This is a genomic window from Nocardioides currus (assembly GCF_003057875.1).
In the GTDB taxonomy this organism is placed as follows: Bacteria; Actinomycetota; Actinomycetes; order Propionibacteriales; family Nocardioidaceae; genus Nocardioides; species Nocardioides currus.
Map to the genome: position 1 here is coordinate 57,555 of NZ_PYXZ01000001.1, position 453,812 is coordinate 511,366.

Below are 453,812 nucleotides of genomic sequence, written 5' to 3' on the forward strand. Positions count from 1 at the left end.
GGCGGCCCTGGAGCTGGTCCCCGACCCCCGCGACGTCGTCGTCGGCGGGCTCGGTCTCGGGTTCACGACGCAGCGGGTGCTGGCCGACCCGCGGGTCGAGAAGGTGATGGTCGTCGAGATCGAGGACGCCCTGATCGGCTGGATGCGCGACGGCACCGTCCCCCACGGCCCCGCCCTCCTCGCCGACCAGCGCGTCAGGGTCGTCAACGCGGACATCCAGATGGCGATCGCGGAGGCTCGCTCGACGTACGACCTGGTGCTGCTCGACGTCGACAACGGCCCGGGCTACCTCGTGCACGCGGACAACGAGCGGGTCTACCAGGAGGCCTTCCTGGCGCGCTGCCGCGAGCTGCTCAACCCGGGCGGCGTGCTGGTCGTCTGGTCGGCCGCCGCCGCGCCGGAGCTGCTCGCCGCGATGCGCGCGGTCTTCGACGACGCCGAGGAGCAGGAGCACGCCGTGCTGCTGCAGGACCGGCCCGAGACCTATTTCCTGTACGTCGCTCGCTGAGCCCCAGACGGGGAGTCAGCTCGAGATCAGCGAGGGCATCAGGGTGAGCGCCCGCTCGCGCAACGACTCCAGCGCGGCGCCCGTGCCGGTCAGGTGCTCGAGCAGCGCCTTCTCGAAGACTCCGTCGAGCAGCGCGTAGGCGGTGCCGCGGTCGAGCGCGGGTCGCGCGCCGGCGAGCTCGGCGAAGCGCGAGACGACCCGCCAGATCATCAGCTCCAGCGAGTGGTCGATCTCGAGGACGGCCTCGCGCAGCGACTCCTCGAACATCGCCTGCGTGCGGAGGTCGTACCACAGCCGGTGCATCTGCGGCTCGTCGGTGAGCGTCTCGACGAGCTTGTCGGCGAAGCGCCCGAGCAGCTCGTCGGCGGTCGTCGAGGTGGCCACGAGCTCGTCATAGCGGGTCGCGCACTGCGCCTTGTAGTAGCGCACGCAGTAGGTGATCAGCTCGACCTTGTTGTCGAAGTAGTAGTGCACGACGCCGTGGGAGTACGGCGAGTTCTGGGCGATCTCCCGCAGCGAGGTGCGGGCGTAGCCACGCTCGCCCAGGGTGACCAGGGCGGACTCCGCGAGCTCGTCGCGGCGGGCGTCGACCTTCGCCTCCCGGGTCGTCCGCGGGGTGGTCGCCGAGGTGCTCATCTCGTCATCGTAGGTCAGCCCCGATCAACGTCTCGTCAATCGCCCGGAGAAGTCTTGACACTCGTCAAGCGCCCTCGACACAGTGACAGCCACCACTCCCCGAGCCCCCAGGAGCCCCGATGAGCGTCTTCGATCTGACCGGCCGCACCGCCCTGGTGACCGGCGCCGCCCAGGGTCTGGGCGAGGGCATGGCCAAGGCGCTGGCAGCCGCCGGGGCGACGGTGATGATCGGCGACGTGCAGGAGTCGGGCGCCGAGACCGCGGCCGCGCTCGGTGACGGGCACGGCTTCGTGAAGCTGGACGTCACCGACGACGACTCGTGGGCGGCGGCCTGCACCGCCACCGTGGAGCAGCTCGGCGGGCTCGACATCCTCGTCAACAACGCGGGCATCGAGATCACCAGCCTGCTGACCGAGGTCGAGTCGGAGCAGATCCGCAAGATGCTCGAGGTCAACGTCCTCGGCACCACCCTCGGGCTCAAGCACGGCCTGCGGACGATGCGTCCCGGCGGCGCGGCCGGGAAGGGCGGCTCGATCATCAACGTCGCCTCGGTCGCCGCGACCATCGCCTTCCCCGGGATCGCGGTCTACAGCGCCACCAAGTCGGCCGTCGACCGGCTGACCAAGGTCGCCGCCATGGAGGCCGGCAAGCTCGGCACCGGCGTCCGGGTCAACTGCATCTACCCCGGCCTCGTGCCCACGGCCATGGGCGCCGGGCTCGCCAACGACGTGGCCGAGATCGGCTTGTTCGCGAGTGCCGAGGAGGCCGTCGGCGCCGTCGTCGAGCTCACGCCCGCGGGCCGTCTCGGCACGGTCGAGGACATGGCCGACGCCGTCGTGTTCCTGGCCTCCGACGCCTCGCGCTTCGTCACCGGCGCCGGACTGCCGGTCGACGGCGGCATGGGGATGTGAGGGAGGAGCTTGCGACTCGTCGACTACCTCGACAAGGGGGCCAGCCTCGACCCGGGTGCCCCCTGCCTGACCACGGACGGCGTCTCGACGTCGTACGCCGAGGTGGTCGACGTGTCGCACGCCATCGCCGACGGCCTGCGCCGCCGGGGTGTCGGGCCCGGCGGCAAGGTCGCGATCATCTCGGCCAACGACCCGCGCGCCTTCACCTGCGTGCTCGGCATCAGCCGGGCCGAGGCGGTGTGGTGCCCGATCAACCCGCGCAACGAGGCCGGTGAGAACCGCGAGCTCCTCGACCTCTTCGACTGCGAGGCCGTGATCTTCCAGGCCACGTTCGCACCGCTGGTGGAGAAGATCCGGGGCGACCTGCCCGGCGTCCACTCGTGGATCCGGCTCGACGACGACGTCACGAGCCCCTCGGACCTCGGCTGGTCCGACTTCGTGGAGACGGACCAGCCGAGCACCAACCCGGACCCGGCACCGTCCTCCCCCGACACGCTGGCGATGTTGGTCGGCACCGGCGGCACGACCGGCCGCCCCAAGGGGGTGATGCTCAGCCAGGGCAACCTCGAGACGATGACCGCGCTGACGCTGATGGGCTATCCCGTCGGCGAGCGCCCGGTCTACCTCGCGCTCGCGCCGCTCACCCACGCCGCCGGCGTGCTCTGCTTCCCGATGCTCGCCAGCGGCGGCGAGATCGTGATCATGCGCGCCCCCGACGTGCACGAGTTCCTCGCCCTGATCGAGCGGCACCGGGTGACCCACACCTTCCTGCCGCCGACCCTGATCTACATGGTGCTCGCGGCCGAGGAGCTCGACGCGACGGACCTCGGCAGCCTCCGGTGCTTCTGGTACGGCGCGGCGCCGATGTCCGCCGTACGTCTCGAGGAGGCGATCACCCGGATCGGGCCGGTGATGGCCCAGATCTTCGGCCAGACGGAGGCGCCGATGATGATCGCGATGATGCCGCCCGCGGACCACGTCGACAAGCACGGCGGCGTACGCCGAGAACGGCTCTCCGCCGCCGGCCGACCCGCTCCCCTGGTGCACGTGGCGATCCTCGACGGCGACGACCGGCCGGTGCCCGCGGGCGAGCGCGGGGAGATCTGCGCGCGCTCGTCGCTGGTGATGCAGGGCTACTACAAGGACGCTGCCGCGACCGCGGAGGCGCTGCGGGGCGGCTGGCTGCACACCGGGGACATCGGCTTCCTCGACCCCGACGGCTTCCTGCACATCGTCGACCGGGCGAAGGACATGATCATCACCGGCGGCTTCAACGTCTACTCCACCGAGGTCGAGCAGGCGATCAGCGCGCACCCGTCCGTGCAGGACTGCGCCGTGGTCGGGCTCCCCGACGACACGTGGGGCGAGCGGGTCGTCGCGGTCATCCAGCCGGCCGGCGGCGCGAGCGTCGACGCCGCCGAGCTGACCGCGTTCGTCAAGGCGCGCATCGGCTCGGTCAAGGCCCCCAAGCAGATCGAGGTCTGGGACGACCTGCCGCGCTCCAAGGTCGGCAAGGTGCTCAAGAAGGACATCAAGGAGCGCCTGGCGCCGTAGTCGCCCCCCGCTCTCAACCCATCCGTCGTGCGTTGCGTAGGGAAGGGTGAGAAGCATCGGGAGCAGCACGGGAGGACGCCATGGACCGCCACCAGAGGGACCGCGAGTTCGAGGAGTTCGTGGCCGCGTCGTGGCCGCGGCTCCGGCGTGCCGCCTACCTCCTCGCCCACGACACCCACGACGCCGAGGACCTCGTCCAGTCCGCGCTCGCCCGCTGCTACGCGGGGTGGGGACGGATCCGCGCCGACTCCGCCTACGCCTACGTCCACCGGGCGCTGGTCAACGGCTACATCGACAGCACCCGGCGCCGTACCCCCGTGCCGGTCGACCACACCACGGCCGACGAGCCCGCGCCGGGCTCCCCGACCGACGACGCGGACCAGCGCAGCGAGCTCGTCGAGCTCCTCGCCCCGCTCTCGCCGCGCGAGCGCTCGATCGTCGTGTGGCGCTACTACCTCGACGCCTCCGAGCAGGACGTCGCCCACGAGCTCGGCGTCTCCGTCGGGACCGTGAAGAGCACCGCCTCGCGCGCGCTCGCCCGGCTCCGCTCGGCCCACACCACCACCTCACTCACCTCGTCCCAGGAGCACCGATGACCCAGCACGACGACCACGACCTCGCCCTCCTCGTCCGCGACGACCCGGTGCACACCGGGCCGGCCGACACCGCCCGGATGATCCGCGTCGGCACCCGCCTGCGCCGCCGCCGGCAGGTAGGGATCGCCGCCGCGGTCGGCCTCGCGGCCGCCGCCGTCGTCGCCCCGTTCGTGCTGCTCGGTGGCACGGACACCGCCGTCGACACCGACCTCGCGCCCGCCGGCCAGACCAGTGCGAGCACCAGCGAGGCGGCACAGGACCCCTCGACCGACCCGACCCAGGTCACGCCGAAGTCCCTGCGGGACCTGAGCGGCTCGGCGCAGGTCTGCGGCGTCGCTGTGTGCCGCGTCAGCCGGGGCACCGTCGGCTCCGTCGAGCGGGGCGAGGTCATCGGCACCCGGCTCGAGATGGGCACCTTCGACGGCGTCCCCGAGGTCCTCTACGCCGCGCGCAACAAGGGCTTCGACACGATCACCGGCAAGCCCAAGGACAGCGTCGACGTCCTCTCGGCCGGCATCGTCGTCGACGGCCAGCTCCGCCGCACCGTCTGGTCCTTCCAGCCCGTCGAGGAGGCAGGGGTCCTCGGCCCGGTCTTCCTGTACGGCGCCCAGCGCACGATCGCCGAGGACGGCACGCCGCAGTTCGCGATGTTCGGGCTGATCGAGGGTGAGCACCAGGAGGTCACCGCGACCGTCGACGGACAGTCGCGCCCGGTCGCCGGGCTGAGCACCACCGTCTATCCCGGCTACACCGCGTTCTACGACCGTGGTCCCTGGGACGAGAGCTGGGGCGACCGGGCCGAGATCACCTACGGCGTGCCGGGCGGTCCGTCGTGCACCCCGCTGGAGTGCGGGATGATCGGCTGAGCCCGGAGTAGTTTCGGTGCCATGAGCGATACGCGCACCGAACACGACTCCCTCGGCGACATCGAGGTCCCGGCCGACGCCCTGTGGCGGGCCCAGACGCAACGGGCGATCGAGAACTTCCCGATCAGCGGCACGACGCTCGAGCCCCGCCTCGTGCGGGCGCTCGCCCTCGTCAAGGGCGCCGCCGCGGGGGTCAACGCCGACCTCGAGGTGATCACGGCCGAGCAGGGCGCCGCCATCGCCGACGCCGCAGGCGGCGTCGCCGCCGGCGAGCACCTCGACGCGTTCCCGCTCGACGTCTTCCAGACGGGCTCCGGCACCAGCTCCAACATGAACATGAACGAGGTCCTGGCCAGCCTCGCCGGTGACGGCGTCCACCCCAACGACCACGTCAACGCCTCGCAGTCGTCCAACGACACGTTCCCCACCGCGATCCACGTGGCGGCGACGCTGGCCGTGGTCGAGGACCTGCTGCCCGCACTGGCGGTCCTGCAGGGCTCGCTCGAGGCCAAGGCGTCCGAGTTCGAGGGCCTCGTCAAGGCCGGGCGCACGCACCTGATGGACGCGACCCCGGTGATGCTCGGTCAGGAGTTCGGTGGCTGGGCGGCCACGGTCGCGTACGCCGCGGAGCGGCTCGACGCCGTGCTCCCGCGCGTGCGCGAGCTCCCGCTCGGCGGCACCGCCGTCGGCACCGGCATCAACACCCCACCCGGGTTCGCGGCCGCCGTCATCTCGGCCATGTCCACGACGACCGGCCAGGAGTTCACCGAGGCGCGCAACCACTTCGAGGCGCAGGGGACCCGCGACTCGCTGGTCGAGCTGTCGGGCGTGCTGCGCACGATCGCCGTCGGCCTGACGAAGATCTGCAACGACCTGCGCTGGCTCTCGTCCGGCCCGACGACCGGGCTGGCCGAGATCCACCTGCCCGACCTCCAGCCCGGGTCCAGCATCATGCCCGGCAAGGTCAACCCGGTGCTCCCCGAGGCGACGCTGATGGTCTGCGCCCAGGTCGTCGGCAACGACGCCGCGGTGGCGTGGGCCGGCGCGAGCGGCAGCTTCGAGCTCAACGTGCAGATGCCGGTCATCGCGCGCAACCTGCTGGAGTCGATCCGGCTCCTGTCGACCTCGACGACGCTGCTCGCCGAGCGCTGCGTCGACGGCATCACCGCCGACGCCGAGCGCATGCGCGCCTATGCCGAGTCCTCGCCCAGCGTGGCCACGCCGCTCAACAAGCACCTCGGCTACGAGGAGGCCGCCAAGATCGCCAAGCAGGCGCTGAAGGAGGGGGCGACCATCCGGGATACGGTCCTCGCGATGGGGTACGTCGAGCGCGGCGACCTCACCGAGCAGCAGCTCGACGACGCCCTCGACGTGGAACGGATGACCCATCCATGACCAGCACCCCATGAGCCAGCTCAACGACCCGGACTACGTGCGCGAGCAGTACGCCACCGAGGGCAACCTCGAGACCCGCCGCTCCGTCTGGCAGCCCACCGCCGACGGGCTCGAGCCCAACACCGAGGCCCTGCGTGCCATCGACCGGGCGCTGGTCGGCGACGCCGACGTGCTCGAGGTCGGCTGCGGCACCGGCGTGATGGCCGAGAGGATCGCCGCGCTGCCCGGCGTCACCCTGGTCGCCACCGACTTCTCGCCGCGGTTCGTCGAGCTCACGGCCGCCCGCGGGGTCGACGCCCGCCAGGCCGACATCTGCTACCTGCCGTTCGACGACGCGTCGTTCGACGTCGTCTACGCCGGCTGGATGCTCTACCACGTCCGCGACCTCGAGCGGGCCCTCAACGAGGTCCGCCGGGTGCTCCGGCCGGGCGGCACCTTCGTCGCCGTCACCAACGGCAACGACCACACCGCCGACCTGCGCATCGCCGCCGGCGGCAAGCCCGACATCACGCAGTTCAGCAGCGAGACCGGCGAGTCCGTCCTGGGGCGCAAGTTCGGCGACGTACGCCGCCACGACCTCGAGACCCGCGCGGTGTTCCCCGACCACGCCAGCGCCCAGGCCTACCTCGACTCCTCCGGCGAGGGCCTTGTCCTGCCCCACTTCGACGGCTCGCGGGAGTACGCCGGGCACGTCACGATCTTCGAGGCCCGCTGACCCACCCGGGTCAGTGAGCGAGCTTGAGCCCGACGATGCAGCCCACGAGTCCGAGCATCAGCAGGATCTTCACCGCGCTGACCGACTCGTCGCCGGTCCCCATGCCGTAGGCGACGGTCAGCGTCGCGCCCACGCCGACCCACACGGCGTACGACGTCCCGAGCGGCAGCGTGCGCATGGCGTACGCGAGCCCATCCATGCTCAGCACCATGCCGATCGCGAACACGATCGAGGGCGCGAGGCGGGTGAAGCCCTCGGACCTGCCGAGCGCGACGGCCCAGACGGCCTCGAGGACACCGGACACGAGAAGGACGAACCAGGCCATGACGGACTCCTGAGCGGCCGTCTTGTCGCAGTCCGGGTACGGCTCCCTCGTCCGGTGAGCCGTGGTGGCTCGCGGCCAGACTAGGGCGGTCTCACGGGCCGACCCAATCGAGCACGCGTCCTAGGCTGTCGCCATGACCGAGGTGACGCCTCCGGAGAGGTCGCGACCCGTCCAGCGGGGCTCCGAGCGCGAGCTGCTGGAGAGCATGCTGGACTTCTACCGCGCGACGGTGGTCACCAAGGTCGCCGGGCTGGGCGACGACCAGGCGTTCAGCGCGACGGTCTGGCCGTCCACCCTCACGCCGGCCACGGTGGTGAAGCACCTGTCGGGGACGGAGCGCTTCTGGTTCAGCATCGACTTCGCGGCCCTCGACGTGACGTGGCCGTGGACCGACGACGACCTGCACAGCAACTTCCGGGTCGAGAGCGGCGACACGCTGGCCGCGATCGTCTCGGAGTACGTCGAGGAGTGCGCCCGGTCCCGGGAGGCGGTCGCGGCAGCCGACCTCGACGACCTGGCCCGGGGCGAGGACATGGACTTCACGCTGCGCTACGCGATGCTCCACATGATCCAGGAGACGGCGCGGCACTGCGGTCACCTCGACCTGCTGCGCGAGGTGACCGACGGCGCCGTCGGCATGTGAGCCGGGCCCACACCCCGACGGGCCCTACCTGGCCGCGAAGGTGAGCGAGACCGCGCCCGGGGCGAGCTCGACGCCCGGCGCGGTGATCCGCTCGACGGTGCCGTCGACACCGAGCCGCAGGACGTACTGCCGGTCGCCGCTGACCATCGTGACGACTGCGTCGTCCTCGTCCTCCCACACGACCCGGTCGTTGATGCCGAGGATCGTGTTCGTGGGGCCGATCAGCTCGAAGTCGACGACCACCTCACCGGTCGCGGCGTCGAGGATCGCCAGCGTCGGTGACCCGTAGCCGTCGAGGTAGCTCGCCAGCCCGGCGACGTACCGCCCATCGGGGCTCAGTGAGGCGAGCGTGTGGTCGCACGTCGTCCAGGCCGGGGTGCCGGTGGTGCTCCGCGCGTCGACGACACCGGAGCACGAGGACAGGTCGTCGTGGACCTCGGTGACCCCGGCGACGACGCCCGTGGCGGCGGACGCGGTCCAGGGCCGGACGAAGCCTGGCACCGGCGTCGCGGTCGAGCCGTCGACCCTCAGGGTGGTGATGGCGCCGTCCGCGGGATCGGTCTGGGTGACGAGGACCTCGGTGTCGGAGACGAACCCCACGACCTCGACGTGCGACTCGACGGAGTCCTGCGGCAGCTGGGTGCGTCGCTCCTCGCGGCTGCCGTCGGCCGCGACGTCGACCACCCGCCAGTGGGTGCCGTCGTGCTCGGCCCACGCGATCCGGGTGCCGTCCGCGGAGAGGGCCATCCGGCTCGACGTCGGGATCTCGTCGAGGACGCGGAAGTCGGCATCGAGCTGCCGCAGGGAGTAGGCGCCCTCGGTGTTGACCGCGCCGATCCAGCCGTCGAGGTAGGGGGTCAGCTGGTCGTACGACGACGGCAGCTCGGTGACCGTGCCGTCGGCGACCAGGCTCGGCCCGTCCACGTCGAGCAGCGAGACGCCGAGCGTGTCGCTCCTCGGAGCGCTGCGCGGGTCGATGCGCACGGTGCCGGTGACCGGTGTGACCGAGGGCTGCGTGGCGGGCTGGACGCTGTCGCGCCCGGACGGTCCGGCGAGGTCGAGCCCGACGGGCACGGCGACCGCGAGGACCGCGGCTGCGACCACCCCGGCGGCAGCCGTGCGGCGGCGCTGGATCCGGCGAGCCCGGGTGCGGACGTCGCCGACGGTGAGGGGCGAGCGGTGCAGCGGGTCGGCGGTGCGGTGCAGGGCGTCGTGGACCTGGTCCTCGAGGGGCGTGTTGTTCATCGTTCGTCTCCGACGTCGTGGGGGTTGAGCGAGCGGGGCGCGCGAGCGCGCAGCCCTGCGAGGGCGCGGCTGGCCTGGGACTTGACGGTGCCGACCGAGATCCCGAGCACGTCGGCGACCTCGGCCTCACTGAGCTGTTCGTAGTAGCGCAGCACGACGACCGAGCGCTGCTTCGGCGGCAACGTCGAGACGTAGGACCACAGCGCGCTGCCGAGCCCGTCGTCGTACGTCGCGTGGCTGGCCGTCTCCGGCACCGCATCGGTGGAGTGCTCGCGGCGCTTCCACGCCCGGCGCCACAGGGAGTTGTTCTCGTTGACCATGATCCGGCGCACGTAGCCGTCGAGCGCCTCCCGGTCGCGGACCTTGTCCCACGAGAGGTACAGCTTGGCGAAGGCGTTCTGGAGCAGGTCCTCCGCGCTCGCGTGGTCGCCGGCCAGCAGGTAGGCCGTGCGGTAGAGCGCCGTCTGGCGCGCGGCCATGTAGGCCGAGAAGTCGGAGTCCTTGTCGACTCCCCTCCCGGTCCTCCTCGTGGCACCCGTGTCGGCGCGCTCGGGCTTCGAACCCATGCCGACCAGTGTCGCGGTCACTGCCCACCTCCCGTTCCACCCAGCACCTCGTGTGCTGGCGTGTCGGGGTGAGGACGCGGTCGTACGCCGCCGGGTTGCATCTGATCTCTCGGCGACCCGACGGGGTCAGGTCGTGGCGCTGACCCCGGTCAGTACCAGCCGTGGCCGGACTTGAACGACCAGGCGCCGCAGGGCGTGCCGTAGGTGTCCTGGATGTAGCCGAGGCCCCAGCGGATCTGCGACTCGGCGGAGGTCATGTAGTCGGCCGGCAGGTCGTGCAGCTGGGTGAGCGCCTGCGGGATGCCGTAGGCCGAGGAGGAGGGGTTGTCGGCGTCGATGCGCCAGCCCGACTCGCTCATGTAGAGGGAGTCGAGGCAGTCGAACTCGGAGTCGCCGAAGCCGTACTCCGGAAGCAGGGCCCGGGCGATGTCGCGCGGGTCGCCGGTCGAGAGGTCCTCGGTGCGGGTGATCGCCGGGCCGTTGCTGCCCGAGAGGGCGGCGACCTTGCGGGCGTCGGTCGCGCCGCGGCGGTCGGAGCGGGAGACGACGGCGGTCCCGGCACGGCGCTCGAGCTGGGCGTCGGTGGCCGTGGCCGAGTCCGTTGCAGCGTTCTTGTCGGCGGCGCTCGACGTCGCGTCCGTGCCGCGCACGGCGGCGGCCGCGAGGTCACCGGCGGCGGTGCCGGCCGGGGTCCCGAGCACGCCGTTGGAGACGACGAGACCGGTCGCGGCCGCGGCGACCCCGGTGAGGACCACGGAGGTGCGCAGGGCCTGCCGGGGTGCGGACCTGACGGCCTTGTGCTTGCCGGGCGCGCGGTGCTTCGGGACGTACTTGTCGGGCTTCGTCACAGGGGGTTGTCTCACGGGTAGGCGACAGGGGCTGCCGCTGCTCGGGCGGGGGTGGCACGGGGATGAGCAGGGGCAGTCGTGCGGGTGGTGCGGGCGACCGATTGGTCACGAAACGATCACGAGCAACCATGCAGGACGGGCGGGGGGCGTGCAAACCGAACGCGAGAATGCGACGAAGAATCTCGCCCCACGAGGACGCAAGCGTCACGCAGGTCACACCAGTCCCACGCCGACAGCTCGGCCCTCAGAGCGTGACGTTCTCCAGCATCTCGGTCACCAGGGCGGCGATCTGCGAGCGCTCGGAACGGGTCAGGGTGACATGCGCGAAGAGCGGGTGGCCCTTGAGCTTGTCGACCACGGCCACGATCCCGTCGTGACGACCGACGCGCAGGTTGTCGCGCTGCGCGACGTCGTGCGTGAGCACCACCTTGGAGTTGGCGCCGATGCGCGAGAGCACCGTCAGCAGCACGTTGCGCTCGAGCGACTGGGCCTCGTCGACGATGACGAACGCGTCGTGCAGCGAGCGGCCGCGGATGTGGGTCAGCGGCAGCACCTCGAGCATCCCGCGGTCCATCACCTCGTCGATCACGTCGGGCGAGGTGAGGGCGCCGAGGGTGTCGAAGACCGCCTGGCCCCACGGGCTCATCTTCTCCGACTCCGAGCCGGGGAGGTAGCCGAGCTCCTGGCCACCCACCGCGAACAGCGGTCGGAAGACGACGACCTTCTTGTGCTGGCGGCGCTCCATCACGGCCTCGAGGCCGGCGCACAGGGCCAGCGCCGACTTGCCGGTGCCGGCGCGGCCACCGAGGGAGACGATGCCGACCTCGGGGTCGAGGAGCATCTCGAGCGCGATGCGCTGCTCGGCCGAGCGGCCGTGGATGCCGAACGCCTCACGGTCGCCGCGCACGAGGTGGACCTGCTTGTCGGGACCCATGCGGCCCAGCGCCGTACCCCGGTCGGAGAGCAGCACCAGGCCGTTGTGGCACGGCAGGTCGCGCGCGGCCTCGAGGTCGAGCACGCCGTCGTCGTAGAGCTCGTCGAGCTCGGCGGAGGTGACCTCCACCTCGGACATGCCGGTGTAGCCGGTGTCGGAGTCGCTGATCGCCTCGGCGCGGTACTCCTCGGCGTCGAGCCCGACCGCGGAGGCCTTGATCCGCAACGGCAGGTCCTTGGAGACGAGTGTGACCAGGTGGCCCTCGTCGGCGAGGTTCTTCGCGACGGCCAGGATGCGGGTGTCGTTGTCGCCGAGGCGGAAGCCGGACGGCAGCGACATCGCGTCGGTGTGGTTGAGCTCGACGCGCAGCGTGCCGCCCTCCTCGCCCACGGGGACCGGCGAGTCGAGGCGCCCGTGCTCGACGCGCAGCTCGTCGAGCATGCGCAGGGCGGAGCGGGCGAAGAAGCCCAGCTCGGGATGGTGGCGTTTGCCCTCGAGCTCGGTGATCACGACCACCGGGAGGACGACCTCGTGCTCGGCGAACCGCTTGAGGGCGCCGGGGTCGGCCAGCAGGACGCTGGTGTCGAGGACATAGGTGCGGTTCTTCGTAGCGGTCGAGGCCACTGTGGACTACCCCTCACGGACCGGCGCGAACGCCTTCACCCGGTCCAGTTCAATGCTCGGACCGGGAGGCTCCCTGAAGCTGTGCGTGGGTCAATCTGCGCCTTCCGATACCGCGGGCTTCCCCACCCGCCGATATCGGAAAAGTACGCCTGCGACAAAGTCCTCGAGGAGCGACACGCCCGAACGCGGGATGAACACGATGTTTCGTCCGTACGGCGCTGTGCGTGGCCCGTCCGGGCCATGGTGAGCGTGGCCGGCAGGGGTGCCAGGGGGAGGCCGTCAGCCCCCGAAGCGACGCTCGCGGGCGGCGTACGCACGGATGGCGCGCAGGAAGTCGACCCGGCGGAAGTCGGGCCACAGCGCCTCGCAGAAGTAGAACTCCGAGTTGGCGCTCTGCCACAGCAGGAAGCCGCCGAGCCGCTGCTCGCCGGACGTGCGGATGACGAGGTCGGGGTCGGGCTGGCCCTTGGTGTAGAGGTGGTCGGCGATGTGCTCCACGTCGATCACGTCGGCGAGCTCGTCGAGGGAGGTGCCGCGGGCGGCGTGCTCCTGGAGCAGCGAGCGCACGGCGTCGGCGATCTCGCGGCGACCGCCGTACCCCACGGCGATGTTGACCAGGATCCCGTCGATGTCGCGCGTCTCGTCCTCGGCCGCCTTCAGCTTCTCGGCGGTGTGGGCGGGCAGCAGGTCGAGCGCGCCGACGGGGTGGATGCGCCACCGGCGCTCGGCGGCCAACGACTCGACCGCACCCTCGATGATCTCCAGCAGGCCGGTCATCTGCTCGACCGGTCGGTTGGTGAGGTTGTCGCTGGAGAGCAGCCACAGGGTGACGACCTTGACGCCCACCTCCTCGCACCAGCCGAGCAGCGGGAAGATGTTGTCGGCGCCGGCCTGGTAGCCGCCGGCGGTGTCGAGCCCCACGGCCTTGGCCCAGCGGCGGTTGCCGTCCAGCATCACCCCGACGTGCTGGGGGATGCGGTCGGCGGGGAGGAACTTGACCACCCGGTGCTCGTAGGCCGGGTAGAGCACCCGACGCACGGCGTCCCTCAGCTTGGCCACCTGCCGATGGTAGCCGCCGCCGACACCGTGCGCGGGCGGGTGACGTGGATCGCGATCGCCTGACTAATTGGTTACCGCCCCGTACCTTGGTCTCATGAACGACATCCTGCGCGACCGGCTGGAGGTGATCTCCGAGCGCGTCGAGGAGGTCATCGCCGACGTGAAGCCGCGCCTGCGTGGCTGGCTGCACCTCGCGGCCGCCCCTCTGGCGCTGGTCGCCGGCATCGTGCTCGTCGTGCTCTCCCCCGACGCCACCACCCGCGTCGGCTCCGCGGTGTTCGCCGCCACCGCGCTCGTGCTCTTCACCGTGTCGGCGATCTACCACCGCGGCACCTGGTCGCCGGCCGTCCACTCGCGCCTCAAGCGCTTCGACCACTCCAACATCTTCCTGCTGATCGCAGGCTCGTGCACGCCCTTCGGCCTGCTGCTGCTCCACGGCGCCGACCGCATCGTGATGCTCTCGGTCGTGTGGGGCGGGGCGCTGGCAGGGGTGGCGATGAAGGTGCTGTGGAAGGGCGCTCCGCGCTGGCTCTCGGTCCCGATCTACATGGCACTCGGCTGGGCCCCGGTGTTCTTCTTCGGTGACCTCGTCTCGGGGGCGGCCTCCCGCTACGACGGAGGTATCGGGACGGCGGTGATCGTGCTGATCGCCGTCGGCGGCGGGCTCTACACCCTCGGCGGCATCGTCTACGGCACGAAGTTCCCCAACCCGTGGCCGCGCTGGTTCGGCTTCCACGAGGTGTTCCACACCTTCACGATCCTGGCGTTCATCACGCACTACGTCGGCGTCTCGGTGGCGACGTACTCCCTGCGCTGAGCCTGCGCTGACGTCCGTGCGGACGTGAGTCCGCTCACGACCAGGAACATCTCGGCGCCGCGGCGCGTCGTAGGACGGTGATGCCTGACTCCACCACCGAACCCAGCAAGCGCTCCACCCTCGAGCTGTCCCTGCCCCAGCTGGTCGCCGGCGCGGTCGCCGCGGCCACCGCGACCATCCTGAGCTCGCGCCTCGACCTGATGGGCACCGTCCTCGGCGCCGTCGTCGCCAGCCTGGTCTCGGCCGTCGTCGCCGCCTCGGTCTCGAGCTGGTGGCACCGGATGCGCGAGGTCCGCGACTGGGTGCCGCAGCGGATCAAGGGCATCGTCGTCGGGACGGGCGCGCTGGCTCTGCTGGTGGTCGCGTTCCACACCGGCGTCGACCTGCTCACCGCCGACGTGCCGCACAGCTCCTTCGCAGGGCGCTGGCTCGCCGAGGTCGGTCTCGACCGGAGGTGACCCGCAGTGTCAGGCCTCCGGCAGCGACAGGAGGTCCTGCGCGAACACGCCACCAGGATCGAGGCGTCGGCGGAGCGTCTCGAAGACAGCCAGGTCGTAGGCCCTCTCCGGGGCGCGCAACCCCGGCGTGGCCGTGATCTTGCCCCAGTGGGCACGCGGCGAGAAGGGGGCCAGGGCCTCCTCGACCGCGCGCAGCGCCGGCATCACCACGTCGGGCTCGGGGCGCCAGGTGAAGTGCGCCATCACCGAGTCGCGACCCCGCAGTGGGCTCAGCCAGAGGTCGTCCGCCGCGGCCGACCGGATCTCGTGGACGAGCAGGGCCGGCGCGACGACGTCGCGGATCCCGGTCAGGGCCGCGAGGAGGTGCGGCGCCGCCGACCGCGGCAGGAAGAGCTCGCTCTGCAGCTCGTCACCGACGCTCGGCAGGTGCGAGGCACGGAAGTGGGGCAGGCGCTCGTGCCACGGCCCGGGGACGCCGAGCTGGGGCGACGCCGCGGCGGGGTCGACGCCCGGCACCGGGTGCAGCTCGCGGGTGGCGGGCGCGCGCGAGGCCAGGCACGGCGCGAGCACGCCCGAGGCGTCGGTCCGCTGCTTGACCCACACCGACGACACGCGGGTCGGGTCGGCGAGGTCGGTGAAGACGCTGACGCTGGTGCCGCTGGCGAGCACGGCCCCGAGCTGGTCGGCCACCTCGTCGGCCGGCAGGTCCTCCCACACCCGCTGAGCCACCTCGTAGGTCGGCTCGGTGCGCAGCCACAGGCGCGTCACGACCCCGAGCGCGCCCAGGGAGAGGACGGCGCCGCCGAAGTCGGGATCGCCGGCCGCGATGCGCACCAGGTCCCCCGACGACGCCACGATCTCCACCGCCGTGACCGCGGTGGCCAGGGAGCCGAGGCCGTCGCCGGATCCATGGGTGCCGGTGGCGCACGCTCCCGCAACGCTGATGTGCGGGAGCGAGCCGAGGTTGTGCAGGGCCCGACCGTGCTCGTGGAGCACCGGGGCCACCTCGGCGTAGGTCGCGCCGCCCGGGACGACCGCGAACGGTCCGTCGGCCTCGTCCTCGTCGCCGTCCTCGAGCTCGACCTCGAGGCCGAGACGTCGGGTGCCGACCTGCCGGCCGTCGGTGTCGGCGACCGTCGAGAAGGAGTGGCGCGAGCCGAGCGCGCGCACCCGGCCGCCGGCGGCAGCGGCCGTCGCCACCACCTCCTGGAGCTCGGCGACGCTCCCCGGCTCGACGAGGTCGCGGGCCCGGTAGGTCACGTTGCCGGCCCAGTTGGTGCGGTGCTGTCGCTGCGGCTGGGTCACTGCTGCTCCTGGTCGAGGTGGGCTGGTCGCCCCAGCGTGGCACGGCCACCCCGGGGCCGGGGGTGCGGCGGGCCGCCCCCGCGCGGCAGGGTGAACCTGAACCCGGCCGCGATCTTCTCCGGCAGGACCGTCGCGACGGCCTCGACGGTCGTACGGCGGTCGCCACCCCCGTCGTGGGCCAGCACGACCGCTCCCGGCGATATCGCGGCCCGCAGGTGGTCGGCGATCGTCGCGACGGTCCGGTCGGGGCAGGCGTCCCAGTCGTGGATCACGGCGCCCAGCCCGAGCGGCTGCATGCCGAGCGCGGCCGCCACCGGACCCGTGCGGCCGAAGTTCCCGTTGGGTGCGCGGAAGTAGGGCACCGCGGCCTCGGGGTCGTCGAGCGCCGTACGGATGATCCGGAGGTTGTCCCTCAGGACCGCCTCCACCTCCTCGAGCGAGGCGGAGCCCAGGTCCGCGTAGTCGACCGAGTGGTTGCCCAGGGCGTGCCCCTCGTCGCGGATGCGCCGCAGGAGGGCGGCCCCGCCCGGCGCCGTGACGTTGGCGCCGACCACGCAGAAGGTCGCGACGACGCCCAGGTCGGCGAGGACGTCGAGCAGGCGACCGGTGGTGCGCGGATCGGGTCCGTCGTCGAAGGTCAGCGCTGCGACCCTGCCCGTGCCCCGCGCCCGCTGGACCGGGACCTGGGTCGGGTCGACCGCACCTCCGGGCAGCAGGCCGGGGTCACGCCCCATCGGCAGCGGTCAGGGCCGCCGGGCGACGGCGCCTCACGCCGGGGTCCCGAGCTCCACCCGGGGCTCCAGCACGCGGTCGGGACCGGCGCACCGCTCGGAGCCGACGAGCCGCAGCCGCAGGACGGCCTCCGGGTCGGCGCTCGAGCGTCCGACCATCAGCTCGACATCACCGGGCTCGACGATGCGGGCGTGGTCGCGGCCGGTGAACGAGGTGAGGTCGGCGTGCAGACCGACCTCCACCCGCCGCCCCTCCCCGGGCGCCAGGTCGACGCGGACCGCCGCGACGAGGCGTTGCACGGGGCGGACGACGGAGGCGGCACAGTCGTGCAGGTAGACCTGCACGACCTCGCTGACGTCGCGGTCGGCGTCGTTGGCGAGGTCCACGCGCACCACGGCCTCACCGTCGGTGGACCAGTCCGGGCCCGAGACCAGCTCGACGCCGCGCCAGGTCGCCTGCGCGTAGCCCAGCCCGTGGCCGAAGGGGAAGAGCGGGGTCGGGTCGAGCGTGCTGACCTCCGTGCGGCGGGACAGCGGCGAGGCGAGGTAGGTCGAGGGCTGCGCCGACCCGGCGGACGGGAAGCCGACCGGGAGCCGGCCGGAGGGGTTGGTGGCGCCGGACAGCACCTCGCCGACGGCCGTCGCACCCTCCTCGCCGAGGAAGAAGCCGCACACGACGGCGGCGAGGCGGTCGGCGTAGGCGCTCAGGTCGTAGGGCCGCCCGACGAGCAGCACGGCGACGACCGGGGTGCCGGTCGCGAGCAGTCGTTCGAGGAGCGCCTCCTGCCGTCCCGGCAGGCGCAGGTCGGCCGCGTCGCAGCCCTCGCCGGACGTGCCGTTGCCGAACAGGCCGGCCCGGTCCCCGAGCACCGCGACGCAGACCTCCGCCTCCGCCGCGGCCCGCACGGCCGCCTCGAGCTCGGCCTCGGGATCGGCTGCTTCGTCGGTGGGACGACCCGGCACGCCCACGGCGCAGCCGCGCTCGTGCACGACGTCGTAGGAGGCCGCCAGCACCTCGCGCAGCGTGGGGACGGACAGGCCCGGTTCGGTGCCGGGATGGTGCGGCAGCACGTGCATCGGGAAGGAGTAGCACCCGAGCATCGCCTCACCGGTGTCGGCGTTGGGGCCCACGAGGGCGATCCTCGTGCCGGCCGACACCGGCAGGGTGCCGTCGTTGGCGAGCAGCACGACCGAGCGGCGAGCCAGGTCGAGCGCGAGCCCGCGCGCCTCGGGCGGGTCGAGGTCGACGGGCCCCACCTGCGCGGGCGCCCAGTCGTGGTCGAGCAGCCCGAGCTCGCACTTCTGGCGCAGCACGCGCCGCAGGGCGCGGTCGACGACCTTCTCGTCGACCCGACCCGACTCGAGGGCCTCGAGGAGCGGGGTGCCGTAGGCGTCGACGGTCGGCAGCTCGACGTCGATCCCGGCCTCGAGGGCGAGGCCGGCCGCCTCCCCGAGGTCGGCCGCCATCGCGTGCAGGGTGTGCAGGAAGGCGACCGAGAAGTAGTCGGCGGCCACCGTCCCCTCGAAGCCGAGCGTGTCACGCAGCAGCGTGGTGAGCAGGTCGGGGTCGGCCGCGGCGGGGACCCCGTCGATGTCGGTGTAGGCGTTCATCACCGAGCGGGCGCCCGCACGCAGCGCCATCTCGAACGGCGGCAGCATGACGTCCTGGAGCTCGCGGACCCCCATGGCGACGGGGGCGAGGTTGCGTCCGCCGCGGGAGGCGGAGTAGCCCAGGAAGTGCTTCAGCGTCGCGACGACCCCCGCGGACTGCAGTCCGCGGACGTAGGCGGAGGCCATCGTGCCGACGAGGAACGGGTCCTCCCCCAGCGTCTCCTCGACCCGGCCCCAGCGCAGGTCGCGGGCGACGTCGAGCACGGGCGCCAGCCCCTGGTGGATCCCGAGGCGGGCCATCAGCGTGCCGATCTGCCGGCCCATGCGCTCGACGAGGTCGGGGTCGAAGGACGCCGCCCAGCTCACCGGGGTGGGGTAGACGGTGGCCCCCCAGGCGTTGAGACCGGTCAGGCACTCCTCGTGCACCTGCGCCGGCAGGCCGAACCGGTTGGCGCCTCGCACCTGCTCCTGCCGCTCGGTGAGCAGCTGCAGGCCGTGCTCGACATCCACGGGCGAGGTGCCGAAGGGCCGCGTCAGCTGGCCGAGGCCGTCCGCGATGGTGTCCTCCCAGGACACGTCCGGGCCGGACTCGTGCAGCATCGGGGCCATCTCGCCGGCGTCGGCGGCGAGCAGCCACACGCCCGAGAGCTGCGCGACCTTCTCGGCGCGGGTCATGCGGACCAGAAGGTCGTCGACCCGGTCGTCGACGGCGAGGGACTCGTCGCGCCACGCCTCGAGGGCCTCGGTCGGGGGGAACTGGGCGGTCACGACGGCATACCTCCGAGGGCGTGGGTGGAACGACGCAGCACCAGGTCGGTGCCGAGCGTGCGGTGCAGGTCGGCGGGCTCGCGGCCCTCGATCAGGTCGATGAGCAGGGCCACGGCGTCGTGGCCCATGTCGCGGATGGGCTGTCGGACCGTGGTGAGGGGCGGATCGGCGAGCGCCGACTCGGGGATGTTGTCGAACCCGACGACGGACAGGTCGGTGGGCACGGCGAGGCCGAGCTCGTGGGCGACCTCGATGACCGCGAGGGCCATCTGGTCGCTGGCCGCGAAGACCGCGGTCGGGCGCCCCGGCCGGGCGAGCAGGGCCATCGCGGCCTCGCGCGCCACCTCGGCCTCGAACGCGCCCGGCACGACGAGGGACTCGTCGACGGCGACTCCCGCCTCGGCGAGCGCCTCGCGGAAGCCCTGCTCGCGCAGCTGCGCCGAGACCAGGTCCTCGCGACCGGTGACCATGGCGATGCGGGTGTGCCCCAGGTCGAGGAGGTGCCGGACGCCGAGACGTGCCCCTTGGAGGTTGTGGGCGGTGATCGTCGGGATGGTCGTGCTGCCTGTGTGCGGGTCGATCGCCACGACCGGCCCGTCGCTGTCGACCTCGGTCACCGTCGGGGTCACCAGCACGGCGCCGTCGACGAGCGTCCCCATCAGCCGGGAGAGGTAACGACGCTCCCAGCCGACGTGCTCGTCGACCCGGCCGCCGGCCGAGTAGGCGACCAGCTCGAACCCCGAGCCTCGGATCGCGTCCGCCGCTCCCTTGAGCACCTCGGTGCTGAACGGCTCGAAGTCGGCGACCAGGACACCGATCACGTTGGTGCGCTGGTTGCGCAGGCTGCGGGCGACGAGGCTGGTCTCGTAGCCCAGCCGCTCGATCACCCCGCTGACGTGCGAGGCCGTGGCCACCGAGATGCCGTAGCGGCCGTTGATCACCTTGGACACCGTCGAGACCGACACCCCGGCCTCGACCGCCACCTGCTGCATGGTCACCCGACGGCTGGCCTGCCGGCTCGCCGAGGCCGCGGACTCGTCGCGGTCGTCGCCACCGTCGGGAGGGACCGTCTGCACCATCCTCATCATCCCTTCACCGCGCCCTGCAGACCGTTCACGATCCGTCCCTGCAGTGACAGGAAGAGTATGAGCGCCGGCAGCGTCGCGACGGTCGTGAAGGCCAGCACGCCGGCCGTGTCGGCGGAGTACTGCGTCGAGTAGTCGGCCACGCCGAGCGGCAAGGTGCGCATCTCCCCCTGCAGCAGCAGCAGCGGGAGGAGGTAGGAGTTCCACGACGCGACGAAGGCCAGCACCCCGACCGTGACCAGCGCGGGACGGCTGAGCGGGATCGCGATCCGCCAGAAGACCCCGATCCTCGACGCGCCGTCGATCAGGGCGGCCTCCTCCAGCTCGCGCGGCAGGGCCATCAGAAACGGGCGCAGGATCACCACCGTGACCGGGAGAGCGAAGGCGGCCTGCGGGAGCGCGACCCCCCACCAGGTGTTCGACAGCTGGAGGTCTCGACTGATGAAGATGGACAGCGGGATGATCGCGGTGGCGAGGGGGAAGAGCAGCCCCAGCACGAAGACCATGAACAGCGGCTCACGGAGGCGGAAGTCGTACCTCGCCAGCGGGTAGGCGGCCAGCACCCCGGCCCCGACGGCGATCAGGGTCGTCAGGGCCGCGACGACCATGGAGTTGGTGGCGTAGCGCCAGAAGTCGGGGTTGGTGAAGACCGCGGAGTAGTTCTCCAGCCGCCACGGGTCGGGCAGCCCGGCCGGGTCGGTGGCGAGCTGCTCGTTGGAGCGGAAGCCGTTGAGCGCGCCGTAGACCACCGGCCCGACGCTCAGCGCCACGACGGCGAGCGCGATCACGTACGTCGCGGGGTTGCCGCGGTTCATCCGGGTGCCCTTCACGGGGTTCACCTCTCGACCTGGGTGTCGCGCCGCAGCACGAATCGCTGGTAGAGCGCGGCCATGGCCACGCCGATGACGAACAGGACGACGGAGGCGGCTCCGGCGATGCCGTAGTTGCTGCGCTGCGTGCCCTGGCTGATGAGGTAGGACGCCATGGTCGTGGTGGCGTTGGCCGGGCCGCCGCCGGTGAGCACCCACACCATGTCGAAGAGCTGGAGGGAGCCGATCATCGACAGGAAGCACCACGTGCGGATCGTCGGGCCCAGCAGGGGGACGACGATGCGCCACTGGATCTGCCACCAGGACGCGCCGTCGAGCTGGGCGGCCTCGTGGACCTCCTCGGGCACCGACTGGAGCCCGGCCAGGAAGAGCAGGATCGCCAGCCCGAGGTACTTCCAGGTGAGGACGCCGAAGACCGCCCACAGCGCCAGTCCCGGGGTGCCCAGGAAGCCCTGGTCGGGCGGCGTGACGCCCGCCCCGGAGAGCAGGCCGTCCACGACGCCGGTGTCGGGGATGAGCAGCTGGAACCAGATGACCCCGGCGATCACCTCGGCCAGGACGTACGGCACGAAGATCAGCGTCCGCACCAGCCCGCGCCCGCGCATGCTGCGGTTGAGCAGCAGCGCGATCCCGACGCCCAGCGGCAGCTGGATCGCGATGCTGAGCACGACGATGACGAGGTTGTGGACCACCGCCTGGGTGAACACCTCGTCGGTGAGCACCCGCTCGTAGTTGCGCAGCCCGACGAAGTCGTCCATGGGACCGAAGCCCCGCCACCGGTAGAGCGACATGCGCACCGCCGAGGCCACCGGCCACGCGATGAACAGGGCCATCAGCGCCAGTGCCGGGAGGACGAAGACGACGATCTCGAGACGCTCGCGCCACGAGGTCGCGCGACGCGGCCGGGGGCGGCGACCCGGCGCCGGTGCGGCGGGCCGCTCCCCCGGCGCGGGGTCGTCGACGTCCTCGGGGGGTACGACGATCGGGTGGACGGGCAGGCTCACGGTCCCTCTCGATGCCTCTCGGTGTGGGTGGCTGCGCCCCGGCGCCCAGGGCACCGGGTGGGGGCTCAGCCCTGCTCGTCGGCAGCCTGCTGCATGGCGTCCACGATGTCCTGCGGTGAGGCCTCGCCGGCGAACATCAGCGCGATCTCGTCGTTCATCGCGCCACCGATCGACTCACCGAAGGCCGTGTCGAAGTAGAGCTGGACGAACGGCGCCTCGTCGCGGACCTTGATCAGGTCGGCCAGCACCGGGTCGCTCACCGCGTCGGTGGCCGCGGGCAGGGTAGGCAGGCCCATGTCGTTCTCGGCGAAGCCCCGCTGCACGTCCTCGCTGAGCAGATAGGTGACCAGGTCGACGGCCGTGTCGGGGGCGTCCTGCGAGACCGCCCATGCGTCACCACCACCCAGGGCGGCGGTGGGGTCGCCCGCGCCGCCCTCGACCGCCGGGAACGGGAACCAGCCTGTCTTGTCGCCGAGTCCCTGTCCGTCGTCGGTCAGGCCCTGCATGACGCCCGGCTCCCAGTGGCCCTGCATCTCGCTGGCCACCTTCCCGGTGGCGAGCAGGCCGGACGCCGAGGTCGCGCCCTCCTGGGCCGGGGTGGCGAGGAAGCCCTTGTTGAAGGGCTCGGTCCTGATGAAGTCCTCGACGACCTCGCCGGCCTCGACGAAGCACGGGTCGGAGAAGTCGAGGTCGGCGACCGCCTGGGTCAGCACGTCCTGGCTGCAGGTGCGGACCGCCGCGTAGTACCAGTAGTGCGCGGCCGGCCACTTGTCGCCGGCCCCGAGCGACAGGGGCGTGATGCCGGCCGACTCCAGGTCGGAATTGACCTGCTCCCACTCCGCGACGGTGGTCGGCGGCTCCACGCCGGCCGACTTGAAGTCCTCGGTGTTGTACCAGACGCCGACCACGCCGAGGGAGAACGGCAGGGCGTAGGTGCGGTCGTCGACCTGCCAGCCGGCGACCGATCCGCCGATGGCCTCGATCTCAGCGGCCGCGTCGTCGGTCAGGTCACGGGTGAGACCGGCGTCGACGTGCGCGGCGAGCTCCCCGCCGCCCCGCTCCATGTAGACGTCCGGGAGGTCGCCGCTCTGGAAGGCGGCGGCGAGCTTGTCGACCATGTCCTCGTGGGCCATCGCCGTCACCTCGACCTGGACACCGGGGTTGGCCTTCTCGAAGTCCGCGGCGACCTTCTCGTAGTAGCCCTTGCCGGGCTCGTTGTTGGAGTTGTGCCACCAGGTGATGGTGTTGTCGTCGGCGCCGGCCGACTCGTCACCGCCACCGCAGGCCGCCGTCAACGACATCCCCATGCACAGCAGGGCCAGCGCCGCGCCTCGTGTCTGCATCCGCATCTCGATCGGTCCTCTCCGCCCACGTGCCGGTATGACGTGGATCACACAGCACCCGAGATTGCAGGACCGACCCCTGCCTTGTCAATCGATGTCGATAACGATTTCCATCAATCGGGGATCGAGCCCGACCACGACCTCGTTCCCGGAGCGGCGGTCCCGGTGGCTCAGACGGTCTCGGTCCGCCCGTCCGTCCACACGACGAGGCCACCCCGGCCGGGTCGCAAGCGCAGCCACGCCGCGGCGTCCGCCCCGCGAGCGAACGCCGCTGTCGCGTCGATGTCGGCGCCGACGAGGTCGGGGGCCAGCACCGTCACCGAGGCGACGTCGGCCGGTGCACGTCCGGTGCGCCCGTCGACGACGTGGTCGCCACGGTGCGCGGTCCCGGAGGTGGCGACTCCCCCGCGGCGTACCGGCACCCGGGCGACCAGCGAGGTCGGGTCGTGCGGGTCCTCGATGCCGATCTGCCAGGGCTCGCCGTCGGGATCGGCGGTCCAGCAGACGAGGTCCCCGCCGCCGCCCAGGCAGACGTCGGTGCCGGGCAGCGCCTGCAGGTGCGCGGCCGCGCGCTGCACCGCCCAGCCCTTCACGACCCCGTCGGTGTCGAGGGCCATGCGTCCCGCGGCATCGCGTCGTCGTACGTCGAAGGCACCGCCGGAGGCCAGGCGCGCGTCCTCCGCCAGGGCGAGCACCTCGCGCGCGAGAGCGGGGGCATCGGCGAGGTCGACGAGCCCGCGGTTGAGGAGGGTCACCCAGGAGTCGTCGCGGTGGCGGCTGAACATGGCGTCGGCCGCGTCGAGCTCGGCCCGCGCAAGCGCCCAGGCGGTCAGCGCACGCCCGTCCCCGGCGTGCCTTCCGCGCAGCGCCACGCTGACGGGCAGGCCCATGACGTGCACGACGTCACGCCAGGGCGCCGTGCGGACGGCGGTCACAGCCCCGCCCGGTCGAGGGCGCTCTGCAGTGACTGCTGGTAGCCGACGCTCGTGTAGGTCGCGCCGCTGACCATGTCGATGCTGCTGCTCTGCGCGCTCATCGTCTCCTGCACGAGGACCGGCAGGGCGTAGGCGTTGATCTCGGCGTCGCGGGGGTTGTCGTCGGGGTACTGCACGACGGACACCCCGGTGATCTCGGAACCGCTCACGCTCACCTCGACCTGCACCGGGCCCCACCGCGTCTGGGCGACGTCGCCCGTCACCGTCGTGCTGGAGGTGTCCGAGGGGGTGCTTCCCGATGCGGGAGTCGTGGACGGCGACGACGACGACCCGGAGGTCGCCGGAGCCGCCAGCACGCCCGCGGTGAAGCTCGAGAGCGGGCCGGTCGCGGCGAGGGGTCCGGCGAACGAGGTGTGGTAACCGAAGAGCAGCGCCAGCACCACCGCGGTGCTCGAGAGCCACAGGACGATGCGTCTCATCCGGTCACCATCCGAAGGTCTCGGCGTGGATGTGGCTCCCGGGCACCCCGGCCCGGCGCAGGTCGGCCACGACCAGGTCCGCCCACGTCTGCGGTCCGCAGACGTAGACGTCGCGCTGTGCGATGTCGCCGACCCAGTGCCGCAGGGCGGCCAGGTCGCTGAAGCCTCCTGCGTGGGCCTCACCCAGCCACGAACCGGCAGCCCTCCGCCGCCCGGGGAGGGTCAGCACCCGGATGCCGCGGGCCGCCAGCCGGCGCAGGTCGTCGACGAAGGCACCCGCGTCCCGGTCGCGGTGGAGCAGGACCACGTCGCCGCCCTCCCCCAGGAGGCCCGAGAGCTCCTCGGCCAGCGCGAGCAGCGGGGCCGAGCCGACACCCGCCCCGATCAGCGCGACCCGGTCGCCGTGCCTGCTGCGGGCGGTGAGGCGGCCGTAGGGGCCTTCAACCAGCACCCGGCTGCCGCGGACGAGGGTCGCGGTGGAGCCGCTCCCGTCACCGCTGTCCTGCACAGTGATCCGCAGGTGCCGGCCGTCGGGGGCAGCCGAGAGCGAGTAGGGGTTGGCGCGGGTCCAGCCCTCGCGGCCGAGGAAGCGCCAGCTCAGCCACTGACCGCCCCGGGCGGGCAGCCGGTCGAGACCACGCCCGGAGACGGTCACCGACACGATGCCGGGTGCCTCCTCGACGACGTCCTCGACGACGAGCCGGTGGCGCAGGTTGCGCGCCACCGGCCTCGCGACCCGCCAGGTCACGACGGCGGCCGCGGTGAGCCCCCACGCGCTCCACCAGAAGACCGTGCGGGAGGTCGACGACACGAGCTCCTGCCCGGTCCACAGCTGGTGCGGCAGCGCCAGTCCTGCTCCGAGGTAGCCGTAGAGGTGCAGCAGGTGCCACGACTCGTAGCGCAGTCGCCGCCGGGCCGCGCGGATGCTGGTCACCACGACCAGCACCAGCGCGACGAAGCCGGCGTCGGCGAGCAGCATCGCCGGGTAGGTGAGCGTGAGGTCCCACAGCTCCCCCGGCCACCGCAGGGCCGACCCGTCGCCGTACCCCCAGGTGACCAGGACGACGTGGGCGAGCATCAGGGTGAAGGACGAGAAGCCCACGAGCCGGTGGATCGCGGCCAACCTGTCCTGGCCGAACGCGCGCTCCAGCACCGGCACCCGCGCCATCAGCACGACCTGCGTGAGGAGCAGGACCGAGGCGAGCAGGCCGGTCCATCGCCCGATCGACATCAGGGCGCTCGCCCAGCCGCCGAGGTCGCCGAGGCCGCCGCCGTCGATCCACCACCAGGTCACCAGCGCGAGCGCTGCGCCCAGGAGGGCGGTCGCGGCGCGGCGTACGGCGAGGTCGAGGCTCGCCCGGCTCGGGGTCATGGACCCCAGACTGCGCGGCGTCGCTGGGCCCGACCTACGTGGAACCTGTGAGAGTGCTGTGGGCGCCGCGGAAATGCGAGGGCCGCGGCGTCGTCCCTCGTGGACAATGTCGCCGGTGTACCTGACCCTCACCTCGACCGCGCCCGGTGCCACCGACCTCGGGTTCCTGCTGCACAAGCACCCCGAGAAGGCGCAGCGCTTCGAGGTGTCGGCCGGGGTGGCGCACGTGTTCTACCCCGAGGCCACCGACGAGCGCTGCACGGTCGCGCTGCTGCTCGAGGTCGACCCGGTCTCGCTGGTGCGCGGCCGCCGCCACGGCGGCGACGCCTTCGCGCTCGGGCAGTACGTCAACGACCGGCCGTACGCCGCCACGTCGATGCTCGCCGTCGCGCTCGCCAAGGTCTTCCGTACGGCGATGGGCGGGCGCTGCGACGCCCGGCCCGAGCTGGTCGACCAGCCGCTGCCGCTGGACGTGCGCGTCCCGGTCGTCCCCACCAGCGGCGGGCCCGACCTGGTGCGCGAGCTCTTCGCGCCCCTCGGCTGGACCGTGACGGCGAGCCCGCTGCCGCTCGACGAGACGATCCCGACGTGGGGCGACTCGCGCTACGTCGACCTCCGCCTCACCGGCACGATGCGGCTCGCCGACGCCCTCACCCACCTCTACGTCCTGCTGCCCGTGCTCGACTCGGCGAAGCACTACTGGGTCTCGACCGACGAGGTCGACAAGCTGGTCCGCGCGGCCGGCGACTGGCTCCCGACGCACCCAGCACGCGAGCTCATCACCCAGCGCTACCTCGCCCACCAGCGCGACCTGGTCACGACCGCGGCCGCCCGGCTGTCCGAGGTGGACGAGGTCCCCGTCGAGGACGCGCCCGAGGAGCGGCCACGTCCCCTCGTCGCGCTGCGCAGGCAGGCGGTGCTGGACGCCCTGCGCGCGGCGGGCGCGGCGCGCGTCGTCGACCTCGGCTGCGGCGAGGGCGCGCTCCTGCGCGAGCTGGTCGCGCACCCCGAGTTCACCGAGGTCCTCGGCGTGGACGTGTCGGCCCGGGCCCTCGAGGTCGCCGAGCGCCGGCTCGGCCTCGACCGGATGCCCGACAGCCAGCGGGCCCGGCTGCGGCTGCTCCAGTCGTCGCTCACCTACCGCGACGAGCGACTGGAGGGGTACGACGCGGTGGTGCTGATGGAGGTCGTCGAGCACCTCGACCCCGAGCGGCTGCCCGCGCTCGAGAGCACCGTCTTCATGCACGCGCGACCGAGGACCGTCATCGTGACGACGCCCAACGTCGAGCACAACGTGCGGTTCGAGGGGCTCGCCGCCGGGGCCATGCGTCACCGCGACCACCGCTTCGAGTGGACGCGCGCCGAATTTGCCGCGTGGGCGGGCGGGGTCGGCGAGCGCACCGGCTACACGGCCGCGTTCCTGCCCGTCGGCGAGGACGACCCGGAGGTCGGACCGCCGACCCAGATGGCCGTGTTCACCCGACTGGAAGGGGCGACAGCATGACGGACCTCCACATCCCCGAGCTGAGCCTCGTCGTGCTCGTCGGCGCGTCCGGGTCCGGCAAGTCGACGTTCGCGCGCGAGCACTTCGCGCCGTACGAGACGATCTCCAGCGACGTCTGCCGCGGCCTGGTGGCCGGTGACGAGAACGACCAGTCCGCGACCAAGGACGCGTTCGAGGTGCTGCACTTCATCGCCGGCAAGCGGCTGGCGGCGGGGCGGCTGACGGTCGTCGACGCGACCAGCGTCCAGCACCAGGCCCGCAAGGCCCTGGTCGAGCTCGCTCGCGCGCACGACGTGCTGCCGGTCGCGATCGTCCTCGACCTGCCCGAGTCGGTGTCGCTGGCCCGCAACGCCGAGCGGGCCGACCGCGACTTCGGCGCGCACGTGGTGAAGCGCCAGAAGGACCAGCTGCGGCGCTCCCTGCGCGGGCTGACCAAGGAGGGCTTCCGCGCAGTGCACGTGCTCACCAGCGTCGAGGAGGTCGAGGCCGCCAGCATCGTGCGGGACAAGCTGCTCAATGACCGCCGCGACGAGCACGGCCCCTTCGACGTGATCGGCGACGTGCACGGGTGCCGGGCCGAGCTGGAGGCGCTGCTCGACCGCCTCGGCTACGTGGTCGTGCGTGACGACGACGGACGCCCGGTCGACGCGAGCCACCCGGACGGACGCCGGGCGGTGTTCGTCGGCGACCTCGTCGACCGCGGGCCCGACAGCCCGGGCGTGCTGCGGCTGGTGATGGGGATGGTCGGTCGCGGCCACGCCCTGTGCGTTCCGGGCAACCACGAGAACAAGCTGGTGCGCGCCCTCGACGGACGCCACGTCCAGGTCAGCCACGGGCTCGAGGAGACGCTCGCGCAGCTGGAGTCCGAGACCCCCGAGTTCCGGGCGGAGGTGCGCGCGTTCTGCGACGGACTCGTCGCCCACCTCGTCCTCGACGACGGCCGCCTCGTCGTCGCGCACGCCGGGCTCAAGGAGGCCTACCACGGTCGTGCGTCCGGCCGGGTCCGGTCGTTCGCGCTGTACGGCGACTCGACCGGCGAGACAGACGAGTTCGGCCTCCCCGTGCGCTATCCGTGGGCCAACGACTACCGCGGCCGGGCGATGGTGCTCTACGGCCACACCCCCACGCCCGACCTGGAGTGGGTCAACAACACGCTCTGCCTCGACACCGGCGTCGTCTTCGGCGGACGGCTGAGCGCGCTGCGCTATCCCGAGAAGGAGACCGTGCAGGTCGACGCCGAGCGGGTCTGGTACGAGCCGGTCAAGCCGCTGCACGCACCAGCTGGGGACGGCAGCAGGGCTCGGGCCGACGACCAGCTCGACGTGACCGACGTCCTCGGCCGCCGCGTCGTCGAGACCGCGCACCACGGTCGCGTCACGATCAACGAGGAGAACGCCGCGGGTGCGCTCGAGGTGATGAGCCGCTTCGCCCTGCACCCGCGCTGGCTGCCCTACCTGCCGCCCACGATGGCGCCGCCCGCGACATCCACCCGCGCCGACCTGCTCGAGCACCCCGACGAGGCGTTCGCCGCGTTCACGGCCGTCGGCGTCCACGACCTCGTGTGCGAGGAGAAGCACATGGGGTCGCGCGGCGTGGTGCTCGTGTGCCGGTCCGACGCGGTCGCCGCCGAGCGCTTCGGCGCCACCGACGGCGAGACCGGCGCGGCCTGGACCCGCACGGGACGCTCGTTCTTCGACCGCGCCACGACCGAGTCGTTCCTGGCCGGCCTGCGCGGGGCGGTCGGCGCGGCCGGGCTCTGGGACGAGCTCACGTCCGACTGGGTGCTGCTCGACACGGAGATCCTGCCGTGGTCGGCCAAGGCCGGCGACCTGCTGCGTGACCAGTACGCCGCTGTCGGCACCGCCGCCCGCCATGGACTTCCCGCCGCGGCGGCCGGCCTGGAGACCGCCGTGGCCAGGGGCATCGACGTCGGCGACCTGCTGGCGCGCACGAGGGCACGGTCCGCCAACGCGGACGGGTTCACCGCGGCGTACCGACGCTACTGCTGGCCGACGGACGGGCTGGACGGGATCGCCGTCGCGCCGTTCCAGGTGCTGGCCACGCAGGGTCGCACGCACCACGAGCGTGACCACCTGTGGCACCTGGCGATCGCCGACCGGTTGGTCGCCGCCGCTCCGGGCCTGGTGCGGGAGACACGTCGCCTCCGGGTCGACACCCACGACCCGGCCTCCGTCGCCGCGGGCGTCGAGTGGTGGGAGTCGCTCACCGCGGCCGGCGGTGAGGGCATGGTCGTGAAGCCGTTGGCCAACCTGACTCGCGCCGAGCGTGGGCTCGTGCAGCCGGGGATCAAGGTGCGAGGTCGGGAGTACCTCCGGATCATCTACGGCCCCGACTACACCGAGCCCGCCCACCTCGCGCGGCTGCGCGACCGCAACCTCGGACACAAGCGGTCGCTGGCCCTGCGGGAGTATGCCCTCGGTCTGGAGTCGCTGGAACGGCTCGCCCGCGGCGAACCGCTGTGGCGCGTGCACGAGCCGGTCTTCGCCGTGCTGGCGCTGGAGTCGGAGCGCGTCGACCCGCGCCTGTGAGTGCGGTTGGCAGGTGAATACTGAATGCCCGATCTGCAGGGGCTTCCGCGCGCGGTAGGTAACCAGTTACCAACGCCGCCGCGCTCGCCCCGGGAAACCCGCGATCTGGTATCCACCTGCGAACCGCGACAATGGGCCGGTGCTCCCCCGCCCCGTCCGCGCGTGCGTCGTCGCGGTGGTCGTGGCCGTGCAGGTCGCGCTCCTGGCGACGCTCCTCCTCGCCGACCGGGACGAGCTGCACGACGCCCAGCTCGGGATCGTCGCTCCCGGACTCGTCGGCGAGCTGGTGGCCCAGCACGAGACGGGGGCCGCCCCCGACCTCGTGCAGCTCGTCCTCGTGCCGCTCGACCGCGTCGACGCCGAGCGAGGCGTGCGCGAGGGCGACCTCGTCGGGGCCCTGGTCGTGGACCTCGCCGCCGGCCGCGACACGCTGCTCGTCCACGGCGGGCGGCGTGACGGCATCGCGTCAGCCGCGCAGCGGCAGGTCGAGGCCACCGAACGCACCCTCGGCCGGACGGTCGCGGTGCGCGACATCGCCGCACCGACCGAGGCGGGTCGCGACGTCGACGCCGATCGCACAGCCCTGGCCGCGCTGGTGCTGGGCTTCCTCCTTGGCGCCGGCGCGGTCCTCCATCAGGTGCGGCACCCCGCCGGGCACCGGGTCCGGGACGCAGCGGCCCTCCTGCTGGCCGGGTCCCCGCTGATCGGGCTCGCGCTCGCCGGGCTGGCCCCGGGAGGGCCCTTCCTCGCCCGCGCCGCCGTGCTGGCCACCGCTGCCCTGGCCGCGTCGTTGCTGCCGTCGGCGCTCGCCGCCGCGGCCAGCCGCACCGGCATGGTGGTCGCGTCCGCGGTGGGGCTGTGCCTGGCCGCGCCCCTCGCCGTACACCTCGACGACCTGCTCCTCCCCCAGCCCTGGTCGACCTTCTTCCCGTGGACCGCGGCGGACGCGGCGCGCACGGCCCTGTCCACGCTGGCCGCGGGCGACCTGGACCGGCGCGCGGTGGCGGTCCTGGCCGCGTGGGTCGCGGTGGGCGCAGCGGCTGCCGTCTCGGGCGTACGCCGCAGCGCGCGTCGACGATCCGAGCGGCTGCCCGTCCTGCACACCGCAGCCGCGGCCGCGCCGGCGGCGATCGTGCTGCTCGCCGCGGCTGCCCTGGTGCCGGCGGGCGCCGAGGTACGACCGGACGCGGACGGGCTCGCCACGACCAGTGAGTGCGTCGAGGTCGGGCAGGCGCGGTCGGTGCGCGACCTCAACGCCATCACCCGCAAGGTCCGCGGGGGCGGGGACGTCGGCGCCAGCGTCGAGCTGCAGGACGGCCGGGTGCTGATGATGTTCGGCGACACGCTCCGCGAGGACGAGAGTGCCGGGAAGCTGGTGCGGAACTCGATGCTGGTCTTCGACGACCGGTGCATCCGCGCGGTGCTGCCGCCTGACCGGGGAGCGGTGGTCCCCAACCGCTCGAGCCCCGCTCAGTCGAGCGAGGTCGGCTACTGGCCGATGTCGGTCGGCGCTGCGGCGTACGACGGCTACGACCTCGTGGCCGTGCTGGCGCAACGCGTGCGCTCGACCGGCACCGGCGGCTTCGACTTCGAGGCGCTGGGCAGCTCGGTGGCGGTGTTCGTGGTGCCGAGCGGCGGCGTGCCGCAGCTCGTCGCGGTGCACGACCTCGACGAGGACAGCACCGACCCGACGCGTCCGATGTGGGGAGCCGCCAGCGCCTCGGCCGACGGCTGGGTCTATCTCTACGGGACGGCGACCACCGGCGAGGAGCTCGTCTTCGGCCACTCGCTGCGGGTCGCGCGGATGCGACTGACGGACATCGTCGACCCGCGGACGTGGACCTACTGGGACGGGTCGGGGTGGAGCCGCGACACCGACGACGCGACCGAGCTGATCGCCGCCGACGGCGGGACCTCGCAGACCCTCTCGGTCTTCGAGCAGGACGGTCTCTGGTTCGCGCTGTCGAAGCGCGACGAGTTCCTGGGCGATGAGGTGGTCGTCTGGCCGGCGCCGTCACCGCAGGGTCCGTTCGGACCTCCGGTCTCGGTCGCCGACCTGCCCTCCGAGGTCGAGGCCGGCGTGCTTCGCTACATGCCGCTCGCCCACCCCGGCCTGCTGCCGAAGCCCGGCACGGTGGTCGTGTCCTACAGCAACAACCGCACCGACTTCGACGAGGTGCTGGCCGACCCGAGCCGCTACCGGCCGACGTTCCTGCGGGTCCGCTTGCCCTGAGCTCGACGGGTCAGTCGGAGACGGCCATCTCGCCGAGCTCGGACCAGTCGGACTGGTCGACGCTCTGGCTGACGATCCTGGGCGTCGCGGCGAGGTGGGGCGGCAGATCGCGCTGCGCGGCCTTGAAGTGCTCCGAGCCGACGTGCGCGCCGCCCGCGTCGCCGTCGCGGAACGCCTCGACCAGCACGTACTCGTTGGGGTTGTCGAGGCTGCGCGACCAGTCGAACCACAGGCAGCCCTCCTCGGCCCGGGTGGCCTCGGTGAAGGGCCTGGAGATCTCCGGCCAGTCGTCGGCGTGCTCGGGCTTGATCTGGAACTTCGCGGTGATGAAGATCAACGACTTCTCCTCGTCGGGGGACGGCTGGTCGCGACTATCTTCTCACCATGACGTCTCGGACCCCGACCGCCGTCCGACTGGGTCTGCGCGAGCTGCGGACGCACCTCGCCAGCCGCATGGGCCGCATCACCGTCGTCGCGCTCGCGCTCGTCCCGACGATCTACGCCGGGCTCTACCTCTACGCCAACCACGACCCCTACGGCGGCCTCGAACGGGTGCCCGCGGCGATCGTGGTCAACGACGCCGGGGCCACCACCTCCGACGGCCGGGAGATCGAGGCCGGGAGCGAGGTCGCCGACCAGCTCGGCGACGACGGCTCCTTCGACTGGCAGCGGGTCGACGCCGCGCAGGCGCGCGCCGGGGTCGCGGACGGGACCTACGACTTCGCGCTCCTCATCCCCCGCGACTTCTCCCGCTCGCTGGTCAGCAGCAGCGGCGCCGACCCGGAGCAGGCGCGGCTGCAGATGGTCACCAACGACGCCAACTCCTACCTCTCCACGACCATCGCCAACACGGTCACCACCAAGGTCCGCGCCGCGATCTCCGAGCGCGTCTCCGAGGAGGCCGTGACAACGTTCCTGCTCGGTCTCACCGACGTGCGGCGCGGGCTGCTCGACGGCGCCGACGGGGCCGACCAGCTGCACATCGGCCTCGGGACCGCCCACGACGGGGCCGACGACCTGCGCACCGGGGCAGGCCGGCTCGCGTCCGGGCTCGACCAGATCTCGACGAAGATCGCGCCGCTCCCCGGCCGGACGCAGCGGCTCGCCGACGGGGCCGAGCAGGTCGCCGACGGCAACGAGCAGGTCGCCGCGACGGGGCGCGAGGTGGCCTCGGCGGTGGCGGCCGTACGCCGCGACTACGCCGATCGCCGTCAGCGGCTCGTCTCCTTGCTGGCCGCGCAGGGGCTCACCGGGCCCCAGAGGTCGGCCGTCCTGGCGGCGTACGACCAGCTCCGTCCCGTTGTCCAGACCGCGAACAGCCGGGCACAGCGCGCCTCCGGGCAGCTCGACCGGCTCGCCGACGGGGCGAGGCAGGTGGCCGACGGCAACGCCGAGCTCGCCGACGCGGTGCCCCAGCTCGTCGCCGGCGTCGGCAAGGCCGCCGACGGCGCGGACCAGCTGAAGGCCGGTGCCGGGCGGCTCGGCCGCGGCCTCGGCAAGCTCGAGCGCGGTGCCGACCGGCTCGAGGGCGGGCTCCGCGACGGCGCGGAGCAGATCCCCACCTCGACCGACGACTCCCGCCGACGGGTCGCCGACACCATCGCCAACCCGGTGGACGTCGACAGTGCCTCGCAGGCCAGTGCCGACTCGTACGGCGCCGGGCTGGCCCCCTTCTTCCTCGCCCTCGCGACGTGGATCGGCGCCTACGTCGTCTTCATCGTGTTCCGGCCGGTCAGTCCCGGCCGCGACGAGGAGGACGTCCACGGCTGGCGGGCCGCGCTCGGCGGGTGGCTGCCCGCGGCCATCGTCGGAGCCGTGCAGGTCTCGCTGCTCGTGCTGGTCGTGGCGTTCGCGGTGGGCATCAGCGCCGTCGACCTGCCGGCGACCTGGCTCTTCCTCGTGCTGACCTCGGTCGTGTTCGTGGCGATCGTGCACGCGTTCAACGTCGCCCTCGGCCTGCCGGGCCAGTTCCTGGCCCTGGTGCTGATGGTGCTCCAGCTCGTCACTGCGGGCGGCACGTTCCCGTGGCAGACGATCCCCACTCCCCTGCACCCGCTCCACCACGCGCTGCCGATGAGTTATGCGGTCGACGGCCTGCGGCTCCTGATGTACGGCGCACCGTCGACGCGCCTCGCCGCGGACGTGGCCGTTCTCGTCGGGTGGGGACTGGCCGCGATGGCCCTGGTGGTGCTCATCGGGGCGCGCCGGGGCGCACCCGACCCGGACCCGGTCGCGGAGCCGCTGGCCAAGGGCGCCTGAATCAGACGTCCTCGACCTGGGCGCTGAGCACCGCGAGGGTGCGCGCGAGCAGCACCGAGTCGTCGTCGGCGCGGGTGGCGGCGACCAGCTCCATGCGGGCGCGCCCGGCCAGCGGCCGGTAGACCGTCCCGGCGACCACGAGCGAGGCGACCGGCTCGGGCACGATCGCCACGCCCAGCGCGGCCGCCACGAAGGTCACCAGCGTCGAGGTCTCGGCCACCTCGTGGCGGATCGTCGGCTCGAAGCCGGCGTCGCGGCACAGCGCCGTGACCGCGTCGTGCATCGCGGAGCGCCCGTGCCCGGAGTGGACGATGAGGTCCTCCTCGGCCAGGTCGGCGACACGCACCCGCGCCCGGGAGGCGAGCCGGTGGCCCTCCGGCAGCGCGACGACGTACTTGTCGTCGCGCAGCGGCGTGACGACCAGGTCGGAGTCCTCGGTCAGCTCGCGGAACGGTCGCAGCAGGGCCAGGTCGATGGAGCCCTCGCGCAGCGCGTCGAGCTGGTCGGGACTGAGCATCTCGCCGCGGAACGCGAAGTCGACGACCGGCATCCGCTCGCGCAGCGCGCGGGCCAGGGCGGGCAGCAGCGAGTAGGTGGCCGAGCCCACGCAGCCAACGACCAGGCGCCCCTCGAGGCCGCTGCCGATGCGCACGGCCTCGACGCGGGCCGTGTCGACGGCCCGGAGGATGGCGCGCACGCGGACGAGGTAGGCCTCGCCGGCGGGGGTCAGGTCGACGCGACGTGTCGTGCGGCGCAGGAGCCGGACGCCCAACTCGTCCTCGAGCTGCTTGATCTGCTGGGAGAGCGGCGGCTGCGCCATGTGCAGCTTGTGGGCGGCCCGTCCGAAGTGCTTCTCCTCGGCAACGGCCTGGAAGTAGCGCAGGTGGCGGAGCTCCATCGACCAAGACTCCCAGAATATCGATCGTCGGGAAATGGTCCGGGTGGAGTATCGCTCAGCGTGCGGCCAGCACGCGGTCGGCCGACCGTCCGAGCAGCTCGCGCGCGGACGCGGTGTCACCGTCGGCGAGCAGGCCGCGCACGGCGGTCGACGAGCACACCTGCCCGCCCTGCTCGACCAGCGATACTGCGTCGACGTCGAAGCCGTGCCACTCCCCTGCCTCGGCCAGGAAGTCGGGGTCGCCGGCGCCGCGTCGCCCGAAGCGGAAGTTGGCACCGACCACGACGTGGCGCACGCGCAGCCGCTCGACCAGGCCGAGCCGGACGAAGTCCGAGGCCGGCGTTGCCGCCGTACGCCGATCGAAGGGCAGGACGAGGACGTGGTCGACGCCGAGCTCGAGGGCCGTCTCGACCCGCTCCTCGACGGTGAGGAGCTGGCGGGGCGCCCGCTCGGGGCAGGTGACCAGCAGCGGGTGCGGGTCGAAGGTGAGGAGGACGGAGGGGACGCGGAGCTGTGCCGCGCGCACGCGCGCTCGCTCGACCAGCGTCTGGTGGCCGCGGTGGAAGCCGTCGAAGACGCCCATCGTCACGACGGTCCCGAGGTCGAAGAGGTCGCGCTCGGGCCAGTCAGTGAGGTGCCGGGGTGCGGCGAGCGTGGTCAGCATGGTCATCGGTGTCACGTCCCAGGATCGTGGGGGTCCCCGGTGGCCGGAGGGCTGCTCCGACCACCGGGGTGGTCCGGGTGGGTCAGGCCTCGGGCTCGAGCTCGAAGTCGTAGGTGCTGCGGCGCGTGCCGGTGCCGTCGTCCTGCGGGTCGAGGACCAGCTCGGGCTTGGTGGCCTCGGCGACGTCGGAGTCGAGGTAGTCCCCGCCGGCGAAGTAGAGCTGCGTGGTGATGGTGCGGTGCCCCTCGGCGCGCACCTGGATGTGCAGGTGCGCGGGGCGCCACGGGTGCCAGCCGGCCGCCTCGATCATCTGACCGGTCGGGCCGTCGTGCGGGATCTGGTACGGCGCGGGCTGGATCGTGTCGATCGCGAACCGCCCCTCCTCGTCGGTCACCACGACGCCGCGCAGGTTGCCGTCGGGCACGTGCGGGGCGAATCCGGAGTAGTAGCCGTCCGAGTCGGCGTGCCAGATGTCGACCTCGGAGCCGGCCAGCGGGGTGCCGTCGGTGTCGCGAACCTGGCCCTCGAGGACGAGCGGGGTGCCCTGCTCGTCGGCGCGGCGCGGCAGCGAGCAGGTGGACGACAGCCGGGTCTGGTCGGGGAGGAAGTAGGGGCCGAGGATCGAGCCCTTGGTGCCGGTCTGCGACTTCGCGACCTGCTCCTCCACGGCGTGCTCGACGAACACGTCCATGAACAGCGGCCACTCACCGCCCTCGCCGACGCTCATCAGCCACGCCTTGGCGGCCTGGAACTCCGGGTAGGTGACGTCGTGCTCGGCGATCGCTCCGTGGACGCCCTGGAGGATCGAGGTCACGATGGCGGCGACGCGCTCGGGCGGGGTGTCCGCGACGTCGCGGGTGGAGGCGGTGTCCTTGAAGACCTGGCTCGCGTTGGCGCCCGAGCCGGCCGCGGTGGGTGAGTCCTGGATGGTAGTCATCGGTGGTTGCTTCACTTCCGGTTGAGGATCTGGCTGACGTCGGTCGGGTTGATCAGGTCGGGCACGGTCCAGCCGTCGAGGTCGTACTCCGCCATCATCGATTCGGCGAAGCCCTTCATGGCGGCGGTCTCTCCCTGGGCCTCGGCGGCGAAGAGGATCTCGGCCTTGACGTTCTCGTGGTTGCCGGAGTAGTTGCGCTCGTAGAGCTCGTGGCGGCCGCCGAACTCGGAGCCCACGGCGTCCCACAGAGCCTTCATCACCTTGACCCGGTCGACGGCGTCGTACCCGTTGGAGCCGCGGACGTACTTGTCGAGGTAGGGCCGGATCTCGGGGGTCTTGAAGTCGACCGATCCGGAGTTGAGGTAGATCAGGCCGGACGCGACGTCCTGCATGATGATCTCCTTGACCCGCGGGTAGGCCTCGATCATCAGCTGGCGGTAGACCAGCCCGTAGTCCAGCTTCGGCAGCACGGTCCCGTTGGGGCCTTCGTCCGGGTTCAGGGCCATCGCGTCGGCGAGCGCACGGAAGGTGTTGCGGTAGCCGATGACCTCACCGACGCGGGTCTGCACGCCACGGAAGTCCTTGCTGCCGGTGGCCTCGAGGGCCTTGAGCAACAGGCCAGCGATGAAGTCGAGCTTCACCGACAGGCGGATGCAGCCGTGGAAGGTGAAGCGTGGGATGAACCCGGATTGCGGGAAAAAGCCGTTGATCTTCTCCGGGTCGCCGTACGCGAAGACGTTCTCCCACGGCACGAGCACCTTGTCGAAGACGAAGATCGTGTCGTTCTCGTCCATCCGGCTCGAGAGCGGGTAGTCGAACGGGCTACCCATGACATCGGCGGCCATCGTGTACGACGGACGGCAGATCAGCTTCACGCCGGGAGCATCCATCGGCACGGTGCAGACGATGGCGTACTCCTTCTTCTTGATCGGGAGGCCGTAGTGCGCGATGAAGTTGTAGTTGGTGATCGCCGAGCCGGTCGCGACGACCTTCGCGCCCGAGACGACCAGACCGGCATCGGTCTCCTTCTCCACGCGCATGAACACCTCGCCCGCCTCGTCCGGCGGCAGGTTGCGGTCGACCGGCGGGTTGATGATCGCGTGGTTCCAATAGAGCACGCGCTCCTGGCTGTCCTTGTACCACCGCTTCGCGTTCTCCTCGAACGGCTGGTAGAACTCGCTGTTGCCGCCGAGGGTGCCGAGGAAGCTGGCCTTGTAGTCGGGGCTGCGACCCATCCAGCCCCAACTCTGGCGGGCCCAGGCCTCGATCGCGTTCTTGTCCTGCACCAGGTCGTCCGAGCTGTGCGGTGCACGGAAGAACGGGTGCGTGTAGCCGCCGTTGCCGGTGTCGGTCGGGACGGCCAGGACGCCGGTCCCCTTGACGGCGTCCTCGTGCAGGGCGTCGTACAGCCGGGCGGTCATCCGCACCGGGTTGCGGAACGCCGGGTGCTCGGTGACGTCCTTGACGCGCTCGCCGTAGATCCAGATCTCGCGGTCGTCGCGGATCGACTCGATGTACTCGTCGCCCGTCATCGGTCGGACGTCGTTGGGTCCGTCCTCGACGACGCTGAGCTTTCGTTCCTGCAAGGCGGTCATCAGTTTTCCCTTCGGTGGTGGTGCGGGTTGAGGTGCGGTGATGGCGGTGATCAGGCGCTCGTCGACAGGGCTGCCGACTGCGCCAGTGGGGTGAAGGTGGCGGTCGCGTCGAACCAGCCGTGGTCCGGGTTGTCGATCGAGCCGTCCCAGTGGATGCCCGTCTCCAGCGGGCTGAGGTGGCGGAAGGCGCCACCGTGGAAGAGCAGCGGATCGCGGCCGGGGACCACGACCTGCTCGACCTCGCCTATGACGATGAGGTGGTCGCCGCCGTCGTAGGTCCGCCACGGACGGCACGAGATCGTCGTCGCCGTCCCCTCGAGCACGGGGGCGGTGGGCCCGTCGAGCCAGGCCGGGGCCTCGTCGGCCGGGCGACCGGCGAAGTGCCAGGCGACGTCGAGCTGGTCGGCCGCCAGCACGTTGATGGCGAACGGCTTGCCCTTGAGGAAGTCGCACGCCTTGGAGGTGCGACCGAGCGTGACCTGCGCGAGCGGCGGGTCGAGCGAGACGGCCGTGAAGGCGTTCACGGTGGCGCCATGAGGTTGGCCCTCGGCGTTGGTGCAGGTGACCACGGTGACGCCGGTGGCGAACTGACCGAATGCGTCTCGCAGCTCTCGCGGATTCATGTCGACCTCCTGTACGCTGTGCGTACTACTTGTACGGATTGCGTACATCGACTGTGGCCGTGGTCACAGGCAAAGTCAACGGGCCGGACCATACGCATTGGTACGCATCCGCTATCGACTGATCCAGGCAGCTCAGCGCGATCCGAGACACGGGGGATGACATGGCCGAGGGATCCGAGCGCGACGTGATCGCCAGCATCGAACGGGGCTTCGCGGTGCTCCTGGCCTTCGACGCCGACCTCCCCGCGCCGTCACTGGCCGAGGTCGCCACGAAGACGGGCCTCTCACGCCCAGCGGTGCGACGAATCCTGCTGACCCTTCAGAAGCTCGGCTACGTGAACGCGTCGGGTTCGCGCTGGTCACTGACCCCCCGCGTGCTCACGATCGGCCAGCACTACGCCGCGAGCCACGCCATCTCCGAGGTGGCACAACCCCATCTGCTCAGGCTGGCCGAGCTGACGCACGAGTCCGCCTCGCTGTCGCAGCTCGACGGGACCGGTGTCGTGTACGTCGCCCGCGTGCACGTGCGTCGGGTGATGAGCCTCAACGTCGACATCGGCAGCCGCGTGCCAGTGCACGCCACGTCGATGGGTCGCGTGCTCGTGGCGTGGGCGGACGCGTCCGTGATCGAGCAGGTGATCGAGGACGGCCTGCCGGCGCTGACCCCGACCACCGTGACCGACCCGGTGGCTTTCCGCGACGCCCTGCACGAGGTCCGGCAGCAGGGCTTCGCCCTGGTCGACGGCGAGCTCGAGCCGGGGTTCCTCTCCGCCGCGGCTCCGGTTCGCAACCCCGCCGGCGACGTCGTGGCGGCCCTGGCCTACTCGACCTCACGCGGGCGCACCGACGTCCAGCACGTGCTCGACGACGTGGTCCCGCACCTGCTCGACGTGGCCGCCTCGATCCAGCGCGACCTGGCGGTGGTCACCACGGGTCGTCGTACCCTCGCTCCCGGGGCGCGCGACGGCTTCTTCTAGGGCGCCTGTCGTTCCGTGGCCCTCACCCGATCCCCTCCCGCTCGGAGCCGGGCCACCAGACCGGGCCACCCGCCGTGCCGAGCAGCACGAGCTCGGTGCGACGCCCCGTCGAGCCGCTCGGCGTCGGCCTCGTGGCCGCCGGCCCCGCTGACCCGGCCACCAGGCCCGCGGCCGCCAGGGCCGAGCCGGCGCTGAACATCCCCCGCCTGCTGATCGCGGACTGTCGTACGGCCTCGCTCAGTGCTTCACACATGGTTCCTCCACTGCCTCCCGGCCCGCGCTGGTCGCAGGCTGATGACGAGGATGGTCACGCCCGGACGCTCGTGTCCAAGACCGAATCGGGTCCGACTGATCCGTCAGGCGTGTCCGTACCATTCAGATTCTGCACGTCTCGATCATGGCAAAATGGATACTTCTCAATATTGGTCACACCGCTTAGCGTCGTCCCATGCCCGACATCGTCATCTGTGAACCGATCCGTACCCCCGTGGGTCGCTACGGCGGCGCGTTCGCGTCCCTGTCCGCGGTGGACCTCGCGTCCCACACGCTGCGCGAGCTGGTCACCCGCACCGGCCTCGGCGAGGGCGACGTCGACGACGTGATCCTCGGCAACTGCTACCCGTCCGGCGAGAACCCCGCCATCGGTCGGATCGCCGCCCTCGACGCCGGCCTCGGCACCGGTGTCCCCGGCCTCCAGCTCGACCGGCGCTGCGGCTCCGGCCTCCAGGCCGTCCTGTACGCCGCCTCGCAGATCGCCAGCGGCGCGGGCTCGGTCATCGTGGCCGGCGGCGTCGAGTCGATGTCCAACGTCGAGCACTACGCCCTCGGCCTGCGCACCGGCGTCCGCAGTGGCGGCGTCGAGCTGATGGACCGCCTGGTCCGCGCCCGCGAGACGGCCGGCGGCAAGGACCACCCGGTCCCTGGCGGCATGCTCGAGACCGCGGAGAACCTGCGCCGGGAGTACGCCATCACCCGTGAGGAGCAGGACGAGTTCTCGGTCCGCTCCCAGCAGCGCGCCGGTGACGCCCACGAAGCCGGCAAGTTCGCCGACGAGCTGGTGCCGGTCACCGTGCCTGGCCGCCGGGGCAAGCCTGACGTGGTCGTCGACCGCGACGAGCACCCCCGCCCCGAGACCACCCTCGAGCAGCTGGCCGCACTGACGCCGGTGCGCCAGAAGATCGACGCCGAGTCGACCGTCACCGCCGGCAACGCCAGCGGGCAGAACGACGGGGCCGCGATGTGCGTCGTCACCACCCGCGAGGAGGCCGAGCGCCGGGGGCTCACCCCGCTGCTCGCGCTCAAGTCGTGGGCCGTCGCCGGCGTCGGCCCCGAGGTGATGGGCATCGGACCGGTCCCCTCCACCGCCGCCGCCCTCGAGCGGGCCGGCCTGACGCTCGACGAGATCGACCTGATCGAGCTCAACGAGGCGTTCGCCGCCCAGGTGCTCGCCTGCCTGCGCGAGTGGAAGGTCGATGCGACCGACGAGCGGCTCAACCCCAACGGGTCCGGCATCTCGCTCGGCCACCCCGTGGGCGCCACCGGCGGCCGCATCCTGGCCACGCTCGCCCACGAGCTGAAGCGCCGCGAGGCCCGCTACGGCCTCGAGACCATGTGCATCGGTGGCGGCCAGGGCCTCACCGCGATCTTCGAGCGGGTGTCCTGAGATGACTGCCGTCACCGTCCACCACGTCGTCACCGGCCGCGACGACGCTCCCGTCGTCGTCCTGTCCAACTCCATGGGCGCCGACCTCCGCATGTGGGACGGCGTGCTCGGCGCCCTCGAGGAGCACTTCCGCGTGGTCCGCTACGACACCCGCGGGCACGGCCAGTCGCCCGAGGCGCCCGGCCCCTACTCCATGGACGACCTGGCCGACGACTACGTCGCGCTGCTCGACACCCTCGGCGTCGACAAGGCGCACCTCGTCGGCCTGTCGCTCGGCGGGATGATGGGCATGCGCCTGGCCGCCCGCGACCCCGAGCGGGTCGACCGGCTCGTCCTGCTGTGCACCGGCGCCCACCTCGAGGTCGGCCCCGCCTACACCGAGCGCGCCGCCCAGGTCCGCGCCCAGGGCACCGGATCCGTGGCCGAGGGCGTGGTCAACCGCTGGTTCACCCCTGCGTACCTCGAGCAGCACCCCGGCATCCGTGAGCACCACGAGGCGATGTGCGCCGCGACCTCGCCCGAGGGGTACGCCGGTTCGTGCGAGGCCATCGCCGCGATGGACCTGCGCCCCGACCTCGCGCAGATCACCGCGCCCACCCTGGCGATCGCCGGCGAGGACGACCCGGCGACGCCGCCGGCGTACCTGCGCGAGATCGCCGACGGCGTGGCCGACGGCGCCCTGGTCGTGGTCCCCGACGCGGCCCATCTCGCCGCCGCCCAGCAGCCGCAGGCCGTGGCCGCTGCCATCCTCGAGCACCTGGGAGCAACCTCATGAGCACGCGCACCGGCCTCGACAAGGTCGTCCCGAGCGCCGCGGACGCCGTCGCCGACATCGCGCCCGGCTCCAGCCTCGCCGTCGGCGGCTTCGGCCTCGTCGGCATCCCGTGGTTCACCATCGCGGCGCTGCTCGACCAAGGCGCCGACGACCTGACCGTTGTCTCCAACAACTGCGGGGTCGACGGAGCCGGTCTCGGCCTGCTGCTCGAGGCCCGCCGGATCACCCGCGTGATCGCGTCCTACGTCGGGGAGAACAAGGAGTTCGCCCGGCAGTACCTCGCCGGCGAGCTGACCGTCGAGCTCACCCCGCAGGGCACCCTGGCCGAGCGCATGCGCGCCGGTGGCGCCGGGATCGGCGCCTTCTTCACCCCGACCGGCGTCGGCACGATGGTCGCCGAGGGCGGCCTGCCCTGGCGCTACCACCCCGACGGCTCCGTGGCGCTGGCCTCCGAGCCCAAGGAGGTGCGCACCTTCCACGGCACCGAGATGGTGCTCGAGGAGTCGATCGTCACCGACGTCGCGATCGTGCGCGCCGCGAAGGTCGACCGCGCCGGCAACTGCGTCTTCCACGCCTCGGCCCGCAACTTCAACATCCCCGCTGCGATGAGCGGACGGCTGACGATCGTCGAGGCCGAGGAGGTCGTCGAGGTCGGCGAGATCGCTCCCGACGATGTCCACCTGCCCGGTGTCTTCGTCCAGCGCATCGTGGAGCTCACGCCCGAGCAGGCCCGCGACAAGGACATCGAGAAGCGGACCACGCGCCCGCGAGAGGAGGTCTCGGCATGAGCTGGAACCGCGACGAGATGGCGGCCCGGGCCGCGCTCGAGCTGCACGACGGGGAGTACGTCAACCTCGGCATCGGGCTGCCCACCATGATCCCGGGCCACCTGCCCGCGGACTCGACGGTGACGCTGCACGCCGAGAACGGCATCCTCGGCGTCGGCCCGTTCCCCTACGACGACGAGGTCGACCCCGACCTGATCAACGCCGGCAAGCAGACCGTCACCGTGCTGCCCGGGGCGTCGTTCTTCGACTCCTCGCTGAGCTTCGCGATGATCCGCGGCGGCCACATCGACACCGCCGTGCTCGGCGGGATGCAGGTCGCCACCAACGGCGACCTCGCCAACTGGATGGTGCCCGGCTCGATGGTCAAGGGCATGGGCGGGGCGATGGACCTCGTCAGCGGCGCCCGGCGGGTGATCGTGCTCATGGAGCACGTCGCCCGCAGCGGAGCCCACAAGCTCGTCGCCGACTGCGACCTGCCCCTGACCGGGCGCGGCGTGGTCTCGCGGATCATCACCGACCTCGGCGTCCTCGACGTCGCCGGCGACCACTTCGAGCTCGTCGAGCTCGCCCCCGGCGTGAGCGCCGAGGAGATCTCGGAGAAGACCGGCGCCCCGGTCCGGGTGCCGGTCGGGGTCTGAGGTGTCGGACGTCGACCTGCTGGCCCGCGTGCAGAGGCTGGAGGACCTGCACGCGATCCAGCAGCTGCGCGCGCACTACTGCCAGGCCCTCGACGAGGGACGCTGGGACGATCTGGTGGACCTCTTCACCCCCGACGGCGCCTTCGTCGGGCTCTCCACCGCGCGCGGTCACGACGAGCTGCGCACGTTCTTCGCCGACCTCCTGGACGGCCCGCTGTCCGCGTGGTGGCACTTCTCCTCCAACGAGACCGTCGAGCTCGAGATCGACCAGCAGGGCACACCCGCCCACGCCGCGACCGGCACGACCTGGCTGGACCAGCCTTGCGTCGTCGACGGTCGCGCCCACATCGCCGCCGGCCGCTACGACGACCGGATGGTGCGCTGCGACGACGGTCGCTGGCGCTTCACCGAGCGCCGCGTCCGGTTCTTCTTCTGGGTCCCCGGCGACGACGACTGGGCCCCCGGCCGCTACGGCTGGGCCCCCGCCCGGGCCGCCGCCGACCCCCGCACCCTCGAGCGGCTGGCCGACCACACCGGCTGAGCCGCCCGCTCCCCCTCCGGTGCCACGATCCCGTGGCGCCGTACCTAACCCTGCCCACCCCCCCTCGGAGGCATCCCCATGTCCCAGCAGACCCTCGACCCCACGGCCGCCCCGCCGCCCGGGCAGCCCGTCGCCGACCGCGGCACCCTCGTCCGGGTCAGCAGCGCCGTGCTGCTGGGCTCTGCGCTCGAGTGGTACGACTACTTCCTGTACGGCGCCGCCGCGGCGCTCGTCTTCGGGCAGGTCTTCTTCCCGAGCGCCTCCGACTCGACCTCGCTCCTGCTGTCGCTGGCCACCTTCGGCGTCGGCTTCGTCGCCCGCCCGATCGGCGCGATGGTCTTCGGGCACATCGGCGACAAGCACGGACGCCGTCCGGCGCTGATCGCGACCCTGATGCTGATGGGCCTCTCGACCACCGCGATGGCGCTGATCCCGTCGCACGCCACCATCGGCATGGCCGCCCCCGTGCTGCTCGTGGTGTGCCGCCTGCTGCAGGGCATGGGCTCGGGCGCGGAGTACAGCGGCGCCTCGGTCTACGCGGTGGAGTACGCCCCCCGCGGCCGGCGTGGCCTCTTCGGCTCCTTCTCGGCGGCCGGCGTCTACCTCGGTCTCGTCCTGTCCTCCGGCGCGCTGCTGCTCACGACGTCGCTGACGACCGAGGCGCAGTTCGCGTCCTGGGGCTGGCGGCTGCCGTTCCTGGCCAGCCTGCTGCTGATCTTCCTGGGCCTGTGGATCCGGCTGAAGCTGGAGGAGACGCCGGCCTTCGAGGAGGTCACCGACGACGCCGCGCCCGAGAAGGCGCCGCTGCTCACCCTGGTCCGCACCCAGTGGCGCAGCATGCTCCTGGTGATGGGCCTGGTCGCCGCCCCGCTCTCGTTCAGCCACCTCTACCAGGTGTTCGCCCTGTCCTACATGGCCGACCACGGCTACGACCGCATCACCGGCACCACCGGACTGCTGGTCGCCGGGCTGGTCGTGATGGTCACCGCGCCGCTCGCCGGGATCGCGTCCGACCGGTTCGGCCGGCGCCCGGTGCTGATGGTGGGCGCGGTTTACGCCGTCGCGTTCGCCTTCCCCTTCTTCGCCCTCGTCGACACCGGCCGGCCCGCGCTGGCGATGCTCGCCCTCGCGCTGGCCCAGGGCGGCAGCGTCGGCATCATGTTCGGCGTGCAGGGAGTGATCCTCTCCGAGCTGTTCAGCACCGCGAGCCGCTACAGCGGCGCGGCCGTGAGCCGCGAGTTCGCCGCCATCCTGTTCGGCGGCTTCGCCCCGTTGATCGCGGTCAGCCTCGCGGCCTCGGCCGACGGCGCGTCCTGGCCCGTCGGGTTGTACGTCGTGGCGCTGGCCGCCATCACCTTCGTCTCGGCCCTCGTCGCCCCCGAGACCTACCGCACCAGCCTCTCGGGCGAGCCCGAGGAGTGAGCGGCTGGTGGGGAACGGTCGGGTCGCCGTACGGCCGTCTGGCGACCCAACCGTTCCCCAGCTCCTGACAAGGCGCCCGACCAGGGCTAGATTGATCGATTCAACCTCTCAATCGACCCAGAATAGGTCTTTGTGCTGGCCCAATATTGAGACGTAGCGTGAACCAATCGCGCCGCCCGTGAGCGGCGTCACCCCGAGATCGAGGAGGACCGGATGGAGCTGCGACACCTGCGCTACTTCGCCGCCGTGGCGGAGACCCGCCACTTCGGCCGCGCCGCCGACCGCCTCCACATGGCGCAGCCCGCGCTGTCCCAGTCGATCCGACAGCTCGAGGCCGAGCTCGGCACCCCGCTGTTCGTCCGCACCACCCGGCAGGTGCGGCTGACGCCGGCCGGTGAGTTCCTCCAGGTCGAGGTGGCGCGCATCCTCGAGGCGGTGGAGGCCAGCGTCCGTGGCGTACGCCGCATCGCGGACGGCCGCCAGGGCCTGGTGCGCATCGCCTTCACCGGCAGCGCCGCCCACACCCAGCTGCCCCGCTTCGCCCGCGCCGTCAAGCGCGAGCTGCCCGGGGTCGCCCTGGAGATCCACGCCGACCTGCTCACCCCCGCCCAGGTGGGCGGCCTGCGCGAGGGCAGCCTCGACGTCGGCGTGCTGCGACCGCCCATGTCCGGCACCGACCTGTCGTCTCGCACCATCGCCTCCGAGCCGCTCGTGCTCGCCGTCGCCGCCGACCACCGGCTGGCGAGCGAGCCGGCCGTCGCGATGGCCGACCTGCGGGCGGAGCGGTTCGTGCAGTTCGCCGGCGCCGACTCGGCCGTCAACGACGCCGTCCTCCGCAGCTGTCGCGAGGCCGGGTTCGTCCCCCACCACGAGCACGAGGCGGCTGGCATCTCGGTGCTACTCCCCCTCGTGGCCGCCGACCTCGGGGTCGCGCTCGTGCCCGCATCGGTGCGTGCGGCGCCCCTGACCGGCGTGGTCTTCCGCGACGTCGTCGACGCCGCGAGCGTCGACCTCGCCCTGGCCTGGCGCACCGACGAGACCAACCCCGCCGTGCTCGCGGTCCTCCAGGCACTCACCGCGGACACCAGCCCGGACGACTCCCCCACCCCACTCGCCGACGAGGTCAGCCGATGAAGATCACCCAGGTCGAAGCCATCCCCTTCGCCATCCCCTACGCCAAGCCGATGAAGTTCGCGAGCGGTGAGGTGCACGCCGCGCAGCACGTCCTGGTCCGCGTCACCACCGACGACGGCGTCGTCGGGGTCGCCGAGGCACCGCCACGCCCGTTCACCTACGGCGAGACGCAGGCCGGCATCGTCGCGGTGATCGACACGATCTTCGCCCCGCAGGTGGTCGGCCTCGAGCTGATGGAGCGCGAGCAGATCCACGCCCGGCTCTCCCGCACGGTCGGCAACCCCACGGCGAAGTCGGCGCTCGACATGGCGATCTGGGACGCGATGGGCCGGTCGCTCGGCTACAGCGTCACCGACCTCCTCGGCGGCTTCACCGACCGTATGCGGGTCTCGCACATGCTCGGCTTCGACGAGCCGGCCGCGATGGTCGCCGAGGCCGAGCGGATGCGTGACACCTACGGCATCAGCACCTTCAAGGTGAAGGTCGGGCGTCACCCCTTCTCCCTCGACACCGCCGTGGTCCGCGCCCTGCGCGAGCGCTTCGGTGACGAGATCGAGCTGTACGTCGACGGCAACCGCGGCTGGTCGGCGTCGGAGTCCGCCCGGGCGATGAAGGAGATGGCCGACCTCGGCCTCACCCTCGCCGAGGAGCTGTGCCCGGCCGACGACGTGCTCGGGCGCCGCTGGCTCGTCACGCAGCTCGACGTCCCGTTCGTGGCCGACGAGTCAGTGGTGACCCCGGCCGAGGTGACCCGCGAGGTCCTCGGCGGCTCGGCCACCGCCATCAGCATCAAGACCGCCCGCACCGGGTTCACCACCAGCCGCCGGGTGCACCACCTGACCGAGGGGCTGGGCATCGAGGTCGTGATGGGCAACCAGGTCGACGGCCAGCTCGGGTCGCTGTGCTCGGCCGCCTTCGGCGCGGCCTTCGAGCTCACCTCGCGCCGCGCCGGCGAGCTCTCCAACTTCCTCGACATGACCGACGACCTGCTCGCCGAGCCCCTGGAGATCCACGGCGGCGAGCTCGCCGTCCGCACCGGGCCCGGCCTCGGCGCCGTCATCGACCCCGACAAGCTCGCGCGCTACCGGCAGGACTGAGCGCGCACCCACCGACACCGACACACACCCACCACCCGAGGAGCACCACCATGAGCACCACCGTCAACGAGTCCGCCACCGCGGCCGCGTCCGGCGCCAGCGCCACCGAGCGCTTCCACGCCGACAAGTCGCCGTACGCCGCCGTCAAGGACGTCCCCGCCGAGCGGGTCGACGCCATGGCCCGCGAGGTCCTCGAGGCGATCTACGCCACGGTCCGCAAGCACAAGCTCACCTACGACGAGTTCAACGCGCTCAAGGCGTGGCTGATCAACGTCGGTGAGGACGGCGAGTGGCCGCTGTTCCTCGACGTGTGGCTCGAGCACGTCGTCGAGGACGTCGCGACCGAGCACCGTGAGGGCAACAAGGGCTCGATCGAGGGCCCCTACTACGTCCCCGACGCTCCCGAGAAGGGCGCGAAGGGCACCATCTCGATGCGCGAGGACGAGGGCGGCACGCCGCTGGTCTGGAGCGGCCAGGTCACCTCCTGCGACGGCTCCGCACTCGGCGGCGCCAAGGTCGAGCTGTGGCACGCCGACGCCGACGGCTTCTACTCGCAGTTCGCCCCCGGCATCCCCGAGTGGAACCTGCGCGGCTCCTTCACCACCGACGCCGACGGACGGTTCGAGATCACGACGGTGCAGCCCGCGCCGTACCAGATCCCGACCGACGGCTCCTGCGGCAAGCTGATCAACGCGGCCGGCTGGCACGCGTGGCGCCCCGCCCACCTGCACGTCAAGGTCTCCGCTCCCGGTCACGAGCTCCTGACCGCCCAGCTTTACTTCCCCGGCGACGAGCACAACGACGACGACATCGCCTCGGCGGTCAAGCCCGAGCTCATCCTCGACCCGCAGGCCCAGCCGGACGGCAGCGCGAGCGTCGACTACGGCTTCGTCCTCGACCCCGCGAGGGGCTGATCGCGATGCTGTTCCACGTGCGCATGGAGGTCCGCATCCCCCACGACATGGACGCCGAGGTGAAGGCCGACATCGTGGCCCGCGAGAAGGCGTTCGCCCAGGAGGTGCAGCGCTCCGGTCGCTGGCCGCACCTGTGGCGCGTCGTCGGGGAGTACGCCAACATCTCGATCTTCGACGTCGAGTCCAACGACGCCCTGCACGAGCTGTTGTCCGGGCTGCCGCTGTTCCCCTACATGGACATCGCGGTCACGCCGCTGGCCAAGCACCCCAGCGACGTCAACGCCTGACCCACCCGGCGGTCGTCGGTGGCTCAGCCGCCGACGGCCGTGCGGGCGCCGAGACCACCCCGACGGTGCTCCTGTGGGCTCCGCCCGAACTCCCGCTTGAAGGCGGCACTGAGCGCGAACGGGCTGCCGTAGCCGACCCGGCGCGCGATGGTCGGCAGCGTCGCGTCCGACTCGAGCAGCAGGTCGGCCGCGAGCTGGAGGCGGCGCTGGGTGAGGTAGGCGATCGGCGGCTGGCCGAGGAGCTCGGTGAAGCGACGGCCGAGGGCAGCGCGGCTCACCCCCACCCGGTCGGCCAGCTCGCTGACCGTCCAGGCCCGCTCGGGCGCCGCCTCGAGCAGCCCGAGCACCGTGCCGACCACCGGGTCGCCCTGGGCGCGGAACCAACCGGGCGCCTCCTCGGCCCGCCCGGCGAACCACGTCCGCAGGGCCGAGATGAGCACGACGTCCAGCAGCCGGTCCAGCACCGCACGCTGCCCGGGCGCGTCGATCGTCGCCTCCTGCGCGAGCAGGTCGGGCAGCGTCGAGGGCCACGCGTCGCGCCGGAGCACGACCACGTCCGGGAGCGCGGCGAGCAGCGGGCGACCGGTCTCGCCGGCGTCCTCGTAGGTGCCGGTCAGCAGGACGGTGTCGCCGCGCTCGCCCGGCCCCCACGTCCGCACCCCGCGGCCCCAGACCTCGGCCAGCGGGCTGCCGTCGGCGGAGCTCGAGCACTCGCCGCCCGGCCCGATCACGATGCTCGGCGGGGTGCTGGGCCGGTCGCAGGCGGTGTAGTGACCGGGCCCGCGGACGATCGCCAGGTCGCCCGCCCCCAGCTCGTGCCGCTCCCCCGCGTCGGTGAGCAGCCACGCCGTGCCCCGGGTGACGGAGACGACCGCGAGGGCGGCCTCGTCCTCGATCCGCAGGCTCCAGGGCGGCTCGAGCAGCGACCGCAGCAGGAAGGCGCCGCGCGCTCGCGGCCCCTCCAGCATCACCTCGAGCATGTCCACGTCGCAGACGCTAGTACGCCACGGCGACGGCACGACCGACCTCGGCCTCCTCGCCGAGCTCGCGCAGCAGCGCGTGCGCCACGTCAGCGCGGGAGATCTTGAGGGTGCTCGCGGCCTCGGGCCCGAAGCCGCGCTGGTAGCTGCCGGTCCGGGGGCCGTCGGTGAACGCGGCCGGCCGGACGATCGTCCAGTCGAGGCCGCTCGCGCGCACGACCTCCTCCTGCCGCTGGTGGTCGGCGTAGGCCTTGCGCAGCAGCAGGCCGAACATCAGGTGCTTCCAGACGAGGTCGAGGTTGGCCCGGCTGTCGCCGGCTCCCAGCGTGGACTGGACGACCAGGCGCCGTACGCCGCCGGCCTGCATCGCCTCGACGACGGCGCGCGTCCCGGCCTCGCGGACGGTGCCACGTCGGCCGTCGCCGAGCGCCACGACGACCGCGTCGCGACCCTCCACCGCGGACCGGACCGCGACCGGGTCGAGCACGTCGCCCCCGATGACCTCGAGCCCCTCCCGCGGCTCGACCTGCTCGGGTCGACGGGTGAGGGCCGTGACGCGATGACCCTCGGCGAGGGCCTGCTGGACGACGTGGCGACCGACCGAGCCGGTGGCGCCGATGACGGTGAGGTGGAGGGACATGACGGTTCCTTCTGTGTGTGGTGGGTGGTGGTGGTCGTGATGGCGGTGGGGTCAGCGGACGCGCAGCAGCGCGACGGAGAGGGCGACGAAGGACCCGGTCGAGGTGACGGTGCGCACGACGTTCCACGGGATCCAGCGCTCCGCGAAGCGGGCCCGGGCCTCGGCGAGGCCGGAAGAGCCGAGCGCGACGTCCTGGAGCTCGGAGTTGAGCGGCAGGTGCACGACGCCGGTGATGACGAAGGTGACGACCGCGAGGGCGAGCGCCACGCCGACCAGGAGGGCCGCGCCCCACTGCCGGTGGCTGAGCAGCATCAGCAGCGCCGCCGCGACGAGGACCGGGCCGAGCGTGAAGGGCACGAGGAACCACGGGTTGGTCACCGCCTTGTCGATCGCCTGGAAGGCGCCGACGTAGGTGGTGTCGTCGGTGGCGGCGAGGCCCGTCATGACGGTGTGGGCGAAGGCGGCGAGGAAGCCCGCCGTGAGCCCGGTCATGACGGTCGCGGTCAGCAGGGTCGGGGTGAGGAGCGTGAGGATCATGCTGTCGAGCATGGGCTCGCGGAGAGCGTCCCGGAATGGTCCTGACGCTCGCCGCCATGCGTCAGACGCTCACCCCACCCGTCGCTGGTTGAATCGACCCATGGACGCAGCAGCCTGGGACGCGAGGTACGCCGCCAGCGAGCTCGTCTGGTCGCGTGGACCCAACCAATTCGTGGAGGCGGAGTGCGCCGGGCTGCCACCGGGCCGCGCCGTCGACCTCGCGTGCGGCGAGGGCCGCAACGCGATCTGGCTGGCGTCGATCGGGTGGGACGTGACTGCGGTCGACTTCTCGCAGGTGGCCCTCGACAAGGGCCGGACCCTGGCCGGTGATCTGCCCGTCGACTGGGTGTGCGCCGACGCGACCACCTGGACCGGCACGGACCTCGACCTCGCGGTGGTGGCCTACTTCCAGGTGCCGGGCCCGATGCGACGTACGGCGATCAGGAACCTCGTCTCGTCGCTGCGGACCGGGGGCACGCTGGTCTGGGTCGCGCACGACTCCACCAACCTGACCGAAGGGACCGGCGGGCCGCAGGACCCCGCCGTGCTGATGACGGCCGAGGACCTGCTGGCCGACCTGTCCGGCCTGGACGTCGAGGTGGTGCGGGCGGGGCGGGTGGCCCGGGTCGTGACCGCCGACGACCCGCACGGCAGCGAGGTCACCACGACGGCGTGGGACTGCCTGCTGCGGCTCGTGAGGCGCTAGCCCTGCTCGTCGGGCGTCACCAGGCTGGCATGCTCGACGGATGTGCTTCCCACTGTCCGTCCGCGTGCGCGACCCACTGTGGTGGAACGACGTCGTCCAGCTCGCCAAGACCGCGTTGGCCGCCGTCGTCGCATGGGTGGTCGCCGAGCGGGTGCTCGACCTCCCGCAGCCGTTCCTCGCCCCGTGGGCCGCCCTCCTGGTGGTGCACGCCACGGTCTACCGGACGGTCTCGCGCGGCCTGCGGCAGGTGGTCGCCACCGTGATCGCCGTGCTGCTGGCCTCGGCCGTCGGCGAGCTGCTGGGGTTGAGCACTGTCTCGGTCGCGACCCTGCTCGTGGTCGGGCTCGTGGTCGGGGCGATGCCGTGGTTCGGGGCCGAGGCGACGACCGTGGCCACGACGGGGCTGATCGTGCTGACCACCGGCTTTCGTGACGACACCGTGCTGATCTCGAGGCTGTTCGACACCGGCATCGGGATCGTCGTGGGCCTGCTGGTCAACCTGCTGGTCTGGCCGCCCCTGCGACGACGGGCCTCCGACCGGGCCCTCGACCGCATCGACGACGGCATCGGCGCGCTGCTGGTCGACGTCGCGGAGGGCCTGCGCGACGATGTCACCGTCGAGGACGCGACCGCCTGGATCGACCGCAGCCGCGACCTCGACGAGGAGATCGACCAGGCCTGGGCGCTCGTGCGGCAGGCCGAGGAGAGCGCGCGCTGGAACCCCCGACGCTCCGCCCGCGAGGTGCGCGACCCCGGGCGCTCGCACGCCCTGCTCCGCCGGATGGAACAGGCCATCGCGGAGATCCGCAGCATGGCGCGGACCCTCGGCGGCCAGAACGCCCACCGGGAGCGCTGGGGGGACGTCTTCGCCGGGCCCTGGATCGAGATGCTCGGCGACACCGGTCGCGCGACCACCGAGGCCGACCCGGCGGCGATGAGTGCCGTCCGCACCCGCCTCGAGGCCCTCACCGACCAGCTCCGCTCGAGCGAACGAGCGGCGGACTGGCCGGTGTACGGCGCACTGATCATCAACCTGCGCAACATCCTCGACGCCATGGTGGACGTCGCCGCGGCCAACCCGATCGGGCAACCCCCGCTCCCCATGGGTCGCCGCCGCCCCTGAGCGTCCGCCCGCGGCGGTGAGCCAGCCACCTTCCGTCGACCGAGAACGTCGGTCACGCACCGCCGGAGCGGGCGAGTCGCGACGACACACCCCGCAGCGGTGAACCAGCCACCTTCCGTCGACCGAGAACGTGGGTCACGCACCGCTCCGCGGGTGAGTCTCAGACGACACACCCCGCGGCGGTGAGCCAGCCACCTTCCGTCGACCGAGAACGTGGGTCACGCACCGCTCCGCGGGTGAGTCTCAGACGACACACCCCGCGGCGGTGAGGCAGCCACCTTCCGTCGACCGAGAACGTGGGTCACGCACCGCCGGAGCGGGTGAGTCTCGGCAACACACCCCGCAGCGGTGAACCAGCCACCTTCCGTCGACCGAGAACGTGGGTCACGCACCGCCGGGGCGGGCGAAGCTCACACCGAGGTGGGCGAGTCCCCGTTGGCGGGCTCGCCGGCCTCGGCGACCGGCTCGTCGCCGTACGCTCCGGCGTCCTTGGCCGCCTGGGCCTTGCGCAGCTGCCGGACCAGGCTCCAGCCGAGGAAGGCCACGGCGAGCGCGAGCAGCAGGAAGATGATCAGTGCCACCCACCCGGCCTTGACGTCCTCGGGCGCGGGGCCCTCGTTGGCGGCGGTGATCAGGAGCGTGAGCATGGGTCCAGTCTCTCAGGCGGGGTCGGTGATGCCGGCGAACAGGTCGTCCTCCGGGGTGGTCGAGGCGACGTGGCTCACCACGAGCTCGAAGTCCTCGGTGGGCCACGTCTCGGCCTGGACCTCGCGCGGGATGGAGAAGAACCAGCCGTCGGGGTCGATCTGGGTGGCGTGCGCGAGCAGGGCCTGGTCGCGCACCCCGAAGTAGTCGGAGCACGGCACCTTGGTCGTGACCCGGGCGTCCCAGTCGGGCCGCTCCTCCCAGTCCTTGAGCCGCTCGGCCCACGGCGACTCGAGACCGTGGGCCAGCATGGCCTCGTGCAGCGCGACGGCCTTGGGCCGGCTGTGGCCGTGCTGGTAGTAGAGCTTGAGCGGCTGCCACGGCTCGCCCGCGTCGGGGTAGCGCTCGGGGTCGCCGGCGGCGTGGAACGCCTCGACCGAGATCTTGTGGCACATGATGTGGTCGGGGTGCGGGTAGCCGCCGTTCTCGTCGTACGTCGTCAGCACGTGCGGGCGGAACTCGCGGATCAGCCGCACCAGCGGCTCCGCGCCGACCTCGACGTCGACGAGGCCGAAGCAGCCCTCGGGCAGCGGCGGCTTGGGGTCGCCCTCGGGCCACCCGGAGTCGACGAAGCCGAGCCAGTCCTGGGAGATGCCGAGGATGTCGCGGGCCCGCTCCATCTCCTGGCGGCGGATCTCGTGGATGTTCTCCAGGATCCCGGGGCGGTCCATCTTCGGGTTGAGGATCGAGCCGCGCTCCCCGCCGGTGCAGGTGGCGACGTGGACGTCGACGCCCTGGGCGACGTACATCGCCGTCGACGCCGCGCCCTTGCTCGACTCGTCGTCGGGGTGGGCGTGCACGTGCATCAGGCGGAACCCGGCTCGCGGTGCGGCTGGGGTGACAGGCTGCGGCATGCACCCGAGTCTAGGTTCTCCACGCTGGGCGCCCTTCTCTAGGCTGGCGCGGTGACCGAGCCGCACCCCTCCCCGACCGACCTCGCCGAGAGGTACGGCGCTCCCGCGCCGTGGCGCCGTCCGGCGGCCGTCGTCGGGGTGGTCGCCCTGGCCGCCGTCTTCCTCGTCTGGGTCGGCTGGGTGGCGTGGGTCCACGGCACCCCGTCGGCCGAGTCGGAGCTGGTCAGCTTCGAGGTCACCAGCGACAGCTCCGCCGTGGCCCACATCGACGTCCAGCTGGAGGACGGGGCGGACGCCAGCTGCCGGGTGCGCGCGTTCGCCGAGGACCACACGACGGTCGGCGAGATCTCCTTCGTCCCCGAGCAGGGGCGCAACGACGTCGAGGTCCGCACCGAGCGCCGGGCGACCAGCATCGACCTCATCGGGTGCACGACGCCCGACCAGGAACGCCCCCGCTGACCCGGTCCATTCGGGATCGTCGACCTGCGTGGATCGGCCCGGCTTGCTAGCCTGTTGGTCTGCCCGCCACGCAGCGCCTGGTCACGGCACTGCCGAAGAGCGCGAGCCACACGGCTCGGATGCAGACACACCACCACCACCACGTGGGACGCGACAGCTGCGTTTCGCTAGTAGGAGCACACCGACATGACGCAGGACGCCGGCACCATCTGGCTCACGCAGGATGCCTTCGACAAGCTCAAGACCGAGCTCGAGGACCTCAAGGGTCCCCGTCGCGCCGAGATCATCGAGAAGATCTCGGCCGCCCGCGACGAGGGCGACCTGAAGGAGAACAGCGGCTACCACGCGGCCAAGGACGAGCAGGGCAAGCAGGAGGCCCGCATCCGCCAGCTCGAGGACATGCTGCGGCGCGCCGAGGTCGGCGAGACCCCGGCCAACGACGGCGTCGTCGAGCCCGGCATGGTCGTGACGATCCGCTTCACCGGCGACGACGACACCGAGAAGTTCCTGCTCGGCGCGCGCGAGAACCTCGCCGAGGGCGACACCCTCGACGTCTACTCCCCGCAGTCGGCCATGGGCTCGGCCATCAACGGCCACAAGAAGGGCGAGACGGTCACCTACACCGCCCCCAACGGCAAGGACATCCAGGTCGACATCGTCGACGCGGAGCCCTACCGCAGCTGACCCGCGACGTACCCGATGGCCCCTGCGACCTGCGGGGGCCATCGGTCATTTCGCGGGACGTCCGACGCAGCGGTCGCCCCGGCGGCCGGGTCGTCGGACGTCCCGGCGGACGTCCGACGCAGCGGCTACTCGTAGACGCGGTAGCCGGCCTCGCGCAGCTTGCCCAGCACGACCTCGGCGTGCACCTCGCCCCGGGTCTCCAGCTGGATCCGCACCTCGACCTCGTTGAGGTGCAGGCTCGGCGAGATGCGCTCGTGGGCGACCTCGAGCACGTTCGCCCCCGCCTCGCCCAGGCACACCAGCAGCCCGGCGAGGCCGCCGGGCAGGTCGGAGATGACCACGCGGAGGTAGAGGTAGCGACCGGCGGCGGCGAGGCCGTGGCGGATCACCTTGCTCAGCAGCAGCGGGTCGATGTTGCCACCGGAGAGCACCGCGACGGTCGGGCTGTCGAAGTGGGTCGGGGTGTCGAGGATCGCCGCGACGGCCGCGGCGCCCGCGGGCTCGACGACCATCTTGGCCCGCTCGACCAGCGCGAGCAGCGCACGCGAGAGCGACTCCTCCGAGACCGTGCGGATCTCGTCGCAGTGGTCGCGGACGGCGGCGAACGTGATGTCGCCGGGCCGACCGACCGCGATGCCGTCGGCCATCGTGGTCATCGTCTCCAGCGCCACCGGCGCGCCCTGGCGCAGCGAGCCCGGGAAGGCGGCGGCCCCCTCGGCCTGCACGCCGATGACGCGCACGTCGGGCCGGGCGGCCTTGATCGCGATGGCGATGCCGGCCAGCAGCCCGCCCCCGCCGGTCGGCACGATGACGGTCTTCACGTCGGGCTGCTGCTCGAGGATCTCGAGGCCGCACGTTCCCTGGCCGGCGACGATGTCCTCGTGGTCGAACGGGTGGATCAGCTCGGCCCCGGTCTCGGCGGCGAACCGCCGCGCCTCGACCATCGCGTCGTCGAGGTAGCGCCCGTGGAAGCGGACCTCCGCGCCGTACCCCCGCGTCGCCTTCTCCTTGGGGATCGGTGCGCCCTCGGGCATGAAGACGGTCGAGCGGATGCCGAGGGTCGAGGCGGCCAGCGCGACGCCCTGGGCGTGGTTGCCGGCGCTCGCGGCGACGACGCCGGCGGCGCGCTGCTCGGGCGAGAGCCGGGAGATGCGGACGTAGGCGCCGCGGATCTTGAAGGAGCCGGTGCGCTGGAGGTTCTCGCACTTCAGGCTCACCGGTCCGTCGACGAGGGCCGAGAGCCAGCGCGACTCCTCCATCGGGGTGCGCACGGCGACGCCCTCGATGACCTCGCGGGCCTTCTCGATGTCGGCCAGCGTCACGCTGTCCAGACGGGGGTCACTCACTCGACAACCTCTTCCTCCACTGCGTCCTCCTCCTCGTCGGTCACGACGGGAGACTCATAGTCCTCCGGCTCGGTGCGGCTCGCCAGATGGTTCACCACGGCGTTGCCCGCAGCGACGAGGGGTACGGCGATGAGCGCGCCGGCCACGCCCGCGACCAGCACGCCGCAGCCGATCGCCACGATCACGCCGAGCGGGTGGACGGACACGAAGCGGCCCATCAGGAACGGCTGGAGGACGTGGCCCTCGATCTGCTGGACCAGGATCACTCCGCCGAGCATCAGCAGCGCGGTGAGCGGACCCTGGTCGACGAGCGCGACGAGGATCGCGACCAGGCCGGCGACCGTCGCGCCGACCATCGGGACGAAGGCGCCGAGGAAGACCAGGACGCCGATCGCCAGCACGAACGGCACCCCGAGGATCGCGGCCACGATCATCACGCCGATCGCGTCGGCCAGCGCCACCAGCACGGTGGCCCGGACGAACTGGGTGAGCGAGATCCACGCGACCCGGCCCGAGCCGTCGACGTGCTCGCGCGCGGCGCGCGGGGCGAGGCGGACCATCCACGACCAGATCCGGCTGCCGTCGGCGAGGAAGAAGTAGGTGGAGAAGATGATGATGAAGAAGCCGGCGAAGACGTGACCGACCGCGGTGCCGACCTCGGTGACCTGGGTGAGCGCGCCGCCCTCGCGGGAGTTCTCGGTGATGGTCTTCTGCGTCGACTCGATCCAGCCGTTGAGCTGGCTGTCGCTGAGGTTGAGCGGGCCCTCGCGCAGCCACTCCTTGATCTGGCCGAGGCCGGTGACCACGGAGTCGGCGAGGTCCTGCGCACCGGAGGCGACCTGCTGTCCGACGTAGGTGAGCAGCAGCGCGACGGTGCCGATGCCCAGCAGCATGACCAGCCCGGTGGCCAGGCCGCGAGGCAGTCCGATGCGCTGGAGCCAGCCCACCGCCGGGCTGACGAGCGCGGCGATGAGGAGCGAGATGGCGATCGGCAGGGTGATGACGATGAAGTAGGCCAGCAGCCAGGCGACGCCGTAGGTCGCCGCGGCGATGATGATCAGCCGCCACGACCACGCGGCCGCGAGGTCGAGGCCCCACGGCACCTGCGCGCGGCTGAAGTTGCTGGATCCGGTGGTGATCGTGATCGGCTCGGGCCGGCGCTCGGCGCGCAACGTCGCCCACTGGTGTGCGAGCTGGGCCGTCAGGCGCTCCCCGAGGCGGGCGGCTTCGGTCCCCTCGTCCGTCGCGCTCGCGGGCTGTGCCTGCTCGGTCTCCCCGTGGTCCGTCGTCACTGCTGCAGGCTACTCACGCGCGCGGGGCGCCGGCACACCCGCACGGCGCTGCTCACACCAGCATCGTGGCGGCGCCGGCAGCGGCGGCCAGCAGGATGGCGGCGGTGAGGAGCACGAAGACCACGTGGTTGGTCGGGAGCCGCTCGCCGGCCCGGATGGCCAGGTCGGCCGCCCGGAAGTGCACGAACCCGACCAGGCCGGTCAGCGCCCCCGAGGCCAGCAGGACCACGGAGAGGATCGTGGTCGCGGCCGACTGGTCGAGGAGGTGGAAGACGGCCACGCCCGCACCGATCAGCCCGATCGCCGTCCGCACCCACGCCAGGAAGGTCCGCTCGTTGGCGAGGGTGAAGCGGATGTCGGGCTCGATCACGACTCGGTCACGCCTCGGCCAGGGCTTGCTCGAGGTCGGCCAGCAGGTCGTCGGCGGTCTCGATGCCCACGCTGAGCCGGATCAGGTCGGCGGGGACCTCGAGGTCGGTGCCGGCGACGCTCGCGTGGGTCATCCGGCCGGGGTGCTCGATCAGCGACTCGACACCGCCGAGCGACTCCCCGAGGGTGAAGACCTCGGCCCTGGCGCACACGTCGAGGGCGTGCTGCTCACCACCGGTGACGCGGAAGCTGACGATGCCGCCGAAGCGCTTCATCTGGCGCGCTGCGACGGCGTGGCCGGGGTGGGAGTCGAGGCCGGGATAGATCACCTCGGCGACCTTCGGGTGCCTGGTGAGGAACTCGACGACCTTCTCGGCGTTGTCGCAGTGGCGGTCCATCCGCACCCCGAGGGTCTTGAGCCCGCGGTGGGTGAGGAAGCAGTCGAAGGGGCCGGGCACGGCACCCATGGAGTTCTGGTGGAAGGCGATCTTCTCGGCAAGCCCGAGGTCGCGGACGACGACGGCGCCGCCGACGACGTCGCTGTGCCCACCGACGTACTTGGTCGTGGAGTGCACGACGACGTCGGCGCCGAGGGTGAGCGGCTGCTGGAGGTACGGCGAGGCGAAGGTGTTGTCGACGACGAGCAGGGCGCCGGCGTCGTGGGCCGCGGCGGCGAGCGCCTCGATGTCGCCGATGTTGAGCATCGGGTTGGTGGGCGTCTCGACCCACACGATCTTGGTCCGGCCCGGCACGATCGCGGCCCGCGTGGCGTCGACGTCGGACACGGCGGCGGGGCTGTGGTCGAGGCCCCAGACCTTCGCCACCTTGTCGAAGAGGCGGAACGTGCCGCCGTACGCGTCGTCCGGGATGACCGCGTGGTCGCCGGGCGAGGTCAGCGAGCGGATCAGCGTGTCCTCGGCCGCCAGGCCGCTGGCGAAGGCGAAGCCGCGCTCGCCCTCCTCGACCGCCGCGAGCGCCCCCTCGAGGGCGGTGCGGGTCGGGTTGGCGGAGCGGCTGTACTCGTAGCCGCCGCGCATCCCGCCGACGCCGTCCTGCTTGTAGGTGCTGGTCGCGTAGATGGGCGGGATGACCGCCCCGGTCATGGCGTCGGGCTCGTATCCGGCGTGGATCGCACGCGTCTCGAAACCGGTCTTGTCGGCACGTTCCTGGGTCACACGGCGAGGGTAGACCCCGGCGTGTCCGGGCCGGCAAACGGAACGGCCGCCACCTCGGCGAGGTGGCGGCCGATCCCCGAGATGTTGCTACTGCACGGCCGTCATGGGCCGGGCGGACTCGTCGCCCGACGCGTCCGGCTTGCCGGTCGCCAGGGTGGAGACCCCGACGGCCCACGTGCCGGAGACCTCGAGCAGCTGGGCCGCGGCACTGGTGGCGTTGATGTACGCCCCGAAGGTGGTGGCGCCGCCGAACACGTTGAACGTCGTCCCCCCGCTCGTGTAGCGCTGGAAGATGCACAGGTGACCCGGGCTGGCCGACGGTGCGCCGACGGTGCCCGAGCAGCCGGCCGGCGGGACCGCGCCGGGAGCGATCGTGTGGAGGATCGGCGCCGCGGTCAGCGTCACCCCGTAGGAGATCGAGCCTCCGACGTAGCCCCCGGCGGGGACGTTGTCGAGGAGGTTGAAGTAGCCCCGCAGGACCGTCGGCTTCGGCGCGTACCTCGCGTCGGACTCGGTCTTGGTGTAGCCCGAACCGGCGGCGGTGTAGCGCGCGTCGGACTCGGACTTGGTGTAGGACGATCCGGCCGGTGCGTAGCTGCCCTTGGGCTGGTAGGCCCCGTCGGACTGGGTCTTGGTCCAGTAGTTGGCGAGCGCCGAGCCGACCTCCGCCTTGGTGGAGTACTTCGCGTCGGTCTCCGTCTTCTTGTAGTAGCGCTGGTCTGCCTTCGGCGCGAGCTTCTTCTTCCAGATCTTGTTCCAGTTGGTGGCCGCCTGGTGCGACACCTCGGCACCGGCCGGGGTCATGGTCGTGACCGCTCCCCCGACGAGCAGGCCGGCGACGACGCCGGCGACGGTGCGCTTCAGATTTCCTCGAGACAACATTGGGTGGTTCCTCTCCCCCGATTGGTTACTCACCTCAGGAGCGGGGAGAGCGCAGGTCCGGACCGGAGGACGCGGATATACCCCGGATGGACTAGTCCCGGGCGGCGCCTTGCGCGCCGGGGGAGGATGGACCCATGTTCGGATTCGGCAAGCCCTCCACCCTCCCGTCCGCCGACGAGGCGCTGCCCGGCCGCGACGCGCAGCCGTGGACCCTCGGGGAGCACGTCGTGCTCAAGACCCCGGTCGTCAGCGAGGTCGTGCCCGCCGGCTTCGAGGTCGCGATCTTCGGCCTCGGCTGCTTCTGGGGCGCGGAGGAGATCTACTGGCAGGAGCCGGGCGTGTGGTCCACGTCGGTGGGCTACGCCGGCGGCCACACCAGCCACCCGACGTACGACGAGGTCTGCTCCGGCCGCACGGGCCACACCGAGGCCGTCCGCATCGTCTTCGACCCGAGCGTCACGTCCTTCGCCGACCTCGTGCGGAAGTTCTTCGAGATCCACGACCCGACGCAGGGCATGCGCCAGGGCAACGACGTCGGCACGCAGTACCGCTCGGCGATCTACTACACGTCGCCCGAGCAGGAGCAGACCGCGCGCGAGCTCACGAAGGTGTACGGCGACGAGCTGGCCCGCCGCCGGCTGGGCGACATCACCACGGAGATCCGCCCGGCGAGCGAGACGCCCTACTACTACGCCGAGGACGCGCACCAGCAGTACCTCGCGAAGAACCCGTTCGGCTACCGCTGCCACGCCAACACCGGCGTGAAGTTCCCCGCCTGACACTGTCGATCTCGGCAGCGGTCATCCGTCAGGGTGGTGACGGGTCGCACGGGCGACCCGCGAACGGAGGAGCACCATGACGCAGTACGCCATCTACTTCCACCAGCAGTGGGTCGGTGACCACGACGCCGAGTGGTTCCAGGGGCGGGTGGAGCCGTCGACCGCGGTGGTCCGCGACATGGAGGAGGCCGGGGTCCTGGTCTTCGCCGGCGGGCTCGTCGAGGACATGGAGCAGGCCTTCAGCGCGGACGGCACCAGCGGGACGATGGTGGTGACCGACGGACCCTACGCCGAGACGACGGAGCAGCTCGGCGGGATCACGATCATCGAGGTCCCCGACCTGGAGACCGCCAAGATGTGGGCCGCCCGCGTGGCCGAGGGCTGCGGCTGGCCGCAGGAGGTCCGGGTCGTCAAATGAGGCCCCGGCACGCGACGACGGGCACGAGATCCGAGGATCCCGCGCCCGTCGCGCATGAGTGTCGATCCGTCAGCGGCGGATCTTGATCTTCTTCGAGGTCCTGGAGACCGTCTCGAAGCCACTGCGCTTGCCGGTGACCTTGACCTGGATCTTCTTGCCCCGGTCCTTGCCCTTGACGCGGTAGGTCTTGCCCTTCGCGCCCTTGATCGCCTTGCCGTTGCGCAGCCAGGTGAACTTGTACTTCACCTTGCCGGGCTTCCACGCCTTGACCGACGCCTTCAGCTTGCTGCCCGGACGGGCGGCGCCCTTGATCTTCGGCTTGGTGGTGCGGGTGAAGAGGCTCTTGCCGATGGCCGGCGTCGCGGCCGACCCGACGGCGACCGGCTGGTAGTACGGCGCGTTGCCGGTGACGGCGACGGTGATGACCGTGCCGACCTGCGCGTCGCCCAGCTTCAGGGTGGCGCCGGTGGCGCCGGCGATCGGCGCTCCGTTGGCGAACCACTGGTAGGTGAAGGTGACGTTGCCGGGCGCCCAGCCGGGGGTGTTCGCCGTCAGCGTGCCGCCGCGGTTCGGCTGGCCGGAAATCGTCGGCACCGCGCCGTAGATCTGCGACTGGCGGTAGTTGGCCACCGTGGGCGCCTGCTCGGTGATCGCGCGGACGTTGTCGGCTGCGGCGTTGCCGGTCGGGTAGCCCTCGGGGGTCTTCACGTTGGGTCCGGAGAAGTACGGGATCCGGGTGCAGCTGACGTTCACCGCGGCGCACGCGTCGTAGTAGGCCATCACGGTGATGAACTTGTGCGCCGGGTCGGTGAAGCCGCGGGCGTAGGGCTTGCCGTTGCTCGGCGGCTGCGACGAGCCGACGTCGTGGTTGCCGCTGAAGTTGTGCCCGATCTCGTGCGCGAAGACCCGGAAGTCGTCGATGCAGTCGGTGTAGAAGAGCGTGGTGAACGCGGCGTACTCGGGGTCGTACTGCGGCTGGATGCCGCTGAGGTTGCCGATCCCGCAGCTCGAGCCGAGGGGCACGGAGCCGCTGACCCACAGGCTCACGAGGTCGGCGTGCGTCTCCTCACGCAGCGCCTGCGCCTCGTCGTACACCCCGTCGCCCGGCTTGCCGAGCTGGGTGAGCATGGTCTGCAGGTTGGTGGTGGTGGGCGCCGCGACCTGCCGGTCGCCGACGTAGCGCAGCTCCACCGGGATGCCGGAGTTCTTGAACGAGGTGTTGGCGTCGGCGATCTGGGCGCTGAACTTCGCCCGGAGCCCGCTCAGGCCACCGATGTCGGCCTGCGAGACCAGCGCCGCGGGATAGACGAAGGCCACGTCGACGACGTTGCCGGCGTCCGCCTTGCGCTTCGCGTCCGTCATGCGGGCGTCCGCCGGCGCGTGGTCGACGATCGTGCGACGCGCGAGCTCCTGGGCCGAGGGGTTGGGCACCACGGCGTCGGTCTCGAGCCGGGGCGGTGCCGCCTCGTCGGTCTTCGCGACCGCCGGGGCGAGGCTGGTGCCGCTGGCGACGAGGGTCGCCAGCAGGGCGAGGGCTGTGGTGCGGCGTACGGCGCCGCGGGTCGTTCGGCTGGTCATGGCAGCTCCTTCGGGTCTGGGCACGCCCTACCCCCGACCGCGAGCGGCAAAACACACCGGGCCGGACTGACGGGTCTAGCCTGAGCCGATGACCCCGGACGACGTCGCCGCTCACGCGGAGTCGCTGGCGGGCGTGAAGCGCAAGGGCACCGAGGCGAGGCCGGCGTGGTACGTCCGCGACCGCCTCGTCGTGCGGCTCGACGACCCGAACACGCTCGTGGTCCGGGTGCCGCTCGAGCGGCGCGAGGCGCTGGTCGCCCGCCACCCCGAGACGTTCGGGGTGCCGCCGCGGATGGAGGCGCACCACAAGGTCGAGGCCTACCTCGACGTGGCGGACGCGCGCGCCGTGCGCGAGGCCATCGACCTCGCGTGGCAGATGCAGCGCCACTGAGCGAGTCGCCGCGTCAGGGCTTGCCCGCCTCGGCGTAGGAGCTCACCACGCTGGCGTTCAGCGGGAAGTCGATCGGCAGGTCGCGGAAGAGCAGGGCGGAGGCGGTCGTCGCGGCCTCGTTGGCGGCCCGGACGACGTCGTCGGCCAGGGCGGCCGGGGTGTGCACGACCACCTCGTCGTGCAGGAAGAACACCAGGTGGGGCCGGTCCAGGATCGCGCCCGACCCCAGCGCCCAGAGCCGCCTGCGGAGGTCCGCGATCCAGCACAGCGCCCACTCCGCCCCCGTGCCCTGCACGACGAAGTTGCGGGTGAAGCGACCGTAGGCGCGGCGCCGGCGGGTCTGGGCGTCCGGGTCGACGACCTCGGCGTCGTCGTCGACCGACCACGCCTCGCCGAGGGTGGGCGAGCCGCGGCCCAGCAGCGTGCGCACGACCTGCCCGCGCTCGCCGGCTCGGGCGGCCTCCTCGACGAGTCCGAAGGCGGCGGGATAACGCCGGGTCAGGCCGGCGACCATCCGTCCGCTCTCGCCCGACGTCGCGCCGTACATCGCCCCCAGCAGCCCGAGCTTGGCGTCGTTGCGGGTGGCGACCGCACCGTCGTCGACCATGCCCTGGTAGAGGTCGGCACCCTGCGCCGAGCGGGCCAGCGCCCGGTCGCCGCTCATGCCGGCCAGCACCCGCGGCTCCAGCTGCGCGACGTCGGCCACCACCAGTCGCCAGCCCTCGTCGGCGACGGCCGCCGGCCGGACCTGCACCGGGAAGGACAGCGCTCCGCCGCCGTTGGAGGACCAGCGCCCGGTCGTGGAGCCGGCCGGTTGGTAGGAGGGGCGGAAGCGGCCGTCGCGCACCCACTGGTCGATCCAGGCCCAGCCGTTGGTCGAGAACAGGTGGGCCAGCTGCTTGTAGCGCAGCAGCGGCGCGACGACCGGGTGCTCCAGCCGGCGCAGCGACGACGCACGGGTGTCGTCCACCTCGAGCCCGGCGCGCCGCAGCGCGGCCAGCAGGTGCGGGCGCGAGTCGGGGTTGAGGCCGGGCGCGTCGAGGACCTCGCGGAGCTCGACCGCCAGGGCCTCGAGCTTGGCCGGTCGCGCGCCACGTGGCGGTCGCGGTCCGAGGCGGTCGAGCAGCAGCGCCTCGTGGACGTCGAGGCGCCACGGCACCCCGGCGAACGACATCTCCGCCGCGACCAGAGCGCCCGCCGACTCCGCCGCCAGCAGCAGCGAGAGCCGCGCCGTGTCGGGCGAGGCCGCCACGGCGGCGAGCTGGCGGGCGTCCTCGAGATGGGCCTGCAGGTGCTCGGCGGCCTCGTCGATCCCGAACAGCGTCGGGTCGGAGACCGTGGACGGCCCGAGCCGGTCCCAGTGCCCCGACTCCTCGCCGGCGACCATCGACGCCGCCGGCGCCCGCCGCAGCAGGTGGTGGCCGAGTCGCAGGTCGTGACAGCGGGCGACGCGTACGCCGGCCGCCAGCAGCGGCGGCAGCCACCGCGCCGTGTCGTCCCAGACCCAGCGAACGCCGTCGGGCTCGCGGGAAGCGACGTACGCCGCCAGGTCGGCCAGCGCCAGCTCGCGAACCGACTCCCCCTCCACCGCGAGGACGCGCTCCCCCGGCATGCGGGAGAGCGCGACGCGGGTCATGGGGTCATCGTGTCAGTCCACGACAGGAGTGCCGGAGGTCAGCGCTTGACGTTCGCGACGATCTTGGTGATCCCGTTGGCGTAGGTCTCCGACTCGACGACGTCGAGCATCGTCTTGTCCTGGTCGGCCTCGCTGAACAGCCGCTTGCCGGCGCCGAGCAGCACCGGGAAGACGAGCAGGTGGTAGCGGTCGACGAGCCCCGCGTCGGCCAGCGCCGCGCCCAGGGTCGCGCTGCCGTGGACGATGATCGGGCCGCCCTCGGTCTCCTTGAGGGTGGCCACCTCCTCGAGCGAGCCCAGGATCGTGGCCGGCCAGCGCGGGTCCTCCTGGACCAGGGTCGTGGAGACGACGTACCTCGGCATCGCGTTGTAGCCGGCGAACTCCTCGGTCATCGTCGGCCACACCGGCGCGAACGCCTCGTAGCTGACCCGGCCCATCAGCATGGCGCCGGCCTCCTCCTGCTCCCGGCCCTTGATCTCGTAGGCCGCGGGGTCGAACTCGATGTCCTGGTAGGTCCATCCCGAGCTGCGGTGGCTGGGTTCGCCGCCGGGTGCCTCCATGACTCCGTCGAGGGACATGAACGCCGTGACGATGAGGTCGCGCATCTTCTACTCCTGGCTGTGGTGTCGTTGGATCCTGTCACCCACCCCACGAACGGTGGTGCCGCGTCACGACAGGTGTGGGCGGTTTTCTCTGCGATGATCTGGGCGTGCCGAGCCGAGCAACGCTGTCGATCATCGCCTCGTGGCTCGTCCATGCCTACACCGCCTCGGGGGTGGTGCTGGCGTTCCTCACCGTGATCGCGGTCGCCGAGGGCGACACGGAGCGTGCCCTGTGGCTGTTCCTGGTCGCCATGGTCGTCGACGGGACGGACGGGATGCTGGCGCGCAGCGTGGACGTGAAGCGGCACGTCCCGTGGTTCGACGGCGCCCTGCTCGACAACATCGTCGACTACATCACCTACGCGTTCATGCCGATGGTGCTGCTGTGGAGCGCGGGCTACCTCGGCGAAGGCACGTCGGCGACGGTCCTGGCCAGCGTCCCGCTGCTGGCGTCGGCCTACCAGTTCTGCCGCGTCGACGCGAAGACCGAGGACCACCTGTTCCTGGGCTTCCCGAGCTACTGGAACATCGCCGCGTTCTACGTCGTCGTCCTGGACCTCTCCCCCACCGCCGTCACCTGGGTGCTGCTCGTCTGCGCGGTGCTCGTCTTCGTGCCGATCGGCTACGTCTACCCGTCGCGGACGGAGTCGCTGCAGGGGCTCACCCTGGTCCTGACCACCGTGTGGCTCGCCAGCTACGCCGTGCTGGTCGCCCAGCTCCCCGACCCGGGCACGATCTGGCTGGCGATCTCGATCGCATACGTCGTCTACTACGTCGCGCTGAGCCTCTACCTCACCACCCACCGCGCCCACCGCGCCCGCACCGCCTAGCCCAGATCTGGCCATGTCGCGGCGCCGCGACCGGTGCCATGATCGAGGGCAACGACCCGGCGTGGCCCCTCGCGCCGGGCTGCCATCGTCGGGAGGCAGGCATGGGGACGGACGACCCGGGCGCCGCGCGCTTGCGTGAGCGCGCGAGCTACCTGAGCACCGAGCGCGAGTGCGACGTGGTGATGAAGGGCGGCATCACCAGCGGCGTGCTCTACCCGCTGGCCGTGTGCGAGCTCGCGACGACCTACCGCCTGCGCAACGTGGGCGGCACCTCCGCGGGGGCCATCGCCGCTGCTGCCGCCGCGGCGGCCGAGATCGGTCGCACGTCCGGTGCCCCGGGCAGCGGGTTCGACGGCCTGGCGACGCTCCCCGACTGGCTGGGCAGCGAGGACCACCTGATCGGCCTCTTCCAGCCGTCGGCACGCACCGAGAATCTGCACGGGCTGCTGGTCCGGGCCGTGTCGCCGGGCCCTGGCGGCTTGCGGCGTACGGCGAGCCTGGTGCTCGGCCTCGTCGGCTACGGCCTGCGCACCGGGCGGGCGTGGCTCGGCCTGCTCGGCGCCGTACCAGGCGTGCTGCTGCTCGTGGCCCTGCTCGGCGCCGAGGCCTGGGAGTCGGTCTGGGGGTGGCTCGGCCTCGTCGTCGCGGTCGTGGTCACGCTGGCCGGGCTGGCGGTCGGGGCGGCGTACGCAGCGGTCAAGGACGCCGGCGAGGCCCTCGACGACAACCTCTACGGCATCGTCACCGGCTCGCAGGCCGTGGCCGGGCGCGAGTCACTGTGTGACTGGCTGGCCGACAAGCTCGACGAGCTCGCGGGGCGGCCCCGCGACGGGACTCCGCTGACGTTCGGGGACCTGTGGGACTCCGCCCCCGAGGTCGTGCTGGAGATGCAGACCACCAACGTCACCGAGGGTCGGCCCTACCGGCTCCCCGAAGGGCTCGGCGGCGGGTTCGCCTTCGACGAGGCGGAGTTCCGTCGGATCTTCCCGGCGCGGGTCGTCGACCACCTCGTCGACGTCGGTGGCGAGCGTGTCGAGGGCGGGCTGGTCCCGATGCCGTCCGCGCGCGACCTGCCCGTCGTGGTCGCCACTCGGATGAGCCTGTCGTTCCCGATCCTGATCTCGGCCGTGCCGCTCCGGGCGATCGACCAGTCGCTGGCGAAGCCGGACGGCACGGGCTACGAGCCGAGCTGGTTCTCCGACGGCGGCATCACCTCCAACTTCCCCGTCTCCTTCTTCGACGCGCTGCTGCCGTCGCGGCCGACCTTCGGGATCACGCTCGGCGAGTTCCACCCGCGCTACCCGCAGAGCGACGACGAGCGCTGCAACGTCTGGATGCCTCGCACCAACCAGGGCGGACAGCTCGAGTGGTGGACGCGGTGGCAGGGTGCCGGTCTGGGCGGTGTGGTCGGGTTCCTCACGGCGATCCTCGACGCCATGCAGAACTGGGTCGACAACACCCAGACACGGGTGCCCGGCTACCGCGACCGGATCGTGCACATCTCGCACAACGACGACGAGGGCGGGATGAACCTCGCGATGCCGCCCGAGACCCTGGCCCGGCTCGCCGAGCGCGGCCGGCAGGCCGGGCGCCTGCTGCTCGACACCTACACGCATGGCCCGGAGGAGGACCGGGTGCCCGACCCGTGCCGCCCCGGCCAGACGCTGCCCCGTCGGGTCGTCTCGTGGGAGAACCACCGCTGGGTCCGGCTGCGCACGTCGCTCGCGCTGCTGAGCGACGCGGTCACGGACTTCGCCGAGCAGCTCACCCCGGACTACGCCGACGACCTCGCGTCCCCGTTCGGCGACGCGCCCAGCTACCAGTTCACGAACCTCGACCAGCAGGCGCTGGCCCGGTCGCTGGTCGCCGACCTGCGCCGGATCGCCGCCGACATCGAGTCGGCCGAGGCGAGCGGGGCCAACGTCCCGCTCGAGGTCGGGGCGCCGAGACCGGCGCCCGTGCTGCGCATCGCGCCGGCTGTCCGCGCGAGCGAGCGGGACGACCCGGCCTGACCCTGGCTGAGTGCACGCGGGGATGCTCTCAGGAGGGTGACGGAGCGCCCTCGATGTCGAGACCGGAACCCTCGGCGGCCTTGCCGATGGACTTCTTGATCAGGGCCTCGAGGTCGAGCCCGGTCGAGGTCTTGAGCATGCTGAGCGTCTGGACGACGTTGTCGTTGACCTGGCGGGGCAGGGCGCCCGCACCGTCGGTGGAGACGACGGTCAGCTGGTCGATGTTGCTCATCGGGGCGGCGACCTCGCGGGCGATCTGCGGGAGCACCTCGATCAGCATCTGGAGCACGGCCGCGTCGTTGTAGTGGGCGAACGCCTCGGCGCGCTTGTCCATCGCCTCCGCCTCCGCCTGGCCGACCGCGAGGGTGGCGGCCGCGGTGGCCTCGCCCTCGGCCCGGGTCGCGTCGGCCTCCGCGGTGCGTCGGGCCTTCTCGGCCTCACCGCGACGGGCACCCTCGATCGCCTCGGCCTCGGCCAGCGCCGTACGCCGCGACTTCTCGGCCTCACCGTTGAGGCGTGCTTCTTCCGCCTTGGCCTGGGCCGCGGCGATGGTGGCGGCCTTGCGCGCCTCGGCGGCCGCGATCTCGGCGGATCGCTGGGCCTCGGCCTCCTGCTCGACCTTGTAGCGGGCGGCGTCGGCGGGCTTGCGCACCTCGGTCTCGAGGTTGCGCTCGGTCAGCGCGGCCTGGCGTACGGCGACCTTCTCCTGCTCGAGGAGGATCGCCTGGTCCCGGTCGGCCTGGGCGAGCGGCCCGGCGGACGCGGCGTTCGCGAGGGCGGCGTCGGTCTCGGCCTTGATCTCCGACTGCTTGAGCGCGAGCGCGCGCTGCGAGATCGCGATCTCCTGCTCGGCGGCGATGCGGGCCTGCTCCGCGGCCTGGCGGGACGCGGCCTCCGCGATCGACGCGGCCTGCTGAATCCGCGCAGCCTCGGGCCGACCGAGGTCGGCGAGGTAGGTGCCGTCGTCGGTGACGTCCTGGATCTGGAAGGTGTCGAGGATCAGGCCCTGGCCGGTGAGGGAGTTCTCCGACTCGTCGGCCACGCGCTGGGCGAAGGCGGCCCGGTCGCGGATGATCTGTTCGACGGTCAGCCCGCCGACGATCGAGCGCAGCGCGCCCGCGAGCACCTCCTGCGTGAAGGCCTCGACGTCCTGCTGCTGGCTGAGGAAGCGCTGCGCGGCCAGCCGGATCTGGTCGGCGTTGCCGCCGACCTTGACGATGGCCACGCCCTCGACGTTGAGCTTGATGCCCTGCCCGGAGACGGCGCCGCGGATCTGCACGGAGATGCGGCGCGAGGAGAGGTCGAGGGTGCCGAGCTTCTGAACGAACGGGATGACGAACGTGCCGCCGCCGAGGATGACCTTCTGTCCGGAGAGGTCGGTGGTCAGCGCACCCGTCTCGGGGTTGAGCACCGCCTTGCCCTTGCGGCCGGTGACGATGAAGGCCTGGTTGGGCCCAGCCACCTTGTAGCGGCTCGTCACGAGCAGCACGAGCAGGACGACGAGGGCGAGCAGGCCGCCGATCGCGACGATCGGGCTCGAGAGGTCCATCGGTTCTCCTTGTTCCAGGGGTGGTCTCAGGGCTGGTCGATCTCGTCCCAGACCGGGGCCACGGTGACCGCGCTGGGCGAGAGAACGCTGGTCACGTGGACCTGCGTCCCGGGCTGGATCGGGTGGTCGGCCTTGGCGTTGAGCCGCAGGGTGTGGCCGCCGATGAGGATGTTCACCACGCCGAACCCGTCGGCGGGGATCGCGGTGACGACGCGTCCGTCGCGACCGATGGCGTCGTCGGTGGTGAGGGTGGCGTCGCTGCCGCCGTCGCGGATCAGGCGCGTCAGCCAGACGGCGAAGGCCCCGAAGACCACCCCCGCGGCGAGGCCGACCGGGAGGGCGATCGCCGTCGGCGCACCGAAGCCTTGGACGGCCGCGGCGCCGAAGCCCGTCGCCGAGACGAAGGCACCGAGGACCGCACTGGAGAAGACGTCGCCCGCGAGAACGTCGAACGCGCCGTCGAACACGTCACCGAGGACGAGGGAGAGCGCGAGCAGGACGAGGCCGATCACGCCGATCACCAGAAACGTCGTCACGCTGCGTCTGCTCCCCCGAACACCTGCCCCGCGCTCGCGGGAGCGCCAGCATCCCACGGCGACCCGCACGAGGGCGACGCCGGGGCGGGCCCGTGCGCCGTACGCTGCGCCCGTGACTGCTGATCCCTCTTCCCGCGGCGGTGCGGTCGTCACCGGAGCCGGCCGTGGCCTCGGGCGCCAGATCGCCGCGCTGCTCGTCGAGCGCGGCCACCACGTGCTCGTGACCGACATCGACGGGGCGGCGGCCCGGGCGAGCGCCGAGGAGCTCGGCCCACGGGCGAGCGCCCTCGCCCTCGACGTCCGCGACCACGCCCAGGTCGTCGCCGCCCGTGACGCGGTCGTCGAGCGGGCCGGTCGCCTCGACGTGTGGGTCAACAACGCCGGCGTGCTCATCACCGGGCCCGCGTGGGAGCAGGACGAGGCCACCCGCCGGCTGATGCTCGAGGTCAACGCGCTCGGGACGATCAACGGCACCGTCGCGGCGATCGGGGCCATGCGCGCGACCGGTGGTCACGTCGTCAACATCGTGTCGCTCGCCGGGCTGTCGGCGGTGCCCGGCGAAGCGGTCTACGCCGCCTCCAAGCACGCCGCCATCGGGTTCAGCCTCAGCACGATCGCCGACCTCCGGGCCGCCGGCGTGAAGGACGTCGACATCTCCTGCATCTGCCCCGACGGGATCTGGACCCCGATGCTCCACGACAAGCTCCACGACCCGGGCTCGGCGCTGTCGTTCTCCGGCAGGTTGCTGATGCCCGAGGAGGTCGTCGAGGCCGTACGCCGCGTGCTGGACGCGCCCCGGCTCGTCACCGCCGTCCCGGCGTGGCGTGGAGTCGTCGCCCGCGTCGGTGACGCGCTGCCGCGGTTCAGCCTGGCCGCGATGCCGCTCGTGGTGGCCCAGGGCCGGCGGACACAGAGGAAGCTGCGCGACCGCGGCGGGCCGAGGGGCTGAACCGGCGACCGCTACCGTCGGGCGCATGTCGAAGTCACTGGCCGACCTGACGTCGCGCGGGCTGGCGATCGCCGCGCAGTACGACGAGCTCAACCTCGCCGAGCGGGGCCGCACGTGGACACGCGCCGAGACGCTGATGGGCTTCGTCGGCGACGTGGGCGACCTCGCGCAGCTGGCGATGGCCGCCGACGGGGTGCGCTCCGACCTCGGGACGGCGGAGGACACCCACGCGGCGCTGGCGCACGAGCTGGCCGACTGCCTCTGGGCCGTGCTGGTGCTGGCCGAGCGCTACGAGGTCGACCTCGAGGCGGCGTACGACGCGACGATGGACGAGATCGAGCAGCGGCTCACTCCCGACCGACCGTGAGGCGCACCTCGACGACGTCCCCGAGACCGACGCCCTCCGCCGTGCGCACCGCGTCCTTGAGGGGCAGGAAGTAGGTCTCCTCGCGGGGGAACATCGAGGTGGTGAACCTGGTCTCGCCGATCCACGCGGTCACCGGGATGACACCCCAGTAGGCCACGTCGGCCTTCACCTCGTCGACCATGTCGGCCTCGTCGGGCGGGAGCGGCACGAAGTGGTAGGGCGCCGGGCCGCGCCACTCAACCACCTCGCCGGCGAACTCGAGCTCCATCAGCCGGCGCTGTCAGCCTGCGCGCCGGCGAAGTCCCGGCCTCGGATCTCTTCGACCATGGCGCCACGATAGGGCGAGCGACCGACATCGGGGCGTGCCCGGCGGCGTGGTCAACCGCCCATCAGCGAGACTGGACCCATGAGCGACCTTCCCCGCAAGGGCCTGGCCCGCGGAGCCCGCCTGGCGGCACTGCCGCTGGGCTATGCCGGGCGTACGGCGATGGGGCTGGGCAAGCGACTCGGCGGCGCGCCCGCGGAGACGGTGCTCAGCGAGGTGCAGCAGCGCACGGCCGAACAGCTGTTCCGGACGCTCGGCGAGCTCAAGGGCGGCGCGATGAAGTTCGGCCAGGCCCTCAGCGTGCTCGAGGCGGCCCTGCCGGACGAGCTCGTGGCGCCGTACCGCGAGAACCTCACCAAGCTCCAGGACGACGCTCCCCCGATGCCGACCCAGACGGTGCGCGACCAGCTCGCGGTCGACCTCGGCCCGGCGTGGAAGGAGCAGCTGGTCTGGCTCGACGGCGGACCCACCGCGGCGGCCAGCATCGGGCAGGTGCACAAGGGACGCTGGGTCGACGGCCGCGAGGTGGCGGTCAAGGTGCAGTATCCCGGCGCCGGCGAGGCCCTGATGAGCGACCTGCGCCAGCTCGCGCGCGTCGCTCGCGGCATCGCCCCCGTCTTCCCGGGCATCGACATCAAGCCGCTCGTCGCCGAGCTGCAGGCGCGGGCCGCCGACGAGCTCGACTACTCCCTCGAGGCGGAGGCCCAGTCGTCCTTCGCCGAGGCCTTCCGCGACGACCCGGACTTCGTGGTGCCCGACGTGGTCGCCAGCGGGGAGAAGGTGCTGGTCACCGAGTGGCTCGAGTCGCCCCACTCCCTGGCCCACGTCATCCGTGAGGGCACGACCGAGGAGCGCAACCACTACGGCGAGCTGCTCGCCCGGTTCCTCTTCTCCGGCCCCGCGCGCACCGGGATGATGCACGCCGACCCGCACCCGGGGAACTTCCGCCCGATCCCCGCGACCGGACAGCTCGGGGTCCTCGACTTCGGCGCCGTGGCCCGGCTGCCCGAGCGGCAGATGCCGAGCGCGATGGGGAGCCTGATCCGGATCGCCCGCGACGCCGACAGCGACCAGCTGGTCGCCGGGCTCCGCGACGAGGGCTTCATCAAGGACAACGTCACCGTCGACCCTCAGCTGGTCCTCGACTACCTCGCCCCGTTCATCGAGCCCGCGCGCGAGGAGACCTTCCGCTTCAGCCGGGAGTGGATGCGCGCCCAGTTCGAGCGGGTCAACAACCCCCGCGACCCGGCGTTCACGATGGCGACCAAGTTCAACCTGCCGACCAACTACCTGCTGATCCACCGCACCTGGCTCGGCGGCCTCGGCCTGCTCAGCCAGCTCGAGGCGGAGGCGCCGTTCCGGGCGATCCTCGAGGAGAACCTCCCCGGCTTCGCCGCCTAGGTGGGTCGGTCGGCCCGCTGCTGTCGCCGTTCCACGCCGATCAGCACCAGCACGACCAGCGCGAGGTAGGCCACGACGGCGGTCCCGGTGAGGTCGTCGCCGGCCACACCGATCAGCAGGGGTACGGCGATGCCGCTGGTCCCCCACAGCGCCGGCCGCGCGAGGGTGAGCCCGGAGGACACGAGGTTCGCCAGCGTGCCGAGCCCGAACCACGTCGCCACCGCACCGCACAGCAGCCACCGCTGCGGCGACTCGAGGCTCTCGCCGCTGTGGGCCACGACCCCGCCGAGGGCCGCGGCGACGGCGGCGATGCTGGCCGTCGTGGCGCAGTGCAGGGCGAGCGCGAACCGCTGTGGCACGCGGTCGGGACGCAGGTGGGGCACGCCGGCGTAGCCGTGGACGACGGACAGCGCCCACATGCCGGCCAGCAGCACGAAGGCCACGAACCCGGTCACGAGCAGCGGCCCGCCCCACTCCGCCTCCGAGGCCGCGGTCACGCTCTGGATGACCCCCTCGCCGAGCACGATGATGACGAACAGCTGAGGCGTTCGGAGAGGTGGCCGGCGTCGAAGCGGACGATCTGGATGCCGGCGAAGGACGTCATCCGCTCCGGGCTGCGCTGCGTCATCTGGTCGACCCGCTTCTGCGTCTCCCCGAGCATGTCCTCGCCCGACATCACCACGAGCAGGACGAGGTCGAGGGCGATGCCGAGTGCCCACAGCGCGAACTTCCACGGCTCGTCGACCCAGATCGAGACCACCCACGGCACCACCCCGGTCAGGTGCTGGGCGATCGGCCAGTCCGCCACCACCGCGCCCCGCCGCCAGGCGCCCGCCCCGGCGAACCGGGTGGCGACGTAGGCGATCGCGAAGGCGTTGGCCATCGCGAAGTGCGCACCCTCGAAGCCCTCGTGGACCACGTCCTCCGCCACACCCGGCACCGAGGCGGCCATCACCGCGAGGCCGAACATCCCCATCAGCAGGCGTACGGTGCGGGTGTCCTCGCCGGCGGCGTTGCCGTAGAGCATGTAGCTCATCCACGAGAGCCAGAACGCGAGGAACAGCACGGCGTAGAGCGCGAGGCTGGCGCCGGTGACGTCGTCGTGGATGACGTGGGCCAGGGTGCCGACGCCCGCGACGACCACCAGGTCGAAGAACAGCTCGATCCAGCTGGCGTGCCGCTCCTCCTCCAACGAGGTCTCGGACCCGATCCCCGCCTTCACGTCGTCCATGCACGACAGGCTAGAGGCCGGTGGCGGATGCTCTGCCACCATGAGTCCATGGACTCCGCCGCCGCCCTCGCCCGCTGGCACGCCGTCGTGGACAGCCGCGACGCCGCCGGTCTGCCCGCCCTGATCGCCCCGGACGCGGTCTTCCGCAGCCCGGCCGTGCACGCTCCGCAGGAGGGCCGCGACACCGTCGTCGGCTACCTCACCGCCGCGTTCACGGTGCTCGGACCGCACCTGGCCTACGAGCGGGAGTGGCTCGCCGACGACTCGGCGGTGCTGCAGTTCCGCACCGTCGTCGGCGGGCTCGACATCAGCGGCGTCGACATCATCACCTGGGACGCCGAGGGTCAGATCGTCGACTTCACCGTGATGGTGCGTCCGGCCAAGGCGCTCGAGGCCGTCATCGAGCACATGGGCGCCGAGCTGATGCGGATGCTGGCGGGCTGACCCGCCGTTGCCGGTTCAGCGCCCGCGGTTGCGGGGGTGCAGCTTCGCCGTCCGCTCGTTGCCGCGCTTGAAGTTGCCGGTCAGGCGCGCCATGAGCTCCTGGGGGTCGTCGTCCTCGACGTCGCGCAGGAAGTCGGCCGCCCGGCCGCCGCGCAGCGTCGTCGCCGGCTTCCCGTGATGGGTGATCCGCACGGAGCCGTCGGGCAGCTCGGCCCAGTCGAACCCCTCCGCCCGTCCCCCCATCAGCCGACCCAGAAGCCGCGGTCGCCCATGCCCCAGCCACCGAAGTGGTCGCGGTACGTCGATGCCGACCGGTCGCCGAGGTAGGACCCGACGACGGCGGCACCGAGGTCGTCGAGCTCGGGCGAGACCATCCGCCCCTCGACCCGGCGGGCCATCGACTCGATGAATCGGGCCAGGCCCGGGTCCTCGCCGAGCCGGAAGAACGTCGTCTGCGCACCGAGGCGGCGCGAGTTGTCGAGCTCGCGCACGGTGTGGGCGATCGTCTGCGGGTGGGGCGGGTAGGAGAACCACACGTCGCCGTCGGGCTCGAGGTGGCTGGTGGGCTCGCCGTCCGTGACGATCAGCAGCACCGGCTGGGCGTTGGGGTGCTTGCGGAAGTGGCGGTTGGCCAGCAGCAGCCCGTGGTGCAGGTTGGTGCCCTTGTCCCACCGCGCGTCGAGCCCGGTCAGGTGCTCGATCTCCATCACCTGCGCGTGCCGGCCGAAGCCGATCAGCTGCAGGTGGTCGCCACGGAAGCGCGACTGGATCAGCTGGTGCAGCGCGAGGGCCGTGCGCTTCATCGGCACCCAGCGTCCGTCCATGGCCATCGAGAACGACGTGTCGACGAGGAGGGCGACCGCGGCCTGGGTGCGCTCCTCGGTCTCCTGCACCTCGACGTCCTCGACCCGCAGGCGCAGCGGGGTCGTGGCGGCGCCGTCGCCGGCCGTGCGCAGGACGGCGTTGGTGATGGTGCGGGTGACGTCCCAGGGCTCCGTGTCGCCGTACTCCCAGCCCCGGGTCGAGCCGGACAGGTCGCCGGCTGCGCCGGCGTTGCGAGACTCGCGGGCGCCCTGGCGTCCCGACATCCGGGTCGCGACGTCGCGCAGGAGCGCCTTGCCGAGCTGGCGCATCGCCTTGGGCGAGAGGCGCATCTCGCCGTTGGAGCCGCGCTGGAGGTAGCCCGAGTCGCGCAGCGCCTTCTCCAGCTCGGAGAGCGTGCGCGCGTCGATCGCCGCTTGGTCACCGAGCTGGCGGGCGAGGGCGTCGAGGTCGACGTCGTCCATCCGCGCGCCGCCGTAGGACTGCGCCAGCTGGTCGGCCAGCGCGTCCAGCTCGGCGAGGTCCTGGAAGGCGCCGGTGCCGTCGCCGAGCCCGAGGCCCTGCTCGCCGCCGAAGTCCTCCGAGCCGCCCCAGTCGAGGTCGGGCCGCAGGGACTGGAGGTTGGCGTCCATCCGCGCGAGCTGCTGCATCAGCTCGGGCGAGCCGAAGGCCTGCTGCGAGAGCTCCATCAGCTCGGCCCGCTGCTCGGGCGTCATCGAGTTGAGCATCCGCTGCGCCGCGGCCGAGCGCTGCGCGAGGGCGTCCATCAGCTCGTCGATGTTCTGCGGGTTCTCCGGGAAGAAGTCGCCGTGCTTGTCCATGAAGTCGCGGAAGTCCTGGTCGGTGTCCTCCCCGCGAGCGTGCTTCTCCATCAGGTCGTTGAGGTCACCGAGCATCTCGTTGATGGCGGCCCGGTCCTCCTCGGTCGCGCCCTCCATCGCCTGCTTCATCCCGGCGAAGCGCTGGTCGAGGAGCTCGCGCCCGAGCAGGTCCTTGATCTCCTCGTAGGCCTCGCAGGCCTCCTGGGACGTCCAGTCGTAGCCGCTGAGCTCGCTCACCGCAGCCGCGGTCGAGTCGGGCAGGTTGGCCAGCTGCATCTCGCGGAAGTCGCGGTCGGCGTCGTCCATCACAACGTCCCGGGCGAGCTGGCCGCGCTCGGCGAGCACGGCCTTGTCGAGCAGCTCGCGGACCTGCTGCATGGTGCCGTCGAGGTTGTGCCGCTGGAGCAGGTCGCGCCGCTTCTCCGCGATCCGCCGCGCGAGGTCGTCGAGACCCTGCTGGTCCTGCCCGCCGCGCCGCAGGAACTCCCGCATCGCGCGCTCGGGCGAGTAGCCCGCCATCACGTCCTGCCCGATCGCGTCCAGCGCCTCGGCCAGGTCGACCGGTGGGGCGAGCGGGTCGCCGCCGTCGTACCTGCGGTAGCGGCTCACGGCTTGCGCCTCATCCAGATGTCGTCGGGCCACGGCGGGTTGGCGACCGTCTCGGCCTCGACGAAGCCGTGCGCGGCGTAGAACCCCGCGACCCGGTCGTTGCCGTCGACGCGTTCGAGCCACAGCGTGCGGTCGCCGTTGAGCTCGATGATCGCGTCGAGCAGCCGCGTGCCGACGCCGGTCCCCTGGACCTCGGGGTGGACGTAGAGCTTCCACATCACCGAGCGGTCGTCCTTCGGGCCGAGGTTGGCCACGCCCACGATGCGCCCGTCGTCCTCGGCGACGACGTGCGGGATGCGCTGGAGCGAGGCACCCAGTCGCTCCAGCGACCACCACTCGTCGAGCATCCGTCGGGCGTAGGCCGCGTCGATGGGGTCGTACGTCGCGGGCACCACCGCCTCCCCCAGCGCGCGGATCGCGGGGACGTCGGCCACGGTGCCGGGCCGCAGGTCAGCCATAGATCGTCTCCCGGCCGTCGGACTCCTTGCCGACCCGGCGGGCGAGGTAGAGCCCCTCGAGCGCGAGCTCGACGGCGCAGGCCCGTTCGCCGTCGTTGGTCGCACCGATGCGCGCACCGATGTCGTCGTAGACCTCCGACTCGCCGAGCACCGGGAGCCCCGAGAGGAAGTCGCGCGCCGACGTGCGTCCGCTCGTCGCGATGGTCGCACCGTCCTCGACCGCCTCCACCAGCAGGCCGAGGTCGAGGCCCCGGAAGTGGCCGCGGACGGACTCGGCGATCGCCGTGCGCAGCAGGTGGGTGAGGACCTCGCCCTCGCGGCCCTCCTCGCCGGTCTCGAACTCGATCTTGCCGCCGAGCACCTCGACGGCGGTCTCGAGGTCGACGACCCGGGCGACGGCGACGTCCTCGCCGTTGACGGTGGCGCGGTGCAGGGCAGCCGCGGCGATCGTCTCCGCGCCGGCGATCGCGAAGCGCGCGCTCACGCCCGAGCGCTGGTCGACGGCGCTCGACTCGCGCAGGTTGCGGGTGAAGCGGGCCAGGATCTCGATGAGCACGTCGGGGACCTCGGCGACCAGCTCCGCCTCCTGGCGGATCACCGCGATCTCGTCGACGACCTCGAGCGGGTAGTGCGTGCGGATCTCGGCGCCGAAGCGGTCCTTGAGCGGGGTGATGATGCGCCCGCGGTTGGTGTAGTCCTCGGGGTTGGCGGAGGCCACGACCAGCACGTCGAGCGGCAGCCGCAGGACGTAGCCGCGGATCTGGATGTCGCGCTCCTCCATCACGTTGAGCATCGCGACCTGGATCCGCTCGGCGAGGTCGGGCAGCTCGTTGATCGCCACGATCCCCCGGTGGGAGCGCGGGATCAGGCCGAAGTGGATCGTCTCCGGGTCGCCCAGCGAGCGTCCCTCCGCGACCTTCATCGGGTCGACGTCGCCGATCAGGTCGGCCACGCTCGTGTCGGGGGTCGCCAGCTTCTCGGAGTAGCGCTCGTCGCGGTGGCGCCAGGAGATGCGCAGGTCGTCGCCGTACGTCGCGTGCGACTGCTTCGAGGAGACGGTGATCGGGTCGTAGGGGTGCTCGCCGAGCTCGGAGCCGGAGATGACCGGTGACCACTCGTCGAGCAGGCCGACCAACGAGCGGAGCAGCCGGGTCTTGCCCTGACCGCGCTCGCCGAGGAGGACGAGGTCGTGGCCGGCGATCAGCGCGCGCTCGAGCTGCGGGACGACCGTGTCGTCGAAGCCGTGCAGCCCCGGCCACGGGTCGACGCCCTCGCGCAGGCGCGCGAGGAGGTTGTCACGGAGCTCGACGCGGAGGGGCTTGAGCTCGTGGCCGGAGGCGCGGAGCTCGCCGAGGGTGGAGATGGCAGGTGAGGTGGTCACCTGTTCAACGCTAGACCCGCGGGCAAGCAAGGTCGGGCGCATCGGTCCCGCGACGTGGGACCAACGACCCTGACGTCCCCGCGCGGCCCGCGCCGACGATGGGGGCCAACCCACGAGTCGGAGGTGCGTCATGGCGGAGCTGCGGAACCTGAGCCGGAGCGAGTGCGAGGCGCTGCTGCGGCGCGGCGAGGTCGGGCGCGTGGCGCTGGCGACCCCGACCGGACCGCACATCGTGCCGGTCAACTACACCGTGAGCCGCGGCGACGTCGTCGTCGCGACGGCGCCCTACAGCGTGCTCGGGAGCTCCGGGCGCGACACCCTGCTGGCGTTCGAGGTCGACCACGTCGAGCACGCCCAGCAGCGCGGCTGGAGCGTGGTCGTGAGGGGACGGGCGGAGATGGTGGAGGACCCCGAGGAGGTGCGCACGCTGGGACGCCTGCTGCCGCGGCCGTGGGCGTCGGGGACCCGCACGCTCTACCTCCGCATCCCGCTGGACGAGGTGAGCGGACGCCGCCTCGGCGGCGGCTGGGACCTCGAGGCCACCATGCCCCAGCGCCCCACGACCTGAGTCCGGCGGGTGTTGGCACACGACGAGGGACCCGCCCGGTCACCCGGGCGGGTCCCTCGTCGTGCTCCCCCACGCTCATCGCAGGACGGGATACCTCCGCACCGTCCGGGTGCGCGCCCACGGTCGGCCCAGGCCCCACGTGCCGCCGGCCGCGGCGAGGGCCAGCACCACCATGACGATCACGCCGACGAGGTGGTCGTCGACCACGGGGTTGTTCTCGAGCGGCAGCGACGCGGCGTACATGAAGGCGTACATCAGGGCGCCGGCGGCGGTGCCGATCCGCATCCCGACGCCCAGGAGCAGCGTGACCCCGATCCCGAGCAGGCCCAGCATGAAGAGCCAGTCGACGACCGCGTGGCCGGCGAGGCCGTTGAAGAAGCCCTTGAACGGGTTGTCGGCCGGGATGGCGAAGCTCAGGAAGCCCTCGGTCGGGCTGCCGCCGTTGATCCAGGCGGCGTCGCCGAAGCGGTGCAGCACCCCCTCCTGGTCGTAGCCGGTGTGGAAGCCCAGGGCGAAGGTCTTGTCCAGGAAGGCCCACAGGAAGATGACGCCGTAGGCGATGCGCAGGACCGCGATCGCCCGGTCGAGCGGGGACTCGGTCGCCGCGACGTCCGGGGTGTCGAGCCCCTCGCTGGCGACGTGGTGGTGGCGGGGGATGACGGTCATGGCGAGCCCTCCTGCTGGTGGTGGTTTCCTGGCACCTCCACCCTCGCGAGGCCGGGGCGGCACCGGCAGGGGACGAGGTCCCCTGGTCGGGCGCCGAAGGTCCCTACCGACCGGGACCGAGGAGCTTCGAGGCCAGCACCGCCGCCTGCGTGCGGCGCTCCACGCCCAGCTTGGCCAGGATGCTCGAGACGTAGTTCTTGACCGTCTTCTCCGCCAGGAACATCTGCTCTCCGATCTGGCGGTTGGTGAGCCCCTGGGCGACGTGCTCCAGGATGCTCAGCTCCTGCTCGGTGAGGGCGGCCAGCTCGGGCGCGGTCGCCGGCCCGTTGCGCACCCGTTCGAGGACCCTCGCGGTCAGAGCCGGGTCGATCAGCGAGTTGCCGGCCGCCACCTGGCGCACGGCGTTCACGAGGTCGCTGCTGCGGATCTCCTTGAGGACGTATCCCGCGGCGCCGGCCATGATCGCCGCGAACAGCGCCTCGTCGTCGTCGTAGGACGTCAGCACCAGTGCCTGGACGTCCGGGTCGACCGAGCGGACGGCCCGGCACACCTCGATCCCCGAGCCGTCCGGGAGCCGGGCGTCGAGCACCGCGACGTCGGGCCTCAGCGCCGGGATCCTGGCCGTGGCCTCGACGGCGGAGGCGGACTCGCCGACGACCTCGATGTCGTCGTGCCGCTCGAGCAGGACGCGCAGGCCCTCCCGCACGACGTCGTGGTCGTCGAGGAGGAAGACCCGGATCGGCGTGCTCACGCGCCCATCGAAGCAGGCCTACAGCTCGAGGTACATCACGTGCAGACCGACCCGCCCGTGCGTGGGGTGGTCGAAGGCGCGCGGGACGGTACCGACGATCTCGAAGCCGAGGTCCTGCCAGAGGCGTACGGCGACGGTGTTGGTCTCCACCACGGCGTTGAACTGGATTCCGGCGAACCCGGCGGCGCGGTGCCACTGCACGACGTGCTCGCCGAGCCGCCGCCCGACACCGCGCCCGCGCGCAGCGGGGTCGACCATGAACGACGCGGTGCCGACGTGCGCGCCGCGGCCCGGGCGGTTGGGCCCCATCTTGGCGCTGCCGAGGACCGCTCCCTCTTCCTCGAGCACGACGACGTGGTCCGTCATCCACCACGGCCGCGCCGTGTCGATCGTCAGGTCGATCGGGAAGGCGTAGGTCTCCCCCGCCCGGACGATCTCGTCGAAGATCGGCCAGATCGCCGGCCAGTCGGCGTCGGTGGCGGTGCGGACGGCGGTGCTGCTGCTGGTGCCGCTGTTGGTGCGACTGGTCATGACTTCCCCTCAATCGTCGATGTGGTGCCGGCGCCTGCGGCGGATCATGGAGGTGACGAAGGAGGCGCACCATGTCGCTCGAACACCGCCCGGTCGCGATGATGCTCCCCGTCACCGATGTCGACCGCGCACAGCAGTTCTACGCCGAGACCCTCGGCCTCGACTTCACCGGCCGCAACGACGAGGGCAGCGCGATGTTCGTCCTCGGCGGCGGCACCACCCTCGTGCTGCTCCCCCGCCCCGACAGCCATCCGGCCGAGAGCACGGCGATGAGCTTCGAGGTCGAGGACGTCACCTCGGAGATCAGCGCTCTGGAGGGGCGCGGGGTGACCTTCGAGGACTACGACCTGCCCGACGTCAAGACGGTCGACCACGTCTGCGAGTTCGGCGACGAGCGGGCGGCGTGGTTCAAGGACCCCGACGGTCACGTGCTCTGCCTGCACCAGGGGGTCACCTAGCCGCGCGCCCGGCCGGCCTCAGGCGCCGGTCGCGCCGTCCACCGACTCGCGGATCAGGTCGGCGTGGCCGTTGTGGCGTGCGTACTCCTCGATCATGTGGATCAGGATCCAGCGCAGGTCGAAGGGCTGTCCGGTGTGGCGGCTGGCCACCTTGGCGACCGTGTCGAGGTCGTCGCCGATCTTGTCGAGGATCCGGTCGCTGGCCGCGATCGCGTCGTCGAGCAGGCCGAGGAGCACCTCGGGCGAGTCGTCGGCCGCCGTGCGGAACTCCCAGTCGGGGTCGCCCTCCCAGTCCACGCCCTGCCACGGCGCCGCGTCCTCGCGCCCGAGCAGCACCACCGAGAACCAGTTGTCCTCCACGAGCGCCATGTGCTTGAGCAGGCCGCCGAGGGTGAGCGTGCTCGGGGCGAGGGGCCGGGCGAGCTCCTCCTGGGTCAGGCCCGCGGCCTTCTGCTTGAGGGTCTGGCGGTGGAAGTCGAGCCACGCGCGCAGCTGGACGGCCTCGGGGCCGGAGGTGGGCGGGTCGGGGCGATCGGTCATGGCGGCGACGCTAGCGGCCGCGCCGGGGGCCGGGCGACACCTTTAGGCTCGCCGGGTGTTCACTCGCGACTGCCCGTGCGGGTCCGCAGCGCCGTACGACGCCTGCTGCGGTCCGCTGCACCGCGGCGCCGCCACGGCGACGACCCCCGAGCAGCTGATGCGCTCGCGGTTCGCGGCCTACGCCCTCGGCGAGACCGACTACGTCTTCCGCACCTGGCACCCACGCACCCGCCCCGACGACCTGTCTGCCGATCCGGGGCTCACGTGGACCCGGCTCGAGGTGCTCGACGCCCGTGGCGACGCGGTGGAGTTCGTCGCGCACTACGACTCCCCCGCCGGGCCCGGCGAGCTGCGCGAGCGCAGCGTCTTCGAGCAGCGCGGCGGGCGCTGGGTGTACGTCGCCGCATTGCCCTGACCCGCGCGGCCCTCAGGCCGGCGGGCGGTCGGTCAGGCAGTAGTGCATCCCGGCGGGGTCCTCGAGCACGGTCCAGAAGCTGTGCTCGGAGACGACGTGCGCGCCGAGCCCGACGTGGCGCAGGATCTCGCGGTCGCGCTGCGAGCAGGCGAGGTCGAGGTGCGCACGGACCGGCCCGTCGTCGCCGGTGCGTTGCATCAGGATGCGCAGCGCCTGGTCGTCGGGGCGGACCAGCCGGTCGAACTCGGGCAGCGATGCGCCCGACCGCGGCCAGCCGAGCAGGGACTGCCAGAACCCGGCCTCGTCCTCGAAGGTCTCCCGCGGGATGTCGAGGCAGACCTGGTCGATGGCGCTGCGTGAGCCACCCGGCCAGGAGGCTGCGGGAGCAGCAGTGCCGGCCGGGTGGTTGACCAGGCAGAAGGTCAGTCCACCGGGCGAGCGCAGCACGACGTAGCCCTGATCGGCACGCTGGTCGGCGACCTCGACGGCGCCGAGGCCGATCGCCCGGTCGGCCTCGGCCCGCGGGTCGGGGACGTGCACGTCGAGGTGCAGCCGCGGGGCGCCGTCGCCGACCCGCTGCATCTTGAGGTGGGGGTCGCCCTCCGCCGGGGTCAGGGTGAGGAACTCCTCGTCGTCGCCCCGGCGGGCCGACGGCGTCCAGCCGCTCACCGCCGACCAGAAGTCGACGGCGGGCTCGAAGTGCGGTGGGGGTACGTCGAGGAAGGCGGTCAGCCAGAACATGGACCGACCCTAGGGAACCTGGCAGTCCCGCGCGACCGCACCGTCGGACGGCAGCCGGGACGTCCGACGACGTGGTTGGCCCGACAGCCGCATCGTCGGACGTCCCGCGGGACCGCTGCGGGTCAGAGGGCCGGACCCTGGCCGCGCAGCTTGTCGACCTCGGCCATCGCGTCGCGCAGCTGGCCGAGCCACTCGTCGGCGTGCTCGCCGACCAGCCGGACCGACCACGCGAGCGCGTCGGAGCGGGAGCGGGCCACGCCCGCGTCCACGAGGGTGTCGAGCACCTGCCGCTCCGGCTGGCGCAGTCGCGTCATGACCGGGGCGGACACGTGCGTGAAGAGTGCGGTGGTGTCGCCGAGGCGGGCGCCCCACGAGACCTTGCGCTGGTAGCGCGACTCGGCCTCGAGGGCGATCTCGATGCGCTGCTCGCGGGTGTCGGACCGGAAGCGGCTGATCCGCCCCTCGGCCTCGGCATCGGTGGCGGACTCGTCGGCCAGGGTGCCGATCACGAGGATCTCCTCGCGGTCGGTGCTCACCTCGACCGAGTCGAACCACTCGGACGGGAGCCGGCCGGCGAACCAGTCGGCGGCGTCGGTGGCGCTGGGCAGGTCGGCGACCTGCCAGCCGCCGCGGCCACGACCGCCGGGACCGCCGCGGCCGTGCGGGCCACCTCGTCCGCCACGCCCTCGCCCGCGGCGCTCGCCGCGGGTCTCGTTGTTCTCGGAGCTGTCGTCTGGGGTGTTCATCATGTGTCTCCTTGCTTCGTTCGTTACATAATTACACCGTTACAAGAGTGCCAGCGCAAGCGTATTCCCGGACCGACCACCGGAGATCTCAGCGCGCGTCGACCCAGCGCTCGCCGACGGGTTCGGGCACCACCCCGCCGCCCGTCACCTCCGCGACGACCGGGCCCACGGTGTCGGGGTCGCGGGAGCCGACGACGAGGCGCACGTCGGCGCCGTACGCCGCATCGAGCACCACCAGGCCGCGTGCCCGCAGCTCCCCCTCCACCCGTCCGGCGTCGGCGTGACCCAGGCGGAGGGCGAACTCGGTCACGAGGTCGCGACGCAGCGTGCCGGCCTCCGCGAGGGCGAGCCGGACGGTGTCGCCATACGCCCGGACGAGACCGCCGGCACCGAGCAGCGTGCCCCCGAACCACCGCGTCACCACCGCCGCGACGTCGCTGACGCCCGCCCCGCGCAGCACCTCCAGCATCGGCGCGCCCGCCGTGCCGGCCGGCTCGCCGTCGTCGGACGACCGCTGGAGCGAGCCGTCGGGCCCGAGCACGAAGGCCGAGCAGTGGTGCCCGGCGTCGGGATGGGCGCGTCGGAGCCCAGCGACCAGCGCGCGGGCGTCAGCCTCCGAGCCGACCCGGCGCAGCGTGCACGCGAACCGCGAGCGGGACACCTCCAGCTCGGCCCGAGCGTCGCGGGCCAGCGTGAGGTAGGACCTCACTCGCCCTTGCCCTCCCTCTTGCCCTCGACGGTGCTCTCGACCGCGCTGTCCTGGGCGCTCTCCTCGTCGCCCTCGTCCTGCCGCTCCTCCCACGACACCGAGACCTTCTCGAAGCCCTTGTGCCGCTGCATCCGGGCGTACGACGCGTAGGCCCGCCGGTCCGCCGGCGTCAGCTCGACGGCGTCGGTGAAGGGGGTCAGCAGCGCGCGGGGGAAGAGCCGGCGCGCGATCACCACGTTGATCTCCATCGCGAGCACCGCCATCACGGCGCCGATGAACAAGAACCCGACCAGCCCGAGGACGAGTCCGAAGGTCTTGGTCATCGACGTGGTGTCGACGAGCACGTTGGCGACGTACAACGCACCGAGGAACTGCAGGAGCTGCCACATCAGCGCGAGCGCGAACCCGCCCGGCGCGGCCCGTCGGAAGCTGTGCTGCCCGGTCGCGGCGTAGCGGAACAGGACCGAGAGCATCGACCCGACCACGAGCACGGTGAGGACCGGCACCAGGCCCGGCACGCCGACGTCGAGGAAGGACGTGGTCGTGGTGGCGATCGTCGACACGACGGTCACCGACAGCAGCGCGGCGCCGGCGGTGATCAGCAGGACGAGGCTCTTGAAGCGTGCGTAGAACGGGTTGGGGCGGGAGTTGCGTGGCACCGACCAGGCGACGTGCATGGCGTTCTGGAGGCAGTTCGCGAGGCCCAGGGATCCGTAGAGCGCGGCCAGCGAACCGAAGGCGATGCCGGACGCCGACCCCGTCAGTCCCTCCGGGCGGCCGAGCTGGTCGCCGATGATGGGGAACTGGCTCAGGGCGGAGTTGAGGATGTCCTCCTGCCACTCCGGCTTGGCGCCGAGCACGAAGCCCAGGATCGAGGTGCCCAGCAGCATCAGCGGGAAGATCGAGACGAACGCGTAGTAGGTCATCATCGCGGCCAAGTAGTTGCCCTGGTCGTCGAAGAACTTGTAGATCACCGCGAGCGGGAACCCGATGACCGGATGCCGGCGCTGGAAGCCGTCGATCGTCCCCACCACGCCCACGGAGCGAACGCTACCGGCAGGCTCGCAGCGGGAGCCTCACCACGCGTGGAGCAGTCCCCCACCGAGTCGCACGACCAGGGCCGTGACGACGACGAGGAAGAAGATCCGCACGAAGCGCGAGCCGCGGGCGACCGCGACCCGCGCACCGGCGTAGCCGCCCACGATGTTGGCCACCGCCATCAGCGGCGCGAGCTGCCACAGCACGGCCCCCTGCGGGACGAAGACGACCAGGGCCGCGAGGTTGGTCGCCCAGTTGGCGAGCTTGGCCTTGGCGGAGGCCTCGAGGAAGTTGTAGCCGAGCAGCCCCACCAGCGCGAAGACGAAGAACGAGCCGGTCCCCGGGCCGATCGCGCCGTCGTAGAAGCCGACGGCGAGGCCCGTCACGAGCACGGCCGAGACGTGCTGCCCGCCGCTGAACCGCAGCTGGGTCAGCGACCCGACGCTCGGCCGGAACCAGACGTAGGCGCCCACGAGCACGAGGATCACCAGGATGATCGGGTCGAAGGCCGAGCGGGGCATGAGGGACGCCACCAGGGCGCCGCCGAACGAGCCGACGAAGGCCGCGAGCATCAAGGGCCCGAAGGTGCGCGGGTCGGGTCGGATCCTGCGGAAGTACGTCGCCGCGCTGATCGTGGTCCCGCAGAACGACGCCAGCTTGTTGGTGGCCGCGATCTGCACGACCGACGCGCCAGGCAGCCCGATCAGCAGGGCGGGGAGCTGGATCAGGCCGCCGCCACCGACGACGGCGTCGACGAACCCGGCCGCGAGGGCCGCGAGCACCAGGAGCGCGATCGTGGTGGTCGACAGCTCCATGCGTGCCACCCTAGGGGCCGTGCGCATCGTCTCCCTGCTGCCCTCGACCACCGAGATCCTGTTCGCGATCGGGGCCGGTCAGGACGTGGTGGGGGTGACGTTCGAGTGCGACTTCCCGCCCGAGGCGCGCACCCGGCGGATCGTCTCGACGAGCGCGATGCCGGAGGGACTGACGCCCAAGGAGATCGACGACTTCGTGGTCGCCGCGACGGCTGCCGGTCAGGACCTCTACCGCCTCGACGAGGGCGCGCTCGCCGACCTCGACGCAGACCTCGTCGTCACCCAGGACCTGTGTGCGGTGTGCGCGGTGGACGTGTCCGTGGTCGACGACGCACTCGCCCACCTCGGCTGCACGGCCGAGGTCCTCACCCTCGACCCGCACACCCTCGACGAGGTGTTCGCCACGATCCACACCCTGGGACGGGCGACCGGCCGCGAGGACGCAGCCGCCTCGCTCGTGGCCGGGCTCCACGCCCGCCTCGCCGAGGTCGTACGCCGCGTGGCACACCGACCGCGGCCACGGGTCGTGCTCCTGGAGTGGACCGACCCGCCGTTCGCCCCCGGGCACTGGATCCCCGAGATGATCGACCTCGCCGGCGGCGAACCGGTGCTCGGCGTCGCCGGGGCGAAGAGCGTCCGCACGACGTGGGCCGACGTCGACGCGGCCCGCCCGGACCTGGTCGTGGTGGCGCCGTGCGGCTACGACCGGGCGGGTGCCCGGGCGCTGGCCGACGAGATAGCCGGGGAGCTGCCCAGCGGCGTACGCGTGCATGCCGTGGACGCCGATGCCGCATGGGCTCGCCCGGGCCCGCGCCTGCTCGACGGGATCGAGGAGCTGGCGCGGGTCCTGGACGAGATGTGCGCGTCTAGCGCGTGAACTTCTCGACCTGGATCAGGTCGTAGCCCCGGGGCATGACCTGGCCGAGGCCGGGGCACTGCAGCGTGCCCGACGCCCCGGGCTCGAGCTCCTCGTCGGAGCGGCAGATCAGCGTCGCCTGGAGCTTGTCGTCGCCGACGAAGACGATCTCGAAGATCGCGAACCGGGACTCGTCGCCGTCGTTGGTCACCTCGGCGGTGATCTGCGGCTGCTCCGACTCCTCCATCTCGATCGTCGCCGTCGTGCTGTCGAGGGTCCAGCCCTTCGCGACCGTGAAGTCGTTCCAGGTGAACTCGTCGCCGAGCTCGACCTGGACCTTGGCGTCCTCGCCGGTGGCAGCGTCGCCGGAGCCGGAGTCGTCGGAGCAGCCGACGGCGAGCACGAGGAGCAGGGCAGCGAGCGCGGCCCGCAGGAGGATCGTCACGGGCTTCATCATCACCCGCGGGCCAAGAAGGCGAGCAGGTCCTGGCGCGTCAGCACCCCGACCGGCTTGCCGTCCTCGTGCACGAGCACCGCGTCGGACGACTCCAGGAGACCGACCGCCTCGCGGGCCGGCGACGTCGAGCCGATCGAGGGCAGCGAGGCCGACATGTGCTGCTCGACCGGGTCGGTGAGCTTGGCGTGGCCCGCGAACAGCGCGTCGAGCAGGGCACGCTCGGACACCGAGCCCGCGACCTCGGCGGCCACGATCGGCGGCTCGGCGCGGACGACGGGCATCTGCGAGACGCCGTACTCCTGGAGGATGTGCACGGCCTCGGCGACCGTCTCGCTCGGGTGGGTGTGCACGAGGTCGGGCAGCCGACCCGACTTGCCGCGCAGCACCTCGCCGACCGTGCGGTCCTGCGAGTCGCCGGCGGTGGCGAAGCCGTACTGCCCCAGCCACTCGTCGTTGAAGACCTTGGTGAGGTAGCCGCGACCGGAGTCGGGCAGCAGCACCACGATCACCGCGTCGGTGCGGCCCTCGGCGGCGAGCTCCTCGGCGAGCTGCTTGGCGGCGAAGGCGGCCATGCCCGACGAGCCGCCGACGAGCAGCGCCTCCTCGCGGGCCAGGCGGCGGGTGAAGGCGAAGGAGTCGGCGTCGGAGACCTCGATGATGCGGTCGGCGACCGTGCGGTCGTAGGTGTCGGGCCAGAAGTCCTCACCGACGCCCTCGACGAGGTAGGGGCGACCGGTGCCGCCGGAGTAGACCGAGCCGGCCGGGTCGGCGCCGATGACCTGGACCTCGGGGTTCTGCTCCTTGAGGTAGCGACCGATGCCGGAGATGGTGCCGCCGGTGCCGACGCCGCACACGAAGTGGGTGATCTTGCCGTCGGTCTGCTCCCAGACCTCCGGACCGGTGGTCTCGTAGTGCGAGCGCGGGTTGTGCGGGTTGGAGTACTGGTCGGGCTTCCAGGCGCCGGGCTGCTTGGAGAGCCGGTCGCTGACGTTGTAGTAGGAGTCGGGGTGCTCCGGGGCGACGGCGGTCGGGCAGACGACCACCTCGGCGCCGTACGCCTTGAGGACGTTGCGCTTGTCCTCGCTGACCTTGTCGGGGCACACGAAGACGCACTTGTAGCCCTTGGCCTGCGCCACCATCGCGAGCCCGACGCCGGTGTTGCCGGAGGTCGGCTCGACGATCGTGCCGCCGGGCTGCAGCTCGCCGGAGGCCTCGGCGGCCTCGATCATGCGGGTCGCGATGCGGTCCTTCACGGATCCGCCGGGGTTGAGGTACTCGACCTTCGCGAGCACCAGCGGTCCGTCGGCCTTCCCGAGATCGTCGAGAGAGGTGGAGAGCCTCAGCAGCGGGGTGTTGCCGATGAGGTCCAGGAGAGAGTTCACGAATTTCACCCGGTCAATCTAGCCACCTACCGGCCATTAACATGAAGTCGTGGGGACAGCAGGGGCAGCGCGCAAGCTCGCATCGGCGGCGGCATTCGGGGGCGGCGGCCTGTCCGTGCTGGGAGCCGGGTTGTACGGCGTCCTGCGGGCCGAGGCCAAGCTCGCGCGCCGGGCCATCGGCGAGCCGAGCGCCGGCCACCGACCGCCGGAGTCGAGCGGGTGGTACGGCCGTGGCCGGCCCGGGCCGGCGATCCGGCTCGTGCTCCTGGGCGACTCCAGCGCCGCCGGCTACGGCGTCGACCGGGTCGAGGACACACCCGGCGCACAGCTGGCGAGCGGGATCGCGACGCAGGCCAACCGCCGCGTCCACCTGCGCGAGTTCGCCAAGGTCGGCGCCCGCTCCAGCGACCTCGCGGTGCAGGTCGAGGCGGCCCTGCTGACCGAGCCCGACATCGCGGTCATCCTGATCGGCGCCAACGACGTGACCCACTCGGTGCTGCCGTCGCAGTCGGTGCAGCACCTCGCCGAGGGTGTGCGCCTCCTGCGCGAGGAGGGCTGCACCGTCGTCGTCGGCACCTGCCCCGACCTCGGCACCATCAAGCCCATCGCTCCCCCGCTCAAGCAGGTCGCCCGCTCGTGGTCGCGCCGGCTGGCCGCGGCGCAGACGATCGCCGTGGTCGAGGAGGGCGGCCGCACGGTCGCGCTCGCCTCGATCCTCGGGCCCGAGTTCGCCGCCGCGCCGGCCGTGCTGTTCGGCCCCGACCAGTTCCACCCCTCCGCCGACGGCTACAAGCAGCTCGCGTCGGTGCTGATCCCCTCGTGCCTGGCCGCGCTCGGCCTGATCCCCGAGGACGAGGCGCTCCCCGAGGCCTACCGCGGCGAGGGCGTCCTGCCCGTCGCGGCCGCCGCCGTACGCGCCGTCAAGACGCCCGGCACCGAGCTCGGCGGCACCGAGGTCTCGGGCGCCCAGCGCGGGCTGCGGGGGCGCTGGGTCGAGCTGCGGCACCGGCGTCGTCACCCGCACGCCGAGGTCGAGTCGCCCGAGGAGACCGAGGACACCGAGGCGTCACCCGACCAGGAACCGGCCGCGATCGACGGGTAACGGGTCGAACGTGACACTCCCGCCCCCACTGGTGGGGGCGGGAGTGCTTCTTTCGACCCGTTACTCGCGGACGGGCCCGGAAATGACGCCGACCCGACGTCTCGATGACGTCGGGCCGGCGGAGCGGGGCAGGCTCAGTCCTGCTGGAAGATCGCCAGGATCCGCAGCAGGTTGGTGTAGATCCAGACGAGGCTGACGGTCAGCGCAAACGCGGCCCGCCACGACTCTCGCTCCGGGAGCCCGGCGCGGACGCCCTGCTCGACGAAGTCGAAGTCGAGGATCAGCATGAAGACACCCAGCACGAGGCCGCCGATGGCGAACACGAGGCCGAGGCCGCCGAAGCCGAAGAAGCCGATCTGGTTGCCGAAGAAGCCCAGCACCATCTCGAGCAGGCCCAGCGCCACCATGCCGAACATGGCCGCGACGACGAACGTGCGGAACTTGTTGCCGACCTGGATGTCGAAGAACTTGTACGCCGCCAGCGTGCCCGCGAAGGCCGCGAAGGTGCCGATCACGGCCTGCAGGACGATGCCGGTGTCGACACCCGCGTAGGCCGGGATGATCTTCGAGAACGCGCCGAGCGCCACGCCCTCGAGCGCGGCGAAGGCGAGCACCAGCGCGGGGCTGATGATCTTCTTGAACGAGTTGACCATCGACAGCGCGAAGGCGCCGAACGAGCCGACCATCAGCGCGAGGTAGAGCTTGCCGATGTTGTCCTCGTTGGCGAGGCCGCTCTCGGTGATCGAGTCGCCGGTCCAGAACCACGTGAGCGCCGCGAAGGCGATCACGACGGCCAGGGTCATGGCGGTCTTCTGGACGACCGAGTCGACGGTCATCCGGCCCTGGTCGACCTGCTGGGTCGGGGTGCCGGTGCCCCACTGCGAGGGGTCGCCGTACTCGGGGGCGGAGGGAGCCTGGCCGTAGCCGGGGTAGGCCTGTCCACCACCGGCGTAGCTCTGGTTGCCGTAGGCGTTGGCCGTCCCGTTGAACTCCTCGGAACGGTTGAAAACCGGGTTGTTGCTCTTCATGGTCTCTCCTTGGAGGCCGTGTGGTGTGCCGCCACCTTACTCGGCGGCTACTCATCCAAACGTGCGAGCAGGGCCCGGTGTTCCCGTGGGGACGGCGATCCGGGCCCTGCTCAGGGGATTCTCAGGAGCGCACGAACAGCGCGAACTTCCGCGAGGTGCGCTGGTGGGCGTCGTCGCCGGCGATCGTCACCTTCAGGGTGCGCCGTCCGGCCCTGGCCAGCTCGGGCACCCGGACGACGAGCCGCCCGTCGGCCTTGAGGACCGCCTTCAGCGAGCCGTCGTACCCGCCGATGCGGACCACGACGTCACCACCGGGTCCGCCGGCGGTGGTCGCGACCCGGAGGACGACCGTGCCCCGACGGCCCGTCGACACGACGAGCTTGCCCTTACCTGCCTTGGCGATCGTCACGCTGCCCACGGCCGGAGCCGAGGTCGGGGCCGAGGTCGGGGCCGCCGTCGGGGCCGTCGTGGGGGTGGGCGTCGGCGTGGGCGTCGGCGTGGGGATCGGCGTGGGGGTCGGGGTGGGCGTCGGCGGGACCTCGCACGGGATCGTGCCCGAGCGCAGCGAGTGCCCGTCGGTGTCGCCGTCGTCGCTCCACACGACCTCCTTGCTGCCCGCGCCGCAGGTCGACTGCGGCGCGATCGCGAAGCCCTCGTTGTTCAGGTTGGGCATCCCCACCGGGCGGTCGAAGGCCTGTGCGACCCGGAACGCCCCGGCGTCGTCGAGCTCCATCGTCACGGTGACGCCGTCGCAGCTGTCGTCACACACGGCCCACAGGCGCTGCTGCTCCGGGTCCCAGCTGACGTCCATGGCGCCCTTCGGGCCGGCGTTCGTGGTCAGCTCCGGGTCGAGCGTGGCGACGAGGTGTGCCGTCTCCTGCACGGCGGCGGTCTGGTCGAGCGCCACGACGTGGAGCAGCCCGGTGCCCTCGACGGCGACGACGTAGAGGCCGGTGCCGTGGTGCGGATAGGTCGCCGGGTCGTACGCCGCGCCGGTGGCCTGGTCGACGAACCCGCCCGCGGTGAGGGCGTTGTCCGGGATCCAGGTGATGCCCTCGAGACCGAGGTTGGCGCCCACGGTGGGCAGCAGCGCGTTGAGCGACCACTCGTCGGTGGCACTGATCGGGCCGCCACCGGTCGAGGTGCCCGGCTCGTAGCGCAACACGGCGTTCCTGCTGACCCCGCTGACGGAGTTGTCGCGCTCGGTGGCGAGGTAGACCGCGCCGTCGGGGCCGATCGTGATGCCCTCGGAGTCGGGCGCCCCGGTGCCGTCCGCGTAGCGCGGGTCCCTGCCACCCGCCCAGCCGCTCGCGGGCACCCACGCGCTGCCGCTCTTCGTCATCTTCCACAGCGTGCCGGCCTTGTTCTGCGCGACCCACAGCGTGGTCGGGTCGGTCGGGTCGAAGACCACGCCGCTGGCGTCCTGGTTGAAGGTCGCCGCGTCGTCGGAGACCTGGACGGTCTGCGAGCCCGGCCACGGCGCCCGGTCGAGGCCGGGACACTGGTTGGCGGCGCCGCGGGTGAGGGCGGCGGTCGCGATGAACGCGCCGACCCCGTCCTTGCACCGGCCGTAGGACGGGACACCGTGGGTGGTCCAGGCGAACGAGTCGATCAGCTTCGCGGTCGGGTCGAAGAGGCGTACGGCGTCCGAGCCTCCGAGCCCGGCGGCCAGGGCGTCGACCACGAGGTGGCCGTGGGCGGGCACGACGCTGGGGCTGGGCAGGGTCGTCGGGTTGGTGTCCCCGCTGTCCTTGACCACCCAGCCGGCGACGTCGATGTCGGTGCCCGAGAGGTTGACGAGCTCGACCCAGTCGGGGTTGGGGTCGGAGACGACCTCGTTGAGACGGATCGGGCTGCAGGCGTTGGCGGCACCGCGGGTCGCGACGGTGGTCTCCTGCCAGGCGCCCGTGCCGTCGGGGCAGCGACCCAGCGTCGTACCGGCGTGGCCCCCCGACGACGCGTGCTCGTCGACCTTCGTCGTCCCGTCGGCGAGGTAGAGCGTCACGGTGTCGTCGACCCCGAGGCCGAAGCCGGGCGGCGGGAACTCGGTGTAGGTCGCGTAGAACCCGCCCGGGGCGATCACCGTGTTGGCGGGGATCGTGACGAACGGGTTGCTCGCGCCGGCGTCCTTGAGCCTCCATCCGGAGACGTCGGCCGGGGTGCTGCCCGTGTTGGTGAGCTCGACCCAGTCGGCGACCGCGTCACCGTTGGACTCGATCTCGTTGAGCCGGACGCTGCTCGGGTCGAACCCACTGGGGCAGGCGTTCGCGGCGGCCTTGGTGGCCGACACGGTGGCGACGAAGTCACCCGTGCCGTCGGCGCAGCGCCCGTACGTCGTCGTCGCGTGGGTCGTCCAGGAGTAGGAGTCGACGAGGGTGGTGCCGTCGGCGGCGAAGACGCGCGCGGAGTCGGCGCCGCCGAGGCCGAAGCCACCCACGACGCCCGGGCCCTCGGTGTGGATCGCGAGGTGTCCGCCGGGCGCGACGACGGAGCCGGCCGGGAAGGTGAGGGTCCGGCTGTCGTCGCTGTCCTTGACGACGAAGCCGGAGACGTCCGCCGCGGTCGATCCGGTGTTGGTGACCTCGATCCAGTCCGCGACCGGGTCACCGTTGGACTCGACCTCGTTGATCCTCACGTCGGTCACGGCGTCGGCAAGGGCCGACGTCGCCGTGAGCGTGGTGAGGGTGACGGCGGCGAGGGCTCCCGCCAGGGCACAACGAAGCGCAACGCGCATGGACTGACTCCAGGGCTCGGAAGGGGTGTGGCTGACCAGCCGAGCGAAACGTCGCGGAGGCCGACGAACGGAGGCAGAACCGCGGGCGAACCGACGACCAACGGGGCGTGTGGAGTGGAGGTCCTGCCCGCGAGGTGCCCCCGGTGGGGGTCGAACCCACACTGTGCGGTTTTTAAGACCGCTTCCTCTGCCGATTGGGATACGGGGGCGAGTGGCCCGCGAAGGCTACGCGGTCCGCAGGGACCAGGCGATGCCCTCGAGGATGTCGGACTCGCTGACCAGCAGCTCGTCGACGGTGGTGCGCCGCAGCACCCGCGAGGCGATCAGCGCACCGGCGTCGATGACGTCGGCGCGGCCCGGGTGCATGTAGCCCAGGGCGAGGCGCTCGGCGACGGTCATCGCGACCAGCCGGTCGACGTGGGAGTGCACGTCCGCGTGGGTGTGCACGGAGCGGTCGATCGCCTCGGGGTCGTACGCCGCCAGGTCGAGCACCCCGGCCGCGAGCGTGGTCATGGTGCCGGCGATCCCGACCACCGTGGCCGCGGCGGCGAGGTCGACCCCGCTCGCGTCGAGCTGGTCGTCGATGTCGCGGACGACGGCCTCGATCTCCTCCCGGGTCGCCGGGTCGTGGCGCACGTGGCGCTCGTGGAGGCGCACCGAGCCGACGTCCATCGAGCGGGCCGCCACGACGCCGGCGTCGTCGCCCAGCACCACCTCGGTCGAGCCACCGCCGATGTCGACGACCAGGATCGGGCGCGCCGCCTCGTCGGGGACGTTGCTCATCGCGCCAGCGAAGGCGACGGCGGCCTCCTCGTCGCCGCTGAGCACCTCGGGCTCGACCCCGAGCCGGGCCAGCACGCCGGCCCGGAACTGCGCCGCGTTGTCGGCGTCGCGCGTGGCCGAGGTGGCGCAGAACCTGATCGTCTCGACGTCGTGCTGCGAGATCAGCGCGGCGTACGTGTCGATCGCGGCGAAGGCGCGCTCCAAGGCCTCGTCGGCGAGCCGGCCGGTCGCGTCCACCCCCTGCCCGAGCCTGACCATGCTCGACTCACGCACGAGCACCTCGAGGCCGGCGTCGGTGTGCTCGCCGATGAGGAGCTTGATGGTGTTGGTGCCGCAGTCGACGGCGGCTACACGCACGGGCCCGGCTCCCACCACTCGCCCAGCAGGTCGAGGACCTCGTCGCCGAGCGGGTTGACGCCGCGGCCCATCGCCAGCGACTGCCCGGCCAGCACGTGCAGACACTTGACCCGGTCGGGCATGCCTCCGGCGGAGATGCCCTCGATCTCCGGGACGTCGTGGCCCGACTCGGTCGCCAGGGCGCCGCGGAAGGCGAGGTAGGACTCGTGCGCCGCGGCGTACGCCGCGGCGAGCTCGGGGTCCTCACCGAGCCGGTCCTGCATCTCCTTCATCAGGCCGGAGCCCTCCAGGGTCCCGATCCTCGAGGCCGCGCGCGGGCAGGTGAGGTAGAAGGTCGTCGGGAACGGCGTGCCGTTGGGCAGCCGAGGCTCCGTGGTGACGACGTCGGGGTTGCCGCACGGGCAACGGTGGCCGACGGCGTGGATGGCGCGGGGCTCGCGGCCGAGCTGCGCGGCGATGGCTGCTTCGTCGTTCGGGTCGATCACGAGCCGATCATTTCACTGGTCGGTCACGGGGTGGAGGCCGCACCCGCGCGGCCGTCGATCTCCGTGGCGGGGCCGTCGGTGGGCGCCGGCGGGTCGCCGGCCATCTCGACCGAGGCCCAGGCGTTGTCCCACCACGCCGTCGGGACGGTCTTGATCACGTCGTCCGGGTCGCTGAGCGAGGTCTGGCTCTCCAGCGGCTTGCCGTCCTTGTCGAGCACCAGGAAGCCGGTCTCGCCCGGCATGAGGTAGCCGAAGCGGGCCCGGGCCTGGGCCTTGACGAACGCGGGGTCCTCCCAGCGCTTCTTCTCCCGCTCGAGGGAGTTGATCGCGCTCTCCCGCTCGGCGATGGCGACCTTGAGGTCGCCGATGTGGGCACGCTGCTGGAGGTAGGCGCGCAGCGAGGATGCGTACGACACGGTGAGCACCGCCAGCACCAGCACCAGCACGGCGGCGCGGCCGGTGAAACGGGGGCGACGCGGCGTCGGCCTGCTCGTCGCGCCGACGGGGGCCGTCGCCGCGGACCTGGCGCGGGCGGCGCTGCGGTCGGAGCCGCTGCGCTCCGTCCGCCCGGTGCGGGTGCCCGGGCGCGTGCTGCCGCCGGGTCCGCCCCGGGGGGTGCGTCGCGGCGCGGCGCCGGGTCGGGACGGGGAAGCCATGCGAGCAGTCTGCCTCGCGCGGCAGCCAGATCCCGGGACCACGCGCCGGTCCGGTGTCGCCGCACCGCCGCGGGCGGTCGCGGTCGATCGCAGTCATCCGATGTCGGGGATCGACCGAGACCTCGCCGCGGACCCGCATCCGGACGGGTGTGCGGCGATCCCGTCCACGTCCTCTCCCCAGGTCCGTGACCGTGCTGGTCACTCTCAGGGACGGGGACCGGTTGGACCGGTCCGTTGGTTGTCCGGTGGCGAGCGCCGCCTTGCCGCACGCGGCTGCGGCGCTCGCGTCAGGCTCAGCCGGAGAAGCGCGGGAAGGCGCCCCGCCCGGCGTAGCGTGCGGCGTCGCCGAGCTCGTCCTCGATGCGCAGCAGCTGGTTGTACTTCGCGACGCGGTCGGAGCGGGCCGGCGCACCGGTCTTGATCTGGCCGCAGTTGGTGGCCACCGCCAGGTCGGCGATCGTGGTGTCCTCGGTCTCGCCCGAGCGGTGGCTCATCATGTTGCGGAAGCCGGCCCGGTGGGCGAGGTCGACCGCGTCGAGGGTCTCGGTCAGGGAGCCGATCTGGTTGACCTTGACCAGCATGGCGTTGGCGTTGCCGCCGTCGATGCCGCGCTGGAGCCGCTCGACGTTGGTGACGAACAGGTCGTCGCCGACGATCTGGATCTTGTCGCCGACCTGGTCGGTCATGGCCTTCCAGCCGGCCCAGTCCTCCTCGTCGAGCGGGTCCTCGATCGAGACGATCGGGTAGGACGCGACGAGGTCGGCGTAGTAGGCGACCATCTGGTCGGTGGTCTGCTTCTTGGCCTCGAAGACGTACTTGCCCTTGTCGTGGAACTCGCTGGCCGCGACGTCCATCGCCAGCGCGAAGTCCTTGCCCAGCTTGAAGCCGGCCACCTTGATCGCCTCGGCGATCAGGTCGAGCGCGGCGCGGTTGGACTCGAGGTCGGGGGCGAAGCCGCCCTCGTCGCCGAGGCCCGTCGAGAGGCCCTTCTTCTTCAGCACCGACTTGAGGGCGTGGTAGACCTCGGCGCCCTGGCGCAGCGCCTCGGAGAACGTGGGCGCGCCGATCGGCGCGATCATGAACTCCTGGATGTCGACGTTGGAGTCGGCGTGCGAGCCGCCGTTGAGGATGTTCATCATCGGCACCGGCAGCAGGTGGGCGTTGGGGCCGCCGACGTAGCGGAACAGCGGCAGGCCGGCCGACTCGGCGGCCGCGCGGGCCGTGGCGAGCGAGGCGCCGAGGATGGCGTTGGCGCCGAGCTTGGCCTTGTTGGGGGTGCCGTCGAGGTCGAGCATCGCCCGGTCGACCACGCGCTGGTCGTCGGCCTCGAGACCGACGATCGCGCCGGAGATGTTCTCGGCGACCGCCTTGACGGCCTTCTGCACGCCCTTGCCGAGGTAGCGCTTGCCCCCGTCACGCAGCTCCACGGCCTCGAAGGCACCGGTGGACGCGCCGCTGGGGACGGCCGCGCGGCCGAAGGCGCCGTCGTCGAGCAGCACCTCGACCTCGACCGTGGGGTTGCCTCGCGAGTCGAGGATTTCGCGGGCGCCGACAGCTGCGATGGATGCCATGGGGTGCTCCTGGAGATCGAGAAACGAGTCGCCTCACCCTAGACCCGCGGGCGCCCCCTGCCGCCAGCCCACGACGGGCATGAGAATCCGCGCGGACCGACTAGCGTCTCGGTCGTGTCCACCGCCGCCGACCGCTTCACCGCGTTCGTCGAGCTGATCGCTCCCGACGTCGACGCGATGCCGACGACGGCGGCCCAAATGGCCGGGCTGGCCGGCCTGTCGCCGTCGCAGTTCGAGCGCGTCGCCCGCGCCGTGGTGGGCGAGTCGCCCGCGAGGTTTCGCGGACGCATCCTGATGGAGCGGGCGTCGTACCTCATGCTGACGACCGATCGGAGGCTGCTGGACATCGCCGTCGACAGCGGCTTCTCCAGCCACGAAGCCTTCACGCGGGCGTTCCGGCGCGAGTTCGGGGTGCTGCCGTCGGTGTGGCGCACGGAGCCGACGTCGTTCCGCATCGAAGCACCCAACGACGTGCACTTCAGCCCGCCCGCTGGCCTCCGCCTGCCGGCCCGTCACAGGATGGACAGCGTGGACCTGGTCGTCGAGATGGTGGAGCACCACGTGTGGCTGGTCGGTCAGCTGGTCGACCGCGCCCAGCGGGTGTCCGACAGCGATCTCGACCACGTCTCCGAGCGCTCGGTCGACGGGATCGACGGCGGCACCCTGCGATGGGCGTTGTCGCGACTGGTCGGCCAGATGGAGATGTGGAACGCCGCCGTCCACGACGTGGGCTACGACTTCGGCGTCGAGGAGCACGAGTCGCCCACGTCGATGCGCAGGCGGCTCGACCGCGTCGGCCCCGAGTTCGTCGACAACGTCTCGTTGATCGCGGCCACCGGCCGCTTCGACGAGACCTTCGTCGAGGCGTTCTCGCCGACGCCACAGGTGTTGTCGTACGGCGCCATGGTGGCGCACGTCCTGACCTTCGCCGCGCACCACCGGCTGCTCGCGCTCTCCCGGCTGCGCGAGTGCGGCGTCACCGACCTCGGGTTCGGCGACCCGAAGCAGTGGTTCGCGATCGGTCGCGACGATGCGGCTCTCGATCAAGCGGACGACGGCTGAACGCGGCAGCGTGCGTGGTGTCGAGAGGAGACACCATGTCCATGAAGGCCCCCTACCGAGAGCCCCTGTTGCCGGCCGAGCCCGGACCGCGGGTCGTGCCCGAACCGCGACGACGGGGCGAGGAGGGCGGCGGCCGGTGCGGCGTGTGCGCCGGCTCCGCCGAGCCCGCCGTGTGGGGTGACGAGCACTTCACCCTGCACCCACCACGGACCTGCAGCCTGCCCGGCACTCTCTGGCTGGCCAGTCGCGACCACGTCGACTCCTTCCGCGACCTCTCCTCTGCGGCTGCGGCCGGGTTTGGACCGCTCGTCGCCCGGGTCGAGACCGCGATGCTCGAGGACCCCGGCGTCGGCCGCGTGCACGTCTACCGCTGGGGCGACGGCGCCGCCCACTTCCACGTCTGGATGATGCCGCGCCCGTTGGGCATGCTCGAGGCCAGCGGCATGATGCTGCCGCTGTGGGAGGACGCCCTGCCCGACGTGCCGGACGAGGAGTGCCGGACCGCGGCCCGGCGGGTCGTCGATCGGCTGGCGGGCTGAGGTGCCCGACACCGTGCCGACCCCGGGCCGGGCGCTCGCACGACGCATCGGCACGACCGACGCCGTCGTGGTCGGCCTGAGCGCGATGCTCGGCGCCGGCGTGTTCGTCGCCTTCGCGCCGGCGGCGTCGGCGGCCGGGTCCGCGCTGCTGGTCTCGCTCGGGCTGGCGGCGCTGATCGCCTTCTGCAACGCCACGTCGTCCGCGCAGCTCGCGGCGGTCCACCCGTCGTCGGGCGGCACCTACCTCTTCGGTCGGGTCGTGCTGGGTCCGTGGTGGGGCTTCGTGGCCGGCTGGGGCTTCGTGATCGGGAAGACGGCCTCGTGCTCGGTGATGGCGCTGGCCTTCGCGGCGTACGCCGTCCCGGGCGGCGGGTGGTGGCAGCGCGGCGCCGCGGCGGCGGCGGTGGCGCTGTTCACGGCCGCGACCTTGCGCGGCATCAACCGGACGGCCCAGGTGGCGCGGGTGCTGCTGGGGGTGACCGGCTCGGTGCTGGTCCTGGTGGTCCTGCTGTCCGCGAGCCGCGAGGTGGTCGAGGCACCCGACCCGCTCACGGGCGCGAGCACGCTCGGCGTGCTCCAGGCGGCCGGCCTGCTCTTCTTCGCCTTCGCGGGCTACGCCCGGATCGCCACGCTGGCCGAGGAGGTGCGTCGTCCCGAGCAGATCAGCCGCGCGATCCTGGTCGCGCTCGGCGTCACCCTCGCCGTCTACCTCGCCGTCGCGCTCGTGCTGGTCCGCACCCTGGGCGCCGACCTGGCGTCCTCCGCCACGCCGTTGTCCGACGCCGTGGGGGCCGTGGGGGCGGGGTGGGCGCGACCCGCAGTCCGGGTCGGCGCTGCCGCGGCCGCGCTCGGCGCCCTCCTGGCCCTGCTGGTCGGGGTCAGCCGCACCACGCTCGCGATGGCCCGCGAGCGCGACCTCCCCGCCTGGCTCGCGTCCGTCTCGGACCGGCACCGGGTGCCCGACCACGCCCAGCTCGCCGTGGGGGTGGCGGTCGTCGTGCTCGTGCTCAGCGTCGACCTGCGGGGCGCGATCGGCTTCTCGTCATTCGGCGTGCTCACCTACTACTTCGTCGCCAACGCCGCGGCGTGGCGCCAGCCCGCCGGCGAGCGACGCTGGCCCCAAGCGCTCCAGCTGCTCGGGATGTCCGGCTGCCTGGTCCTGGTCGGCACCCTGCCCGGGCCCTCCGTCCTGGCCGGCCTGGCCGTCCTCGCCGTCGGCTTGCTGGGCCGCCTCGCCCTGCGGCGACCCCGCTAGACACTCACCCCTCGGCGGCGTCGACCTCGCGGCGTACGGCGGCGCGCAGCGCCTGCTCCGGATCGACGCCCGCCGCCCGCGCCTCCCGGACGAGGTCGAGCAACCGCTCCCCCAGCACCTCGGACGTCGTGCCGTCGGAGGCACCGGTCGCCCCGTCCGCACTACGTCGCGGATCCGTGGGGGCGTCCGACGCATCGAGCCGGGCCAGGCGCTCGAGCACCTTGTCGGCGTACAGCAGAGCCGGCAGGCCGGGCGGGAGCCCGTCGGTGACCGACGACCGGTCCTTCTCGAGCGCCTTTGCCTGCTGCCACCGCTCGTTGACCTCCGCCGGCGTCAGCGAGGCGGACGCGTCGCCGAAGACGTGCCCGTTGCGGCGCACCATCTTCTCCGTGAGGCCGGCGGCGACGTCGTCGATCGTGAAGTCGCCGGCGTCGCGGGCGATCTCGGCGTGGAAGTAGACCTGGAGGAGCAGGTCGCCGAGCTCCTCGCGCAGGTGCTCGGGGTCCCCGGACTCGATCGCCTCGAGCGTCTCGTGGGTCTCCTCGAGGAGGTAGCGGGCCAGCGACAGGTGGGTCTGCCCGGCCTTCCACGGACACTCGGTCCGCAGCCGGCGCATCACCTCGACGAAGGCGACGAGGTGCTGTCCCTCGGGTGGGGTGTCCTCAGCCACCGCAGCGCTGGCTGACGGGCAGCGACGACGAGTAGGACGCGTCGGGGTCGGCGGCGAGGCCCGCCTTCGCCTCGTCGCTGAGCGCGAAGGAGAGGTTGGTGTCGGTCGGCACCAGCTGGCCGTCCTTCAGCTCGATGCCGTACTTCGGGTCGACCTCGATCCCGTGGACCTCGGGCCAGACCTTGAAGATGTCGGCGCCGGCCTGGGAGACCTCGTCGGTCGTCGGGTCGGTGAAGCCCTCGTCGGTCAGCTTGGCGCGGCCGACCTGGTCGACGATGTCGTTGGCGAGCGCCTGGGTCGTCATCACCGTGATGTAGTCGTCTCGCACCTCCTCGGGCATCACCGACGCGGCGCGGGTCCGCTCGGCGAGGTCGCGCTCGTAGACGCTGCCCGGCGTGACTCCGTAGTCCTCGGCGATCTGCTCGCTCTGTGAGGTGAGGGCGAGCAGCTGCACGACGCCCTGGCGCAGCACGCCCAGCGGCACGGTCTGGCCCTCGAACTGGTCGGACAGCGCGACGCACAGGTTCTGCGCGGCCCGGTCGACGGTCCGGGTGCTGATGGTCTCGTCTCCGACCTTCGCCGCGACGCCGGGCGAGGCACTGCCGGCGCAGCCGCTGAGCAGCAGGGCGGACAGGCCCACGGCCAGGGTGGGCAGCAGACGGGGGTGGCTCACGGTTCTCACTCCAGCTCGACGAGGTTCACGACGTGGTGGTCGGCGGATCGATGATGTCCTCGATCACGTGCCGCGCCCATTCAAGCAGGGCGATCCCGTCGATGGGACGCCCCCCGATCACGGCGGTCTGCGGCCGCGGCACGAGGATCGTGCTCGTGGGCGCCTTGACGATGCTCTTGGGGTAGACGCGGTTGAGGCGTACGACGCGTGAGTCGGGCAGGTCGACGGGCGCGAACCGCACGTGCTTGCCGGCGATCGTGATCTCCTTGACCCCCGCCTGGCGGGCCCGGGCTCGGAACCGACCGACGATCAGCAGCGACTCGACCTCGACCGGCGGCTGGCCGTAGCGGTCCACCATCTCCTCGCGCAGCTGGTCGACGTCGTCGTCGGAGCGCACCTCGGCGAGGCGCTTGTACATCTCGAGGCGCAGCCGCTCGGAGGGGATGTAGCCGTGGGGCAGGTGGGCGTCGACCGGCAGCTCGATGCGCACCTCACCGAGCTCGGCCTCGCCGTCGCCCTTGAAGTCCGAGACGGCCTCGCCGACGAGACGGACGTAGAGGTCGAAGCCGACGTCGGCGATGTGGCCCGACTGCTCGCCGCCGAGCAGGTTGCCGGCCCCGCGGATCTCGAGGTCCTTCATCGCGATCGCCATGCCGCCGCCCAGGTCGGAGTGCTGGGCCAGCGTCGCGAGCCGCTCGTGCGCGGTCTCGGTCAGCGGCTTCTCGGCCGGGTAGAGGAAGTAGGCGTAGGCCCGCTCGCGCGAGCGACCCACGCGCCCGCGCAGCTGGTGCAGCTGCGAGAGGCCGAGGGTGTCGGAGCGCTCGATGATCATGGTGTTGGCGTTGGAGACGTCGAGGCCCGACTCGACGATGGTGGTGCACACCAGCACGTCGAAGCGCTTCTCCCAGAAGTCGAGCATCACCTGCTCGAGCTGGTGCTCCCCCATCTGCCCGTGCGCCGTCGCCACCCGCGCCTCGGGCACCAGCTCGCGGAGGTGGGCCGCGGCCTTCTCGATCGAGTTGACGCGGTTGTGGATGAAGAAGACCTGTCCCTCGCGCAGCAGCTCGCGGCGTACGGCGGCGATCACCTGCCGGTCCTCGTAGGCGCCGACGTAGGTCAGCACCGGGTGCCGCTCCTCCGGCGGGGTGGTGATCGTGGACATCTCGCGGATGCCGGTGACCGCCATCTCGAGGGTGCGCGGGATCGGCGTCGCACTCATGGACAGCACGTCCACACTGGTGCGCAGGCGCTTCATCTGCTCCTTGTGCTCGACGCCGAAGCGCTGCTCCTCGTCGACGATGATCAGCCCGAGGTCCTTCATCGTGATGTCCGGGTTGAGCAGCCGATGGGTGCCGACGACGATGTCGACGGACCCGTCCTCGAGCCCGGCGATCACCTCGCGCGCCTCCTTGTCGGTCTGGAAGCGCGAGAGCCCCTTGAGCACGACCGGGAAGCCGCTCATCCGCTCGGTGAAGGTGGAGAGGTGCTGCGTGACGAGCAGCGTGGTCGGCACGAGCACGGCGACCTGCTTGCCGTCCTGGACGGCCTTGAACGCCGCGCGCACCGCGATCTCGGTCTTGCCGTAGCCGACGTCGCCGCACACGAGGCGGTCCATCGGGACGGTGCGCCGCATGTCGCCCTTCACCTCGTCGACCGTCGTCAGCTGGTCGGGCGTCTCGTTGAACGGGAACGCGTCCTCGAGCTCGCGCTGCCACGGGGTGTCGGGACCGAACGCGTGGCCCTTCGTGGCCTGCCGCGCGGCGTACAGCTTGATCAGCTCGGCCGCGATCTCGCGGACCGCCTTGCGGGCGCGGTTCTTGCGCTTGGTCCAGTCACCGCCGCCGAGCCGGTCGAGACTGGGCTGCTCGCCGCCGACGTAGCGGGTGATCTGGTCGAGGGTGTCGGCCGGGACGTAGAGCCGGTCCGGCGGCGCGCCCCGCTTGGCGGAGCCGTACTCGAGGACGAGGTACTCCCGCGTCGCGCCCTGCATCTCGCGCTGCTTCATCTCCACGAACCGACCGACGCCGTGCTGCTCGTGCACGACGTAGTCGCCGGCCTTGAGCTCGAGCGGGTCGATCTGCTTCTTGCGGCGCGCGGGCATCTTGCGCATGTCGCGCGTCGAGCCCTTCTGCCCCGAGAGGTCCTCGCCGGTGAGCAGCGCGACCCGGGTGTCGGGGTCGACGAACCCGGACACCAGGCAGCCGGTGGTCACGGTGACGACGCTCGCGTCGCCCGAGACGTCCACGTCGGAGAAGGCCGCGGGCACGTCGTGCTCGGCCAGCACCTCGACCATCCGCTCGGCCGGCCCGTGGCCCTGGTGGACGACGGTCACGCGGTAGCCGTCGGCGAGCCACCCACGGATGTCGCTGATCGCCTTCTCGATGTCGCCCCGGTAGGCCTCGGCGGGCTGCAGGGCCAGGGCCCGGGAGGGTACGGCGCCCGCGAGGACGTCGACGTCGGGCACCTCCTCGGACGTGGGGGTCTCGATGCCGAAGGGGCTGACGGTCCACCAGCCGAGGTTGCGCTCGATCGCGCTGCCCCGCACGTCGGCCACCTCGCGGTAGGACGCGGCCCCGAGGTCGATCGGCGACTGGCCGCCACCGGCCGCGGCGGCCCAGCTCGCGCCGAGGAACTCCTCGCTGGTCGCGACCAGGTCGTGGGCGCGCGTGCGGGCACGCTCGGGGTCGAGGACGAGCACCGTCGTGGTGTCGGGCAGCAGGTCGACCAGCAGCTCCATGTCGTCGACGAGCACGGGCGCGAGCGACTCCATGCCCTCGACCGCGATGCCGGCGGCGATCTTGTCGGTGAGCTCCAGCAGCTGCGGGTGCGCCTGCCCGAGGGCGGCCGCCCGGCGGCGTACCTCCTCGGTCAGGAGCAGCTCGCGGCACGGCGGCGCCCAGAGGCGGTCGAGGGTCTCGACCGTGCGCTGGTCGGCGACCGAGAACGAGCGGATCTCCTCGACCTCGTCGCCCCAGAACTCCACCCGCAGCGGGTGCTCCTCGGTCGGGGGAAAGACGTCGACGATGCCGCCGCGCACCGCGAACTCGCCGCGCTTCTCGACCATGTCGACGCGGGAGTAGGCCGCATCCGCGAGCCCGCGCACCACGTCGTCCAGCGCCGCGCTGCTGCCCTTGGTCAGCTCGACCGGCTCGAGGTCGGCCAGACCCTTCACCTGCGGCTGGAGGATCGAGCGGACCGGGGCGACGACGACGCGCACGGGTCCGTTGGTGGCGTCGGCGCCCGGGTGACGCAGGCGTCGCAGCACCGCGAGCCGGCGACCGACGGTGTCGCTGCGCGGGCTCAGCCGCTCGTGCGGCAGCGTCTCCCAGGACGGGTAGTAGGCGACGAGCGCCGGGTCGACCAGGTCCGCCAGCTCGGTGACGAGGTCCTCGGCCTCCCGGGCGGTCGCGGTCACGGCCAGCACGGTGCGCCCCGCGTCGACCAGCCCCTTGACCACCAGCGGCCGGACCGCGGCCGGACCGGTGAGGTCGAGAGCGCGCACCTGGCCGGCCCCGGCCATCGCCTCGGCCAGGACCGGACCGCCCAGGACGGCGTCGGCGACCGCCGTCACCGGGGACTGCGGGACGGTGGTTCGTGGCACTGCGGCGGACACTGCGACCTCCAGGGTGGAACGCGGACAGACCCCCAACCGGACACGGGTGGGGGTTCGGGGAAAGTCTACTGACGACGCATGGTTTGAGGCACGGGGAGGCGGGGTAGGGCCTCGGCAGCGGGTCGGCAACCGACCCGGCCAACGTCATCGAGGAGTGCCCCGAGCACTCCGCGAACAGGGAAGAGGGAGCAATGCGCTTCAACCGAATCATCGCCGGCACCGTCACCGCCGGCCTCGTCGGCCTCGTGCCCGTGGCTGTGTCCTCGCCGGCCAGCGCGACCGACAACCTCACGACCGTGACCACCGTCTCGAGCTACACCGAGGTCCCGATCACGTACGGCGACACGATCACGCTGTCGTCGGACGTGGCCGCCTCCGACGGCGGCAGCGCCTACAAGGGTGTCGTCGCGCTCCAGGCCTCGACGGACGGCGTCAACTTCGCCACCGTCGCCACCGGCGAGAACAGCTACTCCTCGTTCGAGGTGAAGCCGACCGCCAACACCCTCTACAAGGTCGTCTACAGCGGCTACACCGCGACGAGCACCTACGAGGACAACTACGCGCCGAGCGAGTCGGCGCCGTTCGCCGTCACGGTCAAGCGCAAGGCCGTCTTCAAGACGCCCGGCCTGTTCCTCGTCGGCAAGATCAAGCCCGACTTCGGTGGCAAGAAGGTCATCCTGAAGAAGAAGAAGGGCAAGAAGTACGTCGCGTGGAAGAAGGTCAAGACGAACAAGAAGGGCGCGTTCCGGGTCAAGGCCCCGAACAAGTCGGGCTTCAAGTTCACCGTGACCATCCCCGGCGACGCCAAGTTCGTGGGCTTCACCGAGGCCTACCAGGTCTACTGATCCGCCCCTGATCGCGGCACGACCCCGGACCGGCTGGTCCGGGGTCGTTCCATGTCCGGAACCTTCCTCTGGCCGCCACGCGCCTGTCCTGTCTAGGCTCGCCACCAAGGTCGACGGGGCGTCGGCCGACCAACCCGGGGGGAACGATCGATGAAGCTGGCCCGCGCGTCCGCGCTCTTCTGCACCGCACTCGTCGCGACCATGCTCGCGCTGGTGCCGACCGCACCGGCCCACGCCGCGGTCACCGTCTTCACCGTGCCGACCAGCAACGCCGACCTGGGCCGGATCACCACGGCCCCCAACGGCGACATGTGGTTCATCGAGCGCGACGCGAACAAGATCGGCCGGATCACCCCGGCCGGGGTGGTCACCGAGTTCAACCTGCCGACGCAGACGGTGGGCGACTCGAGCGTCTACGGCATCGACGTCGCCGCCGACGGCACCGTCTGGGTGGTGTGGGACTCCGGGTGGAACGCGCTCGGCTTTCATCCCTCCAACCCCGGAGCCGCCGTCAACTACGACCTCGGCGACTATCCGTACGGCGGCGAGGTCCGTGTTGCCCCTGACGGACGCGTCTTCGTCACCATGAACTACGACGAGTCGGGCGTCGCCACGCTGGCCCCCGGCTCCTCCGACTTCTTCTGGTCCGCCAACGCCCCCGAGTGCGAGGACGTGCTCGGCGAGGCGGCCGACGGTTCCATGTGGTGCCAGGGCGGCGGGCTCGACCAGCTCGTCCACCTGAATGCCGACGGCACCGGCGGCGTGACCTACCCGCTGCCCTCCGACGCGACGTACCCCAACGGCCTCGCCGCCGGTCCGGTCGGCTCGATCTGGTTCACCCGCAGCTCCTCGGGGACGATGTTCACCTCGCCCAACAACGGCTCGGTCGGCTACCTCGACCAGGCCAGCGGTGCGACGAGGATCTGGAGCACGGGCTCGCGCACCGCGCCCTCGGACCTGATCCAGGCGCCCGACGGGACGATGTGGTTCACCAACCGAGGCGCCGCGCCCGCCATCGGCCACATCAACGCCGCCGGCGTCGGCGCGATCACCGCGGTCGGCAACTACGAGCCGACCTCCCTGACCTGGGGAGCGGACGGCGCGATCTGGTTCACCGACGCGAAGAACAACGCGATCGTCCGCGTGACGCCCGACCAGCTCCAGACCACCAACGTCGACGTGGGGACGGGCGCCACGATGATCACGGGCTCCACCCCGCCGCCTCCGGGTCCCGTCCCCGGCACGCCCGGCGTCCCGCCGGCACCCGGCACGAAGGGCCTGCCGACCGGCACGATGACCAAGCCCAAGGGTGTGGTGAAGGTGAAGCAGGCGAAGGTGCCCGTCGCGGTCTCCTGCCCGACGTCCGCCACGCGGGGCTGCATCGGCTCGGTGAAGGTCAGCAAGGGGAAGAAGGCCGTCACCAGGGCGGCGTCCTACCGTCTCGCCAGCGGCACGTCCACGACCGTCAGGGCGAAGCTCACCGGCCCCGGGAAGCGGATCGTCAAGCCCGGCAAGCGGGTCAGGCTCTCGGCCTCGCTGACCAGGGTCGGGGCGAAGAAGCCGTCGGTGAAGCGGTCGTTCACGGCCCTCAGGAGGTAGTCGACACCTCCGCCTCCGAGCGCAGGATGCAGAACTCGTTGCCCTCCGGGTCGGCAAGGACGACCCAGCCGGTGCCGGGACCGTACTTCCCGCGCTGGTCGCCGACCTGGCGCGCGCCGAGACCGAGCACCCGCTCGACCTCGTCGTCACGGCTGCCCGCGCGCGGGCGGAGGTCGAAGTGGATGCGCTTGCGGACGGCGGAGAGGTCGTCGGCGACCTCGATGAACAGGATCGAGTGACCCGTCTCGGCGTCGCGGATCATGCACTCCTCGTGCCCCGGCAGGTTGGGATCGCCCTCGATGTCGACGTAGCCCAGCAGCTGCTTCCACCACTCGGAGAGCTCGTAGGCGTTGGCGCAGTCGATGGTCGTGTGCGAGACGAAGGAGGTCATGGCACGCAGGCTCCCACCGGCCGCCGACACCCGGCAACGGCGTTTACGCTGACGAGGTGATCCGCGCCCTCGCCGTCGTCCTGGTGCTGACCGCCGCACCGGCCTGTGCCGGCGACCGGACCGCATCGCCCAGCCAGGCGGCGCGTACGACGAGTGCCGCACCGACCACGGACCCGCTGACCGACGGACCGCTGGCCGACGGTCCGCGCCGGCCCACCGGGGCCGCCGACGCGGCCCGCCGGCTCGAGGCCGCGCTGGCCGTCCTCGCCGACACCAGCGCCACGCGGGACGAGGTCGCTGTCGCCGGCCACGTCGAGCAGCTCGCGGTCCGCGAGGTCAGCACGCACCCGCGCTGGCTGGGTCGGGTGCTCGAGCGGCTGCCCCGCTCGGACCGCCGCCGCACCCGCACCAACGTCGAGGCGCGGCTCGCGTTCCGGTCGATGCACCCGACCGACGCGGCGGACCTGGCCGACGAGCTCCCGGCCTGGCGCATCGTCGCGCCCGCTCCGGCGCGCGTCCTGGAGCGGTCCTACCGCGAGGCCGAACGCCGGTTCGGCGTCGACTGGGAGTACCTCGCCGCCATCAACCTGGTCGAGACCGCCTTCGGCCGGATCCTCGGCACGTCGGTGGCCGGCGCACAGGGGCCGATGCAGTTCCTGCCCACCACGTGGGACATCTACGGCAACGGTGGCGACATCGACGACCCCCACGACGCGATCCTCGCGGCCGGCCGCCTGCTGAGGGCCAACGGCTTCGCCCGCGACAAGGCGGCTGCGCTCTTCCGCTACAACAACTCAGCGGCGTACGTCCGCGGCGTGACCCTGCACGCGCGGGTGATGCAGCGCGAGCCCCGCGCGCTGCTCGGCTACCACGCGTGGCAGGTCTACTACCTGACGCAGCGCGGCAGCGTGTGGCTCGAGGAGGGCTACGCCGAGAAGCAGCCGGTGCCCGTGGACCGCTACCTCGAGGAGCACCCCGAGGCGCTGCCCTAGCAGCGTCCTCGGGACTCAGTCGGTGCCGTGACGGCGGACGAACTCGATGATCTGCTCGGCGAGCTCCGGGCGGCACACGATCAGGTCGGGCAGCGAGGTGTCGTCCTCGTTGTAGACCAGCGGCGAGCCGTCGACGCGCGAGCAGTGCAGGCCGGCGGCGCGGGCGACGGCGACGGGCGCGGCGTTGTCCCACTGGTACTGCCCGCCGGCGTGGACGTAGGCGTCGGCGAGGTCGCGCACGACGCTCATCACCTTCACCCCAGCAGACCCCATGGGGACGAGCTCGGCGTCGATCTCGGCGGCCAGTGCCTCGACGAAGGCGGGCGGGCGGGTGCGCGAGACGGCGATGCGCGGGCGCGTCGACGTGCGCGGCGGCACGACGCTCGGCGTGCCGGTGCTGAAGGTCTCCCCCAGGGCGGGCTGGGCCACGGCTCCGGCGGTGAGGCCGTCACCACCGGCAGACGCCTCCCACAGCGCGACGTGCACGGCCCAGTCGTCGCGCGGCGGCTCGGAGAACTCGCGGGTGCCGTCGAGCGGGTCGATGATCCAGACGCGCTCGGCACCGAGGCGGGCCTTGTCGTCGGTCGCCTCCTCGCTCAGGACGGCGTCGTCGGGGCGGTGCTCGGCGAGCACCCGCGCCAGCAGCTCCTGCGCGGCGGCGTCGCCGGCGTCCTTGAGCTCCCTGCCCTCCAGACCGCTCTCGGCGCGCACACGGAGCAGCACCTCGCCGGCCTGCTCGGCCGCCCAGACGGCGAAAGCGTGGTCGTCGAGGGAGCGGTGGTCGGTCGTCGTCTCGGTCACGGCGGCAGCCTATCGGCGCCGCCGCTCAGGCCTCGGGTCGGCGCGGGCTCGGCGGCAGCGGCGCACCACCGCGCCGGTCCCGCGGCTCCGGGGCCACCTCGGTGTCGGGCAGCCCGAGGCGGTGCACCACTGCGACCGCGGCGAGCTGCGAGCCCACGTCGAGCTTGCGGCGGATGGACCTGATGTGGCTGCGCACGGTGGTCTCCGCGACACCGAGGCCCTCGACGATGTCGCCCACGCGGGAGCCGGCAGCGAGCAGACCCAGCACCTCGCGCTCGCGCGGCGAGAGGTCGGCGATGCGCTCGCGCAGCGCGTCGTCCTCGGCCAGCCAGCGGAACCACTCGCGCACCAGGCGCGAGCGGCGGACCTCGGTGAACGGCGACGAACCGCTGCGCACCAGCATCAGGGCCGAGACCACCTCCGCCAGCGAGGACTCGTTGTTCATCACGGCGGCGGCTCCGCTGGCCAGCATCGCCCCCCACGCCGCCCCCTCCGGTCGGTGGGTGAGGACCAGGAAGCGGGCGGACGACTGCGTGACCAGCGACTGGGTGGCCATCACCGCGTCCCTGCCCTCGAGGTCGTCGAAGAGGATCACGATGTCGGACTCGGTGAGCTCGTGCACGGCCCGCTGGACCCCCGGCGCCCACGAGGCCGCCTCGGCGTCGATGCCCCGCCCGCGCAGGGCGGCACCGACCGCCTGCGAGATGAGCAGGAGCTTGGACAAGATCAGCACCGAGCCGACCGGCGTGCCCACCACCACGTGATTCGCCTCCAACTGGCTCGTGCTCATCCACTCTCCCCGTCGCAGCCGGGCGCCGTACGCGCCCTGGGTCGAACCCTGCACGCTCGATGACCCACGACAATCGTGGGGACCCGGACGTCCACCGATTTGGGGATGATCCGAGCGTGCGCGTCAACGTCCCATCCCGTCTAGCCCGGGGTTGCCCAGAATTGGGTATCAGCACATCATCTAGTGGGTCTTAGGGCATTGAGACCTACATTTCGTTGAGCGGCCCTCGGGGGAACGCACCATTGACGGTGGTCCGAATGACCATCTGAGAGGGAGTCTTGGCCAGGGCGGGGAGCCCGGGTCTTGGCACTAGGGGCATATGGGGCGAGCGTGCAAGAAAATTCAACACATCGATTTCTGAGCGGCTGGCACGAGGGGTTGCTGGCTGCAGGAGTCACCGGGGTGCCGGTCCTCGCGATCCTGATCGCGGTTCCGGACAGCCGGGTCTCCTCCAGGGCGGCCGCGATCGCGGGCGTCGTCGCCGGGGTGCTGCTGCTGATCGCAGCCCTCGAGTTCTACTTCTACTGGCTGACCTCGCCGAGCCGGCGCCGGGCCTGGACCGTGAGCGCGCTCGTCGTCGTCGCTGTGCAGGTGCTCGCGTCATCGGCGCACGACCTGGTCGACCCGCCGCCCGGTGGCGGCGTCGTCGGGTGGGGCACGGTCGTCGACCTGCTGGCCACGGGCGTGGTGCTCGGGCTGCTCTTCGTCGGCACCCGCGCGCTCCGCAACCCGCATCCCGCGCTGCTCGGCCTCGGGCTGGGCGTCGCGCTGGCCGGGCTGCTGGCCACCGGGCCGGCCGACCACGTCCTGGGCGCACCGCCCCGTGCCGTGATCGCGCTGCTGCTGACGACGATCGTCGCCGCCCACGTGGCCATCGCGTGGCAGATCCTCGCCGATCACAGCCTGGTCGACTGGGCGCGGCACCGCCTCGCCCTGACCATCGTCCTGGTCGGCGTCGCACAGCTGGCCCGCTCGGGCGCCTTCGACGGCTGGGCGACCGACCTGGCCGCGGCCGTGGGTCAGGTCGGCGCCGCTATCCTCTGGAGCAGCGCCACCTTCCGCCTCCTCGCCGACACGGTGGTCCACCAGCACCGCCGGGCCCGTGCCCTCGAGTGCGCCGTGCTGGAGAACGAGTCCAACCTGCGCGGCAGTCGCGAGCTGATGCACGAGATCCGCAGCACGGTCGCCGGCGCCGCCAGCGCGGCCCGGCTGCTCGACGACGAAGCCGTCAGTCCCGCGACCCACGCCCGCCTCGAGCGGGCGATCCGCACCGAGCTGGACCGGCTCGAGCGGATGGTCACGGACCAGGAGCCGGCGAGCCCCGGCCCCGTGGACCTCGACACCACCCTCGACGTCCTCCTCGAGGCGCACCGCGCCCAGGGCCGGACGGTGGAGTGGGAGCCGAGCGGCGGCGCCACCGTGCACGCCCGCCCCGACGACGTCGCCGAGGCGCTCAACATCCTGCTCGACAACGCGGCGACGCACGGTGGTGGGACCGCCAGCCGGGTCGCGGTGACGCGGGCCGACGGTCTCGTCGAGATCGCCGTCACCGACGCCGGACCTGGCGTGCCGCTCGAGGCACGGGAGGGCATCTTCGACTGGGGCGTCCATCGCAGCGACTCACCCGGCCAGGGCATCGGCCTGAGCGTGGCGCGTCGCCTGGTCACCGAGCACGGGGGCACCCTGACGCTGGCCGACCAGGCCGCCGAGCAGGGTTCGTCCTTCATCATCCGCCTGCCCGCCGCGCGTCGTTCGGAGGAGGACCATGTCCTCGACCCCCGACACTCGGCCTAGCACCCGCGTCCTCATCATCGAGGACCACACGCTGTTCGCCGAGTCGCTGGAGCTCGCGCTGTCCCTCGAGGGCTACGACGTCCGCCGACTGGCCCTGCCGGAGGTGGGCGGGTCGATGGCGACGCTGAAGTCGACGGCCCTGCGCAGCAACGCGCGGATCGTGCTGCTCGACCTCGACCTCGGCCGGTTCGGCGACGGGATGGGGCTCATCGCCCCGCTGGCCCGGGCCGGTGCCAACGTCGTGGTGGTGACGGCCTCGACCGACCTCGGTCGGTGGGGTGCGTGCGTGCGCCAGGGCGCCCGCAAGATCATCTCCAAGGGCCGTCCGCTGCAGGAGACCCTGAGCACCGTGCGCCGCCTCCACCAGGGCCTGCCGGTGATGAACTCCGAGGAGCTCGAGCGGCTGCTCGACGCCTGGCGCAGCGAGCGCATGGTCACCGACGACATGCGTCGCCGCCTCGAGCTGCTCACGCCGCGCGAGAAGCAGGTGCTGGGCGCGCTGATCGAGGGCCACAACGTGCGCGAGATCGCGCGCATCGGGGTCGTCTCCGAGGCGACCGTGCGCACGCAGGTGAAGTCGATCCTGGGCAAGCTCGAGGTCTCCTCGCAGCTCGCGGCCGTCGGGCTCGCCCACCACGTCGGCTGGCAGCACGCCGGCTGAGCCGACGATGTCGTACGCCGCAGCGTCGGTGTCGCACCCGCAGCGCGGGCGCGGCACCGACGTCGTCGTTCCAGCGACCCTCGGTCGGCCGATCGCCGTACGGGAAAACCGGATGGCACGGCAGGTATCAAGGCAGATCGCGCACGGCTATGCCGCATTTGCGGCATGCCCGGCCGCTCGGGTCTACCTAGGCTCGCCTCACTGCTCACGCGTGGTCGGGAAGGGGGTTCGGATGGCGCAAGTCACTGTGCCCCCAGTCGGCGATCTGGTCAGCGGCCTGCCGTTGCCCCCCACTCAGCGGGTCGCGCACCACGACCAGATCGTCGACGCCGAGATCCCACGCTCACGCAGCAACCGGTGGCTCCGTCCGGCGGCCGACATGACGGCCAGCGGCGTCGCTCTCGTGGTCGCGACGACGGGTGGAGCCACCGTCCAGCCCGCGGCCCTCGTGGCGCTCGTCGTCGCCTGGCCGATGTTCCTGGCCGGCAACGGCTGGTTCGTCCGCCGTCCGCTCGGTGAGCCCGTCGGCGTCCGGATCGGCCGGGTGCTGCGCGCCGGCGCCGGGCTCGGCATCGCGTGCTGGCTCGCTGCCGTCGTCGTCGGCGACGCCGCCGCGCCCGAGGTCCTCGTCCCGGTCGTCGCGGCGCTCACCCTCGCCGTCCTCGTCACCGGCCTCGCACCGGTCCCCGGACTGTCGCCGACCCGTGTCGTGCTCGCCGGCCACCCCGACGACGTCCGCTCCGCGATCGCCGAGCTGGCCACCTCGCGCCGCTACGTCGTCGCCGCCGCGTGCGTCTCCGCGGTCCCCGACGCCCCGCTCGGCACGCTCCCCGTGCAGGTGGGGGTGTCGTACGCCGCGGACGTCACCGATCGCACCAACAGCGACGCGCTGCTGGTGCTGCCCGGCCAGGGCGTCACCCACGCGACGATGCGGCGCCTCCAGTGGCGCGCCGACGGCGCCGGGGTGCCGCTCTACATCGGCACCGGCCTCCTCGACGTCGCCCCCACCCGTGTCTCCGTGGTGCAGGGCGCCGGCATGGACGTCATGCAGGTCCGGGCGGCTCCCCAGCGCGGCCCGCGCCGCGCCGTCAAGGACGTCGTCGAGCGCTTGCTCGCCGCCGGCGCACTGGTCCTGCTCTCCCCCGTGCTCCTCGCCGTGTGGCTGATGGTCCGCCGCGGCTCGGCCGGTCCCGGACTGTTCCGGCAGGAGCGGGTCGGTCGCAACGGCGAGACCTTCACCATGCTCAAGTTCCGCACGATGACCAGCACCGCGGCCGAGGAGCAGGCCGAGCTGGCCGAGCTCAACCAGGTCGACGGCGGGGTGATCTTCAAGATCCGCAACGACCCGCGCATCACGCCGATCGGCGGCTTCCTGCGGCGCTACTCCGTCGACGAGGTCCCGCAGCTGTGGAACGTCGTGACGGGCCAGATGTCGCTGGTGGGTCCGCGGCCTGCGCTGCCGCAGGAGGTCGAGCGCTACGACCTCGACCCGCGCCGCCGGCTGGCGGTCAAGCCCGGCATCACCGGTCTGTGGCAGGTCTCGGGCCGCTCGGACCTGAGCTGGGCCGAGTCGGTGCGGCTCGACGTGAAGTACGTCGACAACTGGTCGCTGATGCTCGACGTGTCCATCCTGTGCCGGACGGTGGGGGCCGTCCTGAACCACCGCGGCGCCTACTGAACCTGAACTGCTGAGCGCCCCGGGGGGTGGCGCCACGTCATGTACCTGAGCCTGACCGATCGACCTGAGCGGACCGCCGTGCCCGGCGCGCGGCGTCCGCGGGTCCCGCGCGTCGTCTGGCTGCTCGGCCTCGTCAGCCTCGTCACCGACGTGTCCAGCGAGGCGGTCACCGCGATCCTGCCGCTCTACCTCACGGCCGTGCTCGGCCTCTCCACGATCGCCTACGGCGTGGTCGACGGCCTCTACCAGGGCGTCAGCGCCTTGGTGCGCATCGCCGGTGGATGGGCCGCCGACCGCTCCGACCACCCCAAGTGGGTGGCGTTCGTGGGCTACGGCCTGTCCTGCGTGGCCCGCGTCGGGCTGCTGTTCGCGACCGGGGTCGGTGCGGTCACCGCGGTGGTCACCGCCGACCGCATCGGCAAGGGCGTGCGTACGGCGCCGCGCGACGCCATGATCGCCGCGAGCGTCCCGACGGACCACCTCGGCCGCGCCTTCGGCGTGCACCGGACCCTCGACACGATCGGCGCGGTCATCGGCCCGCTGCTCGCCTTCGCGATCCTCTGGGCGATCCCCGACGGCTACGTCACCGTGATGGTGGCCTCGCTCGCCTTCGCGGTCATCGGGGTCGCCATGATCGGGCTGCTCGTGCCCGACCAGCGGCCGCGTCGCGAGGCGGTGGCCGGCCCGGCGCCGGCTCCGTCGTTCTCGTGGTCGCAGGTGGCCGACCCGCGCCTGGTGCGGCTGCTCGTGGTGGTCGGGGTGCTGGGCATCCTCACCGTCGGCGACGGCTTCCTCTACCTCGCGCTGCTCGATCGCAGCGGCTTCGCCGCCCAGTGGTTCCCGATGCTCTACGTCGGCACCAACATCGCCTTCCTCGCCCTGGCTGTGCCGATGGGCCGGCTGGCGGACCGGTTCGGTCGGGCCCGGGTCCTCGTGCTCGGCCACGTCGCACTGGTCGGCGCCTACGCCTGCGGCGCCAGCCCGGGCAGCGGATGGATCGCGACGATCGGCGCGCTGCTCCTGCTCGGGGTCTTCTACGCATCCACCGACGGCGTGATCGCCGCCGTCGCCGGACGGCTGGTGCCGGCCGGGGTGCGGGCCAGCGGCATCGCCACCGCGCAGACCGTGGTCGCACTCGCCCGGCTCGCCTCGTCGCTCGCGTTCGGGGTGCTCTGGTTCGCGGTCGGCCCACAGCAGGCGCTCGTGCTGGTCGGGGTGCTGCTGGCGGTCGCGATCCCCGTCGCCCTGAGCCAGGTCGTGGCGCTCGACCGGTCGGCGGAGGTGGCCTGATGTCGAGACGCGTCCTGGTGTTCGTGGTCGTCTGCGTGGTCAGCCTCGGCGGTGCCACCGCCTACGCCGTCAGCGACCTCGACCGCTACCGCGACGAGATCGCCGACGCGCCGGCCCTCGACACCGCGCCCGCGTCGAGCTTCGCCGACGGGCCGCGCATCGTCTTCCGCAACACCGCGATCGGGCCCGACTACGGCAAGGTCGCCACCGTCGCGCTCGACGACCCGCACGGCCCGCGCGACGTGACCGACCTCGACTGCGACCGGATCGACGTCGTGCCGGAGGGCGGCTCGTGCCTCCAGTCCGACCCGGGCGTGGTCACCCGCTATCGCTGGCTCGACCTCGACGCCGACCTCGACGAGGTCGACGAGACCCCGCTCGTGGGCATGCCGTCGCGCACCCGCCTCTCCCCCGACGGCTCGATGGTCGCCAGCACCGTCTTCGTCGCCGGGCACTCCTACAGCCAGGTCGGCTTCTCCACCGCCACCGTCGTGCGCGAGGTCGGTGGCTCCACCTGGGGCAACCTGGAGAAGTTCCAGCTCGTGATGGACGGCAAGGCCGTGCGGCCGGCCGACCGCAACGTGTGGGGGGTGACCTTCGACCGCACCGGACCGGGGTTCTACGCCACCGTCGCGACCGGCGGCACGCCGTACCTCGTCCGCGGCGACCTCGAGGCGCGCACGCTCACCACCGTGCGCGCCGGGGCCGAGTGCCCGGCGCAGTCGCCCGACGGCACCCGGGTGGCCTACAAGAAGGACATCGGCAAGGACCTCGGCGAGGACACCGTGCACTGGGCGATCGCGGTGCTCGACCTCGCCTCCGGCAAGGAGACGGTCCTCGACGCGGAGGACCGCAGCGTCGACGACCAGGTGCAGTGGCTCGACGACGACACCCTGCTCTACGCGCTGCCCCGCGACGACGACCCCGGCACCACCGACGTGTGGGAGCTCGCGGCGGACGGCTCGTCGGCGCCCGACGTGCTCATCGAGCAGGCCTGGTCGCCCGCGGTGGTGAGGACGTCATGAAGCTGCACCGGCCCCGCCCCGCAACGGCCCGACCGCTCGTCTCCGTGGTCGTCCCCTGCTACAACTACGGCCACTTCCTGCCCGAGGCCGTCGAGAGCGCCCTCACCCAGACCGGGGTCGAGCTCGAGGTGATCATCGTCGACGACTGCTCGACCGACGACAGCGCCACCGTGGCCGAGGCCCTCGCGGCGCAGCACCCCGAGGTCACGCTGATCCGCAACCCCGTCAACCTGCGCCACATCGCGACCTACAACGTCGGTCTCGCGGCGACGACGGGCGACTTCGTGGTGCTGCTGTCCGCCGACGACCTCCTCGCCCCCGGCGCCCTCGCGCGGGCGGCCGCCGTGTTCATGGCCCACCCCGAGGTCACGCTGGTCTACGGCCAGGCGGTCACGTTCCACGAGCGCCCGCTGCCCGACCCCGAGCCGGCGCGCTCCTGGTCGACGTGGCAGGGGCACGAGTGGGTGACGCACTCGTGCCGCAACACCGGCAACCTGATCGTCAACCCGGAGGCCATCGTGCGCCGCAGCGTCCTCGACCGCGTCGGCGGCTACGACCCGACCTTCCCGCACGCCGCCGACATGCTGCTCTGGCTCCAGGCCGCGTGCCTCGGCGACGTCGCCCGGGTCAACGGGACGCAGGCCTACTACCGCGACCACGGCGGCAACATGCACCTCACCGACTACGCCGGGCTGCTCACCGACATGGGCGAGCGACGCAACCTGCTCGACGCGTTCCTCACCGACGGCCTCGGCGCGGCGATCCCCGACGCCGCCGGCCTGCGCGACGCCGCGCACCGGACCTTCGCCCGCGAGTCCCTGCGCTACGCCCTGCACGAGCTCGACGGTGCGGGCCACCCCGACCAGGTCGACGCCCTCGTCGACTTCGCCGTCGAGACGTGGCCGGGCGTGCGGCGTACGCGCCTGTGGGCAGCGGTCGCCCGGCGGCAGCGGGGCCGGGTCCCCGCGTGGCGGGCGCAGGCCGCGCGACGGGTCTTCGCCCTGCGCTGGGCCCTGCGCTGGCAGCGACGGCACAGGTGGGGCACGTGACGACCATCGAGCCGAGCAGCCCGCCCACCCTGGACCGGGCCGTCAAGACCGGGCTCACGTGGAGCGCCGTCAACACCCTCCTGCTGCGGCTGGGATCGCTCGCCGTGGGGATCGTGCTGGCGCGCATCCTCTCCCCCACGGAGTTCGGCACGTTCGCGGTCGCGATGACCGTCCAGACGCTGGTGCTGAGCCTCAGCGACCTCGGCCTGGCCACGCAGCTGGTGCGCAGCAAGGACTTCGAGGGCGAGGCCCCGACGATCGCGACGCTCGGCGTGCTGAGCGGGTTCGCGCTGGCCGGCGCGATGATCGCCACCTCGCCGTGGATCGCGCGCGGGATGGGCAGCGCCGAGGCGACCAGCGCGATCGCCGTCCTCGGGGTCACGGTGGGCATCGCCGGCTTCGGCGTCGTGCCGTTCGCGCTGCTGCTCCGCGACTTCCGGCAGGGCCACCTGCTGGCCGCGACCGCCGCCGACTTCGTCACCGGCACGGTCGTCTCGATCCTGCTGATCACGCAGTTCGACCTCGGCGCCCTCGGCCTCGCCTGCGGCCGCCTCGCAGGCCAGCCGATGGCCACGCTCCTGCTCTTCGTCGTAACGCGACGCCGCCCGCACTTCGGCTGGAACCGCGCGCTGATGTCCGACGCGGCTCGCTTCGGGCTGCCCATCGCGGGCGCCAACGTGCTCTCGTGGGCCACGCTCGGGCTGCCGACGCCGATCATCGCGCACGGCGTCGGCCTGACGCTGCTCGGCTTCTACGTCCTGGCCTTCAACGTCTCGAGCTGGCCGATGACCGTGCTCGGCCAGGCCGTGCGCGCCGTCGCGCTCCCGGCGTTCAGCCGCACCACCGACCTCGACCAGTCCGTCGTCTTCCGGCGCAGCCTCCGCCTCACCTGGACCATCGCCGCCCCGTGCGGCGTCGCGCTGGCCGTGCTCGCCGAGCCCGTCATCCTCACGTTGTACGGCGATCGCTGGGACCGCGCCTGGCCCGTGCTCGCCGTCCTGGGGATCTTCGGGTCGGTGCGGGTCGCCTTCGACCTGTTCGCGGCGTTCCTGCTGGCGCACGGCAGCTCGCGCACCGTCTTTCTGGTGCAGCTCGCCTGGCTGGTCACGCTGCTCCCGGCGTTGTTCGTCGGCGTCCGGGTCGGCGGGCTCGTCGGTGCGGCGCTGGCGCAGGTCCTCGTCGTGGTTGCCGTGTCGGTGCCGATGTACCTGCGCGCGCTGCACCAGGTCGGCATCGACACCCGCGGACTGGCAGCGGCCCTGGCCCGGCCGAGCGCCGCCGCCCTCGTCGCGGGTGCCGCGGGCTGGTTGGCCCGCGAGGCGTTCTCGGCCCCCGTGCTGGCCCTGGCCGCCGGCTCCCTCGCCGGGCTCGTGGTCTACGCCGCGCTGATGGGTCGCCAGTTCCTGGCCGAGGCCGAGATCCGGGGGGTGCGGTCGTGACGAGGCGCAGGGTGGTGCTGGTGACGCACGACGCGTCGCTGACGGGCGCCCCGATGGTCGCACTGCTGGTGGCGCGGTCGCTGGCCGAGCAGGGTGACGAGGTCACCGTGGTCTCGCGGCGCTCCGGTCCCCTGCTGGCCGACTTCGCCGCCGTCGCCCCGACCGTGCCCGAGCTGCTCTACCGCGTGCGTCGCCGGCTGTGGGAGTCGCGCGTGCTGCGGCCCGTCGCCTGGATCGTCGACGTGCTGGCCGCGACCGCGACGCTGGCGCGCCACCGCGCCGACCTCGTCTACGTCAACAGCACCGCCGCCTCGATCTACGTCCACGCCGCCCGCTGGCTGAAGGTGCCGGTCGTGCTGCACGTGCACGAGTCGGACGCCAACACCGACATGTTCCTGTCGCAGGCCCGGGTCGACGACCTGGAGGGCGTGGAGCTGGTGGCCTGCTCCCCGCAGGTGGAGCGGGACCTGATGGCGCGGACCGGGCGCCCGTCCGGCGGCGTGCACCTGCTGCTGTCGGTGCCGGACGCCGACCGCTTGCGCGCGATGGCGTGCGAGGACGGCGGTGCGCCGCCGGCCGGCGACCCGCTGATGGTCGGGGCGACCGGCAGCGTCGGGCACCGTAAGGGCACCGACCTGTGGCTGCAGGTGGCGCGGATCGTGCAGGCGTCCCACCCCGCGCACTTCGTCTGGGTCGGCGAGCTGGGCGACCCCGCGATGGCCGTGCCGACCCCCGGCGTCGACTTCACCGGCCCGACCTCCAACCCCTATCCCGCGATGGCGTGGTTCGACATCGCCACCCTGCCGTCGCGCGACGACCCGTTCCCGCTCGTCGTCGTGGAGTCGATGCTGCTCGGCAAGCCGGTCGTCGCCTTCGACGTCGGCAGCGTGCGCGACCAGGTCGGCGAGGGCGGCATCCTCGTCCCGCCGGAGGACGTCGAGGCGTTCGCCGCGGCCGTCCTGCACCTGCTGACCGACGAGTCCGCCCGAGCCGCGCTGGGCGTGGCTGCCCGGGAGCGGGCGGAACGTCTCTTCTCCTCGACCGCGTTCACCCACCGACTGCGCGAGATCCTCGGCGCCCCGACCGGTCCGACCGGTCAGGAGCCGAGGATCGCCGCCCGCCAGGCGAGATAGCGGCGGTCCCAGTCATGTGCAGACCTGAACTCAGCCGTCTCTGCGGCCGTGGCCCGTGGCCCGGCGGCCGCTGCGAGCACCTCGGGTGCGAGGCGTGCGCCGTGGGCGACGAGTCGGCAGTGCGGCGACAGTCCGCGCATCGGCTCGAGGTCGGTCGCGACGACCGGCGCACCGGCGCCGAGGTACTCGTACACCTTGAGGGGGCTCATCCCCTCGGTCTCGGGGACGTGCGGGACCAGGCACACGTCGGCGACGGCCATCATGGCCAGCACCTGCGGACGCGGCTCGGCGTCCCGGATGAGGACGTTGTGCCGCGTGGCCAGGTCGGTGAAGCACTCGGGCTCCTGCATCGGGCCGACGAGGACCAGCGTCCACTCGGCCGGCAGGTCGTCGGCGAGGTCCTGCAGGGCCTCGACGTCGATGCGGCGCTGCAGGCTGCCGGCGTAGAACGCGACCTTGCCGCCGAGCGCGGCGAACCACGCGGGCACGGCTGCTTGCTCCTCGAAGTCGGCGGACACGATGCCGTTGGGCACGACGGTGCTGCGCCGGGCGCCGATGATGTCGACGATCGCCTGCGTCACCGCGACCACGTTGACGTCGCGGGCCACGACCTCGGCGTACGCCCATCCCACCAGCGCAGCGGAGTCGGGGACGCCGCGGAAGTCGTCCCAGGCGTAGAACGCGACGTCACGCCACACGTCGCGGTCGGCGACGGCGGCCAGCACCGGGTGGCTGGTGACGAGCACCGTGCTCGACGGGTCGACGTGGCGCTGCAGCCGGCGGTCGAGCCGTCGCTGGACGGCGACTGCTTCGTCCCGCTCGGTCGGCTCGCCGCGTCGCCAGCGCCGGGGCTGCAGGTGCTCGCGCGACGGGTCGATGGCGAAGGGCGGCGGCGCCGGCCGGTCGGGCTTCAGCCGTCGGAGCTGGCTGCGGACCGGGTCGACGAGCACGGCCCGCTCGACGGACCGGTCGTCGCGCAGCCGGGTCGCGATGCGCTCGGGCGAGAAGGCGGAGCCGACGCGCAGGGCGTCGGCCCAGGTGCGGTAGCCCAGCGCGTAGACGACCGTGGTGACCGGGCTGGTGGTCGGTGTGGCCACCACGGCGCCTCAGACCAGCAGCCGCGCCGGGCGCGACTGCGGTTCGGTCCAGATCTCGTCGGCGTGCCGGGCGGCGTCGCCGACCAGCACCCAGTAGCCGATGTCGTCGTGGTAGCCCACGACGTGCGGCGCGCTCCCGACGTGCACACGCAGCTTGGCGAGCTGGTCGACGTCCACGTTGGTCCAGATGCAGGCGCTGCCCGCGACGTCGACCACGGGACCCGACTCCAGCGGCCCGCTGGTGAACACGACGTCGTACGACGCCCGACGCAGCCGCGTGCCCTCGGGCGACTCCGGGAACGGCCGGTCGCCGGCGACGACGTTGTGCACGCGGATCGGGGCGTCGCCGGCGTGCTCGGCGATGCGGTCGATGTCGCGACGCAGGTCGCCCAGGACGACGGTGCTGCCGCCGCCCGCCGCGCGGTGCGCCGTACGAGCGGCGAGCGAGGCCTTGGCCCAGCGCAGCCGCCACCGGTGGTCGGCCAGGAAGCCCGACGCACGCAGGGCCTGCGTCCGCCCGGTCGCCCCGATCACCCCGCAGGTCGTCTGCAGGGGCAGCAGGTCGGGGTGCATGCGCGCCACGGCGGCGTGCGCCTCGTCGAGCCGGGCGAGGTTGGTCGACAACGAGTTGTGGCTCATCGGGATGTCGATCGCGACGACCGCCCGACCCTCGCCGCGGCGACGCTGGCCCCACTCGACGGCGTAGGCGTGCCAGGCCAGGACGGGGTCCTCGGACAGCGGGTCCTCGAGCAGGTCGGACCGCCGCGCCAGGAACAGCACCTCGTCGAGGCTGTCGACGGGCATCGGCTCGTCGTCGGTCTCACCGATGAGCACGAGCCGGTCACGGATCCGCCCGCGGATCCGGCCGTCGGCCCCGATGCCCACCGCACCGACCAACCCGAGACCGGGATCATCCATCAACACGGCGGCCGCCTCCTCGAGGGCGACCAGGGAATGCAGGTAGATGTCTTGCTGGACGAACACGACGACGTCGCGGGTGGCGTCACGCACACCCTCGTTGAGCGCGGCACCGGCGGTGGTGTGACGCTGCCCCCGGTTGTCGACCGGGAGGTACTCCAGGTCGGGCGCCTGCGCCCGCTGGTCCTCGATGGAACGGTCGAGGCAGTCGAGACGCACTGCCTCGTTGTTCCAGACCGAGACGATCGAGACCGCAACGCGCCGACTGGCCATGCGGCAAGAGTAGGTGAATCGAACGACGACGGTGGCCGTTGCGGACGGATACCCTTGATGGGGGATCGGGCCCTTGTCGTCGCACGTGTCGCCGCAAGGATGGGGGAACCTCATGGACTTCGTTGACGTGCTGCGCGTGCTGGGCCGGCGCTGGCTGATCGTGCTGCTCGGTGTGCTGGTCACCGGCGCGGCCGGCTTCTACGCGATCACCGTCGTGCCCACGCAGTACCAGGCCAGGGCGCAGTACGTCCTGCTGCTGCCCTCGGGCGCGACGGGCCTCACCAACCCGACCAACCCCTACATCAACCTCAACAGCGGGCTGATCTTCGCCACCAGCCTGATCGCGAGCGACCTCGGCACCAAGGACGTCGCCCGCACCCTGGTCGAGGACGGGTTCGACTCCGACTACTCGATCGCGCAGAGCACGTCGGGTGGCCCGTCCCTCGACGTGGTCGTCAACGGCAGCGACCCCGACGACGTGCTCGCCACCCGCAACGAGCTGCTGGCCCGCTTCGACGAGGAGCTCGACACGCTCCAGGACATCCCGGGCATCCCCGACCGGCAGCTGATCTTCTCGCGCACCAACGCCGTCGACCCGGTCGCCGAGGTCGTGCCGGGTGCGAAGAAGAAGGCGCTGGTGCTGATCGCGGCGGTGGGCATGGTCGTCACGCTCGTGCTCGCGTTCTCGATGGACGGGCTGCTTCGTCGCCGTACGGCGCGCAAGCAGGCCCTCAAGCAGCCCGCCGCCTCCGGCGCCCCCGAGCCGCCGGCCGAGACGGTCGACACCTCGACCCCGCCGGCCGGGACCGCCGACACCTCGAGCCCGCCGGCCAAGACGCCGAAGCCCAAGAAGCCCAAGCAGAAGCGGCCTGCGACCGGGCAGGCGACCGGGCAGGCGAAGGCCGGGGACAAGGCGCGGCCTGCTGACGACGCGAAGGACTCCGAGTCGGCCGAGGCCGACCAGGGCGAGGACGAGTCCGGCTCGGCGATCTCGATCCGCCGGTTCGGCCGGAGCAAGTCGGTCAGCCGGGCGTCATGAGCACGACGCCCGTCGTCCCGGCCCCGACGGGGACGGGAAGCCCGCCGGTCCCCGACCGGGCCTCCCTCCCGGCGGCGCGCCTGCTCGTCCTCTGGGCGGGCCTGATGCTGCTCCTGCCGAGCGAGCTGGTGCTCCCCCAGATCGGCTCGGCCGGCTCCCCCGCCAACCTGCTCGGAGTGGGGTTCCTGCTCTGGTGGGTGTGCGCGAAGCTCGCCGGCCGGGTCGAGGCGCCGATCAACCCGATGCACGTCGCGCTGGCCATCCTGGTGGTCGTCGTGCTCATCTCGTTCGCCAACGGCATGGTCCACGGGTGGACGCGGCCCGTCGACATCCGACAGCCCGCCGACGCGGTCTACACCTTCACGCCCGTCTCCCAGGCGGAGCTGTTCGACAAGTCGATGCTGGGTGGGATGCGCGGCCTGATCACGATCGGCAGCTGGGTGGGCGTGGCGCTGATGGTGATGGACGGCCTCAGGTCGTGGCGCGAGATTGACCGCCTCGTCTCGTGGGTGGTCTGGATGAGCGCCGTGGTCGCCGCGATCGGGATCTACCAGTACTTCACGGGCGACAACCTCGCACGCTTCATCCGCGTGCCGGGGCTCTCGGCGACGTACGAGATCGGCACGTCCATCTCGCGCTCGGTGCTCAACCGGGTCTCGTCGACCACGACGCACCCGATCGAGTTCTGCGTCGTGCTCACGACCATCTTCCCGCTGGCGATGCACCGTGCCCTCCACCCGCACGCGGTCGGCACGCTCAACAAGATCGTGGCCTGCTACGTCCCGGCCGGGCTGATCGGGCTGGCGATCCCGATGGCCGTGTCGCGCTCGGGCATCGTCGCGCTGGCGGTGGTGATGATCGTGCTGTTCAGCGGCTGGCCCAACAACCGCCGCATCTGGGTGGTGGTGCTCGCCCCGCCGACGGCGATCCTCATGCGCTCGGCGCTGCCCGGCCTCCTCGGCACCATCAAGGCGCTGTTCAGCCAGGGCACGTCCGACCCCAGCGTCACGGCACGCACCGCCGACTACGGCGCCGTGCTGGAGATCTACTCCGCGCAGCCGTGGTTCGGCCGCGGTGCGTTCACCTTCATCCCGCAGTACTACCGGGCGCTCGACAACCAGATCCTCCTCAACCTGGTCGAGCTCGGTGCGATCGGGCTCGCGGCGTCCATCTGGATCTTCGCCGTCGGCTACTACCTCGCGCGCTACGCCAAGCGGCACGCCCTGAGCATCGAGCGCTCGCACTTCGGCCTCGCCCTGTCGGCCGGCATCCTGGCGATGCTGATCACCTACGTCACCTTCGACGCGTGGGGCTTCGCCAAGGCCGGGGCCGTGACGTTCTTCCTGCTCGGCCTCGCCGGCGCCGCCCGGAAGCTGGCCCATACGCCCGACGACACCCGGCCCGCCACATGACGCAGGCCGGCGTCGACGTCGCGGTCGTCGTGGTCACCTACAACTCCAGCGACGTGCTCCCCGGACTGGTCGAGACGCTGCCCGTCGGGCTCGACGGCGTCACCTGGCAGCTCGTGGTGGTCGACAACGCCTCGAGCGACGACAGCCCCGGCCTCGCCGCCCGCCTGGCCCCCGACTGCACGGTCGTCGAGACCGGCCGCAACGCCGGCTACGCCGCCGGCCTCAACGCCGGCGTGCTCGCCGCTCCCCCGCACCGCGCCGTGCTGGTCCTCAACCCCGACGTGCGCCTGGAGCAGGGCTGCGTCGCCACCCTGCTCGCCGCGCTCGATCGCCCGGGCGTCGGGATCGCGGTGCCCCGGCTCGGGGACGGCGACGGTGCGCTGCACCTGTCCCTGCGCCGCGAGCCCACGGTCCTGCGAGCCTGGGGCGACGCGCTGCTCGGCGCCCGGCGCGCCGGTCGCTGGAGCGCGCTCGGCGAGCTGGTGACCGACCCCGCGGCGTACGCCGACGGCCGCACCGTCGACTGGGGCGAGGGTTCGACGCAGCTGGTCTCGGCGGCGTGCTGGCAGGCGTGCGGGCCGTGGGACGAGAGCTTCTTCCTCTACTCCGAGGAGACGGAGTTCGGCCTGCGCGCGCGCGACCGCGGCTTCGCGACGTGGTTCGAGCCGACCGCTCGCGCCACACACCTGCAGGGCGAGTCGATGACCTCGCCGCGGCTGTGGGCCCTGCTCGCGACCAACCGCGTGCGCCTGCACTGGCGTCGCCACGGACCGTTCGCCGGCCTCGCGTTCTGGGCAGGCGTCACCCTCCGCGAGGCCAGCCGTGCCGCACTCGGGAAGGCGACCAGTCGGGCCGCACTGTCGGCGCTGCTGAGTCCGCGCCAGTGGCGGACGCGTCCCGCGCCGTGAGGGCGACGACGACCAGCCGCGAGGCTCGGTCGATCGCAGTGATCCGATGACTGCGATCGACCGCGACCAGCGCGTCCCGCCGATCGCGCACACGACGTAGGGTCGGTCGAGATGCAGCTGCTACCGCCCGTCGTCGGCCCCCACCCGGTCATCGTCTTCTGCGGGATGGCCGGAGCCGAGAGCACCAAGCACCGCGACCACTACTACGCCTCGCCCGGCAACAGCTTCTGGGAGTCGATGCACCGCTGCGGGCTGACACCCTCCCAGCTGCGACCCGAGGAGGACCACCGCGTCACCGAGCACCGCCTCGGCCTGACCGACCTCGTCGGTCACTGGGACCACGCGTCGAACCGCGGCTGGGTCGAGATCGACGTGCTGCTCGCCGACCTCGAGCGCTGGCAGCCGGCGTGGTTGGCCTTCACCGGCAAGGGCACGGCGGCCCACGCGGCCACGGCCCTCGGGCACCGAAAGCCCGGCCTCGGCGCCACCGACTGGGAGGTGGCCGGCGCACAGGTCTTCGTGCTGCCGGGCACCAGCGGCGCCAACCGGCGCAGGGACTACGACGGCCGCCCCGACCGGCTCTCGTGGTGGCGCGAGCTGGCCGAGATCACGCAGCCGGACTTCTGACCTGCCCCCGGGTCGCTCTCGCGGGTCCAGCGACGGAACCGACGAGCGGCCGTAGGCCGTCGACCACGTCAGCGCCACGGCCTTCACCCCGCGCTGACGGCTCAGTAGCCGCGGACCTTCTTGCCGTCCTCCCAGACGTTGCCGGAGAAGACGTTGCCCTCGCCGCCCTCGGCGACCGCGGTCACCGGGCCGAAGGACGCGCACTTCCGGTTGGCGCCGCGCTCGAAGACGTTGTTGGTGATCACCATGTACGTCGACTGGGTGCCGTAGGGCTTCTGGGGGTCGTAGCCGCCGTACAGGCAGTAGGCGGCAGGCCCGGCGGAGAAGAAGTTGCCGTCGACGGTGACGCGCGAGAGCGGGTCGAAGTCGGCGAAGAGCGCCATCGCCGACGAGCAGCCGCCGTTGTCGGACTGCGAGTCGCAGGCCAGCGTGTTGTGGCGCACGAGCATGTCGTGGCCGCCGTTGGAGGTGAAGCCATCGCCGTGCCAGTCGCTGCCGGCCGGCATGTACTGCGCGTGCAGCCACGAGTCCTGGATGTCGCAGTTCTCGTTGCACGACACCGACTGGCGCGCGCCGATGACCTCGACTCGGCGCATCGTGATGTTGTACTGGCCGACCGCCGAGCCGTCGTAGGTCCCGCCGTCGACCGTGGAGTCGGAGATCGTGAGCGAGCCTCCGCCGTCGCCGATGACGATGTTGCCCTCGACGTAGGAGTTCTTGATGACGACGCCGGGGGCCTCGATCATCAGATAGGTCGGGACGAGCTTGCCGTCGATGACGGTCCCGGGCTTCGTGATCTCGACCGGACCGTTGTACGCCGCCAGGCGGGCGGTGTCCGGCGCGCCGGTGTTGGCGGCGTTGGGGAAGGCGGTGGGTGGGGCGGTCGAGGTCGGCGTGGCGAGCACCGGGCGGACGTGGAACGCCGCCTTGATCTCGCGCGCGGGCCGCTGGCTGATCGGACCGATGGCGCCGCCGAGGATGCGGTAGCGACCCGAGCCCGTGCCCGGGGTGCGGTCCACGGCGAACGGGACGCCGGCGGGACTGCCGAAGGAGAGGAGGTGCGGCTTGGCGGACACGGACACCGGCTGCCCCAGGCTGACCTTCTGCCAGCCGATCTTCCGGACCGGCAGCAGGGAGACGCGAGCCAGCTCGCGACCGTCGGGGCCCCAGAGCCGCGCGACGTGCCGCACGGTGTCACCGGCGGCGCGGTAGTAGCGGACGGCGGTCACCTGGGAGGCACCGGAGGGCCGGAAGCGGAGGCCGCGCTCGCGGTCGCGGCCCGCCTCCTTGACGGTGACGGCGCCGGCACGTTCGTCAGCCCGCTCGACGGCGCGCGAGGTCGACACGGGCGAGGCGTCGGCCGTGGCCGCGACGAGGACGGGCGCGGCGAGCACCAAGCCCAGGGCAGCGCGGACCGCAGCGGCGAGGGGGCGCAGGTGGGATGGGCTCATGTGTGTGTGGGGGGGGCTGGCCGAAGACGACGACGGGGCGGTGAGGTCGGTCAGTGCACGCGACACTAACAACCCCACCGCCCCGGCGGCCTCCTCAAAATCAGGGAGCGGACACGGCCTTGCCGTCGTCCCAGACGTTGCCGGAGAACACGTTGCCGTTGCCACCCTCGGCCACGGCGGCCACGGGTCCGAAGGCCGCGCACTTGCCGTTGGTGCCGCGGGCGAACACGTTGTTGGTGACCACGATGTTGCTGGCCTCGTCCCCGTACGGCTTGGCCGGGTCGGCCCCTGCGTACATGCAGTAGCCGGCGGGGCTCTGCACGAACAGGTTGTTGTCGACCGTCATGTTCGTGATCGGCGAGAAGTCGCCGTACGCCGCGAGCGCGGCCGAGCAGGCACCGCCGGCGCCGGTCGGCTTGGAGTCGCAGGCCAGCGTGTTGTGGCGCAGGACCATGTTGCTGCCGCCGTTGGACAGGAACCCGTCACCGTGCCAGTCGCTGCCGGCCGGCATGTACTGCGCGTGCAGCCACGAGTCCTGGACGTCGCAGTTGAGGTCGCAGCCGACCGAGGCGCGGGCACCCTTGACCTCGACCCGGCGCAGCGTCATGTTGCGCTGGCTGATGGCCGAGTTCTCCGAGGTGCCGCCGTCGACGGTCGAGTCCGCCATCGTCAGGTGGCCGGAGCCCTCGATCACGATGACGCCGTTGACCTGGCTGCGGGTGATCGTCACGGGAGCCCGCACGACCAGCGAGCCGTTGATCTGCTGGGCGTCGATGACCGTGCCCGCGGCCGTGATGGTGGTGGGGCCGGCGTAGGTGCCGAGCGCCACGCCGTCCGGGACGCCGGTGTTGGAGGCGTCGGGGAACGCCGAGGGGACCGGCGTCGTCGGCGTGGGGTTGGGCGTGGGGTTCGGGTCCTGGGTCGGCGTGCCGCCGGACTTCGGGACGAAGGCGACATCGATGAAGTAGTGCGATCCGCGCCAGGTCTTCGTCGGGCGGCCCGGGCCGCGGGAGAAGGTGCCGCGGTGGGCGGTCAGCCCGTTGGCGACGACGTCCTTGTGGCGACCGAGCGACTTCTTGTCGATCGCGTAGCGGCCCTTCGGCGCCCGATAGGACGCGGTGTAGGTCTTGCCGGCCCGGATCTTCACCGGCGAGCTGAACCACGCGGTCTTCCAGCCGTCGGCCTTCGACCGGTCGAAGTGGACCGTGGCGAGGCGCTTGCCGCGGGCGTTCCAGACCTTGCCGGTCGTGGCGGCACGGTTCTTGCCGGCGGCGTAGTACTGGATGCCGTACAGGCGACCACCGGTCTCGCTGCTGAAGTCGAGGCCGAGCGTGGTGCTCTTCGTGGTCCTGCGCGACGGCGTGGCGGGCACGACGGAGTCGTCCCAGATGCCGACGGAGGCCTGCTTCGTCTTCTGGTCGACACCGGCGGCCGCGTCGGCGTCGACGCGGGGCAGGACGGCCAGCAGGGTGGCGGCCAGGGCGGCCAGCACGGCCACCACGACGGCCGGGCGCGCCGAGGGCGCGAGGGCGGGGGTGTGTTTCACGGGGTGTTCCTCCAGATTCCGGGGGGATGGACCGGGAGGGCAGGGTGGACGGCGCTCGCACGCCGGCCACCCTGCCGACTTCTTCTGCGAGCGCTCAGGGAGCGCTGATGGCCTTGCCGTCGTCCCAGACGTTGCCGGAGAAGACGTTGCCGTTGCCGGTGGCGACGGCGGCGGCCGGACCGAAGGCGGCGCACTTGCCGTTGCTGCCGCGCTCGAACACGTTGTTCGTGACCTTGATGTTCGCGGCCTTGGTGCCGTAGGGCTTGGCCGGGTCGTAGCCGCCGTACATGCAGTAGCCGGCCGGGCTCTCGACGAACAGGTTGTTGTCGACCGTCATGTTGGTGATGGCCGAGAAGTCGCCGTACGCCGCGAGGGCGGCCGAGCAGGCCCCGCCGGTGCCGTTCGGCTTCGAGTCGCACGCCAAGGTGTTGTGGCGCAGGACCATGTTGCTGCCGCCGTTGGACAGGAACCCGTCACCGTGCCAGGCGCTGCCCGGCTTCATGTACTGGCCGTGCAGCCACGAGTCCTGGACGTCGCAGTTGGAGTCGCAGCCGACCGAGGCGCGGGCGCCCTTGACCTCCACGCGCCGCAGCGTCATGTCGCCCTGGCTGATCGCGGAGTTCTCGGAGGTGCCGCCGTCGACGATCGAGTCGGACATGGTCAGGTGGCCGGCACCCTCGATGACGATGACGCCGTTGACCTGGCTGCGGGTGATCGTGACGGGAGCCCGGACCACGAGCGAGCCGTTGATCTGCTTCGCGTCGATGGTGGTGGCCGACGAGAGTGTCGTCGGGCCGGTGTAGCTGCTCAGCGAGACCCCGTCCGGGACGCCCGTGTTGGCAGCGTTCGGGAACGCGCCGTTCGACGTGGGCGTGGAGGTGGGCGTGGACGTCGGGGTCGACGTGGGCGTCGACGTCGGGGTCGACGTCGGCGTGGACGTCGGCGTGGACGTCGGGGTCGACGTCGGGGTCGACGTGGGCGTCGACGTGGGGGTGGACGTCGGGGTGGACGTCGGCTCGTCGCTCGGGTCGTCGCTGGGCACCGGTGTCGGCGTGCTGGCGGTCGACGGCTGGAAGGCCACGTCGATGAAGTAGTGGGCGCCGTGCCACGACTGCGTCGGACGGCCCCAGTCGTAGGAGAAGGTGCCGCGGTGGGCGGTCAGGTCCTTGACGCTCAGCGTGTCGCCGTCGTCGAAGACGTTCTCCTGCTGGGCGTAGCGACCGTTGGGCGCGCGGTAGGACACCGTGTACTTCTCGTCGGCGACGATCTTGGCCGGCGAGCTGAGCCACGCGGTCTTCCAGCCGTCGGTGGAGGTCTGGGGGAAGCTGAGCGTGGCGACGCGCTTGCCGCTGGCGTTCCAGACCGCGCCGCTGGTGGCGGCCCGGTTGGCGCCGGCGGCGTAGTACTGCACGCCGTTCAGCTGGCCGCCGGTCTCGCTGCTGAACACCAGGCCGAGGGTCACGCCGTTGGTGTCGTCGTCGGACTTGACCGCCGGGGTCACGGAGTCCGACCAGAGGCCGTAGCTCGCGGACTGGGCGGCCTTCTTGCTCATCTGGGCGACGGCCGCAGGGGACGCGTTCGCCATCGTGTTGGGCAGCACGGCGAGCAGGGCGGTCGCCAGGGCAGCCAGGAGGGCTACCGCGATGGCCGGGCGCGCCGGACGCACGGGGGTGGGGGTGGTCTTCAAGGGAGCTTCTCCATGTGCCGAGTCGTGTGGTCGGAGGGTGCGCGCAGCACTGAGCGGCAACCCCCGGCCAGCTCCGGCAGCACCGCATGACGGCGCGCCAAGTCCCCTGTGATCCTTGGTCCCCCAAGACCTCGGACCAGATGCCGTCGCCCCTCCCAGAACGACGCCGCAGGACTGCTGCAAGATCCGGGACCCGGGCAATGAGCCGGTCCTCCAGATCGGGAAGGACGCTAACCGCCGAACGCAGCGGTGCCGAATCGTCACAAACGAAGATCTGTCCGCTCAGCGGGCACCGGTCGATATCCGGTGAGGAACCACCGCGAGACCCGTCAGATCAGCCCCACGCGTCCCACTGATGTGGTCTAGACGAGACGCAGATCACACTACCGAGGAGTCACGAGGCGGCGAGTGCGGGGTCCGCCAGGAAGGTGCGACCCCACATCTCCAGCGACAGCAGCGTCCAGATGCGGATCTCCTCGTCGCGACGACCGCGGGTGTGGTCGTCGAGGATGTCTCCGACCGCGCGAGTGTCGAGCACGCCGCCCACGAAGCTCTCGGTTCCCTGCAGGAGGTCGCGGGCCATCGACTCGAGCTCGCCGCGGAACCACGCGTCGAGCGGCACCCGGAACCCGACCTTGGGCCGCGAGACGATCTGCTCGGGCAGGTGCCGGCGGGCCACCTGCTTCACGACCCACTTGGTCTGGCCGTCGCGCACCTTGACCGAGCTGGGCAGCCGGAAGGCGAGCTCGACGAGCCGGTGGTCGAGGAACGGCGGGCGGAGCTCGAGCGAGGCGGCCATCGACATCCGGTCCCCCCGCTCGAGGAGGTTGTCGGGCAGCCACGTGTCGAGGTCGGTGCGGGCCATCAGGTCGATGGCGTCGCGGTGCGGGAGCACGCGCGGCGGGCGGCTGGTGGTCGTCCCGAGCAGGGCGTCGACCTCATGAACGGTGAAGGGAGCGAACCAGTCCTCCATCCGGGCTCCACCGAGCGAGCGCAGGCCGATCCGCGCCTTGCCACGCGACGCGGGCAGCGCACGCTCGAGCCGACGCAGCGCGGCGGCGCGAGCGCTCGCGGGGAGCCGGCCGGCCAGTGCGGTGGCGTGGGCGAAACGGTACTTCGGGTAGCCGCCGAACAGCTCGTCGCTGCCCTCGCCGGACAGCACCACCTTCACGTGCTGACGCGCGGCAGTCGCGAGCTGCGCGACGGCGATGTCGGCCGGCTCGCTCACCGGCGCGTCGCGGTGCCAGGTGAGGTGCTGCCAGGTCTCGCGGAAGTCGTCGGGCCGGATGAGCACACGGTGGTGGTCGGTCCCGACGGTCCGGCTCACGAGCTCGGAGTGCGCGGTCTCGTCGACACGTGGGTCGCCGAACTCCGCGGCGAAGGTGGCCACCGGCGTGGTGCTGCCCGCCTCGCGGCGCGCCGCTGCGGCGAGCGCGACGATCAGGCTGCTGTCGACGCCGCCCGACAGGTAGGCCCCGACGGGGACGTCGGCGACGAGGGACGCGTCGATCGCGTCGCGCAGCGCGGCCTCGACCCGGTCGACGGCCTCCTCGGGGGTGCCGTGCTCGACCTCGTCGGGCGAGGGCAGCGTCCAGTACGGCGCGACGGTGGCCCGACCCGTGGCCGAGACCGTCACGACGTGGCCGGGCGGGACCTTGCGGATGCCCTCGAACAGGGTGGCCGGGGCGTGGACCGCACGGGCGCGGAGGTAGGTGCGCAGCTGCTCGCGGTCGAGGCGGGCGCGCTCCCCCAGCACGGCGAGGATCGCCTTGGGCTCGGAGGCGAAGACGAGCTGGTGCTCGTCGAGGTAGTAGTAGAGGGGCAGCACGCCGAGACGGTCGCGGACCAGCGAGGTGGCACCGCTCGCCCGGTCGTGGACCGCGAAGGCGAACTGACCGAGCAGGTCGGACGCGGCGTGGGCACCGTGGCGCACCATCGTGGCGAGGACGACCTCGGTGTCACCGCGGGTGACGAAGGGATAGTCGAGCTGCTCGCGGAGCTGCTGGTAGTTGAAGATCTCGCCGTTGAAGGTCAGCACGTGCCGGCCGTCGTCGCTCGTCATCGGCTGGCGCGACCCGCCCAGGTCGATGATCGACAGCCGGGTGTGGGCGATCCCGACCGGCCCCTCGACCCAGAGGTCCTCGTCGTCGGGGCCCCGGTGGTGCAGCACCCGCATCATGGCGCGGAGCGCGCCCTCGTCGACGGGTCGGTCGTCGAAGCGCCGGATCCCGGCGATGCCACACATCAGCGAACCCCCCGACCGCTGCCGGCGGCCGCGAAGATCTCGCGGAGCACGTCGGAGCGTGCGGCCCACGAGTCGCGCGCGACCGACTCGCGCCGAGCCTCGGGCGTCGAGACCGGGCTGCCGGCGAGGGCGTCTCGGACCAGCGCCACGAACTTGTCGGCGCTGTCCGCGACGGCGATGACGTGCTCGTGCATGGCCGCCTCGGGGTAGCGCATCGTCACCACCGGCAGCCCGAGCGCGAGGTACTCCTTGGTCTTGATCGGGTTGCAGAACCGGATCCACTCGTTCTGCAGCCACGGCATGATCGCGACGTCGAACGCGGCGCCGTACGCCGGGATGTCGGCGTAGGACCGCATCCCGAGCCAGTGCACGTTGGGCAGCGCGACCAGGTCGTCCATCGGGCAGGTGGCCGCGCCGATCAGCAGCACCGAAGCCTCGGGGACCTCGCGGGCGAGGCGGCCGATGAGGTCGAGGTCGACGACGTAGTCGTCGATGCCGCCGAAGAAGCCGATCCGCGGCCGGGGCACGCCGGCGAGGTCGCGCGGCTCGGGCCGGTCGGGGTCGGGGGCGAAGTGGTCGAGGTCGACGCCGTGGCCGATCAGGACCGGCTCGACGTGGCGCGGGAGCAGCGCCCGCTCCTCCTCGAGCAGCTCGCCGCTGGCCCACACGGCGCCGTCGCAGCCGGCGAGCATCTGCTGCTCCAGCCGTTCGATGGCCGTGTTGTCGGCCTCGGGCAGCGAGGAGTAGCGATCCGACCGGTTGATGACGATCGAGCGGTGGGGCAGCCGGCGCGCGACGTCCCACGCGGTCGGCAGGGTCACCAGCAGGTCAGGGGTGCCGATCCCGGCCAGCCGGGCGGCGGCCCGCACCTGGACCCGGACGGACCAGGCGTTCAGCCGCGCCAGCCGGGGGCGGCCGAAGACGGGCACGCTGACCGGCGTGAGGACGAACAGCCTCGGGTGCTCGGGCTCCGGTCGGCGTACGGCGCGCAGCGTGCTCCGGACCTTGCGCAGGATGCGACGCCAGGGCTGTGTCGTCACGCCGCGACGGGGCATCCGCATGCCCAGGCTGTTGACCAGTAGCACCGGCCGGTCGCTGGAGAGGGCCCGCGCGAGCTGCACGTCCGAGTGCGCGCGGTTGTGGTACCAGTAGTCCTGCGCGGAGAAGAGGATGACGCCCCCGGACATCCCCGCCTCCTAGCTGCCGACGCGCGGACGCGGGATCACGGGCGCGGTGATCGTGAGCTGGGGCGGGTCGACGACCTTGGTCACCGAGCGACTGGCGGCGAGCTCCAGGTCACGCAGCTTGAGGCTGTCGGCGTCGCGCGAGACCGCCAGGTCACGCAGGCTCAGCTCGAGCGCGATGGTCAGCTGGTGGTCGTCGACGTGCTCGCCGTGCAGCCCGCGGCGCGGGACCAGGACCGGCAGCTTGCCGTTCTCGAGCGCCATCAGCGCGATGCCGGTGCCGGCGTGGGCGACGACGACGTCGGCCTCCCGGATCGCCTCGGCCATCTCCCGCGACGGGACCCTCTCCCGCCCCTCGATGCACAGGCCGGACACGTCGGTGCTGCCGGTCTGCCACATCACCTCGGCATCGGCGGGCATGATCGGCACCAATCGCTCCAGGAGTCGACGGAACCCGTACCCCTCCTGGGTGCCGAGGCTAACGACGGCCGACCTGATCGCGTGGGGCACGGCGTTGGCCGACTCGTAGAGGTCCCACGGCGAGGCGAGGTACTCCCACGAACCCTTGGTCAGTCCCGTCGACTGGCTGAAGGTCCGCACGCCCGGCATGGCCGAGAGCACCCGCCCGGACAGCGACGGCGCATCCAGGCGGGTGGCGGACTCGATGTAGACCGTCTCGATCCCCCGGGCCCGCGCCTGCGGCAGCACGGCCAGGGCGAGCGCGGCGCCCGTGCTCACCGCCAGCGTGACGCGGTGCTCGCGGAAGAGGCGGCGGCAGTCACGGGCGTTGCGCAGGATGGCGCGGGAGTCCCGCGGCGGGCACGGCTCGGTCCAGTGCACCGTCTCGCCCGCGAGCAGTGACTCGGTCTGCGGTGTCCGCGGCGTCACCCACACGACGTCCCCGCCCACGCCCAGGCGCGGACGCAGCGTGTGGAGCTGCATGATGTGGCCGCCGTCGTTGGCGACCAGGAGCGTGGTCATCGGGTGGATCCCCCATCGGTCACGGCGTCGATCAGGACCTCGGCGACCCGGGCCTGCATGTCCTCCGTCAGGTGCGGGAACATCGGCAGCGACAGGATCCGGCCGGCCGCCTCCTCGGCGATCGGGGCGGTGCCCGCGCCCAGGCCGAGGTGCTCGTAGGCGCCGGTCAGGTGCACCGGCGTCGGGTAGTGGATACCCGCCCCGACGCCCGCGTCACCCAGCGCCTGCAGCACCCGGTCGCGGTCGTCGACGCGGACGACGTACAGGTGCCACACGTGCGCCTCGGGGTCGATCGCGCTCGGGCACTGGATCCCGGGGACGTCGCCGAGCAGCTCGGAGTAACGCTGGGCGGCCCGGCTGCGCAGGTCGTTCCACTTGTCGAGCCGACCGAGCTTGGCCCGCAGGTAGACGGCCTGCAGGGAGTCGAGGCGGGAGTTCATGCCGATCACGTCGTGCACGTAGCGCGTGGCGGAGCCGTGGTTGGCCAGCAGCCGCACGCGTGCGGCGAGCTCGGGGTCGGCGGTCGTGACCGCGCCGGCGTCGCCGGCCGCGCCGAGGTTCTTGCCGGGGTAGAAGCTGGTGGCGGCGATCCGGCTGAGGCGGGCGGAGCCGTCCTGGCCGCGGCCGCGCCAGTGCGCGCCCTGCGACTGGGCGGCGTCCTCGACGAGCGGGATGCCGGCCTCGTCGCAGATCTCGGCCAGCTCGTCCAGCGGGGCGAGCTGTCCGAACAGGTGGACGGCGATGACCGCGGAGGTCCGCTCGGTGATGGCCTCGGACACCGCGACCGGGTCGATGAGGAGGTGCTCCTCGTCGACGTCGACGGGCACCGGGACCGCTCCGATGCGCGAGACCGCCTCGGCGCTGGCGATGAAGGTGTTGGCGGGCAGGATCACCTCGGAGCCGGGCGAGACCCCCACCGCCCGGAGCGCGAGCTCCAGCGCGTCGGTGCCGTTGGCGACGCCGATGCAGTGGTCGACGCCGGCATAGGCGGCGTACTCCTGCTCGAAGGCCGTGACGTCGGGACCACCGACGAAGCCGGTGGAGGCGAACACCGCGTCGAGCCCCGAGCGCACCTCGTCGGCGATCTCGGCGTGCTGGGCGGCCAGGTCAACGAAGGGAACTCTCATGGTCGAACCTCGACTTCATAGGCGGCCAGCCGCCGCTCGAGGGTGGCGAGGCGAGCCTCGGCACCGGACACGAGCTGGTGGCGGACGGACGTGATCAGGTCAGCGGGACGGTGGGACTGGGCGGACGAGGCGACCTCGAGCAGGCGCAGGACGCCGTCGCCGGTGAGGACGTCGACGTGCCCGACGGCGCGGTCGACCCGGATGACGCGGCCCGGGATGCGGCCGGCGTAGGTGGGGGCGTCGGTCACGGGTACGGCGCGGAGCACGTCGATCCGGTCGGTGCCGAGGAACGTGAAGGCCGGCGGGAAGGGACCGTCGAGGGCCCGGACCAGGCGGTCGACCGTCGCCGTCGATCGGCTCCAGTCGATCTCGCCGTCCGCCGGGACGCGGCTGCACGAGTAGGTCGCGTCGGCCTCGTCCTGCGGCTCCCCGCGGTCGCCCGCGAGTCGGCGCTCGACGGCGTCGGCCAGGAAGCGGCGCTGGAGGTCGTTGAGCTGGTCGTAGACCGCGCCCGTCGTGGACTCCGGGCCGAGGGGCACCGCGTGCTGCAGGAGGATCCCACCGGCGTCGAGGTCGGGCTCGAGGCAGTGCACGGTGATCGCGGTCGACTCCTCGCCGTTGATGATGGCCCAGTTGACCGTGGCCCGCCCGCGGTAGCGCGGCAGCGGCGCGTAGTGGACGTTGATGCACGGCACGGCCGTGACGACGTGCCCCGGCAGGATGCGGTCGTAGGACGAGACGACCACGGCGTCGGGTCGCAGGTTCTCGATCAGGTCGACGACGGCCGAGAGCCGGGCGTCGGCCTGCACGGGCACGCCGGCGTCCAGCGCCATCGAGACGACGCCGTCGAAGCCGGGGCGGACCAGTCCGCACACCTCGAAGCGGTCCATCAGGGCGTCGAGGGCGGATCCGGTCGTGGAGCCGAGGCCGATCAGCAGGACGCGGGGCAGCTCAGGCATCGCGCACCTCGCAGTCGGGGTGCGGGTCGATGTGCTCGAGGTCGTCGAGGGTGCGCTCGGAGCCAGGCTTGAGCAGCACCTCGGCCACCTTGAGCCCGCCGCACTGGAGCCGCACGATCGCCTCGGGCCCGATGTCGGAGGGCAGCACGCCCATGTGGCCGCGCGGCGGCGCCTGCGGCGGCCAGACCCCGACGCCGGCCGCGGCCAGCGCGTCGCGGTCGAGGTCGCCCCAGAACTGCATGACGGGGGTGCCGGGCCAGGCGCCGGCGATCCGGTGGGCGATGGCCGCGTCGAGCACGTCGCCCTCGGTCGGCGTCTGGGCGATCACGATCGCGTCGAAGTCCTCGGTGTCGGGGAGGTCGAGCGCGTGGCTGCGGAGCACCACGTGGGCCCCGGCCCGGGTCAGCCCGAGCCCGACGTACGGCGCGAACTCGTTGTCGCAGACCAGCGCGATGCGCGAGCGGTAGACCGCCACACCCGCCTGCGCGAGCTGCCAGACGGCCATCATCCCGAGGTAGGAGAAGACGTCGACGTGGGGGTGGCGCTCGTTGGTGCCGGCGAAGACGACCCCCCGCGCGGCCAGGGCCGCGATGTCGACGTCGCCCGCACGGGCCTCGAGCTCCCACGACTCGTACATCAGCGGCACGACCGCGCCGGGACGCAGCTGCGCGGCCATCCGCTCGTCGATCGGACGCACGTGGCCGGAGTTGGTGACGACGTCGGCGTCGGCGAGGTGCTCGGGCGTCAGCTCCTCGACCACCTCGATCACGCCGGCGACGCCGAGGCGCTCGGCCAGCTGCAGCGTCGCGTCGCGCACCTCGCTGGTGGTGCCGTAGCGGGTGGGCCGGGTGATCGCGACGACGCGGCGCGCGCCGGCGAGTGCGGCGAGCACCGGCGTGACCACGTACGCACCGGTGGCGGCCTCGGTGACGACGCACCGGCCCGTGAGGTCGAGGTGGCTCGCGGTGGCGGCGTCGCGCACCAGCCGCTCGAGGCGCTGGGGCGCGAAGCCGGGGCGCGGCGGTGTGGCTGACGTCCGCGCCTGCGGGATCAGGATCGCGGTCATCGACGCTCCCCGGTCGCCGACGAGCGCAGGGCCTCGATCACGCGGTCCTGCTCGCCGTCGGTGAGCTCGTGGAAGACCGGCAGGATGAGCGTGCTGGCGGTGAGGTGCTCGGTCACGGGGAGCGGCACACCCGCGCGTCCGGCGTGGGCCGGGTGCTGGTGCGCGGCCATGATCCCGCGGCGGGCGGAGATGCCGGCGTCGGCGAGGTGGACGAGGAGTCCCTCGCGGTCGAGCGGGTGCTCGGGCGCGACCTCGACCCAGCAGGACTGGAAGTTCGTGGTGCCCCACTCGGGGTCGGCGACCATCCGCAGGCCGGGCAGCTCGTCGATCGCGGCGGCGTATCCCTTGGCCAGCTGCCGGCGACGCGTGACCAGCTCGGGCAGGCGTCCCAGCTGGACGATGCCGACGGCTGCCTGGAGGTCGGTCATCCGGTAGTTGAAGCCGACCTCGTCGTAGCTCTCCGGCGGGGCCAGCACGCTCGCGTGCCGGTCGGCGGCGGAGACGCTCATCGCGTGCTCGCGCAGGCGGCGGGCGCGGTCGGCCCACTCGGGGCGCGAGGTGGTGAGCATCCCTCCCTCGCCGGTGGTGAGCAGCTTGCGCGGGTGGAACGACCAGGCGGCGATCTCGGCACCGGCCCCGACCGGGCGGCCGTAGGCCGTGGATCCCGCTCCACAGGCGGCGTCCTCGATCACCACGATGCCGCGGGGGTCGCAGAACGCCCGCAGGGCGGCGAGGTCGAGCGGCACGCCACCCTGGTCCGCTGCGATCACCGCGCGGGTGCGCTCGGTGACCGCAGCGGCGATCGTGTCGGGCGTGAGGTTGCCCGTGGTGGCGTCGACGTCGGCGAAGACGGTGCGCGCCCCGACGTACACCGGAGCGTTGGCCGTGGCGACGAAGGAGAAGGACGGGACGACGACGTCGTCGCCGGGACCGATCCCGGCCACGACCAGCGCGAGGTGCAGCGCGGTCGTGCAGTTGCTGACGGCCACGGCGTACGCCGCCTGCTGGCTGCTCGCGAAGGCCGACTCGAACGCGGCGACCTTCGGCCCCTGGGCGACCCAGCCGGAGCGGATCACCTCCGCGACGGCGGCCACCTCCTCCTCGCCGAGCCAGGGCTGCATCACGTTGATGCGCGACTCGTCCACGGCGCTCACTGGACCAGCGCCCGTCCGGCGGCCACCTCGGAGCGCAGCGGGCGCCACCACTCGACCAGCTCGCGCAGGCCCTCCTCGAGCCCGACCTCGGCCACGAAGCCGAGGTCGCGACGAGCAGCCGTGGTGTCGGCCAGCCGGCGCGTGACGCCGTTGACCGCGCGCTCGGGGCCGTGCTCGACCGGGAGGTCGGAGTCCATCGCCCGCAGCAGCGTCTGTGCCAGCTCGAGCAGGCTCGTCTCCTCGCCACGGGCCACGTTGTAGATGCCCTCGCGCACGTCGCTGGCGGCGGCGAGCACGTTGGCACGGGCGATGTCGGTGGTGAAGACGAAGTCCATCGTCTGGCGCCCGTCACCGAAGATCAGCGGCGGCAGCCCGTCGGCGATCCGCTCCATCCAGCGCACCAGCACCTCGGTGTAGAGGCCGTGCACGTCCATCCGCGGGCCGTAGACGTTGAAGTAGCGCAGCAGCACGTGGTCGAGGCCGTGCATCGCCCGGAAACTGCGGACCAGCCCCTCGTTGAAGGTCTTCGCGGCGCCGTACAACGTGTCGTTGTCGTGGTGGTGGTGGCTCTCCCTGGTCGGGAACTCCTCCGCCAGCCCGTAGACGGAGGCGGACGAGGCGGCAACCAGCTTGTCGACCTTGGCCTCGGCGGCGGCCTCGACGACGTTGAACGTGCCGTCCACGAGCACCTCGAGCGCGAGCCGCGGCTCCTCCGCGCACTGGGTGATGCGGATGGCGGCCTGGTGGAAGACGAGGTCGCAGCCGCGGGTCACGTCGTGCACGAGGTCGCGGTCGCGGATGTCGCCCTCGACCAGCGTGACGGTGTCGCCGGCCAGCGCGGTCTCGAGGTTGGCGACCCGACCGCGCACGAGGTTGTCGAGCACGATCACCGCGCCGGCACCGGCGTCGACGAGCTGGTCGACGAGGGTCGAGCCGATGGTCCCGGCTCCTCCGGTGACGAGGATCCGGGCGCCCGCGAGCTGGGTCATCGGACGGACTCCAGCTCGCTGCGGACGGCCTGTCGCGGCGCCGGCACCGTGAGCCCCTGCGGACGGACCATCAGACCGTCGGCGGCGAGGCTCTCGGACGCGGCGGCCAGCGTGGACAGCACGCGCAGGCCGGCGGCCCCGTCGGTGCTCGGCGCGCGGCCCTCGCGGATGCTCGCCGCCAGCTCGGTGACGACGCCCATCAGCGGCTCGCGCTCGGGCAGGGCCGGCGACCAGGTGTCGCCGAGGCGGTAGGAGATCCCGGCGTCGCGGCGCTCGGCGCCGGCCTGGCCGAGCACGGAGGTCTGACCGAGGTCGACGCCGCGGTCGTAGACGCTGAGGCGCTGCTGCGGGTTGAGGTCGTCCCACACGAGCGTACGGCGCGAGCCACCGATCACCATCTGGCGGATCTTGGTCGGGCTCATCCAGTTGACGTGGACGTGCGCGAGCGCACCGCCGGCCAGCGGCATCGAGATGTGGCCGACGCAGGCACGGCCCGCGCCGAGCGGGTCGGCACCGAAGGCCGACACCCCGCCGGGGGCCAGCCCGCCGGGGAGGACGTAGTCGAGGATCGAGAGGTCGTGGGGCGCCAGGTCCCACAGCACGTCGACGTCGGGCTGGACCAGCCCGAGGTTGATGCGGACCGAGTCGACGTAGAGGACGTCGCCGAGCTCGCCGGCGGCGACCAGCTCGGCCATCTTCAGCACTGCCGGGGTGAAGCAGTAGGTGTGGTCGGCCATCAGGACCAGGCCCTGCTCCCGGGCCAGGGCCACCATCGCCGTACCTGCCTCGACGCTGTCGGCCAGCGGCTTCTCGACGAGCACGTGCTTGCCGGCCCGCAGCACCGCCTCGGCGACCCCGCGGTGGGTGCGGGCGGGCGTGGCGATCGCGACGGCGTCGATGTCGTCGCGCTCCAGCAGCTGCGCCACGTCGGCGACCACGTCGCACCCGCTGGCGTCGCCCACGACCTGCCGGGCGCGAGCCACGTCGAGGTCGCAGACCGCACGCAGCGCCCAGTCGGGCGAGGAGCGGAAGTTGCGGATCAGGTTGGGACCCCAGTAGCCGGCGCCGATGACGGCGACCCCCAGCGGCGGTGGAGTGCTGTGCGTCATCGGTTCTCCTCGACGAGGTCGACGGTGGCAGTGGTCACCCGGAGATCGGGACCCACGACGCATGACTCGTACATGGCTCCACCCCCTTGGCAGACGCCACACCGCGTCGGTGTGGCAGGTTCATCGTTGACTGACTGGATCGCCAGATCCCTTGCCCGTGCGGCTATTCGCCAATTTTGGTGAGTGGCCGGTCCAGGGCGCCGAGGACGATCTGGGCCGAGCGCATGTCACGCAGCGAGAAGACCAGCCGGTTCATGTCGAACGTCGACCAGCCGTCCTCCACCGCCATGCCCTCGGCGGTGGTGTGCAGGGCCTTGTAGAGCGTCCATGGCTCCTTGCGCATCTCGGCGTGGAGCGTGTCCTCCAGCACCTCGCGCAGGTAGGCCTGCTGCTCCCCGCGACCCGCTCCCGGTGGCAGGACGTCGGTGACCTCGTTGTCGCGACCGAGCTGGGCGAAGGTCGGCCAGTCGATGACGGCGAGGTGGTCGACGCGCGTGCCCGTCCACTCCTCGGCCGCGCCGACCGAGCTGCTCGGCGCGCTGTCGGAGATGCCCGCGAGGATCGGCCCGCGCAGCGGGAGCCAGTCGACGTTGACCTGGCGGCGATCACCCGAGACCGTGACGAACAGCGCCGAGATGACCGCGGGGTCGTCCGGCATCCAGGTCAGGTCGGGGCTGTCGGCGCGCGCCGTCCCGGTGGCCAGCATCAGCATGGTCACCGACCCGTCCGTGGCCGGCGCCGGCCGGGCGCCGAGGCCGGTGAAGGCGTCGTCGATCCGGTCGAGGGCGGTGGTGAGCCGCAGGTCCAGCACGACGAGGACGACCAGCGGCACCATCGCCAGCACCACCGCGAGCGCGACGAGCCGTCGGGCCAGCCGGGAGCCGCGCCTGCGCTCGGGCTCCAGCCCGAGCGTCACGGGCGGCGCGGCGGGCGGGTCCGAGGAGCGGCGCGGCGCAGGGACGAGCCCTCGCGGTCGTGTCTTCGTGTCGACGTCGCTCTTGTGTCGCGCGGTAGTGCCCATCCCTGCCCCCTTGGTGCCTCGACGGTAGGAGCGTCGGGGGGAGGGCGCATACCCGATCGTGAGTAGATCAGGAGTTGAAGCGCTGCTGCGTCCTCTCCAGCCCGTCGGTCATCAGCGACTCGACGGCGTCGGCGGCATCCATCACCTGGAAGGGAAGCTCCTTGCGCTCCACGGTGGAGTAGTTGGACAGCACGAAGTCGGCCACGTCCTGGCGCCCCGGCGGTCGCCCGATGCCGGCCCGGACGCGGTGGAAGTCACCGGTGCCGAGACTGCTGCGCATCGAGCGGAGTCCGTTGTGGCCGTTGTCGCCGCCGCCGAGCTTGACCCGGAGCGTGCCGAAGGCGATGTCGAGCTCGTCGTGGATCGCGACGATCCGCTCCGGGGCGACCTTGTAGAAGGTGGCGAGCGCCTTGACCGGGCCGCCCACCTCGTTCATGTAGCACCGCGGTCGGGCCAGCACGACCCGGGGCGCCGAGGCACCGGGCGGGCCCACGCGGCCCTCGACGACGTCGGCGCGACCGGACCTGTGGGAGCGGAACGGGCTGCCCATCCGGGACGCGAGCTCGTCGGTGACGAGGTAGCCGATGTTGTGGCGGTGCCCGGCGTACGCCGGCCCCGGATTGCCCAGGCCGACGACCAGCCACACGTCCTCGCTCATGCGCCCATCCTCCCAACAAGTCCGGACGTCAGGGGAATCCGCGGTGCGGACCGCAGGATCCCATGACGTCCCGCACTGCGGCGTACGGCGATCGCCACCGCCCGCCGAAATGACGACTGCGCCGCACCGGGACCCGGTGCGGCGCAGTCGGTGGGATCACTCCGCGGCGTCGTCGTCCTCGCGCGCCTCGTCCTCGGCCGCGGCCTCGGTCTGGGCCTCGGCGATCTCGGCGTCGGACGTGTCGTGCTCGATGCCGGCCTCGGCCTCGGCCTCGGCGAGCTCGGCCTCGAGGGCCTCGGCGGTCACCTGGGCGGTGACGTTGATGATGAGGAGCTCCTCGTCGGCGGCCAGGGTCGTGCCCTTCGGCAGCTCGAGGTCCTTGGCGAGGATCTGGGTGCCGACCTCGGCGCCCTCGACCGACACCTCGATGAACTCGGGGATGTGGGTGGCCTCGGCCTCGACCTGGATGGTGGCGTTGTCGGTGACGACCAGGGTGTCGGCGGCGGCGTCGCCCACGACGTGGATGGCGACGTCGACGGTGACCTTCTCGCCGCGCTTGACGGTGACGAAGTCGACGTGCTCGATGACGCGACGGATCGGGTCGACCTGGACCTGCTTGGTCAGCGCGAGGTGCTCGGCACCGTCGAGGTCGAGGGTGAGCAGGGCGTTGGAGCCGCCGTGCTTGAGGGCCATCATCGTCTGGTGGCCGGGCAGGGTCACGTGGAGCGGCTCGGCGCCGTGGCCGTAGATGACGGCGGGGATCTTGTGCTCGCGGCGGATGCGGCGGGCCGCCCCCTTGCCGAACTCGATGCGGGTCTCGGCGGCGATCTTCTCTGCGTCAGACATGTGGCTCTCCTCAGATCTTTCGTACGACGTGTGGTGGGCCCGGGCCGGAGACGACGAACGCCACGCTCCGGATCGTGAGCGCGGCGCAGTGCTGGGGCCGGCCCTGTCGATCACGGAGTCCCTGGGTCTGACGGGCTCCCTCGCCGAGGCAACCTGAGAAGACTAGACGCCCGGCCGGGTGCGGGTCGAATCCACGGGCTCAGATCTGGTCGAGCGTCGCCCCCGCGCGGCTCAGGTGCTCGAAGAGCCGGATGGTGGCGAGCCCGACGGCGACGTACGCCAGGCCGATCAGCGCCTCGGTGCCGACGAGACCCTGCACCGCTCCCCAGGTGGCGCCGTCGCCGAGCATCCGGGTCGCCTCGATGGCGTGCGAGAGCGGCAAGCAGCGCCCGATCGCGGCCATCCAGCCGGGCAGGTCGTCGAGCGCGACGTTGGTGCCGGTGAAGATCAGCAGCACCAGGAACAGCACGTTGCCCATGGTCGCGCCGTCGCGGTAGACGAGGTTGAGCGCGCCCATCACCAGCCCCAGCCCGGTGGAGGCGAGCGAGCCGACGGCGACGACGAGCGCGATCAGCGGCCACGCGCTGCCGGGGATGTGGGCGTCGAGCAGCAGCGAGCCGACCACGACGCCGAACATCGCCACGAACCAGCCGTTGAGGATGACGGGGAGCGAGCGGCCCAGGAACAGCGGGATGCGGCGCGCTGGCGTGGCGAGCACCAGCCCGAGCGTCTGCGCGAACCGCTCGCCGCCGATGGTGAAGGTCATCGCGAACATGCACGGGATGGCGGCGTAGTTGAGCGCGTTGCCGATCACGTAGAACTCGTCGTCACCCACGCCCGCGCTGCGCCCGATGTAGGCGAAGAGCAGGATCTGGCAGACCGGCGAGACCAGCAGCGACGGGATGAAGATCCACGGGTTCATCCAGCCGAAGAGCGCGCGATAGCTCATCAGGCCGCCGACGAAGAAGATGCGGGTGCTCGTCATGCGGGGTCCCCGTCCGGCGCGGAACGACGTGAGCACTCGAATGGGGTGCTCATGAGAGCGCCAGGGTCGCGTCGCGGCGGGCCGCGTTGATGAGGCGTACGCCGAGCCAGCCGGCCAGCGCCGCGTAGGCGAGCCCGACGGCGCCGCAGACCGCAAGGTCGGCCCATGCGCTCTCGCCGGCCGCCGCGGCGCGCATCCCCTCCACGGCCCACGTCGGCGCCAGGGCCCACGAGACCGGCCGCAGGGCGTCCGGCAGCAGGTCGAGCGGGATGACGAACCCGCACAGCAGCCAGCCGGGATACTCCAGCGCGGCGCCGAGCGCCCACGAGGTGCGGTAGCGCACCGCGCTGACCGAGAGCAGGAAGCCGAACAGCGCGATCGTGATCGTCGCCATCAGGATGCTGAGCACGAAGACCGGCCAGTCCTCCACGTGCAGGGCGATGTCGAAGACCCACCAGTCCCACAGGATGGTGGCGACCACGCTGTAGAGCCCGATCGTGGCCATCGCGCAGGTGATCGGCAGCAGGACCAGCGAGAAGGAGGTGGGGGCGGCGACCACCAGCTCGAGCGTCCCGGCGCGCCGCTCGCGCTGCACCAGCGTCGTCGCGCTCACGGTCTGGGACGTCCAGATCCCCATCGCCGCGGCCCCGATGCCGGCGTAGAGCATCGCGTCGGGATCGTTGTTGACGCGGTAGACCAGCAGCGCCGAGGTCGCGAACATCAGCGGGAAGAGGACGGCGAGGAAGCCCTCGAAGGGCGAGAACATCAGGATCTTCAGCTGGAGCCAGAAGCACACCAGCTGCTGGCGCAGGCGGGCGCCGAGGCCGGTCACCGGGTGACCAGCTCGACGTAGGCGTCCTCGAGGGTGGGGTCGCGGTGGCTGACCCGTCCCACCCGGGTCCCGTCGAGACGGGCGAGCGCCGGCTGGGTGACCTCGGCGCCGGACTCGCAGGACACGACGAGCACCTGCACCTGGCCGCGGTCCTCGACGACGACCGTGCGGACGCCGCCGATGCCGCGCACCGCCTCGACGGCGTCGTCGCTGATGCCGTACGTCTCGACCTCCAGCACGCGGCCGGCGCTGACCAGCCCCTTGAGCTGGGTGGGCGTCCCCTCGGCGACGATCTCGCCCGACCGGATGACGGCGATCCGGTCGCAGAGCTCGTCGGCCTCGAACATGTAGTGCGTGGTCAGCAGCACGGTCTTGCCCTGGTCGCGCAGGCCGGCGATGGTCGCCCGCAGCTCGCGCGCCCCGACCGGGTCGATGCCGATGGACGGTTCGTCGAGGAAGAACACGTCGGGGTCGTGCAGCAGCCCGCGCGCGATGTGCAGGCGCTGCCGCATGCCGCGGGAGTAGCCCTCGACCCGCTCCCCCTCGCGCCCGGTCAGCCCGACCAGTTCCAGCAGCTCGCCGATCCGCTTCTTCTGCTCGCGGGGCGCGACGCCGTACAGCTCGGAGAAGTAGCGCAGGTTGTCGAGCCCGCTGAGGCGCTCGTAGAGCCCGCGGTCACCGCCGAAGACGTAGCCGATGCGGCGACGGACCTCGCGCAGGTCGGTGACGACGTCGTGGCCCAGGACGTGGGCGCTGCCCGAGCTCGGGATGAGCAGGGTGATCAACATCTTGATGGTGGTCGTCTTGCCGGCGCCGTTGGGGCCGAGCAGGCCGAAGAGCTCGCCGGGGGCGATCTCGAAGCTGACTCCCTTGACCGCCTCGACCTCCTTGCGCGTGCGGCGCAGCGCGCCCGAGCGGGTGGTGAAGGTGCGTCGCAGGTCCCGGGCTTCCACGGCGGCAGTCACCCGGTCGACCCTAGAGGAACGGGTCGGTGATCTCCCTGAGCGAAACGAGCGCGTCCCTCAGCTGGCCCATCCGGCGTGGCCCGAGGTGTGCGGCCCACTCGGCCTCCACCGTCTGCTCCATCTCGCGGGCGCACTCCTGGGCCTCGCGACCGCGCGGCGCGATCCGCACGAGGCGCGCCCGCTTGTCGGTCGGGTCGGGGACGCGATCGACGTACCCCGCCCTCTCGAGCTGCTCGACGAGGAAGCCAGCCGTCTGCTTGGTGACCTGCGCCTGCTCGGCGAGGTCGGTGATGCGGCTGCCCTCCTCGGCGATGCGGGCAGCGATCCGCCCCTGCGCGAGCGTCAGGTCGGCGAAGCCGTGGGCACGCAGGTGCTCGACGATGCGCTCCTCCGCGTGGCGCTGCGCGATGAACATCAGCAGCGCGGTGGGCAGCTCCACGAACGACCTCCCTTGACAAGATGGACAGAGAGACTGACTATTTAGTCAGACACTCTGACTATACGTGGAGACCGGCATGGACAAGCAGCAGCTCTGGGCACACGTCCACGCCGAGCGTGCCGCCCTGGCCACCACCCTCGCCCGCCTCGACGACGAGCAGTGGCAGCGGCCGTCGCTGTGCGCGGGCTGGACCGTCAAGGACGTCGCCGCGCACGTGATCGCCCACCCACAGACGGGCTGGGGCCAGCTGTCGGGGATGGCGGTCCGCAACTACAACGCGATGATCCTGCGCGAGGTCAGACGGCTCGGCGAGCGGTCGACGCCCGAGTCGATCCTCGCGGACTTCGCCACCCACGCCGGCTCGACCCGCAAGGTGCCCGTGACGACGGTGCTCGAGCCACTCATCGACGCGCTCGTCCACCACCAGGACATCGTCCGGCCGCTCGGGCTGGAGCGCGCGATGGCGCCGGAGGCCGCCGCGGCCGCTGCCGACCGGGCCCGCTCGCTGGCCTTCCTCAGCGGGTCGCGCGAGATCGTCCGGAGCACGCGGATGGTCGCCACCGACATCGCCTGGGAGCGGGGCCGCGGGCCGACGATCGCCGGCCCCGTCCAGGAGCTGCTGATGGTCTGCATGGGCCGGGCCCGGGTCGCCACCGACCTCACCGGCGACGGCGTCGCGCTGCTCGTCGCCTGAGCGATCCGCCTGAAGGCCCCCCGGGCGATCCGCCCGGGGCGATCCGCTGGGCGATAACGGGGCGCGCCACCACCCCCCTCCTGCCTACAGTGAGCCGCGTGCCGTCGCTGACCCTCGCCGAGGCCCGCGAGCGGGCCGCACTGATCTCCGACGTGGCCTACGACATCCACCTCGACCTCACCTCGCGTGAGCACGCCGTCGTGACCACGCGCGTCACCTTCGCGTGCCGCGCTCCGGGGTCGAGCACGTTCCTCGAGCTCGCTGACGCGACGGAGGTCGTCGTGGAGGGCGCCCACGGTGCGGCGTACGACGACGGGCGCATCCTGCTCCGCGACCTCGCCGCCCGCAACGACGTCACCGTGACGGCGCGGATGCCCTACGTCACCACCGGCAACGGACTGCACACCTTCACCGACCCGGCCGACGGCGAGGTCTACGTCAGCGCCTACACCGGGATGGACATCGCGCAGCGGGTCTACGCGTGCTTCGACCAGATGGACCTCAAGGCGCCACTGACGGTGAGCGTCACCGCCCCGAGCGCGTGGACGGTGATATCCAACGGGATCGCCACACGCGACGGGGACCTGTGGACGTTCACCACCACTCCCCTGCTGCCGACCTCGATGCTCGTGGTCTGCGCCGGGCCCTGGGTCTCGCGCACCTGGGAGCACGCGGGCCTGCCGATGGGCTGGCACGCCCGCGCCTCGATGGAGCGGCTCCTCGACCGCGACCTCGCCGACCTGCGGGCCGTGACCGAGCGGTGCCTCGACCACTACACCGAGGCGTTCACCGAGCCGATGCCGTTCGACTCCTACGACCAGGTGATGGCTCCCGAGCTCAACTGGGGCGCCATGGAGACCGCCGGCGCCGTGACGTTCCGCGACGAGCTGCTGACCCCGGGCCCGCCGTCGGCCATGGACGTGCTGTGGCGCGACAACACGATCGCCCACGAGATGGCGCACATGTGGTTCGGCAACCTCGTGACGATGACGTGGTGGGAGGACAGCTGGCTGAGCGAGTCCTTCGCCGAGTTCATGGGCTCCGACGTGGTCCGGCGGATCACCGGCGCCCGCGACCCCGACATCGCCGACACCGTCGCACGCACGCCGCTGGGCTACCTCGCCGACGGGCGCCGCTCGGCGCACCCGGTGGCCGAGGACGCGGAGGCGATGGTCGACGTCGACACCGCGTTCGGCAACTTCGACATGATCACCTACGCCAAGGGCGGGGCGGTGCTGCGCCAGCTCGTGCACTGGCTGGGGCACGACGCCTTCCTCGCCGGCGTCAACCGCTACCTCACCGCGCACGCCTTCGGCAACGCGACGCTCGCCGACTTCCTGGCCGCGCTCGACGCCGTGTCCGACCGCGACGTGCGCGGCTGGGCCGAGCAGTGGCTGCGTGCGAGCGGGTTCGACACGATCGAGGTGACCCGCGACGGTGACGTCCCGGTCGTACGCCGCATCGGCACCCGGGCCCACCGCCTGAGCGTGGCCGCGTTCTCCGCCGACGGCGAGGCGATCGCCGCACGCCCCCTCGACCTGGCGGACGAGCCGGTCCGCCTCGACGACCTCGCCGGCTGCGCCGTGGTGCCCAACGCCGGCGCCGAGACCTTCGCGGCGTCGTCCCTCGACCCCCGGACGTGGGAGGTCGTGCGCACGCGCCTGGGCACGATCGCGGACCCCGTCACGCGGGCCGGGCTGTGGTGGACCGCCGTCGCCGCCGCTCGCCGCGGCGAGCTCGCGATGCCCGACCTCCTCACGCTCGTCGCCGACCACCTGCCCGGCGAGCGCCATCCCGCCGTCGCCGAGGGCGTGCTCGAGCTCGTCGTCGACCAGGTCGTCCCGTTGCTCGACCCGGCCGGCCTGGACAGGGCCCTCGACGTGATCGCCCGAGCATGCCGCGGCCTCCTGGCCGCCGACCCCGACCCCTCGATCGCGCTGGCCGCAGCGCGCCGGTTGGCGGAGGTGTCGACCGACGCCACGGAGCTGGCGGGCTGGCTGTCGTCCGGCGTCGCGCCCGCCGGGGTCGCGGTCGACCAGTCCCTGCGCTGGCGGGTGGTGACCCGGCTCGTCACCCTCGGCGGCTCGCCCTCGCTCGTCGACGAGGAGCTGGCCCGCGACGCCAGCGCCGCCGGTGCGGTCGCCGCCCGCACCGCGCGGGCGGCCGTGCCCGACGCGGCCCACAAGGGCGCGGCGTGGCTGACGCTCTTCGGCACCGAGCTGTCCAACCGCGAGTTCACCGCGACCTCGGACGGGTTCTGGAGCGCGGGCCAGCACGCGCTGGTCGCGCCCTACCTCAGGCGCTACGCCCAGCAGGTGCCGGCGCTGGTGGCTCGCCGCGGCCAGGCGTACGCCGAGGTGGCCGGTCGTCTGGCCTTCCCACGCCTGCCGCTGCCGACCGCCGATCTCCGCGTGCTGCGGGACGCGGTCGCGGCCCAGGTCGAGACCGGTCGCCTGCACCCCACCCTGGCCCGGGCGTGGGTCGACGAGGTCGACGACCTCGACGTGGCGCTGGCCCTGCGCTGAGGGCGTTCGCTGCCGCTTCGGCGGCGTCGAGTCAGGCGTGCCCGTCGAACATCGACGTGACGGACCCGTCCTCGAAGACCTCGCGGATCGCGCGGGCGATCAGGGGCGCGATCGAGAGGGTGGTGAGCTTGTCGAACTGCTTGTCGGAGGGCACCGGGAGCGTGTTGGTGACGACGACCTCGATGGCGCTGGAGTTCTTCAGCCGGTCGACGGCCGGGTCGCTGAGGATCGGGTGGGTCGCGGCGATGATGACGCCGGCCGCGCCGTCGGCGACGCACGCCTCGGCGGCCTTCACGATGGTGCCGCCGGTGTCGACCATGTCGTCGGTCAGCACGCAGATCTTGCCGCGGACGTCACCGACGACCCGGTTGGCGACGACCTCGTTGGCGACGTCGGTGCGCCGCGTCTTGTGGATGAAGGCCAGCGGCACGCCGCCGAGGCGGGCCGACCAGCGCTCGGCGACCTTGATCCGGCCGGCGTCCGGCGAGACGACGGCGAGCTCCTGGTCGCCGTACTTCTCCCGCACGTAGTCGGCGAGGATCGGCAGCGCCATCAGGTGGTCGACGGGGCCGTCGAAGAAGCCCTGGATCTGGTCGGCGTGCAGGTCGACGGTGATGAGGCGGTCGGCGCCGGCGGTCTTGAACAGGTCGGCGACCAGGCGGGCCGAGATCGGCTCGCGACCGCGGTGCTTCTTGTCCTGACGGGCGTAGCCGTAGAACGGCATGACGACCGTGATGCGCTTGGCCGAGGCGCGCTTGAGGGCGTCGACCATGAGCAGGTGCTCCATGATCCACTCGTTGATCGGCGAGGTGTGGCTCTGGATCACGAAGGCGTCGCACCCCCGCACCGACTCCTCGTAGCGCACGTAGATCTCGCCGTTGGCGAACTCGTAGGCCGACTGCGGCACGAGCCCGCAGTCGAGGAGCTCGGAGACCTCGTCGGCGAGCTCGGGGTGCGCCCGTCCGCTGAAGATCATGAGATTCTTCTCGGTGGTCTTCTTCAGTCCGGTCACCGGCTGCGACTCCTCGATCGGGGGTGGAGTGTCGACGTCAGGATTGTGTCTCACCGGGGCCGTCGGACCCAACCCCGGGGTCGGTGACGTGAGACACCTGCTGTTCACCGGCGCGTGCCGCGGCGTCTGCCTGCGCGGTGCCCGGCCGCTTCTTCTGCGCCCACTCCTCGAGGTTGCGCTGCGGGCCGCTGCTGACGGCCAGCGCTCCGGGGGGTACGTCGCGGCGCACCGTGGTCCCGCCGGCGGTCCCGGCCCCGTCGCCGATCGTGACGGGCGCGACGAAGGTGTTGTTGGAGCCGGTGCGGGCGTGCCGCCCGACCACGGTGCGGTGCTTGGCGACGCCGTCGTAGTTGGCGAAGATCGTGCCGGCCCCGATGTTGGTCCCCTCGCCGATCTCCGCGTCCCCGACGTAGGACAGGTGCGGCACCTTCGCGGCGTCGCCGATCTGCGCGTTCTTGGTCTCGACGAACGCGCCGATCTTGCCGGCGACACCGAGCCGGGAGCCGGGGCGCAGGTAGGAGAACGGGCCGACGGTGGCCCGGTCGCCGATCACCGCGAGCTCGCCGTGGGTGCGCACGACCCGGGCGCCGGTGCCGACCTCGCAGTCCTTGAGCGTCGTGTCGGGGCCGATCACCGCGTCCTCGGCCACGATGGTGGCGCCGAGCAGCTGGGTGCCGGGGAGGATGGTGACGTCCTGGGCGAGCTGGACGTCCGCGTCGATCCAGGTCGTGGCCGGGTCCATCACCGTCACGCCGTCGCGCATCCACTGGGTGACGATCCGCTCGTTGAGCAGCCGACCCAGCTCGGCGAGCTGGGCCCGGTCGTTGGCCCCCTCGGTCTGCATCACGTCGTCGATCGCATGGGCGCCGACGGTGAGGCCGGCGTCGCGGGCGAGCTGGACGGTGTCGGTCAGGTAGTACTCGCCCTTGTGGTTGTCGTTCTTGATCCGCGGCAGCGCGTCGAGCAGGAAGGCCGCGTCGAAGGCCAGGATCCCCGAGTTGATCTCCGGGATCTCGCGCTGCTGGGGTGTCGCGTCCTTCTCCTCCACGATCGCCTCGACGTCGCCCTCGTCGTTGCGGATGATCCGGCCGTAGCCGAACGGGTTGGCCACGATCCCGGACAGGATGCTGACCGCGCGCTGCGCCGCCTCGTGCTCGGCGGCGAACTCGCGCAACGACTCACCGCGCAGCAGGGGTGTGTCCCCCGCCGCGACGATCACCGTCCCGGACGTCGTGCCGGCCGCCTCGATCGCGACGCGCACGGCGTGCCCGGTGCCGTCCTGCGTCTCCTGGACCGCCAGCACCGCGTCGGGCACGAGCGACTGGATGTGGGGTCCGACCTGCTCGCGCTGGTGGCCGACGACGGCCACGATCCGTTGCGGCTCCATCGCCTGCACGGCGGTCAGCACGTGCCCGATCATCGAGCGCCCGCCGATCGGGTGCAGCACCTTCATCGTCTTGGACTTCATGCGGGTGCCGCCGCCGGCGGCGAGCACGATCACGGTGAGGTTGTCCATGGGGGCAGTCTGCCAGCGCCGTGTCCCGGCAACCCCGTGCGGTGGTCGGCCGCCCCGCGCCGCCACGGGTGGGCGACAGCGCAGCCCGCGGCGGCGGGCGCGGGTCGCGGTCGATCTCAGCCATCCGATGACTGCGATCGACCGCGACCTGTCGGATGCCCCTGGCCGCGAACCTTCACCGAACCTCCACACGGATCAGGGGCTTCCCCGATGGGCGGATGCCGCTGGCGTCGCTAGCGTGGCGGGCGTGACGGGGAACGAGGGCCGGGTGATCGAGACCGGCGGGCTGACGATGCGCTTCGGCAGCGTCGAGGCGCTGACCGCGCTGGACATCGGCGTCGGCGAGGGCGTGACCGGCCTCGTCGGGGCCAACGGCGCGGGCAAGTCGACGCTGATCAAGATCCTGCTGGGCCTGCTCGAGCCGACGAGCGGCACGGCGTCGGTGCTGGGCCACGACATCGCGACCGAGAGCGCGGAGATCCGCCGGCTCGTGGGCTACATGCCCGAGCACGACTGCCTGCCGCCCGACGTCAGCGCCAGCGACTTCGTGGTCCACATGGGGCGGATGTCGGGGCTCCCTGCCACGGTCGCCCGTGAGCGCGCGGCCGACATCCTGCGCCACGTCGGGCTCGACGAGGAGCGCTACCGCCAGATGGGCGGCTACTCCACCGGCATGAAGCAGCGGGCCAAGCTCGCCCAGGCGCTGGTCCACGACCCGCGGCTGGTCTTCCTCGACGAGCCGACCAACGGCCTCGACCCGGCCGCCCGCGTCGACATGCTCCACCTGGTCCAGCGGATCGGGCGCGACTTCGGCATCGCGGTGCTCGTCACCTCGCACCTGCTCGGCGAGCTCGAGAAGGTCAGCGACCACGTGATCGTCCTCGACGGGGGCCGGCTGCTGCGGTCGAGCGCCACCGCCGACTTCACCCAGCACACCGGCGGACTCCTCGTCGAGGTGCTCGGCGGCGACACGGAGAGGGACGTGCTCGGCGAGGCTCTCGCGAAGGCGGGGCTCACCTGCCGCCCGCGCGGGGCTCTGGTGGCGGTCGACCCGCCGCCCCCGGGACTGTCACGCGAGGGGGCCGTGCACGACCTCGTGCGCGACACCACCGCCGACCTCGGCCTCGCGCTGGTCCGCATCCAGCCCGACCAGGCGCACCTCGAGGACGTCTTCCTGACGGAGGAGGCCGCGCGTGTCTGACCGTTCCGGAGTCATCCACGACATCGGCTACCGCGGATACGACGGACCGCGCGAGGGCACCCGCTCGCTCGTCCTCAGCCTCTACGTCACCGGCCTGCGGCACGCGTTCGGCCTCGGCCGCTCCGGCCGCTCGAAGGTGCTCCCCTTCCTGCTGCTCGGCCTCGGCACGCTGCCAGCCGTGATCGTGGTCGGGGTCGTCACGTTCATCAACTTCGGCTCGCTGCCCGTGTCGTACGCCGCCTACCTGAGCCAGATCCAGATGCTGGTGACCCTCTTCGCGGCCGCGCAGGCGCCGGTGCTCGTCTCGCGCGACCTGCGGCATCGCTCGATCGTGCTCTACCTCGCGCGGCCGCTGTCGCCGGCGCTGTTCGCCGTCACGCGGTGGGCCTCCCTGGCCAGCGCGATCCTGCTCTTCACGGTGCTGCCCACGCTGGTCCTCTACGTCGGCGGACTGCTGGCCGGGCTCGACTTCGGCGACGAGACCCCGATCTTCCTGCGCTCGCTCGCCCTGCAGGTCGTGCTGGCCGCGGTGCTGGCCGGCATCACCGGCCTGATCTCGGCGTGGGCGTTGCGCCGCGGCTTCGCGGTCGTCGCGTCCATCGTGGTGCTGATCGTGGTCGCCGGGGTCGTGCGGATCATCCAGGAGATCTGCTCCTACGAGGACATCTCGACCGTGGGCGAGCTCGCCGGCCTGTTCTCGCCGTGGACGCTGCACAACGGGCTCGCCGTCGCGTGGGACGCGGGCGGCCGGGCGGTGGTCGAGCTGCACGACGCCTGGCCGGTCGTCTACCTCGCCACCGCGCTGGTGGTCTGGGCCGCCTGCGTGGCGTTGCTCGTACGCCGCTTCGTGAAGGTGGGTTCGCGATGAGCGACCTCGTCCTGGACAAGGTGTCGCGCTGGTTCGGCAACGTCGTCGCCGTCAACGACGTGACCATGACCATCGGTCCCGGCGTCACCGGCCTGCTCGGACCCAACGGGGCCGGCAAGACCACGCTGATGGCGATGATGGCGGGCTTCCTCGCCCCGTCGTCCGGCACCGTCACCCTCGACGGCGAACCCGTCTGGCGCCACACCGACGCCTACCGGCTGATCGGCCTGGTCCCTGAGCGCGAGCTCAGCTTCGGCTACCTCACCGGCCGGCAGTTCGTGCGCGCCAACGCCGACCTGCACCGCCTCCCGGACGCCGCCGGCGCCACGGAGCGGATCCTCGAGGTGGTCGACATGGTGGAGCCGTCGGCCCGCCGGATCGACACCTACTCCAAGGGCATGCGCCAGCGGGTCAAGATCGCCGCCGCGCTCGTGCACGACCCGACCGTGCTGCTGCTCGACGAGCCCTTCAACGGCGTCGACCCGCGCCAGCGCATGCACCTGATGGACCTGCTGCGCCGCCTCGGCGACGACGGCTGCACCGTGCTCTTCAGCTCGCACATCCTGGAGGAGGTCGAGCGGCTGGCCCGCCACATCGAGGTCGTCGTCTCGGGCAGGCACGCCGCCTCGGGCGACTTCGGGGCCATCCGGCGGCTGATGACCGACCGCCCGGTGCGCTACTCGATCACCTCCAGCGACGACCGGGCGCTCGCCGCCGTACTGATAGCGCGACCCGCCGTGCAGTCGGTCAACCTGCGACCGCAGGGCGGCCTCGAGGTGCAGGTGAGCGACCTCGGGACGTTCGCCGCCGACCTCGCGCCGCTGACGCGCAGCCACGGCCTGACCCTGTTCGAGCTCTCCCCCAGCGACGAGTCGCTGGAGAGCGTCTTCGCCTACCTGGTGGACCGATGAAGGTGTTGTCATGAACGGGACCATCCTCAAGCTCGCAGCGCAGGCGCTGCTCGGGCGCCGTCGTTTCTGGCTGCTGGTCGCGCTGCCGCTCGCCCTGATCGGGCTGACCGTCTTGATCCGCGCGCTGTCCTCCGACCCCGACGCCGCGTGGCCGATGGTGAGCTTCCTCGGCTTCCCGCTGGTGCTGCCGCTCGTCGCGATCCTCGCCGCCTCCTCGGTCCTCGGGCCCGAGGTCGACGACGGCTCGATCGTCTACCTCCTGGCCAAGCCGGTCAGCCGGCACGCGGTCGCGATCTCGAAGTGGGTGGTCGCGTGGGCGGCGACCCTGGTGGTCGGCTCGCTCGGCGTGCTCGTCGCCGCGCTGGTGGCCGGCGGCGGGTCCGAGGCCGCCGGCTGGCTGGTCGCGGCGCTGGTCGCCGGGACGACGTACTCCGCCCTCTTCCTCGCCCTCTCCGCGTTCACCCGCCACGCCGTGGTCGTGGGGCTGATCTTCGTGCTGATCTGGGAGGGCCTGGCCGGCGGCTTCCTGAGCGGCGTCGCGTGGCTCAGCATCGGCCAGTGGGGCATCCAGGTCGGGCACGCGGTCTCCTCGGAGCTCGACGCCCCCGTCAACCTGCCGTGGGCGCTGCTCGCCTCGCTGGTCGTCACCGTCGGCGGCGTGTGGTTCGCCGGCGACCGGCTGCGGTCGTTCGCGCTGACGGGCGACGAGTAGGGCTCAGCCCTCCGACCGGACCACCACGTCGGCCAGCTCCTCGGGCCGCACCAGGCGTTGGTACTCGATCCCCTCCGGCACCCACTTCGTGTCCCAGAGCGCGAGCTCGTCCTCCGAGTCGCCCTGGGCGAGGTTGCGCGCCTTCGCCCGCACGGCCGCCGCGACCGGGTCGAGGTCGATCCACACGGCGAGGTCGACGAGGTGCATCAGCTCCGGGCGGACGACCCGGATGCCCTCGACCACCACGACGGGCGGCATGGGCTCGTCGACGTCGCCCTCCGAGCCGTCGTACCACCGGTAGCGGTAGGCCAGCCGTTCCGGGGTCGGCTCCGCACGGACCCTCGTCAGCAGGTCGACGAGCGCCGGCCAGTCGTGCAGGTCCCACATCGCCGCCCGCTCCGTGTCCGTCCTCGCGTAGAGCCCATCCGTGCCCACCACCTGGTCCTCGGTGACACCGAGGTCCGCGGCGAGCCGCAGCGCGAGCGTCGACTTCCCCGCCCCGCCGTGCCCGGCGATGGCGACCACCGGCGGGCGGGCGAGGTCGGTGACGAGCGCGCGGACGCGGGCCAGCAGGTCGTCGTACGTCGATGTCGGCACGCGGCACCATGGCACGCGCCGTGCCCGGTGGCACACCTGTTTTCGGCTCCCCGAGTAGGAGTCGAACCTACGTCGCTAATCCTGATTCAAAGTCAGGCGGGCCCTGCCGGCAGACCAATCGGGGAATGTTCCCCGCAAGCCTAGGGCCCGCCCGGCGGGGAGGGTCGTCTGCCCGGCAGACCAATCGGGGAATGTGGCGATCAGCGTAGTTGTCGCCACGCCTTGGTTCCGACACGGGACTTCGTCCCTGCTCAACTAGCGGAGGCCGGACTAGTCTCGACGGCGTGGACCTGCCCGTGATGCCGCCCGTCCAGCCGATGCTCGCCAAGGCGGTCAAGGGGGTGCCGCAGAAGGGCGACTACTCCTTCGAGCCCAAGTGGGACGGGTTCCGCTGCCTGGTCTTCCGCGACGGCGACGAGGTCGAGCTGACGAGCCGCAACACCAAGCCGCTGACGCGCTACTTCCCCGAGGTCGTGGCCGCGATCAAGGAGCAGCTGCCCGAGCGGATCGTCCTCGACGGCGAGCTCTTCGTGGCACTGCGCAGCTCGAGTGGCCGCGACCGCCTCGAGTTCGAGGTCCTCCAAGAGCGCATCCACCCCGCCAAGAGCCGCGTGGACATGCTCGCCGAGAAGACGCCGGCCGGCTTCGTCGCCTTCGACCTCCTCGCCCTCGGCGACGAGTCCTACCTCGAGCGCCCCTTCACCGAGCGACGCGCGGCGATGACCGAGGCCCTGACCGGCCTGACGGGCCCCTGCTTCCTGACGCGCACCACGCGCGACCCGGCCGAGGCCGAGCAGTGGTTCGCCGACTTCGAGGGCGCGGGGCTCGACGGCGTGATGGCGAAGCCCCTCGCAGCGCCGTACGAGCAGAACGCCCGCACCATGCTCAAGATCAAGCACGAGCGCACCGCCGACGTCGTCGTCGCGGGCTATCGCGAGCACAAGACCTCGACGCCGGAGAGCCCGCTCCTCGGCAGCCTCCTCCTCGGGTTGTACGCCGATGGCGAGCTGCAGCACATCGGCGTGAGCGCGAGCTTCACTGCGGCCCGGAGGGCGGAGCTGATCGAGGAGCTCCAGCCGCTGGTCTGCCCGATCGAGGATCACCCGTGGGGCAAGTGGCAGGAGTTCCTGACGGCCAACCCCGAGCGCGTCCCGGGCACCCAGAGCCGGTGGAGCCAGGGCAAGGACCTGTCGTTCGTGCCGCTGCGACCCGAGCGCGTGCTGGAGGTGAAGTACGACCACATGGAGGGCCGCCGGTTCCGCCACACCGCGCAGTTCAAGCGTTGGCGCGACGACCGCGACCCCGAGTCGTGCGGATACGAACAGCTGGAGGAGCCGGTCAGCTACGACCTCGCTAGAGTTCTGAGTGGAGCCGACAACCCTGCAGGAGGCGATGGAGATGACTGACGACATCAGCGACGGTGTCGGCACCTACGACGTGGTGCTGCTCGTCGAGACCGCCATGTCGGGCGGCGACGCGACCCAGGTCCGGTCGTTGCACAGCGACATCGAGGACCAGGTGGTCTACCACGTGCTGCTGCCCCTCGAGGACGCCTCCGCGCGCATCGAGGCCTCGCTCGGGACCCTCGGCGCCGGCGACGTGATGGCCGCTCCGTCGATGGTGATGAGCGACATCGACCTCGACGCCGTCCGGCAGGAGTGCCGCGACCGCTCCGACTCCGACCTCGCCCTGACGGTGAAGGCGATCGAGGCAGCCGGCGGCAAGGCCACCGGCACCGTGACCTCCGAGCCGCCCGTCGACGCGCTTGCCGCCAAGGTCAGCGAGGTGGACGCGCGTGAGGTCATCGTGCTCACCCGCCCGCACCTCGTCGCCGAGTTCTTCCACGTCGACTGGACCTCGCGCGCCCGCCGCAAGCTCGGCGTGCCCGTCCTGCACCTGCTCGAGCACGAGAACTTCGACGAGCAGTCCGGCGGCGGCGAGGGCGTCAGCGGGTTCTGACGCCCCCTAGGGTGGCGGCGTGAAGTTCGCGCTGCGCCGGTCGAGTCGCCTCTCGGTGGCGTTCCTCGTCTTCAACATCGACGGCATGGGCGGTACGTCGCGCTCCGCGATCACGCAGGCCAACGCCCTCGCACGCCGCGGCAACGTCGACGTACGACTCGTCTCCGTCACCCGCAGCGCCGACCGGCCGCACTACGACATCGACCCGGCCGTCGGCGTCGAGCACCTGGTCGACGCACGCGCCCCCGATCCGCGGGCGAAGCGGCCCTCGCGACTGGTGCCGAAGCGGTGGGACGGGCAGTTCTCCGAGCTGACCGACGACGGCATGGCCGCCCTGTCCACGCTCGACGTCGACCTCGTCGTCACCGTCACGCCCGCCCTGATGGCCGCCGCGGTGCAGCTCCTCCCCGCGACGACGACGGTGGTCCACCAGGAGCACCGCTCCTCGGCCGACCGGGTCGGCGGCATGGAGCCGCTGCTCGCCTTCGCGCCGCGCGTCGCTGCGGTCGCGCTCCTGACCCGCTCGGCAGCGGACTGGCTTCGCTCCGAGCTCGGCGCCGCGGCACCGGAGATCGTCGTCATGCCCAACCCGCTGCCCGTCGCCGCGCAGCCGCGCTCCGACCTGACGTCCCGGACGATCGTCTCGGCCGGGCGGATCGTGCCGGAGAAGCAGTTCATCCACCTCCTGCGAGCCTTCGAGCAGGTCGCGGACGACCTCCCCGGCTGGCGGCTGCGCATCCTGGGCGACGGCCTGCTCAGGCCCGAGCTGATCGCCCACGCGGCCAAGGTCGGGCTCGCCGACCGGGTGGAGCTGCCCGGCGCGGTCGGCGACATGGCGCCCGAGTGGGCGCGCGCGTCGATCTGCGCACTGTCGTCGAGGACAGAGGGCTTCCCGCTCGTCGCGCAGGAGGCGATGTCGGCCGGTGTCCCCGTCGTCACCTACGACTGCCCGTCGGGACCCCGCGAGCTCGTCGAGCACGGCGTCAGCGGTTTGCTCGTCGGCGCTGGCGCCAAGGCCGGGCTGGCGTCCGCGCTGCACACCGTCGCGGCCGACGGCGACCTGCTCGCGCGCCTCGGTGCGGGAGCGCTGGACGCGTCCCGGCGCTACGACGCCGACTCGATCGCCGCGCAGTGGGAGGCCCTCTTCAGGGCGATATCCATGGGCGATCGCGGGGGGTCCGCCGGTGTGTCGACCCCGGTCTCTCCCATGGATGTCCCGCCGTTCACCCGCGAGGGCGTGCCGGTCCCGGTCCCCGCGATCACGCCGGCGCAGGCCCGGACGGAGGCGCTCCGGCTTGCGGTCGACGCCGCCGAGCGCGGCGGGCCCGGGTGGTTCGTCATCCCGACCCACGACCGGCCCGCACCGACCGTGGTCGTGCCGGCCGCCCATCGCTCCACGGTCCTGGCCGCGCTCGCCGAGGTGCCCGACCACTTCTCCCTGCTCGATCCCGGCGACCGCGGGTGGCCCGTACGCCGCCTGCCCGCCCGTGACCTCGTCGCCGTGCTGCACAACGCGGCGCCCAACCGGATCGCGATCGAGCCCTGGCCGCGCAGCGAGGGCCGGCGCTCCCACCTCGGCGAGGACGCCGGGGTGGACCTCGAGTTCTGGGACCGCCTCCCCGACGGGACGCTCGTGGCGCCTCGGCCCAACCGGTGGACCCAGGCGGTGCCCCCCGCCGCGGCGACCACCGAGGTCGAGGTGGCCGGCGTGCGCGTGCCGACCCTCGGGCTGATGGTGGGGCCCACCCCCTTCGACGTCGCGTTCCCGATCGACGTCGTCTACACCTGGGTCGACGGCGACGACCCCGACTGGAACGAGCAGCGCTCGGCCCGGCAGGGCGACGACGCCCGGCGCGAGGCCGCCGGTGCCGCCCGGTTCCGCAGCCGCGACGAGCTCCGCTACTCACTGCGCAGCCTGCACCTGTTCGCGCCGTGGGTGCGCCGGGTCTTCCTGGTTACCGCTGGGCAGCGGCCGTCGTGGCTGGCCGACGACGACCGGGTCACGCTCGTCGACCACCGCGACATCCTGCCCACCGAGGCCCTTCCCACGTTCAACTCGCAGGCCATCGAGACGGCGTTGCACCGGATCCCCGGGCTGGCCGAGCACTTCGTCTACTTCAACGACGACGTCTTCCTTGCCCGCCCGACCCGCCCGGAGCTGTTCTTCTCCCCCGGCGGCAACGCGGCCGCGTTCGTCGGCGAGGCGTCGATCGGGCTGCCCGGCACTGCCGACAAGCCGTTCCTGCACGCGGCGGCCAACAACCGCCTGCTCCTGGAGGACGCGTTCGGCGTCGAGATCACCCAGGTGATGGCGCACTCGCCGCACCCGCAGCGGGTCTCCGTGCTGACCGAGATCGCGGAGCGTTTCCCCGACGCGATCGCCCGGACCGCCCGCGCCCCGTTCCGCAGCCCCACCGACGTGTCGATGCTGTCCAACCTGGCCCAGCACTACGGCCTGCTCACCGGCCGGGCCTTCGAGGGCACCGCGCAGCACGCGTTCGTCGACCTCAGCAACGCCCGCGTCGAGCGCCAGCTCAAGCAGCTCCGGGCGCGCGACCACGACTTCTTCTGCGTCGGCGACCACCACGACTTCGCCCGCGACGCCGAGGCGGTCGACGCGATGCTGGCCGCGTTCCTCGAGGACTACTTCCCGGTGCCCGCGCCGTGGGAGCGATGACCCGCCGGACTTCGCGAGCGAGTTGCGAACTTCGAGGGGCTTGCATGCACCCCGAAGTCTGGGTTTCCCCGGCTAGCCGGGGAAACCGTGAGGGCCACGGGCCTCAGCGCCGGAACAGGCCCGACTTCCTCGACCTCAGCTGCTCCAGCTCCGCCTCGAGCTCGGCGATCCGGGCGTCCTTCTTGCGGCGCACCTCGCGCCGACCCTCGCTGACGCGCGCGGTCGTGGCGTCCATGGCGATCGCCTCGGAGAAGTCGAACAGCTCGACGTACTCCTCCTGCAGCCCACCCAGGGCCTCGATCGCCTCCGGGGACCCGGGGGCGTCGACGAGGGTGTTCATCGCCTGCCAGGTGCGCTCGGCGAGGTCGCGCAGCTGGGGTGGTACGGCGATGTCGTCCCACGTGATCGCGGAGCGGTTGAGCTTCGCGTCGATGAAGTCGTCGACCTCGTGCGGGGCGTCGGTCGTGAGGTCGGCGTCGTAGGTCAGGCCCGCCTGCTCCCCCGCGCGGTGCAGGGCCGTGCGCCAGTCGGCCAGCAGGTCGGCGTACCGCACGAAGGCCCGCTCGAGCGACCTCGTCGAGCGCTCGGTCTCGAACGCGGCGTTGACCCACGCGGCGACGTTGGCCGTCTCGCGCTGGCGCCGGAAGGTCGGCGTCTGCTCGGTGAGGTAGGCCGAGTCGCGCGAGCGCACCACCTCGGTGGGGTGGCGCAGCATCGTGAGCGTGCTGACCCGCGCACCGAGGTCGGCCGCGACGCGCGTCCACACGGGAAGGATCCAGAAGGCGCGCGGGTCCTTGACGAGGATCTGCGGCGCGTCGAGCTGCCCGCCGAGCCACTCCCGCAGCTCGGCCTCGACCTCGGGGGCGCTGCCCGCCTCGGCGGCGATCGCCCCGGCGGTCGGGCGCGTGTCGATGGTGCGCACCGGCACGGGGTTGAGCACGCGCTTGTGGAACTCCGTGACCCACGCCGGCTCGTAGTAGCCGCGCGGGTTCTTCTCGTCCGCGGGGACCTCCGGCTGCGGCACGTGCAGGCCGAGCCGCTTCAGCGCACCCGCGACGCTGGAGGTGCCGGACCGGCCCGATCCGGTGACGAGGAGGAGGTGGGAGCTCACGCAGGCGAGGCTAGTCCACGAGGACCGGGGGCTCGCGACGATGTCGTCGCCGGCGCTACCGGACCGTACGGCGGTCCCGCTCGCCGACGGACCACCGGACTGTTCGGTAGCTCAGCGCCCGTCCGCGACGCGATCCGGCGAGACCTCCAGGTCGACCAGCCAGCCGCGGTCCGTCCGCTCGACATCGCCCCCGAACCACTTGTCGACCTGATCGATGTCGTCGAGCTCGACCGTGCTGCCAGTCGCTGATCCAGATCAGCTCGCTCACGTGCCCTCGACGCGGTTGCCGTCCTCGTCCCAGTGGGAGGCGACCTTCTTCGAGGGCTGGACCCGCGGCGGCTCGCCGGGCATCTTCGGGTGGTCGGGCGGGTAGTTCAGCTCGACCGGGTTGGCGTCCCAGAGGTCGAGCAGCGGCTGGAGCGAGTGGGCCACGTCGTCGATCGCCGCCCACGGGTCGCCGTCGGAGGCCAGCCGCTCGGGCACGGTGAAGAGGTTGAAGTCGGCCGGCGACGTCAGCGTCGCCAGCTCGTCCCAGGTCACCGGGGTCGAGACCGGCGCCCCCGGGATGGGCCGCAGGGAGTAGGCCGAGGCGATGGTGCGGTCGCGGGTGTTCTGGTTGAAGTCGACGAAGATCCGCTCCCCGCGCTCCTCCTTCCACCACGCCGTCGTCACGCCGTCGTCGCGCTTCTCCAGCTCGCGGCCGAAGGCGATCGCCGCGTGGCGTACGTCGGTGAACTCCCACCCGGGCGAGAGCCGGACGTAGACGTGGATCCCCCGGTTGCCGGAGGTCTTCGCGAAGCCGACCATGCCCAGGTCGGCCAGCAGCTCGCGCGCGACGCCCGCCACCCGGACCGCGTCGGAGAAGGTCGTGCCCGGCTGCGGGTCGAGGTCGATGCGCAGCTCGTCGGGGTGGTCGACGTCGGTGCGTCGCACCGGCCACGGGTGGAAGGTCAGGGTGCCCATGTGGGCACACCAGACGGGCACCGCGATCTCGGTCGGGCAGATCTCGTCCGCCGTACGCCCCGACGGGAAGGTGATCCCGACCGACTCGAGGTAGTCGGGGGCGCCCTTCGGCACGCGCTTCTGGTAGAACGCGTCGGCGTTGCGGTCCTGCGGCCCGGTCGCGAGCTTCATGCCCGGGCGTACGCCGCTGGTCCACCGCTCCAGGGCCGTCGGCCGGTCACGCAGCGCGCGCATCAGCCCGTCCTCCACGGACGCGAAGTACTCCGCCACCATCAGCTTGGTGACCTCCGCCGTGGTGTCCGTCGCCTCGTAGATGACGCGATCGGGCGAGGAGACGCGGACCTCTCGGTCGCCGGCCTGCACCATCGCCGGCTTCGCAGCTGCCATGGCGGTCAGGCTAGCCCGACTATTCTGGTCCCATGGGCTACCAGGTGGAGAAGACCGACGAGCAGTGGCGCGCAGAGCTCAGCCCGGAGGAGTACGCCGTGCTCCGCCAGGCCGGCACGGAGCAGGCGTTCAAGGGTGAGTACACCGACACCGAGACCGAAGGCACCTACTCCTGCAAGGCGTGCGGCCACGAGCTGTTCACCAGCAACACCAAGTTCCACTCCGGCTGCGGCTGGCCGAGCTTCTACCAGCCGATCACCGACACCATCGAGTACATCAAGGACACCTCGCACGGCATGGACCGGGTGGAGGTGCGGTGCGCCAGCTGCGGCTCGCACCTCGGCCACGTCTTCCCCGACGGGTACGGCACGCCGACCGGCGACCGCTACTGCATCAACTCGATCTCGATCGACCTCAAGCCGGCCGACCGATCATGAACGCCTGCGCGCCCATCACCTTCCACGCCAGCGGCACCTTGAGGTAGAGCTTGACCAGCCCCGGACCGCTCGGCAGACGGCCCTTGGTCGTGTAGGGCAGGAACCGCGGGATGCTCCGCTCGACGTCGAAGCCGGTGGCGCGGAACGCCTCGGCCAGCGCCCGGTCGTCGACCGGGGTGATGTGGTCGAGGAACATCCAGTAGTCGCGGCCGCAGTAGCGCACGTTGGGCTGGAGCACCATCAGTCGACCGTCCGGTCGCAGCACCCGCCGGCACTCGTCGAGGGTCGAGACGATGACCTCGCGCGGCACGTGCTCGAAGAAGTTGCTGATGAACACCCGGTCGACGGAACCGGTCTCGAGCGGGGTCATCTCGTCGGATCGGCAGACGTGGGTCTCCACGCCCGGAGCCGCCCGGAGCACGACGTCGGGGTTGAGGTCGACGGCGATCCGGCGTCCCGCGCGGATGTTGTTGACGAACTCGCAGTGTCCCGCCGCGACGTCCAGCACGACCGCGTCCTTGGGGACGAACTGTTGGAAGAAGTGCCGGCACAGCACCTCCCACAGGTCCGATCGGATCTCCTGCTCGTCGGCGAAGCGGCGCGCGTACAGATCGCGCAGGTTCTCGCCGTGGGGCTGCATCAGGCTCCTCCTCAGGACGGCGAGGGGGACGCCCGTCCGAAACTCGGCACATCCTACGAGCCGATCGCACGGGCTTTGCAGGTCTTCTGCGGGAAAGGCTCCCTGGCGGATAGGTTGGGCCGAGTTTTTCCGACCGAGGAGGAAGTTCCTTGACCAGCACACGCTTCGACCACGACGTGGTCGTGGTGGGCGGATGCGGCCACGTCGGCCTCCCCCTTGCCATCGCCCTCGCCTCGCGCGGGCTCTCCGTCGCGATCCAGGACATCGACGCCCGCGCGGTCGAGCTGGTCCTCGGCGGCGACCTCCCCTTCATGGAGAACGGCGCCCAGGAGGTCCTCCGGAAGGCTCTGGCCGACGGCCGGCTGACCGCGACGACCGACCGGGACGTCATCGGCCGCTCGGAGGCTGTCGTGGTGGTCATCGGCACCCCCGTCGACGAGCACCTCAACCCCGACCCGCACGCCGTCACCAAGGCGCTGCGCACCTCGCTCGACTCGTTCCGCGACGGCCAGCTGGTCGTGCTGCGCAGCACCGTCTACCCCGGCGTCACCCGCAACATCGAGCGACTCTTCGCCGACGCCGGTCTCGACCTCGACGTCGCCTTCTGCCCCGAGCGGATCGCCGAGGGACGGGCGATGGAGGAGCTGTTCTCGCTACCGCAGATCGTCTCCGGGCGCACCCAGGACGCCCGCGACCGGGCCGCGAAGCTGTTCGGCGTGCTGACCGACAGCATCGTCGAGCTCGAGCCGGAGGAGGCCGAGCTCGCCAAGCTCTTCACGAACAACTGGCGCTACATCAAGTTCGCCGCGGCCAATCAGTTCTACGTGATGGCCAACGACCACGGCCTCGACTACGACAAGATCCGCCGCGCGCTGGCCCACGATTACCCACGGGCCGCCGACATGCCCGGCGCGGGTTTCGCCGCCGGTCCGTGCCTCTTCAAGGACACCATGCAGCTGGCGGCGTTCACCGACAACTCCTACGTCCTCGGCCACTCCGCGATGCTGGTCAACGAGGGCCTCCCGCTCTACCTCGTGACCCGGATGGAGAAGGCCCACGACCTCGCCGACCTCCGCGTCGGCATCCTCGGCATGGCCTTCAAGGGCGAGAGCGACGACATCCGCTCCAGCCTGTCCTACAAGCTCAAGCGCATCCTGGAGTTCCGCTCGCGCGAGGTGCTCTGCACCGACCCGTACGTCACCGTCGACGACGGGCTGCTGCCGCTCGAGGAGGTCCTCGAGCGGGCCGACATCCTCGTCATCGGCGCCCCGCACCAGGTGTACGCCGACGTGCTGACCGACAAGCCGGTCGTGGACGTGTGGAACCTGCTGGACAACGGGACGACCGTATGACGCTGGCCGTCTCGGTCGTCATCCCCTCCTACAACGAGGCCGACGCCATCGTGCCGGTCCTCGACCGGATCTTCCAGGCCGTCGACTCGGTGCTGGAGGTGCTCGTCGTCGTCGACTTCGAGGAGGACACGACCGTTCCCGTCGTGCGCGACCACCCCCGGTTCGGTGACGGCCTCGAGCTGCTCGTCAGCGACTACGGCCGCGGTCCCGCGCACGCCATCCGCTACGGCATCGACCACGCCAGCCACGACGTCGTCGTGGTCACCATGGCCGACGGGTCCGACGACCCCCGCCAGATCGACCCGCTGGCCCGGCTCGTGGAGCGCGGCGTCGTCGTCGCGGCCGCCTCGCGCTACTCCCCCGGCGGGCAGCAGGTCGGCGGCCCGATGCTCAAGGGCCTCATCTCGCAGACCGCCGGCCGGTCCCTCGGAGTCCTGGCCCGCGTCGGCACCCACGACGCCACCAACAGCTTCAAGGCCTTCAACACCGAGTTCATCCGCGAGGTCGGCATCCACAGCACCAGCGGCTTCGAGATCGGCCTCGAGCTGACCGCCAAGGCCCGACGCCTGCGCCGACCGGTGGCGGAGCTCCCCACGATCTGGCTCGACCGTACGATCGGAGACTCCAACTTCGACATGAAGGCGTGGATCCCCAAGTACCTCCGCTGGTACCGCTTCGCCTTCGGCCCGGCGCTGACCCTCGACCAGGTCACCGCCCAGGCCGCCCGCATCGCCGCGCTCAACCAGCGCGTCTCCACACGGAACGGAACGTCACAGTGAGCAACGACCAGAAGGTTCTCGTCTCGGGTTCGGCCGGCTTCATCGGCGGCTACGTCGTCGAGGAGCTCCTCAGCCGCGGCTACACCGTCGTCGGCATCGACAACTACTCGAAGTACGGCAAGGTCGAGAAGTCCTACGACAGCCACCCCGACTACCACTTCCACGAGGACGACTGCCGCAACGTCGACGTGATGAAGAAGCTGCTGGCCGACTGCGACCACTTCATAGCCGGCGCTGCGCTGATCGGCGGCATCTCCTACTTCCATGCCTACGCCTACGACCTGCTCGCCCAGAACGAGCGGATCATGGCCTCGCAGTGCGACGCCGCGATCGAGGCGTTCCAGCACGGCAAGCTGAAGAAGGTCACCTACCTCTCCAGCTCGATGGTCTTCGAGTCGACCGAGCACTGGCCCTCCAAGGAGGGCGACGAGCGCAAGATCCCGCCGCCGCTGTCGTCGTACGGCTTCCAGAAGCTGGCCGTGGAGTACTTCGCCAAGGCCGCCTTCGACCAGTACCAGCTGCCCTACACGATCGTGCGCCCCTTCAACTGCGTCGGCATCGGCGAGGGTCGCGCCCTCGGCGACGTCGAGGTCGCCTCCGGCAACGTCAAGCTCGCGATGAGCCACGTCGTGCCCGACATCGTGCAGAAGATCGTCAAGGGCCAGGACCCGCTCCACATCCTCGGCGAGGGCAACCAGGTCCGGCACTACACGTACGGCGGCGACCTGGCCAAGGGCATCGTCGAGTGCATGAGCCAGGACGCGGCCTTAAACAACGACTTCAACATCTCCACCCCCGAGTCGACCTCGGTCCGCGAGCTCGCGGAGGTGATCTGGCGCAAGATCAAGGGCGCCGCCCCGCTCACGCTGGTCAGCGACGAGGCCTACGAGTACGACGTGCAGAAGCGCGTCCCCGACGTCACCAAGGCCAAGGAGGTCCTCGGCTTCGAGTGCACCACCTCGCTCGACACCATGCTGGACGAAGTCATCCCGTGGGTCACGCAGGCCGTCGCCGACGGGCGGCTGTGAGCAGGTCCCGGCCTCGATGACGTTGCCTCGGGCGACCGTGGTGGCCGGCCTGCCCTGGCTGCTGCTGACACTTCTCCTGACGGTCCCACTGGGCGCGCCGCTGCCCTCGCCCGGGCTCGACCCGAGCTGGCGGCTCGCCCTCAACACGTTCGGCGACCTCCACTTCGGTGACGACATCGTGTTCACGTACGGCCCGTGGGGGTTCCTCGACGAACCGATGATCACCGGCCGGGCGACGTACGCCCTGGCGCTCGTCGTGCGCACGCTGGCCCTCGTGGCACTCTGGCTGGTGTCGGTGCGCGGACTGACCCGGCACTGGCCACTGAAGGCGGCGGCCCCGGTCGCGTCCGTCTTCGTGGTGCTCGTCGCGCCCAGCGCCATGTCGACCCTGGTGGTGGCCGCGGTGGCGCAGCTCGTGCTGCTCGGCGCCGTACGCTCCGCACCAGTTGGCCGGCCGTGCCTGCCTTGGGCAGCAGTGGCCGGGCTCGCGGCGCTCGCCGCGGTGCTGCTGCAGGTGAAGTTCCCCAACGGCCTGGTCGTCGGCGCCCTGACGGCAGTGGCCCTCGTGGCCAACCTCGGGGCGGGCGCTCGCCGCGCCCAGCTGCTGGGCTGGGCCTCGGCCGCGGGCTCCTTCGTGGCGGTCGGCGCCCTGGCTTGGCTGCTGCGCGGCCAGGCGCTGTCCGATGTCCCGGCCTGGGTGCGCGGCAGCATCGACGCGACCTCCGGCTACGCGGAGGCCATGGCCTTCGAGTACCCCGAGCCCGACGTGCTGGCCTACGCCGTGGCCGGGGTCGTCGCACTGGTCGCGCTCGCAGCGACCGTCCCACACCTGCGTGGGCTCCCCGTCGCGCAACGCGTCGCGGCCGTGCTGGTGCCGGTCGTGAGCGTCGAGTTCGCCTTCAAGTCCGCCTTCACCCGGCACGACGACTTCCACGAAGCGGTGTTCTTCGTGACGGTCGGCGCCTTGCTCCTCATGCTCGCCGGCAACAGCCGGCCGGGGTCGTGGCTGGCCCTCGCCGGGGCGGCCGCCGCCGTCGCGATGAGCCTCACCACACTGTCCCCGCTCGGTCCCGGTGAGGTCCGGCAGCGCTGGACCGACGACGTCGAGGTGCTCGTCTCGTCGCAGCACCATGCCGACGAGGTCGCCGCCAGCCGAGAGGCGCTGGCGGCCGCCCAGCAGGTCCCGGCCGGCATGCTCGACCAGCTCGACGGCCACCCGGTCACCATCGACCCCTACGAGTCCTCGACCGCCTGGACCTACGGGCTGGACTGGCAGCCGGTCCCCGTCTTCCAGCTGTATGCCGCCTACACGCCGGCGCTCGACCGGCTGAACGCCACCGCGCTCGCCGACGCCCCGGCCGACCAGCGCGTGCTCCGGCACGAGGGGGCGTTCGCGGACAACCGCAACCCGCTGTGGGACTCACCGCTCTACCACCGGGCGCTGGCCTGCCGCTACCGCACCGTGCTCGCGGAGGCGTCGTGGTCCCTGCTGGCCAAGGCCCGGTCCCGCTGCGGCACGCCGGAGTCGCTCGGCGTCGAGCACCTCGACGCCGACCAGCGGGTCGAGGTCCCGCCCGGCGACGGCTCCGACATGGTGCTGGCGAGGTTCACGCCCGATCCCGCCGGCCTGCTCACGCGAGCGGGACGCCTGTTGACCAAGCCCTGGACGCCGATGACGGTGACGGCCGGCGAGTCGACCTATCGGCTCTCGCGCGCCAGCAGCCCCTCGGGCCTGCTCGTGCGCTTCCCGACCCTCGAGGCGGGCGCCTACCCGCCGGTCGACATCCGGTCGCTGGTCTTCAGCGAGCCGGGGACGCTAGAGCTCGTGCGCGTCCCGATCAGCTGACGGGCGTCAGGGTCGAGGTGATCTCGACCCGCCCGGCGCCGTACGTCTCGTCGGCCCAGGCCTGGAGCGAGCCGTCGTCGAACAGCACCTCGACCTGCACGACGTCGCCCGAGGCCGACACGCTCTCGACGCCCGGCAGCTCCTGGACCTCGATGGAGAGCTCGTTGAGCTCGGCCTCGGTGTACGTCGACTGACTGACGCACAGGGCGCCGCCCCAGGTCTCGCGCAGCGTCTTCTCCGCCGCGGCCACGTCGCCGGTCACCGCGACGTTGAGGATCAGGGTCTCGAACTGCGTGGCGGGGTCGTTGGCTCCCGCCTCGACCGACGGGTCGACCGGCTGGTCGACCCACGCGGCGCCGTAGCCCGGGAGGGCCGCAGCGGCGTTGAGCGTGGCGTCCAGCGCCTCCTGGTCGGCCATCGCCTCGTCGACGATGCCCCACCCGCCGGTGGGCGGGTCGCAGGGCGTGGTGAGCGCCGGCTCGGGCGGCGCGCTCATCGGATCGTAGAGGGCGGCCGGGACGGCCTCGGTGACGGCGAGGGTGGTGCCGTCGAAGGTGCCGGTGAGGGAGAACGAGCCCCACTTCGTGCCCGACTGGTCCTCGTGCTCGGGGTGCGCGGCCCAGTCCCACCCGGACAGCGGCGTGCCCTCGCACTGCGGCGGCAGCGACTCGGCCACGAACGTGCACAGCTGCGGGCCGTCGCCGTCGTCGAGCACCGTGACCAGGCCGGCGGTGGTGACGGGCCCGTCGGCGGCGGGTACGGCGCTGGGGAGCTCGCCCGGCTCGGCGGCCGGGCTCTCGGTGCTGGAGCCGGGATCGATCGGGTCGACGGCCTCCATCTGGGCCTCGGTGCTGCACGCGGACAGCGCGAGCACGGCGGCCAGCACGGGGGCGAGCGCGGTCAGGGTCAGGACACGACGAGTCTGGGCACGTGGGCTCATGGCACTAGGACGATACGCGCTCAGGCGGGGTTCCCCCCGGCCACGGGGAGCCCGGCGGTGCGCCACGCGGCGAAGCCGCCCACCACGTCGGTGGCGCGCGTGATGCCGATGCTGCGCAGGGCGTCGGCGGCCAGCGACGAGGTGTAGCCCTCCTGGCACAGCACGATCACCCGGGCGTCGTACGCTGCCTGCTCGATCCGCGCGTCCGAGCGCGGGTCGAAGCGCCACTCGAGCACATTGCGCTCGATCACCAGCGGCGAGAGCGAGCAGTGCACCTGGCCCTCAGCGGCCCTCTGGGCCGCCGGCCGGATGTCGACGAGCAGCGCGCCGGCGCGGACCTCCTCGAACGCCTGCTGCACCTCGACCCGCTCGAGCCGGGACCGGGCGTCGGCGAGCAGGGCGTCGACGCCGTCGTACGTCGCTGCGTCGACGGCGCCCTCGACCGGCGCCGTCACCACAGGTCCCCGCGGTGCTCCACGCCGGTCGCGACGAGGCGGCCGCCCAGGAGCTCGTAGCGCGTCATCGCCGGCAGCCGCGGCGAGTAGGCATGCAGCGAGACGGCCGGCTCGTTGCCCTCGTTGACGACGTCGTGGATGTGGCTGGCGTCGAAGTGGCGCCCGTTGCCCTGCTGCAGGGTGCGTGCGTGGATCGAGCCGTTCCAGGTGTACTCGGTGAGGCTGCCCTGGAGGGTCGTGAAGGCGCCGCTGGCTGAGCCGTGGTCGTGCCAGCCGGTGCTGGTGCCGACCGGCCACGTGATGAGTCACAGCTCGACGTCGGCCCCGGCGTCGACCGGGAGCCGTTGCCAGGTGCGCTCGGAGCCCGTGAGGTCGAGGCCCCCGAGGAGGCCGGGAACGGCGACCTCGGAGCGGCCGAGGACGTCGGTGAGGGCCTGGGCCGAACGGGAGAGGGAGCGGGTGGTGGTGCGGGTGTCCGGGCGGGTCGCCCGGGCCGTGGGGAAGGGGGACATGGTGACTCCTGAGCCTGTTTTGATGTTTCTCGCCTAACTTACTACAGATTAGCGGGACGGCTCGACGCTGTCCGCGACACGCCCGGGCTACGACCTGAGTCCGCTGCGGACTCAGGTCACAGCGACGGGCCAGGAGGCTCAGGGCAGGCGGTTGACCAGCTCGGCCGGCGAGACCAGGGAGCCGGTGTAGAACGGCACCTCCTCGCGCACGTGGCGACGGGTCTCGGAGCCGCGGAGGTGACGCATCAGGTCGACGATCCGGTAGAGCTCGTCGGCCTCGAAGGCGAGCATCCACTCGTAGTCGCCGAGGGCGAACGAGGCGACGGTGTTGGCGCGGACGTCGGGGTAGTCACGGGCCATCTGGCCGTGCTCGGCGAGCAGCGCCCGGCGCTCGCCGTCCTCGAGGAGGTACCACTCGTAGGAGCGGACGAAGGGATAGACGCACACGTGCGCCCGGCTCACCTCGTCGGCCAGGAAGGCCGGGATGTGCGACTTGTTGAACTCGGCCGGCCGGTGCAGCGCCATCTGCGACCAGACCGGCTCGAGCCGCGCACCGAAGGTGGTCCGGCGGAACGTGTTGTAGGCCGACTGGAGCATCTCGCTGTCTTCGGCGTGCCACCACACCATGACGTCGGCGTCGGCGCGCAGGCCGCTGACGTCGTACATCCCCCGCACGACGATGTCCTCCTCCGCCTGGGAGGCGAAGAGCGCCTCGACCTCGGCGGCCTCGGTGTCGCGGTCGGCGGCGCCGATCACGTCGCGGAGCTTGAACACCGACCACATCGTGTAGCGGATGGTGGCGTTGAGCTCCTTGGTGCGGGCGGCGTTGGTGGCGGGCTGCTCAGACATGCCCTCATTCTGCCCGGACGACGTCGGCGGCCGCGCGATGGGCCGAGGCGATCACCGCCGGGATGCCGACTCCGTCACACCACGCACCACACACGGCCAGGCCGCGGGGCAGGCCGGCGCGGACGCGGGCGATCCGCTCGAGGTGGCCGACGGCGTACTGCGGCAGTCCGCCGCCCCACCGCTGCACGTGAGAGTCGAGGGGTACGGCGACCACGCCGGCCAGCTCCGCGAGCTCGGCCAGCGACCGGGCGACCAGCTCCTCGTCCGCTGCCTGCAGGGTCGACTCCTCCCCCGCGCGACCCAGCGAGGTGCGCAGGAACGCGACGTCGCCGCCCGCCCGTCCCACCCAGTCCCACTTGGCGAAGGAGAAGGTGCTGGCCTTGATCCCGCGCGCCTCGACCGGCGGCACCAGGAAGCCCGACCGGTCGGCCAGGTGCGCGACCGCCTCCCGCGGGAGGCCCAGGGTCACCACCGCGACGCTCGCCGACTCGATGGCGGCCACGTCGGACGCGACCCCGACCTCGGCCGAGGCCAGCAGCCGGGCCGTGGGCGCGGCCGGCGTCCCCAGCACCACCCGGCGGGCGAGCACGGTCTCGGGCGAGCGGGTGGAGCCGACCGTCAGCGCCCAGCCGTCACCGTCGCGGCGCAGACCGCGGACGGTGGCGTCCCGACGGACCTCCAGCCCCGCGCCGAGGACTCCCGGCAGCCGCCCCATGCCGCCCTCGAGGCCGGCGAACACGGGGACGTCGCTGGCCGGCACCGCCGCTGCCTGCTCGAGCAGGGAGCCGCGACCGGCCATGGTGACGAGCTGCGGGACGGTCGCGGCCGCGGAGAGCCGGCGGGCGCGTCCGGCGTAGACCCCGCCGAGCAGCGGCTCGACGAGCCGGTCCACGACCTCGTCGCCGAGGCGGGCCGCGACCAGGTCACCGACCGAGACGTCGCCGCCGACCGGCGTCATGACCTCGCTGCGGGCGCGCGCCAGTCCGTCGGCGGACAGGACCTCGGACGCCGCGAGCTCGTCGAGGTCGAACGGCACCCCCATCAGGGAGCGCGGCATCGGCCGCAGCGCGCCGCGCGAGAAGATCCGGGAGGTGGCGCTCGTCGGGTGCACCACGTCGAGGCCGAGATCGCGCGCGAGGGCGACCCCCTCCGGGCGCCGGTTGAGCATCGCCTCGGCACCGACGTCCACGGCGACCCCGGCCACGGTGGCGAGGCGCAGCTTGCCGCCGATCTCGGGCGAGCCCTCCAGGACCAGCACGTCGTGGTCGACCGCCAGGTCGTGCGCCGCGGCCAGACCGGCGATCCCTGCCCCGACCACCACGACGTCGTACCTCACGCGCCAACTCTGGCACGGCGCCCGGCACCACCCGGAGACGGTCGGGCCGACGGTCCGCGCGTCACGGTTCGGTCACGGCGGCCGGTCGGGCGGAACCGGTCGGTGACGCGGGCGCGTCGGAGGCCACATGACCACACTCACCCGGCCCCACCCGCGAGGTCGCCGCGCCGCCGGCCTGCTCGCCGCCGTCACCATGACCGGTGCGCTCGTCGCCGGTCTCGCCGCGTGCTCCTCGTCCTCCGACAGCAGCTCCGACACCGGCGGGAGCGACGGTGGCTCGGTCTCCTCCGAGGTCGCGCCCAGCCCCTCCGAGCGGCAGCTCGCGGACCAGTCCGAGTCCGCCGGTGACACGGCCGCCGACAGCGGCAAGGTCGCCGATACCGGCTCCCCCGCCGCCCGGCCGGCGGCGATCGACCGTGCCGTCATCTCCACCGGCACCGTGTCCCTGGTCAGCGACGACGTCGCCGATGCCCGCCGGGAGGTGCAGCGCATCGTCGACGGTCAGCGCGGCACGATCTCGCAGGAGGACACCGAGACCGACGACGAGGGCGTGGCGACGTACTCCCGTCTCGTCATTCGCGTGCCGTCGGGCTCCTTCACCGAGACCATGCAGGCGCTGGAGAAGGCGGCCGAGCTGCGGCAGTCGCAGGTGACCAGCGAGGACGTCACCACCCAGGTCATCGACACCGACGTCCGCGTGCGCGCCCAGGAGGGCAGCCTGCGCCGGGTCGAGCAGCTGCTCGCTCGCGCCGAGTCGCTCAAGGACATCATCTGGATCGAGTCGCAGCTCACGACGCGTCAGGCCGAGCTGGACTCGCTCAAGTCGCAGCAGGCCTGGCTCTCCGACCAGACCAGCGAGTCCACGATCACCATCGACATCGCGCGCACGCCCGAGGTCGAGGAGAAGGCGGAGGAGGACCGGGACGACGCCGGGTTCCTGGCCGGACTCACCAGCGGCATGGACGCCCTGGGCGGCTTCGCGGTGGCGCTGGCCACCATCGTCGGCGCGCTGCTGCCCTTCGCGATCGTGCTCGCGGTGTTCGGCCTGCCGACCTGGCTCCTCGTACGCCGCAGCGCCCGCCGCCGGACGCCGAAGCAGCCCGCGACCCCCTGACGCAGCGCGTCAGGCCGCGTCCGCGTCGCCCTTGTGCGGGGCGGGGCCCGACTCGACCTCGGCCCCGTTGATCCGGCCGTCGAGGCGGGTCGGGTCGAGGTCGTCGCGGTGCAGCTTGGCGAAGCCGGACTTGTGGAACACGAGCGGGTGCTCGCCGTCGCCGGCGCCGACCTGGTGGATGCGCAGCAGCACGATCATGTGGTCGCCCGCCTCGACCTCCTCGTGGACGGTGACGTCGAAGGTCGCGACCGCCTCGGTCAGCAGCACCGCGCCGCCCTCGGTGACGCTGAACGGCAACCCGTCGAAGCGCTGCTCGCGCGGACCGGCGAGCTGGCGGCAGATGTCGTCGTGGTGGTCGGCGAGCACGCTGATGCCGAGGTGGTGGGCCTCGCGCAGCAGCGGCCAGGTCGCGCTGGAGGTGGAGACGGAGAAGGACACCAGGGGCGGCTCGATGCTGATCGAGGTGAAGGACGACGCGGCGAGCCCGGTCAGCTGGCCCTTCACCGACGCCGCGACGGCGACGACGCCGCTCGGGAACGCGCCGAACGCCGAGCGCAGGGTGCGCTGGTCGAGGGTCGTGAGGTGCGGGGTGGTCATGTCAGGACACCGCCTGTCGGGCTGTCGGGAGGTGGGCGAGGTGGGTGAGGCGCGGCCGGGCGGCGTCGAGCCATCCGGTGTAGGCCGACGGGTCGTCGTACGCACTGTCGAGGAGGTAGAGCCCGCGCGTGGGCACGGCCGCGCCGAGCTCGACGAGCACCTGGCGCAGGCCGTGCTCGGGCGCGAGGGCGTGGGCCGGGGAGCCGCCCAGCATCAGCGGCACGGCAGTGGTGCCGAGCAGGGAGTCGGCCGGGAACCAGTCGAGGAACGACTTGAGCAGGCCGGTGTAGGTCGCCTTGTACGTCGGGGTGGCGACGACCAGCAGGTCGCAGGCCTGCACCTGCTCGACGAGTCGCGCGACCGCCGACGAGCCGAAGTCGAAGAGCTCGGCCCCGTGCTCGGCCAGGTCGATGACGAGGTCGGCGCCCCCGAGCTCGTCGGCGAGGTGGGTGGCCGCCGCCAGCGTGCGCGAGCCCGCCTTCGGGTTGCCGACGAGCACCGCGGTCGTCATGACGCGGCCCGCTGGCCGCCGAAGGGCACCGAGGACGTCGCCGTGACCGGGGCCGGGTTGGTCCAGACGCCACGCTTCTCGAGGATCGGGAGCACGCCCTCGCCGAAGTGGTAGGCGCCCTCGAGGTGGGGGTAGGCCGAGAGCACGAACTCCTCGATGCCGAGCGCAGCGTATTCCTCGACGCGGTCGGCGACCTCCTCGTGGCTGCCGACGAGCGCGGTGCCGGCCCCGCCGCGCACCAGGCCGACGCCGGCCCACAGGTTGGGGTAGATCTCCAGCCCGTCCTTGCTGCCGTTGTTGAGGGCGAGCATGTTCTGCTGGCCGACGGACTCCGACTTCTTGAGGCCCTCCTGCACGCGGCGGATCTCGGCGTCGTCGATGCCCTCGAGCAGCCGATCGGCCTCGCGCCACGCCTCCTCGGAGGTGTCGCGATTGATCGTGTGCATGCGGATGCCGAACCTGATCTCGCGGCCCTGCTGCTCGGCGAGCTCGCGGATCCACGCGATCTTCTTGGCCACCGCCGCGGGCGGCTCGCCCCAGGTCAGGTAGACGTCGGCGTGCTTGGCGGCCACGTCGCCGGCCGCGGGCGAGGACCCTCCGAAGTAGATCTCCGGGACGGGATCGGGCAGCTGCTGCAGCTGGGCCTCCTCGACGCGGAGGAACTCGCCCTCGAAGCTGACCTGCTCCCCCGTCCAGAGCCGGGTGACGATCTCGAGGAACTCGTCGCAGCGGCGGTAGCGCTCGTCCTTGTCGAGGAAGTCGCCGTACGCCCGCTGCTCGTGGCTCTCGCCGCCGGTGACGACGTTGAGGAGCAGCCGTCCGCCCGACAGGTTCTGGAACGTGGCGGCCATCTGCGCGGCCAGTGTCGGCGCGGTCAGCCCGGGGCGGAAGGCGACGAGGAACTTCAGGCGCTCCGAGAGCGGCGCCAGCATCGCGGTCGAGAGCCACGCGTCCTCGCACCAGGCCCCGGTCGGGGTCAGGGCGGCCTCGAAGCCGAGCTGCTCCGCGCTGCGCGCGATCTGGCCGAGGTAGGGGACGCTGGCCGGGCGACCGCCGCCGGCGTGCGTGACGCCGTGGCCGCCGCTGACGACCTGTCGGCCGTCGCCGCCGTTCGTGGGCAGGAACCAGTGGAACTTCATCGTTTCTCTCTCTCGGTGGTTGAGGTGCGAGCGCAGCGAGCCTCGAGAGCTCAGAGCTGTCCGTGGTTGGGCGGGAGGGTGCGGTCGACGACCCAACGGCCGAGGTGCTGCACCTTCCACGCCGCGGGGTCGTGCAGGGTGTGCGTGCGGGCGTTGCGCCAGTGCCGGTCGAGGTTGAGCGCGCCGAGGGCCGAGCGGGTGCCGGAGACCTCGAAGAGACGGCTCGCCACCTCCACCGACACGGCGGTCGACGACGCGCGGCTCGCGGCCACGGCCAGGCTGGCCGTCCCCGCCGACTGCGCGGTGAGGTCGGCGGTGGCCGCGTCGACGGCCCGGCCGGCCTCGCGCAGCAGGGCCTCGGCGCCGCGTACGGCGACCTCCATCTGCCCGAGGGCGTGCACGACCAGCGGGTCGTCGCCCGCGCGGTCGACCCCGGCGTCCGGGAAGGGCCGCGACCTGGTGCGCACGAACTCCGCCGCCTCCTCGATCGCGGCACGGGCGATGCCGACGTCGATCGCGGAGTGCAGGAGCTGGGCGAACGATCCGTAGGTCTGCGGCCGGTCGAAGGTCTGGTGGTAGGGCGTGATCCGGTCGTCGGCGACGTGGACGTCGACGAGCTCGACGGTGCCCGATGCGGTGGTGCGCTGGCCCATGCCGTCCCAGTCGTCGATGACCCTCACCCCGGGTGCGGTGCGCTCGATCCACGCCACGTGGAGCGGTCCGTCGACGTCGAGGTGCGCGAGCACCGGGATCCAGTCGGCGAAGAGGGCGCCGGTGGCGTAGCCCTTGGTGCCGTTGAGCAGCCACGACCGAGGCCTCGAGGCTCGCTCCGCTCGCACCTCGACCATCGAAGGCCGAAGCGTCGTACGGATGTCGCGGACGTGCTTGGTGCCGATCTCCGACTGGGCGTTGCCGAAGCGCTTCCCGGCGAGCACCTCGCCGAAGAAGAACTCCTGCTGCTCCGGCGTGCCCTGGTCACGCATGGCGTTGACATAGACGAAGTGGCTCTGCGGGACCTGGGCGATGCTCGGGTCGCCGGTGGCGAGCACCCGGAACACCTCGGCCAGCGTGACCGCGGGCAGGTCGGGTCCGCCGTGCTCCTGCGGGACGGTGATCGCGAGCAGGCCCGACTCGGCGAGCCGGTCGAGCTCCGGGCCGGGGAGGATGCGCTCCGCGTCACGCTGGGAGGCGGTCTCGGCGAAGTGCGCGGCCAGCGTGCGCGCGACCGAGACGGCCTGCTCGCTCGTCCAGGTCGGCGTGACGACGGGCGCGTGCGCCACGGCGGTCATGCGACGGACTTCGCGTCTTCTTCGGCCTCGAGCGCGCGGACGATCGGCAGCACCTTCTCGCCGAAGTGCTCGACCTCCTCCTGGAAGTGCAGGAAGCCGAGGAGGAACAGGTCGACGCCGCGGCGCTTGAACTCGATCATCCGCTCGGCGACCTGCTCGGGCGTGCCGACGAGACCGGTGCGGAAGCCGTCGTTGTACTGCACGAGGTCGCGGAAGTCGGAGTCCTGCCACATCCCCTTCTTGTCACCGGTCGACTGGCCGGCCTCCTTGACGGCGCTGCCGAAGCCCTCGACCGCCTCGGGGTTGGCCTTGGCGATGATCTCCTCGAGCGTCGCGTGGGCCTCCGCCTCGGAGTCGCGGGCGACCATGAAGCCGTTGACCCCGAACTTCACCGTGCGCCCGGCCTGGTCGGCCGACGCGGTGACGCCGGCGATCTGCTCGGCGATGCCGTCGGGGGTGTTGCCGTTGGCGAAGTACCAGTCGCTCACGCGTCCGGCCATCGACTGGGCGACGGTGGAGTTGCCGCCCTGGAAGATCTGCGGGGTCGGCCGGCCGTCGAGCACCAGCGGCTTGGGCTTCATGTCGAAGTCGGTCAGCTGGAAGAAGTCGCCGCGGAACTCGGCGTGGTCGCTGGTCCAGATCTCGCGGATGTAGGAGATGAACTCCTCGGCCATCCGATAGCGCTCGCCGTGCTCGAGCCAGCGCACACCCATGCTGGTCGCCTCGTCCTTGAACCAGCCCGACACGACGTTGATCGCGGCGCGCCCGTTGCTGAGGTGGTCGGCGGTGGCGATGAACTTCGCCAGCACGCCGGGGTGCCACATGTAGGGGTGCACGGCCGAGATGACCTGGAGGCGCTCGGTCGCGAGCAGCAGCGCGAGGCTCAGCGAGGTGGCCTCGTGCTGGTTGGCGGCGCCGTACGACGCGGTGTAGCGGACCTGCGTCAGGGCGTAGTCGAAGCCGTTGTTCTCGGCCGTCTGCGCGAGCCGCTTGTTGTAGTCGTAGTCCCAGCCGGTGCGCTGCTCGATGTCGGAGATCACGAGGCCTCCGGACACGTTGGGCACCCAGTAGGCGAACTGCAGTGGCGCTGATGCGGTCATGGCATGACTCCTCGAGGGGCGGGGCCCGATCAATGTCTATTAAGACTATGGACAAAGAGTGAAGCGAATGCAAGGCGGCGCCGCGCTCCTCCCGCCACGAGTTGCGGAGGGGGTGCAAGGCGCCGCCTTGCACTCAGCCCTGCCGGGGCCAGTCCTGCGTGCGGCGGGTGCCGCCGATCGACCAGGCGTACGGCGGGGGCGTGCCGTTGACCACGTGCGCGCCGACGACGCGCGACTTGAGGATGCGCGGGTTGTGCGAGGCGACCGTGCGGGCGTTGCGCCAGTGCCGGTCGAGGCCCTCGGTGCGCGCGGTGGCCGAGGCGCCGAGGGTGTCGAACAGGTCGCTGGTCGCGCGGAGCACGAGCTCCGAGACGACCACCTGCGCGGCGGCCGACTCGATCTCGGCCTCCTCGACCGCCGCGGCGACGTCGTGGTGGTGGCGCGAGGGCACGTCGGCGACCACCTGGAGGCTGGCCGCGACCCGCTGCGTGGTGGCCTCGGCGGCGTACACCGACGCGGCGATGTCACCGATGCGGGCGAGGACCTGCGCGTCGTCGCGGACCCGGGCCGCGTTGGCGTGGGAGTAGTTGCGGGTGCGGCTGCGCACGTGCGTCACGGCGTCGTCGAGCGCGGCGCGGCCGATGCCGGCCAGGGTCGCGAGGAGGTTCAGCTGGTAGAGCCCGGTCTGGTAGGGGAAGCGCTCGCCGAACGGCAGCACGTGGGCGGCCGGGACGCGCACGTTGTCGAAGGTCGTCGTGCCGCTCCCGGTGCCCTTCTGCCCGAAGCCGTTCCAGTCGTCGACGACGGTGACGCCCGCGTCGCGGGTGTCGACGATCGCGATCGCGTAGTCGTCGTCGGCCTCGTCGGGGCGGTCGGGGTTGACGACCCGCACGTAGACGTCGGCCCACTCGGCGAAGATGCTGCCGGTCGTGTAGTACTTCGTGCCGTCGAGGCGGTAGTCGCCGTCCGGCAGCGGGGTCAGCGTCGTGCGCTGTGTGTCGATGGCGGTCGACCCGGTCTCGGACCAGGCGTTGCCGGCGATCTCACCGGCGGTGAAGCGCTCGAACCACGCGCGCTGGTCCTCGCCGCGACCGTGCTGCCACACGCGGTCCTCCGCGAGGGCGAAGTGGCCGCGCAGGGCCTGCGGGACGTTGGCGTCCACGGCGGCCAGCTCGATCCACAGCTGGGTCAGCTCGGGGATGGTCGCGCCGCGGCCCCCGTGCTCGACGGGGACGCGCACGGCGCCGAGGCCGACCTTCTTGAGGCGGCGCAGCGCATCGACGGGCAGCTCGCCGTCCAGCTCGCGCTGGAGGGTGCCGGCGGCGATCTCGGTCAGCACCGGCGCCCACTCCACGCGGAGCTGCCGCAGGAGGGGGGTGTCGTGCGCGGGGCGGCCGACGACGTTGTGGGTCTCGGGCCGCGATTCGATGGCAGTCATGTGCAATAGCCTTTTCTGTATTGGTTTTATAGACTTTAACCGGACGGTGGCGCCGAACCACGAATCGCCTCCGGCAGGTTTTCCCGAGCAGGAGTGCAAGGCGCTCCCGAGACCAAGGAGTGCGGATGCGCATCGAACAGCTGGAGTACGTCGCGGCGGTGACGGCCCACGGATCGCTGCGCCGCGCCAGCGAGGCGCTGCACATCTCGCAGCCTGCCCTCAGCGAGGCCGTCACCAAGCTCGAGCGCGAGCTCGGCCTGACCCTCATCGACCGGCGTCGGTCGGGCTCGAAGATCAGCCGGCAGGGCCTCGACCTGCTGCAGAACATGACCGAGGTGCTCGAGTCGGTCGACCGGCTCCGGCAGGCGGCCGGCGACCAGGCCGTGCGGGTGCGCGAGCTGCGCATCGGCACCGTCAACACCGCCTCCTCCACCCTGCTGGTGCCGGCGCTGCGCGACCTGCACGCGCTCCACGACGCTGGGGGCGTCGAGGTCGTCAACGCCCAGCAGAGCGAGATCCACCAGGGGCTCGGCGAGGGGACGCTCGACCTCGGCCTGGTCAACGTGCTGCCGGGCGACGACGTCCCGGTCGGCCTTGTCTCCGGCGAGCTCATCCACGGCCAGCCCGTGGCGTGCCTGCGCAACGACCACCCGCTCGCCGCGAAGGACCACGTCACGATCACCGACCTGCGCGCGGAGCCGCTGATCGCGATGCGGCCGGGCTACGTCATGCACCGCTTCGCGCACCGGCTCTTCGGCGGCTCGATGCCCACCACGACGTACTCCACCGATGGCGCCGAGATGGGCAAGGCCATGGTGGCCGAGGGCCTCGGGGTCTCGATCCTCCCGGACTACTCGATCTCGGCCGACCCGCTCGTCACCGCCGGCATCATCACCACGCGCCCCATCCACGGCGACGACACCACCGTCTCGCTGCTGATGCTGCGTCGCAACGCCGACCACGTGCCCGCCCAGCTGCGCGACCTCCAGGCGGCACTCGTCCGCCACGCCGGCGCCTACCGGAGCGCGCGCTCCGCCTGAGACCACCGCCGCACTAGGGTCGGCCCATGGACAACGACCTCCACGGGAGCACCCGCATCGCCGTGCTCATCGACGCAGACAACACCTCCGCGAAGTACGCCGAGGCGTTGCTGGAGGAGGTTGCCAAGTACGGCACCCCCACCATCAAGCGGGCCTACGGCGACTTCGCGTCGCCACAGCTCTCCGGCTGGATCAAGCAGCTCAACGCCCGGGCGATCCGGTCGATGCACCAGACCGCCTTCACCACCGGCAAGAACTCCACCGACTCGGCGCTGATCATCGACGCGATGGACCTGCTCTACGCCGACAACGTCGAGGCCTTCGCGATCGTCAGCAGCGACAGCGACTTCACCAGCCTCGCCCTGCGGCTGCGCGAGTCGGGCAAGAAGGTCTACGGCATCGGCCGCAAGACCACCCCCTCGTCGCTGCAGAACGCGTGCGACAAGTTCATCGCCCTCGAGGTGCTGATGACCGAGGGGCACACCGACGAGGCCGCCGACGACGAGGCCGTGGACGAGAAGGCCGCCACGGAGTCGCCCTCCCTCAACCTCCAGAGCGCCCTCACCAAGGCCGTCAACGCCAACTCCGACGACGACGGGTGGGTGTCGGTGTCGCAGATCGGCAACCACCTCACCCGCACCCACGCGTCCTTCGACCCACGCAACTTCGGCTTCACCAAGCTCACCGCCCTGGTCCGCGCGCAGCCCTACCTCGAGTGCCGCGGCGACGCCAACCGCCTCGAGGCGAGGCTCAAGACCGCGAAGCGGCCGGCCTCCAAGAAGACGGCGACCAAGGCGCCGACCAAGGCGCCGTCCAAGTCGGAGACCAAGGCGGAGTCCAAGTCGGAGACCAAGTCGGAGACCAAGGCGGAGTCCAGGTCGGAGACCAAGGCGCCGAGCACGAGGAAGACCACCCGGAAGGCGCCAGCGAAGGCCGTGCCCGCGCCGGAGCCGGAGGTCGTCGAGGAGGCGCCCGTCCCCGCCGTACCCACCGTCACCGTCACCACGCGGACCCGCTCCACGCGCAAGGCCGTCGCGAAGGACTAGATCGGGTAGGCCTGCACGAACTCGGTGAGGGCCTTGAGCTGGCCGGGGTCGGTCGAGGGGATCACGCCGTGGCCGAGGTTGAAGATGTGGCCGCGGGCGGTGCGGCCGTCCTCGATGATCGCGGCCGCGCGGGCGGTCATCACCTCGGTCGGGGCGAAGACCAGCGTCGGGTCGAGGTTGCCCTGCACGGCCTTGTCGCCGACACGGGCGATGCCGTCGGCGAGCGGGGTGCGCCAGTCGATGCCGACCACGTCGGCGCCGGCGGAGGCCATCAGCCCGAGCAGGTTGGTGGTCCCGACGCCGAAGTGGATCCGTGGGACCCCCAGCGAGCCGGCGGACTCGAGCACGCGGGCGGAGTGGGGCATCACGTGCTCGGCGTAGTCGTCGGGGGTGAGGGCGCCGGCCCACGAGTCGAAGAGCTGGACGGCGCTGGCGCCCGCCTCGACCTGGACGCGGAGGTAGTCGGCCGCGATGCCGGCGATCTTGCGCATCAGCGCGTCCCACACCTCGGGGGCGCCGAACATCATCGCCTTGGTCTTCGCGTGCTCCTTCGACGGCCCGCCCTCGACGAGGTAGGACGCGACGGTGAACGGCGCTCCCGCGAAGCCGATGAGCGGGGTGCTGCCCAGCTCGGCCACGAGCTGCTGCACCGCACGCGTGATGAAGGGGACGTGCTCGGCGGTCAGGTCGGGGATCGCCTCGACGTCGGCCAGCGTGCGCACGGGCGAGGCGACGACCGGGCCGATGCCCGGCTTGATGTCGAGGTCGACGCCGACCGCCTTGAGCGGCAGCACGATGTCGGAGAAGAAGATCGCGGCGTCCACGCCGTAGCGGCGGACCGGCTGCAGGGTGATCTCGGTGACGAGGTCGGCGTCCATGCACGACTCGAGCATCCCGATCCCCTCGCGGATCTCGAGGTACTCCGGCAGCGAGCGCCCTGCCTGACGCATGAACCACACCGGCGTGTGGCTGGGGGTCTCACCCCGGGCGGCCGCCAGGAAGGGGCTGTCGGCGAGGGGGCCACCGGAGGACACGGGGTTGAGGGTCACGGGCGAATCTTCGCAGGTCAGGCGGCGTGGCGGCACATCGCCATCGGCGACCGCTGACCTAGTCTGAACGCATGGTGGCGCGTCACGAGACGCACTCGGACACGGGTGCCGGGCCTGCGGAGTTCCGTACGGCGGTCGCCAGCATGCGCTCCGCGTCCTTGCGTCCCGAGGTGTTCTGCGAGGAGATGCCGGCGCCGCAGCGCATCGCGCCGTACTCCTCCGCGCTCTCCGCCGACGTCACCGTCGACGACGTCGACCTCGGCACCGGGCGGATCATCCTGCTCCACGACCCGGCCGGCAACGAGGCCTGGAACGGCACCTTCCGGTGCGTGGTCTACGCCCGCGCCGACATCGACCCCGACCTGATCTCCGACCCGATGCTGGCCGCGGTGGGCTGGTCGTGGCTGAGCGAGGCGCTGGACGCGCACGGTGCGGCGTACGCCGAGATCTCCGGCACCGTCACCAGCGTGGCCACCGAGAGCTTCGGCGGGATGGCCGACGAGGAGGCCACGGCCCAGCTCGAGGTCCGCGCCTCCTGGACCCCGCTCGCCACCGACGACGACGCACCCCTGGACCTCGCGCCGCACGTCGAGGCGTGGACCGAGCTGCTGTGCACCGCCGCCGGACTGCCCCCGGTCCCCGAGGGCGTCACGGCGATCCCGAGCCGGCGCGGTCAGCGCGGCTCGTGACGATGGACGAACCGACCTCGACCGAGCCCGACGCGCCGGAGGCTCCCGCGACCCCGGAGCCGGAGCCGGCGCCGCTCCTCACGCTGCGCGACGGCCTGCCGGAGGTCGTGGAGACGCCGGAGGCGCTGGCCGAGGCGTGCGCCGCGCTGGGCGCCGCGAGCGGTCCGGTCGCGATCGACGCCGAGCGGGCCTCGGGCTACCGCTACTCCGCCCGCGCCTACCTCATCCAGCTGCGCCGCGAGGGCGCCGGCACCTGGCTGATCGACCCGATCGCGTTCGACGGACTCGCTCCACTGCAGGAGGCCCTGGCCGGCACCGAGTGGATCCTGCACGCCGCGACGCAGGACCTCCCGTGCCTGCGCGAGGTCGGCCTGGAACCGTCGTCGCTCTTCGACACCGAGCTGGCCGGTCGGCTCCTGGGCTACCCGCGCGTCGGGCTCGCCACCCTCGTCGAGACGCTGCTGGGCCAGCGGATGCGCAAGGAGCACTCGGCCGCCGACTGGTCGACGCGGCCGCTCCCGAAGGCTTGGCTCGACTACGCCGCCCTCGACGTCGAGGTGCTCCTCGAGCTGCGCGAGCTGATGGTCGACGAGCTGGCCAAGGCCGGCAAGACCGAGTGGGCGCAGCAGGAGTTCACCCACCTCCTCGACTTCACCCCGACCGTGCGACAGGACGCCTGGCGACGTACGTCCGGCGTCCACCGCCTGCGCGGGCGCCGTTCGCTGGCCGCCGCCAAGGCGCTGTGGGAGGCGCGTGACGAGATCGCCGAGCGTCGCGACGTCACGCCGGGGCGGATCATCCCCGACGCCGCGATCGTGGCCGCCGCGACCGCGCTGCCGGCCGATCGGGCCGCGCTGATGGGCACGCAGGGCTTCCACGGACGGGGCGCCGAGCGCTACTCCCGCACCTGGGTCGAGGCGCTCGCCGCGGTCCGCGCGATGACCGAGGACGAGCTCCCGACCCGCACCCCGCGCGTCGACGGCCCGCCGCACCCGCGCATGTGGGCCGACCGCGACGCCGTCGCCGACCGCCGGTTCAAGGCGGCCCGCGCCTCCATGCTCACCCTCGCCGAGGAGCACCACCTCCCGGTCGAGAACCTCCTCACCCCCGACTACGTCCGCCGCGCCATGTGGTCGCCGCCCGCGACCCGCGAGCCCGCCGAGCTCGCCGACGCGCTGCGCGCCCAGCTCGGGTCGTACGGCGCTCGCCCCTGGCAGCTCGAGCTGGTCACCGGCGCGCTGACCGGCGCGGTGCTGGCCGGCGACGTCGAGCCGCCGGTCGAGCCGGCCGAGCCGGCTGACCCGTCCGACGACTGAGCGCTATTCGCTGGGGGACTCGGTCGGCGCGGGCGGCTCCGTGGGCGACTCGGTGACCGACTCGGGGTCGAGGATCGCCTTCGACGCGGTGTCGATCTCCTCGGTGGCGGCCTCGAGGTCGAGCACGCCGGGACTGGTCACGAGGGCGCTCAGCAGCGGCCCGACGGTCTCCTCGAGCTCGGGACCGGTGGCGAGCAGCGGCGGGATCACCATCCCGCGGATGGCGGAGTTGAAGACGGTGGCGTGGGCCGGCTCCCGACCGGGCCACAGGAACGCCTCGGAGGCGGCGACCTCGGTGTTGGCCGGGACGATGTAGCCGGTGCGGGTGACGATCTCGAGGGCAGCGTCGGAGACGGCGTAGGCCAGGAAGTCGGCGGCGTCGTTGACGTGCTCGGAGTCGGCCGACAGGCACAGGCCGTCGATGTCGCCGACGGTCGCCGGGGAGTCGATCACCGGCATCGAGATGGTGTCGAAGGACAGGTCCTCGTCGGCGCGCAGCTCGGGGACGAGGTCGCGGAAGCCGGCGATCATGGCGAGCTTGCCGCGCTTGAACAGCTGGAGGGCGGTGGCGCTGCGCATCTCGTCGGCGCTCGGCGTCAGCAGCGGGTCACGCAGGATCGCCAGCGTCTGGTCGAGCGCCGAGCGGCTGTCGTCGCTGGAGAAGTCCAGCGAGGTCGGCTCGTCGTCGTCGTTGAGGACCTGGCCGCCACCGGAGTAGATGAACGGCGCCAGCCCGCGCAGGGTCGGGTCGATCCAGACGCCGTCGATGGTGCCGCGCCGGGTCGCGAACTGGAGGGCCGCGGCGAACTCCGCGATCGTCCAGCGGTCGCTGCGCACGCCGTCGGAGTCGAGCGGCACGTCGAGCCCGCGACGCTCCATCTTGGCGAAGTCGACGGCCTCGTCGTTGTAGTACATGACCATCGGCGAGACGGAGTAGGGCATGCACTGGAGATCGTCGTCGTAGGAGAAGGCCTCGAGCGCGTCTCGGGAGTAGCGGTCGCCGAAGTCGACGCCGCGCTCGTCGAGCAGCTGGCTCACCGGCCGGGTCGAGGTGCTGTCCGCGATCTGCAGCAGGTCGCGCCGCGCGGTCAGGAACACGTCGGGGCCGTCACCGGCGAGGACCGCGGCGAGCGCCTCCTCGTGGGTGGGCCAGGTGACGAGCTTGACCCGGCGCGACTGCGACGTGGCGTTGAACGAGTCGACGACCTGCTGGAAGGCGTCCAGCTCCTCGGGTTCGCCGAAGGCGCCGAAGGTCAGCATCCGCTGCTCCTCCCCCGGCTTGGTGGTCGCGCTCGAGCTCGGCGACGGGGTGGGATCGGTCGACGGCTCGTCGTCCTCGGAGCAGGCCGCGAGCCCGAGGCTCAGCACGAGTGCCGACGTCATCGCAATCAGCCGCCGCGTCATCTCTCCCGCTTCCTCGTCCAGCTCGTCCGACTCACCCAGGCCGCCGGTCCAGCGACCGGTCGGCCGGGGCAACCTTACGGTGGCGTCCCAGACCGGCCCGCGCCCGGCACGGGTCGAGCATAGGGCCGCCTCCTACAGTGGTCCGGTGCCCGAATCCGACGCCCCGCGACACCACCGCCCCCGCGTGCCCGGTGCGGCGTTCTTCGAGGAGCTGACCGGCGGCGCCGACCCGGCCGAGGTCCGCGAGGCGGGCGACCTGGCGGCCACCATCCTGGTGCGCGGGGCACGGGGCACGACCGACGAGGCGATGACCGAGCGAGTCCTGCACCTCGCCGACACCGAGGGCCTCGAGACGCTCGCCGAGGTGTGGTCGGGCGCCCCCGCCGACACGCTCGCGGGGTGCCTGTGGCGCCTCTACGTCCTGCGCGCGTGGGTGCACCGCTCACCGGCCCAGGCTGCGAGGGAGTACGACGCGGGGCTGGCCGGCGCGCCGGTCGCACGTGTCGTCGCCGGCGTCGCCGACCCGCCCGGGCCCGACGAGGTGAAGACGATGATCGACGCCGTGCTGCGTGGGATCGTCGGCGACTTTGCCGTCACCCTGCTGCGTGCCGCCGCCTTCGCGCGCGTCGTCGCCACCGGTCGCGCGAGCGCGTCGGGGGCCAACCACACGGAGACGATGCGGATGCTGGCGCTCTCCGAGCAGCTCGAGGCGGCGGGTCACCTCGAGCTCCGCGATTCGCTTTCGTGAGCGCGATCGCGACGTAGACTCTGCGGCGGAGCACGCCGGATCGCGGCAGCCCCGGGTCCCGAAATCAGCCGCTACGAGCGGCCACGCGCCGTGAGGCGCTCCCGGTCCGGCGTGCTCCGATCACTCTTCGGTTTCCCCGGCTAACCGGGGAAACTCGAACTTCCGGGGGTTTGCATGCCCCCCGAAGTTCACATTTCCCCGGCTAGCCGGGGAAACCCAAAGGGCGCGCTAGCCCGCCGCGAGCGCCTTGCGGATCCGCTGGTCGCTGACCGACCCCTTGGTGCCCAGCTGCTGGGCCCACAGCGAGACGCGGTACTCCTCCAGCAGCCAGCGCACCGCCCGCTGCCCCTGGCTCGGCGGCCGGCCGGGCGGGAGCGCGGCGACCTGGTGCAGCCAGGCGTCCTGCAGGTCGGCCATCTGGTCCATCAGCTGCCGGTCGCGGGCGACCTGCTCGTCGAGCCGGGCGCGCCGGTGTTGCACGGCGGCGAGGTAGCGCGGGAGCTCGCGCAGCTGGGCGGCCCCGGCGTCACCGATGAACCCGCGCGACATCAGCCGCTCGACCTGCGCCTTCATGTCCGTCAGCGCCGGCAGCGTCGTCAGCTCCGCGCGACCCGAGAGGGCCTTGTCGGTCGTGCGCCACGCACCGAGCACCCGGATCACGTCGTGCACCGTGGCGGTCACCGCGGCGAGGTGGTCCGTGCGCGCGATGGCCAGCAGCGCGTCGTACGCCGCCTCGTCACGCACGGGCGGTCGCGCGTCGACGAGGTCGCCGACCACGGCGGCGCGGACGTCGTCGACGAGCTCGCCGACGGTGGGGTACGGCGATCCGACGAGCGCCAGCTGCTCGAGCTGGTCGAGCCCGAGCTGGGGAGGCGTCGGTGAGCCGCCGAGGGCGAGCAGCAGCAGGCGGCGTACGCCAAGCCGGTGCCGGGCGGCGGCCTCCTCGGCCGACGGGCACACCTGCAGGCCGACCGTGCTGCCCTCGTCGACCAGGGCCGGGAAGCCGCGCACCTCGTGGCCGGCGCGGGTCTGGGTGAACGACTCCTCGATGGTGCCGAAGGTCCACGTCGTCTGACCGGTCGCGGAGACGCCGGAGTCGGCGGCGACGTCGGCGATCGCCTGCTCCAGGCTCGGGCGCAGTGGCTCCTTGAGCGACTCGAGGTCCTTGCCGCGGGCGGCCTCGCCGCCGTCCTCGTCGACGACGCGGAAGGTCGGCTGCAGGTGCGCGGGCACCTTGGCCCAGTCCCACGCCTCGCGCGGCACGACGATCCCGGTCTGGCCGAGGAGGTAGCGCTCCAGCGCGTCGAGGAGCGGCTCGGCCCCGGCTGGTACGGCGGCCAGGAACTCGCGCGCCTTGTTGGGGGCGGGCACGAAGTTGACCCGGAGGTTCTTGGGCAGGCTGCGGATCAGCTCGGTCACGAGCTCCTCCCGCAGGCCCGGCACCAGCCACGAGAAGTCGGCCGCCTCGACCCGGTTGAGGGTCGCGACCGGCACCTCGATGGTCAGGCCGTCCTCGGCGGCGCCGGGCTCGAAGTGGTAGCTGATCGGGAAGGTCAGGCCCGCCTCGTCCGAGTCGTGCCAGCTCGTCGGGAAGTCGGACGCCCGGACCTGCTCGGCGCCGGCGTGCGTGAGCATCTCGGGGTCGAAGGTCAGCAGGTCGGGGCGCTTCGTGCGCTGGCGCTTCCACCACTGGTCGAAGTGGGCCCCGCTGACGACCTCGGCGCCGACGCGGGCGTCGTAGAAGTCGAAGAGCGTCTCCTCGTCGACGACGATGTCGCGCCGCCGGGCGCGGTGCTCGAGCTCCTCGGCCTCGTCGAGCAGGGCACGGTTGGTGTGGAAGAAGGCGTGCCGGGTGCGCCACTCCCCCTGCACCAGCGCGTGGCGGATGAACAGCTCGCGCGAGATCGCCGGGTCGACGCGGCCGTAGGTGATGAGGCGGTCGGCGACGAGGGGGACGCCGTAGAGCGTGACCTTCTCGTGGGCCATCACCGCCGCACGCTTGGCCGACCAGTGCGGCTCGGAGTAGGTGCGCTTGACCAGGTGGCCGGCCAGCCGCTCGGCCCATTCGGGCTTGATGGCGGCGTTCTGGCGACCCCACAGCCGGCTGGTCTCGACCAGCTCGCCGGCCATCACGAAGTCGGGGTTGCGGCCCTTGAGCACACTGCCGGGGAAGATCGCGAACCGGGCGCCGCGCGCCCCGACGTACTCCCGCATCGGCTTGCGCTCACCGGGCCGCGGACGGTCCCGCTCCTCGAGGGCGCCGATGTGGCTGAGCAGGCCGGACAGCAGCGCCTGGTGGATCCCGTCGCCGTCGGGGACGTCGGCCGGCTGCCCGAGGTCGATCTTCATCTCCTTGCAGACCTGGCGCAGCTGCGACTCGAAGTCCTGCCACTCGCGCACCCGCAGGTAGTTGAGGAACTCGCGCTTGCACATCCGGCGGAAGGCGCTGCTCGACAGCTCGCGCTGCTGCTCCTTGACGTGGCGCCACAGGTTGAGCCAGGTGAGGAAGTCGGAGGTCTCGTCCTTGAAGCGGGCGTGCTGCTGGTCGGACTGCGCCTGCTGCTCGGCCGGGCGCTCGCGCGGGTCCTGGAGGCTGAGCGCGGCCGCGATCACGATGACCTCGCGCACGCAGCCGAGGCGCTCGGCCTCGAGGATCATCCGGCCCAGGCGCGGGTCGATCGGGAGTCGGGCCAGCCGGCGGCCGAGCTTCGTGAGCGAGGGCCCCTCCCGGGGGGCCGTCGGGACGGCCGGGGAACCGTCGGGTCGACCACGCGGCGTACGACGACCCGACCGTTCCCCACGGACGTCGGGCTCCCCCAGCGCGCCGAGCTCCTCGAGCAGCTCGACGCCGGCCTTGACGTTGCGCTTGTCGGGCGGCTCGACGAACGGGAAGCGCGCGATGTCGCCGAGCCCGAGGGAGGTCATCTGGAGGATGACGCTGGCGAGGTTGGTGCGCAGGATCTCGGGGTCGGTGAACTCGGGACGTCCCTCGAAGTCCTCCTCGGCGTAGAGCCGGATCGCGATCCCGGCCTCGACGCGACCGCAGCGGCCCGAGCGCTGGTTGGCGCTGGCCTGGCTGATCGGCTCGATCGGCAGCCGCTGGACCTTGGTGCGCAGGGAGTAGCGCGAGATCCGGGCGACGCCGGTGTCGATGACGTAGCGGATCCCCGGCACGGTCAGCGAGGTCTCGGCGACGTTGGTGGCGAGCACGACGCGGCGTACGGACTGGGGATGGCTGGAGAAGACGCGGTGCTGCTCGGCGGCGGAGAGCCGGGAGTAGAGCGGGACGACCTCGAGGCGGTCGGACTTCAGGGCGTCGAGGGCGTCGGCGGTGTCGCGGATCTCCCGCTCGCCGGGCAGGAAGACGAGCACGTCGCCCGGCCCCTCGGCGGAGAGCTCGCGCACGCCGGCGATGATCGCCTCGGTCTGGTCGCGCTGGATCGGCTCACCCTCGTCGTCGTCCTCGGGCAGCTCCAGCAGCGGGCGGTAGCGGACCTCGACCGGGAAGGTGCGCCCCGACACCTCGACCACCGGGGCGTCGAAGTGCTCGGCGAAGCGCTCCACGTCGATGGTCGCGCTGGTGATGATGACCTTGAGGTCGGGGCGGCGCGGGAGCAGCCGCTTGAGGTAGCCGAGCAGGAAGTCGATGTTGAGCGAGCGCTCGTGCGCCTCGTCGATGATGATCGTGTCGTACTTGCGCAGCTGCCGGTCGCGCTGCAGCTCGGCCAGCAGGATGCCGTCGGTCATCAGCTTGACCCGGCTGGCCTTCGACGTGCGGTCGGTGAACCGGACCTGGTAGCCGACGAGGTCGCCGAGCTCGGTGCCGAGCTCCTCGGCGATCCGCTCGGCGACCGACCGTGCGGCGATCCGGCGGGGCTGCGTGTGACCGATCAGCTTCCCGTCGCTGCCGCGGCCGAGGTCGAGGCAGATCTTCGGGAGCTGGGTCGTCTTCCCCGAGCCGGTCTCGCCGGCGACGATGACGACCTGGTGGTCGCGGATGGCGGCCGCGATGTCGTCACGGCGCGCGGAGACCGGGAGCGCGGGCGGGTAGGTGATCTGCACAACCGGACCATTCTCGCGCACCCCGCAAGCCGATTGCGCCGCCGGTGGGTCAGGAGCTGGACGACTCGCTCGGCGTATCGCTGGGCGCCTCGCTGGGCGTCTCGCTGGGGGTCGGGGCGGGTACGGCGCCGTCCGGCTGCCGGAAGTCGCGCGGGCCGGGTCGCTCGCCCCGGTCGAACCCGCCCGGTCCCATGCCGTCCCGTCCGAACCCTCCCGGGCCGAAGCCTTCGCGACCGAAGCCGCCCCGGTCGAAGCGGTCGTGGTCGCCGCCGTCGCTGGCGGCGTGCACGACGGCTCCCCCGACCCCGCCGACGACCAGCGCGGCGAGGGCCGCGGCCAGCAGTGCCCGGGTGGTGTGGAGGCGCTCGCCGGTCCCGGCGAGGCGTTGGCGCAGGGTGCGGCGGGCGGGCGCGGACTCCTCGACCGGGGCGGCAGGGGTTGCGGCAGGGGCAGCCGGGTCGGCCGGAGGGGCGGACGGGGTCTCGGGCTCGGCCGAGGACGGGCGGACAGGCTGCGTCTCGGGGTGCGGATCGTTCTGGTCGCTCATGGGCGCGAGCATGCGCGCCGTACCTGTCCGGAGCCTGTGAACCAGCCGTGACTGTGCGACGCAACTCCTGTACGGGACACACGATCCTCACAGCCAACGCACAGCGACCCTGTGCAGGATGAGGGCATGGAACTCACCAGGGCCGACGGATCGCCGGTGCGCGTGCTCGTCGTCGACGACGAGGTCAACATCGCCGAGCTGTTGTCGATGGCGCTGCGCTACGAGGGCTGGGACGTCTCGATGGCCCACACCGGCCGCCAGGCCGTGAGCAGCGCGGCCGAGGTCAGGCCGGACGCGGTCGTGCTGGACATGATGCTGCCCGACTTCGACGGCCTCGAGGTGCTGCGCCGCATGCGCGCCACCCAGCCCGACGTGCCCGTCCTGTTCCTCACCGCCCGCGACGCCGTCGAGGACCGGGTCGCCGGGCTGACGGCCGGCGGTGACGACTACGTCACGAAGCCGTTCTCGCTGGAGGAGGTCGTGGCCCGGTTGCGCGCGCTGATGCGCCGCTCGGGCGCCAGCGTCGCGACCGAGCGCAACGTGCTGGCCGTCGGCGACCTGACCCTCGACGAGGACAGCCGCGAGGTGTTCCGCGACGGCACCGAGGTCAGCCTGACCGCCACCGAGTTCGAGCTGCTGCGCTTCCTCATGCGCAACCCGCGCCGCGTGCTCAGCAAGGCGCAGATCCTCGACCGCGTCTGGCAGTACGACTTCGGGGGCCAGGCCAACGTCGTCGAGCTCTATATCTCCTACCTCCGCAAGAAGATCGACGCCGGCCGCGAGCCGATGATCCACACGATGCGCGGCGCGGGCTACGTCCTCAAGCCGGCCACCGCGGACGCCACGCCGTGAGCCGCTTCCGGTCCCTGACGGCGCGGCTGGTGCTCGTCGCCGTCGCGCTGGTCGCGCTGGTCTCGATCCTGATCGCCGGGGCGACCGTGCTGGCGATGCGCTCCTACCTCACGGGCCAGCTCGACGACCGGGTCGCGTCCGCCGCCGAGTCGCTCGAGCACGACAGCCAGCGCCCGGGACCGGGGTCGGGGCCGCAGTTCGGCAACCTGGGCCCGGGCGCCCTGATTATCGGCTTCCAGAACGGTGAGCGCGTGGGCTTCGTGCTCCGCGAGGGGTTCGCCGACCCCGAGAAGCTCCCTTCTGCACAGGTGCAGAAGATCCTCGCGACCGACGACGACGCGCGGTCGCTGACGGTGAGCGGGCACGGCGCGTTCCGCATCCGATCCATCGGCAGCGGCGACGACCGGGGCATCGTGGGGCTGCCCGCGGCCGATGTCGACGACTCGGTGGAGCAGCTGGCCGTCCTGGCCGCGATCCTCGCGCTGGCCGGGATCGCCGCTGCAGGGGTCGCGGGCACCGTCGTCGTACGCCGCCAGCTGGCCCCGCTCCGCGAGGTGGCCGCGACCGCGCACGCCGTCGCCGAGCTGCCGCTGTCGGAGGGTGCGATCGACCTCACCGACCGCGTGCCCGAGCGGCTCACCGACGAGCGCAACGAGGTCGGGCAGGTCGGCTCGGCCCTCAACACGCTGCTCGACCACGTCGAGTCCAGCCTCGCCGTACGCCACCGCAGCGAGCAGCAGGTGCGACAGTTCGTTGCCGACGCGAGCCACGAGCTGCGCACACCGCTGGCCACCATCACCGGCTACACCGAGCTCGCGCGGCGCCAGCCCGCGGCGACGCCCACCGCGCTGGACAAGGTCGAGTCGGAGTCGGCGCGGATGACCTCGCTGGTCGAGGACCTGCTGCTGCTCGCGCGGCTCGACTCCGGTCGGCCGCTGGCGAACGAGCCGGTGGACCTGACCAAGCTGCTCGTCGAGGCGGTCAGCGACGCGCGGGTCCTCGGCCCCGACCACACGTGGCGCCTGGTCCTGCCCGACGAGCCGGTCGAGGTCCGCGGCGACGAGCAGCGGCTGCACCAGGTCGTCACCAACCTGCTGACCAACGCCCGCAAGCACACGCCGGCCGGGACCACGGTGTCCGTGACGGCCCGGCCCGACGGGTTCACCGTCCGCGACGACGGGCCCGGCTTCCCGGCCGACCTCGTCGACCACGCCTTCGAGCGGTTCGTCCGGGCCGACGAGGCCCGCACCAGCAGCGGCGGGGCCGGGCTCGGGCTCGCGCTCGTCGACGCGATCGTCCACGCACACGGCGGCCGGGTCTCGCTCACCTCGTCCCCGGGCGACACTGCCTTCGACGTACGCCTCAGGTGAGGTCGACCAGTGCCGGCAGCGACAGCGCCAGCACGGACAGCAGCTCGTCGCGGGTCATCACCGACGGGTCGTCGGCCCACGTCAGGACCATCTCCTCGGCCATCGCCGACCAGCCGCGCACGACCAGCCGCGCCTGCGGGGTGTCGGTGAGGATCTCGCCCTGGGCGTCCTCGCGGAAAATCCGGTCGGTCAGCGCGAAGCGGCCCTCGTCGTGGAGCGCCCGCAGCTCGTCGGTGCCGCCGGCGGCCGCGCGCACCAGCGAGCGGTAGAGCGTCAGGTTGTCGAGCACGTAGTCGACGTAGACCCCCAGCGAGGTCAGCAGCCGCTCCAGCGGCTCGCCCTCGGCCGGCGGCGCGGTCTGCTCGACGAGGTGCTCGACCGCGTGCCGGATGACGGCGAGGCGGAAGTCCTGCTTCGAACCGAAGTAGTGGTAGAGCAGCCCGCGCGAGACGCCCGCCTCCTCGGCCAGCACGTCGATGGAGATCTCCTCGACCGAGCGTGTCGCGAACAGCCGCGCCCCGAGCTCGAGCAGCTGCGCCCGCCGGGCCTGCGGGGAGAGGCGGGTCCGCGAGGTGGGGGTGGTCACGCACACACTCTATTGACGGATATTCAACAACCGCAATAGCCTCGCCACATGAATGCAAGCCACGCGTCCCTGCCCGCGACCGTCGACCACCTGGTCGTCGGCGCCGGCTTCGCCGGGTTGGGTACGGCGATCAAGCTGGCCGAGGCCGGCGAGGACGACTTCCTGGTGATCGAGAAGGACGGCGGGATCGGCGGCACGTGGCGCGCCAACACCTACCCCGGCGCGGCGTGCGACGTCCCCAGCCAGCTCTACTCCTTCTCCTTCGCGCCCAACCCGGACTGGTCGATGTCGTTCTCGCCGCAGCGGGAGATCGAGGCCTACCTCACGGAGGTGGCCGGGAGCTCGGGCACGCTCGACAGGTTCGCCTTCGACACCGAGCTGACCGACGCGCGGTGGGACGAGTCCGACCAGCGCTGGCACGTCACCACCTCGCGCGGCGAGGTGGTGGCCAGGACGCTGATCTCCGGGTCGGGCGGCCTGTCGGTCCCGAAGATGCCCGACATCGAGGGCATCGACTCCTTCGCCGGCGAGGTCTTCCACTCCGCCCGCTGGGACCACTCCGTCGACCTGGCCGGCAAGCGGGTCGCGGTCATCGGGACGGGTGCCTCGAGCGTCCAGATCGTGCCGTCGATCCAGCCGGACGTGGCCCACCTCGACGTGTTCCAGCGCTCCGCGCCGTACGTCATCCCGCGCAGCGAGCACCACTACTCCCGCCTCGAGAAGCTGGTCTTCCAGCACGTCCCGGGTGCGCAGTGGGCCTACCGCAACGCGATCTACTGGGCCCGGGAGCTCTACGTCCCCGGCTTCGTGTGGAACCCCGCCCTCGCGGCCCCCGCCAAGAAGCTGGCGCTGGCCAACCTCGCGAAGGGCATCACGGACCCGGAGCTGCGTGCCAAGGCGACCCCGACCTACACCATCGGCTGCAAGCGGATCCTGATCTCCAACACCTACTACCCCGCGCTCGCGGCCGACAACGTCGACCTGGTCACCGAGCCGATCAGCCGGATCACCCCCGACGCCGTGGTGACGGCCGACGGGGTCGAGCACCCGATCGACGTGCTGGTCGTGGCCACCGGCTTCCAGAGCACCGAGCAGCCGATCGCGGCGCACATCCGCGGCCACGACGGCGTCTCGCTCGCCGAGGTGTGGGCCGAGCACGGGATGGCGTCCTACAAGGGCACCACGACCCGCGGCTTCCCCAACCTCTTCCAGCTCGTCGGCGCCAACACCGGCCTGGCCCACACCTCGATGATCGTGATGATCGAGGCCCAGCTGGCGTACGTCCTCGACGCCCTCGCGACCATGAGGGAGCAGGAGGTGGGGGCGCTCGAGCCGCAGCAGGCCGCGCAGGACGACTGGAACGCGGACCTCCAGCGACGGATGCGCCGCACCGTGTGGAACACCGGCGGCTGCTCGAGCTGGTATCTCGACGCCCACGGCAAGAACGTGACGCTGTGGCCACGCTCGACATTCGCGTTCCGCAGGCTGCTGGCCCGATTCGACGCCGAGAACTACGACCTCCAGCCCGTCCGCACCATCCCGATCGCCGAAGGAGCCAACGCATGAGCCACCGTCTGGGAACACTGCGCGACAAGGTCGTCGTCATCACCGGAGCCGGCTCCGGGATGGGACGCGAGATCGCCCGGCAGGCCGCCGAGGAGGGCGCCATGCTGGCCGTCTCCGACTGGGACGCCGACGGCCTCGGCGAGACGGTCGAGATCGTCAAGGAGCTCGGTGCTGAGGTGCGCAGCGACGTCGTGGACGTCTCCGACCGCGACGCGATGGCGCAGTGGGCGGTCGACGTGGTCGGCCAGTTCGGGCGCGTCAACCTGGTGGTCAACAACGCCGGCGTCTCGATCAGCGGCGACTTCGAGACCATGACCTACGACGAGCTCGACTGGATCGTCGGCGTCAACTTCCACGGCGTCGTCAACGGCACCAAGGAGTTCCTGCCGCACCTGATCGCCTCGGGCGACGGCGCGATCGTCAACATCTCCTCCCTCTTCGGCCTGGTCTCGATGCCGGGCCAGTCGGCCTACAACGCCACGAAGTACGCCGTGCGCGGCTTCACCGAGGCGCTGCGCGAGGAGATGCTGATCAACGGCCACCGCGTCTCGGTCACCTGCGTCCACCCCGGCGGCATCAGGACCGGCATCGCCCGCAACGGGCGCACCACCGCGGGCGAGGACCACGACCGGCTGGCCCACGTCTTCGACACCCGGCTCGCCCGGATGCCCGCCTCGAAGGCCGCCTCGATCATCCTCAAGGGAGCCCGGGCCGGGCGGGCGCGCGTGCTCGTCGGCGCCGACGCGCACGTCATCCACCACTTCGCGAAGCTCGCCGGCTCGCGCTACCAGGACGTGGTGGCGCGCCTCGCCCCGCGCGTCAAGGGCTAACGTCGCGCGCATGAGCTTCCAGCCCGGCGACCCGATCCGCGTCGAGGTGACGAAGTGGGGTGATCGCCCGCACTGGGAGTTCGACGGCACCTGGCTCGGCAGCGACGAGTACGGCGAGTGGCTGGGCTTCCCCGCCGGGACCCCGCACGCCCGCCCCGGCATGGCGTTCGACTCGGCGGTCGATACGGTCACCCTGGTCCCGCGCGACCAGCACTGGCTGGCGACCTTCCACGCGCCCGGCATCTGGTGCGACCTCTACATCGACGTCAGCACGCCGGCGCGTTGGGACGGCTCCGTGCTGCGGACCGTCGACCTCGACCTCGACGTGATCCGGATGTCGACCTCCGAGCCCGAGGAGGCGCGTCCGCCCGGGCTGACGGCCGGGCTCGGCGAGGTGTTCATCGACGACGAGGACGAGTTCCTCGAGCACCAGGTCGGCTTCGGCTATCCCGCCGAGGTGGTCGCCGCCGCGCGGACCAGCGCCGACGAGCTCGAGGCCGCGGTGCGGGCCGGCGCAGCGCCGTACGACGGGAAGGCGCACCTGCCCTGGCTCGCGCAGGTCAGGTGACCTGATCAGGTGACACGGTCGGCCCTGGTCTCGCGCCGCGAGGCGCGGAACGGGCCGACCAGGCGGGGACCGGACAGTCGCGACTCGAGGCGACGGGTCTCCCGCTTCAGCGGCTGGGCGAGGTACTCCCCCAGGATCACGCCCGACGCCAGGGCGACCGCGACCGAGGCCGCGGTCATCATCGCGACGATGCCCTGCGAGGTGTTGGAGCCCGCGGCCGCGAGCAGCGACAGGCCGCGGTAGATGGACAGACCGGGCAGCAGCGGCACGATCGACGACACCGCGACCACGAGCGGTGGCACCCGGAACCGGCCGGCGACGCCGTAGGCCACCACGCCGATCGTGAAGGCGCCCACCGCGGCCGCCCACGTGCGGCCGAAGCCGGTGTCGCTGACCAGCGCGTGCAGGAGGGTGGCGGAACCCGCCGTCAGGGCGATCGGCAGCAATGAGCGGCGGGGCGCGAAGCAGGCGAAGGCGAAGGCCGCGGCCGAGACCGCCGCGCCCACGACCGCGACCGCGAGGTGGTTGCCGTAGGACTGGCCGGGCACCAGCTGGCCGAGGTTGATGCCGAGGACCTCGCCCACCGAGAGCCCCGCGCTGACGCCGGCGATGATGCCGGCCGTGGCGAGCAGCGCCTCGATCACCCGAGCCCCGCTGGTGACGTAGAACCCCGTGAGGGCGTCCTGGATGGCGCCCATGAAGCCGATCCCCGCGAGCAGCATGACGATGTTGGCGGTGACGACCAGCGACAGGTCGGCCTCGATCGGGGTGGCCGCGAGCCCGACCGCCCACATCGTGGCCACCGCTCCCCCGGCGACCTGGAGGTAGAAGGTCGGGAGCCGGCGACGGGCCATCACCAGCTGGAAGCGGTCGATCGAGATGGCGGCGGCCGAGGCGATCAGCGCGACCAGCCAGTCGCCGCCGAGGAAGACAGCGACGCTGGCGCACATCACGCCCCACGCGAGCGTGACCGACCACCTCGGCCACGGGTGGCCGGTCGAGAGGATCGTGGCCATCCGGGTCCGGGCGAGGTAGAGGTCGAGCTCGTCCGCCAACAGCTCGCGCACGAGGTGGTCGACCTGCGTCAGGTCGGCGTAGTCGATGTCGCGGTGCTTGACGTTGCGCACCATCATCACCGCCGCGTCCTCGGGGGTCGCCTGGTAGCTCATCGACAGCGACGTGAACGTGACGTCGACCTCGGCGTGACGCAGCCCGAGGTGGGAGGCGACCGAGAGCATCGTGGCGGTGACGTCCGCCGCTCCCGCGCCCGAGCTGAGGAGCACCTCGCCGATGCGCAGGCACAGGTCGAGGGTCAGGTTGAGCTCGCGCGGGTCGTCCACCACGGGGACATGCTCGCACCCACCTCCGGGGGTGATGCGACCCCCCGCGTGGTCCCTACGATGACCGGGTGCGCATCGACTTCCCCATCGCCTTCCAGGCGTCGGCAGCGCCCACCATCGGCGTCGAGTGGGAGTTCGCGCTCGTCGACCGCGAGACCCGCGACCTGTCCAACACCGCGGCCGACCTGTTCGCCGCCGTGACTCCTGAGCTCGTCGACCCGTCGCGGCTGCACAAGGAGCTGCTGCGCAACACCGTCGAGGTCGTGACCGGCATCTGCACGTCGGTGGCGGAGGCGGTCGCCGACCTGCGCGAGACCCTCGGCGTGGTCATCCCGGCCGCCGACTCCCTCGGCGTCGACCTGCTCGGGTCGGGCACCCACCCCTTCGCCCGCTGGTCGGCCCAGCAGCTCACCGAGGGCGCGCGCTACGAGGAGCTGATCAACCGCACACAGTGGTGGGGCCGGCAGATGCTGATCTGGGGCGTGCACGTGCACGTCGGGCTGCCCTCGCAGGAGCGGGTGATGCCGATCATGTCCTCGCTCCTCGACACCTACCCCCACCTGCTCGCGCTCTCGGCCAGCTCGCCGGTGTGGGCCGGGCTCGACACCGGCTACGCCTCCAACCGCTCCCAGATGTTCCAGCAGCTGCCGACCGCCGGCCTGCCCTTCACGTTCGAGACGTGGGAGGAGTTCGAGGCGTGCATCGGCGACCAGGCCACGACCGGAGTCATCGACTCGATGTCGGACGTGCGCTGGGACATCCGCCCGGCGCCCCACCTCGGCACCATCGAGAACCGCGTGTGCGACGGCATGTCCGACATCACCGAGCTCGCCGCGCTCACGGCCCTGATCCACTGCCTCGTCGTCGATCTCGACACCCGCCTCGCCGCCGGCGAGACGCTGCCCACGATGCCGCCGTGGCACGTGCAGGAGAACAAGTGGCGCGCCGCCCGCTACGGCCTCGACGCCATCGTCATCCTCGACGACTCCTCGCGCGAGCGACTGGTCACCGACGACCTCGACGACCTGCTCGAACGGCTCACCCCGGTCGCGCGCCGGCTCGAGTGCGAGGCCGAGCTCCGCTCGGTCGCCGACATCCCCCGCAACGGCGCCTCCTACCAGCGCCAGCGGCAGGTCGCGGCGGCCAGCGGCGGGGACCTCGTGGCGGTCGTCGACTCCGTGGTCGCGGAGCTGCGCGCCTCGCTCTGACCCCGGTTGGCAGGTGGATACCAAACACCCGGTTTCCGAGCCCCGCCGCCGCTCGGTACGTAACCAGCTACCTACCAGCGCCGCCGTGCGCCCGAAAAACCTCGGTTCGGTAGGCACCTACCAACCAGCGTGAGACACCTCAGCCGCGCGGTGGCGGGATCGCGTCGGTCGACTCCAGCTGGTCCATCCCGGTGAGCATCAGCAGGTCGGAGACGACCGCCCGCAGCTGGGCCAGCATCACCTCGATCGACAGCGCGTCCTCGCGCGGCAGCTCGGAGGTCGCCATGCCCACCGCGATCAGCGCCGGCTGGGCCGCGACCGCCATCCGGTTGGCGTGCAGCTCGTCGGCCACCAGGTCCACCGCCGCCGCGAGCTCGCGCGCCACGATCGGGTAGCCGTGGGGCACCGGCCTGCGCTTGTACGCCGCCAGGGCGACGTACCTCGTCAGGACGCGGGTGCTCCGCAGCGACCGGTCCAGCGGCTCGACGAGCTCGGCCATGCGGCGCACGCCCGGCTTGTGCCGGACCCGGAACGGCGACGAGGCGACGACCGCCAGGCCCTCGTCGGCCGCGCTGCGGAGCTCGCGGATGAGGTAGTCGGTGGCGCGTGCGTCGGCGAGCAGGTCGAGCGCCCGGTCGAGCTCGCCGTCGATCATCACGTCGGCGGCCGCGCGCAGCATCTCGGCCTCCTTGCGCAGCACCCGCGCCGCCTGCTCGCGAGGCCGCCGCAGCGCCGCCGCCGGCACGACCGTGGCCGCGACCAGGGCGACCGCACCGCCGACCAGGGCGTCGGTCCACCGTGTCAGGGCGCCGCCGGGACTGGCGATCAGCGTGGAGACGATGATCGACTGCACGGCCGCCTGGGTGACCAGCAGCGGTCCGCCGTCGAGCAGGAAGGCGACCGACATCGCGATCGTCACCACCAGCGAGATCTGCCACCAGCCCGAGCCGAGCCACACCACCATCAGGTCGCCGACCAGCACGCCGAGGGCGACCCCGACGGCCACCTCCGCCACCCGGCGCAACCGCTGGCCGTAGGACGTGCCGAGGCTGACGATGGCCGCGACCGGGGCGAAGAACGGGGTGTCGTGACCGAGCACGTCCGTGGCGACCAGCCAGGCCACCCCGGCCGCGAGGGCGCACTGCACGATCGCGAACGACTTCGACCGGAGGCGCTCGACCCGGGTGCCCAGCGACGTGCGGCTGCGGGTGAGGGCCCGGTCGAGACGATCGAACGGGCTGACCTCCATGGCGGCGATCCTGCCAGAGCGTGTCCCCCTTGTGGCGCCCACCACATCGAGCAAGGATCGGGGTCCGTTGAGGAGGGGCACCCACCATGGTCACACCGATCGACCCGACCGCCGTCGGCTTCCTGCTGGCCGAGAACCGGTCGATGCCGATGCACGTCGGCGGCCTGGCGCTCTACAAGAAGCCCGAGGGAGCAGGCCGCAACTACGTCCGCGACCTGTTCCAGCAGATGCGGTCGGCCGAGGAGATCGCGCCGCTCTTCCTGCGCCACCCGCACCGCTCGGCGCGCACCGCCGGGCAGCTGGTGTGGGAGGACGACGAGCAGTTCGACATCGACCACCACCTGCGCCACAGCGCGCTGCCCAAGCCCGGCCGCGTCCGCGAGCTGCTCGAGCTGTGCAGCCGCCTGCACAGCACCCGACTCGCGTGGGACCGCCCGCTGTGGGAGACGCACGTCATCGAGGGCCTCAGCGACGGTCGCGTCGCGATGTACTCCAAGCTGCACCACGCCCTCGTCGACGGCGTCTCGGCGATGCGGCTGCTGGCCGCGATCCACTCCTCCGACCCCGACGAGCGCGACATGCCGGCCCCGTGGGCGGTGCGGCCGCGACCGCCGCGGCAGGCGCAGCCCGAGACGGAGACCAACCTCGCCGACGTCTCGATGCAAGCGTTGCGTACGGCGATGGGCATCACCGCCGAGGCCGCGGGCATGCCCGGCGCGCTGATCCGCACGCTCACCAAGAGCATCCGCAACGAGACCTCCGCGCTCTCGCTCTACGCGCCCCGCACGATCCTCAACCAGCAGATCACCGGCTCGCGGCGTTTCGCCGCCCAGGACTGGCCGATCGAGCGGATGCGCGCCATCGGCAAGGCGACCAGCACGACGATCAACGACGTGGTGATCGCGATGTGCTCCGGCGCGATGCGCGCCTACCTCCTCGAGCTCAACGCGCTGCCCGAGACCAGCCTGGTCTCGATGGTGCCGATCGGGCTGAACGCCAAGTCGTCGCAGATCGCCTCCGCCGAGGGCGGCAACGCCGTCGGCTCGATCATGGTCAAGATGGGCACCGACCTCCCCGATCCGGCCGCCCGCCTGCGCTCGGTGCACGCGTCGATGAAGGCCGGCAAGGAGGCCCTGTCGTCGATGACGCAGGTCCAGATCCTCGCGATGAGCGCGCTCGGCCAGGCCCCGGCGATCCTGCCGGTGATGCTCAAGATGGGCGGGATCACCAAGCCGCCGTACAACCTCATCATCAGCAACGTCCCCGGCCCGCGGACGACGCAGTACTTCAACGGCGCGCAGCTGATGGGCAACTACCCGCTCTCCATCCCGATCCACGGCATGGCGCTCAACATCACCTGCACCTCTTACGACGGGATGATGTGCTTCGGCCTCACCGGCTGCCGCCGCACCGTCCCGCACCTGCAGAAGCTGCTGACCTACCTCGACGACGAGCTGCTCGCCCTGGAGAAGGCCGCCGGCGTCTGAGCCGACTCAACCAGCGATCGACCGCTCCACCGCGGCCAGCCGGGCGCGGGTGATGTCGGCGACCGTCGCGAACCCGGCCAGCGCAGCGTTGGACCCCGGCCGGGTCGGCTCGGCCGAGTTGATGCTCGTGCAGCGGCGGGTGCCACCGTCGGTGGCGTTGGCCAGCGCGACCGCGTGACCCGTGGTGCCGCTGCCCGCGAAGGGGTCGAGCACCACGGCGTCGCTCGGCATCGTGGCGAGGATCCGGCGCACCAGCCCGGTCGGCTTCGGCGACTCGAAGACGTGGCCGATCAGCGCCTTCAGCTCGGCGACGGCGGTGTCGGTCGACCCGACCTCCTCCGAGAGCCAGATCGTCGTCAGCTTCTTGCGGCGCCCGCCGTCGCGGTGCAGCCAGTCGCGCTGGAACACGTCGACACGGGGACCGCCCCGCCCCTTGATCTCGCGACAGACCAGGTCGTCGGGCCTTTCGTCGATGCGCGGGCGCGACCAGCGCCACACCGCGGGCCGGCCGTCGCCGAACACCGGCCACACCTCCACGGCGCCGTCGAAGCCGGTGGTCGAGACCTCGCCGGTCAGCGGGTCGCCGTACACCGCGAAGTGGAGGGTGGGCGCGGTGACGGGGTTGAACTTCTTGTTGGTGTTGCGCAGCGGCAGGTGCCGGAACGAGCGGCCGTCGTCGCTGACGAGCGGGAAGTCGGAGGCGTCGACCGTGTCCGGACTGCTCGCGTCGAGGACGCAGCGGCGGGCGTCGCGGGCGTAGACGAAGAGGTACTCGTGGCTCGTCGCGAAGCCGCCGCCGAGCTGGCGGCCCTTCGGGTTGAGGTTGACGACGACCTGCGCGAGGAAGTTTGCCTCGCCGAAGACCTCGTCGAGCAGCAGGCGGAGGTACGCCGCCTCGTTGTCGTCGATGCTGAGGAAGATCGCCCCCGTGTCGGCCAGCACGTCGCGCATCGCCGAGAGCCGCGGCCGCATCATCTCCACCCACGCCCGGTGGCGACCGGCGCGGCCACCGTCGGGCGAGCGGAACGAGTCGGCGTAGGCGAAGTCGTTCCCGGTGTTGTAGGGCGGGTCGGTGTAGATCAGGTCGACGCTGCCCGGCTCGAGGGTGGGGAGGACGTCGAGGTTGTCGCCCTCGATGAAGAGGTTGTCCCGGCGTCGACCCACGCCGCGCAGCCTAGCCACGCGGGGAGGCGGCAGGCGCAACCTTCCACGCGATCGGCTCGTCTCCCACCCGTGATGAAGTCAGAGCAGACCGGTCCCGACACACGCAGCGCCTCGCCCGGACGGCTTCGCGGCGCGCTTACTCTGGAGCGCGTGCCTTCCTCCACACGACTGACGTCTGCCCTGCTCGCCGGTGTCCTCGGCCTGAGCCTCCTCGCCACCGCCGGGCCGGCGGCCTCCTCCCCCGCCGCCTCCTCGCCCGCGGCGGCCGCTGCCGGTGCCGGATCGTCCTCCGACGGTCGCAGTGACGGCCGCACCGACCGACTCGGTCCGCTCCAGCGCCGCGCCCTGCGCGAGCCGGGCACCGTGATGGGCAAGCCCGGCCAGACCTCCGACGGGGTGCGCGGCCGGATCGCCCGCCAGCTCCCGCCCGGCGCGCGAGTGACGCCGCCGGTGGTCACCAGCGACGCGACGTACGAGATCGCGCCCGGCCTGACCATCCGCGAGTGGGACCAGACCGACTACCGCGGCCCGGTGCGCGCCAACCTGCTGACCGTCGACCTCAACGCCGCCAACATCTCGCTCGACTACCTCGGCGCGCCCTACGCCGTGCGCCGCCAGACCGTCAGCCAGATGGGTGCCGCGGAGGGCGCGATCGCCGCCATCAACGGCGACTTCTTCGACATCTCCGACACGGGCGCCGCCCTCGGCGTCAACATCGACCGCCAGCGTGGGCTGCTCTCGGGCTCGGCCACCGGCTGGATCCCGGAGAACGCGTCCTTCTACCTCGACTCGACCGGCCGCCCGCAGATCGGCCCGCTGGCCACCAAGACCAAGCTGCGTCAGCGTCCGCGCTGGCCCGTCAGCGGCATCAACCCGCCCACCGTCGCGCCCAACTCCATCGGGCTCTACACCTCCGACTGGGGCTGGACGAAGGGCTACTCCGTCACCGACGGGGAGAAGAAGGTGCGCGAGGTCGTCGTCGTCGACGGCAAGATCGTGTCCAACAAGGCGACGCTGTCAAAGGGCCGCAAGGTCAAGGGGCAGGTGATGGTCGCGCGCGGCACCGCGGCCAACCTCCTCAAGCAGCTCAAGGTCGGCCGCAAGGCGACGTTCAAGTACAAGGCCAAGCCCGGAGCGACCATGGCCGTCTCCGGCGACCGGCCGCTGCTGCTCAACGGCGTGCAGACCGTCATCAACGACACCCTGATGCACCCGCGTACGGCGATCGGCATCGATGTCGACACCAACAGGCTGCTGCTCCTGGTGATCGACGGCCGCAGCGCCTACAGCCGCGGCTACACGATGGTCGAGCTGGCCACCCTGATGCGCGCCCTCGGCGCCGACAGCGCCCTGAACTTCGACGGCGGCGGCTCGTCGACGCTCTACTCGCGCAAGGTCACCGGCGAGATGGGCGTCATCAACGATCCCTCGACCGACATCGACGAGCCCGGCTCCCCCGGGGTCGAGCGCAAGGTCGCCAACGGGCTCGGTGTCTTCTACAACGGGGTCTTCCCGCCGATCGTGCCGCCGGTGCCGCCGGTCACGCCGACCCTCACACCGACGGCCCCGCCGACGACGACTCCGACCACGCCTCCGCCGGCCTGAGCGAGCGCGCCGGACCTACATGTCGGGGACCAGGAACAGCGCCACGTAGGTCTCGGGGACCAGGCACTGGACCTGCGTCTTCGGCAGGGTCGCGCTGACCTCGACCCCGTCGAAGGTGGTGCTCCATCCCACGTCGGTCGGGCTGTCGCAACCGACCGCGACGACGGCGCCGAAGAGCGTGCTGCCCGCCGGCACCGTGGCCGCACGGACGGCCGAGCGGATCGGGTCGGCGAGCTGGGGATCGGTCGAGGAGACGAAGGCGTCGACGGCAGCGTCGTCGACCAGCGCGCTGGCCCGCTTGGTCGGCTCCACCGTGACGTTGGAGGCACTGACGACCACGGCCTGACCGGCGGTGACCTTGTCTCCGACCGTCAGCGATCCACCCGCCCCGCTGGACGAGTCGCTCGTGTCGCCGCTCTCGCTCGGGGTCTGCGAGGGGCTGTCCGAGGAGCTGTCCGACGGGCTGGGCGTCGTGCTCGACGTCTCGGAGGCGGCCGGGTCGCTGGCCGAGTCGTTCGAGTCGGCCTCGTTGCCGCAGCCGACGGCCGTGGCCAGCAGGAGGGCGCAGCCGGCGGCCATCGCGGACAGCCGCACGGGGGCGGGACGGACGGATCGGTGGCTCATGCGAACCTCGCTCGGGTCGGGGCAGGTCGGTCACGTGTCGGTTGGACGATAGCCCGACGTCGCCGGTTCCCGGGGCCACCTAGGCTCTGACCCCATGGCCCGCTTCACCCGCGCCGAGCTCGAGTCGTTCCGCGACGCCGAGGTGCCCGACCTGCTCGGTCCGGACGTGCGGCTCCTCTTCGTCGGCATCAACCCGGGGCTGTGGACGGCGGCCACCCAGACGCACTTCGCCCACCCGGTGAACCGCTTCTACCCCGCCCTGCTCGCGGCCGGGATCATCGACCACCCGATCGACGCGGCGACGGGCATGGACGACGACGACCGCGCCTACTTCCGCTCGCGCGGGCTGGGCATCACCAACCTGGTGCGGCGGGCCACCATCCGTGCCGACGAGCTCACCGCGGACGAGCTGCGGGCGGGCGGAGAACGGCTCGTGGAGCTGGTCACCCGGATCGAGCCGACGGTCGTGGCCGTCGCGGGGATCACGGCCTACCGCCAGGCCTTCGACGACCGCTTGGCCGTCGCCGGACGACAACCGGCCGGGATCGGCTCGGCCCAGCTCTGGGTGGTGCCCAACCCGAGCGGGCTCAACGCCCACCACACCGTCGACACGCTGGCGCAGGCCTACGCCGAGCCCGCTCGCGCCGCGGGCGTGCTCCCTGCCGACCAGGACTGACCCGGCTCCTCGAGCTCGCCCTCGAAGACCTCGCCCTGCTCGACGATGAGCAGCACCCCGGCCCTCCCGGGCGGACCGGGGATGCGCACCCACCCGTCGACGCGGTGCCGGTCGCCGATCAGCTCGCCGACCAGGAACCGCAGCCACTGGCCGGCGGACGTGACCACGGCACGCGTCGGCACGATCACCAGGCAGCAGCCCTCGGGGCAGGGCCGCCAGGGCGAGGGCACCGCCGGCTGGCCCGGCCAGATCCGGGCGATCCGGCTCCCCTGCGGCGAGAACCCGGAGAGGAACTCCACGTCGCGCGCGTCGAGGGCGGGGGTGACGGCGAGCCGGTTCTGGTCGGGGTGGTGCAGGGTCATGGAGCTCCTCCTTCGTGGGGCCGATCGGTCCCTACCCACGCTGGTCGGCGTCACCGACAGCGCCGGCCCAGCGCCGTACGACCTGTGGAGGGTCCACGCGGGACGGGGTCCTGTGGACGGGTTGCGGCCCGACACGGCAGGGTGGGCGCGTGCCCTCCCCCGACCAGCCGGTGCTCGAGGCCGTGCGCACCTACGCCGCCCGGCAACCCGGACTCATCGTCCCGACCGAGCAGTTCGTCGAGCTGATCACGACACTGCTCGACGACGCGGGCATCAACTACCTGAGCGTCACCGGCCGCACCAAGAGCGTGTCCTCGTTCGCCGCGAAGGCGGCCCGGACCACCGGCGACCAGCTGCTCTACCCCGATCCGCTGAGCCAGATCACCGACCAGATCGGGGTGCGGGTCATCACCTACGTCCACAGCGACGTCGCCGCCGTGGCCGAGCTGCTCGACGACGAGCTCACGATCCTCGAGGACCGCGACATGGGCCAGGAGACCGCCAGCGCCGGCGGGTTCGGCTACTCCAGCCGACACCTGCTGGTCACCCCCGACCCGCCCGACGGCGAGCAGCACCAGGCGCCGTACGACGACCTGCGCGGCCACCGTGCGAGCGTGCAGGTGCGCACGGTGCTCCAGCACGCGTGGGCCGAGTTCGAGCACGACATCCGCTACAAGGGCACCGTGCCCGAGGAGTACGTCCCCGACCTCGACCGGCGCTTCACCCTCGCGGCCGGGCTGCTCGAGCTCGCCGACCGCGAGTTCTCCACGATCCGCGAGCGGCTCCAGGCGGTGGCGCCCGCCTCTCCCGGTGAGGCCGACCCGAGCGACCCGCGCATCAGCGGACAGGACCTCGCGTCCTTCCTGGCCGGGCAGTACGCCGACGCCGGCTGGTCGCACACCGACCACTACGGCTGGATCGGCGGACTCCTGCTCGAGCTCGGCGTCACCTCGCTCGACGAGCTGGGCGGCCTCCTGTCCTCGGTCGACGCCGACGCGATCATCCGCCGGATGGGCTACCGCTACCCCGCCGGGGCCGTCCGGCGGCTCGACGACGCACTGCTGGCGATCTTCGGGCAGCAGTACGTCGACCTGCGGGGCAACGCGCACCGGGTCGAGAAGCTCAGCACCCGGCTGGAGAAGCTGAACTCGCCGGACGGGTGATCAGGGGCGCTCACTAGGGTTGGGGCATGCCGCGCCCCACCTGGACGACCGTCACGCCCATCCTCGCGGCGCTCCTGCTCGCCGCGACCTGGGGACGGCACCCCGGCGGCGTGGTCGTCGTGCTCGTCGCGCTCTTCCTGATCGGCGCCGTGCTCGCCGCCGTGCACCACGCGGAGGTCGTCGCCCACCGGGTCGGTGAGCCGCTCGGGTCGCTGGTGCTGGCCGTCGCGGTCACGGTGATCGAGGTGGCCCTGATCGTCACCCTCATGGTCACTGCCGACAAGGACGTCTCCGGCCTCGCGCGCGACACCGTCTTCGCCGCCGTGATGATCAGCGTCAACGGCATCGTCGGGCTGTCGCTGCTGGTCAGCGCGCTCAAGCACCACCTCGCGGTCTTCAACCCCGAGGGCACGGGCTCCGCGTTGGCGACCGTCGTCACCCTGGCCGCGGTCTGCCTCGTGCTGCCGTCGTTCACCACCTCGCAGCCGGGGCCCGTCTTCACCGGCGCGCAGCTGACCTTCGCCGCCGTCGCGTCCTTGGTGCTCTACGGCATGTTCGTCTTCACCCAGACGATCCGGCACCGCGACTTCTTCCTGCCCGTGGACCGTGCCGGCGACACCATCAAGCCCACCGACCACGTCGACCTCGACGACGACGGGCACGCCGACCCGCCGGACAACCGCACCACGGCCCTGAGCGCCGGTCTGCTCGTCGTGTCCCTCGTCGCCGTCGTGGGGCTGGCCAAGATCGTGTCCCCGACGATCGAGGACGGGGTGGCCGCGCTCGGGTTCCCCAACGCCGTCGTGGGCGTCGTCATCGCGCTCCTGGTCCTGCTGCCCGAGTCGATCGCGGCCGTGCGCGCCGCGGCCCGGGAGAAGGTCCAGGTCAGCCTCAACCTCGCCTTCGGCTCGGCCATGGCCTCGATCGGCCTGACCATCCCCACCATCGCCGTCGCCTCCATCTGGCTCGACGGCCCGCTCGCCCTCGGCCTCGACAACGTGCAGATGGTGCTGCTGTTCATGACCGTCGTGGTCGGCATCCTGACCGTCGTGCCCGGTCGCGCCAAGCCGCTGCAGGGCGGGGTGCACCTCGTGCTGCTGGCGGCGTTCATCTTCCTGACGATCGCGCCCTGAAGGAGGTACGGCGATGAGCGACCCGACACCACCACGCAAGCGTCCACGTCACCTGATGGACCCCGACGCACCCCGCCCGGTGCGCGACCCCGCCTCGGAGAACAAGGCGCTCAGCCGGGTGCAGCGATGGGTGATGTCCGCGCTGGTCGTCACCACGATCTTCCACCTGGTGATGGGCCTGATCATCGCGGCGATCTTCCTCGACGACCCGCGCCCCGGCGCCCGCGTCGGGCTGTGCCTGATCGCCGGGGCCTTCGGGATGATCGCGATCGCGGTGGCGTTCATGATCCACGGCCGCAAGCCGCTCAGCCCCTGGCTGCTCGTCGGCCTGGTCCCCTCAGCCATCGGCATCTACATCATCGAGCGCTGAGCCGCCCGCGCCAGAATGACGATCGGCCCGTCGCACGGGGCGACGGGCCGATCGGTGGCGATGAGCGGCGATCAGTGGCGATCACTGGTCAGGGAGCTCAGCTCTTGGCCTTGGTCTTGCCGAACCAGGTCGTGTAGATCTCGTCGTAGCGGCCGCTCTCGGAGATGTCGGAGAGCACCTGGTTGATGACGCGGAGCAGGTCGACGTCGCCGTCCTTCTTCACCGCCATGCCGTACTGCTCACCGGTGTCGAACTCCGCGACGACCTCGAACGTCGGGTGCCGCTTGATCGCGTCGCCGACGATGTTGTTGTCGTAGATACCGGCGTCGACGGTGCCACCGCTGAGAGCCGAGTCGACGTCCTCGACGTTCTTGAACTTCACGATCTGGGTGTTCGGCGGGGCGTGGTCGGCGGCGTACAGCTCACCGGTCGTTCCCTCCTGCACCGCGACGCGTCCGCCGGCGAGGTCGCCGAGGCCCTTGATGCCGCTGCCCTTCTGCACCACCATCACCTGCGCGGCGTTGAAGTAGGGGCTGGAGAAGTCGACGACGCGTGCGCGGTCGCCGTTGATCGACATGGCCGCGGCACCGAGGTCGCACTTGTCGGCGTTGAAGAGCTCGCCCGACGCGATCGCGTCGAAGTCCTCGTTGACGTAGACGGGCTCCACGTCCAGGGCCGCGGCGACCTCGTTGACCAGGTCGATGTCGAAGCCGACGACCTCGCCGTCCAACTCGTACTCGAACGGCTCGTAGGGCAGGGAGGTGCAGACCGTGAGCTTGCCGTCCTTGAGCAGGCTCGGCTCCGGCTCGCTGGTGGCGGTGGAGCCTGCGGCGGAGCTGCACGAGGCCAGGGCGACCAGACCGACCGCCGCGAGGGCGATCCGCGCCATCGGCGTACGGGAGGTGCGCATCAGCTGGCACCAGCCAGGTTGCGCGTGAGGTGCTCGAGGGCGTACTCGGTCACCCGGATGAGCGCGCTCTTGGCGGAGTCGCGGTCGCGGGCGTCGATCGAGATGATCGGGACCTCGGGCGGCAGCGCCAGGGCGGCCTTGACCTGGTCGAGGGTGTACTGCTCGATGCCCTCGAACTGGTTGACCGCCACGATGAACGGCAGTCCCTTGGCCTCGAAGTAGTCGAGCGGCGAGAACGACTCGTCCAGACGCGCGGTGTCGACGATGACGATCGCACCGATGGCGCCGTGGCACAGGTCGTCCCACATGAACCAGAAGCGGCGCTGGCCGGGCGTGCCGAAGAGGTAGAGGATCAGGTCCTCGCCCAGGGTGAGGCGGCCGAAGTCCATCGCGACGGTGGTGGTCGCCTTCGACGGCACGGCGTCGAGGTTGTCCACGCCCTCGGACTCGTTGGTGACGAGTGCCTCGGTCCGGAGGGGCTGAATCTCCGATACGGAGCCGACCAGCGTCGTCTTGCCGACGCCGAAGCCGCCTGCGATGACGATCTTGGTCGACGCAGCCTTACGCGGGGGGCTAGTAAGTGCGGAGTCCACGGAGGGTCCTTTCGATGAGCTCAATCCGCTCGTCCTTGGACGAGTTCTCAGTGATGGTTGCTTGTACGCGGATGTATCCGTGCTCGACGAGGTCGCTGAGCAGAACGCGTACGACGCCGATGGGCATCTTGACGAGGGCCGCGCACTCGGCGACGGAACGTCTGTCACACACCTCGAGCACCTGGAGCGCAGCCGCGCTCACCGTGCTGCCGTCGTCAGCAGGATCGACCCGGAGGGTCGCCTCCATCGGAAGGTCCACCGTGGCGTGGGTACGCCCTGCGGTGATGGTGTACGGCCTGACGAAGCGAGGTCTGCTGACCTCCTCCTCGCCGCCGTCGGACTCAAGTGGTGACACGGCCTGTCACACCTCAGTTGGTCGAGCTGACGCGGGCCTCGGCCTGGACGGTCTGTCCGACGCGCTCCACGAGGAGCGCCATCTCGTAGCCGACCTGGCCGATGTCGGCGTCCTCCTCGGTGAGGACGGTGAGGTTGGAGCCGTCGCCCACGCTCATGAGCATGAGGTAGCCGTGCTCCATCTCGACGACGGTCTGCAGCACAGCCCCGCCGTCGAAGAGGCGGGCCGCACCGACCGCGAGGCTGGCGAGGCCGGAGGAGACGGCCGCCACCTGCTCGGCTCGCTCCCCGGGGATGCTCTGGCTTTCGGCCATCAGGAGACCGTCCGCCGAGACGAGGATCGCGTGCGCGGCGTCGGTCACCTCCTCGACGAATCGAGACACCAGCCAGTTGAGGTTGTTGTCGGTGGCAGAGATGGGCTCGGTCATTTCTCTTCTCTTTCTTGATCAGTCGTCGGAGGACACGGAGGCGGTACGTCCACGGCGGACGCCTGCCTTGTGTGCCGAGAGGCGGGCTCGGATTGCTTCGGGGTCACGGCCGGCGACCCCGACGGGCTTCGTCACGCTGCCGGGCACCAGACGGGCACCAGGACGTCGGACCGGGAGCCCGAGGTCGTTGGTGGGCTCGTCGTGGGTCTCGGCGACCGTGTCGGCCCGCTGCCAGCCGGCCTCCACCTCCGCCGAGGCCCAGGTGCGGTCCTGCTCGTCGGTGCTCAGCCACGAGGACCTCGCAGCCGAACCGGCCAGCGCCGGCTCCGGCTGCGCCACCGGCTGGGGCTCCGCGACCGGCGTCTCCACCGCGGCGTACGCCGGGGTGAGCTCGGGCTCGAGAGCGGGCTCGAAGACGGGCTCGGACGCGGCGTGGACCACGGGCGCCTCGGTGGTGTCGACGGCCCACGAGGGCTCGGTGGACTCGAGGACGGGCTCGGGCTCGGGCGACGCCTCGACCGGCTCGGCCTCGGCGGTCGGCTCGAACGTCTCGGCGGGCTCGAACGTCTCGGCCGGCTCGACCTCGGCGAAGGCCACGTCCTCGAGCGCGGCCTCGTCCTCGAGCACGGCGGCCACCTCGACGAGCGGGTCGCCCAGCGGGTCGTTGAGCGGATCGGCCAGCGGGTCGGCCAGCGGGTCGGCCTGGAGATCGCCGCGCTCGCGGACCGGCATGCGCAGGATCTCGGCGTGGTCGACCTCGTCGTAGTCGGGGATCGGCAGGCGACCCCGCTGCGGGCGGATCTTCGCCATCAGCGCCGCGATGTGGGCCTCGGGCGTCTTCTCGGCGTCGGGCTCGACCTCGGTGAGGGTCTCGACCTCGGCGGCGGGCTCGACGACCTTCGTCTCGGGCTCGACCTCGGGCCCGGCGACGGCCTCGGCGACCGGCTCCTCGACCGTGTCCAGCTCGTCGGTCTCGTCGGTCTCGGCCGGCTGGTCGAGGGCCGACGGCGTCGAGAAGACCTCGTCGACCTGCTCGGCCGTCGTGTCCTCGACCTGGTCGGCGACGACCTCGGTGTCCTCGGCGTCCGAGATGTCCTCGTCGTCCTCGGGGAGGTCGGGGACGATGCTGACGGCGGGGGCCGGGGCCTCCATGTTGCGCTTGGACCGCAGCGGCATCGCCGAGGTCGGGCGCTTGGAGAGGGTGGCCGGGTCCTCGGCGGGCGCGTCGTCCCCGTCGGTCGGGGCGACCTGGAGGCCGGCGGCGGTGAGGTGCGACAGGGTGGCGCCGCGCTCGCGGGTCGGGAGGCCGAGGCCCACCGGTCGCAGGTGCGAGTCACCGATCCCGAGCGGGTCGGCCGCGTCGACGTCCGGCTCGTCGGAGCGGGGCTCCGCAGCCGCACGCACCGGCAGGGGCGCCGGCTCGGAGGACGAGTCGTCGGCCTCGGCCGCGTCCGGGGCCTCCTCGACCACGGCCGGCTTGAGCTCGGCGACCGCGGCCTGCTCGTCCACGACGACCTCGTCGAGCACGGGCTCCGCCTCGGGCTCCTCGACGACCGGCGTCGGGGCGAGGTGGGCGCGCTCGGGCAGGATCGCGTTGGGGACCAGCACGTGGGCCGTGATGCCGTCGCCGGCGTTGGCCTTGAGGCTCACGCCGATGCCGTGGCGCTGGGCGAGCCGGCTGACCACGAACAGGCCCATGCGGCGCGCGGTGTCGGGGGTGACCTCGACGCCGGTGCTGAGGTTCTGGTTGATCTGGGTGAGCTCGTCGGCCGGGATGCCGAGGCCGGCGTCGGTGACCGTGAGGGTCACGCCGTTCGGGGTCTCGACCGTGTCCAGGACCACGCTGGTGTGCGGCGAGGAGTAGGACAGCGAGTTGTCGACGAGCTCGGTGATCATGTGCACGAGGTCACCGGCGGCGGTCTCGTTCACCTGGATCGGCAGGTCGGAGCTGATCCGCACCCGCTGGTAGTCGGTCACACCGGCGGTCGCCGCCTGCAGCGTCTCGCCGATGGTCACGCTCTCCCAACCGGCCGAGCGCGTCGGAGCGTCGGCGAGGATGAGCAGCGAGTCCGCCGTACGGCGCATGCGGGCCGCGAGGTGGTCGAGGCGGAACAGGCTCTCGAGCCGCTTCGGGTCCTCCTCGTCGCTCTCGAGCGCCTCGATCAGGTTGAGCTGCTGGTTGATCAGCGTGGTGTTGCGGCGCGAGAGCGTCACGAACATCTCGCCGACCTGGGTCCGCAGCTTGGACTCGCCGGCGGCGAGGGTCACGGCCTGCTGGTGGAGGTCGTCCACGGCGCGGGCCAGCTGGCCGACCTCCTCGTGGGTCTGGACGTCGACCGGCTTGATCGGGCCGGGCTCGGCGCCGGAGCGGATGCGCGCCACCGCGTCCGGCAGGTCCTTGTTGGCGACCTGGAGGGCGCTCTCACGGACCCGACGGATCGGGTTGACGATGGTGCGGGAGATCGCGATGGCGAGGGCGATGGCCGCGGCGAGCGCGAGCAGCGTGAGCAGGGCGTTGAGCAGCGCGCTGCTGCGGGCGGCGGACGCGGTGTCGGAGAGCTGCTGGTCGACCTGGTCGATCAGCGTGGTCTGCAGCTTGTCGTAGTCGTCGTACGCGTCGGCGCCACCGAGGTCGGAGCCACCGGTGCGGACCTCGCGGTTGCGCTCACCGTTGTTGGTGCGCAGCACCTGGATGGAGTCGTTGGCGTCGCCGAGCTGACCGGCGAGGCGATCGAGGGCCGCGCTCTCGGCGCCGATCTCGGCGAACAGGGCGAGGTCGGTGGTGCGGCCGGTGGCCTCGGTGGCGGCGAGCGCCTGCTGCTGGGCGAGGGCGAACCGACCACTGAGGGTCTGGGAGAGCAGCTCGAGGCGGGGCTCGGGGGTGTTCTGCTCGTTGATGATCGTGGTGATGAGCTGGGTGACACCCGACTGCATCTGGCGCAGCTGGGCGATCCAGGTGCCGGGGCTCACGGGGCCGGTCGCCTCGTCGCGCAGCGCCCGGCTCAGGTCGAGGATGACGTCGACCTGGCGGCTCTGCTCGGGCGTGAGGTTGGAGCTCTCACGGGCCTCGAGGAGGTCGTCGGCCGAGGTCTTGATCTCGGCCAGCGCGTCGTCCAGCTCGTTCTGGCTGCTGCCGGTGGACGACTGGGCCGCCACCATGCCCTCCTCCGCCGCGGTGAGGTAGGCGATCGCGGGCGCGAGGACGTCCACCTGCTGCGAGCTGGCGGAGGCGTTGCCCGACTCCTCGAGGTCGTTCGACACTCGGAGACCACCGAAGGCGGCTGCGAGGAGCAGCGGGATCGCCAGTGCGAGCGCAACCTTGCGCCGCAGCGGCCAGCCGGAGATGGCGAGTCGGGAGTCTCGTCGCTGGGACGGGCTCTTGTCGCTCATTGGAACCCCATGACTTTCGTTCATGCGCCGCCTGGTGGACGGCTGCCCCGGTCAGGGCAGATTCAAGATAGAGAACCCGGAGCGTCCGTGGGGCCGAATGCGAGAACTCGGTGGCACCAGTTGTGAAGCCCACGCTCAGGAGAGCGCCCAGACCCCCGGCGCGCCCTTGCTCATCACACCCTCCTTGATCAGGCTCTGGCGGGCACGGCGCGCCGCGAAGCGCCACCTCAGCTCGCCCTCGGGGGTCAGCTGGCGGTCCCCCTCGAGCAGGTCCTCGCCCATCCGCGCTTCCAGGGCGGCGAAGACGTCGTCGGTGTCGAGCTCGCCGCCGGCCTCCTCGAGCACCCCGAGGATGTGGGGTGCGAAGTCCTCGGGCGGTGTCCACCGGCGGGGTGCGCGACGGGCGGGTACGGCGGGAGCGGAGGCGCTCGGCGACCGGCCGGTGCCCGTCCGGGGCGAGGTGGCGCGCGGCGCCCGCGGCGCGCGGGGCGCCTTGGGGGCGGGCGGTGGCGGCGGGGGTGCCTTCGGCATCCCGTGCACGCACGTCGACTTCGGCAGGTCGCACAGGTCGCAGTAGTCGTCAGACATCGGGCTCAGCGTAGCGCCGCCCGTTCGGACGCCCGTGACACGATGGTCGGGTGCTGCGGATCGAGGCGACCGGCTCCCGTCCCGCCGACGACGTGTGGGACCTCTACACCAGCCCCGCCGCCTGGCCGACGTGGGCGCCGCAGATCAGGTCGGTCCGCTGCGACGCCGAACCGATCGAGCCGGGGGCACGCGGCGTGGTGCACGGGCCGCTGCTGGTGCGTCTCCCGTTCACGATCGAGTCCGTCGACGATCGCACCCGCGCGTGGTCGTGGCGGGTGGGCGTGGGCCCGGCGAGCGTGGTGCTCGACCACGGCGTGCGGGAGGACGCCTCCGGCACGTGCGCCTGGGCGGTCGTGCACCTGCCGGCGCTGCTCGTCCTGCCCTACCAGCCGATCGCGCGGTGGGCGCTCTCACGGCTGGTGGAGGGCGGTTCGCCCCCGGCAGGCAGACTGGACCGATGACGACGACCTCCGCCGCTCCCGGCACGCGTTCCTGGCTGTCGCTCCTGCCGTTCCTCGCGGCTGTGGCCGCGGTGGCGGTCGTCGGCGGCCTGGCCGCCGGGTCGGCCGGCGACACCTATCGCGACCTCGACCTGCCGCCGTTCGCGCCGCCGTCGTGGCTCTTCGGCCCGGTGTGGTCGGTGCTCTACGTCATGATCGGCGTCGCCGGCTGGCTGCTGTGGCGGACCCGCGGCTGGGACGCCGCCCTCACGCTGTGGGCCGTCCAGCTGGTGCTCAACCTGGCCTGGACCCCGCTCTTCTTCGCCGCCTCCCGCTACACCCTGGCGCTGGTCGACATCGTCGCGCTGGCCCTGATGATCCTCGGCCTGATCTGGCTGGCCCGGAGCCGCTCGACGACCGCGGCGTGGCTGCTCGTGCCGTACGCAGCGTGGGTCTGCTTCGCGACGGCGCTCAACGCGGGCATCGTGATCCTCAACTGAGGCGCCTCAGGCCCGGCGTGGACGGAACTCGATCACGTTGGCCGGCCGGGGTCGTGCCCGTCCGCGTCGTTGGTCACCGCCCTGCGCACACGCGGGCCGGCCGTCGCGGCCGCTGACCCGGTTGCGGCTGGCCTCCACGACGTACGTCCTGCCGTCCCGGCCCCGCGCCGCGACCAGCCCGTCGAGGACGTGGTCGCAGGTGAACGCGGAGAACGCCGGGTGCCCGGCCACCCGGGCTTCGGGACCGAACAGGTGCTGGACGAGGAACCGCAGGGACTCGGCGAGGTGCTTGCCGTGCTCGAGGCCGTTCCAGGTCAGGCAGCAGCCGGAGGGGCAGGCCTCCCAGGCGAGGTGGGCGAAGGGCACGCTGGTGTCGCCGCGACCGGTGGGGGTGCCGCGCAGGGTCGAGCCCGACGCCCCCAGCGTCGCGAGGTGGGCGCGCTCGGTGTCGTTGAGCGGGGGCCGCACCTCGATGCGACCGATGAACACGTCGTCCACGGGGCCTCCTTGGGATCTGTGTCCGTCCTTCCGCGAGCCCGGTCCCGCGAAACGACACGTCATGCGTCTGTGGACGACGCTCACGGCGGCCGGTTGCCGCGGGCGTCCTCCTGCTCGACGAGCTCCCCGAGGTCCTTGAGACGGTCGAGGCCTTGTACGGCGCGCGACATCCGGTGGTTGCCCGCGAACGTCTCGCGGTGCCGGTCGAGGAACCACCAGTAGCCGGCCGTGAAGGGGCACGCGTCCTCCCCCACCCGCACCGTGGGGTCGAAGCGGCAGGACCCGCAGTGGTCCGACATCTTCGAGATGTAGGCGCCACCGGACGTGTAGGGCTTGGTCGCCATCACGCCACCGTCCGCATGCTGCGACATGCCGACGACGTTGGGCACCATCACCCAGTCGTAGCCGTCGACGAACGCGCGGTGGAACCAGTCGGTCACCTGCGTCGGCTCCCAACCGCGCTGGAGGGCGTAGGACCCGAGGACCATCAGCCGCGGGATGTGGTGCACCCAGCCGTGCTCGGCCACCCGGTCCAGCGTGTGCGAGAGGCAGCGGGCGTCGGTCGCGCTGCCGTCGAGCTCGGCGAACCACCGCGGCATCCGCTCGGTCGCGCGCAGCGCGTTCTCGCGGCGGTAGCCCTCGCCCTGGTGCCAGTACAGGTGCCACACGTAGTCGCGCCAGCCGATGACCTGCCGGGTGAAGCCCTCGACGCTGGCGATCGGTGCCGCGCCGCTGCGGTAGGCGGTCTCGGCGCGCTCGACGACCTCGAGCGGGTCGAGGAGGCCGAGGTTCATCGGCGCGCTGACCAGGCTGTGGGCCATCCACGGGTCGCCCTCGAGGACCGCGTCCTCGTGCGCCCCGAACTCCGGCAGCCGGTGCTCGACGAAGTGGTCGAGCGCGGCGAGCGCCTCACGCCTCGTCACCGGGAACCGTCGTGGCCCGTCGCGGCCGAGCAGCTCGACCCCGCCGTCGCGCTCCCAGCGGTCGAGGTCGTCGCGCACCTCGGCGTCGATGTCGTCCTCGCTCGGCCACCACGGTTCGGTCACGCCGAGCGTCTCGGCGCCCTTGGGCGGTGGCTCGCGGTTGTCGTGGTCGAAGTTCCACTGGCCGCCGGCCGGCTCGCCGTCGTCCATCAGCACGCCGTGGGCGACCCGCGCCCGGCGGTAGAAGTCCTCCATCAGCAGCCGCTTCGCGCCCCGGCCGTCCGCCCAGCGCTCGAAGTCACCGCGGGCGGTCGCGAACCCGCGCGGCTCCCGGACGGTGGCCCCGATCTCCTCGACGAGGCGGAGAGCGGCGTACGACGTCGGGTGGATGACCTCGAGGTCGTCGATGTCGCCGACGACCTCGCGGTAGGTGTCGGCCCGCGCGTAGGTCAGCCGGTCGCCGATCTCGGCGGCTCGGTGGCGCATCGCGCTGAGCACCAGGTGGGCCTTGGCGCGGTGGAAGCGTCGTCTCCGGAAGACCGCCGTCGACTCGACCATCACCAGCGGTCCGCGGTGGTCGGCGATGAAGTGGGGGCCGAGCTGGTCGCCGAAGAGCCAGCGGGTGGTCACGGGGCGATCACACCTGCTCGACCTCGCTCCTGAGCTTGAGCACGACCGTCCCGTCCTCCTGCTCGATGACGTAGGCCGGGTCGTCGTCGCTGCCCTTGCGGGTGACCTTCTCGCCCTTGGTCGTGCGGCTCACCTCGTCGTGGTGCACCTCGCTGACCTTGCCCTCCGCCCAGGAGGAGCCCCACTTCCACTTCACCTGCGTGCCCGTCCGGATCGCCATGTGCCCCACCCTGCCCTGCCGACCGAGAAGCGTCACCACCTGTTCGGGCGCAGGACCACCCGCCGCCCTTCCCAGACTCGCGTCGGTGCGGCAGGCTCCCGACCCATGAACCGTCATCTCGGGACGGGTCGGGCGTTCGCGCCCGCACTCACCAGCGCCCTCTTCGTCGTCCTCGCCCTCGTCGCCCTTGTCGGCACCGCGCTCGTCGCGCCACCGGCCACCGCCGCGACACCGATCACCGTCAGCCAGGCCATCGGCCGGCAGGACGGGTCGTCGCAGACCGTGCGGGGGTACGTCGTCGGCCAGCCGACCGCGACCAGCACCGTGGTCCGGTCGGGCTTCCCCAACGACTACGCGCTGGCGATCGCCGATTCGGCCAGCCAGACCAGCACGTCGCAGATGATCTACGTGCAGATCCCCTCGGCCTTCCGCAGCGCGTGGGGGCTGAAGACCAATCCCGGCCTGATGGGCAAGCAGATCGACGTCACGGGCACCCTGGCGGCGTACTTCTCGCACCCCGGCCTGACGAGCGCCTCCGCCTTCGCGCTCGCGGGCACCACGACCCCGCCCACCACTCCCCCGACCAGCCCTCCGACCAGCCCTCCGACCGGCACGGGACCGTGGGACTCGACCTACTACGCCCCGGCCATCGGCAAGACCGGCACCGCGCTCAAGACGTCGCTGCACGACATCATCGACAACAACACGAAGCTGTCGTACGACGCCGTGTGGACCGCGCTCAAGGACACCGACCAGGACCCGAACAACACCAGCAACGTCATCGAGCTCTACACCGGCCGGTCGATCGCGAAGAGCAACAACGGCGGCGGCAGCGGGCAGTGGAACCGTGAGCACGTCTTCGCCCAGTCCCGCGGCGGGTTCTCGACCAGCGCCGGCCCCGGCACCGACCTGCACCACCTGCGCGCCGAGGACGTCACCGTCAACGGCACTCGCGGCAACAAGGACTTCGACAACGGCGGCTCGGCCGTCTCGGGCTGCACCGACTGCTGGACCGACGCCGACTCCTTCGAGCCGCGCGACGCGGTCAAGGGCGACGTCGCGCGGATGCTCTTCTACATGGCGGTGCGCTACGAGGGTGACGACGGCTTCGGCAACCTCGAGCTCAGCAACGTCTCCGGCAGCGCCGTGCCGCGCATCGGCGACCTCGACATCCTCTTGCAGTGGAGCGCCGGCGACCCCGTCGACGCGTTCGAGATGCGCCGCAACGACCGCATCCACGCGCAGTGGCAGGGCAACCGCAACCCGTTCATCGACCACCCGGAGTGGGCGGCCGCGATCTGGAACTGACGGGTCGGGCGGCGTTCGTCAGGAGATCAGTCCCTTGACGTAGGCCGCCTGCCCGAGATGCTGCAGGCAGTCGCCCTGGATGCTCACAAGCCGCTGCCCGGCGGTGACCGGCGGGTCCCAGTGCTGGTCCACCTCACGCTCGAGCTCGGCCTCATCGACCGTCTCCAGGTAGCGCGCGGTCGCGAGGGTGACCTCGTGGTGGTACGCCGCCAGCAGCCCCGGATCCGTGATGCGGATCGCGTCCACCTGCTCGCTCGTGTGGCCGTAGCCGATGTCGTCGGTGCCGTTGTCGAGACCGAGCTTCTGCTGCCACTCGACCCAGACCTGCGGTTGGTCGGCGAGCCCGGCGACGTGGTGGTCCTGCACGCGGGCGAGGTGCCACAGCAGCCAGCCGATCGGATTGCCGGTGCCGCCGGGTCGCTCGTGCAGCGTGCGCTCGTCGAGGCCGTCGGCGACGTCGGGGAAGAGCTCGGCGATCCGGCCGAAGCCCTCGGTCAGGAGTCCGCGGACGTCCATGGTCGCGTCACTCCACCGGCGAGGCGGACCGGACCTGCGGCGTCCCGGACTGCTCGTCCTTGAGGTCGTCGATCTCGCGGAGGATGCGCGTGCGCTCCTCGTCGCTGAGCGACACCTTGGCCTCGCGCAGGCCGTCGTCGAGCTGTTGGGCGATGGTGCTGTCCTCGGCCGCGTGCTGGTAGGACGCGACGTCGTCCACCACTCGCTGGGCCGCTTCGGTCGCTGCCTGCTGCGTCTCGTCAGTCATGTCCTCCAACGTAACGAGGCGCATCGCCGGCACAAGGTCCGTCCGGGTGGGCAGGGTTCAGTCCGCCGCCGCAGCGGTCCAGAACGCCTCGAGCACCGCGGCGGCCTCGGGGCCGAGCAGCTCGACCTGCGTGAGCAGCACCGTGACGAGGCCGGCCCGCGGCTCGACGTACAACGACGTGCCGGTGCCGCCGACCCAGCCGTAACGGCCGGGGACGTTCCACGGGTTCAGCTCCTCGGTGTCGACGCCGCCACCGAAGCCCCAGCCCTGCCCGTCGAGGAAGAACCCGCCCATCTCGCGCTGCTGCGGCGTCGTGTGGTCGGTCATCATCAGGTGGACCGAGTCGCGGCTGAGCAGGTCGCCGCCCTCGTCGAGGAGCATCCGCCCGAAGGCGAGGCAGTCGTCGGCAGTCGTGACGAGACCGCCGGAGCCCGACGCGAAAGCCGGGCGGTGCACGAACTCGCCGTGCGCCTCGTCGGTGACGTGGAGCGTCCCGCCGTCGCCGCGTCCGTAGAGGGTGGTGAAGCGGTCGAGCTGGTCGGCGTCGACGTGGAAGGCGGTGTCGACCATGCCGAGCGGCGCGAACAGCCGCTCCTCCATCAGGTCCACGAGCGGCCCGCCGGACGCCCGTTCGAGCAGCACGGTGAGGACGTCGAACGACAGGTTGTAGGTCCAGCCCTCGCCGGGCTGGTGCATCAGCGGGATGCCGCCGAGCCTGCGCATCCACTCGTCGGGCGGCGGGACCTGGGACAGCTCCATGGATGCCTGGCCGAGCTCCTCGATGAGCAGGGGGCTGACCGCCGACTCGAAGGTCGCGAAGCCCTGACCAGCGGTGCCGGTCAGCAGGTGGCGGGTGGTGATCGGCCGGTCGCTCGGCACCGTGTCGTCGAGCGGGCTCTCGAGTGTCCTGAGCACGCGCGGCGCGGCGAGCTCGGGCAGCAGGTCGCCGACGGGGTCGTCGAGCACCAGCCGGCCGTCCTCGACGAGCATCATCGTCACGGCGGCGATCATCGGCTTGGTGATCGAGGCGGCACGGAAGACCGAGTCACGCCGCATCGGCTCACCCCCCAGCCGCTGCGCCCCCAGCACCACGGTCCGCACGTCGTCCCCGCGCGCGACGAGCGCCACCAGTCCGGGAACGTCGCCGGACTCGACGTACGGCCGGAGCGCGGCCTCGAGGTCCACCATGCTCCGACCGTACGCCGATGGGTCAGCCGCCCGTCAGCCTCGACGCCACTTCTGGTTGGCCGTCCCGGCGCACGTCCACAGCTGGAGCAGGGCGTCGTCGGCGGCGTTCCACTCGGCGATGTCGACACACTTGTCCGCCTGCGGGTTGACCAGGTCGCCGGCGCCGCTCAGCACGAACTGCTGCGCCGGGTTGCCGCTGCAGTTGGCGATCTGGATGGGCGCACCGTTGGCCGTGGAGCCGCCGGCGACGTCCATGCACTTGTTGTTCTCGGTGCGCACGGTGCCGTTGACGAACTGCCAGCGCTGGTTGGTGCCGCCGGTGCAGCTCCAGACGATCAGCCGCTGGCCGTCCTCGAAGCGCCAGTTCGGCACGTCGATGCACTTGCCGTGCCACTGGCTGACGATCGTGCTGCCGGTCGGCTGCGGGTCGGGGCTGCTGGTGCCGCCGGGACCGAACGGCGTGAGCGTGATGCCGGCGCGGCGCGGGTCGCCGCTGTAGACCAGCGACTCCTGGGCCTGGACGTCATCGAAGGCGAACCCGTAGGCCCGGCCGTCGACCATGTTCTGGTGGACGAGGCGGGAGTAGTGGTTGGTGATCGCGCCCTGGTAGAAGTCGGCCGCTGCGCCGCCGGGCTGGGTGTCGATCCGGCCGAGGGTCGAGCGGTGCAGTGCGGCGCAGAGCGTGCGGGCGATCGGCCCGACGACCTGGTCGTTGGGCGCTCCGAGAGCGCCGTCGCAGCCCCACACGTTGGCGGTGGTGGGCTTCTGGAAGCTGGCGACCTGCTGACCGGAGCCGTTGGTGAAGTTCATGGTGCTGCCCGCCGTACGCCCGAAGTAGCGCACGTCCGGACGGTCGCCGAAGGGCTGCACCGTCAGCGTCTTGGTCGTGTAGGCGTTCCAGGCCTGGTCGATGTACGGCGCGAGGTAGTTGGCGTCGAAGAGCCCCGCGTCGGCGGCCTTGCCGGGAGCGAGCACCCGCAGCACGGTTCCGTCGGCGCGGGTGCGGACGAGACCGGCCCAGCCGGCCTGGTTGCGGATCCCGTTGATCACCTTGTTGCGACCGTCGTCGACGAGGCGGCCGGTGGTCTTCGTGACGCCGTCGGACCCGGTCACCGAGACCGAGTGGGGCACGGCGAACATGTCGACCTGCGAGCTGTTGAGCCACAGCCCGGCGTCGTTGTAGGTGAACTCGCTCCAGTCGAAGAGGATGTTGGCGCTGGGATCGTTGGCGGCCCACGGCGCGGGCTGCACGAGGCCGTCTGGCGTCAGCTTGAACGGCAGCCGCTCGCCGAAGGACATGTAGAGGCGGCCGGAGAAGCCGCGCGGCACGTTGAGGGTGGTGCTGGAGCCGGTGCCGCCCATGCGGATCGAGACGTCCGGCGCCGGGCTCGGCGGGTTGCTGCCGGCCGGCCACGGACTGAACGTCCCGTCCTGGCGGACGTAGCCGAGGCGGCCGGTCGCCAGGTTGACTCCGACGACGTAGAGGAACACCTCCTCCCCGCGCTGGGAGGAGTTGGTGATCGTGAACGGCAACCGGTCCGGGCCGACCGCGGAGGCCTGCTGGACGATGGATCCGAGGGGCAGGGCCACCGAGACGGCGGCCACCAGCGCTAGCAGTGCGCGTCGAAATCGCATGAGAACTTCTTTCCCGAGAGAGTGTGACGGGGGTCACGCTAGGGCCGTTTCGCTCTTTGTGGAAGCGCTTCCACGACCGCCCCCACACTGGTCCGGTGGACCAGTGACGGCACCGGTCCGTGCGCCGTCGCCCCTGTTCACGGGCCCGCGACGGGTGTAGGCATGGCTCATGGCCGCGCTCGAAAGTGCCCAGCTGCTCACCGAGCTCGAAGCGACGGTCGAGGAGAATCTCAACCGACATCTCGCCATCGCCGACGAGTGGATGCCGCACGAGTATGTGCCCTGGAGTCTCGGGCGCGACTTCGCCGACCTCGGCGGCGATCCGTGGGAGGTCGCGCAGTCGCAGCTGTCACCGATCGCGCGTACGGCGCTGGAGGTCAACCTGCTGACGGAGGACAACCTCCCGAGCTACCACCGCGAGATCGACCGCGCCTTCGGCCGTGAGAGCGCGTGGGGCACGTGGGTCAACCGCTGGACGGCCGAGGAGGGCCGGCATGCGTTCTGCATCCGCGACTACCTCCTCGTCACTCGCGGCGTCGACCCCGTCGAGCTCGAGCGGGCGCGGATGGAGACGATGGAGATCGGCTACGACTCGATCGACAAGCCGCTGCTCAACGTCTGCGCCTACGTCTCCTTCCAGGAGCTCGCGACCCGCGTCTCGCACCGCAACACCGGGCGCTACACCGAGGAGCCGATCGCCGAGAAGCTGCTCAGCCGGGTCGCCAAGGACGAGAACCTGCACATGATCTTCTACCGCAACATCGTGGCCGCGGCGCTCCAGCTCGCGCCCAGCCAGACGATGCGCGCGATCACCGAGGAGGTCGTCGGCTTCGAGATGCCGGGCAGCATCATCCCGGGCTTCAGCCGCAAGGCCGTGCAGATGGCCAAGGCCGGGATCTACGACCTGCGCATCCACCACGACGACATCGTCACTCCCCTGCTCCGGCAGTGGGGCGTGTGGGACCTCGAAGGTCTCGACGAGGACGGGGAGAAGGCGCGCGACGAGCTCGCCGCCGCCGTGTCCGCGCTCGACTCCGAGGCCGCGCGGTTCGTGGAGCGCCGCGCCGAGGCCGCAGCCAAGAAGGCGGCGCGTACGGCGTAAGGCTGGGACCGGTTGCCTTTGTGACTTAGCAGGGATACCAGATGACGCCGCCGGGCTCGTAGCACCTTGGTCCCGTGTAGTTGCGCGGAACACCTGGGGGCCACCAACCACCGGAGCTCGTGTTGTCACCGTTGCTCGAGCTCTCCGAAGCGGCCTTCTGGGCGTTCTTCCACTGCTGAGCCTTGCTGGCGCGAACAGTCTTGATCGAAGCCAGCACCGGGCGCTTGAGCGCCATCAGCCACGCACGAAACGAAGGCGTGACGATTCCGTATTGCATCGGGACCAATAGCTCAAGCCTCTTGCCCGCCCGATCGAGAACCCCATTGACCGCATGGAACTGCGCTTGGGTCCCGGCCGGCATCGACTGCGCTCGACCCACGAAGCCTCGGGCAGTCTCGGCCCGGGCGATGGGCGTACAGGGCAAGGTCGGATCGAAGAGCCCAACCCCACGCCTGCGAGCCGTCGAACTCGCCGTCTCGACGGCGGACTTGTATGCGGTGTTGGGGGCGACGGTGAGCGGGAAGCCCAATCCTTCCGCCGCTAGGTCGACCGACAGCCACGTTCCACCAGCTGGTCGGACCATTGCGAGCAGCCGCTCATAGGGGTCGCGAAGATCGCGGTCGTAACCCAGCTCTATTGCTCCACCCTCCGGGAGCCGCGACGACGTGAACTTCGTGGCCGCTCCCGCCAAGCACCTCCCCACCTCGGGCGTGTCGATGTTGAGGAATCGGACCCGTTCCTCGACGCCGCCGACGACCGCCACAATCGTGTCCCCGTCGGCAACCCGAACCGTTGAACCAGACGCGCCAGCGACAGCACGAGCGCCAGCACCCGGAGTCGATCCTGCGAACAAGGACACGGTGATGAGCGTTGCCGTTAGAACGCGAAACAAGTGAACCCCTTCAACTTGACGACACGGATCCGTCGACGCCGCGTCAGATCTTGATTGCTCGGCCGCTTGCCGACTCGTTGCGAGTGCCGCGCGCCAACGGCCCTAAGACCTAGGCCTTCTCGCAGGCGATGCCGTCGTTGTCGCCGTCCAGCCCCCCGTTGGCGGCATCGGCGGCGCGGTACATCGCCGAGTCGCGACGGAACGTGGTCACCGGCGTGCCGGACGACTTGTCGCGGGCGTTCGCCAGGCCCACGCCGTGCGGGAGCCGCTTGTTGACCGTCGTGCAGTTGGCCCACTTGGCCGGCACAGCGGCAGCGTCCGCCGACACGACCGTGAACATCAGGCAGGGCAAGGAAAGCGCCGCTGCGGCGGCGAGCTTCTTCTTCATTGGATCCCCCGTGGACGTCAGGCGCCGCCCGAGGTGGCGGCGCACTGAAGTCTGCGGCGACGGGGGGTCTCTGTCAGGCGAATGCCCAACTCGGTCCGGGCGCCTGCCGGGTTGAGAGCGGCGGACGGAGCACTCTCACTTGGAGTGCAACCGCATCCCGGGCGCGCCTGACGCCCGCCGCGGCCTCGGGATGGCTTCGTCGACCTACGTCCGCCGGGTGAAGCGGTGGTCGCCGTTGGCCATCAGGTGGGTGAGGTAGCGGGTGTCGTGGGCGCGATGGTGGTGGTGCGTGCACAGGAGTGCGGCGTTGGCGAGGTCGGTCGCCCCTCCGTGGCTCCAAGGGTGCGAATGGTGGGTCTCGCACCACGCGACGGGGACGGTGCAGCCCTCCGCCTGGCACTGGTCGTGCTGGCTGCGCAGCGCCTTGCGCTGGGCGGGCGTGTGGAGCCGGCGACTGCGTCCGAGGTCGAGGACCTGGGACTTGCCGCCGAGGACGACGGGCACGATCTTGGCCTGACAGGCGAGCCGTCGAGCGTGGCTGGCGGTGATGGCGTCGCCGGTCTCCAGCGTGGCGATGCCGGCGCGTTCGAGGTCGGCGCGCAGCTGGTCGAGACGCAGGTGCACGGTCACCGTGGTCGCGGTGCCGCCGTGCGCGGGCAGGACATCCGCCGGCAGGGATTCGAGGAGGTCGGTCAGGGCCAGTGCCAGCAGCCGTGGCGCCGGGACGCGTTGCCCGTCGGCCTCCGATGCCGTGCGGCGAGGAGAGGCGAACGCCTCGAGGTAGGTCCGCAACCGGGCGGCCGTGGCGTCGGGAACGCGGCCGGTCAGGCGGGTGGTGCCGTCGCCCAGCGGGGTCAGGGACAGGCGGGCGCGTTCGGCGGCGCGCTGCTCCTCGCGTTCCAGCGCTCGACGCTCGGCATCGTCACCGATCTCGGGGGCGACGACCTCGAGCACCTTGCGAGCGAGACGCCTCAACGGTGTGGGCGCCCAGTCATCGGCCAGCCCGATCAGGTGGAGCTCGGCGCGCTCTCGGACCTCGGGGCTCACGCCGTCCGCGGGCAGCTCGTCGAGCGCCTGCGCGACGACCTGCGCCTGCTCGAGGTTGACCCGCCCGTCGAGCACCGCGGCACCCAGGTGCACGTAGTCGGTCTCGACGGAGCGGGCGAGCCGGGTCAGTCCGATCGAGGGTCGGTGGTCGTGCCTGGTCGACGCGGCGTACCACTCCCCGACCGACCGGGCACCGACCTCGTCGGCCACGTCGCCGGAGGCGGCGAGCACCGACAGCAGCAGTCCCTGGCTGCGGGTCACGAGGGTCGAGAGCTCGCGCAGCGCGGTCGCCTTCTCAGTGGTCGACATGAAGGTCGGGTTGACCGAGCCCGCCTTGTCGAGCCGGTCGGAGATGGCCGCGACGAGGTCCAGCAGCGGGTGCTGGTCGCGCGTCTCGCGGGTGCCCTCCATGTCGCAATTCTACGCCTGAATCGAACATGTGTTCGAGTTCTCCACAGACCAACTTCACGCGGCGTCGGCCACGCGGATGGCCAGCCGCCGACACACCTGGTCGGCCGGTTCGGGAAGCACCCGACAGAGCCTCATCAGCGCCCGGCCGTCGGACGGCACCAGCAGCGGACGGAGCGCCTCCACCGTGCCGGGCTCGACGAGAGCGGCGGCGACCAAGGACGCCAACGGCCGCGGACTGTGGTCCTGACCGCACGAACACCCGTCATCGTCGTCCCCCTCCACATCGATCTCGTCGGCAAGCGCAGCAAGGACCAGGGCGACGTCGTACTCCGACCCGTTGCCACCTGTCCCGATCTGGTCGGAGCCCAGGTCGGGGTCCTCAGGCTGCACGACCTGGCGGCGGATGCCCGGGGGCAGGTCACACAGGAGGTCGAACTCGTGGAACCTGGAGACGAGGTGGACAAGGATCGGGCTGGTCGCGTCGCGACAGGCATCTGCCAGCACCGCCAGCCACTCGCCCGGCTCCGCGGCCACCCGTCTGGCCACGTCGCGCGGCACGCACAACGGCGCGCTCTCGAAGAGAGTCGTCCCGTCGGCCTCGACCACCCGACCGATCACGCACTCGCCGTCGGCCAGCATCGCCGCCGCGCCGAGGTTGATCGTCTCGACCACCTCCAGCGACGCCAGGTCCAACCACTGGATCCGGGTCGCCTCCTCGCCGACGAGCTCGAGGGCGCGCATCGGCGCCGAGGCCCAGCCGTCGATGCCGGCCGCCCGTCTCACCAGGTCCTGCCCGGCTCGCTGCTCGAGGTACGCCGCGAGGCCGGCGTATTCGTGCAGAACCAGCTGTCGATACACCCAGTCGTGGTCCATCACCTTGGCCTGGGCGTCCACCTGGTCCACGCCCCACAGCGTCCTGCGCCCGCCGCGGGTTGCTGTCGCCACCTCGACGGCTCGCACGGGGTCGCCCGGCGTCGATTGCGCGGCCTGGCTGACCACCCACTTCGCCCAGACCCACGCCGGTGCCGACTCGCCGAGGTCGACGACCTGCTGCAGCCTGCGGATCCGCGACGGTCGCCACCACGGGCGACCGTCCGGTCCGAGCGGCATGGCCTCGATGAGGCGCAGCGCACCGGCCGCGTCCCCGCGCGCCTCGACGGCGTCCACCTCGAACATCCGGTTGATCCAGGGCGCGTTGGCCTCGAGCTCGTCGTGGTGGTCTGCTCGCGCTCGAGGGATCGGCCGGGCTGTCCGGCGGGTGCGTCCGTTGCGGCGGTGGTGTGATTTCGGCATGCCGCCAGTCCAGCCGACGGCCGGCATGTCCGGAAGACCCCGCTTGCAGCCTGTGGACAACCGGGCCGTCAGCCGTTGGCGGGACGCTGCTGCCGCTGCTTCTTGTCTCGCTGCTTCTTGTCCCGCTGTTGCTGCTCGTCGACCGGCGTCGTGGGCGTCGGCGCGGGCGCCTCCGAGCTGACGACCGTGACGAGCTGTTCGCCGAACCACTCGCTCGCGCGTTGCAGGCCGCCGCTGGCAAGCGCGCCGACCATCAGGACGCCGACGACCAGTGCGGCCACCGGCCGACCGCGACGCCGCCGCGGACGGGACCGCACAGTCCGGTCCGTCGGGGGCACGCCCCACGTGGTCGGCGGCGCCGGCGGTCGACGGACCGGCGCCTGCGTCCGGGCGCCGGCCGCGCGCCGTACGGCGTCGACACACCGCTGGACGTCCGTGGGCGAGAGGACCGCGGGTCGCGACGTCAGCATGGCGACGACGTTCGAGGTCGAGCACACCATGACGTCCCTCGCCCAACCAGTGAGGGGCTCGTCCCGGACGAAGCACAGGACGCCCATGCACAGGTTCGCGACCGGAACGACCGACTGCACGGCGATGGCCGCCTCGGCGGCGGAGGCGACCGCCGGCTCACGCATCCGGCCGTTCTGCATCAGCACCTGGTTGCTGACCTCGATGCGGCCCGACCAGTTCTTGGCGTCCACGACGAAGACACCGCCCGGCCCGATGACGACGTGGTCGAGGTTGGCCCGCTGGCGACCGGGCCATGCGAGGTCGTGCAGCACCGTCCACCCGGGCGGCAGCTGGGCCAGAGCCCGAGCCACCTCCACCTCACCCGCGGCGCCGCGCTCCCAGAGGTCGGCCGACCGCTGCAGTCGCGCGGCCTTCTCCCGCTGACGCCGAGCGACGTCGAAAGCGGACTCTCCTGCTGACATCTCCTCACCCCCGGTCGGACACCCTAGGAACCGACCACGGCGGCGTCTCGAGAACGGCGAATCCGAGGACCGATCACGGATGATCGATCCATGAGCGAGCGCAACGTCCTCGGCGGCGAGCTGGAACCGTGCGGCACCGACCCGGTGACCGGCTACTACCGCGAGGGCTCGTGCACGGTCGGTCCGCACGACGTCGGGCTGCACGCGATCTGCGCGGTGATGACCGAGGACTTCCTCGCCCACCAACGGTCGGTCGGCAACGACCTCTCCACCCCGCACCCGGAGTGGCGGTTCCCCGGCCTCGTCCCGGGCGATCGCTGGTGCGTCGTCGCCGCGCGCTGGCTCCAGGCGTACGACGCCGGGCTGGCCGCCCCGGTGGTGCTGACCGCGACCTCCGAGCGCGCGCTCGACGTCGTACCCCTCGAGGTCCTGCAGGCGCACTCGGTCGACGTGCCGCCGGACCTCAGTGGCTGGGAGTAGCGCGGCCTAGAGGCGGTGCATCTTGGTGTAGGGACTAGGCACGCGCACGCTGCGCGTCCCGAAGTCCACCGCGACGGCGTTCTCCTCGACTCCGATCACGCGGCCGAGGCCGTGCAGGTCGTGCGTGACGCGCTCACCGACGGCGAACACCTCGATGACCGGCTCCGGCTTCGGCTTGAAGGGGCTGCTGGACAGGCGCTTGTTCATGGGTGAGTTCGACATCTCCCATTGATCATGCGCCTTTTCTCGCGTCGCGACGACCTCTAGCGCGAAACGTCTCCCGATCGTTGCCGGACGACTCCGGACGTCAGGACCTCGGCGTACACCCCGAACATCGGCTCCCCCGCCCGGTTCGTCGGCCGCTGCTGGGTCAGCAGCTTGAGGATCCTGAGGTCCTTCGCGCCCGTCACGGGGTGGTGGTCGATCACCGCGCACCGCGGCACGGGGCCGCCGATCCGCAGACGAGCGCTGCCCGCGTCCACCTCCTCGCCCAGCCACGTGTCCTCGACCCACGCCTCGTCCGTCTCCACGACGAGCGTCGCCCGGAACCGCGCCGGATCCACCTCTTCGCCGATCGACTCCGAGACGGCGCGCAGGGAGCCTGTGCCGACGACGGTGACGGGCGCGCCGAAGACCACGGCGCCGGGCGGAGCGGCGGCCAGGCGTACGGCGCGGCCGAGCATCTCGCTGATCGCGCCGGCGTGCGGCCCGTCGAGCAGCGCCAGGTCGACCGTGCGCCCCCAGTAGTCGCACGCGATCCGCTCACCCGTGGGGTGTGGCTCCGCTTCGACCCTGTCACCGGTGGGGAGCGCCATCGACAGCACGCCGTCGTCTAGCCGGGCGACGACCGCGATCAGTTCGGGGTGCTGCACCGTCCGCAGCACCTGCGCACGGGCCGGATCGACCAGGCAGAAGGCGCGGTCCCCCACCGCACCCTGCTCGTCGAGGGCCACGCGATCGTGCGCGGCGTGCCGCATCCCCTTGACCGGCGAGAAGCCGGCGGAGCGGACCACGAGCGACGTCATGGGTTGATCGTGTCCCACGGTCGACGCGGCTGTCACGATGGGCTCGTGTCCTCGTCCCTCCCCGACCTCGTGGCGCGCGCATCGACGCTGCAGTCGCCTGCGGGACGGGCCGTCCTCGGCATCACCGGGCCACCGGGTGCGGGCAAGTCGACGCTCACCGACCTGCTGCTGTCGCGGCTGGGCGCGGACGTCGGCCACCTCCCGATGGACGGTTTCCATCTCGCGGACGTCCAGCTCGAGCGCCTCGGTCTCCGCAACCGCAAGGGGGCGCCGGAGACCTTCGACGTCGACGGCTACGTCGCGACGCTCCGCCGCGTGCAATCGGATTCGGGGTCGACCGTCTTCGCCCCCGGCTTCGAACGCGACCTCGAGCAGCCGATCGCCGCCGCCCTCGCGATCGAGCCGTCCGCGCAGCTGGTGGTGACCGAGGGCAACTACCTGCTGCTGCCCGACGGCGGTTGGGTGCAGGTGCGGCCGCTGCTGACCGAGGTCTGGTACGTCGAGGTGGACGACGCCCTTCGTCGCGCACGGCTCATCCGCCGGCACGTGCAGTTCGGCAAGTCGCTCGCTGCCGCGCGTGAATGGGTGAACCGCAGCGACGAGGCGAACGCCGCGCTGGTGGCGGCGACCCGCGACGCGGCCGACGTCGTCGTACGGCTCAGATAGCGATGATCGACAGCGTCGGATCGAAGGCAGAGATGTCGTCCGGGTCCGAGGTCAGCACGCTCAGCCTCCTCCGACGCGCGTGAAGGGCAACGTGCCCGTCCACGACGTCGGAGACTCCGCTACGACCGCACATGACTCCGACTGCCCGAGCGGTGTCGGCGTCGAGCTCGACCAGCGTGACGTGGTCCGCGCGGAGAAACCGCGCGAGTCGGGCCTGTCGACCACCTCGCCAGACCTGTGCAACGACGCCGGTCGGGATCTCCACCGTCGCGCCCATGGCATGTGCCCGGTGCAGCAGGTGAACCACACGAGCGTCGGCTCGCTCGACGCCGATCAGCGCCCCGGCGTCGAGGCAGAGTCCGTCAGTCACCAAGGCCCATCTCGGCCAACGCGCCCTCGACCCACGCCTCCTCGTCGGCGGTGGGCGGCCCCAGTTCCTCGACCCATTCGGCCAGCAGCCCAGCCAGCGTCTCGCGACCGGCCTTCTCCGAGAGAGCGCTCGCAACGTAGGCCGACACCGACGTCGCACTGCCTGCCGCGACAGCGGCGTGGGCAGCGGCGACGAGCTCCTCGGGCAGGCTCACGGTGATGCGAGTGGTCATACTCTGATCATACTTGGCGGTCGGCAAGTCGCACCACCTCCGCCTCCTCCTCTGGCAGCGGGCGCCGTCGCCTTCGCAGCACCGTCGCCTCCCGGTCGATCTCCTCCTCGTATGCCAACGGGGGGTAGTCGAGATACCTGGGATCCGCTGTCCTGATCACGCTGCGCGACACGACGTTGTCGGCGGCCTCGAGCGTGAACAGCTCCTTGGTGTCACGCCTGCACCCGACCACGATGCCGTTCAGCACGTGGTCGAACGTGAAGTCCTCGAACCGCGGATCCTTCGAGGCAACGGCACCCGGACGGAGAAAGTGGTCGATGACGTAGCGCAGCCACGGCTCCATCGAGTACGACTTCTCCTTCCCGCTCCACGTGATGCAGCAGCCGTCCCAACAGACCTCCCAGTCGCACCACAGGTTCGGCTGCCCCGCAGACGGAGCGTTGTAGCGCTCCATCGGGACGCCCAGACGAGTCTCGGCGAGCGGGTTGCCGGGGACGTCGTACGGATCGCCTCGGTCGTAACGACGCGACCCCGAGAACGCCAGCAGGTACTGCGTCTCGGCCTCGTTGAGTGGCGGTGCGATGTCGATGTGTCCGACGAAATCGGTGCTGAATCCCATGGGCTCCTCCGTGATGGTCTGGTCCGACCAGCCTTCTCGTTCGCACGCCGAACCGACACCCCCGCCTCGACGCCTGTGGACAACGCCAGCGCGATCGGCGCCGTTCGGGGCAGGGTGAGGCCATGGACGTACTCCCGACCTACGAGCTCAAGGACCTTCACCGACTCGTCCGCGAAGTGGCCGCGCAGGTCAGCCTGGACGAGGACACCGCCTGGCTGGCGCTGGTCCATCGACCGTCGACCACGCAGACCCTGTTGCGGGTCGACCCTCTGCCTGTGCCGGCGCTGCTTGATGACCACGACGACATCTCGAGCCACCTGCGCGCGGCCGTCGAGTCATTCGACCTCGGCTGGCGGCGGGGCGTCGGCCTCGAGCACATGGCGGTCACGATCATCGTGCGACCCGGGTTCACCGTGTTCGGGCCGAACGAAGCGGTCTGGCTCAGGGGCTGGCGCTACTCCAACCACATGCAGTCCATCTTCACGAGCGCGATGGTCCTCGTCACCGAACACGGCTGGCTCGAGTTCATGTCCCACGTCGCGGGCGCCGAGCCTCGGATGGTCCGTAGCGCCGCCTGAGCGCTCGGTGGCAGGCTCGTGGTGTGACCGAAGACGAGCTTTTCGACCTCCTCACCGCTGTCGAGGAGCGCGTCCCGACCGCTGACAAACCGGACCGATTCGAGCGAGAGGCAGACGACCTCGAGCAGGGTGAGTACGGTCGCGCTTCCCTGCTCCTTGCCGCTGGCGAGCACTGGCAGATGCGCAGGTCGTACGCCGACGCCCGCCGCTGCTTCGGGGAGGCCCTCGCCGACGGGGGCGAGGCCGCCTCCGACCCGATCGGCAACTTGCTGTCCCTGGCTCTGGACGAGGGAGACCGCGATGCCGCCGACGGTTTTGACGCGCACCTTCGTCAGCTCGCCCGGACCGACTCAGTCAGCGCGACCTCTTGCCACTTGGTCGCCGAGGCGTATGAGCGCCACGGCGATCTGCGCCGGGCGCTGCGGTGGTGCAACATCCCGTTCACGCATGTCGACCCGTTCGACGATCCCATTGACGACCTACTCCTGGTCGATCGTCGCCGCATCCGCGAGGCGCTGGGATTGGCCCCCGACCAGCTCGACCTGATGGCCCCGACCAAATGACCTTCCGGTCAGTCCGCCTCCACGCGGATGATCCAGTAGTCCGCCGTCGTGGGCGCCGGGTTGCCGAAGCGCGCGTTCACGGCGAACAGGCTGCCGCACAGGAGGGCGGCCGTGGTGGGCACGTCGAAGTCGTCGCTGGTGATCTCGTCGACCAGCTCCCCCGCCGTACGGTCGTCGTCGAGCTCGAGCGCGGCGATCAGGTTGTCCCGGTTGCGCACGACGTAGACCGTGTCGCCGTCGGGCTCGAGCCCGTCGCCATTGGTCAGCTGGTAGCCGCCGAGGTCGACGGCCTTCGCCACGCCGGTCGCGGGGTCGATGCGGAAGAGCGTGCCGGTGGCGGACTGCACGGCCAGCAGCCAATCGTCGGACGCGACGATGCCGTTGAGGTTGAACCCGTCCGCGAGGACGAAGTCGCCGCTCACCGGCAGCACCTCGGCGGGAGCCGAGGCCGGCACCTTCCGGCCGTCGAGGCGCACGACGCCCAGCTCGGCGTTCGAGGAGTCGGTGGCGTAGACCGCGTTCCTGGTCACGACGATGTCGTTGACGAATCGACCCTCGGCGTCGGCAGGCAGCGGGTAGCGCGCGAGCAGCGCCCCCGACGTCGCGCTGTGCGCCCGGATCTCGCCGGACGGCCCGCCGGCCACCCAGAGCACCTTGCGCTTCGCGTCGTAGTCGATGCCGACCGACGGCGCACCTGTGCCGCCGCTACGGGACAGCACGTGGACCGACCCGTTGCGGGGGTTGGCCCGCAGGATGCGGCCGTCCGCAAGCGAGCCGACGTAGAGCTTGCGCCCGTCGGCCGTGATCCCCTCGGGCTGCCAGCCGGTGGGCAGCTCGATGCGGTCCTGCACGCGGTTGCAGCCCCTGTCGCCGTGGTGGTCGCCGTGCCCATGTCCATGCCCGTGTTCGTGACCGTGCCCATGACCATGGCCATGACCCGGGCCGGCCGTGGCCGGCGCGACGAGGCCGAGCGAGGTGCCGAGCGCGAGCGCTCCGGCGAGGGCAGCGAGGCGGCGGACGAGGGACATGGGGGCCTCCAGGGGACCGAGCCGGCGTGGCCCTCCATCTGACCCCGAGACCGCGGCGATGACAACCCTCACGCGGTCATTCGCTGGCGACGACCGCGGATCGCGCCGGCGCGCACGTAGACGACGGTCGTCACGACGTTGAGCACGACGGCCGTGGCGACGTACATCGCCAGGTTGAGTCCGGGGACCAGGTCGGGCGGCAAGGCGTAGGCCATCACGACGCGACCGGCGGCGTCGAGCACGGTGCCGAGCGCCCAGAGGACACTCGACGTCCGCCACATCCGTCGGAACCACTCGTCCCGCTCCCAGCGCTCCTCCCAGTCACCGACCCACCCCAGCCGGCCCTCGACCATCGGCTTGGCGAACTGGTAGGCCAGCGGCCTGTCGGCCCACCGCAGGCTGGCGAGGAACCACGAGCCCACACCGCCGGTGATCAACGCGTCCTTGGCGAGCAGGAACCGCTCGTCTCCGGGCAGCAGCGAGATCGCGAAGCTGGCGAAGAGCAGGACCGTGAAGAACGCCTCGAGCCCGCTCGGCCGGTTGCCCCTCGCCATCGACGCCACCGCCGGGACCAGGGAGAGGACGGCGCCGACCACGAGCGCGGCGTACACGCTGACGCCGAGGTGGCGCATCAGGTAGTAGAGGGCCGTCGATCCGGCGATGCCGAGGACCGGGCGCAGGAGCGTCACGCGTCTGCCCTCGTCGCGCGGTCGAAGAGTGCGACCAGCTCGCGGGAGTAGGCCGCACAGTCGAGGCCGGGCTCGGACTGCAGCTGGAAGGGCACGGCCTCGACCGCTCGCTGGATGGTCGTTGCCATCACAGAGACGTCGAAGACGCGCATCGCGCCCGCCTCCTGTCCGTCGCGCAGGATCCGCTCGAGGTGGCTGACGTCGCTCGGCTCAGCGGTCGTGGCGCCGCCCGCGCCGGCCATCACCACCTGGAGCAAGGCGGACATCTCGTTGCGGTGGGTGTCTGAGAAGCCGACCACGCCTTCGATGTACGCCGCGAGCCGGCCGCTCGGAGTCGCCTGGGTCATCACCAGCGCACCGACGTGGTCGCCGATGCCGGTGACGACGTGCTCGACCAGGGCGGACATCAGCTCGCCCTTCCCGGCGAAGTGGTAGCTGATGAGCCGCGTGCTCGAGAGTGCCGCCTGATCCGCGATGCGCTTGAAGGAGGCGCTGGCGAACCCCTCGGCGGCGATCACCGCGATCGTCGCGTCGAGGATCTGCGCCCGACGCGCCGCTGACGCGACCGAACGGGTAGTTACCTGCACGAGTAAATAGTACGTCGGTCGAGTAACTGCGTCGAGCGAGCACCCTCACAGGGGGTAGGCGATCACCCTGCCCTCGACCGACACCAGGCGCAGACCGTTGGTCTCCGGCAACGTCGCGACGCCCCACTCGGTCACCGGTCCGTCCGCGCGGGTGCCGTCCGGTGAGCACAGGAAGAGCAAGCTGCCGGCACTTCGCTCGACCTCGCCCGCCTTCTCGACACCGTCCGAGCAGAACGTGACCACGCCGTCCGATACCGGGGTCTGGGTGCCGTCGTCGAGGTCCACGGGGGTCCTCCCCTGGTCGGTGCCCACCACCACGCCGTCTGGCGCCTTCACGACCAGGCCCTCGATGACGGAGGCCATCGCCGTACGACGTTCGAGGTCGATCGACCACGTCTGCTTGCCGGTCCTCGGCGCGAGACCGACCAGCCGGGCCGTGAGCGCGTGGCGACGTATGTCCGCGCCCTCCTGCTCGGTGACGCGCCCGTCCAGGATGCAGGCCGCAGCCGTCCTGCCTCTGGTGAGCGCGCAGAACGGATCAGCACCCTTCAGGCGCCACAACCGGTCGCCGGTGGCGGCGTCGATCCCCGTCATCTGGTGCATGTCGTCCAGCGAGTACGTGACGGGCTTGCCGCGGTCGAAGCGGTCCCGGCTCGCCTGCGGGAAGGTGTATCCCAGCGAACCGACGAGGACGTCACTCTTCTCGTCGTGGTCGAACGACCACCCGTGATCGGTCGTCGCCCGGTGCGGACCGAAGACCTGGCTCATCGTCCTCGCCCACACCTCCGTGCCGTGGTCCAGGCGCAGGATTCGCTGGATCCCGAGGCGGGTGGCGTAGATGTCCGGCGACGCGATGTTGAACGTGGCGTCCGGCCCACCGAGCGACGCCGACTCGCGGCGCGGGTGCAGCGGGTCCCACCGCGTCGACGGCGTGCCCGAGGTCACCTGCCCCGGGCCGCCCGGATCGAGCGGAGAGCGTGAGTAGACGAACTCGCCGTCGAGGCAGACGCCCGGACCCTGGTCGCAGGCGCGGTGGACGCCGGCAGCGTCCGGTCTCCCCCACGACCTTCCCGGTGCGTGGCAGCACGGCCTGCAGCGGCCAGTAGGAGTAGTCGTCGATCGTCGTCCGCGGCCGCCTCAGCACCACCAGGTCACGTCCTGTGCGGTCCTTCACGACGACCGGCGAGAGCGAGGTACCCGTCAGGAAGGCGCTCGGGTCGTAGCTCTTGCGCCACAGCTCGCGCCCGCTCTGCAGGTCCAGGGCCACCATCTGCATGGTGTTCGCGGGCTGCGCCAGCACGAGCGCGACGTCGTCCACGACGACGGGCTGCCCGACCGCATCAACCTTGGTGCGCCACGTCGGTCTCACCGTCTTGCTCGTGCTGTACGTCGCCTCGTCGGCCACCGGCTCGTCGTCATCGCCCGGACGTGGCGGGGCATTGGTCTTGTCGGTGCTGCATCCGACCAGGAGGCAGGCGGCGAGGAGGGTCCCGAGAAGGCGTTTCATGCGTCCAGCCAAGCCGCCGATCAGGTCCGCCCGCCAGACCCTCCTCGCTGCCTGTGGACAACGACGATTCTCATCCGGAGGGCGTCGTCGATCGGCGATGATGCGGCGTGCGCATCGGGACGTGGAACCTCGCCGGCCGCTGGTCCGAGGACCACGCCTTCCTGCTGCTGGAGGCGCAGTGCGACGTCTGGCTCCTCACGGAGGTGAGCGACCGGACCGACCTGCCGGAGCACGAGCTCCACATCTCGGAGGCGTTCATGGCACCTCGCCGTCGGTGGGCCGGTGTGGCCAGCCGTCTGCCGATGGAGATCAGGCCCGACCCCCACCCTGCGAGCGCGCGGGTGCGCATCGACTCGACGACGTACGTCAGCTCGGTGCTGCCGTGGCGGTCGTGCGGCTCGCGTCCGCCGTGGGTCGGCGAGCGTCACGTGGAGAAGACGTCGAACGCCGTCGACGAGCTGGTGACGAACCTGCGCGACACCGAGCGCCTCGTGTGGGGCGGCGACTGGAACCACGCCCTCACCGGCAGGGAGTACGCCGGCTCGCAGGGTGGCCGGACAGCGATCTTCGGCGCTGTCGAGCAGCGCGGACTCCACGTACCGACATCTGACCTCCCGCACGCGATCGACGGCCTCCTGAGCATCGACCACATCGCGATCCCGGCCGGTTGGTCCGGCGTGGCCTCGCGCGTCGTGGCCGAGCACGACGGCAGGCGCCTGTCGGACCACGACGCGTACGTCGTCGACGTCGAGCCGGGCTAGAGGCCCAGCCGCCGGGCGACGTCCTCGCCGCCGACCCGGCGCACGATCGCCGGCTCCCCCACGACCACGAGGACGTCCGTGGCGCGTGACATGCCGACGTACAACCGCTCGCGCGCCCGGTCGCGCGTGCCGTCCTCGTTGAGGCAGAGCACGACCGCGCGACGCTCGAGCCCCTTGCACCCGAGGATGTGGCCGTAGAAGACGTCGTCGTCCCAGTAGGTGCTCCAGTAGCCCTCCTGGTCGTGGAAGTCGGTGCGCTCGACCTGGATCGGGTGGCGGTGGCCGGTCGTCAGCAGCGCGATGTTGCGCGGCTCCCACCCCTCGTCGAGCAGCCGGTCGACCTCGTCGTCGGCGGTGGCCGTCGCCTCGTCCTGGCTGGCCTCGACGAACCTGACGGCCGGGCCGTCGCCGCCGCGGGAGTACATCCGGCTCGGCGCGAGCGGACCGAACGAGTCGTGAATCTGCTTGGTGTTGCGCAGGTTGTGGTCGAGCACCAGCGGGACCAGTGCCACCGGCGGGCGACCGAAGCGGGCGAAGATGCGCTGGTTCTCGTCGGAGTAGACGAAGAGGCCGCCTTCCTCCTCGTCGCGCAGCGAGGCCAGCACCGGGCTCCACCAGGAGTCGGCGAAGTCCTGGGCCTCGTCGACGATGACCGCGTCGTACTTCTTGCCGTCGGGCAGCTGTTGCGCCAGCTCCGCCATCTCGGCGGGCAGCCGCTCCTCCCAGAACTCGCTGTCCGTGCGCTCGCCGTCGGCCGCACCCCATTGCTTCCCGAAGGCGTGGAAGGTGCCGACGAAGGCTGGCCGGTGGCGGCGGTCCCACGTCATGACCTGCCGCTTGAGGTGCTCGGCGAGGCCGATCGAGTAGCACAGCAGCGCGACCCGTTGTGGCTTGCGGTCGTTGCCGCCGCGGGTGAGCTCCTTGGCCTGCTGGAGCGCGAGCACGGTCTTGCCGCTTCCGGCGCCGCCACGAACCTCGACCCGCGGGAGAAGCCGGGTCACCCGCAGGATCGTCGCCTGCTCCATCGTCAGCCGGTCGAACTCGGCCGCCCGGTCGTCGGACTCGGCGTTCACGTCGTACGGCGCTGCGAACCGCCCCGTCAGGATGTCGGTGATGACCTCGACGTCGTCGCGCGTGGGCGGGCGCTGGCTGTGGAGCATCCCCCACGCGTTCGCGCGCGCTCGGTCGGCCAGGGTCTCCAGGTCGTCCTTGTCGTGCAGTGCCCAGCGCGGGAGCTCGGGAACGGTGAAGGTCGACTCGAAGCTCGAGTAGGTGGTCACAAGTCCGTGTCCCCAGCCGACGCGTCGCTGCGCTCCGCCGTCCGGGTGCTGCTCGACGTATCGCTTGAGCGCGTGCTTGGCGTCGCGCACCTGGTCGACGGGGCGGATGCGGCGATACACGCCCTTGGTAGCCAGCCGCCAGACGTGGCCGTCGGAGTCGTCGGGCTCGACGTGGACGCTGCCGCCCTTGACCTCGAGCACGAGGATGCCGACCTCGGGCATGAGCACGACGAGATCGGCCTCGACGTCCTTGTCGGCGTCGGTGAGGCGCAGGTTGGCCAGGAGCACGTCGTCAGGGCCGAGCTGGTCGCGCAGCAGCTCCCACACCTGTCGTTCGGAGGCGGTCTGGAACGTCGGCGACTCCGGGATCAGACGAGGCATGGGCACACCCTCACATCGTCCCGAGGCACGCGCTGTCGAATCGCGCGGTTCACCGGCCGGTCCCGCAGTCGTCCTCGTCGAAGAGCGCGAGCTGGTCGAGCTGCACCTTGCGCACCGGGGCATCGACGATCAGTCGCAGCGCCGCGCGCATGCGGGCGGTCAGCTCGCGCAGGTAGTCGACCCGTGCGCGTGCGAGCTTCTCGGTGCGCCGGTGCCCGCCCTTCTGCGCGTCGCGCAGCTTCAGGCGCATCTCGCGTCGGCGCTGCTCGTTGATCCGGATCGCCTTGATGAGAAGACCCGTGTCGTTCTCGAAGATCCGGACCAGCGTCGCCGGGCCGACAGAGCCGCGCTCCTCCCGCTCCAGCTCCACCATGACCGACCACGCGGTCGTGAAGCGCGTCGGCTTCGGCGGGATCGCCCGCTTCCGCTCCGTCGCGGCGACCTCCTCCATCGCGGCGGCCCACTCGTCGACCTTGCCGACGAGCCGGTCGATCTCGGCTCGCAGTGAGGACGGCACGACGGCGTCGAGCCCGATCTCGCGGGTGACGGCGACCCGCTGCTCGTCGGCGACGAAGAACGTGAGCCCGAACTCCGCGCGGTTGAGGCGGTTGACCTCGGCCATGACCGCATCGAGGTTCTCGATGCCGTCGATGAGCGTGCAGTGCAGCAGCACGCGCGGCCCCTTGCTGCTGACGACCGCCCAGACCGTGCACCGCTCAGTGGGCAGCGGGAGGTCGTCGTCCTCGTCCCACTCCGGCGCCTCGGCGTACATCCCGGCGATCGCGAGGTCGATGGCAGCCTGGACCTCGGCGACCGACGTCGGCGACACCGGACGGTCGACCTCGACCGGCGGCGCTTCGGCGGGCGTGAAGGTCGGCTCGAGCCCGTCCGCCGCCAGCCAGGCCGGGTGGACCACGGCGTAGACCTCGCGCAGCGCGCGCACGACCATCACCGCGACCCGGTCGGCCTCGCGCTGTTCGACGTCGACGTGGAAGTTCGTCTCCACGTTGCCCCACTCCGTCACCTCGGGCGGGCAGAAGTCGAGGGCGACCAACGCGCGCTCCTGCTCGGCGTCCAGCTCGAACTGCTCCGCGAGGTACTCGTTGCTCACCGCCTCGACGCGCAGCACGCCCGGGCCGGCCAGGACCTGGCAGTACGGCGCCGACCCACCGACGACCTCGTCGGTCACCTCGACGACCAGTGAGTCGTCCTCGGCCATCTCGAACATCCGGTCGGCCAGCCGCTGGCGGAACTCCCGCCAGGCCGTCTCCACCGCGTCGTCCCAGCGACGCTCCAGCTCGTTGCTCATCTCGACCCCGTCCTACGAGCCGCCCCCGCGGCTCGTGTCGAGGACACTACGGACGACCACCGACAATGAGGGGGCGGTGGTCCAGACCTGCAGATGAGAAGAGTTGATGCGGTGAAGCCCATCAATGCAGGCCGAGGCCTGCACTCGCAAACCGCGAACTCGACGCGCATGGAGGAGCTGAGCTGCCGGCAGGGGTGTCCGCACAGGTGCGCCGCGAAAGGCACTCACACAGGTGAGGTCCAACCTAAGATCGCTCTGACCCGCGGCCGCCGCCGCACGATGTCCGGGAAATCGGGATGACTGTCTTCTACTACAACACCGACGGCGACGCGATCGCTTGGCGTCGCGAGGCTAACGACTCCTTCTTGTTCAACAGCGACGCCGAGCCGATCGGCTGGTTCCCATGGGACGACGAAGACGCGTACTCGATGGACGGGGACTACCTCGGCACCATCGTCGATGACGAGAGGCTCCTCAGACGTACTTATCAGCCGCACCGTGGCTACGTGGGCACGCCCGGGTACGTCGGATACGTCGGGTACGCCGGTTCCGCGGGGCGGTTGGGATACCTCGGCTACCGCTTCGGTTTCGAGGACGTGCCAGAGCACCTGTTGGTTGGCGATCCAGCCGACAGCTCCGGGACAGACCTGGCTCCCACGGACGACGACCGAGCCGCCGTTCAGGCAACCGGCTTGATGCTGGGCGCAGCGGCCCTACTGGGTTCGGTCGCCGCGCTTGGGCATGTCACCAACAAGTGGAAGGAACGACAGGCTCGAGAACGGGCTGAGATGGCAGCTCTGAACCCAGCACCAACCGGTGCCCCGGCCGGGTGGTACCCGAATCATGGGCTACTCCGGTTCTGGGACGGCGCCAGATGGACTCATCACGTCGCCCCGATGGGCTCGATGCCGCCACCCGTCGCTCAGGCCCGGCCCCACTCGACGAGCCCGGCGGTGGTGGCGACGGCGTGGATGGTCGCCCTCGTGACGATGGGCTACATGATTCCGTGGGCAGTCGCGGTGTCGCGTAGCGCGCCCAATCATGCGGCAGTCGGTCTGGTGAACTTCTTGTCAGGGTGGACCATCATCGGATGGTTCGTTGCCTTGGTCATGTCACTCAGGCCGGTGTCCGACCCGTCCCGCGCTCCTTGGTAGTCGCGGGACACCAAAAGACCCGATGACAGCTATTCGGTGTCAGGCTCGACGACCTCGGCGCCGAGCCGCGCAGCGAAGGCCGGGCTCAGCTCGAGCAGGTCGTCGAACTCGCCGTTCAGGTTCTTCATGAGAACGTCCGCAAGGCGATTCCCCATGGGTCGGAACGTCACGTAGGTCAGGCCACCGGACAGGACGCCGCCGACCACAGGTACCGCCTTGGTGATCGTCTTCTCGACGGTCTTCTTCGTGATCTTCTGGCCGACGAGGGCGCCGACCTTCTTCACCAGCGGGTACCACGTGGTCTTCGTCAAGGCCTGCGCAGCGACCTTCTTGCCCATCACGGCTCCGGCCTGCTTCGAGGTTTGGGTCACGAGGGCGGCCGCGCCAGCGGCACCGAACATCGCACCGAGGTACGCGATCACCCGCATCTGAGCGGCGTCTGAAAGCTGCTCGCCTCCGTCGAAGAGCTCGTCCTCGCCGAAGAGGTACGCGATCTGCTGAGCCAGGTTGACGGCGAACCCGAAGTACTGGACGACATCCGCTCCACCCGCCGCGAACATCACCACCGGATTGCTCGGGAGACCAGTAGCGAACGACGCCGCCGAGGTCTTGGCCGTGCTGCTCTTGATGATCGAGTCAGCCTTTCGGCGTAGCGATTCCGCCGTGTACACGGCAGCGGGCCCCTCCTGCACGATGACAGCCAGGTGCGCATCGCCGGCGAAGTGCCGGCGCAGGAAGGCCTCGCGGTCGACCCTGACGATCGGCAGCTTGGCGACCGCCCCGATCGTCTGCAGCGTCGTCGCGTACAACTTGTCCTGAGATTCATCCTCCATGGCGCGAAGACTAGGCCGGTCGCGGCCGGCCGGAAGTGTTTCTCGCCAACCTCTTCACGCGGCCGAGCTCTGGAAACGACGCAGGACTCGGGTTCTCGCTCGGTGCCCCCCGGAGTCGTGAGATCGTGCCTCGAGCCACGATTTCAGGGGGACACGATGGCCAAGTACTCGGTGACGCAGTCTGCAGTCACGCAGCTTCTCGCAGATGTCCACGCGGACAAGATCGCGATCCCAGAGCTCCAGCGTCCTTTCGTGTGGGACAGCGTGAAGGTCCGCGACCTGATGGACTCTCTCTACAAGGGCTATCCCGTTGGGTATCTGATCACGTGGCACTCGATCGGGGCGGCTCTCAAGGGCGGGCAGGTCGCTGGCTTCCAACAGATCCTGATCGACGGTCAGCAGCGCATCACTGCATTGCGTGCAGCCGTGGCGGGCCTTCCGGTGGTCAACAAGAAGTACGCCAAGATCCGGATCGTCATCGCCTTCAACCCTGTCACCGAGGAGTTCGCCACGGTGACGCCGGTCATCCGCAAGGATCCCGCATGGATCCCCGATATCAGCGAGCTCTTCAACGCCGCGTCGACCTTCGGGTTCATCAAGCACTACCTCCTTGCCAATCCCGAGGTGGACGAGGCGGCCGTCGAGGGCAGCATTTCGAGGCTGATGGGCATCAAGAACGCACAGATCGGGATCATCTCGCTCGCCGATGACCTCGACGTCGAGACAGTGTCCGAGATCTTCATCCGCATCAACTCCAAGGGTGTGCCTCTCAGCAACGCTGACTTCGCCATGAGCAAGATCGCGACGTACGGCGACCGCGGCCGCAACATCAGGAAGCTGATCGACTACTTCTGCCATCTCGCGGTTGCCCCTCATGTCTATGACGACATCAAGGAGAACGATCACGAGTTCGCCGGATCGCCTTTCCTCCAGTCCATTGCGTGGCTCCGGCATGACTCAGAGGATCTCTATGACCCCACCTACGGGGACGTCATCCGTGTCGCCGGCCTGGTCGGCTTCACCCGCGGCAAGGCCGCCTCGATCGTCAGCGAGCTGTCAGGTCGCGACCCGGACACCCGCAAGGTCGACGAGGCGCGCATCCCGATCGCCTACGACCGGCTCGAGGCCGCGCTCCTGCAGATCGTGAGCAAGTACCACTTCGAGAACTTCCTCATGATCATCAAGTCGGCAGGCTTCATCCGTCCCGGGATGATCGGCTCAAAGAACGCGCTCAACTTCACGTACGCCCTCTACCTCCGCCTTCGCGAGGACAAGGCGATGTCCGAAGGCGAGCGGAAGCGGATCGTCCGACGTTGGTTCGTGATGTCGATGCTCACCAGCCGTCACTCGGGGAGCTTCGAGACGACCTGGGAACAGGACATGCGGCGCATTGCGACGGCGGGTGCCGCGGCCTACCTCAAGCAGATCGAGGAGTCCGAGCTCTCCGACGCGTTCTGGTCGGTCCGGCTGCCGTCCAACCTGGAGACCACCAGCACCGTGAGCCCCTACTTCCAGACCTTCCTGGCGTCCCAGGTCGCCAGCGGCGCACGCGGCTTCCTGTCCAAGTCCATCACCGTGGCTGCCATGCACCAGCATTCGGGCGACATCCACCACATCGTGCCGAAGGACTACCTGCAGAAGAACGGCTTCGCCGACCGCGCGGACTACAACCAGGTCGCGAACTACGCACTCACCGAGACCTCTATCAACATCAGCATCAGCAACAAACCGCCGATGGTCTACATGGCCGAGATCGACCAACAGCTCGAAGACGGAACCCTCCAGCTCGGCGAGATCACTTCCAGGGATGACCTCGAGAAGAACCTCACCGAGAACGCCATCCCGGCGACCATCGCGGAGTTGGTGGCTGGGAGCTATCCGGAGTTCTTACGACACCGACGCCACCTGATGGCTGAGACGATCCACCATTACTACGACACGCTCTGACTCGATCGGCGGTCGGACACGCCTGAGGACAGGCACGTGAAGCCACGTCGGGTCACACTGATCGACCTCGGACTCGATGCCGGATTCGATGCATCAATGACGTTCGTCCAGTCCGTTCTGCAGAACGTCAACGCTGGCTGGAGCGACCCGCTCATCGAGATCGAGTTCATCCGCTCCCGCGACCCCCTCACCATCACAGCAGCTCTGACGACACCCACCGACGTGCTACAGGTGATGGCTCACGGAGACCATTCCGAAGCGCCCACGTTCGTGTCGTCCGACCTGATGACCGAAGTGACTCTCGCGCACCTCGCAGACCAGATGCTCGAGAGCAAGTACGGGATCGCTGCCCCCGTTGTGATCGCTGACGGGTGCAAGACCGGCGTCGGCGTATGGCAGCGCGCCATCCGCGACTGCCTGCAGGGACCGATCACGTACGTCGGCACCACACGGCTCCTCTACTGGCACGAGTCGACTGTGTTCTGCTCGGCGTTCTATGGCTCGCTCACCCGGAACAAGGGCTCGGTAGGGACAAGGCGGAGCAGGGCCTGGATGCCGCCGCCAGGTCGATCAAGGCATACGAGCTGATCACCGACAAGCCGAGCGGCTTCGAGGCGGTCACCCTGACGCCCAGTAGGCGAGCGATCAACGCACTTCGATGAGCACAGCGACCCGGGCTCGCCCATGGACCATGGTCTCCAATGACGTCGCGGCGCAGTTCTCTTCACCGAATGTCATGGAACGCCTGACGTTGTCGGACGTCCCGTCTAACCTTCTCGCGGATCATCAAACGTTGAGCAGCATCTCCCGGGAGCGCCTCATTTCGAGGTGCCCCGGGTCGGGGGGACGAACAACCGATGTCGGAAGACACGACGGCAGCGGATTGCGCTGCAAGCCTGCGCACCATGGCCGCTGACCAGCGGTTCGAGAAGCGATCAGCGGACTTGAGCTCGCTCGCCACGGACATCGAGCGCCCGGAAGGCGACGAGTGGGCAGGAGTCGACTTGTTCTCGGCCTTCCCGGCCGACACAGGGACGGCGAGCAGTCACCCGAACTGGGTCGAGCGCCTCCTGGGCATCGCATCCGGAGTGTCCGTCTTCCTCCCGGTCGCCTGGACCTGGTGGAGCTTCCGCGATGCAACCCGCGCATACGAGACCATGCTGGCGACCGGCGACGAGGCCGACGGCACGAGCTTCCTCAGCCTATGGGCGACCGGGTTCGACGATAACCTCACCGGTCGACACATGCTGGTGCCGATGGCTGGCATCTCCCTCAGCCTCATCCTCCTGGCGATCGCCTTCCTCGTCCTGCACCGGATGTCGGCCGAGGTCAACGTCCGCCGCGAGGAGTCACTGGCGAAGGCAGCTCGGCACGAGCTGGTCAGCACCTTGACCCAGGCCCAGCGCATCATGAACAAGCGACGCGCCGACCACCCTCAGCGCATCGAGGGCATCATCAAGTCGTCGATGCAGAAGCTCCAGCTTGCGCACGACGCCACACGCGGGGCGGTCGTGGACCTCACGACCAGCTCGAAGCAGGTCACGAAGGACATGACGAAGCTCGTCAAGTCCGCCCGGGAGGCGGGTGAGGAGTCGCGACGACTCACTGCCTCGGCAGCGGAGGCGGGAGCGGCACTCCAGCAAAGTGCTGAGGACACCAGGGTCTCGGTGTCCAGCGCCATCGCGTCCTTGGAGTCGTCGATCGAGACGAGCATGCAGTCGACGCGGACGTCATTGACGACCGCCAGCGACTCGATGCGGTCCTCGATCGAGTCCAGCATGGAATCGGCGCGAGCATCGCTCGAGTCAGCCGGCGCCTCGATGAGCACCTCCGTCCAGGGATCGTTGTCCCAGTTCCAGTCCTCCATGGGTGATCGACTGCGTGACTTCAGCGCACAAGCCATCAGCGCGCTCGAGTCCGCGAGCGGGCAGCTCAACACGTCCGTGGCACAGATCGGCACGAGCTCCGAAAGCAATGCTGCGTCCGCTCGCGCCCTCATCGAGCAGATCGAAGCATTGGCCGCCGATCGCGCGACCAGCTCGGAGGAATTCACTCGCGCTGTCACAGAGATCAGGGCCACATTGGAGTCCCTCGAAGAGGCGCTCACCAGCCACGAGAGCACGATGCAGGGTCAGGCATCGGAACTGACGGGTGCACGCGACGCCGCCGAGCGGATGCTCCGAATTCTCACGCCGAACGGCGTGGGCTCGGTGCCTGCCGCCGTCGCGGCGGAGCGCTGAGGTGCTCGCTTCCGCTCGACGCGGGCGACTTCTCTCTGCCGAATCGGCTGCCGGGTGGATCTTCGCCGATCTGCTGTTGGTGCTGTTCATCGTCGGTCTCGGGTCCGCGATCAAGTACACCCCGCCTCCGCCGCCCGAGCCGGAACCCAAGATCCCCCCGATCGTCGGCATGAAGACCGACCCCACAGCGCTCACCGTCGCGGTCAACGGGCAGCTCCTGAGCACCGGATCAGCGCTCCCTGCGCCGGCGAGAGGCGCCGTATGCGACGCCATCAGGGCTCGTACGCGATCACTTCGGGGCGAGCGGGCTGCTCTCGTCCTGGTGTTCGGTGGTGCCGGCGACGTCACGTCCGGCCAGAACGTCGCGCGGTCGGTCGCCGGTCAGCTCGGGTGTGCCGACGACAAGATCTTCCGGGGCAAGGTGCCGACTCGCGCGTTCTGGGACGGTTCGCTCCCCCTCGGTCAGGCCAGGCTGGAGATCTTCCTCTTCCTCCGCGAGGGAGATCGGTCGTGACGTGGTGGCGAAGGCTCTGGCATCGCATCGTCGGACGCGACCACCAGACCGCACCCGAGACGGTGCCTGCACAGCCCCAGACGACCCCGACCCCGCCGCCCGATATGCGGTCGACGGGGCCTCGTCCGGCTCTTTCCCGGGGATCGGAGCCAGCAACGGCGCAGGATTCGCGTGCAGATCACCAGCGTCCACCGCACCCTGGCCAGGAGACCGAACGGGACGACACGTCTCTCGCGGCCGAGCAACCCGTTCCCGCTCGTCCCGGGACCGTCGCGCCGCCCCCGCCGGCTAAGCCGGTGCCCGTCGAGGTGGCTCGACTCCCTGAGGCCCCGGTGGTGCCCCCGTCCCCCGCACAGCACGCGCCGCAGGCCCGGCCGCGCAACGACTCGGTCGTCGACGACCAGCCGTTCGACCTCCCGGACTTCTCGACCGTTTCCTACCCCGCTGTGCCCGACGGCTTCGTGGGTCCAGGCAGGGTGGCGAGCGAGCGACCGCGCGTCGACGTGGGCAGGTCTCCCTACTCGGTCCGCTCCACCTCCGAGCTCCTCGACGAGTTCTCGGTCGCCGAGTCCACCATCGGATCTGCGCTGCGCCGCGAACCGATCACGATCGCCTTGCCCGCTGCCGGTTCCTCGCCGGGCTCGTACGCACTCCCGCGGCTCCCCGAGACGTTCGTGGACGCCGAAACCGGTCAGCCGCGAACGCTCCGGCGGGCCGTGGAGTCGCCTGGCTCGGCCGACCTGCCTGACGCCCTCGACCGCCTCGAGCTGGTCCGGCTCGTCGCACGGATGGTCGACGGCCTGCACGCGCAGGACCACTTCACTGCTGGAGTCGACCTCGACACGATCGCGTACTGCCTCCATCCTCGCCCGGCCGTCGCCCTCGTCGCGGGCGATCGGGTCCGGAGGGTCGGCGGAGACTTTCTCGCCTCGGCACCGGCGACGAGCGGCATCCCGTCGTTGGACGGGGACCGGGAGGGTTTCGCCCTGCTCGCCCAGCGGCTGCTGGCCCCGGACGGCCGCATCGCGCAGGGCGAGATCCCCGGCCTCGACGAAGCCCATTCCAGTGGCGCCCGCCGGCTCTGGGCCCGCGCCACTGGGCCAGACGGCACCCGACCGCAGGTCGGCGAATGGCTGGCGGTGCTCGGGTGAAGCTCGAGGAGATCGCTCCGGGGATGCTGGTGGCCGGCATCCTGACGGAGCCAGCGCGCATCCTCACTGCAGGGTGGCCATACGGGCCCGAGTTCCTGGTCGTCACGGTGGAGGATCCTCGCGGGACCACCCAGCAGTCGATGCTCGACCGCTCGAAGGAGTCGGATCTGCGTGAGGTGAGCTCGCTCGGACCATCGCGGTGCGACGGTGACGTACGCCGCTGGAAGATGGGCACCGAGGCGTTCCGCCTCCAGAGCTCCGCTCTCGTCGACCCGATGCAGGCCGTGTCCACCTCGTCACTTCGTCCATTGCCCCACCAGATCAAGGCCGTCTACGAGGAGATGCTCCCCCGCACCCCGCTGCGGTTCCTGCTCGCCGACGACCCCGGTGCCGGCAAGACGATCATGTGCGGCCTCTACGTCAAGGAGCTGATGCTCCGCGGCGACCTGGAGCGCTGCCTCGTCGTCGCACCGGGTGGCCTGGTGGGCCAGTGGCAGGACGAGCTGCAGGAGAAGTTCGGGCTCACGTTCGAGATCCTCACGCGCGAGATGATGAGCGGGACCGTCGGCCAGTCGGTGTTCGAGGACCACCCGCTGCTCCTCGCCCGGATGGACATGCTCAAGCGCGATGACGACGTGCTCGAGCGCCTCGACGCCTCGTCCTGGGACCTCGTCGTGGTCGACGAGGCGCACCGCATGTCTGCCACCATCCGGGGGCACCAGCTGGACCCGACGAAGAGGTACGAGCTGGGGCAGCGGCTCGGGAGGATCTCCCGACACCTGCTCCTGATGACGGCCACGCCGCACTCCGGAGACCCCGACAAGTTCCGAGCCTTCCTCGGTCTGCTCGACGAGGACCGCTACCTGGGCGCTGACAGGGAGGCGGTGGTCCCGGGCCGGGACACCATGCGTCGACTCCTCAAGGAGGACCTCCTGACGCTCGAGGGTCGCCGCCTGTTCCCCGAGCGGCGGGCCTACACAGTCGGGTACGGCCTGTCGCCGGCAGAGACCGATCTCTACGAGGCGGTCACGGAGTACGTGCGCCAGGAGATGCGGATGGCCGACCGCATCGCGGACGGGGACCGCAAGCGGGCGACCAACGTTGGGTTCGCCCTGACGGTCCTGCAGCGTCGGCTGGCGTCATCGCCGCATGCCATCCTCCGCAGCCTGGAACGGCGTCGGGCTAGGCTCGCGGGAGCTCTGTCCGCGCCCGCGGTCCTCGATTCCGACCTGCGGCTCCCGCCAGGATCGCTCGGAACCCACGTCGTCTCCGACGAGCGCACGAGCCAGGAGGCCGAGGACCTGGAGACAACAGTGTCCGCCGGCGCGACGGCCGCGATGACCCGAGCCGAGCTGGAAGCTGAGATCGCGTCGCTCGACGAGCTCGTCCCGATCGCCCGCCGAGTGCACGAATCGGGCGAGGACACGAAGTGGAAGCAGCTGCGCTCGCTGCTCGAGGACCATTCCCTCACTCGTGGACCGGACTCGGCGCCACGCAAGATCATCGTCTTCACCGAGCACCGCGACACTCTGTCCTACCTCGCCGACCGCATCCGCGCTCTCCCTGGTCGCACGAACGGGGTCGTCGAAATCCACGGCGGTCTGGCGCACTCTCAACGGCGGGCGGTCGAGCGCAGCTTCACCCGCGATCCCGACGTCACGGTGCTGGTGGCCACTGACGCCGCCGGCGAAGGACTCAACCTCCAGGCCGCTCACCTGATGGTCAACTACGACCTACCTTGGAACCCCAACCGGCTCGAGCAGCGATTCGGGCGTATCCACCGCATCGGTCAGGACGAGGTCTGCCACCTCTGGAACCTCGTCGCGACAGACACCCGCGAAGGAGCTGTCTACGAGCGGCTCCTGACGAAGATGGAGGCACAGCGCGAGGCGTTCCAGGGCAAGGTCTACGACGTGCTCGGAGAGGCCTTCGAGGACGACCCGCTCAGCGAGATGCTCCTGAAGGCCATTCGCTACGGCGATGATCCGAAAGTGCGCGCACAGCTCGACGCGGTGATCGACGAGAAGGCGTCCGAGGGCATCCCCGAGCTGATCCGCGAACGCGCACAGTTCCGTGCGATGCTGTCGTCTGCTGACCTGGAAGAAGCTCAGCACCGTGTCGACACGAGCGTCGCCGACCGGCTGCAGCCTCATCACGTGGCGGCATGGTTCGAGACCACGTTCTCGGACCTCGGTGGTCGTGTCCGCACCACCTCGTCCGGCGCCTACGACGTGCAGCTGGTCCCGGAGGAGGTCCGCACCGCCCGCGACACGTCGGGCGTGGTCCGGCACCGCTACAAGGGCGTGACCTTCGACCCGTCCCGCGCCGCTGCGATCTCGACCGGAGACTCGCTCGGCCTGGTCGGCCCCGGCCACCCGCTGCTCGAGAGTGCACTCGCCGAGGCGAGGTCCCGGTTCCGCCCGGACCAGGAGGCCGGAGCCGTGCTCGTCGATGATCGCGACGATGCGGTTCCCCGCCTGCTGATCGTGGCGAGCCACGAGCTCACCGACGGTCACACGCCGTCCCACGTGCTGTCCCGTCGGGTCGCATTCACCGAGCTGACCCTGGACGACGACGTTCGAGATGTGGGGGCTGCCTATCTGGACTACCGGGAGACGACCGAGCGCGAGGCCGCAGTTGCCGCCGATCTACTGGGCTCCGAGCGCTACGCGTCGTGGGACTTGGATGCCGCGCGGCTCTGGACCGTCCACAACATGGTCGGCGACCACGCCCGCACGGTCACACCAGTGCACGAGGCTCGGATCCGCCGTGCCCAGATGGATCTCGAGCAGCGGCTCGCCACAGAACCCGCGTACTGGCGGCGCGCGGCTGACGGCGTGTCATCAGGGGTGAGAAAGGGCGTGACTCCCGAGACGGCGCGCCGTCGGGCCGAGGAGGTGGAGCGTCGCCTGAGGCACCGGCTCGACTCGCTCGCGAAGGACGCGCGAGTCGTCACGCGACTACCACAGGTCGTCTCGTGGGCCATCGTCCTCCCGGCGCGCGATCTGGGGACCGCGGGCCGAGGACGTGCCACCCCGTCTTCGGACGTCGTGACGACGATCGTCGAGGCCGAGACGTCTATGGGGCTCGCGGTCGAGACCGCAGGCGCCGTCGTCGTCAGCCGCCGTCCCGACGGCCTCACCCGATGGGTGGACGTCGCGGTGAGCGATGCGACCCGCGGTCCGGTCCGCTTCTCCCGGACCCAGGTCGTGCGCGGCCTCAACCTCGGCGACCGACACCGTCTGGCGCTCGCTCAGCCTGGGGACGACGGTACCGAGGTTCGCTACGTCATCGACCCCTTCGCGCGGCTGCGGGTGAACGACCTGTTCGCGCACGACTTCGAGCTGCCGTGGAGCACGCTGTGGCGCGCAGGGAGTGAGCCGTCGTGACGACCATGACCGAACCCCGCACCCTCGAAGCCCTGGCCTCTGAGCTGGGCATGTGGGCGACCGAGCTGGTGGGCAGCATCAGCGACCTCGAGCGCGCCGTGCACTCCGATCGTTCGCGCGTCGCGCGGGTGCTCTCAGGCCGGGTCTTCGAGGGCGCGCCGTCCGATCGCCTCACCCGTGATCTGTTCGTCGTGCGTTGCGGAAGGCCGGAGATCGACAACGCCGTCTTCGCCACCCTGGTTGAAGTGGGGGGGCGCCACGCAGCGCGCCGGCCGGTCCTCGAGGTGTCCGACGAGGCTCGAGAGATGGTCACGGCCGCGCTCGAACATCTGTCTTCGCGACCGAAGGGCTTCCTGCGGTCGAGAGGATCAGCCGACGAGAGGGCGGACGCAGTCGTCACGCTGGCCCGGCTCCACGACTGGGCCGAGCGCACCGGCTTCGGCACTGCTCTGGCGTCCGCAGCCGCGCTGTCGTATGACGCCTACCTGCCGTCCACGGTCGCGGACGGGCTCGACAGCATTGCAGAATCGCTGGGAGTTGCACCTCGCTCTGAGGTCGCGGTGCTGGCAGCACCGGACGTCTCGACTCTTTCGAAGGCCTGGAGCGCTGGCCGCGACCTGACCACCACGTTGGACGCGCTGCGCGAGGACGTCCGCGATCGGTTCGCCACAGTCCGCAACGAGGCGGTCAGACGACAGCTCGCGTCGATCGACATCGAGGTCCTGAAGCAGCTGCTCCCGCCGGGCGCCCGACTCCAGGCGGCGCGCGACGCCGGAGCCCATACGGTCGCGGACGTCCTAGCGCTGGAAACGCACGTTCATGCCATCCCCGGTCTAGGACACGAAACGGCGCGGGCGCTGCGGGCCGCGGCGCTAGACGCACAGCGAACTCTCGAGCAGGAGGCGGGGAGCCGGTTCGACGCCGATCCCGGTGACCTCGCGGTGACTGCCCTGATCCGAGCTCTGTGGCGCCTTCAGACGCTCCACGACACCACGGCGGCCATCGGCGACGCCCTGGAGGAGCTCGCGCGCGACATCGAGCCCATCGGACCCGCACTCGGAACCGGCGAGGACGTCGTGCTGCTTCACCGCACTTCACCCCGCCGTGGGCAGGATGTCGTCCGCTACCTGCGCGAGCGGGCCTCGTGGCTGCGTGAGGTCGGACTGGACGGTCTCCAGAGCGGGCCGACGTCGACCGTGGCAGACGACGTCGTGTGGGACGACTACCGCAAGCGTGCGGTTCTCTACCAAGGACTTCTCCGGGGCGTGCTCGGCCTGGAGGACGACGTCGAAGCGCTGCGTGGTGGACTTCCGACCGAGATCGGTGAGGCTGTCGAGCGTCAACGGCTCGACACGGCTGCACTCAGCCCAGACCTCCAGGCATCCCTGCGTGGCTACCAGGTGTTCGGCGCGAAGTACGCACTCGCGCAGCGTCGCGTGCTGATCGGCGACGAGATGGGACTGGGCAAGACGATCCAGGCCCTCGCGGTCATGTCACACCTCCACGCGCAGGACGCCAGACGGTTCCTGGTCGTCTGCCCGCCGCCGGTCCTGGTCAACTGGATGCGCGAGATCAGGCAGCACAGTTCTCTGATGGGCCATCGGCTCCACGGACCCGAGCGAGACCACGCCGCGCGCCGCTGGCGCGCCCTGGGTGGCGTCGCCGTCACGTCCTTCGACACGTTGCGGAGGCTCGACCTCGGCGAGGAGGACCTCGACCTCCTCGTCGTCGACGAGGCGCACCTCGTGAAGAATCCGACGGCGAAGCGCACCGCGTCGGTCGCCGAGGTCGGCGAGCGGAGCGGGCGCGTGCTGTTCCTCACCGGAACCCCGCTCGAGAACAAGGTGGAGGACTTCACCAATCTCCTCGGGATGCTCCAACCCGAGCTCGTCGAGGACCTCGACCCTGCTCTCATGGTCGTCGGAGCTCGAGGGTTCCGAGAGCAGGTCGCTCCCGGCTACCTGCGGCGACGCTCCGAAGATGTCGCAACCGAGCTGCCAGACCTTGTCCGGACAGACGAGTGGGTCTCGATGACGGACGCGGAGCGGGAGGAGTACTTCGACGCCGTCGCGCGTGGCGACTTCCACTCCGCCCGCCGGGCCGCCTTCACCGCGGATCCCAGCACGAGCTCGAAGCTCGAGCGCCTGGAGGACATCGTCAAGGAGGCGGCAAGCAACGGCCGCAACGTCCTGGTGTTCAGCTTCTACCTCGACGTGATCGATGCAGTGGTCGCCCGGCTCGGGGACAGGGTCGTCGGCACGATCACCGGACAGACCCCTGCGGACAGCCGACAGGCCGTCGCCGACCGACTGGCGCAGTCGCGCGTGCCTCGGGTGCTCGTAAGCCAGATCAGCGCCGGTGGCGTGGGCATGAACATCCAGGCCGCATCGGTGGTGATCCTGTGCGAGCCGCAGGTGAAGCCGAGCACCGAGCAGCAGGCGCTCAAGCGTGCTCACCGCATGGGTCAGCTCAACAGTGTGCAGGTCCACCGGCTCGTCTCCGAGGAGAGTGTCGACGAGCGCATGCTGGAGATCCTTCAACAGAAGCTGGACCTCATCGACACGTACGTCGACACGAGCGAGGTCGCGAAGGCTTCGGCTAGCGCGACGGACGTCAACGAGGCGCGGCTGGTGCGCGACGTCATGGCCCAGGAGCAGAGAAGGCAGGCCGCCAGAGCAGCAGCACGCATGTCCACTGCGCTCGCCGGTCTCCCGGTAGACGGCCAGCCGACACATGTGTCGAGCAGTCAGCAAGCGACACCGCCAACGCCATCGGAACGGGTGAAAGAGCCGACGACGCGCCAAGCCAGCCACGGCCTGCCGCGGCCTGCCACGAATCCGGCGAGACTGTGCACGAACTGCGGTGTGGTGAGCCTGGATGGCAGTGTCTGCGGTTGCGGAAGGGCGGAGAATGCCGGTCGCGGACTGTGAACGCCCGCTTTCGCGGCTCAGATGTGCGAGCGTGACGGTGTGATGGGTATCAGCGACTCTCGCGAGCTCCGAGGCACAGCCATGGCGTGGCTCGACGAGCGTACGGATCCGAGAGTTGATTTCGGATGGCTTTCGACTTTCACCTACGACGGCAGTCGGATACCGCTCATGGATCGCCAACGGGGAATCCGTAAACCGGCCGGCATGGACGCCGCGTTGGCAATTCGTACCACGTTCACGCCGCCGAATCAGCTCCCGCCGTACAACGATGAGATCGGGGCAGACGGTCTCCAGCGGTACAAGTACCGAGGCACCGACCCCGATCACCCCGAGAACGTCGCGCTTCGTCGCGCGATGGAGCAACGACTTCCGTTGATCTGGTTCGTGGGAGTGGCCTCCGGACTTTACGAGCCGATCTATCCCGTGTACGTCATCGGCGAGGAGCAGGCAGAACTACAGTTCGCTCTCGCAGTTGACGAAGGCCAGCGGTTCATCACCCCCGGCACTCCCATGGACGACACGACTCGGCGTTACGTCGAGCGCATCACGAGGGCGCGACTCCATCAGCGGGTGTTCCGGATGCAGGTGCTCTTGGCCTACACGGACCGCTGCGCGGTCTGTCGTCTCAAGCACCCCACACTCCTCGATGCGGCTCACATCATCGGCGACGCCGAGGAGGGGGAGCCGGTTGTTCCCAACGGGATGAGCATGTGCAAGATCCACCACGCGGCGTTCGACCAGAACTTCCTCGGCGTCTCGCCCGACCTCACGGTCGCGATCAATCGCGATCTCATGGAGGAGGTCGACGGGCCGATGCTCAAGCACGGGCTCCAAGAGATGCACGGCATCCGCCTGCATGTCCCGACCAGTCGAGCGCAGCGACCCGATCCCGAGAGGTTGGCCGCCCGCTACGAGACGTTCCTGGCTGGCTGACGCACGTAGCCACAGAGTCAGACTGCGGACTGCTCGACTGCAACGCGGATCCGGTGCACCGCGTCTGGCGGCTCTTCGTGCTCCCAGACTCGGATGACGTTCCACCCGAGCTGAGCCAGTGCGGCTCTGTTGCGGTTGTCCCGCTCGATGTTGGCATCGAGCTTCGCGCGCCACCAGTCGGCGTTGTTCTTCGGTGCCGTCGCGTGCACCGGACAGCCGTGCCAGAAACAGCCGTCCACGAACACGACCACGCGCCGACGCGTGAAGACGATGTCACCGCGGCACCGCAGCGACGGTTCGAGGCGGAAGTCGACCCGATAGCGATATCCGAGAGCATGGAGCTGCCGACGGATGGCCAGCTCGATCGATGTGTCCCGCCGCCCTTGGCTCTTCATCCGACGGCGGACGACATCGTCGAGCGGCTCTGGCATCAGACTGACGACATGTGTTCGATGTGGGCGCGCAGGTCGTCCACGAAGTCCGGTCGACGTCGCAGATTGCTGGCGACCAGACGGGTGGTGAATCCGCGGGTCGCGTTGAGACTCAATGGGTCGGCACCGTGGTCGGTGAGCAGGCGCGCGAGAGTCTGTTGCGGTCGTATGGCGAGCGGACGCTCCGAAAGTGACCACTCCTCTCGAAGGCCAGATACGGAACTCGCGGCCGCGGGCCAACGACGTCCGACATCGAGGGGCTTCCGAGCCACATCGACAGGTGAACGCGGCTCCACGAGACCCCGACCGATCCACGTCGCGACCGGCACTGAAACTGCGTTACCGACCATCTTCCACCGAATGCCGTCTTTGGCTCCCAGGTCGGTCCACCCGGCTCGAAAGCCCTGCAGCCGCTCGCCAGCCCGGACGCTCGGTCGGGTGATCGCACGACCCGCGTCGGCGCCGACCCGCCAGACCGCAGGCGGTGAGGCGATGCCGAGCTTCGACCCGCCCTTCAGCGTCGGCGTGACGCCATCGCCCCATCCGACACCACGATTGCCTTCCGTCCAGTAGAAGCCGTAAGCGGAGTGACCCCGACGTGTCGTCGGGAGCCCCGCCTCGTCGGCGAAGAGCACCCCGCGCGGGTCCTCGGTCCGCGAAGCAACGAGCAACACACGCCGGCGACGCTGGCGTAGCCCGAAGTGCTGCGAGTCGACGGTCCGATAGGCCCAGTTCCACCCTCGGTCGTCGAACCAGTCGACGATGAACGCCATCGCCGCTCCGCCACCGAGGCTGAGCATGTTCGGCACGTTCTCGAGGACCACCCACCGCGGTGGCGTGCGTTCGATGAGCCGGAGTGCTTCACGCACCAGGCCGGACTCGCTGCCGTCGATTCCGGCGGTACGACCGACCTGACTGAGGTCCGTACACGGGAAACCGGCCGTGACCACATCCACGGCCGGAATCGAAGCAACCTTGCGGATGTCACCGACCACCTCGGCGTCGAAGCGCTTGCGCAAGATCGCAGCTGCTGGATCCCAGTACTCGCAGAGCAGCTCCGTCGACGCGCCCGCGCGTTCGAGTCCCAGCTCGAGACCGCCGATTCCCGAGAAGAGACCTACCGTGCGCACGCGAGCATCCTCGAGCACGCGACGTCCTGTGGCAACTCAGTAGTCCACAAGGACGTGATGCTGACGCAGAGTCTCCAACTGGGTCGTGATGCCTCGCGCGATCGATGGGTCACGGGAGAGGAGCCCGCATTCTAGGTTCCGCTTTGCTGCAGCATCCGAGAAGTTCGCGCTGGTGACGAACGAGGCTCCCTCGTCGACCACGACGAACTTCGCGTGCTGTCGTGGCGGATACTGGGAATCGTCGGTCAGCGCATACGTCCAAAGCCGTGCCCCGGGCAGCTGCTGAAGCAGCCGCTCGCGCGTCTCCTGCTGCATCTTCCGATCGACGACGACGGTCACACGAACTCCCCGCACGACGGCGTTGGCGAGAGCGGTGAGGTATACGGACCCCCAAGACGCCGAATACGTCGCAGCAAGCACCGTCGACTGGGCCTCGTTGATGAGCTCGGCAACGGCCAGCGTCGTCCGCCCCTCACCACCAGGGACGCTGGGACACGTCCACACCGTCTCGAGTGGGTCCGGGCGAGGCACGGACGCGATGCCGTCGAGGACGGCTGCGGCCAGCTCCACTGCACCCTGGTCCGCGAGCAGACGACCGAGGAGTTCCTTCACCTGGCTTCGATGGTCGGAATAGGCACGCTTGGCAGCTAGGTGCGGCAGTCGTCGTTGCCGTAGTTCCGCGGCGATCCAGCCCGCTTCCTCTGCGCTCAGCAACGCGCCGAGCTCCCCCACAGCGGACACCTCAGATGCCCTCCGTCAGGAGGGCGAGCAAGCCCGGGGTCACGACGGCCGGATCGGTCGTCAGGCCCAGCAGGAGCCGCCGATCGAGGAAGCGGTTGGTGCGCTCGCAGCTCGTCTCGCTCACGAAGAGACAGAAGTGGCAGGCGGCCCCGTGGAGGAACTCCTCCTTGTCAGTGGGCAGGCGGTGTGAACAGATCGGGTCGGATGAGCAGCGCTGCCCACGCCGGAGCGCATCGGCGACCAGCTTGCCGAGCTTCTCGGGCCGGGCCAGGTCGACGAGACCACCGAGCGTTCCCTCGCTGTCCGACGCCGTGGTGGTGATCAGCAGGCCCGCAGCGGGGTCTTGCCCCTCCCCCGCGGGCCAGGCATAGATGCGCTCGGTCAGGCTGGCCGAGCCGTAACCGCTGGACATCGCGGCCTCACGGATGAGCAGGTGTGACAACGTGTGGATCGCCCAATATCGCGGAGCCGGGAAGCGGGAGTCCGGGTCGATGTCGCCGGCCGTCTTGCTGGTGCGACGACGGAAGTTGATGCGATGCGCATCTCGGAATGCCGTCCACACCGGAAGTGCCTTGACCTGGTCCTCCCACCCTGCGACGGCTGTTTCCTCGAAGCGGATGAAGACACCTTCGCCACGGTCCTCCGTCGCGGGCACCCAGGTCGGCCGGCCGTTGCGGTTCAGAGGAGCCACCCGAGCAGAGGCGTCGTCGATGCGGTCGAGTGCGTCGATCCGGGTGAACCCGATGAAGGCGTTGACCTTCTTCAACTTCTCCACTGCGACGACCGAGGAGACGATCGAGGTCAGAGCGGGCGGCACCTCGCGGCGCACAGCGCGGAAGTCCATGGATCCGCTGTGCCGCGTGTACTTCCGTTCGTCTGTGAGCACCGTCCACTCGGGACCGAGGACGGTCAAGGGGTCAGCACGCCGCTCGGCGGACATCGCCTTGGGGATGGTCCCGCCGTTCTTGACCACTTCGATGGCGTCCCAAAGCACGTCTTCGTCCACGTCGTCGAGGGCATCAGTCTGAGCCTGCGCCCCCACCGCCATCTTGAACATGGGGACGGCGGCTTTCACGGTCACTCCGGCCAGCAACGCCTGAGGAAGTGCCAGTAGGAGCGGAACGACGTCCGCCGCTGACGTGGCTTCCTCGCGCGGGAGCGCCAAGAGTCCGAGTGTCGAAGCGAACCACTGATTAGCAGCACCGAGCATCATCAGACGACCCGGCTGGCCGCAGGCATAGAAGGCGTCGAGGTGCGCATGGCGGCCCCGGCAGTGCGGCAGCTTGTCGACCGCCTTCGGGCCGGTGGCCTCGAGCATTCCGCGAGACGCACCGCAGGAGACACACATGATCTGCACGTCCGGACCGATGTTGCTCTTCCACTCCCGCATCCGCAGCTGCGGGATCTTGGCTTTCCGGCACGACGCACCCCGGTGGACCCATGGCCCGTACGGGAACTCGTCCAGGTGCCCGTTGGTGCACGCGACCAGGTAGCGCGCAGGAACGGCCGGCTGGTCCTTCGGCTTGCGCGACGTCTGCTTCCCGTCGCCACCCCACCCGGTGCACTTGCGATGCAAGAACTGAGCCTGGTCTGGACGGAACCTGTTCACGTTCACGTAGCTGAATTGTTCGTGCGAAACGGGCGCCAGCATGTTGCAACCAGTGCACCGTAGCCACTGCGGAAAGATGCGGCCCGGAATTCCGAGATCGATCGCCTCCGATCCGGCGTGTCCTCGCTCTTCCGGTGCCCACGGCGGCTTGCGGAGTTCCGCGACCTGGCTTCCGAGGTGCGCACGCACCAACTCCAGCAGTCGTGGCTCGGCGATCACCTCCGCCGGGCCGGGCCGACGATCGTAGATCGGCTCCCATGCATCGAGCCCGTGCGGCATGACCGACAGGTGCGGGAGGTCGACCGTCGCGCCGATTCCGTTGGTGTAGAGCATCGCCGACGGGCGGATCGAGCCAACGCGGGCGCGGTTCTTCGGCTGGTTCGCTTCGACGTCGGCGATCGGGTCCAGCGGCGACCCGCCTATGACCAACGGATCGATCGCGGCGACGAGGCCGTTCTCTGCGGGAACGTCGGTCACGTCGTCACCTCGGGGATGTGCCATTCGGGGCTGTCGAGCGGTTCCTTGAACGCCAGCCGGTTTGCGCTGGGGCTCACGAGCAGGTTGATCTCGGGCTGCACCTCCCGCATCGAGTTCGCGACGACGAAGACCCTGTCGGCGACTGACGGCAAGGTGTCTTCGGGACTGATGAGCAGAGGCCATGAGACCTCCTTCTTCGGGCGACGCTCGTACACCAGGGCGCCGCTGGCGTTCGCAGCCTTGTCGTGCCAGCGGTCCATGCGCTGTACGAGCTTGTCGCGCATTCGTTTGGCCTCGCCCGCGTCATCGACGGCCCGCGTGGCGCGAGCCACCAGCTGGTCGATCAGATCTTCGACGACCGGCATCTTGGAGAGGATCTCGCCTGCTCCCCGCTCGGGCGAAAGAGACCCACCCGAGCGCAGATCCGCGACGCGGGCCGCGCTGACCAGGACGCCCATGAGTCCGCGCTCCATCGCGGTCTCGGAGTACGGCGTGACGCTGAGCGCCTCGACCTGGGCGTAGAAGGTCTCGTGATAATGGCGGAACTGCTCGAAGTGGGCCATGTCCCGCGGTCGCGCCCAGTTGGCTAGCGACACGACCAACCCGGGCTTGCGGGCATCACGCCCGACGCGGGACGAAGCCTGGATGTACTCCGCTGTGTTCTTCGGTTGGCCGACGACGAGCATCAGCCCGAGCCTGGGAACGTCCACGCCGACCTGGAGCATGGAGGTCGCCAGCACGACGTCGTACGGGCGCTCCGGCGAGCTCGGGGAGGGCTTCCTGGCCTCCACTGCCTCCCTGAAGGCCTTCGCGTACGCCTGCTTGCCGTGGGTACTCCATCGCTCGCGAGTGAAGGGCAATGCGAGTCGGTCGAGGGTCTTGGAGATGTCCTCGGCAGAGATCCGCGACGTCAGCTCGCCGATGTTGAGCCGCGCGAAGTCGTTGGTCCGCTTCGGGAACGGCTCGGTGTTTCCCGCGACTCGCATCGTGACGTCGTCGTCGAGGTAGCGCCGCATGCCAGCGAGTTCCCGCGTCGCGCTGAAGTAGCCGACGGTGGTCATGTAGGGGTCTGCCGAGTCCCCGTGGTTGTCGAGGAGCTTCTGACCGGCGAGGAGGAGTACCTCCGACAGTCGGATCTCGGCGAGGGTCAGCCTGATGCCGTGGGCACAGATGCCGAGGTACTTGCGACCCGGGTCCTCGTCGGTGACCTTCTTCTCGCTGGAGAAGAAGGTGTCGCGCACATCGAGCACCTGCGGGGGGAACACATCGACCCCGCGCCCGTAGAGCGCACGCACCTGGTTCTCCGCATTGCGGACGGTCGCGGTGGAGGCGATGACCAGCGGTCGTACGTTCTGTCCCTTCTGCGCGTAAGACGACAGCAGGTCGACGGCGTTCTCGAAGACCCCGACTGCCGTGCCGAGCGCACCGGTGATGAGGTGCAGCTCGTCCTGGATGATCAGGTCCGGTGGTCGCAGCCTCCTCGCGGGCTGGATGGCCACCTTGGGATAGGAGACCCCGTTCTCACTCTTGGGGTTGTGGGACTGCCCGGGGCAGGAGCCGTGGGAGTCTGGGTGGCGGTAGCCGTGCCGAGGGCACCATTCGGCGACGTAGCCGAAGAGACTCGCCGCCTCGCCTTCCCGGGCCAGTCGGGCGAACTTGTCGACGGTGGCGAGCAGGAACGTCGGCGGGTTGCGGTAGATCTCGTCGTCGACGGTGGTGATCGGCAGCGGTCCGTCGGCGTCGCCGTCGATCGCGAACGGGCAGTCGTCGTGCCGGTCGCCGCAGTAGACCGCGATCCGCTCGCGGGTCTTCACCGTGTGGACGTCGCGTTTGGGGTCGATCTTCGTGCCGCACCACGGGCAGCGCTGGAGTTGCAGAACCGTGAGCCCGAACGCACGGACGCTGTCATTGCTGCGGACCGCCTGGACCTGGGCTTCGGCTTCCGTGTAACGCTTGGGGCTCACCGCCGACCCGACCCAAAGGCCGATGCTGAAGGGCTTCTCGCCCCACGTCGCCGGGTCCTCCTGGCGGATCAGCTCGGCGGCGCACACCAGCGCTGCGGCACGTTGGAACTGCTGTGAGGTGAGCAGTCGCAGTGTGTAGCGCATCAGCACGGCGACGCCGTCTCGGCCATCGAGGACTCCGTCGTCTGTCTCCAGGTCTCCCTGGAGACGGCGGACGGCGAACGTGAAGGCAGCCAGACCGAGGTACGCCTCCGTCTTGCCGCCGCCGGTCGGGAAGAAGAGCAGCTCGACGTTGGCCGCGTGACCGCTGCGGTAGGGATGAGCCGGGTCAGTGAGCGCGGGCAGCTGGAGAAGGATGAACGCAAGCTGGAACGGACGCCACGACGCCGTCTTGTCGCCCTCGGCCTCGACGGCCGACAGGGCATCGTCGATCGACAGGTCGTCGTCGGCTGCCCGCTTCGCGGCGACCTGGCTTCGGATGCGCTGATCGCGCATGGCGCGGTTCATGAAGCGGAACGCCGTCAGCGCTTCGCCACCCTGAGAGAGGAGTTGGACGCCTTCGGCCAGCCGATCGGCCACCAATTGGGCTTCGGCGATCGCATCAACCGCGATGTCGCGAAGATGTTCGGGCAACTCGTCCGCTGCCGCCTGCTGACCGTGAAGCCACTCGAGGTAGCCCTCGACCAGCGGGCCAAACGCTGCCTCGGCCTGCTCGGCCTCGAGCTCGGCGAGCTTGCGCATCGAGGGGACGGCCGCGCCGGCGGAGCCGGCGATCGTCTGCGGGACCTCGGCAGTCGGCAGCCAGGTGGTCTCTACGGACCTCGCCAGCCGAATGCCGTTACCGTCCTCGTCGACTGGCTCGTCCCACGTCACGGAGGCGGTGCGACCGATGGCGAACTCGAGCCGATGCCGGTACTGGAGGTCGAGGCGCTGTCGCTCCTCGTCGACCTCGTCGTAGTCAGCTACAAGCACATCACGTGTCGGCAAAAACACCGCCTCGCCGCTCTCTGCCTCGACTCGGAGCTTGGTCTGGAAAAGCCAGTCGCCTGGCGGCGCATCCATGCCGGTGACCCGGTCGTTGCTGAGCGCGAGTTCGACGATGACCCGGTCAGTCCGCGGGAAGAGTTCGACGCGGAGCGTGACGTCGTCGTCGAGTGTGATCGGAGCGAGGACGACGTGCTCATCGTGGCCGCGGACATCGAGCTGCGCCGTCTTCTCTACGGGAGTCCGCTTCGACCACTGGAACTTGCGGCCCTCCTCGTTCTCCTTACGGAATGAGGCGTACCGACCCCAGCTCGCGGTGACGATGAGAACGTCGCAACCACGCGGCACTTGGAACCGCAGCCCCATCGACGACGGAAAGGTCAGCGCCCCCTTGGGCCCCTCGTCCCGCTCCTCATCGTCATCGGCAGTACTCGGTTCCTCGTCCGTGAGCACCGGAACACCGCGCTGCCCCTGAGTGGTCGGATCGATGTCAGTGATGCCTTGCCCGGTCTCGTTGGGGTCTGCACCGTCATCCGTCGCTTGCAGCGGACCCACTTGGTTCGGATCGATGGTCACCGGCGCCAGTCCACCGACCGCGTAGGCCGCTCGCGGCGTCCCCATGATCTCCTCGTCATTGCCGTTGCGCGGCCCGAGCAACTCCCGTTCAATCAAAGCGATTAGTTCGGAACGGACAATGGTCGACGGACTCACACTCATCAGAAGAGCTCTCCCTGCTCCGGCACGTTCTGGCCCTCGGCGCGGGCTCGGTCGTGGTTGAGCTCGAGCAGCCGATCGAGGATCTCAACCCGCGCCGTCGGCGACACGGTCCACCGCTCCATCTGACGATATGTGTGGAACCCGTGGTCGAGCGCCACATCGTCCCAGCCGTACGCATCCATGGTGGCCTCATCCATTTCCGCGTGGATCTCTCGCATCCGATTCACGTCGGGCTCGCTCCGGACCGAAGGATCGTTGACCCGGTTGTAGAGACTCGTGAGACCGATGTCGCAACGAATCATGGTCGCCTTACGGTCCTCGTGCAGTGCGATTCCGGCATCCGTCAGGCGGGCAGTAGCGACCGGCCGTGGATATGTTTCGAAGACGTCCGAGGGTGTGTAACGAACACGCGTCTCGAGAGTTGACCCATGCGTGATGGCCCAGAGCTGATGAGGGCTCGCTGACAAGATCGCGAGATCTGAGAAGGACTGCGACGCGAAGACGCCGAGCGCATGGCTGAAGACCTGATTCTTCGCGACCAGCAAGGGCATGACTGGTTTGCTTACGAGAGCGATGACGATGACCTCGTCGAGCTCGGCTATGGCGCGACGCATTCCTCGCGCGAGCTCGGCGAACTGCCACCAGCGTTCCCGTCGCGCCGGCCGCTTATTGCTCTCCCGCTCGGGCTTCACCTTCTCAAGGGCGCGCCGGTAGGGGAGGCCAAATTCTTTGGCCTCATTCTCGCTACGGTCGTTGAAATCGATCACCCAGCGCGATGCTGACGCGTCCGGGCGCGAATTCAAGTCCTCCCCGTTGAGGTACGGGAACAGGACTTCAGAGTTCGCCGGCGACTCACGCATCCACGCCACCGCTTCGTTCGCTTCGAGGACGAAGCCCTTGCCGAGGACGATGCATCCCTGGAACGCGATACCCGCGTTCTCCCGCAGCCGACGCGGTGCGCCGTGAACCCGACCGGCCGGCTCGAGAAGCGTGGAAATCTGTCGAACTACGACATCGTCACATGTCCTGCTCACCGCGTTGCTTATCGGGCCGGCTGATCCCCAGACCGCCGAATACTCCAGTTTTGCACTTGATGCCGGCCACGGCCTTGAGCGGATGGCACGAATGATGGTCAAACCCTTCGCCGCTACCGAGTCGAGGCCTACAGCTCGTGTGTCCCCCTGCGCAAGGGTGTTTGTTGCGATGAGTCCAAGGGAAGCTTGGCCGTTCAACGAGGCTGCGGCTCGAAGCAGGAAATATGCGACCAGATCGGCACTGCCGCGCAGCCCGCCCGCCACGGCGTTGATGAGCCAGTCGCGCATGTTCGCGCCCAGCGCCCCAGTGAGCTTCTGGCCTCCGAGGAACGGCGGATTGCCAATTACTGCATCGAATCCGGCACGCTCAACAAACACATCCGGCGCCTCAACTGCCCAGTGGATGGGCCTCCAGCGTTCGTAGTCTGTGTCCACCGCTGGCCTTAGCCCAATGTCGATGCGTCGATCGATTTTGGCACGCTCGCCTTCGGATCGGTCGAGCGGGAATGCCTCTGAAAGCTCCAAACTCAAGACATTGTAGGCATCGTCGAGTTGAGCACCGGGGGTTGCGCCGAGCGGCAGTCCGGCGGCGACGATGCCGTCGGAGACGAGCCGTAGATCGGCCGTCGCCTGCCTCAATTGCTCAAGCAAAGCGTTCTTTCCGCGCGTCGAACGCATCGGGTCGCGCTCCTCAACCGGTGAGGCAAGTTGCCTGCGTAGACGCGTTGCCTCAGCGATCTTGCCGTCAACGTCAATCAGAAGCTGGGTATCCATCCGCTTCGGGTCGGGATAGAGGTGGAGATACCGAAGCTGGTCGAGGTCTGTCATGCCGAGCAGGGAGTTTCCACAGAAGATCTTGTCGTCGACGAACGAGAACGGCTTGGTCTTGTCCATCGACACCAGCCATAGCGAGAGCTTGCACATCTCGACGGCCATCGGGTTGATGTCTGCGCCGTAAAGACAGCGAGCGATGACCTCGCGGATCGCTTGATCCTTCACTCGCTGCGGATCGGCAATCTGGTGCGGGTCGAGGCGCCCTTCGGCAGTCCAGGCCTCGGCGACGCGGTCGGCGAGGTAGCGGGCTGCCGCTACGAGAAACGCGCCGGATCCCGCCGCGATGTCGGCGACCTTGAGGTCGAGGATCGCGCTACTGGACTTCAGCCGCCATGCGTTCTCGTCGTTGGTCTGCAGCGGCCCGGGTTCGTAGACCAGCGGCTGAAGGGCGTGCAGCACGACCTCCTCAGCGAGTGAGCGAGGCGTGTAGTGAGCGCCTGCGTTCTTGCGTGACGGGGTCTCGACCACGACCAGTCCACCGACCGGGATGACAAGCGGGATGCCGCGGAGGTCTCGACGGATGAATCTGCTCCAGTCGACGAGGAAGCCGAGCAGTTCCTCGTCGCCTCCGGCGACCGGGGTGAGCAATCGTCGCGCGTCTGCTTCGTCGGCGGAATCGAGCTCGGCGTCGTAGAGCTTCGCGAGCTTCGCTGCGGTCAGCGGCGTCGCTGCGGGCTGATCGTTCTTGATCCACTCGCGGAGCGCGGTGGCGAAGCTCTTTCCGTCCGAGCTGTCGTCGTACAGGCGCTGGAGGGTGCCTTCGTCGATCTCCGGCTCCTCGCCGGGCTTGCCGACCAGGCCGATGATCACGTCGTCCTCGACCACCGCACAGGAGTAGCCGAGCAGTCCTTCGTAGATGTAGCCGATCTGCTCGACGTCGATGTCGCGGAAGGAGACGCGACGCTGTTCACTCTTCACGGTCACCGTTTGCACGGATTCGAGGACGTGCAGCATGACCCGGTCGGAGACCTCGAGGCGTAGCCGGCCGCGCTCGTCGGTGGCGTGCAGCCAGGGGAAGCGTTCGGGATCCAGCAGCGACCCGCCGTACGCCGGCATTCGCATCTCGTCGTAGTTGACACCGCCGTACAGCGCCTGGCTGACGGCCAGGAGTCGGTGCCAGGCATCGAAGGATTCGTCAAGCGGTTCCTCACCCTGAGCGGCTTGCCGCTTCAGGTCCGACAGGAGGTCGCGAATGGCGTACGAGTCCCAGTAGAGCTGCTCCGTCGGGAGCATCTCGCGCTCCTCGGCGAAGAGCAGAAACACGACCCGCATCATCACCGTCACGGCGGCCTGATAGATCTCATCCGGATCCTCTGCTAGAGGATCGGGATCGCCTTGCCGGCCCGCGGCGAGCCTGGCTTCGGAGAACGACTGGACGAGGAGCTCGACCGAGCGACGTACCTGCGTGCCGAGCGCTTCGGTGATCTCCTCGGCCTCGAGCTCGCTGCGTTCGAAGAGCCGCGGCAGTCGCTGATCGGGGTCCTTGGCGCGGTACCGCCGTTGGTCGAGCAGGGTCAGGAATGCGTCGCGCAGCAGTGGTTCTTCGGCCCAGGTGAGGGCGTTGACCATGCCGGAGCCGGTCGGCTTGCCGTCCTTGGCCCATACGATGGCCCACCATTGGCCGTCGGTGACGACGCCGACCTCTACATGGGACTTGCGCAGAAGCATCGCCATTCGGTCGATCTCGGTGGCGGCCCATCCATCCAGGCCTGTCTCGCGCAGGCTGGTGGTCGGCTCTACGACGAGGAACAATGCAGCGTAGTCGGCGTCGCGGCCCTTCAGGGCGCCGCTCGGGCGAACGGCCACCTGTTCGCCCGGCGAGCGGATCTCGAATGTCGCGGGAAGGTCGTCGGCAGTGTGGCGGAGTCCGTTCCAGCCGGCGAGGTCGTCGAGGACGGTGTCGACCCAGGCGTTCCTCACCTCGGCGTACCGCTCCAGGGCATCTGGCGTCCGGTCCGCGAGTGCAAAGTCGTCCACCTCGCGCTGCCAGGTGACAAAGGCTTGCTTGAAGGTGACCATTCTGTCGTCGGCGTCGCCGAGGCGGTCGACGCCGTCACGCCAGATGTCCTTGACGACTGGGAGCGCGAGGAACGGTCCTTCGGTCTCGACCTGAGCCAGCCAGTCCTCGTGCAGCTCTGCCACCGAGCGAGTACGGCGCGTCATCGGATGTTCATCCCCTTGTCCACGTCATCGGGTGACAGCGCGAAGATCACAGCGGCTGGGAACTCCCACGCGCGCACGTCTTCGTAGCGGCCGGCGACGGCCGCCAGCTCGCGGTTACGCTCATCGTCGAGTGCGTCGATTCGGCGGCGGATCTCCCGGAGATCGCGCTCGCACTGTCGGCGCTCGTCTTCGAAGAGGCCGAACTGCGGATCCGCGTCGATCTGCTCGGCTTCCCTCAGGGCGTCGCGCAGCGTGTCAGCGAAGCGGTCGAAGATGTCTCCCACGCGTGTCTCATCAGCCTCCCGGCGGCTTCGGAGAAGGTCCGCCACCTCTCGCCGGCGCCGTTCGGCTCGGTCACGGATCGCGTCCTCGACGCGCTGACTGATGCCGTCCTCGGAGTTCCACGCCTCGGCGAGCTGCCGGGCGATCGACGTGGACACAGGGCGGATGCCGTCAGTGTCGAGGGCCTGTTCGAGCAGCTCTTCCGCGCGGTGCTCGCCGACTGCCTGGCGGCGCGCGAGGCGGGTGCCGGCGAGGAATACCTCTTCGTGGAGCCTCAGACCTGCGCGTCCGACGAGTACCAGCCGAGTGACCGCGACAGCGAAGGATTCGTCGAGATCCGGCACGACCATCGCGCTGACCCGCTGGAGCGAGCGCTCACCGCCCCAGAGTGCCGAGCGCAGGCGCCGAGTGGATCTCTGGAGGAGTTGGCTCCCCAGGTGCATGTAGGCCACATCCGGGTCGTCCACCAGAACCCGAGGGTCAAAGGCGATCGGCTTGAGATGGTCTGGGGCGAGCCGATTGGTGAGCTCTCGCGTGACCGGCTCCCAGCTCGTGTCGAGAGCAGGCAGCCTGAACACGGGAACATCCGTGTCCTCCGAACCCTCCAGGGTCAGCGGTGGGAACTGGTTGAGCTCGAAGGCCGTCTCGACGACGCGCTGGAGGTTGGAGGGGCGGAGGTGCAGCTTGTCGCGACTCTCGGCAAGTCTTGCTTCGAGCTGAGTCAGCTCCGCGTTGAGCATTCGCTCGCCCTGCATCATCCCGGTGATCGGGTCCTTCTCAGCCTTCGGCTTGCTCGGTCTGACGTCGATACCACCGAGCTGGCGCTGGATGTCGGGCGCGATGATCTCGTTGGCCGAGCCGAGGTCGTGCATGATCTGGGCGACCTTGGCTGCGACCCGGCCCAGCATCTCGGTGTCCTGGGCCAGGGCGCCTCCGGCGGTGACACGCGGGACGAAGTGGCGTACCTGCGGCGGCTGGTTCTGTCCGTAACGATCGATCCGCCCGATCCGTTGCTCGAGACGGTTCGGGTTGAACGGGATGTCGAAGTTGACGAGTCGGTGACAGTGGCGCTGGAGGTCGATGCCCTCTCCGGCCGCATCTGTGGCGAGGAGCACGCGGACGGAGGTCTTCGAAGGAGATTCGTTGAAGCGTGCCCGGACGAGCTCACGTGTCTCGGCGTCGGTGCTCCCGTCGATCACCTCGACGCGGGCGTTGTCGTAGCCCTGCTGCCGCAGGATGTTCCTGATCCACTCCAGCGTGTCGACGTACTCGGTGAAGACCACCATGCGCTCGTTGCCCCAATCGCCGGTCGGACGGAGCTGGCCCTCGAGATGACCGATCAGTGCCTCCAGTCGACTGTCGGGTCGCGCGTCGTACTGGTGACCCCACTCGCTGAGCCAGTCCAGGTCCGCCAGGTCCTCCTCGCTGAGCGCCGGCATCGAGCTCTTGGTCTGTTCGAGCGCCTGGAGCTCGGGCTGGTCGGCCTTGCCCTCCTCGAGGTCGTCGGCGGCGAACCCCAGGATCTCGTCGTACTCGGCATCGAAGTCGACGTTCAACCCGCGTGTTCGCGTGGCCTTGTACACATCGATCGTGCGCGCGAACGCCACCGGGGATGAGACGAACCGCTTCTTGAGGAGAAGCGTCGCCATGTCCTTCGCGTGCTTGCTTCCGCCGTGGCGAGCGACCGCTGCGTCACGACGCTTCGTGAAAGCAAGCAGTCGCTCGTAGGCCTCGGACTCGTCGTCGCTCGGGTCGTAGGGCAGTGGCAGGACTTCTCGCTCCTGGAATCCCTTGGCCTCACGGAGATCACGCTTCAGGCGCCGTACCGCTACCTCACTCAGCGCTTGTGGATCGATCTTGCTGCTCCGCACGAATCGCTGAGGGTCGATCATCTCGAGGAGCGCGGCAAATGACTCCGTGTATCCGTTGTGCGGCGTAGCTGAGAGGAACAACCGGTGCTCTGCTCGCTCGGCCAGCTCGCGCACTGCGCGTGTTCGCTGGGAGTCGACCGCGTAACCACGACGCTCGCGCCCGACATTGTCTGTGCGAGAGGGGCTGCTCGGTGCGACGTGGTGAGCCTCGTCCACGACCAGGATGTCGAAGGCAAAACGGTTGTCGTTGGCACCGAAGGCATCGCGGAGCTGTCGCTGGGCTCGCTGACCGGGTAACCACGCCATCGACACGATGATGCGCGGGAACAGGGTGAACGGATTGGCGTGGATGCCGTGCGTGCGACGCACTTGCTTCATGGTCTCGGAGTTGACTACTTCGAAGTGGAGGCCGAACTTCTGGTCCATCTCGTCTTGCCACTTCAGCTGGAGGCCCGCCGGACAGACGATGATCGCGGTGCGCGCACGATGACGCAGGAACAACTCCTGGATCACCAGGCCGGCCTCAATCGTCTTTCCGAGGCCGACGTCATCGGCCAACAGGAGGTTGGCACGGGGGTTGGCCAGGGCGCGCTTGAGGGGCTCTAGCTGGTAGGCCTCGACGTTGGCGCCCGAGTGGAACGGAGCCTGCACCGTCTGATCGTCGGCGCTGGTAATCGCTCCCCACCTGAGCGCGTCCACGAAAGCCGCGAGCTTGTTGGGATCGTCGAATCGCTCGGGATCGATTTTTTCGGGGAGGCCCCGGTGGGCGCTTGCGCTGCGTCCCGGCTCGAGCTCCCACACCACTCTGAGCTCGTGTCCTAGGCGATCGTCCTCGACCGATTGCAGGCTCACAGCATGCTGAAGCTGCTGGACGGCATCGTCCGCACTGCTGCGCGTCAGACCCTGCTGCGTCACGTCCGTCACGGCCCAGTTAGCGCCACGGACTGTCACGATCTGCCCGATCTCCGGAACTGCTGCGACCGTCCCCCGACGGGCTTCCTCTTCGACCCCTGTCACGGGATGACCCTATCCAGAGGGAACGACAGCGTCAGGGAGTTCCGGACAGACGGGAGTGTTCGGCGATGGTCCGCCGCCATGGTCGGACTATTCTTTCGTTCAGAGACGGCGGGACTCCAGAAACTCATGCCTCTGCATGAGCCGGTCTCCGCCACCGCGGATGCCTCCGACTGATCGGAGGTAGGAAAGATCGGGAGTGCGTGGTCGCGACTGCGTCCAAGAACGAAGGTGGGGACCGCCGTCTCCTCGGACCCACCCCATGGCTCACACGCGTACTGGGTCAACACGATGTCGCCTACGTGCGCGACGTGCTGGCCCGTCGACGATCGCCCTATCGACAGTTCGCGATCCCCAAGCGCGCCGGAGGCATGAGAGTCATCCATGCACCGGAGCCCGAACTGCAGATCCTGCTGCGTCGGGTCTTGAGAACGGCGCTCGATCAGCTGCCTCAGCATCCGATGGCCTTCGCTTATCGAAACCGGACTTCGATCGTCGAGTGTGCTCACGTCCATCTGAGGGCAGACACCGTGATCCGTCTCGACATCGCGGACTTCTTCACCTCGGTCCGCGAGCGCTACGTCTTCGAGGCCCTCATGGCGCTGACTGACGATGAATGGCTGCCGCTAGGCAGACCCTCTCGACTGGCGGCACATGAGATGGCTCGTCTTACGACGGTGACTCCCGATGACTCGGGCGCATGGCTGAACCGTGGCACCGGGACGCTGACCGTGGACGATCGAGCACGGCCCAGGTCGTACCCCTACAAGGGACAGCGCGAAGGGTTTTTGCCGCAAGGGGCGCCCACGAGTGGCGCGATATCAAATCTCGTCATGCGTCCTGTGGACGAGGCGATCTTCCAGGTCGCTGAGAAGCTCGGCCTGCGGTACACCCGCTACTCCGACGATCTCTACTTCTCCTCACGTCGCCGCGTTCTGCACCACACCGTGGACGCCCTGGTGAGCGGAGTTCGGCCGCCTCTCGCTGAGCTCGGACTCCACCTCAATGCACACAAGACTCGCGTGGCACGTGGCGGTGCGCGCCGGACGGTGCTGGGCATGCTGGTCGACGGGCACACGCTCCGTCTGCCACGAGAGCAGCATCGCAACATCGAATTGCATCTCCGGGGAGCGGACCGCCATGGGCTCGAGCACCACGCCGAGAGTCGAGGCTTCGATTCGGTCGAGAGTCTCGAAAGGCATGTGAGCGGACTCATCGGATGGGCGCAGCATGTCGAGCCGATGAAGGGTGCGACGTACCGCAGCCACTGGCACCGTACGAGATCGAGGAGTTCAGCCGCGGCTAACCCGCAGGTCGAACATGCGGATCCGACCGTTAGTGTCGATGACTCGGCGCGAGCCTCGATCGACCGCCTCCTCGCGCAGGGTCATGCCTTCCGGCAGTCGAAGGACTACGCCGAATTCATCGGCTTCATCGGGCGGTTTCGCGGCTACTCCCCGTTCAACGCAGCGATGGTCAGGCTCCAGAAGCCCGGGTCACGCTTCGTCGCTACTGAGCAGAAGTGGCGTACGAAGTATCGACGAGTGATCCGCCCAGGGGGCCAGCCGCTCGTGATGCTGCGCCCGGGAGGGCCGTACATGGTCGTCTACGACGTGAGTGACACCGAAGCCCTGCCCGGAAGCAAGCCGCTGCCCCGGCACGTGACTGACCCGCTGGCCGCCGACTCGAGTCTGAACTCTGCGACCGTGGAGCGGCTCTGGAAGGTGACCATCGACAACGCGATCCGCCACGGGATCCGCGTGACGCTGGTCGACAACTCTCCCGCCCACGCCGGCTCCGCGCGATGGAGTCGACTCGAAGGGCACGTCACACGGCCTGGGAAGAAGTCAGGGGCTACACCCGAGACGTATTCGCTGACGCACGAGATCGAAGTCAGTCGCAAGCTATCCGCCGTCGATCAGTATGTGACGCTCGTGCACGAACTCGCGCATATCTACTGCGGGCACCTGGGGACCCCAGACGTCGCCCTGTGGCCGTCGCGGCGAGGAGGCGTGGTCCGGGACGAGGTCGAAGCCGAATCCGTTGCATTCATCGTCATGTGCCGGCTCGACCCCCAGTTCACGATGGGCGACTACTTGCTGGGCTATTTGTCCAACTCCACCGAGATACCGGACGGCGTGAGTCTGCAGCGGATGATGCAGGTGGCCAGCGACATCATGCAGATGGGGCAGAGGCGCCTGAAAGCGGGCGAAATCTGATCTGGGCACCTAACAGCTGCGGAATCGCCGCGCGAGTCGGGGCCGCCGATGGCAGATCCAAGAAGCACTGTGCACGCACCGAAGGCCCGCCCCCAGACGGGACGGGCCTTCGAATGCGTTCAGGTCATCAGCTGCAGCCGCTGGTGGACCCGCAGCCCTCGCACACGTAGCACGAGCCAGCGGGCCGCATCTTCGTGCCGCAGGTCATGCAGAGCGGGGAGTCGACCGCCGTACCGGTGATCTTCTCCAGCAGCTCGGCGGAGGTGTGGACGCCGGCCGGAGCGGCCTTGGCCTCCACGACCTCTCCCTCGACCTCGATGGTTTCGAGGCTCGCTTCGCTCCGCACCCCAACCACCGAGGGCGCGTCGAGCAGCTCAGCGGCGGAACCCGTCTCCTCGACGATCGGCTCGTAGGAGCCGGTCTCGAGGTGGCGCTGGCGCTCCTCGGCGGAGTAGATGCCGAGGGCGGAGCGGTCGTCGAAGGACAGGTAGTCCAGCGCCAGGCGGCGGAAGATGTAGTCCATGATCGACTGCGACATCCGCACGTCGGGGTCGTCGGTGAGGCCGGCGGGCTCGAAGCGCAGGTTGGTGAACTTCGAGACGTAGGTCTCCAGCGGGACGCCGTACTGCAGGCCGATCGAGACGGCGATCGAGAACGCGTCCATGACACCGGCCAGGGTCGAGCCCTGCTTGCCGAGCTTGAGGAAGACCTCGCCGAGCTCGCCGTCGTCGTGCGCACCCGAGGTCATGTAGCCCTCGGCGCCACCGACCGTGAAGGAGGTGGTGCGCGAGACGCGCGACTTCGGGAGGCGCTTGCGGGTCGGGGCGTAGACGACCTTCTCGATCACCTTCGTCTCGGCGGCCGAGTCGGAGGCGGCCTTGTCAGCCGCGTCCTTCTTGGCCTTGCCGCCACCGTCGGACAGCGGCTGGCCGACCTTGCAGTTGTCGCGGTAGATCGCCGTGGCCTTGAGGCCCAGCTTCCACGACTGCATGTAGACGTCCTCGATCTCCTCGACCGTGGCGTTCTCCGGCAGGTTGACCGTCTTGGAGATCGCGCCGGACAGGAACGGCTGGCAGGCCGCCATCATCCGCACGTGGCCCATCGGCTTGAGCGAGCGGGCGCCCATCGCGGTGTCGAAGACCTCGTAGTGCTCCAGCTTGAGGCCCGGCGCGTCGATGACGTGACCGTGCTCGGCGATGAAGGCGACGATCGCCTCGACCTGCTCGGGCTGGTAGCCCATCTTCTCCAGCGCCCGCGGGATCGTCTGGTTGACGATTTGCATCGAGCCGCCACCGACGAGCTTCTTGAACTTCACCAGCGAGAAGTCGGGCTCGATGCCGGTGGTGTCGCAGTCCATCATGAAGCCGATCGTGCCGGTCGGCGCGAGCACCGAGGCCTGCGCGTTGCGGAAGCCGTTCTTCTCACCGGTCGCGATGACGTCGGCCCAGGCCTGCGTCGCGAGCTTGAGCACGCGGCTGTCCTCGGTGTGCAGCACGCGCACCACGTCGTTGGCGGCCTGGTGCTTGCGCATGACCCGCTTGTGGGCGTTGGCGTTGCGCTGGTAGCCGGCGTAGGGACCGACGATCCCGGCGAGCTCGGCCGAGCGCTTGTACGACGTCCCGGTCATCAGCGAGGTCAGCGCGGCCGCCATCGAGCGGCCACCCTCGGAGTCGTAACCGAGGCCCATGGCCATCAGCAGTGCGCCGAGGTTGGCGTAGCCGATACCGAGCTGGCGGTAGTCGCGGGTGGTCTGGCCGATCGGCTCGGTCGGGAAGTCGGCGAAGCAGATCGAGATGTCCATCGCGGTGATGATGAACTCGACCGCCTTCGCGAACAGCGCGGCGTCGAAGGTGTCGTCGTCCTTGAGGAACTTCAGCAGGTTGAGCGACGCCAGGTTGCAGGACGAGTTGTCGAGCGACATGTACTCCGAGCACGGGTTGGAGGCCGTGATGCGCCCCGTCTCCGGGTTGGTGTGCCAGTCGTTGATCGTGTCGTCGTACTGCAGGCCCGGGTCGGCGCACTCCCACGCGGCCTGGCTGATCTTCTTGAACAGGTCGCGGGCGTCGACCGTCTCGATGACCTCGCCGGTGCTGCGCGAGCGCAGGCCGAAATCGGTGCCGTCCTCGACGGCGCGCATGAACTCGTCGGTGACGCGCACGGAGTTGTTGGCGTTCTGGTACTGCACGGAGGTGATGTCGGCGCCGCCGAGGTCCATGTCGAAGCCGGCGTCGCGCAGGGCGCGGATCTTGTCCTCCTCGCGCGCCTTGGTCATCACGAACTCCTCGATGTCCGGGTGGTCGACGTCGAGGACGACCATCTTCGCGGCGCGACGCGTGGCGCCGCCCGACTTGATGGTTCCGGCCGACGCGTCGGCGCCGCGCATGAAGGAGACGGGGCCACTCGCCGTACCGCCGCTCGAGAGCAGCTCCTTGGACGAGCGGATGCGGGAGAGGTTGAGGCCGGCACCGGAGCCGCCCTTGAAGATGAAGCCCTCTTCCTTGTACCAGTTGAGGATCGAGTCCATCGAGTCGTCGACCGAGAGGATGAAGCAGGCCGAGACCTGCTGCGGCGACGGCGTGCCGACGTTGAACCAGACGGGGCTGTTGAACGAGAAGTACTGGTTGACCAGCAGCCAGGTGAGCTCGTGCTCGAAGATCTCGGCGTCGCCGGCGGTCTTGAAGTAGCCGTGCTCGAGGCCGGCCTTGGTGTAGGTCTTCACGACCCGGTCGATGAGCTGCTTGAGGCTCCACTCGCGCACGTCGGTGCCGACCGCGCCACGGAAGTACTTCGTGGTGACGATGGTCGAGGCGTTGACGGACCAGAAGTCGGGGTACTCCACGCCGCGCTGCTCGAAGACGGTCTCGCCGGTCTTCCAGTTGGTCTGGACGACGTCGCGACGCTCCCACGTGATCTCGTCGTAGGGGTGCGTGCCCTCGGTGCTGAAGACGCGCTCCAGCGTCAGGCCGGCACCCTTGGTCGAACCAGCGGCCCCGGTGCTCACCGTCTCGGTCATTGAATCTCCTGTTGCAACTGGTCGTGGATCTGGCGGGTTGGTGTGCCCGGCACGCGGCTTCCCCACCACGTGCCGGGCAGTCTGGGTCAGCCAGTGGTGGCTGAAAGGTCTCCGCTGGTCTGCGCCAGGCGGCGCTCGGTGCGGAGCATCTCGATCTCGCTCTCGAAGTCCTCGGCGGACTCGAAGGCGCGGTAGACGCTGGCGAAGCGGAGGTAGGCGACCTCGTCGAGCTCGCGCAGCGGGCTCAGGATCGCGAGGCCGACCTCGTTGGCGTTGATCTCGGCCTGGCCGGAGAGGCGCAGCGCGTCCTCGACGGCCTGGCCCAGGCAGGCCAGCTGGTCCTCGGTGACCGGGCGGCCCTTGCAGGCCTTGCGGACGCCGGCGACGGCCTTGTCACGGTTGAACTGCTCGCTGGCACCGCTGCGCTTGAGCACCATCAGCTGCATCTGCTCGACGGTGGTGAACCGCTTCTCGCAGCTCGCACAGGTACGGCGCCGGCGGATCGACGACCCGTCGTCGGCCACCCGCGAGTCGAGCACCCGGGTGTCGGTCTTGCGGCAGTAGGGACAGTGCATCGCGCGACCTCCTTCGGGCAGTCTTTGAGCGAGCGCAGTTGGGCGCTACGAAGACACCCTCACGTGGGTGTCAACGCATGTGGACCAGCACTTGTTTCCTGTGGAGAACTCGGCTGGTGTTGTGCAATCCACGTCCAGGGCTGTGAACTAGATGTGGATAACTACAACGGTGTAACTACTAGATGTAGTGGTAACCGTACGTCTCGCCACTACGGATGGCAAGTGGCCCGTTCGGGCTACTTTTCGACCACCCGGGGTGCTCGGACAAAACCGCAGGTCAGTGGCCCGGAGCACATCCGGAACGGCCATTTCGTGCGGCGTGTCGGGGGTTCGAGGTGCCCCGTTCCGGTCCCGCCGTTCGTCCCCATCAGCCACAATGAACCCGTGGCTACAGGCAAGCGGGCGGGTGCTCGAAAGGGTGCGAAGCAGAAGGCGTCGTTCAACCGACCCGCCCTGCTCTTCGCCCTGGCGATCACCGGGTGCCTCGTCGCGTGGGGCTACCTCGTCTACCTCGCGATCGACTTCGGTACGACGGCCCGCGCCGGCGAGCAGGGCGCCTGGGCGTTCCTGGTGCTGTCGTCTTTGGGAGCCGTGGCGTGCCTCTTCGCCGGCCTGCTCTTCGTGTCCCGGCTGCTGCGGGCGCTCGGGATCACGAGCGATCCGGAGGAGTCGTCGCCCGCCGCTCCCTCGTCGCCGGCCGCCTCGCCTGCCGCACCCCGTTCGCCCGGGGGGCGGCGCGCAGCGCGGTAGGACCGGTCAGCCCGGCGGGGCGACCAGCTCGGGCTTCGCTTCGACGATCTCGAGGCCGACGGGTGCGCCCTCGACGGTGACCGTCTCATCGATGGCCTCCCACCGACCGCCGTTCACCCGGAACTGGCCCGAGTAGACCGTGTCGACGCTCGGCTTCACCGGCGACAGCGTGGCGTAGGTGTGAACGACGTCCTGCTCCGGGTAGGGGTGGCCGGCGCTCTCGGTGGTGAGCGTGGCGTCGTCGCCGAAGTGCCATGTGTACGACGCGGGCGTGGCCTGGATCTCGACCTGCTGGCCGAGGAGGCGAACGACCTTCGTCGATGAGTCCGTGTTGGTCGTGAAGAAGATCGTCTCGAAGTTCACCAGCGTCCTGCCGCCGGATGGCTGGACGGTGAGCTCGGAGGACGGCCAGGCGAGCGCCTTGAAGCGTTTGGCCGCGAGCGGACCGATGGGTTGGGTGAAGTCCTTCGAGTCGTCGGCCGTGAGGCAGGCGATGCCGACGTAGACGCCGTCGCGGAGGACGGCGTAGATGGTGCCGACCGCTCCGTCGGCAGTGCAGGCGCGGGGGTTGCTGCACGGTTCGGGCTGGCCGCTCGATCCGCTGAAGCAGGCCTGGTAGACGGTGTAGGCGGCCTCCGAATCAGACGCCGCTTTGTCCTGCAGGGTCTGTCCTGTGTAGAGGCAGGTCTCCCCCACAGACCCTAGATCTGAGACCGTCACACATTCGGCACTCGCAGGGCCGGCCGGCATTATCAAGAGAAACCCGGTCATCACGGCGCCGAGCAACGACGCGATCCAGGCTCGCCTCATGCCAGTTCGGCCTTATCCGTTACAACCCAGCTGTCGCCAGCGGGCGCAAGGGTAATGATCTTCGTGGAGCGGCCACCAGGCAGCGTCTTCAAAGCGCCACCCTTTGACTCCTTGTACTCGGTCGGCGGCGACGACACCTTCACCGCGTACGCGCCTTCGCCACCCGGCGGATATGCACGCACGCTTCCAATGGTCCACCCAGCCCACCGGACAAACCCGCCAGCTTTGTAATACCCGTCGACGGTCCTGGCCAGGTCAGTGCACGCACTGCATCCCTTTTGAAGTTGCAGATATGCAGTGGTATCTCCGCTCCTCTCCATCTCAGCCTCAAGAGCAGCCCAGCGTCGGATGAACGCCTCCGGCGTCTCGGGCGCAGCGGTCGAGCTCGACTCGGTCGGGCTCGGCGTCGAGGACGACGTCTCCGGCATCTTCGGCTCAGGATCGTCGTTCGTGCACGCGCTGAGGAGCACGAGCGGAACCAGGAGCGCGACAGCGAGCGCGCGGCGTACGGACATGACGGGTCCTTCCCCGAGAAGAGTCGTCGGCCCCGACGCTACCGATCTTTGCCTTCCAGCGGCAGCCCAGTCCGCAGCTTGTGGAGAACGCCCACGGTGGCGGCACACCGCACACCAATGGCCCGCAAGTCTGTCGTGTGCCGCCACCCTGCGCCGTACGAGCCAGGAGACGAGAAGATGCCGCGAGGGGCGGGCCACGCTCGGTGGCCCGCCCCTCGTCTTCCCCGACCCGCCAGCCGGGGTCGAAGCGGCTGGCGGTCGTCTAGATGGTCAGTCGGTGCTGACCGGCACGCGGAGCTTCTGGCCCGCGGAGAGGGAGACGGAGTCGAGGGCGTTGAGGCGCTCGATCTCGCGCATCGTGGAGCGGACGTCGCCGTCGGTGTTCAGCTCGGCGGCGATCCCCCACAGGGTGTCGCCGGTGCCGACCATCACGATCTCGGTCGGCTCGGCCTGACCAGGGGTCTCGGAGCCGACGGCGTAGGAGCCGAGGAAGAACGCCGAGAACAGGAGCAGCACCAGCGCCGCGAGGAACACGACGAGGCGGCCGCGGCGCGTCAGCCGCACGGCCGACGTCGGACGGGCGGCGCGCGGAGCTGCGGTGAAAGAAGGGGAGATGCTGAGGGTGCTCATGATGGCCTCCTGGGGAAGATCAGCCGGTCGTGGTGTCGAGCGAATGTCTAGAGGAGCCCACCGACAACGGGGGTGGATCGAAGAGACGTTCGATCGAACAGGTGTACGACGTTAGAGCACGTGTTCGAACAACGCAAGGGTGGGCGAACATTTGTTCGACCGTCCACAGCCGCGACACGCCTTCGAACAAATGTTTGAACAACGCCCTGCCCAGCACTACGGTGAAGCCAATCGAGACGCAGGAGGCGCCGTCATGCCGAAAGACCCGGCAAAGAAGGAAGCAACGGACGCGAAGGTCCTGCCCATGCCCGACGGCCCGCCCGACGCCACCGGTCTGACCCCGCGCCAGCAGCGCGTGCTCGCCACGATCAAGGACTCGATCGAGGACCGCGGCTACCCACCCAGCATGCGCGAGATCGGCACCGCCGTCGGGCTCACCAGCTCCTCGAGCGTGGCCCACCAGCTCAAGACGCTGGAGGAGAAGGGGTTCCTGCGTCGTGACCCCAACCGGCCCCGCGCGCTCGAGGTGTTCCTGCCCGAGGTGATGGCCGCCCGGCGCTCGATCTCCAGCGCCGAGGAGACGTCCTACGACGAGACCGACATCGGCAACGCGGCTCCGCCCGCGACCTACGTCCCGATGGTCGGCCGGATCGCGGCCGGTGGACCGATCCTCGCCGAGGAGCGGATCGACGAGGTCTTCCCGCTGCCGAAGTCGTTGGTCGGCGACGGCACCCTGTTCATGCTCGAGGTCTCGGGTGACTCGATGATCGACGCCGCGATCTGCAACGGCGACTACGTCGTGATCCGTCAGGAGCAGACCGCGTCCAACGGCGACATCGTGGCTGCGCTCATCGATGGCGAGGCGACGGTCAAGACGTTCCAGCGCAAGGACGGCCACGTCTGGCTGATGCCGCACAACGAGAACTACGACCCGATCGACGGCACCAACGCCACCATCCTGGGCAAGGTCACCGCGGTCCTGCGCCGCGTCTGAGTCGGGGTTGTCCCTGAGGCGGCGTCAGCCGTCTCAGGGCCGAGCCATCCATCTCCCGGATAGTCCAGAGCCCCTCTGGGCACTGAACTGGCGTGGTGACCTCACTCCTACCGACGTCGTCGACGTCTGCGGACCTCGCGACCGGGCGTGGTCGCGGGATCAGCGGACGCCGCGAGCTCGGCTTCTTGGCCATCGTCTACGTCGGCTACGCGCTCACGCGCGTCCTGGCCAGCGACGCGCTCGGCCCGGCCGTCAGCCGCGCGCGTCACCTCGTCGACCTCGAGAGGCCGCTGCTGCTCGACGTCGAGCGGCCCCTGAACCACTGGCTCGCCGGTCACGACCTCCTCGGCACGATGGCGGCGTTCCACTACGCCAGCGCGCACTACGTCGTGACGACGGTCGTCCTGGTCTGGCTCTTCTTCCGCCGTCCCGAGGTGTACGTCGCGGCGCGGCGCACCCTCGTCATCGCCACGTCCATCGCGCTGGCGATCTACCTGCTGGCGCCGACCGCTCCCCCGCGCCTGGTCGGCGGGTTCACCGACGTGCTCGCCCAGCACGCGACCACAGGCTGGTGGGGCGGCGAGGCCAGCGCACCGCAGGGCCTCGGCTGGATGACCAACCAGCTCGCGGCGTTCCCCAGCATGCACGCCGGCTGGGCCCTGTGGGTCGCCCTCGCAATCACCGCCTCCACGGCGAACCTCGTGATTCGCGGGCTCGCCTGGAGCCATGCCGTCATCACCGGGCTGGTGGTGGTCGGGACCGGGAATCACTGGACCCTCGACGTGGTCGTCGGGTGGGCGCTGGTCGGCTTCGTGTGGATGCTCGCCCAGCAGTGGCGCGACGACACCACCGACGTCCGGCCCGTGCTGGTCCCACACGCCCGGACCTCGCTCGAGCGGTGAGCAGCCCACGTTTCAGGGCGACGGAACGTGGCTCACGCACCGCCGTACGGAACGACACGGACGACACGCGCTCGAGCGGTGAGCAGACCACATTCCTCGGCGACGGAATGTGGCTCACGCACCGCGGCAGCGGGACAATTCAGCCGGCAGCCAACCGAGCCAGGGCGTTGCGCACCAGCGCAGGGTCGGTGGTGGTCCACATCGGCGGGAGGGAAGCCTTGAGGAACGAGCCGTAGCGGGCGGTCGCGAGCCGCGGGTCGAGGACGGCGACGACGCCGCGGTCGGTGGTGGTGCGGATCAGGCGCCCCGCGCCCTGGGCCATCAGCAGCGCAGCGTGGGTCGCGGCGACCTGCATGAACCCGTTGCCGCCGGCCTTGTCGGCCGCCCGCTGCCGCGCCGACATCAGCGGGTCGTCGGGGCGTGGGAACGGGATGCGGTCGATCAGCACCAGCTGGCAGGTCTCCCCCGGCACGTCGAGCCCCTGCCACAGCGACAGCGTGCCGAACAGGCAGGTGTGGGGGTCCTCGACGAACTGCTTGGCGAGCTCGGGCAGCTGGGCGTCACCCTGCGCGAGCGTGGTCAGGTGGGGCAGCCGTTCGCGCACGACCTCGGCCGCGGCCTCGGCGGCTCGCCGCGAGGAGAACAGCCCGAGGGTGCGTCCGCCGGCGGCGTCCACCAGCTCGCAGATCTCGTCGAGCTGGGACTTCACGAGTCCGTCGCGCCCGGGCGGCGGGAGGTGACGGGCGACGTACAGGATGGCCTGCTGGCCGTAGTCGAACGGCGAACCCACGTCGATCCCCCGCCACGGCAGCACATCGCCGGAGCGTGACGGCGCCTCGCGCTCGGTCGGCTTGAGGCCGAGCGAGGTGGCAACGGCGTTGAAGTCGCCGCCCAGCATCAGCGTGGCGCTGGTGAACACGACCGTCTTGTCGCTCAGCAGCTTGTCGCGCATCGGCCCCCAGACCTGGAGCGGGGCGACGTGCAGCCGGGCCGGGATGCGGTCGCGGGCCTCGTTGAGCCACAGCACGTCGCTCTCGAGGTCGGCGGCCATCCGCTCGGCGTTGGCGAAGACGTCCTGCACCATCCCCTTCGCCTGGGTGCGGCCGGCGTCGCCACCATCGGCCCCGGGCGCCTCCTTCGGGAAAGACGACAGGCAGGTGCGAGCGGCGTCACGCACCAGCGCGAGCGCCTCGGCGAGCTGGTCGCCGACGTGCTCGATGCGTCCGGGCGACGTCGCCTCGATCGCCTCGGCCAGCGAGTCGGCAGCCTCCGCGAGCGAGTCGGCCGACGAGTCCTCGACCCAGCGCTGCGAGCGCCGGGCAGCCCGCTCGACGTCGCCCACGGCCAGCTCGTCGGTCGCCGCCTGCGTCACGCGGGCGGTCAGCTCGTGGGCCTCGTCGATGACGACGGCGTCGTACTCCGGGATCATCGGCACCCCCTCGATCGCGTCGATCGCGAGCAGCGAGTGGTTGGTGATGATCAGGTGGGAGGCCTGCGCCTTCTCCCGCGCGCGCTCCGCGAAGCACTCGGCGCCGAAAGGACACTTCGCCGCACCGAGGCACTCGCGGTGGCTGACCGCGACCTGGCGCCACTCGCGGTCGGTGTGACGCGGGGCGTTGTCGCGCTCGCCGGTGCCGGAGCCCTCCGACTCCTTCTCGGCCCACGCGCGGAGCTCGAGCACCTTCTCGGCCATCGAGCCGGTCGGGACGTCGACCAGCGCGCCCTGCTCGTCGGGCACGCCCTCGCGGATGCGGTGCAGGCAGGCGTAGTTGCTGCGGCCCTTGAGCACGGCGTACGACGCGTCGACCTGGTCGCCGATGGCGTCGACGAGCCGCGGGATGTCGCGCTCGACGAGCTGGTGCTGCAGGGCGAGGGTCGCCGTGGCGACCACGACCCGGTCGTGGTGGAGCAGGCTGGGGACGAGGTAGGCCAGCGACTTGCCGGTGCCGGTGCCGGCCTGGACGAGGAGGTGCTGGCCGTCGTCGAAGGCGCGCGAGACCTGCTGGGCCATCTCGATCTGGCCCGCCCGCTCCTGGCCGCCGAGGGCCTTCACCGCGGCCGCGAGCACCCCCGAGACGTCGGGCACGGAACGGGTGGAGGACTCAGGCACCAGAGAACCCTACGGGCGAGCACCGACAGTGCGACGTACCCACTCCACAGCCTCCGTGTTCACGCCGACTCGGCACCACATTCACGCCGACTCGGCACCACATTCACGCCGACTCGGCACCACATTCACGCCGACTCGGCACCACATTCACGCCGACTCGCTAGATGACGGCGCCCGAGTCCTCGGGCGCGCGCACGACCCGCTCCTTCTTGACCCGGCCGAGCGGCCACTTCTCCTGGAAGTAGGTGAGCATCGGGGTGGCGGTGAAGACCGAGGAGTAGGTGCCGACGACCAGGCCGACGAGCAGCGCGATGGCGAAGTCGCGCAGCGAGTCGCCACCGAGCACGGCCAGCGCCGCGAGGATGAACATGGCACCGAGACCGGTGTTGACGGTGCGGGGCATCGTCTCGACGGCCGCCTTGTTGGCGAGATCGCTGAAGGAGGCGTCACCGCGGGAGGCATACCACCGCTCGCGGATGCGGTCGAAGACGACCACCGTGTCGTTGACCGACAGACCGATGATGGTCATCGCCGCGGCCAGGAAGATGCCGTCGATCGGCTTGCCGAGCCACGCGAAGAGGCCGAGCACGATCACGACGTCGTGGAACATCGCCACGACGGCCGAGACGCCGAAGGTCCACTTGAAGCGGAACGCGAGGTAGATCAGCTGGACCAAGAGAGCCACGCCGAAGGCGAGGATCGCGTTGTTGCGCAGCTCCTTTCCGAGGGAGGCGCCGATCGTCTGGTCGTCGATCTTCTCGACGGTGCCACCGACCTCGGCGAGCGAGTCCTCGATCTGCTGCTCCTCGTCGTTGGTCAGGTCGCCGGTGCGGACGGTGAAGTCGGCAGTGTCGGCCTCCTGGACGACGGCCTGCGGGAAGCCGGCGTCGGCGATCGCCTCGCGCGCGGTGTCGATCGAGATTGTCTTGGAGACCGAGTAGTCGAGCTGGCGCCCGCCGGTGAACTCGACGCCCATGTTGAGGCCCTGGGTGAAGATGCCGGTCAGTGCGGCGATCAGCGCGACGCCGGAGATCGACAACCAGAGTTTGCGACGCCGCATCAGGTCGGGGCTCTTGCGGTCGAGCCACTTGCGGACGCTGCCGATGTCGCCGAGCCCGCTGAGACGGGGCCGGGTGGCGACGGCGCGGGGCGTGACGGAGAGCTCGGCGAGCACGCGGGCGATGATCAGGGCGGAGATCATCGAGGCCACGACACCGATGGTCAGCGTGACGCCGAAGCCCTTGATCGGCCCGGAGCCGAGGAAGAACAGCAGGCCAGCGGCGAGCAGCGTCGTCACGTTGGTGTCGATGATGGCGCTCCACGCCTTGTTGAAGCCCACCGACAGCGCGCGCCGGAGGCCGGCGGAGGGGTATTCGGCGTACTCCTCCCGTGCTCGTTCGAAGACGAGCACGTTGGCGTCGATCGCCATGCCGATCGCGAGCACGAAGCCCGCGAGGCCCGGCAGGGTCAGCGTCGAGCCGAGGGCGAGGAGCATGGCGTAGGCGAGGAGGGCGTACGACGCCAGCGCGATCGTGGCCATCGCGCCCACCAGTCGGTAGACGACGATGATGAAGATGCCGGTCAGGATGATGCCGATGACGCCGGCCTCGAGCGAGGCGTCGATGGCCTCCTCACCGAGCGTCGGGCCGACGAGCCGGTCGGAGATCGGGGTGAGCTCGAGCGGCAGCGAACCGCCCTCGATCAGGGCGGCAAGGTCCTTCGCCTCGGACTGCGAGAAGTCGCCGGTGATGTCGGTGCCGCCGCCCTGGATGCCGACGTTGCAGCCGATCCCCTCGTTGACCTGCGGCGAGGTGACGACCTTCTCGTCCAGGACGATGGCCACGCGGCGCTTGGGGTCGCCGGACGGGTTGCACGCGGCCTTGCCGGTGATGTCGGCCCACTTGTCGCCGCCCGATCCACTGAAGTCGAGGGCCACGACGAAGCCGACGCTGCCCTCGCGCTGCAGCGCGTCGGCGCCCTGCACCTCGTCGCCCGACAGCTCGGTCGGTCCGACCTCGAGGTAGTCGCCCTGGTCGGACAGCAGGATCTGGTTGCCGTCCTTCTCCGCCTTGGCCTTCTGCTCGTCCGTCGGCTCGGCCTGGAGGCTGCGGATCACGGAGTGCGCGGTGAGCTTGGCGGTCTTGCCGATCTGGTCCTCGGCCTCCTGCGCCTCCTCGTCGTTGGTGACGCCGGGGAGCTCGACCAGGATGCGGTCCTGGCCCTGACGGGCCAGCGTCGACTCGGCGACGCCGAGCGCGTCCACGCGGCCGCGGAGGACCTGGAGCGTCTTGTCGACGTTCTCGGCGTTGACCGGCTCGCCGTCGGTGCTCTCGGCCTGGAAGACGAACTGCGCGCCGCCGCGGAGGTCGAGGCCCAGGTTGGGCTTCTGGGTCAGCGTGAGAGCCAGGCACCCGCCCAGCAGGCCGAGGACGAGCAGGAAGCGAACGAGGGCACCGCGTGACATGGGCGACATCCTCCCCCAGACGTGGTGGGCGCCCCAATCGGCAGCCTGCCCCTACACGTCGATCGTGCCGACCCACCGCTGGCCGGGGTCGCCGCCCCACGCGTCCCACGCGACGCGACCCGGGGAGGGGAAGCCGTCCTCGCCCTGGCTGAACCCGGTCGCCTTCTTGTCGACCTCGTGCCGCGCGAAGTAGGCCTGCATCTTCGACACGATCTCGTCGCTGATCTCCTAACCCTTGGCGAGCTGGCGGGCCCGGGTGCGGCCGACGTCGGTGAAGTTGTCACCGGCCTTGCCGTCCTCGATCCAGTCGACGGCACGCTGCGCCGCTTCCTGCACGCCCTTCGGAGGTGTGTGTCCCATGAACGGCACGCTGCCCGACCGGGATCGGGGTCGGCTCACCCGACGGGGTAGGCCGCCAGGTCGCTCGCGAGGTCGGCGTTGGCGCGGCCGCGGACGAGCGTGCCGTCGCCGGTGTGCTCGAGCGACTCGATCTCGCCCTCCTGGTGCAGCCGGTTGAGCAGGTCACCGCGCTCGTAGGGCAGGAGCGACTCGAACTGCACGCTGGGTCGCGGCAGCTCCGACTCGATCGCGGCGAGCGCCTCGTCGATGCCCTCGCCGGTCTTCGCGCTGACGACCACGCTGTGCGGCTCGCGGGCGAGCAGACGCGCGATCACCATCGGGTCGGCCGCGTCGGCCTTGTTGATGACGACCAGCTCGGGGACCTTCGAGGCGTGGATCTCGGCGAACACCTCGCGCACGGCGGCCAGCTGCCCCTCGGGGTCGGGGTGCGAGCCGTCGACGACGTGCAGGATCAGGTCGGAGTCGGCGACCTCCTCCAGCGTCGAGCGGAACGCCTCGACCAGCTGGTGGGGCAGGTGCCGGACGAAGCCGACGGTGTCGGACATCGTGAAGACGCGGCCGTCGCGCGTCGTCGTACGCCGCGTGGTGGGGTCGAGCGTCGCGAACAGCGAGTCCTCGACGAGCACCCCGGCGTCGGTGAGCCGGTTGAGGAGCGAGGACTTGCCGGCGTTGGTGTAGCCGGCGATCGACACGCTCGGGACGTGGTGGCGCCGGCGCTCCTGGCGCATCGTCTCGCGGGTGCTCTTGAGGTCCTTGAGCTCGCGCCGCAGCTTGGCGATCTTGGTGTTGATGCGGCGGCGGTCGGTCTCGATCTTGGTCTCACCGGGACCACGGCCACCGATGCCCTCACCGCCGGAGACGCGGCCACCGGCCTGGCGGGACAGGTTGCCGCCCCAGCCGCGCAGGCGCTGCTTCATGTAGTTGAGCTGGGCGAGCTCGACCTGCGCCTGGCCCTCCTTCGACTTCGCGTGCTGGGCGAAGATGTCGAGGATGAGGCCGGTGCGGTCGATCGCCTTGACCTTGAGCTTGTCCTCGAGGTTGCGCAGCTGGCTCGGGGCGAGGTCGCCGTCGAGGATCACGGTGTCGGCACCGGAGGCCTGGACGATCTCGAGGAGCCCCTCGACCTTGCCGCGGCCGATGAAGGTCGCGGGGTCGGGGGTCTGGCGGCGCTGGTAGATCGCGTCGAGCACCTCGGAACCGGCGGTCTCGGCGAGCAGGGCGAGCTCGGCCATCGAGTTCTCTGCGTCGGCCACGGTGCCGGTGGTCCACACGCCCACGAGGATGACCTTCTCGAGGCGGAGCTGGCGGTACTCGACCTCGGTGATGTCCTCGAGCTCGGTGCGCAGACCGGCGACGCGCCGCAGGGCGTGCCGCTCGGCGAGGTCCTGCTCACCGGTGGTGAGCTCGGACTCCTCGGGGTCGGGGCCGTCGGGCGAGACGAGCTGGTCCGCGTAGCCGGACTCGAAGTCGTCCCAGTCGTCGGTCGCGTCGAGGGCGTCGTCGAGGTTGAAGTCAGGTGCGTTCGTCATATGCGTATCAGAGTAGGTCGCCGGTCGGCGGTGCGCGAGCGAGAATCGGCTCAGCGGCGGCGTACGCGCACCTTCGGCGAGGTGTCGGGGGCGCACTCGACGAGGCGGGTGAGGTAGGTCCGCGAGACGGAGGCGTAGTACTTCCCCGCCGCCCGTGGCGCCCGCGTCCGCCACCGCCCGCGGTCGTCGGTGGTCGTCAGCACGAGCCTGCGGTCGGCGCCGCGGCGCTGCTTCCACAGGGTCACCTCGGCCTCGGCCCGGCACCCGGCCAACCCCGCGCCGACCGACCCGACGAGCAAGCTGTGCTTCTTCACGAGCTTGATCGAGACGCTGCGGGTGACGTTCGGGCAGCCGCTGGCGGTCGCTCCCGCCGCCAGCGGGCAGCCGTCGACTGCGTCGGCACGCCCGTCGCCGTCGTCGTCGCCCGTGCAGGCGTCGCCCACGCCGTTGCGGTCGGCGTCGGCCTGGTCGGGGTTGGGGACGGTCACGCAGTTGTCGCCCGAGTCGGGCGCCCCGTCGCCGTCGACGTCGGCGTCGCAGGCGTTGCCGAGACCGTCGCCGTCGAGGTCGGCCTGGTCGGGGTTGGCCAGGCCCTTGCAGTTGTCGGTGTGCTCCTCGGCGCCGTCACCGTCGGCGTCGCACACGGTGTAGCTGATCGTCACCGACCACGAGTTGAGCCTCGCGGTGGTGATCTCCTCTTAGTTGGCGATGTCGAGGCGCCACGTCGCACCGGCGGGCGTCCCGTCGAAGGCCGACAGTTCGGCCGCAGGACGGTAGCGACCGGTCGGCGAGGTCGCGGCGTAGGCACTCGTCGCCTCGTCGTCGAAGGTCAGCGGCCGGGCCTGCGACGAGGTGTCGGCGGTCAGGCGCGGCTGGATGGCGATCGACCCGGTGACGGTCTTGCCCTCCATCCGCGTCAGCCGGGTCATCACGTTGGCGGCGTGCGGGTGGGTGAGGTCGTAGGTGACGTCGATGTCCTCGACGTCCGACGAGGCGGGTACGTCGATGGGCGCGACCGTCCACTTGTAGGCAGGCGTGTTGGCGGGGTCCTCGGGGGCGATGGCCTTGGCCTCGCCCGACCACGTGCGCGCGCACGGGACGGCGGCCGCGGACACCGCCGGCGACGTCGGCCCGACCGTCGCGAGCAGCGCGCCGAGCAGCGCGAGCAGGACGAGGCGGAGCCTCACCGGCGCACCCTCACCGTGCGGGACTTCTCGGCCGCGCACTCGACGGCACCGAGGTCGACGACGGCGGAGGCGACGCGCACGTAGTACCTGCCCGGCTTGCGGACCTTGCCGCTGCGGAACCTTCCCGCGTCGCTGGTCCGCACGGTCGCGAGTCGCCGGTCGGCGCCCTTCTTCTTCCGATAGAGCTGGACGGCGACGGCCTTCTCGCAGGAAGCCACGTCGGAGGAGATCGCGCCGGTGAAGCGGTGCTTCTTCGCGGCGTACTTCAACGACACGTCCCGTGGTCCGGGTGCGTTGACGGGCGGCGGCGGCGGCAGGAGCGGCGTCGGGTCGCACACGTCGCCGAGCCCGTCGGCGTCGGAGTCGAGCTGGTCGGGGTTGGCGACGTCGGGGCAGTTGTCCGGCGGCCACAGCACACCGTCACCGTCGGCGTCGTCGTGCAGTCCGTCGCCGTTGGCGTCCGGGCAGTCGGCGTACGTCAGTGTCATGAACACCGCCCGAACCTTGCCGGCCGGCCCGCCGTAGTTGTTCAGCCACACGACCCAGTCGCCGAGCGACGACCGATTCGCGACCTTCGCGAGCGGCGTGGACGGCTTGTAGGTGCCAGCGAGCTTGTTGGACCCGTCGATGCTGACGGTGGCCGTGTCGTCGAAGCTGTAGTAGCCGTCGAGCGGTCCGCTGGTCGCCATAAGCAGTTGCGAGTTGGGCTGGAAGCCTTGCGCGCCAGGCGGGTAGATGAAGAACTGCAGGGTGGACGCCTGATCGTGCAGGACGTCCATCGTCACCCGCACCGAGGCGACTGTCCGATCGACCGGGACCTTGATGTTCGAGGCGCCGGCCCAAGGGTCTTCCTTGGGCTTGGCCTGGATGTTCGATGCGGTGCCGGTGAACGTCTCGCGGCACGCGATCGCTGCGGACGCTGGGACGTCGGACGACCCGACCCCGACGACGACCAGCAGCCCGCTGGTCAGGCAGAGCGCGGCCGCGCGCGCCAGTGACCGTGCACCCCCGACAAGCTTCACCCGCGCATCGTACGTCCGGGCGACGTCAGCGTCCGCGGATCCGCTGACCCTTCGACCGGGCCCCCGCGCAGGCGCCGTCGGGACTGGCCGCCACGGTGACGTAGTACTTCCCGGCCCGCTTCACACGCGGGGTGCGGAACCGTCCCTCGTCGGTGGTCGTGCTGATCACGAGCCGCCGGTCGGCACGCCGGTGCTTGCGCCACAGCGTCACCTCGGCGTACGCCGCACACGACGGCACGGCGGACGCGACCTGACCTCGGAAGAACCGCTTCTTCGCGACGTACGACAGCGTGAGCGCCCGCGACACCGCTGTCGGGACGGGCGCCCCCGGCACCCCCGGCGTCGTCGGCACGGTCGGGTTGCCCGGTGTGCCCGTCGGGCTGGGCGCTGGGGCAGGCGGGTAGGGGGTGGCGTCGCAGGCGTCGCCGACGCCGTCGCCGTCGGAGTCCAGCTGATCGGCGTTGGGCAGCCGCTTGCAGTTGTCGCCGGTGTCGACAACGCCGTCGCCGTCGGCGTCGGGGTCGCAGGCGTCGCCGACCCGGTCCCCGTCGAGGTCGGCCTGGTCGAGGTCGGGCACGGTCGGGCACACGTCCCGGCGCTCGTTGACGCCGTCACCGTCGGAGTCGCAGTCGAGGTAGGTCAGCGTGCCGGTCCACCGGTAGAACTCGCGGACGCCCTGGCCGTCGGTGTAGTTGATGCGGACCTGACGCACCGGACTCCGCCTGAGCACGTCGAGCAGCTCCGGCGCCGGGTAGGTGCCGGGCTGTCGCACGGGTCCGACGTACGGCGCACTGGAGCTGAACACGTAGTCGCCCCGCTCGGCGCCGGCCTCGATGGTCGCGAACTCACGGCCGGGATAGGGCTGGAACGTGTCGTCCTCGACGAACAACCGGGTCTGCGAGAAGCCGTAGAAGTCGGGGCTGGTCGTCACCGTGACCGCCGTGACCTCGTCCATCCCCCAGGCCGAGGGCCGGAACGGCAGAGTGCGGCCCGGACCGATCTCCTCCGTGCAGGCGACCGGCGTTCCGGCCGTGGCGGGCGCCGCGGACCCGATCGCCACGAGGCCCGAGAACCCGACCAGCAATGCCACCGTCAACGACGCGAACCTTGTTCCCCCGAACGACTTCATGGCTCCCGTGTCTCCCCGCGGGGTCGAGCCAAACCTGCGGACTACTTCGGGGGCATCCGGATGCCGCCGTCGACGCGGATCGTCTCGCCGTTCATGTAGGAGTTGGTCAGGCACTCCACGACCATGCTCGCCAGCTCGGCGGCATGCCCGAGACGCTTGGGGAAGAGCACGTTCTGGCCGAGGTTGGCCTTGAACTCCGCCGGGTCGGGGAACCCGTCGTAGATCGGGGTGTCGATCAGGCCCGGGGCCACGGTGTTGAGGCGGATGCCGGAGGCCGACAGGTCGCGGGCGACCGGCAGCGTCATGCCGACGACACCGCCCTTGGAGGCGGAGTAGGACGCCTGGCCGATCTGGCCGTCGAAGGCCGCGACGGAGGCGAGGTTGACGATCGCGCCGCGCTGGCCGTCGGCGTCCGGCTCGTTGCGCGACATCACGGTCGCGGCCTGGCGGGTCATGTCGAAGGTGCCGATCAGGTTGATCTCCACCACCTTGCGGAAGGCCCCGAGGTCGTGCGCGGAGGCGAGCTCCCCGTCGCGGCCGATGGTGCGCTGCGCCCATCCGATGCCGGCGGAGTTGACGCAGGCCCGCAGCGGCGCGATCTCGCCGGCGGCCTCGACGGCGGCGGCGATCTGCTCGGTGTCGGTGACGTCGACCTTGGCGAAGACGCCGTCGATCTCCTTCGCGAGGGCCTCGCCCGCCTCGGCGTTGATGTCGGCGACGACGACGATCGCGCCCCGTTCGGCGAGGGCACGCGCGACCGCGGCGCCGATGCCGCTCGCGCCGCCGGTGACGATGGCTGAGGATCCGGTGATGTCCATGCGCGCGAGCATAGGACTCGTCCGCGCGGGCCACCGCTACAGGTCGGAGGTGCCCTCCGCGACCAGCACCGCGGGTCCGGTCATCAGGATCCGGTCGTCCGCGGTCCAGGTGATCTCGAGCCGTCCGCCGGGCACGTCGACGAGGTAGGCGGTGTCGCGCGGGGCCTCGTCGGCGAGCGCGGTCGCGACCATCACCGCGCAGGCGCCGGTCCCGCACGAGCGGGTCTCGCCGGATCCCCGTTCGTGGACCCGCATCGCGACGTGGTGCGCCCCACGGCGTACGACGAACTCGACGTTGACGCCGTCGGGATAGACCGCGCGGTCGTGGCCCGGCTCGGTGAGCAGGCTGCCGGCCTCGTCGAGCGAGTCGACGAACGCGACGGCGTGGGGGTTGCCCATCGAGACGTGCAGCGCCTCGTGGCTGACCCCGTCGACGGAGACCGAGGTCCGGTCGAGCACGACGGGCGAGCCCATGTCGACGGTCAGCCGGTCGTCGTCGCCCAGCGTGACCGTCTTGATGCCGTCGCGGGTGTCGATCTCGAGCGGTGTCGCGGCGCCCTCGTGGTCGAGGAGGTAGCGCGCGAAGACCCGCACGCCGTTGCCGCACATCTCGCTGACGGACCCGTCGGAGTTGCGGTAGTCCATGAACCACCGATCACCCTGGCGTACGGCGCGCAGCACCCCGTCGCCGCCGATGCCGGCCCGCCGGTCGCACAGAGCGCGGACCCGCTCGGCCGACAGGTCGCCGTGGACCGATCGGTCGGGATCGGGGAGCAGCACGAAGTCGTTCTCGGTGCCGTGGCCCTTGAGGAATCGGTACGTCACCCACCGAGTCTGACAGGCGGGGCCGTCCCACCCCCAGGGGTGGCACGACGAGATATGTCAAATCCGGATCCCGCACCGACCCGAACGACCTCTGACACACCCCGCAGGCACTCGCCTGCACCCGGAGGCACATGGGGCGCCCCCGGGTTCGACATCGCACGACCCATGCACCATGCAATGGAGGAACAGATGTTCGGCAAGTCAGTAGTGACCAACATGATCAACCGCAGCGCGGAGAACGAGGCCGACCGTCGCCTCTTCCTCAAGTCGGCCGGCGTCGCGGGCCTCGGAGTCGTGGGTGCCTCGGCACTCGGCGGCGCCGCTCCCGCCATGGCCGCTCCCAAGGGCATCACCGATGGTGCGGTCCTGAACTTCGCGCTCAACCTCGAGTACCTCGAGGCGGAGTTCTACTCCTACGCCGCGTTCGGCAAGGGCCTCTCCGACAACCTCACCACCGGCAAGGGCAAGCGCGGCGGCGTGAAGGGCGGCCGTGCCGTCCCGTTCGCGACCCCCGCGATCAAGAACTACGCCGTCGAGATCGCCAACGACGAGCTCGACCACGTGAAGTTCCTGCGCAAGGCCCTCGGCGGCGCGAAGGTCTCGCGTCCCTCGATCGACATCCAGGGCAGCTTCACCGCCGCCGCGACCGCCGCCGGCCTGATCAAGCCCGGCGAGACGTTCGACCCCTACGCCAACGAGGACAACTTCCTCCTGGCCGCCTTCGTCTTCGAGGACGTCGGGGTGACCGCCTACAAGGGCGCCGCTCCGCTCATCCAGAACAAGACCTACCTCGAGGCGGCCGCCGGCATCCTCGCGGTCGAGGCCTACCACGCGGGCATCGTCCGCTCGGCCCTCTACAGCAAGGGTCTCAACGAGGCTGCCGACGCCATCTCCGCGGCGCGCGACAGCCTGGACGGCAAGAAGGACCTCGACCAGGGCATCGGTACGGCCTCCAAGGCCAACCTCGTCCCGACCGACAAGAACGGCGTGGCCTTCAGCCGCTCCGCCGGTCAGGTCCTGAACGTCGTCTACCTCAACCCGAAGAAGACCACCAAGGGTGGCTTCTTCCCGAAGGGCGTCAACGGCGTCATCAACACGAGCGCCTGAGCCCGTGATGACGCCGATGGAGACCTTGGGTGCCCTGGTCGTGATGTTGATGCTGGCCCGATCCATGTGGCTGGTCCTGCACACGACCCAGCACGCCCAGGCACTGCGCGCGTCCCACTGGGACCACGAGGCCGACCGTGCCTCACAGCGGTGGCACACCGCTGAGGTCCCCGTCCGCCACTAGGGCGCGTCGGTCGGTCGAGCACCTAGGGGGTCTCGGCCGACCGGCGTCCGGGACGGCGATCGCCGTCCTCACGACCGGAAGGAGCAACCCATGTTCGGCATCGGCTTGATGGAGCTCGCCGTGATCGCCGTCCTCGCGGTGCTCGTGATGGGACCGGACAAGATCCCCGGCCTCGCCAAGCAGGCCGCAGGACTGATGAAGTCCGCCAAGAACGCGACCAACTCGGTGCGCGACGAGCTCCGCACGAACCTCGGTCCCGACTACGCCGACCTCGAGCTGACGGACCTGAATCCGCGCAGCCTCGTGCGCAAGCACGTGATGGAGGCCTGGAACGACGACCACGACGACGACCGCATCGACGACCGCTACGACGAGCGGGAGGCGGAGGAGGACCTGATCCACCTCGACGACCCCGACGACCTCGACGAGCTGGACGAGGACGACGCCGAGTCGTCCGACGACCGGTCGACCACGAACGAACTCATCGAAAGGAACGTCTCGTGAACACCACAGCCCAGATCATCGGCGGCCTCGGAGCCACCGAGCTGCTCATCATCGGCGCGATCATCGTGATGATGTTCGGCGCCAGCAAGCTGCCCGAGCTGGCCCGCGGGAGCGGCCAGGCCCTGCGGATCTTCAAGTCCGAGACCAAGGGACTGATGGACGACGACGAGAAGGACGCCAAGCACACCAGGGACGCCACGGACGCGCCGGCCACCCCGGTCGTGTCGGCCGCGCCCGTCCCGCCGGCCGCCCCGGTCGTCGAGCCCGCCCCGACGCGCTCCACGCTCGACTGAGGCACCGCCATGTCGATCACCGGAGTCCTCGGCGTCATGTCCGTCCGTCCCGTCACCGACCACGGTGAGGGCCGGCCGGGCGACGGGCGCATGGCCGTGGTCGACCACCTGCGCGAGCTCCGCGGCCGGGTGGTCCGCTCGCTGCTCTTCCTGGTGCTGGCCTTCGGGGTCGCGCTGTTCTTCTTCGACCCGCTGCTCGAGCTGGTGCTGGCGCCGTACAACCACGCGCGCACCATCCTCGGCGACACCACCCAGACCACGGCGTACGTCGCCGGGGCCACCGGTCCGCTGCTGCTGCAGCTCAAGCTGTGCGGCGTCGCCGCGGTGATGATGTCGAGCCCGTTCTGGCTGTACCAGATGTGGGCCTTCGTCGTCCCCGGCCTGCTCCCCCGCGAGCGCCGCTGGACCATGGTCTTCGCCCTCATCGCCGGGCCGCTCTTCCTGGCCGGCGTCACCCTCGGCTACTACGTCCTGCCCAAGGGCCTCGAGGTCCTGATCGGCTTCACGCCCGACGGCTTGGCCAACCTGGTGGAGTTCGGGGAGTACTTCTCGTTCCTCACCCGCATGCTGCTGGTCTTCGGCATCGCCGTGGAGCTGCCCTTCTTCCTCGTGCTCCTCAACCTGGCCGGCGTCGTCTCCGGCGCCCAGCTCAAGGCGCACCGCAGCTGGATGGTCATCGGTACGGCGGTCTTCGCGGCCGTCGCGACGCCGTCGACCGATCCCTTCTCGATGCTCATGCTCGCGTTCCCGATGATGGTGCTCTTCATCGTCGCGGAGGTCGTCGCCCGGATGCTCGACCGCCGCCGGGCCCGCCGCTCCCTCGACCAGGTCGCTCCCGACGAGCTCAGTGAGGTCTGACCGATGTTCCAGACGCAGAAGCTCGCTCCCCCGCCGCGCCGCCGCCCGGCCGGGACCACCGCGCTCCTGACGGCCCCGACCCCCGGCGCCCGCACGCGCTCACGGATCTGGCCGATGCTCGGCCCGGCCTTCGTCACCGCGATCGCCTACGTCGACCCGGGCAACTTCGCCACCAACATCACCGCCGGCTCGACCTACGGCTACCTGCTGGTGTGGGTGGTCATCGCGAGCAACCTGATGGCGATCCTCATCCAGTACCTCTCGGCCAAGGCGGGCATCGCGACCGGCATGAGCCTGCCCGCACTGTGCCGCGAGCACCTGCCCCGCCCGGTCACCCGTGGGCTGTGGGGCCAGGCCGAGCTCGTCACCATCGCCACCGACCTCGCCGAGGTCGTGGGCGGTGCGCTCGCCCTCAAGCTCCTCTTCGACCTGCCGCTGCTGGTGGGCGGCGTCATCACCGCCGCCGTCGCCTTCGCGATGCTGGGCCTGAAGAACACCGCGCACCGGCGCTTCGAGTTCGTCATCGCCGGGATGCTCGGGGTGATCCTGGTCGGCTTCGTCTACGACGTGGCGATCAGCGGCGTCGACCAGATGGCCGTCCTCGACGGCACCGTCCCCCGCTTCGAGGGCATGGACAGCGTGATGCTCGCGGCGGGCATGCTCGGCGCCACGGTGATGCCGCACGCGATCTACCTGCACGGGGCCCTCACCGGCGAACGGCACCGCCTGCGCACCGACGAGGCCCGCCGCGCCGTGCTGCGCAGCCAGCGCGTCGACGTGGTCGCGGCCATGACGGTCGCCGGCCTGATGAACCTCTCGCTGGTGCTGATCGCCGCCTCGGCGCTGTCCGGGCAGGGCATCGACACCATCGAGGGCGCGCACGCCGGGCTCGGCGAGACGTTGGGCAAGGGCTCGGCGCTGCTCTTCGCGATCGGGCTGCTCGCCTCCGGGCTGGCGGCCTCCAGCGTGGGCACCCTGTCCGGCCAGATCGTGATGGAGGGCTTCCTGCGCATGCGGATCCCCCTCGCCGTACGCCGCATCGTGACGCTCGCGCCCGCGCTGGTGATCATCGCGGTCGGGGTCGACCCGACCCAGGCCCTCGTCGGCTCGCAGGTGGTGCTGTCGTTCGGCATCCCGTTCGCGCTGGTGCCGCTGATCTGGTTCACCAGCCGGCGCGACGTGATGGGCGGGCTGGTCAACCGGAGGATCACCACGCTCGCCGGCTCGGTCGCCGCGGCGCTGATCATCGCGCTCAACGGCGTGCTGCTCTGGGAGCTCTTCGGCTAACGCACCACGGTGTGCCGCGCGCAGACGAAGTCGCGGTTGCGGGCGACGTCCTCCAGGCGGAGCTCGACGTGGCGCGGCAGCACCGGAGTGCCGGCACCGAGGGTGACGGGGGCGTACTGCACCCACACCTCGTCGAGCAGGCCGGCGTCGTGGAACTGCCCGACCAGCTCACCGCCCCCGACCAGCCAGACGTCCTTGCCGGCCGCCCGCTCGAGGGCCGCGGCGTGGACGTCCTGGACGGGGTCGGAGGTGAACGTCACGGCCTTGACGGCCTCGAAGTCGCGGTGCGTCAGGACGTACGTCGGCAGGTCGCCCCACGGGTCGTCGTCGTGGTCCAGGATCCACTGCCAGGTCGTCGCGCCCATGACGCAGGCGCCGATCTGCTCGCGGAAGCCCTTGTAGTGCATCGGCCCGTCCTCGTCGATGTCGCGCGAGGTGAGCCAGTCGAGCGAGTGGTCGGGTGTCGCGATGAAGCCGTCGAGCGAGCAGCCGGTGTAGTAGATCGTCGTCACGGTTCGTTCCTCTTCCTGAGCCAGTCGATGGGGTCGCCGTGGTCCACCTCGTGCCCAGAGGCGCGCAGCATCGTGCGCACGAGCTGGCGACGGTGCGCGCCGAATGTCAGCACGTGGGCGAGCACGCTGCCGACCTGGAAGCTCTCGGGCGGGTCGCAGAGCGCGTCGATGAGGCGGTCGTCCCACGCGTTGCGCCGCTCGACGTCCCGCACGATCCGGAGCCAGCGTGGTGCGACGGCCTCGTGCCGGGCCAGCAGCGAGGCGGGGTCGTCCGCGCCCCTGGTGGGGAAGTCGGCGCCGTCGAAGGTGGCCGACCAGACCTCCTTGCTCCAGACGTGCCCGTCCAGCACGCGCGCGGCCGACGGCTCGGTGCCGTCCCACGTCAGCACGGCCTGGCCGGGCAGGACCTCGCGCCGGTAGTCCTCGTCGGGGACGCCCTTCACCAGGTCGATCAGGTGGGCGGTGTCGTCCAGGTCGTGCTGGAACAGCTGCGCGGCGACATGCATCAGGCTCGCCTCCTCGGCGTCGTGGACCCACAGGTTCAGCGGTGGGTGGAAGTGCACCCCGTTGGGGGCGGGCAACCAGTGCGCCCGGACGTCGCCGCGCCGCGTGAAGGCGCTCGGCGGTGCGCCGTACGCCTTGGTGAAGGCGCGGCTGAAGCCCTCGAGCGACTCGTAGCCCGCCTCCCACGCGACATCCGTGACGCTCGTCCCGCCCGCGACCTGCCACGCCGCGCGCTCGAGCATCACCCGTCGCCGCAGGGCGACCGGCGACTCCCCCGTCCCACGGGAGACCTCCCGGCTGAAGTGGAACGACGAGGAGAACGCCCCGTCGGCCATCTGCGACAGCCGGGCGTTCTCCTCGTCGAGGACCGCGTCGAGCAGCTCGCGCAGTCGGTCGCGTCCGGTCATACGCCCAGTCTGCTCGGACGGCCGACCGGGCGCTTGACCGAAATTGCTGCTACTTCGGGTCCACCACGCGGGCCGAGCCGCCGCCACGACGGACCGGCTCCGAGACCGCGGTGAGCTGGCCGTTCGGGCCGAGCTCGATCGCGGTCGCGGCGCCGATCTCGGCGGCGCTGGTGAAGGCGTCGCCCGCGGGCACGAGCTGGTGGCCGAGCGCGGCCAGCGCAGCGCCGTACGCCGTGATGAACTCGGGCTCCGACGACACCGTGGCCGTGTTGCGCGGGCTCGTGCGCGGCGCGGCGATGGCCTCCTGGACGGTCATGCCCAGGTCGATCCGGTTGACCAGCATCTGCAGCACGGTGGTGATGATCGTCGAGCCGCCGGGCGAGCCGAGGGCGAGGAACGGCTTGCCGTCCTTGAGCACGATCGTCGGGCTCATCGAGCTGCGCGGGCGCTTGCCGGGCTGGATGCGGTTGGGGTCGGCCGCGTCGTAGACGGTCGAGAAGTCGGTCAGCTCGTTGTTGAGCAGGAATCCGTGGCCGGGCACGACCATCCCCGAGCCGCCGGTCTGCTCGATGGTGAGGGTGTACTCCACGATGTTGCCCGCCGCGTCGACCACGGTCAGGTTGGTGGTGGAGATGTTCTCGGTGTCCTCCGCCTCGGTGCCGCCGGCGGCCGGAGCGGGCGGGCAGACGCCGTCGTACGACGCGACGTCACCCGCCGCGAGCGGCTTGACGGACGCCTTGGCCGGGTCGATCACGCAGGCCCGCTCGGCGGCGAACTTGTCGTCGAGCAGCTGCGGGAGCGGGACGTCGACGTAGCGCGGGTCGCCGACGTACTTCGCGCGGTCGGCGAAGGCCAGCGCGCTCGCCTCGAGGTAGGTGTGCAGCACCTGGACGGGCGTCTTGCCGGTGAAGTCGGTGCGCTCGAGGATGTTGAGCGCCTCGCCCACGGTGGAGCCGCCGCTCGAGGAGGGCGCCATGCCGTAGACGTCGTAGCCGCGGTAGGACACCTTGCTCGGCGCCTGGCCGAGCACCTTGTAGTCCTTGAGGTCGCTGCGCGAGAGGTAGCCCTTCGGCACGGGCAGGTCGGTGCCCTTGGTGGTGCGCGGCTTGCGGACCACGTCGACCATCAGCTTGGCGAGGGGGCCCTGGTAGAACGCCTTCTTGATGCCACGCTCGCCGATGTCGGTGTAGGTCGCGGCGAGCTCGGGGTTGGTGAAGATCGAGCCGACCTTGGGGGCGTCGCCCTTCGGCAGGAACAGCTTCTTGGTCGCCTTGAACGCGCGGAAGCGCTCCTCGTTGTCGAGGGTCTGCTCGCGGAACGTGTCGTCGACCTTGAAGCCGCGGGTCGCGACCTTGATCGCGGGCTTCAGCGCGTCGGCCAGCGACAGGGTGCCCCACTTCTTCAGCGCGCGGTCCCAGGTGGCGGCGGTGCCGGGGGTGCCGACGCTGACGCCGCTGGTGACGAGCTCGGGGGTGAAGTTGTAGGCCTTGCCGGTGGCGGGGTCGATGAAGGCGTCGTTGGGCATCTTCTTCGGGGCGGTCTCGCGCCCGTCGATGGTGCTGACCTTGCCGGACTTGGCGTCGTAGTGGACGAAGTAGCCGCCCCCGCCGATCCCGGCGCTGTAGGGCTCCGTCACGCCGAGCGTGGCGGCCGCCGCGACGGCGGCGTCGACGGCGTTGCCGCCCTGCTTGAGCACCTTGAGCGCGGCGGCGCTGGCCTCGGGGTCGACCGTCGAGACCGCTCCGCCCTTGCCGATCGCGGTCGGCGTCTTGGCCGACGGCCGTGCTTCCGCTGGGGCCTGCTGCGCCCCGTGCGGCGCCTCGGCGGACGTGGGCGGTGAGACCGCCACCAGCCCGGCGATCATCAGTGAGGTGGTGGCAGCGCCGGCGAGCGCGGGGGTGAGACGCATGGGTTCCTCCCGAGAGTCAGTTGGCCCCAGCCTGCTCCGCGAGGTCCGATCTGTCGAGCACCCCCACGGCGTCCAGCGCCTTCCGCACCCGACCCTCGTCGTCGAAGCGCACCCACACCACGCGCGGGTCCTTGCGGAACCAGCCGTCCTGGCGGCGGGCGAAGCGGCGGGTCGCGGCCTGGGTGCGGGCCAGCGCCTCGTCGCGCGAGATCTCGCCGTGCAGGAACTGCGTCGCCTCGCGGTAGCCGATGGCGCGCCGCGCGGTCTGGCCCCGCTCGAGACCCTCGTCGAGCAGTCGCTCCACCTCTTCGACCAGCCCGTCGTCGTACATCTCCCGCACCCTCGTCCCGATCCGCGCGTCGAGGGTGGGTCGGTCGATGTCGACGCCGATCTGGAGGCTGCGCGGGTCGTCGTACGTCGGGGTGGGGAGGCTCGCGGAGTAGGGCCGTCCCGTCAGGGCGATCACCTCGAGCGCCCGCACGATGCGACGACCGTTGTCGGGGCCGATCTTGGCGGCAGCGTCGGCGTCGAGGGCGGAGAGTCGCCGGTGCAGGGCCGGGGGGCCGATCGCCTCCAGCTCGGCCTCCAGCTCGCGGCGCACGGACTCGTCGGTGCCCGGGAACTCGAAGCGGTCCAGCACCGCGCGGGTGTAGAGGGCGCTCCCGCCGACGAGGACCGGAGCGTGGCCGCGGTCGCGGATGTCGGCGATCGCGTCGCGGGCCCACGCCTGGAAGTCGGCCACGGTCGCGGTCTGCGTGACGTCGAGCCGGTCGAGCAGGTGGTGGGTGATCCCGCGTCGCTGCGACGGGGGGAGCTTCGCCGTACCGACGTCCATGCCGCGGTAGAGCTGCATCGCGTCGGTGTTGACGATCTCCCCGCCCAGCGCCTCCGCGAGGTCGAGGCTGAGACCTGTCTTGCCGGACGCCGTCGCCCCGACGATCGCCACGATCGCGCGCGGGTTCGCTTCCGTCGCCATGCTGGCTAGTGTTTCAAACATGAGCGGTCCAGCACGGGGCCGCACCGACCATCGGAGACGCTCATGGGATTCCTCGACGACGCCAAGGCCAAGCTGACCGACGCGGTCGACAAGCACGGCGACAAGATCAAGGACGGCATCGACAAGGCCGGCAACATGGTCGACGACAAGACCGGCGGCAAGTACTCGGACAAGATCGCCTCGGGCAAGGAGAAGGCGGCCGACGCCCTCGACAAGCTCGACGGCAAGAACGACGACATCAGGTAGACCACCCGTCGGGGTGGCGGGCGGTTGCGCGTCCGGTCCACGGCTGCATGACTGGCGGCATGAGCCAGCCCACTCCCGCGCCCCCGATCCCGACCGACCCCGGCACCCCGGCCGACCCGCAACCGATGCCCGGCCCGCCGACGGACCCGACCAACCCGGCCACCGGGGCCCTGCCAGCCTGAGGGACCACTAGGTTGCTCTCGTGAGTTTTGTCGTGGTGCCGGCGTCGTACGTCTACCTCCTGCGCGACGGCAGCGGCGGCACCGAGGTGCTGCTCCAGCTGCGCCGCGGGACGACCTACATGGACGGGCACTGGGCGGCGGCCGCGGCGGGCCACGTCGAGCGGGGCGAGACGGCGTACGCCGCTGCGCAGCGCGAGGCGACCGAGGAGCTCGGCATCAGCGCGGTCGACCTGCGCTTCGAGTTCACCATGCAGCGCACGCAGGGTGGCGAGCCGATCGACGAGCGCGTCGACTTCTTCTTCACCGCTCGCTCGTGGACCGGCGAGCCCCGGATCGTCGAGCCCGACAAGGCCGGCGAGCTGCGCTGGTGTCCGCTCGACGAGCTGCCCGACCCGATGGTGCCGCACGAGGCATACGCCCTGGGCCAGCTGGGCACCGACCACCGATACCTGAGCCATGGATTCGACACCGACTGACCTGGAGGTCACATGAACGACGAGCTCGGCCCGCAGCCCGACCCGGTCATCGAGGAGAAGGAGCCCAACCCCGGGGGCGCCGACGCCATCCCCGACGACGCCGAGGACGAGGGGCTGGCACGCGACCTCGACCCGTCGGCCAACCCGGTCGCCCAGGACGTCGTGCCCGACGCGGTCACCGAGCCCGACGCCGACAAGACGCAGGCGCCCGAGGGCGAGGCCGACGACGCCGAGTCCGGCGCCGTGGCCGACGACGAGCCCGAGGCCGGCCAGGAGGCCGAGGACGGGTCGGTCGAGCCGCCCGCCTGATGCGCTGACTGTGGGATCGGTGCCACCCGGTGACACCGATCCCACAGTGAAGCTCGTCAGCCGCAGGCGATGGCCGGGGGCAGAGGCGCGGGCACCCCGACGGTCGGCATGCCGAGGCCGACGCCGGCCGGGGCCACCGGGGCGGAGGTGCGGCGCTCCCAGGCGTCGCCGGCCCGTGTGCGGCGTACGGCGAGGACCGGCTCGTCGGCGACGAGGTGGTGCGGCGCGGCGTGGGTGACGACGGTGGTCACCATGTCGCCGGGTCGCACGCCGTCGGCACCGGTCGGGTCGAAGTGCACGAGCCGGTTGTCCGGGCCGCGGCCCGAGAGGCGGTGCGTGGAGGCGTCCTTGCGCCCCTCGCCCTCGGCGACCATCAGCTCGACGGGCCGACCGACGAGGCGCTGGTTCTCCTCCCAGGCGATCTCGTTGACGACCTCGACGAGGCGCAGGTAGCGCTCGCGCACGACGTCCGGCGGCACCTGCTCCTCCATCGTGGCGGCGGGCGTGCCGGGTCGCGGGGAGTACTGGAAGGTGAAGGCGCCGGAGAAGCGGGCCGCGCGGACCACGCGGAGGGTCTCGAGGAAGTCCTTCTCGGTCTCGCCCGGGAACCCGACGATGATGTCGGTCGTGATCGCCGCGTCGGGCATGGCGGCCCGCACCCGCTCGATGATCCCGAGGAACTTCGAGGAGCGGTAGGACCGGCGCATCGCCTTCAGGACCCGGTCGGAGCCGGACTGCAGCGGCATGTGGAGCTGATGCATCACGTTGCGCGTCTGCGCCATCGCCTCGATGACGTCGTCGGTGAACTCGGCCGGGTGCGGCGAGGTGAACCGCACGCGCTCGAGGCCCTCGATCTCCCCGCACGCCCGCAGCAGCTTGGAGAAGGCCTGCCGGTCGCCGAACTCCACGCCGTAGGCGTTCACGTTCTGCCCGAGCAGGGTGATCTCGGTGACGCCCTCGGCGACCAGCGCCTCGACCTCGGCCAGGATCTCGCCGGGGCGGCGATCCTTCTCCTTGCCGCGCAGCGACGGGACGATGCAGAACGTGCAGGTGTTGTTGCAGCCCACCGAGATCGAGACCCACGCGGCGTAGGCCGAGTCGCGCTTGGTCGGCAGCGTGGACGGGAAGACGGAGAGCGACTCGAGGATCTCGACCTGCGCCTCCTGCTGCGAGCGCGCGCGGTCGAGGAGGGCCGGGAGCGACCCGATGTTGTGGGTGCCGAACACGACGTCGACGTACGGCGCCTTCTCGGTGATCGTCGAACGGTCCTTCTGCGCCAGGCAGCCGCCGACGGCGATCTGGATGTCCGGGTTGGCGGCCTTGATCGGCGCGAGGTGCGACAGGTTGCCGTAGAGCTTGTTGTCGGCGTTCTCGCGCACCGCGCAGGTGTTGAAGACGACGACGTCGGCCTGGTCGCCGGCCGGCGAGGCGACGTACCCCGCTTCCTCCAGCAGGCCGGTCAGGCGCTCGGAGTCGTGGACGTTCATCTGGCACCCGTAGGTGCGGACCTCATAGGTGCGCGACATAGCGGCCCAAGCCTACGGCTCGTGACGGTGCCGATCCGCATCGCTGTCGATTGGTAACAAATTTCCGGCAAACCGCCACAATTGCCGACGGACACCCACAAACTGGTAACAGACCGGTCGCTCGGGGCTGGTCTCACACACCCACCGAACACGGCTGCCGACTCACCCCCCGGATCCGGCTCCCGTGCTTCTCGTCCTCGGAGTTCTCGTGCGCCCTCTTCACCGAGCGGTCAGGACGCTCGTCCTGACACTCCTCCTCTGCCTGACCGTGCCCCTCGTGATGCACGCCCCGCCCGCCGGCGCGGCCGAGCACGCGGCAGCCAGCAAGGCCAGCAAGGCGAGCAAGGCCGCCCGGACCACGACCGGCACCCTCGTCGCGCTGCCGCCGGTCGTGCAGCCCGGCACCACCCCCGCCTCGCCTCGCAACGCAGGCCAGGTCATCGCCACCTTCGCGCCGGCCCGGGCCGGTCGTGTCGTCCAGCTCGAGCGCCTGGTCGGCAGCACCTGGACGGTCACCTCGCGCAAGCGCACGGACGCCTGGGGCTCGGTCGCGTTCTCGGCGAAGCCCGGCACCTACCGCGCGTCGACCAGCACCTCGACCGGCGCGGTCGTGACCACGACGCCCGTCGTGTCGCGCACCTGGACCCCGTCGTTCCAGGACACCTTCTCCAGCAGCAGCCTCGACCTGTCCGTGTGGAACGACCAGCGCCGTGAGCGGGAGAGCGTCTACGCCCCCCGCACGTGCGCGCGGGCCGACGCTGCGGCACGTCGCGTCGAGGGCGGCGTGCTGAAGCTGGGCCTCGCGCTCGACCCGACGATGGCCGACCAGACCTGCACGTACACCACCGACGAGGGCACGGGCCAGCACTCCTACCTGCTCACCAGCCAGGTCTCGACGGAGAACACCCACCTCTTCGGCCACGGCATCGTCGCGGCGCGGATGAAGCCGCAGCAGGCGAAGGGCATGCACTCGGGCTTCTGGCTGCTGCCGGAGGGCACCAGGTTCACTGACGGCGACCCGTCGGCCGGGACCGAGATCGACATCATGGAGTTCTTCGGCGAGCGGCCCGAGGGGCGCGAGACGATCGGCTCGTTCGTCAGCTACTACGAGCCCGGCTGGACCTCGGTGCAGCACGGCGGCATGTTCGGCAAGGCCCGCCGGGCCCTCAGCACCGGGGCCCGCTGGTGGGACGAGTTCCACGTCTTCTCCGTGGAGTGGACGCCCACGGAGTACATCTTCCGCGTCGACGGCCGGGAGTACCACCGCGAGCTCAACGCCGTCTCCCAGGCCCGGCAGTACGTCGTCCTCTCGATGCTCGCCTCCGACCACGAGCTGGACGACCTGACCCCCGACGAGCTCGGCCAGACCGCCGATGTCGACTGGGTGCGGGTGTACGACGCCGACGCGATCGGGTAGGCGCCGGCCCTCTCACACGGCGGCAACGACGAGGTCACGATCCTCCCGGATGACCACCCGGTGATAGCCCGAACGGATCACCTGCGGATAGGTTTCCGCCATGACCTCGCTGGAGCAGGAACCTCGAACGTCCGCCCGAGGAGAGCCGCTCGTCGTCCTCGCGGGCGTCCAGAAGCACTACGGACAGCTGCACGCGCTCAAGGACATCGACCTCTCCGTGGCCCGCGGCGAGGTCGTCGTCGTGATCGGCCCGTCGGGCTCCGGCAAGTCGACGCTGTGCCGCACGATCAACCGGCTCGAGACCATCGACGAGGGCTCGATCACCCTCGACGGCACCGCCCTCCCGGCCGAGGGCAAGGCCCTGGCCAACCTGCGGGCCGAGGTCGGGATGGTCTTCCAGAGCTTCAACCTCTTCGCGCACAAGACGATCCTCGAGAACGTCACGCTCGGCCCGATCAAGGTCCGCGGACTGGCGAAGGCCGAGGCCGAGAAGAAGGCCCGCGAGCTGCTGGACCGGGTCGGCGTCGGCCACCAGGCCGAGAAGTACCCCGCCCAGCTCTCCGGCGGCCAGCAGCAGCGCGTGGCCATCGCCCGCGCGCTGGCCATGGAGCCCAAGGTGATGCTCTTCGACGAGCCCACCTCGGCGCTCGACCCGGAGATGATCAAGGAAGTCCTCGACGTCATGGTCGACCTGGCCAAGCAGGGCATGACGATGATCGTGGTCACCCACGAGATGGGCTTCGCCCGCACGGCTGCCGACCGGGTCGTCTTCATGGCCGACGGCGCCATCGTCGAGGAGAACACCCCCGAGGAGTTCTTCACCCGCCCCACGTCGGATCGGGCCAAGGACTTCCTCGGCAAGATCCTCAAACACTGATCACTGCACCGGCACCACCAACACGAGGGAGAAGCACGATGCGATTCATCCGAACCAAGGCCGCCATCGCGGTCGCTGGTCTGGCCCTGACCATGACGGCCTGCGGCGACGCGGGCTCCGACAGCGAGGGCGCCGACGTCGAGGTGGCCGACGACGCGGCCTCGTCGTTCGACGACGGCACCCGCATGAAGGAGCTGGCCGACGCCGGCACCATCAAGGTCGGCGTGAAGTACGACCAGCCCGGGCTCGGCTTCAAGGACGCCGCCTCCGACATCCCCACCGGCTTCGACGTGGAGATGGCCAAGATCCTGGTCGCCAGCCTCGGCATCGACCCCGAGGACACCAGCAAGGTCGAGTACGTCGAGACGATCTCCGACAACCGCGAGCCCTTCCTCGAGGACGGCACCGTCGACATCGTGCTGGCGTCCTACTCCATCACCGACGACCGTCGCAAGGTCGTCGGGCAGGCCGGCCCCTACCTCGTCACCGGCCAGCAGCTGCTGGTGCCCGAGGACAGCGACGTCGCCTCCACCGCCGACCTGGCGGGCAAGGAGGTGTGCTCCGTGACCGGATCCACCTCGCTGGAGAACGTCAAGGCGGAGGGCATGAAGCCGGTCGGCTTCGACACCTACTCCGAGTGCGTGGAGAAGGTGCTCGACGGCACGGTCGAGGCCATGTCGACCGACGGCACGATCCTGGCCGGCTACGCCGCGCAGAACGAGGGCCAGCTCAAGGTCGTCGGTGACGAGTTCTCCGAGGAGAACATCGGCGTCGGCTACTCCAAGGACCGCCCCGAGATGTGCCAGTGGATCGTGGACACGATCACCAAGGCCTACGACGACGGTGACTACGAGGCGGCCTTCGAGGCCACGCTCGGCCCGTCGGGTGTCGAGGTGCCCGAGCTCCCCACCATGGACGAGTGCGCGTGACGTCCTGACCCACTTCCCGAGCCGGGGTGCGGGCACGCCCGTGCCCCGGCTCGAGTCCGCACGACCGCACCTGCCCGTCCGATCGCCCGAGAGGAGCCCTGCGTGAACGCTGTCCTCGACAGCCCCGACCTGTTCCTCAAGGCCTTCGGCTACACCGTCTTCCTGTTCCTGGTCTCCGGCGTCATCTCGGTGGTGCTCGGCACGCTGCTCGTCGCCATGCGCGTCGGGCCCGTGGCGATCCTGAGCCGCGCGGCCACCGTCTACATCACGGTGGTGCGCAACACTCCGCTGGTCATCATCTTCCTGTTCTTCCAGCTCGGCGCTCCGAAGGTCTTCCAGACGCTGCGCTTCTCGTGGGTCGACATCCACATCGGTCCCTACGACTTCACCTCGTTCTTCACCGCCGCCGTCGTCGCCCTGTCGCTCTACACGTCCTGCTTCGTGTGCGAGGCGCTGCGGGCCGGCATCAACGCGGTGCCCCTCGGCCAGGCCGAGGCCGCCCGCGCGATCGGGCTCCCCTTCTCCGGCGTGATGCGCCAGGTCGTGCTCCCGCAGGCGTTCCGCGCCGCGGTGCCGCCGCTGGCCAGCACCCTGATCGCGCTGCTCAAGAACACCTCCGTGGCCGGCGTCTTCGGCGTGATCGAGGCCGCCGCCCAGATGAAGTCGTTCACCAACGACTTCGCCAGCGAGCGGACGGGCATCTTCATCATGTTCGCGCTGGGCTACGTCGTCCTGGTCGAGATCGTCTCCGCGGTCGCGACCGTCCTCGAGCGCCGTTGGAGGATCGCGTAATGGCCGCCGGTGTCCTCTTCGACAGCCCGGGGCCCGCGACCCGGGCCCGCCACCGCACCTACGGGATCGTCACCGTGGTCGCGCTCGTCGTCCTCGTCGGCTGGGTGCTGTGGCGCCTCAACGAGACCGGGCAGTTCGAGTACGACAAGTGGGAGCCGTTCCTCACGCCCGCTTACATCCGGGCGATCCTCGTCGACGGCCTGGTCGTCACGCTCCAGATGGCCTTCAGCGCCATCATCGGTGCGGTCGTCTTCGGGCTGGTGTTCGGCATCGGCAAGCTCTCCGACCACGGCATCCTGCGCTGGCCCTGCTGGCTGGTGGTCGAGTTCTTCCGCGCCGTACCCGTGATCCTGCTCATCGTCTTCTGCTTCTACGCGGTCTTCGGCGGCATGAACCCGCTCTCGAGCCGCACGTACTGGGCCGTCGTGCTCGCCCTCACGCTCTACAACGGGGCCGTTCTGGCCGAGGTGTTCCGCGCCGGGATCAACGCCGTGCCGAAGGGGCAGGCCGAGGCGGCGTACGCCATCGGCATGCGCAAGTACCAGGTGATGACGCTGATCCTGCTGCCGCAGGCGGTGAAGATCATGATCCCAGCGATCATCAGCCAGATGATCGTCGCCCTCAAGGACACCAGCCTGGGCTACGTCGTCGCCGGACTGGGCCTCACCCGGGTCGCGAAGTCGATCTACCCGCAGTTCCAGAACCACGTGCCGACCATCATCGTGATCGCCGCCATCTACATCGCCGTCAACCTGCTCCTGACCTGGCTGGCGACGTGGGTGCAGAAGCGGTTCGTCGGTGAGAAGGACGTGCTGCAGGTCTCGATGGTCGGCGAGCAGACCGCCGAGGCCGCGCCGATCCCCGGAGCGGCGCGCACGGACTGACGGCTCAGGGCTTCTCGGTCACCCAGAGCCTGATGACGCCCTCGATCACCACGACCCCGTCCTCGCGCACCCCGCGCACGCGCACGTGCAGGTCGGGGTCGTCGCTGGTCCACTGCTCGGGGTCGGTCTCCGCGATGCACGTGATGTCGCTGGTCGCCTTGGCGGTGTAGGCGATGTCCATGCCCTTGGGGATCCAGCGCCTGGTGCGCGGGATGCTGACCTCGGCCAGCGCCCCCATCGCGGCCTCGAGGCCGTTGCACAGCGCGATCGCGTGCACGGTGCCGATGTGGTTGTGGACCCGGCGCCGCTTGGGGATGACCAGCTCGACGTGGTCGGGCTCGACCACGGTGAAGCGCGGGCGGATCGTGGCGAAGTAGGGCGCCTTCTGGGAGAACGCGAACGAGAAGAGTCGCTCGCCGACGACGGGGATGGCGGAGGTGGTGTTCCACAACTTCTGGACCTGGCTCATGCCGCGACATTACCAGTCGGTAACTTTGTTTCGGTTTCCCCGGCTACCCGGGGAAACCCCGACATCGTGCAGCAAGCAAACCCCGGGAAGTTCACAACTCGCCCAACCAGTCCAGGATCTGCTGGGCCACCTCGTCGGCCGACAGGTCGGTGTTGTCGACGAGCAGGCGCGGCCAACGGGCCAGCAGCCGCTCCCCCGGCGCGTCGGTGCCCGGCTCGGAGGTCATCCGGTAGTCGGCCTCGAGCTGGCGGACGTTGCCGTCGGACCACTCCACGTCGCGCTTCGACTTCTTCTCCGCCAGCCGGTGCTCGGTGCGGTTGCGCGCGAGACGGGTGTCGAGGTCGGCGACGAGCTCGACCACGGCCACGCGGTCGCCGTACGGCGCCGCCAACCGCTCGAGGTAGTCGGCCTCGGCCTGCTCGTCCATCCCCATCACGAACGTGAACACGAGGTCGGTGCCGTCGGCCGCGGCCTCCTCGATCAGCCGCCGGCGGAACTCGCCGTTGAGCGTCTGGAACGGCGGCGTGCCGTAGTCGAAGACGTCGAGCAGCATCTCGATCGTGTGGTGGTTGTGGAACAGGCGGTACGGCGACCGCTCCGCGACGGCGCGTCCCACCGTCATCTTCCCGACGGCGGGCGGTCCGAGGATCAGCAGCAGGCCCATGCGCGGATGCTAGTGAGCGGGCGCGAGGACCTCGACCCGATTTCCGTGGCCGTCGAAGACGTGGAACCGGACGTGGCCGGGGAAGGTGTCGCGCTGGCTCCGGTCGACGTCGAAGCCGAGGTGGCCGAGCCGGTCCGCGGTCTCGTCGAGGGCGGACACGGAGTCGAGCAGCAGCGCCGGGTGGGCCTTGCGGGCGGGCACGAACGGGTCCTCGACGCCGACGTGGACCTCCGCGCCGCCGGGCGAACGGAACCACGCACCACCGCGGGCCCGCAGGTCGGGGGGCTTCTCGACCTCCACCAGCCCGAGCCCGTCCGACCAGAACGCGCGCGCGACGTCCTCGCCGCCGGGCGGGCAGGCGACCTGGACGTGGTGGAGCCTCACGGCTTGCGCCCCACGGCGAAGACGCGGCGGAACGGCATCAGCACCCGGCCGTCGGTCGCCGGGTAGGCCGCGCGGAGCCGCGTCTTGAGCTCGTCGACGAACGACCCGCGCAGCTCGTCGGGCAGCGCGGCGAGGATCGGTCCGGCGCTGGTGCTCGAGACCCAGGTGAACACCGGGTCCTCGCCGGTCAGCACGTGCAGGTAGGTCGTCTCCCACGCGTCGACCTCCAGCCCGAGGCCCGCGAGCGCCCCGAGGTAGGTGGCCGGGTCGTGGGTCGAGCGCAGCGAGGTCGCGGTCGCGAACTCGGCGTACGGCGCCTGCTCCTCGAGCTCCGCGCGGATGGTGTGGCTCGGGGCGTCGAAGTTGCCCGGGACCTGGAAGGCGAACCAACCGCCCGGCGCGACCTGCTCGACGAGGCGCGGCAGCAACGACAGGTGGTCGGGCACCCACTGGAGGGTCGCGTTGGAGACCAGCACGTCGACGGGCTCGGCCGGCGTCCAGTCGCGTGCGTCGGCGACGCCCCACTCGATGCCCTCGATCGCCCCGGCCTTCGCGATCATCTCGGGGCTGGAGTCGAGACCGGTCACGGTGGCGTCTGGCCAGCGCTCGGCGAGCAGGCGCGTCAGGTTGCCCGGCCCGCAGCCGAGGTCGACGACCGTGCGCGGCGCCGGGGAGGCGACCCGGCTGAGCAGGTCGACGAAGGGTCGCCCGCGTTCGTCGGCGTAGGCGAGGTAGCGCTCGGGTTCCCAGCGATGGTTCACGATCGGCTCCATCAGTTGTCTTGATGTCAAGATACATCCTCGAACCGATTCGTCTTGATGTCAAGATTCTCGATGGTCTGGCACACTGCAGCCATGCGCGACGAAGTGGACAACCTGGTGGAGGCCTGGGCGCGCGAGCGCGACGACCTCGACCTCGGTCCGGTGGAGGTCTTCAGCCGGATCGGTCGCCTCGCCCGCCACCTCGACCTGGCCCGCCGCGACGCGTTCACGGCCCACGGCATCGAGTCGTGGGAGTTCGACGTGCTGGCCGCCCTGCGACGGGCGGGCGCGCCGTACGAGCTCTCCCCCGGTCGGCTCCTGCGCGAGACGCTGGTGACCAGCGGGACGATGACCAACCGTGTCGACCGGCTCACCGCGCGCCACCTCGTCGAGCGCCTGCCCGACCCGCGGGATCGCCGCGGCGTGCTGGTGCGGCTCACGCCGGAGGGCAAGGCCGCGGTCGACGGGGCGTTCGGTGCCCTGCTCGCCGCCGAGGCCACGCTGATCGAGACGCTGCCGCCGGCCGACCAGGCCACCCTCGCGTCGCTGCTGCGGACGCTGCTCGCGCCGTTCAGCCCGCCCGAGGACTGAGCGCGCATGGACTGAGCGCGCGAGGACTGATCAGCCGAGCACCTCGGACGCCTCCAGCCACTCCAGCTCGAAGGCGTCCTTCTCGTCCTGCAGCGCGCTCAGCTGCCGGCCCAGGTCGGCGAGCAGGTCGAAGTCGGTGAGGTTGGCGGCCATCTGGTCGTTGAGCTCCTTCTCGCGTACGTCGATGCGCGCGAGCTGCTTCTCGAGGCGGGCCAGCGCCTTGCGGGCCTCACGCTCCTGCGCCGATCCCGCCTTGGCCTTCGCGGAGCCCGACGGCGGCGGCACACTGCCGGAACCGGACCCGCCCGACGGCGAGGTGCTGCCACCCTGCGCGAGGGAGGCGGCGCGACGCTCGAGGTACTCGTCGACGCCGCGGGGCAGCATCGAGATCTGGCCGTCGCCCAGCAGCGCCCACACCGAGTCGGTGACGCGCTCGAGGAAGTAACGGTCGTGGGAGACGACCACGAGGGTGCCCGGCCAGCCGTCGAGGAAGTCCTCGAGGACGTTGAGGGTGTCGATGTCGAGGTCGTTGGTGGGCTCGTCGAGGAGCAGCACGTTGGGCTCGTTGAGGAGCAGCTTGAGCAGCTGGAAGCGCCGTCGCTCGCCACCGGAGAGGTCGCCGAGGCGGGCCGTGAGCTTGTCGCCGGTGAAGCCGAAGCGCTCGAGCATCGAGGTCGCGGTGATGTCGGAGCCGGTCGCGGTGCGGGTGACGCGGGCGATGCCCTCGATGGTCGGCAGCACGCGGGCATCGGGGTCGACCTCGTCGATGGCCTGGGTCAGGTGCTCCATCGCGATGGTGCGCCCGTGCTTGACCCGGCCCGCGCTCGGCGCCAGCGTGCCGGCGATCAACGACAGCACGGAGGTCTTGCCCGCTCCGTTGACCCCCACGATGCCGACCCGGTCCCCCGGACCGAGCCGCCAGGTGGCGTCGGTCAGCAGCTGCTTCTCGCCGCGCGCCAGGTCGGCGTGCTCGATGTCGACGACGTCCTTGCCGAGGCGCTGGGCGGCGAACTTCTGGAGCTCGAGCCGGTCGCGCGGCGGCGGCACGTCCTCGATCAGCTGGTTGGCGGCGTCGATGCGGAACTTCGGCTTGGAGGTGCGGGCCGGCGCGCCACGACGCAGCCACGCGAGCTCCTTCTTGACCAGCTGCACGCGACGCTGCTCGGACGCGCTGGCCTGGCGCTGGCGCTCGGCCTTGGCGAGCACGAAGGACGCGTAGCCGCCCTCGTAGGAGTCGACGACGCCGTCGTGGACCTCCCACGTCGTCTGGCAGACCTCGTCGAGGAACCACCGGTCGTGGGTGACGACGACGAGCGCGGAGGCGCGGGCGACGAGGTGCTGCGCGAGCCAGGCGACCGCCTCGACGTCGAGGTGGTTGGTCGGCTCGTCGAGGACGATCAGGTCGTGCTCGCCGAGCAGGAGGGCGGCCAGCGAGCAGCGGCGGCGCTCGCCACCCGAGAGCCCGAGCACGGCCCGGTCGAGCGAGATCCCGGCGAGCAGCTCGGAGACGACGCCGCGCATGGTCGCGTCGGCGAGCCACTCGTGGTCGGCGCGGCCACCGAGCACGGCCTCGCGCACCGAGTGCGTGTCGACGAGCTCGTCCCCCTGGTGGAGGTAGCCGATCTCGACGCCGCGGTTCATCGAGACCCGGCCCGAGTCGGGCTCCTCGAGCCCGGTCATCACCTCGAGCAGGGTGGTCTTGCCGTCGCCGTTGCGACCGACGATGCCGATCCGCTCGCCGACGTGGATGCCGAGCGACACCTCGCTGAGCAGCGGGCGCACGCCGTACGCCTTCGAGACCTTCTCGAGGTTGATCAGGTTGGCCATCAGGGGCGCGCCAGGAGGTGTGCGCCGGCCACGGGGCCGTTCGCGATGAGTACGACGTCGTGGCCCGCGCCCTGCAGACCCGCGACGACGGCGTGGGCGCCGTCGAGGGAGTCGCACAGGAAAATGCAGGTGGGACCGGAGCCGGACACGAGGCCGCGCAGCGCCCCCTCGCCCTCGCCCCGGTCGATGAGCGCGCCCAGCTCGGGGCGCAGGTCGAGGGCGGGCGCCTGCAGGTCGTTGTGCAGGGTGCGCGCCAACCGCAACGGCTCACCGCTCGCGAGGGCCGACAGCAGGTCGGCCGGCTCGGCCGGCTCGGCGAGCGCGTCGGGGAACAGGCGGTCGAAGTGGCGGTAGACCTCGGGCGTCGAGAGCCCGGTCGTGGAGGGTACGGCGACCCACCACCACGAGCCGCGGTCGTCGAGCGGCTCCACGAGCTCGCCGCGACCGCGACCGCGCGCGGTGCCGCCGAGCAGCGAGAACGGCACGTCGCTGCCCAGCTCGGCCGCCAGCGCGAGGAGGTCGTCGTCGGTCAGGCCCGCCGCGTGGAGCCGGTCGAAGGCGAGGAGCGCCGCGGCCGCGTCGGCCGAGCCGCCGGCCATCCCCCCGGCGACCGGGATCGACTTGAGGACCTCGATGCGCTCGGTGCCCGGCAGCCCTGTGCGGGCGCGCACCAGCTCGAGCGCCTGGTAGGCGATGTTGCCGGGGCCGAAGGGGACGTCGCCGACCTCGATGTAGTCGGCGGTCTGGAGGCTGAGCGACGGCACGCCGGCGGTGGTGAGGGTGACGTCGTCGTAGAGGCTGATCGCCTGGTAGACGGTGTCGAGCGGGTGGAAGCCGTCGTCGCGGGCGGCGCCGACGCCGAGGTGCAGGTTGATCTTCGCTGCCGCCCGGACCGAGACGGTGCGCGGCCCCTCGACCGCGCTCACCACGACAGGCCCTCGGCGATGCGGGCGAAGTCGGCGACCGTCAGCACCTCACCGCGCGCGGTCGGGTCGACGCCGGCGTGGGACAGCGCGGCCTCGGCGGCCTCGCTGGATCCGGCGAGCGGGCGCAGCGCTGCCCGGATCTGCTTGCGCCGGGTGGCGAAGGCGGCGTCGATGACCGTGAAGACCTGCTCGCGGGTGGCGGTGGTGTCCGGCGGGTCGCATCGGGTCCAGGCGACGAGCCCGGAGTCGACGTTGGGCGCCGGCCAGAAGATGTTGCGGCCGATCGAGCCGGCCCGGCGGACGTCGGCGAACCAGGCGGCCTTGACCGACGGCACGCCGTACACCTTGGAGCCGGGACCGGCGGCGAGCCGGTCGGCGACCTCGGCCTGCACCATGACCAGGCCGCGCTCGAGCGAGGGCAGCAGGGTGAGCATGTGGATCAGGACGGGCACGGAGACGTTGTAGGGCAGGTTGGCCACGAGTGCCGTGGGCGGCGGGCCGGGGATCTCCTCGATCCGCATGGCGTCGCCGAGGACGACCTCGAAGGCGTCGGCGTGGTCGGGTGCGCGCTCGGCGATGGTGGCCGGCAGCCTCCCCGCGAGCAGCGGGTCGACCTCGACGGCGACCACACGCCGCGCGACCTCGAGCAGCCCGAGGGTCAGCGAGCCGAGGCCGGGCCCGACCTCGACCACCACGTCGTCGGCTCCGAGCCCGGCGTCGCGGACGATCCGGCGTACCGTGTTGGGGTCGATGACGAAGTTCTGCCCGCGCTGCTTGGTGGGTCGCAGGTCGAGCTCGGCGGCCAGTGAACGCACTTCCGCCGGCCCGAGGAGTCTCGGGCCGGCGGAGGGGGTGCTCATGCGGAGAGCCTAGAGGCCGCCCGCGCAATCAGCGTGATCAGCGAGGCAGGCCCAGCTTGGCCGCGCAGGCTGGCCAGGCGCCGTACCCGCCCGAGGCGTCGCGGAGCTTGGTGGCGATGGCGATCTGCGTCTCGCGCGAGGCCTGGCTCGGCAGGCCGGTGCCGCCGTAGGCCTGCCACGTGCCGAGGTTGAACTGGAGGCCGCCGTAGTAGCCGTTGCCGGTGTTGATGGCCCAGTTGCCGCCCGACTCGCACTGCGCCAGGGAGTCCCAGACGGTGCCGCCGGACGCGAAGTTGGCGGTCTCGGTCTCCTTGGTGCCGACGTTGACGATCGCGTCGACCGGCTTGCGTGCGACGCTGACACTGACGACCTTGGTGGCGACGACCTTGCCGTTGCGCACGGTCAGCTTGTAGGTCACGTCGCGCACGCCGTCGCGCCCGGCGCGGACGGTCTCGTCCTCGCCCTCGAACATCGAGTCGTCCTCGCGCTCGACGACGCGGTAGTCGACCGCCTCGTTCTTGACCCGCTTGGTGACGATGCGGATGTCGGTGAGCACGATCTTGTCTCCGTCGGAGACCTTGCTCCGCAGCCCCGGCTTGACCCGGTCGTGCTCGGAGACCTTCACGCCGAGCTCGTCGAAGACGTCGGCGACGGTGAGCGCCTTGAGCTTGGCGGTCCGGAACGCCTGCTTGCCGACCTTGACCTCGACCTTCTTCGGCGTGGTGACCTCCAGCCGCATGCCGCTGCGGGAGATCAGGGAGTCGCGGTCGGCCGACAGGTCGGCGCTGGAGAAGCCTCGGCCGATCTCGCCGAGGGCGCTCGCGACGTCGGTGGAGTTGACCCAGTAGGTGCGCTCCTCGCCGTCGACGCTCAGCTCGAGGGGGCGCCCGAACTGGACGGAGATGCGGCTGCCGTCGGCGACCGACTCGTCCAGCGACGGGGCCACGAGGTCCTTGTCGGTGATCTCGATGCCCTCGGAGGCCAGCACGTCGCCGACGGTGCCGCCGAGCGCGGTGACCTTCTCGGCCCGCCCGTCGAGCGACAGGGTCACCGACTTGCTGAGGGCCGCGTAGCCCATCGTCGATCCGCCGACGGCGACCACGATGAGGGCGACGAGGGTCGCGAGGACCGCCTTGGACTTGCTGAGGTGGACGATGCGGGAGCGCACATTTCTCCGAACGTGGATCTGTCCGGGCCTCGGGCGTCAGCGCGTCCGCGAGCAGCCGTGACCATCGGGGGTGTGATGGGGCGAGGTGCGAGCGGGGGACTCGCGGAGGGGCTCATACTCCACCTCCGGGCGCTGGCGAATCGTTCCCGATCCCGGCCAACATCACGAGACGATAACGGGGTTCGGGGGTAGCACAAAGTCGAACTCCACAATTCGTGGGAGGACGTGTCCGGCGTCACGACCCCGTCACGACCCCGTCACGGCGCCGTTCGGGGTCTCACCAGGCCCCGCCGAAGGCCCTCTCGGTGTTGGCGTCGATGGCCGCGCAGAGGGTCTCGAGGTCGTCCTGGCGGACCTCCGCCATGGCGCGCACGGTGTGCGGCACGAGGTAGGACGCGTTGGGGCGTCCGCGGTACGGCGTGGGGGTGAGGTACGGCGCATCCGTCTCGACGAGCACGCGGTCGAGCGGCGTGACGGCCAGTGCGTTGCGCAGCCCGGCGGCGTTCTTGAACGTCACCGTGCCGGCGAAGCTCAGGTGCGCCCCGTGGTCGAGGCAGGCCCGGGCGAGGTCGACGTCGCCCGAGAAGCAGTGCATCACCCAGCGCTCGGGCGCCCCCTCCTCGAGCAGGATCCGCAGCACGTCGTCGTGCGCGTCCCGGTCGTGGATGACCAGCGTCTTGTCGAGCCGCTTGGCGAGGTCGATGTGCCGGCGGAAGCTCTCCTCCTGGACGGCCCGGCCGTCCTCCCCCGTCCGGAAGTGGTCGAGGCCGGTCTCCCCCACGGCCCGCACCTTGTCGTGGGCGCCGGCGAGGGCCTCGATCTCGGCCAGCGCGGCGTCGAGGTCCTCGACGCGGGGGGCCTCGTTGGGGTGCAGCGCGACGCCGGCGACGAGCTCGGGGTGCTCCGCGGCCGCGGCCACGGCCCACCGCGCGCCGGGCAGGTCGCAGCCGATCTGCACGATCCGGGCGACGTTGACGGACGCTGCCCGGTCGATCGCGGCCCGCGTCTCCAGCCAGTCGCCGTCGGCGATGTCGAGGTGGCAGTGGTTGTCGACGACCGCCCCGGGCAGCGGCTCCGGGACCGGCGGGCGCTCGCGGTCGCGCCGGGCGCCGGACTTCTCCTCCGTCGCCGCCCGCGAGCGGGTGGGCTCACTGCTTGTGGACATGGTCGTAGACCTCTCGCTTGGGGACGCCGGCGCGCCGGGCGACGTCGGCGATCGCCTCCTTGCGGGTCGCGCCGGCCGCCTCCTCCTCCGCCACGGCGGCGCGCAGCGAGTCGGGGTCGGTGCCCACCTCCGCCTGGGCGGTCGCGCCCTCGACGACGATCGTCACCTCACCGCGCACCCCGTCGGCGGCCCACGCGACCAGGTCGGCGAGCGGCCCGCGGCGTACCTCCTCGTGGGTCTTGGTCAGCTCGCGGCACACCGCTCCCGCCCGGTCGCCGCCGAGCGCCTCCGCCATCGCGGCGAGCGCGGCCTCGGTGCGGTGCGGCGCCTCGAAGAAGACCATCGTGCGCTCCTCCCGGGCGAGGGCGGCCAGGCGCCGGCCCCGCTCCCCCGCCTTGCGCGGCAGGAAGCCCTCGAAGCAGAAGCGGTCGACGGGCAGGCCGGAGACGGCGAGGGCGGTGAGGACCGCGCTCGGACCAGGCACCGCGGTGACGTGGACGTCGTGCTCGACGGCCGCGACGACGAGGCGGTAGCCCGGGTCGGACACGCTGGGCATGCCCGCATCGGTGACCAGCACGACCCGCTCGCCGGCCAGCAGGGCCTCGAGCAGGACGGGGGTGCGGGCCGACTCGTTGCCCTCGAAGTAGGACACCACGCGGCCGCGGAGGGTGATGCCCAGGTCGCTCGTCAGCCGCTTGAGCCGGCGGGTGTCCTCGGCGGCCACGACGTCGGCGCCGCTCAGCTCGGCGGCGAGCCGCGGTGGCGCGTCGCCCGCCTGCCCGATGGGCGTCGCCGCGAGCACGAGCACTCCGGACGCGGGCGGGGTCGATGACATGTCCCGATCATGTCAGCCGACGATCTAGAGTCGGGCCCGTGACCTCCCCCGCCACCGTCAGCCTGTCGCGGTCCGCGGCCGGGAGCGAGGTCCCCACGGCGCAGGAGCGGGCGAAGCCGCGCTGGCGCACCGAGGACCCCGTCGTCGGGTGGACCGGCGCGCTCGCGCTGACCGCGCTGGCCTTCTTCCTGCGGTGGTGGAAGCTCGGCACGCCCCACCAGTTCAGCTTCGACGAGACGTACTACGCGAAGGACGCGTGGTCGATGCTCGGCAACGGCTACGTCCGCAAGTACGTCGAGGACGCCGACAAGACGATCCTCAACGGCCAGCCCAAGGGGCTGTGGCTCGACGAGCCGTCGATGGTGGTGCACCCCGAGGTCGGCAAGTGGATCATCGCGCTGGGCGAGAAGGCGTTCGGCATGGACCCCTTCGGCTGGCGCATCGCCGCCGCCGTGGTCGGGTCGCTGATGGTGCTGCTGATGTGCCGCTTCGTCCGCCGGGTCACCGGCTCGACCGCGCTGGGCCTGGTCGGCGGGCTCCTGCTGGCCGCGGACGGCCTGCAGCTCGTGCTCTCCCGGCTGGCCCTGCTCGACATCTTCCTCGCCTTCTTCATCCTGCTCGGGGTCCACTGTGTCGTCGCGGACCGACAGTGGTTCCGCGCACGCCTCGCGCGCGGTGCGACGCGGGCGCTGTTCCGGCCGTGGCTGATCGCGGCCGGGGTCGCGTTCGGGCTCGCGGTGGGCACCAAGTGGACGGCGCTCTTCCCGCTCGCCGCCTTCGGCGTGCTCCTGGCCGTGTGGAACCTCGGCGCCCGCCGCTCCTTCGGCGACCCGCGCGCGCTGCCGAAGGCCCTGTTGGTCGACGGCCCGGTCGCGTTCGCGAGCCTCGTGCTCGTCGCCCTGGTCGTCTACGTCACCAGCTGGACCGGCTGGATGATGCACGCGGGCGAGTACGAGCGGGTCCTGAGCAACACGCAGTACACGACCTACGACGGCGGCAAGCAGTGGGCGACGGCCACGGAGCCGGACGCGACGGGCTTCGGCGAGGTCACCCAGTCGCTGCACTCGCTGTGGGACTACCACCAGGACGTCTACGCCTTCCACTCCCACTTCCTCAACGACAGCAGCCACGTCTACGCCTCGCGACCCATCGGCTGGCTGGTGATGAGCCGTCCCGTCGGCGTCGACGCGCAGCTCGACATCCAGCCCGGCCAGCAGGGCTGCGACGCCCCGACGGGCTCGACCTGCCTGCGCCAGGTGCTGCTGCTGGGCAACCCGCTGATCTGGTGGGCCGGCACGATCGCGCTCGCCTTCGCCCTCGTCCGGTGGCTGGGCGGTCGCGACTGGCGCTTCGGGGTCGCCATCATGGGCGTCGCCTCGACCTGGCTGCCGTGGCTGCTCTACGACGACCGGCCGATCTTCATCTTCTACATGATCGCGACGCTGCCGTTCCTGGTGCTCGGTCTCACGCTGGCCCTGGGCAGCATCATCGGCTCGTCCAACGTGCCCACCCCGCGGCGGACGGCCGGAGTGGTGATCGCGGGGTCGTACGTCGTGATGACCGTCTTCGCCTTCGCGTGGTTCTGGCCCGTGTGGACCGACCAGCTGATCACCCACGAGGAGTGGATGCGGCGGATCTGGTTCACCCGCTGGATCTGAGCCGGAAATGCCGCGGCCCGGACCTGGCCCTGTGGCGGTGACCCAGCCACGTTCTCCGGCCGCGGAACGTGGTTGGCGCACCGCTGGAGGCCGTGTCGCCGCGACTCGCCCAGCGCCTCGGTGGCCCAGCCACGTACTCCGGCCGCGGAATGTGGCTGACGCACCGCTGGAGACGTGGTCGCCGCGACGTACGACGGACCCGCGAGACCCGCTGGATCTGAGCCGGAAATGCCGAACGGCCCGTCCGTGGACGGGCCGTTCGTTGCCGTGGAGGTGAGGGGACTCGAACCCCTGGCCTTCTCGATGCGAACGAGACGCGCTACCAGCTGCGCCACACCCCCAGCGAGGGGAAAAGATACCAGCCGGGTTTCGACGCCGCCCAATCGAGTCGACGACGACCGCCACGTCGGACGTCGGCCGGGACGTCCGACACACAGGTCGTCGGGGCGGCCGCTGCGTCGGACGTCCCGCGCAGCGTCCGGCGATGCGGTCGCGGAGCGGTCGCGGAGCGGTCGCGGGGAGCTCGCAGGAGCGGGTCAGGAACCGAAGGCGCGACGCTCGGCGGCCTCGCGGGCGGTGCGCTCGGTGCGCTCGCTCTCCTCGGCCTCACGGGCCAGGGCGGAGTCGTCGTCGTTGCGGCCCGAGGACCACACGCCGGTGGAGTCGAGGTCGATCGTCTGGACCGTACGCCGCACGGCGGCCGGCTTCGAGACGTAGGTCGGCAGCGTGGTGGGCACCATGTCCCATGCGCCCTCCGCACGGGCCGGCGCCGCTACGTGCGGCTCCACGTGCGACTCTGCGACCGGCTCGGCGGCGGGCGCCTCGGCCTCGACGTCCGCGACCAGCGGGGAGTCGGTGGTCTCGGGCAGCCCGTCGTCGACGGGTACGGCGCTGGGCGCGGGAGCGGTGCCCTGCGCGGCGGCGGTGACCGGGCGGGCGGCGGCACGCTCGCCCTTGACCATCACGCGGCAGGCGACCAGCCACGCGACGAGGAGGCCGGCCGGGACCGACACCCAGGGCCAGGTGACGACGTGGGCGACGGCCAGCCCGACGACGATCGCGTTGACGAGCAGGATCGCGCCGAGGACGTTGCGCCGACGACGGGTGGCCTGGCGGGCGGCGGCGCGGCGAGCGGCGTACGACGGCTGGGTCACGGGGGCGCTGGAGGCCTTGGTCTCGACCGTGGCGGCCGAGGGCTGGCGTCCGGGAGTGACGACGAGGCGCGCGTCGCGGCGGCTGACGGGCTCGCGGCGGGCCAGCACGCGCATGGTCTGCGAGAAGCGGTCGACCGAGCGGCTGCGGACGACCTCGTCGTGGTGCTTGAGGGCCTTGGGGATGAGGTAGACGGCCCAGGCCACCGCCAGGGCCACGAAGATCAGCGCGCTCAGGTCCACGCCCCGAGGTTAGGTTCGCGGAGCGCTCGTGGGACGGATGTCAAGGGTGTGTCGGAAAAGAACTCATGTGACTCGTGGGATTCGGGCCAGCAGCCCGTCCGGGCACTCCTCCGCGGTGACCGCGAAGACGCGGTGGTCGCGCCACTGCCCGTTGATGTGCAGGTAGCGCGGCGCGAACCCGACCTCGTGCAGCCCGAGCTTCTCGACCACGCGCAGCGAGTTGCTGTTCTCGGGGCGGATCGAGATCTCGATCCGGTGCAGGCCGGCGGTGGTGAAGCAGTGGTCGACGGTCAGCGCTACCGAGGCCGGCATGATGCCGCGCCCGGCGACGGCGCGGTCGAGCCAGTAGCCGACGGAGGCGAACTGCGCCGACCCGCGGACGATGTTGTTGACGGTCACCTGGCCGGCGAACCGGCCGTCGACGTCGATCGCGAACGGCATCGCCTGGCCCTGGCGAGCCAGTCCCCGCAGGCGGCGTACGACCTGGAGGTAGCTGCCCGCCGGGTCCTGCTCACCGGGCGGCAGCGTGGCCTCCCACTGCGTGAGCCAGTCGCGGTTGCGGGTGCGGACCTCACGCCAGGCGTCGGCATCCGCGACCTCGAGCGGCCTCAGCACGATCGGGCCGTGCGTCAGGCGCGCGGGCCACCCCCGCACCGGCCGGATCAATGGTCGCTGCCCACGACCTGCTCGACGGCGTGGCGCAGCACCGGCGCGAGCACGGCGAGGCCGTCCTTCACGCCGCCGCGCGAGCCGGGCAGGTTGACGACCAGGCAGGAGCCGACCACCCCGGCGACACCGCGCGAGAGCATGGCGGTGGGCACCTGCTGGGCGATGCCGTGGGCGCGGATCGCCTCGGCGATGCCCGGCACCTCCGCGTCGAGCAGCGGCCGGGTGACGTCGGGGGTGCGGTCGGTCGGCGTCAGGCCGGTGCCGCCGGTGGTCAGAACGACCCGCGCGCCGTCGGCCACCGCGGCGGAGATCGCCTCGCCGACCGGCTCGCCGTCGGGGACGACGACCGGGTCACCGCAGTCGAACCCCTGCTCGCCCAGCCACGCCACGATCAGCGGGCCGGTCTCGTCGGCGTAGACGCCGGCGGCGGCCCGGTTGGAGGCCACGACGACGCTCGCCTTCACGGTCGGGCCCAGTCGCCGGACCTGCCGCCGGTCTTGGTCTCGACCCGCACGTCGGTGATGACCGCGGCCTTGTCGACCGCCTTGACCATGTCGATGACGGTCAGGCCGGCGACGGCGACCGCGGTGAGGGCCTCCATCTCGACGCCCGTGCGGTCGGTCGTCGCGACGGTGGCGACGACGTCGACCGACTCGTCGGTGACGGTGAGGTCGACGGTGACCGAGGACAGCGCCAGCGGGTGGCACAGCGGGATCAGGGACGGGGTCTGCTTCGCGCCCATGATCCCCGCGAGCCGGGCCACGGCGAGGGTGTCGCCCTTCGGCACCCCTGCGCCCCTGAGCAGCTCGATGACCGCGGGCGAGACGAGGACGCGGCCCGACGCGGACGCCGTACGCGCCGTCACGGCCTTGCTGGAGACGTCGACCATCCGGGCCGCGCCTGCGTCGTCGATGTGGGAGAAGGTCGACATGTCAGAAGTCCTCGTCGAGCCGGAGCACCTGGACCATCTCGCCGGCGGAGATCCCGGTGGTCTCGGGGGGTACGACGACGATCGCGTCGCTCGCCGCGAGGTCGCCGAGCAGGTGGGAACCGTGGCCGCCGACCGGGGTCACGAAGGCCCCGCCCCGGTCGGAGTCATAGCTCGCGCGGACCATCTGCTGGCGACCGGGCGGGGAGGTGATCGGGTGGGTCAGGCGGGCCCGGGTGAGCGGGCGTGAGTAGGGCAGCTTGCCCATCATCCGGCGGATCGCGGGGAGCACGAACGTCTCGAACGAGACGTAGGCCGAGACCGGATTGCCGGGGAGCGTGAAGATCGGGGTGCGGTCGTCGCCGACGGTGCCGAAGCCCTGCGGCTTGCCGGGCTGCATCGCCACCCCGCCGAACCAGACCGAGCCGAGCGAGGAGAGCGCCTCCTTGACGACGTCGAAGTCCCCCTCGCTGACCCCGCCGCTGGTGACGACGAGGTCGGCGCGCACGAGCTGGTCGCTGAGCGCGTCGGTGAAGGTGCGTGGGTCGTCCGGGACGATGCCGACGCGGTAGGCGATCGCGCCGGCCGCCCGGGCGGACGCGGCCAGGAGGTAGGAGTTGCCGTCGTAGATCGAGTCGCGACCCAGCGGCGAGCCCGGCTCGCGCAGCTCCGACCCGGTCGAGATGACGACGACCCGCGGCCGCGGGCGGCAGCGCACCGTGGCGCGGCCGACGGCGGCGAGCAGGCCGAGGTGGCGCGGTCCGAGGACGGTGCCGTGCTCGAGCAGCAGGTCGCCCTCGGTGACGTCCTCACCGGCGGCGCGGATGTGCTGGCCCCGCCCGGGCGCGCGGGAGATCTGCACCTTGGCGACCCCCCGGTCGGTCCACTCGTAGGGCACGATCGCGTCGCACCCGGCCGGCACCGGCGCGCCCGTCATGATCTTCGCCGCGGTGCCGGGCGAGAGCGCCATCAGCCCGCCCTGGCCGGCGCCGATCTCGCCCACGACCGGCAGGTGGACCGGGGTCTCCTCGGAGGCGGTCGCGACATCGGCGTACGTCACGGCGTAGCCGTCCATCCCCGAGTTGTCGAAGCCGGGCAGCGAGATGGGCGCCTCGACGTCCTCGGCGAGCGCGAGCCCGAGCGCCTCCATCAGCGGCTGCGGGAAGTCGGGCAGCGGCGAGACCGTGGCCAGGATCCGCTCGACGAGGTCGGGGACCGGGAGCAGCTCAGGCATCGTCACCCAGGACGGCGTCCGCGTCGACGCGCTGGGCGCTCGGGGTCTTGATCGCGACGTCGCCGACGACCTTCACGCCGTGGCCGAACGTCACGTCGCCGTCGACGGTCAGCGAGGTGGCCTCGCGCAGCGACGGCGCGCCCTCGGGGAAGCGCTTGTCGAAGTCGCCGACCAGCTTGTAGTAGTCGGCGTCGAGGTCGACGTAGGGGATCTGCTGCGACGCCTGGTCGAGCACGAAGTCGCGGCCGAGGTCGTAGATGTCGGAGCGGAGCACCAGCAGGTCGTTGGTCGTCTTGACGGGGACGAAGCGGTCGCGGCCGACCTCGATGGTGCGGGCACCCTCGAAGATCTCGATCGCCGCCCCCATCGCGGTCTCGATCTGGATCACCTCCGGCGTGCTCGGGTCGCCGGGGTCGAGGTGCTTGACGTTGCGGATCATCGGCAGGCCGAGGATGCCCTGGCGTGCGTCGAGGGCCTCGGTCATGGCGTCGACGTCGAACCACAGGTTGTTGGTGGAGGTGAACTGGTGGCGGTCGAGGTCGGCCAGCGCCGCCTTGTCGGAGTCGAGCGTCTGGGCCGTCTCGCGGAGCACGATGCGCCCGTCGGCCTTGCGGCGTGCGAAGTGGCCGCCCTTGCGGTCGGAGGCGGTGCGGCGCACGGCCTCGATCGCGAACGGGGCGCCGCTCTGGGCGAACCAGCCGGCGACCCGGGCGTCGGGGACGGCACCCAGGTTGTCGGAGTTGGAGACGAAGACGTGCTGGTAGCCGGCGTCGCGCAGCCGGCCGAGGACGCCGGTCCCGCGCAGCGCCGTGTAGAGGTCGCCGTGGCCGGGCGGACACCACTCGAGGTCGGGGTTCTTCGGGTAGGCCGCCGGCACCAGGCCCTTCGCCAGCAGCTTGGGCACCTTGTTCTGGAGGAACTCCAGGGGCAGGCCCTCGACCTGGAGGTCGTCGTAGCGGGCGAGGGCGGCCATCGTGTCGGCCGACGTGCGGAACGAGTCCATGAAGATGAGCGGCAGCGTGGCGTCGTACTCCGTGCGCAGGTGCAGGACCTGGCGGGCGATGATGTCGAGGAAGCTCAGCCCACGCCGCACGCAGAGCAGCGACTTCGCGCGATCCATGCCCATCGAGGTGCCGAGACCACCGTTGAGCTTGATCACCGCGGTCTTGCGGACCGCCTCGGCGGCGACGTCGTCGGGGACCTCGACGTCGACCAGCGCCTCCATGTCGAGCGGGCTGATCGACGACTCCGGGATCATCCCGGTCTCACCGTGCTCGAGCAGTCGGTAGTAGTGCGCGAACGTGTCGATGGCGACGGGATCGACACCGGCGTCCTGCATCTTGGCGCGCGCCGTCTCCAGGCCTTTGCTACCCATGTCTCGATCGTAGGCTGATTGCGTGCCGACACCAGCCCAGCCCCCCGTTCCGTCCGCGGGACAGACAGCCAAGCGGGCGCTGCGCGAGCAGGTCCTGGCGGCCCGGCGGCTGCGCAGCGCGGCCGACTCCGAGGCCGCGGAGGCCGCGATCGCGGACCACGTGCTGGCCTGGGACGTCGTACGCCGCGCCTCCACCGTGGCCTGCTACGTCTCGGTCCACCGCGAGCCCGGGACGCGGCGGCTGCTCGACGCCCTGCTGGCCGGCGGCACGCGGGTGCTGCTGCCGGTGCTGCGCCCCGACCTCGACCTCGACTGGGCGCTCCACGACGGCGACCTCGCCGAGGCCCGGCGTGGTCTCCTCGAACCGACCGGCCCTCGCCTCGGGGTGGACGCCGTCGGCGGGGCAGACGTGGTGCTCACGCCCGGGCTGGCCGCGTCGCTCGCGGGCGACCGGCTGGGGTACGGCGCCGGGTGCTACGACCGGGCCCTGGCGCGCGTCGGCGCGGACGTGCCGATCGGGATCGTGCTCCACGACGACGAGGTCGGCCTCGTCGTGCCGACCGAGCCGCACGACCGGCGGGTGACGCACCTGGTCACGCCGTCGGGCATCAGCCCTTCAGCAGGTCGCCGATGATGCCGCCGCCACCGCCGCCGCCCGAGCCCGACGCGGGGTTGACCCACTCGTAGGGCTGCACGACGACGAAGCCGGGTCCGTGGAAGGCGTACTGGAAGGCCTCGCCCGACCCGCCGCGCAGCATCGACTTCATGTTCATGCTGGACACCACGTTGGGCACCAGCGACGCCGACCACGCGACGGCGGCCTGCACGTCGACGTACGTCGGCTGCTGGGAGCAGTCGAGGACGACCGGCTTGCCGACGGTGCACAGGGCGACCGTCCCGACGCCGCGGACGGTGGTGTTGAAGAGGCCGCCGGCCATGATCCCGGCGCCGCGCACGCGGTTGATGTCCCACTCCATCGCCGCGTCGAACGCGAGCAGGTTGCGGCCGTTGACGGAGATCCCGTCGCCCTCGAGCGTGAGGAGGTGGACCGTGCCGGCCTCCTGGGCGAAGAAGACCTCGCCCTGGCCGGAGACCCGCATCAGCGGGATGTCCTCGCTCGTGACGACCTTCTTGAGCAGCTTGGCCATCGAGCCGGACTTCTCGTGGTCGAAGCGGATCTGGCCCTGGAAGGCCACCATCCCGCCCTTGACCGCGAGCACGTCGGGTCCGAGCGAGACCCGCAGCATGTGGCTGTTCTGGAGGGCGAACCGCTGCCCGTCACCGATCTCGAGGTTCTCCTCCGCGAACAGCTCACTCTTCATGGCAGGAGGGTAGCGATCACGGCGCGTCGTCGGAGGGGTTCAGCAGGAGAGTGTCGTCGGCCGACTCCTCGACGGCGTCGCGCGAGAACGCCCACGGCAGGTAGTCGCCGTCGACGTAGAGCTCCGTCTGGTCCCCGTAGTGCGAGGAGCCGGGGTGGCCCGAGACCCCCGTGAGGTTGATGTAGCGCGAGGCGTCGAGGTCGGCCAGGGAGACGACCATCCGCATCGACGGGGCGGCCGTCACGCCGTACCCCACGGCGGCGTCCCACGAGGTCGCGTCGACGATGCTCGAGCCGCCGCCGACGTCGTGGCCGTCTCGGTTGAAGAGCCGCTCGATCGGCGCGATGCCGGACTCCCCCAGCGTCGAGTGGTGCAGGTCGAGCTGGTGCAGCCGGCCCCACGTCCACTCGTCGACGTCGAGCGACTGGCGCCGCGTCAGCTCGTCGCGGGCATCGCGCATCGCCTGGCGCAGGATGTCGTCGCGCGACTCGACCACGTCGTCGGTCGTGGTGTCGTCCCACCACGGCCCGGCCGGGTCGCCGAGCAGGTGGGTGACCACCGCGAACCACCGGTCGCCGCCGTTGGGCCAGATCCCCTCGCGGAGCTCGTCGTGGAAGGTGAGCCGCAGCAGGTTGCTCCACACGACGTTGTAGTAGGCCGCCGGGGCGCTGTCGGCGGGCTGGGTGAAGTCCCAGTCACGGAGCAGGTCCTGGGCGTCGCGGTAGTAGGCCGAGCCGAGGTCCTCGATGTCGAGGAGGTACGGCACCAGCGTGGCCGCCATCGGGTTGGTGGTGTCGAGCTGGAGCCGCATCATCTCCTGCACCGAGAGCTCGCCCTCGGCCTCGAGCTGCTGGCGGATCCGCGTCGAGCGGTAGCCGTAGTCCCAGTCGTCGGTGAGGAAGTAGGGGTAGTCGTCGTCGATCACCGCCTGGTTGGCGGTCGCGATGAACCCCTCCTCGGGGTCGAGGACGTTGGGCAGGCCGTCGAAGGGGATGTAGTCGCCGGTCCAGTCGTTGGCGGAGAGCCAGCCCTCGGCCGGCATCGAGCCGTCGTTGCCGGACTTGCGGATCGGCACCAGGCCGGGCGCCTGGTAGCCGATGTGGCCCTCGCGATCGGCGTACACCATGTTCTGGCTCGGGACGGCGAAGTCGCTCGCGGCCGCGCGGAACTCGTCCCAGTCGGACGCCCGGTTGAGCCCGAGCACCGCGTCGGCGGTCGTGGTCGGCTGGAGGGCGGTCCACTGCAGGGCCACGGCGTAGCCGTTGCCGCGATCGTCCGATCCGTCCGGGTCGTCGGGGCCGCCGGTGTCGGCCGGGTCGTCGGCCGGGGCGTCGGCCGGGGCGTTCGCGCCGACCGTGCTCAGCTCGGAGGAGACGTCGCTGAGCAGCGGACCGTGGGCGGTCTCGCGGATGCGGAGCGTGAAGTCGTCGCCCCCGCGCACCTTGATCGTCTCGGTGCGCAGCGTGAGCGGCTTGGCCTCGCCGTCCTGGATCCAGCTGTTGCCCTCGACCTTCTCGAGGTAGAGGTCGGTGACGTCCGGCCCCAGGTTGGTGAAGCCCCAGGCGATGTCGGCGTTGTGGCCGATGATCACGCCGGGCACCCCGGAGAACGTGAAGCCCGAGACGTCGAGGGTGCAGTCGCTGGTGATCGATCGGCAGTGCAGGCCGGTCTGCATCCAGATGCCCGGCTGGCTGACGCCGAGGTGCGGGTCGTTGGCCAGGATCGGCTGCCCGGTCGCGCTGTGGTCGCCGTCGACGACCCACGAGTTGGAGCCGATGCCGTCGCCCCGGCCGAGCATCTCGGGGAGCCGGTCGAGCCCGTCGCGCAGGTCGCCCAGCGCGCGGACCGTCGCGTCGTCGTACGCCGGTCGTCGCGGGTTGCGGGTCGAGTTGCGGGTGGCGTTCTGCTCGAAGACACCGTCGACGACACCACCGCCGGCCACGATCGGCGGATGGGCGTCGACGTCGTAGTCGGGGTAGAGGTCCGCGATCTCCTCGGGCGTGTGGTCGAGGCTGGCCATCACCCGGGCGATCTCGTCGTCCATGTTGCCGCGCAGGTCCCACGCCATCGCCTTGAGCCAGGCCAGCGAGTCGGCCGGCTCCCACGGCTCCGGCTCGTAGTCGAGGCCCTGGAGCCCGAGGAGGGTGTACTCGATCGCGATCTCGGTGGTGCCGTGCTGCTCGAGGTAGGCGTTGACCCCCTCGGCGTAGGCCGACAGCGCGTCGCGGGTCTCGGGGTCGAGCAGGGCCAGCTCCTGCTCGGCGACCCGGCGCCAGCCCATGGTGCGGATGTACTTGTCGGTCTCGAGGCCGTCCTCGCCGAACAGCTCGGACAGCCGTCCGGCCGTGACGTGGCGGCGCACGTCCATCTCGAAGAAGCGGTCCTGCGCGGCCACGAACCCTTGCGCCCGCATCAGGTCCGCGTCGGTGTCGGCGTAGATCTGCGCGATGCCGTGGTCGTCCCGGATCACCTCCACCTGCGCGTCCAGCCCGGGGAGCTCGAGCTCGCCGTCGGTGTCGGGCACGGGGCGGCGTACGAACGCGACGGCCGTGACGAGGAGCAGCACCATCAGCAGGGCGAGCACCGCCGCGACGTACGCCGTCCAGCGGAGCCCGCGCGGCGCCGCACGGAACAGCGTGCGCAGCGAGAAGTCGGGCTCGTCCTCGAGGTCGGGGTCGTGTGCTGGCTGCTCGGTCATCTCATCGGGCATTGTGCCGTAGTCTTGGCAGTCGATCGGGCTGAGTGCCAGCGAGTCGCGGGCCCACCGGATCGACCTCCCCACGAGCCAGCCAGCAAGGTTTCGCATGCCCACCTATCAGTACGCCTGCACCGAGTGCGGCCACCAGTTCGAGCAGTTCCAGAGCTTCAGCGACGACTCGCTGACCGTGTGCCCGGTCTGCGAAGGCCGGCTGCGCAAGGTGTTCAACGCCGTGGGCGTGGTGTTCAAGGGGTCGGGCTTCTACCGGACGGACAGCCGGTCGGGGTCGTCCTCGTCCTCGTCGTCGGACTCGTCCTCCGCGTCTTCGACGTCCTCGTCGTCGGACTCGTCCTCCTCGACGCCGGCGCCGTCCCCCTCGCCCTCCCCGAGCGCGAGCCCGAAGCCGTCCACAGGCAGCTCCGACAGCTGATTCCCCGCCCGCCTGTGGACGAGCCACGGCGGGCCCGCCCGGGGCGACCTAGCGTCGCGCCATGCTTCCTCCCGTACGCCGCACGCTGCGCACCCTCCACCGCGCGGTCCTGACCCGGCGCCGACCGCTGGCGGCCGTGCTGGTGGCGGTGTCGGTGCTCGTCGCGCTGCGCACCACGATCGGCCCCGGCCCGCCGACCGTCGAGGTCCCGGTCGCGGCCCGCGATCTGCCGGCCGGCGCCGTGCTCACCCCACGCGACGCGACGACGGCGACCTGGCCGGCCGGGCTGGCGCCGGACGGCCTGACGTCCGCCGTGGCCGGCCAGGTGCTGGCGGCGCCCCTGCGCGAGGGCGAGGCGATCACCGACCTGCGCCTCGTCGGCACCGGGCTCGCGGACGCCCACCCCGACCTGACGGTGCTGCCGGTGCGCCTGCCCGACCCCGCCGTCGTCGAGCTGCTCCGGGTCGGCGACCGGATCGACCTCAGTGCCGTCGACCCCGAGACGGGCGGGTCGAGCGAGCTCGCCAGCAACGTCCTGGTGCTCGCGATCCCGCCTCCGAGCGACTCCGGATCCGGCCTGACGGGCCGCTTGGTCGTCGCCGGGGTCGCGCCGGAGCGGGCGAAATTTGTCGCGGCCGCCACGTTGAGGGAGTTCCTCACGGTCCAGTTTTCCCGCTAGCGTCGTGACGTGTCCTGAAACTGACCGATTCCGCTTGTCGGGGTCAAAGGAGAAACGCAATGACTGGATTCAAGAACTTCATCCTCCGGGGCAATCTCGTCGAGATCGCCACCGGTCTGATCATGGCGTTGGCGTTCGCGTCGGTCGTCACCACCTTCACCAACTGGCTGACCGGCCTGCTCCCCGACTCGACGTCGGAGATCTTCTCCAACGAGGCCAACAGCTTCGGGGCGTTCCTCAACGCGGTCGTCTCGTTCGTCATCATGGGCGCGGTCGTGTACTTCCTCGTCGTCACGCCCTACACCAAGGCGAAGGAGCGGTTCTTCCCCTCCGAGCCCGAGGGCACGCCCGCCGACATCGCCCTGCTCACCGAGATCCGCGACGCCCTGAAGGCGCGGCCCCTGAGCTGACCCGTCTCGCCTCGAACGGCTCGCCCCCTCCGGGGCGGGCCGTTCGTGCGTCCGGGCCCGCCGGCGGCGCGTCGTGGGTGCCCCGTTCCGCGACCGCGCAGCGGTGCGTCAGCCACCGTCGTCGACCCCGGAACGTGGCTGTCGCACCGCGCCGTACGCACGACACGGGTACGGCGGTGGGTGACCCACTGTCCGACCGCTCGGAGTGTGGGTCACGCACCGCCGTCGGAGACCGCGGATGGCCGGTCGGTCAGGCGCACACCCCGGGGGTGTCCTCCTTGGTCGTCGGCGTGGACGTCGGCGCGGAGGGCTGCGACGGGCTGGCGGTGTCGGTGGGGCTCGGCGTCTCGGTCGGGCTCGACGTCTCGGTCGGGGTCTCGGTCGGGCTCGGGGTCTGCGAGCCGCTCTCGCCCGTCGTGGGCGACGGCGTCTCGGTGGCCTCGCTCGAGGTGGAGGGCGCCTCGGCGTTGGTGCCCTGGCTGAGCAGCGAGGCGGGGAGCAACTTGTCCTCCCGCAGCAGCTCCCACAAGACGTCGGCCTCCTCGGTCCAGTGGACCTTGCCGGCGAGGTCGGAGTCGGTCGGGAAGTACTCCGTCGGCACGGTCACGAACTGGACCTTGTCGAGGCCGACTCCCTGGAGCTGCATGGCGAGCTTGCCGATGCGCGTGATCGAGCCCAGGCCCGGGTCGATGGTCAGCGACTCGGTGGCGGCGTCGAGGAAGCCCACCACCCGGTCGAGGCGGCTCAGGGTGCCGGCCGACTTCACCTTGCGGATGAGCGAGCCGATGAACGCCTGCTGGCGCTTGATCCGGCTCAGGTCGTTCTGCTGGGCGAGGTCACCGATGTAGCGGGCGCGGACGTAGTCGAGCGCCTCGTCGCCGGTGAGCACCGACGGGTCGCCCTTCGGCACGAAGATCCCGTGCTTCTTGTCCACGATGTCCTCGGGGACGCAGACCGGCACGCCGTCGACCGCGTCGACCATGTTGCCGAAGCCGTTGAAGTCGACGACGACGTAGTGCTCGAGGCGCACCCCGGTCGTGGCCTCGACCTGGCGCATCGCACAGGCCGCGCCGCCACCGTTGGGATCGGCGGCGTTGCCCAGGGCATAGGCACGGTTCCACATCTCGGTGCCGCCGGGGATCTCGTCGTCCTCCCCGCAGTCGGGGCGGGTGACGATCGAGTCGCGCGGGATCGAGATGGCGTACGCGCGGCTGCGGTCGGCCGAGAGGTGGACCAGGATCGTGGTGTCGGAGCCGCCGCCCGTCTCCTGGTCGATGTCGTTGTTGTCGCCCGAGCGGGTGTCGTCACCCATCACCAGGATGTCGAGCGGCTTGCCGTTGCCGCGGTAGACCTCCTCGGGACGGTCGTCGCCGAGCGCCTGGTCGAGGTCCTGCACGTTCAGGTTGCCGTTGAGGTGTCGGTACAGGAAGACCACACCGAGCGCGGTGACCAGGGCGAGCACCACGGAGCTGGTGAGCACGACCCGCCCGACGACGTGGCGACGCGACGTCCTGGCCTTGCGCCGGGGCTCGGGCGCGTCCGGTCCGGGGCTCGACACACCTGCCACGTCTGCGACCACACCTTCGTCCGGGGAGCCCGCGCATGGGCATCGTCGCCGTGCAACCTACGCGAAGCAGGCAAATGGTCCCGCGCAAGGGTTGGCCTCAGGCTGATCTCATCCGTGGTGCGGGGGCACCTGCTCGCGATACCAGTCGTCGCCGAGTCCCTCGTCCCGCTTCGAGCTGGGCGGCCGGTCGTCGCTCGTCTCGTCGGGGAGCACGTCGCCGAAGACGGCGGCGAGTCGCTTGCGGCGTACCCACTCCGGCTCGGGCTGGTCGCGCTGGTCCTCGCTCATGCGCACAGTCCGTAGTCGGCGGCTTCCTGGGCCTTCTCCGGCGAGGTCTCGCTGGGCGTCTCGCTCGGCGTCTCGCTGGGCGTCTCGGAGGCCGTCTCGGAGGGCGACTCCGACTCCGACGGCGACTCCGACGGCGAGCCGGTCTCGCTCGGCGACTCGCTCGGGGTGGCCTCCGACCCGGGCGGGGCGCCGGCGTCGATCGCGTCGGAGGACAGCTTGGCGCTCAGCGGCTCGTCCTTGCGCGCCGCGTCGAACAGCGACTTCGAGCTCGGCAGCCAGAGCACGTCGTAGTCGTCGTCGTACTCCCAGGGCACGGTGATGAACTTGATCTCGTCGAGCCCGGTGCTGCGCAGCTGGAGGGCGAGGTCGGCGAGCGCGCGCACGCTGGAGAGGCCCTCGCTGACGTCGAGCGACTTGGTGGCGGCGTTGAGGAACCGCACGACGCGGTCGGGGCGCGCCAGGGTTCCCTTGGAGACGACGCGGTTGATCATCGAGGCCATGAAGTTCTGCTGGCGCTTGATCCGGCCGAGGTCGGACTGGGTGCCGACGGTGTAGCGCGCCCGGACGTAGTCGAGGGCCTGGTCGCCGCGCAGCTCGTTGGTGCCGGCGGGGACGAAGATCTGGTGCTTGGGGTCGTTGATCTCCTTCGGCACGCAGATCTCGACACCACCGACGGCGTCGACCATCTCCTTGAAGCCGTTGAAGTCGATGACCACGAAGTCGTCGATGCGGATCCCGGTGGTCTGCTCGACCTGCTCGACCGTGCACAGCGGTCCGCCCACGGCGAAGGCGACGTTCCACTTCGCACCGGTCTCGGCGGGGATCTCGTTGTCGTCGCCGCACGTGGGCCGGTCGACGACCGAGTCGCGCGGGATGGAGATGCCGTAAGCCCGGTCGCGGTCGGCCGAGATGTGGAGGATGACGGTGGTGTCGGAGCGCGCGCCGTTGGCCGGGTCCTGGCTGTCGATGCCGTTGGCGCCGGCCCGGGAGTCGGAGCCCATCACCAGGATGTTGAGCGGCTTCCCGTCGCCCTCGTAGACGACCTCGGGACGGTTGTCGAGCTCGTCGAGACCGCCGATGGTCGTGAGGTTGCCGTTGAGGTGGCGGTAGGTGAAGACCACACCGAGCGCGGTGACCAACGCCAGCAGCACGGAGGCCACGAGCACGACCCGTCCGACGGTGTGCTTGCGCTTGACCTTCCCCTTGCGCTTGGGAGCCTCGGGGTCGGGACTCGACACATCTGCCACGTCTGCGACCACAACTCTCTTCCGGGGGACCCCTTGAATTGTCACCGTAGTCCGGCCCGGCTCAAATTCCTTGCCTTCGGGGTCGATGGGTCAAGATGGGTGGCGTGCCGCGCTCCCTCCGTCTCGTCCTCTCCGCGGCCGCCGGGCTCCTGTTCCTCGCGCTGGTCGGCTCGACCGCGATCGGGGTGACGCCGACCGCCCCGGCCGACCCCGGAGCGTCCTCGTCCGGGCGCTCGGTCGCGGCCGACGGGCCCAACGTGCTGGTCTTCCTGACCGACGACATGCGCAAGGACGACCTCTCCTACCTCCCCCACGTGCGCACGCTGCTCGTCCAGCAGGGCATGACCTTCACCGAGAACCAGTCGCCGCACCCTTTGTGCTGCCCGGCGCGCGCCGAGCTGATGACGGGGCAGTACGCCCAGAACAACGGCGTGCACCACAACACCGGGGCGTACGGCGGGTGGCAGGCCTTCGACCCGTCGTCGACGATCGCCACCTGGGCGCACGCGGCGGGTTACGCGACCGCGATCCACGGCAAGCACCTCAACAAGTTCGATCCCGACGCCCCGGCCGACCCCGGCTGGGACGACTTCGACATCCTGCTGGAGCCCGCGACCGACTACGAGGACTTCACCTTCTTCGGCGGCGACTCCTTCACCGACGACTACGTCACGACCCGCCTCGACGAGCGCACGCTCGACGACCTCGACTCCTGGGCGGGGAAGCGGCCGTTCATGGTCTTCGCCAACCACGTCGCCCCGCACATGTGGGTGCCGGCGTCCCGCCAGGCCCGCGGCGACGGCGACCGGCGCGGCCTCGACCCGCCGGCCGAGGCGGCGTACGCGGACTCCTACGCCGGCCTGACGCCGAAGGCGTTCGGCGACCGGAGCTTCAACGAGGCGAACATGCGCGACAAGGAGGCCGTGGTCCGTGGCCGCGCGAAGCTGAAGCCCGGGCCGCTCGAGCGCACCAACCTGGCGCGCATCCGCTCCCTGCTGTCGGTCGACGAGGCGGTGGCGCACGCCTACGACGCGCTCGAGAAGGCCGGCGAGCTCGACGACACCTACATCGTCTTCACCTCCGACAACGGCTACGCGCTCGGCGAGCACCGCTACACCGGCAAGGACCGCCTCTCCGACGAGATCCTGGACGTGCCGCTCGTGGTCCGCGGTCCGGGCATCCCGGCCGGCTCGCGCAGCGACCGCCCGGTCTCACTGGTCGACCTGACGGCCACGCTGGTGGACCTGATGGATCTCTCGCCCGACCTCACCACCGACGGCGAGAGCTTCGCCGCGACGCTGCGCGACCCGCAGGCGCCCGACCACCGCGACACGATGCTGATCCAGACCGGGGCCAAGACGAGGTCCGGCCCGTTCCCCGGCTGGGCCTACCGCGGGGTGCTGACGCAGCGCTACAGCTATGCCCGCCGCGTCAACAACGGCGCCGACGACGGCTTCCTCTACGACCGGCACAAGGACCCCGACGAGCTGCGCAACCTGATCACGAGCAAGCGCTACAAGCCGGTGCGCCGCGAGCTCGAGCGCCGCTACCAGCTGCTCGCCGACTGCGCGGGCAGCGCGTGCAACCGAGACTTCGGACCGCTCCCCCGGCCGCGTCCCGCCGCATGACAAGATGAGCGCCGACCTGCCCCAGTAGCTCAGTGGATAGAGCAGCCGCCTCCTAAGCGAAAGGTCGCAAGTTCGACTCTTGCCTGGGGCACCACGCCACTACAGCGTCTCGAACCTGAGCCCGCCGGCCTGCACCCGGGCGAGCAGGTTGTCGCCCATCGCGACGGCGGTGGTCACCTGTCCGGACGTGGGTGGGTTGTCGTCGAGGGCCAGGCACAGCGCCGACTCGGCCAGCATCATCGAGGTCTCGGTGTAGCCGGGGTCGCCGCCGCTGACGCGCGTGTGCACGCTCTGGCCGCCGCACTCGCCGACGAAGTCGACGGTGAACCACGACTTGTCACGCTTCGCCTCGTCGGGTCCGTCGCCCGCCGATACCCGGCCGAGCAGGAAGGTGCGCACCGGCCCGACCTGCGCCGCCGCGGCGAGGGTCGTCACGAGGACGGCGCCGCCGGCGGCGTACCGCAGCGTCTTGGTGCCGGCGAAGTGGGAGTAGCGGAACTCCGGGCCGTACGCCGCGAGGCCGGCGCCGCTGCGCGCCACGATGATCGGGTCGATGGTCGGCAGGGGCAGCAGCCAGTAGCCGAGGAGCGGGTCGCGGTGCGGCTTGCCCGACACCGCCCGTGACGAGCGTCCGTCGGTCGGCTTGCCCTCGGCGCGACGACGCTCGGAGTAGGCCGCCTTCATCTGGCGCGCGCGGGAGAACTGGCCGAGCGCGGAGTGGATCGTGCCGCCCGAGGCCATGCCGCCCGAGCGCACGACGCCCCGCAGCGTGATCGGCGTGTCGGAGGGCAGCTGCTGGACGGTGAACCAGGCGCCGAGGTCGTGCGGGATCGAGTCGAAGCCGCACGCGTGCACGATGCGGGCTCCGGAGCGCACGGCCGTCTCGTGGTGCTGGAGGTACATCTGGTCGACGAACTCCGGCTCGCCCGTGAGGTCGACGTAGTCGGTGCCGGCGTCGGCGCACGCCGCGACGAGTGGCGCACCGTGCTGGAGGTAGGGCCCGACGGTGGTGATGACGACACGGGTGCGGGCGGCGACGTCGGCGAGCGACGCCGCGTCGGTCGAGTCGGCACGCAGCAGCTCCAGGTCGGGCAGGCCGAGCTTGTCGCGGACCGCCTCGAGCTTGGCCTGGTTGCGGCCGGCCAGCGCCCACCGCAGACCGTCCGGCGCGTGGCGCGCGAGGTAGTCGGCGGTGAGCTGACCGGTGAACCCGGTCGCGCCGAAGAGGACGATGTCGAGGTCACGGTCAGCCATGGCCCCATCCTCACAGGTCGGGAACCGCCCGGCGAGCGCCGGCGTCCCAGTGCAGTGAAGATCCGCAACGTCATCATCTCCAGCACCACCCTCGTCCTCGCGGTGGCCGCCGGCGCCGGCGTCGGCTTCGCGCTCGGGCGGGACGACCGCGGTTCCACGGCACCGCCGACCCCGTCGCCCGGTGCCTTCACGCTGGCCAACGCCTCGCTGCAGATCGCGCCCGACTGCGACTCGCTCCTCGCGTCGTACGTCGATCGCGGGCTCGAGCTCGTCACGGCCTACGGCTGGGGTGGTGGGGACGGGCCGATCGTCATGTTCGATGCGCAGTCCTCCGACGCGGCCGGCTCCGAGCGCTCGTCCACAGCCACCGTGCCCGCGCCGACGACCGTCCGGTCCACCAACAACGAGACGGGCACCAACGTCCAGGAGGCCGGCGTCGACGAGCCCGACGTCGTCAAGGTCTCGGGCGACCGCCTGTTCCGCATCCAGGACGACACGCTCACGACCTACGACGTCGCCGGCGACGAGCCCCGGCTGCTGTCGTCGCTGCAGCTGCCCGACATCCGCAACGGCCAGGTCCTGGTCTCGGGCGACCGGGTGGTCGTGCTCGGCGACCTCGTCACCTACGCGGCGACCGGTGCGCGCGTCCTGGTGATCGACGTCAGCCAGCCCGGGACACCGCAGGTCGTGGAGCAGACCGACTACACGGCGACCATCAGCGCGGCTCGCCTGCACGGCGACGTCGTGCGGCTCGTGCTCGACACCGGCCTGCCGCAGCTGGACTTCCGCTACCCCGACGGCCGCTTCGGCGAGCAGGGCGCGCTGAAGGCCAACCAGGAGCTCGTGCGCGGGACCACGCTGGCCGACTGGGTGCCCACCGTCGACGGCGAGCCCGTGGTCGACTGCGACGACGTCGCACTCCCGACGATGGAGACCGCCCTCGGCACCACCACGGTCGTCACCTTCGAGGCCGCGGTGGTCGAGCCGACGGCGACTGCGGTGGCGACCACCGCGAGCACGTCCTACTTCTCCCCCGACCGGTTCTACCTCGCCGCGAGCGCGTCCGCGGACGGCTGGTGGGGACGCATCCGCCCGATGATCGACTGCCTCGACCGGTGCGACCCCGGTTGGCCCGGCGGGGCGGCCGACGGCAGCACGGAGCTGTTCGCCTTCGCCCTCGACGGCACCGACACGACGTACGTCGCCTCCGGCGAGGTCGAGGGCCAGATCCGCGACCGCTGGTCGATGGACTACGCCGATGGCGCGCTGCGGGTGGCGCTCGGCGCGACCAGCGAGACCGGCAACTTCAGCTCGGTGGTCACGCTGCGCGAGACCGACGCGACCCTGAGCGAGATCGGTCGCGTCGACAAGCTCGGGATCAACGAGGAGATCAAGTCGGTGCGCTGGTTCGACGACCTCGCCCTCGTCGTGACCTTCCGCCAGACCGACCCGCTCTACGCCATCGACCTCAGCGACGCGGACGACCCGCAGCTCATGGGCGAGCTCAAGATCCCCGGCTACAGCGAGTACCTCCACCCGCTCGGCGCCCGCCGCCTCATCGGCATCGGCCAGGACGCCGACGCCTCCGGCATGGTCCGCGGCGCCCAGGCTGCTCTCTTCGACGTCACCGACCTGCGCAACCCCCAGCAGCTCGCCGTCGTCCGCTACCCGACGTTCTCGCAGGCGATGGCCGGCACCGACCCGCGCCAGTTCACCTGGCTCCCCGACCGCCGTACCGCCCTCACCGTCGTCTCCCAGGGCTGGGAGGGCCGCACGGGCTGGGTCTCGGTGCTCGACCTGGCCGACGGCCGGATGTCCAACCGCATGGTCGAGGTCGAGTACGGCGACGAGGTCAGCCAGGTCCGGCTGGTGCCGCTCGCCGACGGCCGGGTGGTGTTGGTGACCGGCGACGCGGTCTCGTTCTTCGACGTAACCTGACGCGTATGTGCAGGAACATCCGCCCGCTCAACAACTTCGAGCCCCCGGCGACCGGCGACGAGGTCACGGCCGCGGCGCTGCAGTACGTCCGCAAGGTCGCCGGCACGACCAAGCCCTCGCAGGCCAACGAGGCCGTCTTCTACGAAGCCGTCCGCGAGATCGCGCACCTCACCCAGCACCTGCTCGACGACCTGGTCACGACGGCACCGCCGAAGAACCGTGAGGTCGAGGCGCAGAAGGCCCGGGCCCGCGCCCAGCTGCGCTACGGCACGTGAGGGACGCCGTCCGCTTCCTGGCCGATCGCGAGCTCGTGGTCCTCACCGGGGCCGGGCTCTCGACCGACTCCGGCATCCCCGACTACCGCGGCCCGGGCGCCCCGGTCCGCACGCCGATGACCTTCCAGGAGTTCTGCTCCGGCCCGACGGCGCGCCAGCGCTACTGGGCGCGCAGCCACCTCGGGTGGGCGCGCATGGGCGCTGCCGAGCCCAACCCCGGCCACCGCGCCCTCGCCGAGCTCGACCCGGCCCTGCTCATCACCCAGAACGTCGACGGGCTCCACGAGGCTGCCGGGTCACGCCGCCTCGTCGCGCTGCACGGCCGGGTCGCCGACGTGGTCTGCCTGTCCTGTCGCCGTACGTCGCCGCGCTCGACCCTGCAGGGCAGGCTCGACGCCCTCAACGCGGACTGGATGGCGCGCCACGGCCATGCCGCGATGCGCCCCGACGGGGACGTCGAGCTCGACGCCACCGAGGACTTCGTGGTCGCGGACTGCGACGCGTGCGGCGGTGTGCTCAAGCCCGACGTGGTGTTCTTCGGCGAGAACGTGCCGGCCGAACGCGTCGCGCGCTGCTACGACGCCGTCGAGGCGCTGGGGACCGACGGCGCCCTCGTGGTGGCCGGCTCCTCGCTCACCGTGATGAGCGGGCTGCGCTTCGTCAAGCGCGCCGCGAAGCTCGGCACGCCGGTGGTGATCGTCAACCGAGGCACGACGCGCGGTGACGACCTCGCCCGGTTCAAGCTCGAGCTCGGCACCAGCGACTTCCTGGTCGACCTGGTCGAGGCCCGCGGCGTGGATCAGAGGCGGCGCACGAAGATGTGATCGGCGGCGTCGGCGAAGACCTCGGCGGTCTCGCCGCCCGAGCCGATCAGGATGCCCTCGGCAGTGGCCGCCACGGTGATCGTCTTGTCGGGCACGGCGCCCACGCGCCGCAGCGCGCTCATCAGCTCCTCGTCCTTCTGCATCTCCTCGGAGATCCGGCGGACGTGCACGCGCGACTCCTCGGTGCCGGCGACGGCCGACAGGGGCTCGACGCCCTCCATGAAGCCCTCGCCCAGCGAGCTCTCGCCGAGCTCCGCCAGGCCGGGGATCGGGTTGCCGTAGGGCGACTCGGTCGGGTGGTCCAGCAGCTCGACCAGGCGGCGCTCGACCGTCTCCGACATCACGTGCTCCCAGCGGCACGCCTCGGCGTGCACGAGCTCCCAGTCGAGGCCGATCACGTCGGTGAGCAGTCGCTCGGCCAGGCGGTGCTTGCGCATCACGCGGGTGGCGAGGCGCAGGCCCTCGTCGGTGAGCTCGAGGTGACGGTCGCCCTCGACCGTGACCAGGCCGTCGCGCTCCATCCGGGCCACGGTCTGGGAGACCGTCGGGCCGCTCTGGTGCAGGCGCTCGGCGATGCGCGCGCGCAGGGGGACGATGTCCTCCTCCACGAGCTCGTAGATCGTGCGGAGATACATCTCGGTGGTGTCGATCAGGTCGCTCACGGGGCCATTGTGTCCCATCGTGCGCGGGCCTCCACGTTGGCAGGCGTCGGTGCGGTGCGGCACAGTGCGACGGGTGAACCCGATCACCGACCAGCTGCTGATCCCGCGCCGCTTCTGCGGCCCGCCCGACTCCGGCAACGGCGGCTGGACGGCCGGCTCACTGGCCACCCACGTGACCGCGGCCTGTCCCGAGGACCGGGCCCGCGAGTGGCCGACGATCGAGGTCTCGCTGCGCCAGCCGCCGCCCCTCGACACCCCGCTCGACGTCGTCGAGGACGACGGCGTCACGAGCGCCAGGTTCGGGGGCGCGGTGATCGCGAGCGCCCGGGTGGTCGACAGCGAGCTGGCCGACGTCGACCCGGTCGCCCCCGACGAGGCGCGGGCGGCCGAGGCGACGTACGCCGGACACCGGTTCCACCCGTTCCCGACCTGCTTCGCCTGCGGCACCGGCCGCGAGGAGGGCGACGGGCTGCGGATCTTCCCGGGGGTCGTGAGCGGCGAGCGCGTGGCCGCGACCTGGCGACCGGACCCGAGCCTGGTCGAGGACTTCCACACCTACGTCGACGCCTCGGCACGCGCCTCGGTCGCGAGCACGTGGGCCGCGCTCGACTGCGTCGGCGGCTGGGCCGGTGACCTCACCGAGCGGCTGATGGTGCTCGGCCGGATGACGGCCCGGATCGACACGTTGCCCGTCATCGGCGAGGAGCACGTCGTGGTGGGGGCCACCCGCGGCAGCGAGGGCCGCAAGACCTTCACCGCGGCCACCCTGGTCGACGCGGACGGCCGGGTCGTGGCCAGCGCCGAGCACGTCTGGATCGCCGTCGACCCGGCGGCCTTCGGGGGCGAGTCCCCGACCTGAGCCCGGAGTTTGACACTCCTCGGCCGGCTTGCGAACAATTGGTCGCATGGCTGATTTGAACGTTCCAAAGACCGATGCGCGCTGGTGGCGGGACGCCGTCATCTACCAGGTGTACGTCCGCTCGTTCGCCGACGCGGACGGGGACGGGGTCGGCGACCTCGCCGGCATCACCTCGCGCCTGCCCTACCTCGCCGACCTCGGCGTGGACGCGCTCTGGATCACGCCGTTCTACACCTCGCCGCAGCACGACCACGGCTACGACGTCGCCGACTACCGCGACATCGACCCGCTCTTCGGCGACCTCGGCGACGCCGACACCCTGATCGCGCGCGCCCACGAGCTCGGCCTGCGCGTGATCGTCGACCTCGTGCCCAACCACTCCTCCGACGAGCACGAGTGGTTCCGGGCGGCCCTGGCGGCCGAGCCCGGCTCCCCGGAGCGCGCCCGCTACCTCTTCCGCACCGGCCGCGACGGCGGCGCGACCCCGCCCAACAACTGGGTCTCGGTGTTCGGCGGTCCGGCCTGGACCCGCGTCGGGGACACCGACCAGTGGTACCTCCACCTCTTCGACTCCACCCAGCCCGACTTCGACTGGCGCAACCCCGAGGTCGGCGACATGTTCGAGGAGGTCCTGCGCTTCTGGCTCGACCGCGCGGTCGACGGGTTCCGCATCGACGTCGCCCACGGCCTCTACAAGGAGGCATCGCTGCGCGACCAGGTCGTCGAGGCCGACGGCGCGCCCGCCAGCGACGCCGGCGAGATGATCGAGCGCTCCGTCACCGACGAGCCGATGTGGGACCAGCCCGAGGTGCACGACGTCTACCGCCGCTGGGCCAAGGTCCTCGACGAGTACGGCGAGGACCGGATGGCCGTCGCCGAGGCGTGGACCCAGACCGTCGAGTCGATGGCCCGGTTCGTCCGCCCCGACGAGCTCGACCAGGCCTTCAACTTCGCCTGGCTGCTCGCCGACTGGTCGGCCGAGGCGTTCGGCCAGGTCATCACCGACACCCTGGCCGCCGCGGAGATCGTCGGCGCGGCCCCGACGTGGGTGCTCTCCAACCACGACGTCACCCGCCACGTCACGCGGTACGGCGGTGGCGAGACCGGCCTCGACCGCGCCCGCGCCGCGACGATGACGATGCTGGCGCTGCCCGGTGCCTCCTACCTCTACCAGGGCGAGGAGCTCGGGCTCGAGCAGGTCGACGTCCCGCCGGCCGCGCGCCAGGACCCGTCGTGGTTCCGCACCGGCGAGGTCGGCCGCGACGGCTGCCGGGTGCCGATGCCGTGGGGCGGCGACGCAGCGCCGTACGACTTCGGACCGGGGACCGGGCAGCCCTGGCTCCCCCAGCCCACCGACTGGAAGCAGCTGACGGCCGAGGCGCAGACGGGCGTGCCCGGCTCCACCCTGGAGTTCTACCGGGAGGCGCTGGCCGCGCGTCGCAGCGCCTTCGCCGGCGCCGGGGCGGACGTCGAGATGCTGGGCGGTCACGGTCCCGACGTGCTCGCCTTCCGCCGCGGCGACGTCACGGTCGTGCTCAACTGCGGCACGTCCGCCGTGGCGCTGCCGGTCGGCGAGGTCGTGCTGTCCAGCGGGCCGGTCGAGGGCGAGCTGCCCGCGAACACCGCGGTCTGGCTGCGCTGAACCGCCCGCCCCTCCCGGGTAACGCCACGAACATGACACTCCCGCCCCCATCAGTGGGGGCGGGAGTGCTGTCATGGTGGCGTTACCGGGGAGCGGGCGAGCCTGGGCTCACTCCAGGCTGGCGTTGTAGCGGGCGAGCGACGCCACGAACGACGCCAGCTCGGCGTCGCTCCAGGCGGCGAGCCGCTCGTCGAAGCGCTCCCTGCGCACCTGGCTCATCCGCTCGAGCCGATCGCGTCCCTCGTCACTGACGACGAGCACGAGCGCGCGTCCGTCCTCCGGGTCGCGGTGGCGCTCGACGAGGCCGAGGTCGACGAGCGTCTGCACCTGACGGCTCACGCCTCCCTTGTCCATCGCGAACGCGTCGGACAGGTCCGCCGCACGCAACGGCCCCGTGGCGGCCAGGTGGTTGAGGATGAAGAACGTCATCGGGTGGAGGTCGGGGTGGACCTCACGCGCCCGCTCCCCCATCACCCTCTTCACCCGGCGGATGAGCGAGCCGACCTCGGACTCGATCTGACGCAGGACGTCGTGGCGCGCGCTCGCGGTGACCTCGGTGCTCATGCCTGCGCGGCCCCGTCCGCCAGCAGCTCGTCGTCGCGCTTCACCGAGGTGCGCAGCGGCACCTCCTTGATGAAGAGCACCGCGACCAGCGCGCCGACCGCGAAGGGCAGCGCCACCAGGAAGATGTGGCCGGTCGCGTCGCCGTACGCACTCTCGAAGATGGCGCGGATCGGGGCCGGCATCGTGGAGACGTCCGGCACGCCGCCGGTCTGGTGGCTGACCTGTCCGGCGAGCTCGGGGTTGGCGGCGACGAGCTTGGCCAGGCCCTTCTGCACCACGTCGGCGACCTGGTGGGCGAGCACGGCACCGAGGGCGGCGATGCCGACCGAGCCACCGAGCGAGCGGAAGAACGCCACCACGGACGAGCCGGCACCCATGTCGGAGAGCGCGATGGTGTTCTGGACGGCCAGCACGAGGTTCTGCATGGTCGCGCCGAGGCCCAGGCCGAGGACAGCCATGAAGATGCCGGTGCGCCACAGGGGCGTGCTCGCGTCGATGGTGGAGAGCAGCGCGATCCCGGCGATGACGGCGACCATGCCGCCGACGAGCCAGCGCTTCCACACACCCGTGGCCGAGATGATGCGGCCGCTGAGGATGCTCGAGACGAGCAGGCCGCCGACCATGCAGATCGACATCAGGCCGGCCCCGGTCGGGCTCATGTCCTTGGCCCGCTGGAAGTAGAGGCTGAGGTAGACCGTGGAGCCGAACATCGCGACACCGATGAGGACGGAGGCGATCGTGGCCAGGGTCAGGGTGCGGTCCTTGAAGAGCCGCAGCGGGATGACCGGGTCCTTGGCCACGTTGGCCTCGACGTAGACCGCCGCCGCGATGACGACGACCGCACCGGCGACGAGCAGGCCGGAGGTCCAGGAGATCCAGTCGAAGTTCTGGCCGCCCAGGGAGACCCAGATCAGCAGGATGGAGACACCGCCGACCAGCAGGAAGGCGCCGAGGTAGTCGATCGTCACGTCCCGCTTGACCACGGGCAGGCGAAGGGTCTTCTGGAGGACGACGAAGGCGAGGATCGCGACCGGGAGGCCGGCGAAGAAGCACCAGCGCCAGCCGACCGTGTCCACGAGCACGCCGCCGACGAGCGGTCCGGAGACGGTGGCGAGGGCGAAGGTCGCGCCGATGTAGCCGCTGTAGCGACCGCGCTCGCGCGGCGAGACCATCGAGGCGATGACGACCTGGACGAGCGCCGTCAGACCACCCACGCCGAGGCCCTGGACGACGCGGGCCCCGATCAGCACCTCCATCGACGGCGCGAAGCCGGCGATCAACGAGCCGATCGAGAAGATCACCAGGGCGGTCTGGACGAGGAGCTTCTTGTCGAAGATGTCGGCGAACTTGCCCCAGATCGGCGTCGTGGCGGTCATGGCCAGCATGGTGGCGACGACGACCCAGGTGTAGCCGGTCTGGCTGCCCTCGAGGTCGTCCACGATCGTGGGGAGTGCGTTGGAGACGATGGTGCTCGAGAGCATCGCCACGAACATCGCGAGGAGGAGGCCGCTGAGCGCCTCGAGCACCTCGCGGTGCGACATCTGGCCGGCTTGCTCGGCACTGGCGGCCGGGGCCGCGGGAGTGGTTGCTGCGGATGACACGGAGGGGCTCGATTCAGGTCGTCGGTGGCTTGCCTCGACACAAGGTTGCCGACCGCAACTATATTCCCGGGTCGCCCACATCCTCCACAATGCAGCGACCCGCAGGCTGTCTGCTCCTGGTGGAGCCCCGGGGGATGACGTCCGGGAGCCTGCGGGTCGGGTGACTGCGTTGGATTCGCCGGCAGTGCGTCGGCGATGCCGGCCGGTGTCGACCGGGTCGGAGCTGCCTAGCGGGCAGCCACCTCACTCATCCGAAAAGAATGCATTTCTCGGACCACCTCCTTCCTGTGTGCTGCAACCGTACGTCGAGGCGTACGACCACTCAATCCCTTTTCTCGTACGGCGCTCAGGCGGCCGCGGCGGCGGTGCGTGAGCCACCTTCCGGCGCTCGGGAAGGTGGGTGGGGCACCGCTGCGGCGCGGCGACCCGGTCGTACGGCGCTCAGGCGGCCGCGGCGGCGAACTGCGAGCGGTAGAGGCGGGCGTACGCCCCGTCGGCGGCGAGCAACGAGTCGTGGTCGCCCTGCTCGACGATCGCGCCGTCCTCCATCACCAGGATCAGGTCGGCGTCGCGAATGGTGGAGAGCCGGTGCGCGATCACGAACGAGGTGCGGTCGGTGCGCAGCGCCGCCATCGCCTGCTGGAGCAGCAGCTCGGTGCGGGTGTCGACCGACGAGGTCGCCTCGTCGAGGATGAGCAGGTCGGGCGCAGCCAGGAACGCGCGGGCGATGGTGATGAGCTGGCGCTCCCCCGCCGACAGGTTGGCGCCCTCCTCGTCGATCACCGTGTCGTAGCCCTCGGGCAGCGAGTGCACGAACCGGTCCACGAACGTCGCCGTGGCCGCCGCGAGGATCTCCTCGTCGGAGGCGTCGGGACGCCCGTAGGCGATGTTGTCGCGGATCGTCCCGGCGAACAGCCAGGTGTCCTGCAGCACCATCCCGATCTGCGAGCGCAGCGCCGAGCGGGGCATGGAGGCGATGTCGACGCCGTCGAGGGTGATCCGCCCGGCGTCGAGCTCGTAGAACCGCTCGACGAGGTTGACCAGGGTGGTCTTGCCCGCACCGGTCGGCCCGACGATGGCGACCGTCTGGCCCGGGTGCGCGACGAGCGAGAGCCCCTCGATGAGCGGTCGGTCGGCGACGTACGAGAAGGACACGTCCTCGAAGCGCACCTCGCCGTGCCGGTCGGCCTCGGGCGCCGGCGACCCGGTGGCCTCGGGTGACTGCTCGTGCGCGTCGAGGAGCTCGAAGACCCGCTCGGCCGACGCGACACCCGATTGCAGCAGGTTGGTCATCGAGGCGACCTGGGTGAGCGGCTGCGTGAACTGGCGGGTGTACTGGATGAACGCCTGCACGTCACCGAGCGACATCGTGCCGCTGGCGACACGGAGGCCACCGAGCACGGCGATCACGACGTAGTTGATGTTGCCGACGAACATCATGATCGGCATGATCAGCCCGCTCACGAACTGGGCGCTGAACGACGCCTTCCACAGCTCGTCGTTCTCCTCCTTGAACACCCGCTCGGCCTCGCCCTGACGTCCGAAGACCTTGACGAGTGCGTGCCCGGAGAACGTCTCCTCGATGTGCGCGTTGAGGCGACCGGTCTGGCGCCACTGCTGGACGAACATGCCCTGCGACCTCTTCATCACCTGCGCGGTGACGACCATCGAGATCGGCACCGAGACGAGTGCGACCAGCGCGAGCACGGGCGAGATCCAGAACATCATCGACAGCACGGCGACAACGGTCAGGACCGAGGTGAGCAGCTGGCTGAGCGTCTGCTGGAGGGTCTGGCTGACGTTGTCGATGTCGTTGGTGACCCGGCTGAGCAGCTCGCCGCGCGGCTGGCGGTCGAAGTAGCTCAGGGGCAGCGCGTTGACCTTCTCCTCGACCTCGTCGCGCATCCGGCGCACGGTGCCCTGCACGACGTCGTTGAGGAGGTAGCCCGCGAGCCAGGCGACCAGCGAGGCGCCGACGTACAGCGCGAGCACGACCAGCAGCACCCGGCCGACCGCGTCGAAGTCGACGCCCTGGCCGGGCACGAGGTCCATGCCGGAGACCATGTCGGCGACGTTGTCCTCACCGTTGGCACGCAGGCCCTCGACGGCCTGCTCCTTGGTGATGCCCGACGGCAGCCGACCGCCGATGAGGCCGTTGAAGATCAGGTCGGTGGCGCGGCCGAGCACCCGCGGGCCGACGGCGGTGGCGATGACGCTGACGACGGTGAGCGCGATGACGGCGATCGTCTTGGCCCTGTACGGCGCCATGCGCCCGACGAGGCGCTTGACGGACGGGCCGAAGGTGCTGGCCTTGCCGCCCATCATCCCGCCGCCCATGGGACCGCGACCGGGGCCGCCGGCCGGCGCCTGGACGCGCTCGGTCTCCTTCAGGTCGCTGGCCTCGAGCTCGGCCGACGTCGGCTTGGCCGGCTGCTGCGGGGAGGTGGTGGTGCTCATGCGGCTTCCTCTGCGGTGAGCTGGGACTCGACGATCTCGCGGTAGGTCTCGCAAGTGGCGAGGAGCTCGTCGTGGGTGCCGCGGCCGACGACGGACCCGTCGTCGAGGACGACGATGACGTCGGCGTCGCGGATGGTGGAGACGCGTTGCGCGACGATCACGACCGTCGCGTCGCGGGTGACCGGGGCGAGCGCGGCCCGCAGGCGCGCGTCGGTGGTGAGGTCGAGAGCCGAGAACGAGTCGTCGAACAGGTAGATCTCGGGTCGTCGGATCACCGCGCGGGCGATGGCGAGCCGTTGTCGCTGGCCGCCGGAGAAGTTGGTGCCGCCCTGGGCGACGGGCGACTGGAGGCCGTCGGGCAGCTCGGCCACGAAGTCGCGGGCCTGGGCGATCTCGAGCGCCTCCCACATCTGCGCCTCGGTGGCGTCGGGGAGACCGTGCTGGAGGTTGCTGGCGATGGTGCCGGTGAAGAGGAACGCCTTCTGCGGGATCAGCCCGAGCCGCGACCAGAGCAGGTCGGGCTCGAGGTCGCGCACGTCGACGCCGTCGACCCGGACGCGCCCCTCGGTCACGTCGAAGAGCCGGGGCACGAGGTTCAGCAAGGTGGTCTTGCCGGCACCCGTGGAGCCGATGATCGCGACGGTCTGGCCCGGTTGCGCGCTCAGGTCCACGTCGCGCAGGACGGGGACGTCGGCGCCGGGGTAGGCGTAGGTGACGCCCTCCAGCGCCAGCGTCCCGCGCTCGGTCAGCGCGGTGACAGGGGCGGCCGGGGGCACGACGCTCGACTCGGTGTCGAGCACCTCCATGATCCGGTCGGCGCACACCGCCGACCTGGGGATCATCATCATCATGAACGTCCCCATCATCACGCTCATGATGATCTGCATGAGGTAGGAGAGGTACGCGGTCAGCGCCCCCACCTCCATCTGGCCGCTCTCCACGCGGTGGCCGCCGAACCACAGCACGGCGACCGAGGCGACGTTGGCCACGAGCATCACCACCGGGAACATCCCGGCCTGCCAGCGCCCGGCCCGGATCGCGACCTGGGTCAGGTCGGCGTTGGCCTGCCCGAAGCGCTCCTTCTCGTGCTCCTCGCGGACGAAGGCACGCACGACGCGGATGCCGGTGATCTGCTCGCGCAGCAGGCGGTTGACCTCGTCGATCTTGACCTGCATGACGCGGAAGCTCGGCACCATCCGGCTGACGATGATCCCGATGAGGCCGCCGAGGACCGGCACGGTGACGACGATCAGCCACGACAGGCCGACGTCCTCGCGCATCGCCATCACCACCGCGCCGACCATCATGATCGGCGCGGAGACCATCATCGTGAAGCCGAGCAGCACCAGCATCTGCACCTGCTGGACGTCGTTGGTCTCGCGGGTGATCAGCGACGGGGCGCCGAAGTGGTTGACCTCCCGGGCCGAGAACGAGCCGACCCGCCCGAAGATCTGGGCACGGACGTCGCGGCCGAAGCCCATCGCCGTACGCGCCGCGAACCAGACCGCGACGACCGAGCAGGCGGCCTGGGCCAGCGAGATGGCCAGCATCAGTCCGCCGCGCCGGATGATGAAGTCGGTGTCGCCGGTGACGACGCCGACGTCGATGATCTCGGCGTTCAGGCTGGGGAGGTAGAGCATCGCGAGGGTGCCGAAGAACTGGAGGACCACGATCACGGCGATCGGGCCCTTGTACGGCGCGAGGCGGGTGCGGACGAGACGGAGCAGCATCAGGATCCCTTGTGGAGGCCGTCGAGGACGGTGGTGACGATCTCGTCGGTCGTGAGGATGCGACCGTCCGAGAGATGCGGGTGGCTGCCGGAGAAGGTCAGCAGCCGGGTGATGTGGACGAACTCGGAGACGGGGCAGGCGAGCTCGCCGGCGTGCGGGGCGAGGAGGAGCTCCATCACGGCGGCGGCCTCCTCGCGGTGGTGCTGCATGTGCTTGCGGGCGGCCGGCGGTCCCACCATGCCGACGACCGTCATCAGCTCGAAGATGCCGCGGAACCGAATCTGGAGGTGGGTGACGATGTCGGAGACCACGGCCCGCAGGGGCTGGTCGGGCTCGATGCGGCGCAGGTCGTCGAGGAACGGCTGCATGTCGAAGGCGTGCTCGAGGGTGGCGGTGATCAGGTCGTCCTTGGACTCGAAGACCCGGAAGATCGTGCCCTCGGCGACGCCCGCCGCCTCGGCGATCTGCTTGCTGGTGACGGTGCGACCGTGCTCGTGCAGCAGCGGCAGGGTGGCGTCGATGAGGGCGGTGCGCCGGTCGTCGGCGGACATGGGGGTGGCGCGCGGGGTCACGCCGACCAGCATAAGTGAGTGAGCACTCACTCACAACCGGTCTTCAGGGAGCCAGACGCTGGACCCGCCAGCCCTCGCCGTCGCGCTCGTAGACCAGCCGGTCGTGCATCCGCCCGGGCCTCCCCTGCCAGAACTCCACCGACTCGGGGACCACGCGGTAGCCACCCCAGTGGTCGGGGGTCGGCACGTCGCGGCCCTCGAAGCGCTCGGTCATCTCGTCGTAGAGCTCGGTCAGCTCCGCGCGCGAGCCGACGGGCTCGGACTGGCGGCTGGCCCAGGCACCGAGCTGCGACACGCGCGGTCGGGACCGGTGGTAGGCGTCGACGGCCTCGCGCTCGAGGACGTGGGCGGTCCCGGCGATGCGCACCTGCCGCTCGAGCGGGTGCCACGGGAAGAGCAGAGCGCACCGCGGGTCGGCCGCGAGCTCGCGCCCCTTGAGCGAGGTTTGGTTGGTGAAGAGCACGAAGCCGCGCTCGTCCACTCCCTTGAGGAGCACCATCCGGGAGTCCGGCGCGCCGTCGAGACCGACCGTGCCGAGCACCATCGCGTTGGGCTCGTGCACGCCCCCGTCGAGCGCCTCGCGCAGCCAGCGCTGGAACATCGCGAACGGGTCGGCGGCGAGCTGGGGGACGTCGAGCCCGACGTCGCTGTACTCCTTGCGCAGCGCCGCGACGTCGACCGGCGCTGGCTGCGAGCCTGGCTGCGAGTCTGCCTGCGAGTCCATGGCCGCACCCTAGACGCCCACCCGTCGCGCCCGGACGGACCGCGGGGTGAAGTGCGAGTCAAAGCGGTGCACAATGAGACGGCTCGCGTGCTCGTCGATGGCGAGCCCTACGCCGTACGCCGCGTCAATCACAAGGGAGCGTCATGACCGAGGTGCACCACGGGCTCGAGGGAGTCGTCGCGTTCGAGTCGGAGATCGCCGAGCCGGACAAGGAGGGCTCAGCGCTGCGCTACCGCGGCGTCGACATCGAGGAGATCGTCGGCCGGGTGCCCTTCGAGAACGTCTGGGGCCTCCTGATCGACGGCGCCTACAACCCGGGCCTGGCGCCCGCCGAGCCCTACAACCTGCCCGTCCACACCGGCGACGTCCGCGTCGACGTGCAGGCCGCGGTCGCGATGCTCGCGCCGGCCTTCGGGTTCCGGCAGACCTACGACATCTCCGACGAGCAGGCCCGCGAGGACATCGGCCGCCTCGCCGTCATGGTCCTCTCCTACGCCGCCCAGTCGGCCCGCGGCCTCCACCAGGCCGTCGTCCCCCAGAAGGTCGTCGACGAGGGCTCCACCCTCGCGGAGAAGTTCCTCATCCGCTGGAAGGGCGAGGCCGACCCGCAGCACGCGCACGCGATCGACGCCTACTGGTCCTCCGCCGCCGAGCACGGCATGAACGCCTCCACGTTCACCGCCCGCGTCATCACCTCCACCGGCGCGGACGTTGCCGCTGCGTTCTCCGGCGCCATCGGCGCGATGAGCGGCCCGCTGCACGGCGGCGCCCCCGCGCGCGTCCTGACGATGATCGAGGAGGTCGAGAAGTCGGGCGACGCCACGGCGTACGTCAAGGGCCTGCTCGACTCCGGCGAGCGGCTGATGGGCTTCGGCCACCGCGTCTACCGCGCCGAGGACCCGCGCGCCCGCGTCCTGCGGCGTACGGCGAAGGAGCTCGACGCTCCCCGCTACGCCGTCGCCGAGGCGCTCGAGCAGGCGGCCCTCAAGGAGCTGCGCGAGCGCCGTCCCGACCGCGTCCTCGAGACCAACGTCGAGTTCTGGGCGGCCATCGTCCTGGACTTCGCGGAGGTGCCGGCCACCATGTTCACCTCGATGTTCACCTGCGCCCGCACGGGCGGCTGGTCGGCGCACATCCTCGAGCAGAAGCGCACCGGTCGGTTGATCCGCCCGTCCGCGATCTACACCGGCCCGGCCTCCCGGCCCGCCAGCGACGTCGAGGGCTGGGACGAGGCCTGGGGCAAGTAGGCCCCTCGGGACCTCAGTCCGCGAACGGCACCGCGGCGGCCTGCCGCGCGGTCGGCGCGGTGGCCGGCCGCTCGACGTACCAGCTGGTGCGGCCCTCGGCGCCGTCCATGCTGAGCGAGATGTGCATGTGGTCGCGGTGCCGCAGCGTCTTCGAGCAGGTCTTGCGAGAGCGGCAGCCGGAGTTGAGGTAGGGCCGTGGCTCGAAGCCGTACCACGCGGAGTAGATCCGGTCGTTCCAGATGACGTACATGATGCCCATCCGGCGCGCGAGGGCGTCGGTGTCGCCGATCTCGTCGTCGGCGAAGGCCTCGGTGATGAACGCCTCCGCGGTGGCCTGGTCGTCGAGGCTGGTCGCGTCCAGGGTCCAGTCGAAGGCGCGTCCGTCCTTGTGCTCCGAGGACCCACCGGACTTGCACGAGCGCAGGGTGCCGCCGTAGGCGCCACCCCGGGCCGAGAGCCACTGCGCGAGCGCCACGGTCCCGGGCCGGTCCTTGGTGACGCAGGTCTTCTGCGGCTTCCAGGTCGCGTAGGAGTCGACGGGCATGACGTACTTCGACGTCGCCGGTGCCCCGCCCAGGCAGACGAGCAACGCCACCGTCAGCAGCACCACGAGTCCCTTGCGCACGGATGGAGGTTAGAGGGACGGATGGGGCAGTGGAATACGAATGGGACAAAAAGTCACTCGAACACCGGCGTGTCGGCTGGACACGCCGAGAGAACGAGTGGCTTCCCGAAGCAGCGACTGATGCCGGAGTCGCGGTAGTAGCCGAAGCCGGGGATCGCGGCGTAGCCGCTCGACTCGTAGAGCGCGATCGCCTCGGGCTGCTTCATCCCGGTCTCGAGGACGAGCGCGTCCACCCCCGCGTCGCGGGCTGTCGCCTCGAGGTGGGCGAGCATCGCGCGGGCCAGGCCGAGGCCGCGGGCGGACGGGACGACGTACATCCGCTTCACCTCCGCGGTGTTCGTCGTGCCCGCGAAGTCGACGTCGCTGCGCCGGCGCCACGCACCGGACGCGACGGGCTGGCCGTCGAGGCGTCCGACGAAGAACGCGCCGAGCGGAGGGACGAACTCGGCCACGTCGATCGGCGACTCGTCCCGCCCGCCGTAGCGGACGACGTACTCCTCTTGGACCGCCTCCACCAGCAGCTGGGCGTCGGGATCGGTGATCCGTGCTTCTGAGATGCGTAGGGCGGGCACGGGCGCATCGTATGAGAGGCTGGCCGCGCTGACAGCGTCGTCAGGATCCTCACACCCCGCACCCCACGGAAGGCTCCACCGGTGACCGACGCCATCACGATCCCCGCCGAACTCCTGCCCGCCGACGGCCGCTTCGGCGCCGGGCCCTCGAAGATCCAGACCAGCCACCTCGACGCCCTCGCCGCGACCGGCTCGTCGCTGATGGGCACCTCGCACCGCCAGGCCCCGGTCAAGGACACGGTCGGCCGCGTGCGCGAGGGGCTGGCCGCCCTGTTCGACCTGCCCGAGGGCTACGAGGTCGTGCTCGGCAACGGCGGCGCCACCGCCTTCTGGGACGTCGCGACCTTCGGCCTGATCCGCGACAAGAGCCAGCACCTGTCCTTCGGCGAGTTCTCCGCGAAGTTCGGCACCGCCGCCGCGGCCGCCCCGTGGCTGCAGGACCCGACGATCATCAAGAGCGAGCCGGGCTCGCTGCCCGAGCCGGTGGCCGAGGAGGGCGTGGACGTCTACGCCTGGGCGCACAACGAGACCTCGACCGCCGTGATGGCGCCCGTACGCCGCCCGGCCGGCGCGGCCGACGACGCGCTCGTCCTCGTCGACGCCACGTCGGGAGCCGGTGGCCTCCCCGTCGACCTCACCGAGGTCGACACCTACTACTTCGCGCCGCAGAAGTGCTTCGCCTCCGACGGCGGCCTCTGGATCGCGCTGATGTCGCCGCGGGCGCTGGCGCGGGCCGAGGAGATCGCCGGCACCGACCGGCACATCCCGGCCTTCTTCGACCTGCCGATCGCGATCGACAACTCCTCGAAGAACCAGACCTACAACACCCCGTCGGTCGCCACGCTGTTCCTGATGGCCGAGCAGCTCGACTGGATGAACGCCCAGGGCGGCCTGACCGGCATGGTCGAGCGCACCACCGCGTCGTCCGACGCGCTCTACGGCTGGGCCGAGAAGACGTCCTACACGACGCCGTACGTCGCCGAGCCTGCCCACCGCTCACTGGTGATCGGCACCGTCGACTTCGACGAGTCGATCGACGCCGCCGCGATCGCGAAGGTGCTGCGAGCCAACGGGATCGTGGACACCGAGCCCTACCGCAAGCTCGGGCGCAACCAGCTGCGGATCGCGATGTATCCCGCGATCGACCCCTCCGACGTCGAGAAGCTCACCGGCGCCATCGACTTCGTGGTCAGCTCTCTCTGAGCAGCTTCAGGGTCGCCCGTTCCAGCGCGGCCTGCCGCTCGTCCCGCGTGGGGAACGAGCGGCGAGCCGCACGGGCGATCGTGCGGCCGGACTCGTAGGCGTCGATGACCCGCGGGTCGACGTACGACGACCGCGCGAGCGCCGGGGTGTTGCCGAGGAACTCCGAGACCTCCCGCATCGCGCCGGCGACGGCCCGCTTGCGGGAGGCCTTGGTCTGCCCCGGCTCCTCGGTCTCCGCGAGCGCGAGGGCCGCGAGGACGGTGGCGTGCCAGGTGCGGAAGTCCTTGGCGCTGGCTTCCATCCCGCTGACCTCGCGGACGTACTCGTTGACGTGTCCCGAGTCGATGTCGCGCCACGTCGAGCCGTCCTTGAAGGCCAGCAGCTCCTCACCACCGCCGCGCCGGCGGCGCATCACGTCGAGCACCTCGATCACCGGCTCGTCGTCGATCTCGATGCTGTGCTCCACACCCGACTTGCCGACGAAGCAGAACGTCATCGTGCCGGCCCGCTTGGTGACGTGGTCCTTGCGCATCGTGGTCAGGCCGAAGCTGCCGTTGGTGTCGGCGTAGACGTCGTTGCCGATCCGGAAGTAGCCGATGTCGAGGAGGCGTACGGCGACCGCGCAGGCGCGCTCTCGTGACATGCCCTCGGTCCCGAGGTCGGTCAGGACTCGCTCGCGCACCCGCGACATCGCCTTGCCGAAGTCGATCAGGCGCGTGAACTTCGCCTGGTCGCGGCTCGTGCGCCAGTCGGGGTGGTAGAGGTACTGCCGGCGTCCGGCGTCGTCGGTGCCCACGGCCTGCAGGTGCCCGTTGGGGAACGGCGTGATCCACACGTCGGTCCACGCGGGCGGGATGACGAGGTCGACGCAGCGCTGCCGCTCGTCGGGCCCCAGCCGGTTGCCCTCCTCGTCGAGGAAGGTGAACCCCGAGCCGGCCCGGCGGCGCGACCAGCCCTTCTGGTCCGGGGAGGTACGGCGCAGTCGTGGCATGCCCGCACGCTAGCGGCGCGCGTCCCGCGATGGACCACCCGATGGTGTGGACACGACCCGACCCGGCCGAAACCCGGGTGACGGCTCGGCCCGGGTGCGAGAGGCTCGCGCGGTGGAGATCACCGACGACACCGTCCGAGCTCTCGTGTCCGAGCAGTTCCCCCGGTGGGCGGACCTCCCGGTGACGCCGGTGCCCGAGCAGGGTCACGACAACCGCACGTTCCGCCTCGGCGACGAGCTGTCCGTGCGGCTGCCGAGCGGTGATGGGTACGTCGCCGCGGTGGCCAAGGAGGACACCCACCTCCCGCTGATCGCCCGCCACGTGGGCACGACGGTCCCGGTGCCGGTCGCGAGCGGCGAGCCCGGGGCGGGCTACCCCCATCCGTGGTCGGTCCGGGAGTGGATCCCGGGCACGACGCCGGACCACGACGACGACCTCGACCGCCTCGCCCTGGCCCGCGAGCTGGGCACGTTCCTGCGGGAGCTGCGGTCGGTCCCGACCGAGGGCGCACCGTGGGCCGGGTGGCACTCCTTCCACCGCGGCAACCACCCCTCGGCGTGGGGTCACTCGTTCCAGGAGACCCTGCGCGAGCTCGGGGACTCGGTCGACACGGACGCGTGCCGGTCGGTCTGGGCGGACGCGATGTGCACGGCCTGGGCCGGCGACCCGGTGTGGTTCCACGGCGACGTCGCGCCCGGCAACCTGCTGACGCGGGACGGGCGACTGGCCGCGGTGATCGACTTCGGCACCTGCGGCGTCGGCGACCCTGCCTGCGACCTCGTGATCGCGTGGACGTTCTTCACGCCGGCCGAGCGCGCGGTGTTCCGCGACGCGGTGGCGCTGCCCGACGACACCTGGGCGCGAGCACGCGGCTGGGCGATCTGGAAGGCATTGATCACGCTGGGCAACCCCGACAGCCCGCTCCACCCGCAGCAGGTGCAGGCCTACGAGGAGCTGATGGCCGAGCACCGCGGCTGAGTGGTTGGTGGGTGCATACCGGAAGGGCGGATTTCCGGCCTCGACCCGCCGTGGTTGGTATCCAGCTACCTACCGCGCGGCTCGCAACCCATGAACCAGCCGATTCGGTTGGCACCTGCATACCGTCAGCGCGGTCGGAGCGACCTGACCAGCACGACCAGCGCCCCGCCGAGGACCACCGAACCCACGGCCCACCACCAGAAGCTGCGACGGGCCGCGGCGTCGGCGAGGTCGTCGACGGCCGTCGTGCTGCCGTCGTCCGTCCCGGTGCCCGTGGAGGGACTGGCCGCCGGCGTCGTGGTCGGCGTGGGGGTCGGCGTCGTGGTCGGGGCCAGCGCCGAGCGGATGTCCGCCGGCAGCAGCACCTTCAGCACCGGAGCCCGCTGACCCTCGCTGCTGACGTAGACGAACCGGGTGGACGGCGCGGCGATCCCCTCCCCCTGCTCCTGGCTCGGCAGGTCGAAGGCGCCGACCTTCTCCATCGACGGGAACGCGTAGACGACCGCGTTGGTGTAGGTCCGCAGGACGAGGTGTTCGCCGTCGGGGAAGAACGCGCCGTCGGTGACGATGCCCGCGACGTCGCCGACCTTGCCCAGCATGTTGGGGGCGTCGGCCGCCAGCTCCGGTGGCGCCTCGTAGAGCTCGCCGGCGAAGAAGCCCTTCGTCGCGACGTACACCCGGCCGGTGACGGGGTGCACGAGCAGCGCCTCCGCGTCGCGCGGCCCGTCGGGGTAGACGAGGTCGACGGTCTCCTCGTCGACGGTGCGGTCGCCGTCGCCGACCGGCACCCGGGTGACCTCGACCGAGTCGCGCTTCGTCGAGTTGTCACCGATGTCGGCGACCCAGACGTGGCCGGGCCCGGCGGGCGCCAGCGCCTCGACGTCCTCGGGACCGTCGTCCCAGTAGGTCACCCCGACGGTCTCGCCGGAGGTGGTGTCGACGGTGAAGACCCGGCCGATGTCACCCGAGTCGTTGATCGTGTGGGCACGGTCGCCCTCGATGACCAGCCCGCTCGACTCGACGATCTCCGGGTCCTCGAAGCGGAAGGCGACGTCGCCGGGTTCGCTGCCACCGGCCGCGGTCAGCCCGATGACGAACGGCGTGAGCACGGCGACCGCGCCGAGGGCTCTCCCGAGCCGCTCAGCCACCGATCTGCACCAGCTCGGCCAGCTTCGGCGTGACGCCCCACTGCTCGAGGAGGGCGTCGTACTCCTCCCGCGCCTCCACCGTGCCCGTCCGTGTCGCGCGGAGCATCGTGTTGCGCGGCGTGTGGGCGCTCTCGACGAACTCGACCACGTCGACGCGATAGCCGACGAGACGCAGGATCGAGGCGCGCAGCGCGTCGGTGAGGGTGTCGGCGAAGCGCTCGCGCAGGATCCCGTGCCGGGTCAGCAGGGTGTACGGCGAGGGCGTGCTCCCCGAGCGCAGCTGGGCCGCGATGTCGTGGTGGCAGCACGGCGCGGCGAGCACGAGCGCCGCCTCCCACTCGACGGCGCGGGCCAGCGCGTCGTCGGTGGCGGTGTCGCAGGCGTGGAGCGCGAGCACGACGTCGGGCGGCTGGGGCAGGGTCGCCTCGCCGATGGTGCCGACCACGAAGTCGGCGTCGATCCCGAGCGTGTCCGCGACGCCGGAGTTGTGGTCGGCCGACTGCTGCTTCACGTCGACCCCCGTCACGCGCACGGGCAGCCCGCGGACGTGGCTGAGGAACCGCTGGGCGGCGAAGGTGAGGTAGGCGTTGCCGCAGCCGAGGTCGACGATCCGCAGCGGGTCGTCGTCGGTCGGCCGGCGCAGGTGCCCCTTGGCGAGCGCGTCGGTGATCGAGGAGTCGAGCAGCCGGAGGAACTCCTCGACCTGGCGGTACTTCGCCTGCCGCGTCGGCTTGATCCGGCCCTGCGCGTCGGAGATGCCGAGGGCGACCAGCACCGGGTCGTCGCCCGCGAGGAGGCGCTGCTTGTCGCGGTCGTGCCCACGCTCGACGGCCAGCGGCTCGGAGCGGTCCTGGGTCGTGGTGATCGCGTCGCGCTTCTTGGTGACGCGGAGCTGGTGGGTCGCCGTGGTGGTGTCGACGTGCCAGTTGCCGAACGGCTCGGCCAGCAGTCCGTCGACCGCCGCCTCCGCCTCGGGGCCGAGGGCGACGTTGGCGGTGTGCGACTGCGTCTCGTCGAAGGAGGTGACCTGGAGGTGGCGTCCGGACTTCAGGTCGACGTGGCGCAGCTCGATGCGGCGTACGTCGCGGTCCTGCACGCGAGGAAGTGGCTGGCCCTTCTGGCGTCCGGACGCGAGGGCGCGCACGAGCGAGTCGGGATCGAGGAGGAGCACCCTGAGGTCGGCCAGGGCGTCGGCGAGCGGCTGGGTCGCCATCAGACGAGCGCGGCGATGACGACGATCAGGATGAGAGCCCCCAACGCGACCGGGATGACGAGACGGCGGTGGCGGGGGTTCACCCACCTATCCTACGGGGCTCACCAGTGCTCCATGGACGCGCGGAAGACGCCGGCCAGGTCCTCACCGTTGACCTCGCGGGGCGCGGTCGCCAGCAGCCGCTGCTGCTTGAGCGCGCCCTCGACCAGGTCGTCGACGTCTGTGTCGAGGTAGCCCACCTCGGCCAGGCCGTTGGGGATGTCGATGTCGCGCATCAGCGACCGCAGGACCGACGGCAGGGCGTCGGGACCGGCGTCGGCCGACGAACCCCCGAGGAGGGACGCCGCCCGGAGGTGTCGCTCGGGAGCGGCCTCGAAGGTGAGGGCGAACGCCGCCGGCGCGGTCAGCGACACCGCCATGCCGTGCGGGACGATCGGCTCGTCCTGCGGGTAGCCCTCGGGCCGGTAGTCGCGGACGCGCCCGGCGACCGGGTAGGCGTTGGCGTGCGGGATGTGCACCCCGGCGTTGCCGAAGCCGAGGCCGGCGAAGGTGGCGGCGAGCGCCATCTGCTCGCGCGCCTCGACCGAGGAGCCGTCGCGCACCGCAGTGCGGAACGCGCCGGCCAGCAGCGACAGCGCCTTCTCCGACCACATGTCGGCGATCGGGTTTGCCCCGCAGTAGGGCACCCGCTGCTCGGGGGTCTTGGCGTCGAAGTCGCCGAACCACCGCGCCGTGTAGCTCTCGAGCGCGTGGCACAGGATGTCCATGCCGCAGCTCGCGGTCACCATCGCGGGCTGGCTCGTCGTCAGGTCGGGGTCGACCACGGCCAGCGTCGGGCGCAGCCGGGCGTGGCTGATGCCGGTCTTGACCTTGAGGGCGAGCACGTCGAGCACGCAGATGGTCGTCGACTCCGCCCCGGTCCCGGTGGTGGTGGGTACGGCGACGAGCGGGAGCAGCGGCGCGACCGGGGCCCGGCCCGCACCGACCGGGGCGTTGACGTAGTCGAGCAGCGTGCCCTCGTTGGTGACGAGGAGGTTGACGGCCTTGGCCGTGTCGATGGCGGAGCCGCCGCCGACGGCGACGACCGCGTCCCACGGGCCGGCGTCCCGGGCGAAGGCGATCGCCTCCTCGAGGGACTCGTCGGTCGGCTCGACCCGGGCCCGGTCGAAGACGGTGACGTCGAAGCGGCGACGGGTGATCTGCCGGGCGATCCTCTCGGGGTGACCGGTCGCGGCCACCCCGGGGTCGGTGACGAGCAGCACCCGCGGGCGCCGCTCGTCACTGCCGACCAGCTGGTGGAGGTCGTGCCCGATCTCGGCCGAGGCGCCGGCTCCGAACTTCAGGCCGGGGGCCGCGTAGGTGAAGATCGTCTCGCTCACGAGCGCCACCGTAACGACCGGTGCACCTTTCCTCCACAGTGCTCCCACAGGGCGGTGATACGGCATTCAACGAGCTCCGGGGTCCATACGCTTTCCCCATGACCTCCTCCAGCACCGGGACCCGACCGTGAACGGCGGCACGCGCATGCTCGCCGGCATCGGCGCCGTCGTGCTGGTGATCAGCGGCCTCGGCTTCGCGACGCCCTCGGCGGCCGACGCCGACAGCCAGGCCCCGGCCCACTCCCAGGTCGCCGTCAACCGCTGAGCCACCCGCCGAGCCACCGCACCGGATCAACCGCCGGCGAGCCCCAGCGCATGACGCACGAGGTCGAGCACGGGCACGTTTCCCGACTCGACGTCGGCGACCTCCACCCACGCCACGTCGTCGGTGGTGCCCCCGACCTCCGCGACCCGCGGGTCGGCGTCGTCGGCGATGGTGGCGGCGAACACCAGGTGCACGCCGTGGAAGTCCTCCACGCGTCCGCTCGGCGCCGTGCCCGCGAAGTGCGTGTCGTGCACGTCGAGCAGCCGGCCGACCTCGCACTCCACCCCGCACTCCTCGGCGACCTCGCGCGCGAGCGCGTCGGCCGGCGGCTCACCGTGGTCGACGCCGCCACCGGGCAGCGTCCACGCGCCCGCGTGGTGGGCACGGGCCGAGAGCCGGGTGAGCAGCACGGCGCTCCCCCGCCGGATGACGGCGTAGGCAGCGACCCGCTGGAGCTGGAAGGGCAGGTGGTCGGCGAGGGCCTCGCCGACCATCGCCACGACCGGCACCGTGCCGTCGACGACCCGCTCGAGCGGGTGCCACGCGGCCTCGACGGTCGAGCCGTCGACCTCCACGACGCGCGGCGCGGGCGCGTCGGAGGGCACCCACGCGTCGTACACGATCCGCAGCGCGTGGAAGTCGGTCATCACGCCGTCGCGCGAGGCGCGCGGCAGGTGCGCGGAGTAGACGTGCGCTGTGTCGCCGACCGTCGCGCTCAGCCCCGTCTCCTCGACGATCTCGCGCAGCAGCGCGTCGCGCGGGTCCTCGCCGTGGTCGAGGCCACCACCCGGCAGCGTCCACAGCTCGGTGCGGCTGATGCGCGGCGCGAGGCGGCACAGCAGCACCTCGGGTCGGCTGGTGACGCGCATGATCACGGCGTACGCCGCGACACGCTGTCGCCGGGGCAGGGTGGGCATGGACCTAACCTGCCACGCCCGTCGAGGTTGTCGTAGCGTGACACCCGTGGCAGCAGCACCCCGCGATCCGTGGCTCGACAACACCAAGATGGTGCTCGTCATGCTGGTCGTCATCGGCCACTCGATCGGCCTCGTCGAGTCCACCACGGGCAGCCACTGGCTCTACGACTTCATCTACCTGTGGCACATCCCGGCCTTCGTCTTCATCAGCGGCTATCTCTCGAAGTCGTTCGAGTGGGACCGCCGCCGGATGAAGAACCTGCTCTACACGCTGGCGGTGCCCTACCTCCTCTTCGAGCCGGCGCTCTACTACTTCCGGGTCGGCGTGGTCGACGAGCACGAGCCCGGCCTGCTGTGGCTCAACCCGCACTGGACGATGTGGTACCTCGTCGTGCTGCTGATGTGGCGCCTCGCGACGCCGATCCTCAAGCTGCACTGGTTGTTCCTGCCGCTGTCGGTCATCGTCAGCCTGGTCGGCGGTCTCTGGGACACCGACGTGCTGATGATCCCGCGCTTCCTGGGCCTGCTGCCGTTCTACGTCCTCGGCCTCCACCTCAAGCCCCGCCACCTGCGCCACCTCGACGACGTCTGGGTGAGGGTCGCGTCGGTCCCGATGCTCGTCGGCATCGCGGTGATGGCGTTCTACACCGACACCTGGGCCCGGACGGCACTGCTGTGGTACGACGCGGGCTACGACGAGATCCCGATCGACAACGAGATCGTCTTCCAGACCCGCCTCACGGTGATGGGGGTCGGCCTGCTCGGTGCGTTCGCCGCGATGTCGTTGGTGCCGCGCCGCTCGCTCGGCTGGTTCACCCGGATGGGCACTGCCACCTTGGTCGTCTACCTGTTCCACGGCTTCATCATCAAGACCGCCAAGGCACTGGGCTGGGAGGACTTCACCGCCGCCCACGAGGTGCTCGGGCTGGTGCTGACCGTGGTCGGGGCCGCGGTCCTGGCCCTGGTGCTGGCCTCGCCGCCCGTACGCCGCGTGCTGGAGCCGCTGACCAACCCGCTCGGCTGGCTGGAGGCCCGCCGGGCGTCCGCCCGCAGGGCCGCTACGCCGTCGGACCCCACGTCGGCGGCACCGCGGAGCGCGGGACCGAGTCCAGCTCCGCTGCCTCGAGCCGGGTCGGCGCTGCCCCTCCCAGATGAGCCGGGTGCCACGGCGCCCGTTCCTCCGGTCGTGGGCGGTGGTGCGGACGATCCTGGATTTCCTCGAGCAGCCGGGTCAGGCGAGCGCCGAGGTCACGAGTCCACTCCGTGAGGTCCTCGCCGGGCGCGATCCTCATCGGCTCGCCGAAGCTGACGTCCACCCGGCGACCGCGCCTGAGGTCGACCCGGCCGACGGTGAAGATGCGCTGACCTCCCCACAGCGCGACGGGGACGACCGGAGCACCGGTCTCGCGCGCCAGGCTCGCCGTGCCCCTCATCAGGGCACGGACCGTGAAGGAGTGGGACACGCCCGCCTCCGGGAAGACGCCCACCGCCTCCCCCTCGCGCAGCAGCCGCCGCGCCGTGAGGTACGCCGCTGCGGGGGCCTCGCGGTCGACCGGCACGTGCCCCATCGCGTCCATCGCCCAGGCCAGCACCCGCCGTCGCCAGATGTCGTGGCGGGTCATGAACCTCACGTAGCGCCCGCGGGTGATGGCCGCCTTCTCGACGAACACGAAGTCGGGGTAGGAGCTGTGCGTCACGGCGAGCAGTACCGGCCCCGAGGTCGGCAGGTGCTCGACACCGGTGACGTCGACCCGGATGCCGAGGATCCGCAGGACGAGCCGGCCGAGTGCGTTGGCGGCGCGGTAGCAGGCCTCGCTCACGTGAAGGGCGGACGAGCGTCCCGGGCGATCGACCGGCGACCGGCCCAGCGCCACACCCGGGCGGCGCGGTCGCGGTCGGCGTCGTCGACGAGGTTGCCCATCCAGCGCAGGGCGAGCGTCATCAGCCAGTCGGAGCGCATGCCGGCCGGGCCGAGGGCGGCCACGACCTGGGGCACGGTCGCGACGCCGGCCAGGCGTCGGGCGATCGAGAACGCCTCGCCGTAGTGCTCGCGCAGGATGGCCGGCCAGGCCGTGCCCAGGTCGCCGCCGCCGTTCACCTGGCTGGCCATCAGCTCGGCCACGAACCGGCCGGTCTCCAAGCCGTAGTCGATGCCCTCGCCGTTGAGCGGGTTGACGCACGCCGCGGCGTCGCCGATCAGCGCCCAGTTGGGGCCGGCGACGCCGGAGACGGCCCCCCCCATGGGCAGCAGGGCCGAGGCGCCCATCCGGATGTCGCCGGAGAGCTTGAACTCCTCGCGGCGCTGCTCGGCGTAGTACGCCATCAGCGGCTTGATCGCGATGTTGGCCGGCCGCTTCGAGGTGGCCAGCGTGCCGACGCCGAGGTTCACCTCGCCCATCCCCGTCGAGCTCTGTCCGAGGGGGAAGATCCAGCCGTAGCCGCTGAGGATCTCGCCGTCCTCCCCGCGCAGCTCGAGGTGGGAGCTGATCCACGGGTCGTCGGACATCGCGGAGTCGACGTACGACCGGCCGGCGACGCCGTAGACGGTGTCGCGGTGCCACTCGCGGCCCAGCAGCTTGCCCAGCGGCGAGCGGACGCCGTCGGCGACGACGAGGCGCCGGCACTCGATGTCGAAGGTCTCGTCGCCGGAGCGGAAGGTGACGGCGGCGACGCGGTCGCGGTCGTGGCGTACGGCGACCGCTCGCGCCCCGTCGAGGGCGAGCGCCCCGCTCTTGATCGCGACGGTGCGCAGGTGGTCGTCGAGCTCGGTGCGCGCGACGGCCGATCCCCAGGCCGGGATGTCGCTGTCGGGCAGCGAGGGCCATGGCAGGAGCAGCGTCTGGTCGAAGCCGTGGGCGCGCAGCCCGAAGTTCACGGTGTGGGCCTGCAGCCAGTCGGCCAGGCCCAGCTTGGACAGCTCGCCGATGGCGCGCGGGGTGAGCCCGTCGCCGCAGGTCTTGTCGCGCGGGAAGACGGCGGCGTCGACCAGCACCGTGTCCAGCCCGGCCCGCGCGCTCCAGGCCGCCGCGGCCGAGCCGGCCGGTCCGGCACCGACGACGAGGACGTCGGTGGAGGTGGGTGTCGTCACGTGCGCGATTGTCTCAGTCGCGCGCGCGTGCCCACGAATCGCCTCAACGGAGGGAGCGGTGGCTGAGCAGGTGGACGCTCGCGTTGTCGCAGCCGGTGGTCGCGTGCCGCACGAACAACGAGCGCGTCTCGCCCGGGAGGTAGACCCGGAACCCGTCGACGTGCGTGGGTCGGCAGCGCCGCTGGGGGTAGACGCCGGCGACCGTCTCGCTGACCCGGCTCGTGGCCCGCTCGCCCGGCTGGAGCACCACGGTCGGCACCCGTCCGGGCTCGCGGTCGGCCGCCGCCCCGACCTGCGTCCCGTCGCCGCCACCCACGTAGGACAGCCCGCCGTACCCGTGCACCGAGCACGCGCGGTCGCTGGTGTTCTCGACGCGGAGCACGCCGTACCTGTGGCTCATCGCCGCGTCCCGCGGCCGGTAGTCGACGCCCACGTCGGCGGCCGAGCAGGACGGTGTCGGGCCCGCGGTCGCCGAGGCCACCGGGGCGAGGGTCGGGGCCACCGCCACGACGAGGCCGGCCAGGGCGAGGACCGCTGCACGCATCGACGTCACCATGCGATCCAGTGTGCTCCCGCGGGCAAGGGGCGAGGCCTCAGTAGCTGAACGTCGTGGCGCCCTCGTCGCCGATCCACTCCCACATCGGCACGGTGCCACCCTTGCGCGCACCGGCGACCAGCTCGACGTCCGCGAGACCCTTGGCGTCGACGCAGATCGGGCAGACCAGGTAGGTCCCACCCGCCGCGACGTAGCGCTCCATCAGGCTCTCCAGCGTCGGGCACCCCGTGCAGGCCGTCGCCGTCGCGACTCCCGGACAGGCGAGGCGGACCGCCTCCTTGGTCAGGAACATCAGTGTCGGTCGACCCGACTCGGCCGCCCCGACGGCCACCAGGAAGGCCACGGTGACCTTCTCGGCGTCCTCGAGGCCCGTCGCGAGTGAGATGACTGCCTTGCCCATGGACTTCCTCCTGTGAGTGGGTGGTCCCATGCAAGGCCCTCGCGGCCGGTCGGCGCACTTCACGTTCTGTAGTGACACCCGGCCTGTAGTGACACCCGGCGTCGTCGGGTCTAGCGTCGACCCATGCCCGGCTACGGCCAGTTCTGCCCGGTGGCGAAGACCTCCGAGCTGTTGTGCGAGCGCTGGACCCCGCTGGTACTGCGCGAGCTCATGTGCGGCAGCACCCGCTTCTCCGAGGTGCAGCGTGGCGTCCCGCTGGTCTCGCCCGCCCTGCTCACCAAGCGCCTGCGCCAGCTCGTCGCGGCCGGGGTCGTGGAGCGTACGGCGACGGGACGCGAGATCACCTACACGCTGACGGCCGCGGGCTGGGAGCTGTATCCCCTGATCGAGGCGATGGGGGTGTGGGGCCAGCGCTGGGCCCGCAGCAGCTACGGACCCGACGAGCTCGACCCGTCGCTGCTGATGTGGGACATCCGGCGGATGCTCACCCCGGGCGGACTGGCCGAGCGGCCGACGGTGATCGAGTTCCGGCTCCGCGACGGGCCGCCCCGCCGGGCGCGCTACTGGCTGGTGGTCGACGAGCAGGACATCGACCTGTGCCTCATCGACCCGCTGCGCGACGTGGACCTGTGCGTCGAGGCCAGCCTCCGGGCGTTGACCGAGGTGTGGATGGGCGATCGCGCGATGGCGGACGCGCTGGCCGACGGGTCGATCCGCCTAACGGGTCCGGCCGACCTCGTCGGCCGGTTCCCCGCGTGGCTCGGCTGCCACCCCGTGCTCGGCGTCGTGCCCGCGGCCACGCGCGGCTGACAGGGCCGCAGCGGCAGCGTGCGGGCGGACGACGAAGCCCCGGCCCCACCGAGAGGTGGGACCGGGGCTGTCGCACTACGTCAGGCGACCTGGATCAGTTCTGGTAGGAACCGAAGTCGAAGTCGTCCAGGGCCACGGCCTGGCCACTGGTGCCGAAGTCGTAGTCGTAGGAGTCGTAGCCGGTGACGGAGTACGCCGCGGCGCGGGCCTCCTCGGTCGGCTCCACCCGGATGTTGCGGTAGCGCTCCAGGCCGGTGCCGGCCGGGATGAGCTTTCCGATGATGACGTTCTCCTTCAGACCGCGCAGCGAGTCCGAGCGACCGTTGATGGCCGCATCGGTGAGCACGCGGGTCGTCTCCTGGAAGGAGGCGGCCGAGAGCCACGACTCGGTGGCCAGCGAGGCCTTGGTGATGCCCATCAGCACCGGGCGACCCGAGGCGGGCTTGATGCCCTCGGAGACCGCGCGGCGGTTCTCCTCCTCGAAGCGCACGCGCTCGACCAGGTCGGACGGCAGCAGGTTGGTGTCACCCGACTCGATGACCGTCACGCGACGCAGCATCTGCCGCACGATGATCTCGATGTGCTTGTCGTGGATCGACACGCCCTGCGACCGGTAGACGTTCTGGACCTCGTCGACCAGGTGCTCCTGGGCCTTGCGGACACCGAGGATGCGCAGCACGTCCTGCGGGTCGGGCGTGCCCGACGTGAGGTGGTGACCCACCTCGATGTGCTGGCCGTCCTCGACGTTGAGGCGCGAGCGCTTGGAGACGGGGTACTCCTGGACGTCGGAGCCGTCGTCGGGCGTGACGAGGACCTTGCGGGCCTTGTCCGTGTCCTCGATCTCGACGCGACCGGCGGCCTCGCTGATCGGCGTACGACCCTTGGGCGAGCGGGCCTCGAAGAGCTCGACCACGCGGGGCAGACCCTGCGTGATGTCGTCCGCGGAGGCCACACCACCGGTGTGGAAGGTACGCATCGTCAGCTGCGTGCCGGGCTCACCGATCGACTGGGCGGCGATGATGCCGACCGCCTCGCCGATGTCGACGAGCTTGCCGGTGGCCAGCGAACGGCCGTAGCACTTCGCGCAGGTGCCGGTGCGGGCGTCGCAGGTCAGCACGGAGCGGACCTTGACCTCCTCGATGCCGGCCGCGATCAGTTCACCGATCTTGACGTCGCCGAGGTCCTCACCGGCGGCGGCGAGCACGTCGCCCGTCTCCGGGTGGGTGATCTCGACGGCGGCCGAGCGGGCGTACGCCGCGGTCTCGGCGTTCTCGTGCTTGCGCACCACGCCGTCCTCGCCACGCTCGCCGATGACCTTCGGCAGGCCACGCTCGGTGCCACAGTCGTCCTCACGGATGATGACGTCCTGCGACACGTCGACCAGACGACGCGTGAGGTAGCCCGAGTCGGCCGTGCGGAGCGCCGTGTCGGCCAGACCCTTGCGGGCACCGTGGGTGGAGATGAAGTACTCCAGGACCGAGAGGCCCTCACGGAAGTTGGCCTTGATGGGCCGCGGGATGATGTCACCCTTCGGGTTGGCCACCAGACCACGCATGGCCGCCACCTGACGGATCTGCATCATGTTTCCGGAGGCACCCGAGTCGACCATCATGTAGATCGGGTTCTTCTTGTCGAAGTTCCCCTCCATGGCCTTGGCGACGTCGTTGGAGGCCTGCGTCCAGATCTCGATCAGCTCCTGGCGACGCTCGTCGTCGGTCACGAGACCGCGCTCGAACTGCTTCTGGACCTTCTCGGCCTGCGCCTCGTAGACCGCGAGGATCTCGGCCTTGTCGCTGGGCGTGGTCACGTCGTCGATGGAGACCGTGACACCCGAGCGGGTCGCCCAGTGGAAGCCGGCGTCCTTGAGGGCGTCGAGCGATGCGGCGACCTCGACCTTGGTGTAACGCTCGGCGAGGTCGTTGACGATCGCGCCGAGGGCCTTCTTGCCCACCTCGTAGTTCACGAACGGGTAGTCGCCCGGCAGCGTGTCGTTGAAGAGCACGCGACCCAGGGTCGTCTCGAGGATCACCGAGGTGCCCTCTTCCCAGTCGGCGCCGACCTCGTCCTCGAGCGGCGGGACCACGTCGGTCAGACGCACCCGGATCTTGCTCTGCATGGTGATCTCGTGACGGTCGAAGGCCATCATCGCCTCGGCCGGCGTGGAGAACACGCGACCCTCGCCGACCTCGCCCTCGCGGTCGGTCGTCAGCCAGAAGATGCCGATGATCATGTCCTGCGACGGCATGGTCACGGGACGGCCGTCGGACGGCTTGAGGATGTTGTTGGTCGACAGCATCAGGATCCGCGCCTCGGCCTGGGCCTCGGCTGACAGCGGCAGGTGCACGGCCATCTGGTCACCGTCGAAGTCGGCGTTGAACGCGCCGCACACGAGCGGGTGGATCTGGATGGCCTTGCCCTCGATCAGCTGCGGCTCGAAGGCCTGGATGCCGAGGCGGTGCAGGGTGGGTGCACGGTTGAGCAGCACCGGGTGCTCGGTGATGACCTCTTCGAGCACGTCCCACACGACCGGGCGCGCACGCTCGACCATCCGCTTGGCGGACTTGATGTTCTGCGCGTGCGACAGGTCGACGAGGCGCTTCATCACGAACGGCTTGAAGAGCTCGAGCGCCATCTGCTTGGGCAGACCGCACTGGTGCAGCTTCAGCTGCGGACCCGACACGATGACCGAGCGGCCCGAGTAGTCCACGCGCTTGCCGAGGAGGTTCTGGCGGAAGCGACCCTGCTTGCCCTTGAGCATGTCGGAGAGCGACTTCAGCGGCCGGTTGCCCGGACCGGTGACGGGGCGACCACGACGACCGTTGTCGAAGAGGCTGTCCACGGCCTCCTGCAGCATCCGCTTCTCGTTGTTCACGATGATCTCGGGGGCACCGAGGTCGAGGAGTCGCTTGAGGCGGTTGTTGCGGTTGATGACGCGGCGGTACAGGTCGTTCAGGTCGGAGGTCGCGAAGCGGCCACCGTCGAGCTGCACCATCGGGCGCAGGTCCGGCGGGATGACCGGGACGGCGTCGAGGACCATGCCGATCGGCTGGTTGCCGGTCTTGCGGAAGGCGTCGACGACCTTGAGGCGCTTGAGGGCGCGGACCTTCTTCTGGCCCTTGCCGTTGGCGATCGTGTCGCGCAGCGACTCGACCTCGGCCTCGACGTCGAAGTCCTGGAGGCGCTTCTGGATCGCCGCGGCGCCCATGAAGCCCTCGAAGTACTTGCCGAACCAGGTCTTCATCTCGCGGTAGAGGAGCTCGTCACCGAGCAGGTCCTGCACCTTGAGCGACTTGAAGGTGTTCCAGACCTCGTCGAGGCGGTCGATCTCGCGCTGGGCGCGGTCGCGCAGCTGCTTCATCTCCCGCTCGGCGCCGTCCTTGACCTTGCGGCGCTGGTCGGCCTTGGCACCCTCGGCCTCGAGGGCCGCGAGGTCCTCCTCCAGCTTCTTGGCGCGGTCGTCCAGCGAGCCGTCGCGACGCTTCTCGAGGCGCTCGCGCTCGAGGCCGACCTTGTTCTCCAGGCTCGACATGTCGTTGTGGCGCGCGTCCTCGTCGACCGAGGTGATCATGTAGGCCGCGAAGTAGATGACCTTCTCGAGGTCCTTCGGGGCCAGGTCGAGGAGGTAGCCCAGGCGCGACGGGACACCCTTGAAGTACCAGATGTGGGTGACCGGGGCGGCCAGCTCGATGTGGCCCATCCGCTCGCGGCGGACCTTGGAGCGGGTGACCTCGACGCCGCAGCGCTCGCAGATGATGCCCTTGAAGCGCACGCGCTTGTACTTGCCGCAGTAGCACTCCCAGTCCCGGGTGGGACCGAAGATCTTCTCGCAGAAGAGTCCGTCACGCTCGGGCTTGAGCGTGCGGTAGTTGATGGTCTCCGGCTTCTTGACCTCGCCGTGGCTCCAGCCGCGGATGTCCTCCGCGGTGGCCAGGCCGATCTGGATCTGCTCGAAGAAGTTAACGTCCAGCAAGGTGTGTTCCTTTGGTTGCTGTTCTAGTCAGTGGCTCAGGGACTGGGGAGTCCCGGGCGGTCGGTGTCCGATCGCCCGGGACGTCACCTCAGACTTCTTCGACGCTGCTGGGCTCGCGCCGGGACAGGTCGATGCCGAGTTCCTCGGCCGCACGGAAGACGTCTTCCTCTGCGTCCTTCAGCTGGATGGGGCTGCCGTCCTGCGACAGCACCTCCACGTTGAGGCACAGCGACTGCATCTCCTTGACGAGCACCTTGAACGACTCCGGGATGCCCGAGTCGGGGATGTTCTCGCCCTTGACGATGGCCTCGTAGACCTTCACGCGGCCGGGAACGTCGTCGGACTTGATCGTCAGCAGCTCCTGCAGGGCGTAGGCGGCGCCGTACGCCTCCATCGCCCAGACCTCCATCTCACCGAAGCGCTGGCCACCGAACTGCGCCTTACCACCCAGCGGCTGCTGCGTGATCATGGAGTAGGGGCCGGTGCTGCGGGCGTGGATCTTGTCGTCCACGAGGTGGTGCAGCTTGAGGATGTACATGTAGCCCACGGAGACCGGCTCGGGGAACGGCTCGCCGGAGCGGCCGTCGAACAGGTCGGCCTTGCCGGTGGCGTCGATCATCCGGACGCCGTCGCGGGTGGGGTAGGTCGCACCGAGCAGGCCGGTGATCTCGTCCTCACGCGCACCGTCGAACACCGGGGTGGCGACCTTCGTGTTGGGCGCTGCCTTGTCGGCGTGGATCGCCATCAGGCGGTCCTTCCACTCCGCGGAGCCCTTGTCGTCGTGCAGGTCGAGGTCCCAGCCCTGCTTGGCGAGCCAGCCCAGGTGGAGCTCGAGGATCTGGCCGATGTTCATCCGTCGCGGCACACCCAGCGGGTTGAGCACCACGTCGACCGGGGTGCCGTCCTCCATGAACGGCATGTCCTCGATCGGCAGGATCTTGGCGATGACGCCCTTGTTGCCGTGACGACCGGCGAGCTTGTCACCCACCGAGATCTTGCGCTTCTGCGCGACGTAGACGCGGACCAGCTCGTTGACGCCGGGCGGCAGCTCGTCGCCCTCCTCGCGGTTGAAGACGCGCACGCCGATGACCGTGCCGGACTCACCGTGCGGGACCTTCATCGAGGTGTCGCGCACCTCGCGCGCCTTCTCACCGAAGATCGCGCGGAGCAGGCGCTCCTCGGGGGTGAGCTCGGTCTCGCCCTTGGGCGTGACCTTGCCGACGAGGATGTCACCGGTCGTGACCTCGGCGCCGATGCGGATGATGCCGCGCTCGTCGAGGTCGGCCAGGCCCTCCTCGGAGACGTTCGGGATGTCCCGGGTGATCTCCTCGGGGCCGAGCTTGGTGTCGCGGGCGTCGACCTCGTGCTCCTCGATGTGGATCGAGGTGAGGACGTCCTCCTGCACCAGGCGCTGGCTGAGGATGATCGCGTCCTCGTAGTTGTGGCCCTGCCACGGCATGAAGGCGACGAGCAGGTTGGTGCCCAGCGCCATCTCGGCGTCGTCGGTGCACGGGCCGTCGGCGATCGGCGAGCCGATCTCCAGGCGGTCACCCTCGGCGACCAGCGGGCGCTGGTTGATGCAGGTGCCCTGGTTGGAGCGCTTGAACTTGGCCAGCTTGTAGGTCTGGTAGCTGCCGTCGTCGTTCATCGTCTCGATGGCGTCGGCGGAGACCGCCTTGACCACACCGGCCTTGTCGGCCAGCACCACGTCGCCGGCGTCGACGGCGGCGCGGTACTCCATGCCGGTGCCGACCAGCGGGCTGTCGCTCGTGATGAGCGGCACGGCCTGGCGCTGCATGTTGGCGCCCATGAGCGCGCGGTTGGCGTCGTCGTGCTCGAGGAACGGGATCAGGGCGGTGGCGACCGACACCATCTGGCGCGGCGACACGTCCATGTAGTCGACCTCTTCGGCGAGGATCGCGTCGACCTCACCGTTCTTCTGCCGCACCAGCACGCGCTCCTCGACGAACTTCATCTTCGAGTCGAGCGGGGCGTTGGCCTGCGCGATGACGTAGCGGTCCTCGTCGTCGGCGGTGAGGTAGTCGATGTCGTCGGTGACGACACCCTTGACCACGCGGCGGTAGGGCGTCTCGACGAAGCCGAACGGGTTGATCCGTCCGTACGACGCCAGCGAACCGATCAGACCGATGTTGGGACCTTCAGGGGTCTCGATCGGGCACATGCGGCCGTAGTGCGACGGGTGGACGTCACGGACCTCCATGCCGGCGCGGTCGCGGGAGAGACCACCCGGGCCGAGCGCGGACAGGCGACGCTTGTGCGTCAGGCCGGCGATCGGGTTGGTCTGGTCCATGAACTGCGAGAGCTGCGAGGTGCCGAAGAACTCCTTCAGCGCCGCGACCACGGGCCGGATGTTGATCAGGGACTGCGGCGTGATCGCCTCGACGTCCTGGGTCGTCATCCGCTCGCGGACCACGCGCTCCATGCGCGCCAGACCGGTGCGGAGCTGGTTCTGGATCAGCTCGCCCACGGTGCGCATGCGGCGGTTGCCGAAGTGGTCGATGTCGTCGGCCTGGACCTTGATCGGCTTCTCGTCCGGGCCCATGACCACGGCACCCGCGGCGTCGACCAGGTCGGGCGCCTCGACCGGCGTGCCCGCGGCGTGCAGCTGCACGATGTAGCGGATCGCGGCGACGATGTCCTCGACGGTCAGCGTCTGCTGGTCGAAGGCCTCGCCCACGCCGAGCTTCTTGTTGATCTTGTAGCGACCGACCTTGGCGAGGTCGTAGCGCTTGGGGTTGAAGTAGTAGTTGTTCAGCAGCGTCTGCGCGGCCTCACGCGTGGGCGGTTCGCCCGGGCGCAGCTTGCGGTAGATGTCGAGCAGCGCCTCGTCCTGGGTCTGGGGGGTGTCCTTCTCCAGGGTGAGCATCATCGACTCGTACTGCCCGAACTCCTCGCGGATCTGCTCGGAGGTCCAGCCGAGCGCCTTGAGCAGGACGGTGACGTTCTGCTTGCGCTTGCGGTCGAGACGGACGCCGACGAGGTCGCGCTTGTCGATCTCGAACTCGAGCCAGGCGCCGCGCGAGGGGATCATCTTCGAGGTGTAGATGTCCTTGTCGGACGTCTTGTCCGCGGAGCGCTCGAAGTAGACGCCCGGGGAGCGGACGAGCTGCGACACGACGACGCGCTCGGTGCCGTTGATGATGAAGGTGCCCTTGCGGGTCATCATGGGGAAGTCGCCCATGAAGACCGTCTGGCCCTTGATCTCACCGGTCTCGTGGTTCATGAACTCGGCCGAGACGTAGAGGGGGCGCGAGAAGGTGAAGTCCTTCTCCTTGCACTCCTCCTCGGTGTACTTCGGGTCGACGAACACGGGGTTGTCGAACGAGAGCATCATCGTCTCGGAGAAGTCCTCGATCGGGGAGATCTCCTCGAAGATCTCCTGGAGCCCCGACTTCTCGGAGACGTCCTCACCCGCGGCCCGACGGGCCACGACCATCTCGTCCCACTTCTCGCCGCCGACGAGCCATTCGAAGCTGTCGGTCTGGAGGGAGAGGAGAGGGGGAACCTCGAGAGGTTCGGTGATCTTTGCGAAAGAGGTGCGACGGTTGTTACCAGCAGAGCTGCGCGCGGCCAAGAGTTTTCCTTCGAATGATCAGAAAGATCGAATCGCAGCCAACCGACCACCGGCGTCACCCGTCCGGACTGGGTGAAGGGCATTTGAGGGCAGGCGCAAAGAAGAAGGGTACCCGAGATGTACGCGCGTCACAAGCGCGGGGGTCAACTCCGAGGGAGTCGGTCGGACCGCGTTGCGGACGATGATGAACGCCGAGGCCCCTCAGGTCAAGCACCACGGCCGAACCGGACGGCCCGGCACTGCCGCTCCGCGCCCTACTTCGCGGCCGGCGAGGTCGTCAGGTCGTCGACCAGCCAGTCGTCGCCGACCTTCTGCATGCTGACCGTGACCTGGTCGCGGTAGGTGACCGGCTCGGGCGTCAGCTTGTTGGTCGTGGGGCGGTCGACGAAGACGAGCACGTCGACGCGGTCCTTGCCCGAGCGCACGATGCCGGACGCGATCACCTCGGCGGAGACCTTCGTCCTCGTCGTCGGCGCGTTGTCGGTGATCACGCCGAAGAGCTGGTCGTAGTCCTCGCGGTAGCGGGCCGTGAGGTAGGACTCCGCCCGCGCCTGGTCGGCCTCGAGGTCCTCGTAGTCGTAGGAGAGCACGGGCACGATCGCCTGCTCAGCCGCCGACTGGGCCGCCGTCGTCTGGTCCTCCAGCGAGCCGTCGTCACCGGACTGCCACACCCACACCGCGGCCGCCACGCTGAGCGCAGCGAGCACGCCGAGCAGCGCCAGCAACCAGATGGGGAGGGCCGGCGCCGAGGGTGTCGCCGCGGCGAGCTGGGGCGCGGGAGCCTCATGGGCCACGGGCTCGGGCACGAGGTCGGGCTCGGAGTCTGGGTCGGGCTCGGGGTCTGGGTCGGGCTCGGGGTCCGGGTCGGGCTCGGGGTCTGGGTCGGGCTCGGGCACCTGCGCCGCCAGCTCCGCGTCGTACGCCGCCCGCCTCTGCTCGTCGAGCAGCACCTCGGCGGCCTGGTTGAGCGTGGCGAAGCGGCGCGAGCCGGGCTCGAGGTCGGCGATGGCCGAGCGCCAGGCCGCGCGGATCTCGTCGGCGGACGCGGTCGGCTCGACGTCGAGGACGTCGTACCAGCTGGGGGTCACGGCGTGCCCTCCTCGGTGGGAGCGGGCTGGCCCGACTCACCGGTGTCGCCGCCATCGCCGCCGGTGACCGGGTTGAAGTCGTCGACGAGCCAGGTGCCGTCGATCTTCACGAGGTCGACCTCGATCCGGAACGGGCTCGGCTCCTGGTCGACCGACGTGCCCTTGACGGTGTAGGTGTCGGTGAACGAGCCGGCGACCAGCGTGCGGGCGGAGTCCTCGTCGAGGCTGGAGACGCCGGTGGCGAACACGTCGGGCACCCGCTCGACGCCCGCCTGCGCGACGAGCTGCTCGGCGGCGCCGGCGCTCTGCTCGAACTCCGCCGCGAACTTCGGGGTGATCACCTCGGTGACGCGCGTGCGGTAGTCGGGCATGGTCTTGTCGTCGGCGAGCAGGTCGGGGCCGTAGCTGAACGAGCGCAGGATGAACTGCTCCGTCTGGGCCATCACGTCCTCGCGGGCGGCCTGGGTGTCCCCCGCCTCGCCGTCGCGGGTCAGGGCCAGCGTCGCCGCGGTGGCCGTCGCGGCGAGGACCACCACGACGAGCACTCCCGCGAGGAGCAGCCGGAACAGGTCGGACCGTGGTGGGTCGGCGCGGTGCTGGTCGTCCTCGGCGGCCTTGCTCACTCCTGCGTCAGCAGGGGCTGGAGGAACAACCACTTCCACGACTCCTTTCCGAGGGTGCGGGGAGCCACGCTACCGGCCGGCCGCGTGGCCGCGGCCTCGCGCTCGCCCCAGGTCAGGGCGCCGGTCTCGGGGTCGTACGCCGCGATCGGGTCGTCGTAGGCCGTCGCCGGCCGAGGGGCGTGGGCGGCGCCGCGGGCGTTGGACTTCGAGGCCGGCTCGGTGCACGTCGCGTCGACGTTCATCGGCCGGTTGGACCCGTCCTGCGGGGTACGGCGATCGGTGCCCTCGTAGCCCTCCAGGCACACCTTCGGGTCGGAGGTGAGCACCAGCCCGAAGTGGGCGTCGAAGTTGCCCGTCGCGGGCGTCTTCGAGACGACGGTGTAGCCCGCCTCGACGATGTAGGGGTAGAGCACCAGCAGCTGCTCGACCCCGTCGAGGCGCTTGACCACGACGTCGCCGGTGGTGACGAGGTTGTTGATCAGGGCGGCGAGGTCGACCTCGTTGTCCTCGAGGAAGCGCCGCAGCTGGTTGGCGGTCGCGCTGCCGTTGTCGATGACCGCACGCAGGTCCTTGTCGGAGGCGGCCAGCGTGGTGGAGAACGCACTGAGGTCGCTGGCGAAGGACCGGATCGAGCTCTCGGAGTCGACCTGGCCACGGAGCACCACGTTGGCGTCCTTGATCAGCTCGGTGGTGATCTCGAAGTTGTCGTCGGCGGCGTTGAGGAACTCGTTGCCGGAGTCGATGATCGTCTGCAGGTCGCCCCCGGTCCCCGCGAAGGCCTCGCCGAACTCGGTCGTGACGGTCTGGAGGTCGTCCTGGTCGACGCTGCTGACGGTGGTGGACAGGTCGGTCAGGAGCGTGTCGGCCGCGATCGGGGTGCGCGTGTGGTCGACCGCGATCTCGGACTCGTCCTGGAGGTAGGGGCCCTTCTCGGACTGCGGCTGCAGCTCGACGTACTGCTCCCCCAGCGCCGACCGGTTGCCGACGACGGCGAGGGCGTCGGCGGGGATCCGGTCCTCGCCCTTGTCGATGTCGAGGTGGATGTCGACGCCGTCCTCGGTCAGCACCATCTCGGAGACCTGGCCGACCCGGACGCCGCGGTAGGACACCTCGGCACCGGCGAACGCGCCGCCGGAGTCGGGGAAGTGGGCGACGACGGTGTAGGCGTCGTCGACGAAGACCCGGTCGAGGCGGGCGTAGCGCGCACCGACGTAGGTCACCCCGAGCAGGGTGATGATCGCGAAGACGAGCAGCTGGAGGCGGGTGCGGCGGGTGATCATCGCAGCACCATCCCGGGCACCAGCAGGCTGACGAGGGCGGGGTCGTAGACGTCCATCAGCTCTCCCATCGTCGGGCCACCTCCGGGTCGTCGACCGCCGGGCGCGGCCCGGGGAGCACCGTCGGGACGCAGCAGGGTCGGCAGGATCGTGGGCAGCGTCGTCGGGATCGGGCTGGTCGGGATCGGGATCGTCGGCAGCGTCGTCGGGACCGGGACCCCGGGGATCGCGTTGAGCTGCTTGCAGATGTCCTTGTCCTTGTTGGACTGCTTCTTGCACTCCTCCTTGAGCCGGAGGAGGTCGTTGGGGGTGTTGAGCACCTTCAGGCACGCCTCGCTGAGCGGGTTGCCGCTCTTGAGGCACTCGAGCACGTTGTCGATGATCACCGTGGGGTCGACCTGCGTGGGCAGGTTGGTGGGCAGCGTCGGCAGACCGGTGGTGCCGGTGGTGAGGTCGACCTCGAGGGTGATCGAGAGGTTGGTGTAGTCGCCCATGTGCAGGTTGCGGGCGACCTGCGGGTCTCGACCGACGACCTCGTCGACGAACGGGTAGGTGAGGAAGACGTGGAACGCGTTGGTGAAGTTGTCGCCCGACCTGGCCAGCTGCGAGAGCACCGGGTCGAGCAGCTCGAGGGAGTCGATGGTGGCGTCCTTGGACGCGGAGATGACCTTGACCCCGACCGCGCTGAGGTCGTCGAGCGCCTTGAGCATCTTGACCAGGTCGCCGCGCTGGCGGTCGATCGAGTCGAGGGCGCTGGGCAGCTCCTCGAGCGCGGCGTCGATGGTGGGCTGCTCCGTGCGCACCGAGATGGCGAGCTGGTTGAGCTTCTCGATCGCGGTGACGATGTCGGCCTTGTTCTCGTCGAGCTGCTCCATGAAGGTGCTGACCTGCTCGAGCACCGACCGCGCCGCTCCCTCGCGGCCCTCGAGGGCGAGGTTGAGCTCCTGGGTGATGGTCTTGAGCTGGGCGACGCCGCCGCCGTTGAGCAGCAGGCTCAGGGCGCCGAGCACCTCCTCGACCTCGGGGTTGCGTCCGGTCCGCGCCAGCGGGATGCGGTCGCCGGTCGCGAGGGGGTTGCCGCTCGCTCCCGAGGCCGGGGCCTTCAGCGAGACGAACTTCTCGCCGAGCAGGCTGGTCTGACGGATCTCGGCGACGGCGTTGTCGGGCAGGTCGACGTCGCCTCGCATCTGGAGCGTCACCTCGGCGGTGTAGCCCTTCAGCTCGACGTCGGTGACGGTGCCGACGCTGACGTCGTTGACCTTGACCGTCGACTTGGGCACCAGGTCGAGGACGTCGGCGAACTCGACCGTGACGGTCATCGGGTTGCTGCCCGCGTCGGGCCCGCCCGGCAGCGGCAGCTTGTAGACGTCGAAGTCGCAGCCGGTGAGCAGCAGAGTCGCGACCAGCAGGGCGGCGAGGGCTCGGAGCCGTCTCATCGCTGCACCTCCACGAGTCCGCCGAGCGTGGGATCGAACTGCTGGTCGGGCGCGGACGGGAGCGTCGCGCCTTCCTCGAGGGCGGCGCCGCGCGGCAGGATCCCCTTGATGGTGTCGCAGATGCCGTCGGCGCCCTTGACCTGGCTGGTGAGGCCGCAGAGGTACAGCGCAGGGTCGGCCGCGATCTGTCCGGGCAGCTGGTCGAGGTTGGCCCGTGTGTCGAGGGTGCCGGCCTGCGGGTTGTAGGTCATGGCCAGGTTGTTGAGCGCCAGCGGACCGACCTGGAGGATCTTGTCGAGTGCGTCGCGCTGCTTCACCAGCACCTTGGAGACCCGGGTCAGGCCCTTGATGTTGCGTCCGAGGATCTCGCGGTTGTCGGTCACGAACGTCGAGACCTCGGTGAGGGCACCCGACAGGTTCTTCAGGGAGGCGGCCAGCTCCTCCCGCTCGCCCTTCAGCAACCCGGAGACGTCGGAGAGGGACTGGTTGAAGCTGCGGACGGTCTGGTCGTTCTCCGCCAGCGTCTCGACGAAGTTGCCGAGCTTCTCGGCACTGCCGAACAGCTCCTCCTTGTTGTTGGCGAGGGTGTCGGTGAGGCGCGCGAAGTTCTGGATCGTGGAGTTGAGGTTGGCGCCCTGCCCGTCGAAGTTGTCGGCCGCGACCGAGAGCAGGTCGGACAGCGCGCCGTTCTTGTTGGCGCCGTCGGGCCCGAGGGCGACCGAGAGGGTGTCGATGCTGTCGAAGATCTGGTCGAGCTCGATCGGCACGGCCGTCTGCTCCACGGCGAGCTCGGTGTTGTCGGCCATGACCTTGTCGCCGTCGGTGAACACCGGCGTGACCTGCACGTAGCGGTCGCCCACGATCGAGGGCGCCACGATGGCCGCCTTGGCGTCGGCCGGCAGCTTCACGTCGGCGTCGTAGGCCATCGTGACCTCGACGTCGGTCCCGGAGGGCGTGACCTGCTCGACGGTGCCGATCGGCACACCGAGCACCCGCACCTCGCTGCCCTCGTAGAGCGAGACGGTGCGCGGGAAGTGGGCCACGAGTCGCTTGGTGTCGCTCCCGCCGACCATGGTCACCACGGCGGCGGCCACGAGGGCGAGGACGACCAGCGGGACGGCGTACTTCCTGACGAGGTCCATGTCAGCCCACCTGCGGTGCCGGAGGCATGTTCTGGATGTAGGTGTCGAACCACGGCCCGTTGCCCAGCGTGTTGGCGAAGACCGTGTAGAACGGCGCCATCAGCCGCAGGCTGTTGTCGAGGTTGTCCTCGTTCTTGTTGAGCACGTTGACGACGTTCTCCAGGTGGGTGAGCGCGGGCTTGAGGTCCGCACGGCTCTGCCTGACCAGCAGGGTCAGCTCGCGCGAGAGCGTCGAGGTCGACTCGAGCAGGTCGTGGATCGCCTGCTTGCGGCCCACCAGCGCCCGGAACAGCACGTCGGCGTCGCGCATCAGCGACACGATGTCCTCGTCGCGCTCGTCGAGCACGGTCGAGACCTTCTCGAGGTTCTTCAGCAGGGTGTTGATCTCGCCGTCGCGCGCCGCGACGTTGGCCGAGAGCCGGGTGACGCCGTCGAGCGCGGAGCGGAACTCCTCGGGGGTGTTGCGGGTCAGGTCGGCCAGCGTGGTCAGCGACGAGGCGAGCTGGTCGGTGTTGATCTCCTCCGAGGTCGAGGCCAGTCCCTCGAAGGCCTCCACGACGTCGTACGGCGAGGTGGTGCGCTCCATCGGGATGGTGCTCTCCTCCTTCATCTGGCCGGCGCCGGCCGGCTCGAGGGAGAGGAACATGGCGCCGAGCAGTGTCTTGACCTTGATGGCGGCGTTGGTCGTGGGGCCGAACTGCTCGCTGGTGGCGACCTTGAAGGCGACCGTGACGTGGTCGCCGTCGAGCTCGACCGAGTCGACCTTGCCGACGCGCACGCCGGCGATGCGGACCTCGTCGCCGGCCTTGAGCCCGCCGGCCTCGGCGAAGGCGGCGTAGTAGGTGTCGCCGCCGCCGATGACCGGGAGGTCGCTGGCGCGGAAGGCCAGCGCGATCGAGGCGGCGATCAGGGCGAGGCTGATCGCGCCGATGACGACGGGATTGCGCTCCCGGAACGGGATCATCTCTCGCCTCATCCGAGATCACACCTCTCGGAGCCCGTCTGGTAGGAGACGGGCACGTTGACGCCGGCGGGCAGCTTGACCCGGCCCTGGAACTCGCAGAGGTAGAAGTTGAAGAACGAGCCGTAGATCGCCGTACGCCCGACCTTCTCGAGCTTGATCGGGAGCACCTGGAGCGCACGGTCGAGCTCGGCCTTGTTCTTGTCGATGTTGCCGGCGAAGGTGCGCAGCTCCTTGATGTCCTGCACGAACGGCTTGCGGATGCCCTGGAGCAGGCCGGCGGTCTGCACCGACAGCGTCGAGATGTCGTCGAGCGAGCCGAGGATGGCCTGCCGGTCGTCCTTGAGCCCGCCGATGAGCTGGCGGAAGGAGGCGATGAGGCGGGAGAGCTGCTCGTCGCGGTCGCCGATGTGGACGAGCACCTGGTTGAGGTTCTCGATCAGGTCGCCGATGACCTGGTCGCGGTCGGCGAGCGTGTCGGTGACCGACGCCGTGTGCTGGAGCAGCCCCTCGAGCGTGCCGCTCTCGCCCTGGAAGACCTGGACGATCTCGTAGGACAGCTTGTTGATGTCAGCCGGCGAGAGCGCCTGGAAGAGCGGCTTGAAGCCGTTGAAGAGGACGGTCAGGTCGAGTGCCGGCTTCGTGCGGTCGATCGGGATGGTGGCGCCCTCGGACAACCGCCCGGTGTCGCCGACGGCCTGGGTGAGGGAGATGTAGCGCTGGCCGACGAGGTTGCGGTAGCGGATCGTCGCGAACGTGCCGCCGTTGACCTGGGTGGCGTCGGCGACCGTGAAGCTCACCAGGGCCTTGGTGCGCTCGGTGATCTCGACGTCCTTGACGGTGCCGACCTTCACGCCGGCCACCCGCACGTCGTCACCCTTCACGACGCCGGTCGCGTTGAGGAAGACCGCCTTGTAGTCGCGGGTGGAGGCGAAGTTGAGGTTGCCGATGAGCACGATCAGCAGGCCGGTCGCCATCGTGGTCACGACCACGAAGACGAGCAGCCGGACGAGGTCGGCGGAGGTGCGCTTGTCGAGGACGGCCATCACCGATCAGCTCCCACCGTGACGGTCGCGCCGCGGGCCATCGGTCCGAGGAGCAGGGCACCGAGGTCGGGGACCTCGTCGGCGCTGGTGCCGATGACGGGGCCGAGCAGGCCGTTCATCAGCGCGGCCTCCTCGCGGCTGCCGGGATAGCCGGCGCCCTGCGACCAGCCGGTGGCCGCACGCATGCTGCCCTTGCCGGTGGGTTCGTCGATGCCGTCGGCGAAGTTGGGCTGGTGGGTCACCGGGTTGTCCTGGTTCCAGGGGGCGTCGGGCAGCCGGCCGCAGTAGGGGCCACGCTTGTCGGCGAAGACGGGCTGGTCCTGCGGGCCGTAGCCACGCGGCTGGTTGGGCAGCGTCTCGAGGACGATGTGGAGGGTGAACCCGCGGAACGCCTCCGCCTGCAGCTTGCCGGCGTTGACGATGCCCTCCAGCAGGCAGGGGTACTCCGGGGCGTAGCGGGCGAGCACCTGCAGCTGCTGGCGGCTCACGTCGCCGAGCCGGATGATGTTGTCGCCGTTGTCGGTGAGGAACCGCTCGGCCGTGGCCGAGAACGAACCGACGTCCTTCAGGAGCGCGTTGAGCTTCTCCTCGCGACCCTCGAGGGTCTGCGTGGTGGTGATCGTGTTGCGCAGGATGGTGGCGACCTCGGGCAGCACGTCGGAGTAGATGTCGGAGACCTGGCCGGTGAGGCGCAGGTCCTCGACGAGTGCCGGGATCTCGGGGTTGAGCCGCTTGAGGTAGCTGTCGATGGTCTCGAGGTTGTCGCCGATCTGGTCGCCACGGCCCTCGAGCGCGGTGGCGATGGCGTTGAGGGTCATGTTGATCTCGGCGGGCTGCACGGCGCGCAGCAGCGGGTAGAGGTCGTTGAGCACCTGCTCGACCTCGGTCGAGACGTCGGTGCGGTCGATGACGTCGCCGACCTGGATCGCGTCGGCGCGCGGGCCCTCGGGCACGATCAGCGAGACGTACTTCTCGCCGAACAGCGTCTTGGGCACGATCGAGCCGGTCACGTTGGCCGGCACGATGTCGCGCATGTCGGGGTCGAGGCCCAGCGTCAGCGTCGCGCCGTCGGTGTCGGCCCGGATGTCGGTGACCTCGCCGACGATCACGCCGCGGATCTTGACGTCGGCGCGCACCGGCAGCTGCAGGCCGATGTTGGAGGTCTTGAGCTCGACCTCGTCGTAGCTGGCGAACTTGCTGGTGAAGACGCCGTACGACGCGAGGACGCCGGAGATGAGCAGGGCGAGGAACACGACGCCCAGCACCTTGTGGTTGGTCAGCGGGTTCATGGGTCAACCCGCCAGTCTGACGGTGGCGTTGGTGCCCCAGATCGCCATCGAGAGGAAGAGGTCGATGACGTTGACGGCCACGATGCTGGTGCGCACCGCCCGGCCCACGGCCACGCCCACCCCGGCGGGACCGCCCGAGGCGGTGTAGCCGTGGTAGCAGTGGATGAGGATCACGGTGACGGAGAAGACCAGCACCTTGCCGAAGGACCAGAGCACGTCGCCCGGTGGCAGGAACGCGTTGAAGTAGTGGTCGTAGGTGCCGGTCGACTGGCCGTAGAACTGGGTGACCACGACGCGGCTCGCGAAGTACGACGACAGCAACCCCACGACGTACAGCGGGACGATCGCGATCAGGCCGCCGACGACGCGGGTCGCGACCAGGAAGGGCATCGAGGGGATGGCCATCACCTCGAGGGCGTCGACCTCCTCCGAGATCCGCATCGCGCCGAGCTGGGCGGTGAAGCCGCAGCCGACGGTGGCCGCCAGCGCGATGCCGGCGACGAGGGGCGCGATCTCGCGGGTGTTGAAGTAGGCCGAGACGAAGCCGGCGAACGCGGCGGTGCCGAGCTGGTTGAGCGCGGCATAGCCCGAGAGCCCGACCTGGGCGCCGGTGAAGAAGGTCATGCCGAGGATGACGCCGACGGTGCCGCCGATGACCGCGAGCGCCCCGGAGCCGAGGGTGACCTCGGCCAGGATGCGCAGGATCTCGCGCGGGTAGCGCGTGACCGAGCGCGGGATCGCCTTGATCACCCCGAGGTGGAAGGCGAGCTGGCCCCCGAGGGTGTCGAGGGAGCCGAGCGGCTTGGCGAGCGGGTTGCGGGCCATGTCATCCGCCCTTCGGCGGGATGATCTGGAGGTAGACCATGCTGAGGACGAAGTTGGCCACGAACAGCAGCAGGAACGTGATGACGACCGACTCGTTCACCGCGTCGCCCACGCCCTTCGGCCCGCCGTTGGCGTTCATGCCCTTGTAGGCGGCCACGACGGCGGCGATCAGGCCGAAGACGAGCGCCTTGATCAGGCCGATCCAGAGGTCGGGCAGCTGGGCGAGGGCGGTGAAGCTGGCGATGTAGGCGCCGGGCGTGCCGTCCTGGAGGATCACGTTGAAGACGTAGCCGCCCGCGACGCCGACGACGCTGACCATGCCGTTGAGGAAGAACGCCACGAGCATGCAGGCGAGCACCCGCGGGACCACGAGCCGCTGGATCGGGTCGATGCCGAGCACCATCATCGCGTCGAGCTCTTCGCGGATCTTGCGGGCGCCGAGGTCGGCCGCGATCGCGGACCCGCCGGCGCCGGCGATGAGCAGGGCGGTGCCGATGGGGGCGGCCTGCTGGATCACCGCGAGCACGGAGGCCGAGCCGGTGAAGGACTGGGCGCCGAACTGCTTGATCAGGCCGCCGACCTGGAGGGCGATCACCGCACCGAACGGGATGGCGACCAGCGCGGTGGGGACGATGGTCACCGACGCGATGAACCAGGCCTGCTGGATGAACTCGCGCAGCTGGAAGGGACGGCGGAAGAGGGCGCGGGCGACGTCGAGGGCGAAGGCGAAGAGCTTGCCTGCGATCCCGATCGGGGCGAGTGCCTTGGAGGCGGTCAGGGACGACACGACGTGATCAGGCCCCCGGGGCGAGGCCGGCGTTGGCGCTCTCGAAGGAACCGGGGGGCGGAGTCACGCCGTTCTCGCGGCACCACGCGCCGGGCTCGCGCTGGTGCCGGCGGGGGATGCCGCTGGACGGCTCGAGCTGGAGCGGGATCGGGGGAAGCGGGGGCATGTCGAGGTCCTTCTCGGCCGCGAGCTCGTCGGCGTCCTTCTCCTCCGACATGCCGATCGGGCCGACGGTCTGGGCGTTGAGGAACTGGCGCACGACCGGCTCCTCGGAGCTGAGCAGCATCTCGCGCGGACCGAACATGGCGAGGTGCTTGTGGTAGAGCAGACCGATGTTGTCCGGCACCGTCCGGGTGCTGTTGATGTCGTGGGTGACGATCAGGAAGGTCGCGTCGATCTGCGCGTTGAGGTCGATGAAGAGCTGGTTGATGAACGACGTGCGCACCGGGTCGAGACCGGAGTCGGGCTCGTCGATCAGCAGGATCTCGGGGTCGAGCACGAGCGCGCGGGCCAGGCCCGCCCGCTTGCGCATCCCGCCCGAGATCTCGCCGGGCAGCTTGTCCTCGGCCCCGACCAGGCCGACGAGGTCCATCTTCTCCATCACGATGGAGCGGACCTCCGACTCGGACTTCTTGGTGTGCTCGCGCAGCGGGAAGGCGACGTTGTCGTAGAGGTTCATCGAGCCGAACATCGCGCCGTCCTGGAAGAGGACGCCGAAGAGCTTGCGGATCTCGTAGAGGTCGCGCTCGGAGCAGCTGGCGATGTCGGTGCCCTCGATCAGGATCGAGCCGCGGTCGGGCTTGATCAGGCCGATCAGGCTCTTGAGGAAGACCGACTTGCCGGTGCCCGAGGGACCGAGCATGACCGAGACCTGGCCAGCAGGGATCGACAGGGTCACGTCGCCCCAGATCAGCTGCTTGCCGAACGACTTGGTCAGGCCGTCGACCTTGATCTCAACGCCCATCTGCTCGGATCTCCCTCATGCCGTCGGCGCGTTACTCCTGAGTATCAACGCGCGCGTCGCCGCGAGGTTACGCCTGTCAGTGGCGCTCGTCACCGCGACTCCACCAGGTGTCGCGCCGCGTTTCGGCCGGGCCCGGGCCTCGGCGCGTCGGACGTGTCGACATCCGGTCCGGCCGACGCACCCACGCTCGGCGCCGGGTGCCGGCGTGACTTCATCACGTCCGACACGCCGCCGCGTGGGCAGGGCCCAAGGCTGGGCGGGGCTCAGCCCGCCCGGCGCCGCTTGATCTCGGCGTTGATCGCCGGGACGACCTCGTGCAGGTCGCCGATGACGGCGTGGGTCGCCTTGGTCACCATCGGCGCGTCGGGGTCGGTGTTGATCGCGAGGATCGCCTTGGCGCTGCTGCAGCCGGCCCAGTGCTGGATCGCGCCGCTGATGCCGCACGGGATGTAGAGGTCGGGTGAGATGCGGCTCCCGGTCTGGCCGACCTGCTCGTGGTGCGGTCGCCACCCGAGCGAGGTCACGACCCGCGAGACGCCGAGCGGGGCGTGGAGCAGGTCGGCGAGCTCGAGGAGGTCGTCGAAGCCGTTCTCGCCCCCGGCGCCGCGGCCGGCACCGACGACGACGCGCGCCGACTTCAGGCTGCCGGACAGGTCGGGCTCGGGCTCGTCGGTGGACACGACCCGGGCCACCAGGTCGGCGGCGGCCACCTCGGGCTCGTGCGCCACGACGGTCGCCGCGCCCTGTGCGGCCGCGGGGGTCGCCTCCACCGCGTGGCCGGCGACGGTGAAGAGCGTCGGCCGGGTCGAGAGCTGCATGGCCTCCACGGCCTGGCCGCCGACCACCTGCCGGGTGACCACGAACGGCGCGAGCCCGTCGAAGCCGAGCACGTTGGCGGCCATGGCGACGTCGGCACGCGCCGCCACGTGGGCGAGCACCTCGCCGCCGCGGGGCGTGCCGGCGGCCATCAGCACGACCGAGGACGTGCTCGCGAGGACGGTCTCGATGCCCGAGGCCCACGCGGAGCCCGCGAACGCCGCGAAGGCCTCGCCGCCGAGGGTGTGGACGTCGCGCACGCCGTACGCCGCGAGCGACTCCCGCAGGTCCGGTGACACGTCGCCGACGACGACCGCGTCGATCGGGATGCCGCCGCCGGCCTCGGAGAGCGAGCGGGCGAAGGTGAGGGCCTCGAGCGAGACCTCCACGGCCGCGCCGTCGAGGTCCTTCTCGACCAGGACGAGGATCATCGCGCCAGCACCCCCAGCTGCTCGAACAGGTCGACGACCGCGGGCGCGGCGTCGGCTCCCTTGCCCAGGACCTGCACGTCGCTCGGCGCCGCGGGCGGCAGGCTCCAGCGCACGCGCGCCGCGCCGGCCGGCTCCTGCGCGGGCGAGCGCTCCTCGATCGGGACCTTCTTGGCCTTCATCCGGCCCGGCACGGTCGGGTAGCGCGGCTCCACGCCACCCTCGAGCACGGTCACCACGGCGGGCAGCGGGAGCCGGTAGGTCTCGAAGCCGTCGGGCCCGGCGCCGCTGGCGGTCACACCGTCGTCCTCGACGACGACCTGGCCGACGCCGTTGACGACCGGGCGTCCGAGCGCGTAGGCGAGGCGGATCCCGACCTGGAAGTCGCCGGTGTCGGCGGCGTCGTTGCCGAGCAGCACGAGGTCGTGGGACCGGCCCGCCGCCTCGTGGTCGCGCACCACGGCCGCGATCTCGCGCGCCACGTCGGCGGGCCCGAACTGCTGGGAGTCGGCCTGGACGTGGGTGGCCGCGGTGCACCCGACCGCGAGGGCGGCGCGGAGCTGCTCGACGGCGTCGGCGTCGCCGAGGGTGAGGACGGTGGCCTCTCCCCCGGTGGCGGCAGCGATGCGCACCGCGAGCTCGACGGCGCACTGCTCGTGGTTGCTCATCGTGAAGCCGGCGAGCCGGCCGTCGACGCCCTGGCCGTCGTCGGTGAGCACGATCTCGCTGGTCGCGTCGGGGACGCGCTTGACGCAGACCAGGACGTTGACGGGGTCGGCCATCACCTGATCCGCTCGTTGGTCGGGTCGAGGAGCGGGGTGGCGTCGACCGAGCCGACGGTCACGGGATAGAGCTCCTCCATGTAGGACACCGCCAGCTGCTGGCCGATCACCGCCTGCTCGGGCGGCAGGTAGGCGAGCAGCACGTGCTTGCCCAGCGACGGGGCCGAGCCCGCCGAGGTGACGTAGGGGTGGTGGCCGTGGCCGTCGGTGAGCAGCTCGCCCGCCGGCGTCAGGATCGGCTCCCCGCCGAGCATGTAGCGCTTGGTCCCCGACGCCGAGGTGTGGTCGTCGACGGTCAGCGTGCACAGCACCGCCTGCGGCTCAGCCTCACGCTGGGCGAGATAGGCCTCCTTGCCCACGAAGTCGGCGGCCTTCACCTTGGGGCGCTGCATGCCGGCCTCGATGATCGTGCGCTCGGCGTCCAGCTCGGCGCCGTACGCCCGGTAGCCCTTCTCGATCCGGCCGGTCGTGCCGTAGACGCCGATCCCGGCGGGTACGGCGCCGTGCGGGCGCCCGGCGTCGAGCAGCGCCTCCCACAGCTCGGCGGCCGAGCCCATCGGCACGTAGAGCTCCCAGCCGAGCTCGCCGACGTAGGAGATGCGGGACGCGAGGACCGTGGTGCCGCCGCCGGACCCGGTCGACACGGTGATCTCGCGGCAGGACAGGAAGCCGAAGCCCTCGTCGGAGACGTCGTCGGAGGTGAGCGAGGCCAGGATGTCGCGGGCCCGCGGGCCCCAGATGCCGACGGTGGAGACGTCGTCGGTGAGGTCGGTCAGCGTGGTCGTGCCGGCCTCGGGGAGGTGGCCCGAGAACCAGGCCCGGTCGGCCATGCCGTGGGCGCCGCCGGTGACGACGCGGAAGTGGTGCTCGCCGAGGCGCATCACGGTGAGGTCGGAGCGGAAGCCGCCCTTGGCGTCGAGGACCGGCGTGTAGATCACCTTGCCGACGGCGACGTCGCACTGCGCGACGCAGGTCGTCTGCACGACCTCGAGCGCCTCGGGGCCCTCGATGTCGAAGATGCAGAACGCCGACAGGTCGATCACGGCCGCCGCCTCACGCATGCGCAGGTGCTCGGCGTTGATGATCGGGCTCCACCAGCGCGAGTCCCACTCGTGCTCGCGGGGCATCACCGCATCGCCGTACTCCTCGAGGAGGCCGGCGTTGGACTCGTACCAGAACGGGCGCTCCCAGCCCGCGGTCTCGAAGAACACCGCGCCCAACTTCTGCTGCGAGTCGTGCATCGGCGAGAGCCGCTGGTCGCGGTCGGAGGCGTACTGCTCGGCCGGGTGGACGATGCCGTAGGTCTTGATGAACGACTCGGTGGTGCGCAGACGGGTGTGCTCGCGGCGCTTCTGGTGGTCGTGGAAGCGGGCGATGTCGCTGTGGTGCAGGTCGATCTCGGAGTGGCCGTGGGTCATCCACTCGGCGACGGCACGACCGACGCCCGGGCCCTCCTTGATCCAGACCGCCGAGGCGGTCCAGAGGCCGGCGACCTCGCTCTCGCCCAGGATCGGGTTGCCGTCGCAGGTCAGCGACAGCAGGCCGTTGATCGCGTAGCGCATCTCCGCGCCCTCGGCACCGAGCAGGTCGGGCATCAGCTCGTAGGCCTGCTCCAGCTGCGGGTCGAAGTCGTCGGAGGTGAAGGGCATCTCCGTCGGCGAGAGCTTGGCCTGCTCGATCGAGGGGATGTCCTCGGGCTCGTGCAGGATCGCGCGGTGGGCGTAGGAGCCGACCTCCATGTCGGCTCCGTGCTGGCGCTCGTAGCAGAACGTGTCCATGTCGCGGATGATCGGGAAGCTGATCTCGCCCTCGCGCTCGGCGAGCTGGGGGCAGGGCCCGACGCTGATCATCTGGTGCACGGCGGGGGTCAGCGGGATGCTGATGCCGGCCATGTCGCCGAGCTTGGGGCTCCACACGCCCGCCGCGATGACGACCGTGCCCGCCTCGATGTCGCCCCCGGTGGTGCGCACGCGGGTGATCCGCCGGTTGCCGTTGGGGGCCTCCTCGGTGTCGAGACCGGTGACCTCGACGGTGGGGACGACGGTCAGCTCGCCGGTCGCCAGGGCCTGCTCGCGCATGATCGTGCCGGCGCGCAGTGAGTCGACGACGCCGACGCCGGGCGTCCAGAAGGCGCCGATGAACTGGTCGGTCTCGATGAAGGGGACCTTCTCCTTCACGAACTCAGGACTCACCAGTGAGGCCTCGATGCCCCACGCCTTGGCGCTCGACATCCGGCGCCGCAGCTCCTCCATGCGCTCCTCGGTGCGCGCGATCTCGAAGCCGCCGGACTCGGTGAAGACCCCCATCTCCTTGTACTGCTTCATCGAGTCGAGGGTCAGGTCGGTGATCTCGCGGGAGTGGTCGACGGTGAAGATGAAGTTGGACGCGTGGCCAGTCGAGCCGCCCGGGTTGGGGAGCGCGCCCTTGTCGATCTGCACGACGTTCTTCCAGCCCAGCCGGGTCAGGTGGTGGACCAGGCTGTTGCCCACGATCCCCGCGCCGATGACGACGACGTCGGCGGTTGACGGCACCTCTGCCATGACGATCTCCTGTTGCGTAGTGCGCAACGCGTTGCGCTATGTGCATCCGTCAGAAATGTACGCCGTCGTCCCCGGCCACTGTCAAGGGCGGCCGGGGACGACGGCGGACGTGCTGGTCGACTGCGTCAGGCGCGGGGCTCGGACACCTCGGACGAGGACCTCGCGGAGCTCGTGGTGCTCGTCGCGCTCTGGGTGCTCGCGTCCTCGGGGGTCGGGTCGGCACCGAGGGACGCCAGCGCGACCGTCTGCTGCTCGACCAGGTCGTACTTCTGGGCGTGCAGCACCGCTCGGCGTACGCGCGAGGGCAGGGTCGACTCGTAGGGCTCCGCCCGCAAGGCCTTCATCAACGAGACGCACATCGCCACGATGATGAGCATGAACGGTCCGGCCACGATGATCACCAGTGTCTGGAGCGCGCCGAGGCCGCCGGAGAAGAGCAGCACCGCGGCGACCGCTCCCTGGGCCACGCCCCAGAAGACGACCAGCCAGCGCATCGGCTCCTCCTCGCCGTGCTGGCTGAGCATCCCCATCACGATCGAGGCCGAGTCGGCGCCGGTGATGAAGAAGATCGCCACGAGGAAGACCGCCAGGACGACCGTCACCGACGCGAGCGGGTATTCGCGCAGGGTCGTGAAGAGCGCACTCTCGGTGCCCTCCTCGGCCAGCACCGCGCCCAGGTCCCTGGCGCCCGAGAGCTGCAGGTCGAAGGCGGCCCCGGCCAGGATCGAGAACCACACGAACGAGACGACGCTGGGAACGAGGATCACGTAGACCACGAACTGGCGGATCGTGCGTCCCTTGGAGATCCGGGCGATGAACATGCCGACGAAGGGCGTCCACGAGATCCACCAGGCCCAGTAGAAGATCGTCCAGGTGCTGAGGAACTCGCTGCCGCCGAAGGCCCCCGTGCGGAAGGCCATCGTGGGCAGGTGCGTGAGGTAGCCCCCGAGCGACTCGGTGAAGGTGCTGAGGATGAAGACCGTCGGTCCGACGACGAAGAGGAAGAAGACCAGCAGCACGGCGGCGATCGCGTTGGCGTTGGAGAGGAACTGCACGCCCTTCTCGATGCCGGTCACCGCCGAGAGCACGAAGCACGTCGTGAGCACCGCGATCACGCCGACCGTGAGCCACTTGGACTCCCCGCTGCTGAAGACGTCGTCGAGGCCACCGGTGATCTGCAGGGCGCCGAGCCCGAGCGAGGTGGCGGAGCCGAAGAGGGTGGCGAAGATGGCGATCACATCGATGGCCTTGCCAGGACCCTCGGTGGCCCGCCTGCCGAGCAGCGGCCCGAAGGTGCCCGAGACCAGGTTGCCGGCTCCCTTGCGGTAGGCGAAGTAGCCGATGGCGAGGCCGATCACGGCGTACATCGACCAGGGGTGGAAGCCCCAGTGGAAGAAGGCGTACTCCATCGCGACCCGGGCGCTGTCCGGCGTCGACGGGTCGCCGCGTCCGGGCGGGATGCTGCCCGCGTCGGTGGCGGTGAGGTAGGTCAGCGGCTCGGCGACGCCCCAGAACATCAAGCCGATGCCCATGCCGGTCGCGAACATCATCGAGACCCACGAGAAGGTCGAGAACTCCGGCTCGGAGTCGTCCGGTCCGAGCTTGATGTTGCCGTAGCGGCTGAGGGCGAGGTAGCCCGAGAACAGCAGGAAGCCGGCGCTGACCAGGATGAAGAGCCACCCGAAGCTCTTCTCGAGCCAGGCGAGGGCCTCACCGGTGCCGGTGCCCATGCCTTCGGAGTCGACGGTCCCCCACAGCAGGAACGCCACCGCGATCGCCGCAGCCACCCCGAAGGTGACCTTGTCCAGGGGCAGTCTCCCCGTCCGGTGGTGCCCACCCTCGTCGCCGCTCCCCGGCAACGTCTCGCGCACTGGTGTCGCCATGCCCTACTCCTTCTCGAGGCGGAGTCGTTGCGCCCTCCGCAACACGTGGCGGAGGACGCAACTACTGTCGTCCTGTGACCCGGATCACGTCAAGCGACGACGATCACTACGACAGCCAGGCGTCGACCTTGTCCTGGTTCTCCTCGACCCACTTCTTGGCCGCGTCCTCCGGGTCCATGCCGTCGGAGGCGATGTAGGCCGCCACGACGTCCTGGTCCTCGTTGGTCCAGGTGAAGTTCTTGACCAGGTCAACGCCCGTCGAGTCGGATCCGGCCCACTCGGTACCGACGATCTTCTTCAGCTCGGTCTCGGGGTAGTCGCACGCCACGTCCTGCGGGTCGGCCTGGCAGCCGTCGGTGTAGGGCGGGAGCGCCACCTTCTCCAGCGGCACCTCGGCCATGAAGTACTGCGGAGCGTAGAAGTACCCGATGAGGAACTCCTTGTTCTCCTCCGCCTTGCGGAACGCCTCGATGCTGGCAGCCTCGGAGCCGGAGAAGACGACCTGGAAGTCGAGGTCGAGGTTGTTCACGATCGCCTCGTCGAACTGGACGTAGGACGGGTCGGCACCGAGGAACTGGCCCTTGCCTCCCGACTCCGAGGTGGCGAAGTCGGCGGCGTACTTGTTCAGGTTGTTGTAGTCGAGGATGTCCGGGTGCTCCTTGGCCAGCCACGGCGGGACGTACCAGCCGATGATGCCCACGTTGCCCTGCGGCCCGAAGTCCTCGGCACTGCCGTCGCCCTCCTCGGCGAAGAACTTCTTCTCCAGGTCGGGGTGGCCCCAGTCCTCGATCACGACGTCGACCTCGCCCGTGCCGAAGCCCTGCCAGGACACGTCCTCCTTCAGCTCCTTGTAGTTCACCGTGCAACCGAGCCGGTCCTCGGCGACCGCGCCCACGACGTAGGCGCTGGCCTCGTAGCCGACCCACGGGTTGACGGCCATGTTGATCTCACCGCACTCGCCGCCGCTCTCGGCGGCCTGCGACTCGTTGGCCTCGGTGGCATCGTCGATGGAGCCCCCGCCGCACGCGGAGAACGCCAACGTGGCGACGGCTGCGAGTGCCCCCAGCCGGGCCCTCCTGCTTGTGGCAATCCTCATGTGCTTCTCCTCATCTTCTCGTTGTTCCCGCACTGTGTTCCCACGCTGTTGCGACGTCATCTGGGCGGCCCGATGGGAAGTCGGACGTTGAAGGCGCGACGCGGCCCCGGGCCGTCGTCGCGGCGCACGTCGGCAGCCGCGCGCGTGATCCGGTCGAGCATCACGCCGAGCAGCACGATGGTCAGGCCGGCAGCGGCGCCCTTGCCCCATGCCTCGCTGCGCGAGAAGCCGTAGACCACGTCGAAGCCGAGCGCACCCGCTCCGACCAGGCCGCCGATCACGGTCATCGACAGCACGTAGAGCAGGCCCTGGTTGGTGGCAAGCACCAGCGAGCCCTTCGCCATCGGCAGCTGGACCTTGGTGATCTCCTGCCACGTGGTCTGGCCGGTGGAGCGTCCCGCCTCGATCGTCGTCGGCGAGACGCCCTTGACCCCGTCCGCGACGAGCTTGATGGCGGCCGGCGCGGCGTACACGATCGCGGCCACGATGGCGGTGAAGCGCGACGGTCCGAAGAGTGCGAGGACGGGGATCAGGTAGACGAAGGGTGGGATGGTCTGGCCCGCGTCGAGGAGCGGCCGGATGCCGAGGTCGACCCGTCGGTCGCGCGCCATCCACACCCCGAAGACCAGCGCCAGCGCCATCACCAGCAGCGTGGCGAAGAGGGTCATGTTGAGGGTGATCATCGCGTCGTGCCACAGGTCGAGGTACCACACGCCGAGCAGGCACACCACGGTGATGACCAGCGCCCGCAGGCCACCGAACACGAGGGAGAGAAGCGCGATCGCGGCGAAGGACACGAACCACGGGGACTCCGCCAGCACCGACTGGACCGGGTTGAGCACCCACTCGGTGATGCCGTCCTTGGTGCCTCCGGTCACGCCGCCGAGGTTGTCCTTGATCCAGTCGACGACGTCGCTGACCCCTGCGCTGATCCGGCCGCCGACGGAGTAGGTCGGGAACTCCGCGAGGGTGACGTAGGTGCGGGAGAGGTAGACGGCGACGAGGGCGGCGACGCCACCGCCGATGACGACCAGGCGACGGCGAGCGACGTTGCTGGTGCCGCCACGCGCGACCCGCTCGGAGCGCTCGCTGGCGGCGGTCGTCGTGCGGTCGAGCATGACGGCCATCAACACGATGAGGGCACCCGGGACGAAGGCGGTGCCGACGTCGTTGACCCGCAGCCCCTGGAGCACCGGCTTGCCGAGACCGGGTCCGTCGACGAAGGAGGCCAGGGTGGCCATCGACAGGGCGGCCAACGTCGTCTGGTTGAGCCCGACGATGATCGTCTTGCGCGCCATCGGCAGCTGCACCTTGAACAACCGCTGCCAGTAGGTCTGGCCCGAGGAGTCGGTGGCCTCGATCGTCGTCGTGGACACCTCACGGATCCCGAAGCCGGCGATGCGGATGATCGGCGGGAGTGCGTAGAGCAGGGTGGCGACGACGGCCGCACTGGTGCCGATGCCGAAGAACAGCACGATCGGCAGGAGGTAGACGAAGGTCGGCATCGTCTGGAGCAAGTCGAGGAACACGGTGACCACGGCGTTGGCGCGGGCGTTGGTGCCGATCCACACCGCGATCGGCAGCCCGATCACGACGGAGAGGAGGACCGAGATCAGCACGATGATCAGCGTGTCCATCGAGGCGTCCCAGAAGCCGAGGACCCCGAAAGCCAGGAAGGACGCGAGCACGAGCAGGGCGATGCGCCAGCTGGCGACGACCAGCCCCACGTAGGTCGCCAGCGCGGTCACCCCGAGCCAGCCGATCTGCGGGACGGGACGCGGGAAGGCTGGCTTGGAGACCAGGCGCTGCAACCAGTCGACGGTGCTGCGGAACCCGTCGGCGATGGCGTTGGTGAACTGCATGACGGGGTTGGTCGAGCGGCCCTCGAGGAGGCCGTTCTGCACCCCGGTCAGGCGATCGTGCAGGTCCGTGCGCGAGAGGCTCGGCAGGTCGAGGGTGTGGTTGCCGCGGGTGAAGAAGTAGACGAGGACCCAGGCCACCACCACGGCGAGGGCCGGGATCCAGCGGCTGAGGCCGGCGTTCTCGACCACCGGCGGCGGCGCTCCCGGCTCGATGGGCCTCGTCGGGGGCGGGTCGACGAGCTGCTGGTCCTCGACGGGGACGCGGGCTCTCGTGCCGGGCCCGGCCTCGCTCACGATTCCTCCTCGGCGACGACGACCCGCATGATGTCCTCCTCGTCGACGACGCCGAGGAGGGTGTCGCCGTCCATGACCCGAATGGGCGCGTCGGAGGCGATCGCGACGCGGGCCGCCTGTCGCACGATGGTGCTGACCGGGAGACTCGGTCCGTCGAGCGCCTCCCCCGCGCGGGGTTCGCGCAGCACCCACTTCAGCGTCAGGACGTGGGCCTTGGGCACCTCGGAGACGAAGTCCTTGACGTAGTCGTCGGCGGGGCGGGCCACGACCTCGTCGGGTGTCCCGATCTGCACGATCTCCCCGTCGCGCAGGATCATGATCCGATCACCCAGCTTGAGAGCCTCGGCGAGGTCGTGGGTGATGAACACCATCGTCTTGCCGAGCTCTCGGTGCAGCCGGATGACCTCGTTCTGCATGTCGCGCCGGATGAGGGGGTCGAGGGCGGAGAAGGGCTCGTCGAAGAGCAGCATCTCCGGGTCGCCGGCGAGGGCCCGGGCGAGGCCGACGCGTTGCTGCATGCCCCCCGAGAGCTGGTCGGGATAGGAGTTCTCGTAGCCGGACAGGCCCACGAGGTCGACGATCTCCGTCGCCTTCGCGCGCCGCTCGGCCTTCTTCACTCCCCGGACCTCGAGTCCGTAGGCGACGTTGTCGATCACCTGGCGGTGGGGCAGCAGGCCGAAGTGCTGGAAGACCATGGAGACCTGCTTGCGGCGTACGTCGCGCAGCTCGCCCGCGGAGGCCGAGGTGATGTCGACGCCGCCGAGCTGGACGGTGCCGCTCGTTGGCTCGATCAGCCGGGTCAGCAACCGCACCAGCGTGGACTTGCCGGAGCCCGAGAGCCCCATCACGACGAAGACCTCACCCGGAGCGACCTCGAACGAGACGTCCTTGACGCCTACCACGTTGCCGGTCTTGGCCTTGAGGTCGGCGCGGGACAGGTCGGCGTCGGGCGTGCCGATGATCTTGTCCGAACGGGGACCGAAGATCTTCCAGAGACCGTCGACCGTCAGGGCTGCCGTCATGAGTGCTCCTCCACATCAGAGTCGGTGAGGGCGTTGCGGGCGTCGCCCGGTGGATACAGCGGCCAGCCGTCGCGGTGGCGGTAGTACGGGACGTCCGCGGGCGCGAGCGGGGTGTTGCCGATGATCAGGTCGGCCGCCTTCTCGGCGACCATCATCACCGGGGCGTAGATGTTGCCGTTGGTGACGAAGGGGAAGACGGAGGCGTCCACGACGCGTAGGCCCTCGGTGCCGTGCACCCGCATGCTCGCGGGGTCGACGACCGACATCTCGTCGGTGCCCATCTTCGCCGTGCACGAGGGGTGCAGCGCGGTCTCGGCGTCCTTGCGGACCCAGTCGAGGATCTCCTCGTCGGTCTCGACCGCGGGCCCCGGCGACAGCTCGCCGCCGTTGAACGGTGCGAAGGCGGGCTGGTTGAGGATCGAGCGGGCCACGCGCACCACCTCGACCCACTCCCGTCGGTCGGACGGCGTCGTCAGGTAGTTGAACTGCATCCGCGGCTTGGCTCGTGGGTCGGTCGAGTCGATCCGCACCCAGCCCCGGGTGTCGGCGTACATCGGGCCGATGTGGACCTGGTAGCCGTGGGCGTACCTGTCCTGGCCTGCCGGCGCCGAGCCGTCGTAGCGGATGGCGATGGGCAGGAAGTGGAACATCAGGTTGGGCCAGTCGACGAGGTCGTTGGAGCGGCAGAAGCCGCCGCCCTCGAAGTGGTTGGAGGCCGCCGTGCCGGTGCGCCGGAGCAGCCACTCGAGCCCGATCCGGGGGCGGTTGCGCCACTTCAGGCCCTCGACGATCGAGACCGGCTGGAGCGAGGCGTACTGGATGTAGACCTCGAGGTGGTCCTGGAGGTTCTCCCCGACCCCGGGCAGGTCGTGGACCATCTGCACGCCGAGGGGCCGGAGGTGCTCGGGGTTGCCGATCCCGGAGAGCTGCAGGAGCTGCGGCGTGTTGATCGCGCCACCGCACAGGACGACCTCGCCGGCCCGGACGCTGCGGTGCCGCCGGCCCGCGCGGAGGTAGTCGACGCCGACGGCACGCCGGCCCTCGAAGCGCACCTTCGTCGCGTGCGCGAAGGTCTCGACGCTCAGGTTGGGGCGGTGCATGACCGGATGGAGGTACGCCCGGGCGGCCGACATCCGCACGCCGCCGACGATGTTGCGGTCGAAGCGGCCGAAGCCCTCCTGGCGGTAGCCGTTGACGTCGTCGGTGAGCGGGTAGCCGGCCTGCTGGGCGGCCTCGAAGAAGGCGCTGAACAGGGGGTTGGTGGCGGGGCTGCGCTCGAGCTTCAGCGGGCCCGAGCCGCCACGCCACGCATTCGCGCCGACGGAGCCGTCCGGCAGGATCAGCGACTCCAGCCGCTTGAAGTAGGGCAGGCAGTGGCGGTAGTCCCACGCCTCCATGCCCGGAGACATCGCCCAGCGGTCGAAGTCCATCGGGTTGCCGCGCTGGAAGATCATCCCGTTGATCGACGACGACCCGCCGAGCACCTTGCCGCGGGCGTGGTAGACCCGCCGGCCGCCCATGCCCGGCTCCGGCTCCGACTCGTAGCGCCAGTCGTAGAGCGGGTTGCCGATCGGGAACGGCAGCGCCGCCGGGGCGTGGATCAGGGGGTCGAAGCGGTCGGTCCGCCCGGCCTCGAGCACCAGCACGCTCGTCGACGGGTCGGCCGAGAGGCGGTTGGCGAGCGCGCAACCGGCCGACCCACCACCCACGATGACGATGTCGTACCGGTCGTCGCCCACGTCAGCCCTCCGACCTCGGGGCGAACCAGTGCTGCACGGCCGGCCGGATGTTGTGCCAGACGTGCTTGGTCTCGCGATACTCCTCCAGCCCGGCCTGCCCGAGCTCGCGGCCGGTGCCGGACTGCTTGTAGCCGCCCCACTCGGCCTGGGGGACGTAGGGGTGGTAGTCGTTGATCCACACCGTGCCCATCCGCAGCCGGCCGGCCACGCGCTGGGCGCGACCGGCGTCCTGGGTCCAGACCGCACCGGCGAGGCCGTAGATGCTGTCGTTGGCGATCGTGACCGCGTCGTCCTCGTCGCTGAAGGTCTCGACGGTCAGCACCGGCCCGAACGACTCGTCCTGGGTCACCGCCATGTCGCTGCGACACCCGTCGAGCACGGTCGGGAGGTAGTAGAAGCCGTCCGCGAGGGCCGGGTCGTCGGGCCGGGCCCCGCCGCAGCGCAGCACCGCTCCCTCGGCGAGCCCGCGAGCGACGTACGCCTCGACCTTGTCGCGGTGGGCGGAGCTGGTGAGCGGTCCGGTCTCGGCCTTCTCGTCGAAGGGACCGCCGAGCCGGATGTCGCGGGCGCGGGCGACGAGCGCGTCGACGAACTCGTCGTGGATCGACTCCTCGACCACGAGCCGCGCGCCCGCCGAGCAGACCTGGCCGGAGTGGAGGAAGACCGCGGTCAGGGCGTAGTCGAGGGCGACCTCGAGGTCGGCGTCGGCGAAGACGATGTTGGGGTTCTTGCCGCCCAGCTCGAGGGCGACCTTCTTGACGGTCGCCGCGGCCGCCGCCGCGATGGCGCGTCCCGTCTCGAGCCCGCCGGTGAAGGAGACGAGGTCGACGCGTGGGTCGGACGAGAGGGGCGCGCCCGCGCTGGCGCCCGCACCGAGCACGAGGTTGCCCACGCCCGCGGGCAGGCCGGCCTCCTCGAGCAGCCGCATCAGGTGGATGGCGGAGTGCGGGGTGAGCTCGCTGGGCTTGAGCACGAAGGTGTTGCCGGCGGCCAGGCACGGCGCGACCTTCCACGACACCTGGAGGAGCGGGTAGTTCCACGGTGTGACCAGGCCGCACACGCCGACCGGCTCGTGCACGATGCGGCTGACGACGTCGGGGTTGCCGGTGTCGACGACGCGGCCGGAGTCCTCGGCCGCGATGCGCCCGTAGTGGCGGAAGACGGCGACGACGTCCGCGACGTCGTACTGCCCCTCGACGAAGCGCTTGCCGGTGTCGAGCGACTCCATCCGCGCGATCGCGTCGGTGTCGCGCTCCAGCAGGTCGGCCAGCCTCAGCAGCAGGTCACCACGCTCGCGGCTCGGCGTCGACGACCACGCGCCGTCGTGGAAGGCGCGGTGGGCGGCCGCGATCGCCGCCTCGGTGTCGGCGGCGCCTGCCTCGTCGACCTCGGCGACGAGCGTGCCGTCAGCCGGGCAGCGGATCTCCCGGCGCTCGCCCGACTGCGCGACCGTCCACGACCCATCGATGTAGAGCTCCGGCACGCAGGACCCACTCTCGGCACAATTCTGTTGCGTATGTCGCAACCGGATGCTCCGAGCGCAACCAGCCAGACAGTCCGAGGATGCTCGGACAGCTCGCGCTCGTCAAGGGTGGTCGGACCGGTGCGTCGGATCGGACCATCGGGTCCGTCGGGCCACACAGGCTAGCGGTGCCCCCACCCGAGCCGGTGGGAGACCTCGACGGCGGCGGCGACCACCAGGGCGACGGCCGCGTCGAGCCGGTCCTGCGGCATCCGGAAGGACGGACCGGACACGCTCATCGACGCCACCACGTCGCCGTGGGCGTTGCGGATGGGCGCGGCCACGGCCGCCAGCCCGACCTCGAGCTCGTCCACCGCGAGGGCGTACCCCTGGGTGCGCACCCGGGCGAGCTCCTCGCGCAGCGGCGCCCGCCTGGTGATGGTCTGCGGGGTGTACGGCGCCAGCTTGCCGAGCACGGCGTCGAGGGCCGCGTCGTCGAGGCCGGAGAGGAGCACCTTGCCGTTGCTCGTGGCGTGGAGCGGGATGTGCTGGCCGACCCAGTTGTGCGGCTGCAGGGCCGAGGACCCGGCGACCTGGTCGAGGTAGAGCGCCGAGCTCTCCGACAGCACGGCGACGTTGACCGTCTCGCCGGTGTCGGCCGCGAGCTGGCGGCAGATGGGCCGCGCCTCCTGGACCAGGTCGAGCCGCGCGGTCGTGGCACCCGCCAGCCGGAGGATCCCGACGCCGAGCCGGTAGCGGCCGCGGTCGGTGGTCTGCTCGACGAGCCGGTGCGCCTCCAGCGTGGCGACGAGCCGGAAGGCGGTGCTCTTGTGGACGCCGAGCTCGCCGGCGATCTCGGTGACGCCGGCCTCGCCGATGCGGGCCAGCACCTCGAGGATCCCCAGCGCCCGGTCGACGGACTGCACGCCCTGGCCGGTGGTGGCGGGGACGTCGTCGGCCAGCGTGTCGGCCGGCGTGTCGATCAGCGTGTCGTCCGCCTTGCCCATGGCCGGAGACTAGCGCACAGCGTGTTGCGTATCGCAGACTGCGTTTCGTCGAGCGCAACAACTCGTCCTGCTGGTTCTTCCGAGGAGTTCCATGGTCAGCCCCGCCGTCCAGGCATCACGCGCGTCCGAGTTCGTGCTCATCCTCTCCTGCCCCGACCGGCCCGGCATCGTGCACGCGGTCTCCGGGTTCCTGGTCGAGCGGGCCGGCAACATCGTCGAGAGCCAGCAGTTCGGCGACCAGCTCACGGACCGCTTCTTCATGCGCATCGACTTCGAGATCGACGGCCCGGCGACGGCCGAGTCGCTGCGGGCGGACTTCGCGGGAGTCGCCGGCCGCTTCGACATGGACTTCGAGCTGTGGACCGCGCAGGCGCCGTACCGCACGCTGATCATGGTCTCCAGGCAGCTGCACTGCCTCAACGACCTGCTCTTCCGCGCCAGCACCGGCGCCCTGCAGATCGAGATCCCGGCCGTGGTCTCCAACCACCGCGACGCGGAGCCGCTCGTGCGGTCCTACGGGCTGGACTTCCACCACGTCCCGGTCACTCCGGAGACCAAGACCGACGCCGAGAAGCGGCTGATGGAGCTCGTGGACGGGACCGGCGCGCACCTCGTCGTGCTCGCGCGCTACATGCAGGTGCTCTCCGACGACCTGTGTCGCCAGCTGTCGGGGCGTGCCATCAACATCCACCACTCGTTCCTGCCGAGCTTCAAGGGGGCGAAGCCCTACCACCAGGCGTTCGACCGTGGCGTGAAGCTGGTCGGCGCGACGGCCCACTACGTCACGGCCGACCTCGACGAGGGACCGATCATCGAGCAGGACGTGATCCGGGTCGACCACACCTACGACCAGGACCAGCTCGTCGCCGCCGGACGCGACGTCGAGGCCCAGGTGCTCTCGCGAGCGGTGCGCTGGCACGCGCAGTCGCGGGTGCTGCTGAACGGCGAGCGGACCGTCGTCTTCCGCTGACCCATCGAGAGAGGTTGCTCCCCCATGCTGTCGGACATCGAGATCGCCAACGCGGCCACCCTGCAACCGATCCGCGACGTCGCGGCCTCGACCCTGGGCATCGACGAGGAGCACCTCGTCCCCTACGGCCACTACAAGGCGAAGGTCGACCTGTCCTACCTGGCCGGCCTCGCCGACCGTCCGCTCGGCAAGCTGGTGCTGGTCACCGCGCTCTCCCCCACGCCACCCGGCGAGGGCAAGACCACGACCACCGTCGGCCTGACCGACGCGCTGCACGGCCTCGGCCACCGCACCGTCGCCTGCCTGCGCGAGCCGTCGATGGGACCGGTGTTCGGCATGAAGGGCGGCGCGGCCGGCGGCGGCTACAGCCAGGTCGTGCCGATGACCGACATCAACCTCCACTTCACCGGTGACTTCGCTGCCATCGCCGCGGCCAACAACCTGCTCGCCGCCCTGATCGACAACCACGTCCACCACGGCAACGAGCTCGACATCGACGTGCGCAGCGTGACCTGGAAGCGGGTGCTCGACACCAACGACCGTGCGCTGCGCCAGGTCGCCGTCGCGATGGGCGGGCACGCCAACGGCTTCCCGCGCGAGGACGGCTTCGACATCGTGGTCGCCTCGGAGCTGATGGCGATCTTCTGCCTCACCGAGTCGTGGGCAGACCTCAAGAGGCGCATCGGCGACATCGTCATCGGCTACACCCGCGACACCAAGCCGGTGACCGCCCGCGAGCTCGGCGCCGACGGGGCGATGTCGGTGCTGCTGCGCGACGCCCTCGCGCCCAACCTCGTGCAGACCCTCGAGGGGGCGCCGGCCTTCGTGCACGGCGGGCCCTTCGCCAACATCGCGCACGGCTGCAGCTCGGTCTCGGCGACGCGAGCCGGACTCCGGCTGGCCGACATCGTGGTCACCGAGGCGGGCTTCGGTGCCGACCTCGGGGCCGAGAAGTTCGTCGACATCAAGTGCCGCAAGTCCGGGCTGCGTCCCGACGTCGCGGTCGTGGTGGCGACGGTCCGGGCGCTGAAGTACCACGGCGGCGTCGCGCTCCCCGACCTCGGCACGGAGGACCTCGGCGCCGTCGAGGCCGGCATGGTCAACCTGCGCCGTCACCTCGCCAACATCCGCAACGTCTACGGCATCCCGTGCGTGGTCGCGGTCAACCGGTTCCCGACCGACACCGACGCCGAGATCGCGAAGGTCGTCGAGCTCGTCGCGGCCGAGGGCGTCTCGGCGTTCCCCGCCACACACTTCGCCGAGGGCGGGGTGGGCGCCCGCGACCTGGCCAACGGCGTGCTGACGATGCTCGAGCAGCCCTCGCCGTACACCTTCTCCTTCACCTACGACGACGCCGACCCGCTGACGGAGAAGGTCGAGGCGATCGCGACGCGGTTGTACGGCGCCGGCCTGGTCACCTGGGACGCGCGGGCGCGTCGTCGGCTCGAGCGCATCGAGCGGGACGGCTACGGCGACCTGCCGGTCTGCGTCGCGAAGACGCAGTACTCCTTCTCCACCGACCCGACGTCGCTCGGCGCCCCGTCGGGCCACGAGCTGCACGTGCGCGAGGTGCGCCTGTCCGCCGGCGCGGGCTTCGTGGTCGTCGTGTGCGGCGACATGATGACGATGCCCGGCCTCCCCCGCGACCCGTCGGCCGCCCGGATCGACCTCGCCGACGACGGGACGATCCTCGGGCTGAGCTGAGGGCCGCGGCGTCGCCATCCGTCCGGGGCCTCGGCGGCGAACAACGGGCATGAGCCAGCCCGAGACCATGTTCGCCAGCCGCAGCGTGCCCCGGCACCTGGTGCGTGGAGCGCTGGGCCTGCCGATGATGGTGGCGGCGTTCGCGCTGGTGCCGTGGGTCGGGCCGCTCGCGCTCCTGCTCGTGGTGCCGGCCGCGGTGCTGCTGCGCGGGTGCCCGGGATGCTGGGCCATGGGTCTGGCGCAGACCTGCGCCCTCCGCCACGAGCGAAGGCAGTCCCCGAGCTCGTTGCGCCGACGGACGACGTAGTCCAGGAGCTCGTCGCGGGCGGTGGCCGCAGATCGAGGCGTCGCCTGGTCGGGCACCCGGTCAACCGACTCGCAGCGGAACGATGCACGCGCCCCAGCCGGGGTCCGTCTCGATCCAGCTGATCGGTCCGAAGAGCACGGCCGCCGCGTTCTCCCACCCGGTGCTGCAGCTGTCCTCGTGGAAGTACCCGAAATGACGCGCGTAGACCCACCCCGAACCGAGCCACGCGACGAGCACGACCAGCAGCACGCTCGTCAGCACGCGACGTCTCGACATCGGATCCTCCACATCACCGGGCTCGTGATGCGTACGACGGTTCGGCCGGGGCGCGCGTTCCGGCCTGGCGTCACGGCACAGCGAGTTCCTGACCGGGAGGGCGTTCCGAGCAACCCCGCGAACGCTCAGCGCCGTACGACTTCATGGGCGAGTCGCGAACTTCGTGCAGCATGCTTGCCACGGGATGTTCGGGTTTCCCCGGGTAGCCGGGGAAACCGCGAGCGCCCCGGCCCTCAGTCCCCGAGCTCCTTGCGCCGACGGATGACGTAGTCCTGGAGCTCGTCGCGGATGGCGTCGTCGAGGGGCGGCTGCTCGTACTCCGTGAGCGTCTTCCTGTACGCCACCTCGGCGCGGGCGTTGGCGTCGTGGCCGCCGTTGCGCATCCAGCGCTCGTAGTTCTCCGACGAGGAGAGCAGCGGGCGGTAGAAGCAGGTGCGGAAGCGCTCCATCGTGTGCATCGCGCCGAGGAAGTGCCCGCCGTGGCCGACCTCCTCGTGGGCGCCGAAGGCCATCGAGTCCTCGTCGATCTCGAGCGGCGTGAACTCGTGGCGCAGCATCTGCAGCAGCTCGATGTCGACGATGAACTTCTCGTAGCCGGCGACCAGTCCGCCCTCGAGCCAGCCGGCCGAGTGCATGACCCAGTTGGCGCCGGCGAGGAAGGTCGGCATCAGCGTCATCAGCGCCTCGTAGCCCGCCTGCGCGTCGGCGACCTGCGAGGAGGTCAGCCCGCCACCGGTGCGGAACGGCAGCCCGAAGTGCCGAGCGATCTGCCCGGTGCACAGCAGGCCGAGGCCGGACTCGGGGGTGCCGAAGGTCGGCGAGCCCGACTGCATGTCGATGTTGGAGAGGAAGGAGCCGAAGATCACCGGGGTGCCGGGGCGGATCAGCTGCGACAGCGCGATCCCCGAGAGCGCCTCGACGATCTGCTGCACCAGGGCGGCCGGGATCGTCACCGGCGACATCGCACCCATCAGGATGAACGGGGTCAGCACGACGGGCTGGCCGGCGCCGGAGTACTCGAACTGCGCCTCCAGCATCCGGTCGTCCCAGCGCAGCGGCGAGTTGCAGTTGATCAGCGAGATCGTCGCAGGGGTCTCCTCGATCGCCTCGCGCGAGCCGAAGAGGATCGAGGTCATCTCCAGTGTGTCCGCGGCGTTGACCCCGGACACGACGTTGCCCATGTAGACCTTGTCAGTCAGCGTCTGCAGCGCGTAGGTCATGTCGAGGTGGCGGCTGTCGAGCGGGGTGTCGTTGGGCTCGCAGATCACGCCGCCCGCGGAGTCGAGCACCGGGAACGACTGGGCCAGCATCGTGAAGTTGCGGAAGTCGTCCATGGTCGCGTCGCGGCGTACGTCGCCCTGCCGCACGAACGGCGGCCCGTAGACCGCGCCGAAGGCCATCGAGTCGCCGCCGATGTGGATCGAGTGCTCGGGGTTGCGCGCCTGCACGTCGAACTCGCGGGGCGCCTTCGCCACCTGCTCGAGCACGAAGTCGGGGTCGAGGAAGACCGTGTTGCCCTCGACCCGCTGGCCCGCCTTGCGGAACAGCTCGAGCGCCCGGTCGTCCATGAACTCGACGCCGATCTCGGTCATCAGCCTGCGCCAGCCCTTGTCGAGCATGGCCATCGCGTCCTGCGACAGGACCTCGTAGCGGGGCATCGCGTTGCGGAACACGGCTCTCCTCCTTGACCTCAACTCGTCGAGGCTCTTAGCCTCATCATGTGGAACCAAGGTTCCACATCATGGAACGCGAGGGAACCCCCGCAGAGGAGCAGTCGTGACCGAGGCCGCCACCGGCACCCGTGCCGTCGACCGCGCCGCCGACCTGGTGGCGACGGTCGTGCGCGCCGACGAGCCGCTGAGCTTCGCCGACCTCCAGGACGCGAGCGGCCTCGCGAAGTCCACGACCTCGCGCATGCTCACCGCGCTCGAGCGCTCGGGCCTGCTCGAGCGCGACGGCAGCGGGTCCTACGTCGCCGGCCGGCTGTTCTGGTTGTACGCCGCCCGCCACGACCCCTGGGACGAGCTGGTCCGTCTCTCCCGCCCCGCCATGGACGCGATCGGCGAGGAGACCGGCGAGACGGTCCACCTCAGCGTCACCCGCGGCGACCGGGTCGTGCAGGTCGCGCAGGTCGACTCGACGTACCTCCTCGGCACCCGTGACTGGACCGAGGTCGACGTGCCGGCCCACTGCTCCGCCCTCGGCAAGGTGCTCCTGGCGTGGGGCGCCCTCGCGCTGCCCGCGGCTCCGCTCGAGCAGCCCACCGAGGCCACGATCACCACCCTCACCGGCCTGCGCCGCGACGGCGCGCGCACCCGCGACCGTGGCTGGTCGGTCACCGTCGACGAGCTCGAGCTGGGCCTCACCGGTGTCGCGGCCCCCGTCTTCGGGGTGCACGGCGACGTGGTCGCCGCGCTCGGCATTTCCGGGCCGACCTCGCGCCTGGAGGGACGTCTCGACGAGCTCGGGCGCCTGCTCTCGGCGCACGCTCGCGCGCTCTCGACGCTGCTGCGCGGCAGCAATCACGGTTCCGCACACGAGAAGGTGGTGGTCGCATGACTCCCGAGGAGATCCTGCAAGCCCTGTACGACGAGACGCTGGTCGGCAACGCCCCGCGCGTCCTCGAGCTCACCAACGAGGGACTGACCCTCGACATGGAGCCGCAGACGCTGTTGTTCGACGCCCTCATCCCCTCGCTCGAGGAGGTGGGCGCGCGCTTCGAGCGCGGCGACTTCTTCGTGCCCGAGATGCTCATCGCCGGCCGGGCGATGGCGGGAGCCATGGAACGGCTGCGACCCCTGCTCGCCGAGACCGGCGTGCAGACCATCGGCAAGTTCCTGATGGGCACGGTCAAGGGCGACGTCCACGACATTGGCAAGAACCTCGTCAACATCATGCTCGAGGGCGCCGGCTTCGAGGTGATCGACCTCGGCGTCCAGGTGGCGCCCGAGAAGTTCGTGGCCGCGATCGAGGAGCACCAGCCCGACATCGTCGGGTTCTCGGCCTTCCTCACCACGACCATGCCGATGTTCAAGGCCAACATGAACGCCCTCGAGAAGGCCGGCATCCGCGACAGCGTGATCGTGATGGTGGGCGGCGCGCCGGTCACCCAGGAGTACGCCGACGCGGTCGGCGCCGACGGCTACGCCGCCGACGCGTCCCAGACCGTGAAGCGGGCCAAGAAGCTGCTCGACGAGCGACGCGCGAAGGTGCCTGCCTGATGGCGGCCGAGCCGCTGCGCACCGTCCTGCGCTCCGCCACCAAGGAGGTCGTGGTCGGCCACGACCAGCCGTTCTGCATCATCGGCGAGCGCATCAACCCCACCGGACGGCGGATCTTCCAGGAGCAGCTGCGCGCCGGCGACTTCTCCGCCATCGAGCGCGACGTCAAGGCACAGGTCGAGGGCGGGGCCGACGTGCTCGACATCAACATGGGCGTCCCGCTCACCGACGAGCCCGAGCTGCTGGCCAAGGCGATCCAGATGGTCCAGGAGCTGACCGACCTCCCCATCTGCATCGACTCCTCGGTCGTGGAGGCGCTCGAGGCGGGCCTGTCGGTCTACCAGGGCCGCGCGCTGGTCAACTCGATCACCGCCGAGGACGACCGGATGGCGGCGATCCTCCCGCTCGTCAAGAAGTACGACGCCGCGATCATCGCCCTCCCCAACGACCACGACGAGATCCCGATGGAGGCCGACAAGCGCGTCGAGCTCACCGGCAAGATCATCCGCGTCGCGACGCAGGAGTTCGGCATCGCCCAAGCCGACATCGTCATCGACCCGCTCGCCATGCCGATCGGCGCCGACACCACCACGTCGCTGGTCACCTTCGAGGTGATGCGCCGCATCCGCGACGACTTCGGCGTCAACATGACCTGCGGCGCCTCCAACGTCTCCTTCGGCATGCCCGGTCGACACGCCCTCAACTCCGCGTGGCTGCCGATGGCGATGGCGTCGGGGCTCACCAGCGCGATCACCGACGCCCGTACGCCGCAGATCGTCGAGGCCGTCAAGGCCGCCGACCTCTTCCTGGGCCACGACGACTGGGGCATGGCCTGGATCTCGGCGCACCGGGCGAAGCAGGCGGCGGCCGAGGCGTGAACGCACTCCGATGACCACGCCAGAGGGTCCGGACTTCTCCCTCGCCGACGTCGCCCGCGAGGGCCTGATCGAGCGGCCCGGGGTGGAGCCGGCGACCCACGACGGGACCGGTCGCGTCGACCTCGCGTTCACCGTGCACGCCAAGGCGGAGGACGGCTCGGCGCTGCCGCCGACCCAGCGCGGCGTGCGCGTGCCGCCCGGCGTGACCGTCTTCGACGCGGCCTCGTGGAACGGCATCGCGATCGACTCCACCTGCGGCGGGCACGGCACCTGCCACAAGTGCCGCATCCGCGTCGAGGGCGGCGAGGTGCCGATCACCCGCCACGACGCCCGCACCTTCACCGAGTCCCAGCTCACCGACGGCTGGCGGCTCGGGTGCCTCGTGCACGCGACCCGCGACCTCGCCGTCGAGGTGCCGCCGCTGACCACCCGGCCGAAGGCCGCCACGGTCGGCATCGGCCGCCAGGTGATCCTGCGCCCGGCGTTGCAGAAGCGCTACGTCGAGCTCGCCGAGGCGACCCTCTCCGACCAGCGCACCGACCTGGTGCGGTTGACCGACGCCATCGACGACCTCGAGCTGACGGCGGACCTGCACGTCCTGCGCCGGCTCTCGACGGTGCTGCGCGAGTCCGACTTCAAGGTCACCGCGGTGGTCCTCGACGAGGCGCTGATCGACGTCGAGCCGGGCGACACCACCGCCGCCCGCTACGCCATCGCCTTCGACCTCGGCACCACCACCGTCGTCGGCACGCTGCTCGACGTCGGCACCGGCACGCCGCTCGCGGTCACCTCGTCGCTGAACAAGCAGCAGCCCTTCGGCGGCGACGTGATCACCCGTATCAGCGCCACCATGATGGACAAGGACGCCCTCGGTCGGCTGCAGGAGGCGGCCGGCGCGACGCTGGCCGAGCTGGCGACCCGGGTCTGCCGCGAGGGCGGGGTCGACCCGTCGCAGGTCTACGAGGTGGCGGTCGCCGGCAACGCGACGATGACGGCGCTCGCGCTCGGCATCGACCCCGAGCCGCTCGGGGTCGCACCGTTCGTGATGACCGCCGCCCAGCCGCCGTCGGTGCTCGCCTCCGAGCTCGGCCTGAGCCTGCACCCCCGGGCGCGCGCCTTCTTCTTCCCGGCGCTCGGGGCGTACGTCGGTGGCGACATCGTCGCCGGCATGCTCGCCACCGGCATGGACCGCGACAAGCGCACGCGGCTGTTCATCGACGTCGGCACCAACTGCGAGATCGTGCTCAGCGACGGCGAGACCATCCTGTCCACCGCTGCCCCTGCTGGCCCCGCCTTCGAGGGTGGCGCCATCCGGTGCGGGATGCGGGCCGCGGACGGCGCCATCGAGGTGATCAAGGTCGACCCGCACGCCCTCGGCGACGACCCCGCCGTCACGCTCGGGGTGATCGGCGACGTCGAGCCGCGCGGCCTGTGCGGCTCCGGTCTCGTCGACGCCGTCTCCGAGCTGGTGCGGGTCGGGCTGCTCGACGACACCGGCCGGCTCGTGACCGACGAGGCGGCCAAGGAGATCGCCCCTGGCCTGGCCGACCGCCTGGCCCGGATCGGCGAGGAGCGGGTGTTCGTCCTGCACCGCCCCACTCCCGAGACCGAGGTCGCCGAGTGCGTCTACCTCTCCCAGCGCGACGTCCGGGAGCTGCAGTTCGCCAAGGCGGCGATCTCGACCGGCTGGACGCTGCTGCTCGAGCAGCTCGGCCTCGAGCACCGCGACGTGCAGCAGGTGCTGCTGGCCGGCTCGTTCGGCAGCTACCTCTCCCCCGCCTCCGCCGTCCGGATCGGGCTCGTGCCGAAGCTGCCGGTGCTGCGGATCGTGGCGGCCGGCAACGTCGCGGGCGAGGGCGCGAAGATGGCGCTGCTGTCCGTCCGCGAGCGCGCGGGTGCGCTGGCCCTGCTCGAGGAGGTGAGCTATGTCGAGCTCTCCGACCGCCCCGACTTCAACGACACCTTCGTCGACCAGCTGGCCTTCGGTTCCTGAGGAGGTTGCGCAGCAACCGTCTCGAAGGGCGACGGCTGATCGCACCGGTCGCGTCGCGGTGATCGCGTGCGGCGCGATCGCCCAGCCGGTGTCGGCGATCGTGGACCGGCGCGACTGGCCGGTCGACGTGCACCCGCTGCCGCCACTGCTGCACAACCACCCCGAGCGGATCGCCGGTGAGGTCCGCACCCTGGCGCTCGGGCTCGCGTCGACGTACGACCGCGTGGTCGTCGGCTATGCCGACTGCGGGACGTACGGCGCGCTCGACGACGTGTGCCGCGAGCTCGGCATCGGACGCCTGCCGGGCCTGCACTGCTACGACGTGTTCGCCGGCCCGTCCCGGCTCGAGCGGTTCTTCGACGAGCAGCCCGGGACCTACCTGCTCACCGACTTCCTCGCGCGCTCCTTCGCCCGCACGGTCGTGCGCGAGCTCGGGCTCGATCGCTACCCCGAGCTGCGTGACACCTACTTCGGCTCCTACACCCGGATGGTGTGGCTGGCCCAGGAGCCCGACGACGAGCTGCGGGCGCTGGCGCAGGACGCCGCCGCGAGCATCGGGCTGCCGCTCACGGTCGTCGAGACGGGCGACCGCGGCCTCGAGCAGGCGCTGGCCGACCTCGTGGGCGGCTAGCTCCGCAGGTCCTCCAGGAGCTGGGTGCGCCACGCCTCGGTCTCGGCGACCTGGTTGAAGGTGAAGACGTGCAGGCCCTCGACGAACGCCCCCTCCTCGCCCAGCGCAGGGGCGCACTTCTCCAGGAACGACTCGCCGGTGAAGCCTCCGGGCGCCGCCAGGCGGGCGAAGAGCCCCTTGTTCTTGGCCAGGAACTTGGTGGACTCACCGACCCCGATCTTGGTGGCCATGCCGAGCAGCTTGGTGCGCTCGACCGGGCCGGGCATCCCGAGCAGGACGGGCATGGTGACGCCGCGCGCCCGCAGCCGGCGCAGCCAGTCGCGGACGCCGGCGGGGTCGAAGGTCAGGTTGCTGACGATGTGGGTCGCGTGGCGCCGCTTGTCCCACATCGACTGCACGGTCAGGTCGTCGTGGATCGAGGGGTGCGACTCGGGATAGCCGGTGATGCCCACGTGCGTGAACGGTCGCCCGAGCACCTGGAGGTCCTCGAGGAGTGCGAGCGCGTCGGGATAGTCACCGACCGCCTCGGCGTCGCCGCCGGGGACGAAGACGCTGGTGATGCCCTTGCCGACGAGTCGCTCGGCGATCTCGGCGAGCTCGGTGCGCCCGCTGATCATCCGGGCCGCGAGGTGCGGCACGACGACGTACCCGTGCCCGGCGAGGCTCTCGGACAGGTCCAGCGTCGCCGCCAGTCCCTTGCTCGGCGACGCGGTGACCGTGATCGCCCGGTCGCGCGGCAGGTGCTGGAGCACCTTGTCCTCGGTCGTGGCTGTCGGCAGCACTTCGTAGCGTGCCTGCTCCAAGAGTCGGACCATCGTGTCCGTCGTTCGCTTGTTGCGCATGAAGCAACTCATTTCGTGATGCGCACCGGGATGCCCCTCACTGTAGTCGGTCCACGACGCCGCCGACAGGGTCGGAAATGGCACGAGGGGCGGCCACCTCACGGTGACCGCCCCTCGGGGTGGAGCTGGTGGAGCGACTAACGAGTCGTCACTTGACGGTGACGGTGGCGCCGGCGGCCTCGAGGGCCTCCTTCGCCTTGTCAGCGGTCTCCTTGTTGGCGTTCTCGAGGATCGTCTTGGGGGCGGCCTCGACGAGGTCCTTGGCCTCCTTCAGACCGAGGGAGGTCAGGGCGCGCACCTCCTTGATGACGTTGATCTTCTTGTCGCCGGCGGCCTCGAGGACGACCTCGAAGTCGTCCTTCTCCTCGGCGGCGGCGGCGTCGCCACCGGCGGCACCACCGGCGGCCGGAGCGGCGGCCACGGCGACGGGGGCAGCGGCGGTCACGCCGAAGGTCTCCTCGAACTGCTTCACGAACTCGGAGAGCTCGATGAGGGTCATTTCCTTGAACGCGTCGAGCAGCTCGACGGTGGTCAGCTTCGCCATGGTGGCGGATCCTTTCGATCTGTGACCTGCGCCTGGACGCGGGTCGGTGGGTTTCAGGTGGTGTACGTCGGCCTGGTGGCCCGGCTCTCGCCGGTCAGGTCAGGCGTCGGTGGACTCGGTCGCCTCGTCAGCAGCCTCGACGGTCTCGGCCTCGGCAGCAGGTGCCTCGACCTCCTCGGCGGGGGCGGCTTCCTCGGCGGCCGGGGTCTCCTCGGCAGCGGCCGGCGTGCCGGCACCACCCGCGAGGATCGAGGGGTCCTCGGTCGCCTTCGCCTCCAGGGCGCCGGCGAGCCGGGCAGCCTGGGCGAGCGGGGCGTTGAGGAGGTAGACGGCCTGGGACAGCGAGGCGAGCATGCCGCCCGCGAGCTTGCCCAGCAGCACCTCACGCGACTCGAGGTCGGCCAGCTTGGCGACCTCGGAGGCGTCGAGGGACTTGCCGTCCAGGACACCGCCCTTGATGACGAGGGCGGGGTTTGCCTTGGCAAAGTCACGCAGACCCTTGGCGGCCTCGACCACGTCTCCATTGATGAAGGCGATGGCGGTGGGGCCGGTCAGCAGGTCGTCGAAGCCTTCGATGCCCACCTCGGTGGCGGCGATCTTGGCCAGCGTGTTCTTGACCACGGCGTAGTTGGCGTTCTCGCCGAGGGAGCGCCGCAGTTCCTGCAGCTGCTTCACGGTGAGACCGCGGTACTCGGTCAGCACAGCACCGGCGGCGTCGTTGAACGAGTCGACGATCTCCGCAACGGCAGCAGTCTTTTCTGCCCGCGCCATGGGTCTCCTTCCGGATGTGACCACCGGCCAGGGCCCGTACATGACGAACGCCCCGAGCACAGGCTCGGGGCGTGGACCCGCACGACGCGGATCTGGCTCCCACCTGCGCTGGCCGTCCGCGTGAGCGGAACCTTCGATCTCGGGACTGATGTCCTTCGAACAACCGGCGGTCTTTGGTTTCAGGGATGAACAGTACGGCGCTCGCGCCGACCGGCCAAATCGAGCGGCCGGTCCCCGGGAGGACCGGCCGCTCGACGTACGGCGAAGGGCGTGCTCAGCTCAGGCCGGGCACGTTGTCGGCGACCTCGTCGGCCGGGGGCTCCTCGATCTCGACGTCGGTGCCGAAGTCGAAGTACTTGCCCTCGGTGACGGACTTCGTGGTCTTGCTGCCACCCGTCATGTCGGGGAGCTCGAGCTCCTGGCGGAACTGGCGCGGGCGGTTGTCGCCGTCGACCCACATCTCCATGGCGATCTCCTTCGGCATGAACTTCGAGACCTCGGCCGGCAGCTCGAGCGCCTCGGCGTAGGTGGCGGTGTCCATCACCACGTTGTAGTGGTTGGTCGGCTCGCCGTCGATCTCCTCGGTGCCGACGAGCTCGAACTCCTTGGGCGCCTCCATCGCCTTGAACATGAAGCTGGGGTCGGTGGACTTGCCGATCTGGCCGAAGAGGCTGTCGGGGTCGGACAGGTCGACCTTGAGCCACGTCTTGCCCTCGGGCAGCGGCATGCCGGCGCCGGAGATGTACATGGTCTTGTCGAGCAGCACGATCTCCATGGCCTGGGCGCCGGTGCTGCTCGCCTGCATCTGGACGCCGTCGTCGCCGTACTCCATCGTGCCGGCCATCTCGGTGGCCGCCGGGCCGCCGGTCGTGGTGATGCTGAACGCCATCGAGCCGGCGTCCTGCATCGCCGACATGACGGCGGGGTAGAACTCGTCGGCCGAGAGCTCCTCGAGGTCGCCCGAGGCCTCCTCGGTCGTGTCGTCGGTCGTCTCGTCGGTCGTGTCGTCGGACTGCGACGAGTCGCTGCTGGACGAGGCGTCCGTGGCCTTCGAGTCGGTGTCGCCTCCGCACGACGCCGACGTGAGGACCAGGGTGGTGAGCAGGGAGGCAGCGCCGAGCCGGCGAGCCAGGGACGAGCGGGCCATGGTGGCTCCTTCACGTGGTGGGTGGTCTAGGCATCATCCTTGCCTACGCTCCCCCGAGGACCAGAAATGGCGTTTGCCCGCGGGGAGCCGCTCCCCTGTGCTGAAATCCGACGGTGGACCCGAAGCTCTCCGCTGCGAGTGACGTGCTCGAGCGCGTCGACCGACGCCTCCTGGACCCCGAGGCAGCGGCGGACCTGTGGCAGACCGGTTTCCCCCTCCTCGACGAGGAGCTCGGCGGCGGGCTGCGCGCCGGGACCCTGAACCTGCTGGCCGGCGCCCAGGGTGAGGGCAAGACGACCTTCGCGCTGCAGATGGCCCGCCAGTCCGCGCGCGCCGGGCGACCGGTCCTCTTCGTGTCGTTCGAGCTCGAGGCGGAGACGCTGCTGCAGAAGATGGTCTCGGCCGAGGCCGCCGAGCGCTCCGCGCGCCCGACCTCGCTGACCGTGCGCGAGGTGCGGGCCGCGTTCGAGGCGACGGACGCCGCCGGCGGCGGGCTGCCGGAGCGACTCGGCCGGCACGCCGGTGGCATCGACGCGCTGACCGCGGTCACGCACTGGGCCCCCCAGCTCTACATCCACCGCTCCACCAGCACCCACACGACGCTCGACGTGATCGCCGGCGCCATGAAGGACGTGCTGGCCGAGCAGGGCGTGCCTCCGCTCGTGGTGATCGACTACCTGCAGAAGATCTCGATGCCCGACCACCTCAGCGAGGAGGAGCAGGTCACCCGCGTCGCGGCCGGCCTCAAGGACCTCGGCATCGAGTTCCAGTGCCCCGTCATCGCGATCTCCGCCTCCGACCGAGCCGGCCTCGAGCCCGGCACCCGCATGCGCGCGCGCAACATGCGCGGCTCCACCTCCCTGGCCTACGAGGCCGACGTCGTGCTGATCCTGAGCAACAAGGCCGACGTGGTCGCGCGCCACCACCTGATGTACGGCTCCAACAACGGGGGCACCTACAAGGACTGGTCGGTCATGACGATCGAGAAGAACCGGTCCGGGCGCACCGGCGGCGAGGTCGAGTTCCGCAAGCAGTTCGAGTGCGGCCGCTTCATCGCCGAGGGGCAGTTCGTGGCCGAGAAGCTCGTCGACGAGCGCGTCTACACCGAGTAGCGACCCTCCCCCCTGCTGCGCCCTCCCCCGGCGGTGGGTGACCCACATTCTGCGCGCGCCGGGATGTGGCTGGGCCACCGCCGCGGCGGGGGTACGGCCCGTCGTTCCCGGCGGCGGTGGGTGACCCACGTTCCGCGCGCCCGGACGGTGGCTGGGCCACCGCTGGCAGCGGGGGTACGGCCCGTCGTTCCCGGCGGCGGTGGGTGACCCACGTTTCGCGCGCCCGGACGGTGGCTGGGCCACCGCTGGCAGAACGGTCGCGTCCTCGACACGCCCGCGACGGTGGGTGACCCACGTTCTGCGCGCTCGGAAGGTGGCTGACGCACCGCTGGCAGAACGGTCGCGTGCCCGTCGTTCCCGGCGGCGGTGCGTGACCCACGTTCCGCGCGCCCAGACTGTGGCTGACGCACCGCTGGCAGAACGGTCGCGTCCTCGACACGCCCGCGACGGTGCGTGACCCCCGTTCCGCGCGCTCGGAAGGTGGCTGACCCACCGCCGCGGCGGGGGTACGGCGCGGGGCCGGCCCAGCGCCGTACGCCCGAAATGCCGACGGCCCGGCCACCGTGGGGTGACCGGGCCGACTGCGATGAGTCAGGTGGTGCTCAGGCCTGGGCCTCGTCCTCGACCGCGACGTTCTTGGTGCGGTTGGGGTCGACCTGGACGCCGGGGCCCATGGTCGTGGAGACGGTGACCTTCTTGATGTAGCGGCCCTTGGAGCTGGCCGGCTTGAGACGCAGCACCTCCTCGAGGGCGGCGGCGTAGTTCTCCGCGAGCTGAGCCTCGTCGAAGGACGCCTTGCCGATGATGAAGTGCAGGTTGGCGTGACGGTCCACGCGGAACTCGATCTTGCCGCCCTTGATGTCGGTGACGGCCTTCGCGACGTCGGGCGTCACGGTGCCGGTCTTCGGGTTGGGCATGAGCGAGCGCGGGCCGAGGACGCGGCCGAGGCGACCGACCTTGCCCATCATGTCGGGGGTCGCGACGACGGCGTCGAAGTCGAGCCAGCCACCGTTGACCTTCTCGATGAGCTCGTCGCCACCGACGAAGTCGGCGCCGGCCTCACGGGCAGCCTCGGCCTTGTCGGCGTTGGCGAACACCAGGACGCGGGCGGTCTTGCCGGTGCCGTGGGGCAGGTTGACGGTGCCTCGCACCATCTGGTCGGCCTTGCGGGGGTCGACGCCGAGGCGCATGACGACGTCGACGGTCTCGTCGAACTTCTTCTTCGAGCCGGTCTTGGCGATCTTGATGGCGGCCAGCGGGGCGTAGAGCTCGTCCTTGTCGAACTGCTCGGCCGCTGCGCGGTAGGTCTTGCTGCGCTGCATGGGAATCCTCTTATCTCAAAAGTGTGTGGTCGTGAATGAGCCAGCGCGGCTCTGCCACGGGTGTTGCTCGCGGACGCGAGAGATCAGTCGACGGTGACGCCCATGGACCGGGCGGTGCCCTCGACGACCTTCATCGCGGCCTCGATGTCGTTGGCGTTGAGGTCGGGGAGCTTGGTGGTCGCGATCTCGCGCACCTGGTCCTTGGTCAGCTTGCCGACCTTCTCCTTGTGCGGGACACCCGAACCCTTCTTCAGGCCGGCGGCCTTCTTGATGAGCTCGGCGGCCGGCGGCGTCTTCGTGATGAAGTCGAACGTCCGGTCCTCGTAGATCGTGATCTCGACGGGGATCACGTTGCCGCGCATCGACTCGGTCTGCGCGTTGTAGGCCTTGCAGAAGTCCATGATGTTCACACCGTGGGGACCGAGGGCGGTACCCACCGGCGGAGCCGGAGTTGCTGCGCCAGCCTGCAGCTGCACCTTGACCAGGGCAGCGATCTTCTTCTTGGGAGGCATGGTTCGTTTCTCTCTCTCGTGTGGTCATGACGGGGAACGCATCCCCTGCCACGTGCTGCGGTTTGCTGGGCTCAGACCTTCTGGATCTGGCTGAAGCTCAGCTCGACCGGGGTCTCCCGGCCGAAGATCTCGACGAGGGCCTTGACCCTCTGGGACTCGGCGTTGATCTCGGTGATCGTCGCGTGGAGCGTGGCGAACGGACCGTCGACGACCATGACGGAGTCGGACACGTCGAAGTCGGCCACCTCGACCGGCTTCTTGGCGGTGGCCAGGCTGCGTCCGGACGTGTCGCCCGCGGCGGCGGCCGCCTCGGCCTCGGCGACCGCGACGACGGCGGGGGCGAGCATGTCCTCGACCTCGCTCATGCTCAGCGGCACGGGCTGGTGGCTGTGGCCGACGAAGCCGGTGACCGACGGCGTGTGGCGCACGGCCGACCACGACTCGTCGGTGAGGTCCATGCGGACCAGGACGTAGCCGGGCAGGACGGTGCGGGTGACCATCTTGCGCTGGCCGTTCTTGATCTCCGCGACCTCCTCGGTGGGGACCACGATCTCGTGGATGTAGTCCTCCATGTTGAGGGAGATGATGCGGTTCTCGAGGTTCTGCTTGACCCGCTTCTCCATGCCGGAGTAGGTGTGCACGACGAACCAGTCGCCGGGCTTGGCCCACAGCTCGCGGCGGAAGGCCTCGAGCGGGTCGTCGTCGGCGGGCTCGTCGGTCGCGTCCTCGTCAGCCGCCTCGTCAGTCGCAGCCTCGTCGGCCACGTCGTCGGCCACGTCGTCGGCCGCCTCGTCGGTGGCCTCGTCGGTGGCCTCGGGGTCCGGGGTCACCTCGGTGGCCGCTGCCGCGTCCTCGGGGGTCTCCTCGGGGGCGTCAGTGGCCTCGTACTCATCCGAGGAGTCGTACTGATCCGACACGTAGTGCTCCGAACTTTGTCTGTGGGTTGGTGACGTGGTCACACGGACTGGTCGACCCGGCCGGCGGACCGGCGGGCGGTCACTGGCTGGAGTTGCCGGTGAACAGGGCGAAGACGAGCTTGCCGAACGCCAGGTCGAGGACCGAGACGAGCGCCATCATGACGAGGACGAACACCATGACCACCGTGAAGTAGGTGATCAGCTGCTCCTGCGTCGGCCAGACGACCTTACGGAGCTCGGCGACGACCTGGCGGTAGAAGGTGGCCGGACCGGTGCGCTGACCGTCACGGTTCGAGTCCTCGCGGGACTCGTGGACCGCGCTGGAGTCCGACACGTCTGCCACCATCTCTCGTTCTCGTCTGTTCCGTGTGTCTTGCAGGGCACGAGGGACTTGAACCCCCAACCTTCGGTTTTGGAGACCGATGCTCTGCCAGTTGAGCTAGTGCCCTCCGGTGACGACCTCCACGATCCGGCGGCCCGATGACGGGCAGCACGAAGCATGTGGCTCAACCACCAAACCGGAAGCATACGCAAGGCCACCCAGCGGCGTCGAACCGGCGGCGCACCCGGACCGGCCCCGATCAGCCTGTTTAGGATGCACGGCATGGCTCATCGGGACGTGCGCACGCTCCCGAAGGCCCACCTCCACCTCCACTTCACCGGGTCGATGCGGCACGCGACCCTGCTGGAGCTCGCCGAGCGCGACGGCATCGCACTGCCCGACAGCCTCGTCGAGGACTGGCCACCGCGGCTCTCGGCGGCGGACGAGAAGGGCTGGTTCAGGTTCCAGCGCCTCTACGACGTCGCACGATCCGTGCTGCGCACGCCCGACGACGTACGCCGCCTCGTGCTCGAGGCCGCGGAGGACGACGTCGCCGACGGGGGACGGTGGCTCGAGATCCAGGTCGACCCGAGTGGCTACGCCGCGCGGTTCGGCGGCATCACCGCCTTCACCGACCTCGTCCTGGACTGCGTGCGCGACGCCTCGGAGCGCACGGGCCTCGCGATCGCCGTGGTGATCGCCGCCAACCGCACCCGTCACCCGCTCGACGCACGGACGCTGGCCCGCCTCGCGGGTCAGTACGCCGGGCGGGGCGTGGTCGGCTTCGGGCTCTCGAACGACGAGCGGCGCGGGCGGACGAGCGAGTTCGCCGGCGCGTTCGCGATCGCCGAGCGGGCGGGGCTGCTGCTGGCGCCGCACGGCGGCGAGCTGCTCGGGCCGGAGCACATCCGGGTGTGCCTCGACGAGCTGCACGCCGACCGCCTCGGTCACGGGGTGCGGGCCGCCGAGGACCCCGAGCTGCTCGACCGGATCGTGGGGGCCGGCGTCGCACTGGAGGTCTGCCCCGTCTCCAACGTCGCGCTCGGGGTCTACTCCGACCTCACCTCGGTGCCGCTCCCCCAGCTCATCGCGGCCGGCGCCACGATCGCGCTCGGCGCCGACGACCCGCTGCTCTTCGGCTCACGGCTGGCGGGGCAGTACGCCACCATGCGGGCCGCCCACGAGCTCGACGACGCGACCCTGGCCGGGCTGGCGCGCAGCTCGTTCGCCGCCTCCCGCGCACCCGCGGAGCTCGTCGCGCAGGCAACTCGCGAAATCGACGACTGGCTGGCCGCTCCTCCTGAGATGATGCCGCGGTGACGCCACCCGAGCCGCCGAGCAACCCCTACGACCCCAACTGGCCGAAGCCGGAGCAGCCTGCTCCCACGCAGCCGTACGGCCAGGAGCCGTCGCCGGCGCCCGACGCGCCGTACGCCCCCTACGCGCCGTACGGCCAGCCGCAGCCCGCCGCCCCCTCGGGCCAGACCGACCCGTCCGCGTCGCAGGACCAGCCGCCGTACGGCGAGCCGAGCTCCGCGCCGTACGGCCAGACGCCCTACGGCCAGGCCCCCTACGGCCAGGCCCCGTACGGCCAGGCCCCCTACGGCCAGGCCCCCTACGGCCAGGCGCCGTACGGGCAGGTGCCCTACGGCCAGCCGGCCTACGGCGCTCCCGGCTACGGCGGCCCGATGGCCGCGTCGCACCCATCGGCGACCACCGCGATGGTGCTCGGCATCGGCGCCCTCGGCGGCATGTTCGTGTGTGGCCTGCCGATCGTGCTGGCGCCGTTCGCCTGGATGATCGGCGGCCGCGCGGTCAAGGAGATCGACGCCAACCCGGGTCGCTACACCGGCCGCGACCAGGCGCAGGCCGGGCGGATCATGGGAATGATCGGCACCGCGCTGCTCGCCCTGATCGTCGTGGGCATCATCGTCTTCATCGGCCTCGCCGTCGCCGTCAGTGACACGAGCAGCGACTTCACCTACGACTCCGAGAACGGCTACAGCAACTCGAGCTTCTGAGCCTCAGAGCTCGCAGCCGACGAGCACGGGCTCGTTGACGAGGCGTACTCCGAAGGCCCGCTCGACCCCGTCGCGGACCGCGCGGGCAAGGGCGAGGAGGTCGTCGGTGCTCGCTCCCCCGCGGTTGGTGAGGGCCAGGGTGTGCTTGGTGGACAGCGAGGCCGGGCCGCCGACGTCGAAGCCCTTTCCGAACCCCGCCCGCTCGATCAGCCAGGCGGCACTGGTCTTGGTCGTCCCGTCGGGCTGTGGCCAGCGCGGCGCGTCGGCGGGCAGCGCGTCGGCCTGCTCGGCGCTCAGGAACGGGTTGGTGAAGAACGACCCGGCGCTCCAGGTGTCGTGGTCGTCGGCGTCGAGCACCATGCCCTTGCCGGCGCGCAGGCCGAGCACGGCGTCGCGCACGGATGCGAGCGGCGCCCGCTCGCCCGCCTCGACCCCGAGGGTGCGCGCGAGCTCGGCGTAGGCGACCGGTGCCCCCAGGGCGCCGGCGGGCAGCTGGAAGTCGACGCTCAGCACCACGTGGCGGCCGGCGTCGGCCTTGAAGCGCGAGTGGCGGTAGCCGAAGCCGCAGTCGGCGGCGGCGAAGGTGCGGATCCCGTTGAGCCGGCGGTCCCAGACGCGGACCGAGGCGATCGTCTGCGACACCTCCTGGCCGTAGGCGCCGACGTTCTGGATCGGGGTGGCCCCGACGCTGCCGGGGATGCCGGAGAGGGCCTCGATGCCGACCCAGCCCCGCTCGACGGCAGTGGCGACGAGGTCGTCCCACGTCTCGCCGGCGGCCACCCGCACCAGCACCCCGCCGCAGACCCCGTCGGTGTCGTCGGTGTCCGGCGTGATGCCGGACGTCGCGACCTCGACCACGAGCCCGTCGAACCCGGTGTCGGCGACGACGAGGTTGGACCCTCCGCCGAGGACCAGCACGGGTGTGCCCGCGGCGTCGGCGGCGGAGACGGCGTCGACCAGCTCCTGCTCGGTCGTCGCGCGCACCCAGTCGCGGGCCGGACCGCCGAGCCGCAGCGTGGTGTGGTCGGCGAGCAGGTCAGGCACGCACGACTGCCTTCGGCATGCCGAGGACCTTCTCGCCGTCGCACGTCACCTCGAGGGCGAGGGTGGCCAGCCCGTCCTCGACCTTCTTGACGCTGCCGCCGACCACGACGTCGACCGAGCCGGTGGCGGGGACGACGACCGGGTTGGTGAACTTGCAGCCGAGCTCGACGACCTCGGCCCCGTCGGTCCAGCTCGCGACCGCGCGCCCGGCCAGGCCGAGGGTGAGCATGCCGTGGGCGATCACGCCGGGCAGGCCGACGCTGCGCGCGACGTCCTCGTCCTGGTGGATCGGGTTGGGGTCGCCGCTCGCCTCGGCGTAGGCGACGAGGTCGGCCCGGGTGAGCGGGAAGGTGACCGGGTCGAAGGTGTCGCCGGGCGTCAGGTCGGCGGTCATGACGCGCCTCCCGTGTGGACCAGGGTCGCCTTCGCCGTACACACGAGGGAGCCGTCGGCGTCGTGGATCAGGCTGCTGGTGCCGATGATGTCGGCCCCGCCGATCTGGCGGAGCGAGGCGACCGTGAGGGTGGCCGTGAGCCGGTCACCGACGCGGACCGGGCGCTCGTAGGCGAAGCGCTGCTCGCCGTGGATGATGCGGAACAGGTCGATCTGCTCGGCGGCGAGGAAGGCGTTCATGGCGTCGAAGGCCAGGACGATCGGGTAGGTCGGCGGGACGGTGCCGTCGGGGCCCGCGCCGAGCGCGGACGCGAAGGCGTCGACGTGCTCACGGGTGACCTCGCGCTGGCTCGTCGGTGGGAACTCGCGTCCCACGAGGGACTGATCGACCGGCATGGGTCGAGCCTAGAGGACCCCGGGAACGACGAAGACCCGCCAGGAGTCCTGGCGGGTCTTCGAGAAGAAGTCGATCAGCGCGTCTCGCGGTGCGCGGTGTGCTTGCGGCAGCGCGGGCAGAACTTCGACAGCTCGATGCGGTCGGGGTCGTTGCGGCGGTTCTTCTTGGTGATGTAGTTCCGCTCCTTGCAGTCGACGCACGCGAGCGTGATCTTGGGGCGAACGTCAGAGCTCTTGCTGGCCACGGGATGTCCTTCGGTTGCTTGTGATTCGAGGCTGTTCGGTAGCGGGGGCGGGACTCGAACCCGCGACACCACGATTATGAGCCGTGTGCTCTAACCACCTGAGCTACCCCGCCGCCAGGCAAGTGTCACGCTGAGACTACGCGGGACTCCAACCCAGAGCCCCTTTACGGAATCGAACCGTAGACCTTCTCCTTACCATGGAGACGCTCTGCCGACTGAGCTAAAGGGGCAACGACGGAGAAGAATACACACGCCCCAGCGGGAACTGAAATCGCCTTCGTGGGCTCGTCTCAGTCCTGGATCCTGGGCCACGGAGCGGCCTCCTCCAGCTCGTACGCCAGCTCCAGCAGACGGGCCTCGCGACCCCGTCCGGCGCCCAGCATCATCCCCTGCGGCAGGCCTGTCGAGGTGGTCGCCAGCGGCAGCGAGATCGCCGGCTCGCCGGTCGCGTTGGCGAGCGGCGTGAACGCCACCCAGTCGAGCAGCCGCTCCATGACCTGGTCGTAGTCGGCGCTCGCCGAGAGGTGCCCGACGCGGGGGGTCGCGGTCGCGAGGGTCGGGCTGAGCGTCACGTCGTACGTCGCGTGGTGGCGCGCCGCGAGGCGCTTGCTGGCCCCGATCCGGGCGATCGCGCGAGGCAGCCGGTGCAGGTTGCGGCGGGTGTGCCGGTCGAGCCCGAGGGTGAGGTTGTCCAGCCTGCTCGGGTCCCAGCTGGGGCCGAACGACATCCGGCCGGTGCGGACGATGAACATGGCCAGCGAGCCCCAGTAGAGCAGGAAGTCGTCGACGAACGAGTCGGGCACCGGCGGGTCGATCTCCTCCACCCGGTGCCCGAGCGACTCGAGCAGCGACGCGGTCTCGAGGGTGAGCTCGGCGACCTCGGGACTGCTCTCGCGACCGATCCCCTTCGTCACCACCGCGATGCGGAGCCGGGCCCGACCCGGTCGGGTGATGTCGCCGATCGGAGCCAGGCGCGGGTGCCGGAAGACCTTCTCGGCCTCGCGGAAGAAGGCGGCGGTGTCGCGCACCGACCGGGTCAGCACGCCGTCGGAGACGATCCGCACGGGCATGTCGCGCATCGCCTTGTCCTGCGCGAGCCGGTCGCGGGTCGGCTTCAGGCCGACCAGGCCGTTGACGCTCGCCGGGATGCGGATCGACCCGCCGCCGTCGTTGGCGTGCGCGATCGGGACGACACCGGCGGCCACGAACGCGGCCGAGCCGGCGGACGACGCCCCGGCGTAGTGGTCGAGGTGCCACGGCGTGCGGACGGCGCCGAGCCGGGCGTGGTCGGCGGCCGCGTTGAAGCCGAACTCCGAGAGCTGGGTCTTGCCGAGCGGGACCAGACCGGTCGCGAGGTACATCCGGGCGAAGTCGCCGTCGACCTTGCTCGGCCGGGCGACGAACGCGTCGGTCCCCTGCTGCGTGGGGAGGCCCGCCACGTCGACGTTGTCCTTGACGAAGGTCGGCACACCGGCGAAGAAGCCCGGCCGCGGCGATCGCGCCTCGGCGCGGGCCCGGTCGAACGCCTCGTGGGCCAACGCCCCGAGGTCGGCGTCCACCGCCTGCGCCCGCGCGATCGCCGCCTCGACCACGTCCACGACCGGCAGGCCGTCGTGCAGGGCCTGCACCAGCCCGACCGCGTCGAGGTCCTGCAGGGCATCGTCGGCGAAGGCGTGCACGCGCGTCATGACGGGAGAACCTAGGCCCACGCCCGGCCCCGGGGGAAGCGTCAGGGACGCCGGCCGGACAGGCCGGCGTCGACGGCCGCCGGCGACAGCACCGACTCCAGCGCCAGGCGCACGCACCCGACCAGGCCGGCGCGATCGCCGTACGTCGAGGGCAGCAGCTGCAGGTCGCGCCCGGCCATCGCCGTGGTCGCCGGGAAGAGGCCTTCGCGGAGCCCGGCCGCGAAGGTGTCGAAGGCGCCGGCCATGTCGCCGCCGACCACGATCGCGCGGGGGTTGAGGACCGTCACGGTGGCGGCCAGCGCCTCGCCGACGTGGCGACCGGACTGGCGCACGATCGCGCGGGCGGAGCCGTCGCCGCCCACGGCGCGGGCCACCAGGTCGCGCACGTGGTCGACCTCCTGGCCGACCTCGCGAAGGCGCTGCACCAACGCCCAGCCGCCGGCGACCGCCTCCAGGCAGCCGGTGTCGCCGCACCGGCAGCGCAACCCCTCGGCGGCCGCGACCTTCACATGGCCGAGCTCGCCGGCCACGCCGCCGTGGCCGCGGACCAGGCGACCCTCCGCGATGATGCCGAGCCCGATGCCGGTCGACGCCTTGAGCACGAGCACGTCGTCGCCCTCGCCGACGAGGTGGTCGCGCTCGGACAGCGCCATCACGTTGCAGTCGTTGTCGATGACGAGCGGGGCGGCGGACACGGAGGCGAGGTAGGGCGCCAGCGGGACGCCGTCCCAGCCGGCGAGAGCGGGCGAGTCGACGCTCACTCCGCGCCAGCGGTCGACGGCGCCGGAGACGGAGACCCCGATCCCGACCACCTCGTCGCCGCTGCGGCCGAGGTCGGCCAGCATCCGCGCGAGGTGCTCGGCGATGACCGGCATCAGCACGTCGGGGCCGAGCCCGACCTCCTGGTCGTGGCTGGTCGAGGCGAGCTCGGTGCCGTCGAGCGCGGAGACCGAGGTCTGCGAGCGGCTGCGGCCGATCGCGACCGCGAGCACGAGCCCGGCGTCCCGGTTGAGGACCAGGGTGGCGGCCGGCCGGCCGCCGGTGGCGGACTCCTCGTCGCCCTCGAGCACCAGGCCGGCGGCGACGAGCGCGGAGAGGCGCGCGCCCACCGCCGTACGCGAGAGACCGGTGAGTCGCACGAGCTCGCCGCGCGTCGACGCCCGGCCCGACCGGATCAGGTGCAGCACCTCGCCCGCGGTGGCCCCGGCCGGTGACGGCGGGGAGGCGGCGAGAGGAGGCATGGTGCCGCGCATTCAAGCATCCGATCACTTATGTCTGAGAAATACTGAAGTTCGGTTGTGCAAGACCATAACCCTCCGTACCGTGGTCTCCCATGAACGGATCCACCGCCGCGACGCCGGTCGAGCCCTGTGACTTCACCGTCTTCGGCGGCACCGGCGACCTGGCCCTGCGCAAGCTCCTCCCCGCCCTCTACCTCCGCGACCGCGACGGCCAGCTGCCCGACGGGTTCCGCATCGTCGGCGTCTCCCGGGCCGAGGCCGACGACGAGGGCTACCGCGTGATGGTCGAGGCCGCGCTGGTCGAGCACGTGCCGAGCGACGAGCTCGACGCCACGGTCGTACGCCGCCTGCTGGGCCGCCTCCACCACGTCACGCTCGACGTGGAGGACGTCGCCGACTGGCACCGGCTCCACGAGCGGCTCAAGGACGGCGCGGCCTCCGACGACGTCATCCGCGTCTTCTACCTCGCCGTCGCCCCTGCCCTCTTCGGGCCCATCTGCGACCACCTGGACCAGTTCGGGCTGGCCACCGAGCGCTCGCGCGTGGTGCTGGAGAAGCCGGTCGGCACCGACCTGGCCACCGCCCGCGCCGTCAACGAGGCCGTCGGCCGCGTCTTCGACGAGTCGCACATCTTCCGCATCGACCACTACCTCGGCAAGGAGAGCGTCCAGAACCTGCTGGTCACGCGCTTCGCCAACACCTTCCTCGAGCCGCTGTGGAACAGCCACTGGGTCGACCACGTGCAGATCACGGTCTCGGAGTCGCTCGGCGTCGGCGAGCGCGGCTCCTACTACGACCGCTCCGGCGCGCTGCGCGACATGGTGCAGAACCACCTGCTCCAGCTGCTGTGCCTCGTCGCGATGGAGCCGCCGACGTACGTCGACCGCGAGACCGTGCGCGACGAGAAGCTCAAGGTGCTCCAGGCGCTGCGCCCGATGACTCCCGACCTCGTCGACCGCGACACCGTGGCCGGGCAGTACGCCGCCGGCCTGTGCGACGGGGCGGCCGCGCCGTCGTACGCCGACGAGGTCGGCCACACGAGCGACACCGAGACCTTCGTGGCGATCAAGACCGAGGTGCAGAACTGGCGCTGGGCGGGCGTGCCGTTCTACCTGCGGACCGGCAAGCGGATGTCGGAGCGGCTCTCGGAGATCGTCGTGGTCTTCAAGGAGCCGCCGCACCCGATGTTCCCGCACAGCGAGGGCACCAGCGAGGCCAACCGCCTGCACATCCGGGTGCAACCCGACGAGGGCATGCGCCTGCACATGACGGCCAAGGAGCCCGGCCCCGGCGGCATCCGCCTGCGCCCCGTCTCGCTCGACCTGAGCTACGCCACCGCCTTCGGCCAGCGCTCCCCCGACGCCTACGAGCGGCTCCTCATGGACGTCGTCCGCGGCAACACCACCCTGTTCATGCGGCGCGACGAGGTCGAGGCCGCCTGGACCTGGGTGGCCCCGATCCTCGAACGCTGGTCGGAGCCGACCCACCGACCCCGGCGCTACCCCGCCGGCACGCACGGACCCTTCGCCGCCAACACGCTCCTCGAGCGCGACGGCCGATCCTGGCAGGAGACCGGAATCGAATGAGCACCTCACGCCCCACCCTGGACCCCACCGTCGCCGCGGTGACCGAGCGCATCACGCGCCGCAGCGCCGGCACCCGCAGCGCCTACCTCGCCCGTGTCGCCGCGGCCACCGAGTCCGGCCCGGCCCGTGGCCGACTGGCCTGCGCCAACCTCGCGCACGGCTTCGCCGCCGCTGACGAGCCGACCAAGGCCGGCCTGAGGTCGGGCCGCAAGCCGAACGTGGCGATCGTGTCGTCGTACAACGACATGCTCTCCGCCCACCAGCCCTTCCGCGACGTGCCGGAGGTGCTGAAGAAGTCGATCGTGAAGGCCGGCGGTCTCGCCCAGTTCGCCGGCGGCGTGCCCGCGATGTGCGACGGCATCACCCAGGGCCGCGCGGGCATGGAGCTCTCGCTCTTCAGCCGCGACCTGATCGCGATGTCGACCGCGGTGGCGCTCTCGCACGACATGTTCGACGCCGCGATCATGCTCGGCGTCTGCGACAAGATCGTGCCCGGTCTGCTGATCGGCGCGCTGTCCTTCGGCCACCTGCCGACGGTCTTCGTGCCGGCCGGGCCGATGACCTCCGGGCTGCCCAACGGCGAGAAGGCGCGGGTGCGCCAGCTCTACGCCGAGGGCAAGGTCGGGCGCGAGGAGCTGCTCGAGGCCGAGTCGAGGTCCTACCACTCGGCCGGCACCTGCACGTTCTACGGCACCGCCAACAGCAACCAGATGCTGATGGAGGTGATGGGCCTGCACCTGCCCGACGCGACCTTCACCAACCCCGGCACCCCGCTCCGCGCCGCGCTCGACCGCGCGGCCGGCGAGCGCGCCGTGGCGATCACCGCCGCCGGTGGCGAGCCGACCCCGGTCGGCCACCTCGTGGACGAGAAGTCGGTGGTCAACGCGTGCGTCGCGCTGCTCGCGACCGGCGGCTCGACCAACCACACGATGCACCTGGTCGCGATCGCGGCCGCGGCCGGCATCACGCTGACGTGGGACGACCTGTCCGACCTGTCGGCGGCGGTGCCGCTGCTGACCCGGATCTATCCCAACGGCACGGCGGACGTGAACCACTTCGCCGCCGCCGGCGGGACGCCGTTCCTGATCCACACGCTGCTCAAGCACGGCTACCTCCACGACGACGTGCTCACGGTGTCGGGTCGCGGCCTGTGGCGGCACACGCACGAGGCGCGCCTCGACGGCGAGAAGGTCGTGTGGGAGGAAGGCCCGAAGTCGTCACTCGACACGACCGTCCTCCGCCCGGCTGACGACCCGTTCGCCCCCGACGGCGGACTCCGCATGCTCTCGGGCCGGCTCGGACGCGCGGTCGTCAAGACCTCCGCGGTCAAGGCCGAGCACCGCGTCGTCACCGCGCCCGCGATGGTGTTCGACGACCAGGCCGACTTCCTGGCCGCCTTCGCCGAGGGGCGCCTCGACGGCCGCGACCTCGTCGCCGTGATCCGCTACCAGGGTCCGGCCGCCAACGGGATGCCCGAGCTGCACAAGCTGATGCCCGCGCTCGGGGTGCTGCAGGACCGCGGGCAGCGGGTCGCCGTCGTCACCGACGGTCGCATGTCCGGAGCCTCCGGCAAGGTCCTCGCCGCGATCCACGTGACGCCGGAGTCGGCGCTCGGCGGCCCGCTGGCGCGGGTGCTCGACGGCGACCTCGTCACGGTCGACGCCGAGACCGGGGTGCTCGAGATCGCCGTCTCGGAGGAGGAGTTCGAGCACCGCCCGACGACCGGCCGTGCGCCGTACGACGTGGAGTGGGCCGGCACCGGCCGTGAGCTCTTCGCCGGCTTCCGCGCCATCGTCGGCTCGGCCGAGACCGGCGCCAGCGTGATCCGACCCCTGCCCGCCCCCACCGAGGAGAGCCCCGTTGCCCAGCACGCATGACTCCCTGTTGTCCCTCGTCCCGGTCGTCCCGGTCGTCGTCGTCGACGACCTGGCGCACGCCGTGCCGGTCGCCCGCGCCCTCGTCGAGGGTGGGGTGCCGGTGATCGAGCTGACCCTGCGCACCCCGGTCGCGCTCGACGCGATCGAGGCGATCGCCCGTGAGGTGCCGGAGATCCTCGTCGGCGCCGGCACGATCGTGACCCCGGGCCAGGTGAAGCAGGCCCACGACGCCGGGGCGCAGTTCCTCGTCTCCCCCGGCTGCACGCCGGCGCTGCTGTCCGCGATGTCCGACTCCGGGCTGCCGTTCCTGCCCGGCACCGCGACCGTGTCGGAGGCGATGGCCGTGCTCGAGGCGGGCTTCACCGAGATGAAGTTCTTCCCGGCGGAGGCGTCCGGCGGAGCGGCGTACCTCTCCTCGATCGCCTCGCCGCTGCCGGCGGCGCGCTTCTGCCCGACCGGCGGCATCACCGCGGCGAGCGCCGGGTCCTACCTCGCCCTGCCCAACGTCGGGTGCGTCGGCGGCTCGTGGCTGACCCCGAAGGACGCGCTGGCGGCCGGCGACTGGGCGCGGGTCACCGAGCTCGCACGGGCGGCGGCCTCACTGGGCTGACGCCCAGACCCCGCTGCTGCCGCGGCGGTGGCAGCCGACGAGGTGGTCGTCGACGATCCCGATGGCCTCCATCAGGGCATACATCGTCGTCGGGCCGACGTGGGCGAAGCCGATCTTCTTCAGCGCCCTGCTGAGCGCGATGCTCTCGGCGCTGGTGGTGGCCATCTCGGCGGTGTCGCGCGGGGCCGGCGTCTCGTCGGGACGGAACGACCAGAGGAAGTCGACGAGCCCGCCCTGCTCGCGCAGCGCGACGGTCGCCCGCGCGTTGGCGACGGCGGCGTCGATCTTGCGCCGGTTGCGCACGATGCGCGGCTCCGCCATCAGTCGCTCGGTGTCGGCCTCGTCGAAGCCCGCGACGACGTCGGCGTCGAAGCCGGCGAAGACCTCGCGGAACGCCGGGCGCTTGTTGAGGATCGTCAGCCAGGACAGACCCGACTGGAACGCCTCGAGGGTCAGCCGCTCGAGGTGGGCGGCCTCGCCGTCGACCGGCATCCCCCACTCGGTGTCGTGGTAGGCGAGGTTGACAGGATCACCCGCTCCCCACGGGCAGCGTGCGACTCCGTCGTCCCCGATCACCGGTCCGGCCATGCCGCCATCCTCGCCGACAACGGCCTCAGGCGCGGTACTCCGGGTTCTCGAAGTCGAACCGGGCGCCCGCGTCCCACTCCTTGCGGCTGTTGCCGCCGACCGGGAAGGCGCCGCCGAGGAGACGGGCCGCGTGCATGAGGTTCCAGGTCATGAAGGTCGTGTTGCGGTTGGTGAAGTCGTTCTCCGGGCCGCCGCTGCCCTCGTCGAGGTAGGACGGGCCAGGCCCCGCCTCGCCGATCCAGCCGGCGTCCGCGTTGGGCGGGATCGTGCAGCCGAGGTGCTGGAGGCTGTAGAGCAGGTTCATCGCGCAGTGCTTGATGCCGTCCTCGTTGCCGGTGACGAGGCAGCCCGCGACCTTGCCGTAGTAGCCGTACTGGCCGGCGTCGTTGAGCTCGCCCGACATGGCGTAGAGGCGCTCGACCACGCGCTTGGTGACGCTGGAGTTGTCGCCCAGCCAGATGGGTCCGGCGAGCACGATGATGTGCGCCGCCTTCACCGTCTTCCACAGCTCGGGCCAGGCGTCGCTGGCGGCGCCGTGCTCGGTCATGTCGGGATAGACACCGGGCGCGATGTCGTGGTCGACGGCGCGGATCACGTCGACGTGGACGCCGTGCTTGCGCATGATCGCCGCACTGACCTCGACGAGGCCGTCGGTGTGGCTGGGCGTCGGGCTCGGCTTGAGGGTGCCGTTGAGGTAGACCGCCCGGAGGTCGCTGAAGTCGTCGTCGCTCATGCCCGGAGCCTGCTCCTCGCCGCGGCGCGGGGCAAGGTGCGCCGCTCGATCGTCACCGCGACGTAAGACCTGACGCGCCGGGTAGGTTCGACGCCATGATCGACCTGACCGCGGGCCAGTCCCTGGCGCTCGCCACCGAGGACGGCCGGCCCCTGACGAAGGTGCGGATGGCCGTCGGCTGGGAGTACGCCCACACGGGCGGCTTCGCGGGCAGCGGTGCCGCCCCGGTCGACCTCGACGCCTCGGCGCTGCAGTTCGCCGGGAGCCAGTTCTTCGACATCGCGTTCTTCAACCACCTCAGCACCCGCGACGGCTCGGTCGTGCACCTCGGCGACAACACCACGGGTCGCGGCGAGGACGACGACGAGTCGATCGACGTCGACCTCGCGCGCGTCCACGGCCCGGTCGACTCGATCCTGCTGCTGGTCAGCAGCTACCAGGGCCACAGCCTCGAGTTCGTCCGCAACGCCTACTGCCGGCTCGTCGACGACGACGGCGTGGAGCTCGCCCGGTTCACGCTGACCCTCGGCGTGCGCGAGACCGGACTGGTGATGGCCCGGCTGGCGCGGAAGGGCGACGGCTGGACGCTGCACGCCATCGGCGCCGGCATCGCGCTGAAGACCCCGACCGACTCGATCGAGTCGCTGCTCCCCTACCTCTGAAGGACCACCCGTGATCGAGCTCCTCAGCCCCACCCGGCTGCCCCAGGCACGCGAGGCCGGCGCACTCGTGGCGAACATCCTCTCGACCATGCAGGAGCGCAGCACCGTCGGGACCAACCTCCTCGACATCGACGCCTGGACGAAGGCGATGATCACCGACGCCGGCGGGGTGTCCTGCTACGTCGACTACGCGCCGTCGTTCGGCAGCGGACCCTTCGGCCACTACATCTGCACATCGGTCAACGACGCCGTGCTCCACGGGCTGCCGCGCGACCACACCCTCGCCGAGGGTGACCTGCTCACCCTCGACCTCGCGGTGTCGCTCGGCGGCGTGGTCGCCGACTCGGCGGTCAGCTTCGTCGTCGGCGCCGCGCAGCCCGCCGAGAGCCTGTCGATGATCACGGCCACGGAGCGCGCGCTCGAGGCCGGCATCGCCGCGGCGTCCGCCCCGGGTGCCAAGGTCGGCGACCTGTCCCACGCGATCGGCTCGGTGCTCACCGAGGAGGGCTACCCCGTGAACCTCCAGTTCGGCGGGCACGGCGTCGGGTCGACCATGCACCAGGACCCGCACATCGCCAACGCCGGCCGCCCCGGTCGTGGCTACGCCCTGCGGCCCGGGCTCCTGCTCGCCCTCGAGCCCTGGGTGATGGCCGACACCGACGAGCTCGTCACCGACGACGACGGCTGGACGCTGCGCAGCGCGACCGGCTGCCTGACCGCCCACAGCGAGCACACCATCGCCGTCACCGAGGACGGCATCGAGGTGCTGACGCTGCGGGGCTGAGCCGCCTGGTGGACGCCGAGCGGCGGTGGCACAGCCACACTCTCGCCCGCCCGACGGTGGCTCACGCACCGCGGCGCGCGCGGCGCCGTACACACCGAGCGGCGGTGGCCCAGCCACACTCTCGCCCGCCCGACGGTGGCTCACGCACCGCGGCGGGCGCGCGGCGGTGGGACACTGCGGACGTGCAGATCCCCGACCCCGCGCTGGTCGTCCTGGTCGGCGCGTCGGGCTCAGGGAAGTCGACCTGGGCGGCGCGGCACCACCGGGACGTCGAGGTGGTGTCCTCCGACGCCCTGCGCGCGGTCGTGGGCAGCGGCCCGTCCGACCTCGACGCCTCCGACGACGCGTTCCGCCTTCTCGACCAGATCGTGGAGGGGCGGGTACGTCGCGGGCTGACCGTCGTCGTCGACACGCTGGGCCTGGACCCGGAGCGGCGAGCCGGGTGGGCCGAGCTCGCCCGCCAGCACGGGTTCGCGACCGTCGCGGTCGTCCTCGACACCCCGGCCGCGGTCTGCCGCGCCCGCAACTCCGCCCGCGACCGGCCGGTGCCGGCCCCCGTCCTCGGCGCCCAGCTGCAACGGATGCGGGAGGTCCGCGCGGAGCTCGACGCCGAGGGCTGGGACGTCCGCGCCGTCGCCACCGACGCGCCGGAGCCCGTCACGTCGACGACACCCGCCGCGGAGCCCGCCCCCGGGTCCGGTCCGCGCGTGCTGCTCCAGGTCTCCCGCTTCCCCTGGGACGATGACCCGCTCGCCTGGCTGCGTGACGTCGCCCGCGCGGCCGACGAGGCGGGGTTCGCCGGCCTCGCGCTGATGGACCACCTGATCCAGATCCCGCAGGTCGGGCGCGCGTGGGACCCGATCCCCGAGCCGTGGGTGACGCTGGGGGCGCTGGCCGCGCTCGGCACCGACCTCGAGCTGGGCACGCTCTGCACGCCGGCGACGTTCCGGTCCCCCGGCATCATCGCCAAGGCGGCCGCGACGCTGGACGTGCTGACCGGGGGCCGGGCGTTCTGTGGCCTCGGTGCGGGCTGGTGGGGACGGGAGCACGCGGCGTACGCCCTCGACTTCCCGCCCACCGCGCAACGCCTCGACGACCTCGAGGTGGCTGCGGAGACGGTGCGGGCGCTCTGGGCCCCCGGCACCAAGGCCTACGCGGGCGATCGCGTCGACCTGCCCGAGACGACCTGCTACCCGCGACCGGCCGGCCCGCTGCCCCTGGTCATCGGCGGGGGCGGCGAGCAGCGGACGCTGCGGATCGCCGCCCGGTGGGGCGACGCATGCAACGTGCAGGGCGACCTCGAGACGGTACGCCGCAAGACGGCCGTGCTCCGGAAGCACTGCGACGACGTCGGCCGCCCGCACGACGAGGTCGCGGTCACCGTGCTGGACATCGCCGTGGTGGGCGATGACCGGGACGACGCGTGGACCCGGGTCGAGCGGCTGCGCGGGCGGGCCAAGGCCGCCGACTTCGCGGCGCGGCACCACGCCGGCGACGTGGTCGCACACCGGGAGCGCCACGACCGGCTGCTCGAGGAGGGTGTCGGGACGATCTTCCTGGCCCTGCCCGACCTCGGCGGCGCGGACGACGTCGAGCGGATCGCGGGTCTCGCCCGGCGCTGAGGCTCACCGGCGGGAACGCAGCCGGCGGTGGCACAGCCACCTTCTCGCCGACCGGAACGTGGGTCCGGCACCGCCGGCGGGCGTGTCGCCGCCGTACCCACCCGTCGGCGGTGGCACAGCCACCTTCGCGAGCCCGAGAAGGTGGCTCACGCACCGCTCGAGCGCGAGCGCGAGCGCGAGCGGGGGCCAGGCGGCAGGGACCGCTGAGGCTCAGCCGCGGGAGCGGAGCCGGGCGTTGGGCAGTGGCGGCGCGGGGATGGGCGCGAGCGGCTCGTCGGCGACGATGCCGAAGCGACCGGCGCGCACTTTGCGCCCGTCGTCGATGCCCTCGACCTGGTGCTGCCACTCCTCGCGGAAGGCGACGACCTCCTCGTGGCTGCGACCGACGAAGTTCCACCACATGACGATCTCCTCGCCGAACGGCGGACCCCCGAGCACCACCACCCGCACCACCTCGTGGCCGGCGGCCAGCGTCACGCGCGAGCGGCCGGGAGCGACGTACGCGAGCTCGTCGCGCTTCACCTCCTGCTCGTCCACTCGGAGCGTGCCGGCGTCGACGAGGAAGCCCAGCTCGAAACTCGGGTCGACGTCGAGGTCGAGGTGGGCGCCGGGGTCGAGCTCGATCTCGGCACCGAGGAGCGGGGTGTACGTCGAGACCGGGGACGTGTCCCCGAGCAGCGAGCCGAGGAACACCCGGCCCTGCCAGTTGCGCCCGGTCCGCAGCGCGGGCGCGTGGTGGGCGAAGTGCGGCGCCACGTGGCGGCTCGCCTCGGGCAGCGCGACCCACAGCTGCACGCCGTGCAGGACGGAGGTCGAGGGGGGCGACACCTCCGAGTGGCTGATCCCCTGCCCGGCCGTCATCAGGTTGACCTCGCCGGGACGCACCATCGCCTGGTTGCCGGCGCTGTCGCGGTGCTGCACGTCGCCCTCGAAGAGCCAGCTGACGGTCTGCAACCCGGTGTGCGGGTGGGGCGCGACGACCATCCCGCCGGACTCGGCCACCTCGTCGGGCCCGTAGTGGTCGACGAAGCACCACGCCCCGATCAGGGAGCGTTCCCGCTGCGGGAGGGTGCGCCGCACCCGCATCGCCCGCGGACCGCCGAGGGGGACGTCGCGCGGCGTCAGCACCTCGATGCCGCACTCGACGTCGCCCGTGGCCGCGACGGTCTCCTGGGGGTCACGGTCGGGGTTGGTCATCGCGGTCTCACGCCAGGTGGTGCGGCTCGTCGGTGCGGTGGGAGCCGGTGTCCTGGGTGCCGGACGCCTGGCCCGGGCCGCTGCGTGCGGAGTGCGCCGGGTCGAGGCGTACCACGACCGACTTGTAGACCGGGGTGTTGCTCTTCTCGGCCGTCGACTCGAGCGGGACGAGCGGGTTGGCCTCGGGGTAGTAGGCCGCGACGCAGCCGCGCGGCTGCTCGTAGGACACGATCCGGAAGTCGCGCGCCACGCGCTCCACACCGTCGCGCCACTCGCTGACCAGGTCCACCAGGTCGCCGTCGGCGCGCCCGAGGGACGCGATGTCGTCGGGGTGGACGAACACCACGCGCCGTCCGCCCTTGATCCCGCGGTAGCGGTCGTCGAGGCCGTAGATCGTGGTGTTGAACTGGTCGTGCGAGCGCATGGTCTGCAGGAGGAAGCGGCCCGGCGGCACGTCGAGCACCTCGAGCGGCGTGGATGTGAGAACGGCCTTCCCGCTCTCGGTCTCGAAGACCCGGTTGTCGCGGGGCGGGTGCGGCAGCACGAACCCACCCGGCTGCTCGACCTTCTCGTCGTAGGCCGCGCAGCCCGGCACGACCCGCGCGATGTGCCGGCGGATCTGGGTGTAGTCGTCGCGCATCGCGGCCCACGGGACGCTCGACCCGGGCAGCGTCGCCAGCGCCAGCGAGCACACGATGTCGACCTCGGAGCGCAGGTGCTCGGAGGCCGGCTCCAGCGGACCGTGCGAGGCGTGCACGGCCGACATCGAGTCCTCGACCGTGACCCGCTGGACGCGACCGCCGGTCAGGTCCTTCTCGCTGCGCCCGAGCGCCGGGAGGATCAGCGCCTCGCCGCCGTGCACGACGTGGGACCGGTTGAGCTTGGTCGAGACGTGGACCGTGAGGGCCGCGTTGCGCATGGCCGCCTCGGTGACCTCGGTGTCGGGAGCCGCTCCCACGAAGTTGCCGCCCATGCCCATGAAGACCCGGGCCTTGCCGTCGCGCAGGGCCTGGATCGCGGCGACGGTGTCGAAGCCGTGCTCGCGCGGCGGCTCGAAGCCGAACTCGTCGCGGATCGCGTCGAGGAAGTGGTCGGGCACCCGCTCCCAGACGCCCATCGTGCGGTCGCCCTGGACGTTGGAGTGGCCGCGCACCGGGCACAGCCCGGCGCCCGGCTTGCCGACGTTGCCCTGGAGCAGGGCGACGTTGACGATCTCCTTGATGGTGACCACCGAGTTGTGGTGCTGGGTGATCCCCATCGCCCAGCAGGTGACCGTGGCCGGCGAGTCGCGGAACATCTCCGCCGCCTCGGTGATCTGCTGCCGGGTCAGCCCCGTTGCCGTCTCCACCTGGGCCCAGTCCAGGCCGGCGACGTGGGCGGCGTAGTCGGTGTAGCCGGCGGTGTACTCGGCCAGGAAGTCGTGGTCGAGGGCATCCCACTCGACCAGCAGCGACCCGATCGCCTGGAAGAGCGCGAGGTCGCCGTTGAGCCGGATCGGCAGGTGCAGGTCGGCGAGCGCCGTACCGACCGCCATGCCCTTGGGCGTCTGTGGGTTCTTGAACCGGACCAGCCCCGCCTCCTTGAGCGGGTTGATCGCGATGATGCGCGCGCCGTTGCCCTTGGCCTCCTCGAGCGCCGAGAGCATCCGCGGGTGGTTGGTGCCGGGGTTCTGCCCGACCACGACGATCAGCTTGGCCTGGTGGATGTCCTCGAGGCTGACCGAGCCCTTGCCGATGCCGATGGTCTCGCTCAGCGCCGACCCCGAGGACTCGTGGCACATGTTGGAGCAGTCGGGCAGGTTGTTGGTGCCCAGGGCCCGTGCGAACAGCTGGTAGACGAAGGCGGCCTCGTTGGAGGTCTTGCCGGAGGTGTAGAAGACCGCCTCGTCCGGGCTCTGCAGCCGGTTGAGGTGGCCGGCCATCGTGGTGAACGCGTCGTCCCAGGTGATCGGCTCGTAGTGCGTCGCCCCGGGCCGCAGCACCATCGGCTCCGTGATCCGTCCCTGCTTGCCCAGCCAGAACTCCGTCCGCTCCGCGAGGTCGGCCACGGAGTGCGTCGCGAAGAACGCGCGGTCGAGCTTCTGGTTGGTCGCCTCCTCGGCGACGGCCTTGGCGCCGTTCTCGCAGAACTCGGCGGTGTGGCGGTGGCCGGGGGCCGGGTCGGGCCACGCGCAGCCCTGGCAGTCGAAGCCGTCGACCTGGTTGAGCCGCAGCAGCGTGCTCGCCGTGCGGCGCACCCCCATCTGGCCGACCGCGCGGCGCATCGCCACGGTCACCGCGGTCAGGCCGGCTGCGGCGTGCGAGGTCGAGTCGACCTCCACCTCGCTCTCGTCGATGTCTCGGGTGGGCACCTGCCGGGCGTCGTCACGGAGCCGGGCGGGGACGTCTCGCAGCTGGGAGAAGAAGGTCACCCGGCCATCTTGCCTCGCACCCGGGAGCAGCGACACCGCCGGAAGGGTGTCGCGCGCCCGTCACCTCCGCCTCGTGCGGCGTTTACCGGCGTGAGCCAGCCTGCCCCCATGCGGATCGCCCAGCTGGCCAACTTCATCGGCCCCGCCTCGGGCGGCATGAAGACCGCCATCCACGCGCTCGGTGAGGGGTACGTCGCCGCGGGCTGCGAACGGCTGCTGGTGATCCCCGGGCCGGTGGACTCGCGGGCCACGACGCCCGCGGGCGACGTCGTCCAGCTGCGGGCCCCGCGGGTCGGCGGCGGCTACCGGCTCATCGTCGAGCCCTGGCGCGTCACCGACGTGCTGGAGGCGTGGGGCCCGACCTCGGTCGAGCTCAGCGACAAGCTCACCCTGCTGCCGGTCGCCCGGTGGGCGCGCCGGTCGGGCGTCGGCTCGGTGCTGTTCTCCCACGAGCGCCTCAGCGACATGTTCGCGAAGCGGACCGGGCTCGACACCACCTCCAAGGTGTCGATCGCCCTGCTCAACCGGGTCCTCGTGCGCAGCTTCGACACCGTCGTCGTCACGTCCGGCTACGCCGAGGACGAGTTCACCCGCGCCGCCGCGCGCGCCGACTGCCGGATGGTGCGGGTGCCGCTGGGCGTCGACCTCGAGACCTTCTGCCCGGCTCCGGTCCGCAGCGACGGACCGCTGCGGCTCACCCACTTCGGACGGCTGTCGCGCGAGAAGAGCCCGCACCTCGCCGTACGCACCGCGGTCGAGCTGCACCGCCGGGGCGTCGCAGTCCACCTCGACGTGTACGGCGACGGCCCGCACCTGGCCGAGCTGGTCGACCTGGCTTCGGGAGCGCCCGTGACGTTCCACGGCTTCATCGACGGGCGGCGCGACCTGGCCGGTCACATCGCCGCCGCCGACGTCTCGCTGTCGGTGTGCCCGAGCGAGACCTTCGGACTGGCGGTGCTCGAGGCGCTCGCCTGCGGCACCCCGGTGGTGACGGCCGAGCGGGGTGGCGCGCGGGAGCTGGTGGACGCCACCTCCGGCGCCTGGGCAGCCCCCGACCCGGCGTCCCTCGCCGACGCCGTGCTCGAGGTCGCGGGTCGGCCCGTGGAGGCGCGGCGGCGCGGCGCCCGGGCGCGGGCCGAACTGTTCCCGTGGTCGGCGACGATCGACTCGATGCTGGGCGTGCACGAGGACGTCACCCGCGACACGCGCGTGCTGCGCCGGGCCTGAACGGCCCGCGACTCACACCGCGACGAGGCGCTCGACCGCGGTGCGGATCGACTTCCGCGGGTCGGAGCCGTCGCCCTCGAGCAGCCACGAGATGGTCACCCCGATCACCAGGGTGACGAGGTGCGCCGCAGGCAGAGCCTTGGTGACGTGGCCCGCCCGCTGGGCGGCCCGGACCGCCTTCACCTTGGCGGCCGTCGACTCCGCCTCCAGGTCGGCCAGGGCGGCCAGCCCACCGCCCTCGAGCTGCTGCCACATGGTGAGGCGCACGAGGTCGGGGTGGGCCGCGATGTGCTCGAAGAGCCGCACGGCGTAGCCCGGCAGGTCCTCGGCCGTGATCGGCACCGAGTCGAGCAGGCGACGCACGTGCGTGACCGCGACCTCGTCGAAGAGGCCCTGCTTGCTGCCGAAGTGGGCGTAGATGAGCTGCTTGTTGCAGCCCGCGCCGGCGGCGATGCGGTCGACGCGGGCACCGGCGAGCCCGAACTGCGCGAACTCCGCCGTGGCCGCGGCCAGGATGGCTGCTCGTGTCTGGGTGGCGTCACGGGGCATGTGAGCATGCTAACCAACTGGTTGGTTGCTTCTCCAGCAGGCACGGGTCTACGTTTGTAACCAACCAGTTGGATACACCCCACCCCAGGAGAACGGCATGTCCAGGATCGCTCTCGTCACCGGCGCCTCGAGCGGCATCGGGGAGGCCACCGCCAAGGCCCTCGCCGCCGACGGCTTCACCGTCTACGCCGGCGCGCGTCGCGTCGACCGCATGCAGCCGCTCGCCGACCTCGGCATCCGCCCCGTCGCGCTCGACGTGACCGACGAGGCGTCCATGACCTCGGTCGTCGAGCAGATCATGTCCGAGGCCGGGCCGATCGACGTGCTCGTCAACAATGCGGGCTACGGGTCGTACGGCGCCCTCGAGGACGTGCCGATGAGCGAGGCCCGCCGCCAGATCGAGGTCAACCTCTTCGGACTCGCCCGGATGACCCAGCTCGTGCTGCCCGGGATGCGCGCCGCCGGCACCGGCTACGTCGTCAACATCTCCTCCATCGGCGGGACGTTCGGGGAGGCGCTGGGCTCGTGGTACCACGCCTCGAAGTACGCCGTGGAGGGGCTGACCGACTCCCTCGCCCTCGAGGTCGCGCCCTTCGGCATCAGGGCCGTCACCGTCCAGCCGGGGGCGATCAGCACCGAGTGGGCCGGCATCGCCGAGCAGCAGGCGACGGAGATGTCGAGCGCATCGGCGTACGCCGGACAGGTCGAGAACCGGCTGAAGAAGATCAGCGCCGAGCGCCTGGACCGCCTCGGGTCGCCGCCCTCCGTGGTCGCCGACCGCATCGTGAAGATCGTCAACACGAAGCGTCCGCGGCTGAGGTACGCCGTCGGTGGCGGCGCCCCGGCCCTCGTGGCCGCGCGCCGCGTCGTGCCCGAGCGGGTGTTCTACGGCGTCGTCAAGCGCGTGATGGGCTGAGCGGAATAGTCGTCACCGGGCGCCGGTTGGGCTCGCGTGACCTCCCTCTTCGAGCCCCTGACCGTCGGCGCCGTCACGGCCCGCAACCGCGTCCTCATGGCCCCGCTGACCCGGATGCGCGCGACCGTGCCGGGCGACGTGCCCAACGACCTGATGCGCGACTACTACGTCCAGCGCGCGAGCGCGGGACTGGTGATCTCCGAGGGCACCCAGATCAGCCCCGAGGGCAAGGGCTACATGGACACCCCGGGCATCTACTCCGACGAGCAGGTCAGCGGCTGGCGCTCGGTCACCGACGCCGTGCACGAGGCCGGCGGCCTGATCGCCGCCCAGCTGTGGCACGTCGGCCGCGTCTCGCACGAGTCCTTCCACGACGGCGCGCTCCCGGTCTCGGCGAGCTCCGGCCCCTACCGCAACCGCACCACCGTCCGCGGTGAGGACGGCCGGCCGACGCGGGTCAGCTGCCCGATCCCGCGCGCCCTCGACCTCGACGAGATCCCGCGCGTGGTCGAGGACTACCGGCGCGCGACGCTCAACGCCCGCGAGGCCGGCTTCGACCTGGTCGAGATCCACGGCGCCCACGGCTACCTGCTGCACCAGTTCCTGGCCGCCGACGCCAACGAGCGCACCGACGCCTACGGCGGCTCGCTGGAGAACCGCGCCCGGCTGATGCTCGAGGTCACCGACGCCGTGGCCGGCGCCTGGTCGGCCGACCGCGTCGGAGTGCGGATCTCGCCGATCGGCTCGTTCAACGGCACGACCGATCCCGAGGGCGCCGAGGCCGGGTTGCACGTCGCACGCGAGCTCGGGCGGCGTGGGCTCGCGTTCCTCCACCTCTCCGAGCCCGACTGGGCCGGCGGCCCGGAGCTCGACGACGACTACCGCCGCGCGCTGCGCGAGGCGCACCCCGGCGTCATCGTGGGCGCGGGCAGCTACGACGCGGCGAAGGCCGACCGCCTGCTGTCCGAGGGCTTCATCGACGCCGCCGCCTTCGGTCGCACGTTCATCGCCAACCCCGACCTGCCGCGTCGGCTCGAGGAGGGCCTCCCCCTCAACCCGCAGCGACCGGAGACGTTCTACGGCGGCGACGCGGCGGGCTACACGGACTACCCGGCCTACGCCTGAGCCACCCGGCACCCGGCCGGGCTCAACGCTTCGCGTCCGGAGGCACCCGGCGCCTAGGCTGGGCCACCGCATGCAGGACTTCCCACCCCGGATCGCGACGTTCTTCACCGACACGGACGACGCCCCCTCGCCGGACCCCGACACCCGGTCGCCCGCGGCGTTCCTGCGATGGATCCTCCGCCAGCAGTGGCAGGTCATCCTCGCGTCCACGGCGGCCTGCCTGCTGTGGCTGCTGCCACTGACCTTCGGGCCCTACATCTTCGGCCGTGCCGTCGACGACGGCATCCTCGCCGGCTCCACGCCGCACCTCCTCGGCTGGGCGGGCGTGATGCTCGCCGTGGTCCTGGTCGGCGGCGTCTTCGGGGTCGTGTTCCACACCCTGGTCGTGCGCTCCTGGCTGATCAGCCTCTACGGCACGACGCAGATGGTGACTCGCAAGATCGCCCAGATGGGCCACGTGCTCCCGCGACGGTCGCCGACCGGGGAGGTGCTCAGCGTGGCCTCCAGCGACTCCGACGAGTTCGGTGCGCTGACCGAGATCCTGGCCCGGTCGGCGGCCCAGCTCGTCTCCTACCTCACGGTGGCCGCGATCGTGCTGTCGATGTCGGTCGAGCTCGGGATCCTCGTGCTGGTCGCCGCCCCCGTCCTGCTCGGCGCGGCCCTTCCCCTGCTCCGCCCGCTGCATCGGCGCCAGCAGGTCGAGCGCAGCCGCAACTCCGAGCTGACCTCGCTGGCCACCGACATCGTGGCGGGGCTGCGCATCCTGCGCGGGATCGGCGGCGAGGAGACCTTCGGCCGCAACTACGCCCACCAGTCGCAGCAGGCCCGCCGGGCGGGCGTGTCGTCCGGCATCTGGCAGGCGGCCGTCGAGGCCGTCGGCGTCCTGTTCTCCGGGATCTTCCTCGTCAGCCTGGTCTGGCTCGGAACGCGCGAGGTCGAGTCCGGCGAGCTCACCGTCGGGCAGCTCGTCAGCTTCCTCGGCTACGGCCTGTTCATGGTCGGGCCCATCCGCACCTTCTTCGAGCTCGCCCAGAAGGGCACGCGGGCCCTCGTGAGCGCGCGCCGCGCGATCGCGATCTTCGAGCAGGCCCCGCCGTGGCGCGAGCCCGCGGCACCCCGACCGCTGGACGGCACCGCCGAGATCACCGACGACCTCAGCGGCTTCACCGCCCGTCCGGGCGAGCTCACGGTCGTGGTGAGCGCGGTGCCCGAGCAGAGCTCGGCCCTGGCCGACCGACTCGGCCGCTACCTGCCGCCCGACACCAACCCGGTCGGTGAGGACGAGGACGACGAGCTCAAGGGCCGCGCGGCCCGGCAGGCGCGGGCCGACCGCGAACGCCGCCGCGCGCGCATCGCCGCCAGGGACGAGGAGGTCGCGACCCGCGCGTGGGGCGTGCGGGTCGGCGGCGTCGACCTGTCGGAGGCTGGCCTCGACGACGTACGCCGCGTGGTGCTCGTGAGCGACACCGGCAGCAGCCTGTTCGCCGGCACCCTCCAGGACGCCATCGACCCGCACGGACGACTGACCCGCGAGGCCGCCGAGGACGCGCTGCGGGCCGCCAACGCCGAGGACGTCTACGACGCGCTGCCCGAGGGCTGGCAGGGCCAGCTCGACGAACGCGGTCGCGGGCTCTCGGGCGGTCAGCGCCAGCGGGTCGTGCTGGCCCGCGCGCTCGCCGTCGAGGCGCCGATCCTCGTGCTGGTGGAGCCCACCTCCGCCGTGGACGCCCACACCGAGGCGCGGATCGCCGAGCGCGTCACGACCCTGCGTCGGGGCCGCACCACCGTGGTGTGCACGGTGTCGCCGCTGTGGCTCCACCACGCCGACCGGGTCGTGCTGTTGCAGGACGGCGTGGTGGCCGCGGACGGCGACCACGCCCACCTGCTCGAGCACGACGCGACCTACCGCAGCGTCGTCGCCCGGGCGCTCGACGAGGCCGACGACCCGGTCGACGAGGGGGCATCGCGATGACCGACGTGCTCGCCACCTCCTCCGACACCTGGCGCGACCGCGACCTCGACGAGCCGGCCGTGCCGGACGCGCTGCACCCGCCGATCGACGCCGGCTGGCGCGAGCGCAACCGCACCCTGTGGGAGCGGCACGACCTGCGCCGCCAGCGGGCCGAGGAGGTCTACGCCGCCTCGCGCAATCCGGAGCGCGGCTGGCCCGTGTCGGGCAACCGCGAGGTGCTCGCCTTCTTCCGCGACCTGCTGTCCCGGCGCCGCGGGATGTTCGCGGCCCTCGTCGTGCTCAACGCGCTGGCGGCCGCCACCGGATTGGTCGTACCTCGTCTGCTCGGCGAGCTGGTCAACACGGCGGTCGACGGCGGCGGCCTGCCCCTCGACACCCTGGCCCTGGTGATCGTCGGCGTCGTGCTCCTCCAGGCGGGCTTCACCTTCGTGGCCCAGCGCACCTCGACGATCTTCGGGCAGGACCTGCTCTCGACCGCGCGCGAGTACATCGTGCGCACGATCCTGCGGCTGCCCCTCGGGGCGGTCGAGGGGGCGAGCACCGGCGACCTCGTCACCCGGGTCACCCGCGACGTGGGCACCATGAGCCGCTCGGTGCAGTTCGGCGTCCCGATGGCGATCATCTCGTTCCTCACGGTGCTGCTCTCGATCGGCGCCATGCTCCTCAACTCGGTCGTCCTCGCCGTACCCGCCCTGCTGACCTTCGCGACGTCTGCCCGAGCTGTGCGGGGCTACCTGCGCCGAGCACCGAAGGCCTACATCACCGAGGGCTCGACCTACTCCCGCATCAACACCACGCTGACCGAGACCGTCGAGGGCGCCCGCACCATCGAGGCCCTGGGACTGACCGGCGTGCGGGTCAGGGCCGGCGACCGCGACATCGAGGTCTCGGCGCAGGCCGAGCGCTACACGATGTCGCTGCGCAACATCCTCTTCACGGCGCTCAACTTCGCCTTCCAGACCCCGCGCGTCATCACGCTGCTGGTGGGCGCGTTCGCCTATTCGCGCGGCTGGGTCGACCTCGGGCAGATCACGGCGGCGGTGCTGTACGTCGAGGCGCTGAGCGATCCCCTCGACCGCCTGATCGGCGAGATCGACCGGCTCCAGGTCGGCGCCGCCTCGACGAGCCGGCTGCTCGGCATCGCCGAGGTGCAGCCCGACCGCGAGGCCGGCACCGACCTGCCCGACGGCGTCGACCTGGTCGGCCGCGACCTGCGGTTCGCCTACCGCGAGGGCCACGACGTCCTCCACGGGATCGACCTCGAGCTGGCCGTCGGCGAGCGGCTGGCGATCGTCGGCCCGAGCGGCTCGGGCAAGTCGACGCTGGGACGCCTGCTGTCCGGCATCAACCGTCCCCGCACCGGCTCGGCCGCCATCGGCGGGGTCGAGCTGGTCGACCTGCCGCTCGAGGTGCTGCGCACCGAGGTCGCCCTGGTCACGCAGGAGCACCACGTCTTCATCGGCACGGTCCGCGACAACATCGTCCTGGCCCGCGAGGACTCCGACGACGACGCGGTGCGCGCGGCGCTGGCCGCCGTGGGGTCGTTGGTCTGGGTCGAGCGGCTGCCCCAGGGGCTCGACACCGTGATCGGCTCCGGGCGCCACGCGCTCACCCCGGCGCAGGCCCAGCAGGTCGCGCTGGCGCGGCTGATCATCGCCGACCCGCACACCCTCGTCCTCGACGAGGCCACCTCGCTGATCGACCCGCGCACGGCGCGCACGCTCGAGGGCTCGATGAACAACCTGCTCGAGGGCCGCACGGTCGTCGCCATCGCGCACCGCCTCCACACCGCCCACGACGCCGACCGGATCGCGGTCGTCATCGACGGCCGGATCGTCGAGCTGGGCAGCCACCACGAGCTGGTCGACCTGGACCGGGAGTACGCCGCCCTCTGGCGGGCCTGGACCTCCTGAGCCCCGTTCAGGCCCCGCCCGGCCCGGTGGTCGGGACCGTGGCCGGGTCGGCGGCCGGATCGGGCACCGGGCGGGTCGCCGCGCAGTGCCACGCCCAGGACAGTGACCCGAGACCGGTCACCACGAGGGCGGTGAGCGCGAGGCCGAGCGTGCTGGTGGCGACGTACGGCGTGAGCGCGACCGCCGCCACGGCGTTGAAGATCAGCGTCAGGAAGGTCAGGCAGCTCATCACCGCCCCCCGCCGCGTGGGCAGCAGGTCCAGCGTCATCAGCTGGATCGACGGGAAGGCCATGCCGTTGCCCAGGCCGATCAGGCTCGGCCCGACGACAGCCCACGGCAGGTCCGTGGACAGCGGCGACGCGGCGAGCCCGACGCCGACGACGCCGCCCAGGAGGGTGAGGCAGTAGCCCACCGACACGAGGCTGCGCTGCGTGACCAGGCCGGCGCTGCGTCCGCTGATCCACGACCCGACCATCATCGAGCCGATCATCGGGACGAAGAGCACCCAGAAGTCGAGCTCACCGAGGCCGAGCAGGTCGACCACGAAGATGGCCGCGCCGCCGATGTAGAGGAACTGGGCACCGAAGCCGAGCGTGCCGGCCCACGCGAGCCGGTGGAAGGCCGGCTGGCGGACGACGGCCGAGAGCCCGCGGGCGATCTCCCCGAGCCGCAGCGGCACCCGCGCGGCGACCGGGTGCGTCTCCGGGAGCACGACGAGCGTCGCGGCGACCGGGTGCGTCTCCGGGAGCACGACGAGCGTCGCGACGATCAGCACGACACCGAGGACCACCTGGAAGGCGAAGACCAGCTGCCACGGGCCGACCTGGAGGAGGCCGCCGCCCACGACGGGGGCGACCGCGGGGGCCAGCCCGAAGATCAGCGCCACCCGGCTCATCAACCGTTGCGCCTGCTCGCCCTCGAACATGTCGCGGATCACGGTGCGGCTGACGATGGTGGCCCCGCCGGCACTCAGGCCCTGGAGCACGCGCCCGGCCAGCAGCAGCTCGAAGGTGGGGGCGAACGTGCAGGCGATCGACGCCGCGGCGTACACCCCGACCGAGCCGAGGATGACGGGCCGCCGACCGATCGAGTCCGAGAGCGGGCCGTGGAAGATGCTCATCGCGGCGAACGCGAGCATGTAGGCCGTGACGATCAGCTGGAGCCGGCCGGTGCCGACGCCGAACTCGTCACGGATCTCCGGGAACGCCGGGAAGGGCGTGTCGATGCTGAAGGGCCCGATCATCGAGAGCATCGCGAGGACCAGGGGCACCAGGACGGCGAGGCGGGGCGCGACGACCGAGGCCTCCTCGACCCGTCCCCCCGCGCTCATGTCGCCATCAGACCACCCGTCGACCCGATCCCCGCAAACAGCGGTTACCGCATTCGCGGGTCCTGGGTCGGGTCGTCGTACGCCGCCGGGCACCCGTCCTCGACCGCGCGTGGTCGCACCTCGTAGTGCCACGGCTCGTTGGCGTAGATCTGGCAGAGCCCGAAGGCGGAGCCGTGCCGCGACATCCAGTCCATCGCGTCGTACGGCCCGATGTCGACGGCCTCGCCCTGCACGTGCGGCGACGTCTCCGGGGTCGCGACCCAGCGGGCCGCCTCCTCTTCGGAGCCGTACTCCTCGACGGCGGCGGCGAGCAGCCGGCGCTGGTGGGCCGGCGAGCGCCAGCCGCTGGTGATGCGGACCGTCACGCCGTCGGCCGCCGCGGCGTCCGTGGCCCGACGG

430 protein-coding genes, 7 tRNA genes, 3 pseudogenes and 1 riboswitch (2 of these 441 cut by a window edge) are annotated in these 453,812 nt (G+C 71.1%); of the genes and pseudogenes, 172 read left to right on the top strand and 268 right to left on the bottom strand.

Annotation, left to right across the window (positions count from 1 at the left end):
• Positions 1–508, top strand: the 3' portion of a protein-coding gene (locus C7S10_RS00265) for a spermidine synthase (protein WP_207769175.1). It extends 182 nt beyond the left edge of the window; 508 of the gene's 690 nt are visible here — the last part of the coding sequence; the start codon falls outside the window, past its left edge; its stop codon occupies positions 506–508.
• A gap of 15 nt (positions 509–523) precedes the next feature.
• Here the strand turns inward: C7S10_RS00265 and C7S10_RS00270 are convergent, their stop codons facing one another.
• Positions 524–1,144, bottom strand: a complete 621-nt coding sequence (locus C7S10_RS00270) for a TetR/AcrR family transcriptional regulator (protein WP_108342423.1) — start codon at positions 1,142–1,144, stop codon at positions 524–526.
• Between the two features lie 119 nt (positions 1,145–1,263).
• Between C7S10_RS00270 and C7S10_RS00275 the strand changes: the two genes are divergently transcribed.
• From C7S10_RS00275 to C7S10_RS00300, 6 genes are all read left to right on the top strand, one after another.
• Positions 1,264–2,055 carry an SDR family NAD(P)-dependent oxidoreductase gene (locus tag C7S10_RS00275; RefSeq protein ID WP_108342424.1) on the top strand — a complete coding sequence of 264 codons (792 nt, stop codon included), beginning with the start codon at positions 1,264–1,266 and terminating at the stop codon, positions 2,053–2,055.
• Positions 2,056–2,064: 9 nt separating this feature from the next.
• A complete protein-coding gene (locus tag C7S10_RS00280) occupies positions 2,065–3,609 on the top strand; it encodes an acyl-CoA synthetase (protein WP_108342425.1) in 1,545 nt (514 codons plus the stop codon).
• Positions 3,610–3,689: 80 nt separating this feature from the next.
• Positions 3,690–4,205 carry a SigE family RNA polymerase sigma factor gene (locus tag C7S10_RS00285; protein WP_108342426.1) on the top strand — a complete coding sequence of 172 codons (516 nt, stop codon included), beginning with the start codon at positions 3,690–3,692 and terminating at the stop codon, positions 4,203–4,205.
• Positions 4,202–5,071, top strand: a complete 870-nt coding sequence (locus C7S10_RS00290; RefSeq protein ID WP_108342427.1) for a hypothetical protein — start codon at positions 4,202–4,204, stop codon at positions 5,069–5,071. Before C7S10_RS00285 ends, C7S10_RS00290 begins: the two co-directional genes overlap by 4 nt.
• A 21-nt stretch (positions 5,072–5,092) precedes the next feature.
• Positions 5,093–6,466 (top strand): class II fumarate hydratase, encoded by a 1,374-nt coding sequence (locus C7S10_RS00295; protein ID WP_108342428.1) that lies wholly within the window; start codon positions 5,093–5,095, stop codon positions 6,464–6,466.
• Positions 6,467–6,476: 10 nt separating this feature from the next.
• On the top strand, positions 6,477–7,181 hold the full coding sequence (locus tag C7S10_RS00300; RefSeq protein ID WP_108342429.1) for a class I SAM-dependent methyltransferase: 705 nt from the start codon (positions 6,477–6,479) through the stop codon (positions 7,179–7,181).
• Between the two features lie 10 nt (positions 7,182–7,191).
• On the opposite strand, the gene C7S10_RS00305 is transcribed toward C7S10_RS00300, so the two are convergent.
• Positions 7,192–7,506, bottom strand: coding sequence for a DMT family transporter (locus C7S10_RS00305; protein WP_108342430.1), 315 nt, complete (start codon positions 7,504–7,506; stop codon positions 7,192–7,194).
• 12 nt (positions 7,507–7,518) lie between these two features.
• Positions 7,519–7,582: riboswitch (guanidine-III (ykkC-III) riboswitch) on the bottom strand.
• A gap of 57 nt (positions 7,583–7,639) precedes the next feature.
• On the opposite strand from C7S10_RS00305, the gene C7S10_RS00310 reads away from it, so the two are divergent.
• Positions 7,640–8,149, top strand: coding sequence for a DinB family protein (locus C7S10_RS00310; RefSeq protein ID WP_108342431.1), 510 nt, complete (start codon positions 7,640–7,642; stop codon positions 8,147–8,149).
• A 24-nt stretch (positions 8,150–8,173) separates the two neighbouring features.
• On the opposite strand, the gene C7S10_RS00315 is transcribed toward C7S10_RS00310, so the two are convergent.
• From C7S10_RS00315 to C7S10_RS00335, 5 genes are all read right to left on the bottom strand, one after another.
• Positions 8,174–9,394, bottom strand: coding sequence for a hypothetical protein (locus C7S10_RS00315; RefSeq protein ID WP_108342432.1), 1,221 nt, complete (start codon positions 9,392–9,394; stop codon positions 8,174–8,176).
• Complete coding sequence (locus tag C7S10_RS00320; protein ID WP_108343231.1) at positions 9,391–9,960, bottom strand: SigE family RNA polymerase sigma factor; 570 nt, start codon at positions 9,958–9,960, stop codon at positions 9,391–9,393. The genes C7S10_RS00315 and C7S10_RS00320 overlap by 4 nt, the downstream gene beginning before the upstream one ends.
• Before the next feature lie 149 nt (positions 9,961–10,109).
• Positions 10,110–10,808, bottom strand: coding sequence for an aggregation-promoting factor C-terminal-like domain-containing protein (locus C7S10_RS00325; protein ID WP_108342433.1), 699 nt, complete (start codon positions 10,806–10,808; stop codon positions 10,110–10,112).
• Positions 10,809–11,052: 244 nt separating this feature from the next.
• Positions 11,053–12,366: an RNA 5'-3' helicase PhoH2 gene (locus C7S10_RS00330; RefSeq protein ID WP_108342434.1), complete on the bottom strand. Its 1,314-nt coding sequence runs from the start codon at positions 12,364–12,366 to the stop codon at positions 11,053–11,055.
• A gap of 279 nt (positions 12,367–12,645) precedes the next feature.
• Positions 12,646–13,425, bottom strand: a complete 780-nt coding sequence (locus C7S10_RS00335; RefSeq protein ID WP_108342435.1) for an isoprenyl transferase — start codon at positions 13,423–13,425, stop codon at positions 12,646–12,648.
• 94 nt (positions 13,426–13,519) lie between these two features.
• On the opposite strand from C7S10_RS00335, the gene trhA reads away from it, so the two are divergent.
• A complete protein-coding gene (gene trhA, locus C7S10_RS00340) occupies positions 13,520–14,242 on the top strand; it encodes a PAQR family membrane homeostasis protein TrhA (RefSeq protein WP_108342436.1) in 723 nt (240 codons plus the stop codon).
• Positions 14,243–14,322: 80 nt separating this feature from the next.
• Complete coding sequence (locus tag C7S10_RS00345) at positions 14,323–14,700, top strand: hypothetical protein (protein WP_108342437.1); 378 nt, start codon at positions 14,323–14,325, stop codon at positions 14,698–14,700.
• A gap of 9 nt (positions 14,701–14,709) precedes the next feature.
• Here C7S10_RS00345 and C7S10_RS00350 read toward each other — a convergent pair whose 3' ends face one another.
• The 10 genes from C7S10_RS00350 to C7S10_RS00395 form a co-directional block, all read right to left on the bottom strand.
• A complete protein-coding gene (locus C7S10_RS00350; protein WP_108342438.1) occupies positions 14,710–16,005 on the bottom strand; it encodes an FAD-binding protein in 1,296 nt (431 codons plus the stop codon).
• Complete coding sequence (locus tag C7S10_RS00355) at positions 16,002–16,739, bottom strand: polysaccharide deacetylase family protein (RefSeq protein WP_108342439.1); 738 nt, start codon at positions 16,737–16,739, stop codon at positions 16,002–16,004. The genes C7S10_RS00350 and C7S10_RS00355 overlap by 4 nt, the downstream gene beginning before the upstream one ends.
• Before the next feature lie 33 nt (positions 16,740–16,772).
• Positions 16,773–19,115, bottom strand: a complete 2,343-nt coding sequence (locus tag C7S10_RS00360; protein ID WP_108342440.1) for a beta-glucosidase family protein — start codon at positions 19,113–19,115, stop codon at positions 16,773–16,775.
• Complete coding sequence (locus tag C7S10_RS00365; protein ID WP_207769176.1) at positions 19,112–20,194, bottom strand: LacI family DNA-binding transcriptional regulator; 1,083 nt, start codon at positions 20,192–20,194, stop codon at positions 19,112–19,114. Before C7S10_RS00365 ends, C7S10_RS00360 begins: the two co-directional genes overlap by 4 nt.
• 5 nt (positions 20,195–20,199) lie before the next feature.
• Positions 20,200–21,030 (bottom strand): carbohydrate ABC transporter permease, encoded by an 831-nt coding sequence (locus C7S10_RS00370; protein WP_243395125.1) that lies wholly within the window; start codon positions 21,028–21,030, stop codon positions 20,200–20,202.
• Between the two features lie 5 nt (positions 21,031–21,035).
• Positions 21,036–22,034, bottom strand: a complete 999-nt coding sequence (locus C7S10_RS00375; protein WP_243395126.1) for a carbohydrate ABC transporter permease — start codon at positions 22,032–22,034, stop codon at positions 21,036–21,038.
• A 65-nt stretch (positions 22,035–22,099) separates the two neighbouring features.
• The gene (locus tag C7S10_RS00380; protein ID WP_207769177.1) at positions 22,100–23,377 is read right to left on the bottom strand and encodes an ABC transporter substrate-binding protein; all 1,278 of its coding nucleotides are present in this window, start codon (positions 23,375–23,377) and stop codon (positions 22,100–22,102) included.
• A 170-nt stretch (positions 23,378–23,547) separates the two neighbouring features.
• Complete coding sequence (locus C7S10_RS00385; RefSeq protein ID WP_243395127.1) at positions 23,548–24,312, bottom strand: FAD:protein FMN transferase; 765 nt, start codon at positions 24,310–24,312, stop codon at positions 23,548–23,550.
• Entirely contained in the window at positions 24,309–24,791 is a 483-nt protein-coding gene (locus tag C7S10_RS00390) for an FMN-binding protein (RefSeq protein WP_108342442.1), read from the bottom strand. The genes C7S10_RS00385 and C7S10_RS00390 overlap by 4 nt, the downstream gene beginning before the upstream one ends.
• Before the next feature lie 4 nt (positions 24,792–24,795).
• Positions 24,796–26,163: a ferredoxin reductase family protein gene (locus C7S10_RS00395; RefSeq protein ID WP_108342443.1), complete on the bottom strand. Its 1,368-nt coding sequence runs from the start codon at positions 26,161–26,163 to the stop codon at positions 24,796–24,798.
• 106 nt (positions 26,164–26,269) lie between these two features.
• Between C7S10_RS00395 and C7S10_RS00400 the strand changes: the two genes are divergently transcribed.
• The 3 genes from C7S10_RS00400 (at position 26,270) to C7S10_RS00410 (ending at position 32,449) form a co-directional block, all read left to right on the top strand.
• Positions 26,270–27,667, top strand: coding sequence for a 3' terminal RNA ribose 2'-O-methyltransferase Hen1 (locus tag C7S10_RS00400; protein ID WP_243395128.1), 1,398 nt, complete (start codon positions 26,270–26,272; stop codon positions 27,665–27,667).
• On the top strand, positions 27,664–30,216 hold the full coding sequence (locus tag C7S10_RS00405) for a polynucleotide kinase-phosphatase (RefSeq protein ID WP_108342445.1): 2,553 nt from the start codon (positions 27,664–27,666) through the stop codon (positions 30,214–30,216). Before C7S10_RS00400 ends, C7S10_RS00405 begins: the two co-directional genes overlap by 4 nt.
• Positions 30,217–30,355: 139 nt before the next feature.
• On the top strand, positions 30,356–32,449 hold the full coding sequence (locus C7S10_RS00410) for a DUF4185 domain-containing protein (protein WP_108342446.1): 2,094 nt from the start codon (positions 30,356–30,358) through the stop codon (positions 32,447–32,449).
• Positions 32,450–32,459: 10 nt separating this feature from the next.
• Here the strand turns inward: C7S10_RS00410 and C7S10_RS00415 are convergent, their stop codons facing one another.
• Complete coding sequence (locus tag C7S10_RS00415) at positions 32,460–32,786, bottom strand: putative quinol monooxygenase (protein WP_108342447.1); 327 nt, start codon at positions 32,784–32,786, stop codon at positions 32,460–32,462.
• Positions 32,787–32,833: 47 nt separating this feature from the next.
• Here C7S10_RS00415 and C7S10_RS00420 point away from each other — a divergent pair, with 47 nt between their 5' ends.
• Positions 32,834–34,708: a YhgE/Pip family protein gene (locus tag C7S10_RS00420; RefSeq protein WP_108342448.1), complete on the top strand. Its 1,875-nt coding sequence runs from the start codon at positions 32,834–32,836 to the stop codon at positions 34,706–34,708.
• Position 34,709: 1 nt separating this feature from the next.
• Here the strand turns inward: C7S10_RS00420 and C7S10_RS00425 are convergent, their stop codons facing one another.
• From C7S10_RS00425 to C7S10_RS00445, 5 genes are all read right to left on the bottom strand, one after another.
• Complete coding sequence (locus C7S10_RS00425) at positions 34,710–35,606, bottom strand: LysR family transcriptional regulator (protein WP_108342449.1); 897 nt, start codon at positions 35,604–35,606, stop codon at positions 34,710–34,712.
• Positions 35,607–35,661: 55 nt separating this feature from the next.
• Positions 35,662–36,276, bottom strand: a complete 615-nt coding sequence (locus C7S10_RS00430; RefSeq protein WP_108342450.1) for a hypothetical protein — start codon at positions 36,274–36,276, stop codon at positions 35,662–35,664.
• Positions 36,277–36,352: 76 nt separating this feature from the next.
• Positions 36,353–37,207, bottom strand: coding sequence for a catechol 1,2-dioxygenase (gene catA, locus C7S10_RS00435; RefSeq protein ID WP_108342451.1), 855 nt, complete (start codon positions 37,205–37,207; stop codon positions 36,353–36,355).
• A gap of 11 nt (positions 37,208–37,218) precedes the next feature.
• Positions 37,219–38,802: a 4-hydroxyphenylacetate 3-hydroxylase family protein gene (locus tag C7S10_RS00440; protein WP_108342452.1), complete on the bottom strand. Its 1,584-nt coding sequence runs from the start codon at positions 38,800–38,802 to the stop codon at positions 37,219–37,221.
• Between the two features lie 50 nt (positions 38,803–38,852).
• Positions 38,853–39,425, bottom strand: coding sequence for a flavin reductase family protein (locus C7S10_RS00445; RefSeq protein WP_108342453.1), 573 nt, complete (start codon positions 39,423–39,425; stop codon positions 38,853–38,855).
• Between the two features lie 161 nt (positions 39,426–39,586).
• Between C7S10_RS00445 and C7S10_RS00450 the strand changes: the two genes are divergently transcribed.
• Positions 39,587–40,402, top strand: a complete 816-nt coding sequence (locus C7S10_RS00450; protein ID WP_108342454.1) for an IclR family transcriptional regulator domain-containing protein — start codon at positions 39,587–39,589, stop codon at positions 40,400–40,402.
• Between the two features lie 22 nt (positions 40,403–40,424).
• Here the strand turns inward: C7S10_RS00450 and C7S10_RS21990 are convergent, their stop codons facing one another.
• Positions 40,425–40,655: a hypothetical protein gene (locus tag C7S10_RS21990; RefSeq protein ID WP_133176391.1), complete on the bottom strand. Its 231-nt coding sequence runs from the start codon at positions 40,653–40,655 to the stop codon at positions 40,425–40,427.
• 195 nt (positions 40,656–40,850) lie between these two features.
• Between C7S10_RS21990 and C7S10_RS00455 the strand changes: the two genes are divergently transcribed.
• The 10 genes from C7S10_RS00455 to catC all read left to right on the top strand — a co-directional run bounded on the left by C7S10_RS00455 (position 40,851) and on the right by catC (position 49,661).
• On the top strand, positions 40,851–42,065 hold the full coding sequence (locus C7S10_RS00455) for an acetyl-CoA C-acetyltransferase (protein ID WP_108342455.1): 1,215 nt from the start codon (positions 40,851–40,853) through the stop codon (positions 42,063–42,065).
• Position 42,066: 1 nt separating this feature from the next.
• Entirely contained in the window at positions 42,067–42,840 is a 774-nt protein-coding gene (pcaD, locus tag C7S10_RS00460; protein WP_108342456.1) for a 3-oxoadipate enol-lactonase, read from the top strand.
• Positions 42,837–43,628 (top strand): CoA transferase subunit A, encoded by a 792-nt coding sequence (locus tag C7S10_RS00465; protein WP_108342457.1) that lies wholly within the window; start codon positions 42,837–42,839, stop codon positions 43,626–43,628. Before pcaD ends, C7S10_RS00465 begins: the two co-directional genes overlap by 4 nt.
• A complete protein-coding gene (locus tag C7S10_RS00470; RefSeq protein WP_108342458.1) occupies positions 43,625–44,266 on the top strand; it encodes a 3-oxoacid CoA-transferase subunit B in 642 nt (213 codons plus the stop codon). The genes C7S10_RS00465 and C7S10_RS00470 overlap by 4 nt, the downstream gene beginning before the upstream one ends.
• A 1-nt stretch (position 44,267) precedes the next feature.
• The gene (locus tag C7S10_RS00475) at positions 44,268–44,807 is read left to right on the top strand and encodes a nuclear transport factor 2 family protein (protein WP_108342459.1); all 540 of its coding nucleotides are present in this window, start codon (positions 44,268–44,270) and stop codon (positions 44,805–44,807) included.
• Positions 44,808–44,885: 78 nt separating this feature from the next.
• A complete protein-coding gene (locus C7S10_RS00480) occupies positions 44,886–46,229 on the top strand; it encodes an MFS transporter (protein ID WP_108342460.1) in 1,344 nt (447 codons plus the stop codon).
• A 213-nt stretch (positions 46,230–46,442) separates the two neighbouring features.
• Positions 46,443–47,363 carry a LysR substrate-binding domain-containing protein gene (locus C7S10_RS00485; protein ID WP_108342461.1) on the top strand — a complete coding sequence of 307 codons (921 nt, stop codon included), beginning with the start codon at positions 46,443–46,445 and terminating at the stop codon, positions 47,361–47,363.
• Positions 47,360–48,460 (top strand): mandelate racemase/muconate lactonizing enzyme family protein, encoded by a 1,101-nt coding sequence (locus C7S10_RS00490; RefSeq protein WP_108342462.1) that lies wholly within the window; start codon positions 47,360–47,362, stop codon positions 48,458–48,460. The genes C7S10_RS00485 and C7S10_RS00490 overlap by 4 nt, the downstream gene beginning before the upstream one ends.
• A 50-nt stretch (positions 48,461–48,510) precedes the next feature.
• Positions 48,511–49,374 (top strand): catechol 1,2-dioxygenase, encoded by an 864-nt coding sequence (gene catA / locus C7S10_RS00495; RefSeq protein ID WP_108342463.1) that lies wholly within the window; start codon positions 48,511–48,513, stop codon positions 49,372–49,374.
• A 5-nt stretch (positions 49,375–49,379) separates the two neighbouring features.
• On the top strand, positions 49,380–49,661 hold the full coding sequence (gene catC, locus C7S10_RS00500) for a muconolactone Delta-isomerase (protein ID WP_108342464.1): 282 nt from the start codon (positions 49,380–49,382) through the stop codon (positions 49,659–49,661).
• A 23-nt stretch (positions 49,662–49,684) separates the two neighbouring features.
• On the opposite strand, the gene C7S10_RS00505 is transcribed toward catC, so the two are convergent.
• Genes C7S10_RS00505 through C7S10_RS00515 form a run of 3 tightly spaced genes read right to left on the bottom strand, consistent with a single transcriptional unit; the run spans position 49,685 to position 51,818 of the window.
• Positions 49,685–50,641 (bottom strand): AraC family transcriptional regulator, encoded by a 957-nt coding sequence (locus C7S10_RS00505; RefSeq protein WP_243395209.1) that lies wholly within the window; start codon positions 50,639–50,641, stop codon positions 49,685–49,687.
• A gap of 16 nt (positions 50,642–50,657) precedes the next feature.
• Entirely contained in the window at positions 50,658–51,281 is a 624-nt protein-coding gene (locus C7S10_RS00510) for an NAD(P)-dependent oxidoreductase (protein ID WP_108342466.1), read from the bottom strand.
• A 51-nt stretch (positions 51,282–51,332) separates the two neighbouring features.
• Positions 51,333–51,818 carry an anthrone oxygenase family protein gene (locus C7S10_RS00515; protein ID WP_165807007.1) on the bottom strand — a complete coding sequence of 162 codons (486 nt, stop codon included), beginning with the start codon at positions 51,816–51,818 and terminating at the stop codon, positions 51,333–51,335.
• Between the two features lie 100 nt (positions 51,819–51,918).
• On the opposite strand from C7S10_RS00515, the gene C7S10_RS00520 reads away from it, so the two are divergent.
• Both C7S10_RS00520 and C7S10_RS00525 read left to right on the top strand, forming a co-directional pair.
• Positions 51,919–52,524 carry a class I SAM-dependent methyltransferase gene (locus tag C7S10_RS00520; RefSeq protein ID WP_108342468.1) on the top strand — a complete coding sequence of 202 codons (606 nt, stop codon included), beginning with the start codon at positions 51,919–51,921 and terminating at the stop codon, positions 52,522–52,524.
• 40 nt (positions 52,525–52,564) lie between these two features.
• The gene (locus C7S10_RS00525) at positions 52,565–53,647 is read left to right on the top strand and encodes an FUSC family protein (protein ID WP_108342469.1); all 1,083 of its coding nucleotides are present in this window, start codon (positions 52,565–52,567) and stop codon (positions 53,645–53,647) included.
• A gap of 410 nt (positions 53,648–54,057) precedes the next feature.
• Here the strand turns inward: C7S10_RS00525 and C7S10_RS00530 are convergent, their stop codons facing one another.
• Both C7S10_RS00530 and mca read right to left on the bottom strand, forming a co-directional pair.
• Positions 54,058–54,294: a hypothetical protein gene (locus C7S10_RS00530; protein ID WP_108342470.1), complete on the bottom strand. Its 237-nt coding sequence runs from the start codon at positions 54,292–54,294 to the stop codon at positions 54,058–54,060.
• A 12-nt stretch (positions 54,295–54,306) separates the two neighbouring features.
• Positions 54,307–55,206: a mycothiol conjugate amidase Mca gene (mca, locus tag C7S10_RS00535; protein ID WP_108342471.1), complete on the bottom strand. Its 900-nt coding sequence runs from the start codon at positions 55,204–55,206 to the stop codon at positions 54,307–54,309.
• Positions 55,207–55,257: 51 nt separating this feature from the next.
• On the opposite strand from mca, the gene C7S10_RS00540 reads away from it, so the two are divergent.
• Positions 55,258–55,665, top strand: coding sequence for a DUF4307 domain-containing protein (locus tag C7S10_RS00540; protein WP_108342472.1), 408 nt, complete (start codon positions 55,258–55,260; stop codon positions 55,663–55,665).
• A gap of 186 nt (positions 55,666–55,851) precedes the next feature.
• Complete coding sequence (gene greA / locus C7S10_RS00545; RefSeq protein WP_108342473.1) at positions 55,852–56,349, top strand: transcription elongation factor GreA; 498 nt, start codon at positions 55,852–55,854, stop codon at positions 56,347–56,349.
• Between the two features lie 125 nt (positions 56,350–56,474).
• Here the strand turns inward: greA and ilvA are convergent, their stop codons facing one another.
• The 5 genes from ilvA to C7S10_RS00570 form a co-directional block, all read right to left on the bottom strand.
• Entirely contained in the window at positions 56,475–57,695 is a 1,221-nt protein-coding gene (gene ilvA / locus C7S10_RS00550; protein WP_243395129.1) for a threonine ammonia-lyase, read from the bottom strand.
• Complete coding sequence (locus C7S10_RS00555; protein ID WP_108342474.1) at positions 57,692–58,987, bottom strand: AI-2E family transporter; 1,296 nt, start codon at positions 58,985–58,987, stop codon at positions 57,692–57,694. Before C7S10_RS00555 ends, ilvA begins: the two co-directional genes overlap by 4 nt.
• Before the next feature lie 52 nt (positions 58,988–59,039).
• On the bottom strand, positions 59,040–59,357 hold the full coding sequence (locus C7S10_RS00560; protein ID WP_108342475.1) for a YidH family protein: 318 nt from the start codon (positions 59,355–59,357) through the stop codon (positions 59,040–59,042).
• Between the two features lie 7 nt (positions 59,358–59,364).
• On the bottom strand, positions 59,365–60,531 hold the full coding sequence (locus C7S10_RS00565; protein WP_108342476.1) for a cystathionine gamma-synthase: 1,167 nt from the start codon (positions 60,529–60,531) through the stop codon (positions 59,365–59,367).
• An 87-nt stretch (positions 60,532–60,618) separates the two neighbouring features.
• Positions 60,619–61,413 carry a hypothetical protein gene (locus C7S10_RS00570; RefSeq protein ID WP_108342477.1) on the bottom strand — a complete coding sequence of 265 codons (795 nt, stop codon included), beginning with the start codon at positions 61,411–61,413 and terminating at the stop codon, positions 60,619–60,621.
• A 134-nt stretch (positions 61,414–61,547) separates the two neighbouring features.
• Here C7S10_RS00570 and msrA point away from each other — a divergent pair, with 134 nt between their 5' ends.
• Both msrA and C7S10_RS00580 read left to right on the top strand, forming a co-directional pair.
• A complete protein-coding gene (msrA, locus tag C7S10_RS00575; RefSeq protein WP_108342478.1) occupies positions 61,548–62,192 on the top strand; it encodes a peptide-methionine (S)-S-oxide reductase MsrA in 645 nt (214 codons plus the stop codon).
• Between the two features lie 76 nt (positions 62,193–62,268).
• Positions 62,269–62,610, top strand: coding sequence for a YciI family protein (locus tag C7S10_RS00580; RefSeq protein WP_108342479.1), 342 nt, complete (start codon positions 62,269–62,271; stop codon positions 62,608–62,610).
• 69 nt (positions 62,611–62,679) lie between these two features.
• Here C7S10_RS00580 and C7S10_RS00585 read toward each other — a convergent pair whose 3' ends face one another.
• On the bottom strand, positions 62,680–64,188 hold the full coding sequence (locus C7S10_RS00585; protein WP_108342480.1) for a reprolysin-like metallopeptidase: 1,509 nt from the start codon (positions 64,186–64,188) through the stop codon (positions 62,680–62,682).
• Between the two features lie 88 nt (positions 64,189–64,276).
• Here C7S10_RS00585 and C7S10_RS00590 point away from each other — a divergent pair, with 88 nt between their 5' ends.
• On the top strand, positions 64,277–64,579 hold the full coding sequence (locus C7S10_RS00590) for an MmcQ/YjbR family DNA-binding protein (RefSeq protein WP_108342481.1): 303 nt from the start codon (positions 64,277–64,279) through the stop codon (positions 64,577–64,579).
• A 13-nt stretch (positions 64,580–64,592) separates the two neighbouring features.
• Here the strand turns inward: C7S10_RS00590 and C7S10_RS00595 are convergent, their stop codons facing one another.
• Both C7S10_RS00595 and C7S10_RS00600 read right to left on the bottom strand, forming a co-directional pair.
• Complete coding sequence (locus tag C7S10_RS00595; RefSeq protein WP_108342482.1) at positions 64,593–66,215, bottom strand: bifunctional 3'-5' exonuclease/DNA polymerase; 1,623 nt, start codon at positions 66,213–66,215, stop codon at positions 64,593–64,595.
• A gap of 38 nt (positions 66,216–66,253) precedes the next feature.
• Positions 66,254–66,820: a dihydrofolate reductase family protein gene (locus tag C7S10_RS00600; protein WP_108342483.1), complete on the bottom strand. Its 567-nt coding sequence runs from the start codon at positions 66,818–66,820 to the stop codon at positions 66,254–66,256.
• A 104-nt stretch (positions 66,821–66,924) separates the two neighbouring features.
• Here C7S10_RS00600 and C7S10_RS00605 point away from each other — a divergent pair, with 104 nt between their 5' ends.
• Both C7S10_RS00605 and C7S10_RS00610 read left to right on the top strand, forming a co-directional pair.
• Positions 66,925–67,647: a CDP-alcohol phosphatidyltransferase family protein gene (locus tag C7S10_RS00605; RefSeq protein ID WP_243395130.1), complete on the top strand. Its 723-nt coding sequence runs from the start codon at positions 66,925–66,927 to the stop codon at positions 67,645–67,647.
• Positions 67,648–67,748: 101 nt separating this feature from the next.
• Entirely contained in the window at positions 67,749–69,659 is a 1,911-nt protein-coding gene (locus C7S10_RS00610; protein WP_165807008.1) for a patatin-like phospholipase domain-containing protein, read from the top strand.
• Between the two features lie 28 nt (positions 69,660–69,687).
• Here the strand turns inward: C7S10_RS00610 and C7S10_RS00615 are convergent, their stop codons facing one another.
• Together C7S10_RS00615 and C7S10_RS22650 are read right to left on the bottom strand one after the other, a co-directional pair.
• Positions 69,688–71,208: a flotillin family protein gene (locus tag C7S10_RS00615; RefSeq protein ID WP_108342485.1), complete on the bottom strand. Its 1,521-nt coding sequence runs from the start codon at positions 71,206–71,208 to the stop codon at positions 69,688–69,690.
• A gap of 26 nt (positions 71,209–71,234) precedes the next feature.
• Positions 71,235–71,744 carry an NfeD family protein gene (locus C7S10_RS22650; RefSeq protein WP_133176392.1) on the bottom strand — a complete coding sequence of 170 codons (510 nt, stop codon included), beginning with the start codon at positions 71,742–71,744 and terminating at the stop codon, positions 71,235–71,237.
• A gap of 112 nt (positions 71,745–71,856) precedes the next feature.
• On the opposite strand from C7S10_RS22650, the gene C7S10_RS00625 reads away from it, so the two are divergent.
• Entirely contained in the window at positions 71,857–72,693 is an 837-nt protein-coding gene (locus tag C7S10_RS00625; protein WP_108342487.1) for an SDR family oxidoreductase, read from the top strand.
• 25 nt (positions 72,694–72,718) lie between these two features.
• Positions 72,719–73,060, top strand: coding sequence for a MazG nucleotide pyrophosphohydrolase domain-containing protein (locus C7S10_RS00630; protein ID WP_108342488.1), 342 nt, complete (start codon positions 72,719–72,721; stop codon positions 73,058–73,060).
• Here C7S10_RS00630 and C7S10_RS00635 read toward each other — a convergent pair.
• A complete protein-coding gene (locus C7S10_RS00635) occupies positions 73,041–73,328 on the bottom strand; it encodes a DUF1905 domain-containing protein (protein WP_108342489.1) in 288 nt (95 codons plus the stop codon). The genes C7S10_RS00630 and C7S10_RS00635 overlap by 20 nt on opposite strands.
• 138 nt (positions 73,329–73,466) lie before the next feature.
• On the opposite strand from C7S10_RS00635, the gene C7S10_RS00640 reads away from it, so the two are divergent.
• Positions 73,467–74,786 (top strand): ABC1 kinase family protein, encoded by a 1,320-nt coding sequence (locus C7S10_RS00640; protein ID WP_108342490.1) that lies wholly within the window; start codon positions 73,467–73,469, stop codon positions 74,784–74,786.
• Here C7S10_RS00640 and C7S10_RS23050 read toward each other — a convergent pair.
• Positions 74,783–76,059: pseudogene (locus C7S10_RS23050) on the bottom strand (low temperature requirement protein A). The gene C7S10_RS00640 and the pseudogene C7S10_RS23050 sit on opposite strands and share 4 nt — an antisense overlap.
• Before the next feature lie 6 nt (positions 76,060–76,065).
• On the opposite strand from C7S10_RS23050, the gene C7S10_RS00650 reads away from it, so the two are divergent.
• Positions 76,066–76,461: a nuclear transport factor 2 family protein gene (locus tag C7S10_RS00650; RefSeq protein ID WP_108342491.1), complete on the top strand. Its 396-nt coding sequence runs from the start codon at positions 76,066–76,068 to the stop codon at positions 76,459–76,461.
• A gap of 15 nt (positions 76,462–76,476) precedes the next feature.
• Here the strand turns inward: C7S10_RS00650 and C7S10_RS00655 are convergent, their stop codons facing one another.
• The 4 genes from C7S10_RS00655 to C7S10_RS00670 are packed head-to-tail and all read right to left on the bottom strand — an operon-like array spanning position 76,477 to position 80,552.
• Positions 76,477–76,704, bottom strand: a complete 228-nt coding sequence (locus C7S10_RS00655; protein WP_108342492.1) for a hypothetical protein — start codon at positions 76,702–76,704, stop codon at positions 76,477–76,479.
• Complete coding sequence (locus tag C7S10_RS00660) at positions 76,704–78,713, bottom strand: vWA domain-containing protein (RefSeq protein ID WP_108342493.1); 2,010 nt, start codon at positions 78,711–78,713, stop codon at positions 76,704–76,706. Before C7S10_RS00660 ends, C7S10_RS00655 begins: the two co-directional genes overlap by 1 nt.
• Positions 78,710–79,171, bottom strand: a complete 462-nt coding sequence (locus C7S10_RS00665; RefSeq protein ID WP_108342494.1) for a GNAT family N-acetyltransferase — start codon at positions 79,169–79,171, stop codon at positions 78,710–78,712. Before C7S10_RS00665 ends, C7S10_RS00660 begins: the two co-directional genes overlap by 4 nt.
• Positions 79,164–80,552 carry a P-loop NTPase family protein gene (locus C7S10_RS00670; protein ID WP_108342495.1) on the bottom strand — a complete coding sequence of 463 codons (1,389 nt, stop codon included), beginning with the start codon at positions 80,550–80,552 and terminating at the stop codon, positions 79,164–79,166. The genes C7S10_RS00665 and C7S10_RS00670 overlap by 8 nt, the downstream gene beginning before the upstream one ends.
• Positions 80,553–80,682: 130 nt before the next feature.
• Between C7S10_RS00670 and C7S10_RS00675 the strand changes: the two genes are divergently transcribed.
• Positions 80,683–81,120 carry a pyridoxamine 5'-phosphate oxidase family protein gene (locus C7S10_RS00675; RefSeq protein WP_108342496.1) on the top strand — a complete coding sequence of 146 codons (438 nt, stop codon included), beginning with the start codon at positions 80,683–80,685 and terminating at the stop codon, positions 81,118–81,120.
• 75 nt (positions 81,121–81,195) lie between these two features.
• Here the strand turns inward: C7S10_RS00675 and C7S10_RS00680 are convergent, their stop codons facing one another.
• The 3 genes from C7S10_RS00680 to C7S10_RS00690 form a co-directional block, all read right to left on the bottom strand.
• Complete coding sequence (locus tag C7S10_RS00680; RefSeq protein WP_108342497.1) at positions 81,196–81,786, bottom strand: hypothetical protein; 591 nt, start codon at positions 81,784–81,786, stop codon at positions 81,196–81,198.
• Between the two features lie 103 nt (positions 81,787–81,889).
• The gene (locus C7S10_RS00685) at positions 81,890–82,537 is read right to left on the bottom strand and encodes a response regulator (RefSeq protein ID WP_243395132.1); all 648 of its coding nucleotides are present in this window, start codon (positions 82,535–82,537) and stop codon (positions 81,890–81,892) included.
• 18 nt (positions 82,538–82,555) lie between these two features.
• The gene (locus tag C7S10_RS00690; RefSeq protein ID WP_108342498.1) at positions 82,556–83,068 is read right to left on the bottom strand and encodes a GNAT family N-acetyltransferase; all 513 of its coding nucleotides are present in this window, start codon (positions 83,066–83,068) and stop codon (positions 82,556–82,558) included.
• Positions 83,069–83,139: 71 nt separating this feature from the next.
• Between C7S10_RS00690 and C7S10_RS00695 the strand changes: the two genes are divergently transcribed.
• Positions 83,140–83,526 (top strand): VOC family protein, encoded by a 387-nt coding sequence (locus C7S10_RS00695; protein WP_207769181.1) that lies wholly within the window; start codon positions 83,140–83,142, stop codon positions 83,524–83,526.
• An 18-nt stretch (positions 83,527–83,544) separates the two neighbouring features.
• Here the strand turns inward: C7S10_RS00695 and C7S10_RS00700 are convergent, their stop codons facing one another.
• Entirely contained in the window at positions 83,545–84,066 is a 522-nt protein-coding gene (locus C7S10_RS00700; protein WP_108342499.1) for a DinB family protein, read from the bottom strand.
• Positions 84,067–84,121: 55 nt separating this feature from the next.
• Here C7S10_RS00700 and C7S10_RS00705 point away from each other — a divergent pair, with 55 nt between their 5' ends.
• Positions 84,122–84,481 carry a YchJ family protein gene (locus tag C7S10_RS00705; protein WP_108342500.1) on the top strand — a complete coding sequence of 120 codons (360 nt, stop codon included), beginning with the start codon at positions 84,122–84,124 and terminating at the stop codon, positions 84,479–84,481.
• Between the two features lie 12 nt (positions 84,482–84,493).
• On the opposite strand, the gene C7S10_RS00710 is transcribed toward C7S10_RS00705, so the two are convergent.
• From C7S10_RS00710 to C7S10_RS00730, 5 genes are all read right to left on the bottom strand, one after another.
• Complete coding sequence (locus C7S10_RS00710; RefSeq protein ID WP_108342501.1) at positions 84,494–85,222, bottom strand: VOC family protein; 729 nt, start codon at positions 85,220–85,222, stop codon at positions 84,494–84,496.
• Positions 85,223–85,344: 122 nt separating this feature from the next.
• Positions 85,345–85,968: a hypothetical protein gene (locus tag C7S10_RS00715; protein ID WP_279303144.1), complete on the bottom strand. Its 624-nt coding sequence runs from the start codon at positions 85,966–85,968 to the stop codon at positions 85,345–85,347.
• 88 nt (positions 85,969–86,056) lie between these two features.
• Positions 86,057–86,677: an IMPACT family protein gene (locus C7S10_RS00720; protein ID WP_108342502.1), complete on the bottom strand. Its 621-nt coding sequence runs from the start codon at positions 86,675–86,677 to the stop codon at positions 86,057–86,059.
• Positions 86,674–87,717, bottom strand: a complete 1,044-nt coding sequence (locus C7S10_RS00725; protein WP_243395133.1) for a YihY/virulence factor BrkB family protein — start codon at positions 87,715–87,717, stop codon at positions 86,674–86,676. Before C7S10_RS00725 ends, C7S10_RS00720 begins: the two co-directional genes overlap by 4 nt.
• A gap of 36 nt (positions 87,718–87,753) precedes the next feature.
• On the bottom strand, positions 87,754–88,530 hold the full coding sequence (locus tag C7S10_RS00730) for a sulfite exporter TauE/SafE family protein (RefSeq protein ID WP_108342503.1): 777 nt from the start codon (positions 88,528–88,530) through the stop codon (positions 87,754–87,756).
• Positions 88,531–88,549: 19 nt separating this feature from the next.
• On the opposite strand from C7S10_RS00730, the gene C7S10_RS00735 reads away from it, so the two are divergent.
• Complete coding sequence (locus C7S10_RS00735; protein WP_243395134.1) at positions 88,550–89,407, top strand: cobalamin-binding protein; 858 nt, start codon at positions 88,550–88,552, stop codon at positions 89,405–89,407.
• Here C7S10_RS00735 and C7S10_RS00740 read toward each other — a convergent pair.
• Both C7S10_RS00740 and C7S10_RS00745 read right to left on the bottom strand, forming a co-directional pair.
• Positions 89,397–89,831, bottom strand: a complete 435-nt coding sequence (locus C7S10_RS00740) for a hypothetical protein (RefSeq protein WP_133176393.1) — start codon at positions 89,829–89,831, stop codon at positions 89,397–89,399. The genes C7S10_RS00735 and C7S10_RS00740 overlap by 11 nt on opposite strands.
• Before the next feature lie 11 nt (positions 89,832–89,842).
• Positions 89,843–91,234: a cystathionine beta-synthase gene (locus C7S10_RS00745; RefSeq protein WP_108342505.1), complete on the bottom strand. Its 1,392-nt coding sequence runs from the start codon at positions 91,232–91,234 to the stop codon at positions 89,843–89,845.
• Between the two features lie 40 nt (positions 91,235–91,274).
• On the opposite strand from C7S10_RS00745, the gene C7S10_RS00750 reads away from it, so the two are divergent.
• On the top strand, positions 91,275–92,327 hold the full coding sequence (locus C7S10_RS00750; protein WP_108342506.1) for an SGNH/GDSL hydrolase family protein: 1,053 nt from the start codon (positions 91,275–91,277) through the stop codon (positions 92,325–92,327).
• Positions 92,328–92,461: 134 nt separating this feature from the next.
• Here the strand turns inward: C7S10_RS00750 and C7S10_RS00755 are convergent, their stop codons facing one another.
• The 7 genes from C7S10_RS00755 to eno all read right to left on the bottom strand — a co-directional run bounded on the left by C7S10_RS00755 (position 92,462) and on the right by eno (position 99,941).
• Positions 92,462–93,355, bottom strand: coding sequence for a Bax inhibitor-1/YccA family protein (locus tag C7S10_RS00755; RefSeq protein WP_108342507.1), 894 nt, complete (start codon positions 93,353–93,355; stop codon positions 92,462–92,464).
• A 121-nt stretch (positions 93,356–93,476) separates the two neighbouring features.
• The gene (locus tag C7S10_RS00760) at positions 93,477–96,089 is read right to left on the bottom strand and encodes a lamin tail domain-containing protein (protein WP_108342508.1); all 2,613 of its coding nucleotides are present in this window, start codon (positions 96,087–96,089) and stop codon (positions 93,477–93,479) included.
• 135 nt (positions 96,090–96,224) lie between these two features.
• Positions 96,225–96,298, bottom strand: a tRNA-Leu gene (locus C7S10_RS00765).
• 16 nt (positions 96,299–96,314) lie between these two features.
• Positions 96,315–97,229 (bottom strand): Ppx/GppA phosphatase family protein, encoded by a 915-nt coding sequence (locus C7S10_RS00770; protein WP_108343243.1) that lies wholly within the window; start codon positions 97,227–97,229, stop codon positions 96,315–96,317.
• Positions 97,220–97,714 carry a DUF501 domain-containing protein gene (locus C7S10_RS00775; protein WP_108342509.1) on the bottom strand — a complete coding sequence of 165 codons (495 nt, stop codon included), beginning with the start codon at positions 97,712–97,714 and terminating at the stop codon, positions 97,220–97,222. Before C7S10_RS00775 ends, C7S10_RS00770 begins: the two co-directional genes overlap by 10 nt.
• Before the next feature lie 23 nt (positions 97,715–97,737).
• On the bottom strand, positions 97,738–98,370 hold the full coding sequence (locus C7S10_RS00780; protein ID WP_108342510.1) for an FtsB family cell division protein: 633 nt from the start codon (positions 98,368–98,370) through the stop codon (positions 97,738–97,740).
• Positions 98,371–98,663: 293 nt separating this feature from the next.
• Complete coding sequence (gene eno, locus C7S10_RS00785; RefSeq protein ID WP_108342511.1) at positions 98,664–99,941, bottom strand: phosphopyruvate hydratase; 1,278 nt, start codon at positions 99,939–99,941, stop codon at positions 98,664–98,666.
• 114 nt (positions 99,942–100,055) lie between these two features.
• Here eno and C7S10_RS00790 point away from each other — a divergent pair, with 114 nt between their 5' ends.
• Genes C7S10_RS00790 through C7S10_RS00800 form a run of 3 tightly spaced genes read left to right on the top strand, consistent with a single transcriptional unit; the run spans position 100,056 to position 102,797 of the window.
• The gene (locus C7S10_RS00790; RefSeq protein ID WP_108342512.1) at positions 100,056–101,003 is read left to right on the top strand and encodes a helix-turn-helix transcriptional regulator; all 948 of its coding nucleotides are present in this window, start codon (positions 100,056–100,058) and stop codon (positions 101,001–101,003) included.
• Between the two features lie 35 nt (positions 101,004–101,038).
• Positions 101,039–101,542 (top strand): HIT family protein, encoded by a 504-nt coding sequence (locus C7S10_RS00795; RefSeq protein ID WP_108342513.1) that lies wholly within the window; start codon positions 101,039–101,041, stop codon positions 101,540–101,542.
• Position 101,543: 1 nt separating this feature from the next.
• On the top strand, positions 101,544–102,797 hold the full coding sequence (locus tag C7S10_RS00800; protein WP_243395135.1) for an APC family permease: 1,254 nt from the start codon (positions 101,544–101,546) through the stop codon (positions 102,795–102,797).
• 4 nt (positions 102,798–102,801) lie between these two features.
• Here C7S10_RS00800 and C7S10_RS00805 read toward each other — a convergent pair whose 3' ends face one another.
• Genes C7S10_RS00805 through mfd form a run of 3 tightly spaced genes read right to left on the bottom strand, consistent with a single transcriptional unit; the run spans position 102,802 to position 107,660 of the window.
• Complete coding sequence (locus C7S10_RS00805; protein ID WP_243395136.1) at positions 102,802–103,467, bottom strand: nucleoside triphosphate pyrophosphohydrolase; 666 nt, start codon at positions 103,465–103,467, stop codon at positions 102,802–102,804.
• A complete protein-coding gene (locus C7S10_RS00810) occupies positions 103,460–104,140 on the bottom strand; it encodes a SurA N-terminal domain-containing protein (RefSeq protein ID WP_108342514.1) in 681 nt (226 codons plus the stop codon). The genes C7S10_RS00805 and C7S10_RS00810 overlap by 8 nt, the downstream gene beginning before the upstream one ends.
• 25 nt (positions 104,141–104,165) lie before the next feature.
• Positions 104,166–107,660 (bottom strand): transcription-repair coupling factor, encoded by a 3,495-nt coding sequence (mfd, locus tag C7S10_RS00815; protein WP_108343246.1) that lies wholly within the window; start codon positions 107,658–107,660, stop codon positions 104,166–104,168.
• Positions 107,661–107,944: 284 nt separating this feature from the next.
• On the opposite strand from mfd, the gene C7S10_RS00820 reads away from it, so the two are divergent.
• Complete coding sequence (locus tag C7S10_RS00820) at positions 107,945–108,598, top strand: hypothetical protein (protein WP_108342515.1); 654 nt, start codon at positions 107,945–107,947, stop codon at positions 108,596–108,598.
• A gap of 150 nt (positions 108,599–108,748) precedes the next feature.
• Positions 108,749–110,197: a Vgb family protein gene (locus tag C7S10_RS00825; RefSeq protein ID WP_108342516.1), complete on the top strand. Its 1,449-nt coding sequence runs from the start codon at positions 108,749–108,751 to the stop codon at positions 110,195–110,197.
• Here the strand turns inward: C7S10_RS00825 and C7S10_RS00830 are convergent.
• On the bottom strand, positions 110,187–110,588 hold the full coding sequence (locus C7S10_RS00830; protein ID WP_108342517.1) for a VOC family protein: 402 nt from the start codon (positions 110,586–110,588) through the stop codon (positions 110,187–110,189). The two genes, C7S10_RS00825 and C7S10_RS00830, sit on opposite strands and share 11 nt — an antisense overlap.
• A 56-nt stretch (positions 110,589–110,644) precedes the next feature.
• Here C7S10_RS00830 and C7S10_RS00835 point away from each other — a divergent pair, with 56 nt between their 5' ends.
• Positions 110,645–111,580 carry a lytic transglycosylase domain-containing protein gene (locus C7S10_RS00835; protein WP_108342518.1) on the top strand — a complete coding sequence of 312 codons (936 nt, stop codon included), beginning with the start codon at positions 110,645–110,647 and terminating at the stop codon, positions 111,578–111,580.
• A gap of 15 nt (positions 111,581–111,595) precedes the next feature.
• Here C7S10_RS00835 and C7S10_RS00840 read toward each other — a convergent pair whose 3' ends face one another.
• Both C7S10_RS00840 and C7S10_RS00845 read right to left on the bottom strand, forming a co-directional pair.
• The gene (locus C7S10_RS00840; RefSeq protein ID WP_108342519.1) at positions 111,596–112,381 is read right to left on the bottom strand and encodes a 3'(2'),5'-bisphosphate nucleotidase CysQ; all 786 of its coding nucleotides are present in this window, start codon (positions 112,379–112,381) and stop codon (positions 111,596–111,598) included.
• 25 nt (positions 112,382–112,406) lie between these two features.
• Positions 112,407–113,171 (bottom strand): helix-turn-helix transcriptional regulator, encoded by a 765-nt coding sequence (locus C7S10_RS00845; RefSeq protein WP_133176394.1) that lies wholly within the window; start codon positions 113,169–113,171, stop codon positions 112,407–112,409.
• Positions 113,172–113,573: 402 nt separating this feature from the next.
• Here C7S10_RS00845 and C7S10_RS00850 point away from each other — a divergent pair, with 402 nt between their 5' ends.
• The 8 genes from C7S10_RS00850 to C7S10_RS00885 all read left to right on the top strand — a co-directional run bounded on the left by C7S10_RS00850 (position 113,574) and on the right by C7S10_RS00885 (position 123,240).
• A complete protein-coding gene (locus tag C7S10_RS00850; protein ID WP_108342521.1) occupies positions 113,574–114,965 on the top strand; it encodes a sensor histidine kinase in 1,392 nt (463 codons plus the stop codon).
• Positions 114,937–115,626: a response regulator transcription factor gene (locus C7S10_RS00855; RefSeq protein ID WP_108342522.1), complete on the top strand. Its 690-nt coding sequence runs from the start codon at positions 114,937–114,939 to the stop codon at positions 115,624–115,626. Before C7S10_RS00850 ends, C7S10_RS00855 begins: the two co-directional genes overlap by 29 nt.
• Before the next feature lie 232 nt (positions 115,627–115,858).
• Entirely contained in the window at positions 115,859–117,304 is a 1,446-nt protein-coding gene (locus tag C7S10_RS00860; RefSeq protein ID WP_165807009.1) for an exopolysaccharide biosynthesis polyprenyl glycosylphosphotransferase, read from the top strand.
• 39 nt (positions 117,305–117,343) lie between these two features.
• On the top strand, positions 117,344–118,594 hold the full coding sequence (locus C7S10_RS00865; RefSeq protein ID WP_108342524.1) for an MFS transporter: 1,251 nt from the start codon (positions 117,344–117,346) through the stop codon (positions 118,592–118,594).
• A complete protein-coding gene (locus C7S10_RS00870) occupies positions 118,594–119,619 on the top strand; it encodes a TolB-like translocation protein (RefSeq protein ID WP_108342525.1) in 1,026 nt (341 codons plus the stop codon). Before C7S10_RS00865 ends, C7S10_RS00870 begins: the two co-directional genes overlap by 1 nt.
• On the top strand, positions 119,616–120,668 hold the full coding sequence (locus tag C7S10_RS00875; protein ID WP_108342526.1) for a glycosyltransferase family 2 protein: 1,053 nt from the start codon (positions 119,616–119,618) through the stop codon (positions 120,666–120,668). The genes C7S10_RS00870 and C7S10_RS00875 overlap by 4 nt, the downstream gene beginning before the upstream one ends.
• Positions 120,665–122,107, top strand: coding sequence for an oligosaccharide flippase family protein (locus C7S10_RS00880; protein ID WP_165807010.1), 1,443 nt, complete (start codon positions 120,665–120,667; stop codon positions 122,105–122,107). The genes C7S10_RS00875 and C7S10_RS00880 overlap by 4 nt, the downstream gene beginning before the upstream one ends.
• Positions 122,104–123,240, top strand: coding sequence for a glycosyltransferase family 4 protein (locus C7S10_RS00885; RefSeq protein WP_133176395.1), 1,137 nt, complete (start codon positions 122,104–122,106; stop codon positions 123,238–123,240). Before C7S10_RS00880 ends, C7S10_RS00885 begins: the two co-directional genes overlap by 4 nt.
• Here the strand turns inward: C7S10_RS00885 and C7S10_RS00890 are convergent.
• Positions 123,204–124,337 (bottom strand): glycosyltransferase, encoded by a 1,134-nt coding sequence (locus C7S10_RS00890; RefSeq protein ID WP_133176396.1) that lies wholly within the window; start codon positions 124,335–124,337, stop codon positions 123,204–123,206. The genes C7S10_RS00885 and C7S10_RS00890 overlap by 37 nt on opposite strands.
• A 9-nt stretch (positions 124,338–124,346) precedes the next feature.
• On the bottom strand, positions 124,347–125,528 hold the full coding sequence (locus tag C7S10_RS00895; RefSeq protein WP_108342530.1) for a glycosyltransferase family protein: 1,182 nt from the start codon (positions 125,526–125,528) through the stop codon (positions 124,347–124,349).
• 112 nt (positions 125,529–125,640) lie between these two features.
• Between C7S10_RS00895 and C7S10_RS00900 the strand changes: the two genes are divergently transcribed.
• From C7S10_RS00900 to C7S10_RS00915, 4 genes are all read left to right on the top strand, one after another.
• Positions 125,641–126,567, top strand: coding sequence for a YveK family protein (locus tag C7S10_RS00900; protein WP_108342531.1), 927 nt, complete (start codon positions 125,641–125,643; stop codon positions 126,565–126,567).
• Positions 126,564–127,979 carry an O-antigen ligase family protein gene (locus C7S10_RS00905; protein ID WP_108342532.1) on the top strand — a complete coding sequence of 472 codons (1,416 nt, stop codon included), beginning with the start codon at positions 126,564–126,566 and terminating at the stop codon, positions 127,977–127,979. Before C7S10_RS00900 ends, C7S10_RS00905 begins: the two co-directional genes overlap by 4 nt.
• Positions 127,976–128,887, top strand: a complete 912-nt coding sequence (locus C7S10_RS00910) for a glycosyltransferase (RefSeq protein WP_108342533.1) — start codon at positions 127,976–127,978, stop codon at positions 128,885–128,887. Before C7S10_RS00905 ends, C7S10_RS00910 begins: the two co-directional genes overlap by 4 nt.
• A gap of 111 nt (positions 128,888–128,998) precedes the next feature.
• A complete protein-coding gene (locus tag C7S10_RS00915; RefSeq protein WP_108342534.1) occupies positions 128,999–129,514 on the top strand; it encodes a mismatch-specific DNA-glycosylase in 516 nt (171 codons plus the stop codon).
• 101 nt (positions 129,515–129,615) lie between these two features.
• Here the strand turns inward: C7S10_RS00915 and C7S10_RS00920 are convergent, their stop codons facing one another.
• The 19 genes from C7S10_RS00920 to C7S10_RS01010 form a co-directional block, all read right to left on the bottom strand.
• Positions 129,616–130,965, bottom strand: a complete 1,350-nt coding sequence (locus C7S10_RS00920; protein WP_108342535.1) for a DUF4082 domain-containing protein — start codon at positions 130,963–130,965, stop codon at positions 129,616–129,618.
• A gap of 100 nt (positions 130,966–131,065) precedes the next feature.
• Positions 131,066–132,511: a DUF4082 domain-containing protein gene (locus C7S10_RS00925; RefSeq protein ID WP_165807011.1), complete on the bottom strand. Its 1,446-nt coding sequence runs from the start codon at positions 132,509–132,511 to the stop codon at positions 131,066–131,068.
• A gap of 94 nt (positions 132,512–132,605) precedes the next feature.
• Positions 132,606–134,198, bottom strand: a complete 1,593-nt coding sequence (locus tag C7S10_RS00930; RefSeq protein WP_108342537.1) for a DUF4082 domain-containing protein — start codon at positions 134,196–134,198, stop codon at positions 132,606–132,608.
• A 394-nt stretch (positions 134,199–134,592) separates the two neighbouring features.
• Positions 134,593–136,443 (bottom strand): asparagine synthase (glutamine-hydrolyzing), encoded by a 1,851-nt coding sequence (asnB, locus tag C7S10_RS00935; RefSeq protein ID WP_108342538.1) that lies wholly within the window; start codon positions 136,441–136,443, stop codon positions 134,593–134,595.
• On the bottom strand, positions 136,443–137,630 hold the full coding sequence (locus C7S10_RS00940; protein ID WP_108342539.1) for a glycosyltransferase: 1,188 nt from the start codon (positions 137,628–137,630) through the stop codon (positions 136,443–136,445). Before C7S10_RS00940 ends, asnB begins: the two co-directional genes overlap by 1 nt.
• A gap of 9 nt (positions 137,631–137,639) precedes the next feature.
• Positions 137,640–138,608, bottom strand: a complete 969-nt coding sequence (locus C7S10_RS00945; protein WP_108342540.1) for a glycosyltransferase — start codon at positions 138,606–138,608, stop codon at positions 137,640–137,642.
• Positions 138,605–139,735 carry a DegT/DnrJ/EryC1/StrS family aminotransferase gene (locus tag C7S10_RS00950; protein ID WP_108342541.1) on the bottom strand — a complete coding sequence of 377 codons (1,131 nt, stop codon included), beginning with the start codon at positions 139,733–139,735 and terminating at the stop codon, positions 138,605–138,607. Before C7S10_RS00950 ends, C7S10_RS00945 begins: the two co-directional genes overlap by 4 nt.
• A complete protein-coding gene (locus C7S10_RS00955; RefSeq protein WP_108342542.1) occupies positions 139,732–140,694 on the bottom strand; it encodes a methionyl-tRNA formyltransferase in 963 nt (320 codons plus the stop codon). The genes C7S10_RS00950 and C7S10_RS00955 overlap by 4 nt, the downstream gene beginning before the upstream one ends.
• Positions 140,687–141,760, bottom strand: a complete 1,074-nt coding sequence (locus tag C7S10_RS00960) for a hypothetical protein (RefSeq protein WP_108342543.1) — start codon at positions 141,758–141,760, stop codon at positions 140,687–140,689. Before C7S10_RS00960 ends, C7S10_RS00955 begins: the two co-directional genes overlap by 8 nt.
• Complete coding sequence (locus tag C7S10_RS00965; protein ID WP_243395137.1) at positions 141,757–142,905, bottom strand: DegT/DnrJ/EryC1/StrS family aminotransferase; 1,149 nt, start codon at positions 142,903–142,905, stop codon at positions 141,757–141,759. Before C7S10_RS00965 ends, C7S10_RS00960 begins: the two co-directional genes overlap by 4 nt.
• Positions 142,906–142,910: 5 nt before the next feature.
• Positions 142,911–143,903, bottom strand: coding sequence for an NAD-dependent epimerase/dehydratase family protein (locus C7S10_RS00970; RefSeq protein ID WP_108342544.1), 993 nt, complete (start codon positions 143,901–143,903; stop codon positions 142,911–142,913).
• Complete coding sequence (locus tag C7S10_RS00975) at positions 143,900–145,012, bottom strand: Gfo/Idh/MocA family protein (RefSeq protein ID WP_108342545.1); 1,113 nt, start codon at positions 145,010–145,012, stop codon at positions 143,900–143,902. Before C7S10_RS00975 ends, C7S10_RS00970 begins: the two co-directional genes overlap by 4 nt.
• 163 nt (positions 145,013–145,175) lie before the next feature.
• Positions 145,176–145,928: a hypothetical protein gene (locus C7S10_RS00980; RefSeq protein ID WP_108342546.1), complete on the bottom strand. Its 753-nt coding sequence runs from the start codon at positions 145,926–145,928 to the stop codon at positions 145,176–145,178.
• Positions 145,929–146,100: 172 nt separating this feature from the next.
• Positions 146,101–146,691: an aminoacyl-tRNA hydrolase gene (pth, locus tag C7S10_RS00985; RefSeq protein WP_108342547.1), complete on the bottom strand. Its 591-nt coding sequence runs from the start codon at positions 146,689–146,691 to the stop codon at positions 146,101–146,103.
• Between the two features lie 156 nt (positions 146,692–146,847).
• Positions 146,848–147,537: a 50S ribosomal protein L25/general stress protein Ctc gene (locus C7S10_RS00990; RefSeq protein ID WP_108342548.1), complete on the bottom strand. Its 690-nt coding sequence runs from the start codon at positions 147,535–147,537 to the stop codon at positions 146,848–146,850.
• Between the two features lie 199 nt (positions 147,538–147,736).
• Positions 147,737–148,522: an ABC transporter permease gene (locus C7S10_RS00995; RefSeq protein ID WP_133176397.1), complete on the bottom strand. Its 786-nt coding sequence runs from the start codon at positions 148,520–148,522 to the stop codon at positions 147,737–147,739.
• A gap of 49 nt (positions 148,523–148,571) precedes the next feature.
• On the bottom strand, positions 148,572–149,354 hold the full coding sequence (locus C7S10_RS01000; RefSeq protein WP_108342550.1) for an ABC transporter permease: 783 nt from the start codon (positions 149,352–149,354) through the stop codon (positions 148,572–148,574).
• A complete protein-coding gene (locus tag C7S10_RS01005) occupies positions 149,351–150,319 on the bottom strand; it encodes an ABC transporter ATP-binding protein (protein ID WP_108342551.1) in 969 nt (322 codons plus the stop codon). The genes C7S10_RS01000 and C7S10_RS01005 overlap by 4 nt, the downstream gene beginning before the upstream one ends.
• Before the next feature lie 10 nt (positions 150,320–150,329).
• Positions 150,330–150,758: a MarR family winged helix-turn-helix transcriptional regulator gene (locus tag C7S10_RS01010; protein WP_243395138.1), complete on the bottom strand. Its 429-nt coding sequence runs from the start codon at positions 150,756–150,758 to the stop codon at positions 150,330–150,332.
• A 76-nt stretch (positions 150,759–150,834) separates the two neighbouring features.
• On the opposite strand from C7S10_RS01010, the gene C7S10_RS22080 reads away from it, so the two are divergent.
• Both C7S10_RS22080 and pepN read left to right on the top strand, forming a co-directional pair.
• On the top strand, positions 150,835–151,452 hold the full coding sequence (locus C7S10_RS22080; RefSeq protein WP_165807012.1) for a maleylpyruvate isomerase family mycothiol-dependent enzyme: 618 nt from the start codon (positions 150,835–150,837) through the stop codon (positions 151,450–151,452).
• 98 nt (positions 151,453–151,550) lie between these two features.
• The gene (gene pepN, locus C7S10_RS01015) at positions 151,551–153,977 is read left to right on the top strand and encodes an aminopeptidase N (RefSeq protein ID WP_165807013.1); all 2,427 of its coding nucleotides are present in this window, start codon (positions 151,551–151,553) and stop codon (positions 153,975–153,977) included.
• A gap of 31 nt (positions 153,978–154,008) precedes the next feature.
• Here the strand turns inward: pepN and C7S10_RS01020 are convergent, their stop codons facing one another.
• Both C7S10_RS01020 and glmU read right to left on the bottom strand, forming a co-directional pair.
• Positions 154,009–154,989, bottom strand: coding sequence for a ribose-phosphate diphosphokinase (locus C7S10_RS01020; RefSeq protein ID WP_108342553.1), 981 nt, complete (start codon positions 154,987–154,989; stop codon positions 154,009–154,011).
• Between the two features lie 37 nt (positions 154,990–155,026).
• Positions 155,027–156,505, bottom strand: coding sequence for a bifunctional UDP-N-acetylglucosamine diphosphorylase/glucosamine-1-phosphate N-acetyltransferase GlmU (gene glmU, locus C7S10_RS01025; protein ID WP_108342554.1), 1,479 nt, complete (start codon positions 156,503–156,505; stop codon positions 155,027–155,029).
• A 247-nt stretch (positions 156,506–156,752) separates the two neighbouring features.
• Here glmU and C7S10_RS01030 point away from each other — a divergent pair, with 247 nt between their 5' ends.
• The 4 genes from C7S10_RS01030 to C7S10_RS01045 are packed head-to-tail and all read left to right on the top strand — an operon-like array spanning position 156,753 to position 160,197.
• Positions 156,753–157,706, top strand: coding sequence for an ABC transporter ATP-binding protein (locus C7S10_RS01030; RefSeq protein ID WP_243395139.1), 954 nt, complete (start codon positions 156,753–156,755; stop codon positions 157,704–157,706).
• Positions 157,699–158,574 (top strand): hypothetical protein, encoded by an 876-nt coding sequence (locus C7S10_RS01035; protein ID WP_108342555.1) that lies wholly within the window; start codon positions 157,699–157,701, stop codon positions 158,572–158,574. The genes C7S10_RS01030 and C7S10_RS01035 overlap by 8 nt, the downstream gene beginning before the upstream one ends.
• Positions 158,571–159,485 carry an ABC transporter ATP-binding protein gene (locus C7S10_RS01040; RefSeq protein WP_108342556.1) on the top strand — a complete coding sequence of 305 codons (915 nt, stop codon included), beginning with the start codon at positions 158,571–158,573 and terminating at the stop codon, positions 159,483–159,485. The genes C7S10_RS01035 and C7S10_RS01040 overlap by 4 nt, the downstream gene beginning before the upstream one ends.
• Before the next feature lie 10 nt (positions 159,486–159,495).
• Positions 159,496–160,197 carry an ABC transporter permease gene (locus C7S10_RS01045; protein ID WP_108342557.1) on the top strand — a complete coding sequence of 234 codons (702 nt, stop codon included), beginning with the start codon at positions 159,496–159,498 and terminating at the stop codon, positions 160,195–160,197.
• Positions 160,198–160,200: 3 nt separating this feature from the next.
• On the opposite strand, the gene C7S10_RS01050 is transcribed toward C7S10_RS01045, so the two are convergent.
• Together C7S10_RS01050 and C7S10_RS01055 are read right to left on the bottom strand one after the other, a co-directional pair.
• Positions 160,201–160,794: a nucleoside/nucleotide kinase family protein gene (locus tag C7S10_RS01050; RefSeq protein WP_108342558.1), complete on the bottom strand. Its 594-nt coding sequence runs from the start codon at positions 160,792–160,794 to the stop codon at positions 160,201–160,203.
• 46 nt (positions 160,795–160,840) lie between these two features.
• Positions 160,841–160,919: transfer RNA gene (locus C7S10_RS01055), tRNA-Gln, on the bottom strand.
• Between the two features lie 159 nt (positions 160,920–161,078).
• Between C7S10_RS01055 and C7S10_RS01060 the strand changes: the two genes are divergently transcribed.
• The 3 genes from C7S10_RS01060 to C7S10_RS01070 are packed head-to-tail and all read left to right on the top strand — an operon-like array spanning position 161,079 to position 165,430.
• The gene (locus C7S10_RS01060) at positions 161,079–162,200 is read left to right on the top strand and encodes an ATP-dependent DNA ligase (RefSeq protein WP_165807014.1); all 1,122 of its coding nucleotides are present in this window, start codon (positions 161,079–161,081) and stop codon (positions 162,198–162,200) included.
• Positions 162,193–162,753, top strand: a complete 561-nt coding sequence (locus C7S10_RS01065) for a hypothetical protein (RefSeq protein WP_108343251.1) — start codon at positions 162,193–162,195, stop codon at positions 162,751–162,753. The genes C7S10_RS01060 and C7S10_RS01065 overlap by 8 nt, the downstream gene beginning before the upstream one ends.
• Before the next feature lie 19 nt (positions 162,754–162,772).
• The gene (locus C7S10_RS01070; RefSeq protein ID WP_108342559.1) at positions 162,773–165,430 is read left to right on the top strand and encodes a stealth conserved region 3 domain-containing protein; all 2,658 of its coding nucleotides are present in this window, start codon (positions 162,773–162,775) and stop codon (positions 165,428–165,430) included.
• Positions 165,431–165,533: 103 nt separating this feature from the next.
• Here C7S10_RS01070 and C7S10_RS01075 read toward each other — a convergent pair whose 3' ends face one another.
• Complete coding sequence (locus C7S10_RS01075; protein ID WP_108342560.1) at positions 165,534–166,541, bottom strand: sulfotransferase family protein; 1,008 nt, start codon at positions 166,539–166,541, stop codon at positions 165,534–165,536.
• A gap of 264 nt (positions 166,542–166,805) precedes the next feature.
• Entirely contained in the window at positions 166,806–167,891 is a 1,086-nt protein-coding gene (locus tag C7S10_RS01080) for a DNA polymerase domain-containing protein (protein ID WP_108342561.1), read from the bottom strand.
• A gap of 32 nt (positions 167,892–167,923) precedes the next feature.
• On the opposite strand from C7S10_RS01080, the gene msrB reads away from it, so the two are divergent.
• Positions 167,924–168,328 carry a peptide-methionine (R)-S-oxide reductase MsrB gene (msrB, locus tag C7S10_RS01085; protein ID WP_108342562.1) on the top strand — a complete coding sequence of 135 codons (405 nt, stop codon included), beginning with the start codon at positions 167,924–167,926 and terminating at the stop codon, positions 168,326–168,328.
• On the opposite strand, the gene C7S10_RS01090 is transcribed toward msrB, so the two are convergent.
• Positions 168,306–168,968, bottom strand: coding sequence for a class I SAM-dependent methyltransferase (locus C7S10_RS01090; RefSeq protein WP_108342563.1), 663 nt, complete (start codon positions 168,966–168,968; stop codon positions 168,306–168,308). The genes msrB and C7S10_RS01090 overlap by 23 nt on opposite strands.
• A gap of 149 nt (positions 168,969–169,117) precedes the next feature.
• On the opposite strand from C7S10_RS01090, the gene C7S10_RS01095 reads away from it, so the two are divergent.
• The 4 genes from C7S10_RS01095 to C7S10_RS01110 are packed head-to-tail and all read left to right on the top strand — an operon-like array spanning position 169,118 to position 173,973.
• Positions 169,118–170,320: a nucleotide sugar dehydrogenase gene (locus C7S10_RS01095; protein ID WP_207769182.1), complete on the top strand. Its 1,203-nt coding sequence runs from the start codon at positions 169,118–169,120 to the stop codon at positions 170,318–170,320.
• Positions 170,317–171,099: a glycosyltransferase family 2 protein gene (locus C7S10_RS01100; protein ID WP_108342564.1), complete on the top strand. Its 783-nt coding sequence runs from the start codon at positions 170,317–170,319 to the stop codon at positions 171,097–171,099. The genes C7S10_RS01095 and C7S10_RS01100 overlap by 4 nt, the downstream gene beginning before the upstream one ends.
• Positions 171,096–172,127, top strand: coding sequence for an NAD-dependent epimerase/dehydratase family protein (locus C7S10_RS01105; RefSeq protein ID WP_108342565.1), 1,032 nt, complete (start codon positions 171,096–171,098; stop codon positions 172,125–172,127). The genes C7S10_RS01100 and C7S10_RS01105 overlap by 4 nt, the downstream gene beginning before the upstream one ends.
• A gap of 16 nt (positions 172,128–172,143) precedes the next feature.
• Positions 172,144–173,973: a hypothetical protein gene (locus tag C7S10_RS01110; RefSeq protein WP_133176399.1), complete on the top strand. Its 1,830-nt coding sequence runs from the start codon at positions 172,144–172,146 to the stop codon at positions 173,971–173,973.
• Here the strand turns inward: C7S10_RS01110 and C7S10_RS01115 are convergent.
• The 6 genes from C7S10_RS01115 to hemG all read right to left on the bottom strand — a co-directional run bounded on the left by C7S10_RS01115 (position 173,966) and on the right by hemG (position 178,065).
• On the bottom strand, positions 173,966–174,913 hold the full coding sequence (locus tag C7S10_RS01115; RefSeq protein ID WP_108342567.1) for a hypothetical protein: 948 nt from the start codon (positions 174,911–174,913) through the stop codon (positions 173,966–173,968). The two genes, C7S10_RS01110 and C7S10_RS01115, sit on opposite strands and share 8 nt — an antisense overlap.
• A 20-nt stretch (positions 174,914–174,933) precedes the next feature.
• Positions 174,934–175,368, bottom strand: coding sequence for a rhodanese-like domain-containing protein (locus C7S10_RS01120; protein WP_207769183.1), 435 nt, complete (start codon positions 175,366–175,368; stop codon positions 174,934–174,936).
• Entirely contained in the window at positions 175,365–175,670 is a 306-nt protein-coding gene (locus C7S10_RS23115; RefSeq protein ID WP_108343253.1) for a cysteine dioxygenase, read from the bottom strand. Before C7S10_RS23115 ends, C7S10_RS01120 begins: the two co-directional genes overlap by 4 nt.
• Before the next feature lie 3 nt (positions 175,671–175,673).
• Complete coding sequence (locus C7S10_RS01130) at positions 175,674–175,880, bottom strand: hypothetical protein (protein ID WP_108342569.1); 207 nt, start codon at positions 175,878–175,880, stop codon at positions 175,674–175,676.
• A 138-nt stretch (positions 175,881–176,018) separates the two neighbouring features.
• On the bottom strand, positions 176,019–176,729 hold the full coding sequence (gene hemQ, locus C7S10_RS01135) for a hydrogen peroxide-dependent heme synthase (protein WP_108342570.1): 711 nt from the start codon (positions 176,727–176,729) through the stop codon (positions 176,019–176,021).
• Positions 176,730–176,733: 4 nt separating this feature from the next.
• The gene (gene hemG, locus C7S10_RS01140; protein WP_207769184.1) at positions 176,734–178,065 is read right to left on the bottom strand and encodes a protoporphyrinogen oxidase; all 1,332 of its coding nucleotides are present in this window, start codon (positions 178,063–178,065) and stop codon (positions 176,734–176,736) included.
• 127 nt (positions 178,066–178,192) lie between these two features.
• Between hemG and C7S10_RS01145 the strand changes: the two genes are divergently transcribed.
• Positions 178,193–179,179 carry a DUF4349 domain-containing protein gene (locus C7S10_RS01145; RefSeq protein ID WP_108342571.1) on the top strand — a complete coding sequence of 329 codons (987 nt, stop codon included), beginning with the start codon at positions 178,193–178,195 and terminating at the stop codon, positions 179,177–179,179.
• Between the two features lie 9 nt (positions 179,180–179,188).
• On the opposite strand, the gene C7S10_RS01150 is transcribed toward C7S10_RS01145, so the two are convergent.
• The 6 genes from C7S10_RS01150 to C7S10_RS01175 form a co-directional block, all read right to left on the bottom strand.
• On the bottom strand, positions 179,189–179,776 hold the full coding sequence (locus tag C7S10_RS01150; RefSeq protein WP_108342572.1) for a flavin reductase family protein: 588 nt from the start codon (positions 179,774–179,776) through the stop codon (positions 179,189–179,191).
• 1 nt (position 179,777) lies between these two features.
• Entirely contained in the window at positions 179,778–180,287 is a 510-nt protein-coding gene (locus tag C7S10_RS01155) for an NADPH-dependent FMN reductase (protein ID WP_108342573.1), read from the bottom strand.
• Positions 180,284–181,426, bottom strand: coding sequence for an LLM class flavin-dependent oxidoreductase (locus C7S10_RS01160; protein ID WP_108342574.1), 1,143 nt, complete (start codon positions 181,424–181,426; stop codon positions 180,284–180,286). The genes C7S10_RS01155 and C7S10_RS01160 overlap by 4 nt, the downstream gene beginning before the upstream one ends.
• A 50-nt stretch (positions 181,427–181,476) precedes the next feature.
• Positions 181,477–182,715 carry an SfnB family sulfur acquisition oxidoreductase gene (locus tag C7S10_RS01165; protein WP_108342575.1) on the bottom strand — a complete coding sequence of 413 codons (1,239 nt, stop codon included), beginning with the start codon at positions 182,713–182,715 and terminating at the stop codon, positions 181,477–181,479.
• Positions 182,712–183,815 (bottom strand): dimethylsulfone monooxygenase SfnG, encoded by a 1,104-nt coding sequence (gene sfnG, locus C7S10_RS01170; RefSeq protein ID WP_108342576.1) that lies wholly within the window; start codon positions 183,813–183,815, stop codon positions 182,712–182,714. Before sfnG ends, C7S10_RS01165 begins: the two co-directional genes overlap by 4 nt.
• A gap of 133 nt (positions 183,816–183,948) precedes the next feature.
• Positions 183,949–185,253, bottom strand: a complete 1,305-nt coding sequence (locus C7S10_RS01175; protein WP_108342577.1) for an acyl-CoA dehydrogenase family protein — start codon at positions 185,251–185,253, stop codon at positions 183,949–183,951.
• A gap of 125 nt (positions 185,254–185,378) precedes the next feature.
• Between C7S10_RS01175 and C7S10_RS01180 the strand changes: the two genes are divergently transcribed.
• Together C7S10_RS01180 and C7S10_RS01185 are read left to right on the top strand one after the other, a co-directional pair.
• Complete coding sequence (locus tag C7S10_RS01180; RefSeq protein ID WP_108342578.1) at positions 185,379–186,293, top strand: LysR family transcriptional regulator; 915 nt, start codon at positions 185,379–185,381, stop codon at positions 186,291–186,293.
• Between the two features lie 26 nt (positions 186,294–186,319).
• A complete protein-coding gene (locus C7S10_RS01185) occupies positions 186,320–187,339 on the top strand; it encodes an NYN domain-containing protein (RefSeq protein ID WP_108342579.1) in 1,020 nt (339 codons plus the stop codon).
• Here C7S10_RS01185 and hemE read toward each other — a convergent pair.
• Positions 187,336–188,388 carry a uroporphyrinogen decarboxylase gene (gene hemE, locus C7S10_RS01190; RefSeq protein ID WP_243395140.1) on the bottom strand — a complete coding sequence of 351 codons (1,053 nt, stop codon included), beginning with the start codon at positions 188,386–188,388 and terminating at the stop codon, positions 187,336–187,338. The genes C7S10_RS01185 and hemE overlap by 4 nt on opposite strands.
• A gap of 71 nt (positions 188,389–188,459) precedes the next feature.
• Between hemE and C7S10_RS01195 the strand changes: the two genes are divergently transcribed.
• On the top strand, positions 188,460–189,077 hold the full coding sequence (locus C7S10_RS01195; RefSeq protein ID WP_108342581.1) for a DUF3000 domain-containing protein: 618 nt from the start codon (positions 188,460–188,462) through the stop codon (positions 189,075–189,077).
• Between the two features lie 2 nt (positions 189,078–189,079).
• A complete protein-coding gene (locus C7S10_RS01200) occupies positions 189,080–190,393 on the top strand; it encodes an HRDC domain-containing protein (RefSeq protein WP_108342582.1) in 1,314 nt (437 codons plus the stop codon).
• 3 nt (positions 190,394–190,396) lie between these two features.
• Here C7S10_RS01200 and C7S10_RS01205 read toward each other — a convergent pair whose 3' ends face one another.
• Positions 190,397–191,776: an ABC transporter substrate-binding protein gene (locus tag C7S10_RS01205; protein WP_165807015.1), complete on the bottom strand. Its 1,380-nt coding sequence runs from the start codon at positions 191,774–191,776 to the stop codon at positions 190,397–190,399.
• Between the two features lie 166 nt (positions 191,777–191,942).
• Between C7S10_RS01205 and C7S10_RS01210 the strand changes: the two genes are divergently transcribed.
• Positions 191,943–192,545: a hypothetical protein gene (locus tag C7S10_RS01210; RefSeq protein WP_108342584.1), complete on the top strand. Its 603-nt coding sequence runs from the start codon at positions 191,943–191,945 to the stop codon at positions 192,543–192,545.
• Between the two features lie 228 nt (positions 192,546–192,773).
• Here the strand turns inward: C7S10_RS01210 and hrpA are convergent, their stop codons facing one another.
• Both hrpA and C7S10_RS22440 read right to left on the bottom strand, forming a co-directional pair.
• Positions 192,774–196,607 carry an ATP-dependent RNA helicase HrpA gene (hrpA, locus tag C7S10_RS01215; RefSeq protein ID WP_108342585.1) on the bottom strand — a complete coding sequence of 1,278 codons (3,834 nt, stop codon included), beginning with the start codon at positions 196,605–196,607 and terminating at the stop codon, positions 192,774–192,776.
• A gap of 49 nt (positions 196,608–196,656) precedes the next feature.
• Positions 196,657–197,154: a hypothetical protein gene (locus C7S10_RS22440; protein WP_133176401.1), complete on the bottom strand. Its 498-nt coding sequence runs from the start codon at positions 197,152–197,154 to the stop codon at positions 196,657–196,659.
• Positions 197,155–197,280: 126 nt separating this feature from the next.
• Between C7S10_RS22440 and C7S10_RS01225 the strand changes: the two genes are divergently transcribed.
• On the top strand, positions 197,281–198,006 hold the full coding sequence (locus C7S10_RS01225) for a response regulator transcription factor (protein ID WP_108342587.1): 726 nt from the start codon (positions 197,281–197,283) through the stop codon (positions 198,004–198,006).
• A complete protein-coding gene (locus C7S10_RS01230; RefSeq protein WP_108342588.1) occupies positions 198,003–199,376 on the top strand; it encodes a sensor histidine kinase in 1,374 nt (457 codons plus the stop codon). The genes C7S10_RS01225 and C7S10_RS01230 overlap by 4 nt, the downstream gene beginning before the upstream one ends.
• Here C7S10_RS01230 and C7S10_RS01235 read toward each other — a convergent pair.
• Positions 199,369–199,962, bottom strand: a complete 594-nt coding sequence (locus C7S10_RS01235; RefSeq protein ID WP_108342589.1) for a TetR/AcrR family transcriptional regulator — start codon at positions 199,960–199,962, stop codon at positions 199,369–199,371. The genes C7S10_RS01230 and C7S10_RS01235 overlap by 8 nt on opposite strands.
• Before the next feature lie 48 nt (positions 199,963–200,010).
• On the opposite strand from C7S10_RS01235, the gene C7S10_RS01240 reads away from it, so the two are divergent.
• The 3 genes from C7S10_RS01240 to C7S10_RS01250 are packed head-to-tail and all read left to right on the top strand — an operon-like array spanning position 200,011 to position 202,926.
• Entirely contained in the window at positions 200,011–201,528 is a 1,518-nt protein-coding gene (locus tag C7S10_RS01240) for a flavin-containing monooxygenase (RefSeq protein ID WP_108342590.1), read from the top strand.
• A complete protein-coding gene (locus tag C7S10_RS01245) occupies positions 201,525–202,358 on the top strand; it encodes an SDR family NAD(P)-dependent oxidoreductase (protein ID WP_108342591.1) in 834 nt (277 codons plus the stop codon). Before C7S10_RS01240 ends, C7S10_RS01245 begins: the two co-directional genes overlap by 4 nt.
• Positions 202,359–202,368: 10 nt before the next feature.
• On the top strand, positions 202,369–202,926 hold the full coding sequence (locus C7S10_RS01250) for a ribonuclease FAU-1 family protein (RefSeq protein WP_108342592.1): 558 nt from the start codon (positions 202,369–202,371) through the stop codon (positions 202,924–202,926).
• A gap of 5 nt (positions 202,927–202,931) precedes the next feature.
• Here the strand turns inward: C7S10_RS01250 and C7S10_RS01255 are convergent, their stop codons facing one another.
• Positions 202,932–204,269: a threonine/serine exporter family protein gene (locus C7S10_RS01255; protein ID WP_243395141.1), complete on the bottom strand. Its 1,338-nt coding sequence runs from the start codon at positions 204,267–204,269 to the stop codon at positions 202,932–202,934.
• Positions 204,270–204,334: 65 nt separating this feature from the next.
• On the opposite strand from C7S10_RS01255, the gene C7S10_RS01260 reads away from it, so the two are divergent.
• Positions 204,335–205,474, top strand: coding sequence for a glutamate--cysteine ligase (locus C7S10_RS01260; protein ID WP_108342594.1), 1,140 nt, complete (start codon positions 204,335–204,337; stop codon positions 205,472–205,474).
• 139 nt (positions 205,475–205,613) lie between these two features.
• On the opposite strand, the gene C7S10_RS01265 is transcribed toward C7S10_RS01260, so the two are convergent.
• Positions 205,614–206,723, bottom strand: coding sequence for an FUSC family protein (locus C7S10_RS01265; RefSeq protein ID WP_108342595.1), 1,110 nt, complete (start codon positions 206,721–206,723; stop codon positions 205,614–205,616).
• 86 nt (positions 206,724–206,809) lie between these two features.
• Here C7S10_RS01265 and C7S10_RS01270 point away from each other — a divergent pair, with 86 nt between their 5' ends.
• A complete protein-coding gene (locus C7S10_RS01270; protein ID WP_108342596.1) occupies positions 206,810–208,210 on the top strand; it encodes a WS/DGAT/MGAT family O-acyltransferase in 1,401 nt (466 codons plus the stop codon).
• 6 nt (positions 208,211–208,216) lie between these two features.
• On the opposite strand, the gene C7S10_RS01275 is transcribed toward C7S10_RS01270, so the two are convergent.
• Positions 208,217–209,374 carry a site-specific DNA-methyltransferase gene (locus tag C7S10_RS01275; protein WP_108342597.1) on the bottom strand — a complete coding sequence of 386 codons (1,158 nt, stop codon included), beginning with the start codon at positions 209,372–209,374 and terminating at the stop codon, positions 208,217–208,219.
• A 150-nt stretch (positions 209,375–209,524) separates the two neighbouring features.
• Between C7S10_RS01275 and C7S10_RS01280 the strand changes: the two genes are divergently transcribed.
• Positions 209,525–210,979, top strand: a complete 1,455-nt coding sequence (locus C7S10_RS01280) for a phosphodiester glycosidase family protein (protein WP_108342598.1) — start codon at positions 209,525–209,527, stop codon at positions 210,977–210,979.
• A 15-nt stretch (positions 210,980–210,994) separates the two neighbouring features.
• On the opposite strand, the gene C7S10_RS01285 is transcribed toward C7S10_RS01280, so the two are convergent.
• Positions 210,995–211,603 carry a hypothetical protein gene (locus C7S10_RS01285; protein WP_108342599.1) on the bottom strand — a complete coding sequence of 203 codons (609 nt, stop codon included), beginning with the start codon at positions 211,601–211,603 and terminating at the stop codon, positions 210,995–210,997.
• Between the two features lie 94 nt (positions 211,604–211,697).
• On the opposite strand from C7S10_RS01285, the gene C7S10_RS01290 reads away from it, so the two are divergent.
• The gene (locus C7S10_RS01290; RefSeq protein ID WP_108342600.1) at positions 211,698–212,279 is read left to right on the top strand and encodes a mismatch-specific DNA-glycosylase; all 582 of its coding nucleotides are present in this window, start codon (positions 211,698–211,700) and stop codon (positions 212,277–212,279) included.
• On the opposite strand, the gene C7S10_RS01295 is transcribed toward C7S10_RS01290, so the two are convergent.
• Positions 212,228–212,641 carry a hypothetical protein gene (locus tag C7S10_RS01295; protein WP_108342601.1) on the bottom strand — a complete coding sequence of 138 codons (414 nt, stop codon included), beginning with the start codon at positions 212,639–212,641 and terminating at the stop codon, positions 212,228–212,230. The genes C7S10_RS01290 and C7S10_RS01295 overlap by 52 nt on opposite strands.
• 149 nt (positions 212,642–212,790) lie before the next feature.
• On the opposite strand from C7S10_RS01295, the gene C7S10_RS01300 reads away from it, so the two are divergent.
• From C7S10_RS01300 to C7S10_RS01310, 3 genes are read left to right on the top strand one after another with little or no spacing between them, the layout of a single operon-like run.
• Positions 212,791–213,804 carry a GTP pyrophosphokinase gene (locus tag C7S10_RS01300; RefSeq protein ID WP_279303145.1) on the top strand — a complete coding sequence of 338 codons (1,014 nt, stop codon included), beginning with the start codon at positions 212,791–212,793 and terminating at the stop codon, positions 213,802–213,804.
• Positions 213,805–213,830: 26 nt separating this feature from the next.
• A complete protein-coding gene (locus C7S10_RS01305) occupies positions 213,831–214,937 on the top strand; it encodes a calcium:cation antiporter (RefSeq protein ID WP_108342603.1) in 1,107 nt (368 codons plus the stop codon).
• 13 nt (positions 214,938–214,950) lie between these two features.
• Positions 214,951–215,307 carry a hypothetical protein gene (locus C7S10_RS01310; RefSeq protein WP_108342604.1) on the top strand — a complete coding sequence of 119 codons (357 nt, stop codon included), beginning with the start codon at positions 214,951–214,953 and terminating at the stop codon, positions 215,305–215,307.
• A gap of 97 nt (positions 215,308–215,404) precedes the next feature.
• Here the strand turns inward: C7S10_RS01310 and C7S10_RS01315 are convergent, their stop codons facing one another.
• From C7S10_RS01315 to C7S10_RS01340, 6 genes are all read right to left on the bottom strand, one after another.
• Positions 215,405–216,217, bottom strand: coding sequence for a transporter substrate-binding domain-containing protein (locus C7S10_RS01315; protein ID WP_108342605.1), 813 nt, complete (start codon positions 216,215–216,217; stop codon positions 215,405–215,407).
• The gene (locus tag C7S10_RS01320; protein ID WP_108342606.1) at positions 216,217–216,810 is read right to left on the bottom strand and encodes a GTP-binding protein; all 594 of its coding nucleotides are present in this window, start codon (positions 216,808–216,810) and stop codon (positions 216,217–216,219) included. Before C7S10_RS01320 ends, C7S10_RS01315 begins: the two co-directional genes overlap by 1 nt.
• On the bottom strand, positions 216,791–217,069 hold the full coding sequence (locus tag C7S10_RS01325) for a DUF742 domain-containing protein (protein WP_243395142.1): 279 nt from the start codon (positions 217,067–217,069) through the stop codon (positions 216,791–216,793). The genes C7S10_RS01320 and C7S10_RS01325 overlap by 20 nt, the downstream gene beginning before the upstream one ends.
• A 109-nt stretch (positions 217,070–217,178) precedes the next feature.
• A complete protein-coding gene (locus C7S10_RS01330) occupies positions 217,179–217,592 on the bottom strand; it encodes a roadblock/LC7 domain-containing protein (RefSeq protein ID WP_108342608.1) in 414 nt (137 codons plus the stop codon).
• An 18-nt stretch (positions 217,593–217,610) separates the two neighbouring features.
• Positions 217,611–220,982: an ATP-binding protein gene (locus C7S10_RS01335; protein ID WP_108342609.1), complete on the bottom strand. Its 3,372-nt coding sequence runs from the start codon at positions 220,980–220,982 to the stop codon at positions 217,611–217,613.
• A gap of 135 nt (positions 220,983–221,117) precedes the next feature.
• On the bottom strand, positions 221,118–221,570 hold the full coding sequence (locus C7S10_RS01340) for a hypothetical protein (protein WP_108342610.1): 453 nt from the start codon (positions 221,568–221,570) through the stop codon (positions 221,118–221,120).
• A gap of 50 nt (positions 221,571–221,620) precedes the next feature.
• Here C7S10_RS01340 and C7S10_RS01345 point away from each other — a divergent pair, with 50 nt between their 5' ends.
• Positions 221,621–222,031 (top strand): SRPBCC family protein, encoded by a 411-nt coding sequence (locus C7S10_RS01345; RefSeq protein WP_108342611.1) that lies wholly within the window; start codon positions 221,621–221,623, stop codon positions 222,029–222,031.
• Entirely contained in the window at positions 222,028–222,510 is a 483-nt protein-coding gene (locus C7S10_RS01350; protein WP_108342612.1) for a TspO/MBR family protein, read from the top strand. Before C7S10_RS01345 ends, C7S10_RS01350 begins: the two co-directional genes overlap by 4 nt.
• A 6-nt stretch (positions 222,511–222,516) precedes the next feature.
• Here the strand turns inward: C7S10_RS01350 and C7S10_RS01355 are convergent, their stop codons facing one another.
• From C7S10_RS01355 to C7S10_RS01365, 3 genes are all read right to left on the bottom strand, one after another.
• Entirely contained in the window at positions 222,517–223,008 is a 492-nt protein-coding gene (locus tag C7S10_RS01355) for a hypothetical protein (protein ID WP_108342613.1), read from the bottom strand.
• 80 nt (positions 223,009–223,088) lie between these two features.
• Positions 223,089–224,561, bottom strand: a complete 1,473-nt coding sequence (locus C7S10_RS01360) for a cryptochrome/photolyase family protein (RefSeq protein WP_108342614.1) — start codon at positions 224,559–224,561, stop codon at positions 223,089–223,091.
• A 7-nt stretch (positions 224,562–224,568) separates the two neighbouring features.
• Positions 224,569–224,781 (bottom strand): hypervirulence associated TUDOR domain-containing protein, encoded by a 213-nt coding sequence (locus tag C7S10_RS01365; protein WP_108342615.1) that lies wholly within the window; start codon positions 224,779–224,781, stop codon positions 224,569–224,571.
• Positions 224,782–224,886: 105 nt separating this feature from the next.
• On the opposite strand from C7S10_RS01365, the gene C7S10_RS01370 reads away from it, so the two are divergent.
• Complete coding sequence (locus C7S10_RS01370) at positions 224,887–226,089, top strand: endonuclease (RefSeq protein WP_108342616.1); 1,203 nt, start codon at positions 224,887–224,889, stop codon at positions 226,087–226,089.
• Positions 226,090–226,107: 18 nt separating this feature from the next.
• On the opposite strand, the gene C7S10_RS01375 is transcribed toward C7S10_RS01370, so the two are convergent.
• From C7S10_RS01375 to C7S10_RS01390, 4 genes are read right to left on the bottom strand one after another with little or no spacing between them, the layout of a single operon-like run.
• Positions 226,108–226,605: a mycothiol transferase gene (locus C7S10_RS01375; protein WP_108342617.1), complete on the bottom strand. Its 498-nt coding sequence runs from the start codon at positions 226,603–226,605 to the stop codon at positions 226,108–226,110.
• Positions 226,606–226,612: 7 nt separating this feature from the next.
• A complete protein-coding gene (locus C7S10_RS01380; RefSeq protein WP_108342618.1) occupies positions 226,613–226,852 on the bottom strand; it encodes a hypothetical protein in 240 nt (79 codons plus the stop codon).
• 57 nt (positions 226,853–226,909) lie between these two features.
• Positions 226,910–228,040 (bottom strand): serine hydrolase domain-containing protein, encoded by a 1,131-nt coding sequence (locus C7S10_RS01385; protein WP_108342619.1) that lies wholly within the window; start codon positions 228,038–228,040, stop codon positions 226,910–226,912.
• A gap of 33 nt (positions 228,041–228,073) precedes the next feature.
• The gene (locus C7S10_RS01390) at positions 228,074–229,675 is read right to left on the bottom strand and encodes a beta-1,3-glucanase family protein (RefSeq protein ID WP_108342620.1); all 1,602 of its coding nucleotides are present in this window, start codon (positions 229,673–229,675) and stop codon (positions 228,074–228,076) included.
• A gap of 169 nt (positions 229,676–229,844) precedes the next feature.
• On the opposite strand from C7S10_RS01390, the gene C7S10_RS01395 reads away from it, so the two are divergent.
• Positions 229,845–230,777, top strand: coding sequence for an acyl-ACP desaturase (locus C7S10_RS01395; protein ID WP_108342621.1), 933 nt, complete (start codon positions 229,845–229,847; stop codon positions 230,775–230,777).
• A gap of 25 nt (positions 230,778–230,802) precedes the next feature.
• Here the strand turns inward: C7S10_RS01395 and C7S10_RS01400 are convergent, their stop codons facing one another.
• From C7S10_RS01400 to C7S10_RS01420, 5 genes are all read right to left on the bottom strand, one after another.
• A complete protein-coding gene (locus C7S10_RS01400) occupies positions 230,803–231,636 on the bottom strand; it encodes a thermonuclease family protein (RefSeq protein ID WP_165807016.1) in 834 nt (277 codons plus the stop codon).
• 142 nt (positions 231,637–231,778) lie between these two features.
• Entirely contained in the window at positions 231,779–232,057 is a 279-nt protein-coding gene (locus C7S10_RS01405) for an excalibur calcium-binding domain-containing protein (protein WP_108342623.1), read from the bottom strand.
• Positions 232,058–232,261: 204 nt separating this feature from the next.
• Positions 232,262–233,515, bottom strand: a complete 1,254-nt coding sequence (locus tag C7S10_RS01410; protein ID WP_108342624.1) for an HNH endonuclease signature motif containing protein — start codon at positions 233,513–233,515, stop codon at positions 232,262–232,264.
• Between the two features lie 54 nt (positions 233,516–233,569).
• Positions 233,570–234,808 carry a hypothetical protein gene (locus tag C7S10_RS01415; RefSeq protein ID WP_133176402.1) on the bottom strand — a complete coding sequence of 413 codons (1,239 nt, stop codon included), beginning with the start codon at positions 234,806–234,808 and terminating at the stop codon, positions 233,570–233,572.
• A gap of 68 nt (positions 234,809–234,876) precedes the next feature.
• Positions 234,877–235,740 (bottom strand): nuclease-related domain-containing protein, encoded by an 864-nt coding sequence (locus C7S10_RS01420; RefSeq protein ID WP_108342626.1) that lies wholly within the window; start codon positions 235,738–235,740, stop codon positions 234,877–234,879.
• 90 nt (positions 235,741–235,830) lie between these two features.
• On the opposite strand from C7S10_RS01420, the gene C7S10_RS01425 reads away from it, so the two are divergent.
• Positions 235,831–236,220 (top strand): DUF2237 family protein, encoded by a 390-nt coding sequence (locus C7S10_RS01425; protein ID WP_108342627.1) that lies wholly within the window; start codon positions 235,831–235,833, stop codon positions 236,218–236,220.
• Between the two features lie 6 nt (positions 236,221–236,226).
• Here the strand turns inward: C7S10_RS01425 and C7S10_RS01430 are convergent, their stop codons facing one another.
• Together C7S10_RS01430 and C7S10_RS01435 are read right to left on the bottom strand one after the other, a co-directional pair.
• Positions 236,227–236,442, bottom strand: coding sequence for a hypothetical protein (locus C7S10_RS01430; RefSeq protein ID WP_108342628.1), 216 nt, complete (start codon positions 236,440–236,442; stop codon positions 236,227–236,229).
• 41 nt (positions 236,443–236,483) lie between these two features.
• The gene (locus C7S10_RS01435) at positions 236,484–237,245 is read right to left on the bottom strand and encodes an MOSC domain-containing protein (protein WP_108342629.1); all 762 of its coding nucleotides are present in this window, start codon (positions 237,243–237,245) and stop codon (positions 236,484–236,486) included.
• Positions 237,246–237,290: 45 nt separating this feature from the next.
• On the opposite strand from C7S10_RS01435, the gene C7S10_RS01440 reads away from it, so the two are divergent.
• Complete coding sequence (locus C7S10_RS01440; protein WP_108342630.1) at positions 237,291–237,911, top strand: nucleoside/nucleotide kinase family protein; 621 nt, start codon at positions 237,291–237,293, stop codon at positions 237,909–237,911.
• Here C7S10_RS01440 and C7S10_RS01445 read toward each other — a convergent pair.
• From C7S10_RS01445 to C7S10_RS01455, 3 genes are read right to left on the bottom strand one after another with little or no spacing between them, the layout of a single operon-like run.
• Complete coding sequence (locus C7S10_RS01445) at positions 237,904–238,281, bottom strand: PIN domain-containing protein (protein WP_207769185.1); 378 nt, start codon at positions 238,279–238,281, stop codon at positions 237,904–237,906. The genes C7S10_RS01440 and C7S10_RS01445 overlap by 8 nt on opposite strands.
• Positions 238,274–238,513, bottom strand: coding sequence for a toxin-antitoxin system antitoxin subunit (locus tag C7S10_RS01450; protein ID WP_108342632.1), 240 nt, complete (start codon positions 238,511–238,513; stop codon positions 238,274–238,276). The genes C7S10_RS01445 and C7S10_RS01450 overlap by 8 nt, the downstream gene beginning before the upstream one ends.
• A 7-nt stretch (positions 238,514–238,520) precedes the next feature.
• Complete coding sequence (locus tag C7S10_RS01455) at positions 238,521–239,132, bottom strand: hypothetical protein (protein ID WP_108342633.1); 612 nt, start codon at positions 239,130–239,132, stop codon at positions 238,521–238,523.
• 122 nt (positions 239,133–239,254) lie between these two features.
• On the opposite strand from C7S10_RS01455, the gene C7S10_RS01460 reads away from it, so the two are divergent.
• Positions 239,255–239,710 carry a hypothetical protein gene (locus C7S10_RS01460; RefSeq protein WP_108342634.1) on the top strand — a complete coding sequence of 152 codons (456 nt, stop codon included), beginning with the start codon at positions 239,255–239,257 and terminating at the stop codon, positions 239,708–239,710.
• A 23-nt stretch (positions 239,711–239,733) separates the two neighbouring features.
• Positions 239,734–240,273 (top strand): hypothetical protein, encoded by a 540-nt coding sequence (locus tag C7S10_RS01465; RefSeq protein WP_108342635.1) that lies wholly within the window; start codon positions 239,734–239,736, stop codon positions 240,271–240,273.
• An 8-nt stretch (positions 240,274–240,281) separates the two neighbouring features.
• Here the strand turns inward: C7S10_RS01465 and C7S10_RS01470 are convergent, their stop codons facing one another.
• A complete protein-coding gene (locus tag C7S10_RS01470) occupies positions 240,282–241,124 on the bottom strand; it encodes an SMP-30/gluconolactonase/LRE family protein (protein WP_108342636.1) in 843 nt (280 codons plus the stop codon).
• A gap of 39 nt (positions 241,125–241,163) precedes the next feature.
• On the opposite strand from C7S10_RS01470, the gene C7S10_RS01475 reads away from it, so the two are divergent.
• Entirely contained in the window at positions 241,164–241,343 is a 180-nt protein-coding gene (locus C7S10_RS01475; protein WP_133176403.1) for a hypothetical protein, read from the top strand.
• A gap of 26 nt (positions 241,344–241,369) precedes the next feature.
• Here the strand turns inward: C7S10_RS01475 and C7S10_RS01480 are convergent, their stop codons facing one another.
• Genes C7S10_RS01480 through C7S10_RS01490 form a run of 3 tightly spaced genes read right to left on the bottom strand, consistent with a single transcriptional unit; the run spans position 241,370 to position 243,522 of the window.
• Positions 241,370–241,990, bottom strand: coding sequence for a VC0807 family protein (locus C7S10_RS01480; protein ID WP_108342638.1), 621 nt, complete (start codon positions 241,988–241,990; stop codon positions 241,370–241,372).
• Positions 241,987–242,577, bottom strand: a complete 591-nt coding sequence (locus C7S10_RS01485) for a TetR/AcrR family transcriptional regulator (protein WP_108342639.1) — start codon at positions 242,575–242,577, stop codon at positions 241,987–241,989. The genes C7S10_RS01480 and C7S10_RS01485 overlap by 4 nt, the downstream gene beginning before the upstream one ends.
• A 45-nt stretch (positions 242,578–242,622) precedes the next feature.
• Positions 242,623–243,522 (bottom strand): outer membrane protein assembly factor BamB family protein, encoded by a 900-nt coding sequence (locus C7S10_RS01490; protein ID WP_108342640.1) that lies wholly within the window; start codon positions 243,520–243,522, stop codon positions 242,623–242,625.
• A gap of 669 nt (positions 243,523–244,191) precedes the next feature.
• On the opposite strand from C7S10_RS01490, the gene C7S10_RS01495 reads away from it, so the two are divergent.
• Complete coding sequence (locus tag C7S10_RS01495) at positions 244,192–244,845, top strand: endonuclease/exonuclease/phosphatase family protein (RefSeq protein WP_108342641.1); 654 nt, start codon at positions 244,192–244,194, stop codon at positions 244,843–244,845.
• Here the strand turns inward: C7S10_RS01495 and C7S10_RS01500 are convergent.
• Complete coding sequence (locus C7S10_RS01500) at positions 244,842–246,506, bottom strand: nuclease-related domain-containing DEAD/DEAH box helicase (protein ID WP_108342642.1); 1,665 nt, start codon at positions 246,504–246,506, stop codon at positions 244,842–244,844. The two genes, C7S10_RS01495 and C7S10_RS01500, sit on opposite strands and share 4 nt — an antisense overlap.
• Before the next feature lie 49 nt (positions 246,507–246,555).
• Positions 246,556–247,815 carry a TY-Chap domain-containing protein gene (locus C7S10_RS01505; protein WP_108342643.1) on the bottom strand — a complete coding sequence of 420 codons (1,260 nt, stop codon included), beginning with the start codon at positions 247,813–247,815 and terminating at the stop codon, positions 246,556–246,558.
• A gap of 296 nt (positions 247,816–248,111) precedes the next feature.
• On the opposite strand from C7S10_RS01505, the gene C7S10_RS22445 reads away from it, so the two are divergent.
• Positions 248,112–248,969 carry a superinfection immunity protein gene (locus tag C7S10_RS22445; protein ID WP_207769186.1) on the top strand — a complete coding sequence of 286 codons (858 nt, stop codon included), beginning with the start codon at positions 248,112–248,114 and terminating at the stop codon, positions 248,967–248,969.
• 29 nt (positions 248,970–248,998) lie between these two features.
• Here C7S10_RS22445 and C7S10_RS01520 read toward each other — a convergent pair whose 3' ends face one another.
• A complete protein-coding gene (locus C7S10_RS01520) occupies positions 248,999–249,802 on the bottom strand; it encodes a hypothetical protein (protein ID WP_108342644.1) in 804 nt (267 codons plus the stop codon).
• A gap of 156 nt (positions 249,803–249,958) precedes the next feature.
• On the opposite strand from C7S10_RS01520, the gene C7S10_RS01525 reads away from it, so the two are divergent.
• The 8 genes from C7S10_RS01525 to C7S10_RS01560 all read left to right on the top strand — a co-directional run bounded on the left by C7S10_RS01525 (position 249,959) and on the right by C7S10_RS01560 (position 262,906).
• A complete protein-coding gene (locus C7S10_RS01525; protein WP_108342645.1) occupies positions 249,959–251,749 on the top strand; it encodes a GmrSD restriction endonuclease domain-containing protein in 1,791 nt (596 codons plus the stop codon).
• 36 nt (positions 251,750–251,785) lie between these two features.
• Positions 251,786–252,337: a hypothetical protein gene (locus C7S10_RS01530; RefSeq protein ID WP_243395143.1), complete on the top strand. Its 552-nt coding sequence runs from the start codon at positions 251,786–251,788 to the stop codon at positions 252,335–252,337.
• Positions 252,338–252,606: 269 nt separating this feature from the next.
• Positions 252,607–253,989 (top strand): chorismate synthase, encoded by a 1,383-nt coding sequence (locus C7S10_RS01535; RefSeq protein WP_108342646.1) that lies wholly within the window; start codon positions 252,607–252,609, stop codon positions 253,987–253,989.
• 79 nt (positions 253,990–254,068) lie between these two features.
• Positions 254,069–254,503 carry a hypothetical protein gene (locus C7S10_RS01540; RefSeq protein ID WP_165807017.1) on the top strand — a complete coding sequence of 145 codons (435 nt, stop codon included), beginning with the start codon at positions 254,069–254,071 and terminating at the stop codon, positions 254,501–254,503.
• Positions 254,504–254,838: 335 nt separating this feature from the next.
• A complete protein-coding gene (locus C7S10_RS01545) occupies positions 254,839–255,654 on the top strand; it encodes a hypothetical protein (RefSeq protein ID WP_165807018.1) in 816 nt (271 codons plus the stop codon).
• The gene (locus C7S10_RS01550) at positions 255,651–259,043 is read left to right on the top strand and encodes a DEAD/DEAH box helicase (protein WP_165807019.1); all 3,393 of its coding nucleotides are present in this window, start codon (positions 255,651–255,653) and stop codon (positions 259,041–259,043) included. The genes C7S10_RS01545 and C7S10_RS01550 overlap by 4 nt, the downstream gene beginning before the upstream one ends.
• Positions 259,044–259,048: 5 nt before the next feature.
• Positions 259,049–261,973, top strand: coding sequence for a DEAD/DEAH box helicase (locus C7S10_RS01555; protein WP_243395212.1), 2,925 nt, complete (start codon positions 259,049–259,051; stop codon positions 261,971–261,973).
• Between the two features lie 81 nt (positions 261,974–262,054).
• Entirely contained in the window at positions 262,055–262,906 is an 852-nt protein-coding gene (locus C7S10_RS01560; RefSeq protein ID WP_207769187.1) for an HNH endonuclease, read from the top strand.
• Between the two features lie 17 nt (positions 262,907–262,923).
• Here C7S10_RS01560 and C7S10_RS01565 read toward each other — a convergent pair whose 3' ends face one another.
• From C7S10_RS01565 to drmD, 7 genes are read right to left on the bottom strand one after another with little or no spacing between them, the layout of a single operon-like run.
• Positions 262,924–263,337, bottom strand: a complete 414-nt coding sequence (locus C7S10_RS01565) for a very short patch repair endonuclease (RefSeq protein ID WP_108342651.1) — start codon at positions 263,335–263,337, stop codon at positions 262,924–262,926.
• Positions 263,337–264,467 carry a DNA cytosine methyltransferase gene (locus C7S10_RS01570; protein ID WP_108343257.1) on the bottom strand — a complete coding sequence of 377 codons (1,131 nt, stop codon included), beginning with the start codon at positions 264,465–264,467 and terminating at the stop codon, positions 263,337–263,339. Before C7S10_RS01570 ends, C7S10_RS01565 begins: the two co-directional genes overlap by 1 nt.
• 36 nt (positions 264,468–264,503) lie before the next feature.
• A complete protein-coding gene (drmC, locus tag C7S10_RS01575) occupies positions 264,504–265,199 on the bottom strand; it encodes a DISARM system phospholipase D-like protein DrmC (RefSeq protein WP_207769188.1) in 696 nt (231 codons plus the stop codon).
• 10 nt (positions 265,200–265,209) lie between these two features.
• Complete coding sequence (gene drmB / locus C7S10_RS01580; RefSeq protein ID WP_108342652.1) at positions 265,210–267,294, bottom strand: DUF1998 domain-containing protein; 2,085 nt, start codon at positions 267,292–267,294, stop codon at positions 265,210–265,212.
• Positions 267,291–270,953: a DISARM system helicase DrmA gene (gene drmA, locus C7S10_RS01585; protein WP_207769189.1), complete on the bottom strand. Its 3,663-nt coding sequence runs from the start codon at positions 270,951–270,953 to the stop codon at positions 267,291–267,293. The genes drmB and drmA overlap by 4 nt, the downstream gene beginning before the upstream one ends.
• 5 nt (positions 270,954–270,958) lie before the next feature.
• Positions 270,959–274,969, bottom strand: coding sequence for an Eco57I restriction-modification methylase domain-containing protein (locus C7S10_RS01590; protein ID WP_207769190.1), 4,011 nt, complete (start codon positions 274,967–274,969; stop codon positions 270,959–270,961).
• A gap of 17 nt (positions 274,970–274,986) precedes the next feature.
• Positions 274,987–278,160: a DISARM system SNF2-like helicase DrmD gene (gene drmD, locus C7S10_RS01595; protein WP_108342655.1), complete on the bottom strand. Its 3,174-nt coding sequence runs from the start codon at positions 278,158–278,160 to the stop codon at positions 274,987–274,989.
• Between the two features lie 299 nt (positions 278,161–278,459).
• On the opposite strand from drmD, the gene C7S10_RS01600 reads away from it, so the two are divergent.
• Positions 278,460–280,376: a reverse transcriptase family protein gene (locus C7S10_RS01600; protein ID WP_133176405.1), complete on the top strand. Its 1,917-nt coding sequence runs from the start codon at positions 278,460–278,462 to the stop codon at positions 280,374–280,376.
• A gap of 127 nt (positions 280,377–280,503) precedes the next feature.
• On the opposite strand, the gene C7S10_RS01605 is transcribed toward C7S10_RS01600, so the two are convergent.
• Together C7S10_RS01605 and nrdR are read right to left on the bottom strand one after the other, a co-directional pair.
• Positions 280,504–283,389 (bottom strand): vitamin B12-dependent ribonucleotide reductase, encoded by a 2,886-nt coding sequence (locus C7S10_RS01605; protein WP_108342657.1) that lies wholly within the window; start codon positions 283,387–283,389, stop codon positions 280,504–280,506.
• A gap of 86 nt (positions 283,390–283,475) precedes the next feature.
• Positions 283,476–283,964 (bottom strand): transcriptional regulator NrdR, encoded by a 489-nt coding sequence (gene nrdR / locus C7S10_RS01610; protein WP_108342658.1) that lies wholly within the window; start codon positions 283,962–283,964, stop codon positions 283,476–283,478.
• Positions 283,965–284,348: 384 nt separating this feature from the next.
• On the opposite strand from nrdR, the gene C7S10_RS01615 reads away from it, so the two are divergent.
• A complete protein-coding gene (locus tag C7S10_RS01615) occupies positions 284,349–284,714 on the top strand; it encodes a hypothetical protein (RefSeq protein WP_108342659.1) in 366 nt (121 codons plus the stop codon).
• Between the two features lie 6 nt (positions 284,715–284,720).
• On the opposite strand, the gene C7S10_RS01620 is transcribed toward C7S10_RS01615, so the two are convergent.
• The 3 genes from C7S10_RS01620 to C7S10_RS01630 form a co-directional block, all read right to left on the bottom strand.
• A complete protein-coding gene (locus C7S10_RS01620; RefSeq protein WP_108342660.1) occupies positions 284,721–285,410 on the bottom strand; it encodes a hypothetical protein in 690 nt (229 codons plus the stop codon).
• 110 nt (positions 285,411–285,520) lie between these two features.
• Positions 285,521–286,039, bottom strand: a complete 519-nt coding sequence (locus C7S10_RS01625) for a hypothetical protein (protein ID WP_108342661.1) — start codon at positions 286,037–286,039, stop codon at positions 285,521–285,523.
• A 270-nt stretch (positions 286,040–286,309) separates the two neighbouring features.
• Positions 286,310–286,669 carry a LysM peptidoglycan-binding domain-containing protein gene (locus tag C7S10_RS01630; RefSeq protein ID WP_108342662.1) on the bottom strand — a complete coding sequence of 120 codons (360 nt, stop codon included), beginning with the start codon at positions 286,667–286,669 and terminating at the stop codon, positions 286,310–286,312.
• 253 nt (positions 286,670–286,922) lie between these two features.
• Here C7S10_RS01630 and lexA point away from each other — a divergent pair, with 253 nt between their 5' ends.
• Together lexA and C7S10_RS01640 are read left to right on the top strand one after the other, a co-directional pair.
• The gene (gene lexA / locus C7S10_RS01635; RefSeq protein ID WP_108342663.1) at positions 286,923–287,663 is read left to right on the top strand and encodes a transcriptional repressor LexA; all 741 of its coding nucleotides are present in this window, start codon (positions 286,923–286,925) and stop codon (positions 287,661–287,663) included.
• 95 nt (positions 287,664–287,758) lie between these two features.
• On the top strand, positions 287,759–288,565 hold the full coding sequence (locus tag C7S10_RS01640; RefSeq protein ID WP_165807021.1) for a phosphatase PAP2 family protein: 807 nt from the start codon (positions 287,759–287,761) through the stop codon (positions 288,563–288,565).
• 139 nt (positions 288,566–288,704) lie between these two features.
• Here the strand turns inward: C7S10_RS01640 and C7S10_RS01645 are convergent, their stop codons facing one another.
• The 11 genes from C7S10_RS01645 to dapF form a co-directional block, all read right to left on the bottom strand.
• Positions 288,705–290,675, bottom strand: a complete 1,971-nt coding sequence (locus C7S10_RS01645) for an ATP-dependent DNA helicase (RefSeq protein ID WP_108342665.1) — start codon at positions 290,673–290,675, stop codon at positions 288,705–288,707.
• Positions 290,676–290,835: 160 nt separating this feature from the next.
• Positions 290,836–293,139, bottom strand: coding sequence for a protein translocase subunit SecD (gene secD / locus C7S10_RS01650; RefSeq protein WP_108342666.1), 2,304 nt, complete (start codon positions 293,137–293,139; stop codon positions 290,836–290,838).
• Between the two features lie 51 nt (positions 293,140–293,190).
• Positions 293,191–293,349: a hypothetical protein gene (locus tag C7S10_RS22450; protein WP_207769191.1), complete on the bottom strand. Its 159-nt coding sequence runs from the start codon at positions 293,347–293,349 to the stop codon at positions 293,191–293,193.
• 18 nt (positions 293,350–293,367) lie between these two features.
• Entirely contained in the window at positions 293,368–293,499 is a 132-nt protein-coding gene (locus tag C7S10_RS22940) for a hypothetical protein (RefSeq protein ID WP_279303146.1), read from the bottom strand.
• A gap of 35 nt (positions 293,500–293,534) precedes the next feature.
• A complete protein-coding gene (hflX, locus tag C7S10_RS01660; protein ID WP_108342667.1) occupies positions 293,535–295,028 on the bottom strand; it encodes a GTPase HflX in 1,494 nt (497 codons plus the stop codon).
• Between the two features lie 50 nt (positions 295,029–295,078).
• Positions 295,079–295,690: a thrombospondin type 3 repeat-containing protein gene (locus C7S10_RS01665; protein ID WP_243395144.1), complete on the bottom strand. Its 612-nt coding sequence runs from the start codon at positions 295,688–295,690 to the stop codon at positions 295,079–295,081.
• Positions 295,691–295,726: 36 nt separating this feature from the next.
• Positions 295,727–296,215 carry a hypothetical protein gene (locus tag C7S10_RS01670; protein ID WP_108342669.1) on the bottom strand — a complete coding sequence of 163 codons (489 nt, stop codon included), beginning with the start codon at positions 296,213–296,215 and terminating at the stop codon, positions 295,727–295,729.
• Complete coding sequence (locus C7S10_RS23120; protein ID WP_108342670.1) at positions 296,212–297,237, bottom strand: thrombospondin type 3 repeat-containing protein; 1,026 nt, start codon at positions 297,235–297,237, stop codon at positions 296,212–296,214. Before C7S10_RS23120 ends, C7S10_RS01670 begins: the two co-directional genes overlap by 4 nt.
• 25 nt (positions 297,238–297,262) lie before the next feature.
• The gene (locus C7S10_RS23125; protein ID WP_423802703.1) at positions 297,263–298,327 is read right to left on the bottom strand and encodes a thrombospondin type 3 repeat-containing protein; all 1,065 of its coding nucleotides are present in this window, start codon (positions 298,325–298,327) and stop codon (positions 297,263–297,265) included.
• 80 nt (positions 298,328–298,407) lie between these two features.
• On the bottom strand, positions 298,408–299,184 hold the full coding sequence (locus tag C7S10_RS01685; protein WP_108343259.1) for an SDR family oxidoreductase: 777 nt from the start codon (positions 299,182–299,184) through the stop codon (positions 298,408–298,410).
• 36 nt (positions 299,185–299,220) lie between these two features.
• A complete protein-coding gene (gene dapF / locus C7S10_RS01690; protein WP_108342672.1) occupies positions 299,221–300,009 on the bottom strand; it encodes a diaminopimelate epimerase in 789 nt (262 codons plus the stop codon).
• A 177-nt stretch (positions 300,010–300,186) separates the two neighbouring features.
• Between dapF and C7S10_RS01695 the strand changes: the two genes are divergently transcribed.
• The 6 genes from C7S10_RS01695 (at position 300,187) to C7S10_RS01720 (ending at position 304,242) form a co-directional block, all read left to right on the top strand.
• On the top strand, positions 300,187–301,116 hold the full coding sequence (locus C7S10_RS01695; RefSeq protein WP_243395145.1) for a ferritin-like domain-containing protein: 930 nt from the start codon (positions 300,187–300,189) through the stop codon (positions 301,114–301,116).
• 16 nt (positions 301,117–301,132) lie between these two features.
• Positions 301,133–301,300, top strand: coding sequence for a hypothetical protein (locus C7S10_RS22085; protein ID WP_165807022.1), 168 nt, complete (start codon positions 301,133–301,135; stop codon positions 301,298–301,300).
• Positions 301,301–301,390: 90 nt separating this feature from the next.
• Complete coding sequence (locus tag C7S10_RS01705) at positions 301,391–301,804, top strand: sec-independent translocase (protein WP_108342675.1); 414 nt, start codon at positions 301,391–301,393, stop codon at positions 301,802–301,804.
• Entirely contained in the window at positions 301,801–302,097 is a 297-nt protein-coding gene (gene tatA / locus C7S10_RS22955; protein ID WP_279303147.1) for a twin-arginine translocase TatA/TatE family subunit, read from the top strand. The genes C7S10_RS01705 and tatA overlap by 4 nt, the downstream gene beginning before the upstream one ends.
• 9 nt (positions 302,098–302,106) lie before the next feature.
• Positions 302,107–302,955, top strand: a complete 849-nt coding sequence (tatC, locus tag C7S10_RS01715; protein WP_243395146.1) for a twin-arginine translocase subunit TatC — start codon at positions 302,107–302,109, stop codon at positions 302,953–302,955.
• A gap of 3 nt (positions 302,956–302,958) precedes the next feature.
• Positions 302,959–304,242 (top strand): Nramp family divalent metal transporter, encoded by a 1,284-nt coding sequence (locus C7S10_RS01720; protein WP_108342676.1) that lies wholly within the window; start codon positions 302,959–302,961, stop codon positions 304,240–304,242.
• Here C7S10_RS01720 and C7S10_RS01725 read toward each other — a convergent pair.
• Genes C7S10_RS01725 through miaA form a run of 4 tightly spaced genes read right to left on the bottom strand, consistent with a single transcriptional unit; the run spans position 304,239 to position 308,550 of the window.
• Positions 304,239–304,754, bottom strand: a complete 516-nt coding sequence (locus tag C7S10_RS01725) for a dihydrofolate reductase family protein (protein WP_108342677.1) — start codon at positions 304,752–304,754, stop codon at positions 304,239–304,241. The two genes, C7S10_RS01720 and C7S10_RS01725, sit on opposite strands and share 4 nt — an antisense overlap.
• A complete protein-coding gene (locus C7S10_RS01730) occupies positions 304,751–305,665 on the bottom strand; it encodes a helix-turn-helix domain-containing protein (protein WP_108342678.1) in 915 nt (304 codons plus the stop codon). The genes C7S10_RS01725 and C7S10_RS01730 overlap by 4 nt, the downstream gene beginning before the upstream one ends.
• A 49-nt stretch (positions 305,666–305,714) precedes the next feature.
• Positions 305,715–307,574: a gamma-glutamyltransferase gene (ggt, locus tag C7S10_RS01735; protein WP_207769193.1), complete on the bottom strand. Its 1,860-nt coding sequence runs from the start codon at positions 307,572–307,574 to the stop codon at positions 305,715–305,717.
• 16 nt (positions 307,575–307,590) lie between these two features.
• A complete protein-coding gene (gene miaA, locus C7S10_RS01740; protein WP_108342679.1) occupies positions 307,591–308,550 on the bottom strand; it encodes a tRNA (adenosine(37)-N6)-dimethylallyltransferase MiaA in 960 nt (319 codons plus the stop codon).
• 63 nt (positions 308,551–308,613) lie between these two features.
• Here miaA and C7S10_RS01745 point away from each other — a divergent pair, with 63 nt between their 5' ends.
• Genes C7S10_RS01745 through C7S10_RS01755 form a run of 4 tightly spaced genes read left to right on the top strand, consistent with a single transcriptional unit; the run spans position 308,614 to position 309,784 of the window.
• Positions 308,614–308,817 carry an antitoxin gene (locus tag C7S10_RS01745; protein WP_108342680.1) on the top strand — a complete coding sequence of 68 codons (204 nt, stop codon included), beginning with the start codon at positions 308,614–308,616 and terminating at the stop codon, positions 308,815–308,817.
• Between the two features lie 59 nt (positions 308,818–308,876).
• Positions 308,877–308,999, top strand: coding sequence for a hypothetical protein (locus C7S10_RS22960; RefSeq protein WP_279303148.1), 123 nt, complete (start codon positions 308,877–308,879; stop codon positions 308,997–308,999).
• 20 nt (positions 309,000–309,019) lie between these two features.
• Entirely contained in the window at positions 309,020–309,475 is a 456-nt protein-coding gene (locus C7S10_RS01750; protein ID WP_108342681.1) for an NUDIX hydrolase, read from the top strand.
• A gap of 12 nt (positions 309,476–309,487) precedes the next feature.
• Complete coding sequence (locus tag C7S10_RS01755; protein WP_108342682.1) at positions 309,488–309,784, top strand: hypothetical protein; 297 nt, start codon at positions 309,488–309,490, stop codon at positions 309,782–309,784.
• Between the two features lie 56 nt (positions 309,785–309,840).
• On the opposite strand, the gene miaB is transcribed toward C7S10_RS01755, so the two are convergent.
• Positions 309,841–311,310, bottom strand: a complete 1,470-nt coding sequence (gene miaB / locus C7S10_RS01760) for a tRNA (N6-isopentenyl adenosine(37)-C2)-methylthiotransferase MiaB (RefSeq protein ID WP_108342683.1) — start codon at positions 311,308–311,310, stop codon at positions 309,841–309,843.
• Positions 311,311–311,590: 280 nt separating this feature from the next.
• Here miaB and C7S10_RS01765 point away from each other — a divergent pair, with 280 nt between their 5' ends.
• The 5 genes from C7S10_RS01765 (at position 311,591) to C7S10_RS01785 (ending at position 316,209) form a co-directional block, all read left to right on the top strand.
• A complete protein-coding gene (locus tag C7S10_RS01765; RefSeq protein WP_243395213.1) occupies positions 311,591–312,727 on the top strand; it encodes a glycoside hydrolase family 16 protein in 1,137 nt (378 codons plus the stop codon).
• A gap of 100 nt (positions 312,728–312,827) precedes the next feature.
• The gene (locus C7S10_RS01770; protein ID WP_108342685.1) at positions 312,828–313,604 is read left to right on the top strand and encodes an amino acid ABC transporter ATP-binding protein; all 777 of its coding nucleotides are present in this window, start codon (positions 312,828–312,830) and stop codon (positions 313,602–313,604) included.
• Between the two features lie 38 nt (positions 313,605–313,642).
• The gene (locus C7S10_RS01775) at positions 313,643–314,533 is read left to right on the top strand and encodes a glutamate ABC transporter substrate-binding protein (protein WP_108342686.1); all 891 of its coding nucleotides are present in this window, start codon (positions 313,643–313,645) and stop codon (positions 314,531–314,533) included.
• Positions 314,534–314,635: 102 nt separating this feature from the next.
• Positions 314,636–315,325, top strand: a complete 690-nt coding sequence (locus C7S10_RS01780; RefSeq protein WP_108342687.1) for an amino acid ABC transporter permease — start codon at positions 314,636–314,638, stop codon at positions 315,323–315,325.
• The gene (locus tag C7S10_RS01785) at positions 315,325–316,209 is read left to right on the top strand and encodes an amino acid ABC transporter permease (RefSeq protein WP_108342688.1); all 885 of its coding nucleotides are present in this window, start codon (positions 315,325–315,327) and stop codon (positions 316,207–316,209) included. Before C7S10_RS01780 ends, C7S10_RS01785 begins: the two co-directional genes overlap by 1 nt.
• A gap of 4 nt (positions 316,210–316,213) precedes the next feature.
• Here C7S10_RS01785 and C7S10_RS01790 read toward each other — a convergent pair whose 3' ends face one another.
• The 4 genes from C7S10_RS01790 to C7S10_RS01805 all read right to left on the bottom strand — a co-directional run bounded on the left by C7S10_RS01790 (position 316,214) and on the right by C7S10_RS01805 (position 318,487).
• A complete protein-coding gene (locus C7S10_RS01790; protein WP_108342689.1) occupies positions 316,214–316,678 on the bottom strand; it encodes a hotdog fold domain-containing protein in 465 nt (154 codons plus the stop codon).
• Between the two features lie 91 nt (positions 316,679–316,769).
• Positions 316,770–317,342 (bottom strand): P-loop nucleotide/nucleoside kinase family protein, encoded by a 573-nt coding sequence (locus tag C7S10_RS01795; protein ID WP_108342690.1) that lies wholly within the window; start codon positions 317,340–317,342, stop codon positions 316,770–316,772.
• 9 nt (positions 317,343–317,351) lie between these two features.
• Positions 317,352–317,726 (bottom strand): VOC family protein, encoded by a 375-nt coding sequence (locus C7S10_RS01800; protein WP_108342691.1) that lies wholly within the window; start codon positions 317,724–317,726, stop codon positions 317,352–317,354.
• Positions 317,723–318,487, bottom strand: a complete 765-nt coding sequence (locus tag C7S10_RS01805) for a trans-aconitate 2-methyltransferase (RefSeq protein WP_108343263.1) — start codon at positions 318,485–318,487, stop codon at positions 317,723–317,725. Before C7S10_RS01805 ends, C7S10_RS01800 begins: the two co-directional genes overlap by 4 nt.
• Positions 318,488–318,580: 93 nt before the next feature.
• On the opposite strand from C7S10_RS01805, the gene C7S10_RS01810 reads away from it, so the two are divergent.
• Positions 318,581–319,078: a MarR family winged helix-turn-helix transcriptional regulator gene (locus tag C7S10_RS01810; protein ID WP_108342692.1), complete on the top strand. Its 498-nt coding sequence runs from the start codon at positions 318,581–318,583 to the stop codon at positions 319,076–319,078.
• Positions 319,079–319,108: 30 nt separating this feature from the next.
• Here C7S10_RS01810 and C7S10_RS01815 read toward each other — a convergent pair whose 3' ends face one another.
• From C7S10_RS01815 to rsmI, 6 genes are all read right to left on the bottom strand, one after another.
• A complete protein-coding gene (locus tag C7S10_RS01815) occupies positions 319,109–320,905 on the bottom strand; it encodes an ABC-F family ATP-binding cassette domain-containing protein (RefSeq protein WP_108342693.1) in 1,797 nt (598 codons plus the stop codon).
• Complete coding sequence (locus C7S10_RS01820) at positions 320,905–321,831, bottom strand: 4-(cytidine 5'-diphospho)-2-C-methyl-D-erythritol kinase (protein ID WP_108343264.1); 927 nt, start codon at positions 321,829–321,831, stop codon at positions 320,905–320,907. The genes C7S10_RS01815 and C7S10_RS01820 overlap by 1 nt, the downstream gene beginning before the upstream one ends.
• Positions 321,828–322,691: a 16S rRNA (adenine(1518)-N(6)/adenine(1519)-N(6))-dimethyltransferase RsmA gene (gene rsmA / locus C7S10_RS01825; RefSeq protein ID WP_108342694.1), complete on the bottom strand. Its 864-nt coding sequence runs from the start codon at positions 322,689–322,691 to the stop codon at positions 321,828–321,830. The genes C7S10_RS01820 and rsmA overlap by 4 nt, the downstream gene beginning before the upstream one ends.
• Positions 322,692–322,728: 37 nt before the next feature.
• A complete protein-coding gene (locus tag C7S10_RS22965) occupies positions 322,729–323,859 on the bottom strand; it encodes a resuscitation-promoting factor (protein WP_279303149.1) in 1,131 nt (376 codons plus the stop codon).
• Positions 323,860–324,136: 277 nt separating this feature from the next.
• Positions 324,137–325,024, bottom strand: coding sequence for a TatD family hydrolase (locus tag C7S10_RS01835; protein ID WP_108342695.1), 888 nt, complete (start codon positions 325,022–325,024; stop codon positions 324,137–324,139).
• Positions 325,008–325,859: a 16S rRNA (cytidine(1402)-2'-O)-methyltransferase gene (gene rsmI, locus C7S10_RS01840; protein ID WP_108343266.1), complete on the bottom strand. Its 852-nt coding sequence runs from the start codon at positions 325,857–325,859 to the stop codon at positions 325,008–325,010. Before rsmI ends, C7S10_RS01835 begins: the two co-directional genes overlap by 17 nt.
• 38 nt (positions 325,860–325,897) lie before the next feature.
• On the opposite strand from rsmI, the gene C7S10_RS01845 reads away from it, so the two are divergent.
• Positions 325,898–327,517 (top strand): dolichyl-phosphate-mannose--protein mannosyltransferase, encoded by a 1,620-nt coding sequence (locus C7S10_RS01845; protein WP_243395147.1) that lies wholly within the window; start codon positions 325,898–325,900, stop codon positions 327,515–327,517.
• A gap of 268 nt (positions 327,518–327,785) precedes the next feature.
• Here C7S10_RS01845 and C7S10_RS01850 read toward each other — a convergent pair.
• The 7 genes from C7S10_RS01850 to C7S10_RS01880 form a co-directional block, all read right to left on the bottom strand.
• Positions 327,786–327,858: transfer RNA gene (locus C7S10_RS01850), tRNA-Ala, on the bottom strand.
• 195 nt (positions 327,859–328,053) lie between these two features.
• Complete coding sequence (gene sepX, locus C7S10_RS01855; RefSeq protein ID WP_108342697.1) at positions 328,054–328,911, bottom strand: divisome protein SepX/GlpR; 858 nt, start codon at positions 328,909–328,911, stop codon at positions 328,054–328,056.
• 63 nt (positions 328,912–328,974) lie between these two features.
• Positions 328,975–329,526 (bottom strand): GNAT family N-acetyltransferase, encoded by a 552-nt coding sequence (locus tag C7S10_RS01860; protein WP_243395148.1) that lies wholly within the window; start codon positions 329,524–329,526, stop codon positions 328,975–328,977.
• A gap of 47 nt (positions 329,527–329,573) precedes the next feature.
• On the bottom strand, positions 329,574–330,044 hold the full coding sequence (locus tag C7S10_RS01865; protein WP_108342699.1) for a MogA/MoaB family molybdenum cofactor biosynthesis protein: 471 nt from the start codon (positions 330,042–330,044) through the stop codon (positions 329,574–329,576).
• Complete coding sequence (gene moaC, locus C7S10_RS01870; protein WP_108342700.1) at positions 330,041–330,511, bottom strand: cyclic pyranopterin monophosphate synthase MoaC; 471 nt, start codon at positions 330,509–330,511, stop codon at positions 330,041–330,043. The genes C7S10_RS01865 and moaC overlap by 4 nt, the downstream gene beginning before the upstream one ends.
• Before the next feature lies 1 nt (position 330,512).
• Positions 330,513–331,742, bottom strand: coding sequence for a molybdotransferase-like divisome protein Glp (gene glp / locus C7S10_RS01875; RefSeq protein WP_108343267.1), 1,230 nt, complete (start codon positions 331,740–331,742; stop codon positions 330,513–330,515).
• Positions 331,735–333,117: a UTP--glucose-1-phosphate uridylyltransferase gene (locus C7S10_RS01880; RefSeq protein ID WP_108342701.1), complete on the bottom strand. Its 1,383-nt coding sequence runs from the start codon at positions 333,115–333,117 to the stop codon at positions 331,735–331,737. Before C7S10_RS01880 ends, glp begins: the two co-directional genes overlap by 8 nt.
• Positions 333,118–333,139: 22 nt before the next feature.
• On the opposite strand from C7S10_RS01880, the gene C7S10_RS01885 reads away from it, so the two are divergent.
• Complete coding sequence (locus C7S10_RS01885) at positions 333,140–333,751, top strand: 5-formyltetrahydrofolate cyclo-ligase (RefSeq protein ID WP_108342702.1); 612 nt, start codon at positions 333,140–333,142, stop codon at positions 333,749–333,751.
• Here the strand turns inward: C7S10_RS01885 and C7S10_RS01890 are convergent.
• On the bottom strand, positions 333,726–334,439 hold the full coding sequence (locus C7S10_RS01890; protein ID WP_108342703.1) for an AIM24 family protein: 714 nt from the start codon (positions 334,437–334,439) through the stop codon (positions 333,726–333,728). The two genes, C7S10_RS01885 and C7S10_RS01890, sit on opposite strands and share 26 nt — an antisense overlap.
• 16 nt (positions 334,440–334,455) lie before the next feature.
• Positions 334,456–337,137 carry a penicillin acylase family protein gene (locus C7S10_RS01895; RefSeq protein ID WP_108343268.1) on the bottom strand — a complete coding sequence of 894 codons (2,682 nt, stop codon included), beginning with the start codon at positions 337,135–337,137 and terminating at the stop codon, positions 334,456–334,458.
• A gap of 106 nt (positions 337,138–337,243) precedes the next feature.
• Between C7S10_RS01895 and C7S10_RS23060 the strand changes: the two are divergent.
• Positions 337,244–337,336: pseudogene (locus C7S10_RS23060) on the top strand (FmdB family zinc ribbon protein); the annotation flags it as partial.
• A gap of 62 nt (positions 337,337–337,398) precedes the next feature.
• On the opposite strand, the gene C7S10_RS23065 reads toward C7S10_RS23060, so the two are convergent.
• Positions 337,399–337,548: a hypothetical protein gene (locus tag C7S10_RS23065; RefSeq protein WP_341476730.1), complete on the bottom strand. Its 150-nt coding sequence runs from the start codon at positions 337,546–337,548 to the stop codon at positions 337,399–337,401.
• 80 nt (positions 337,549–337,628) lie between these two features.
• On the opposite strand from C7S10_RS23065, the gene C7S10_RS01905 reads away from it, so the two are divergent.
• A complete protein-coding gene (locus C7S10_RS01905) occupies positions 337,629–338,246 on the top strand; it encodes an SAF domain-containing protein (RefSeq protein ID WP_108342705.1) in 618 nt (205 codons plus the stop codon).
• Positions 338,247–338,305: 59 nt separating this feature from the next.
• On the top strand, positions 338,306–338,656 hold the full coding sequence (locus tag C7S10_RS01910) for an MscL family protein (protein WP_108342706.1): 351 nt from the start codon (positions 338,306–338,308) through the stop codon (positions 338,654–338,656).
• A 250-nt stretch (positions 338,657–338,906) separates the two neighbouring features.
• On the opposite strand, the gene C7S10_RS01915 is transcribed toward C7S10_RS01910, so the two are convergent.
• From C7S10_RS01915 to C7S10_RS01925, 3 genes are all read right to left on the bottom strand, one after another.
• Positions 338,907–340,214: an LCP family protein gene (locus C7S10_RS01915; protein WP_108342707.1), complete on the bottom strand. Its 1,308-nt coding sequence runs from the start codon at positions 340,212–340,214 to the stop codon at positions 338,907–338,909.
• Positions 340,215–340,331: 117 nt separating this feature from the next.
• Complete coding sequence (locus C7S10_RS01920) at positions 340,332–340,511, bottom strand: hypothetical protein (protein WP_108342708.1); 180 nt, start codon at positions 340,509–340,511, stop codon at positions 340,332–340,334.
• Positions 340,508–341,758 (bottom strand): LCP family protein, encoded by a 1,251-nt coding sequence (locus C7S10_RS01925; RefSeq protein WP_243395149.1) that lies wholly within the window; start codon positions 341,756–341,758, stop codon positions 340,508–340,510. The genes C7S10_RS01920 and C7S10_RS01925 overlap by 4 nt, the downstream gene beginning before the upstream one ends.
• A gap of 104 nt (positions 341,759–341,862) precedes the next feature.
• Here C7S10_RS01925 and C7S10_RS01930 point away from each other — a divergent pair, with 104 nt between their 5' ends.
• Positions 341,863–343,386, top strand: coding sequence for a sulfatase-like hydrolase/transferase (locus tag C7S10_RS01930; protein WP_165807023.1), 1,524 nt, complete (start codon positions 341,863–341,865; stop codon positions 343,384–343,386).
• An 18-nt stretch (positions 343,387–343,404) separates the two neighbouring features.
• A tRNA-Arg gene (locus tag C7S10_RS01935) sits at positions 343,405–343,480 on the top strand.
• A 5-nt stretch (positions 343,481–343,485) separates the two neighbouring features.
• On the opposite strand, the gene C7S10_RS01940 is transcribed toward C7S10_RS01935, so the two are convergent.
• Positions 343,486–344,640: a saccharopine dehydrogenase family protein gene (locus C7S10_RS01940; protein ID WP_108342711.1), complete on the bottom strand. Its 1,155-nt coding sequence runs from the start codon at positions 344,638–344,640 to the stop codon at positions 343,486–343,488.
• 54 nt (positions 344,641–344,694) lie between these two features.
• Here C7S10_RS01940 and C7S10_RS01945 point away from each other — a divergent pair, with 54 nt between their 5' ends.
• The 3 genes from C7S10_RS01945 to C7S10_RS01955 are packed head-to-tail and all read left to right on the top strand — an operon-like array spanning position 344,695 to position 347,677.
• Positions 344,695–346,578, top strand: coding sequence for a beta-propeller domain-containing protein (locus tag C7S10_RS01945; RefSeq protein WP_108342712.1), 1,884 nt, complete (start codon positions 344,695–344,697; stop codon positions 346,576–346,578).
• Positions 346,579–346,583: 5 nt separating this feature from the next.
• Positions 346,584–346,853, top strand: coding sequence for a DUF2277 domain-containing protein (locus C7S10_RS01950; protein WP_108342713.1), 270 nt, complete (start codon positions 346,584–346,586; stop codon positions 346,851–346,853).
• Positions 346,850–347,677, top strand: a complete 828-nt coding sequence (locus C7S10_RS01955) for a Sir2 family NAD-dependent protein deacetylase (RefSeq protein WP_108342714.1) — start codon at positions 346,850–346,852, stop codon at positions 347,675–347,677. Before C7S10_RS01950 ends, C7S10_RS01955 begins: the two co-directional genes overlap by 4 nt.
• Here C7S10_RS01955 and C7S10_RS01960 read toward each other — a convergent pair.
• Positions 347,653–348,339, bottom strand: coding sequence for an iron-dependent transcriptional repressor DtxR (locus C7S10_RS01960; protein WP_108342715.1), 687 nt, complete (start codon positions 348,337–348,339; stop codon positions 347,653–347,655). The two genes, C7S10_RS01955 and C7S10_RS01960, sit on opposite strands and share 25 nt — an antisense overlap.
• Positions 348,340–348,412: 73 nt before the next feature.
• Between C7S10_RS01960 and C7S10_RS01965 the strand changes: the two genes are divergently transcribed.
• On the top strand, positions 348,413–349,198 hold the full coding sequence (locus C7S10_RS01965; protein WP_243395150.1) for a hypothetical protein: 786 nt from the start codon (positions 348,413–348,415) through the stop codon (positions 349,196–349,198).
• A gap of 46 nt (positions 349,199–349,244) precedes the next feature.
• Positions 349,245–350,840, top strand: a complete 1,596-nt coding sequence (locus C7S10_RS01970) for a glycoside hydrolase family 13 protein (RefSeq protein ID WP_108342717.1) — start codon at positions 349,245–349,247, stop codon at positions 350,838–350,840.
• Between the two features lie 108 nt (positions 350,841–350,948).
• Here C7S10_RS01970 and C7S10_RS01975 read toward each other — a convergent pair whose 3' ends face one another.
• The 6 genes from C7S10_RS01975 to pdxH form a co-directional block, all read right to left on the bottom strand.
• Positions 350,949–351,404 (bottom strand): MarR family winged helix-turn-helix transcriptional regulator, encoded by a 456-nt coding sequence (locus tag C7S10_RS01975; protein WP_108342718.1) that lies wholly within the window; start codon positions 351,402–351,404, stop codon positions 350,949–350,951.
• Positions 351,401–353,005 carry an MDR family MFS transporter gene (locus tag C7S10_RS01980; protein ID WP_341476724.1) on the bottom strand — a complete coding sequence of 535 codons (1,605 nt, stop codon included), beginning with the start codon at positions 353,003–353,005 and terminating at the stop codon, positions 351,401–351,403. Before C7S10_RS01980 ends, C7S10_RS01975 begins: the two co-directional genes overlap by 4 nt.
• Before the next feature lie 441 nt (positions 353,006–353,446).
• On the bottom strand, positions 353,447–355,462 hold the full coding sequence (locus C7S10_RS01985; protein WP_108342720.1) for an ABC transporter ATP-binding protein: 2,016 nt from the start codon (positions 355,460–355,462) through the stop codon (positions 353,447–353,449).
• Complete coding sequence (locus tag C7S10_RS01990) at positions 355,459–357,192, bottom strand: ABC transporter ATP-binding protein (protein ID WP_108342721.1); 1,734 nt, start codon at positions 357,190–357,192, stop codon at positions 355,459–355,461. The genes C7S10_RS01985 and C7S10_RS01990 overlap by 4 nt, the downstream gene beginning before the upstream one ends.
• Positions 357,192–357,764, bottom strand: a complete 573-nt coding sequence (locus tag C7S10_RS22455) for a TetR/AcrR family transcriptional regulator (protein ID WP_207769194.1) — start codon at positions 357,762–357,764, stop codon at positions 357,192–357,194. The genes C7S10_RS01990 and C7S10_RS22455 overlap by 1 nt, the downstream gene beginning before the upstream one ends.
• Positions 357,765–357,807: 43 nt before the next feature.
• A complete protein-coding gene (pdxH, locus tag C7S10_RS02000; RefSeq protein ID WP_108342722.1) occupies positions 357,808–358,488 on the bottom strand; it encodes a pyridoxamine 5'-phosphate oxidase in 681 nt (226 codons plus the stop codon).
• Between the two features lie 143 nt (positions 358,489–358,631).
• Between pdxH and C7S10_RS02005 the strand changes: the two genes are divergently transcribed.
• Positions 358,632–359,735 (top strand): citrate synthase 2, encoded by a 1,104-nt coding sequence (locus C7S10_RS02005; protein ID WP_108342723.1) that lies wholly within the window; start codon positions 358,632–358,634, stop codon positions 359,733–359,735.
• 13 nt (positions 359,736–359,748) lie between these two features.
• Here the strand turns inward: C7S10_RS02005 and C7S10_RS02010 are convergent, their stop codons facing one another.
• Together C7S10_RS02010 and C7S10_RS02015 are read right to left on the bottom strand one after the other, a co-directional pair.
• Positions 359,749–360,360 (bottom strand): VldE C-terminal domain-containing protein, encoded by a 612-nt coding sequence (locus C7S10_RS02010; RefSeq protein ID WP_133176407.1) that lies wholly within the window; start codon positions 360,358–360,360, stop codon positions 359,749–359,751.
• A 53-nt stretch (positions 360,361–360,413) separates the two neighbouring features.
• The gene (locus tag C7S10_RS02015; protein WP_243395151.1) at positions 360,414–360,932 is read right to left on the bottom strand and encodes a GNAT family N-acetyltransferase; all 519 of its coding nucleotides are present in this window, start codon (positions 360,930–360,932) and stop codon (positions 360,414–360,416) included.
• Between the two features lie 81 nt (positions 360,933–361,013).
• On the opposite strand from C7S10_RS02015, the gene serC reads away from it, so the two are divergent.
• On the top strand, positions 361,014–362,135 hold the full coding sequence (serC, locus tag C7S10_RS02020) for a phosphoserine transaminase (protein WP_108342725.1): 1,122 nt from the start codon (positions 361,014–361,016) through the stop codon (positions 362,133–362,135).
• On the opposite strand, the gene C7S10_RS02025 is transcribed toward serC, so the two are convergent.
• On the bottom strand, positions 362,122–363,126 hold the full coding sequence (locus tag C7S10_RS02025) for a DNA topoisomerase IB (protein WP_108342726.1): 1,005 nt from the start codon (positions 363,124–363,126) through the stop codon (positions 362,122–362,124). The genes serC and C7S10_RS02025 overlap by 14 nt on opposite strands.
• 112 nt (positions 363,127–363,238) lie before the next feature.
• On the opposite strand from C7S10_RS02025, the gene C7S10_RS02030 reads away from it, so the two are divergent.
• A complete protein-coding gene (locus tag C7S10_RS02030; RefSeq protein ID WP_108342727.1) occupies positions 363,239–364,105 on the top strand; it encodes an aminoglycoside phosphotransferase family protein in 867 nt (288 codons plus the stop codon).
• 125 nt (positions 364,106–364,230) lie between these two features.
• On the opposite strand, the gene C7S10_RS02035 is transcribed toward C7S10_RS02030, so the two are convergent.
• The 3 genes from C7S10_RS02035 to C7S10_RS02045 all read right to left on the bottom strand — a co-directional run bounded on the left by C7S10_RS02035 (position 364,231) and on the right by C7S10_RS02045 (position 367,845).
• Positions 364,231–365,253: a hypothetical protein gene (locus C7S10_RS02035; protein ID WP_108342728.1), complete on the bottom strand. Its 1,023-nt coding sequence runs from the start codon at positions 365,251–365,253 to the stop codon at positions 364,231–364,233.
• Positions 365,246–366,466 carry a class I SAM-dependent methyltransferase gene (locus tag C7S10_RS02040; protein WP_108342729.1) on the bottom strand — a complete coding sequence of 407 codons (1,221 nt, stop codon included), beginning with the start codon at positions 366,464–366,466 and terminating at the stop codon, positions 365,246–365,248. Before C7S10_RS02040 ends, C7S10_RS02035 begins: the two co-directional genes overlap by 8 nt.
• A 101-nt stretch (positions 366,467–366,567) precedes the next feature.
• A complete protein-coding gene (locus C7S10_RS02045) occupies positions 366,568–367,845 on the bottom strand; it encodes a hydroxyacid-oxoacid transhydrogenase (RefSeq protein ID WP_243395152.1) in 1,278 nt (425 codons plus the stop codon).
• A 127-nt stretch (positions 367,846–367,972) separates the two neighbouring features.
• On the opposite strand from C7S10_RS02045, the gene C7S10_RS22090 reads away from it, so the two are divergent.
• Positions 367,973–368,110, top strand: a complete 138-nt coding sequence (locus tag C7S10_RS22090) for a hypothetical protein (protein ID WP_165807024.1) — start codon at positions 367,973–367,975, stop codon at positions 368,108–368,110.
• Between the two features lie 26 nt (positions 368,111–368,136).
• Here the strand turns inward: C7S10_RS22090 and C7S10_RS22970 are convergent, their stop codons facing one another.
• Complete coding sequence (locus C7S10_RS22970) at positions 368,137–369,027, bottom strand: NUDIX domain-containing protein (protein ID WP_108342731.1); 891 nt, start codon at positions 369,025–369,027, stop codon at positions 368,137–368,139.
• Here C7S10_RS22970 and C7S10_RS02055 point away from each other — a divergent pair.
• A pseudogene (locus tag C7S10_RS02055) lies at positions 369,026–369,976 on the top strand (acyltransferase family protein); the annotation flags it as partial. The gene C7S10_RS22970 and the pseudogene C7S10_RS02055 sit on opposite strands and share 2 nt — an antisense overlap.
• A gap of 109 nt (positions 369,977–370,085) precedes the next feature.
• Here C7S10_RS02055 and C7S10_RS22685 read toward each other — a convergent pair.
• From C7S10_RS22685 to C7S10_RS02075, 4 genes are read right to left on the bottom strand one after another with little or no spacing between them, the layout of a single operon-like run.
• Complete coding sequence (locus tag C7S10_RS22685) at positions 370,086–370,847, bottom strand: lysophospholipid acyltransferase family protein (RefSeq protein ID WP_243395153.1); 762 nt, start codon at positions 370,845–370,847, stop codon at positions 370,086–370,088.
• On the bottom strand, positions 370,844–372,115 hold the full coding sequence (locus tag C7S10_RS02065) for a geranylgeranyl reductase family protein (RefSeq protein WP_108342733.1): 1,272 nt from the start codon (positions 372,113–372,115) through the stop codon (positions 370,844–370,846). Before C7S10_RS02065 ends, C7S10_RS22685 begins: the two co-directional genes overlap by 4 nt.
• A gap of 43 nt (positions 372,116–372,158) precedes the next feature.
• Positions 372,159–372,671, bottom strand: a complete 513-nt coding sequence (locus C7S10_RS02070) for a DUF4232 domain-containing protein (RefSeq protein ID WP_108342734.1) — start codon at positions 372,669–372,671, stop codon at positions 372,159–372,161.
• A 37-nt stretch (positions 372,672–372,708) separates the two neighbouring features.
• A complete protein-coding gene (locus tag C7S10_RS02075; protein ID WP_108342735.1) occupies positions 372,709–373,071 on the bottom strand; it encodes a DsrE family protein in 363 nt (120 codons plus the stop codon).
• A gap of 123 nt (positions 373,072–373,194) precedes the next feature.
• Between C7S10_RS02075 and C7S10_RS02080 the strand changes: the two genes are divergently transcribed.
• A complete protein-coding gene (locus C7S10_RS02080) occupies positions 373,195–373,881 on the top strand; it encodes a winged helix-turn-helix transcriptional regulator (RefSeq protein ID WP_108342736.1) in 687 nt (228 codons plus the stop codon).
• A 94-nt stretch (positions 373,882–373,975) separates the two neighbouring features.
• Here the strand turns inward: C7S10_RS02080 and C7S10_RS02085 are convergent, their stop codons facing one another.
• From C7S10_RS02085 to C7S10_RS02195, 23 genes are all read right to left on the bottom strand, one after another.
• Positions 373,976–377,851: a DNA-directed RNA polymerase subunit beta' gene (locus C7S10_RS02085; RefSeq protein WP_108342737.1), complete on the bottom strand. Its 3,876-nt coding sequence runs from the start codon at positions 377,849–377,851 to the stop codon at positions 373,976–373,978.
• An 88-nt stretch (positions 377,852–377,939) separates the two neighbouring features.
• Positions 377,940–381,446 (bottom strand): DNA-directed RNA polymerase subunit beta, encoded by a 3,507-nt coding sequence (rpoB, locus tag C7S10_RS02090; RefSeq protein ID WP_108342738.1) that lies wholly within the window; start codon positions 381,444–381,446, stop codon positions 377,940–377,942.
• Positions 381,447–381,700: 254 nt separating this feature from the next.
• Complete coding sequence (locus C7S10_RS22460) at positions 381,701–382,534, bottom strand: J domain-containing protein (RefSeq protein WP_108342739.1); 834 nt, start codon at positions 382,532–382,534, stop codon at positions 381,701–381,703.
• Positions 382,531–383,157, bottom strand: coding sequence for a hypothetical protein (locus tag C7S10_RS02100; RefSeq protein WP_108342740.1), 627 nt, complete (start codon positions 383,155–383,157; stop codon positions 382,531–382,533). The genes C7S10_RS22460 and C7S10_RS02100 overlap by 4 nt, the downstream gene beginning before the upstream one ends.
• Positions 383,154–384,437: an MCE family protein gene (locus C7S10_RS02105; RefSeq protein WP_108342741.1), complete on the bottom strand. Its 1,284-nt coding sequence runs from the start codon at positions 384,435–384,437 to the stop codon at positions 383,154–383,156. The genes C7S10_RS02100 and C7S10_RS02105 overlap by 4 nt, the downstream gene beginning before the upstream one ends.
• Positions 384,434–385,870: an MCE family protein gene (locus C7S10_RS02110; RefSeq protein ID WP_108342742.1), complete on the bottom strand. Its 1,437-nt coding sequence runs from the start codon at positions 385,868–385,870 to the stop codon at positions 384,434–384,436. Before C7S10_RS02110 ends, C7S10_RS02105 begins: the two co-directional genes overlap by 4 nt.
• Positions 385,867–387,012 (bottom strand): MCE family protein, encoded by a 1,146-nt coding sequence (locus C7S10_RS02115; protein WP_108342743.1) that lies wholly within the window; start codon positions 387,010–387,012, stop codon positions 385,867–385,869. Before C7S10_RS02115 ends, C7S10_RS02110 begins: the two co-directional genes overlap by 4 nt.
• Position 387,013: 1 nt before the next feature.
• Positions 387,014–387,976 carry an MCE family protein gene (locus tag C7S10_RS02120; protein WP_108342744.1) on the bottom strand — a complete coding sequence of 321 codons (963 nt, stop codon included), beginning with the start codon at positions 387,974–387,976 and terminating at the stop codon, positions 387,014–387,016.
• An 8-nt stretch (positions 387,977–387,984) separates the two neighbouring features.
• Positions 387,985–389,019 carry an MCE family protein gene (locus tag C7S10_RS02125; protein WP_108342745.1) on the bottom strand — a complete coding sequence of 345 codons (1,035 nt, stop codon included), beginning with the start codon at positions 389,017–389,019 and terminating at the stop codon, positions 387,985–387,987.
• Complete coding sequence (locus C7S10_RS02130) at positions 389,019–390,308, bottom strand: MCE family protein (RefSeq protein WP_108342746.1); 1,290 nt, start codon at positions 390,306–390,308, stop codon at positions 389,019–389,021. The genes C7S10_RS02125 and C7S10_RS02130 overlap by 1 nt, the downstream gene beginning before the upstream one ends.
• A gap of 3 nt (positions 390,309–390,311) precedes the next feature.
• On the bottom strand, positions 390,312–391,133 hold the full coding sequence (locus tag C7S10_RS02135) for an MlaE family ABC transporter permease (RefSeq protein ID WP_108342747.1): 822 nt from the start codon (positions 391,131–391,133) through the stop codon (positions 390,312–390,314).
• 1 nt (position 391,134) lies between these two features.
• The gene (locus C7S10_RS02140; protein ID WP_108342748.1) at positions 391,135–391,920 is read right to left on the bottom strand and encodes an MlaE family ABC transporter permease; all 786 of its coding nucleotides are present in this window, start codon (positions 391,918–391,920) and stop codon (positions 391,135–391,137) included.
• A gap of 7 nt (positions 391,921–391,927) precedes the next feature.
• Positions 391,928–392,884 (bottom strand): ABC transporter ATP-binding protein, encoded by a 957-nt coding sequence (locus C7S10_RS02145; protein ID WP_108342749.1) that lies wholly within the window; start codon positions 392,882–392,884, stop codon positions 391,928–391,930.
• A gap of 263 nt (positions 392,885–393,147) precedes the next feature.
• Complete coding sequence (locus tag C7S10_RS02150; protein ID WP_108342750.1) at positions 393,148–394,131, bottom strand: electron transfer flavoprotein subunit alpha/FixB family protein; 984 nt, start codon at positions 394,129–394,131, stop codon at positions 393,148–393,150.
• Positions 394,128–394,910, bottom strand: a complete 783-nt coding sequence (locus tag C7S10_RS02155; protein WP_108342751.1) for an electron transfer flavoprotein subunit beta/FixA family protein — start codon at positions 394,908–394,910, stop codon at positions 394,128–394,130. Before C7S10_RS02155 ends, C7S10_RS02150 begins: the two co-directional genes overlap by 4 nt.
• Complete coding sequence (locus tag C7S10_RS02160) at positions 394,910–397,450, bottom strand: GcvT family protein (RefSeq protein ID WP_108342752.1); 2,541 nt, start codon at positions 397,448–397,450, stop codon at positions 394,910–394,912. Before C7S10_RS02160 ends, C7S10_RS02155 begins: the two co-directional genes overlap by 1 nt.
• A 125-nt stretch (positions 397,451–397,575) precedes the next feature.
• Entirely contained in the window at positions 397,576–399,333 is a 1,758-nt protein-coding gene (locus tag C7S10_RS02165; protein WP_108342753.1) for a BCCT family transporter, read from the bottom strand.
• 106 nt (positions 399,334–399,439) lie between these two features.
• Complete coding sequence (locus tag C7S10_RS02170) at positions 399,440–400,429, bottom strand: ABC transporter substrate-binding protein (protein WP_108342754.1); 990 nt, start codon at positions 400,427–400,429, stop codon at positions 399,440–399,442.
• 56 nt (positions 400,430–400,485) lie between these two features.
• Positions 400,486–402,585 (bottom strand): ABC transporter permease, encoded by a 2,100-nt coding sequence (locus C7S10_RS02175; RefSeq protein ID WP_243395154.1) that lies wholly within the window; start codon positions 402,583–402,585, stop codon positions 400,486–400,488.
• Positions 402,582–403,607, bottom strand: coding sequence for a quaternary amine ABC transporter ATP-binding protein (locus C7S10_RS02180; RefSeq protein WP_108342755.1), 1,026 nt, complete (start codon positions 403,605–403,607; stop codon positions 402,582–402,584). Before C7S10_RS02180 ends, C7S10_RS02175 begins: the two co-directional genes overlap by 4 nt.
• On the bottom strand, positions 403,604–405,346 hold the full coding sequence (gene betA / locus C7S10_RS02185) for a choline dehydrogenase (protein WP_108342756.1): 1,743 nt from the start codon (positions 405,344–405,346) through the stop codon (positions 403,604–403,606). Before betA ends, C7S10_RS02180 begins: the two co-directional genes overlap by 4 nt.
• 1 nt (position 405,347) lies before the next feature.
• Entirely contained in the window at positions 405,348–406,829 is a 1,482-nt protein-coding gene (locus C7S10_RS02190) for an aldehyde dehydrogenase family protein (protein ID WP_108342757.1), read from the bottom strand.
• A 161-nt stretch (positions 406,830–406,990) separates the two neighbouring features.
• Positions 406,991–407,815 (bottom strand): IclR family transcriptional regulator, encoded by an 825-nt coding sequence (locus C7S10_RS02195; RefSeq protein WP_207769195.1) that lies wholly within the window; start codon positions 407,813–407,815, stop codon positions 406,991–406,993.
• Positions 407,816–407,906: 91 nt separating this feature from the next.
• Here C7S10_RS02195 and purU point away from each other — a divergent pair, with 91 nt between their 5' ends.
• From purU to C7S10_RS02210, 3 genes are read left to right on the top strand one after another with little or no spacing between them, the layout of a single operon-like run.
• Positions 407,907–408,785 (top strand): formyltetrahydrofolate deformylase, encoded by an 879-nt coding sequence (gene purU / locus C7S10_RS02200; protein ID WP_108342758.1) that lies wholly within the window; start codon positions 407,907–407,909, stop codon positions 408,783–408,785.
• A gap of 24 nt (positions 408,786–408,809) precedes the next feature.
• Positions 408,810–410,489, top strand: a complete 1,680-nt coding sequence (locus tag C7S10_RS02205) for a formate--tetrahydrofolate ligase (protein ID WP_108342759.1) — start codon at positions 408,810–408,812, stop codon at positions 410,487–410,489.
• 49 nt (positions 410,490–410,538) lie between these two features.
• Positions 410,539–410,796 (top strand): hypothetical protein, encoded by a 258-nt coding sequence (locus tag C7S10_RS02210; protein ID WP_108342760.1) that lies wholly within the window; start codon positions 410,539–410,541, stop codon positions 410,794–410,796.
• A 60-nt stretch (positions 410,797–410,856) separates the two neighbouring features.
• On the opposite strand, the gene C7S10_RS02215 is transcribed toward C7S10_RS02210, so the two are convergent.
• A complete protein-coding gene (locus tag C7S10_RS02215; RefSeq protein ID WP_133176408.1) occupies positions 410,857–411,072 on the bottom strand; it encodes a hypothetical protein in 216 nt (71 codons plus the stop codon).
• A gap of 233 nt (positions 411,073–411,305) precedes the next feature.
• Positions 411,306–412,745: a trimethylamine methyltransferase family protein gene (locus tag C7S10_RS02220; protein ID WP_108342762.1), complete on the bottom strand. Its 1,440-nt coding sequence runs from the start codon at positions 412,743–412,745 to the stop codon at positions 411,306–411,308.
• A gap of 103 nt (positions 412,746–412,848) precedes the next feature.
• Between C7S10_RS02220 and C7S10_RS02230 the strand changes: the two genes are divergently transcribed.
• Genes C7S10_RS02230 through C7S10_RS02250 form a run of 5 tightly spaced genes read left to right on the top strand, consistent with a single transcriptional unit; the run spans position 412,849 to position 417,795 of the window.
• Positions 412,849–413,631, top strand: coding sequence for an IclR family transcriptional regulator (locus C7S10_RS02230; protein WP_133176409.1), 783 nt, complete (start codon positions 412,849–412,851; stop codon positions 413,629–413,631).
• Positions 413,628–414,293: a corrinoid protein gene (locus tag C7S10_RS02235; protein WP_108342763.1), complete on the top strand. Its 666-nt coding sequence runs from the start codon at positions 413,628–413,630 to the stop codon at positions 414,291–414,293. Before C7S10_RS02230 ends, C7S10_RS02235 begins: the two co-directional genes overlap by 4 nt.
• Positions 414,293–415,171, top strand: coding sequence for a dihydropteroate synthase (locus C7S10_RS02240; protein WP_108342764.1), 879 nt, complete (start codon positions 414,293–414,295; stop codon positions 415,169–415,171). Before C7S10_RS02235 ends, C7S10_RS02240 begins: the two co-directional genes overlap by 1 nt.
• Before the next feature lie 10 nt (positions 415,172–415,181).
• A complete protein-coding gene (locus C7S10_RS02245; protein ID WP_108342765.1) occupies positions 415,182–417,164 on the top strand; it encodes an ASKHA domain-containing protein in 1,983 nt (660 codons plus the stop codon).
• Positions 417,165–417,222: 58 nt separating this feature from the next.
• Positions 417,223–417,795, top strand: coding sequence for a DUF1638 domain-containing protein (locus C7S10_RS02250; RefSeq protein WP_207769196.1), 573 nt, complete (start codon positions 417,223–417,225; stop codon positions 417,793–417,795).
• Here the strand turns inward: C7S10_RS02250 and C7S10_RS02255 are convergent.
• From C7S10_RS02255 to C7S10_RS02270, 4 genes are all read right to left on the bottom strand, one after another.
• Positions 417,792–418,598, bottom strand: coding sequence for a methylenetetrahydrofolate reductase (locus C7S10_RS02255; RefSeq protein ID WP_207769197.1), 807 nt, complete (start codon positions 418,596–418,598; stop codon positions 417,792–417,794). The two genes, C7S10_RS02250 and C7S10_RS02255, sit on opposite strands and share 4 nt — an antisense overlap.
• Before the next feature lie 187 nt (positions 418,599–418,785).
• The gene (rplL, locus tag C7S10_RS02260; protein ID WP_108342767.1) at positions 418,786–419,181 is read right to left on the bottom strand and encodes a 50S ribosomal protein L7/L12; all 396 of its coding nucleotides are present in this window, start codon (positions 419,179–419,181) and stop codon (positions 418,786–418,788) included.
• Between the two features lie 99 nt (positions 419,182–419,280).
• A complete protein-coding gene (gene rplJ / locus C7S10_RS02265; protein ID WP_108342768.1) occupies positions 419,281–419,952 on the bottom strand; it encodes a 50S ribosomal protein L10 in 672 nt (223 codons plus the stop codon).
• A 274-nt stretch (positions 419,953–420,226) separates the two neighbouring features.
• Positions 420,227–421,099, bottom strand: coding sequence for an SCO4651 family lipoprotein (locus C7S10_RS02270; protein WP_108342769.1), 873 nt, complete (start codon positions 421,097–421,099; stop codon positions 420,227–420,229).
• Between the two features lie 113 nt (positions 421,100–421,212).
• Between C7S10_RS02270 and C7S10_RS02275 the strand changes: the two genes are divergently transcribed.
• Positions 421,213–422,211: a DnaB-like helicase C-terminal domain-containing protein gene (locus C7S10_RS02275; RefSeq protein ID WP_108342770.1), complete on the top strand. Its 999-nt coding sequence runs from the start codon at positions 421,213–421,215 to the stop codon at positions 422,209–422,211.
• Positions 422,212–422,813: 602 nt separating this feature from the next.
• On the opposite strand, the gene rplA is transcribed toward C7S10_RS02275, so the two are convergent.
• The 5 genes from rplA to C7S10_RS02300 all read right to left on the bottom strand — a co-directional run bounded on the left by rplA (position 422,814) and on the right by C7S10_RS02300 (position 425,411).
• Positions 422,814–423,533, bottom strand: a complete 720-nt coding sequence (gene rplA, locus C7S10_RS02280; RefSeq protein ID WP_108342771.1) for a 50S ribosomal protein L1 — start codon at positions 423,531–423,533, stop codon at positions 422,814–422,816.
• Between the two features lie 83 nt (positions 423,534–423,616).
• The gene (rplK, locus tag C7S10_RS02285; protein ID WP_108342772.1) at positions 423,617–424,045 is read right to left on the bottom strand and encodes a 50S ribosomal protein L11; all 429 of its coding nucleotides are present in this window, start codon (positions 424,043–424,045) and stop codon (positions 423,617–423,619) included.
• 71 nt (positions 424,046–424,116) lie between these two features.
• Positions 424,117–424,962, bottom strand: a complete 846-nt coding sequence (gene nusG / locus C7S10_RS02290) for a transcription termination/antitermination protein NusG (RefSeq protein ID WP_108342773.1) — start codon at positions 424,960–424,962, stop codon at positions 424,117–424,119.
• A gap of 79 nt (positions 424,963–425,041) precedes the next feature.
• Positions 425,042–425,296, bottom strand: coding sequence for a preprotein translocase subunit SecE (secE, locus tag C7S10_RS02295; RefSeq protein ID WP_243395155.1), 255 nt, complete (start codon positions 425,294–425,296; stop codon positions 425,042–425,044).
• Between the two features lie 42 nt (positions 425,297–425,338).
• Positions 425,339–425,411 (bottom strand) — tRNA-Trp (locus C7S10_RS02300).
• A 155-nt stretch (positions 425,412–425,566) separates the two neighbouring features.
• On the opposite strand from C7S10_RS02300, the gene C7S10_RS02305 reads away from it, so the two are divergent.
• Together C7S10_RS02305 and C7S10_RS02310 are read left to right on the top strand one after the other, a co-directional pair.
• Positions 425,567–426,604 carry an adenosine deaminase gene (locus tag C7S10_RS02305; RefSeq protein ID WP_108342775.1) on the top strand — a complete coding sequence of 346 codons (1,038 nt, stop codon included), beginning with the start codon at positions 425,567–425,569 and terminating at the stop codon, positions 426,602–426,604.
• The gene (locus tag C7S10_RS02310) at positions 426,601–427,305 is read left to right on the top strand and encodes a DUF4190 domain-containing protein (RefSeq protein ID WP_108342776.1); all 705 of its coding nucleotides are present in this window, start codon (positions 426,601–426,603) and stop codon (positions 427,303–427,305) included. Before C7S10_RS02305 ends, C7S10_RS02310 begins: the two co-directional genes overlap by 4 nt.
• A gap of 3 nt (positions 427,306–427,308) precedes the next feature.
• Here the strand turns inward: C7S10_RS02310 and C7S10_RS02315 are convergent, their stop codons facing one another.
• From C7S10_RS02315 to C7S10_RS02350, 8 genes are all read right to left on the bottom strand, one after another.
• Complete coding sequence (locus C7S10_RS02315; RefSeq protein WP_108342777.1) at positions 427,309–428,349, bottom strand: UDP-N-acetylmuramate dehydrogenase; 1,041 nt, start codon at positions 428,347–428,349, stop codon at positions 427,309–427,311.
• A complete protein-coding gene (locus C7S10_RS02320) occupies positions 428,342–428,743 on the bottom strand; it encodes a MaoC/PaaZ C-terminal domain-containing protein (protein WP_108342778.1) in 402 nt (133 codons plus the stop codon). Before C7S10_RS02320 ends, C7S10_RS02315 begins: the two co-directional genes overlap by 8 nt.
• The gene (locus C7S10_RS02325) at positions 428,740–429,138 is read right to left on the bottom strand and encodes an FAS1-like dehydratase domain-containing protein (protein WP_108342779.1); all 399 of its coding nucleotides are present in this window, start codon (positions 429,136–429,138) and stop codon (positions 428,740–428,742) included. The genes C7S10_RS02320 and C7S10_RS02325 overlap by 4 nt, the downstream gene beginning before the upstream one ends.
• A 74-nt stretch (positions 429,139–429,212) precedes the next feature.
• Positions 429,213–429,383: a 50S ribosomal protein L33 gene (gene rpmG, locus C7S10_RS02330; RefSeq protein WP_028654832.1), complete on the bottom strand. Its 171-nt coding sequence runs from the start codon at positions 429,381–429,383 to the stop codon at positions 429,213–429,215.
• 39 nt (positions 429,384–429,422) lie between these two features.
• A tRNA-Met gene (locus tag C7S10_RS02335) sits at positions 429,423–429,496 on the bottom strand.
• Between the two features lie 44 nt (positions 429,497–429,540).
• A tRNA-Thr gene (locus C7S10_RS02340) sits at positions 429,541–429,613 on the bottom strand.
• A 60-nt stretch (positions 429,614–429,673) separates the two neighbouring features.
• Positions 429,674–431,071: an amidase gene (locus C7S10_RS02345; protein WP_108342780.1), complete on the bottom strand. Its 1,398-nt coding sequence runs from the start codon at positions 431,069–431,071 to the stop codon at positions 429,674–429,676.
• 41 nt (positions 431,072–431,112) lie between these two features.
• A complete protein-coding gene (locus C7S10_RS02350; RefSeq protein WP_108343275.1) occupies positions 431,113–432,312 on the bottom strand; it encodes an ROK family transcriptional regulator in 1,200 nt (399 codons plus the stop codon).
• Between the two features lie 92 nt (positions 432,313–432,404).
• Here C7S10_RS02350 and zwf point away from each other — a divergent pair, with 92 nt between their 5' ends.
• The 3 genes from zwf to eda are packed head-to-tail and all read left to right on the top strand — an operon-like array spanning position 432,405 to position 436,385.
• Positions 432,405–433,898, top strand: coding sequence for a glucose-6-phosphate dehydrogenase (zwf, locus tag C7S10_RS02355; RefSeq protein WP_108342781.1), 1,494 nt, complete (start codon positions 432,405–432,407; stop codon positions 433,896–433,898).
• Positions 433,895–435,775 carry a phosphogluconate dehydratase gene (gene edd, locus C7S10_RS02360; protein ID WP_108342782.1) on the top strand — a complete coding sequence of 627 codons (1,881 nt, stop codon included), beginning with the start codon at positions 433,895–433,897 and terminating at the stop codon, positions 435,773–435,775. The genes zwf and edd overlap by 4 nt, the downstream gene beginning before the upstream one ends.
• The gene (gene eda, locus C7S10_RS02365) at positions 435,759–436,385 is read left to right on the top strand and encodes a bifunctional 4-hydroxy-2-oxoglutarate aldolase/2-dehydro-3-deoxy-phosphogluconate aldolase (RefSeq protein WP_108342783.1); all 627 of its coding nucleotides are present in this window, start codon (positions 435,759–435,761) and stop codon (positions 436,383–436,385) included. The genes edd and eda overlap by 17 nt, the downstream gene beginning before the upstream one ends.
• Here the strand turns inward: eda and C7S10_RS02370 are convergent.
• Positions 436,374–436,973, bottom strand: a complete 600-nt coding sequence (locus C7S10_RS02370) for a DNA-3-methyladenine glycosylase I (protein WP_108342784.1) — start codon at positions 436,971–436,973, stop codon at positions 436,374–436,376. The two genes, eda and C7S10_RS02370, sit on opposite strands and share 12 nt — an antisense overlap.
• A 25-nt stretch (positions 436,974–436,998) precedes the next feature.
• A complete protein-coding gene (locus tag C7S10_RS02375) occupies positions 436,999–437,706 on the bottom strand; it encodes a flavodoxin family protein (protein ID WP_108342785.1) in 708 nt (235 codons plus the stop codon).
• Positions 437,707–437,801: 95 nt separating this feature from the next.
• Here C7S10_RS02375 and C7S10_RS02380 point away from each other — a divergent pair, with 95 nt between their 5' ends.
• The 3 genes from C7S10_RS02380 to C7S10_RS02390 all read left to right on the top strand — a co-directional run bounded on the left by C7S10_RS02380 (position 437,802) and on the right by C7S10_RS02390 (position 440,774).
• On the top strand, positions 437,802–438,368 hold the full coding sequence (locus C7S10_RS02380; RefSeq protein ID WP_108342786.1) for a TerD family protein: 567 nt from the start codon (positions 437,802–437,804) through the stop codon (positions 438,366–438,368).
• Positions 438,369–438,378: 10 nt separating this feature from the next.
• Positions 438,379–439,152 (top strand): type I methionyl aminopeptidase, encoded by a 774-nt coding sequence (gene map, locus C7S10_RS02385; RefSeq protein WP_108342787.1) that lies wholly within the window; start codon positions 438,379–438,381, stop codon positions 439,150–439,152.
• A 182-nt stretch (positions 439,153–439,334) separates the two neighbouring features.
• Entirely contained in the window at positions 439,335–440,774 is a 1,440-nt protein-coding gene (locus C7S10_RS02390; protein ID WP_108342788.1) for an LLM class flavin-dependent oxidoreductase, read from the top strand.
• A 210-nt stretch (positions 440,775–440,984) separates the two neighbouring features.
• Here the strand turns inward: C7S10_RS02390 and C7S10_RS02395 are convergent, their stop codons facing one another.
• Both C7S10_RS02395 and C7S10_RS02400 read right to left on the bottom strand, forming a co-directional pair.
• Complete coding sequence (locus C7S10_RS02395; protein ID WP_108342789.1) at positions 440,985–441,971, bottom strand: pirin family protein; 987 nt, start codon at positions 441,969–441,971, stop codon at positions 440,985–440,987.
• 7 nt (positions 441,972–441,978) lie between these two features.
• Positions 441,979–444,381 (bottom strand): FdhF/YdeP family oxidoreductase, encoded by a 2,403-nt coding sequence (locus tag C7S10_RS02400; RefSeq protein WP_279303150.1) that lies wholly within the window; start codon positions 444,379–444,381, stop codon positions 441,979–441,981.
• A 108-nt stretch (positions 444,382–444,489) separates the two neighbouring features.
• Here C7S10_RS02400 and C7S10_RS02405 point away from each other — a divergent pair, with 108 nt between their 5' ends.
• Complete coding sequence (locus tag C7S10_RS02405) at positions 444,490–445,608, top strand: glycosyltransferase (protein ID WP_108342790.1); 1,119 nt, start codon at positions 444,490–444,492, stop codon at positions 445,606–445,608.
• Positions 445,609–445,620: 12 nt separating this feature from the next.
• Here C7S10_RS02405 and C7S10_RS02410 read toward each other — a convergent pair whose 3' ends face one another.
• Positions 445,621–446,157, bottom strand: a complete 537-nt coding sequence (locus C7S10_RS02410) for a TetR/AcrR family transcriptional regulator (RefSeq protein WP_108342791.1) — start codon at positions 446,155–446,157, stop codon at positions 445,621–445,623.
• A gap of 97 nt (positions 446,158–446,254) precedes the next feature.
• Here C7S10_RS02410 and C7S10_RS02415 point away from each other — a divergent pair, with 97 nt between their 5' ends.
• From C7S10_RS02415 to C7S10_RS02430, 4 genes are all read left to right on the top strand, one after another.
• Positions 446,255–447,073 (top strand): oxidoreductase, encoded by an 819-nt coding sequence (locus C7S10_RS02415; protein WP_108342792.1) that lies wholly within the window; start codon positions 446,255–446,257, stop codon positions 447,071–447,073.
• Positions 447,074–447,109: 36 nt separating this feature from the next.
• On the top strand, positions 447,110–448,198 hold the full coding sequence (gene nemA / locus C7S10_RS02420) for an N-ethylmaleimide reductase (protein WP_108342793.1): 1,089 nt from the start codon (positions 447,110–447,112) through the stop codon (positions 448,196–448,198).
• Positions 448,199–448,268: 70 nt separating this feature from the next.
• Complete coding sequence (locus C7S10_RS02425) at positions 448,269–450,170, top strand: ABC transporter ATP-binding protein (protein ID WP_108342794.1); 1,902 nt, start codon at positions 448,269–448,271, stop codon at positions 450,168–450,170.
• Positions 450,167–452,083 carry an ABC transporter ATP-binding protein gene (locus tag C7S10_RS02430; protein WP_108342795.1) on the top strand — a complete coding sequence of 639 codons (1,917 nt, stop codon included), beginning with the start codon at positions 450,167–450,169 and terminating at the stop codon, positions 452,081–452,083. Before C7S10_RS02425 ends, C7S10_RS02430 begins: the two co-directional genes overlap by 4 nt.
• Positions 452,084–452,090: 7 nt before the next feature.
• On the opposite strand, the gene C7S10_RS02435 is transcribed toward C7S10_RS02430, so the two are convergent.
• Together C7S10_RS02435 and C7S10_RS02440 are read right to left on the bottom strand one after the other, a co-directional pair.
• A complete protein-coding gene (locus C7S10_RS02435) occupies positions 452,091–453,413 on the bottom strand; it encodes a multidrug effflux MFS transporter (RefSeq protein WP_108342796.1) in 1,323 nt (440 codons plus the stop codon).
• A 44-nt stretch (positions 453,414–453,457) separates the two neighbouring features.
• Positions 453,458–453,812, bottom strand: the 3' portion of a protein-coding gene (locus C7S10_RS02440) for a M15 family metallopeptidase (RefSeq protein ID WP_108342797.1). The gene runs 155 nt beyond the window's last position; 355 of the gene's 510 nt are visible here — the last part of the coding sequence; its start codon lies off the right edge, out of view — the gene reads right to left on this strand; the stop codon is at positions 453,458–453,460.

Coding starts and splice junctions, on each gene's coding strand:
- C7S10_RS02235 (WP_108342763.1), top strand. CDS start 413,628: ATGACTCCCGAGGAGATCCTGCAAGCCCTGTACGACGAGACGCTGGTC.
- C7S10_RS01180 (WP_108342578.1), top strand. CDS start 185,379: ATGCGCATCGAACAGCTGGAGTACGTCGCGGCGGTGACGGCCCACGGA.
- C7S10_RS01145 (WP_108342571.1), top strand. CDS start 178,193: ATGACCACACTCACCCGGCCCCACCCGCGAGGTCGCCGCGCCGCCGGC.
- C7S10_RS00730 (WP_108342503.1), bottom strand. CDS start 88,530: ATGGAGCTGTCGACCACCACGATCGCGCTCCTGGTGCTCGCGGCCCTC.
- C7S10_RS01415 (WP_133176402.1), bottom strand. CDS start 234,808: ATGCCGAAATCACACCACCGCCGCAACGGACGCACCCGCCGGACAGCC.
- C7S10_RS01625 (WP_108342661.1), bottom strand. CDS start 286,039: ATGTCCGTACGCCGCGCGCTCGCTGTCGCGCTCCTGGTTCCGCTCGTG.
- C7S10_RS02410 (WP_108342791.1), bottom strand. CDS start 446,157: ATGCCCCGTGACGCCACCCAGACACGAGCAGCCATCCTGGCCGCGGCC.
- C7S10_RS00830 (WP_108342517.1), bottom strand. CDS start 110,588: ATGACCTCCTTCGTCTCGCACACGACCATCGACTGCGCCAACGCCTAC.
- C7S10_RS01130 (WP_108342569.1), bottom strand. CDS start 175,880: ATGTCCCCCTTCCCCACGGCCCGGGCGACCCGCCCGGACACCCGCACC.
- C7S10_RS01755 (WP_108342682.1), top strand. CDS start 309,488: ATGAACGACGAGCTCGGCCCGCAGCCCGACCCGGTCATCGAGGAGAAG.
- C7S10_RS02165 (WP_108342753.1), bottom strand. CDS start 399,333: ATGGCGACACCAGTGCGCGAGACGTTGCCGGGGAGCGGCGACGAGGGT.
- C7S10_RS22940 (WP_279303146.1), bottom strand. CDS start 293,499: ATGGGACACACACCTCCGAAGGGCGTGCAGGAAGCGGCGCAGCGTGCC.
- C7S10_RS00640 (WP_108342490.1), top strand. CDS start 73,467: ATGAGCGACCTTCCCCGCAAGGGCCTGGCCCGCGGAGCCCGCCTGGCG.
- C7S10_RS01535 (WP_108342646.1), top strand. CDS start 252,607: ATGTCGGAAGACACGACGGCAGCGGATTGCGCTGCAAGCCTGCGCACC.
- C7S10_RS00425 (WP_108342449.1), bottom strand. CDS start 35,606: ATGGAGCTCCGCCACCTGCGCTACTTCCAGGCCGTTGCCGAGGAGAAG.
- C7S10_RS22085 (WP_165807022.1), top strand. CDS start 301,133: ATGGAGACCTTGGGTGCCCTGGTCGTGATGTTGATGCTGGCCCGATCC.
- ggt (WP_207769193.1), bottom strand. CDS start 307,574: ATGCGTCTCACCCCCGCGCTCGCCGGCGCTGCCACCACCTCACTGATG.
- C7S10_RS01390 (WP_108342620.1), bottom strand. CDS start 229,675: ATGCGATTTCGACGCGCACTGCTAGCGCTGGTGGCCGCCGTCTCGGTG.
- tatC (WP_243395146.1), top strand. CDS start 302,107: ATGTCGATCACCGGAGTCCTCGGCGTCATGTCCGTCCGTCCCGTCACC.
- C7S10_RS01160 (WP_108342574.1), bottom strand. CDS start 181,426: ATGAAGTTCCACTGGTTCCTGCCCACGAACGGCGGCGACGGCCGACAG.
- C7S10_RS02375 (WP_108342785.1), bottom strand. CDS start 437,706: ATGAGCGACGACGACTTCAGCGACCTCCGGGCGGTCTACCTCAACGGC.
- msrB (WP_108342562.1), top strand. CDS start 167,924: ATGGGCTACCAGGTGGAGAAGACCGACGAGCAGTGGCGCGCAGAGCTC.
- C7S10_RS01695 (WP_243395145.1), top strand. CDS start 300,187: ATGGAGGAACAGATGTTCGGCAAGTCAGTAGTGACCAACATGATCAAC.
- C7S10_RS00355 (WP_108342439.1), bottom strand. CDS start 16,739: ATGGGGCGTGACCCCGGCCTGCTGCCCGGAGGTGCGGTCGACCCGACC.
- pth (WP_108342547.1), bottom strand. CDS start 146,691: ATGAGCGAGGACGTGTGGCTGGTCGTCGGCCTGGGCAATCCGGGGCCG.
- C7S10_RS00525 (WP_108342469.1), top strand. CDS start 52,565: ATGTGCTTCCCACTGTCCGTCCGCGTGCGCGACCCACTGTGGTGGAAC.
- C7S10_RS00310 (WP_108342431.1), top strand. CDS start 7,640: ATGACCGAGGTGACGCCTCCGGAGAGGTCGCGACCCGTCCAGCGGGGC.
- C7S10_RS00690 (WP_108342498.1), bottom strand. CDS start 83,068: ATGACCAGTCGCACCAACAGCGGCACCAGCAGCAGCACCGCCGTCCGC.
- hflX (WP_108342667.1), bottom strand. CDS start 295,028: ATGACGAACGCACCTGACTTCAACCTCGACGACGCCCTCGACGCGACC.
- C7S10_RS01380 (WP_108342618.1), bottom strand. CDS start 226,852: ATGACTGACGAGACGCAGCAGGCAGCGACCGAAGCGGCCCAGCGAGTG.
- C7S10_RS01810 (WP_108342692.1), top strand. CDS start 318,581: ATGCGCGACGAAGTGGACAACCTGGTGGAGGCCTGGGCGCGCGAGCGC.
- rsmI (WP_108343266.1), bottom strand. CDS start 325,859: ATGTCATCGACCCCGCCCGCGTCCGGAGTGCTCGTGCTCGCGGCGACG.
- C7S10_RS01460 (WP_108342634.1), top strand. CDS start 239,255: ATGGACGTACTCCCGACCTACGAGCTCAAGGACCTTCACCGACTCGTC.
- C7S10_RS00780 (WP_108342510.1), bottom strand. CDS start 98,370: ATGGCTTCCCCGTCCCGACCCGGCGCCGCGCCGCGACGCACCCCCCGG.
- C7S10_RS01555 (WP_243395212.1), top strand. CDS start 259,049: ATGACCGAACCCCGCACCCTCGAAGCCCTGGCCTCTGAGCTGGGCATG.
- C7S10_RS22970 (WP_108342731.1), bottom strand. CDS start 369,027: ATGCCCACCCTGCCCCGGCGACAGCGTGTCGCGGCGTACGCCGTGATC.
- C7S10_RS00600 (WP_108342483.1), bottom strand. CDS start 66,820: ATGCGCGACCTCATCGTCACGGCGTTCATGTCCCTCGACGGAGTCATG.
- C7S10_RS02305 (WP_108342775.1), top strand. CDS start 425,567: ATGGCTCATCGGGACGTGCGCACGCTCCCGAAGGCCCACCTCCACCTC.
- eno (WP_108342511.1), bottom strand. CDS start 99,941: ATGGCATCCATCGCAGCTGTCGGCGCCCGCGAAATCCTCGACTCGCGA.
- C7S10_RS01630 (WP_108342662.1), bottom strand. CDS start 286,669: ATGAGCACCCTCAGCATCTCCCCTTCTTTCACCGCAGCTCCGCGCGCC.
- C7S10_RS02155 (WP_108342751.1), bottom strand. CDS start 394,910: ATGGCCGACCCCGTCAACGTCCTGGTCTGCGTCAAGCGCGTCCCCGAC.
- C7S10_RS01375 (WP_108342617.1), bottom strand. CDS start 226,605: ATGGACGTCCGCGGACTCCTGACCGAGGGCTTCGGCCGGATCGCCGAG.
- C7S10_RS00945 (WP_108342540.1), bottom strand. CDS start 138,608: ATGACCACGCTCCTGGTCGCCAACGACGGCGGCCACATCATGCAGCTC.
- C7S10_RS00395 (WP_108342443.1), bottom strand. CDS start 26,163: ATGACCCCGAGCCGGGCGAGCCTCGACCTCGCCGTACGCCGCGCCGCG.
- C7S10_RS02205 (WP_108342759.1), top strand. CDS start 408,810: ATGCTGTCGGACATCGAGATCGCCAACGCGGCCACCCTGCAACCGATC.
- C7S10_RS01395 (WP_108342621.1), top strand. CDS start 229,845: ATGGCCGCGCTCGAAAGTGCCCAGCTGCTCACCGAGCTCGAAGCGACG.
- C7S10_RS01775 (WP_108342686.1), top strand. CDS start 313,643: ATGCGATTCATCCGAACCAAGGCCGCCATCGCGGTCGCTGGTCTGGCC.
- C7S10_RS01990 (WP_108342721.1), bottom strand. CDS start 357,192: ATGCTGCTCCGTCTCGTCCGCACCCGCCTCGCGCCGTACAAGGGCCCG.
- C7S10_RS00365 (WP_207769176.1), bottom strand. CDS start 20,194: ATGGTGCAGACGGTCCCTCCCGACGGTGGCGACGACCGCGACGAGTCC.
- C7S10_RS00480 (WP_108342460.1), top strand. CDS start 44,886: ATGTCCCAGCAGACCCTCGACCCCACGGCCGCCCCGCCGCCCGGGCAG.
- C7S10_RS02345 (WP_108342780.1), bottom strand. CDS start 431,071: ATGACGCGCGTGCACGCCTTCGCCGACGATGCCCTGCAGGACCTCGAC.
- C7S10_RS00950 (WP_108342541.1), bottom strand. CDS start 139,735: ATGAGAGTTCCCTTCGTTGACCTGGCCGCCCAGCACGCCGAGATCGCC.
- C7S10_RS01290 (WP_108342600.1), top strand. CDS start 211,698: ATGGCCCGCTTCACCCGCGCCGAGCTCGAGTCGTTCCGCGACGCCGAG.
- C7S10_RS01565 (WP_108342651.1), bottom strand. CDS start 263,337: ATGCCAGAGCCGCTCGACGATGTCGTCCGCCGTCGGATGAAGAGCCAA.
- C7S10_RS00655 (WP_108342492.1), bottom strand. CDS start 76,704: ATGGGGGGACGGGCGGAGGGGTTCGACTGGGCCGAGCTGCCCGACGGC.
- C7S10_RS22080 (WP_165807012.1), top strand. CDS start 150,835: ATGGACAAGCAGCAGCTCTGGGCACACGTCCACGCCGAGCGTGCCGCC.
- C7S10_RS00795 (WP_108342513.1), top strand. CDS start 101,039: ATGTCCATGAAGGCCCCCTACCGAGAGCCCCTGTTGCCGGCCGAGCCC.
- C7S10_RS01685 (WP_108343259.1), bottom strand. CDS start 299,184: ATGGACATCACCGGATCCTCAGCCATCGTCACCGGCGGCGCGAGCGGC.
- C7S10_RS01975 (WP_108342718.1), bottom strand. CDS start 351,404: ATGAGCACCGAGGTCACCGCGAGCGCGCGCCACGACGTCCTGCGTCAG.
- C7S10_RS01745 (WP_108342680.1), top strand. CDS start 308,614: ATGGGATTCCTCGACGACGCCAAGGCCAAGCTGACCGACGCGGTCGAC.
- C7S10_RS01420 (WP_108342626.1), bottom strand. CDS start 235,740: ATGTCAGCAGGAGAGTCCGCTTTCGACGTCGCTCGGCGTCAGCGGGAG.
- C7S10_RS01350 (WP_108342612.1), top strand. CDS start 222,028: ATGACGACGACCTCCGCCGCTCCCGGCACGCGTTCCTGGCTGTCGCTC.
- C7S10_RS01315 (WP_108342605.1), bottom strand. CDS start 216,217: ATGCGCACCTCCCGTACGCCGATGGCGCGGATCGCCCTCGCGGCGGTC.
- C7S10_RS01340 (WP_108342610.1), bottom strand. CDS start 221,570: ATGTCTGACGACTACTGCGACCTGTGCGACCTGCCGAAGTCGACGTGC.
- C7S10_RS01950 (WP_108342713.1), top strand. CDS start 346,584: ATGTGCAGGAACATCCGCCCGCTCAACAACTTCGAGCCCCCGGCGACC.
- C7S10_RS00975 (WP_108342545.1), bottom strand. CDS start 145,012: ATGACGCACAGCACTCCACCGCCGCTGGGGGTCGCCGTCATCGGCGCC.
- C7S10_RS01295 (WP_108342601.1), bottom strand. CDS start 212,641: ATGACCCTGCACCACCCCGACCAGAACCGGCTCGCCGTCACCCCCGCC.
- C7S10_RS00510 (WP_108342466.1), bottom strand. CDS start 51,281: ATGTCCCTCCACCTCACCGTCATCGGCGCCACCGGCTCGGTCGGTCGC.
- C7S10_RS01195 (WP_108342581.1), top strand. CDS start 188,460: ATGGTGGCGCGTCACGAGACGCACTCGGACACGGGTGCCGGGCCTGCG.
- C7S10_RS01225 (WP_108342587.1), top strand. CDS start 197,281: ATGGAACTCACCAGGGCCGACGGATCGCCGGTGCGCGTGCTCGTCGTC.
- C7S10_RS00390 (WP_108342442.1), bottom strand. CDS start 24,791: ATGAGACGCATCGTCCTGTGGCTCTCGAGCACCGCGGTGGTGCTGGCG.
- C7S10_RS01150 (WP_108342572.1), bottom strand. CDS start 179,776: ATGACCACCCCGCACCTCACGACCCTCGACCAGCGCACCCTGCGCTCG.
- C7S10_RS02145 (WP_108342749.1), bottom strand. CDS start 392,884: ATGGGCGTTGAGATCAAGGTCGACGGCCTGACCAAGTCGTTCGGCAAG.
- C7S10_RS00380 (WP_207769177.1), bottom strand. CDS start 23,377: ATGCAGACACGAGGCGCGGCGCTGGCCCTGCTGTGCATGGGGATGTCG.
- C7S10_RS00315 (WP_108342432.1), bottom strand. CDS start 9,394: ATGAACAACACGCCCCTCGAGGACCAGGTCCACGACGCCCTGCACCGC.
- catA (WP_108342451.1), bottom strand. CDS start 37,207: ATGACTACCATCCAGGACTCACCCACCGCGGCCGGCTCGGGCGCCAAC.
- C7S10_RS00865 (WP_108342524.1), top strand. CDS start 117,344: ATGTACCTGAGCCTGACCGATCGACCTGAGCGGACCGCCGTGCCCGGC.
- C7S10_RS01365 (WP_108342615.1), bottom strand. CDS start 224,781: ATGGCGATCCGGACGGGCACGCAGGTGAAGTGGAAGTGGGGCTCCTCC.
- C7S10_RS01270 (WP_108342596.1), top strand. CDS start 206,810: ATGGTCACACCGATCGACCCGACCGCCGTCGGCTTCCTGCTGGCCGAG.
- C7S10_RS02405 (WP_108342790.1), top strand. CDS start 444,490: ATGCGGATCGCCCAGCTGGCCAACTTCATCGGCCCCGCCTCGGGCGGC.
- C7S10_RS00995 (WP_133176397.1), bottom strand. CDS start 148,522: ATGACGAGCACCCGCATCTTCTTCGTCGGCGGCCTGATGAGCTATCGC.
- C7S10_RS00900 (WP_108342531.1), top strand. CDS start 125,641: ATGGACTTCGTTGACGTGCTGCGCGTGCTGGGCCGGCGCTGGCTGATC.
- greA (WP_108342473.1), top strand. CDS start 55,852: ATGACGCAGGACGCCGGCACCATCTGGCTCACGCAGGATGCCTTCGAC.
- C7S10_RS01890 (WP_108342703.1), bottom strand. CDS start 334,439: ATGAAGAGTGAGCTGTTCGCGGAGGAGAACCTCGAGATCGGTGACGGG.
- trhA (WP_108342436.1), top strand. CDS start 13,520: ATGAACGACATCCTGCGCGACCGGCTGGAGGTGATCTCCGAGCGCGTC.
- C7S10_RS02435 (WP_108342796.1), bottom strand. CDS start 453,413: ATGAGCGCGGGGGGACGGGTCGAGGAGGCCTCGGTCGTCGCGCCCCGC.
- C7S10_RS00710 (WP_108342501.1), bottom strand. CDS start 85,222: ATGTTCTGGCTGACCGCCTTCCTCGACGTACCCCCACCGCACTTCGAG.
- C7S10_RS01175 (WP_108342577.1), bottom strand. CDS start 185,253: ATGACTGCCATCGAATCGCGGCCCGAGACCCACAACGTCGTCGGCCGC.
- C7S10_RS00275 (WP_108342424.1), top strand. CDS start 1,264: ATGAGCGTCTTCGATCTGACCGGCCGCACCGCCCTGGTGACCGGCGCC.
- C7S10_RS01525 (WP_108342645.1), top strand. CDS start 249,959: ATGGCCAAGTACTCGGTGACGCAGTCTGCAGTCACGCAGCTTCTCGCA.
- C7S10_RS01765 (WP_243395213.1), top strand. CDS start 311,591: ATGCACGCCCCGCCCGCCGGCGCGGCCGAGCACGCGGCAGCCAGCAAG.
- C7S10_RS00285 (WP_108342426.1), top strand. CDS start 3,690: ATGGACCGCCACCAGAGGGACCGCGAGTTCGAGGAGTTCGTGGCCGCG.
- C7S10_RS02080 (WP_108342736.1), top strand. CDS start 373,195: ATGCCCGGCTACGGCCAGTTCTGCCCGGTGGCGAAGACCTCCGAGCTG.
- C7S10_RS22960 (WP_279303148.1), top strand. CDS start 308,877: ATGAGCCAGCCCACTCCCGCGCCCCCGATCCCGACCGACCCCGGCACC.
- lexA (WP_108342663.1), top strand. CDS start 286,923: ATGCCGAAAGACCCGGCAAAGAAGGAAGCAACGGACGCGAAGGTCCTG.
- C7S10_RS01475 (WP_133176403.1), top strand. CDS start 241,164: ATGTCCATGCCCGTGTTCGTGACCGTGCCCATGACCATGGCCATGACC.
- C7S10_RS01500 (WP_108342642.1), bottom strand. CDS start 246,506: ATGCCTCGTCTGATCCCGGAGTCGCCGACGTTCCAGACCGCCTCCGAA.
- C7S10_RS00940 (WP_108342539.1), bottom strand. CDS start 137,630: ATGTCCGGGGGCGTCATCCTCTTCTCCGCGCAGGACTACTGGTACCAC.
- C7S10_RS22440 (WP_133176401.1), bottom strand. CDS start 197,154: ATGAGCGACCAGAACGATCCGCACCCCGAGACGCAGCCTGTCCGCCCG.
- C7S10_RS02425 (WP_108342794.1), top strand. CDS start 448,269: ATGCAGGACTTCCCACCCCGGATCGCGACGTTCTTCACCGACACGGAC.
- hemQ (WP_108342570.1), bottom strand. CDS start 176,729: ATGTCTGAGCAGCCCGCCACCAACGCCGCCCGCACCAAGGAGCTCAAC.
- catC (WP_108342464.1), top strand. CDS start 49,380: ATGCTGTTCCACGTGCGCATGGAGGTCCGCATCCCCCACGACATGGAC.
- C7S10_RS01720 (WP_108342676.1), top strand. CDS start 302,959: ATGTTCCAGACGCAGAAGCTCGCTCCCCCGCCGCGCCGCCGCCCGGCC.
- C7S10_RS00570 (WP_108342477.1), bottom strand. CDS start 61,413: ATGTTGTCTCGAGGAAATCTGAAGCGCACCGTCGCCGGCGTCGTCGCC.
- C7S10_RS00700 (WP_108342499.1), bottom strand. CDS start 84,066: ATGACCGATCGCCCCGACCCGCCCACCTCCGGCCCCGAGGCCGTCCAG.
- C7S10_RS02320 (WP_108342778.1), bottom strand. CDS start 428,743: ATGACCGCCGACCTGACGCCCGGCGACACCTTCGACCCGGTCACCTTC.
- C7S10_RS02370 (WP_108342784.1), bottom strand. CDS start 436,973: ATGGCCGGACCGGTGATCGGGGACGACGGAGTCGCACGCTGCCCGTGG.
- C7S10_RS00445 (WP_108342453.1), bottom strand. CDS start 39,425: ATGAATCCGCGAGAGCTGCGAGACGCATTCGGTCAGTTCGCCACCGGC.
- catA (WP_108342463.1), top strand. CDS start 48,511: ATGAGCACCACCGTCAACGAGTCCGCCACCGCGGCCGCGTCCGGCGCC.
- asnB (WP_108342538.1), bottom strand. CDS start 136,443: ATGTGTGGCATCGCCGGGATCCGGCGCTTCGACGACCGACCCGTCGAC.
- C7S10_RS00270 (WP_108342423.1), bottom strand. CDS start 1,144: ATGAGCACCTCGGCGACCACCCCGCGGACGACCCGGGAGGCGAAGGTC.
- C7S10_RS00345 (WP_108342437.1), top strand. CDS start 14,323: ATGCCTGACTCCACCACCGAACCCAGCAAGCGCTCCACCCTCGAGCTG.
- C7S10_RS02430 (WP_108342795.1), top strand. CDS start 450,167: ATGACCGACGTGCTCGCCACCTCCTCCGACACCTGGCGCGACCGCGAC.
- C7S10_RS02380 (WP_108342786.1), top strand. CDS start 437,802: ATGATCGACCTGACCGCGGGCCAGTCCCTGGCGCTCGCCACCGAGGAC.
- C7S10_RS01385 (WP_108342619.1), bottom strand. CDS start 228,040: ATGGTGGACCTCGAGGCCGCGCTCCGGCCGTACGTCGAGTCCGGCGAC.
- C7S10_RS01245 (WP_108342591.1), top strand. CDS start 201,525: ATGAGCCACCGTCTGGGAACACTGCGCGACAAGGTCGTCGTCATCACC.
- rplJ (WP_108342768.1), bottom strand. CDS start 419,952: ATGGCGCGGGCAGAAAAGACTGCTGCCGTTGCGGAGATCGTCGACTCG.
- rsmA (WP_108342694.1), bottom strand. CDS start 322,691: ATGAGCACCCCCTCCGCCGGCCCGAGACTCCTCGGGCCGGCGGAAGTG.
- C7S10_RS00400 (WP_243395128.1), top strand. CDS start 26,270: ATGTCGCCGGTGTACCTGACCCTCACCTCGACCGCGCCCGGTGCCACC.
- C7S10_RS02350 (WP_108343275.1), bottom strand. CDS start 432,312: ATGCCTCCTCTCGCCGCCTCCCCGCCGTCACCGGCCGGGGCCACCGCG.
- C7S10_RS01090 (WP_108342563.1), bottom strand. CDS start 168,968: ATGCAGCCCCACGGCGAGAACCTGCGCGATCTGTACGCGCGCCGCTTC.
- C7S10_RS01205 (WP_165807015.1), bottom strand. CDS start 191,776: ATGACGTCGGCACTCGTGCTGAGCCTCGGGCTCGCGGCCTGCTCCGAG.
- nrdR (WP_108342658.1), bottom strand. CDS start 283,964: ATGCACTGTCCCTACTGCCGCAAGACCGACACCCGGGTGCTCGACTCG.
- C7S10_RS01310 (WP_108342604.1), top strand. CDS start 214,951: ATGAGCGACCCGACACCACCACGCAAGCGTCCACGTCACCTGATGGAC.
- miaB (WP_108342683.1), bottom strand. CDS start 311,310: ATGTCGCGCACCTATGAGGTCCGCACCTACGGGTGCCAGATGAACGTC.
- C7S10_RS00585 (WP_108342480.1), bottom strand. CDS start 64,188: ATGACCAGCCGAACGACCCGCGGCGCCGTACGCCGCACCACAGCCCTC.
- C7S10_RS01560 (WP_207769187.1), top strand. CDS start 262,055: ATGGCGTGGCTCGACGAGCGTACGGATCCGAGAGTTGATTTCGGATGG.
- C7S10_RS00990 (WP_108342548.1), bottom strand. CDS start 147,537: ATGTCTGACGCAGAGAAGATCGCCGCCGAGACCCGCATCGAGTTCGGC.
- C7S10_RS01185 (WP_108342579.1), top strand. CDS start 186,320: ATGGACAACGACCTCCACGGGAGCACCCGCATCGCCGTGCTCATCGAC.
- mca (WP_108342471.1), bottom strand. CDS start 55,206: ATGCCGCAGCCTGTCACCCCAGCCGCACCGCGAGCCGGGTTCCGCCTG.
- C7S10_RS02040 (WP_108342729.1), bottom strand. CDS start 366,466: ATGGCGACCCAGCCGCTCGCCGACGCCCTGGCCGACCTCAGGGTGCTC.
- C7S10_RS01250 (WP_108342592.1), top strand. CDS start 202,369: ATGAGCTTCCAGCCCGGCGACCCGATCCGCGTCGAGGTGACGAAGTGG.
- C7S10_RS01100 (WP_108342564.1), top strand. CDS start 170,317: ATGACGCTGGCCGTCTCGGTCGTCATCCCCTCCTACAACGAGGCCGAC.
- C7S10_RS02195 (WP_207769195.1), bottom strand. CDS start 407,815: ATGGGCAAGGCGGACGACACGCTGATCGACACGCCGGCCGACACGCTG.
- C7S10_RS02105 (WP_108342741.1), bottom strand. CDS start 384,437: ATGATCACCCGCCGCACCCGCCTCCAGCTGCTCGTCTTCGCGATCATC.
- C7S10_RS02210 (WP_108342760.1), top strand. CDS start 410,539: ATGAGCCAGCCCGAGACCATGTTCGCCAGCCGCAGCGTGCCCCGGCAC.
- C7S10_RS01265 (WP_108342595.1), bottom strand. CDS start 206,723: ATGGAGGTCAGCCCGTTCGATCGTCTCGACCGGGCCCTCACCCGCAGC.
- C7S10_RS01905 (WP_108342705.1), top strand. CDS start 337,629: ATGCTTCCTCCCGTACGCCGCACGCTGCGCACCCTCCACCGCGCGGTC.
- C7S10_RS00470 (WP_108342458.1), top strand. CDS start 43,625: ATGAGCTGGAACCGCGACGAGATGGCGGCCCGGGCCGCGCTCGAGCTG.
- C7S10_RS21990 (WP_133176391.1), bottom strand. CDS start 40,655: ATGTGTGAAGCACTGAGCGAGGCCGTACGACAGTCCGCGATCAGCAGG.
- C7S10_RS00305 (WP_108342430.1), bottom strand. CDS start 7,506: ATGGCCTGGTTCGTCCTTCTCGTGTCCGGTGTCCTCGAGGCCGTCTGG.
- C7S10_RS01410 (WP_108342624.1), bottom strand. CDS start 233,515: ATGGAGGGCACCCGCGAGACGCGCGACCAGCACCCGCTGCTGGACCTC.
- C7S10_RS00695 (WP_207769181.1), top strand. CDS start 83,140: ATGTCGCTCGAACACCGCCCGGTCGCGATGATGCTCCCCGTCACCGAT.
- C7S10_RS00895 (WP_108342530.1), bottom strand. CDS start 125,528: ATGGCCAGTCGGCGCGTTGCGGTCTCGATCGTCTCGGTCTGGAACAAC.
- secD (WP_108342666.1), bottom strand. CDS start 293,139: ATGTCACGCGGTGCCCTCGTTCGCTTCCTGCTCGTCCTCGGCCTGCTG.
- edd (WP_108342782.1), top strand. CDS start 433,895: ATGAGCACCTCACGCCCCACCCTGGACCCCACCGTCGCCGCGGTGACC.
- C7S10_RS00650 (WP_108342491.1), top strand. CDS start 76,066: ATGGACTCCGCCGCCGCCCTCGCCCGCTGGCACGCCGTCGTGGACAGC.
- C7S10_RS00290 (WP_108342427.1), top strand. CDS start 4,202: ATGACCCAGCACGACGACCACGACCTCGCCCTCCTCGTCCGCGACGAC.
- C7S10_RS00960 (WP_108342543.1), bottom strand. CDS start 141,760: ATGACCGCGATCCTGATCCCGCAGGCGCGGACGTCAGCCACACCGCCG.
- C7S10_RS00820 (WP_108342515.1), top strand. CDS start 107,945: ATGCGCTTCAACCGAATCATCGCCGGCACCGTCACCGCCGGCCTCGTC.
- C7S10_RS02005 (WP_108342723.1), top strand. CDS start 358,632: ATGACCGAGGTGCACCACGGGCTCGAGGGAGTCGTCGCGTTCGAGTCG.
- purU (WP_108342758.1), top strand. CDS start 407,907: ATGGTCAGCCCCGCCGTCCAGGCATCACGCGCGTCCGAGTTCGTGCTC.
- C7S10_RS02215 (WP_133176408.1), bottom strand. CDS start 411,072: ATGTCGAGACGTCGCGTGCTGACGAGCGTGCTGCTGGTCGTGCTCGTC.
- C7S10_RS00875 (WP_108342526.1), top strand. CDS start 119,616: ATGAAGCTGCACCGGCCCCGCCCCGCAACGGCCCGACCGCTCGTCTCC.
- C7S10_RS00870 (WP_108342525.1), top strand. CDS start 118,594: ATGTCGAGACGCGTCCTGGTGTTCGTGGTCGTCTGCGTGGTCAGCCTC.
- C7S10_RS00405 (WP_108342445.1), top strand. CDS start 27,664: ATGACGGACCTCCACATCCCCGAGCTGAGCCTCGTCGTGCTCGTCGGC.
- C7S10_RS00320 (WP_108343231.1), bottom strand. CDS start 9,960: ATGGGTTCGAAGCCCGAGCGCGCCGACACGGGTGCCACGAGGAGGACC.
- C7S10_RS00520 (WP_108342468.1), top strand. CDS start 51,919: ATGGACGCAGCAGCCTGGGACGCGAGGTACGCCGCCAGCGAGCTCGTC.
- C7S10_RS00635 (WP_108342489.1), bottom strand. CDS start 73,328: ATGGAGCTCGAGTTCGCCGGCGAGGTGGTTGAGTGGCGCGGCCCGGCG.
- C7S10_RS00905 (WP_108342532.1), top strand. CDS start 126,564: ATGAGCACGACGCCCGTCGTCCCGGCCCCGACGGGGACGGGAAGCCCG.
- C7S10_RS02070 (WP_108342734.1), bottom strand. CDS start 372,671: ATGGTGACGTCGATGCGTGCAGCGGTCCTCGCCCTGGCCGGCCTCGTC.
- C7S10_RS01730 (WP_108342678.1), bottom strand. CDS start 305,665: ATGACCGGACGCGACCGACTGCGCGAGCTGCTCGACGCGGTCCTCGAC.
- glmU (WP_108342554.1), bottom strand. CDS start 156,505: ATGGACAACCTCACCGTGATCGTGCTCGCCGCCGGCGGCGGCACCCGC.
- C7S10_RS22445 (WP_207769186.1), top strand. CDS start 248,112: ATGACTGTCTTCTACTACAACACCGACGGCGACGCGATCGCTTGGCGT.
- C7S10_RS00300 (WP_108342429.1), top strand. CDS start 6,477: ATGAGCCAGCTCAACGACCCGGACTACGTGCGCGAGCAGTACGCCACC.
- C7S10_RS00485 (WP_108342461.1), top strand. CDS start 46,443: ATGGAGCTGCGACACCTGCGCTACTTCGCCGCCGTGGCGGAGACCCGC.
- pdxH (WP_108342722.1), bottom strand. CDS start 358,488: ATGGACTCGCAGGCAGACTCGCAGCCAGGCTCGCAGCCAGCGCCGGTC.
- C7S10_RS00755 (WP_108342507.1), bottom strand. CDS start 93,355: ATGAAGAGCAACAACCCGGTTTTCAACCGTTCCGAGGAGTTCAACGGG.
- C7S10_RS00680 (WP_108342497.1), bottom strand. CDS start 81,786: ATGACCGTCATCCCCCGCCACCACCACGTCGCCAGCGAGGGGCTCGAC.
- C7S10_RS00530 (WP_108342470.1), bottom strand. CDS start 54,294: ATGCTCACGCTCCTGATCACCGCCGCCAACGAGGGCCCCGCGCCCGAG.
- C7S10_RS01910 (WP_108342706.1), top strand. CDS start 338,306: ATGACTGGATTCAAGAACTTCATCCTCCGGGGCAATCTCGTCGAGATC.
- C7S10_RS02270 (WP_108342769.1), bottom strand. CDS start 421,099: ATGGCCCGCTCGTCCCTGGCTCGCCGGCTCGGCGCTGCCTCCCTGCTC.
- C7S10_RS00515 (WP_165807007.1), bottom strand. CDS start 51,818: ATGATCCTCACGCTCCTCACCCCGACCCTGCTGACCGCGACCGTCATG.
- C7S10_RS00430 (WP_108342450.1), bottom strand. CDS start 36,276: ATGACCATGCTGACCACGCTCGCCGCACCCCGGCACCTCACTGACTGG.
- C7S10_RS01045 (WP_108342557.1), top strand. CDS start 159,496: ATGAACGGGACCATCCTCAAGCTCGCAGCGCAGGCGCTGCTCGGGCGC.
- C7S10_RS00420 (WP_108342448.1), top strand. CDS start 32,834: ATGACGTCTCGGACCCCGACCGCCGTCCGACTGGGTCTGCGCGAGCTG.
- C7S10_RS01115 (WP_108342567.1), bottom strand. CDS start 174,913: ATGAGCCCACGTGCCCAGACTCGTCGTGTCCTGACCCTGACCGCGCTC.
- C7S10_RS01285 (WP_108342599.1), bottom strand. CDS start 211,603: ATGAGCCACCGATCCGTCCGTCCCGCCCCCGTGCGGCTGTCCGCGATG.
- C7S10_RS02150 (WP_108342750.1), bottom strand. CDS start 394,131: ATGATCCTCGTCCTGGTCGAGAAGGACCTCGACGGCGCGGCCGTGGAG.
- miaA (WP_108342679.1), bottom strand. CDS start 308,550: ATGGCGACGGAAGCGAACCCGCGCGCGATCGTGGCGATCGTCGGGGCG.
- mfd (WP_108343246.1), bottom strand. CDS start 107,660: ATGGCCGGGGCCGGCCAGGTGCGCGCTCTCGACCTCACCGGTCCGGCC.
- C7S10_RS01065 (WP_108343251.1), top strand. CDS start 162,193: ATGACTGACGACATCAGCGACGGTGTCGGCACCTACGACGTGGTGCTG.
- C7S10_RS00630 (WP_108342488.1), top strand. CDS start 72,719: ATGTCGAAGTCACTGGCCGACCTGACGTCGCGCGGGCTGGCGATCGCC.
- C7S10_RS00505 (WP_243395209.1), bottom strand. CDS start 50,641: ATGCTCGAGGTGATGCTGGAGGGGCCGCGAGCGCGCGGCGCCTTCCTG.
- C7S10_RS02395 (WP_108342789.1), bottom strand. CDS start 441,971: ATGACCAACCCCGACCGTGACCCCCAGGAGACCGTCGCGGCCACGGGC.
- msrA (WP_108342478.1), top strand. CDS start 61,548: ATGTTCGGATTCGGCAAGCCCTCCACCCTCCCGTCCGCCGACGAGGCG.
- C7S10_RS02130 (WP_108342746.1), bottom strand. CDS start 390,308: ATGAACCCGCTGACCAACCACAAGGTGCTGGGCGTCGTGTTCCTCGCC.
- C7S10_RS02325 (WP_108342779.1), bottom strand. CDS start 429,138: ATGCCGGTCGATCAGTCCCTCGTGGGACGCGAGTTCCCACCGACGAGC.
- C7S10_RS01405 (WP_108342623.1), bottom strand. CDS start 232,057: ATGAAGAAGAAGCTCGCCGCCGCAGCGGCGCTTTCCTTGCCCTGCCTG.
- C7S10_RS01795 (WP_108342690.1), bottom strand. CDS start 317,342: ATGGGCCTGCTGCTGATCCTCGGACCGCCCGCCGTCGGGAAGATGACG.
- C7S10_RS02120 (WP_108342744.1), bottom strand. CDS start 387,976: ATGATCCCGTTCCGGGAGCGCAATCCCGTCGTCATCGGCGCGATCAGC.
- C7S10_RS00845 (WP_133176394.1), bottom strand. CDS start 113,171: ATGAGCACGAGCCAGTTGGAGGCGAATCACGTGGTGGTGGGCACGCCG.
- C7S10_RS00595 (WP_108342482.1), bottom strand. CDS start 66,215: ATGACCCGCGTCGCGCTCTCCCGCATGCCGGGGGAGCGCGTCCTCGCG.
- C7S10_RS00455 (WP_108342455.1), top strand. CDS start 40,851: ATGCCCGACATCGTCATCTGTGAACCGATCCGTACCCCCGTGGGTCGC.
- C7S10_RS00450 (WP_108342454.1), top strand. CDS start 39,587: ATGGCCGAGGGATCCGAGCGCGACGTGATCGCCAGCATCGAACGGGGC.
- C7S10_RS00295 (WP_108342428.1), top strand. CDS start 5,093: ATGAGCGATACGCGCACCGAACACGACTCCCTCGGCGACATCGAGGTC.
- C7S10_RS00760 (WP_108342508.1), bottom strand. CDS start 96,089: ATGCGCGTTGCGCTTCGTTGTGCCCTGGCGGGAGCCCTCGCCGCCGTC.
- C7S10_RS02245 (WP_108342765.1), top strand. CDS start 415,182: ATGACCACGCCAGAGGGTCCGGACTTCTCCCTCGCCGACGTCGCCCGC.
- C7S10_RS00610 (WP_165807008.1), top strand. CDS start 67,749: ATGGGGACGGACGACCCGGGCGCCGCGCGCTTGCGTGAGCGCGCGAGC.
- C7S10_RS02160 (WP_108342752.1), bottom strand. CDS start 397,450: ATGGCAGAGGTGCCGTCAACCGCCGACGTCGTCGTCATCGGCGCGGGG.
- C7S10_RS02135 (WP_108342747.1), bottom strand. CDS start 391,133: ATGGCCCGCAACCCGCTCGCCAAGCCGCTCGGCTCCCTCGACACCCTC.
- C7S10_RS00615 (WP_108342485.1), bottom strand. CDS start 71,208: ATGGACCTCTCGAGCCCGATCGTCGCGATCGGCGGCCTGCTCGCCCTC.
- rplA (WP_108342771.1), bottom strand. CDS start 423,533: ATGCAGCGCAGCAAGACCTACCGCGCAGCGGCCGAGCAGTTCGACAAG.
- C7S10_RS00970 (WP_108342544.1), bottom strand. CDS start 143,903: ATGACCCAGCTCGCGGGCGCCCGGATCCTCGTCACCGGAGGAGCCGGG.
- C7S10_RS01330 (WP_108342608.1), bottom strand. CDS start 217,592: ATGACCGAGCCCATCTCTGCCACCGACAACAACCTCAACTGGCTGGTG.
- C7S10_RS02115 (WP_108342743.1), bottom strand. CDS start 387,012: ATGGACCTCGTCAGGAAGTACGCCGTCCCGCTGGTCGTCCTCGCCCTC.
- C7S10_RS01200 (WP_108342582.1), top strand. CDS start 189,080: ATGGACGAACCGACCTCGACCGAGCCCGACGCGCCGGAGGCTCCCGCG.
- glp (WP_108343267.1), bottom strand. CDS start 331,742: ATGCCTGAGCTGCTCCCGGTCCCCGACCTCGTCGAGCGGATCCTGGCC.
- pcaD (WP_108342456.1), top strand. CDS start 42,067: ATGACTGCCGTCACCGTCCACCACGTCGTCACCGGCCGCGACGACGCT.
- C7S10_RS01605 (WP_108342657.1), bottom strand. CDS start 283,389: ATGACCGAGACGGTGAGCACCGGGGCCGCTGGTTCGACCAAGGGTGCC.
- C7S10_RS00825 (WP_108342516.1), top strand. CDS start 108,749: ATGAAGCTGGCCCGCGCGTCCGCGCTCTTCTGCACCGCACTCGTCGCG.
- C7S10_RS02110 (WP_108342742.1), bottom strand. CDS start 385,870: ATGAGACGGCTCCGAGCCCTCGCCGCCCTGCTGGTCGCGACTCTGCTG.
- rplL (WP_108342767.1), bottom strand. CDS start 419,181: ATGGCGAAGCTGACCACCGTCGAGCTGCTCGACGCGTTCAAGGAAATG.
- C7S10_RS01240 (WP_108342590.1), top strand. CDS start 200,011: ATGAATGCAAGCCACGCGTCCCTGCCCGCGACCGTCGACCACCTGGTC.
- moaC (WP_108342700.1), bottom strand. CDS start 330,511: ATGTCGACCTTCTCCCACATCGACGACGCAGGCGCGGCCCGGATGGTC.
- C7S10_RS01455 (WP_108342633.1), bottom strand. CDS start 239,132: ATGGGATTCAGCACCGATTTCGTCGGACACATCGACATCGCACCGCCA.
- C7S10_RS00910 (WP_108342533.1), top strand. CDS start 127,976: ATGACGCAGGCCGGCGTCGACGTCGCGGTCGTCGTGGTCACCTACAAC.
- C7S10_RS00715 (WP_279303144.1), bottom strand. CDS start 85,968: ATGAACACCCCAGACGACAGCTCCGAGAACAACGAGACCCGCGGCGAG.
- C7S10_RS01435 (WP_108342629.1), bottom strand. CDS start 237,245: ATGACGTCGCTCGTGGTCCGCTCCGCCGGCTTCTCGCCGGTCAAGGGG.
- C7S10_RS01785 (WP_108342688.1), top strand. CDS start 315,325: ATGGCCGCCGGTGTCCTCTTCGACAGCCCGGGGCCCGCGACCCGGGCC.
- C7S10_RS02415 (WP_108342792.1), top strand. CDS start 446,255: ATGTCCAGGATCGCTCTCGTCACCGGCGCCTCGAGCGGCATCGGGGAG.
- C7S10_RS01040 (WP_108342556.1), top strand. CDS start 158,571: ATGAGCGACCTCGTCCTGGACAAGGTGTCGCGCTGGTTCGGCAACGTC.
- C7S10_RS01430 (WP_108342628.1), bottom strand. CDS start 236,442: ATGTCGAACTCACCCATGAACAAGCGCCTGTCCAGCAGCCCCTTCAAG.
- C7S10_RS00490 (WP_108342462.1), top strand. CDS start 47,360: ATGAAGATCACCCAGGTCGAAGCCATCCCCTTCGCCATCCCCTACGCC.
- C7S10_RS00440 (WP_108342452.1), bottom strand. CDS start 38,802: ATGACCGCCTTGCAGGAACGAAAGCTCAGCGTCGTCGAGGACGGACCC.
- C7S10_RS00665 (WP_108342494.1), bottom strand. CDS start 79,171: ATGGCTGACCTGCGGCCCGGCACCGTGGCCGACGTCCCCGCGATCCGC.
- C7S10_RS01110 (WP_133176399.1), top strand. CDS start 172,144: ATGACGTTGCCTCGGGCGACCGTGGTGGCCGGCCTGCCCTGGCTGCTG.
- C7S10_RS00675 (WP_108342496.1), top strand. CDS start 80,683: ATGGCGGAGCTGCGGAACCTGAGCCGGAGCGAGTGCGAGGCGCTGCTG.
- sfnG (WP_108342576.1), bottom strand. CDS start 183,815: ATGACCGCATCAGCGCCACTGCAGTTCGCCTACTGGGTGCCCAACGTG.
- C7S10_RS01920 (WP_108342708.1), bottom strand. CDS start 340,511: ATGAGCGAGGACCAGCGCGACCAGCCCGAGCCGGAGTGGGTACGCCGC.
- C7S10_RS01985 (WP_108342720.1), bottom strand. CDS start 355,462: ATGAGCACCACCACCTCCCCGCAGCAGCCGGCCAAGCCGACGTCGGCC.
- C7S10_RS01370 (WP_108342616.1), top strand. CDS start 224,887: ATGAACCGTCATCTCGGGACGGGTCGGGCGTTCGCGCCCGCACTCACC.
- C7S10_RS01880 (WP_108342701.1), bottom strand. CDS start 333,117: ATGGGTAGCAAAGGCCTGGAGACGGCGCGCGCCAAGATGCAGGACGCC.
- C7S10_RS01835 (WP_108342695.1), bottom strand. CDS start 325,024: ATGTCCACAAGCAGTGAGCCCACCCGCTCGCGGGCGGCGACGGAGGAG.
- C7S10_RS01770 (WP_108342685.1), top strand. CDS start 312,828: ATGACCTCGCTGGAGCAGGAACCTCGAACGTCCGCCCGAGGAGAGCCG.
- C7S10_RS00580 (WP_108342479.1), top strand. CDS start 62,269: ATGACGCAGTACGCCATCTACTTCCACCAGCAGTGGGTCGGTGACCAC.
- C7S10_RS01705 (WP_108342675.1), top strand. CDS start 301,391: ATGTTCGGCATCGGCTTGATGGAGCTCGCCGTGATCGCCGTCCTCGCG.
- C7S10_RS01305 (WP_108342603.1), top strand. CDS start 213,831: ATGCCGCGCCCCACCTGGACGACCGTCACGCCCATCCTCGCGGCGCTC.
- C7S10_RS01335 (WP_108342609.1), bottom strand. CDS start 220,982: ATGAGCGACAAGAGCCCGTCCCAGCGACGAGACTCCCGACTCGCCATC.
- C7S10_RS01080 (WP_108342561.1), bottom strand. CDS start 167,891: ATGGCAGCTGCGAAGCCGGCGATGGTGCAGGCCGGCGACCGAGAGGTC.
- C7S10_RS01155 (WP_108342573.1), bottom strand. CDS start 180,287: ATGACGACCGCGGTGCTCGTCGGCAACCCGAAGGCGGGCTCGCGCACG.
- C7S10_RS01165 (WP_108342575.1), bottom strand. CDS start 182,715: ATGACCGCCGTGGCGCACGCGCCCGTCGTCACGCCGACCTGGACGAGC.
- C7S10_RS02025 (WP_108342726.1), bottom strand. CDS start 363,126: ATGCCACGACTGCGCCGTACCTCCCCGGACCAGAAGGGCTGGTCGCGC.
- C7S10_RS01815 (WP_108342693.1), bottom strand. CDS start 320,905: ATGGCCAACCTGATCAACCTCGAGAAGGTCTCGAAGGCGTACGGCGTG.
- C7S10_RS00860 (WP_165807009.1), top strand. CDS start 115,859: ATGGCGCAAGTCACTGTGCCCCCAGTCGGCGATCTGGTCAGCGGCCTG.
- C7S10_RS00465 (WP_108342457.1), top strand. CDS start 42,837: ATGAGCACGCGCACCGGCCTCGACAAGGTCGTCCCGAGCGCCGCGGAC.
- C7S10_RS02125 (WP_108342745.1), bottom strand. CDS start 389,019: ATGGCCGTCCTCGACAAGCGCACCTCCGCCGACCTCGTCCGGCTGCTC.
- C7S10_RS01505 (WP_108342643.1), bottom strand. CDS start 247,815: ATGAGCAACGAGCTGGAGCGTCGCTGGGACGACGCGGTGGAGACGGCC.
- C7S10_RS02075 (WP_108342735.1), bottom strand. CDS start 373,071: ATGGGCAAGGCAGTCATCTCACTCGCGACGGGCCTCGAGGACGCCGAG.
- C7S10_RS01450 (WP_108342632.1), bottom strand. CDS start 238,513: ATGACCACTCGCATCACCGTGAGCCTGCCCGAGGAGCTCGTCGCCGCT.
- C7S10_RS02240 (WP_108342764.1), top strand. CDS start 414,293: ATGGCGGCCGAGCCGCTGCGCACCGTCCTGCGCTCCGCCACCAAGGAG.
- C7S10_RS02170 (WP_108342754.1), bottom strand. CDS start 400,429: ATGAGGATTGCCACAAGCAGGAGGGCCCGGCTGGGGGCACTCGCAGCC.
- C7S10_RS02180 (WP_108342755.1), bottom strand. CDS start 403,607: ATGACGGCAGCCCTGACGGTCGACGGTCTCTGGAAGATCTTCGGTCCC.
- rplK (WP_108342772.1), bottom strand. CDS start 424,045: ATGCCTCCCAAGAAGAAGATCGCTGCCCTGGTCAAGGTGCAGCTGCAG.
- C7S10_RS01895 (WP_108343268.1), bottom strand. CDS start 337,137: ATGACCGAGCAGCCAGCACACGACCCCGACCTCGAGGACGAGCCCGAC.
- C7S10_RS01425 (WP_108342627.1), top strand. CDS start 235,831: ATGAGCGAGCGCAACGTCCTCGGCGGCGAGCTGGAACCGTGCGGCACC.
- C7S10_RS01970 (WP_108342717.1), top strand. CDS start 349,245: ATGGCTGATTTGAACGTTCCAAAGACCGATGCGCGCTGGTGGCGGGAC.
- C7S10_RS01790 (WP_108342689.1), bottom strand. CDS start 316,678: ATGAGCCAGGTCCAGAAGTTGTGGAACACCACCTCCGCCATCCCCGTC.
- C7S10_RS01940 (WP_108342711.1), bottom strand. CDS start 344,640: ATGGCTGACCGTGACCTCGACATCGTCCTCTTCGGCGCGACCGGGTTC.
- C7S10_RS00955 (WP_108342542.1), bottom strand. CDS start 140,694: ATGCCTGAGCTGCCCCGCGTCCTGCTGATCGGCCTCGGCTCCACGACC.
- zwf (WP_108342781.1), top strand. CDS start 432,405: ATGAACGGATCCACCGCCGCGACGCCGGTCGAGCCCTGTGACTTCACC.
- C7S10_RS00855 (WP_108342522.1), top strand. CDS start 114,937: ATGTCCTCGACCCCCGACACTCGGCCTAGCACCCGCGTCCTCATCATC.
- C7S10_RS01520 (WP_108342644.1), bottom strand. CDS start 249,802: ATGGAGGATGAATCTCAGGACAAGTTGTACGCGACGACGCTGCAGACG.
- C7S10_RS00590 (WP_108342481.1), top strand. CDS start 64,277: ATGACCCCGGACGACGTCGCCGCTCACGCGGAGTCGCTGGCGGGCGTG.
- C7S10_RS00920 (WP_108342535.1), bottom strand. CDS start 130,965: ATGAGCCCATCCCACCTGCGCCCCCTCGCCGCTGCGGTCCGCGCTGCC.
- C7S10_RS00915 (WP_108342534.1), top strand. CDS start 128,999: ATGCAGCTGCTACCGCCCGTCGTCGGCCCCCACCCGGTCATCGTCTTC.